The following is a 356,058-nucleotide window of genomic DNA, read 5'->3' on the forward strand; positions in this document are numbered from 1 at the left end:
GCCATCAAACTCCCGGTCAGAGGACGCGCCGAGGTGGTACTTGACGTCGCCCGAGCCTTCGACTTCGTCAGGCGCGTAGGAGCCGCCTTTGAACTCGTGGAAAATGGCGCGGTGCGGCTTGCCCATGACCTGGGAGAGCACGTTAAGGCGACCGCGGTGGGCCATGCCGAACACGGCCTCGCGAAGGCCGAGATGGCCGCCGCGCTTCAGGATCTGCTCGAGCGCCGGGACGAGTGATTCTCCGCCATCGAGACCAAAACGCTTGGTGCCCTTGAACTTCACGTCGAGGAACTGCTCGTAGCCTTCGGCTTCGATGATCTTGGACAGGATCGCCTTCTTGCCTTCTGCGGTGAAAGCGACACCCTTGTCCGGACCTTCGATGCGCTCCTGGATCCAGGCTTTTTCTTCCGGGTTGGAGATGTGCATGAATTCGACGCCGAGGGTCGAGCAGTAGGTGCGCTCGAGGATCTCGATCATCTCGGGAAGGGTGGCGTATTCGAGGCCGAGAACGTTGTCGATGAAGATCTTGCGGGAATAGTCAGCCGGGGTGAAGCCGTAAGCTTCGGGCGACAGTTCCTTATAGTCTTCGACCGGTGCCGCAATCCCCAGCGGATCGAGCTTGGCATGCAGGTGGCCGCGCATGCGATAGGCGCGGATCATCATGATGGCGCGGACGGAATCGCGCGTTGCCTGCAGGATGTCGGCACCATCGGTTGGCTTGCCGGCGGCTTCCGCCTTGCCCTTGACCTTGGTTTCGATGATCTTTTCGACTGTGCCCCAATCGCCATCGAGCGCAGAAACAAGGTCGCTCTTCGGCTGCAGGGGCCAGTTCGTCTTGCGCCAGGACGCACCCTTGGCCGCCTTCTTCACATCTTCCGGATTGTCTTCCAGTGCCTTGAAAAAGGACTGCCATTCCTCGTTGACCGAGCTCGGGTCTTCTTCATAGCGCGCATAGAGCTGCTCGATATACGCAGCATTGGCGCCATCCAGGAACGAGGTGATCTGAAACTGCTCGTTGGCTTCTTGCCGTGCCATGGTTACACGCGGACGCTTTCGTCCGCCTCCTGACTTGTGATTCCGCCGGATACTCGACCGGCTTGCCGCATCTGTCGTTAGCCGCCTGTCCGCGGCTCATTCATTCGAAGTCGAGGCCCGGGCAGACGCTAAGCCTGCCCGGGATATAGATCGGATCAGCCCTTGAGGACTTCAACCAGCGTCTTGCCGAGGCGAGCTGGCGACGGCGAAACGCGGATGCCAGCCGATTCCATGGCCGCGATCTTCGATTCCGCGTCACCCTTGCCGCCGGAGACGACAGCGCCGGCGTGGCCCATGGTGCGGCCCTTCGGAGCGGTACGGCCGGCGATGAAGCCTGCCATCGGCTTCTTGCGGCCCTTCTTGGCTTCGTCGATCAGGAACTGGGCTGCGTCTTCTTCAGCCGAGCCGCCGATTTCGCCGATCATGATGATCGACGTCGTGGCTTCGTCGGCCAGGAACATTTCCAGCACGTCGATGAACTCGGTGCCCTTGACCGGGTCGCCGCCGATGCCGACAGCCGTCGTCTGTCCGAGGCCTTCATTGGAGGTCTGGAACACGGCTTCGTAGGTCAGCGTGCCGGAGCGCGAGACAATACCAACCGAACCCTTGCGGAAGATCGAGCCCGGCATGATGCCGATCTTGCATTCTTCCGGCGTCAGGATGCCCGGGCAGTTCGGCCCGAGCAAGCGCGACTTCGACTTGTCGAGCTTGGCCTTGACGCGCACCATGTCCATGACCGGGATGCCTTCGGTGATGCAGGTGATGAACGGAACTTCGGCCTCGATCGCCTCGATGATCGCATCGGCGGCGCCTGCCGGCGGAACGTAGATCACAGTCGCATCGGCGCCCGTCCGTTCCTTGGCTTCGGCAACGCTTGCAAAGATCGGCAGCACCGTGCCGTCGACGCCCGACGACCAGGTTTCGCCACCCTTCTTCGGGTGAATACCGCCGACCATCTTGGTGCCGTAATAGGCAAGCGCCTGTTCGGTGTGGAAGGTGCCGGTCTTGCCGGTCAGGCCCTGAACGAGAACCTTGGTGTCTCTGTTGACGAGAATAGACATTCTTTCGGTCCTTCCGGATTAGGCCTTGATCGCCGCGACGATCTTCTTCGCCGCGTCGTCGAGATCGTCGGCAGCCGTAATCGCCAGACCCGACTCGTTGAGGATTTTCTTGCCGAGTTCGACGTTGGTACCTTCGAGGCGAACGACGAGCGGAACCTTCAGACCGACTTCCTGCACAGCTGCGACAACGCCTTCGGCGATGACGTCGCAACGCATGATGCCGCCGAAGATGTTGACGAGGATGCCCTCGACCTTCGGGTCAGCGGTGATGATCTTGAAGGCAGCCGCGACCTTCTCCTTGCCAGCGCCACCGCCGACGTCACAGAAGTTTGCCGGCTCCTTGCCGTAGAGCTTGATGATGTCCATCGTCGCCATGGCAAGGCCTGCGCCGTTGACCATGCAGCCGATGTTGCCGTCGAGAGCCACGTAGGCGAGATCCCACTTCGAGGCCTCGATTTCCTTGGCGTCTTCCTCGGTCTCGTCGCGCAGCGCCTTGACGTCGTCATGGCGGAACAGCGCATTGCCGTCGAACGACATCTTCGCATCGAGAACGCGCAGGTGGCCGTCCTTCATGACGATCAGCGGGTTAACCTCGAGGAGCGCCATGTCCTTTTCGCCGAACGCCTTGTAGAGCGCCGGGAACAGCGACTTGGCATCTTCGGCGGCAGCGCCGGTCAGTTCGAGAGCCTTGGAGATCGCGGTAACGTCGGCCGCCGTGACACCAGCCTCCGGATCGATGGCGATCGTGTGGATCTTCTCAGGCGTGTCGTGGGCGACGGCTTCGATGTCCATGCCGCCTTCGGTCGAAACCACGAAGGCAACGCGGCCAACCGAGCGATCGACCAGCAGCGAGCAGTACAGTTCGCGAGCAATGTCGGCGCCGTCTTCGATGTAGAGGCGGTTGACCTGCTTGCCGGCTTCGCCCGTCTGCGCAGTGACCAGCGTGTTTCCGAGCATCTCCTTGGCGTGAGCGACGACTTCATCGATCGACTTGGCGAGACGAACGCCGCCCTTGGCGTCGGGGCCGAGTTCCTTGAACTTGCCCTTGCCGCGGCCGCCGGCGTGGATCTGGCTCTTGACGACATAGAGCGGACCCGGCAGCGACTTGGCAGCAGCTTCGGCTTCCTCGACCTTGAGGATCGGCACACCCTTGGCGACCGGCGCGCCATAGCCCTTCAAGAGAGCCTTGGCCTGGTATTCATGAATATTCATGGATCTGTTCCTGTTTGGATTGCGTCGGCGCGCAACTGATTACTTCAGCGCAGGCGCGATGTTGATGCAGGCTTCGCACAGGCCGGCGACAGCACCGACGGACTTGTCGAACGCTTCCTTCTCGGCCTTATTGAGATCGATCTCGATGATGCGCTCGACGCCACCGGCACCGATGACGGTGGGCACACCGACATACATGTCCTTAACGCCGTACTGGCCGGTCAGCTGTGCTGCGCAGGGCAGGACGCGCTTCTTATCCTTGAGGTAGGATTCAGCCATCTCGATCGCCGAAGCGGCCGGCGCGTAGTAGGCAGAGCCGGTCTTCAGCAGGCCGACGATTTCGGCGCCGCCATCACGGGTGCGCTGGATGATCTCTTCCAGGCGCTCCTTGGTGACCCAACCCATGGTAACGAGGTCGGTGAGCGGAATGCCGGCAACGGTGGAGTAGCGAGCGAGCGGCACCATCGTGTCGCCGTGGCCACCGAGAACGAATGCGGTGACGTCCTGTACTGAAACGTTGAATTCCTTCGAGAGGAACAGTCGGAAGCGTGAGCTATCGAGAACGCCGGCCATGCCAACGACCTTGTTGGCCGGCAGGCCGGAGAACTTCTGCAGCGCCCAGACCATGGCGTCGAGCGGGTTGGTGATGCAGATCACGAACGCGTTCGGGGCATACTTCTTGATGCCGGCGCCGACCTGTTCCATGACCTTGAGATTGATGCCGAGCAGATCGTCGCGGCTCATGCCCGGCTTGCGGGCGACGCCGGCGGTGACGATGCAGACGTCGGCGCCTTCGATCGCGGAGTAGTCGCTGGCGCCGGTGAGGTTGGCGTCAAAGCCTTCGACCGGCGAGGACTGAGCAATGTCGAGGCCCTTACCCTGAGGAATACCATCGGCGATGTCGAAGAGAACGATGTCACCCAGTTCCTTCAGGCCGGCGAGATGCGCCAGCGTGCCACCAATCATGCCAGAACCAATGAGTGCGATCTTGTTACGCGCCATTTCGCTGTTTCCTTTGCGATCAAAATTCGTCAGGCGACGCGCGGAGGGGGCATCGCCCAATGCCGCAATCGCATAGCCCCAAAGCCAAAAAATGGCAAATGATTATTTTTGAGCGAGGAATTTCAATCGTTTAGATCATAAAATTCTTACGTAAACGTAAGACAATTTGTCACCAAAACATTACTCGGCGGCCCGCCGTTCGTGGTGCAATGCGAGATACTCGGCGCTGCGCATTTCGAAAAGGCGCGACACGGTACGATCGAATTCGAAGCCCTCGGTACCACGCGCTTGTGTCAACAAATTTTCAGGCATCGCTGCTGCGGACACATAGAGCCGCACGGCATGATCGTAAAGCGTATCGATCAGGATAATGAAGCGTTTGGTCTGGTTGCGCTTCTCGGGACCTAGCAGCGGCACGTGATCCAAGAAGATGGCGTCGAAGCGTTCGGCAATGGCCAGGAAATCGGCTGGGCCCAACGGCTTCTCGCAGAGATCGGCGAAGGTGAAGCGCGCCATTCGGTCGACGGCACGTGGCACGTGGATCGATCGTCCCTTCATGGGAATTTCCAATGGCTGCGCCTTGCGGCCATGAAGCGCCTGCATCCAGGACGCATCCATCGCCATGTCCGTCCGGTCATCGATTGGCGTCAGGTAGACAGGTTGGCTATCGAGTTTCTCCATCCGGTAGTCGGTCGGAGAGTCCAACGTCACGATTTCGACGTTCTGCTTGAGAAGATCGACGAAGGGCAGGAACAGGCTTCGATTGAGGCCGTCCTTGTAGAGGTTATCGGGCTCGACATTCGAGGTCGCGACCAGCAGGCACCCGCGCCGGAAGAGTTCGGAAAAAAGCCGCGATAGGATCATCGCGTCAGCAATATCCGTCACCGTGAACTCGTCGAAGCAAAGCAATTCGGCCTCATCATAAAGAGCTGCCGCGACGACCGGGATGGGGTCGGCCTGCTTGGTCTCGCCTTGCTTGAGCTTCAGCCGGTGCGCTGCGATGCGATTGTGCACATCGGTCATGAACTCATGGAAATGCGCGCGCCGCTTCTTCGCGCAGGGTGCCATCGCGAAGAACATATCCATCAGCATCGTCTTGCCGCGGCCGACGCTGCCGTGAATGTATAGGCCCTTGACCGCCTCCGACGACTTCTTCTTGTTGGCGAACAGCCAGCCGAGAGCGCTTCCCTTTGCCGCCGGCCGCCGCTGCTTCAATCCCGACAGCACTCGATCCAGGCATTTCGCCACATGCATCTGGGCTGAATCGATTTGAAGCGCGCCCGAAGCCGTCAGCGACTTCAATTGTTCGCTGACGCTCAGGCTGTAGTCTGGCATGGGTTGCATAAAGGTCCGCCTATGGAGGATCGGCGGCCTTCGCCGCCCAATCTTTTAACGGCTGAGGCTGATCGGCTGTCCGGTATTGGTCTGGCCGCTGAAGGCATTGTCGGCTGTCTTGTAGACGCTGCCGATCTGGTTGCCGCTGCGGTCCTTCAGGAGAACCTGCTTGCCCGAGACTTCCCAGGAACCCATCGCCGTCAACTCGCCGACGCAACCGCGCGTACCGCCGCGCGAGCCGCTGCCGAGATTGGTGAGCGTCAGGAACATGTCGCAGGAGCCGTTGACGCGCCAGCTGCCGACCATCGATTCCTTGGTGACATCCATTGCATTCGCCGCCATCACGCCCGGCTGACCGCCAGCGACAGGTGCCGAGGTCGTCGGAGCAGCAGGGAACTGCGAAGAGCCGGAAGGCGGAGGAAGCTGCCCACCCTGAACCGACGGAACCGGCTGCGCCGTCAGTGGCGCCGGGGCGGAATAGCTCGCATCATTGTAAGCGGTGCGCTGGCAGCCAGCTAGCGACAGAATAACCACGAGACCTGTCGCCACATGTCTGAACTGCATCATGATACTCCCGATTTTTCCAGTATTGTCCTGAAATTGCCGCGCAATCACGGCGGAATTATCTTGAAAGGCTGTATTGAATCAAGCCAGCGCGAGGAGAAATTGTGTCGATGTGGGAGCAACGCCGCAACTCCGAGACAAATTTGGCGCAATCTCGAACAAAGCAACGCTCCGTGATCGCAGAGAGAAAAGGGCCGCATCGGGCCCTATGCTGAATTGATCAAACGCGGCGCTCGACCATCATCTTCTTGATTTCGGCGATCGCCTTTGCCGGGTTAAGACCCTTCGGGCAGGTCTGCGCACAATTCATGATTGTGTGGCAGCGATAGAGGCGGAAGGGATCCTCGAGGTTGTCCAGGCGTTCGCCGGTCGCCTCGTCGCGGGAATCGATCAGCCAGCGATAGGCCTGCAGCAGGACAGCTGGACCGAGATAGCGATCGCCGTTCCACCAGTAGCTCGGACAGGAGGTCGAGCAGCAGGCGCAGAGGATGCACTCGTAGAGGCCATCGAGCTTCTGGCGATCTTCGTGGCTTTGCTTCCATTCCTTGGCAGGCGTCGGCGAAACCGTCTTCAGCCACGGCTCGATCGAGCGATGCTGGGCATAGAAGTTGGTGAGATCAGGGACAAGATCCTTAACGACAGGTAGGTGAGGCAGCGGATAGATCTTCACCGAGCCTTTGATCTCGTCCAGGCCCTTCGTACAAGCAAGGGTATTGGTGCCGTCGATGTTCATCGCACAGGAACCGCAGATGCCCTCGCGACAGGAGCGACGCAACGTCAGCGTCGGGTCGATGTTGTTCTTGATGTAGAGGAGACCGTCGAGCACCATCGGGCCGCAATTATCGACATCGATATAGAAGGTGTCGATCGACGGGTTCTGGCCATCGTCGGGGCTCCAACGGTAGACGCGGAATTCGCGGGTATTCTTGGCGCCAGCCGGCTTTGGCCACACCTTGCCTTCGCGCATCTGGGAGTTCTTGGGAAGAGCGAGTTCAACCATGTCCAGTTCCTCTTAGTACACGCGAGCCTTGGGCGCGATCTTCTGGGGATCGATGCCCTCTGCGATGAGCTCGGTGTGAACCGGGCGGTAGTCGAGCTTGACGTCGCCTGCCTCGTTGACCCAGGCGAGCGTATGCTTGCGCCAGTTGACGTCGTCGCGGCCGGCGAATGCGCCTTCCGTGTAGTCTTCGCGGGCGTGAGAACCGCGGCTCTCTTTGCGTGCTTCGGCGCCGTAGATCGTGGTGATGGCATTGGCCATCAGGTTCTGCAGCTCGAGTGTTTCGACAAGGTCGGAGTTCCAGATCATCGAACGGTCGGTGACCTTGATGTCACGCATTTCCTGCCAGATGGCGGAGATGCGCTTGCAGCCTGACTCCAGCGATTCCTGCGTACGGAACACGGCAGCGTCCTCCTGCATGGCGCGCTGCATCTTTTCGCGCAGCACCGCCGTCGGCGTACCGCCGCTGGCATTGCGCAGGCCATCGAAGCGATCCATGATCTTGTCACAGGCGGCGACATTCAGATGCGGCACCGGTGCTGCACGGTCGATCACCTCTCCAGCGCGGATCGCGGCAGCGCGGCCGAAGACCACGAGGTCGATCAGCGAATTGGAACCGAGGCGATTGGCGCCGTGCACCGAGGCGCAACCGGCCTCGCCGACCGCCATCAGGCCCGGAATGATCCGCTCAGGATTGGAACTGTCGGCGTTGAGCACTTCGCCCCAATAATTCGTCGGAATACCGCCCATGTTGTAGTGAACGGTCGGCAGAACCGGGATCGGCTCGCGCGTCACGTCGACACCGGCGAAGATCTTGGCGCTCTCGGAAATACCCGGCAGGCGCTCGTGCAGAACGGCCGGATCGAGGTGGTCGAGATGCAGGAATATGTGGTCCTTGTTCTTGCCGACGCCGCGACCTTCACGGATCTCGAGCGTCATGCAGCGCGAAACGACGTCGCGCGAGGCAAGGTCCTTGGCCGAAGGAGCATAGCGTTCCATGAAGCGCTCGCCCTCGGAGTTGACGAGGTAACCGCCCTCGCCGCGTGCGCCTTCGGTGATCAGACAGCCCGAACCGTAGATGCCGGTCGGGTGGAACTGAACGAATTCCATGTCCTGCAAAGGCAGGCCGGCGCGTGCCGCCATGCCGCCGCCGTCGCCGGTGCAGGTGTGCGCCGAGGTCGCCGAGAAATAGGCGCGGCCGTAGCCGCCGGTCGCCAGCACCACCATCTTGGCGGCGAAGCGATGGATCGTGCCGTCATCGAGGCACCAGGCGACGACGCCGGTGCAGCGGCTGCCGTCATCCGACATGATCAGGTCGAGCGCGAAATACTCGATGAAGAATTCGGCGTTGTTGCGCAGCGACTGGCCATAGAGCGTGTGCAGGATGGCGTGGCCGGTACGGTCGGCCACGGCGCAGGTGCGCTGTACCGGCGGGCCTTCGCCGTAGTTCTGCATGTGGCCACCGAACGGCCGCTGATAGATTTTACCTTCTTCGTTACGCGAGAAGGGAACGCCGTAGTGTTCGAGCTCATAGACCGCCTTCGGCGCTTCCATGGTCAGATACTGCATGGCATCGACGTCGCCGAGCCAGTCAGAACCCTTGACGGTGTCATAGAGGTGCCATTGCCAGCTGTCGGGCGTCATGTTGCGCAGAGAAGCGGCGATACCGCCCTGCGCGGCGACCGTGTGCGAGCGGGTCGGGAATACCTTGGTGATGCAGGCCGTGCGGAAACCCTGTTCGGCCATCCCAAGCGTGGCGCGAAGACCGGCGCCGCCGGCGCCGACGACGATCACGTCATATGAGTGATCGACGTATTTGTAGGCCTTCCCATTCTGAGCGGGTGAAGTCGGTGCCATGATACGGTTATCCTACGAATGCAATTTTCAGAATGGCGAAGAGACAGAGCCCCGCCATCAGGATCGAAAAGAAGGTATTCAGCATCAGTAGGCCGATCTTGGCAAACTCGCCGTGAACGTAGTCCTCGATGATGACCTGCATGCCGAGCCGCATGTGAATGATGCCGGACACGACCATCAAACCCATGATGACTGCGACAAGCGGGTTCGACAGGGCGTGAACCACGTCGGAATAAGGCTCGCCCGCGTGGACGATCATGAAAATGATGAAGAAGAGAAAAAGGGGCACATTGGCAACCGCAGTGACGCGCTGGCGCCAGAAATGATCGGTTCCTTCCTTGGCCGAGCCAAGGCCGCGAACCTTACCCAGGGGGGTGCGCATATCCATGAGAACAACCTTCAGAAGCGAATAAGGAAGCCGATCACCCAGACCAGTACGGTCAGACAGAGCGATATGACGATCGAGGCCTGGGCCATCCTGGTCGAGACTTCCTTGTCGAAGCCGTAACCGAGATCCCAGACGAAGTGACGGAAACCGCCGACCATATGGTGCAAGAGAGCCCAGGTATAGCCGAGCAACACGAGCTTGCCGACGATGCTGCCGAGGATCCAGTTGACCCAGTCATAGTAGGCTTGACCGGTCGCAGCCGCGATCAGCCACCAGGCGACCAGCAGCGTCCCGACGTAAAGAGCGCCACCGGTAATGCGGTGAACGATCGACATGACCATGGTGGGGATTGGTTTGTAAATTTGCAAATGCGGCGACAGGGGCCGGTTATTTGTCACATTCGCCATCAGAACCTCGCGGCGTCTTCTCTGCGCTCCCGACATCAGGGAGCATTCAAGGCGATCACACGAAGGACAAATTTGTTTGTGTGCGTCGCATCAATGGCGACGTTTAATCACGTAAGCCCCTAACGACAAGTATAATTGCAACCCCAATTTAATTTAATCGATTTGCGTCTCTGGGTGGCGCGAACTGCGCTTGACGGCCGGCCTGGCTCCCGACGCAAGCGGCATGTCGGGGTGTCTTCTGGACAATTAGCTGCTTTTGGCGCATTTTACGGTTAACGCTTTGTTAACAGTTCCATTTTGGAGATCCGCGCGATGCTGAAGCTTGCCTCCGTGCTCGTTTCCCTTGCCGCTGCCGCTTTGATCGCAATGCCGACCTCCGCCGGCGATTTCGGCCACAATTCGTTCTCTCGCCACGGTGGCAAGGTTTTCATTGGGCATCGTACTCCCATGATCCTCGGCCGGCCGTTTCGTGGCTTGAACCATGGGCGCCCACATTTCGCCGATGGATACGGCCGGTTCGGCTATGGCCACGGTCGCACGCCTTTGATCAAGCGCGCCTCGTTTCCTTATCGCGGCTACAATGGCTATGGCGGCGGTTACGGCGGTTATGGTGGACGCAATGTAATCGTCGTCGTTGCGCCACAGAGCGGCGGAAGCATAGGCGGTACCTATGCGGGATCGTCCTACGTCTACGACAGCGACGGCGGAACTTACGCGGTCGGCAGCAACTATGGCTTTCCGGTGCCAGTCCAAACCACCGGTCTGGCGCCAATGGCCAAGGTCATCAGCGTGACGGCAAAGAGCAGCGCTTGCTCCTACGAGGCAGGTGTTTGTGTGATCAGGCCGTAAACCGCCAAACAGTTGTTTTCTTCACCTCGCTGTCCTCAAGTGCCCGCGTAACCGGGACTTGATAGGCTGCGCAGAATTCCAGCCGCTCCCTGGGAAGGTAGGCGCGGCCCGGATCGCCGACGAAGACCGTGATGCCCTGGCGACTGAGCGTCTCGAACCACGGAACGATCGCCGCAGCAAAATCGCAGTCGTAAAAGACGTCGCCGGCGAGCAGAATATCTGCTTCGACGAGGATGCCGATCAGATCGGCATCGCTGAAATCGACCTCGACCTTGTTCAGTCCGGTGTTGAGCCGCACAGCGGTTTTGGTCCAGGGATCGATGTCGGCGGCAACGACTTTGGCCGCTCCGGCCATTTTTGCCGCGATCGCGACAAGGCCGGAGCCCGTGGCGAAATCGATAACGCGCTTGCCGGCAACAGTATCAGGATGGTCGAGAATGTACCGCGCCAGTCCCTGACCGCCCGCCCAGGCAAACGCCCAGAACGGCGGCGGCAGACCGATCTCCGCGAGTTCCTCTTCCGTCTTCAGCCACAAGTCATGTGCCTCAGCCGCCAGATGCAGCCGAATCTCCGGCACATGCGGCGGCGCCATCACGCCGGTATTGGCGCGGATGAAGATTTCGGGATCGGTCTTCAATGGTCGCTCAACGCGGCGGATTGTCGAGCCCGCCCAAGCGGCAGATCTCCAGATACTCCTCGTCCGTGACCGGCTGGACCGAAAGTCGCATGGAGGTGACGAGCGACATCTTGGCGAACTTCTCGTTGGCCTTGATGTCCTTCAGCGAGACCGGCTTGGGGATGTCGCAGACGGCGCGAATATCAACGCAGTCCCAGCGGTCATCGCCCTTGGCGGTCGAGTCAGGGTGAGACAGTGCGCAGACCTCGACGATACCGACGATCTCGAGGCCCTCGTTGGAGTGATAGAAGAAGCCCTTGTCCCCCAACTGCATCGCCCGCATGTTGTTGCGTGCGAGATAGTTCCGGACACCGGTCCATTCGGTGCCCTTCTCGCCGGCAGCCTTTTGCTGCTCCCACGACCAGGAAGCGGGTTCGGATTTGTAAAGCCAATGCGCCACGCTCATGCCTCCGGATTGTTGAAGACCCAGTTGAAGGGCTTGATATCGACGCTCTCAAAAAGACCGGCCTTGGTGTAGGGATCGCTGTCGGCCAGCGCCTTAGCTGCTTCGATCGTATCGGCATGAATGATCACGAGGCTGCCGCAGGGCTTGCCTTCGGCGTCCAGAAACGGGCCGGCCATCTTCAGCACACCCTCGGCATTGAGCTTGTTGAGGTGCTCCACGTGGGCGGGTCTCGCCTCCATGCGAACGTTGAGATGATCGGGTTTATCCTTGCAGAGGAGAGCAAAAAGCATATCGGAACTCCTATTCAGTCGTTATCGGACGCGTCATGAGCTGATCGATGGCCTCGGCAATGCCGAGCTTGCCTTCGATGATGGCGGACACGGCATCGGTAATTGGCATGCTGACACCAAGAGACTGTGCCAGGCGCGATGCCACGGCGGCGGCAAACGCACCCTCGACAAGTTCGCCATGGGAGGGGTCGACCGTCTCGCCGCGACCGAGCGCGATCCCGAAGCGCAGGTTGCGCGACTGATGGCTGGTCGCCGTCAAGACCAGATCACCAAGGCCGGAGAGGCCAGGCACAGTATCCGCCTGCCCGCCTTTGGCGACGACAAACCGCGACATCTCGGCAAGCCCGCGGGCAATTAGCGCCGCGCGCGCAGAGTCGCCGATCCCTGCGCCCTCCACGATCCCGCAGGCGATCGCCAGGACATTCTTCAGTGCGCCGCCAAGCTGGACGCCGATCCGATCAGACGAGGCATAGAGCCGGAACGTCCGCCCGGAAATGGCGTGGGCCAGCCTTTCGGCAACGTCTATATCCGCTGCAGCGATCGCCATCGCCGTTGGCAGTCCCTTGGCAATGTCGGCAGCAAAGCCGGGCCCCGACAGTACGGCCACGGGGTGACCCGGAATTTCGCGCTCCAGCATGTCGGTCAAGAGGTTGCCTGTCGCCCTCTCGATGCCCTTCGCGCAGGTCACCACGATGGCATTGCTTGCAAGATAGGGTCGGTACTGCCTCGCCGCATCCGCCTGTGCCTGCGACGGCATCGCGAAAAGCACGATCTCCGCATCAGAAATTGCATCCGGTTCGGCGGAAAAGCCGAGCGACTTCGGCAAGGCAATGCCCGGCAAGGCCGCGTCATGCCGGTGCTCGGCCTTCAGGTCGGCGATCAACTCAGGATCGCGGCCGACCAGCGTGACTGCATTGCGCTCCGTCAGGGCAATCACTGCGGCAAGCGCCGTTCCAAAGGCGCCAGCGCCGACGACAGCAATCTTTTCGCTCATGCTTTCGCTCCACGCTTGCCGAAGCCAAGCAATGTCTCGGCACTTGAATCCAGCGGCCAGCGCGAGCGCGGCTGCACATCGAGATCATCCGGCTCGACGCCCGTTGCCATGCGCTCCAGACCTGCCCAGGCAATCATCACAGCGTTATCCGTGCACAAATGCAGCGGCGGCGCGACGAAACGAAAGCCATGCTTGTCGCAAAGCGACTGCAAGGTACTGCGAACCTCCAGATTGGCCGCAACCCCACCGGCAACCACAAGAGCCGGTCGACCGTCGACGTTTGGGAATTCGGCCTTGAAGCGCTCGAGCCCACGGCCAATGCGATCCTTCAGCGTGCCCGAGATTGCCTTCTGGAACGAGGCGCAGATATCCGCGACATCCTGCTCCGTCAACGGCGCGATTTCGCTCGCCGCCTGACGCACAGCCGTCTTCAGGCCGGAGAACGAGAAATTGAGCTTTGGCTCTCCAACTAGCGGTCGCGGAAAGTTGAACCGATCGGGGTTACCGCTCTTGGCGGCGCGCTCGACCGCGGGTCCGCCGGGATACGGCAGACTCAGCAACTTCGCCGTCTTGTCGAAGGCCTCGCCAAGCGCGTCGTCGATCGTCGTACCCCAGCGTTCATATTGTCCGACGCCGCGCACGAGAATAAGCTGCGTATGGCCGCCGGACACGAGCAGCATCAGATAGGGAAATGCAAGCCCGTCCGTCAGCCGCGCCGTCAATGCATGCCCTTCGAGGTGATTGACCGCATAGAGCGGTTTCCCGGACGCCTTGGCGATCGCTTTGCCGGTCATGAGCCCGACGAGCAGACCACCGATCAGCCCAGGCCCCGAGGTTGCCGCGATGGCATCGATATCGGAGAGTGACACATTGGCGCGTTTCAAGGCCTCGTCGATCAGCGTATCGAGGGCCTCGACATGGGCGCGCGCGGCGATCTCGGGCACCACGCCGCCGTAAGCGCTATGCTCTTCGAGCTGGCTCAAGACAACGTCAGAGCGCACTGTCGGCTGCCCGTCGATAGCACGCTCGACCACTGCTGCGGCGGTTTCGTCGCAGCTTGTTTCGATGCCGAGGATGCGTAGAAAGGGCGCCATGAAACCTGATCGTTGATTGCGATGGGTCTTAAACCCGTTTACGAGGAACTCCGGTAACAACGGATCAATGCGGATGCAAACAAAACCTTTCCGGATCGGCACCCGAGGTAGCCCGCTGGCGCTCGCCCAGGCTCACGAAGCGCGTGACAGGCTGATGGCAGCGCATGGGCTTCCCGCAGAGATGTTCGAAATCGTCGTTCTCAGCACCAAGGGCGATCGCATCACCGACCGCTCGCTGGCCGAGATCGGCGGCAAGGGGCTTTTCACCGAAGAACTGGAACAGCAGCTTGCAAGCGGCGATCTCGACATTGCCGTGCATTCCGCCAAGGACATGCCGACACGACTTCCGGAGGGGCTCTGTCTTTCCGCCTACCTGCCACGCGAGGATGTCCGCGACGCGGTGATCGGGCGCACGGCGCCGAAGCTGATCGATCTGCCACATGGCGCAACCGTTGGCTCTTCGTCGCTCCGCCGCCAGGCGCTGATCCGCAGAATGCGGCCCGACATCAACGTCATTACCTTTCGCGGCCTTGTCGATACGCGACTGAGAAAGTTGCAGGAAGGCCAGGTCGACGCCACGCTACTTGCGCTCGCCGGCTTGAAGCGTCTCGGCAAGGTCGACGTGATAACCGATATTCTTTCGGCGGATACCTTTCCGCCCGCACCGGCACAGGGGGCGATCTGCATCGAAAGCCGCATTAGCGATGCCCGCGTCGACGACCTGCTTGTACCCATCAATGATGCCGCGACCTTCGACGCGGTTTCCTGTGAAAGGGCTTTTCTCGCCGCTTTGGATGGCTCCTGCCGCACGCCAATCGGCGGCTATGCCATTTGCGAAGGCGACCAGGTTCGCTTTTCCGGGCTGATCATCACGCCTGACGGTCGCAATCAGCACGCTGTCAGCGTCGACGGCCACAGGCGCGACGCGGCCGCCCTTGGCACCCGTGCCGGGCAGGAAATCCGCGCACGCGCCGGCAGCAGCTTCTTCGACGACTGGAGTTGACGCTTCGATGCGCGTGCTCGTGACCCGTCCTCAGCATTCGGGCGAGCGCACCGCCAAGCGTCTTCGCGAGTTGGGGCACGAGCCCATACTGCTGCCACTGTCGCGACCGGTTCACGACGCCAGTGCGGCGCTGCGCGGCTTAACCACGACCAAGGGCAGCATAGCGATCACCAGTGCCGAAGCGATCAGGGCGCTTACATCGCATGCAGCCGAACTTGCCATCCATCGTGCGCGCCCCGTCTTTGCGGTCGGCGATGCAACGGCCGAAGAAGCGCGGAAGATCGGCTTTACCTCCATCACCGCATCAGGCGGCAGCGGCACCGACCTTGCCGAGACAATCGCGAAACAGGCAGGCGGCGCTGTCGTCTATCTCGCCGGCTCGCCAAGAGCAGCGACCTTCGAGAAGCGTGCGCAGGAAATGGGTCTGCAGATCGTCGTTGTGGAATGTTACCGGATGGAGCCGATCGAGCCCTCACCTCAAACGTTGGAAACGATCCTCATCGATCAACGGCCCGACGCGGTGCTCCTTTATTCACGCCAAACGGCTGAAAATTTCTTCCATGTGGCCGCGGCACTGATGCAGGACGGCAGCACGGATGGAATGCGCTTTCTTTGCCTCAGCAAGTCCGTCGCGGAGGTGATCCCTGCGCCGCTGCAGAGTGCGGTCAGCATTGCGGAGATGCCGGAAGAGCGCAGCCTTTTGTCGCTCCTTTGAACGCAAGCGCGCCCAAATTTTATCAAACCTCTTTCCTTGAATAGCATCACTGACTAGTTTCGTTGCAATGCATCAGTAAGAGGATCTCATGGCACCAGGAAATCCGCCTCGCCACTCGAAGAACACCGAAGAGCCGGTCACCATCGATCTGGACGCGCAGGAATTTGCTTCTGCCAAGGATGCCGAAACGAAAGCCGATAAGCCGTCCGAAGCGCCCGATACGAACGCTGCGGACGAGCCTCCAGCACAGCCCGACCTGACCAGCGAGCCGTTGCCCGAAGAAACGCTGGTGGCCGCTGCCGAACCCTCACCAGAGCCGCACGAGCCAAGCAATCCCGTTCCGCCAGCACCGCCCGCCGCCCCACCGCACAGCGGTACGTCGGGCCTGATCGCAGCCGGGATCGTCGGCGGCCTGATTGCGCTTGTTGGCGCAGGCGCCATTCAGTATGCCGGCTACCTGCCAAGCTCATCGGCGCCTGCGACACCATCGGCTGACGTCGCCAACTTCTCCGCCGAGATCGACGGCCTTAAGCAATCAGTCGCCAATCTCGCCGCCGCTCCGCCCACCTCCGACACCGGTGCGCTGGAACAACGTATCGCGGCATTGGAGGCGACGACCAAGAAACCGCCCGCTGCGGCCGACACGACTGCGGTCGATGCTCTCAATCAGAAGATTGCAGATTTGACCGGCCAGGTCGATCAACTGCGTGGCGCCGTCACTCAAGCGTCGGAGCAGAAATCCTCCGACAGCGCGGATATTGAGCAACGCCTTGCCGAGGCGGAAAAGAAGCTCAATGAGCCACGGCAGGATGTCGCCGTCGCCCGGGCGATCGCCGCCGCCGCGCTGAAGGCAGCAATTGATCGCGGCGGTCCGTTCGTCGCCGAACTCGACACCTTTGCAGGGGTTTCCCCCGATGATCCGGCGACCGCGGATCTGCGCAAATTTGCGGAGACCGGCGTTCCCTCGCGTGCCGAGTTGGTCCGCCAGGTGCCGGATGTCGCAACAGCAATCGTTGATTCCGTCAATCAGACCGATGCCAACCAGAGTTGGTCCGACCGGTTGATGGCGGGCGCCAAGTCGCTTGTAAAGGTCCGGCCTGTCGGCAACGTCGATGGCGAAAGCGTCGAAGCGATCGCCGCACGCATGGAAGACAAAGTGAAAAACGGCGACCTGCAGGGCGCCGCATCGGAATGGGCCGCCTTGCCGGCTGAGGCCAAACAGGCCTCCGCCGCATTCCAGCAATCCCTGGAAGCCCGCATCCGCGTCGAGGATCTCGTGGGCAGCGCAGTGTCCAAGGCTGTTTCCAACGCTGGCAAGGAGGGCTGAGGCATGATCAGGCTCGTCGTATTCGCCCTCCTCGTTCTGGCGCTTGGCTATGGATTTTCGTGGCTGGCCGATCGCCCGGGCGATCTTTCGCTGATTTGGGAAGGCCAGCTCTACCAAACCCGGCTCATCGTCGCTGCGAGCGCCCTGATCGCGCTCATTGCGGTCGTGATGATCGTATGGTGGCTGCTGCGAACAATCTGGACGTCGCCCTATTCCGTCACCCGCTATTTTCGCGCCCGCAAGCGCGATCGCGGCTATCAGGCGCTGTCGACTGGCTTAATTGCAGCAGGCGCGGGCAACGCGCTGATGGCTCGCAAAATGGCCGCCCGCTCCCGCGGTTTGATCCGCGCCGATCAGGAGCCGCTGATCGCACTTCTCGAGGCGCAGGCCGCGTTGATCGAGGGCCGCCACGACGAAGCGCGTGCCAAGTTCGAGGAAATGACAAACGATCCCGAGACTCGCGAACTCGGGTTGCGTGGGCTGTATCTCGAAGCCAAGCGCCTCGGCGCCAACGAAGCGGCCCGGCAGTATGCCGAAAAGGCTGCCGACAACGCGCCCTATCTGCCATGGGCCGCCCAGGCAACGCTCGAGTATCGCAGCCAGGCCGGGCGCTGGGATGATGCGATGCGGTTGCTGGAGCAGCAAAAGGCAGGTCGCGTCATCGAAAAGGCCGAGGCTGACAGGCTTCGCGCCGTTCTGTTGACCGCTCGCGCCACCGAGAAACTCGAGAACGATCCGGCGGGCGCGCGCGACGACGCTACGCATGCCCTCAAGCTTTCGGCCGACTTCGAGCCTGCCGCAATTATCGCCGCGAAAGCCCTGTTCCGTGAAGACAAGCTGCGCAAGGCGGCCTCCATCCTCGAACAGGCATGGAAGTCGAACCCGCATCCGGACATCGGCGGCACCTATGTGCGTGCGCGCAGCGGCGATTCTGCTGCCGACCGCCTCAAGCGCGCCGAGCGCCTGGAAGCAATGCGGCCAAACAACGTCGAATCTCTGCTCCTGGTCGCTCAGGCCGCTCTCGACACTCAGGATTTTGCCAAGGCCCGCGCCAAGGCGGAGGCCGCCGCCCGCATCGAGCCACGCGAAGCCGTTTTCCTGCTGCTTGCCGACATCGAGGAGGCCGAAACCGGCGATCAAGGTCGTATTCGCCACTGGCTTGCCCAAGCCCTGAAGGCTCCGCGCGATCCGGCATGGGTGGCGGACGGTTTCGTTTCCGACAAATGGTTGCCGCTCTCGCCAGTCAGCGGTCGATTGGACGCTTTTGTCTGGAAAGCGCCGTTCGACCACGTGGACAAGGCAGTTGACGAAAGCACAACGATCTCGATCGACAGCGCTCTGAAAACGCTCCCCCCCGTGCGCGAAGCCCGTTCTGAAAACCTGGCAAGCGATCATCGCATCATCGAACTCGAGCGGGCTGCAACGATCGCCGAGGCGGCGCGACCGTCTCCGAAGCAGCCGGGAACAAGCAAACAGCCGACTGACGCAGCACCTTCACCCGAACCGCGCCCCTTCTTTGGCGGCCTGCCGGACGATCCCGGCGTTCGCAATCCAGCAGCGGAACCAGAACCCAAGACACGGCTCCGCCTTTTCTAATTAAACAGGACCTAAATGTTCGAACGCTTCCAGGAATTCTTTCAGAATCTGACTTCCGACAACACAAAGAAGGGCTTTGCGCCCGACGATCCGCGCATCGCTGTGGCCGCGCTCTGCATGCAGGTCATGGAGGCCGATGGGCAGGTCAAGGACAGCGAAACGAAGCGACTTCGCAAGCTGCTGAAGGATCAGTACGGGCTCGATCGCAAGCAACTCGACGCGCTGATCGCCGCCGGCCAGGAGGCGGAAAGCGATGCCGTCGACTACTACCGCTTCACCTCGGATCTCAAGCGTCACCTTAACACCGAACAGCGGCTCGAGCTGATCGGGGTTCTCTGGGACATCGTCTATGCCGATGGAGAGCGTAGCGAGATGGAGGATGATGCGATCTGGCGCATTGCCGAGCTTCTCGGTGTCTCCGCCCGCGAGCGTATCCAGAAGCGGCAGGAGGCAGCGCGACGGGTCACGGATGCCGAGGTGGTGCAGGACGATGCCGACTGACCGTTTACCGGAGGACGACAAACGTCCCGTCTTGATCGTCCTCCATCAGGAGCGTTCGAGCCCCGGACGGGTCGGTCAGCTACTGGTCGAGAAGGGATACCGGCTCGATATCCGACGCCCGGTTCTCGGCGATAGGCTTCCCTCGACGCTTGCGGAACATGCGGGTGCCGTCGTCTTCGGTGGTCCGATGAGCGCCAACGATACAGATGACTTCGTCAAGACGGAAATCAATTGGCTCGATGTGCCGCTCAGAGAAAAGCGTCCACTGCTCGGCATCTGCCTTGGCGCGCAGATGCTTGTCCGGCAACTCGGCGGCAAGGTCCAGGCAAATGCCGACGGCTCCACCGAAATCGGCTGGTATCCTTTGCGCCCGACCGAGAAAGGCCGCCTGCTGATGCACTGGCCGAGGATGGTCTATCACTTTCACCGCGAAGGCTTTGACCTGCCACACGGAGCGGAATTGCTGGCTGAAGGCGACACCTATCCCAATCAGGCCTTTCGTTATGATGGCCATGCCTGGGGGCTCCAGTTCCATGCCGAGCTGACACGCGCGATGATGCACCGCTGGGTGGTCCACGGCGCTCATCGCTTCATACTTCCGAATGCGCAACAGGGCCGTGAACACCTGGAAGGACGCATGCTCTTCGACGCGCCGCTAAAGGCATGGCTGAGTGAGTTCCTCGATATTGTTTTCGAGGCCAAGAAATCCGTCGCAACGTCCAAGGCCGTCCTTTCCGCTTAGCGGCGTGCGCCCTGCACCGCGGCGTGCTAGGATCGCCAACGACCACTTTGGCGATACCCGCCAGTAAGAATGTTCCGATCCAAGATCAGATCTTCGGATTTCCGTACCCGAGCAATGACGAGCAAAGCTATCTCCGGAGGAATTCCATGGCCAATTACGAGCAGAGACTTGCCGCGTTGGGATTGGTTCTACCGCAGCCATTGAAACTGCCTTCCAATATGGTCCTGCCATTTCCGTGGGTGAACGTGCGCGGTAATCGCGCATTCGTCTCGGGTCACGGCCCACAGAATACCGATGGTACGCCTGCAGGCCCGTTCGGAGCGGTTGGTGAGAACATCTCCATTGAGGAGGCCAAGGCATCCGCTCGGAAAGTAGCGCTTTCCATGTTGGGCAGTCTGAAGCGGGAACTAGGCAGCCTTGATCGCATTACTGGCTGGTGCCGCGTTTTCGGTATGGTGAATTGCGCGCCGCGCTTTGCCAATTCGCCGGCCGTCATCAACGGTTTCACCGAGCTGATCATCGAAGTGTTCGGACCGGAAGTCGGTAGCCACTCCCGATCAGCGATTGGCGTTGCCGGCCTACCGCTGAACTTTCCCGTCGAAATCGAAGCAGAGGTCATTATCTCGACCTGAAGACCGTCACGCCTGTCCAAGCCGCTCGGGCGCATCAAGGCTGTCGATCTTGCGCAGCTTAGGAAAGCTCGTTGCCCAAATTGCCGCTACGGCAAGTGTCCCAATGCCGCCAATGACAACCGCAGGGACGGCGCCAAAAATGGACGCCATGGTGCCGGCGCGAAACTCTCCGAGTTCATTGGAGGCGCCGACAAAGACCATGTTGACGGCATTGACTCGGCCGCGCAATTCGTCCGGCGTCCAGAGGGCGATCAGGCTTTCCCGCACATAGACGGAAATCATGTCGGCCGCCCCCATGATGGCCAGCGCTGCGATCGATAGTTCCGTGCTGGTCGAGAATCCGAACGCGATGGTGCCAATACCGAACAGGGCAACGCCGATGAACATGGCAACGCCCGCACGATGCCTGAGTGGATAGGCAGCGAGAAAAATCGCCATTGCATGGCGCCGACCCCGGGTGCCGATCGCAGGAGACCAAGCCCCCATGGGCCGAGGGTCAGGATATCCCGCGCAAAGATCGGCATCAGTGCCGTCGCGCCACCGAGCAGCACCGCAAAGAGGTCCAGCGATATGGCGCCGAGTACGACCTTCTCGGCACGGATGAAGCGGAAGCCACCGAGGATCATATCCCAGCTCTTGGCTTCGCCGGTCGTTTTCTGCGGCGGTTTGGGGATCATGTAGAGCAGTGCTGCGCCCAGTGCGGCGAAGACAACAGCAACCGTGTAGGCCGTGTGAGGACTGATGCCATACAAGAGACCGCCGAGAACCGGTCCTGTAATCGCCGCTAGTTGCCATGAGGACGAATTCCAGGCGATGGCATTCGACAAGTCTTGTGCTGGCACAAGGTTTGGTGCGAGCGACTGAACGGCCGGCGACATGAAGGCGCGTTCGATGCCAAACACCAGCAGCACAGCAAATACCGGTAGTGGCGAGAACGTGCCCGTAATCGTCATCAACAACAGTGCGAGCGTGCACAGCGCGCTTACGAGCGAGCAAAGGGCAGCGATCGCACGCCGGTTATGCCGGTCGGCGACCGACCCCGTGACAAGGATCAGTACCAAGGACGGCAGAAATTGCACCAGGCCAATCAGGCCGAGATAGATGGCGCTGCCGGTCTGATCGTACATCTGCCAGCCAACTGCCACGCTGACGATCTGTTGCGAAAAGGACAGGAGAAATCGTGCGAAGAAGAACCGAGTATATGAAGGATGCCGGAACGCGGCAAAACGGTCTCCGGTTGGCGAAAAGGACATGAGGGCTTTCCAGGACAACAGGCCAGACGCCAACGCACGACGCCGCTGTTAAACATGATTTACAATGCGTTTCGAGACAGCACTTGCTCGTTTAGTCGCCAATGTCTACATGTCTGTCAACAACGAACTGGAGATTGCAATGCTTGCGCTTTTTCAAACCATTGATTTGGCTTTGAATCTCTATACTTGGGTGCTGATCGCCAGCGCCATCTTCTCCTGGCTGTATGCGTTCAACGTAATCAACTCCAGCAATCAGTTCGTCAATTCGGTCGGCATGTTCCTCTACAACGTCACCGAACCGCTGCTACGGCCGATCCGTCGCGTGCTGCCGAACCTTGGCGGTATCGACATTTCGCCAATCATCCTGCTGCTGATCATCTTCTTCGTGCGCTCGCTGATGTGGAATTCGATCTTCCCGCTGGTGGCATGAACCGGCCCTGGGCTGCTTTCACCGACCACATATCTCTGGCAGTTCGCTTGACGCCCAACGGCGGGCGCGATGCCATTGACGGCATTGAAGTAGACGCCGAGGACAAGTCTCACCTCAAAGCCAGGGTGGCTGTGGCTCCCGAGAAGGGTAAGGCGAACAAAGCCTTGATCGCGCTCATAGCGAGGTCGCTTGCGGTCGCGAAATCATCCGTCAGTATCGCCTCCGGCGACACATCGCGTAAAAAAATCCTCCGGATCGATGGCGACCCGGAGGATTTGATCAGGAAATTGAGTGCTCGTCTCGAAAGCTGATTACGCTTTTTCCTTCTTGGCGCGTTCGATCGCCTCGAGGATCAGTGCGCCAGCTTCCTTGGAATCGCCCCAACCAAAAATCTTCACCCACTTGCCGGGCTCAAGATCCTTGTAATGCTCGAAGAAGTGCTCGATCTGCTTCAGCGTGATATCCGGAAGGTCGGTGTAGTCCTTCACCTTCTCGTAGCGCAGCGTGAGCTTCGGCGAAGGTACGGCGATGATCTTCTCGTCCTTGCCGGAATTGTCTTCCATCTTCAGAACGCCGATTGGGCGCACGTTGATAACACAGCCCGGAACGAGCGGACGGGTGCTGGCGATGAGGACGTCGATCGGGTCGCCGTCTTCGGAGAGCGTATGCGGCACGAAGCCGTAGTTGCCCGGATAAGTCATCGGCGTATAGAGGAAGCGATCGACAACCAGCGTACCGGCTTCCTTGTCCATTTCGTACTTAATCGGGTGGCCGCCGACGGGCACCTCAACGATGACGTTGACATCTTCCGGCGGGTTCTTGCCAATGGAAACGGCGTCGATGCGCATAGAGCTTCCCTCTAAAGGTTAAGTCGATGGTTGCCAGATACTGGGAATCATCCCGCAACGCAACACGCCAATGTGGATTGGGCCCGTCTAAGAGGTCGTCAAGGCGACACGCGACTTCTCTGTTGTTCCCTTACAAGGGGCCGACCGGATCCGAACGACATCCCCTGTCGGCCTGACTGGCGCAGGCAATCGCCGAGCCAGCTCAACCCTGCCCACAAGCGTTGGCCAAGCATGATGCGACGCTGGAGCTGATGGGCAAGTATGCCGCTCAATAGACCGGACACGACCGATACTGCGACCGGTAGCGGCGCGTTAAAGGTCGCGGGATCGGCGCTATCAAACAGGGCCTCCGGCAGAATCCGGTGTAGCAGGTAAATGTGATAGCTCCCGGCAGCGATCGCAACCAGCACGGCGGCAAGCGTCGCGGGCAGCTTGACCCGAGGCACGTAGAGAAGGACGGCAAGTACCGGCAACTGCATACCATAGAGGACCCAGGACCCTGACCAGTTTCCGCCAGTATAGGCCATAAGCGGCATGACCGCGCATCCGGCGGCGATTACCGCAAGTCGTCGGCTCCTCGAATTTGCAAAAGCCGCGCACCATCCGAAAACCGCAAGGTGCAACACCCAGGCAAGGGTGAATATCTGCCGCTGCCCAACTGGCGAGAGCGCCGGGACCGCGAAATGCGCGAGGACGGCAAACGCCAAAAACAGCATGCCGAAACGGAAAGGATCCCTTGCCGCAGAACGGCGAATGCTCGGCACAGCAAACAAGGCTCCCCAAAGCACCAGAAGCTGCGCGAAAGCCTCCACGAACCAGTAGAGATAAGGCAGCATTTCATGTCGATCAGGCTCAGCGAAGCCAAGGTTGCCGACCAGGAAGACCGAGGCCCACGGTATTGCACCCCAGGCAATACTGAAACCCAGGACGACAAGGTAGTAGGGCCAGAGAACTAGGCTAAGCGGCAGCAGAAAACGCCTCAGGTCCCCGGCGAAAAGCGCACTGGACTGGAAGCGCGCCAGCCCGTATCCGCACAGCACCAACATTGTGCCCGCACCGCCAGGAATGGGCCACGGCGTGGCGTGATGGAGCACCACCAGCAGGATTGCAATGGATTTCAGGAGAATGTCACTGGCGATCGTTCGTTGGGGGCTCGACGAATGCGATAGACCCGCCAGCACACCGACAGTTATCTTTTCCCAACCATCCGGCACCCTGCCAAGCAGCCGCTCGAGACCGACTGTAAGCTCGAGATAACGCAACGAATCCCCGCCAAGCTCTGCAAAGCTGTCGTTGGGCGAGACGCGTCGGGGAAAAAACACTTCGCGAAACAGGCTCAAGACCGTGGCTTGCTCGCACGCCGTCGGGGATTCCATGCGTAGGCGGAGGTGTGCGTAGTCAATCTTACCGTTGGCAAGCCGCGGCAGCTCCTCAAAGCCGATCGCGCGCACCTGTGGCAAGCCGATGCCTGCAATCACCGCCAGCGCCTCACGAACATCCTCCTCGCGTTGCGACCCTGCAAAGGCCGCAAGCAGCTGCTGGTCGTTGCCCACGACCGCGGCTGTGATGCCTTTCGCAGCCAGCGCTGCTTCAAGCGCATCGTGGCCGAGACGGACACCGCCGATCTTGGACATCCGCCGCAAACGGCCCGTGATCCGAAACAGTCCGTCCGCATCGCGCGCGGCCAGATCACCGGTCCGAAGCTCCTCAATATCAGCACCGCGCGCCAGATCTTGACGGGTGTCGGCGTAGCCGAGCATGACGTTGGGCCCACGATAGACCAGCTCGCCGGCAACGTCGGTGTCCGTGATTATTGCACCCTTCTCGTCGACCAGCCACAGCTCACCGCCCGGCACCGCGGTCCCGATCCGATCTGCACTCCCAGGCAGATGCTCAGGAGGGACGTAAGCAATTCGTGCGGTCGCTTCTGTCTGTCCATACATCACGTAGAAGCGCTGCCCCTCGTATTGCAGCCACCCGTGGTAGCGCCGCACCGCCTCCAACTCCATACGTCCGCCGGCAACCGTCATGAAGCGAAGATCGGGATAGTGCTGCTCGCGAAACCCGCGTTGCTCGAGGAGCTCGTAGGAATGCGGAACACCTGCGAAGTTGGTGCATCGGGCGGCACTGAAATCATCGAGGAATGTCGGTTCAAGGACAGATGTACCTGGCACCCAGATCGCGGCACCGACGGCAAGGTGGGAATTGAGAACAGACAAACCGTATGAATAGTGAAGCGGCAGGACCAGCGCACCAACATCGCTTTCCAGCAGTTCAAGATAGTCGGCAATCTGCTCTGCGTTGGCGGCCACCGCTGTCTTCGACAACCTCACGGCCTTTCCACTGCCCGTACTACCCGATGTCACAAGCATGAGGGCAAGATCAGGATGCACCGCCACATCACCGGAATTGAGGTTTGTTTCGGTGAGCCGCCAGCGCCGACCCTCACGGCGGTAGACGATCTCGGGCGCAAACCGCTCAAGGAAGGATGACCAGGCGACGCGGTCCTCAGACGGCAGCAATGCAACCGCGTGCCCGCCGGCAAGGGCTGCGAGATAGGCAATAATTGAATGCTCCGAATGCGCAGCTTCGATGGCCATCAGCTTTTTGGTTGGGCCCAGAGCGCGGCCGAGTGTTGCGACGCGATCGGCAAGCTCGCTGTAAGTAATGGCGGGTCGGGAGGGCAGCAGCAACGCGGGCCGGTCACCCCCGCGGTCGAGACGCGTCCAAAAGCCATCCAACATGCTTGTCCCCCTCACGCGCCAAGAGCGTGAGCCGCGACTTATATAAGTTGAATGTTATTTGCAAGTTTTCGTGACGACGGCAACTGTCAATTTCGCTGGAAAAAACGATAGGGAAAGGAAGATCCTCAACCCCAGATGAAGCCGATCTTTTTTAGCTGCTTCTGGTCGAAGGTTTCCATGCCTTCGCAATAGTCGATACCACCATGGCTGCGGTAGAAGTGAGCCCCGTTCTCGTTCTCCTCAAGGCACCACACAACCAGCCCTTTGCAGCCCAATGACTTCAGAAGGCGTCTCGCTTCGCCGAAGAGCATATGTCCGAGGCCAATGCCCTGATATTCTGGGCGAAGGTAGAGTTCGTAGATCTCACCTTCCTGAGGCAGGGCGCGGGCGCGATTGAGGCCAAGCGTTGCGTAACCAGCGACCGTTCCGGCAACATCGAGAACGAGAAGCGTTGCCGGCCCTCGGGTGGCCTTGCGCCACCAATTCTCACCGCGACGCTCGATCATCTGTCGCAACGCACGGTGCGGGATGATTCCCGCATAGGTGTGCTGCCACGCAAGCCGATGCACCTCCGAAATAGCTCGGGAATCGTGCGGCTCGGCCCGCCGAACATCGATCGACAACGTCTTCATAACGCGTACTCTGGTCCGATTGCCGGCAATTAACCATATGCGTCCGGCGCATTCAGGTCGCTTGCCCACAGACTTAACATGTGGACGACAACTGAAATTTAACGCTTCTTTAACTATTGCGACAAGCCGGATTCGACGCGGCACACAATAAAAAACCCCGGCACGGTGGCCGGGGTTTTGGTGTTCAGAATGCCTGGATGACTCAGGCCGTCTTCGCCTTGGCGAAGCGCTTGCGATCGTTCGCATCCAGATACATCTTGCGCAGACGGATCGACTTCGGCGTCACTTCCATCAGCTCGTCGTCCTGGATCCAGGAGAGAGCGCGGTCGAGCGTCATGCGGATCGGCGGCGTCAGCTTGACGGCTTCGTCCTTGCCGGCGGCGCGGATGTTGGTCAGCTGCTTGCCCTTGAGGACGTTGACCTCGAGGTCGTTGTCACGGCTGTGGATGCCGATGATCATGCCCATGTAGACCTTTTCGCCGGGCTCGATCATCATCGGGCCGCGATCTTCAAGGTTGAACATGGCGTAGGCAACGGCTTCGCCCGGAGCGTTAGCAAGGAGAACGCCGTTCGTACGGCCACCGATTTCGCCCTTGAAGGGCTGGTAGTCCTTGAACAGGCGGTTCATCACGGCGGTACCGCGCGTGTCGGTCAGCAGTTCGGACTGGTAGCCGATCAGGCCGCGGGTCGGCGCGTTGAACACCAGGCGAACGCGGTTGCCGCCCGAAGGACGCAGCTCGGTCATTTCAGCCTTGCGCTCGGACATCTTCTGCACGACGACGCCGGAGTGCTCTTCGTCGACGTCGATGACGACTTCTTCGATCGGTTCCATCGTGTTGCCGCTGTCATCCTTGTGCATGACGACGCGCGGACGCGACACGGCGAGCTCGAAGCCTTCGCGGCGCATGGTTTCGATCAGAACAGCGAGCTGCAATTCGCCGCGGCCGGATACGTAGAACGAATCCTTGCCTTCGGCTTCTTCGATCTTCAGCGCGACGTTGCCTTCGGCTTCCTTGAACAAGCGGTCGCGGATGACGCGCGAGGTAACCTTGTCACCCTCGGTGCCAGCCAGCGGGCTGTCGTTGACGATGAAGGACATGGTGACGGTCGGCGGATCGATCGGCTGCGCGGTCAGCGCTTCGGTGATCGCCGGATCACAGAAGGTGTCGGCAACCGTGCCCTTGGAGAGGCCGGCGATCGCGACGATGTCGCCTGCATGCGCTTCGTCGATCGAGGTGCGCTCGATACCGCGGAAGGCGAGGATCTTCGAGATACGACCGCTTTCGATCAGCTTGCCATCCTGGCCGAGAACCTTGACGGCCTGGTTCGGCTTGATCGAGCCGGAATTGATACGGCCGGTGATGATGCGGCCGAGGAAGGGGTTGGCTTCGAGGATCGTGCCGATCATCGTGAACGGGCCATCGGCAACCGTCGGCTCCGGAACGTGGTTCAGCACGAGGTCGAGCAGCGGTGCGAGACCCTGGTCCTTCGGGCCCTCAGGATTGACGTTCATCCAGCCATCGCGACCCGAACCGTAGAGGATCGGGAAGTCGAGCTGCTCGTCCGTGGCGTCGAGGCTGGCGAAGAGGTCGAACACTTCGTTGATGACTTCCTCGTGGCGGCCATCGGGACGGTCGATCTTGTTGATCGCGACGATCGGACGGAGGCCGACCTTCAGCGCCTTGGAGACGACGAACTTGGTCTGCGGCATCGGGCCTTCCGACGAGTCGACCAGAACGATCGCGCCATCCACCATCGAGAGAATACGCTCGACTTCACCGCCGAAGTCGGCGTGGCCGGGGGTGTCGACGATGTTGATGCGAACACCCTTCCACTCGACCGAGGTCGCCTTGGCAAGAATCGTGATGCCGCGCTCCTTTTCCAGGTCGTTGGAGTCCATGACGCGTTCTGCAACGCGCTGGTTCTCGCGGAACGAGCCGGACTGTTTCAGGAGTTCGTCAACCAGTGTCGTCTTGCCATGGTCAACGTGCGCGATAATCGCGATGTTGCGAAGTGCCATATGTCTATATCTCTGAAGCTGGGGCGCCGCGCTGGGAGAAGGCGCCAATTTCATTTGGGCGGCTCATACAGTGTTTTTCGCGTTTGCGAAAGGGGGGAGGCCGGATTGCCTGCCATGCATGGACGTCAACTCGATATCTGCGGATCGAGCGTCGTCCGCCACAGCTCGGTATCGTTCCGATCCATCAGCCTCACGGTCAGTTGCTCGGTCTGCCCATCGATGTCGACAAGCCCGAAGAACTGCATGCCGGCCGAGGGCGGCAGGTTCTGCTCCGCACCGCCAGGTGCGGCTTTCATGAACTTCACCTGCGGCCCGAAAGTCATGTCGAGTTCCTGCTGACCATAGGTTCCGGAATGTAACGGACCCGCCACGAACTCCCAGAACGGCAGGAACTCATGGAACTTCGCCTTACCTGGATCGTAGTAGTGCGCAGCCGTATAGTGCACGTCGGCTGTCAGCCAGATCATGTTCGCTATGCCGGCATCGCGGATGAAGCGCAGCAGATCGGCAAACTCAAGCTCGCGACCGCGCGGGGCGCCATTGTCACCATTGGAAATCGACTCGCTGCCCGTCCGGTGACCGTAATCGTCCCAGATCACCAACCCGATCGGCAGATCGCAGGCGATGACCTTCCAGGTCGCTGTCGAGCGCACCAGCTCGCGCTTCAGCCACGCCACCTGCCGCTCGCCCAGAAGCCGACACTCCGGGTTTGGCTCGACATCCAGCCCATGACTGTTCGGGCCACGATAGGAGCGCAGGTCGATGAAGAAGACGTCGAGCAGTGGACCGTAGGACACCTTGCGATAAATCCGGCCCGGCTCATCGGCCACGTAACGAATTGGCGTCATCTCATGAAAGGCACGGCTTGCGCGGGATGCAAGCGTGGCGATCGATTTTTCCTTGTAGCGATCATCGTCGCGAAGGTCGGTCGAGGGCGACCAGTTGTTCAGCACCTCATGATCATCCCATTGATAGAACACCGGACAGACCGCGTTGAACGCCTTCACATGGTCGTCGAGCAGATTATAGGCCCACTGGCCACGAAACTGGTCGAGCGTCTGCGCAATGTCGCGCTTTGCTTCGGTGACGATGCGGTTCTTCCAGACACTACCGTCTCGTAGCCTGACCTCATCGGCAATGGGATTGTCGGCATAGATGGTGTCGCCGGAGTGGATCATGAAATCCGGCCGGTGGTAGGCGATCGTCGAATAGGTCCGCATCCCCTCGTCATCAATGCCCCAGCCCTGGCCGGCCGTATCCCCCGACCACGCAAAACGGATGTTGCGTTTACCCGCCGGCGCCGTGCGAAACTGTCCATGGATCGGCTCCGACAGATCGTTGACGTCCTGCAGGTCGGCCGCACGGAAGCGATAGAATATCTCCTGATCATCAGGGAGATTCTGGAGCAGCAACTTTCCCGCCAGATTGGTATCCGGCGTCACGTCAATGGGCGCGACGCGCACCGCATTGGCGAACCGGTCGCTCGTCGAATACTCGACATAGAGCCGTGCCGGCCGGCTCACCTGCGCCCAGACCACGCCCGAATTCGCATCGACATCGCCGGATTGCACGCCCGCAGTAAAGACTGGGCGACTGGACGAGCCGCGTGCGTAATAGGGCATCGCCAGCCCGGCCAGTGCAAATCCGCCAACGGCGCCCATGGATGAAAGGAAGCGTCGACGGGTCGTTTCAGTCAATGTCATGCCAAGGTCTATCCGGCTAACGGGAGGGCCGAACCTATGGCGGCTGTCATGTCATTCGCTTGAAGGTGGCATGACCGTTTTTCGAAACTTCAGCGACAGTTTTGTTACGAGAGCGCCGCTGGCGAGGCGCTATTCCGCCACCAATCCGCTGCGGCGAAGCAGCGTCAGCAGCAGAAGCGGCAAAAGCGTCGTGATGAGGATGGCGATGAAGGCCATCGCCATGCCGAGGCCAATCGACCCCTGCTCGAACTGCCGCCAGATGAAGGTGGCGATCGTCTGCATGCCGACAGGTGCGACGACGACCGAAGCCACCAGTTCGCGCGACGCAAGCGCAAAGACCAACAGCATTGCGGAAGCGAGGCTCGGAAAGACGAGCGGCAGGAGGATGCGGCGGAACGCAGTCACTCCGCTTGCACCAAAGACCCGAGCCGCGGCTTCCAGGCTGTCCCCGATCTGCTGGAATGCCGCCGTCGTGTAACGCACGGGCTGCGGCAGCAGGATGCAGCAATAGGCGAGAAGCAGGATAAATGCCGTGTTGTAGGGGGTCGCCGGCAGCCAGGGCATGTTCCAGGCAAGGATCAGGCCGACGGCAACAACGATGCCTGGCAGCGCATTCGGCAGGATCGTCATCGTGTCGATCGCCACGCGCCCGCGGATCTTCGTCTTGACCACAGTATAGGCGGCCAATACGCCGATGAGGCCGGTAATCAACGCCGTGCCGATGCCCAGCGAGAAGCTGTTGAGAAGCGCGCCCAGTGCACCGGCGCTGTTGTTGAAGACGGACAGGAAGTTCTCGACGCTGATGTTGTCGAGCGCCAGACCACCCGAGATCGTGCGCGACAGTGCGGTGAACAGGATCGAGAGCAGCGGCACGCCCGTCGCAAGGAAGGCGACGACGGCGAAGGCGATCATCACGGGAACCTTCATCGCCCCAAGCGGCCGCTTGTCCTTGGCAGCGGGTTTGCCGCCCACGGTCTGATAGGACCGCCGGGCAAGGATCCATCGCTGCAGCAGGAAAGTCAGCAGCGACATGACGACAAGCAGGATCGACAGGATCGCGGCCCCCGGCAGATCGATCGGCCAATCCGAGATCCGCAGGTCGATACCGGTGACCAGCACCTGGAAGCCGGCGCGACGACCAAGCGCTGCCGGCGTACCGTATTCCTCGATCGCTGCGGCAAAGACCAGCATCAGGCTGGCAACGAGCCCGGGCGCCGACAGTGGTAGCGTGATCCGAAAGAACGCCCGCGCCGGCGATGCGCCGAAGACGCGACCGACGTCCGCATAACGCGCACCAACAGCCTCGACCGTGCGCGATACTGCGAAATAGACGACGGGAAAAGTGTTGAAGGCCATGACCATGGTCATGCCGAACAGCGAAAAAAGAGAGGGTGCGAGGTTGAATCCCGCGATCTGCTGAAGATAGCCGCGCGGTTGCAACGTCATGATCCAGCCAAGTGTGGCGATGTAAGGCGGGATCATGAACGGAACGAGCAGCAACACATCCCAGAGCGGCGCGAGCGGGATGCGATAGAGCGCCCGAAACACGCCGAGCGGCACCGCCACCAGCGCCGAGGCCAGCACCACGCAACTGCCGAGCAGAATGGTGTTCCCGGCCATGCCAACAAGCGCGCTATCGAAAAGTGTCGCAACAAGCGAGGAGAAAGGGCCCGCGAACGAGCCCTGTCCGAGGTTGGGAAAGATGCCCTGAAGCACAACGGCGATGAATGGAACGCCGACGATAACGATCAACCCCGCGATCGCCAGCCAGGCGGCCGGCGCAGCGCCGCTACCATCGTTCGTCCTCATCGCCCTGTCCTTACTTGCCGCCGAACGTGTCGGTGACCTGCTTCAGCGTTTCCTTCCGCTTGCCGTAGACAGCAGCAGTGTCGTACTTCAGCAGCTTCAGATCGCTGATCAGCGGACGGCTTGCCGGAATGTCGCTACGAGCCGGCATCAGCATCTGGTCGGCAACAAGCTTCTGGCCTTCGTCAGAGAGCATGTAGTCGATGAACTTCTTCGCCTCATCCTGGTTCTTCGACCAGTTGAGGATCATGGCCGGACGCGGCGCGATAACAGTGCCGGATTCTGGGAAGATCACATCGATGTTCTCGCCCTTTTCCTTGGCATTGAGGGTGATGTAATCAACGGCGCCGAAGACGGCAGCCTTCGCACCCTGCAGAACCGGGTTCAGAGCCTCGGCATTGGCACCCGCGATGATGGCGCCGTTGTCCTTCAGATCCTTGAAGAGCTTGAAGTCATCCTGGCCGGCAAGCGCCGCCGTCAGCTCGAAGGACGAGCCGGACTGCGCCGGATCCGGAATGTTGACGAGGTCTTTGTATTCAGGCTTCGTCAGGTCGGCCCACTCGGCCGGCTTCGGCGTGCCGCTCTTGGTGTTCCAGGCGATGCCGAGCGCCGAGATCCCCTGGGCAACGGCCGTGTCGGTTTTCAGGAAGTCAGGAACCTTGGCGGCGTTCGGGCTGGTGTAGGACACGAGCCAGCCGCGCTTGGCGAAGTCGGTCGCCGTATCCCAGGAAGCCGAAATAAGAACGTCGACGACCGGGTTCGAGGCTTCGGCCTCGATACGGGCCATGACCTTGCCGGTCGTTGCTTGGAAGACGTTAACTTTGACGCCCGTCTGCTTGGTAAAGCCGGCCGACATTTTGTCGATCAGCCCCTGCGGACCAGCGGTGTAGACCGTGATGTCGGCGTGGGCGACGCCCGCCATCAGCGTTGCGGCGAGAACGCCGAAAGTGATGCTCTTCAACGACTTAAACATGCTCCAAATTCTCCTCTTTGGACGACTGAACCTCTTTGCCGAACCACCGGATCTGGCCGGGATCGATCGACAGACCGATGCCCTCGCCGGGTCGCAGCTTGGCGCGGCTCAAAACCTGCAATTCGATTGTCTCGGCGCCGACCAGAGAGACGGTCGCCAGATGGCCATCGCCGCGGAACTGCGAGCGCAGCACCGTTGCGGCAAGCGTGCCCGGCAGGATCTCTCCCGCGGTGATCGATCCGGTGGGAATGAGGACGCGAACGGCGCAATCGACGCCATCGGCACCGCGCAGCAGGGCGAGGCCGCTGCCTTTGAAGAACCAGTGTTCATCACGATACTCGAGCTCAGCAACGCCGCCGAGGCGCAGGAAGTCGGCGACCTCAGGCGTTGCCGGCTTCTCGATCAGCTCATCGGGCGATGCCAACTGCTCGATCAACCCACCACGCATGACGGCGACGTCGTCGGCCAGCGTCAGCGCCTCGCTATGATCGTGGGTGACATAAATTGCCGTCAGGCCGAGCGTCGCGATCAGCTCGGCAAGTTCGCCGACCATGTTCTCGCGCAACTCGCGATCGAGATTGGACAGCGGTTCGTCGAAGAGAATGAGCTGCGGCTCGGCAACGATCGCCCTCGCAATCGCGACACGCTGCTGCTGACCACCGGAGAGATCGCTCGGTCGGCGATCGGCATAAGCGCCGAGACCGACGCGTTCCAACGCCCGCATTGTCCGGGATCCCCGCTCGGATTTGCCGATACCGCGCATTTCGAGGGGAAAGGAGACGTTGCCGCCAACGGTCATGTGCGGCCAGAGCGCATAGTCCTGAAACACCATGCCGAGATTGCGCTTTTCCGGCGGTGAGAAGGCGCCGCTTGCGGCATCGGCAACTGTGCGTCCGGCAATCGCGATCGAACCTCTCGTCGGCGCGAGCAATCCCGCGACGAGTCTCAGCAGAGTAGTCTTTCCGCAGCCGGACGGCCCAAGCAGCGCCAGCGTCTTTCCCTTGGAAAGCGAGAGATCAATACCCTTCAGAACGGGCGTCGACCCATAGTGCAATTCCACGCTGGCCGTCGAAACGGCCGCATTGGTCTCTGAAGGTTGAGGGGTCATGAAAAAACCGGCATCGGTTGAAAATCGATGCCGGTTGCTTATTAATCTTCAATGACAGTCATGTGACGAAGCGGCAAGATGCCATCTTCCGTCAATACTTTAGCCCTCACGCATCGATTATGCGCGACCTGCTGCCTCAGGCGTCGCTGCCGGATCGTTCTTCGAAGGTCGCCAGACCCTTCTTGACCAGCATGGCATCCGGGCTCGGCAACTTGCCGCGGAAAGCCTTGTAGGCATCCTCAGGGTCGATCGCGCCACCGACGGAATAGATGTTGTCCTTGAGCTTGGCCGCCATCTCGCGATTGAAGGCATCGCCCGTTTCCTCGAAGGCAGCAAAGGCATCCGCATCGAGAACTTCGGACCACATGTACGAATAGTAGCCGGCTGAATAGCCGCCGGAGAAGATGTGCTGGAAGTGCGGCGAGGCGTGCCGCATGACGATCGACTTCGGCATGCCGAGCTCCGACAGCACCTCTTTCTGCACCGCCATCGGATCCTCGACCTTGTCGCGGGTATGGAACGCCATATCGACAAGCGCCGACGAGGTGAACTCGACCGTATTGAAGCCGGAGTTGAACGTCCGTGCTGCCAGAACCTTGTCGAGCAGGGCCTGCGGCATCGGCTCGCCGGTTTCGAAGTGCACGGCATATTGCTTCAGGATCGCGGGCACCGTCAGCCAGTGTTCGTAAAGCTGCGACGGCAGCTCGACGAAGTCGCGGGAAACGCCTGTGCCCGAGACCGAGGGATATGTGACGTTTGACAGCATCCCGTGCAGCGCATGGCCGAACTCGTGGAACAGCGTACGCGCGTCATCGAGTGACAAGAGCGCCGGCTTGCCTTCGGCTGGCTTCGCGAAGTTGCAGACATTGTAGATGATCGGCAGTTCGCCGCTGCGACCATTCTTCAGCGGCAGCTTGTGCTGCGACTGGAACGAGCTCATCCAGGCCCCGGAACGCTTGGAACTGCGGGCGAAATAATCGCCAAGGAAGAGTGCCACCAGCCGGTCCTCGCGATCGCGGATCTCGAACACGCGCGCATCGGGATGGTAGGCGGGGACACCCTTCTTCTCGACGGCGCGAATGCCGAACAACCGGCCAGCGACGTCGAAGCAGGCGTCGATGATCTTCTCCAGCTGCAGGTAGGGCTTCAGCTCGGCCTCTGAGAAATTGAACCGCTGCGCCCGGATCTTCTCGGCATAGTGGCGCCAGTCCCAGGGCATGACGTCGTGGTTCTTGCCTTCATCAGCGATCAGCTTGGCGATATCGGCTTCTTCCTCGCCGGCACGCTTTACCGCCTTGGCCCATACCTCCCGAAGCAGATGGTTGACGGCCTCAGGCGTCTTCGCCATCGTGTTGTCGAGCTTCAGTTCGGCGAAGTTGCCATAGCCGAGGAGCTTTGCCACCTCGTCGCGGAGCGCAAGCGTATCCCTGATGATGCCGCGATTATCGGTAGCGCCATCGTTCTCGCCACGCGAGACCCAGGCCTTGAAAGCCTGCTCGCGCAGGTCGCGCCGCTCCGAGAAGGTCAGGAACGGTTCGATGATCGAGCGCGACAGCGTGACAGCAAACTTGCCCTCTTCGCCACGCTCGCGCGCAGCCGCCGCCATCGCATCCTTCAGAAAGTCGGGAATACCATCGAGATCCGCGCCGTCGGAAAGGATCAGCGCCCAGCTCTTCTCGTCGGCAAGCACGTTCTGGCCGAACTGGGTGCCGAGACCCGCGAGCTTCTCGTTGATGCCCGCGAGCTTCTCCTGCTCGGACTTTGGCAGCTTCGCGCCCGATTTGACGAAGCCCTTCCAGTGGCGCTCCAGCACCCGCGTTTGCTCCAGCGTCAGGCCGAGGCTTTCGCGCGCTTCCCACAAGGCATCGATACGCGCAAACAGCGCCGCATTCATGCCGATCTTGGAATAGTGGCGCGACATCTTCGGCGAGATATCCCGCTCCAGCGCCTGGATCGTATCGTTGGTATGGGCGCCTGCCCGATTCCAGAACAGTGCCGACACGCGCGACAGTTCATCACCCGCGATCTCGAGCGCAACGACGGTGTTCTCGAATGTCGGGGCCTCCGGATTTCCCGCGATCGCGTCGATCTCTTTCTCGTGCGCCGCGAGTGCTGCATCGAAGGCGGGAGCAAAGTCGCCATCATTGAGAGCGTCGAAACGCGGCAGGCCGTGGAGACCGTTCCATTCGACAAGTGCCGGGTTGAATTCTGATGTGGAAGGCATGCGGAGATCCTTTGTGGCAGGCAACTGAACAGGCAATATAGGGATGCGCATCCGCAATTGGTATTGGCGATCAGACGCACATCACCCGCCCTGACTGCGAAAACTTCATGGCAAGAAATGATGCATAAGAATTAACTAATCGTTAACGATTGACGTACGTTCGCCACGCGCGGTAGTTTCACTCATCATCTTTTTGCAAGTGGATACGCGCCATGGAAATCCTTTCTGTGCGGTCTTCGCCGAGTTTCCTTTTCAAAAGAAACCAAGATAATTCCAATTATTACAGTGAATTAGAAGAGCAGATCGGCACAAAGACAAAGGCCTCAGCGTCGTTTCAAATCGATGAAACGAACGCGAACGCGCCAGATTTTTCCGCGATCAGCGCCAGCGAACTACGCCTCTATGCAAGGCAGAGCTTCGATGCCGGCGCGATCGATCAGGATACCTATGCTGCTATCTCCGAACCGCTGCCGATGCGAACAATCGACCCGTCGGGCAACATCCTCGACCTGTCGGATGTCACCGACGCGACGAGCTTCAATTTTCGGGACTATTACAAGGAACAGCTGCAGATCGCGACATCGATCGGTGACCCGCAGACCGTAGAACGGCTGAATTCGGTCGTCAGCTTCCTCGACGCCTGATCTCAGGCCTTCCGCCAGCCGAGCAGGCCGGGCGTCGCATGCCAGAGCGCCTGCGCGGCAAAGCCCATGAAGAGCACACCGGAGCAGCGCACGATCAGCCGCTCATGCGCGCGGTAGAATCGCCGTACCGTTCCTGCGCCGATGATTGTGATCAGGATCATGTCGGCCACGATGAAGCCCAGGAACGAAACTGCCAGCAGCACGGGCAGTGTGTGGAACTGCAGTGCGCTCGCGGAACCAGCAACGAGGGCAGTGAATGTCGCCAGCGCGACCGGATATCCCTTCGGATTGGTGACCCCGAAGATCAAGCCGCGGCGGAACGGCCGCTCCACCACCATCAGTGCCTGCCCCTCACCCTTCGGCTTTGCCCGAACCGCATTCCAGCCGATCCAGGCAAGATAGAAACCGCAGAGCAGACCAAGCGCGTCGAAGACGAAAGTACCGATCGTCTTCGCCCCAATGATCGCGATCAGCGCCAGCGACGCCCACAGCAGATCGCCGACCAGATGGCCACCGACGAACATGGCGCCTGCTCGACGCCCCTGCCCGGCGCCGATGCCAAGCAGCGCAAGGAAGGCAGGCCCTGGAATGAGCACGTAGAGAAGGGCAGCCAGAAAGGCGCCCGCGAGCAAGGATTGCGTCATCGAGAAACTCCGGAAAGGACAGCCGCAGCTTATGCGCCAATCGAAACGCGTCAAGCTGTCATGGCGGCCATGACATTTTTGAATTGCCGGATCACGCCGCTTGCGACAGAAGAAAAACCGCAGCCTTCGCGCTGACCGCGCATGTTACCAGAACCGAGTACCCCTATGCCCCCATTCCGGATGAGCGAACGGCGAACGAGCATGCTCGGCGCGCTCCTCGCGACCATCGGCCCGATCTCGATGTCGATCTACACGCCGGCGATGCCCGAGCTCGTCCATGCGTTCCAGACATCGGACTCGGCGATCAAGATGACGCTGTCCGTCTATTTCGCCGGCTTCTCGGTTGCGCAGCTGCTTGCTGGTCCGCTTTCGGATGCGTTCGGCCGCCGTGCGGCGACCCTGCTGTTCATCGGCATCTATGTGGTTGGCAGCCTGCTTGCGGCCTTTGCGCCCGGCATCGAATGGCTGCTTGCCGGCCGTCTGATCCAGGGCATCGGCGCCTCCGTCGGGATTACCGTGGCGCGCGCCATCGTCCGCGACCAGTTCACCGGCACCGAAGCCTCCCGCATCATGAACCTGATCGGCATCATGATCGCCATCGGACCGGCCGCCGCGCCAACCGTCGGCGGCTTGGCGCTGGCCGCGTTTGGCTGGCAGTCGGTCTTCTTCCTCCTCATCGGCTTCGGACTGCTGATCTGTTTCGGAGTGATCGTCTTCATGCGCGAGACGAGCGTGCCGGATCCGCGCCGCGCGCTCCCGGGGCCCCTGCTTCGCGCCTATCTGGAGCTTGCCTGCGAAAGCCGCTTCGTCTCCGCTTCGCTTGTCCTCGGCGGTTCGATCGGCGCCCTCTACGCCCAGGCGACACTTCTTCCCTTCATCCTCATCAAGGTCGTCGGTCTGTCACCGACCGCCTTCGGCTTGGGCATGCTGATGCAATCAGGGTCCTACTTCCTCGGCTCCGTGTGCCTTCGCTATGCGGCGCCGCGTCTGGGCGGCGACGGCTCCGTACGCGTCGGGCTTGGCCTGCTGGGCTTTGCCGGCATCATGATCGCGCTATCAGTCCACTTCGTCACGCCATCCTATCTTTCGATCATGGGGCCGATCGCGTTCCTCGCCTTCGGCTTGGCGTTCCTGACCCCGCATATGACCACGTCAGGTCTCTACCCATTCCCGCATATCGCTGGCTCGGCATCCGCGATGATGGGCTTCATTCAGATGGGTGGCGGCTTTGCCGGCGGCGTCGCGGGTTCGTTGATCGGCATGCCACTGCTCGCCTTTGGAACGGTGATCCCGATCATGGCGCTGATTTCGATCATCAGCTACGTCTGGTTCGTGCGCGCCTCGCAACGCACGGCACAACTCTCCCACACCACAACGGACCAATGAAAAGGCCCGCACGAGGCGGGCCTTTGATATCAGGCAGACTGCTCTCGATTACTTCGAGAGGTTGCGCTTGGCGAGCGTGCGCAGGCGCAGCGCGTTGAGCTTGATGAAGCCGGCGGCGTCCTTCTGGTCGTAGGCGCCCTGGTCGTCTTCGAAGGTAACCAGCTTGTCGGAGTAGAGCGACTTCGGGCTCTCGCGACCGGTAACCATGACATTGCCCTTGTAGAGCTTCAGCGTCACTTCGCCTTCGACATGCTCCTGGCTCTTGTCGATCAGCGCCTGCAGCATTTCGCGCTCCGGCGAGAACCAGAAGCCGTAGTAGATCAGCTCCGCATAGCGCGGCATCAGTTCGTCCTTGAGGTGGGCGGCACCGCGGTCGAGCGTGATGGATTCGATGGCGCGGTGCGCGGCAAGCAGGATCGTGCCGCCGGGCGTCTCATAGACGCCGCGCGACTTCATGCCGACGAAGCGGTTTTCCACGAGGTCGAGGCGACCGATGCCGTTGTCACGGCCGTAATTGTTCAGCGTTGCGAGCAGCGTCGCCGGGCTCATGCGTACGCCGTTGATCGAAACCGCGTCACCCTTCTCGAAGCCAACCTTGATGGTAGTTGCCTTGTCGGGAGCCGCTTCCGGAGAAATCGTGCGCATATGCACGTATTCGGGGGCTTCCTGGGCCGGATCTTCCAGAACCTTGCCCTCGGACGAGGAATGCAGCAGGTTGGCGTCGACGGAGAACGGCGCCTCGCCCTTCTTGTCCTTGGCAACCGGGATCTGGTGGGCTTCGGCAAAGGCCAGCAGATCGGTACGGCTCTTGAACGACCAGTCGCGCCATGGCGCAATGATCTTGATGTCGGGGTTCAGGGCATAGGCGGAGAGCTCGAAGCGGACCTGGTCGTTGCCCTTGCCCGTTGCGCCATGCGCGATCGCATCGGCGCCGGTCTTGCGAGCAATGTCGATCAGGTGCTTGGAGATCAGCGGACGGGCGATCGAGGTGCCGAGCAGGTAAACGCCCTCATAGACGGCATTGGCGCGGAACATCGGGAACACGAAGTCCTTCACGAACTCTTCGCGGACATCCTCGATGTAGATCTCCTTGATGCCGAGCATTTCGGCCTTCTTGCGTGCAGGCTCCAGCTCTTCACCCTGGCCGAGGTCGGCGGTGAACGTCACGACTTCTGCGCCGAGTTCGGTCTGCAGCCACTTCAGGATGATCGAGGTGTCGAGACCGCCGGAATAGGCGAGGACGACTTTCTTTACGTCTTTGTGCGATGCCATGATGATGAGGTCCGTTGCAAAAGGGCGGCGGCAAGCCCGCCAAGCCCGGTATGGCTGGGCACTTTTAGCGAGATCGGCGCAGGACGCAAGGGCAACGGCGGCCCTACGCGGCTCGGATAATGTTTGACAGGCAGAAAGCGCAACCCATATCTGCCAGCGTCCGCACAATGCTGAGGAGAGGCTGGCCGTGACGAAAATCCAAGACATCATCAAGAAATCCAATGTCGCCGTCATCACCGGCGGTGCTTCGGGCATCGGGCTTGCGGCGGCAAAGCACTTTGCCCGTGCCGGCATGAGCGTTGCCATCGCCGATCTCGGCGGCGACCGGTTGGCAGCGGCGGCAGCCGAGCTGAAGTCGATATCGGGAGAGGAGCATGTGCTCGCCGTTGAGACCGACGTCGCGCAGAAGGACTCGCTAGAGGCGCTCGAGAGAACCGTGATCCAGCGCTTCGGCCGCGTTCATATCCTCATGAACAACGCCGGGATCGGCCCGGCGACCTCGATTTTCAGCGCCCAAGCCGATTGGGACAGCATCCTTGGCGTCAACCTGCTCGGAGTCATCAACGGAACGCGGACCTTCGGCCAGCACATGCTCTCGCATGGCGAACCCGGCCTGATCATCAACACCGGTTCCAAGCAGGGCATCACTACGCCACCCGGCAATCCGGCCTATAACGTCTCGAAGGCCGGCGTGAAGGTGTTCACCGAAGCGCTCGAGCATGAATTGCGCAACACCGAAGGCTCGAAGATCTCCGCTCACCTGCTGATCCCCGGCTTCGTTTTTACCGGCCTCACCAAGGGCGACCGCGCGGAAAAGCCAGCCGCCGCATGGACCGCGGAACAGACCGTCGACTTCATGATTGAAAGCCTGGAACGCGGCGACTTCTACATCCTCTGCCCTGACAACGACGTCGCCCGCGCCGTGGACGAGCGCCGCATGGCCTGGGCGATGGGTGACATCATCGAGAACCGTCCGCCGCTGTCGCGGTGGCACAAGGATTATGCCGACAAGTTCAAGACCTATCTCGAACGCAAGGAATAGGTCGTATTAGAAGGTTTGATTAGACATTTTCGGAGAGCCGGATAAAAGCAACCAACGTTTTTCCGGCTCTCAGAGTGTAACATGGACTTTTTGCCCAGCTTTGCCACGCTTCTCGCCTTTGCTGCTGCGACTTTGCTGCTTGCGGCAACGCCCGGCCCAGACATGACGCTGTCGATCAGCCGCGCTCTGGCGCAGGGCAAGAAGGCGGCGCTGTTCGTCGTGCTCGGCACCAGTCTCGGTATCGTCGTCCACACGATGCTGGTGGCCTTCGGCGTCTCGGCGCTGATCACCGCCTCGCCGACCGCCTTCCTGATGCTGAAGACCGGCGGTGCCGCCTATCTGCTTTGGCTTGCCGTCCAGGCGATCCGCTACGGCTCGAAGTTTTCGGTCAACAAGGTGGAAACAGCGACAGGAACGCCGCTTGCCAACATCTCCTCGGGCTTCTGGGTCAACCTTTTGAACCCGAAGGTGATCATCTTCTTCATGACCTTCCTGCCGCAGTTCGTCAGCGCCGGCGATCCGACGGTGACGCAGAAGCTGCTGTTTCTCGGCTTCTGCTTCATTGTGATCGGCATGCCGGTCAACGCTGCTGTGGTTTTTGCGGCCGACTGGCTGGCCAGCTGGCTGCAGAACAACAAGAAGGTTTTGCGCGGCATGGACTTTACCTTTGCCGGCGTCTTCTCCGTCTTCGCGGCAAAAATCCTGCTGACGCAGGCTCGCTAAGCAATCTCCGGGAAGTCTGACTTCCCGGAAAATTGTCTATCGTCAGCCGATCAGCAACGCATCGTCGTCAAGCGTCTGGCCGCGCATCTTGCGGAACATCGCGATCAGGTCTTCGACCTGCAACGTCTTGCGGCTGTCGCCGCTGACGTCGAGAACGATCTCGCCACCATGCAGCATGATCGTGCGGTGGCCATAGTCGAGCGCCTGTCGCATGGAGTGGGTGACCATCAGCGTTGTCAGCTTGCGCTCCGAGACGATCTTCTGCGTGAGCCCCATGACGAACTCGGCCATGCCAGGATCGAGCGCCGCCGTATGCTCGTCGAGCAACAGCACTTCCGAACCGGCAAGCGTCGCCATGACAAGCGAAACAGCCTGACGCTGACCGCCGGATAGCAGGTCCATGCGGTCCCGCATCCGATTCTCAAGACCGAGATTAAGTTCGGCGATCCGCTCGCGAAAATGCTCGCGCCGCTTCGGACCCAGCGCCGAGACGAGCCCCCGCCTTTCACCGCGACGCGCGGCAAGTGCAAGGTTTTCCTCGATCGAGAGCGAGCCGCAGCTTCCCGTCAGTGGATCCTGAAAGACACGGGCAACGAGGCCCGCACGCGCGGCCGTTGATTTGCGCGTGACATCGGTCTTGCCGATGAGAACCTGGCCTTCGCTGGCGAGCACATCGCCGGCAAGAACGCCGAGCAGCGTCGACTTGCCCGCCCCGTTCGAGCCGATAACCGTGACGAACGAGCCTTCCTCGATTGTCAGGCTGACGCCGTTCAGCGCCTGCTTCTGCAGCGGCGTACCTTTGCCGAAGACGACTTTGATATCCTTGAGCGTGATCACGATGCGGCACCTCCGCGGCGAAGACGGGGAAGAATGAGCGCTATTGTAACCAGAACGGCCGTCACGAAATTAAGGTCCGATGCCTGCAGCCCGATGACATCGGTCGAGAGTGCCAGCTGGATGGCGATACGGTAGAGGATGGAGCCGAGCACACAGCCGACCAGCGCGATCAGCAGGCCACGACGACCGAGCAGCGTTTCGCCGATGATGACGGCCGCCAGACCGACGACGATCGTTCCAACGCCCGAAGTAACGTCCGCAAAACCGTTGGTTTGCGCGAAGAGCGCGCCACCGAAGGCAACCAACGCATTCGAGATCGCCATGCCGAGATAGATCTGGCGGCTTGTGTCGACGCCCTGCGCGCGGGCCATGCGAGCATTCGCACCCGTCGCGCGCATCGCCAGACCCGAGTCGCTTTCAAGAAAACGCCAAACGACGATCACGGCAACGACGACAAGGACGCCGACAAACAGCGGCCGAACATAAAACTCACGCAGGCCATGGCCAAAAAACGGACTGATCATCGTATCCGCATTGATCAGAGCGACGTTCGGTTTGCCCATGACGCGCAGGTTGACCGAGAAGAGCGCGATCATCGTCAGAATCGATGCAAGCAGGTTCAGAATCTTGAAGCGCACATTGAGCATCGCCGTAACCAGACCGGCCGCAGCGCCCGCAACCATCGCAATAAGCGCAGCAAGCCAGGCATTGACGCCAGCGATGATCAACACCGCCGTTACCGCAGCACCCAGCGGAAAAGAGCCGTCAACCGTCAGATCCGGAAAATCCAGCACACGGAATGCGAGGTAAACGCCGAGTGCGACGAAGGCATAGACCAACCCCAGCTCCACGGCTCCCCAGAATGCGATCTGACTCAAGGCTCCTGCCCTTTCCTCTGACTTGCCCCGCCTGTCATCGGGTCCAAGCTTTTAATACCATCAGCCGCCCCCGCGTAAAACGGGAGCGGCTGGATGACCAGTTTCTCAAAACTATACGGCGATCAGTCGATCGTCTTCGTTGCGCGCTTCACGACACTTTCCGGCAGGGTGACGCCCATCTTGGTCGCTGCGCCCTTGTTGATGACGAGATCGCTGCCGGCAGCAACCTTCACCGGAATGTCGCCCGGGTTTTCACCCTTGAGGATGCGAACGACGATCTCGCCCGTCTGCTTGCCGACATCGTAATAGTTGAAGCCGAGGGCAGCGATCGCACCGCGCGAAACGGAGTCCGTGTCAGCGGTGAAGAGCGGCAGCTTGCTTTCTTCGGCAACAGCGACGGCGCCTTCGAGTGCAGAGATGATCGTGTTGTCAGTCGGGATATAGATGGCGTCTGCGCGGCCGACGAGTGCACGGGCAGCACCCTGCACTTCAGCGGACTTGGTGGCGGCCGACTCGACAACCTTCAGCCCAGCTTTCTCAGCCTCCGCCTTCAGGACAGCAAGCAACGATACGGAGTTGGCTTCACCGGAGTTGTAGAGATAGCCGATCGTTTTGACGTTCGGCAGGATTTCCTTGATAAGCGCAAGATGCTCGGCAACCGGCGACATGTCGGAAAGACCGGTGACATTGCCGCCCGGCTTGTCCATATCCTTTACGAGCTGCGCGCCGAGCGGATCGGATACGGCGGTGAAGACAACCGGAATGTCGCGTGTTGCGGAAACGACCGCCTGAGCGGATGGCGTGGAGATCGGCACGATAACGTTCGGGCCCTCGCCTGCGAACTGGCGAGCGATCTGCGCAGCCGTTGCCGGGTTGCCCTGGGCCGACTCGAACATGAACTTCAGGTTCTCGCCTTCCTTGTAGCCGGCAGCCGTCAGCACATCGAGGACGCCCTTGCGCGCTGCATCGAGAGCAGGATGCTCGACGATCGCCGTAACAGCGACGGTGACATCTTCTGCCTTGGCAGGCAGGGTCAGGGCCAGCGTGGCCGCGACAGCAAGCAGAATTGAACGCATTGGGTATCCTCCAGATATGATTTTGGCCTGCTTCTAGGAAAAGCAGGCCATGAAATCAATCGTCAGGAGGTGTTTGAAGGATCAAACTTGCTGATCAATCATCCGCGCCATGGTTGGCGATCATCATCGCCTCGAAGGCCAGCCGCTCGGTCTTGCGCATGCGCTCCGACTCCGACTTCAGCTGGCCGCAGGCCGCCAGAATGTCGCGGCCGCGTGGCGTGCGGATCGGCGAGGCATAGCCGGCCGAGTTGATAAAATCGGCAAACTTCTCGATCTGCGCCCAGTCGGAACACTGATAGTTGGTGCCCGGCCACGGGTTGAACGGAATGAGGTTGATCTTCGCCGGCACGCCTTTCAGCAGCTGAACGAGACCCTTAGCATCCTCAAGACTGTCGTTGACGTCCTTCAGCATCACATATTCGAAGGTGATGCGGCGGGCGTTCGACAGGCCCGGATACTTCCGGCAGGCCTCGATCAGTTCCTTCAGCGGGTACTTCTTGTTGATCGGCACGAGGATATCGCGCAGATCGTCGCGCACGGCATGCAGCGAGATCGCCAGCATCACGCCGATTTCGTCGCCGGTCCGGAAGATTTCAGGCACGACACCCGAGGTCGACAGCGTCACCCGGCGCTTCGAGAGCGACAACCCGTCGCCATCGGTTGCGATCAGCAGCGCCTGCTTGACGGCATCGAAATTGTAAAGCGGCTCGCCCATGCCCATCATGACGATATTGCTGACCTTGCGGCCTTCCGCCGGCATGATCGTGCCTTGCGGCGCTTCGCGGTCCGGGAAATCGCCGAGCCGATCACGGGCCAGGAGAAGCTGTGAAAGGATCTCCTCGGCCGTCAAGTTGCGCACCAGCCGCTGCGTGCCGGTATGACAGAACGAACAGGTCAGCGTGCAGCCGACCTGGCTCGAGATGCAAAGCGTGCCGCGGCCCTCTTCCGGGATGTAGACCGCCTCGATCTCGACCGGACGCCCGGCTCCCCGCGGAGGGAAACGCAGCAGCCACTTCCGCGTACCGTCATTGGAAACCTGTTCTTCGACGATCTCGGGACGCGCGATGGTGAAATGCCGCTTCAGCATCTCGCGCATGTCCTTGGCGACGTTCGTCATGTGATCGAAATCGGAGACGCCGCGCACGTAGATCCAGTTCCAGAGCTGCGCAACGCGCATCTTGATCTGCTTGTCCGGCACGCCCTTTTCGCGCAGCGCAGCACCCATCTCTTCACGGCTGAGGCCGATCAGCGAGGGCTTCTGGCCGGCGTCGAGCTGCGGCAGCACTCCGGCAGGCTTGGTAACAGTCATCGCATCCATGACGGACATAGTCTCTAATCCCGAATTCAACATGCGATCGCCCCGGTAAGCCAGATGACTTGCGGGCACGACAGGCATGATGGCAGAAATTGAATGCGGAACCGGCGGCAAAGCCGCGATCTATCCGCTGTTGCGCGGGCCTTTAGCATCATTTTCACCGCGCGTCACTATAGATGGAAACGACGAAGGCCGGCGCAAGGCCGGCCTCCTGAAATTTCGTTACCGCGACAGCAAGCTTACTTGCAGCCTTCAACCTGCTTGAGTGCGGCGGAGATACCTGACAGCGAGTAGCTGTACGACGTCGATGTTCCCTTGCGCGATGTCGCGTTGACGGTCATCGAGTGGCCGCTCTTCATGGCCGCGACGAGCGCCGGCTCCTGAGCCGCATTCTCGACCCAGCCGGCCTTGTCCTTGGTGAACATCACGAAGGTCTTGTTGTCGATAACGACATCGATCTTCGAGTTTTCCTTGACGATGTAGCCCATCATTGCCTGCGGCTCGTAGGAAATGTTCTGGCCGGGGCGCTGCGAGACGATGAAGAAGTTGTCACCGTGATCGATGTTGGCCGGTTTCTTTTCCGTCGGTACGGACAACACATAGCAAACGGTGCTCGCGCCGGACTTGTACGAATAGGCACCCCAGGCCTGGAACTGCTGTATCCGCGTCGGCGCTGTCGAAGCCGGAGCAGCCTGCTGCTGCGCTGCCGGTGCCGCGGGCTGCGTCTTCTTGGTCTGAGCGGATGCAATGCCGGCGCCGGCGAGAACGAGGGAAATGGCGATTGCGGTAGTTTTACGAAACATGGATATCCTGCCGGTTCTTGCGATTCGAGCCCGAAGCGAACGGGCGGCGCATAATCACGATCTGCTTTATTTTGACTTAATTCAGGTTACCAAAGCGTCAACAGGGACTGCGAGAAGTCCCTGCCTGTGCCATTCTCACCCAAGCGTCAACGTCGGGCGCTGGCGCCTCGCCCGTGGTGGCGTAGTACTGTGTGCGCACGCAGACCATCGTCACGAATGATTTAAGACATAAAGATTCAGGCAAGAGTTTGACCTTTTCAGAAACCGTTGTAGGTCAATAAGCGTTGGAAATCCGTTGGAGAATTCGCGGCGGCAGGGGACTTTGCACGGGACATGAATGCCGAGGAGAAACAGCGCTTCGCCGCCCTCGTCAGGGCCGTTGCGGAACGCCGCGACCAAGAGGCATTCACCGTGCTGTTCGACTACTTTGCGCCGCGGCTAAAATCCTGGCTGTTGCGCCAAAGAATGGCGAGCAGCGAGGCCGAGGAACTCGTCCAGGAAGTGATGATCGTGCTCTGGCACAAAGCAGGGCTCTACGATGCAACTCGATCGTCTCTGTCGACCTGGCTTTTTCGCATTGCCCGCAACCGCCGAATCGATCTGCAGCGCCGGGCCAATGCGCGTGTCCTGGATCATGCAGATCCGGCTTTGAGACCGGTTGCGGAAACCGGCGCAGATGAAATCGTCGCGAACGACGACCGTGACGCCAACGTGCGCGCCGCTGTTCGTCAATTGCCGGAAGAGCAACGGGAAATGCTGCGCGCCGCCTTCTTTCTCGGTCAATCGCATTCACAGATCGCCGAGGCGACGGGCCTGCCACTCGGAACGGTCAAGTCCCGTATCCGGCTGGCCTTTGGAAAACTCAGGAAGATACTTGAGGCCGAGGGTACCTGACGCGCCGGCACAACTAGATCGTCTTCATCCCCTCGGGCTTGTCGGCGAGCGCGCGATCAGCAGCTTCATAGTGCCTTGGCTGCAAATGCCTGCTGACCATGGCAAAGGCTGCGGAAAGAACCGCAACGTCGTCCGAAAAACCTATCACGGCGAACACATCCGGGATCATGTCGATCGGCATGACGAAGTAGGCAAGGGCGGCAAGAAGCACACCGCGCACCCGCGTGGGCGTCTGTGGATCCATCGCGCAATAGAATGCTGCGACGACATCGCGTGTGAATGGAATCTGCCGCACGGCCTTCTTGAAGGTCGGCCAGAATTTCTTGCGCACAGTCTGCTCTCGCCGGCTTTGCGTATCCTCGTCGCCCGGCAGCAGGATCTCACCGAATTTGACGTCGTCCATTCCAGATTGGTCCTCTTGTTCACGCGCACATATGGTGATGATGGCAGCGGATTCAATCAAGCCGGCGTGCCGCCGCTTTCTCCATTTCCGCGGCCAGCCTGAAGTCCAGCTCGGTCAGGCCGCCTGCATCGTGCGTATTCAGCTTGATGTCGACGCGCGAATAGACATTGAACCACTCCGGATGATGATTGAGCCGTTCCGCCGCGAGTGCGGCTTCCGTCATGAAGCCGAAAGCCTCGACGAAATTGCGGAACTTGAAGCTTCGCGATATCGCTGCGCCGCTTTCATCGAGCGACCATCCGTCAAGCTTGGAAAGTTCGGCAGCGATGGCTTGGCGTTCCAGTTTTTCCCGTTTCATGCGATCGTCCCTCCTCTTTTGCAATATGGACCACAGATGAAACGCATTAGCATCCTCTTTGTTTGCATGGGCAATATCTGCCGTTCGCCTCTGGCCGAGGGGATCTTCTCGCATCTTGTCGAGGAGGCGGGCTTTGCTGGTCGTTTCGAGATCGATTCTGCCGGCACGGGCAGCTGGCATCAAGGTGATCATCCCGATCGGCACTCGATCACAACGGCCAGAGGACACGGGATAGACATCTCTCGGCAACGTGCTCGCCAGATCACGATGGAGGATTTCGGCCATTTCGACCTGATCCTCGCGATGGATCAGGAAAATCTATCCGAACTTCGCCGCAGGCATCCCGAAGCCATGAATGTCCACTTGTTCGGAGACATTGCGCTCGAAACCGGCGAGGACATTCCCGACCCCTACTACGGCGGCGCGGACGACTTCGAACTTGTCTATGCCAGGCTCTTTACCGGCTGCAGGAAGCTGCTGGAAGGGCTGGGAACAGACAATGCCTCATGGAGAGGGAAAATCTCTTCCGTCAGATAGGGACCGCCACCAACCGATTCCCGTGACGATAGCAGCACGAAACGCGGAACAGTGAAGGCCGAAGTCTGGAAATTGCCGCGACCCGCCAGATAGTGCACCACGTCATCGACGCGAGATGACTTCAGCCGCGCGAGCGTGACGTGCGGCGTGAACTTACGGGGATCCGGCGGCAATCCGATGCGCTGGCAGATCCGTTCGATTTCCGCCTGCAGAGCATGCATCTCAGGCGAAGGCGAAACACCGGCCCAAACGGAATGCGGCTTCTTGGATCCGAAGGCGCCGATACCATCAAGACGGATCTGGAATTCGGGCCGGTCGATGCGGTCGAGCCGGTCGACAATTTCGTCTGCCGTACGCCCATCGACATCGCCGATAAACCGCAAAGTGATGTGGTAGTTTTCCACATCGATCCATCTTGCACCAGGGAGACCACCGCGCAGCAATGAGAGGCTCATTGCGGCATTGCGCGGAATTTCGAGGGCGGTAAACAGTCTCGGCATAACGAGCACTCCCCGAATCTTTTGCAGGTGCTCACACGGAATCACGCATTGAACACCTGCGCAAGTCCCTAATTCTTCACAGTAGAAATCGTTCCCAAGAATTGCGTGATAGCCGGCTCCATCCTTTCGACCATCACATCGATGCCTCTGCTGTTCGGATGCATGCCATCATCAAGCTTCAGACCGGCATCGACAGCAACCCCGTCCAAGAAGAAAGGATAAAGCGCAACGCCATGTTTTTGCGCAAGTTTCTGGTAGATGGAGTTGAACTGTGCCGCATAGTCTCCGCCCATGTTCGGCGGCGCCAGCATGCCCACAAGAAGGACCGCGATACCTCGTTCCTTTAGCCGGGCAATCATCTGATCGAGATTCTTTTCACTCTCTTGTGGAGGGATGCCGCGCAGCGCATCATTGGCGCCGAGCTCGAGGATGACGCCATCGGTGCCGTCGGGGATAGACCAGTCTATGCGTGCGAGACCGCCGGTCGTCGTGTCCCCAGACACGCCTGCATTGGCGATTGAGATATCCACTCCCTTGGCCTTCAGAGATGCCTGCAACTTCTCTGGAAAGCCGTCGCCGGGCGGGAGTTGATAGCCCGCCATCAGGCTGTCGCCAAAGCCAACCAGGCTGATTGTCCGTGCACTGGCGGCGACCGCAAAGGTCAGCGAAGCAACAATGACGGCGATGTGAAGGCCGGCAACTTTAAATCTCATTCCGCTTTCCCTAGATTGGCAGCACGATCGGCACTTATATAGGGCGAATACTGTTGGCAAAAACCATCATCGAGTTGAAGCGCGCCGATTTGACGCTTGGCAGTGCCGCCGCCTCCGTCCATGTCCTGAAAGGCATCGACTTGACGATTGCCGCCGGTGAGTCGGTCGGTATCGTGGGGCCATCGGGGTCCGGCAAATCGACATTGCTGATGGTGCTTGCCGGACTTGAGAAGCTTGATAGTGGCGAGATCAACGTCAGTGGCACGCCATTGCATGCGTTAAGTGAAGACCAGGTAGCCGACTTCCGTGGGCGCAACATCGGTATCGTCTTCCAGTCCTTTCATCTGATTGCCAACATGACGGCGCTGGAAAACGTCGCCGTGCCGCTCGAACTCGCCAACCTTCCCAATCCCTTCGAGATCGCCCGTCGTGAGCTTAAATCCGTGGGGCTCGGCGATCGATTGAACCACTATCCCGGCCAGCTTTCCGGGGGCGAGCAGCAACGTGTAGCCATTGCACGCGCGCTCGCACCCTCGCCTGCACTGCTGATCGCCGACGAACCAACCGGCAACCTCGACACCGACACCGGCCGCCAGATTGCCGATCTCCTGTTTTCGAAGCAGGCTGAGCGTGGCATGACGCTGTTGCTCGTCACCCACGACGCGGCACTCGCCAAACGCTGCTCCAGGCAGATTCGGGTTCGGTCCGGCCAGATCGAGGGCGATAGCGCGCCAGTGCAGCCTGAGGCGGCCATTGCATGACACTGGTGAGCCCGCGCGTCTCCCTGGCCCTTCGTCTCGCGCTTCGGGAGCTGCGCGGTGGGCTTGGTGGCTTCTACATCTTTCTCGCCTGTATTGCTCTCGGCACCGGCGCCATTGCGGCGGTTAACTCCGTTTCGCAGTCGATTACCGACACGATCGCCACGCAGGGCCAGGAGATCCTCGCCGGCGACGTGCGCTTCGAGCTCAATAATCGCGAGGCGACGGAAGCAGAAATGGGCTTCCTGCGCGGCTTCGGAAACGTGTCAGTGTCGACTGGCCTGCGTTCGATGGCGCGCAAGCCCGACGGCTCGGATCAGGCCTTGGTCGATGTCAAGGCGGTCGACAGCGCCTATCCGCTCTACGGCACTTTCGAAGCCGCCCCGAATTACCCATTGCACACGCTTCTATCCGGACAGAGCGGTACGTTCGGCGCCGTGGCGGCGCCGCTGCTCCTGGAGCGCCTCGGTCTTTCCATTGGCGATGAAATCCTGCTCGGCAATGCCATTCTGAACATTACCGGTACGATCAAGACCGAGCCGGACGCAGTTTCGGAAGGCTTCGGCTTCGCCCCGCGCCTGCTGGTGAGCAGGGACGCTCTCAAGGCATCGGGCCTCATCCAGACGGGCAGCTTGGTCGAACACGTTTACAAGATCCGCATGGACGATCCCACCGAGAGATCCACAATCCGCGATCGGGCCGCGAAGGAATTTCCGTCGGCCGGCTGGTCGATTCGCACGAGCGATCGCGCCGCCCCCTCACTGACTCAAAACATCGAGCGTTTCTCGCAGTTCCTGACGTTGGTCGGACTGACGGCGCTGATAGTCGGCGGTGTCGGCGTCGCGAATGCCGTCCGCGCCTTCCTGGATTCCAAGCGTACGACGATCGCAACGTTCAAATGCCTCGGCGCACCGGCGGCGACGGTGGTTCTGATCTACCTTTTTCAGATTGCAATCATTGCTCTCGGCGGCATTGTCGTCGGCTTGGTCATCGGTGCGCTGGCGCCGATCGTCGCATCGCAATTTCTGGCGCAATTCCTACCCGTTTCCACCGACCTCACATTCTACCCCGGAGCCTTGGCTCTCGCGGTCCTGTTCGGCATTTTGACAACGCTGGCGTTTGCCATAATGCCGCTCGGACATTCCCGCGAGGTTCCGGCAACAGCGCTGTTCCGCGAGCAGGGTTTTGAAGCGCGCGGCCTTCCCTCCTGGCCTTACATCCTCCTTGCCGCAGCCTTTCTCCTTGCGCTTGCCGGTCTCGCCATCGCCACCGCCTACGATCGCTTTATTGCCATCGTCTTTGTCGGGGCAATCGCCTTCGCTTTCGTTATCCTGAGGCTGGTCGCGGCCGGTATTGCGTGGCTCGCGCGCCGCAGTCCGCGTGTCAACTCGCCGGCCCTCCGCCTCGCGATCGGAAACATCCATCGCCCCGGCGCTCTGACGCCCTCCGTCGTGCTGTCGCTCGGTCTTGGGCTCGCGCTGCTCGTCACCCTCACCCTGATCGACGGCAACATGCGGCACCAGTTGACCGGACGCATGGCCGCCGGCGCGCCGAACTTCTTCTTCGTCGACATTCAGGGATCCGAACTCGAGAAATTCCGGAGCGTCGTCAAAGCCGGCTCCCCGGACGGCAAATTGGTCGAAGTGCCGATGCTGCGTGGCCGCATCCTCGCTTTCAATGGTGAGGACGTGACGAAGCGGAAGGTCCCGCCGGGCGGCCAGTGGGTACTGCGCGGCGACCGCGGCATCACATATTCGGAAGCCCTGCCGGAAAATGCATCATTGACCGAGGGGTCATGGTGGCCGAAGGAATACAGCGGCGAGCCGCTGGTCTCCTTTTCCGCCGAGGAAGCCAAGGAACTCGGCTTGAAGATCGGCGACACCGTCACCGTCAACGTGCTTGGCCGCAACATCACCGCCAAGATCGCCAATCTCCGCAAGGTCGAATGGGAATCGCTTTCCATCAACTTCGTGATGATCTTCTCGCCGAATACGTTCCGCGGCGCCCCGCATGCGTGGCTGGCGACGCTAACCGACCCGACGGCAACCTCCGCCGCGGAGGCTGCGATCCTGAAGTCGGTAACGAACACCTATCCGACGATCACCAGCGTCCGGGTCAAGGACGCAATCGACATCGTCAATGCGTTGGTGGGGCAACTGGCCACAGCGATCCGCGCCGCCGCCTCCGTTGCACTCATCGCATCGGTCCTCGTGCTCGCAGGCGCACTTGCCGCCGGCAACCGCGCTCGTACCCATGACGCGGTCGTCCTCAAGACACTTGGCGCGACGCGGCGAATGCTGATCCGCGCATTCTGCTACGAGTACCTCATCCTTGGCGCCGCGACTGCGGTATTCGCTCTCTTTGCCGGCGGCGTCGCGGCATGGTTCATCACTGCCCGGATCATGCGTATCCCATCCCACTTCCTGCCTGACGTCGCCGGGCTGACGCTCGTCACTGCCCTGGTGCTCACCGTGGGCATAGGGCTCGTCGGCACATGGCGCATCTTGGGGCAGAAGGCAGCACCCGTTTTGCGCGAACTCTGATTGACCGAACGGAGAAATTCCCTTCACCTTACGGCGATTTAACCCGATCTCGGGTTGCAAGGGCCTTGTTTGCGAAAGCCGAAAGGCTCATATTGTCTGCAGGCATGCTGGGCTCCGCAGCGGCGCCCGGGTTTTTGCGCCCGACACCGTGTCCACACCGGAGCTTGTAAGAGGAAACTATGGCTGACCTTCGTAATTACCAAGGCCGCGTACAGACTGGCGAGATGATCGACCAGGGCCTACGCAGCTATATGCTCAAGGTCTACAACCTGATGGCGCTGGGTCTGGCGATCACGGGTATAGCCGCCTATCTGGGCTTCAATTTCGCCGTCCAGAACGGCCAACTGACGCAGTTTGGCGTATTGCTTTTCCAATCGCCGCTGCGCTGGGTGGTCATTCTTGCACCGCTGGCCGCCGTGTTCTTCCTGAGCTTCAGGATTAACCGGATGAGTGTTGCCGCTGCGCAGACGACCTTCTGGGTCTACGCCGCGCTGGTGGGCCTGTCGCTTTCGTCGATCTTTCTGGTCTACACACAGTCGAGCATCACGCAGACGTTCTTCGTAACGGCCGCTTCCTTCGGTGCACTTTCGCTCTATGGTTACACGACCAAGCGTGATCTCTCTGCAATGGGCTCGTTCCTGATGATGGGTCTCTTCGGCCTGATTATCGCGTCGCTCGTGAACCTCTTCCTGGCATCGTCTGCCATGCAGTTCGCGATCTCCGTGATTGGCGTGCTGATCTTTGCGGGCCTCACCGCCTACGACACGCAGCGTATCAAGGAACTGTACTACGAAGCAGACGGCGCAGATGTTGCCGGCCGCAAGGCGATCATGGGCGCACTGACCCTGTATCTCGACTTCATCAACCTCTTCATGTTCCTCCTGCAGTTCATGGGCAACCGCAAGTAAGGAACAGAGGCATATCGAAAAAGGCGGCTTCGGCCGCCTTTTTTGTTGCTAGGTCGTCCGCAGAATGATTTTTGGAGGGGTCCTTTAGTCAACGCCGGCCGACCGAATGCCCATCTCCCTCCGCGACGCTTCCCCATCCGACCTCACTGCTATTACGACGATCTATCGAGAATCCGTTCTGAATGGTGTCGCAAGCTATGAGCTCGTCCCGCCCGAACAGGACGAGATGGCGGCGCGATTTTCCGCCATCACGGGTCAGGGCTATCCGTACATCGCCGCGATCGACGAGGGTGGCAACCTGCTTGGTTATGCCTATGCTTCGGCTTTCCGTACACGACCGGCCTATCGTTGGATGGTGGAGGATTCCATCTATCTTGGGCCTGAGGCACGCGGCCGGGGAATCGGAAGACTGCTGCTTACCGAACTTATTCAACGCTGCAGCGATCTCGGCTTTCGTCAGATGGCCGCCGTCATCGGTGGCGCACATCCGGCATCAATTGCCCTGCATCGCGCGTTGGGTTTTGAGGATACGGGTCGCCTGAAAGCGACAGGCTACAAACACGGACGCTGGCTCGACACGATGATCATGCAACGTGCCTTGGGCGAGGGCGCAGCCTCGGACCCGGATGCTTCGACCTATCCCGGCACCCTCTTCAAAGCCTGAGTCGCTTACTTCTCGACCAGCTTCAAAGCCTTGTTGAAGACCTTCAAGACCTGCTGTAACTCGTGCCCGCGCTTCAGGATGACGCCGTGGATGTTGGTAACGGAGTAGGCGCCCTGCTTGGTTGCAAGCTTCGGATTCTTCTCAATGCGAAAGAGCGGCATTTCGCCCGATCGCTTGAAAACCGAGAAGACCGCGCGGTCCTTCAGATGATCGATCGCATAGTCCCGCCACTCTCCCTCGCCGACCATGCGGCCATAGATCCAGAGAATCGCATCGAGTTCGCGCCGGTGGAATGTGACCGGAGCGGGATCCTTGCTCTGCTTGTATTCCTTGAGATCCACGACGACTGAGGAACTGCTCTCGGCTGACCGGCTTTCGCCGCGCCGCAAATCCGGCTGATCTGTCATCAGTCTCCCGGTGCCTCCACTCGTGACAGGTAAATGACAGTTTGCCTTAGCGTTTACAAATTGCAAGCAGGCGATCAGTCACATTAATCATACTCTGTGCAATCTCCCGAGCGCCGCAATTCAGTCAAAACAGCGCCTCATTTGCAAGGGAAATTCCCTCTCACGACTGCGCCGCGGGCCCGTTCGGACCTACGTCGCACCCGATTCGTGCATGATCTTTGCCTGATTTTATAGGCATAAAAGGTCGTGCGTGAGTTTGGCGCCAGCGCGCCAAAGGGCCCGGCTGACCGTATCGACCTTAACCCCAGCCCCGAATACGATCAGCCGGGCCGCCCCGTTTTCCATCCACAGAAGCAGATGAAACGGCTAGATGTTCTTCCCGGCCATGACGACCGTCGCTCCGAGAATCGCGGATGGATTGCCATCGGCGGTGGAGGATTGAAGTAGAATCGCGCAGCCCTCGAGGTCCGGCTTCTGCATCACGCTTGCCGGCAGCGTCAAGCTTGTTTCCTTGCCTTCCCACATACCGACCGTCTCCACATCGGCAACGCTGTTCAGGTAGGCAATCTTCTGGCCGCTGTTCTCGCCCTTCTCGACGTCGATGGTCTTCTCACGGTTGAAATAGACCATGACGACATTGGCCTTGCCTTGCCCTGCCCCGATCTTGATCTCGAGTTGGTCGCCGCGCATCTCGGCCTTCACCGGCACGGAAAGGCCCATCCCTTCGGCTGCATAGCCGTCGATCTTCTTGTTGATCGCACCGAGGTCAGCGCCGGCCACATGGTCGCGGCCGTTGATGATGACCTGCGGCGTATAGACATTGGCGCGACCCATCGTCTGCGCGTAGCCATACTGCCGCTCCGTGTTTTCCTTCGAACTCAGCGTGTCGGCCCAGCCCATGTAATTCCAGTAGTCGACGTGATAGGCGAGCGCAATAACCCCGCCAGCCTCGACGATCTTGCGAAAAACCGCATCAGCTGGAGGACACGAAGAGCATCCCTGCGAGGTGAAGAGTTCGACCACACCTTTCGGCGCATCCTGGGCAAAAAGCGGGCCGGCAAGCGCCACAGCTGCAACCACAGAAATCAAAAACCTCGCGGACATTCACTGCACCTTTTTCTTCAGTACCTGCCGCCGAGTTTCGCCGCAGGTTCCGATATCTGAGCGTAGAGATAGTGGTTCTCGATCGAAACGGAAAGTCACGAACGGGTGAGACAGGCTTCGAGGAAGTCAAGCTGAAACACATCGTCGTGAGCGCGAATTTACCGCCTCGCGTTCAAACGAAAACCGCCGGAAATCTCTTTCCGGCGGTCATTGTCATGGAAGTCTGTTAACAATCAGGCAGCGAGATCGCGCAGAACCGTCTGCAGGATGCCGCCGTTGTTGAGGTAGATCACTTCGTCGAGCGTATCGACGCGCGACAACAGCGGAACTTCCTTCACGGTGCCGTCGCCGTAGGTAATCTTGGCAATCTTCTTTTCGCGCGGCTTGATGTTCTCAAGGCCCTCGATGCTGACGATTTCGTCGCCCTTCAGGCCGAGGCTTGCCCAGGTCGTGCCCTCTTCGAAGACGAATGGGATGACGCCCATTCCGACCAGGTTCGAGCGGTGAATACGCTCGAAGGACTGTGCAATGACCGCCTTCACGCCAAGCAGGTTGGTGCCCTTCGCTGCCCAGTCGCGGGACGAGCCGTTGCCGTACTCGACGCCAGCAAAGATGACGAGCGGAACGCCCTCGGCCTTATACTGCATAGCCGCGTCATAGATCGATTCCTCTTCCTTCGACGGATAGTGGATGGTGTAGCCACCTTCCTTGCCGTTCGGGCCGAGCATGTGGTTGCGGATACGGATATTGGCGAACGTGCCACGCATCATGACTTCATGGTTGCCGCGACGCGTGCCGTACTGGTTGAAGTCAGCGACGCCGACATTGTTCTCGAGTAGGTAAGCACCGGCCGGAGACGCAGCCTTGATCGAACCGGCAGGCGAAATGTGGTCGGTGGTGATCTTGTCGCCGAAAAGGCCGAGAACGCGAGCACCCTTGATGTCCGAAATACCCGAGCCGGTCTTGCCCATGCCCACAAAGTAGGGCGGGTTCTGCACGTAGGTCGACTTGTCATCCCAGGCGTAGGTCTGTCCGGCCGGCACTTTGACGGCCTGCCAGTTTTCATCACCCTTGAAGACGTCGGCGTACTTCGTTTCGTAAAGTTCGCGAGTGACGTACTTCTGGATGAAGTCCTGCACTTCGTGCGAGGTCGGCCAGATGTCCTTGAGGTAGACAGGCTTGCCGTTCTGGTCTTCGCCAATCGGCTCCTTGGTGAGGTCCTTCTGGACCGAGCCTGCGAGCGCGTAGGCAACGACGAGCGGCGGGGATGCCAGGTAGTTCGCCTGAACGTCGGGCGAAATACGGCCTTCGAAGTTGCGGTTGCCCGACAGAACGCCTGAAACGATCAGACCCTTGTCGTTGATCGTCTTCGAGATGGGCGCGGGCAGCGGGCCGGAGTTACCGATGCAGGTCGTGCAGCCGAAGCCGACGAGGTTGAAGCCGAGCTTGTCGAGGTCCGCCTGGAGGCCGGACTTCGCGAGGTATTCGCCAACCACCTGCGATCCGGGCGCCAGCGACGTCTTGACCCAAGGCTTCGTCTTCAGGCCCTTGGCAACAGCGTTGCGAGCGAGAAGGCCGGCAGCGATGAGAACCGACGGGTTGGAGGTGTTGGTGCAAGAGGTGATTGCGGCAATCGCAACGTCGCCATGGCCGAGATCGAAGTCGGTGCCTTCGACCGCGTAGCGGTTGGAGAGCTGACCGGGCTTCTTGTAATCGGTGTCCATCGAGCCGGCGAAACCGGAAGCGATGTTTTCGAGCGGGATACGGCCTTCAGGACGCTTCGGGCCGGCCATGGCAGGCACAACGTCGCCGAGGTCGAGTTCCAGCGTATCTGTGAAGACGAGGTCCGAACCATCGCCTTCGCGCCACATGCCCTGTGCCTTTGAGTAGGCTTCGACGAGAGCGATACGGTCCTTACTGCGGCCGGACATGTTGAGGTAGTTGATGGTTTCGCCGTCAACCGGGAAGAAGCCGCAGGTCGCGCCGTATTCCGGACCCATGTTGCCGATCGTCGCGCGGTCGGCGAGCGGCATGTTGTCCATGCCAGGGCCGAAGAATTCAACAAACTTCGAGACAACGCCCTTCTTGCGCAGCATCTGCACGACCATCAGCACGAGATCGGTCGCGGTGACGCCTTCCTTGAGCTTGCCGGTGAGTTTGAAGCCGATGACTTCAGGCAGAAGCATCGAGACCGGCTGGCCGAGCATGGCAGCTTCCGCTTCGATGCCGCCGACGCCCCAGCCGAGAACGCCGAGACCGTTGATCATCGTCGTGTGCGAGTCAGTACCTACGCAGGTATCCGGATAAGCAATCGTCTCGCCGTCCTCTTCCTTGGTCCAGACGGTCTGGCCGAGATATTCGAGGTTGACCTGGTGACAGATGCCGGTGCCCGGAGGAACGACGCGGAAGTTCTTGAACGCCTGCTGGCCCCACTTCAGGAAGCGGTAGCGCTCGCCGTTGCGCTGGTATTCCAGCTCGACGTTCTTGGCAAATGCTTGCGGCGTACCGAATTCGTCGACGATAACCGAGTGGTCGATGACGAGGTCGACGGGAACCAGCGGGTTGATCTTCTCTGGGTCGCCACCGAGCGACACCATCGCGTCGCGCATCGCGGCGAGGTCGACGACGGCGGGAACGCCCGTGAAGTCCTGCATCAGCACGCGCGCTGGACGATAGGCGATTTCGTTTTCGACAGCGCCCTTGTTGTTCAGCCATTCGGCCACAGCAAGGATGTGTTCCTTCGTCACCGACTGACCGTCTTCGAAGCGAAGCAGGTTCTCGAGCAAAACCTTCATCGAATAGGGAAGCTTCGAAACGCCCGGAAGGCCATTCACCTCAGCCTTGGGCAGGCTGTAGTAGACGTAGTCCTTACCGTTCACGGTGAGCGTGGAACGACAATTGAAGCTGTCAAGAGATTTAGACACGAGAGACCCCGTTTCTGATAGCGAACACAATCGTGCGGACGCCTATGCACGTAATGCACATCAGGATGCGGGTACGGCCATTTCCGCTGTCCGCACGTGGAGCGAAGCCCATGTTCGGCGCAAGGATGAAATTCACGCCGACCGCTGGCGTGGTTGCGGGTCTTATAGATAATTTCTATGAAAGGTGCCAGAGAGTGCGTGACCCATTTCGGATTTTTTTGCATTGCGATGACTGAAAAATTAAACCACGGAAAAGTCATGCATCTTGAGGCTGCCAATCTGGCTGCGCGCCGGGGCGAAGACCTGATTTTTGAGGGGCTTTCATTCGGCCTGGAAGCAGGCCAAGCGCTGGTTTTGACTGGTAAAAATGGATCGGGAAAGTCAACTTTGCTGCGCGTCGTCGCCGGTCTCCTCCGTCAGGAAAGGGGTACGGTGAGCTTTACCGATTCGCATGGCGACACACACAAGCGCGTTGGAGAAATCAGTCACTATCTCGGCCACCGCAATGCGATGAAAAGCGAACTGACCGTTGCTGAAAACCTCGAGTTCTGGCGCCGCTTTCTGGGACAGATGCACGGCCCCTCCGTTTCCATCGATGAGGCCGCAGCCGCGGTCGGGCTCGAAGGGATCACCCACCTTCCTTTCGGCTATCTCTCGGCTGGCCAGCAAAGGCGCTTTGCCTTCGCCAAGCTGCTGATCGCCTACCGGCCGGTCTGGATCCTCGATGAACCGACGGCGGCGCTCGACACAAGCGGCGACCGCCTCTTTGCCGAGCTCATCGAAGCGCATCGGCGCAATGGCGGCATCGTGCTTGCTGCGACCCACCAGCCCCTTGGCCTAGAAGGCGTGCAGGAACTGCGGATGACGGGGTTTGCTCATCCCGGATCAGGAGTGTGGGCATGACCGCACTTCTGCTGCGCGACCTCAAGATCTCCATCCGCGCCGGCGGCGGTGCGCTGGTCGGCGTCCTCTTCTTCCTGACCGTCGTTGCGGTCATTCCCTTTGGTGTCGGACCCGATCTCGCATTGTTGTCCCGTATCGGCCCGGCCATCGTCTGGATCGGAGCTCTGCTTGCGGCACTTCTCGGCCTCGACCGGCTATTCCAGGCCGAACGCGACGACGGCTCGCTCGACCTCATGCTGATGCAGGAGACCCCGCTCGTCCTGACGGTGTTGGTCAAGTGCCTGGCGCACTGGATCGCCACCAGCCTTCCGCTCGTCATTGCCTCGCCGCTGCTTGGCCTGTTCATGAACATGAGCGAGACGGCGATCGGCGCGACGATGCTGACACTGCTGGTCGGTTCACCGGCGATTACCTTCATCGGCGCGGTTGGCGCGGCCGTCGCCGTTGCCTTGCCGCGCGGCGGACTGTTGGTCTCGATCCTGGTCCTGCCACTGACCATTCCGGTATTGATCTTCGGCGTCAGCGCTACTTATTCGGCGGTCGAGGGACCGTCGCCCTTCCTGCCACCGTTTCTGATCCTGATCGCGCTAACACTGTTCTTCGCCGCTATCGGCCCGGCCGCGGCGGCATTGGCGCTGCGCAACACGTCGGATTGATGGAGCGCTCGATTGCGACAGAAGGCATATCGCGGTAAGGAAACGGCATGAGTGAAACGAGCCTCGCCATCACGAAATTCAGCGATCTCGCCAACCCGACGCGGTTTCTGGCGCTGGCTGCACGCATCCTTCCCTGGATGGCCGCTTTCACGGCCCTCTGTTTCATCGTGGGGCTGTATCTCAGCTTCACGACCGAAGGCGACTATCAGCAGGGCGAGACGGTTCGCATCATGTATATCCACGTCCCGGCCGCCTGGCTTTCCATGATGGGCTATACGATCATGAGCCTCTCGGCGATCGGCACGCTCGTCTGGCGCCACCCGTTGGCGGATGTATCGGCCAAGGCCGCAGCCCCGCTGGGCGCCGCCTTCACGCTGATTGCCCTCGTCACCGGCTCTCTCTGGGGCAAGCCGATGTGGGGTACGTGGTGGGTATGGGACGCAAGGCTAACGTCCGTCTTCATTCTGTTCCTGATGTATCTCGGGCTTATCGCGCTCAATCGCGCAATCGACGAGCCGTCCAAGGCCGCACGCGTCAGCGCCGTGCTGATCCTCGTCGGCTTCGTCAACATCCCGATCATCAAGTTCTCCGTCGACTGGTGGAACACATTGCATCAGTCCGCAAGCGTTTTGCGTCTCGACGGCCCGGCCATCGACCCGGAATTCCTGCGGCCGCTGCTGGTGATGGCCGTGGCTTTCACCGCGCTCTTTTTCACCCTGCACATCATGGCCATGCGCAACGAAATCTGGCGTCGCCGTGTCGCCGCCCAACGCCGTATGGTAGCCCGGCTCGCGAGCCGCGAGGGATAGCCATGACACACGCTTTCTATGTTTACGGCTCCTACGCCTTTGCAGCGCTTGTGACAGCAGCCGTGACGCTGTGGACCTGGGCCGACGGTCGCGCTCGCCGTAAGGAACTTGCAGCCCTTGAGGCTTCCGGTATTCGCCGCCGCTCGGCGCGCGCAAAGGATGGCGAATGAGCCCCACGCCTGAAACGAACCCCGCCAAGCGCAGGTTCGGACGCTATGCCGTCGCCTTGATCCCGTTGGCGGTCTTTGCCGTCATTGCCGGCACTGCGGCCAAGATGCTTTACGATCAGGATGTCCATGGCAAGGATATCTCTGAAATCCCCTCGGCATTGATCGGCACGAAGGCGCCGGCGCTGAACCTGCCGCCGCTCGAAGGCGCCAACCTGCCCGCCCTCACCGACCGTGCGATTAAGGGCAAGCTGACGCTCGTCAACGTCTTCGCCTCCTGGTGCATCCCCTGTCGTGAAGAGCATCCGATCCTGAGGGAACTCGCGAAGGACAGCCGCCTCAACGTGGTTGCTATCAATTACAAGGACAAGAACGACAACGCGCTTCGCTTCCTCGGCGAACTCGGCAATCCCTTTGCCGCTATCGGCATCGACCCCAAGGGGCAGGCCGCGATCGATTGGGGTGTCTACGGAATTCCGGAAAGCTATCTCGTCGCCCCTGACGGCACAATCCTATACAAACGTGTAGGCCCGTTCGACGACATCAGCCTGAAGGAAGGTCTGTTGCCCGCTATGGCAAAGGCCCTTGGCAAGCCCGCTTCCTGATCAGATCGCGCTTTGCCAGGTCTTGACCGCCTCGACGGGCCAGACCAGCATCAAGACGTTGAGCGTCAGGTTGTCGCGGATCAGGTAGCCGGTCAAAAGCTCGAAGAAGATCGCTATCGCCACCGTCAGCGCCACCGGCGCGCGCGATGCGAAGATGAAGCCGACAACCATGAACACGGTGTCCATCGCTGAATTGATGATGCTGTCGCCGTAATAGTCGAGCGAGATCGTCGCCGAGCGGTAGCGATCGATGATGATGGGCGAGTTCTCCAACAGCTCCCAGCCGGACTCGATGACCAGCGCCAACAGCAGGCGTGCCGCAAACGGCTTTCCGCGCAGGACGAGATGCGCCACGCCGTAGAAGATGAACCCGTGGATGATATGCGACGGCGTGTACCAGTCCGACAGGTGCTGGGAATTGCCACTCGACTTGACGACGCCTTCCCACAGCTTGACATAGCCGCAGGTGCAGATCGGCGTGCGGCCCATCAGATACTCGGCAACCACCTGCGCCAGCAGAACCAGTAGGCAGGCTGCGAACCAGAACGTCTGATGGCGAACCCTTGTCTGCGCCTCTGCAACCGTCACTTTTCGGCCTCTCCAGCCGGCGTTACCGTGTGCTTCATGATCAGTGGCATCTGCGCCATCGTGAAGATGATGGTGATCGGCATCGTTCCCCAAACCTTGAAGGCGATCCAGAAGTCATCGGAGAAATTGCGCCAGATGACTTCGTTCAGCACTGCGAGAAAGAGGAAGAAGATGCCCCAGCGAACCGTCAGCTTGCGCCATCCCTCGGCATCGAGCTGGAAGGCCGCATTGAAGACGTAGCCGAGCAACGACTTGCCGAAAGCCAGGCCGCCAAGCAGCGAAACGCCGAAGAGCGCGTTGACGATGGTCGGCTTCATCTTGATGAAGGTTTCGTTCTGCAGGTAGATCGACAGCGATCCGAAGATAACGACCACGATTCCCGACACGAACGGCATGATCGGCAGGTGCCCGAGCACGACCTTCGAAACGATCAGCGAGACCACGGTCGCGGCCATGAAAAGGGCCGTTGCCACGAACAGCGGTCCGCCAAGCTCCGAGAGAACAGGAAAACGCTCGACCAGCCACGCGCCGCGCAGGTTGGCGAAGAAGAAGATCAGCAGCGGGCCAAGCTCCAGCGCCAGTTTCAGCATCGGGTGATGCCTGTCGGCCGCGCTTGGGGTGATATCGCTCTCTGTCGTCATTCTATCTCAAATCCGTTTGTGTCACACGAGACGCTTGCCCGTGTTTGTCGGCATATCTGTGGCACTATTGGCCGAGCCCGGCAATGGCGTGCGCGAAATCCTCGGCCTCGAACGGCTCGAGATCATCGACGCCTTCGCCGACGCCGATGAAATAGACTGGTAGCTTGTGCTTGGCGGAGATCGCCACGAGGATACCGCCGCGGGCCGTGCCGTCGAGCTTCGTCATGATCAGCCCGTTGACGCCTGCGACATTGCGGAAGATCTCGACCTGCGACAGCGCGTTCTGCCCCGTTGTCGCGTCGAGCGTCTGCAGCACCGTATGCGGCGCGTCCGGATCAAGCTTGCCGAGAACGCGAACGATCTTCTCAAGTTCGGCCATCAGCTCCGCCTTGTTCTGAAGACGGCCGGCGGTATCGATGATCAGCACATCGCACTTCTTCGCCTTGGCCTGCTCGAAAGCGTCATAGGCGAGGCCTGCGGCATCCGCGCCGAGCTTGGTGCCGATGAACTCCGACTTGGTGCGATCGGCCCAGATCTTCAGCTGTTCGATCGCAGCGGCGCGGAACGTGTCGCCGGCTGCCACCATGACCTTCAGCCCGGCGCCCGACAGCTTCGCCGCGAGCTTGCCGATCGTCGTGGTCTTACCAGTACCGTTGACGCCGACGACAAGGATGACATGCGGCTTGTGGCTGAGGTCCAGCTGCAGCGGCTTGGCGACAGGCTTCAGCACTTTGGCGATCTCGCTTGCCATGATGCGGCTGACATCCTCTCCGGTGACGTCCTTGCCGTAGCGCTCGGAGGCGAGCGTATCGGTGACGCGCATCGCCGTCTCGACGCCGAGATCGGCCTGGATCAGCAGATCCTCGAGATCTTGCAGCGTCTCGTCGTCGAGCTTGCGCTTGGTGAAGAGCGCCGCGATCTGGCCGGTGAGCTGCGACGACGTGCGGGCAAGGCCGGCACGCAGACGCTGGAACCAGGAAAGTTTAGGAGCAGGAACCAGAGGCGCTGCCTCGGAAGCCACGGGACCTGTCGCAAATCCCTTTGGAAGAACCGGCGCGGCCGAGGCATCATCGGAAACGGCATCGTCTTCGATCGGAGCAGATATCTCTTGATCGGCGGGAGAGAGTTCATCCGTGATGGGCTGCTGCTCAGCATCAGCGTCCGTTTCAAGCTCTGCGGCCGGCTCGTCGGTTTCGGCAGCGTATACTACCTGCGCAACGTCGTCCTCTTTTGCCTGCTCGCCGGTTCCCGGCTGCAGGGAAGCAGCAACAGCAACCGCCTCTTCCGGCGCGCTTTCGGCGGGAGTAACGACCTCGGTTTCGGCCTCGAGCAGCGACAGCGGCACAACACCTATATCGCTCGCCTGCATCTCGGACGGCAAGACCTCGGAAACGTCTTCCTCGACGGGCACGAGCGCTTCGGCCTGCTCGGCTAGATCCTCGATCGGAGCGTCCTCACCTACGTCTTGGGCAGGACCGCCAGCCGTATCCATCTCCTCGGCCAGAACGGGGTCGGCGGCAACAGGAAGATTTTCCTCACGCGAGTGCGGCTCCAGTTCGGACTCGACTGCTTTCGTCTCGACCGGCTCCGGCGCCTGCTCTTCCTCCGGCTTTGGGCCGAAGGTGAAGACCTTTTTGATGAAATTGAACGCCATGAGGATTCCGTAAACTCAGGCCGCGTCGGCGGCCGTCAATTGCATGTCGAGGTGTTTGCCGTTGTGCCCGGTGATCACAGCCTGCACGAAGCTTCGGGGCGCCAGTCCGGCCGCTGCGACAAGCGTGAAGTTCTCGGTATGCGCCAAACCGTTGTTTTCCACCAGCAGCCATTGCCGCGTTCCGACCATTCCGTCGAGATGGGACTGATGCAGGCGATGTCCAGTGGCGCGAAGCCGCGCTGCCCGCTCCTTGACCAGCGCGCGATCGAGCTGCGGCATCCGCGCGGCGGGCGTCCCCGGCCGTGGGCTGTACGGGAATACGTGAAGATGGGCGATACCGGCCTTTTCCGCGAGCCGCTCGGCATTGGCGAACATCTCTTCGCTCTCTGTCGGGAACCCGGCGATCATATCTGCGCCGAAGCTCATCTCAGGCCGCAGGCGGCGCACGTCGTTGACGAAGGCCAAGGCGTCCGCGCTGGAATGGCGGCGCTTCATTCGCTTCAGGATCATGTCGTCACCATGCTGCAGGGAAAGGTGAAGATGTGGCATGAACCGCTCTTCCTCGGCGATCAGGTCCAGCAGATGCTTGTCCGCCTCGATGCTGTCGATCGACGAAAGCCGCAGGCGGCGAATATCGGGCACCTGCTTCAGAAGCGTCTTCGCGAGCAACCCGAGCGTCGGTTCGCCGGGTAGGTCAGCGCCGTAACTGGTCGCATCGACCCCGGTCAGAACGATCTCGCGGTAGCCGCTTTCGACGAGCTTGCGCGCCTGGTCGACGACCGCTCCCATTGGCACCGAACGCGAATTGCCCCGACCATAGGGAATGATGCAGAAGGTGCAGCGGTGGTCGCAGCCGTTCTGGACCTGGATGAAAGCCCGCACGTGACCATCGATGTGCTTGACCATCTGCGGCGCTGTCTGGCGCACGCTCATGATGTCGTTGACGCGTAGCTTCTCTTCCGCCGAAACACCAAAATCCGGCAGAGCGCGATAGGAAGCGCTCTTCAGTTTTTCCTCGTTGCCAAGGACGGCATCGACCTCTGCCATGTCGGCGAAGGTTTCCTTCTCCGTCTGGGCCGCGCAACCTGTCACGATGATGCGGGCATGAGGATTGTCGCGCCGCGCGCGACGGATTGCCTGGCGAGCCTGACGCACGGCTTCACCGGTGACGGCGCAGGTATTGATGAGGATGGCATTGTTGAGCCCGGCCTTTTCAGCCTCCGCCCGCATCACTTCGGATTCGTAGGTATTCAGACGACAGCCGAAGGTGATGACTTCGACGCCGCTCACCGCGCTTCCGCTCCCGGCGCCGCATCGCGCGACCACGAACCCGTCGCCGGATCGAGCGTGCCGGACCATTCCCATTCGGCGGGCCCCGTCATGATCACGTGGCCATCGCGTTCGCGCCATTCGATGTTGAGTATGCCCTGATTTGGGCTGCTTGCGACCTTCACCGCCACTTCGCGTCCGGTCCGTCCGGTGCGAGCGGCGGAAACAGCCGTCGCACAGGCCGCAGAACCACAGGCAAGCGTCAGTCCCGCTCCCCGCTCCCAGGTGCGCGTCGTAATCGAACTGGGAGAGGTCACCTGCGCCAGCGTGATATTGGCGCGCTCCGGGAACATCGGATGGTTTTCAAGCAGCGGTCCAAAGCGGCCGAGATCGAACGACATCGGATCGCGGTCGATCCAGAAGATCGCATGCGGATTGCCCATCGAGGCGACGGAAGGCGAATGCAGGACCGGGTTGTCGATCGGCCCGATCTGCAGCTCGATGCGGCTGGTATCATGGAATTCTTCGGCAAGCGGAATCTTATCCCACTCGAAGACCGGCTTGCCCATATCGACGGAGATCGTCCCATCATCATGCTCGACGGCATTGAGGATGCCGGCCACCGTCTGGAACGTGAAAACCTTCTTGCCGGTTTCCGAAGCAAGCGCCTGTACGACGCAGCGCGTGCCGTTGCCGCAGGCTTGTGCCTTCGAGCCGTCGGAGTTCAGGATATCAATCCAGGCATCCGTGCCCGCTGCTTTCGGATCGTGGATCGCCATGATCTGGTCGAACTGCGTGTCGGGTGCGGCATTCAGCGCGATCGCCGCGGCCGGCGTCACCTTGTCGGCACGACCGCGCATGTCAACGACGAGGATCTTGTTGCCAAGCCCGTTCATCTTCGCGAATTCGACCGTTGCGCTCATAGTGTCATGTCCGTCTCTGTTTGGGCTGTATATGGCGGAAATGCATGGGAATTACCAGTGGGTTGACTGGCGTGGCTTCAGCTACACATTGGCAGAAGGAGATAGCCAGACTTCATATTTAAGAATGACTGCAAATATCTAGCGCTTTTCGCCGCTTCGAGGCATTCTTGCTCTCGGATGGTGCTTTTGGCAGGGAGGATCGCCGATGCGCTGCTTCACGGTACTTGGGCCCTCGCAGACGGGAAAGACGACGCTCGTCGCAAAGCTGGCCTCGCTCGAGGGAACGCCCAGAAAGTCAGCCTCTCCATATGGATCAAGCCTGACGGAGTTCGATTTCAAGGACGAAGCGTGGTGTGCGATCGACACACCCGGAGCAAACGAGGCGCTGGCCTTGGCGCAAGATGCCCTGCTCGCTAGCGACGCCTGTATTCTCTGCATATCACCAACACCCGACGAAGCGGTTCTGGTGGCACCCTATCTGCGGGCGATCGAGGCGTCCGGCACGCCCTGTTTGGTCTTCATTAACAGGATGGACGAGCCGCGCGGCCGATTGCGCGACGTCATCGGCGCACTCCAGGCCTACTCAAACCACCCCCTCGTTCTGCGGCAGGTGCCGATCCGCGAAGGCGACACGGTCGTCGGCAGTTGCGACCTGATTTCCGAACGCGCCTGGCGCTATCGCGAAGGTCAGCCTTCCGCGCTGATCGAACTACCCAAGGACGTTGCCGAGCGCGAGCACGAGGCGCGAACGGAGATGCTGGAGCAGCTTTCGGAATTCGACGATTGGCTTCTCGAGGAACTCATCGAGGATAGAGAGCCGGCAAGCGACACGCTGTTTGCGATTTCCTCGCGCATCCTCAAGGAAAATCGGATCATCCCCGTATTGTTCGGCTCCGCCTCACATAGCAACGGCATCATGCGTCTGATGAAGGCGCTCCGCCACGAGGCGCCGCCGGCAACAGCGCTTCGAACTCGGCTTGCCGCCTCTTCCGCTGCGGACGAAGCGACACTTTCAGCCGTGAGTTTCCACGCCTACCACAAGGCCAATGTTGGCAAGACGGTCCTTGTGCGGGCACTCGTCGATGGCCTGAAACAGGGCGCCTCCCTTGGCGGTCCTACGCTGGGTCCCCTGCAGGAAGCCGGCAACGGAAAACCGATCAGCGGCCCTGTGCAGGCCGGCAGTATCTTTGCCGCTCTGAAATCGGACCATCTGCCCGTGCCCGCATTGCTGACGCAAGCCGGAAGCCTCGAGCCCCCCGACTGGACAACACCGCCGACACCGATGCTGGAGAGGATCCTCATTCCCGGCAGCGAGCGCGACGAGACCAAGCTCTCGGCGACGCTTGCAAAGCTGGCGGAAACCGATCGCGGCTTGAAGGTCATGCAGGAAGAAGGAACCGGCGCGGCGCTGATCTGCGCCCAAGGGCCCGTTCACCTGCGCGATCTCCGCAAGACGCTTTCCGAGGTTTTCCGGGTCGAGGTTTCGGAACGCGCACCCAACCCGGTCTACCGGGAGACGATCTCCAAGCCCTCGGACGTCCATTATCGACACCGCAAGCAGACAGGCGGCGCCGGGCAGTTCGCGGATGTGCAACTCAGCGTCAGGCCGAACGAGCGCGGCCACGGGTTTACGTTTGCGGAAAACGTCAAGGGCGGCACCGTGCCGCGAAACTACATCCCGGCTGTCGAGGCCGGCGCCCGCGAAGCGATGGAAAAGGGGCCGCTCGGCTTCCAGGTCATTGACGTCGATGTCACCTTGACGGACGGCCAGTATCACTCGGTCGACAGCTCCGACTTCGCTTTTCGGACCGCCGGAAAGATGGGGGTCAAGCAGGCGCTGTCGCAGGCGTCAGCCGTCCTCATGCAGCCCGTCGTCAGGGTGGAAATCCATATCCCCTCGGTCTACTCAGGCGGCATGGTGACACTCGTTTCTTCGCTCAAGGGACAGGTGCTCGGCTTCGACCGCGACGAGAACGCCAAGGGCTGGGACATCTTTCGAGCGCTGGTACCGGGTGGCGTGCTTGACGATCTCGCCCGGTCGCTCAAGTCCGCAACGCAGGGCATCGGCCATTTCTCCAAGACCTTCGATCATTTCGAAGAGCTCTACGGCAAGGAAGCCGACAGCATCATCAATGCGCATGGTTCAGGCGCCCAGACGCACTGATCATACCGGCGGCACGTCGAAGACCTCACCTGCCCGGAGCGGCCGGAACCGATCCGGGGATATGCCGTGCTCGATCATCGCTGTAGTGAGCGCCTTGACCGGCGCATCGACCGACTCGTCCGTCAGCTGGAATGTGGCGAAGTGGTGCCCGGCAACATAGGCGGCATTGGCAAGCTTCATTCCCATGACCGCTTCATCGGGATTTTGATGCTGGCCCTTCATGAACCAGCGCGGCTCATAGGCCCCGAACGGCAGGATGGCGAGGCGAAAGCCATCATGTTCCTGCTGGGCGGCCTTGTAGTTGACCCCGCCATGAAAGCCCGTATCGCCGATGTGATAGATCTTCCCGGCCGGCGTCGCCAACACGAAGGCAGCCCAGAGCGCCATGCGACGATCCCCGGTGCCGCGCGCCGACCAGTGGTGGGCGGGCTCCGCGTAGATATTGATCCCCGCAAGCGAGATGCGCTCGCCCCAGTCCATCGCCGTCACCTGTATGGTGGGGACGGCACGGCGAATGATCGTATCGTTGCCAAGCGGTGTGACGACATGCGGCCGGTGTTTCGCCTGCAGACGGCGAAGCGTCGCAACGTCGAGGTGATCGTAGTGGTTATGCGAAACGAACACGAGATCGATCGGCGGCAGATCGTCGAACGCTATACCGGGCGCAACGACGCGTTTAGGCCCGGCGAAGGCAAAGGGGCTGGCTCGATCGGACCAGACGGGATCCATCAGGATGTTCAACCCCGCGACCTGAATTAGCATAGTCGCATGGCCGACCATCGTTACCCTGATGTTCTCGCCAGCGACACGCAAATCCGGCTTGGCTGGCTGGAACGGGCTCGGTACCGACTTCGGCCAGCGATCCCGGCCGCCGCCGAACTGCCATCGCATCAGATCTCTGAAACCGAGAGGCTCGATACCGTCAGGATTGAAGAAATGCGTACCGTCGAAGTGATCGGAGACCGGACCTTGATAATAGGGATTGCGTCGTTTGGCCGTGGGCATGCAAGAGCGTTTCCGTTGAAGGAAAAGCAGATCTGGGATCGGGCGCGCGGTTTTGAAAGGCCGAAACGCCGTCTTTTCTCGGCTTTGCCTTGACTCGCGCCGCTTTTTCCTGTTTACCGCCGCTCAATCTGCGACGAGCTTCAAGACTCGAGCCACCGACCGGGACCCGCAAAGGTATAAATCGATCCCGGAGGTCCACACCCGACAGCGCGATGCGCCCTCGGGTGGTTTTTGGCTATGCGTCTTGTTTTCGTCAAGGAAAAGCACAAGGTTTCCGTCTCCAGGAAATCACAAGGAAGAGCCGATGTTTGAGAACCTCCAGGACCGTCTTGGATCCATTCTGAATGGACTGACAGGCCGTGGCGCGCTTTCGGAAAGCGATGTTTCCGCAGCGCTGCGCGAGGTTCGCCGTGCGCTTCTGGAGGCTGATGTCGCGCTTGACGTGGTGCGCGGCTTTACCGATCGCGTCCGCGAAAAGGCCGTCGGCGCCGAGATCCTGAAGTCGATCAAGCCCGGCCAGATGGTCGTCAAGATCGTCCATGATGAGCTGATCGAGATGCTCGGCGGCGAAGGCGTGGGCGTCGACCTGCATGCCGTTGCCCCCGTCGTCATCATGATGGTCGGTCTGCAGGGCTCGGGCAAGACGACCACGACGGGGAAGATCGCCAAGCGTCTCACCGATCGCGAGAAGAAGAAAGTGCTGATGGCGTCGCTCGATACGCGACGTCCGGCCGCCCAGGAACAGCTGCGCCAGCTCGGCGTGCAGACAAACGTTGACACGCTGCCCGTGATCGCAGGCCAGTCGCCGACCGATATCGCTGCGCGCGCCGTACAGGCCGCCAAGCTCGGCGGCCATGACGTCGTCATCCTCGACACCGCCGGCCGTACGCATATCGACGAGCCCTTGATGGTCGAGATGGCCGACATCAAGAAGAAGTCGAACCCGCATGAAATCCTGCTGGTCGCGGATAGCTTGACCGGTCAGGATGCCGTCAACCTAGCGCGCAGCTTCGACGAACGTGTCGGCATCACCGGCCTGGTGCTCACCCGCATGGACGGCGATGGCCGTGGCGGTGCCGCCCTTTCGATGCGCGCCGTTACCGGCAAGCCGATCAAGCTCATCGGTGTCGGCGAGCGCATGGGCGAACTCGAAGAGTTCCACCCCCGCCGTATCGCCGACCGCATTCTCGGCATGGGCGACATCGTTTCGCTGGTTGAGCGCGCCGCCGAAAACATCGACGCCGAAAAGGCGGCGGCCATGGCCGCCAAGATGGCCAAGGGCAAGTTCGACCTCAACGACCTCGCCGACCAGCTGCGCCAGATGCAGAAGATGGGCGGCATGGGCGGCATCATGAGCATGATGCCCGGCATGGCCGGCATGAAGGACAAGATGGCTTCGGCCGGCCTCAACGACAGCCTGTTCGGTCGCCAGCTCGCCATCATCGGTTCGATGACCAAGGCCGAGCGTGCCAACCCTGACATACTCAAGCATTCGCGCAAGAAGCGCATCGCTGCCGGCTCCGGCACCGACGCCTCCGACATCAACAAGCTTCTGAAGATGCACCGCCAGATGGCGGACATGATGAAGATGATGGGCGGCAAGGGCAAGGGCGGCCTGATGAAGCAGATGATGGGTGGCCTTGCCGGCAAGATGGGTCTTGGCGGCCTCGGCGGCGGCATGCCCGATCTTTCGAACATTGATCCCAAGCAGCTCGAAGCGCTCCAGAAGCAGGCTGAAGCTGCCGGTCTAGGAAAGCCGGGCGGCGGGCTGCCCGGTCTTGGCGGCGGCGGTTTGCCGGGTCTGGGCGGCGCCAAGCTTCCGGGTCTCGGCGGTGGTTTCCCGGGCCTTCCCGGCCTGCCCAAGAAGAAGTGAAGGGGTCGCGTAGACAATGATTGATCCTGAAATCAAAGCCCAGCTTTCGAACTATCGCCAGTCGATCGACAACATCGACGCCGCGCTGGTCCATATCCTGGCCGAACGTTTCCGCTGCACCAAAGAAGTCGGCGTTCTCAAGGCCAAGTACAAGTTGCCGCCGGCCGATCCGGCGCGCGAAGAATACCAGATCGAACGCCTCCGCCATCTGGCGAAGGATGCCAATCTGGATCCGGATTTCGCCGAGAAGTTCCTGAACTTCATCATCAAGGAAGTCATCCGGCATCATGAGCAGATCGCTGCAGACCACGCCGAAAACGGCGCCGCAGCAAAATGAACCATACCGCCGGATCAGGCGGTCCAGAAAAGTCCAAGGAGTAAAGAAAATGGCACTGAAAATTCGTCTCGCACGCGGTGGTTCCAAGAAGCGCCCGTACTACCACATCGTTCTCGCTGACGCCCGTTCGCCGCGCGATGGCCGCTTCCTCGAAAACCTCGGTTCCTGGAATCCGATGCTCGCCAAGGACAACGGCGCTCGTATCACCCTGAACAACGACCGTATCAAGCACTGGCTCGATCAGGGCGCACAGCCGACCGACCGCGTTCTGCGCTTCCTCAACGAAGCCGGCCTCGCAAAGCGTGACGCCAAGAGCAACCCGGAAAAGGCAAAGCCGGGCAAGAAGGCTCAGGAGCGCGCTGCTGAAAAGGCTCAGAAGGCCGCCGACGCTGCTGAAGCTGCTGCTTCCGCAGAATAATCGGGGACTTTCCCTTATCGAACGGGCGGCATGGCGACATGCCGCCCGTTTTCGTTTCCATTCCGCCGCACTTCGTTTAAGAGAAGCCAAGATTTGCGGCTTCATGTGAAGGACGTCATGGCAAAGCTTGAAAATCCCGTTCTGATGGCAACGATCGGTGGCGCCCAGGGCCTGCGCGGCGAAGTGCGCGCCAAGGCCTACACTGCCGACCCGACGGCCCTCGGCGACTATGGCAACCTGCACAGCCTTGATGGCCGTACCTTCGAAATCCTCGACATCCGGGAAATGAAGAACGTCGTTGTCGTCCGCTTCCGCGGGATTAACGATCGCAATGCTGCCGAGGAACTGAACGGACTGGAGCTCTATATCGAGCGCGACAACCTGCCGGACGAGGAACTGGAGGAAGACGAATTCTTCTACGCCGACCTCGAGGGCCTGGAAGCGCTCGACGACCAGGGCGTCAGCTACGGCACAGTGACCGGCGTTTTCGACTTCGGTGCCGGCGACCTCCTGGAACTGAAGGGTCCCGGCAAGCGCCCCGTGTTGATCCCCTTCTCGGAAGCCTCGGTTCTCGATATCGACCTCGAAAGCGGCAGGATCACCATCGATCCCTTGGCTGCCGGTCTCGTCGATACCGAGGATGACAGCGCGAAATTCACGCCAGACACGCCGAAAAAGAAGAAGTGAGGCGGTCGATGGCGTTTCGCGCGACCGTGCTGACCCTCTACCCGGAAATGTTTCCGGGTCACCTCGGCTATTCCCTTGCCGGCAAGGCGATGGAACGTGGCCAGTGGTCGCTCGACACGTTGCAGATTCGCGATTTTGCCACCGACAAGCACCGCACTGTCGATGATACGCCCGCTGGCGGTGGCGCCGGAATGGTGCTCAAACCCGACGTCCTCGCCCGCGCCATCGACAGTGCTTCAGAGAACGACAGCCGTCCACGCCTGCTGATGAGCCCGCGCGGGAAGCCGCTGACCCAGGAGCGCGTGCGCGAACTGGCGTCCGGCGATGGCGTCATCATCGTCTGCGGTCGCTTCGAGGGCGTCGATCAGCGCGTCATCGAAGCGCGCGAGCTGGAAGAAGTCTCGATCGGCGACTACGTGCTGTCGGGCGGCGAGCCGGCGGCGCTGACCGTGCTGGACGCAATCGTCCGCATTCTGCCGGGCGTCATGGGAAACGATCTTTCCGGATTGCATGAGAGTTTCGAAGGCGGCCTGCTGGAGCATCCGCACTACACCCGTCCGCAGGAATGGGAGGGCCGCGAGATCCCGGCGATCCTGACGTCGGGCAATCATGGCGCAATCGAAAAATGGCGCCGCGAGCAGGCGCTGCAGCTGACTCGCGAACGACGCCCGGACCTGTTGGAAGAATGAAAAATGCCCGGCCAAAGCCGGGCATTGCATTGTTTGGTGTCAGTTCGTAGCGCCGACTGCGGAGCCACGTGTGCCCATGCGCAACACGTAGTAGACGACACCGCCAATGCCGACGCCGAAGAACCAGCCATAGGTCCCCCACCATTCCGGCAAGATCGACGTGAAAGTCGGGAGAACCGACGAGAACAGCGAGCCGATGAGGAAGGCGATGAACGCATTCGTGTGCCAGCCATTCTGGAAGCGGAACTCGCCATTCTCCTGATAGAGGTCTGAGACGTTCAGCTCACCCTTCCGGATCAGATAGTAGTCGACCATCATGATCCCGAAGATCGGACCCATTGTCGAACCGATGAAGTTGACGAAGTGTGCAGCACCCGTCTCCCACGGTGCGAAGGGGTAGAGCACCAGCGCGATCAGGGCTGCGATATAGCCGCCGCCCTTGAAGCTGATCTGGCGAGGGAAGACATTCGAGAAATCGAAGGCTGGCGAGACGAAGTTGGCCACCACGTTGATGCCAAGCGTTGCGACAGCGAAGGTCAAGGCGGCAAGCAATGCCAGGAACCAGCTGTCGAATTTCGCCGAGATTGCTTCCGGATGCAGCAACACTTCGCCGTAGACGGTGAACGCAGCCGTGGTGGTAACGCCTGCGACGAGGCAGAAGGCGAGCAAGTTGATCGGCAGGCCCCAGAGATTGCCGGTGCGCAGGGTTTTCGTGTCCTTGGCATAGCGCGAGAAATCGCAGAAGTTCAGGTAGAGCGCTGCGAAGTAGGTGATCCAGGTGGCGGCAACGGCGGCAAGAGCCGGGAAGGTGCCGGGTTCGTAGGAAATGCCCGCGTCTTTCGTCTTCTCAAGCAGCACGTCGCGCGGGATCTCGCTGCCGAAGGAGAAGGTGCCGGCCTTGGTGATGAGATAGACGGCGAGAACAAGCATCATGATCCAGACGGCAGGGCCGGCCAGGTCCTGGAACTTGCGCACCGTCTCCATGCCGCGCTGAATGATCAGGAGCTGCAGCGCCCAGACGACAACGTAGCAGATCACCTCGAGCGTGGAGTGACCAAGCATGTGGCTGTTCTGATGGAAGGCCAGCATGCTCTCGTTGCGAATGAGAAGAGCGACGATCGCGCCGGATGCAGCCGCCGTCTGTGCGCCGTACCAGAAGCAGGCGACAACGGCGCGAACCAGAGCCGGGGCATTGGCTCCGAACGTGCCGAACGAAGCGCGCGCAAGTACCGGGAACGGTACGCCCGTCTTGACGCCGGCGTTACCGACGAGGCTCATGAGGAAGAAGATGACCAGCGAGCCGAGACCGATGGCGATCACGAAATTGATGAAGCTGCCGCACAGCAGGAAAAGGCTGGCGGCGAGATAATAGCCCCAAAGGCTGTGAACATCAGAAGTCCACACATTGAATATACTGAAAGCGCCCCACTTCCTCTCCTGAGCGGGCGCGAGGTCCTCGTTATATAACGAGGGCGACGGATTACTGACTGTCATTCATTCCCCTCCGAAAACTCCGACGGATCACAATTTGATCCGAAACAGAATCTGCTCCTCGGTTGGGCATTTGACAAATATTTAATCAAATGAGTCACAGGCTTGATATTGTGCAGCGCCGTTGAAGGCCGCGTTTTATCGGCCGACGCAGCGAAATTTCCGGGCCGAAGGGGTGACAAAGCCTGCGCAATACGGTATGCGCACGCCCGGAATGGGAAAACTCCCATCAACCATGCAAAGAAAAACAGACGAATTCGCTCCTGCCCTCACCGGCAAATATCTGAGGCTCGACCAAGGATAGATCGTTCAGAGCGCTCTGGCTGTTGAACCAACAAAGAGGTTGAGTCATGAACATCATTCAGCAGCTTGAGGCCGAACAGGTCGCCAAGATCGAAGCCCAGCGCACGCTTCCTGAATTCTCCCCAGGCGATACCGTTCGCGTCAACGTGAAGGTCAAGGAAGGCAACCGTACCCGCGTACAGGCCTACGAAGGCGTTTGCATCGCTCGCTCCGGCGGTGGCCTGCAGGAGAACTTCACGGTTCGCAAGATCTCCTACGGCGAAGGCGTCGAGCGCGTATTCCCGGTCTACTCCCCGGCAATCGAAAGCGTAGAAGTCGTTCGCCGCGGTAAGGTCCGTCGCGCGAAGCTTTACTACCTGCGCGATCGTCGCGGCAAGTCGGCTCGTATCGTCGAGAACACCGGCACGCGCGCCCGCAAGCTCAACGACGCCGAGCGCCAGGCCGTTGCCGAGGAAAAGGCACGTCTGGAAGCCGAAAAGGTTGCAGCAGCTCAGGCGCTCGCGGCCGAAAAGGCAGCTCAGGAAGCCGCAGAAGCCAAGGCAGCAGCAGAAGCTGCAGCAGCGGCCGAGCCGGCAGCAGAATAAGTTTCAATCCTCACGGATTGTTGGAAAAGGCGACCTTCGGGTCGCCTTTTTTATTGCGTGCGATGATACGCAGACAGTTCCCCCAAGGACCATTGTCCGGAATTGCGAACAACCCGTGCGGAAAGCATGGCGTTATCAGCAGACCGAACCTGCCCTATGTCTACCCCGTCTTTAAACGGAGTAGATCATGTCCAATCTCGAAAAATCGGGCACATTCACACTCGGCGACCGTGCGGTGACGCGGCTCGGTTATGGTGCCATGCAACTGGCCGGCAAGGGCGTCTTCGGCCCACCGAAAGACCGCGGCGAAGCCATAGCCGTTCTGCGTGAAGCCATCGAAAGCGGCGTCAACCACATCGACACCAGCGACTTCTATGGCCCGCACGTCACCAATCAGATCATCAGGGAAGCGCTGCATCCTTACAGCGACAGTCTCGTGATCGTCACCAAGATCGGAGCGACACGCGGCCCGGATGCATCCTGGAACCCGGCCTTCTCTCGGGAAGCGTTAACGAAGGCGATCCACGACAACCTGACGAACCTCGGCCTCGATGTGATCGAGGTGGTCAATCTGCGCGCCATGTTTGATGTTCACGGCCCCGCGGAAGGATCTTTGGAGGAGCCTCTCACGGTCCTCGCCGACCTTCAGCGCCAGGGCCTTGTCAAACACATCGGACTCTCCAGCGTCACCGCCAAGCAAATTGCCGACGGCCGAAAGATCACCGAGATCGTTTGTGTCCAGAATCAATACAATCTTGCGCATCGGGAGGACGATGCGCTGATCGACCAGCTTGCCGTGGAGCAGACAGCCTATGTTCCGTTCTTTCCGCTCGGCGGCTTCTCGCCGCTGCAATCCTCCACGCTTTCGGACGTCGCCGAGGATCTGGGCGCAACGCCGATGCAGGTTGCGCTAGCCTGGCTCCTGCAGCGCGCACCGAATATCCTGCTCATACCTGGCACCTCGTCACGGGTCCACCTCAGGGAGAATCTCGCGGTCGCAGACATTGGCTTGCCCGCCGATGCGATTGCGAAATTGAACGGCATCGCATCGGCAAAAGTGAGCTAGCTTTCGCGGCTGTGATGGAAGCGTTGCCATCTTGTTACTTGGCCGGTGATGCTCGCAATGCATCTCGCAAAAATCTTCGCAGGAAGAGGCGGTCTTTGGGGCCGCCTTTTCTGTTTTTGCACGGCGACATGCGGCAATTCTCTTGCTATCCGCTTCGCAACTATGACAGGTTTCGCGAGCTATATTTCGGGGAGATACCTAATGCCGTTCCGCCGCGCCGTCCTTGCAGGACTGACCGCTCTCATCCTGTCGCCGCTCGCGACCTTTGCCGCCGATCTTCCCGACCTCAAGGGCAAGGCAGTCGTTGTCGTGACCGAAAACGCCTACCCGCCGCTGCAGTTCGTCGACCCGAAGTCCGGCAAGGCGATCGGCTGGGAATATGACGCGATGAACGAGATCGCAAAGCGGCTGAATTTCAAGGTCGAGTACCAGAACACCAGCTGGGACGCGATGATCCAGGCCGTCTCCGACAACCAGTACAATATTGGCATGACCGGTATCACCATCAAGGACGACCGCAAGGCAAAGGTGGATTTCTCCGATCCCTACATGCGCTCGCAGCAGTTCATGCTGGTGCGCGGCGACGAAAACCGGTTCAACGACGCGAAGACCTTCGGCGCCTTCAATGAAGGCCTCGTTGGCGCGCAGCCCGGCACCTCGCCCTTCTACACGGCCGTCTACGAGATCCTCGACGGCAACGAGCAGAATCCGCGCATCAAGCTTTTCGAGACTTTCGGCGCCACCGTTCAGGCCCTCAAGGCTGGAGACGTCGATGTCGTGCTCACCGATAGCGTCGCCGCCAAAGGCTATGTCGATGCCTCGAACGGTGGCCTGAAGGTCGTCGGCGGCCCGCTCGGCACCGAAGATTTCGGCTTCATCTTCCCGAAGGGCTCCGATCTCGTGGCACCCGTCAACGCGGCGATCGCCAGCCTCAAGGCGGACGGCACCTTCGACGCGCTGAACAAAAAGTGGTTCTTCGACTACAAGATGGGACAATGATCCTTTCTTCGGTTAACACGTAATGGCTCCTCAGCCGGCCCCGGTTGGGCAGAGTAAGGGCGACTACCCCTGGTGGCTTGTCGCCCTCGTCGCGATCGGCATCGTCCTTGCCGTCGTCATCGTCACCAACGACATCTACGCGCAGGTCTTCCGCACCGTCTTCAATGGCGTCGGCGTTACCATCTTCGTGACGCTGGTAGGGTTTGCGCTCGCGACCCTTCTTGGCCTTGGCATCGCGTTGCTCGGACTGTCCGACAGTGTCGTGCTTCGCCAGATCTCCCGCTTCTATGTCGAAGTCATCCGCGGCGTGCCGATGCTGGTGCTGCTATTCTACGTCGCCTTCGTCGGCGCCCCCGGCATCGTCGCCGCCTACAACTTCCTGACCAGTCCACTGGTCCAGGCGGGCTTCAGCGAACCGGTGATGGTGCGCGACTTCTCGCTGATGTGGCGAGCGATCATCGCGCTTATGATCGGCTACTCCTCCTTCATCGCCGAAGTCTTCCGCGCCGGCATCCAGTCAGTCGATCAGGGGCAGATCGAGGCCGCCAAGGCGCTCGGCCTCTCGCGCTATCACCGTTTCCGCTTCGTGGTCTTCCCGCAGGCCATCAAGGTGATCTTTCCGCCGCTATCGAACGACTTCGTGGCGATGGTCAAGGACTCGTCGCTGGTATCGGTCCTCGGCGTGTCCGACATCACCCAGATGGGAAAAATCTACGCCTCCGGCTCCTTCCGCTTCTTTGAAACCTACTCGATCGTCACCTACATCTATCTCATCCTGACGATCGGCCTGTCGCTTGCATTGCGCCAGGTCGAGAAGCGGATGCGCAGAAGAGACGGGCGATAACGGCGTCATGATTCGAATTGCCGCCGTCGCCAAAAATTGATATGTGACGGCCCATGGAATCCAAGTTCAAGTGCATTGGCGCGCATATTTTCGTGCTGCAGGATCATTACCGCCTGCCGGCACGCTTCTTTGCGTCGGTGTCCGGTGCACTCAACAGCCGACTTCGTTGATCGAATGACGGCCGGCGGAGCCTTGTCCGCCCAAACTCTATCTCTCCATACGCATTCAATACGGACACAACGCCATGAGCGCACCGCGTACCCTTTACGACAAGATCTGGGCCGACCATCTGGTTGATGAACAGGCTGACGGCACCTGTCTTCTCTACATCGACCGCCACCTGGTCCACGAAGTCACCTCGCCGCAGGCTTTCGAAGGCCTGCGTATGACTGGCCGCAAGGTTCGCGCGCCGGAAAAGACGCTGGCTGTCGTCGACCATAACGTTCCGACGTCACCCGACCGGCATCTCGGCATCAAGAACGAAGAGAGCCGCATTCAGGTCGAGCAGCTCGCCATCAATGCCGCCGAGTTCAATGTCGAATACTACTCGGAGAACGACAAGCGGCAGGGCATCGTCCATATCATCGGACCTGAACAGGGCTTCACCCTGCCCGGCATGACGATCGTCTGCGGCGACAGCCACACCTCGACGCACGGCGCCTTCGGCTCGCTCGCCCATGGCATCGGTACTTCTGAGGTCGAGCACGTGCTCGCCACGCAGACCCTGATCCAGAAGAAGGCGAAGAACATGCTGGTGCAGGTTGACGGGCAGCTGCCTGCCGGCGTCACCGCCAAGGACATCGTTCTTGCCATCATCGGTGAAATCGGCACCGCCGGCGGCACCGGCTACGTCATCGAATACGCCGGCGAAGCCATTCGCGCGCTGTCGATGGAAGGCCGCATGACCATCTGCAACATGTCGATTGAAGGCGGCGCCCGCGCCGGGCTGATTGCGCCGGACGAAACCACCTTCGAATACATCAAGGGCAAGCCGCGCGCGCCGAAAGGCGAGGCGCTGGAGCAAGCGATCGCCTATTGGAAGACTCTGAAGTCGGACGAAGGCGCGCATTTTGACCGCGTTGTGAAGCTCAACGCCGCCGAATTGCCCCCGATTGTGTCTTGGGGTTCCTCGCCGGAGGACGTCATCTCCGTTCAGGGCGTCGTTCCGAACCCGGACGAAATTCCGGAGGAGACGAAGCGTGCTTCCAAGTGGCGTGCGCTCGACTACATGGGCCTGAAGCCCGGCACCCCGATCACCGAGATCAACATCGACCGCGTCTTCATCGGCTCCTGCACGAATGGCCGCATCGAAGACCTGCGCGCCGTTGCCAAGGTTGTCGAAGGCAAGACCGTCGCCTCGACCGTCAACGCCATGATCGTTCCGGGCTCCGGCCTCGTGAAGGAACAGGCGGAGCAGGAAGGTCTCGACAAGATCTTCAAGGCAGCCGGCTTTGACTGGCGCGAGCCGGGTTGCTCCATGTGCCTCGCCATGAACGACGACCGCCTGAAGCCGGGCGAGCGTTGCGCTTCCACCTCGAACCGCAACTTCGAAGGCCGCCAGGGCTTCAAGGGCCGTACCCACCTGGTTTCTCCGGCGATGGCCGCTGCCGCCGCGATCGCCGGCCACTTCGTCGATATCCGCGAGTGGAACTAAGACATGACGGCCTCCCCTCGGAAACGACGGGGAGGCCACCTCAGCAGACACCGGACGCATTCGGTGAGACAATAGCCGCGTTCGAACCTTAGCACCTTTCAGGTGAGCATATGAGCGCTGCAAAACCGTCCACAAAACGACGCCTGCTCCTTCTTCGTCACGCCAAATCCGCATGGCCGGAGAACGTGCCCGACCACGATCGCCCGCTAGCGGGTCGCGGAGAGAAGGCAGCACCGTTGATGGGCCGCTATCTCGCGCGTGAAAAGCTTATCCCCGATCTGGTTCTGGTGTCCTCGGCTCGGCGCACCCAGGAGACCTGGGGGCTTCTTGCCAAAAAGCTTCCGTCTGCGATCGCAAAGCGTGATGCGGAGGACTTGTACGAAGCTTCTGCCGCAAAGATCGCGGCTGTCGTACAAACCATCGATCCCAAGGTTCGGACGCTTATGCTGATCGGGCACAATCCCGGCTTTCAGGATCTCGCAGACGGTTTGATCGGCGAAGGCGATGCCGACGCATGCGCTCGCATCAGGGAGAAATTCCCGACGGCCGCACTTGCGGTGATCGAGTTCGATGCCGATCGCTGGAAGGATCTGAAGCCGCGAAGTGGCATGTTGGAACGCTTCATCACGCCACGTTCGCTTGCCTGAGGTGGCGTCTCTCCCCTCCCTCGAAATAGAGAGAAGGGAGAGCAGAGTTTCGATCAGAAATTGGCCGTATATGGATCTGGCCCCATGCGGGCGCTCTTGTCGTCAAGCTTGGCGATTTCCTCCATGTCGGCCGCATCCAGCTTGAAATCGAAGACCTTGAAATTCTCCTCGATCCGCGACGGCGTAACCGACTTCGGAATGACAACAAGGCCGCTGTCGATATGCCAGCGAATGATGACCTGAGCCGGTGTTTTTCCGTGCTTCCTGGCGATCTCGCCGATCGCCGGATTGGCGATCAACTTGCCCTGACCGAGCGGGCTCCACGATTCGGTGGCGATGTTCAGCTTCTTGTGCGCTTCCTGCGCAGCCTTCTGCTGGAAATCGGGGTGCAACTCGATCTGGTTGATGACGGGAACGACGCCGGTATCGCCGATGATCTGTTCGAGATGATCCGGATAGAAGTTCGAAACGCCGATCGAACGAGCACGGCCTTCTTCCCTGATCTTCACGAAGGCCTTCCAGGTTTCGCGATAGAGCCCACGGTGCGGCGACGGCCAGTGGATGAGGTAGAGGTCGACATACTCCATGCCGAGCTTCCTCAGGCTGCCCTCGAACGCGCGCATGGTCGCGTCGTAGCCCTGATCGGTGTTGCGGAGCTTGGTGGTAACGAAAATGTCCTTGCGATCGAGGCCGGACGAGCGGATGCCCTCGCCGACGCCTTCCTCGTTGTCGTAGCCGGACGCCGTGTCGATGTGCCGATAGCCAGCCGCTATGGCTGAACGCACCGTCGGTGCGGCGATCTCCTGGGGCGTCTGCCAGACGCCGAGGCCGACCTGGGGAATTGAATGTCCGTCATGGAAAGTGATGATGGGTTGCTGTGCCACAATATGTCTCCGGAAGTTTGAAGAATTGGACGGGGCGTGATTGAAGCCGCGGTTGCGGATTTCCCTGCGCGCATTTCAGCCCGTGCGCCGGTCGAAAGGGCATATAGGTCGGCGGGGCTGGTTTATCACCCCCGCGGATCAAAGAACGCGCACGACCGTCCCCTTGCGCAAGAACGGCAAGAGGCGCCGCATGTCTCTTTGGTGAACGGCCACGCACCCAGCGGTCGGCTCGTAGCCGGGCTTGATCAGATGGAAGAAGATCGCCGAGCCGCGATTGCGCGCTCGCGAGGTGATATTCCAGTCCATGACGAGGCAGACGTCATAGAGGGCGTCCTTGCGTTTCATTTCCTCATGGCTCGGCCGAAACGGTGCTTTGACTAGCCTGTTGTAGTTGGCGTTATCAGGTTGGTCGCACCACAGCATATCGCCACGAATACGGCGAATCGCAAGCGGTGACTCAAGACGCGTGGGTCGCTCGCCGCGACGAAAGCCGGAAAGTAGCTTCATCGAGGCAATAGGAGTGGCCCCATCTCCCTCACGCTTGAGCACCGTTCGGCCAGACCGACCGATTGCGGCCGGCACGATAATCGTACCGAACTTGATCAGGGCCCTACTTTTTTTGCCTGGTGCAGGACGAACAACGAGGGTCGTCGACTGTATCGGTCTCGGACGCCTTGTTTTCTCCATTTTTCTCACATGTGGTTGCGATTGCTAGGATTACGATTGAAAACATATAGCATCGTATACGACAACAGCTCGGTTGCCCAATCTTTGCCAATGCTAGCGAATTGGCGTAGGAGTGAGGGACCGCAGGCGAGGGATAGAGCCGCATGACCGCACGCACCATTCTCTTGGTGGATGATGATGACGACCTCCGCGAGACACTCACGGAACAGCTTTCGCTCTACGACGAATTCACGGTGCTTCAGGAAACAACGGCGGCCAAGGGCGTCGAGCGTGCGCGATCAACGCCGATCGACCTGCTCATCATGGACGTCGGGCTGCCCGATATGGACGGACGCGAGGCCGTCAAGCTGCTGCGAAAGGGCGGACTGAAAGCCCCGATCATCATGCTGACCGGTCATGACACGGACTCCGATACCATCCTCGGCCTCGAAGCGGGCGCCAACGACTACGTTACCAAGCCCTTCCGCTTCGCTGTCCTGCTTGCCCGCATCCGCGTGCAACTGCGCCAGCACGAGCAAAGCGAGGACGCCACCTTCAGCGTCGGCCCTTATGTCTTCAAGCCGAGCCAGAAGCTGTTGACGATGGACAGCGGCCAGAAGATCCGGCTGACGGAGAAGGAAGCGGCAATCATTCGCTACCTCTATCGCGCCGAGCAGAAGGTCGTCACCCGCGACGTGCTCCTGGAAGAAGTGTGGGGCTACAATTCCGGCGTCACCACGCACACGTTGGAAACCCACGTCTACCGCCTGCGCCAGAAGATCGAACGCGATCCATCCAACGCCGAGATTCTGGTGACAGAAAACGGCGGCTACAAGATCATCCCGTAGCATGGCTCTGAACGATGACATCCGGCTATTGTCGCAGCTGCCGCTGTTCCACGGGATGTCCGAGGATCAGCTGCGGCTGATCGCCTTCGGCGCGGATCGACGCGTCATTTCGGCAGGCCAGATGCTCTTCCGCGAAGGCTCGCCGGCGGAAAGCGCCTACGTCATCCTCGCTGGCGGCGTCGAACTCAGCCGGACCGGCCGCGATGGCCAACCTGACGTCCAGAGCACGGTCGGACCTGGCACGCTTCTGTCCGAACTTGCGCTGATCACGTTGGTCGAGCGCAAGTTCACGGCCGTTGCAACCGAAGACACGAGCATCATTCGCATCACGCGTTCGCTGTTCCACCGGCTTATCGAGGAATACCCGGAGGCTGCCCGGCTGATCGAGAGCCGCATTCGGGACAACATCGCCGAGCTTGCGGCCAAAGCAGTGGCACAGCTCCACCGCTTCGTCTGAGCAGATCAGAGATTGAAGTGCGCGGTTACTGGCACATGGTCGGACGGCCGTTCCCATCCGCGCGCTTCCTTCAGAATATCGATGCGCTGCAGGTGTGGCCCGAGATCCTTTGAACTCCATATATGGTCGAGCCGACGGCCGCGATCAGCTGCTTGCCAATCCTTGGCGCGATAGCTCCACCACGTATAGAGTTTTTCATTCTCCGGAACGTGCTGGCGCATCAGGTCGAGCCAGGCGCCCCGCTGCATGACCTCGAGAAGGCCCTCGGTCTCCACCGGCGTGTGGCTGACGATCTTGAGCAGCTGCTTATGCGACCATACGTCGTGCTCGAGCGGAGCGATATTGAGATCGCCGACAAGGATTGCTGAGGTATTCGTCTCGCCGTTCGCCTTGAGTTGCTTCATTTCCTCGATGAAGTCGAGCTTGTGCCCGAACTTCGGATTGATCGTCCGATCCGGTTCGTCGCCGCCGGCCGGCACATAGAAGTTATGCAGGCGAATACGCCGGCCTCCGCGCTCGAAGACGGCGGAGATGTGCCTGGCATCACCGACGTTGCAGTAGTCCTGACGGTGATCCTCGACGAGCGGGACACGTGAGGCAATGGCAACACCATGATAGCCCTTTTGGCCATGGATGATAATGTGTTCATAGCCCATCGCGCGTAGCGGCGAGGCAGGAAACAGATCGTTTGGCACCTTCGTTTCCTGGAGGCAAAGTATGTCTGGCTTATGCTTGAGGACGAATTGCTCGACGATCGGCATGCGCAACCGCAGAGAGTTGATATTCCAAGTCGTGACCGAGAAGCCCATTCCATTGCCTTTCAAAAACCGGACGAACTGGCTTTAGAGGAAAGGCTGTCGCTATGGAACGGATGCGCGCAAAGAAAAACGCCCTGTAAGATTGCAGGGCGTTGTCCTGACAAAACAGCGGGAAATCAATCTCGGTAGGCGGCCGTTCCGGGGATCACTTCGTAAGGCACCCTGAACACCTTGTCGTCGAACTGGATGCCGGTCTTGACGTTGAACACCATGACGGAGGTGTCCTTGCCCTGGTTGTCGGTGATCGTCCACTGACGGAGATCATAGGTCTTCGGATCGAACATCATCGTAATCGTCGAGTTACCAAAGATCGTGTTGTTGCCAAGCGCGATCGTCGTCAGGTCGGATTCCTGCTTCACGCTCTTCACGGAGCCTGCCGAGAGGTCGATCCGCTGTGCCAACAGCAGGCTGAGCGGCGTCTTCGACAATGGATACAAATCCCACGTCTTGAGCTTCATATTGCCAACGGCAACGTTCTTTCCGTCCGCGATGACACGGATAGGCGATGGGTTGTCATAGTTAAAGCGCAGCTTCCCGGGGCGCTGGATATAGAACTTCCCACCGGTCTGCTCGCCGCGCGGGCCAAACTGGACGAATTCGCCCTGCATCGTCGCAACACTTGAGAAGTGGTCCGCAATCGCCTGCGCGGTAGAGGCGCTGGAAGCAGCGGCCGCCGCCTGCGCATAGGCCGCAATCGGGATTGCCGACGCCGCAGCGACGGCCAGCGTGCCAAGAAGATGGCGCCGGGTCAGCGAGATGCGGTCCATGACGGAATTGGAGTTGTTCATCTATGTCTCCTTTATGCATTTTGAATGCTGCGGAAACGCGGCGCCTTCATGGCGGAGCTCGCAGGCCTGCATAAACTAACGGTTTCAATGCGATCAGGTTTCCGTGAGGTTGGCATCATTCAATGCTGCCGGCCTCAGCGGTCAAGAATATCGCCCTCGGTCGGAACCAGGATCTCGCGTTTTCCAGCATGATTGGCGGGACCGATGATGCCTTCCTGCTCCATCCGCTCGATCAGTGATGCGGCGCGGTTGTATCCAATGCCAAGTCTGCGTTGAATATACGACGTCGATGCCTTTCCGTCACGTAGAACGATGGCCACGGCCTGATCGTACGGATCGTCGGATTCAGAAAGATTGGACGTTCCCGCCGGACCACCGCCATAGTCGCTATCTTCGTCCTCGTCAGCCGTAATGGCGTCGAGATATTGCGGCGCGCCTTGCGTCTTCAGGTAGGAGACGATCTCCTCGACCTCCATATCGGCAACGAACGGGCCGTGGACGCGCTGGATGCGTCCGCCGCCGGCCATATAGAGCATGTCACCCATGCCGAGCAGCTGCTCCGCGCCCTGTTCGCCGAGGATGGTGCGACTATCAATCTTCGACGTCACCTGGAAGGAGATGCGGGTCGGGAAGTTTGCCTTGATGGTGCCGGTGATAACGTCGACAGACGGGCGCTGGGTCGCCATGATGACATGGATGCCGGCGGCACGCGCCATCTGCGCCAGTCGCTGCACCGCGCCTTCGATGTCTTTGCCGGCAACCATCATCAGGTCGGCCATCTCGTCGATGATGACGACGATATAAGGCATCGGCTGCAGGTCGAATTCTTCCGTCTCGTACATCGCCTCGCCCGTGTGGCGGTCGAAGCCGGTCTGCACGGTGCGCGAGATCACCTCGCCCTTGGCAAGGGCCTGTTCGACGCGGCTGTTGAAGCCGTCGATATTGCGGACGCCGATCTTCGACATCTTCTTGTAGCGCTCTTCCATCTCGCGGACGGTCCACTTGAGCGCAACGACAGCCTTTTTGGGGTCCGTGACGACAGGCGAGAGAAGATGCGGAATGCCGTCGTAAACAGACAATTCGAGCATCTTAGGATCGATCATGATCAGGCGGCATTGCTCCGGCGTCATGCGATAAAGCAAAGACAGGATCATTGTGTTGATGGCGACCGACTTACCCGAGCCTGTGGTACCCGCAACTAGCAGGTGCGGCATCTTGGCCAGATCCGCTATGACAGCTTCGCCGCCGATGGTCTTGCCGAGCGCCATGGCAAGCTTCGCCTTCGAGCCTTCGAAATCGCGTGAGGCGATGAGTTCGCGCAGATAGACGGTTTCGCGCGTGGAGTTCGGCAGCTCGATACCGATGGCATTGCGGCCCGGCACGACCGCGACGCGGGCAGCAATCGCGCTCATCGAGCGGGCGATATCGTCGGCCAAGCCGATGACGCGCGACGACTTGATACCGGGAGCAGGCTCCAGTTCATAGAGGGTGACAACCGGACCGGGACGGACGTGGATGATTTCGCCCTTGACACCGAAATCCTCGAGCACGCCTTCAAGCATGCGCGCATTCTGTTCCAGCGCATCGGCAGACAGCGTCGAATCACGCACGACATTCTTCGGTTCGGCGAGGAGATGCATCGACGGAAGCTGGAAGCCCTCGGGGCGGATGAACGATCCCTGTTGCTCGCGTTCGACGCGGGCGCCGGGTTTCGGCCGCGCCGTCGGCTGTACCACGCGCGGCTCCGAACGTCCGCCGGCGGGCTTGGAGGGAGCGCGCATCATCCAGTCGTCGTCATCAGGCAGAATGTCGGCTGGACGCGGCGGCATGTCATCGAACGGCAGATCATCATCGTCGTCGTCATTGAGCGAAATGGACGGCGCGGAAACAACACGGCGCTGTGAGGCGGCGCGCGGATCCATCGATGGATCCATGCGCTCTCCACGTGCAGCCGGTACCTTGGCGCGGACCGGCTCATTCAGTTTACCAAACTCGTCGTCATTGAAGTCGTAGGGCGACTCGAAATCGTCCTGCCGCCGCTTGCGAGGACCCATGCCGAGCAAGCGACGCATGCGAGCCTGGCTCATGTACCAGGCATGCGTCAGCGCGCCGAACGCCAGCCAGCCGCCTTCATCGTCATCTTCTTCCTCGTCACCTACCGAAGGCAGCTTGGAGCGGCTTTTTGCGTAGTCTTGCGCAGCTTCGTCCTCATCCTCCTCGTTGCGACCGACGAGACCGGCAGAAAACAGCAGCATCCAGACGGTGGGGATGGCGAACACGCAGCCAACCGCTGTTGCGAAGGCGCCGGTCGGATAGGCGCCGACAAACAGCGCAGGAAACCGCAGGATCATGTCACCGATGACACCGCCGATACCGTTGGGAATCGGCCAGGTGAGCGGCGGCGGGAAGCAACCTATTACGGCGGAAGAAAGCACCGATCCCAGACCCCAGGCGGCGGCGCGCGCCGGGATGCGGCTGATGCGGCGTCCCGAGATCAACGCAAGCGCCCAGGCGACCACAGGCAAAAGCGCGACGACGCTGGCAAGTCCGAAGAACTGCATTGCAAGGTCGGCAAAGGCCGCCCCGCTATAGCCTAGAATGTTGGTCGGTTCGTTTCCTGTTGCATAGGAGTAGCTCGGATCCGCAACATTCCAGGTCGCAAGCGCAGCAACCGCCAAAGCGAGCAGCAGAAAGATCCCGAAGCCGATAAGGGTTTGCGCCTGCCGGAACATGAAACCCGAAAGGGAAAAACGGTCAGGCCGGCCATCCATTGCAGGCGATGTGCTTCTTGCCATGTGTGTACCCGTCCAATGCGTGAGAGCGTGCGAATCGCCAAGCGTCTGCGCCCAGTACCTTCGCCCCACCTAATCAAAGGACGGTTAAAGCGGTATTAACCATGCCACCCCCACATCTTGCATCTGAAAATAAAAAAGCCCGAACCTATGGAGGTCCGGGCCAAAAGCGGACTATTCGGACGAATAGGCCGCGACGGGCTGTTCAGCGGCGCCTGTTATGCAAGCGCCGCAATGCCTAGATTACGAATGGTACGCGGCTTCGCCGTGGGTTGCGAGGTCGAGACCCTCGCGCTCCGCTTCGACAGAGACGCGCAGACCGATGACGACATCAACGATCTTGTAGAGGATGAAGGAACCGATGCCCGACCATGCGATCGTCGTCAGGACGCCCTTCAGCTGGGCGAAAACCTGCGTCGCGGTACCCGGATAGCTGGCCGCGAAGTCGGCCGTCGAGTAATCGACGATGCCTGCGCCGCCGAGCGCCGGATTGACCAGGATGCCAGTGCCGATGGCGCCGAGGATACCACCGACGCAATGCACGCCAAAGACATCGAGCGAGTCGTCATAGTTGAACTTGTTCTTCACGACGTCGACGAAGAAGTAGCAAACCGGCGAAACGATGAGGCCGAGGACGATTGAACCCATCGGGCCTGCGAAACCTGCTGCCGGCGTAACGGCAACCAGGCCAGCGACGGCACCTGAAGCTGCGCCGAGCATCGACGCCTTGCCGCGAGTGAAGTTTTCGACGAGGCACCAGGACACAGCCGCTGCAGCCGTTGCGACGAAGGTGTTGATCATCGCGAGCGAGGCATAGGCGTTGGCTTCGAGGTTCGAGCCGGCATTGAAGCCGAACCAACCAACCCACAGAAGCGATGCGCCGACCATGGTGAGGGTCATGGAGTGCGGAGCCATGATTTCCTTCTTATAGCCGGTGCGCTTGCCGAGCATGATGGCCCCGATCAGACCGGCGATACCGGCATTGATGTGGACGACCGTACCGCCGGCGAAGTCAAGTGCGCCGTAGGAGAAGATCAGACCCGACGCCGAAGTGTAGGAGCTCGGACCACCCCAGAACCAGACCATGTGTGCCATCGGGAAGTAGACGAAGGTGACCCACAGAACGACGAACAGCATGACGGCCGAGAACTTGATGCGCTCGGCGAAAGCGCCGACGATCAGGGCAGGCGTGATGCAGGCGAAGGTCATCTGGAAGCAAACGTAGGTCAGCTCCGGAATGGCAACGCCCTTTGTGAATGTTTCGGACAGAGTGGTCGTGTCCACGCCTGCGAGGAAAGCCTTCGAGAAGCCGCCGACGAAACTGTTAAGCGAGCCGCCGTCCGTAAACGCGAGCGAGTAGCCGTAGGTCACCCAGATGATCATCACCACTGCCGTGATCATGAAGACCTGCATGAGAACGGAGAGCATGTTCTTGGCGCGAACCAGACCGCCGTAGAAGAGGGCGAGGCCCGGGATCGTCATCAGCAGGACGAGAACCGTGGAGATCATCATCCAGGTATTGTCGCCCTTGTCGACCGTCATCGCAGGAGCAGCAGCGGCGGCTGCAGGAGCAGCTGCATCCTGCGCGAAAGCGACGACTGGCGCGAGCAGCGCAGCCGACGCAGCAGCAAGCCGCGCATAGGTGGAAGAAAACTTCGAAATTGACATTGAAACAGGCTCCCTTGCTCTGCGGCTCTTACAGCGCTTCTGTGTCGGTTTCGCCGGTGCGAATGCGCACGGCGTGGTCGATCGAATAGACGAAGATCTTGCCGTCACCGATCTGGCCGGTCTTGGCAGATGAGGCGATGGCTTCGACAGCCTTGTCGACGAGTTCGGAGGCGACCGCGATCTCGATCTTGAGCTTCGGCAGGAAGCTGACCGCATATTCGGTGCCGCGATAAATTTCAGTATGTCCCTTCTGGCGCCCGTAGCCCTTCACTTCGGTCACGGTCAGGCCTTGGATGCCGATCGCCGTGAGGGCTTCGCGCACCTCATCCAGCTTGAACGGCTTGATAATGGCCATCACAATTTTCATCTGGTTTCCCATCCTTCGTTATCCTCGGCACGGAGCCGACTCTCCTTGCCGCTGACGTTCACGAACAGCGACCGGGACTAGACATTCAAAGGACGTGCCAGATTCGATCTGGCGATCTAATGGATTGAAAAATATATGTTATTTATAACGGCGCTAATAAACGGGCAATTGATTGCCCAATAATCGCTCAAAAAATGTTCAAATGAATGAATATGCCTACGATTTATTCAATTGCCCGTTTACGAATCAGCCCCTCCTGCGCCACCGACGCAATCAAGACACCGTCTCTCGTAAACAGGCTACCGCGGGTGAGCCCCCTGGCACCGGAAGCCGAGGGGCTGTCCTGGGTGTAGAGAAGCCAATCATCGAGTTTGGTAGGCCGATGGAACCACATCGAATGATCAAGGCTGGCCACCTGGATGCTCTGATCGAAAATCGACGTTCCATGCGGATGGAGCGACGTATCGAGCAGGGTCATGTCGGAGAGGTAGGCAAGAATGGCTGCCTGATAGTGCCCATCGTCGGGAACTGGCCCCGTCGCCCGAACCCAAACATGCTGCACCGGATCGAGCTTCTTGTCAGAGAAATAGTGCGTGAGCGATATCGGGCGAATCTCGATCGGCCGCTCGCGCTCCCAGTATTTCCGAATCGGCGCGGGCGCGTTGGCTAGAAACTGGGCCGCGATCTGCCGCTCATCGAGAAGCTTTTCCGGAACGGGCACGTCGGGCATGACGATCTGATGATCGAAACCAGGTTCCTCGATCTGAAACGAGGCCGACAGGGCGAAGATCGCTTTTCCATGCTGGATGGCGACGGCCCGGCGCGTATTGAAACTCGACCCGTCGCGAATCCTTTCCACCTGATAGACAATCGGCACGGAGGGATCGCCCGGTCGCATAAAATAGGCGTGCAGCGAATGCACGATCCTGTCGCGCTCCACCGTGCGCTGTGCCGCCATCAAGGCCTGCGAGATGACCTGACCGCCGAAGACGCGCTGCCAGCCAACCTGCGGGCTGCGACCCCGAAAGATGTCGACCTCGATCGCTTCGAGATCCAGCGTAGAAAGCAGGGTCTCCATCGCAGTCGGCTTTTCGGTGTCACGCGTCATTTTGTACGGCTCCGGGCGGTAGGAAGTACGGCAGCGATGATCTATATAGATCAATACGATATTCACAAGAAACGGAACGGAATCCATGCGGGACATGCTGGTTGTAGGCGCGGGTTATGTGGGGCTTTCCGCGGCCGTGGCGGTCAAGCAGGCAGCACCTCACCTCGATGTCGCGGTTGTCGAGGCTGCCCCTGCCGGCGTATGGCAGAAGGACATGCGCGCCTCGGCCATTATCGCCGCCGCGACCAGGATGCTCGGGGTTTTCGGCATCTGGGATGAGATCGAGCCCGACGCTCAGCCGATCAGCAAGATGATCGTCACCGATTCCAAGACATCGGATCCCGTACGTCCGGTCTTCCTGACCTTCGATGGCGAGGTGGAGGATGGACGGCCGTTCGCACATATGATTCCGAATGTCGTGCTCGTCCGGGCGCTGCGTGGCGTATGTGAACGGCTTGGGATCGAAATTCATCACGGCTTTAGCGCGACCGGCCTCTCCATTGCCGATACGCATGCGACAGTCACCGCCGCGGATGGTAGCGTGCAGGAAGCCCGGCTGGTCGTCGCCTGCGACGGCGTCCGTTCACACCTCAGGGACCTGGCGGGCATCAAGACCGTCTCCTGGGACTATGGGCAGTCCGGGATTGTCACGACTGTCGAGCATGAGCGCCCGCATCACGGTTGCGCGGAAGAGCATTTCCTTCCGTCCGGACCGTTCGCCATCCTGCCCCTGAAAGGCAACCGTTCCTCGCTCGTCTGGACTGAGCCGACGCCGGAGGCAAACCGTCTCGTCACATCCGACGATCTGATTTTCGAGGAAGAGCTGGAGCGCCGCTTCGGTCACAAGCTCGGTGCATTGAGGGTTGCCGGCGACAAACGCGCCTTCCCGCTGGGGCTGACGCTTGCACGGGCTTTCGTAGCTCCACGTGTGGCGCTCGCCGGCGATGCGGCGCATGGTATTCATCCGATTTCAGGTCAGGGCCTCAACCTCGGCTTCAAGGATGTCGCCGCCCTTGCCGAAACCGTCGTCGAGGCCGATCGGCTTGGCCTTGATATCGGCTCGATCAACATACTGGAGCGCTACCAGGCGTGGCGACGCTTTGACACCTTCCGGATGGGCGTCACCACCGATGTGCTGAATCGGCTTTTCTCGAACGACGTAGGGCCACTGCGTATCGCCCGCGACTTTGGCCTCGGGATCGTCGATCGGCTGCCAGGCCTCAAATCGTTCTTTATCGGGCAGGCAGCCGGCACGACCGCCAAGGACAACCCCCGCCTGCTCGCGGGACAGACGATCTAGTCAGTCGTCCAGCCCGCGCGCCTCGGAGACCAGCATGATCGGAATGCCGTCACGGATCGGATAGGCGAGACGCGCCTTCTCCGACACGAGTTCATTGTGCTCGCGATCGTATGTTAGCCGGCCCTTGGTCAGGGGGCATACCAATAGTTCCAGCAGTTTCGGGTCAACGCGGCTGAGCTTTTCGTCCATGTCTCAGCTTTACTGCAGAACGGTGTCCGAGTCACCGAAGACGCGTGCCAGCACGATCTCGGTGATCGCGATCAGTGTTTCCGCGCGTGTTTTCAGATCCGGTGCCTCCAGTAGCGCTTGCTTCTCCGCCGGTCCAAACGGAGACATCATCGCCAGCGAGTTGACGAGCGTCAGATTGCTGGCGCGCTCGACACTTTCCCAATCCGCCTCGAGCTTGTTCGCATCGAGATAGGCCTTGAAGGCGGCCAGAAGCGCGGTCCGATCAACCGCATCTTCCTCGTCGCGTGCCGAAAGATCAGCAATGAACGGCGCAATGCGGAAGGTTCGGAACGGATTGTGGGTTTCCCGCTCCTCCAGCAGCCGAAAACGGCAAATGCCAGTCAGGGACACGATGTAGCGACCGTCGCCGGTCTCGGCAAAAGAAGTGATGCGTCCGAGGCACCCAACCGGCGCCAGATTAGCCTCGCCCTGCCCTTCCTGGTCGCCCAGCGCGGGCTGGACCATGCCGATCAATCGATTGCCTGATAAGGCCGCATCGAACATGGCAAGATAGCGCGGCTCGAAAATATTGAGAGGTAACTGCCCTGTCGGCAGCAGCAGCGCACCGCCCAGCGGAAAGACCGCGATCGTATCAGGCAGATCACCGGGTTTCAGATATCGTGCATTCCCCACTTGCATAGAGACTGGTCCTGCATTACCGGCGGGCGCGACACGCCCGCACAAACGGAAATGTGGTGCCCGCCTCTAAAAACGCAAGGGCGACGAATCGAAACTGGAGTCTGAATTACGAAAACAGCATCGCCGAAAGCTTGCGGCGTGCCGAAACCGTAGCCGGATCCTTGAAGCCCCAGACGTCGAAGAACTGCAGCAACTGGCGCCGCGCGCCGTCGTCGTCGAAGCCACGGTCCTTGCGCATGATGTAAAGCAGGTGATCTGCCGACTCGTCACGCCGGCCCTCGACGTTGCGGATCTTGGCAAGCTTCAAACGCGCTTCATGATCGTCGGGATTTCGCGCCAACTCCTGCTCCAGGGCTACGGGATCGCCGAGCTTGCGCGCCTCCTCGATCTGATCGAGCTTCTTCGAGACCGCCTGGATGGCCGGATCCTTCGCCATTTCCTCCGGCAGTTCGGTTAGCGCCTCGCGCGCACGCTCATGCTGGTCGGCGGCTATCATGCACTCCGCCATTCCCGCCAACGCCTTGGCATTCTCGGGATCGGCCTGCATGACAGCACCATAGAGCTGCGCGGCACCGTTGATATCGCCTGAAGCCAGCAGCTCGTCGGCCTCCTTGAGAACGCCCTCGATTTCTGCCGCCTGGTCGGCGCCGGCCGGACCGGCGATCCGATCGATGAACTGGTTGATCTGGCTCTCTGGCACTGCGCCCATGAAGCCATCGGCGGGGCGACCGCCAACGAAGGCGATCACGGCCGGGATCGACTGGATACCAAGCTGCCCGGCAATCGAGGGATGGTCATCGATGTTCATCTTGACCAGCTTGACGCGCCCCTGCGCTTCGTTGACGACCTTTTCCAGGACCGGCGTCAGCTGCTTGCAGGGACCGCACCACGGTGCCCAGAAATCGACGAGAACCGGCTGGTTGCGCGATTCCTCAATGACATCCTTCGTGAAATTCGCAGTCGTCGTATCCTTGATATAGCCGCCCGCGCCGGGTGCCGGCGCTGCCCCGTAGTTTGCCGTTGCCGTCATCTGGCCCAAGGAATTGCTGTAAGGATTGTCGTTGCCGCTCATGGATATCTCCCGCCGTGCCGGTCAGCCGGCTTGTGTAGCGCTAAAATCGTATGTCAGGACGTCACTTTCAAGACAAGCGGCTTGTGTCCTGTTGCTTCCATAAAGCGAATAAGGTCGCTGCTGGCAATCGATGTCGTGGCATCGTTCGACAGCGGATGACAGTTGATGATCTCATCCTTCATCAGATCGGCATCGAGAACGAATGTGACATGTCCGCCTGTATCGTTGATGGCCCCAAAAGCCGTAACCGCCCCCGGAACAACGCCCAGATACTCCATCAGCTTTTCCGGTTTCCCGAATGAGACCTTGCTGGAAGCGCCGATCAGCGTATGCACCGTTTTCAGATCCACAGCTGCATTCTCTTCTACCGTCAGCAGGAAGAACTGATCTTTCTTGTCCTTCACAAAGAGATTTTTGGTGTGGCCCCCGGGAATTTCATCGCGCAGTGCCACCGATTCGGCGACCGTGAAGACCGGCGCATGATCCTTGGTGCTGTGCTTTATCTCCAGGCCGTCAAGGAAAGCAAAAAGGTCATTTCTGGTCTTCGGCGTCACATCGGTCATCGTAAAATCCGTGGGTCTGAGAGCGACAAGGTGCCTGATTACGGTCCGCGATCGCCTTTTGCAATGTTCGTGGTTGACGCTTGGCCCTGCATTTGCGGCACTTCCGATGTCTTCGAACGAGGCCCGGAAATTTTTCTTCGAAATTCCGTCATTTCCCTGTTGCATTTGAAAATCGTTTGGGCGATATAGCGCCCGTCGCCGCAAGGTGGCGCCCACGGTCCTCACAACTACCCCGGACCGGTGCGGATTGAGCGGGTGTAGCTCAGGGGTAGAGCACAACCTTGCCAAGGTTGGGGTCGAGGGTTCAAATCCCTTCGCCCGCTCCAAATTTCCTCGAATAAGTCAACATCTTAAGACCTCGCTTGTCGAGGAGCCAATTCGGGCTTTTGGCCGTGTCGCCACCGGAAAGACGGCGCAGCGTAACGGCACCTCAGTACCCAACCGACTCACGACGGGCTATACCTTGCTTGCGCTGCCGGGCTTCTGTGGCCGAATGGAGCCATGTCATGGAAGAACAAGGTCACGACGGGTGGGGATTTTATCGGCACGGTTTCTTTGTGGGAAGGGGGCTCCTTTTAACAACGCCGCCCCCATCCCGCCGAAGCCCCCCCGCAGGGGCGGGAGCCAATCAACCCCTTCTTACTACTGCTCGGGGGTGTCAGGTTCCGGCGCTGGTGGGCGCTTACTCTTAGATTTAGATTCCTTACGGGGGAGACAGGGCTTTGTCGGAACTAGCGGTGTCGCCAGACCTTGAGGGCGGAAACCAGCAGGATCAAAGCAAGAGCTGGGAGCAGGAAAGCGTTGGGCACGATGCCGAGCAGCTTGCCGCCGATGAAAGTTCCGACGATCGACCCAGCTGCCATGACGAGCAGGAAAAGCCGGTTGCGCCCAAGAACGGAAAAACTTTGGTCGCGGCTGTAGCGCGTGAAACCGACAAGCATTGTCGGCAGGCTCACTGCAAGGGAGATAGAGCCAGCTAGCTTGATGTCTGCCCCGAATAATATCACCAAAGTCGCGACTAGAAGTTCACCGGCCGCCACACCAAGCAGCGAGGCAACTGTCCCGATGACGAAGCCCGCGAGGACCCCCGCGACCAGTTGCGCGCCCCCCGTCAGAAGCGGCTGCCCAGCCGCTACGTCACGCCCAACTACCAACACGATCGCGAATTCTACGAGCAGAATGGCGATGACTTTGTACAACGTGTCGGACTTTAGACGCGTAGCCAAACCCGCTCCGAACCATGCGCCTAAAAGGCTTCCGGCGAGGAGATTGACGATGATAGGCCAGCTTGCCGCAATCGTGCCGAAAGGAACCGTTGCCGCCCGAAACAGCAATGCCGATGCAACGACAACGAGGCTCATGGCCTTGTTGAGAATGATTGCTTCCAAAGCCGGAAAATTGAAAAGGCCAATCAAAAGGGGCAAGCGAAACTGACCACCACCGAGGCCGATCAGTCCAGCGAATGCGCCGATGACACCTCCACCACCTAAAGCCATCGGAAGGTTGCGTGATTGCTGCGCAATAGAGGTGTCGTCCGTCATCATCCAAGCTCCGCGAAAATCTCACCTCTTGTAGTGGTAGCTGGATGTCGTCAGTTGGGCTACTGCGCGTTTGGTCCTCGCCCGACCGCAAACTGCGCCTCCCACTCCGAAACGGAAAGCTCAAGAACACGCGTTGGTAGTGATGATGACTTATGGATAATCTAAAGTTTCTGTTTAGCCTCCAGGCCCAACAACTTTGCCTGTCCCATGATCGCGGCGACCATGCCACCCGCGTTCCTGCCCTTTCCGCAATACCGGTATGGTCGGTCCTTAGATCCTCGAAGGGCGGTCAGCGGATTTTAGTTGCGGGCGACGTCCAGGCATTTTCCGCGGCTTTCTTTGCCAGCGCAAGGTCGCGCTCATCCCGCTGCTCGGCGTTGTCGCGAACCGTTTCGGCCTGCCGGTCGGCAATGTAGGGTGCCAGCATTTGCTCCAAATGAGCCGCTGTCAGTCCGCCTGCAAAGCTCCTCATCTCTTCCCTCGCCCTGTTTACCGTTTGTAAACATTTAGCGGGTCACAGCGCTGATCGAAATGGTTCGATCGAACTCTCCCCGTGCTTTTTCGGGGACAAGACAAGCGCCCGAGACTAGGGGGTGGCCACCCCTAGCCGTTCGGCATGCGGCGCAAGTGAGGTCATGATATTGGGGTGGAGCATGATCCCTTCAGCGAGAGCCTCGCGCTTGCGGGCCAGCCCGTTTTCTCCCGGCAGCCGAACGCGCGCAACACCCGGTCGCGGGGGATTGCTGCGGCATGCCTCGGCAAGCCAGCCCGTCTGCCGTAGAAAGGCATCGCGGCCACCAAAAGCTTCAGGGTCGAAAACCTGGACGGTGACTGCCGCGTTTGTCCCCTTCAATTCGTCGACACGCCCAAGACCGCCAAGCCCCTGCGTGAAGGCCTCGACATGAAGCGCCATGCCATAGCCCTTCTGGCCATGATCGAGCCCTCCCACCGGCATAAGCGTGCCGCCACGGTCGATCACCCGCGGATCACGGCTGGGCTCGCCGTTCTCATCCATCAGCCACTCGTGCTCATATTGCCGGCCCTCGCGCACCAACCGCTGCGCCATGTTGACCGTCGTGATCGAAGCGCTGATATCGATCAGGATGGGATCGCCGGGCGTTGGGATGCCATGGGCAACCGGGTTGGGAGTATAGACACCCTTTCGTCCGCCGAAAGGCGCGACCTGTCCACCGGATGGGCTGGAGCTTGCGATGCTGACCATGTAGCCGCGATCCGTGGCGATGGTGAGATAGGCGGCGAGACAACCGATATGATGACTGTCGGCGATCGCGATCGTGGCTGTGCCGTAGGTGGCAGCGCGCTCGCAGGCGAGTTTCACCGCTTCGGATGTCAGCCACGCACCGGGAAGGCGGCGCCCACGCCAGGCAACGGCTGGACCACGATCCGACAGAATATCCGGCACGCCCTCACGGTTCATCACACCATCGGCGATGCTTTGCAGATACCAGCCGGCCAATGCCAGGCCATGCGTCGTGTGGCCCATCAAATCGGCTTCGACGAGATAGTGCGCAACGGCGCCCGCCTTTTCCTCCTCAAGTCCGGCGGCGCCAAACAAGGACTGCGCAAACATGCGCAACGTATCCGGTGCATAGCGGATATCGGGAGCCTCGCCCATGTTGTTCTCCATCATTTGGCGGCAGCGAGCCGGTCAGCGCGCGAGAAAGCGGGGTTCCAATGTCTTGCCATCGAACGCCGCAAGCACGTTCTCGGCAGACATGATCGACACGGCGCGTTTCGCGTCGAGGGTGACGCCGGCGACGTGCGGGGTCACCAGCGTGTTCGGCAGTCGGAATAAGGGATTGTCGATGCCGGGCGGCTCGACGGCGAAACTGTCCAAACCGGCCCCGGCGAGGTGCCCATCTTCAAGCGCGGAAATCAATGCCTTCTCGTCGACCACTTCGCCTCGCGCCGTGTTGATCAATAGCGCGCCCCGCTTCATCAGCCTGATGCGACGAGCATCGATGAGGTTTTGTGTCTCCGGCGTCAACGGACAGTGGAGGCTGACAATGTCGGAGTTCGCAATGAGTGTATCCAGGTCGGTTTCGCGGGTGACCCCATCGTGAAACGCGTGACCGGGCGTATGTGGATCGAAGGCCGAGACGATCATGCCGATGGCGCCCGCCATACGGGCGAGCGTCTGGCCGATGAAGCCAAACCCGACAAGACCAAGCCGCTGGCCGCGCAACTCGCGCCCGTTATATTGGTTCTTGTCCCAAATACCGTCCCGGATGAGCCTGTCCTGGCGCGGCAAGTCCTTGACGAGCGCCATGATCAGCGCGAGCGCATGCTCGGCGACCGAGTGTCCGTTACTTCCCGTCGTCATCGACACGGGGGTGCCGAGCGCTGCGGCCGCCTTCACGTCGATGTCGTTCGTTCCGACCCCGTGCTTGGCGATGTGTCGGAGCCTTCCCCCCGCCTGCATTTCCTCAGCCCCAAGCAAGTCGGCGAGCAGACGCACGATGACTGCATCCGGCTTGTGGGCTTTCATAACCTCAATGACGGCCTGCCGGTCGATGTAGGGCGGCGTGGAGATGACGCGTACTCCGGCATTTTCCAAAAGCGCCCGGCCTTCGGGCGCCAATTCGCCACCAAGAATGACAACAGTCTTTTCCATTCGCTCAACTCCTCCAGCGAGCAAAGCAGCAGGCGGCACACCACGGCACGGCCAACAACCCCGCAAGAACCGACGCGCTAAGCCGCCCGCCGGCGTGGAGACCGCGCCATCAACCGCGCATAGGCGATGGCTGAAAGCATATTCACGTGGTTTGCCTTGCCCGTGCCGGCAATATCGAAGGCCGTGCCGTGGTCGACGGACACGCGATCGATCGGCAAGCCGAGTGAGACGTTGACCGCCGTGTCGAATGCGATGAGCTTGATCGGAATATGGCCCTGGTCGTGATACTGCGCGATAACAAGATCGAAGGCACCATTATAGGCACGCGCAAAGACCGTGTCGGCCGAGATCGGACCAACGACATCGATGCCCTTCGCCTGCGCCAGTTCGACGGCAGGCGCGAGGAATTCACTATCCTCGGTGCCGAACAGGCCGTTCTCGCCGCAGTGCGGGTTGAGACCGGCAACCGCGATCCGCGCCTTTCTGCCAAGGCGCATGAAATGATTGTGCCCCGCCTCGATCGTTGCGAGAACGCGCTCGGTCTTGGCGCGTTCGATAGCGCCCTTCAGCGAGATATGGGTAGAAACGTGGATGGTGTTCAGCCGCTCCGAAGCGAGCAGCATGAACGAGCTCTTCGAACCGGTGAGATGCGCCAGCAGGCCGGTGTGGCCGTCATAGTGATGGCCGGCGAGATTCATCGCTTCCTTATTGATCGGCGCGGTAACGATGACATCGGCGTTGCCTGACATCGCAAGATCGACGGCACGGCTGATGTAGCGCACCGACGCGTCACCCGCGACTGGACTGACCTTGCCGATCTCAGGCAGCGGCGCACCAAGCTCGACCTCGTCGACGGCAATCTTGCCCGCGCCAGCTGCATCCGCCGGCGCGAAGGAAAGCCCGGTTGCGGCGGCGCGATTGGCGCGCTCGAGCGCTTCCGTGTTGCCGACGATGACGAAATCGCGACGCTCCTGCTCCGGCATCGTGGCAAGCGCCTTGACAATCACCTCGGGGCCGACACCGGCCGGATCGCCGAGCGTCACGGCAACTTTCGCATTCCTGTCCATCACTCACGGTCCTCTTTGAATGAAAGCGGCCTCAAAAAGCGGCTTGGTAGATCGAGCGGATATCGGCGCGCGACAGGTCGCGCGGGTTGTTGTCCAGCAGGCGACGGATCGCAAAGGCATCGTCAGCCATCGCATCCAGATCACTTTCCGGCACGTCGAGGCCAGAGAGTTTCATTTCAATCCCGAGTTCGGCGCAAAAGGAATAGGCGGCATCGAAAACAGATTCGATATGGCCTGAAGTCTGGCGACCCAATGCTTCCATGATGATATTGGTCTTCTCAGGCACCGCCGGCGTATTGAAGGCGAGCACATGAGGGAAGATCAGCGCATTTGCCGCGCCGTGCGCCACATGCCAACGCGTACCGAGCGGATAGGCGAGAGCGTGACCACCAGCGGTATTGACCGGGCCGAGACAGAAGCCGCCATACAGGGAGGCAAGCGCCAGGCCGGCACGCGCCTCGGCGTCGGAGCCATCCTGAACGGCGCGAGCAAGATACTTGCCGACCAGCCGCGTTCCTTCGATCGCATAAAGGTCGATCATCGGATGCGCCTTGCGATTGGTGAAAGCCTCGACACAGTGCGCCATCGCGTCGACCCCGGTTGCCGCGGTCGTGCGCGCAGGCACGCTGAAGGTCAGCGCCGGATCGACAACCGCGATATCGGCCAGCATGTGCATGCTCTCGACGGCAAGCTTGGCCATCGTCGTGGGGTCGGTGACGAGGGCCCTGATGCCGGCCTCGCTGCCGGTGCCTGATGTCGTCGGCACCTGAGCTAGCGCAACGCGGCGCGGCCCCCTGACTTTGTTCGGCCCGACAACTTCATGCAATGTCTGCGAGGAACCGGCAAGCACTGCGGCAAGCTTGGCAAGGTCCATGGCACTGCCGCCGCCGAAGCCAACCACCAGTTGGGCGTCTGCTGCATTTGCCACGGCCAACACCTTGTCGAGATTGGCAGTATCCGGCTCTGGGGTTACATCGGCAAACACCGTGACGTCGCCCTTGAGGGCAAGCGTATCGACGCGCGTCGCGTTGAAGGCGTCGGAGATAACGAGAATCCTGCTGTAGCCTTTCTCGTTGGCCCACTTGCCGAGCCGCTCTGCCGTGCCGACGCCGAACTCGATCAGGTGCGGCCGGACGATTGTGATAGGCGAATCCAAGCTGACCACTGGACCACTCCTCCGTGCAAGTGCTGGCGACTTATCTCCGTCGCATAAGATGTAAATTTGTTATACAAAGCTACTGCATTTGGCAAGCAGTCAGATCGCCCGCGACGAGGAAATCGTGCTTTTGCCAATCACATCGCACGCCAATCCATCCAAATTTTGCGTCCAGATCGTTGATTTTGCAAATAAAAATGACAATAGCCTGAAATTGAGGTCATTGAGGTGGAGTTGGAGCCGAATGGCCATAAGAAAACGGGAAGTTGTTAAATGAGCGCGCGATCCGACCCACTTCTTCCGTCAAGAAGTGGAATCGGATCGAGGAAATTCACAACTGACAACCTATGAAGGTGTTACGCTATCGCATCGGCGGAAAGCCGCACGTATTTTATGGCACGGCGATAATAAGTGTAGGCGACATGCACCACGCCATCCGCTCCTTGAATAATCGAGGGGTAGGAAAACTCACGGTTCACCGAGTCTTTCGAATTGTTGCTCAAGCAATATCCGTCACCGGTATCAAGATCGACACGTCGGGGAAAGCTCACGCCGCCATCACCGGAGAGGGCAAGGCTGAGCGGCGCGCGAGGGACGCCCCAGACGGCCTTGCGTCGCTCGCTTGTTTGCACCGGCGCCACCTTTGTCCCCTCGTCGCCTTCGATCTCATCGTAAAGCGACTGGCGCCGAGCATCCGAGGTCGAGGCATTGGAATGGTTGTAAACCATTGCGATCATGCCGTTTTCCAGTCGCGTCGCCTGGATCGACGAGTTGTTGTTCGGCAGATCAATCGGCCGAGGCGCGCTCCAATGTGCGCCGCCATCACTCGAGCGGCTGGACAAGACCGATTCGGCAAATCGATTGCGATAGAAGGCCACAAGGTTGTCGCCGTCGATCGGCACGATATTCATGTGAACCGCGCCGATACTATCCGGGACCTCCGTCATGACCCAGCTTTTGCCCGCGTCGCGCGAGATCAGCACGCCCGCCGTATCGACGTCTCCCGTCCAGCGTTCTCCGGGCAATCCAATGCAGCGAAAGACCGGCAACAGCCAGGTGCCAGTGCGATTGACGATGATCGGCTGGCGCACGAACGTGCCCGGAATATCACAGAGAACGCGCACCTCTCCGAAGGTTTTTCCGCCATCCTCCGAGATACGACATTTTACAATCGAGCCGTCCTGGTTGCCCGAGGTCTGCGAGGTATAAAGTAACCAGACTTTTCCGTCTGGCGCATTGAAAACTAAAGGATTTTGTTCGGATTTCGCCGGATCGTCCGACATCTTCTCCGGCTGCGACCAGCCCGCCGCTCCCGTCGCCAGTCGCGACATGTAAATGGAGATATCACCCATTCCCTCCATCGTGCCTCCGAACCAAACGCAAGTCAGGGTTCCATCTGGCAGAAATGCGAGATTGGCCGCGTGATTCTGGATACAGGGAGAGGGTAGATACGCTTCAGCGCGACCCTTCTCGGCGGACTGCTCGGCGATGTCTCCGGTCATCAACGCCGGAACCGCCTCGGGCGGCAAACCTGTAAAGCTCATGTTCCATCCCTCACGGCAGCTTGGCATAGGCTTCGGAAAGCGCCGCATAGTCGGCGTCGCTGATTGGCATCAACGGCGCACGGGTCCGCCGCCAGGCTGCGTTACCGGTCTTGAGACCCACCATTGCCTTGATCGTCGGAATCTGGACATAGGAGTTAGAGAGCGTTCGATAGGCATTGATGCGAGCTTGGGCAATCTCGACCTCGCCGGCACACGCCTCATCGTGGACCTTGTCGTATACGGTGCGCAGCGAGTCCGCGACGAGGTTGGAGGTTGCCGTGATGCAGCCCGCACCTCCCGCCTTCAGGAGCGGCAAGAGCAGTGGATCAGCTCCGGCCAGCACGGAAAAGCCCGGATAAGCGGCGATGATCGCCTGCATGTTATTGAAATCACCTGCGGATTCCTTGATTCCGACGACCGTGTTCGGGAATGCTTCGATCAGCCTGCCGATCAACGGGATCGAAAGCGGAACGCCTGAGACTTGCGGGATATGATAGAGAATGACCTGCAGCCTGACATCGCCGATCTTTTCCAAAACCTGCGAATAGGCAGCAAACAACCCGTCGTCGGATACGCCTTTATAATAGAAGGGCGGCAGCATCACGACCTTTGTCACGCCAAGAGAGAGCGCATGCTTGGTCAACTCCACCGTTTCCGGAATGGCAACGACACCAGTACCGGGAAGCAGCTTGTCGGCGGGCACGCCTGCCTTGAGGGCTGCCTCAAGGATCGACCGACGCTCGCCGGAGGAGAAGGAATTCGCCTCACCGGTCGTGCCAAGCAGCGCTACGCCGTGACATCCTTCCCGCAACAAGCGTTGGCAGTGCTCGGTGAAAAGGTCCAGGTCCGGGCTGCCGTCCGCATTGAGCGGGGTCGCCGCCGCGCTGAATACGCCTGAAATCTTGTAATCGTTCATATCGTCCTCCTCGGATGAACGCCGCACAGCTGGCGGCCAAGGCGGGAACTCGAGCCCGCGAGATGCGGTTTTCATCTTCCTCACAGCAGATGTTGTCAATATGACAATATGCGACAGCGGCTTGTGATATTTGTAACTAACTGAAAACGCGAAATAAAATATTTTAGATCTTCCTCAAGCTCGAGGCATGGATTAATTTTAGTTGACATATTTACATTATCGAGCGAGTGTCTGCGCCATGTCGTGATGCACTTTCGGGATAGAGTGGAAAGTGGAGACGCCATCAATTTTGCCATGGGAGGACACTATGACTGACCGCAATGAAGGGAAATCTGCGCAGGGAACGCAGATGTCACGCCGCGAGGCTTTGAAGCTCGGCCTCGCCGCTGGCGTTGGCCTCACCGTATTCGGGATGAACGCCCGGATCGTGTTCGCCGATGAGGGACAGGTTCTCAAGGCCGCGCATCCGGCGTTCGACCAAGACTGGTCACCGCTGCGCGGCGGCGGACGCCCGTTCCGCTGGAACTCGATCTGGTGGGCTTCGCCGATGTATTTCGATAGCGAAGGCAAGATCAAGCCATATGTCTTCACCAGCTGGGACTCGCCTGACAACAAGGTCTGGACCTTCAAGATCGACCCCAAGGCCGTCTTCTCCGACGGCAGCAAGATCACCTCGGCTGATGTCAAGGGCTCCTGGGAAGTTGCTTCCATGCCCAACACGAAGAGCCAGCGCGCCGACCAAGTGCTGAGCAAGGTTCAGGGCTATAAGGAAATCAGCGGCGGTTCCGGCAACGAACTGACGGGCGTTGCAACGCCTGATGAAGGCACGGTTGTCGTCACCCTGACGGAAGTCGACCCGATCTTCTTCATGCGCCTTGCCAACCACATTGCTCCCATCACCAAGGCGGCGCAGTCGCGCGGCAGTGACGGCGAGGAAGTTGCCGATTGGTACAAGCCTGACAGCAAGCCCGTTTTCTCCGGCCCGTTCAAGCTGACCAGCCTCGACATCGACGCCGGCAAGCTGGTCTTCGAACCGAACGAGAATTTCTTCGGGCCGAAGCCGAAGCTGGCGCGCATCGAAATCACGTCGGTGGAAGACAACGTCACCGCGACCTCGCTGATCAATTCGGGCGAGTTCAACGCTCACACCGAGCTCGTGACCTCCACCATTATCCAGGACCTCGGTCCGGAATTCTCCTCCGGCCCGCTGATCCCGACCAGCCAGCACTTCTGGTTCAACGTCACTCGTGCCCCGATGGACGACCCCAAGGTTCGCCAGGCGCTGATCATGGCGATCGACCGCGACGGTCTCTTCAAGGCTTCCTACCCGGATGGACCGCACAAGAAGGCGGATCAGATCCTCAATTCCGTGCCCGGCGCCGACAATTCCGGCTTCGAGCCCTATCCGTACGATCCGGCAGCCGCCAAGAAGCTGCTCGCCGAGTCGAGCTATGGCGGCCCCGAGCGTCTGCCGAAGATCTTGTTCGTCGGCATTTCCGCGCCGGCCATCGAAGCTGCGGCCCAGTTCATTGCCGAGCAGTGGCGCCAGAATCTCGGCATCACCGCCGTCGACATGAAGCCGCAGCAGGACTCCTACGCAGGTCCGGACCAGAACGCGGTACAGATCTTCCGTGACGACGTCGGCACGCGTGTTCCGGACGCCGTTTCCTATCTTGCGGGCTGCATCGCTTCGACCTCATCGAACGCGCAGAACAAGCTTGGCGGATACAAGAACGAGAAGGTCGACGCGGCCCTTGCGGAAGCGGCCACGAAGGCCGCCGACGATCCGCAACGCGTCAAGCTCGCCCAAGATGCGCAGAAGGCGTTCCGCGAGGATTGGGCGTTCATTCCGTGGTATTCTCAGGCGATGTCGCGCTGGGCCACCAAGGAGGTCAAGGGCATGGAAAAGAACCTCGACTGGCAGGTCGTCGCGCCCTGGGACATTTCCGTCGGCTGAGCTGTCGAACGTCCCGAATAGATAGCCTTCTGGCAAATTAGCAACCGCGCGAAGACCGCAGGGCCTTCGCGCAAGTTTCAAGAAGACATCGCATGTCCGCCTTGATGCGGAAAGGTGTCTGCCAACCGGTGGGAGATGACCTTGTTACGCTACGTGCTAACCCGGTTTGCCATCTGGATTCCGTCCGTGCTGATCGTCATGCTGGCCGTCTACGCGCTGGCTTTCTACGGCGCCGGCGATCCGATCAAGTTGATCTTTCTGCGCGCACCCGGCGATGTTGCCTATAACCCACAGCGCATCGAAGCCATCCGCGAGAGCGCCGGCCTCAACAAGCCGTTCATCGAGCAGTTCGGCTTTTACATCTGGAATCTTCTGCATGGCCAGTTCGGCAATTCGCTGACTTCGGGCCGTTCGGTCTGGGCCATGGTTTCGGCTGCGGCACCGGTTTCCTTCCAACTCGCGCTCTGTTCCATCATTCTGACCGCTGTCGTCGCCATTCCGCTCGGCATGATCGCGGCACTCAACCAGAACACGCGACTCGACTACACGATCCTGGGCAGCGCGCTCTTTCTCTGGGCGATCCCTGCCTATGTCGCCGGTCCGTTGCTGATGGTCGCGCTCATCGTGCTGCTGCCGATGATCAAGGTGCCTTATGGCTGGGGCGGCGTGTTCGACGTGCGCATCCTCTTGCCGCTGCTCGTATTGTCGTTCCAGCCGATCGCACTGATCGTTCGCCAGACGCGCGCTGCGGTCATCGAAGTCCTGTCCGAGGATTTCGTCCGGACGGCCCGCGCCAAGGGCGTGCCTGAGATCGTCGTCGCTTTGCGCCACATCCTGCGCCCGGTGCTGACGCCTGTCGTCACTCAGCTCGGCCTGATCATGATCACGATCGTCAACGGGGCGATCTTCGTCGAGCTCGTCTTCGGCCTGCCGGGCCTCGGGCGCCTGACGGTGCAGGCGCTGACCAATTCTGACTATCCCGTCATCCTGGCGATCACGCTGATCGGTTCCTTCCTGGTCATGGCCTCGAACCTGTTGGTCGATGTGCTTTATCCGCTGCTTGATCCGCGCGCCAACGATGCAAGAAGGAGCCGCTGACCATGTCCGCCATCCCTCTCTCCACGATCGAAGCAACGCAGGAAGAGCCGCCGGTCAACCTGTGGCGTGACGCCTGGTACCGTCTGAAGCGCAACAAGCTTGCCCTTTTCGGTCTGGTTGTCGTGCTGATCCTCGGTTTCACCGCAATCTTCGGTCCATACCTGACGCCTTACGACTATCTGACGCAGGATCTGCAGGCGCGAAACGCGGTTCCGTCACTTCACCACCTGTTCGGTACCGATGATCTAGGTCGGGATGTTTTCAGCCGCGTCGTCTTCGGAACGCGCACGGCCTTCCTGGTTGCTATCGTCGTGACCTTCATCGCGGTTGCGATCGGTCTCGTGCTCGGTGCCATCGCCGGCTTCTTCGGCAACCCGTTCGACAGCGCCATCATGTGGCTGACTGACGTGACCATGTCGGTGCCGAATCTGCTGCTCGTCGTCGTCATCAACGCTTCGCTGAAAACGCCGATCGCAAAATGGATGGAGGCCCAGTACATGGCAACCCTCAATCCATTCTACCGCCAGACCATTTGGGTCGATTTCTTCCTCGTCTTCGGCTCGATGGCGCTGATCTCCTGGCCGCCCTATGCCCGCCTCGTGCGCGCTCAGGTGCTGTCGATCCGCAGCCGCCCCTATATCACCGCGGCACAGGCGCTTGGCCTCTCCAACTGGGTGATCATGAAGCGCTACGTCGTGCCAAACGCGCTCGGACCACTCATCGTCTCCGTCAGTGCTGGCCTCGGCACCGCCATGGTTCTGGAGAGCGCCTTCAGCTTCCTCGGCGTCGGCGTCAATCCGCCGACCCCCAGCTGGGGTAACATGATCTCGGATGGCCTGCGCGTCTGGCAGCACTATCCGCATCTCCTCGCCGCACCGGCAGCCGTTCTTGGCCTTGCCTCGGTTGCTTTCAGCTTCCTCGGCGATGGCCTCAACGACGCACTCAATCCGCGGGGCAGCAAGTGATGAACACAACCAAATCCAATGAACGCCTACTCGATGTGCGCGGTCTCACCGTCGAGATCGACGGACGCAATGGCCCTGCCGTCGTTGTCGACGGCATCGACCTACACGTCAACAAGGGCGAGACGCTCGGCGTCGTCGGCGAATCCGGCTGCGGCAAGAGCCTGACCATGCTCAGCCTGATGCGGCTCCTGCCCAACAAGATCAAGGTGACGAAGGGCTCCGCGAGCTTCGACGGCAACGACCTTCAGAAGATGTCCAACAAGGAACTGCGCAAGGTCCGCGGCGGCGACATCGGCTTCGTTTTCCAGGATCCGATGACATCGCTGAACCCCGTGATGCGCATCGGCGACCAGATCTGCGAACCGCTGATCTATCACCGCAAGATGAGCAAGGCGCAGGCCCGCCAGCGGGCTGTCGAACTGCTGCGGCTCGTTGGCATTCCGGGGCCGGAAGAGCGGCTGCAGGCCTATCCGCACGAGCTTTCGGGCGGGATGCGCCAGCGCGTCATGATCGCCATCGGCCTTGCCTGCAATCCGAAGCTCTTGATTGCTGACGAACCGACGACCGCGCTCGATGTGACCATCCAGGCCCAGATCGTCGATCTGGTGAAGGATCTGCGTGCCAAGCTCGGCATGTCTGTCGTCTGGATCACGCACGATCTCGCGCTGATCGCTGGTCTCGTCGATCGCGTCGCCGTCCTCTATGCCGGCACGGTTGTGGAAGATGCGCCGGTGGACGAACTCTACTCTCGTCCCAGCCATCCCTATACGCGCGGCCTTCTGGCCTCCATTCCCAAGCTTTCCGACGCCCCGGCAAGCCGGCTTTCTTCAATCGGCGGCACACCACCAGAGCCCGGTCGCCGGCCGAAGGGGTGCCCGTTTGCGCCACGCTGTCCGTTGGCCGAACCCGTGTGCCATGAGCGCGTGCCAAAGCTCGAGCCGCTCGCCGGAGCCGGGAATCATCGGGCCGCCTGTTTCGTTGTCCAGAAAGTGCAGGAGGCTGCGTGATGGGTGCACAACCGCTTCTCAAGGTCGAAAACCTCGTCAAGCATTTCCACGTCAAGCTCGGCGCCTTCGGCGAGCGTGCGGCGACGGTTTATGCGCTTGACAACGTCAACCTTGATATCATGGAAGGCGAGACGCTTTCCCTTGTCGGCGAATCCGGCTGCGGCAAGTCGACAACCGGCTTTACCATCCTCAACCTCTACAAGGCGACATCAGGCAAGGTCGTCTACAAGGGGCAGGATCTCGCGACCCTTGATGAGAAGCAGATGCGGCCGTTCCGCCGCGACCTGCAGATCGTCTTCCAGGACCCGTACTCGACGCTCAACCCGCGAATGACGATCGGCGAGGCAATCGGCGAGCCGATCCTGTTCCACAAGCTTTGCACCAAGGCGGAACTGAAGGACAGGATCGCGACGCTGCTGACCGACGTCGGGCTGCCGACCCGTTTTGCGCAGCGCTATCCGCATGAGCTTTCCGGCGGTCAGCGCCAGCGCGTGGTTATCGCCCGGGCGTTGGCGTGTCAGCCGAAGTTCATCGTCTGCGATGAGGCGATCTCCGCTCTCGACGTTTCCATTCAGGCGCAGATCATCAACCTGCTGCTCGACCTGCAGGAAAAATACGGGCTGACCTATCTGTTCATCGCCCACGATCTGGCGGTCGTACGCCATATCAGCACACGCGTCGGCGTCATGTATCTCGGTCGCCTTGCCGAACTTGCGACCCGCGAGGAGCTGTTCGAGAACCCGCTGCACCCTTACACCAAAGCGCTGCTCTCCGCCGTTCCGGAAACCGATCCGGAGCTGGAGCGTACTCGCAAGCGCCAGATCCTGCAGGGCGATGTGCCGAGCCCGCTTAGTCCACCGACCGGCTGCCGCTTCCATACCCGTTGCCCGATCGCCATGGAGGTCTGCAGCAAGATGATCCCCGAGTGGAAGGAAGCAAGGCCCGGCCATCTCGTCGCCTGCCATGCGGTCAACACGGAAACGAACGCATGACGCTTGAGGTCGCGATCATCGCTGACGATTTGACCGGCGCGCTCGACACGGGCACTCCGTTTGTCGATGCCGGTCTATCCGTCGCTGTCGCAATCGATGTGGATGCAATTCCCGAAGCGCTTCTGACTGGCTGCAACGTGGTTGTGGTCAACACAGCTTCACGAGCTCTCCTGGGGGAGGAAGCGGCGAGAAGAGCCACTGCTGCGGCGAAGGCTCTTCTTGCCGCCTCGCCGGGCATTGTCCTGAAGAAGATAGACTCCCGTCTCAAGGGCAATGTTGCAGCCGAAAGCGCTGCCTTGGCTGAAATTTTCGGTCACGGAGCCATCGTTGTGGCGCCTGCCATCCCCGACCAGCAGCGCTTGACCCGCGATGGCCATGTCTTTGGTCGTGGCGTAGCCGAACCCATCCCGATTGCTGAGCTCTTCAAGGCAAATGACGGCGAAGTGTTCGTGCGAGACGCCGAGACTGACAGTGACCTTGACCGACTGGTTGGCGAGTATGAGTGGAGGACGACGCTTGCTGTCGGCGCTCGCGGCTTGGGTGCTGCCTTTGCCCGAAAGATCGGGCAGACGGACCGACCACGCAAACCGCTTGCTGCATCATCCGAGACCATCTTTGCCTTTGGCTCTCGCGATCCGATCACGGCAGCACAAATGACCAAGCTGGAAGGGTCTGGCGCCCTGACTTCGACCATTGATGCCCCTATCGGAGCAGTGCCCCGCGAAGGGCAATTTACCTTGCCCCTGCTTCTGCGTTGCACGGGTGAAATAACCAGCGATGCAGCAGCAGTTGCCGACCGCTTCGCGAAAGGCGTAAAATCAGTCATAGATGCCACGCGCCCGGAAATGCTGATGGTCGGGGGCGGTGACACGGCGCTGGCGGTATTTTGTGAACTTGGAATTCGGGTCCTGATGCCGAAGGGCGAAATCGAGGCGGGGATTCCGTGGTTTGACGTTACGACTGCTGATGGCTTGCGTCTGCGCTGTGCGGTGAAGTCCGGGGGCTTTGGGAATTCTGATAGTTTGCTAAGACTGATTGCACAGAATCAGGCGGCATAAGCAATGCCGGCGGGGAGAATGAAGGTGGACGAAGCAAGCGGTGTATCGGCGAAAGCCCAGACGACCCCGGCAGCCAAGCCGGAGCGTGGCAAGGCCGTGAAGCTGGTCGATCGGGTCTTTGATCAGTTGCAGGAGCGCATTCGCTCAGGAAACTATCCTCCGGACTCGCGTCTTCCCGGCGAGCACGAACTTGCATCGATGCTCGGCGTCTCCCGCCCGATCGTGCGCGACGCCTTGGCACGGCTGCGCGATCAGGGAATCGTCTATGCCCGTCAGGGAGCCGGAACCTTTGTCAGCGCCCACGGTTCGCCGACCACGCAACTTTCCTATTCGCCGGTCAAGACGATCGCGGATATCCAGCGCTGCTATGAGTTTCGCCTGACGATCGAGCCTGCTGCCGCCTACTTTGCTGCCAAGCGCCGCGACGAGGCGGCGATCCAAAAGATTGCCGCTGCGCTTGCCGATCTGCGCGAGGCAACCAGCCACCAGCTTCATCGCACCGACGCCGATTTCACGTTCCATCGTGCGGTCACCGAAGCCGCCAACAATCACTACTACACAGCCTCGATCGACGCCCTGAAGGCACACATCGCTGTCGGCATGCACCTTCACGGCCTATCGCTTCTTGGTCCGCGTCAAGGCCTGGAGCAGGTCTACGAGGAACACAACAAGATTTACCTCGCGATCGTCGAAGGCCGCGCGGAAGACGCACGAGCCTTGATGAAGGCCCATCTTGAGGGCTCGCAGAGCCGCCTCTTCGAAGGCCGCGCTCTGGACCTTTCCATGTAGTTGCGGCAGTTGGCTTGACAGCTTTGCCGCTCTGGCTCTAACCTTTTCGCATTCACCAGGGGGGTCCCGGCAAGGGGCTGAGATACTGCTATCGCGCGCAGTGACCCGTTGAACCTGATCCAGTTCATACTGGCGTAGGGACGGTGCAAGCGCTCGAAGGCATTGGGTTCTCGCGTGGAATCCGTGCCGGCGTCTTTTCATCATTCCGGCTGATGACTGGGTCTCCAAACCTAAAACTTGGAGCCTCAAACCATGAATATTGCCGCAAAGAACATCCCCCCGACCGTTACAACGGGCCCGCTACCGGCCTCCCGCAAGATCTACATCCCGGGCGAGATCCACCCCCATATCCGCGTTCCCATGCGCGAGATCAGCGTCCATCCGACGTCAGGCGAGCCGCCGGTCACGGTTTATGATTCGTCGGGCATCTATACCGTCGAAAATGCGGACATCCGCATCGAGCAAGGGCTTCCGGAATTGCGCCGCAATTGGGTTCTCACTCGCGGCGACGTCGAAGCCTACCACGGCCGCCGGGTACGCCCGGAGGATAACGGCTTTGCCAGCGGCGAACGGTTGACGCCAGAATTTCCCGCCAAGCGTCAGCCGCTCCGCGCGAAGGACGGCAAAGCCGTCACCCAACTCGCCTATGCGCGCGCCGGAATCGTAACACCGGAGATGGAGTTCATCGCCATCCGCGAAAATCTCGGCCGCAAGGCGAAGGCTGAGGCTGTCAAGCGCGACGGTGAAAGCTTCGGCGCTCACATTCCCGATCACGTCACCCCCGAATTCGTCCGTCTGGAGGTGGCCGCCGGTCGCGCGATCATTCCCGCCAACATCAACCATCCCGAAGCCGAACCGATGATCATCGGCCGGAACTTCCTGGTGAAGATCAACGCCAATATCGGAAACTCCGCGGTTACGTCTTCGATGGCCGAAGAGGTCGAGAAAATGGTCTGGGCAGCCCGGTGGGGCGCCGACACCGTGATGGACCTCTCCACCGGCCGCAACATCCACAACATTCGCGAATGGATCATCCGCAACTCGCCGCTGCCGATCGGCACTGTCCCACTCTATCAGGCGCTGGAGAAGGTCGAGGGCATTGCCGAAAACCTGACCTGGGAGGTCTATCGCGATACGCTCATCGAGCAGGCGGAGCAGGGTGTCGACTATTTCACCATCCATGCCGGTGTCCGGCTTCACTACATCCCGCTGACCGTCAACCGCGTTACCGGCATCGTCTCGCGCGGCGGCTCGATCATGGCCAAGTGGTGTCTTCATCACCATCGTGAGAGTTTCCTCTACGAGCATTTCGAAGAGATCTGCGACATCTGCCGAGCCTACGACGTCTCATTCTCGCTCGGTGACGGGCTGCGTCCGGGTTCGATTGCCGACGCCAACGACGCCGCGCAATTCGCCGAACTGGAGACCCTCGGCGAACTGACGAAGATCGCCTGGGCCAAGGACTGCCAAGTCATGATCGAGGGCCCGGGCCATGTCCCGATGCACAAGATCAAGGAAAACATGGACAAGCAGCTCGCCGTCTGCGGCGAGGCGCCCTTCTACACGCTGGGACCACTGACGACAGATATCGCCCCCGGCTACGACCACATCACCTCGGGCATCGGTGCCGCGATGATCGGCTGGTTCGGCACGGCAATGCTCTGCTACGTCACGCCGAAGGAGCATCTTGGCCTGCCCGACCGCAACGACGTGAAGACCGGCGTCATCACCTACAAGATCGCCGCCCATGCCGCCGATCTCGCCAAGGGGCATCCGGCCGCTCAATTGCGCGATGACGCCCTGTCGCGCGCTCGTTTCGAGTTCCGATGGGAGGACCAATTCAACCTGTCGCTCGATCCGGAGACGGCCCGCAGCTTTCACGACGAGACGCTGCCGAAGGAAGCCCACAAGGTCGCGCACTTCTGCTCCATGTGCGGCCCGAAATTCTGCTCGATGCGGATATCACACGACATCCGCGCCGAGGCGCAGAAGGAAGGGCTCGACGCCATGGCGGCGAAATACCGCGAGGGCGGCGATCTCTATATGCCGATCGACCCCATCGAACAGTCGCGTGACTGAGATGCATGTCCTCGTCAAAGGGGCCGGCGTTGCCGGCCTTGCGGTCGCGCACGAACTCAGCCTTCGTGGCGCCGACATCACCGTTATGGATCCAGGTTCTCACCAAGCGGCCTCATGGTTTGCTGGTGGTATGCTTGCGCCCTGGTGTGAGTGTGAAAGCGCCGATGAAGCCGTCTTGCTGCGCGGCGGGGATGCCATCGACCGTTGGGACACAATGCTGCCTGGCGAGGTCCAGCGAAACGGAACGCTGGTCGTTGCTCCAGCGCGTGACCAAGGCGAACTTGATCGCTTCGCCGGCCGCACCAGCGGCCATGAATGGCTGAACGACGAACAAATCTCTGCATTGGAACCGGCTTTGGCAGGCCGCTTCCGACGCGCGCTTTTCTTCCCGCTGGAGGGCCATCTCAATCCAAGGCGGGCGCTGGGTCTGCTGCGAGAAAAGCTGATCGCTCGACGCGTCAAATTCATCGACCAGATGAATGAAACCACCGGCTACGACGACATCGTCGATTGCACGGGCGCAGCGCGCATAGGGCAGATGAGCGGACTTCGTGGCGTTCGCGGCGAGATGCTTTATCTGGACACTCAGGACGTTGCCCTCGCCAGACCGGTGCGCCTACTGCATCCCCGCTTCCCCGTCTATATCGTTCCGCGTGGAGATGGCTTGTTTATGGTTGGCGCCACCATGATCGAGACGGAACACGGTGGCCCGATTTCGGCGCGTTCAATGATGGAGCTGCTGAACGCCGCCTATGCCGTGCATCCCGCCTTTGCGGACGCGGCTGTCGTCGAAGCGGGTGTCGGAATCCGGCCGGCATTCGCCGATAATTTTCCGCGCGTGTCCCGCGAAGCCGATGCCGTCGTGCTGAACGGGCTCTACCGCCACGGCTTCTTGCTGGCGCCCGCGATGGCGAAGGAAGCGGTCGACCTTGTCTTCTCCCGAACCGAACCAGGAGGAAGTGACCGATGAAACTGATCGTCAACGGTGAGCATCACGACCTGATTGCACCAACGCTGTCCGAACTGCTGACGGTGATGGAATACGAAGGCGACTGGCTGGCGACCGCCGTCAACGGCGAAATCGTCCACCGCGAGGATCGCGCCGACCATGCACTCAACGACAACGACAGGATCGAAATCCTGTCACCAATGCAGGGAGGCTGATCATGCTGAAGCTTTATGACGCCGAAGTCTCTTCCCGCCTGCTTCTAGGAACAGCACGATACCCCTCACCGGCGATCCTCGCGGAGGCCGTTAAACGATCGGGAACGGAGATCGTCACGGTCTCGCTGCGCCGTGAAACCGCAGGCGGACGAAGTGGTGGTGCGTTCTTCGAAATGATCCGCTCGCTTGGCGTTCGGGTTCTGCCGAACACGGCCGGTTGCCATGGGGTCTCCGAGGCCGTTTTGACGGCCAAGATGGCACGTGAGCTGTTCGGCACCAACTGGATCAAGCTGGAGGTGATCGGCAATCACGACACGCTCCAGCCTGACGTGTTCGGTCTGGTAGAGGCGGCAAGCATCCTTTCAGCCGACGGTTTTGAGGTCTTTCCCTACACGACCGACGACCTCGTGGTGGCGGAGAAGCTGCTCGAAGCGGGTTGCGGGGTATTGATGCCCTGGTGCGCCCCGATCGGCAGCGCCGCGGGACCGCTGAACCCAACGGCGCTCCGTTCTATGCGCGCGCATTTCCCGGACATTCCGCTTATCGTTGACGCCGGCATCGGTCGGCCGTCACACGCGACATTTGTCATGGAACTCGGCTTCGATGCCGTCCTCCTGAACACCGCCGTTGCCGGCGCCGGCGACCCGGTTGCCATGGCCAGTGCATTCGCCAAGGCGATCGAATCGGGTCATGAAGCTTTCGGCGCCGGCATGCTCGAACCGCGCGATGTCGCGGTTCCCTCGACACCCATCATCGGAAAGGCCGTATTCGCATGAGGCTCGATCCCTTCTATCTCATCGTTGATAGCGCCGAATGGATCGCGCGTCTGGTGCCGCTCGGCGTCAAGCTTGTGCAACTCAGGATCAAGGAGAAGGAAACGACCGAGTTACGCGCCGAAATTCGAACCGCAAAGGCAATTTGCGCAGCGTATGACTGCCAGCTGATCGTCAACGACTATTGGCAGCTGGCGATCGAGGAAAGATGCGATTTCGTCCACCTCGGTCAGGAGGATCTGGAAGCGGCCGACCTCGATACCATTCGCGCCGCTGGCTTGAAACTCGGCCTCTCTACGCACGACGATGCGGAGCTCGAGACTGCAATGGCGGCAAAGCCGGACTATATTGCGCTTGGTCCGATCTATCCGACCATTCTCAAGCAGATGAAATGGTTGCCGCAGGGACCAGAACGCCTCCGCACATGGAAGGCGCAGGTGGGCGACCTGCCGCTCGTCGCCATCGGCGGCTTGAACGTCGATCGAATTGAACGGGTCTTCGCGCACGGAGCGGATAGCGCCGCTGTCGTGACCGATATCACGCGCAGCGCTGATCCCGAAACGCGGACACGGGAATGGCTCGCTGCCACCACACGCTGGCGAGCTGCCAAAACGTCACCGCATCGGTAGTAGGACCGGGCAGCGAGGGGCGTGCTGTCGCACGCCTTCAAAAATGATTGATTTGCGCATTCTCCTTCGCCATTTTCAAACAGGGGCGAACAACAGGTTGGGCTTGGCACGCATGTTACAACGGACCGAGGAAACGGATGCCGCGCTAATCGACAGGCTTCAGCAAGGCGCATTCAATTATTTCCCGAAGCACTACAATCCCGCCAACGGGCTCGTCGCGGACACGTCCATCACGGGGGTCCCCTGCAGCATCGCCGCGGTCGGTTTTTCCCTATCGTCCTATCCAGTCGCCGTCGAGCGTGGCTGGATGCAGCGGTCCGACGCGATCGACTACACACTGAAGACACTTTGTTTCTTTGCCAACGGTCACCAAGGCCGTGAGCGACACGCGATCGGCTATCGCGGCTTCTTCTATCACTTCCTGCATATGGATACGGGCCACCGCGCCTGGAACAGCGAGCTGTCGACGATCGACACTACGCTTCTGGTGGCAGGCATGTTGACCGCCGCCGCCTATTTCGACCGCAACACCGAAGCCGAAACGGAGATTCGCAGGCTCGCGAGTTTGGTTTACGAGAGGATCGACTGGCACTGGGCGCTAAACAAGGGCCAGACCGTCTCCATGGGCTGGAAGCCAGGCAGCGGCTTCCTGCGTTGGCGCTGGCAGGGCTACGACGAAGCGATCCTGCTTTATACGCTGGCGCTTGCCTCCCCGACGCATCCGATCCCACCGTCGAGCTACGATGCCTTTACCGCGAGCTATTCGTGGATGCTGTTCGGCGACCAGCCTTACGTCTATGCCGGCCCACTCTTCATTCACTTCTTCTCGCATGCGTGGATCGATTTCCGTGGGATCCAGGACAAGGCAATGGCCGAGCGCAACTGGGATTATTTCCGCAACACCCAGTTATCGATCGCCGTGCAGCGAGACTATGCCGAGCGTAATCCCGGCCACTTCGTCGGCTACAACAAGGACATATGGGGCCTGTCCGCCTCGGATGGCCCGCCTCCCACCCGCAACATGCGTGGCGGTCGGCATCCGCGCGTGCTCGGCTATGCTGCGCGTGGCGCACCGCTCGGGCCGGATGATGGCACGATTGCTCCCTGGGCAGCGCTTGCATCGCTCCCATATGACCGCCGAGCCTCGCTCGACGGTCTTCGCGCCCTGATATCCACCTATCCGAACCTGCTCTACGAGGATCGTTTCCCCGGCGGATTCAACCCGACAGTCAAGACCAAGCGACCTGAGGGCTGGGTCGACGACCGCTGCGTCGGCATCGACCAGGGACTGCTGGTGATGACAATCGAAAACGATCGGTCCGATTTCATTTGGAGCCTTATGCGGCGTTCATCGGTTATCCGGCGCGGTCTTGAGCTAGCGGGATATAGCGGCGGCTGGTTATCGGAAGACGAGAGTTCCGAACTCAAGATCGCCTGATCAGCGGCTTCCGAGAACATGCGCCTTGCCGGCGATGTCGAGACGCACATGATCTCCGCGCTCCGGAAGCGCCACGCTTGAGGTCTTGATCATGATAGGGGGCAGGGCAACGCCTTCCAGCGACACGGCGACGGTGCAGGTCGCCCCGCCGAACTCCACCTCGACGACCCGCCCGCGGTAGGTCTGCGCGCTTTCATCGGGAACGACGCGGATCTGTTCAGGCCGCAGCATGATCTCGACCTTACCTTTATGGCCGCCATCGACGGCGACGCGGCCGAGCGCACAATCGGCAAAGCCATTGCGAATAATGGCCGGAAGCATAACCGCGTCTCCGAGAAACAGGGCTGTCTCGCGATCAATCGGCTGCAGGTAAACCGATTGCGGTGACCCGGCCTGGATCAACCGGCCTTCCCGCAGGACGGCGACCTGATCGGCAAAGGAGAGCGCTTCCGCCTGGTCATGGGTGACGAGGATCGTCGTGATGCCTGCTGACTGTAGGACGCGCGCCACGGCCTTACGCATATTCTCACGCAGACCGGTATCGAGTGCCGAAAACGGTTCATCGAGCAGCATCAGGCGCGGCTTGCGGCCAAGCGCGCGGGCCAGGGCCACGCGCTGCTGCTGACCGCCGGAAAGCTGGTGCGGCCGGCGGGTGAGCATGTTGCGGTCAAGCTCAACCATATCGAGTAGATCGACAATGCGTCGCTCGCGATCGGGGGCGCCGCGCTCGAAGCCAAAACCGATGTTGTCGGCGACACTCAGATGCGGAAACAGCGCGCCATCCTGCGACACGATACCGATGCCTCGCTTGTGCGCGGGCACCGTTGCCGGACCGTCGGCCAGAAGCTCGTCATTCAGCGTGACGCGACCGCTATCAGGCTGCTCGAAGCCGGCAATAATGCGCAGCAGCGTCGTCTTTCCCGACCCCGAAGGCCCGACCACGGCGGTGCGGCTTCCGGCGGCGACATCGAATGAGATGTTCTGCAATGCCTGGACATGCCCGTAGCGCTTGCTGATGCGATCAATCGTAAGCAGCGTCATTGTCCGGCAGTCCGTTTCGATTGGGCATAGAGAAGGAGGGTGAGCGGCAGCGATAGCACGACCATCATGAATGCGTAAGGCGCGGCCGCGACGTAGTCGATCTCGCTGGTCAGCGACCAGAACTTCGTGGCGAGAGTTTCCACCCCATTGGGTGCCAGCATCAATGTCGCGGTGAGCTCATTGGTAATGCCGAGACCAACGAGGGCGACGCTGGCCGCCGCGCCCGGCGCGGCCAGTCGCATGGTGATCTGTCGCACAGCCTGGGCAGGCGTCCGCCCAAGGCCCATTGCGGCCCGCTCAAGCTCTACGGGCGCCTGGGCGATGCTTGCCCGCAGGCCTACCATGGCACGTGGCAGGAACAGCAGGATGTAGGCAGCAACAAGGGTCGCGAAGGTTTGATAGAGAGGCAGAACGAGCCGGACCGTAATCGTCACCAGCGCAAGCGCGACGACCACGCCAGGCAATGAGCCGACATAATAATGGCAGGCCTCGAGCAGGCGCTGAAGACGCCCCGGCGCTCGGACGGAAAGCCAAGCCATTGGTGCCGCGGCAATCGTGGCAAGAATGCCGCCGGAGATGGCAAGAATGATGGTTTGCACAAACGCATTGCCGACCGTGTCGACGCGCCAGACTTCAAGCCCACCCAGATAGAGCCACCGCACGAGCGTCACGAGGGGAACCCCGAGGGTCAATGCCGCCAGCCCCACCTGAAGCACGATCGCCGGCACTGCGAACCAGCCGAGCCGACGGCGATCCGCCGGCCGTGCCGAGCCGGAGCCGACGCGGGCATATCGTTCGTTGCCGCGCAACAGGATTTCGAGACCCAGCAAAAGCAAGCAGCAAGCGACCAGAACACCACCCAGCATGTTGGCGGCCGGGCTATTGTAAGCGGATTGGAACTGGTCGACGATCGCGGTCGCGAAGGTGTCGAATCGGATCATCACGAAGAGGCCGTACTCCGACAGCAGGTGCAGCCCGATCAGCAGCGAACCGCCGCAAATGGCGAAGCGCAGCTGCGGCAGGATCGTGCGAAAGAACAGACGCCAAGGCCCGAGGCCAAGGGAAGAAGCCGCGTCCTCAATGGCGGGATCAAGCCGGCGAAGCGCGGCAGCAACCGGCAAATAGAGAAACGGAAAATACGCCAGCACGGACACGAAGACACCGCTCTGCAGCCCACGCATCCCCGGTACGAGACTGATCCAGGCGTAGCTATGGACGAAGGCCGGCACCGCGAGGGGCGCGACAGCCAGCCACGACCAAAGCCGTGCGAAGGGTATGTCCGTCCGTTCGACCAGCCAGGCCAGCGTGACAGCAAGAGCTATCGACAGAGGAATGGTGAAGGCTTCCAACAGCACCGTGTTGACGAGCAGTTCGCCGACACGCGCGCGGAAAACGAGCTCCCTGACGGTCTGCCAGCCGACATCAAAGGTGATCCAGCCGATAAAACCAAGCGGAACCAGGCTAAACAACGCCACGACGGAGGCAAAGAGAATGACGGAAGCGTGAGGCAGACGCGCCCGCAGCCGATCTATTCCTGTCACGGGCCGTGCCATCGGCCCTTCATGGCCGGGAACAAGCAATCTGTTGTCCTGCAGCAAGGCCGCCGCCTTCACACGCTGAAAAAGGAAGGCAACCGCCCACGGAAGACGGTTGCCGATTTCGTCATGCCCTACGTTTTTCTTGAGCCAAAAGCAACAGTTTTGACCAGCCGGACATGTGTCAGAAGGACTTAGATGATACCGGCGGCGGTCATCAGTTCCGTCACCTTCTTGCTGTTCAAGTTGGCCGCATCGACCTTCGGCGCATCGAGGTCAGCCAGCGGGACCAGCTTGTCGTTCGATGCTGCATCCTTGCCGACAGCATATTCGTAGGAGGTGCCATTCTTCAGGATGTCCTGACCGGGCTTGCCGGTCACGAACTTCAGGAACGCCTGAGCATCCTTGGCATGCTGGCTCGACTTCAAAACGCCGCCACCCGAGACGCTGACGAAAGCACCCGGATCCTGGTTCTTGAAGTAGTGCAGACCTACGTTCTTGCTGTTTTCACCGGTCTTCCCCTGATCGCCGAACCAGTAGTAGTGATAGATCACCGCCCCCTCGACTTCACCCGCATTCACCGCCTTCATCGCGACGCTGTTGCCCTTGTATGGTGTGGAGTTTTCCTTGAGCGCCTTAAGCCAAGCCGCAGTTGCTTCCTCGCCCTTGAGCTCGAGCAAGGCGCTGACGATCGCCTGGAAGTCAGCGCCGGCCGGCGAAGCACCCCAGCGACCCTTCCACGCCGGATCGGCGAGGTCGAGCAGCGACTTCGGGAGCTTGTCTTCGGTCAGCTTCGTCTTGTCGTAAGCAAAAACCGTCGAACGGGCAGCAATGCCGGTCCACATGCCGTCGGACGGACGATATTGCTCGGGAACCTGGTCCAGCGTTTCCTTGTCGACCGGCGCAAAGAGGCCAGCGGCGTCAACGAGCGTCATAGCCGGGGAGTTCTCAGTCAGGAAAACGTCGGCTGGCGACGCGTCGCCTTCCTGGACGATCTGATTGGCGAGCTGCATGTCGCTGCCCTGGCGCATCGTCACCTTGATGCCGGTTGCCTTGGTGAAGGCATCAATCCACTCGCGGCCAAGGCTCTCATGCTGAGCGTTGTAGACGACAATGCCTTCGGATTCTTGCGCCACGGCGGCGCCGGTGGCCAACGACGTTGCGGCAACGAGCGAAGCGGCAAGCGCCAGCGCGCCGGAAACGCGGTTAAGGGAAGTTTTCATGAAGCCCTCCATGGTGTTTCACCCGAGATCCCCAGGGTGATGGAGCCCGTATATTTTTGTTGATTTCGCATTTCAAGTTTTAGTGATGCCGTTGGCATCACAAATACTTGAAAACATTCGTCAACTTTAGAATCATTCTAGAGCGTGCGGATTGCGGCGATGACTTCATCCTCCACGTCAATGCCATGTTCCAGTGCCTGCCGTCGGGCCGTTTGGCCGCGACGTCCTGGAAGCCGTACACCGGGATCGGAGGAAATCTCGCCGACCAGCATAGCCACTCGATCGGCGACGCCTTTCCCACCGCTGGCCGCGGGGTTGATGACCATAAGCATCTGACCAAGGCCGGGCGCCGAGCCCTTGTCGTCAAAGAGCGAGGAGGACTCGAAGGAAAAATTGGCCCCGGTCAATGCACCGGCGAGGAACTCCACCATCATCGCCAATGCAGCGCCCTTGGCTTCTCCAGAGGGCGCCATTGCGCCCTCGAGCGCCGCAACCGCATCCGTCGTCGGCTCGCCATTGCGGTCAAAGGCCCAATCCGCAGGAATGGCGACGCCTTTTTGCCGCGCAGCCATCACCTTGCCGCGGGCGACGCGTGACAAAGCGAGATCAATGACAAGAGGGTCGGCACCCGGAATCGGCGCGGCGAACGCGATGGGATTCGTTCCAAAGACGGGTTTCCGTCCACCCCAAGCGGCCATGGACGCCGTGGCGTTCGCGACCATCAGAGCGACAAGGCCCATTTCCGCAAACCGCTCTACGGTTAAGGCAAGGACGCCGGCATGGTGCGAACGGTGAACCGCAGCCAAGGCGATCCCCTGCTGCAGGACAATCTCCGGAAGCGCAGTGACGGCAAGATCGAAGGCCGGATAGGCGTAGCCATGGCAGGCGTCGATCCGCACGACGGCGGGAAACGGCCGTTCGAGCCGCGGCTTGGCAAATCCATCGACCTTGCCTGCCTTCGCCTGCTTTGCGTAGGCCTCGACCCGGCGCAGACCATGACCACCCTGCCCGGCGGCTTCGGCGGCAACGAGAGCCCTTGCAACCGAGTGTGCATTGGCCTCGTCTACACGATTGCGCACCAGAGCGTCGACAACCAGCGTTTCCGCCGCAGATAGGGTCAGATGCATAGCGACCTGCGAAAAAGAAAGGGTGATGACGTGTTATGCCATCACCCTTACAGCTGCAATGCAGCAACGGTCATTCGACGTCGAACTTTACGCCCTGCGCAAGCGGCAAGGTCTTGCCGTAATTGACGGTGTTCGTCGCCCTACGCATGTAGGCTCTCCAGGCATCCGAACCGGATTCGCGGCCGCCGCCAGTTTCCTTTTCGCCGCCGAAGGCACCACCGATTTCGGCCCCGGACGGACCGAGGTTGACGTTGGCGATGCCGCAATCCGAACCGCGAGCAGAAACGAAGGTCTCGGCCTCGCGCATGTCGTTCGTGAAGATCGAAGAGGACAGCCCCTGCGGCACCGCGTTGTGCAGGTCCAGCACCTGGTCGAAATCCGTGTACTTCATCACGTAGAGAATCGGCGCAAAAGTCTCATGCTCCACAGGGCCGGTTTGATCGGGCATTTCAACGAGCGCCGGACGAACATAGAAGGCGTCTGCCGCGCCGTTTTCGACGCGCTCGCCACCCGTGACCTTACCGCCGCCAGCTCTCGCCTGCTCAAGAGCCGACTGCATGTTCATAAAGGCCTGCTTGTCGATCAGAGGCCCAACAAGCGTTCCCGTTTCCAGCGGGTTACCAATCGAGACCGAGCCATAGGCCTTCTGTAGGCGCGGAACGAGCTTGTCATAGACGCTCTCGTGAACGAACAGGCGGCGCAGCGTCGTGCAACGCTGACCGGCGGTCCCCATGGCGGAAAAGGCAACGCCCCGCAGCGTCAGGTCCAGATCGGCCGTCGGGCAGATGATCGCGGCATTGTTGCCGCCGAGCTCGAGGATCGATCGGGCAAAGCGCTGTGACAAGCGGGGGCCGACAACGCGGCCCATGGCCGTCGAGCCGGTGGCGGAGACGAGCGGCACCTTGGGATGGTCGACAAGGACTTCCCCGACATCGCGTCCACCAATGAGCAACGTCGACAGGTTCGACGGAGCCACTCCGCCTTCGGCGACAAAGCGCTTCAGAGCCTTTTCAAACAGGGCCTGAACGGCAAGCGCCGTCAGCGGCGTCTTCTCAGACGGCTTCCAGACTGTTGAGTTACCGCAAACCAGCGCCAGGGCAGCATTCCAGGACCAGACGGCCACCGGGAAATTGAAGGCCGAGATGATGCCGACCACGCCCAAGGGGTGCCAGCTTTCCATCATCCGGTGCTCTGAGCGTTCGGTGGCAATGGTCAGACCGTAGAGCTGACGCGACAAGCCGACGGCAAAGTCGCAGATGTCGATCATTTCCTGGACTTCGCCGAGACCCTCGGAGGTGATCTTGCCAACCTCGATCGAGACCAAGCGACCGAGTGCGGCTTTTGCCGCGCGGAGTTCTTCGCCGAGCAGGCGGACGAGTTCGCCGCGCTTCGGAGCCGGGACGGCCCGCCACTCGAGGAATGCCTTGTGTGCCGCCTCGATGGCGTCCTTTGCTTGCGAGGCAGAATGCTCCTTCAGCGCACCGATCTCCTTGCCGGTTACCGGCGAGGTAACGCGAAGGGTGCCGCCGGTATAGCGGTCGGCGCCGACGCCCAGTTCCGTAAGCAGGTTTTTCGTCTCGGTGGCGAGATCAAGTGCGGAGATGGTCATGGGTTCAACCTCGGTTCTCAAAATCGGGCGTCTGCGAAATGGGCCACTTGGGCGCCGGCTTCGTACCACATTTCCTTCACGGCGCGGAAGCTCGGTTCGGACGGCGCTGTCAGGGGCAGCGGCAGATCCGCTTCCGTTGTCTGCCCCAGGATGAGCTGCGCAAGCGTGCGGCCAAACACCGTACCGGGCGCGATCCCGCGACCATTATAGCCGGAGAAGCCTACAACATTCGGCGCGAACCTGTGGAAGCGCGGCAATGCATTGTCGGTCATTCCGATCTTGCCGTACCACTCGCATTCGAACTCGACATCGCCAAGCTGCGGAAAGAGCTTCTTCAAGGAGCGTTTGGCCCAGGCCGTGTGGATCTGAAGCCCGGTATTGCGTAGCGCACCGACACTGCCGAAGACCAAACGCCCGGCCTGGTCCATGCGATAGGAGGAGAGGATTTCCTTCGTATCCCATACGCCTTCGCGCCCAGCGAGGATGGAGCGGCGCAAATTGTCGCTGAGCGGCCGGGTTGCAAGATTGAAATAGGGCAGATGGACCTGCTCGTTGCGCACCGCTTCCCAAGGGCCGGTGCTATAGGCGTCCGTCGCCACAATGATCCAGTCGGCCGTAACCTCTCCCTTTGCCGTCCTGACGATCCAGCGATTGCCTTTCCGCTCAGTCCCGATGACGGCGCTCGACGTGTGGATTGAAACGCCAGCCTTGACCGCCGCATGCGCAAGGCCGCGCGCGTAGGCGAGCGGCTGCAGCGTACCGGCGCGCATATCCAGCAACGACCCCGTATAGGCGCTGCTGCCGACGCGCTTGGCCGTCTCCGCCGCGTCGAGCACTGTCACCGGCGCGCCGCGTGCCGCCCATTGCCGCGCACGATCCTCGATTTCCTTCAGGCCACTTTCGCCGACGGCGACGTGAAGCGTGCCGTTTCGTTCAAGCTCGCAGGCGATGCCGTGCTTGTCGATCAATTCCATTACAAGCCGTGGCGCGTTGCCCAACAAGTCGAGCAGACGTCCGCCGTAGACCGGGCCGAGAACGCCCGGAAGATCGTCCGGCATGACCCACATGCCGGCGTTGATGAGGCCGACGTTTCGGCCTGCACCACCGAAGCCGATCTCCTTGGCTTCCAGCAACACGACCTTCGAACCCGCGTCCGCCAGATGGAGACTGGAGGAAAGACCCGTATAGCCGCCCCCCACAACCACGACATCGGCACTCAAACTGCCCGCGAGTGAGGAGGTAACGGGCGGCTGAGGAGCGGTTTTTTCCCAGAGACCATGGGAGCGGGGATCGTTCAGCATCGATCAAAATCCATTGGTTAAGCAGGCAGCATTCTAGCGCCGTGCGATTGCTTGTTAAACCGCTGATCAGGTTGCCGATCGCAGCCCAGGAGGCCGTACCGGGCAGTTCGATCGTAATTTCAGTTCATTCCGATTCTGTCAGATGAATGACTTTACAAAGCTGGATAAGCCCTAAATATCGACATTTAGGAAATAGCTTATTCTGAAATGGAATGATTGGTGCTGCTTTCACGACGCTTTCTTCCATCGACATCCTTGCTTGTGGCCTTTGAGTCGGTCTCGCGCACAGGCAGCGTGACGGCCGCCGCGCGTGAACTCGACCTCACCCAGAGCGCCGTCAGCCGTCAGATAAAGGCGCTGGAAGAGCAGCTCGGCGTCGAGCTGTTCGTGCGCGAACGCCAGACGGTACGATTGACGCTCGCCGGCGACGGCTACGCCCGCGAGATACGCGAAGCGCTTCGGCGCATTTCGAGCGCATCGCTGAACCTGCGCGCCAATCCGCACGGCGGTACGCTCAATCTGGCGATTCTTCCTACCTTCGGGACGCGTTGGCTGGCACCCCGGCTGGGAGGCTTCCTGGCGGCCAATCCGGGAGTGACGATCAATCTTGTCACCCGGCTTTCGCCCTTCGACTTCCGGCTCGATTCGATCGATGCGGCCATTCATTTCGGCCACGCGCATTGGCCGGGGGCGGAGCTGACATTTCTGATGTCGGAGAAAACTGTGCCGGCCTGCAGCCCCGAATTCCGCAGCCGACACGCGATCAAAGTTGCCGAGGACCTGCTTCAAGCTCCGCTACTGCACCTGACGACGCGCCCGGATGCATGGGAGCGCTGGTTCGCAGACAGCGGCGTGAGCTTTCAAACCGTGCACGGCATGCTTTTCGATCAGTTTGCGACTGCGGCGCAAGCAGCGATGGCCGGTCTCGGTGTTGCGCTGCTTCCGACGTTCCTCATTCAAGATGAACTGAAACGCGGCGATCTGGTTGCAGCCGTCGACCGAGAAATGGAAAGCAGCGAGCACTACTATCTCGTCTATCCACCGGAGCGGGCCGACTACGCGCCGCTGGAAGCATTTCGCGATTGGATCGTTCGGGAAGCCGCCATCTGACGAACAGCTTGCGCCGGCATGGTGCTTTCGACCATTATGCCGCAAACCAAAATATGATGCAGGAAATTCCCATGAAGCCCATTTTCGTTCAGCTCCAATGCGCACCCGGCAAAACCTACGAGGTTGCCGATGCCATCTACCAGACAGAGCGCGCTTCAGAGCTCTACTCGACGAGCGGCGACTACGATCTTCTGCTCAAGGTCTACGTCGAGGAAGGCCAGGACATCGGCAAGTTCATCAATGACAACATCGCCAACATTCCCGGTATCGTGCGTTCGCTGACGACGCTGACGTTCAAGGCTTTCTGAGGAAGCCGTTTCAAACCCCTGGCAGCCGCGCAAGGGCGATCTCGGGCATTAAAATGAGGCGGCTCGCGAGCTGCCGAGGCTGGTGATCTGACCGGATGGCGCTTGTTCATCTGCCGATCCCGATAGCGGAAGCAGCCGGATGCGTTTTGCGCCGCCGGGGGCAAGGTGAAACCAGTCGTCGTCCGGTCGATAACCATCGACGCTGACATGGACGGACTGCGCGAACCTGTCGACTGCGATATCGAGCTCCCATTCATTGTCCTGCCGCGTCACCACCGCCTGGATCTCGGTATCGTGGAAGGCCTTGGCGCGGCCCAACGGAAAATGGAAAGCGTCGGCGACCACCGGGCCGCCATCCGGCAGACGTAGACGGGCAACGGTGACGTCGTGCGACGGTGGTCCGAAGCGAAACGCGTAGGTCGTATCAAAAAACGCGCCGAAGAGATCGGTTGCGGCAAACGTTTCACAGCTTCTGGGCGCCAAAGTCAGAATGCGGCCACCGCTGACGACGTGCTGCCTGCCGTAGCGCAGGCAAACCAGTTCGAGATCAAGCTGTAAGGTATGTTCGGTTTCATTCAGCACGTGGACGTCGAGGCCATTCGTCCCCTCGTCGGTCACCACCACCTGAACCGGCCGAAAGGCACGACGCAGGGCATACCACACGGGCTTCGGCTCGCCGGTCGAATCGATCACCCCCCAACCGGGACCTGGCATCAGATCCTGTAAGGTCCACACCAAGGCGCCGTTGCAGGTCGATCCGCTGCGCCGCCATTCGGCGAAGGTCGCTTCAGCAACTTCGCCGGTAACGACACGCGAGAGGTCCAGATAACGGTCGCGATCTTCACGACGAAGTCGCGCCGGATCCTCGCCGTAAAGTTCGGTCAGATAGAAATCGCGAACATCCTCGAAATCCCACGATGCGCCGCGATCGCGGGGAACGCGCGCCTTCCATAGCGGACTGTGGACCGGGGGAACGTCCAGATGCCGTTGCAGCGTTCGTTGTTGCGGCACCTGGGAGAAAGCCAGGCTCTCGGCCGCGAAGCGGACATTCGCACGACGGGCATCCACGAGCGGTCGCATATAGGCGCCGACCCCGTAATAATGAGTAACACCAGCATCTGACGAGAAGGGCATCGCGCCACCCGATGGTGAGTTCACCACATACGGCACGTCGGGCCTCATGCGGCCGGCGATCGCCGGAATGATCTCCTCCGTGATTGGGCCTGCCCAATATTCACGCGGCAGGCCAAGCATCGCCGCCTGCTGATAGACTTCGCTGCCGCCGCAGAGAACCGCCACCGATGGGCATCCCTGGACGGCGTGCAGGAATTCCTCGACCTCCGCGTGGACGTGCGCGGTTAGCGCCTTGTCGTTCTTCGGATAGTCGAAGTTGGCAAACATGAAGTCCTGCCAGACGAGCAGACCGAGTTCGTCGCAGAGCTGAAAGAACGCTGGCGTCTCGTAAGCCATGGTGCCGCCGATGCGGATCATGTTCATGCCTGCCTCGGCGGCAAGGCGCAGGAACGGCTCGTAGTCTGACTTGCCGCCCGGCAGCCGAACGATATCGGCGGTCGTCCAGACCGCCCCTCGGCAAAAGACACGCTCGCCGTTGACCAGCAGCGCAAAGTCATCCCCCCCCGATCCGCGATCAACGTCGATGCGGCGAAAACCCGTTCGGCCCGCATGGTGCTCGACACCATCAATGATGATCGAGAAATCATAGAGCTGCGGTACACCGTGCGTATGCGGCCACCAGAGATCGACGTCCTCTAGCCTGAGGATTGCCGAATGGTGGTTCTCTCCGACTTTTTCGAAAGCCTGCTGAACAGCTCCGCACCGAAGCACGAGGTCCGGGTTGTCGACATTGGTATGAAGCGAAACACTCAGTCGCCCAGTGCCATCCGCCTCGAGCACGGCGCGGACCGAAACGTTATCGATCGAAACGACATCGCGGCGGACGACCGTGATGGGTCGCCACGGACCGACAGCATGAATTTCCGGACACCAGCCGGGCATGCGGCCCAGAAGCGTCGTGCGGACATTCTTCAAGCCTTGTGGCGTGATCATCTGCGGCCGCCAGCGGGCGCGTGGGCCGGGCTCGGCCAGCCTCGGCGCAAGGGCTCGGAAGCACAGCGCCAACTCGTCGCCGCCAGAGAGCGTCACAGGTATCTCGTGTATTGTGAACATGCTTTCCGACGACAGGATCTCTTGGCCGTTGAGAAAGACATGACACAGCGTCGCCAATCCCTCGAAGCGAAGGATCGCATCACCGGGCTGGACGTCAAAAAGCCGGCAGAGATACCATGCGTCGCGGGTGTCGAGCGGCTCCGGATTGTCCCGGTCGAACTGCCCCGCCTTTTCCAAAGCTGCGGCGACGGTACCTGGTACTTCGGCGGCAATAAACTGCGCGGACAAGGGAATGTCATGGGGCGTTGCGCAAGCGCCCGATTCCGTCAGGACCAGGTTCCACCCTTCGGCAAGCAGGGTTTCCTCCGCACCGACACTCGCCAACCGTCCCCGCATCCTCAGACTCCCGGCTTCACAAGCGCTCCTTGAGAGAAGCCATCATGGAATCCCATGCATCGGCTGCCGGATCAAGCGCCGTGCGCAGCGGATCGTACTTCTTCCGGGTCACTGCCCGGGCGAGCTGGAACTGCACCGACTTTGCGACTTCGGAAATTCGACGCGCGTCGTCAATGGCGGAGGAAAATTCGCTGGCCGAGACCCAAGCTAGGTGATCTCCGGCAAGCTCGAAATTGGCGCCGAACTGACGCAACGTATTGAACGCGTATTTGTGAAAGAAACCGAAGGGACGCTCTGCCACGGCTTCCACCTGCTGCGGAAACACTTCTGCGAAGGCGCGGATCGGATTGGTGGTCGGTCTGCGGCCGAAGTGAAGTCCGAGAAGCTCGCGTGCCATAGTGCTGACCTGCATCGCATCAGGCATGCGAACGGGAATTTTTGCAAACTCCGTGTAGGGGAGGAACGGCGGATCATCTGCGGACAAATGCAGCTGGAACAGCCCGTCGAAATCCTCTCCCACAAGCTGGAAATAGCCGCCGTTGTGAAAATACTCGATGCGCTTGCCGGTGAAGTCGAGCCTGTTGATTGCCACCGTGGTCTTGCCATGCTCGGTTCGGTAGGCCGTGCCCTGGGTATCGGGCATATAAAACGAGTCCATCTCGATCAGGCAGAGGCGACCTCGCGCAATCTGGGTTTCGACGTGCCGTTCGACCCGATCGAAGATAGCGAGTTCGGTAACCCGGATGTCGTAGAGTGACTCGAGATCCTCGAGAGGCACCTTGAAGAAGGTGAACTGGTCGCCCTCGAAATCCTGCGTCAGCGTGAAGCCAAGCATCGCCTCCGGCGCAGCACCCGCGGCGTTCAACACTTCGATCCAAAGGTCGACGTAGCAATTGGTTTCCGGCCACATGCGCTCGCTGGAGTGCAGCGGATGCGACTGATAGCCGTCCGGGCGCGCCCGCGGGAAGACGGCTGTCATCAAACCACTCAGCCCCACAGCGCTTGCCGCACCTTGGAAGGCCAGTGCTTGAGCTCCAGTCCGTGGTGATGGAAGAGCGCGAGCGCAATACGCTCAAGTCCGAAGCCGACACAGGCGGTATGGGCAACACTGCCGTCTTCAAGATAGAGGTCCCATTTCGTGCCGAACGCGTCCTGATGGTAGTTGAAGCTCATGCAGGCCGTCGGCTTGGCAACCGAGGTGATCGGAATGAGCAGCTCGAACTTCAGGTTCTGGTCGCGTTGGTTGTTGGCCAGCATCTTGCCGGCGCGGCCGAAGAAGGGATCGTTCGCGACATCGATCGTCACATCCAGGCCCACCGCCTTCATCATCTCGACGCCGCGGTCCATCCAGCGCTGCCGGAAATCCGTGACGTGCTGCTCCGTGCCCATACAGATGTATTCGCGCATGCGGAAAAGCTGCTGGCGCGCCGGATCCTGTGATGGCTCATGCCGGAAGCAGTAGGATTGCAGATCGAAAAGACCGCCACTCATCGGCAGTTTGCCGCGACGAGCAACAGTCGGATAGAGCGGGTAGCAGGCCGCAGGCGTCAGTACGATATCAGTTGCCTGCTGATCCTTCGTCCAGTCGTCGCCCACTTCCATGCATTGAAGCAGGCTGATGTGGTCGAGTTCGTTGCCGCAGAAACTATGGACAGTGCCGGCGAGCTGCGGGAAGCTCTTCATGTAACCGCTTTTCTCGAAGAAGGCGCGGTTCATGCCCGGCGGGAAACGCATTGCCTCGGCGCCGTCGGCGCCGCCGAATTTGTCGATCAAGCGCTCGAAGGCGGCAATCACATCTTCGAATTGTCCGCTGCGGCCATAGAGCCCGTCAACGCCGGTATCAATCAAAAGGCCCGATTCAAATAGCCTGTCCAAAAACGTTGTCTGCACGTCCATGTCGTCACCCCAGTAAGCTAGTGTCCTGCTTGTGAACAAGAAGCATGCTCGACGTGTTGCCGAGGATGCGGTCGTTCGAGATCATGAGTTGTGCGGAGTGGGCGTCGCGCAGGTGGCGTCCGACGCTGAACGGCGTGCCGTTCTTGTAGCCCATGATCCCGCAGATCAGCATCACATGATTGACGATCTCGAGGATCGTTTCCGACGATGCGATCTTCACGTTGTTCATCGTGACGGCAAAGCCGATGGAGGAAAGCTTGTCCGCGTCATCCTTGGCTCCTTCGTAAGCCTTGAGACCGGCGACGACATTTGAGCGAACCATCTGAAGCAGGTTGGAGACCTCGGCCAGCCGCAGGGCTCCGGGCGGCGGTGTTCCCGGCGACTTGCGTGCAGCGGCGCGCACGAACGACTGCGCCCGGCCCACCGCGTCGACGGCGATGCCATACCACACGCTGCTCCACAGGAGGTGCGACGATGCCAGCATCGATTGAGCAGCAATCTCGGCAAAGGGCTTCGGCAGGATTTGTTCGGCAGGCGCCTCACCTTTGAAGAGGAAGCCATCCGAACAAGTGCCGCGCATGCCGAGGGTGTTCCAGGCATGGGTCTTTTCCAGCGCGTACTGCTCCTCGAGGAAAACGGTCAGGACCTGATCGGAAGAAGCCGCATTTGCATGGGCCCGCGAGGTAATCATGATTGCATCGGCGTGGGAACCGTAGGATATGACGCTCGCGTCCTTCTCCAGACGGCAGGTATCGCCCTCGACCTCGATCGCGCAGATGCTATTTCGGAGATTGCCGCCGATGCCGCCTTCGGTCGTCGCAGACGCGATCAACAATTGCTCGCCAGCCACGCGTTGCATGAAGGCCCGATGCCATTCGCTCTCGCCGCCATGCTCGACGAGGCTGCAGAGTTTGATGTGATGCATCGCGAAGACCATGGCGGCGGCGGCACAACCCTGTCCAAGCGTCGAGCATAATTCAGCGATCTGAGCGATCGTCGCGCCTTCACCGCCGAGGTGACGCGGGATCTGAATTCCAAACAGCCGCTCGGCTCTCATGGCCTCCACGGCCTCGTGCGGGAACCTCCCATCAAAATCGACGGAGTCTGCATGCTTTGCCGCGATCGCTGCCACGCGGGCGACCCTGGCGGCAAGATCCTCTTGCGCGATTTTGACCGGAAAGTTCATTTAGGCGACCTTCCGGCTATCTTTGATCTGGTCGACAGTCCTCGCGATTGCTGCAATGCTGGCGAATGACTTGCGATTCAAAAGATTGTCAGGAAACTCGATATCGAAGGCCTCTTCGATACCAAGCATGAGCTGGACGGAAGCGAAGGAAGTCAAACCGACGGCATAGAGGTCGTCATCGTCGGCAACTTGGTCAACAGAAACGGGAAGCTTTCCGAATTTGACCAGGAGATCACGGATCGTAGTATTCATTATGACTTCTCCAAGATGATCATATCTCGAGTGGCGAAACGGCCTTGTTCTCGGGATAGGCGTAGTCCGGAAAAGACAAAATTCTGCTAAATGACGTAGTTAAAGCGAACTGATCACTTCAGCTAAATTCTTAGAAGAGACGACGACAGGAAGCGGAACTTAGTTGAGATTTCAAACCCTTGCCGCGATTGCAATCAACACGCCACGAAAGGGGTCTTCTGACACATTGTTCAGGAACAATACTTCTCTCGCGTTTTTTACTAGACGAGCGGCGGGTACAGGTGCTCGGTCCCGCGATAATCCGAAACCGAATAGCAGCCCTCGCCCATCGCTCTGATCGACTGTTCAGCGATCACGGCTTTGCCATGGCCACCAGGTATGTCGAGTATATAGGTGGGCTGGCAGAGACCAGAAATCCGACCGCGCAGAGCCGCGACGATCCTCTGTCCCTCTTCGATCGTGAGCCGAAAATGGCTCGTCCCGGGAGCCAGATCAGGATGGTGCAGATAATAGGGCTTTACGCGCGTCTCGACGAAAGCCTTCATCAGTTCCGTGAGCACGGCCGGATCGTCATTGACGCCCTTGAGCAGCACCGACTGGCTGACCATGACCACCCCGGCATCAATTAGGCGCGCGCATGCCGCTCTTGCCTCGTCTGTCAGTTCGCGCGGATGATTGGCATGCAAAGCCACGTAAACGCTCTTGCCACTCGCTCTTAGCGCCGCAATCAGGGCCGCATCGATCTTTGATGGATCGACGACAGGAACGCGCGTGTGGAACCGCACGATCTTCACGTGATCGATCAATGCCAGTTCGCGAAGGATCTCTTCGAGCCGTCGCGGGGAGAGGATTAACGGATCGCCGCCCGTCAGGATCACTTCCCAGATCTCGTGGTGGTCGCGAATATAGGCAAAAGCTGCCGACATTGCCTCGGAGTCCAATGTCCCCAAGCCTTGTGGACCAACCATTTCGCGTCGAAAACAGAAGCGGCAGTAGACCGGGCACACATGCACGGCTTTCAACAGCACGCGATCCGGATAGCGATGAACGATGCCTTGCACGGGACTATGGGCCTCGTCGCCGATCGGATCCGCACGCTCTTCAGGCGCAACGCTCAGCTCGGCCGCGTCAGGAACGAACTGCCGGGCAATCGGGTCGGCGTCATTCGCAGGATCAACCAGACCCACGACCGTCGGCGTCAAGGCAATGGCGTAGCGTGCGGCGACATCCGCCAAAGCGTCCCGGTCTCTTTCGCCGAGCAACCCGGCGCGTTCCAGACCCTCGACGGTCTTGATGGCTGTGATGCTGTTCATGTGCCGTACTCCGCGACCGGCGCCCATAGCACCTGATCGATCCGTGACGCCCCGGTTGCCAGCATCACCAGCCGATCGAAGCCGAGCGCGATGCCACTTGCCTCCGGCATTATGGCGAGCGCCTCCAGGAAATCCTCGTCGAGCGGATAGCGTTCGCCGTAGATGCGAGCTTTCTCGGCCATCTCGATCTCGAAGCGGCGGCGCTGTTCTGCCGCATTGGTGAGCTCCCCAAAACCGTTCGCGAGCTCAACGCCGCAGGCGTAGACCTCGAAACGTTCGGCAACCCGGGGATCGCTTGCGGAAGGACGCGCCAGCGCAGCTTCCGATACTGGATACTCGTCCAGAATCGTGACGCGGCCAAAGCCTAGATGCGGTTCCACCTTTTCGACCAGCACGCGGCTGAACAAATCCGCCCAGCCGTCATCTTCGGCAACGCGAATGCCGGTCCGCGTTACCTGGTCCGCGAGATGCGCCCGATCCGTGGCGCCGTCGGTCGAAACGGACGCCAGCAGATCTATGCCAGCGTAGCGGTCGAAGGCTGCGGCAACGCTTAACCGGTTCGGCCCCGCGAACGGATCGCACTCGCTTCCTCGATAGGTGAGCCGCGTCGTCTTCATGGTTTCTGCAGCAAGGGCCAGAATGCGAACGCAATCCATCATCAGACTCTCATAGCTTTCGCCCACGCGATACCATTCAAGCATGGTGAATTCCGGATGATGCAACGGACCGCGCTCGCGGTTGCGATAAACGTGAGCGAAGCAGGCGATGCGCTGTTCTCCGGCCGAAAGCAGTTTCTTGCAGGCAAATTCAGGCGAAGTGTGCAGATATAGCGGCGCTGCTGTCTGGCCGTCAGTCGTCAGCGCTTTGGTGGCAAAGGCGTGCAGATGCGCCTCGTTGCCTGGCGACACTTGCAGCGTGGCAGTGTCGACCTCCAGAAAGTCCTCGCTTATGAAATAGCCGCGCAGGGCCGTCTGGATCGCATTCCGCCCGAGCAGGAACGGGCGGCGGTCCGCATGCACGCTCGGCGTCCACCACGGCGATACTTTGGCGATCGAGGGTTTCATCGACATCGTCCTGGCCGGTCTATCCAACGCTGGGGCTGGCTATTTGCCGGATTTTAGGTTAGTTGCGCCCCCAAAGAACAATCAGTTGCGTCTCGGAGGCCGTATCGACAGTCCTCTACGACGCCAAAAGCCGAGTTACAAGGAAGTCTTAATGGTCAAGGTCATCGCCTCTTCCGTCCGCAAGGGCAACGTTCTCGACGTAGATGGCAAACTCTACGTCGTTCTGACTGCCCAGAACTTTCATCCGGGCAAGGGCACGCCGGTCACCCAGGTTGACATGCGTCGTATCGTCGACGGCGTAAAGGTTTCCGAACGCTGGCGTACGACCGAGCAGGTCGAGCGCGCCTTCGTCGAAGACGTGAACTTCCAGTATCTTTACGAGGACGGCGAGGGGTTCCATTTCATGAACCCGGTGACCTATGACCAGGTGGTCGTGAACGATGAAACGATGGGCGATCAGAAGGCCTACCTGCAGGAAGGCATGACCTGCATCCTGTCGATCCATGAAGGTGTTCCGCTAGCCCTCGAGCTGCCGCGCCACGTCATTCTCGAAATCACCGAAACCGAACCGGTTGTGAAGGGCCAGACGGCGTCGTCTTCCTACAAGCCGGCAATGCTTTCGAATGGCATCCGCACCTTGGTACCCCCGCATATTGACGCCGGCACGCGCGTCGTTATTGCAACGGAAGACAATTCCTACGTCGAACGCGCCAAGAATTGATCGATCGACAGCCGTGAATCAGAGGTCGCGTTTGCAGCGCGGCCTTTTTCTTTCTTACGGCTTTCGCCAAATAAAAAAGCGCCGGTCTAGTCGGCGCTTTGAACTTTCAAATCATGCCCAGCAGGGCAGCCCGGCCTAGTAGCGCGGGCAACGGGCCTCGTAGCGACGGCCATATCGGTCTCTGTAGACGCAGTAACCGCGACGCTCAACGGACTGGCCGATCAATGCGCCAGCAAGACCGCCGGCTACGGCACCAATTGCTGCCCCACCCCAGCTGTGGCTTACAGCACCGCCAATAATGGCGCCGCTGCCTGCACCAATCGCGGTTCCCTGTTCCGTCGCCGTACAGGACGCAAGCGCGCCAACCAGTGCACCAATAAGCACAATCTTTTTCATCATGACATATCTCCCAGATTTTTCCGTCGCTTAGATACGACCGAGCAACACAAGAATAATAATAATCACGAGAACTAGCCCTAAACCTCCGGAAGGTCCATAGCCCCAGCCGCGGCTGTAACCCCAATTTGGTAGAGCTCCGATCAAAAGCAGAATAAGGATAATGAGAAGTATGGTTCCAAGCATGGTTCAAGTCCTCGACGTCATTACACCAGGAATGGACCAGAAACACGCATCACCGATTTTTGTTCCGCGTGTATCAAATGTTTAGCTTTGGCGGCAAAATCATACGAACCACATCGTTTTCTGCCGCTCCATGGAATGCAAGTAACATCGCGAAAAGGCTCCGGCAGAAATTCGCCTTAAGATTTTCGACAAAGGCAGTTGACAGAATGGATGCAAATCGCGCTGCACGCATGACGTGAATTTTCCGATTCAGCATCTTGTGGGAAAAAGCGATTCAAAATCAATACTTAGCCGTGAACAAACACTGAATCAGCCGGAGTCAGCGATTCGTCTCCGATTCGTTCTCAAGCTGTTCCGAATCGGAAAACGAGCAATCTGCAAGCTATTCGCGCAACAGAAACTGCGGAGGAAATTCAAATCAGCCCTTGCCTTTGCGACAACGGCTGTCCATGTGTTGTCTGCTTCGGAGAGGAGCTGACTTGATCTGGGGCTCCCCGGCCTCATCTGCAGGACCATGACACTGACATCGCAGCCGATGATACTGAGTGGACGCGGGGTAACCGCGGTGCTCGGGCCAACCAATACCGGCAAAACGCATTATGCCATTGAGCGCATGGTTGCACATGGCACCGGCGTGATCGGCCTGCCGCTGCGACTGCTGGCGCGTGAGGTTTACACGCGCGTCGCCGAAAAGGTCGGAGTGCAGAATGTTGCACTGGTGACGGGCGAGGAGAAGATATCGCCTCCCAATGCCCGCTTTTCGGTCTGCACGGTCGAGGCAATGCCACGCGAGACCAAGGCAGCGTTCGTCGCCATTGATGAAGTTCAGCTCGCTGGCGATCTGGAGCGGGGGCATATCTTCACGGATCGTATTCTGCATTTGCGCGGTCGCGACGAAACGCTGTTGCTTGGCGCCGGTACGATGCGACCGATCTTGCAGCAACTTCTCCCTGGGATCACGGTGGTTGAGCGACCCCGGCTTTCCCACCTTTTCTATGCTGGACAGAAGAAGATCACGCGCCTGCCGCAGCGCTCGGCAATCGTCGCCTTCTCGGCGGATGAAGTCTACGCGATCGCCGAATTGATCCGCAGACAGCGCGGCGGAGCGGCCGTCGTACTTGGCGCCCTTAGCCCGCGCACGCGCAACGCACAGGTAGCGCTTTATCAGGCTGGAGACGTCGAGTATCTGGTCGCGACCGATGCGATCGGCATGGGGCTCAATCTCGACGTCGACCACGTCGCCTTTGCTCAAGATCGCAAATTCGACGGCTATCAGTTCCGCAACCTGAACCCCGCCGAACTCGGGCAGATTGCAGGCCGTGCCGGCAGGCACGTTCGCGACGGGACGTTTGGCGTCACAGGCCAGGTCGATCCCTTTGACGAGGAGCTGGTCGAACGCATCGAAGGCCATGAGTTCGACAATGTGAAAGTGCTGCAATGGCGCACGAAGAACCTCGATTTCGCTTCCATTCACGCGCTACGCACAAGCCTCGAGACCGGACCCACTGTTCCCGGCCTGACGCGCGCCTTGCCTGCGGTCGACCAGCAGGCGCTGGAACACCTGTCGCGCTACCCGGAAATCATCGACCTTGCAACCAATCCATCGCGCGTCGAGAAGTTGTGGGAGGCCTGCGCGCTTCCGGACTACCGGCGCATTGCGCCGGCGCAACATGCCGATCTGATCTCGACCCTCTTTTCCGATCTCGTTCGCTATGGCACGGTAAACGAGGACTTCCTCGCCGAGCAGGTCCATCGCGCGGACCGAACAGACGGCGAGATTGACACGCTTTCGGCGCGAATCGCGCAGATAAGGACTTGGACCTATGTGTCGAATCGGCCCAATTGGCTTGCCGATCCGACACACTGGCAGGAAAAGACGCGGGAAATCGAAGATCGATTGTCCGATGCGTTACATGAAAGGTTGACGAAACGCTTTGTTGATCGCAGGACATCTGTGCTCATGAAGCGCCTGAGAGAGAATGCGATGCTGGAAGCTGAAATCAGTGTAAATGGCGATGTCTTCGTTGAAGGACATCATGTGGGGCAGTTGTCGGGATTCCGATTCACGCCCATTTCGGGAGCGGAAGGGCCGGACGCCAAGGCTGTTCAGTCTGCTTCGCAAAAGGCGCTCGCTTTGGAATTCGAGGCACGTGCTGCGCGCCTCCATGCGGCCGGCAACGGCGATCTCGCGATCAGCTCCGACGGCGCGATCCGTTGGTTGGGCGATCCGGTAGCGCGCCTTGCGGGCAGTGATCATGTGATGCGCCCGCGCGTCATCCTGCTCGCCGACGAGCAGCTGACCGGCAATGCCCGCGACCACGTGGCAGCCCGTATCGAGCGCTTCGTCAATCATCACATCAGCACGGTTCTGAAGCCGCTCGACGATCTGTCGCGTGCCGAAGACCTGCAGGGCCTGGCAAAGGGTCTGGCGTTCCAGCTCGTCGAGAATCTCGGCGTCCTGTTCCGACGCGACGTGACCGAAGAGGTGAAGTCACTGGATCAGGATGCGCGCGCCTCGATGCGCCGCTATGGCGTCCGGTTCGGCGCCTATCACATCTTCGTCCCTGCCCTTCTGAAGCCTGCTCCAGCCGAGCTCATCACGCTTCTCTGGGCGCTAAAGAACGACGGTCTCGACAAGCCGGGCTACGGCGATCTCATTCCCGTTCTGGCTGCAGGCCGCACGTCGGTGGTGACAGATCCAGCTTTCGAGCGCACCTTCTACAAGCTGGCCGGCTTCCGATTCCTTGGCAAACGCGCAGTTCGCATTGACATCCTGGAGCGCCTTGCGGATATCATCCGCCCGTTGCTTCAGTGGAAGCCTGGCCAGGCCAACCGTCCTGAAGGTGCATATGACGGCCGTCGCTTCACGACAACGACCGCCATGCTTTCGATCCTCGGTGCAACGCTCGAGGACATGGAAGAGATCCTGAAGGGGCTCGGCTATCGCGCCGATGCCGTAAAGGCAGAGGAGGCAGCAGCTCATCTGTCGGTTCAGGACGCCTCGACAGCGCCGACGGCCGAGACCGCAACCGAAGAGAGCGCGGAGAAGGCCGATCACGACGATGCCGACAGCGCGTCGGAGGAGCCTGCCTCGGAGGCTCCCACCGTTGAGGTCGCGGCTGAAGAACAGCCGGTTGCCGCAACGTCGGAAGAAGCAGAGGAACCGAAGCCGGTTCTTCTTTGGCGCCTCGGTGGCCGTACGGACAATCAGCGTCAGGCCCGCAGCCCGGGTGGCGAACGCCGCGGCGGCAACAATCGCGGCCAAGATCGCGGAAATGGCCAGCGTCGCCAAGGTGGTGAAGGTGGCGAGGGCCGTGATGGCAACCGCCAGCATCGCGGCAAGGATGGCGGTAAGCCGCAACAGGGACGGGGCGATCGTAACGAACAGCGCGGCGACCGTCAGGACCGCGGCGATCGCAAGGACCGCAACAACAACCGCGGCGGCCCGCAGCCGTTGCGCTTCGAGGCAAAGCCCCCACGCAAGGAAAAGCCGATCGATCCGGATTCTCCCTTCGCAAAGCTCGCTGCCTTGAAGGAGCAGATGAAGAAGTAAGCGCATGGGCGGGGAGACACAGCCAGGAGGCGGTTCGCGGCAACGCATCGACAAGTGGCTGTTCTTCACGCGCATGGTGAAATCGCGCTCGCTGGCACAAAGCCACATTCAATCCGGACATGTCAGGATCAACGGCGAGCGCGCCCTCCAGCCGAGCCAAATGGTCAAAGCCGGCGACAAGATCGAGCTGGCTCTTGAGCGGCGCGATATTGTCCTTGTCGTCAGGTCGGGCGGCGAGCGGCGTGGTCCTTACGAGGAAGCTCGGCTGCTTTATGAGGACCTGACGCCTCCGCCCGACGAGACAAAACGCCTCACCCCTTATGAGCAGGCAATGCGGGCCACAGGGGCGGGACGACCCACCAAAAAGGAACGTCGTGCAATCGACAAGCTGATGTCGGACGAGGATTAGAAAACTCTATCCGAACTGCCGGGTTTTGCGATTTCTTTATTCTTGAAATCCTCGGGCAAAGCCGGTACGTCACAATCAACTTGCCGGATAGCGTGAATGCCTCCCAAGCATCTCACTGCTTCCTTTCCGGTTGGGGAAAGGCGCGACGTTCCAGGTTGCCCGGCCCCATTGTATGGAAGTCCTGGAGTTCTTCATGACCTATGTCGTGACCGACAATTGCATTCGCTGCAAATATACCGACTGCGTGGAAGTCTGCCCCGTCGATTGCTTCTATGAGGGTGAAAACTTCCTCGTCATTCACCCTGACGAATGCATAGACTGTGGCGTTTGCGAACCGGAATGTCCCGCCGAGGCAATCAAGCCTGATACGGAGCCGGGCCTCGACAAGTGGCTCAAGGTCAACGCCGAGTATGCGAGCATCTGGCCGAACATTACGGTCAAGAAGGACGCCATGGCCGAAGCGAAGGAAATGGACGGCGAGACCGGCAAGTTCGAGAAGTACTTCTCTGAGAAGCCCGGATCGGGTGACTGATCCTTCATTCTCGCTACTAGGGCCTGAAACCGGGTTCAGTGAGCCAAAAAACGCCTGAAGTGTGTCCGCGGCATATGGGTGTCATGTGTTGCGCGCATGACTCAGGCGCAGTAAATTATTGATTTCCTCATATTTTTGTGATAGCTTTCGGACACTGATCCATTTGCGGCATGAAGCATGCCCAAACCACCACGAAAGCAAAACAAATCCAAAAACGCGGTTTCCGTGACATATCAACGCCTTGAGCCGTGAGGTTCCAAGCTTGTGCGCATGGATATGTTTGCTTTTATCCGGTGGGACCAGAAGTAAGTCACCCGACGGATCTGACCGTCTCACCCGGGCCTGACTGACCCGGCTCCGGCTGCAGCCGGAAGCGTAACAGGGAGTGTTTGAATAGAATGACGACCCAGCAGAAAAAACCTTCTTCCGCACGTCACGGCTTCAAGACCGGTGAATCGATCGTGTACCCCGCACATGGCGTCGGTACCATCAGCGCTATCGAAGAGCAAGAAGTAGCAGGCATGAAGCTTGAACTTTTCGTTATCGATTTCGAGAAGGACAAGATGCGCCTTAAAGTGCCGGTCGCCAAGGCCATGAGCATCGGCATGCGTAAGCTCTCCGAGACCGATTTCGTCGAGCGTGCATTGAAGGTTGTGCAGGGCAAGGCGCGCGTTAAGCGTACCATGTGGTCCCGTCGGGCGCAGGAATATGATGCAAAGATCAATTCCGGCGACCTCATTTCCATCGCTGAAGTTGTCCGCGATCTTTATCGCGCCGAGAACCAGCCGGAGCAGTCCTATTCCGAACGCCAGCTTTACGAAGCTGCGCTTGACCGCATGGCACGCGAAATTGCTGCGGTGAACAAGATGTCGGAAACGGAAGCTGTCCGCCTCGTAGAGACCAATCTCAACAAGGGGCCGAAGCGCGGCAAGGCGATCGAAGAAGACGAATCTCAGGACGAAGCTGCATAAGCTCCCTGTTTTTCCTGCAAAAAAACCCGGCCTTGTGCCGGGTTTTTTTTGGAACTTTTTCTCTGCTGGCACGTTTCAATAATGTAGCTGCGGACCGCGTCGGGAACTGACATCACCCTCGAACGCTCGCATATCTGTAAACGTTCGATGAGGAGCGGATCATGCTTTCCACGTTCTGCCTAGCGGGCAACTTGAGGAACTTGATCCCACCCCGCTGTACTACCGGCGCATAACCCTAAGCTAGGGCCCCATCTGGAAACGTCCAGAGTTCGGGGCCTTTATACGTTCAAGACATGAATTTGGTCTGGGCAGCGATGTCCGGAAGCAAGAATTCTTTGCCCTTTTTTGGCGTCACGCCTGAATTCAGGAGACCGATATGAAGAACATGTCTGCAGACCGGCGCATGATTAAAATCGCCATGGCGGCTCCCTACCTTGCTCGCGAAGAGGAACACGATCTCGCAATCCGCTGGAAGAACAATGATGACCGCGGCGCTCGCAATCAGATCGCCATGGCCCACATGCGCCTTGTTATCTCGATGGCAGGAAAGTTCCGCAACTTCGGTCTGCCGATGAGCGACCTCGTGCAGGAAGGTTACGTCGGTCTGCTGGAGGCGGCTGCGCGCTTCGAGCCCGAGCGTGACGTCCGCTTCTCTACCTACGCAAGCTGGTGGATCCGTGCCTCGATTCAGGACTATATCCTTCGCAATTGGTCGATCGTTCGCGGCGGTACGAGTTCGGCGCAGAAGGCCCTGTTCTTCAATCTTCGCCGCCTGCGCGCCAAGCTCGCCAGAGGCGACACGCAGCTGACACTTCAATCCATTCATCAAGAAATCGCAGCAGCACTCGGCGTCAGCCTTTCCGACGTCCAAACGATGGATGCCAGGCTTTCGAGCAACGATGCCTCGCTGCAGGCCCCATCGGTCTCCGGCGATGCCGACAGCGCCGAGAAGATGGACTTCCTCGTTAGCGACGAGCCTCTGCCGGATGAGCAAGTATCGAACATGATCGACGGCGAGCGCCGGCGCAACTGGCTCGCTTCTGCTTTGAAGCACCTCAATGAGCGGGAGATGAAGATCATCAGCGCTCGGAGGCTTGCTGAAGATGGCGCGACGCTCGAGGAACTCGGCGCAGATCTCGGCATCTCCAAGGAACGTGTTCGGCAGATCGAGAGCCGGGCGATGGAAAAACTACGCAGCGCACTCGTGAGCGCAGACCCCTACATGGCCGCATCGGCCTGAACGAGCTTACTCCCCCAGCGATGGACTTGGCCCGGTGAAAGCCGGGCCTCTTTTTATTCCGCAATAATCTTGACGCGATCGCCGGGAGAAACTGAGGCGCCGGTCGGCAGCGCATTGATAAGCTTGAACAGATCGAGCTTTCGATCCGTACCCATCATCCGTGCAGCAAGCGTCGTGATGTTTTCGCCCGGCCGCACTTTGACCACCCTGACGCGCAACGGCTTCAATGATGCCGTCTCTTCCGGGGTCATGCGACGGAAGCTTGCTCGCAATACGTCCGCCGTCTGCTGCAGAGCGGCACTACCTTTCGGCACGGCTGTCAGGAACCGGAAAATCTGAGCATTGTTACGGATCACCGTGACGTCGAAGTCCCAGCGATCTGCGCTCGCCCGCGCCGTGGCAGCCTCCATTCCATTGATCGTGGTCTGCTGAATGGTGGAGGGATCGAGGCCAGTAACCCACCCGCTCGAGATATAGTTCGTGAGGCTCTGGTTCTGATTGTCGGCCACGCCGTCAAAACGGATCGCAACATCGCCGGGCCCAGTCGCCATGACCGCCTCGACCTTGTTGTCGATCTTGAAATCAGGCGGCACGTCGAAGCGAATGCCAAGCCCGCCGTGCAGGAAGGTCTGCCCGCGCACATAGCCTTCCTCAGGGCTGTCGCCGTACAGCAAGCCGTCGATGCCGTCGAGATAATAGTCCCTGCCCGTATCGCCGACCTTGCCCTCCTGACCGAAGGCTCGCGCATGATCGCGCGCCAGTTCGATGCGCTGGGCGGAATTCGGATGGCTGGATAGGAAGTCGAGGCTCTGGTCCGCCTCGGGGTCGACAGACATGAAGCGGCTGTAGGCGGCCATGGAGTCCAGGAACCGCGCGGCGGCGTAGGGATCGTACCCTGCTTCCCCGAGCATCCGGACGCCGATAACGTCGGCCTGCAATTCCTGCTGTCGCGAGAAAGCTGCCAATCGCAGCTTGCCGCGCGCCAGCGCCTGCTTGCCGGCAATATCGCTCGACAACACCTCGGCCACGACGCGGCTGGCGATGACTTCTGCCTCCTCGCGCTTCTGCCGTTCGATGCCATGGTTTGCCGTGACGTGACCCATCTCGTGCGAGAGAACCGCGGCAACCTCGGATGCATCTTTGGCGAGCGCCAGCAAACCACGCGTCACGTAGAGATAGCCCCCGGGCAGGGCAAACGCGTTGATGGCCGGGGAGTTCAGGATGGTGATGCGGTAGGATTGGCTCGGATTCTCGGAGACAGCGGTCAGCGCCCCCGCGATACGGGCAACCAGACGCTCGGTCTTCGCATCCTTATACTCGCCGCCATAGCTCGCCACGATGCGCGGATGCTCGCGCGCACCCATGGCGGCACGCGGATCATTCTTCTGCACCTCGTCGACAATCTGCGGATTAGAGGACGGCGCAACACTTGGCTGATAGGATTGCTCAAGAATGGATTGGCAACCATATAGCGCCATGCTTGTCGCACATACGACCGAGGCTCGTCGTACCAGACGGCACGCCGACGAGAGCACATCACTGGAAGGCGCGGGGAATTTCCACGTCGGCATACTGTCCAGTCTGTCTCTCCAGGTCATCTTGCTTGTCGACCGGTTCGCTTCCGCGACCCGGTCGGTCTCATGGTGATTCAACAGGCGTCCGTCCCCGTCCTTGCACTGCACAATCGGGGACACAAGTCTTTGCTGTAACTGATTTCCGCATCGGTTGCATAGCGAGACTCTAAGTAAATGTGGCGCCGTTGTATTTTAGCAAGCCTAACGTGCTTTTGAGTTTCCTCGGTCGCCTCAAATTATGGCGAAAGTGCCGTTGCAACCGCCAGATTCGTTAACTGCGGAGAAATTGCGTCAATCCGGGATGATCCTGGCGGCCAATAAATTCATCGATTGGGGCGGCTACCGCGATCCTGCCGTTCTCGATGAAAAGACCAAAGTCTGCGATGCGTTTGACCTCGTCCGGATCGTGCGACACCACGACGACGGTATTGCTCGTCTCGCGATGCATGTCGAGCAGCAGCGCCGCCATTCCATTTCGCAAGCCGGGGTCAAGCGCTGCAAAAGGTTCGTCCAGCAGGAGCACCGGCCGGTTGCGAACTAGCGCACGTGCAAAGGCCACCCGCTGCCGTTCCCCGCCGGAAAGCGTTCCCGGCATTCGTCGTTCAAACCCGCGGAGCCCGACCTTTTCAAGCGAAGACGTGATCGATTGGCGGTCAGCAGTTGTGAGCTTCATCGACGGGTTGATGCCAAGGCCGATGTTGGTAAGGACATCGAGATGCGCGAACAGATTGTTGTCCTGAAAGACGAGAGAGACGGCCCGCCGGGCCGGGTACTCGCTGGTCACATCCTTCCCCGCGATCAAGATCTGCCCTCGCTCAGCCACATCAAAGCCAGCCAGCAGATTGAGGAAGGTTGACTTGCCAGCACCGGACGCGCCCGTCACAGCAATCACAGCACCGACAGGAAGCCGGCAATCGAAGTGAAACTCCTGCACACCAAATTGGAGACCGACGTCGCGCATCTCGACCGAGAACCGCGGCTCAACCATGGAAAGCCACCTCTCGTCGCGCTGGCCCCATGGTGCCGGCGATTGTGAGCAGCAGGCAGAGGATGCCAAGGATCAGCGCTAGACCATCCGCATCGTTCGTCCGGTAACTCCCCATGCGGCTATAAACGAGCCAAGGCAACGTGACGAAACTGTCCGAGCCGAACAACGCGACGGCGCCAAGATCGCCGAGCGACAGCGCCATCGCAAACGAAAATGCCGTGAGCACTGGTTTAATCAGGGCCGGCATATCGATCAGGCGCAGCCGCATCCAGCCCGAGACACCAAGACTCGCCGCAAGTTTCTGCGTTCGGCGCTTGTGGACGATGAAAGCCGGCTCGAGGACACGCATCACAAAGGGCAGGGACATCAAAGCGTTGATCGCGACAATCAGCAGCGGAGCCACGGCGCTGGCGTCACCGAAGCTTCTCAGCGCTAGAAACCAGCCCGTCGCCAGGACGATCGGCGGCACGAGCAATACCAACGATGATGCGCCACCCATGGCGGCAAAGAACGCTCCTGCGCCTGAGATCCCTGAACGCCGGAGAAGCGCCGCCCGGCGCGCACCCACCAGCATCATCGAGACAAGTAAGGCGATAGTGGCCGCAGAGATCGAGATGGCAAGACTGGTCGCAGCCGACTGCCAGAAAATGGGTTCACCGAGCAGCCTCATGAGATTGGACCGAAGGCCAGCCAGAAGCACCGACATCAGAGGTAAACCAAGGAACAGAGCGGCGAACAGCAGGATGCTTCCATCCACGAGCCGCGCTCCCAACAGCCTACCATCCGGGCGCCTGATCGCCTTTCCGACAGTCATCCCTTCATCCCCGGACGCAGGAAGACATGACAGCGCCCCAAGGACGACCGATGTAAGGGCGATCTGCAGCAGGGAAAGCGTGACGGCCCGGCCCGGATCAAAATCAAAACGCAGCGACTGATATATGGCAACCTCGACGGTCGTTGCGGCCGGCCCGCCACCCAGTGTCAGCACCAGCGTGAAGCTCGTGGCGCAGAGCATGAAGATCAGGCCGGCGATCCCAGGAATGACCGAGCGCAGAACCGGCCATTCGATGAAACGGAAAATCGAACCGGGCCGCATGCCGAGACCACTCGCCATCAGCCAGTATTCCGCCGGCACCCGCTCCAATGCCGCCAGCATCAGGCGGCAAGCCAGCGGCATGTTGAAGAAGACATGCGCCAACAGGATCCCGGAAAGCCCGTAGATGCTGATCGGTTCCGCCATGCCGAGCTTGAGCAGCAGCGCGTTCGTAAGGCCCTGCCGCCCCCAGATGCCGATCAACCCCAGCGCCCCGATTAGGACAGGAAGCCCCATCGGCACGGCCATCAGTCGAATGATCCAGATGCGACCGGGGAAATGCTGCTGACGCGCCAGGGCCTGCGCGACCGGAATGGCACAAGCGATCGAGAGCAGCGTCGAGAGCAAGGCCTGCAACAAGGTGAAACGCAGGACCTGCAGGATGTAGGGTTCAAGCACCGCCGTCAGAATGGAGGAAACATCGCTCGAAAGGAGCAAGACGAAGACTGCAAAGCCGACGAAAAGGGCAATGCCGGCGAGACTAAAAGCCCCACCCAGCACCGCCCGTCGCATCTCAGCCTCGGTCAAAGGCATCAATTCATGCTCATGGCGGCCAGCCACTCATCGACGAAGGCCTTGCGCTTCTCAGCGACTTCATCCGAGCTCATCAGAAAGGTCTTTGATGGATTTACAAGCTTGCCGAACGCATCCGGCAGCGGCTGCGACGTCGCCGAAACCGGCATCATCCAGTTGTTGGTTGGAATCGTATCTTGGAAGCCCGGCGTCACCATGAATTTCAGGAACTCGCGTGCAAGCTCCTTGTCCGGCGCATTCTTCAGCAGGCCCGCCACCTCGATCTGGATGTAGTGGCCCTCTGAAAACGCAGCCGCCTGATAGCGGTCGGTATTTTCGGCGACCATGTGATAGGCAGGCGAGGTCGTGTAGGAGAGCACCATCGGCGCCTCACCCTTGGTGAAGAGCCCATAGGCTTCCGACCAGCCGGGGGTCACCGTCAGCACCCGCTTTTTGAGTTTTGCCCAGGCCTCAGGCGCCTTATCGCCGTAGACCGACTTCACCCACAGCAAGAGGCCTAGCCCAGGCGTCGAGGTGCGCGGATCCTCAATAACGATCTTTTGCGAAAGATCGCCTTCGACCAGGTCCTTCATGCTTTTCGGAGGATTTTTGATCGTCTGCGTGTCGTAGATGACGGCGAAGTGGCCATAATCATAAGGCACAAATACCTCATCCTTGTAGTTTCCCGGCACCTTGAGCGCACTGACGTCGACACCGCTCGCATCGAAGAGGCCGGTTGCCTTCGCTTCCGTGGTCAGGTTCGTATCCAGACCGAGCACGACATCCGCCTTCGTCGCAGCGCCCTCAAGTTTCAGACGCGATAACAACGCCACGCCATCGGCTACGCTCACGAACTTGACGCTGCAGCCGCAGGTCTTCTCGAATGCTTCCTTGACCTTCGGCCCCGGACCCCATTCGGATGTGAAGCTCTCATAGGTGTAGACGGTGAGCGTCTTGTCTGCCGCCTGTGCGCCTTGGCCGGCCAAGCCGATGGTCGCGACAAAGATCGTGGCAAGCAACGAACGGCTCGTGAACTTGAATTTGAACATGGCACCTCTCCTCTGGTTTGCTTGAAGGGGAAAAGGGCGGTGCCAGATGTCACGCGTCTAATCCCTCCGCCGGTGTTAGCCGGATCAGGTTCCGCGGGTTGGCTTTGAGCCTCTCAGCCGCGCGCCTCATGGCACGGGGCACCCCGTTAGAGCGTTTGAGATGTATCGCCACGCTTGGCGTCTTGCAAGGGGCGGCCTTGCGGCCGCCATCGGCGTTTTACTCCGCGGCTTCGGCGTTGGCGGTCGGCCGCACCTCAACGACACGAGGCAACTGTGTTGGTTTCAGCATCAAGGCAGCGCAAAGGCCAATCAGAGCGATTACGCAGGATGCCATGAAAAGCGGCATGAACGCACTGCCATAGGCTTCGGCAACGGCTTGACGCGCCTGCTCCGGCAAAGCTGCCAGCATCTTTGGAGTGAGTTGCTCGATGTCGGCTACTCCCGGAATGGAAACGCCCGTTTTGCCGAGTTGCGAGCCGACGATCGCGCCGTAGATGGAGATGGCGATCGATGCTCCGCCCATACGCGACAGCGTCACCGATCCTGTTGCGGCGCCGACGTCGCGCGCCGGGGCAGCATTCTGGACGCCGATGACCGGAACCTGTTGTGCAAGACCGACACCGAAGCCGTGGAGGGCCATCACCGCCCCGATCAACAGGACCGGTGTTCCGACATGAACCCGCGTCAGCAGCACAAACGCAATGGCGCTGCAAGTCAGGCTTGCGATGGCGAACGGCTTGTAGCGACCAGTGATGGAGATGATGCGGCCTGCCGAGAGTGACCCGCAAACGATGCCGCCGGTCAGAAGAATAAAGAACGCTCCAGCCGCCGACGGCGAAAGACCGGTCGTCGTTTGTAGGAACAACGCGAAATAATTGACCATCCCAATTCCAATCGCGCCGCTCATGATCGACATGATGAGCAACAGGCTGAACGTCGAATTGTGAAATAGAGACAGGGGAACAATCGGCTCTGCAGCGCGGCGCTCGACGAAAATCCAACCGATGGCCGCAGCTACGCCGAGCGTCATGATGGCCAGGTTTTGCGGAGCAAACAGCGAGCCGAAGACCTGAGCGCCGTCGGCGGCCAGAACGATGCTTGCCGTCGTCAAGGCGAGCAGCAGGGCGCCAGCGTAATCGATCTTCGGGCGGCGGTTTGGTTTCCGGTAAGGTAGCATCAAAGCCAGGCCGACAAGGACGACGAAACCGATCGGAACGTTGACAAGGAAGATCGAGCGCCAGCCGAAGAGATCGCTCATTGCGCCGCCAAGGACAGGCCCGATGGCGCCCGATGCCATCAGCACGAGGCTGGAATAGCTCTGGTACCGCGCCCGTTCCCGCGGCTCGAACAGGTCCGCGTTGACGGCAAAGATCGACACCATGATACCGCCGCCGCCAAGTCCCTGCAGCACGCGGGCAGCAATCAGCGTATTCATCGATACAGCCAGTCCGCAGACGGCAGAGCCGACGGTGAAGATCATGATCGCGGCCATCATCACATATTTGCGGCCGAAGAGATCGCCGAGCTTGCCGTAGAGAGGCATCACGGCGCTTACGGCGAGAAGATAGGCTGAGCCGACCCAACTGAACCGCTCGAGGTGGCCGAACTCGCCAACGATCGTCGGCAGAGCCGTTGCGACGATCTGATTGTCGAGCGTCGCCATGAACATCGCGGCCATCAGGAAAAGGAAGAGAATGAACCGCCGGCGATGATCCGTCACAAGCGGCGCCGCAGCAGCAATTTGAGTGTCCATAAAGCGTCGTTCCAAACGATGAGTTGATCTCGTTATGTGCTATCAGCATATAATTGTCAATGTCACGCGCTTGACTTCGGCATATTCTCAATCGACGCGTGGCGTGTTATGGTTTCGGAATGAATGAGAGCCTGATGAAACTGAACGACCCTGACGCGAACGAAGACGCCGGCATTTTGCGCATTGGTCAAAGTATGACCCGCATGCGCCTGATGACCGGACGTCGATTGATCGGGCGGCTCGCCATCCAAACAGTGGCACCCGGTCTTGAGCTATCGCACCTTGACGTGCTGGACGCAGTACGACGCGCTCAGGAAAGCGGCGACGTGACGGTCGGGACGATTGCCGAGATGATGCGGATCGACCCGTCGCGCGCAAGCCGCATCGTCGCAGAGATGGTGGGGCGGAACATCCTGCGGCGAAAGGCATCTCAGGCGGATGCGCGGCGGATTATCGTCGTGATGACGCCACTTGGACAGAGGTTGCTGTCGGAAATACGTGCGCAGAAGCTCTCATTCGTTTCCGAGGTGGTCAAAGACTGGAAACCTGAAGAGATCGAGGCGTTCGGAGAACTGTTCGAGAAGTTCATTTCCGGCTTCGAGAGTGTTTTTGAGGCACGCGTCAAGGATATCGCAGACGAAGCCTGAGCGACGGCCCTTTCCCTTCCCCCCTGCTTTGCGCTATGGGCAGTGCCCATGAGCCAATCCACCTTCACCATTCTGCTTGGCGGCGAGCTGCAGATAACCGATCGCCTGCGAAATGCCGTCTCTGGCAGCCGTTTCATCGCCGCCGACGGTGGTATGCGTCACGCAGCAGCACTCGGCGTCATCCCAGAGCTGTGGGTCGGTGATTTCGACTCGACGCCCCCAGATCTCGAGGGTGCCTTTCCCGATGTGCCCAGGCAACCTTATCCCGCTGCGAAGGCATTCACCGATGGCGAGATTGCGGTTGCGGAAGCGATCGCCCGCGGCGCGAAACGTCTTGTATTGGCCGGCGCCCTTGCGGGCGAGCGTTCCGACCACGCGATCCAGCACCTGCTCTATGCCGTCAGCCTGGCAGAGCAGGGTTACGATATGCTTCTGACATCCGGCGGCGAGGAGGCTGTGCCGCTGATTTCAGGCGCAATCGAACTGGACCTGCCACCTGACAGTCTGTTTTCTGTTCCCGGCTTTAGCGAGCTTCGCGGCCTGACAATCGAGAACGCGCGCTACCCGCTTGCCGATTTCCATTTGCCCTTCGGCTCGTCACGCACCATTTCCAATGTCGCGAAAGGCAAGGTGCGCCTTTCGCTCGAGAGCGGTCGCGCCATTGTGCTCGCGCGCCCCTACGATCTTTCCGGAGTCTGATCTTTGGCGCCCCCCATCCTGAAACTCGACGACGTCTTTCTCAGCTTCGGCGGCACGCCGTTGCTCGCCGGTGCCGCGCTGCAGGTCGAGCCCGGGGACAAGATCTGCCTCGTCGGCCGCAACGGCTCCGGAAAGTCGACGTTGCTGAAGATCGCTGCCGGACTCGTCGAAGCGCAGTCGGGAGAGGTGTTCCGCCATCCTTCGTCAACCGTGCGTTATCTCGAACAGGCGCCCGATTTTGCCAGCTTCAAGACCGTGCAGGCTTATGCCGAGGCCGGCCTCGGCCCGGGCGACGATCACTACCGTGTCACCTATCTGCTCTCGCATCTCGGCCTCACCGGCGAGGAGGATCCCAAAAACCTGTCAGGCGGAGAGGCACGCCGCGCAGCCCTTGCGCGCGTTCTCGCGCCGGAGCCCGACATCCTTCTCCTTGACGAGCCGACCAATCATCTCGACCTGCCGACCATCGAATGGCTGGAAGGCGAACTGCAGAAGAGCCGCAGTGCCCTCGTGCTGATCTCCCACGACCGACGCTTCCTCGAGAAGGTCTCGACGGCGACGGTCTGGCTCGACCGTGGCACATCGCGTCGGCTCGACAGGGGCTTTGCGCATTTCGAAGCCTGGCGTGACCAAGTTCTGGAAGCGGAAGAGCTCGAGCAGCACAAGCTCGGCAAGGCAATCGAGCGCGAAGAGCATTGGCTGCGATACGGCGTCACGGCACGGCGCAAGCGCAACATGCGCCGCCTTGGTGAGTTGCAGACGATGCGATCGCAATATCGTGGCCACAAAGGCCCACAGGGCACCGTGCAGGCTACGGTTTCGGACGCGCAGGAGTCCGGCAAGCTCGTCATCGAGGCCGAGAAGATCACGAAAACCTTCGGCGACCGGCCGATTGTTACCCCCTTCTCCATTCGCGTACATCGCGGTGATTGCATCGGTCTCGTTGGCCCGAACGGCGCCGGCAAAACCACGCTGCTGAAGATGCTGACCGGCCAGCTGGCGCCTGATAGCGGCACCGTCAAGCTCGGAACCAATCTGGAGATTGCGACGCTCGATCAGAAGCGCGAGGACCTCAATCCGGAAGAGACGCTCGCCCATTACCTGACGGATGGCCGCGGCGAGAACCTCCTCGTCAACGGCGAGCAGCGGCACGTGACTGGTTATATGAAGGAATTCCTGTTCCAGCCGGAACAGGCCCGCACGCCGATCAGGAGCCTGTCCGGCGGCGAGCGCGCGCGGCTGATGCTCGCCCGCATCATGTCGCGCCCGGCGAACCTATTAATCCTCGACGAGCCGACCAACGACCTTGATATCGAGACGCTAGATCTGCTGCAGGAAATCGTCGCGGGCTTCCCCGGCACCGTGATCCTCGTCAGCCACGACCGCGACTTCCTAGACCGCACGGTGACCTCGACCATTGCACCTGCTGTGCCGGATGCGCCGGACGGTCGCTGGATTGAATATGCAGGCGGCTACTCAGACATGCTCGCGCAACGAAAAGGCGCCATCGAAGAGCGAAGGAAGGCCGAAAAGGCGGCAGGGCGAGCGAAGCCCCAGGAAACAGCCGCCTCCTCCGAGACGGCAAAAGCAAAGGGCAAGCTTTCCTTCAAACAAAAGTTCGCGCTCGAGAATCTTCCGAAGGAAATGGCCAAGGCAGAGGCCGAGATTGCCAAACGCGAGGAGCGCATGGCCGACCCCAGCCTGTTCACCAGGGACCCCACAACCTTCAACCGGCTTGCGGCGGAGATGGAGAAGCTCCGTGGCAGCCTGACGAAGATGGAAGAGGAATGGCTGGAACTCGAGATGCTTCGGGAGGAATTGGAGGGCTGAGCCTTCGCGCCCCTTCGACCTGATCGCACTTTATCCGCGTAACTCGATTTTCACGTTTCATTGATTCGTCAGTCCGCGATTGGCAAGATTAAGCTTGCCTATCCGCAACTTGCACGAGGCAAGGAAGCACATCATGCCATACATCCTCAAAACATCGACCGCGCTCATCTGGGCCGCGGGTTTCCTAACTATTGCATCGCACGTAGCGCTTGCGCAGGAAGCGCAGCGCGTGCGTGGAGCCATTGAGAGCCTGAACGGCAACACGCTGGTGGTAAAGACGCGAGAAGGCACAGAGCAAACGGTGACATTGAAGCCGGATTGGAAGGTCCGCGGCATCAAGAAAGCTTCCGTCGAAGACATCAAGCCGGGCGATTTCGTTGGCGTTGCGTCGCTGCCGAGTGCCGACGGCGGCGACGGCGCTCTTGAAGTGCTGATCTTCCCGGCCGCAATGAAGGGCACCGGCGAAGGCAGTCGCCCCTGGGACCTGAAGCCAAACAGCACGATGACCAACGCCACCGTCGCGAAGGCCGTCAAGGCAGTCGATGGCCATACCATCACGCTCACCTATCAGGGCAAGGAAAAGACGATATCCATCGCCGATGATACACCGATTGTCACCTTCGCTCCGGCTGACAAGGCCGACCTCGTCGCCGGCGCTCGCGTGATCGTGATGGGTCAGAAGGCACCTGACGGGACAGTGTCCGCCACAAACGTAACGGTCGGCACAAACGGCGTCGTCCCGCCCATGTAGGTCGTCAGACGACGGGCGCGGGCGCGTTTGCTGCTTTTGTCACCACCTTGGCCTCCGGCTTCGCGTGCAAAGCCTCCAGATGCAGCACACGAGGCTTGAAGGTCTCGACGTATGTGTCTGACCGGCCGATATAGATCATCGCCGCCTCCGGCATGGACGCAAGAACCTCCATCATTGTGGACTGCCATTCCGGCTCCATGCCTTCCAGCACTTCATCGAAGACAATCCACTTCGGGCGTACAAGAAGCAAGCGCGCGAAGCCTATAGCCCGCTGCTCATCGGAATCGAGCAGCTTGTCCCAGCGGGCTCGCGTATCAAGTCGGGAAACCAGATTGTGAAGGCCGGCCCTCTCCAATGCCACCACGACGTCGGCATTCTGATAAGTCTCCACGGGCTCCGGAAACGCTAGCGCTTCGCGAAGCGTGCCGCCCGGGATGTAGGCCGACTGCGGGACGAACAGCATGTCATCCGCGGGTGGCAGGCCGATCTTGCCGCCACCGCAGGGCCAGAGTTCGGAAAGCGCAAGGAAAAGCAGCTTGCGGTTCACGTTGTGATCGCCGTTGATCATGATCTTCTCACCGGCTTTGATCGTCACCGCGCCTTCCTGGATACGGAAGCCACCGCACTGGTCGATCTCTTCGCCGATCTTGGCGGCGATCCGGACATGATCGAGCGTCAGAGTTCCGGGAGGATTCCGCTCATACTTGATCGTGCCCCTCATGTTGATCTCGTCGTTCATGCTGGTAAGAGCCTGACGAAAATCGGTGACACGCATCAGCGTGGCACGCCATTCGGCAATGGGACCGAAGTTCGCGACATACCAGCGAAGGGCGGTGTTGACCTGGTTGAAGGCGCCGACCGACACCATCAACTGCCCGAACGTCAATCCGCCAGAGAAATAGGCCGGTGCTGCGACGATGATCGGGATAACAACGACGAGCCAGCCGTAACCGGCCGATACCCAGGTCAGATTGACATTGGCCATCGCTACCCGCTTGATAACGGTGAGAACCGCGCTGATGTCGGTATTGATACGCTTCTGCTCGTTTTCTTCCCCTCGAGCGACGGTGATAGCCGGCATGTTCTCGTTGGCATGCATCAACGCGAAGCGCAGTTCCGCCTCCTTCGAGAAGCGATCCGCGTTGAGCTTTACAAGCTTGCGACCCACCAGCTGACTGAGAATGGATGCGGATGCCGCGTAGAAAATGGCTGCCCAGACCATATAACCTGGAATGGAAAAGGAATGCGCGCCGAAACGAAAGACAAAGCCGCTGGACAGGTCCCATAGCACGCCGATGAAACTGATGAGCAGGATCGTCGCCTGCACCAGCCCGATCATGAGGCTTGTGGTGCTTTCAGCGAGGTTGCGCGCATCCTCATGCAGACGCTGATCGGGATTGACGCCGATCAGGCCGCTGGCCGAGAGACGGAGAGCACGCTTGCGCTGAAGCCACTGGCTGACCAGGTCCCGCGTCAGGCCCTCGCGCATGTAGACTGCGGTCATCTGATTGAGCCAGGCCTGCACGACGTTGAGCAGCAGCAGAATGCCCGCAATCACCGCGAAGACCTTCAACTGATGGAAAAACCCAGGCAGATCTCGTCGAGCGATGCTGTCGTAAAACGGGGCGTTCCACTGGTTGAGGATCACGGTCGCATAGGCAGTGGCGAGAATGATGCCAATCAGCGCCGGCGCGATCACCAGCACCTTTCCTCGCACCGGTGAATGCCAGAAAGCCGAGAACATCACCTTCAAGCGATAGCCCAGGCTCAGGTCGTACCCTACTCTGTCCTGCCCTTGAATGCTTGGCCTGCCTTCGAGGTCATCTGCCATTACGCGTCCCTAGCCGTCATTCTATTTCAATAACCATGGTGACTCGCCATGTCCACCAACAGATTCTAGCAGTCATTAACGCGGCAGTGACTTCACATCGACCCATCCATTCGTTTAGGCAATTGATTCGCTGAAGGACTAGCGCTATTTAAAACGCTCCGTGGTGATTTGGCCGGCCGGCTTGCAGCCACGTTAAAGAAGTTGCTAAAGGGCCGCGTGCGGACCGATAGCGATGTATTCGTTGTTTTGATCGAGTGACCGCAATGCCAATCAAGATCCCCGATACCTTGCCTGCGTTCGAAACCCTGGTTCAGGAAGGCGTTCGCGTGATGACCGAGACGGTGGCGATCCGTCAGGACATCCGGCCGCTGCAGATCGGCCTGCTCAACCTCATGCCGAACAAGATCAAGACGGAGTTGCAGGTGGCTCGCCTGGTCGGCGCCTCTCCGCTGCAGGTCGAGCTTTCGCTCATTCGCGTCGGTAATCACAAAGCAAAAAACACCTCGGAAGACCATCTTCTCGCCTTCTATCAGACGTGGGAGGAAGTGAAGCATCGCAAGTTCGATGGCTTCATCACTACCGGCGCGCCCATCGAGACGCTGCCCTACGAGGATGTGAACTATTGGGGCGAAATGCAGCAGATTTTCGACTGGACGGAAACCAATGTCCATTCATCGATGAACGTCTGCTGGGGTGCGATGGCCGCCATCTATCACTTCCACGGTGTTCCTAAGTACGAACTCAAGGAGAAGGCTTTCGGCGTCTACCGCCACCGGAACTTGAAGCCATCGTCGGTCTACTTGAACGGTTTCTCGGACAATTTCGAGGTTCCCGTTTCGCGTTGGACCGAGGTTCGCCGCGACGATATCGAGAAGTCGGAGAACCTGGAGATCCTGATGGAATCCAGCGAGATGGGCGTCTGCCTCGTGCATGAACGGAAGGGCAAGCGGCTCTACATGTTCAATCACGTGGAGTATGATTCAACGTCCCTGTCCGACGAGTATTTTCGCGACGTGAATGCCGGCGTGCCGATCAAGATGCCGCACAACTATTTCCCGCATAACGATCCCTCGCTGACGCCGCAGAACCGCTGGCGCAGCCACGCTCATCTGTTGTTTGGCAACTGGATCAACGAGATCTACCAAACCACCCCTTACGATCTCAACGATATCGGCAAGGACGCCTAACGCTGCCGGCGTTAGCACAACGCTGAAGAAGTGCAGGCAAACTGAAAGTATTACTTTTTTGCGGCACACCCGTTGCGGTTTGCGGTAAATGGGGGCACGTTCCTGCCTCACTTGAAGGTATATCAGGACAGTCGCAATGGCGGAAATGTTGAAACGGGAAGTTTTCGGGCAGACCAAATCGGGCGAAACCGTCCATCGCGTCGAGATCAAAGGCGGTGGGTTGACGGCCAAGGTTCTCACCTGGGGCGCCGTTATTCAGGATCTCCGCCTCGACGGCCACGAGGCGCCCCTCGTGCTCGGCTTCGACGACTTCGACAGCTACCCGACTCACTCCTCCTATTTTGGTGCGACACCAGGCCGCTGCGCGAACCGCATCGGTGGCGGCAAATTCACCTTGGACGGCGTGAAGTATCAGCTCGATCTCAACGAGAAGGGCGTGACGCATCTTCATGGCGGCAACGGCAATATCGCCCAGCAAAACTGGACAATCGTCGAGCATGACGTCGACCGGGTCGTCCTGAAGATCGTCGATGTGGACGGGCGCGCCGGCTACCCCGGCAATTGCACCATCCAGGCCACGTACCGGGTCCATGGCGACGGCGAACTGTCCGTCATCTACGAAACGATCAGCGACCAGCCTACGATCGCCAATGTTTGCCAACACACCTACTTCAACCTCGACGGCCGTGACGATGCCCTCGGCCACGACATCATGATCGCGGCCGACGGCTATCTCGTCACGGATGAGCTGCAGGTTCCGACGGGAGAAATCCGATCCGTTGCCGGAACCGTCTTCGACTTCCGCGAGATGTCCCCGATGCAGCGGTTCGACGGCAGCGAACAGGCGCTCTACGATCATAATTTCTGCCTCTCCGAGGATCGAACGGCGAAGCGGTCTGTCGCGCTCGCCCGCAGCCTGAATTCAGGCGTTTCGCTGGAGGTGCGCACGACGGAGCCCGGCGTGCAGTTCTATGCCGCCTTCAAACTCGACGTGACCGTTCCCGGCCTTGACGGGCGCAAATATGGCCCCTTCGCCGGCTTCTGCCTGGAAACACAAGTCTGGCCGGATGCAATCAACCATCGGGGGTTCCCCAACGCTGTTTTGCGCCCTGGCGAAGTGTTGCGTCAGGAAACGGACTATATTTTCTCGAAGAGCTAACGCGCGCTCCCTGCCCGATCAAAGAAAACCCTCACAGGCCGCCTGCGAGGGTTTTTTCTTTTCCAGCTGATTTTCGATCTTGTGATTGGTTCTAAATAGGTTCTATTATGGCGACATGGATAGAACCAGTCTGATGGCGGAACTGAAGAGCCGCGGCCTGCGCGACGAAGCGCTGACCGGACCGCTCTACAAGCGGCTGGGGCAAGCCCTGACCGGCCTCATTCAGGAAGGATTGTTGAAGCCTGGAACGGCCCTGCCTGGCGAGCGTGATCTGGCTGAAGCGTTGAAGGTGGGGCGCGTGACCGTTCGGACCGCCTATCGCGACTTGATGAATTCAGGCGTGCTCGAGTCGCGACACGGAAGCGGCACATTCGTCTCCAGCAAAGTCGAGCGCATGGAGCAGTCGCTATGGCGACTTTCCTCGTTCTCCGCGGACATGCGCTCACGCGGACGCGCGCCGGCCGCGAGGATCTTGTCGCGGACGGTCAATACGCCATCTCCTGAAGAAGCGTTCCTGCTTGGCCTAGGGCTCGACGAACCCGTCCTTCGGCTTGATCGTCTGCGCCTTGCCGACGGGCTGCCGCTGGCCATCGAACGCGCCGTCGTGCCGATAAAATTCCTTGGTGAAAATGGCGGCGGCGAGGGGTCCCTTTACGAAGCGCTTACGGCAAGCGGTCACCGCCCCGTTCGAGCGCTGCAGAGGCTGACGGCGGTCACTCTCGATCCGTCGTCGGCCGCTGCACTGCACGTGAATGCCGGTGCGCCAGCGTTGCTGATCGAACGTGTGTCGCGCTTGGAAGACCAGCGTGTCGTCGAATACACCCGCTCCCACTATCGTGGTGATGCATATGATTTTGTTGCGGAATTAAGAATTGGAGATGACTTATGAGTGAAACCCATTCGCTGATGTTGCAGGAAGCCGGCCAATCGCCGGAGGTCGTCGCAACACTGCTCCAGAAGGAAAAGCCTGCCTTTGACGCAATTGCGAAGCTGTTTGCATCGGGCGCCCCGAGCGTGGTGACCACAGCAGCGCGCGGATCTTCGGACCACGCCGCGACGTTCTTCAAATACCTGTTCGAGATTACCTGTGGAGTGCCGGTCGCTTCGATCGGTCCGTCGATCGCATCAGTCTACGGCGCGTCTCTGCATCTGAAGGGCGGCATTCACTTCACGGTGTCGCAATCCGGTGCAAGCCCCGACATCATCGCTTTGCAGGAGGCTGCGAAGCATGGCGGCGCAACGACCATCGCCGTCGTTAACGTCACCGACAGCCCACTCGCCAAGCAGGCCGACATTGTGCTCGGCCTCAACGCAGGCCCGGAAAAGAGCGTAGCGGCGACCAAGTCCTTCATCGCCTCGGTCGCCGCCCTTTCCGGCGTCACCGCCGCCATCAGCGGCAAGCGCGATCTGCACGCCTCGCTGGAAAAGCTGCCGGACGCCCTTGAGGCGACCAACGGAATCGATACGAAGGCAGCCGAGGACATTCTGTTTGAGGCAAGCTCGCTCTATACGGCGGGTCGTGGTCCCGCCTTCGCTATTGCGCTCGAGGCAGCACTGAAAGCCAAGGAAACGGCCGGTTTGCATGCGGAAGCCTTCTCGCTTGCCGAACTGATGCATGGTCCGATGCGGCTTGTGCAACCGGGCTTCCCGATTGTCGCCTTCACGCCTGACGATCCGGCATTTGCCAACAACGTCCAGGCGCTTGAGCGGCTACGCAAGCTCGGCGCGACGACCGTGCCGTTCTCCGGCCAGCCGGTCTCCGGTACCAATCTGCAGGTACCGACGACGGGAAGTGGCCTGCTCGACCCGCTCGTTTCGCTGCTGGTCTACTACCGCCTGATCGAGTCGGTAACGCGCCGCAAGGGCTTCGACCCGGACAAGCCGGCCAACCTGCTCAAGGTGACGGAGACGATGTGATGGTTCGCAAGATCTTCTCCGGCGCGCGGATCTTCGACGGTCAGCGCTTTCACGACGACAAAGCGCTCATCATCTCGGGCGGACGCGTCGAGGCCATTGCAGCGGCAGGTGAACTGCCGGACGGCGATCACATACGCTTCGACGGTGGTGTGCTTTCCGCAGGCTTCATTGACGCACAGGTGAATGGCGGTGGCGGCAGGATGCTCAACGACGAGCCGTCGCCCGCCTCCATGTACATGATTGCCGACGGCCATCGACCTTACGGAACGACCGCTCTGCTACCGACGCTGATCACCGATACGGCGGATGCAACGGCGGCAGCGATCGAAGCGGCCAAGGAAGCCGTCAAGACGAACCGCGGCGTCGCGGGCCTCCACCTCGAAGGTCCACACCTGGCACCGGCGCGCAAGGGAGCCCATCTTGCCGAGCTTATGCGGCCGGTCGAAGAAAAGGACGTGAAAGCCTTCATTTCGGCCAAGGAGGCTATCGGCACCCTGTTGGTAACAATGGCTGCTGAACAAGTCACCGCGAAGCAGGTGCGCGAACTCAGCGAAGCCGGCGTCACCATCAGCATCGGCCATTCCGATAGCTCCAGCGAAGCAGCAGAGACGCGCTTTGATGCGGGCGCGCGCGGCGTCACCCATCTTTTCAACGCCATGAGCCAACTCGGCCACCGAGCGCCCGGCCTCGTCGGCGCGGCGATCGATCATCCTTCGGTTTGGTGCGGCATCATCGCCGATGGCCATCATGTCGATCCGAAGGCGCTTCGGGCTGCTCTTCGCGCAAAGCGCGGCGAAGGCAAACTCTTCTTCGTCACCGACGCGATGTCGCTGGTTGGCTCCGAGAAGGACTCCTTTACACTGAACGGCCGTACCGTCCGGCGCGAACGCGGCGGCTTTTGTTCAAAACTGGTCCTATCGGATGGCACACTTGCCGGTTCCGACGTCGACATGGCGTCCACCATCCGCTATGGCGTGACCTATCTCGAGTTAACGCTCGCGGAAGCGCTTCGAATGGCGACGCTTTATCCTGCACGCTTTCTCAACCTTGAAGGCTACGGGCACCTTTCGCCGGGTGCGCGCGCTGATCTCGTCCACCTGACTGACGCTCTGGAGGTCACGCGGACCTTTATCAGTGGCGAACCGGCGTAGAAGCGAGGACGTGATGACTGCGATCACCGATGCCTATTTTTCCAACCTCATCGGCCGGCTCGAGACCTTAAGGAAGGAAATCGCCGAGCCGATGGCGTTGGCGGCCGATGCGATCCTCGAGGCCGCATGCAACGACAAGCGCGTCTACGTGTTCGGTACCGGCCACTCGCATATGCTGGCGGAAGAGGTGCACTACCGCGCAGGCGGGCTTGCTTTCACTGTTCCCGTTCTCGTCGGCTCCGCGATGCTGCACGAGGGCGCGGTGATCAGCTCCGTCTACGAGCGAACCGAAGGATTGGTGCGACCGGTGTTGGAACGATATGGCATGCAGCCTGGAGACGTCATCATCATCGCGTCGAATTCCGGCGTCAATGCAGCGCCGATCGAAGCCGCCGACTATGGCCGTGAGATTGGTGCGAAGGTGATCGCGATCACCTCGGTCTCCTATTCCAGTGCAGTCGCAAATGGCCGGCGCCGCTTGGCGGACATTGCCGACGTCGTATTGGACAACGGCCTTCCTCCCGGCGATGCGGTGATTGAACTGCCGGGTACGGAGCTGAAGGTCGGCCCAGTTTCGACCGCCATTGGTGCAACGGTCCTCAACGCGATCTTGGCTGAGGTGGCCTCGGAATTGGCGAAAGAGGGGGACGCACCGATTTATCTCAGCGCCAACATGCCCGGTGCCAAGGCGGTGAACGAGCAACTGGTAAAGAAGTATCGGCCCCGCAATCCTCACCTCTAGGTCCATCTGACGCCCGATTGTCAACACCACACCGACAGTCGGTCGTCAAAGTTCAATCTACCGCGCCGGAGCGATGAGGCGCATATTTCGTTCAACAACCACGGCGAGTCCATGTCCCGCCGGCTTTGAAAGGAACGATCCGATGGCCGAGATCATCTTGAATTCAGCGGTCGCCATCCTCATTGCGGCCGCCTTCATGACAACAGCGACAGCCGCCCTTCGCGGCGAAAACCGCGCTCTGCAGAGGGTACCAGTCAGGGCTAAGGCAAGACGCCACCCAAAGGGCTGAAAGACAGCCAAATAATTCCTCAAATCGGCCCCAATATCGACACCGGCTTGAACGACGAATGCCTCGTGGGGAATTTGGAGTGCAGGGCAATGACCAGAATTATCGGCGCGGCCGCAATGTTGACCATCGTCATGGCGGCCTATGCGGCATACTTGAATCCGTACGATACTCGCAGCCAGCAAGGCCGCTATTCGCAGCAGGTCGAGAGCCACGATAACGGCCTTACGGCGTCCATCCGCTAAACGAACAACTGCCCACCATTGGCGCTAAGCGTCGATCCGGTGATGAAGCCTGCGTCGTCGGAAACCAGGAAGACGACGCAGCGCGCGACTTCCTCAGGTTCTCCGAGACGACCCACCGGAATCTGCGGGATGATCCGTTCGTTCAGCACTTTTTCCGGAACCGCGAGAACCATCTCCGTGCCGATGTAGCCGGGGCATATGGCGTTCACGGTGATGTTCTTGGCGGCACCCTCCTGCGCAAGCGCCTTGGTGAACCCGAGGTCACCAGCCTTAGCAGCCGAGTAATTCGCCTGCCCCATCTGCCCCTTCTGGCCATTGATCGAGGAGATGTTGACGATCCGCCCGTAGCTTCGGTCGCGCATCCCGCCCCAGACCTGATGCGTCATGTTGAAAAGACCGGTGAGGTTGGTGTTGACGACCTCGTGCCACTGCTGCGGTGTCATCTTGTGGAACATTGCGTCCCGGGTAATGCCGGCGTTGTTGACTAGGACATCGACTGGACCCAGTTGCGCCTCGACCTTCGCGATACCCTCGCCGCATGATGCATAGTCGGAAACATCCCATTTGAAGACGGGAATGCCTGTTTCGCCATGAAAGGCGTTCGCCTTTTCATCATTGCCGGCATAGTTGGCGGCAACTGTATAGCCTGCATTCTTCAGTGCGACGGAAATCGCGGCGCCAATACCGCGCGTACCACCAGTGACAACAGCCACTCTGCTCATGTTCCGCTCCCTCATTTGAAGGCCCCGCTATTTCGCGGGGCTCAGGTTATAGTTGGACTGCCTGCTATTCAAAGAGCTTCAAAACACATTGCGACACCCATGCCGCCACCGATGCAAAGAGTCGCCAGTCCCTTTTTCGCGCCACGACGCTTCATCTCGAAGAGAAGCGTGTTGAGCACCCGCGCACCCGATGCGCCGATCGGATGGCCGATCGCGATCGCACCGCCGTTGACGTTGACGATCGACGGATCCCAGCCGAGGTCCTTGTTGACCGCACAGGCTTGGGCGGCGAAGGCCTCATTCGCTTCGACGAGATCGAGATCGCCAACGGACCAACCGGCTTTTTCCAGCGCCTTGCGCGATGCCGGGATGGGGCCGGTCCCCATGACCTGCGGATCAACGCCTGCGGTTGCCCAGGAGACGATGCGGACGAGCGGCTGGATGCCACGACGAGCGGCTTCGGCTTCGGTCATCAGGACAGCTGCGGCGGCGCCATCATTGAGGCCGGAGGCATTCGCCGCGGTAACCGTGCCCTCCTTGTCGAAGGCCGGACGCAGCTTGGCCATCGAGTCCAGCGTCGCGCCGTGCCGGATGTACTCGTCGGCATCGACAGTCACGTCGCCCTTTCGTGTCTGGATGACGTAGGGAATGATTTCATCCGCGAACCGGCCGGCCTTCTGCGCGGCTTCCGCCTTGTTCTGCGACGCGACGGCAAATCGGTCCTGCTCGTCGCGGGAGAGCTGCCATTGGCGCGCAATGTTCTCGGCAGTAATGCCCATGTGGTAGCCGTAGAAAGCGTCCGTCAGGCCATCCTTGATCATGGTGTCGACCATTTTCATGTCGCCCATTTTGACGCCGCCGCGAAGATGCGCGGCATGTGGCGCCATCGACATCGACTCTTGGCCGCCGGCGACGATGATCTTTGCATCGCCGAGGGCGATCTGCTGCATGCCGAGCGCGACGGCGCGAAGACCCGAACCGCAGAGCTGGTTGACACCCCAGGCGGTCGCTTCCTTCGGAATACCCGCCTTCATCGCCGCCTGGCGGGCCGGGTTCTGACCTTCGCCTGCCGGGAGAACCTGACCGAGAATGACCTCATCGACTTCCCCGGCGTCGACACCTGCACGCTCCAATGCGCCCTTGACCGCAGCCGCGCCCAATTCGTGGGCCGGGACAGTCGCGAAGGCGCCATTAAATGAGCCAACGGCAGTGCGGCCTGCACTAGCGATGACGATGGATGAACTCGACATGACAATCTCCTCGTTAACTCCACCAGATTAGAGGAAACTGACAAAGCTTCATCGCCGAGTCAAACGACAAGACTGCGTCATCCAATTTTAGGGATCACTTACACTGAAGCAAATTATCTCTGCTGTAAAAGGGCTTGCCGCATCGCACAAAGAGATTGTCACCGGGCTTCGTTTGCGTCTACATTCCTAGGTGGAGGAATTTCCATAACAATCAGACGGGCTTCGGGAGACTGATATGGCGAAGAATGACGGGCAGATCGTAATCAAGAAATACGCCAATCGCCGCCTCTACAACACAGGCACCAGCACTTACGTGACACTGGAAGACCTGGCGGAGATGGTGAAGAAGGGCGAGGATTTTACGGTCCAGGATGCGAAAAGCGGCGACGATATTACCCACTCCGTACTGACGCAGATCATTTTTGAGCAAGAATCCAAGACGGGTAACACGCTGCTGCCGATCTCCTTCCTTCGCCAGCTGATCACCTACTATGGCGACCAGATGCAGATGGTCGTTCCAAGCTTCCTGGAACATTCCATGCGCGCCTTTACAGAGCAGCAGTCTCAGATGCGCGAGCAAGTTACGCGCGCCTTCGGCGAAACGCCGATGGGCAAGAATCTGCAACTGCCGATGCAAATGGTCGAAGATCAGGTCCGCCGCAATACCGAGATGTTCCAGCAGGCCATGCAGATGTTCTCGCCGTTCATGACCCCACCGGCCAAGGAAAGCCGTAAGGCGGAAGCAAAGGACATCGACGAGCTGAAAGAACAGCTGCGCGCGCTTCAGAACAAACTCGATAATCTCTAAGCTCAGAGACCGATCGAAACGTCGCGGCCGGCGGTGCGAATAGATACGGCAAAGCCGCCAATCACATCGATCAATGCAATCGTCATCAGGATGAAGAAAACCTGGGTGGCCGCATCCTGGACGAGAAGAAACTCGACCAAGAACGCGATGAAGACAAGCATCGACAACATATGATTTGTCAGGCTGCCGTCACTGCGCGTCGCCTTCAGTATTTCGAAGAACAGCACCGCAAGCGCGACGACGATGAACAGATCGCCGAGCGACATGCTCCACATGGCTCCCGAAATCATGGACAAAACGATAACGTCGTTTTCCAGTGAAGGAAGCCCGCCGCCCCCCATCAGGCCAAGCATCGACATATTGTAAAGAATGAATGGAATAATCATCAGTGGTACGGCATTGAACATATGGCATAGCTCCCCTCAGCCGGAGAATAGTGCCGTAAACAACCGCATCACTTCAAGATATCACGACAATGTATTTGCCGAGTATTTGCTGATCGAAAAAGCAAAAGGCCGGCACAGGGCCGACCTCGCAAGTCCTACGCAGGCAGAACGCCCGTGTATTATGCGCTTTCCTTCGGCGTCAGAACCTGACGGCCGCGATACATACCGGTCTTCAGATCGATATGGTGCGGACGGCGCAGTTCGCCGGAGTTCTTGTCTTCAACGTAGGTCGCAGCCTTCAGCGCGTCGGCAGAGCGGCGCATACCGCGCTTCGACGGGCTCGTTTTTCTCTTCGGTACAGCCATTTCTCTTACTCCACTTCACGGGCAAACACATCCAACGGCCAGACTGGCGGCCGAAACGACGTATCGCGATTTCGGAAATTTTGCGCGCTTATACATGCCTTAGAGGTACTTGACCAGTCCCCAAGCTTATTTTTTGAAATTCCTGCGATTCACGGCTCAGACCTCGTCTTCCTCGACAATCCAGGGCTCGGATCGCGCCGCCTCTTCCCACTTTTTCCAGGCGGGATGCGCTTTGACGGCTGCAATATAACTTAGCGTGTCGCCGGCCGATACTAGGTCATAAACCTCGAAACGATTGACAACTGGCGCGAACATCGCGTCGGCTCCGGAAAACCCACCAAACAGGAACGGTCCGCCGGAGTGAGCCCGCAAGTCCCGCCAGATCGTCTCGATGCGGGCGACGTCGGCCATCACGCCGTCAGCAAGCGCGATCTTGCCCTTCGGCCGCCGGATATTCATCGGGCAAGCGTTCCGCAGCGCCCTGAAACCTGCCAGCATCTCCATAGAAACGGCGCGTGCAACACCTCGCCTCTCACGCTCCCTCGGCCATATCCCGGCTTCCGGGAAAAGCTCGGCCACATATTCGATGATCGCCAGCGACTGCCAGACACGAACATCGCCGTGCTGAAGCACGGGGACCTGACCGGTCGGCGAGAACTCCTTAAAGCGCGGATTGCCGGCGGCGAAATCGAAAGGAACCAGTACCTCCTCAAAGGGAATGCCGGCAGCCGTCATGGCGATCCATGGCCGAAACGACCAGGAAGAATAGTTCTTGTTGCCGATATAGAGCGTGAGTTTATCCATGGAATCTCCCGTTTACACTACAGGGGCGAACACCAGCCGCTCCTCGAAATGGTTCATATCGTTGAAAGCGCAGAAGGCCGGCAACTTCAAGCGCGGGCGAAAAAGCAGAAATCCTCGCTGGCAGTCCAGTCGCTGGTGGCGGGATTTCCGTTCATCGTATTGAAGCAACGAATGCCAGATGACACTCGTCAACACCAACGACTTATTGCGATATCAATCATAAATGCATCTGATGTAATCGCCCGACCCGCGAGCGCGTCGCTCGATGAGGCCGGCGAGTCGTCGCAATCCCCGACCGGGCTTGCCCGCGTTGCGATCAAAGGGATTGGGGAGCGACACGGCAAGAAGAGCGGCCTGCCGGCTGGTCAGTTTGGATGCCGGCACCTTGAAATGGTGGCGGGCCGCGGCCTCGATGCCATAGATCCCTGGTCCCCATTCAGCAATGTTGAGGTAGATCTCCATCAGGCGCCGCTTCGACCAGATGAAATCCGCCGTCACAGCCAATGGCAGCTCCAACGCCTTGCGCACGAAGGACCGGCTATTCCACAAAAACAGGTTCTTCACCGTCTGCATCGGGATCGTGCTGCCGCCACGGGTCGCCTGGCCGCTCAGTGTATCCTCGAGAAGCATCTGCATCTCGCCCCAATCGACGCCGCCGTGGAAACAGTATTGCCCGTCTTCCGACATCATCACCGACTGAACCAGAACCGGAGAAACGTCATCGAGCGACACCCATTGACGGTCGTAGCCACGCAGCAACAGAAGATCGCGCAGCATGAGCGTGGAAACGGGGTGAACGAAGGGCAGTAGGTAAAGGACGATCAGGACATAGGGAAGGATGACGAGCGCCGCCAGAGCGAGGACGATGCGCATGATCACGGGACGACTCTTAAGCCAAAGATACGCGTGCCTGTGAAGCGGCACGGTCATGCTTTCCTCTCTCTCCGGCGTTATGTCCAATTCCCCGACCCAGTCTCTTGCCCTTCTTCTCCATACCGTTTGCGAACTGGCATTGCCAGAGACAAAGGAAATCTTCGCCGCGCCATCGACAATTCCGTTGCCAGCAGAAGGCGGCTCATGCCAAACAGCGCGCCATGGACGCAAGCACTGAAACATTCGAAGCCAGATTGACGGCCACCGCGCGCGAAATCGAGGCTGTGCTCGAGACGCTGCTGTCGCCATCCGTGTTGAAGGGCGAGATCGCCCGGCCGGAACGGCTGCGTTCAGCCATGCACTATGCCAGCCTGAACGGCGGCAAGCGACTTCGGCCTTTCCTTGTCGTCGAGGTGGCATCGCTGCTCGGCGGCGACAGGGATGCGGCTCTGCGCGTGGGCGCGGCGCTTGAATGCGTGCACTGTTATTCGCTCGTTCACGACGATCTGCCGGCAATGGATGACGACAATCTGCGTCGAGGCAAACCGACCGTGCACATCGCCTATGACGAGGCGACCGCCATTCTCGCCGGCGACAGTCTGCTGACCTATGCTTTTGACATCATCGCGTCCCCCGAAACCGTCCTGCCGGATAAGGCTAAGGTGACGCTGACGTTGGCGCTGGCCCGCGCAGCCGGCATTGGAGGCATGGCAGGCGGGCAGGCTCTCGACCTAGCGGCCGAGAAACAGGCGCCGGATGAACAAGGCATTGTTACCCTACAGGCGATGAAAACCGGCGCCCTCATCCGTTTTGCTTGCGAGGCCGGCGCCATTATCGCCGGCGCCTCGTCAGAGGATCGCGTGCGATTGCGCCAGTTCGGCGAGCGGATTGGCCTCACCTTCCAGCTTGCCGACGACATTCTCGATCTCACCTCCGATGCCGCCACGATGGGCAAGGCGACCGGCAAGGATGCCGGCCGCGGCAAAGGAACGCTGGTGGCGATGCACGGCATGGCATGGGCGGAAGCCAAGCTTGCCGAGCAGGTGCTCGCGGCCGAGGCATTGGTGGCTCCCTACTCGGAGCGCGGTACCATTCTGGCCGAGACGGCTCGCTTCATCGCCGGTCGAAAGAGCTGAAAAGCGTCACCGAGACAATATTTCCGCCAACACATCGGGCACAGTCACTTGCCGGCTGTCGGGAGCCACGTCACAAACAGGTGAAACAACTGACCGCCGGGCACAAGAGACGCAGATGCGTGAGATCCTGATCTATTTGCCGCAGATCCTGCCGGCCTATGTCGCCTATCTGATTGCCGTCATCAGCCCTGGCCCGGCGATCATGGCAATCGTGTCGACGTCGATGACGCATGGCCGAAAGGCAGGCATGACGATCTCGCTCGGCATCTTTGCGGGCTCGTTCACCTGGGCTTGTGCTGCCGCTCTCGGCTTGGCAACAATCCTCCAGACCTATGCCATGGCGCTGCAGATCCTGAAGATCTTCGGCGGCATCTACCTACTGTATCTCGCATACAAGGCTTTCAGGGCTGTGCGCGGCAACGATGATCTGCCGCAGGCGGTCGTGCAAAAGAGCCTTACGACGCGCGCGCTGTTGCTGCGCGGTTATGGCATTCACGTCACCAACCCGAAAGCCATCTTCGCTTGGCTGGCGATCATCGCGCTCGGGATGCCTCAGGGCGCGCCGGCATCCGTCGCCGGCTTGATCATCGGCATGTGCATGACGACCGGCTTTGCCATCTTCATGGGCTACGCAGTGATCTTCTCGACACCACACGCCTTGAAGATTTACCGCAATCTGCGCCGCTGGATCGAAGGGGCTATGGCCGCCTTCTACTGTGTCGCCGGACTGAAACTGCTGACCAGCCGCATTTGACGGCTTTCTCCGGCCTTATTCCGCAGCGGTCTTCTGCCCGAAGCGCTTTTCGATATAGTCAGCGACCAATGCTTCGAAGTCCGAAGCGATATTCGGTCCGCGCAGCGTCAATGCCTTGGTCCCATCGATGAACACTGGCGCAGCCGGCGTTTCACCGGTACCAGGCAATGAGATCCCGATGTCGGCGTGCTTGCTTTCACCCGGCCCGTTGACAATGCAGCCCATGACCGCAACGTTGAGCGCCTCGACACCCGGATATTTCTCGCGCCAGACCGGCATGTTCTTGCGAATGTCGTTCTGGATGTTCTGCGCCAATTCTTGGAAGACGGTCGAGGTCGTGCGGCCGCAGCCGGGACAAGCCGCAACCACGGGAATAAACTGGCGAAAGCCCATGACCTGCAGCAGCTCTTGGGCGACCTGCACTTCACGGGTCCGGTCACCATTCGGTTCCGGCGTCAGCGATACGCGGATGGTATCGCCGATGCCCTGTTGCAGGACGTAGCCCATGGCAGCCGATGAGGCGACGATCCCCTTGCTACCCATACCGGCTTCGGTAAGACCGAGATGCAGCGCGTGATCGGAGCGTTCGGAGAGCATCGAATAGACGGCGATCAGATCCTGTACCTGGCTGACCTTGGCCGAGAGGATAATCCGGTTGCGCGGCAAACCGATCTCTTCGGCCAGATTGGCCGAGATCAGCGCGGACTGCACGATCGCCTCGCGGGTCACTTGGCGCGCCGAAAGCGGCGAGCCGGCCTCGGCGTTCTGGTCCATCAGTGCCGTCAGCAATTCCTGATCCAGCGAACCCCAGTTCACACCGATGCGCACCGGCTTGTCGTAGCGGATCGCCATCTCGATGATGTCGCCGAACTGCTTGTCCTTCTTGTCCTTGAAGCCGACGTTGCCCGGATTGATACGGTACTTCGCTAGCGCCTCCGCGCAGGCCGGATGATCCGCAAGAAGCTTGTGGCCGATGTAGTGGAAGTCACCGACGAGCGGCACGTCCATGCCGAGCCGCAACAGCCGGTCGCGAATCTTCGGAACCGCTGCCGCACTTTCGTCGCGGTCGACGGTAATGCGGACGATCTCTGATCCGGCCTTGAAGAGAGCCGCCACTTGGGCGACCGTGGAGTCGATATCCGCCGTGTCGGTGTTCGTCATTGACTGAACGACAACGGGCGCACCGCCGCCCACGATGACGCCGCCAACATCGACGGCGACGGATGCGCGGCGCGGCTTCGGATCAAAATCTGCAGCTGAAGACATAGAGAGTTCTTGAACCCCTGAAATTCGTGTCTTTCAGGTGGATCATGCCTGCTTTGTTGTCAACCCGCCCCGCGCATCACTTTTGCTTGGAGCCGTTCAGTGACCGCCGCCCGATATGCCGTCGGCATAACGTGCAAGGTTCGAGAACAGCAGGACGACAACCAGCAAGACAGGCAAAGCCATGAACACGACGCTAAAGCCGATATGTTCGGCCACGAAGCCGATTGCGGAGGGTGCCACCAGCATGCCCGAATAGCCCATTGTTGTAACAACCGAGAGGCCGATGCCGGCGCGGAGGCCGGGAATATTGCCGGCGGCCGAAAAGGCGATTGGGACCATGTTCGAAATGCCGATCCCGCACAGTGCAAAGCCGAGGATTGCAGTTTCCGCATTGGGTGCGAATGCGGCGAGCAGCATACCTGAGATTGCAAACAACGTGCAGATCCGAAGCGTCATCACGCCGCCAAGCCGGTCGCGAACAAGGTCGCCGCCAAACCGCATCACAGCCATCGTCAGCGAAAACGCCGCAAAGCCGAAGCCGGAAAGTGCCACCGACGCGCCGAGTTCCTGACGCAGGTAGAGCGCACCCCAATCCAACACGGCGCCCTCAGGAACCATCGAGAATAGTGCCATCAGACCAATCAACCAGGGCAGCGGCTCCATTGGCAGCCGGAGCTTTTCCTTCTTCTCGTCCGGATGTGGAGGATCTGCGAGGATCATGTTCCAAGCCAGGCCCAGCACGAGCGCTGCCAATGAGGTCGCAATCACCGCATGCCAGAGCACACCAACAGTGGCGATCAGCAAGCCGCCAAGGCCAGCCCCGATCAAACCACCCAAGCTCCAGAAAGCGTGGCACGAGGACATGATTGAGCGACGCATCGATTGCTCGACTGCAACCGCGTTGGCATTCATGGCGACATCCATGGCGCCCATGAATCCGCCAAACAGGAAGATCGAGATCGCCCCTGTCACAACATTCGGCGCAAGCGTCAGCGCCAGAAGTGCCGGCAGCAGGCAAACGGCCGCAATCTGCGCGACAAGCTTCGAGCCATAACGGGCGATTTGTGATCCCGCGATTGGCATGAGAGTAAGCGAACCCACACCAAGAACCAGAATCATTAGTCCCAACTGGAACTTGCTGAGTTGCAGGCGCTCAGCAAATTCGGGAATTTTCGGCGCCCAGCAGCCGACGATGAAGCCGTTGATGAGGAACAGCAGCGAAACCGCGACCCGGTTCTTTGTTATGAAGCCACTTCTGACAATCGGTGCCGTATTAACGTGGTTGTCCATTTTTCTTCCCAAAATGTCTCAGCGCCAGCACTCGGACACGACGCGTTGTTGAATGATGCTTACGTTATGCTTCCGGCTACGATCGTTCTGCAGCCATTGTCGCGATAGCGCGCCAACATTTCCTGGTCCGCGTCGCGTTCGACCACCAGGCATTCGCATTGCGCCACCGGAAGTACGCTATGCGGGGCGGCGGTACCGAATTTGTCGGACGTTGCGGCCACAAGAACCTTCTTGCTTCGCGATGCAGCGAACCGCTTGAATTCCGCGTCTTCGAAGCCGAAGGTTGTTACGCCAGCCACAAGATCAATCCCGCAGGCGCCAAGAATACAAAGATCAGGCGACAGGGCTTCCATGTCGCGCATCGCTTTCGCGCCAAGTGCGCCGCCAACCTGGCGGTCGATCAAGCCGCCGATCAGGATCACATTGACGGCAGGTTTCTCCATCAAGGCAGCGGCGATCGCAGGAGCGTTTGTTGCGGCAGTCAAGGGCAAGTCCATCGGCAGCGCGGTCGCGATTGCGAGGTTGGTGCTGCCCGCATCGAAAAACACCATCGAGCCAGGGGGGATCTGCGACACCGCAGCAGTGGCAAGCGCCACCTTACGATCTCGCGCGATACCCGCGCGATGATTGAGGCTTCCACCGGCAGGCGAAACGGGCAACGCACCGCCATACACACGCTCACAAAGGCCGGCGGCTGCCATTTCACGCAGATCCCGACGTATCGTGTCTTCGGACACGCCGAATTCAATCGCAAGATCTGCTGCAAGCACTCGACCTTCGGCTTGCAGCTTCCGCAGGATGACGCTCTGTCTCTCCTGCAGGAGGAGTTCATTCGTGTTCATGCCGACTTCAGCCCGGTTTAGATAAAATCGTTACAAACATGCATAAACGGATACAAACATGCAGGCAAGCGTCCGGCCTCAGGTCAGCCTTCACAAACTGAAACATGCCGCGCCGAATTCGTGATAAATGAGAAAAATATTTACAGATGCCGATTGTCTTTGCAGTTTTCTACGCTTCGCAACAGCGGGCTTTTCTGCGATTTTCGCCGCAGCAAACACTCTGGTGAATTGGATAACAAAATGAACCTCCTGAAGACCATCGCCGCCGCAGCACTGATCCAGGCCGCCGCGCTCCTCCCCGCCGTTGCCGGTGAAAATCTCGCCGCCATCAAGTCCGCTGGTGTCTTCAAGATCGGCACCGAGGGGACTTACGCTCCATTCACCTACCATAACGACAGTGGCAAACTGGTCGGCTTCGACGTGGAGATCGGCGAAGCGATTGCCGCCAAGCTCGGTGTCAAGCCGGAATTCGTCGAGGGCAAGTGGGACGGCTTGATCGCCGGTCTCGATGCGAAGCGCTACGACACGGTCATCAACCAGGTCGGCATTACCGAGGCCCGCAAGCAGAAGTACGATTTCTCCGAGCCCTATATCGCGTCGAAGGCTGTGCTCATCGTTCGCGACGGCGACGACAGCATCAAGGGCTTTGCGGATCTGAAGGGCAAGAAGTCGGCGCAGTCGCTGACAAGCAACTTCGGCAAACTTGCCGAACAGTCCGGCGCTGAACTCGTCGGCACCGACGGCTTCGACCAGTCGATCCAGCTTGTCCTGACCAAGCGCGCAGACGCGACGATCAACGACAGCCTCTCCTTCCTCGACTTCAAGAAGCACAAGCCTGACGCTCCGGTGAAGATCGCCGCCCAGCAGGAAAATGCCGACTACTCCGGCATCATCATCCGCAAGGGCGAGCCGGAACTGCTGGAAGCCATCAACAAGGCGCTCGCCGACATCAAGGCCGACGGCACTTACCAGAAAATTTCCGACAAGTACTTCGGCCAGGACGTTTCGAAGTAAGTCAATACAGCCGGCGGCTTGCTGCCGCCGCAACATCCTTTATATGTGCCTGAAAAGCGTTCAGCGAACACTCGCTGGACGCGTCTTTCTTTGGGGATTGCACCTTGCCGAACTGGCTTCACTTGATGGCGGATTCGCTCGGGCCCCTCCTCTGGGCCGGTCTGATCTTCACCATTCCGCTGACCCTCCTCTCTTTCGCGTTCGGCCTCATCCTGGGCCTGATCACCGCGATCGCCCGGCTTTTTGGACCGGCGCCGGTCGCTGCCATCGCCCGCTTTTATGTCTGGGTCATCAGAGGCACACCGCTTCTGGTGCAGCTCTTCGTGATCTTTTATGGACTGCCGAGCATTGGCATCCTGCTCGACGCCTTTCCGGCCGCACTGATCGGCTTCACGCTCAACATCGGTGCATACAGCTCCGAGATCATCCGCGCCGTCATTTCGTCCGTGCCGAAAGGTCAATGGGAAGCAGCCTATTCGATCGGCATGAACTGGCGTCAGGCCATGAGCCGCACGATCCTGCCGCAGGCCGGGCGCGTCGCAGTGCCGCCGCTTTCCAACACGTTCATCTCGCTCGTCAAGGACACCTCGCTTGCGGCTGCCATTACGGTACCCGAACTGTTTCAGGCCGCACAGCGCATCGTCGCAACCACGTACGAGCCGCTTATCCTCTACATCGAAGCTGCGTTGATATACCTTGCGCTGAGCTCCGTTCTCTCGGCGCTGCAGGTCCGCCTCGAGCGCCGCTTCGCACGCTATGGCGGCATGCTGGAGGCAAACGCATGATCGAGCTTTCCCATATCGAAAAGCGCTTTGGCGACGCCGTCATCCTGAAGGACATCAGCATCCGCATTCCCGAGGGCAGCGTCACGGCACTCGTCGGCCCTTCCGGCGGCGGCAAAAGCACGCTGCTCCGCTGCATCAACCTGCTGGAAATCCCAACAGCGGGCACAATCCGCCTCGGCGAGGAGAAGCTGAGCTTTGCACCGGGGCAGAAGACTGCCTGGCAGGCAATCCAGAAGATCCGCCGGCAGACCGGCATGGTGTTCCAGAACTTTCAGCTCTTTCCGCATCAAACAGCCATCGAGAATGTGATGGAAGGCCTCATCACGGTTCTACGGTGGCCGAAGGAAAGAGCCCGGGAACGGGCAATGGAGCTGTTGACGAAGGTCGGCATGGCCCACAAGGCTGACGCATGGCCCTCGACGCTCTCGGGCGGTCAACAGCAGCGCGTCGCAATCGCCCGCGCGCTTGCCCCGTCTCCGCGGGTTCTTCTTTGCGATGAGCCGACATCGGCGCTCGATCCCGAACTTTCGGCTGAAGTGGTCGATGTTCTCGGTCGCCTAGCCAAGGAGGGAACAACGATGGTGATGGCGACGCATGACCTGCGTCTCGCCTCCAAGATTGCCAACGACGTTGTCTTTCTCGAGGCCGGCAGCGTGGTCGAGACGGGAAGTGCACGGAACATTTTTACCGCGCCGGAGCGCGAACGTACCAAACGCTTCATCTCGACAATTAACGCCGCCCATACCTACGACATTTAGACACGGGCGGCGGTAGAGCGTCAGACTGCGCGGGCAGCCTTCAATGCCTTGCCCCACCAGGCAAGCTGGTCGAGCTGGTTCTTGGCGGCCTCGGCGAGGTGAGCGTAGTCGCTCAGGCTCTTTCCGTCCTTGATAACCGACAGGTATTCCGGGAAGGAGATGTGAACGCCGGTCTTCACGGAAACGGCGCTCATTTCGACGAAGATCAGTCGCAATTGCTCTACCGCGCGGGCGCCACCGACACCGCCGTAGCCAACGAAAGCGACCGGCTTGTGGATGAACTCACCGAGGTCGATCGCATTCTTGAGAACGGCAGTCGGGCCGTGGTTGTATTCGGCCGCCGTGAAGATGTAGCCGTCGAACTCGCGCAGCTTCTTTTTCCAGCGCTCCGCCGTTTCGTTCTGGGCTTCGCTCGCGCTTGCCTGACCGAGGAAGGACATCGGATAATCCAACAGATCGAGAATCTCGACCTCGAGTTCAGGCCGGCTTGCGGCGATCTCGGCAATCCACTTGGCCGGATGGTCCGCAAAGCGGCCAATACGCGTGCTTCCGACAATGACGGCAATCTTGAGCTTACTCATATCAAATCCTTTTCATGAAAATGCATGGGGCGGCCCAGAGGCCGCCCCATAGTTTGATTCCGATATTCGTCAGCCGGCGTAGCTGACCAACAGGTCCTTGGCGTCGATCTGATCGCCCGCCTTGACCAGCACTTCCGCGATCGCACCGTCCTTTTCGGCATGGATCGCCGTTTCCATCTTCATCGCCTCGATGGAGACGAGAACGTCGCCGGCGTTGACCGTCTGGCCCGGCGAGACGAAGACGCGGGAAATGACGCCCGGCATCGGCGCACCGACATGCGCGGCATTACCGGGTTCCGCCTTGCGGCGGGCGGCGGCACCGGTCGCACCGTGAGCGCGATCCGGAACCTTAATGCGGCGTGGCTGGCCGTTGAGCTCGAAGAAGACAGTGACCATGCCTTGACTGTCGGTCTGGCTCATCGCTTGATTGACGATGACAAGCGTCTTGCCCTTTTCGATGTCGGCAAACAGCTCCTCGCCGTCCGCCAGGCCGTAGAAATAGGCCGGCGTCGGCAAGACAGAGACCGGGCCATAGGTGTCGGAGGCCAGTGCGAAGTCGGTGAAGACCTTCGGATACATGAGGTACGAAGCAAACTCGAAATCGCTGACCTCGCGCTCCAGCTTGGTCTCGATCGTCTTGCGCTCGGCATCGAGGTCGGCATCGGCAAGCAGCGAGCCCGGACGCACCGTATAGGGCGCGTCACCCTTCAGTGCCTTCTTCTGCAGTGCTTCTGGCCAGCCGGAAGGAGGCTGACCGAGATCGCCCTTCAGCATCGAGACGACCGACTCTGGAAAGGAGACTTCCTTGTCGGCGCTGACAACATCGGCGACCGTCAGGTCCTGCGAAACCATCATCAGCGCCATATCGCCAACGACCTTCGAGGACGGCGTCACCTTGACGATGTCGCCGAACATCTGGTTGGCGTCGGCATAGGCCTGCGCCACTTGGTGCCAGCGGGTCTCGAGGCCGAGCGAGCGGGCCTGTTCCTTGAGGTTGGTGAACTGGCCACCCGGCATTTCGTGCAGATAGACTTCCGAGGCCGGCCCCTTCAGGTCGCTTTCGAAGGCCGCATACTGATGACGCACCGCTTCCCAGTAGAAGGAGATACGGCGGATCCATTCCGGATCGAGACCCGGATCGCGCTCTGAACCACGCAGCGCCTCGACGATCGAGCCGAGACAGGGCTGCGAAGTATTGCCGGACAGAGCGTCCATCGCGGCATCGACGGCGTCGACGCCAGCATCGACGGCGGCGAGAACCGTCGCGGCGGCGATGCCCGAAGTGTCGTGCGTGTGGAAATGGATCGGCAGGCTGGTAGCGTCGCGCAGTGCCTTGAACAACACCTTGGCGGCAGCCGGCTTCAACAGGCCGGCCATGTCCTTCAGTGCGATGATATGCGCGCCGGCCTTTTCGAGCTCTACGGCGAGGTCCGTATAGTACTTGAGATCGTACTTCGGGCGCGCGGAGTTCAGGATATCGCCGGTGTAGCAGATCGCTGCTTCACAGAGCTTGTTCTCTTCGGCCACCGCATCCATCGAGACGCGCATGTTCTCGACCCAGTTCAAGCAGTCGAAGACGCGGAAGAGATCAATACCGCCGGCAGCTGCCTGGCGGACGAAGTATTTGACGACGTTGTCAGGATAGTTCTTGTAGCCGACGCCATTGGCGCCGCGCAGCAGCATCTGCAGCAGCAGATTTGGTGCCGCTTCGCGGACCAGCGACAGGCGCTCCCATGGATCTTCCGTCAGGAAGCGCATCGAGACGTCGAAGGTCGCGCCGCCCCAGCATTCCAGCGACAGCAGGTTCGGCAACGCATGCGCGTAGGTGCCGGCGATCCGGGCAATGTCGTAGGTACGCATGCGCGTGGCAAGCAGCGACTGATGGCCATCGCGCATCGTCGTATCGGTCATCAGCACGCGTTTCTCATTGCGCATCCACTCGCCGAACTTCTTCGGGCCGAGCTTGTCTAGAAGCTGCTTGGTGCCGTCGGGAATCCCATTGCCGTTGGTATAGGGGACGACCGGCTCGGCGATGTCCGCCGATGGCTTCGGGCGGTCCTTGGCTTCCGGATGGCCATTGACCGTCACGTCCGCCAAATAGGTGAGCAGCTTAGTTGCACGGTCAGCACGTTTAACCTGCTGGAAGAGTTCCGGCGTCGAGTCGATGAAGCGTGTGGTGTAACTGTTATCCCTAAACTTCGGATGCGTGATGATCGCTTCCAGGAAGGTCAGGTTGGTGGCAACGCCGCGGATGCGGAATTCGCGCAGCGCACGGTCCATGCGCGAGATCGCTTCAGACGGGCTCGGCGCCCAGGCCGTGACCTTGACCAGCAGCGGATCGTAATAGCGGGTGATGATCGCACCGGAATAGGAGGTGCCGCCATCAAGGCGAATGCCGAAGCCGGATGCCGAACGGTAAGCGGTGATGCGGCCATAGTCAGGGATGAAGTTGTGCTCGGGATCTTCGGTCGTGATGCGGCACTGCAGAGCGTGGCCGTTGAGGCGAATGTCATTCTGCGCGGGCACGCCCGATTCCGGCGTGCCAATCGCGAAGCCGTCAAGAATGTGGATCTGCGCCTTGACGATATCGATGCCGGTAACGACTTCGGTGACCGTGTGCTCGACCTGGATGCGCGGATTGACTTCGATGAAGTAGAATTTGCCGGTGTCGGCGTCCATCAGATATTCGACGGTACCGGCGCCGATGTAATTGGTGGCACCCGCGATCTTCAGCGAATAGGCCGCGAGTTCCTGGCGCTGCGCCTCGCTGAGGTAAGGCGCCGGCGCGCGCTCGACGACTTTCTGGTTGCGGCGCTGGATCGAGCAGTCGCGCTCGAAGAGATGTACGACGTTGCCGTGCGTATCGCCCAGAATCTGGCTTTCGACGTGACGAGCGCGCTCGACGAGCTTTTCCAGATAGACCTCGTCCTTGCCGAAGGCAGCCATCGCCTCGCGCTTGGCTTCCGTCACCTCGCGGGCGAGATCGGCTTCCGAGCGAATGACGCGCATGCCGCGTCCACCGCCGCCCCAGGAAGCCTTGAGCATAACGGGATAGCCGATCGCCGCCGCCATACGAGCGACTTCGGCCATATCATCCGGCAGCGGCTCCGTTGCCGGCACGACAGGAACGCCGACGGAGATGGCGAGGTTGCGCGCCGCGACCTTGTTGCCGAGCTGACGCATGGTATCGGCCGTCGGGCCGATGAAGATGATGCCTGCCTTGTTACAGGCATCGACGAATTCCGGGCTTTCCGACAGCAGGCCGTAACCCGGATGGATCGCATCGGCGCCCGAAAGCTTGGCGACGCGGATCACTTCGTCGATCGACAGATAGCTCTCGATTGGGCCGAGATCACGGGCAAGATGCGGTCCACGGCCGACCTGGTAACTCTCGTCGGCCTTAAACCTATGCAGTGCCAGTTTATCTTCTTCCGCCCATATCGCGACCGTTTTTATCCCGAGCTCGTTGGCCGCGCGAAACACGCGGATGGCAATTTCCGAACGGTTGGCAACAAGTATCTTGGAAATGGGCAATGCTGTCTCCTCACGGCATCGAAACGGGCAATTGCTGCACCCGCGAAGAGAAGTCTTAACGTGCTGTCACGGAAAGTTCAATTTCCAGAAACGACTCAGATAGAATTTCTCAGATTAGGTGAGGAGTCCGTGACGGAAGGCGACAGCAACGGCGTGCTGTCTGTTTCTTGCCTGCAGCTTGTCTTGCAGGCCGTTCATGTACCAGTCGACGGTGTGATTGGAAATCTTGAGGCGTTTTCCGATCTCAACGGAGGTCATGCCCTCTGCAAGATATTGCAGTATCTCCATCTCGCGGCGCGTCAACCGCGTGTCGATGCCGGAAACTTCTTCGAGCGTGTGCATCTCACCCTTGAGCTCGAGCAGTCGCCAGAACGCTTTTCGCGCTATGGCATCAAACAGTGAGATTTCGACAGGAGACAGATCGACCTGCGTTCCGCCGACGCTCATGGTACCGAGGATCCCGTTTCGACCGTGGATAGGAAAAATGTAGCCGTCCCTAAGCCCATGGCTATGTGCGTCGGCCATCATCTGTTCCATCCGGCGATAGTGCGGATCCTTGCGGAAGGCGGCCAGGCTGTCTCTCCAACGGAACGGTCTTTGCGCATATGCGAGATAGCGAACCGTCGGGTCAGTCAGAACGTATTTCTTCGAAATATAGATCTGCGGCCATTTCTCCGGCCAATGACCAGCAAACATCAGACTGATTGGATCTTCCGTCGCTTTCAGATGTCGCAAAAGGCCGTAGTACTGGAACCCGTAGGCATGGATGACATGCTCCAGTTCGGCGACAACTCCTTCAGGTCTGCGACACTCTTCCAAAACGACAAGCAATTGAATTAAAGAATGAATACTCACGGAAATGCCCCTACCCCAATTGGGCTCCGCGCCGAATGTCACGAACCAGTGGGACGTGCTTGCCTGGGGCCCTTCGACGCAAAACAAGCGTCAATCTATGGTGTGCCAGCCCGACCCCGGGGCGCAAGCGAAAATTGCGAAAATTGCGATGTGCCCCAAAAAATTTCAGAAGCCCAGTGGAAATAACCGACTGTGAGATCGCCGCTCATGCAAAAGAATCTGGCCATTGCCGCCTGCCTGAACGCTCTGTTAATCGCTGGTTCAGGTATCTTTTTGTAGCGTTGCAGCGTCCCTTATTTCGCACATGCACAAGAGGTATCGCCGTGTCGCTATTCAAGGTCTATGCTCGAGCTTTGCGCTATCTTGGCGCTTACAAGCTCCGCGTATCCCTAGTCGTTATTGCGAACATCGTGCTTGCCGCGATCACGATCGCTGAACCGATTTTGTTCGGTCGCATCATCGACGCGATTTCAGGCAAGGGTGAAGTCAAACCCATTCTTTTCATGTGGGCCGGCTTTGCCGTCTTCAACACCATAGCGTTCGTTCTTGTCGCTCGTGAGGCCGACCGGCTGGCTCATGGCCGTCGCGCCACGCTGCTGACGGAAGCGTTCGGCCGCATTATCTCCATGCCGCTCTCCTGGCATCACCAGCGCGGCACGTCGAATGCGCTGCATACGCTGCTTCGCGCCTGTGAAACGCTTTTCGGCCTGTGGCTGGAGTTCATGCGCAATCACCTGGCGACGGTCGTAGCCATCGCGCTTCTGGTGCCGACTGCGATGTCCATGGACCTGCGTCTTTCGGGCGTGCTGGTTGTGCTCGGCATTGCCTACTGGCTTATCGGTCGTCTCGTCATGAGCCGCACCAAGGACGGACAGGCTTCGGTCGAAAACCACTACCACACGGTTTTCTCGCACGTCAGCGATTCGATCAGCAACGTATCGGTCCTGCACAGCTACAACCGCATCGAGGCGGAAACCAAGGCGCTGAGGTCCTTTGCCGACCGTCTGCTGCAGGCTCAGTATCCGGTTCTCGACTGGTGGGCTCTGGCCGGCGCCATGAACCGCATGGCATCGACCATCGCCATGATGATCATCCTGGTGATCGGTACGCTGATGGTTCAGTCCGGCGAACTGCGCATCGGTGACGTCATTGCCTTCATCGGTTTTGCGAACCTGCTGATCTCGCGCCTCGACCAGATGCGCCAGTTCGCGACGCAGATCTTCGAAGCCCGTTCGAAGCTCGAAGACTTCTATTCGCTGGAAGACTCCGTCCGCGACCGCGAAGAGCCGGCCGGCAATGCCGATATCACCGACGTCAAGGGCGAGGTCGAGTTCCGCAACGTGTCGTTCCGCTTCGGCAACACGGCTCAGGGTCTGCACAACGTCTCGTTCACCGCCAAGGCTGGCCAGACGGTTGCGATCGTCGGCCCGACCGGCTCCGGCAAGACGACGATGATCAACCTTCTGCAGCGCGTCTACGATCCGGACAGCGGCCACATCTTGGTCGATGGTCATGATACGACGAAGATCACCCGCAAGTCGCTTCGCCGCTACATCGCAACCGTGTTCCAGGATGCCGGCTTGCTCAACCGTTCGATCAGCGACAACATTCGCCTCGGCCGGGAAGGAGCTTCGGATGAAGACATGCGCCGTGCAGCCGAAGCTGCCGCAGCAGCCGACTTCATCGAGACACGTGAGGACCAGTACAACACCCACGTCGGTGAGCGCGGCAACAAGCTCTCGGGCGGTGAACGTCAGCGTGTGGCAATCGCCCGCGCCATCCTCAAGGATGCGCCGATCCTGGTGCTCGACGAGGCAACAAGCGCACTTGATGTCGAAACGGAAAACCGCGTGAAGGCCGCAATCGACAACCTGCGCCAGAACCGCACGACCTTCATCATCGCGCACCGTCTTTCCACGGTTCGTGAAGCTGACAAGGTGCTGTTCCTGGACGGCGGCCGTGTCGTTGAAGAAGGTAGCTTCGATGAGCTCAGCCAGAGCAACGGTCGCTTTGCGGCACTGTTGCGCGCTAGCGGCATCCTGACGGATGAAGAAGTTCGCAAGGCACACACGACCGAAGCCGCGTAAGGCTGAGCAGATCGTACCAACAACAGCCGGACGGCACTTCGCCGCCCGGCTTTTTTCTTGCCGCTTGAGAGTTCACGCATAATTTAGGCAAAACTGGCGTGGCTGAGGAGGCGACATGAAGGTCCTGCGAATCGTAGCAAACATCGAGACCGCCGACCCTCTCGCCGCGAAGGTCTTCTATCAGGACATCCTTGGCCTAGACATCCTCATGGATCACGGCTGGATCGCCACCTTTGGCTCAAACCAGTCAATGCCGGTCCAGGTAAGCTTCGCGAGCGAGGGCGGCTCCGGGACGCCCGTCCCGGGTCTTTCGATCGAGGTCGACGATGTCGACGAAGTCTTCGCGGCCATGAGCTCTTCAGCTTTCGAGGTCATTTACGGCCCGGCCGACGAGGCTTGGGGGGTTCGTCGCTTCTATGTGCGCGATCCCTTCGGGACAGTCGTAAATATCCTTTCGCACAGGCCATGAGACCAAAAGTCGAGCCGATCCGGCGCCGTCGCACGGCGTCGGCCGTCCCTGCAAAGGCGTTAGACTAAAGTCATAATCCCAAAGCCGCTCTCTGTATGGATGAGCTTTTCTGTCACACTCTCATCAGGCGAACCGCGACCCGGGGTATGCTTTGAGGAGAGCAAGGTCGCGCGCCGCGTTTCACATCGTTCTGTGGAGGACAGAAAATGGCAAATATCGCAAGCGTCGACGGCACAAAAGCCGGTCCGATGACGGGCGAGGAGAAGAAGGTTATCTTCGCCTCGTCGCTCGGCACGGTTTTCGAATGGTACGACTTCTATCTATATGGTTCGCTCGCCACCTATATCGGCGCGACCTACTTCACCCAGTATCCGGAAGCGACGCGCAACATCTTCACGCTTCTGGCCTTCGCCGCCGGCTTCTTGGTGCGCCCGTTTGGCGCGCTGGTTTTCGGGCGCCTCGGCGATCTCGTCGGCCGCAAGTATACGTTCTTGGTCACGATCCTCATCATGGGTCTCTCGACGTTCCTCGTCGGTATTCTTCCCGGTGCTGCATCGATCGGCATCGCAGCACCCATCATTTTGATCGGCCTTCGCCTCCTGCAGGGCCTGGCGCTCGGTGGTGAGTATGGCGGCGCGGCAACCTATGTGGCCGAACACGCGCCAAATGGGCGCCGCGGATACTTCACCTCGTGGATCCAAACCACTGCAACGCTCGGCCTCTTCCTTTCTCTGATCGTCATCGTCGGCGTTCAGTTCCTAATGGGCAAGGAAGCTTTTGCAGCATGGGGCTGGCGTATCCCGTTCCTGCTCTCGGTCGTGCTTCTCGGCGTCTCCGTCTGGATCCGCCTGAAGATGAACGAGTCGCCGGCATTCCAGCGCATGAAGGCGGAAGGCAAGGGGTCCAAGGCGCCACTGACCGAAGCCTTCGGCCAATGGAAAAATGCAAAGATCGCCCTGATCGCGCTTCTCGGCGCAACGATGGGTCAGGCAGTCGTGTGGTACGGCGGTCAGTTCTATGCGCTGTTTTTCCTGCAGAACGTCCTCAAGGTCGATTTGCAATCGGCAAACATCATGGTGGCGATTGCCCTCATCCTCGGCACACCCTTCTTCGTCGTCTTTGGCGGCCTGTCCGACAGGATCGGCCGCAAGCCGATCATCATGGCCGGCCTGTTGATCGCAGCAGTGACCTATAATCCGCTGTTCAAGGCCATGACCTGGACGGCCAATCCGGCGCTTGCCGAAGCACAGGCTTCCATACGGGCCACGGTCACGGCCGACCCGGCGGATTGCAAATTCCAGTTCAATCCGACCGGAACCGCGAAGTTTACGAGTTCCTGCGATGTGGCAACGGCTTTCCTGACCAAGAACTCGGTGCCTTATGACGTCGTGCCTGGCCCGGCGGGGCAGCCCGCAACCGTAAAAATCGGTGACGAAACTATCGCCAGCTTCGATGCCGTCGCCGCCGGCGACAAGGCAAAGGCAATGACCGGCGCCTTTGAAAAAGGCGTCAACATCGCCCTTCATGATGCCGGATATCCGCTGAAGCGCGGTGCCATCAAGGTTCCAGATGCAAAACTGGACGCCTTCATTGCAGCCAACCCGGAGCTTGCTCTCAACGCCGATGCAGTCCGCGCCGGTGAAAAGCAGACCGTGCCGGCAGACAAGCTCGTCGCCGACAAGCTCCTAACGGCTGATGAAGCGAAGGGCGCCACCGATATGGCGGTCTATAGCATCGCCAATGGCGGCAGCTTTGCCATGACGGCCGACCCGGCCCGCGTCAACTGGATCGGTACGATTGCCATTCTCTTCGTGCTCGTGATCTACGTTACGATGGTCTATGGCCCGATCGCGGCGCTTCTGGTCGAACTCTTCCCGACCCGAATCCGTTACACCGGCATGTCCCTGCCCTACCATATCGGCAATGGTTGGTTCGGTGGCCTCTTGCCAGCAACGGCCTTCGCAATGAGCGCGGCAACCGGCGACATCTACTACGGTCTCTGGTATCCGATCGTGTTCGCTACAATCACACTGGTCATCGGTCTCATCTTCCTGCCGGAAACGAAGGATCGCGACATCCACGCGATGGATTGATCCAGGTAACCGAAATCTAAGAAAGCCCGGCGCTCGCAAGACGCCGGGCTTTTTCGTGTCTGGCCAACCCTAGAGAAGGCGGCTGAGCCTCGGCGTCGGCCAACCATCACGACCGATCGAGAAGACCAGTCCGAAGCGTGCAAACAAAATGGATGTCGCAAAAGCCAACCACGCGCCCAATGCGAGGCCGGCCGCCACATCGCTGGGATAGTGCACGCCAATGATGACGCGCGTGGCTCCAAGCCAAAGACCGATGCCGATGAAGCCTAGGCGGAACCGTGGAAAGAGAAGCGCCAGCGCCATGAACAGAGCGCCGACGTTGGAGGAGTGGCCCGACGGAAAGCTCTGATGAAGAAAATCGGTACTGAAAGGGACGAAGCTGAAAATGCCTTCCTGATCATAAAGCAGCGGTCGAGCACGCCCGATTGCGAACTTCAGCAGATTGGAAACGATGCTGGCGAACAGAACCGAGAACCCGACATATGCGGTCATCTGCCCAAAATAGGCGAGCCGGAAACGGCCGCGTACCTTCCATAGTCGTCGACGAACGAAATAGCCGGTCGCCAGGATTGTCAAAAGACCGACGAGGATCCAGACAAGCCTGCCGACGTCAGTGACATCCCCGGCGATCGACACCAGCGGAGGCGAAAGGCTTTTGACTGCCTGCCCCAACGGGCGGTCGAAGACGAAGAAGGCAATGGCAACAGCGTTGATGGCAAAAAGCGCGAAGCCTTTCCAGGGAACCCGACGGTGGATTGAGCGCCGCGCAGCGTAGCGCTTTCGCAAATAGCTCCAGCAGTTCGGCTTGCGATCGATGGCTTCGTTCATTCTACTCCCGCTCTTTGCTCAGCGCAGAAGGGAAATAGGAACAGCATCGGCCGCCTTCAAGCAAAGGCCTTCCGCACCGGGCGATGCGGAAGGCCAAAAGCGTGTTTCACGTGAAATATCAGGCAGAAAGCGCCTTGAATTCGGCGAGGATCGCGTCGCCCATCTCAGCGGTTCCGACCTTCGTGCAGCCTTCGGCCATGATGTCGCCGGTGCGGATACCCTTATCGAGCACGTTGGCGATCGCCTTTTCGAGGTTGTCGGCTTCCTGCACGAGGTTGAAGGAATAGCGCAGGCACATGGCGAAGGACGCAATCATCGCGATCGGATTGGCAATGCCCTTGCCAGCGATGTCAGGAGCCGAACCGTGCACCGGCTCGTAGAGTGCCTTGCGCTTGCCGGTCTTGGCATCCGGCGCGCCGAGCGAAGCCGAAGGCAACATGCCGAGCGAGCCCGTCAGCATGGCGGCAACGTCGGAGAGCATATCCCCGAACAGGTTGTCGGTGACGATGACGTCGAACTGCTTCGGCGCACGCACCAGCTGCATGCCGCCGGCATCCGCCAGCATGTGCTCGAGCTTGACGTCCGAATACTTGTCCTTGTGCGTCGCGGTGACCACCTGGTTCCACAACACGCCCGACTTCATGACGTTGCGCTTTTCCATCGAGCAAACGCGATTCTGGCGCGTGCGGGCCATTTCGAAGGCCACGGCCGAGATGCGTTCGATCTCGTAGGTGTCATAGACCTGCGTGTCGATCGCGCGCTTCTGGCCGTTGCCGAGATCGGTAATGGTCTTCGGTTCGCCAAAATAGACGCCGCCCGTCAGTTCGCGGATGATCAGGATATCGAGGCCTTCGACCAACTCCGGCTTCAGCGAGGAAGCGGAAGCGAGCGCCGGGTAGCAGATGGCCGGACGCAGGTTGGCGAACAGCTCCAGATCCTTGCGCAGGCGCAGTAGGCCGGCTTCGGGGCGCACTTCATAGGGAACATCATCCCACTTCGGGCCGCCGACGGCGCCGAAGAGAACGGCATCGGCGGCAAGCGCCTTCTGCATGTCGCCTTCGGAGATCGCGGCACCATGCGCGTCATAGGCGCTGCCACCGACGAGGCCTTCGTCGGTGACGAAGCCGGCATTCATCGCCTCGTTCATATAGGCAATGATCTTGCGGACCTCACCCATGGCCTCGGGGCCGATGCCGTCGCCCGGCAGCAGGAAAAGATTGCGCGCTGTCATGAAACCCTCCGCGGAAAAACAAGTTGCGGTTTCTTAGACCTGCAAAATCGGCATTTCAAGCGAGTGCGAGGCCGATTCGGTACGGTTGCGGAATTACGGCCGAGATCCCTCGTTGACCGACCCGCGCAAGCGGGTCCACAAGGAGAGCCTGTATCGCCAAGCTCATCGGGTACCACCATGCCATCTGCACCGCTCCACCTCGACACACCGCTTTTCCGCACCTCCGCCGATTACAGCGCAAGCAACAAGCCGCTCTGGCTGAAGCTTGATGCGCTGCAGCCATCCGGCAGTTTCAAGCTCCGCGGAGTCGGCAGGCTTTGTCAGCATGAAATCGAAAATGGCGCCCGTGAGATTTTCTGCGCCTCCGGTGGCAATGCGGGGATCGCCGCCGCCTATGCCGGACGAGCGCTCGGCATTCCGGTGACGATCGTCGTGCCCGAGACGACGTCGCCGGAAGTGCGCCAATCGATCGAGGCGACCGGCGCGACGGTTCTGGTGCACGGATCGGTGTTCGACGAAGCCAATGCCTACGCAATCGAACGTGCGAATGCCAGAAACGCAGCCTATGTGCACCCGTTCGACCATCCGCTTTTGTGGGAAGGGCACGGCACATTGATCGACGAGGTTGTCGCAAAGGGCGCTCACTTTGATTGCGTCATCACGAGCGTCGGCGGCGGCGGCTTACTTGCGGGGATCGTTGCCGGACTTCAGCGAAACGGCTTGTCTGATGTGCCCGTCATTGCCGTTGAAACCGAAGGAGCCGCGTCCCTTCATGCCAGCCTTGCCGCAGGCGAATGCATCACCTTGCCGGCGATTACTTCCATCGCCAGCTCGCTCGGTGCGCGCCAGGTGGCCCGACACGTCTTCAACCTGCCGAAACACCACCCGATCGAGAGCGTGACGGTGACCGACGCACAGGCAGTCGCCGCCTGCATCAAGTTCGCCGATGCCTATCGCATCCTGGTCGAACCCGCTTGTGGCGCAGCGCTCGCGGTCGCCGACGTCCATGCCGATATCCTCGAGCGGTTCAAAAATCCGCTGATCGAGGTCTGCGGCGGCATCGGCGTTTCCATGGAGAAGCTTAAAACGTGGAAAGAGCTGTTGCTGTAAGCCGACCAAAGAAAAAGCCGGGCAAAAGGCCCGGCTTTGACGACTGGTATGTTTTCCAGGACTACGCTGCCCAGGGGCGCGATGCCGTGTTCTTGGCTTCGAAGCTGTCGATCGCCTCGCCCTTCTCGAGCGTCAGGCCGATATCGTCGAGGCCGTTCAGTAGGCAGTGACGCTTGAACTCGTCGAGATCGAACTTGATCGAGCCACCGTCCGGACCGGTGATCTCGAGGTTTTCCAGATCGACCGTCAGGATCGCGTTGGAGCCGCGCGAGGCGTCATCCATCAGCTTGTCGAGGTTTTCCTGGCTGACCTTGATCGGCAGAATGCCGTTCTTGAAACAGTTGTTGTAGAAGATGTCGGCAAAGCTGGTCGAGATGACGCAACGGATGCCGAAGTCGAGGAGCGCCCACGGCGCATGCTCGCGCGACGAGCCGCAACCGAAGTTGTCGCCGGCAACGAGGATCTTTGCATTCTGATAGGCGGGCTTGTTCAGCACGAAATCCTGGTTCAAGGAGCCGTCTTCATTGTAACGCGCTTCAGCGAAAAGACCCTTGCCAAGACCCGTGCGCTTGATCGTCTTCAGGTAGTCCTTCGGAATGATCATGTCGGTATCGATGTTGACAACCGGCAGAGGGGCAGCAACGCCCGTCAGCTTTGCGAATTTGTCCATGGCCTGGCTCCAATGTCAGCAGACGTAGTTTTGTTAATCTGCGTTTAGTCCAGATTTCGACCGAAATGAAGGAAAATTTATATCGTCTATGCGGCTGCGCGCGGATTCGACGCACAGCCGCCATGGTCGTCATGAGATCAGTTTGCGTTCGCTGGCGCATTCATCGCCCAGAGAACCCCGAAAGGGTCGCGGAGCTGACCGTATCGATCACCCCAGAACATCAGCTGGACGGGTAGGATCACCTCGGCGCCGGCGGCAACGGCGCGGTCCCACCAGAAATCGATGTCGTCGATAACAAGCTGAAGCGTGAAGCCCTGATGCTTTTCAAAGGGATGACCATGCTCGGGATAGGCATCACAAAGCATCAACGAGCTTCCGTTGATGTAGAGGTGGACATGCATCGTCCGCCCGTTTTCGTCAGGCGGGACGACAAACGCCTCCTCAGCACCAAATGCACGCTTGTAGAATTCTGCGGCCTTCAGCGCGCCGTCGACCGTGACATAAGGCAGCAAGCCATTCTTGACCGGTGGCATCTTCATCGTGCCGGTTTCCGTTGCAGTATCCATACTGTCCTCCATGATTTGATTGGTTCGGGTAAAACCCTGACCTTTCAAAGACGCGGGAAGATCAGTCGAGCCGACAGCGATGCAAAATTTTTCTGGAAGCGACCTGAGATTAGAGGTCGATGATCGTGCCGCGCCCGTCATTCCAGATGCGCATGTTCTCGCCGGAATGTGGTTTTGCCTTGGCTGTGGCGCGGACCGGTGCCGGCTTCATCTTCAGCGAAAGCGCGCGGCCAACCATAAGCACCGTCAGGATACCACCGACTGCCAGCGTCACGGAAAATGTGACGAACGCCAGCGCAACGAAGGCGGTGATGCCTGCGAGCAGGAGGAAGACGGAACGAATGCTTTGCATGGTTTTAGACCTTTCTTCGGAAAGGAATGTGGTCCTTCTTTTCTTTCTCTGCAAGGTGAGCATGGCTTTTTGTTGTCTTGCCACCTGTCATAAAGCTTGGCACACATTTGTGATGACCCGCAATTCTCCGACTCGTTCCTTGAACCTGCGCCGCTCGGTGCTGAGCGTCCCTGCCATCAATGCGCGCGCCCTGGAAAAGACTCATGCGCTCGATTGCGACGCCGTCATCTTCGATCTCGAGGACTCCGTGGCCCCGGAACGGAAGGAGGAAGCCCGCGAGAATCTAAAGGCCTTTTTTTCGGGCGCTCCTCTTGTGAACAAGGAGCGGATCATCCGCATCAATGCGCTGGATTCCACATTCGGAAATGCGGACATCGAACTGGTATTGGCACTGGAGCCGGATGCCGTACTCCTGCCGAAAGTGGACGAGCCTCAGGATGTGATGTCCATAAGCGACCGGCTTGCCGATGCCGACGCGCCGGAAAGCCTCCGCATCTGGGCGATGATCGAAACACCCCGTGGCATTCTGAACGCGGCCGCGATTGCCGAAGCTGGGCGCACGCCTGGCTCACGGCTCGATTGTTTCGTCGTCGGCCTCAACGACCTGCGCAAGCAGACCGGCGTCCTGCCACAGCCGGGCCGTACCTATCTCGTGCCCTGGTTGATGCAGGTGGTACTTGCCGTGCGCGCCTATGGCCTCGACGCGATCGACAGCGTCTTCAACGATTTCAAGGATGCCGATGCCTTCGATGCCGAATGCGCGCACGCCCGCGCCATGGGCTTCGACGGTAAGATGCTGATTCACCCGGCTCAGATCGAAGCCGCCAACCGGCATTTCGGCCCGGATGAGGCGGCAATTGCCGAGGCGGAGGCGATCATCGCCGCCTTTGCCGACCCCGCTGCAGATGGCCTGAATGTCATCAATGCCAATGGTCGGATGATCGAGCGGCTACACCTTGTCCAGGCGGAAAGTCTGGTTCATAAAGCCCGCCTGATTGCAGAACGCCAAACGGCGAAGTGAAAGACGACTTTAGATGAAGCTTTATCGCCTTCTGACCGGCCAGGATGATGCCGCTTTCTGTCACCGCGTAACCGACGCCCTCAACAAGGGCTGGTCGTTGAACGGCTCGCCGTCGCTGACCTTCAACACCCAGACCGGCCAGGTGATTTGTGCTCAGGCGATCGTCAAGGAAGTCGAAGGCAAGGATTACCACCCGGACATGAAGCTGTCCGAACAGTAAGCGAAGGCTTAGCGTTCGGCCGCCTCTTCGGCGCTCGCCTCGATCCGTTCCATGTCGTCGTCGCTAAGACCGAAATGGTGGCCGATCTCATGGATGAGGACGTGAGTAATGATGTCGCCCAGCGTCTCATCGTTCTCGGCCCAGTAGTCGAGGATCGGCCGCCGGTAGAGGCGGATACGGTTCGGCAATTCGCCGGTTTCCATTGTGAAACGCTCGGAGATGCCTCGGCCTTCAAAGAGGCCGAGAAGGTCGAACGGCGTTTCCAGCGCCATGTCCTCGAACACGTCGTCGTCAGGGAAGTCCTCGATCTCGATCGTCAGATTGGTGGTCAGTGAGCGAAACTCTTCCGGCAGGTGGCTGTACGCCTCCATTGCCAACGACTCGAAAGTACTGATCGTCGGAGCGTGGCGATCCTGCCAATTATCGCTCTGGTCTATGCGGGCCATAAAAATTCCCTTCCTTTGCCGCCCATATAGAACCTTTGCGTACGATTTTCGAGAGCGGAATCAAAGGCAGGAATAAATTCACATCGAATGCCTGTTGACTCTTTCGCCCGCCTCTGGAATCCATAAGAACATAACAGGAACATATGAGACTTGGAGAACGTCATGGCACAGTCGGCCGTGACGCGCGAGCGGCTTTTTGCGCTCCGCGAAACCATTGCAAAGCTTGAAGGAAAGCCCGCGCCGGCCTTGGCTGCAGCGCAAGGCGAAGCCTTGGCCGAAAGGGACCTCTCCACCAACAACGACAGTGGCCTGCGTCTTCCTCTTGGAATCCCCGCGCTCGACGAGGCAGTTGATGGCGGCCTGCCGCTCGACGGGATCACCGAGGTTCGTTCCGACCTCTTACGCGAAGCCGGCGCTGGCAGTGGCTTCATGCTGGCGCTTGCCGCCATGCTGCAGCGCCAAGTGGAAGAGAGCCACAGTGCTTCGCTGCCGATCCTCTGGATCGCAGACATCGTTTCCACGATGGAAGCAGGCGTCCCCTACGCCGTGGGCCTGCGCGATTTCGGCCTGAAACCGGACCAGTTCTTCTATGCCAGCCCACGCAAGCTTGAAGATGCCCTTTGGCTTGCCGAGGCCGCAGTCGAAAGCGGCGTCTTTCCTGCGACGATTCTGGAGGTTCGCGGCAATCCGAAGCCCTTCGGCCTGACGGAAAGCCGTCGTTTGAGCTTGCGGGCGAAAGCATCTAAACGCCCGCTTTTCCTGTTGCGGCAAGCTGGAGAGGAAGAAGCCAGCAGCGCTTGCTTCCGCTTCCTTGTGGCACCCGCGCCGGCACAGGCGCGACCCTTGCCGGATGGCACGATGCTGGGCGGTAGCATCGGCAATCCGGTTTTTCATCTCACCCTGGAGAAGAGCCGCAACCCGGCTCCCCTCTCCTTTCTACTGGAGTGGAACCCTCATGACCGCCGTTTTTTCGCCGTCTCCCGATCAGTCGACCCTCGCCTTCCAGACGAACGCGCAACGCATTCTGGCACTCCACTTTCCACATCTTCCAACCGACCGGATATCAAGAAAGAAATGGGGGCTCTCCTGGCGTTCGCGCGGACGTCCTGAGGCCGCACCGATCGTCTGTTCTAGCCGTCTCAACAATACCATGCGGCTCACAGCGCTGGACGAGGCAGCCGAAACCCTCAATCTCCGAAAGCACATGGGCGTCGCCGAAGCCCGCGCCATCCACCCCACGCTTGATGTGATCGAGGACGACCCGGCCGCCAACCGGCGCTTCCTGGAAGCGATTGCCGATTGGTGCGATCGCTACACTCCGCTTGTCGCTCTCGATGGCGTGGATGGCCTGTTTCTGGACATAACCGGCTGCGCCCATCTGTTCGGTGGTGAGACGTCCCTTCTCAAGGATATTCTCGCAAGACTCTTCCAGATGGGAATTGACGCCCGCGGCGCGATCTCTTCCTCACCTGGATTGTCCTGGGCCATCAGCCGTTTCGGCCAAGGCGGCATCATCGAGTATGGAGAGGCCGAACAGGCGCTGGCCCCCTTGCCCGTCGCGGCCTTGCGTCTAGAGGAAGAAACGATAGGAGGCCTGAACAAGATGGGCCTTAAATATGTCGGCGATTTGCTGACCGCGCCGCGCGCCCCGCTCACCCGCCGCTTTGGCGGAACGGTGCTCTTGAGACTCGATCAGGCGCTTGGAACCGATGAGGAACCGGTTTCTCCACGCCTGCCCGTCGCAAGCCTCTCGGTCGAACGTCGCCTGATTGAGCCGATCGCGGCCGAAGACGATATCCTTGCGCTCACCGACCAGATTGCCGTCTCCCTGAAGCCCTTGCTCGAAGCGCGTGGCGCCGGCGGCCGCATCTTCGAACTGGTGCTGTTCCGTGTCGACGGCAAGGTGTTTCGGATTTCTGCCGGAACCGCGCAGCCCTTGCGGGAGCCCAACCGCATCGCCGCCCTCTTTGCCGAACGCCTGCAGGCAATTCACGACGATTTCGATGCCGGTTACGGATTCGAGATCCTTCGTCTCAACGTACTCCTGCACGAGGACTTCGTGACCTCGCAGGGGGATTTCGAACACCGCCAGCAGAAGGATGCCTCTCTTGCTGCCTTCGTGGATCGGGTTTCCGCCCGCCTTGGAGAAGACTGCCTGCAAACCTTCCAATTGCGGGAGAGCCACATACCGGAAAGAGCCTCCGTTACAGTGCCAGCGATCGATCATCTGTCCGCCCCGAAAACCCGGGAGGGACATCCACCGCCGGCCAGGAGCGAGCGGCCCATCCGGCTATTGCGGAAAGCGGAGCCGATGGAGGCCTTTGCCATCGAAATTCCCGATGGCGCACCAGCGAGCTTTCATTGGCGACGCATGCAGCACCGTGTCTTGAAGAGCGAGGGACCGGAGCGACTGGCAACGGAATGGTGGCTAGATGGTGCGGAAGCTGCGGATCGAGACTATTTCCGGATCGAGGACGATAAGGGACGTCGCTTCTGGATCTATCGCCAGGGCCATTATGAGCGGGACACCGCACAGAGCTGGTTCATGCATGGGATCATTGCCTGATGTCCGCCTTCTTCGAAATCGGCGCAAGGAGCAATTTCTCCTTTCTGGAGGGCGCCTCCAAGCCCGAGGAGATGATCGTTCAGGCTGCCGTTCTGAAGCTTGGAGGCCTTGGCATTGCCGACCGAAATTCAGTTGCGGGTGTCGTCCGGGCCCATGCCCAGGCAGAGGCGATCCGGAAAAAGTTCGAACGAATGAGAGCCGGGCTTCTGGAGGAGCGCGAGAAGAAGGACATCATTCCCGATCCGATCCGTTTCCAGCCGGGAGCCCGTCTGGTTTTTACAGACGGAACGCCTGACATTCTTGCCTACCCCCGAAATCGTCGAGGCTGGGCGCATCTTTGCCGGTTGCTGAGCAACGGAAACCTGAGAGCCGAGAAGGGTAAGTGCATTCTGTCGGAAGAGGATCTGATGGAATGGGGCGACGGCATGATGCTTGCAATCATTCCGCATCCATCCATTGCCGATGATAACAATCACGCCGCTTTCGAAGCCTGTCTGGAGCGGTTCAGAAGACGCTTCCGGAAAAACATCCACATGGCGCTCGCTCCCGCCTATGACGGCCGCGATAAGCGCATGTTTGCGACCATCGCCATGCTGGCGGACCGCAACCGCATCCCGCTGATCGCAACCAACCAGCCGCTCTACCACGATACCGCCCGCCGCCCTCTCGCCGATATCGTGACATCAATCCGGGAGCACGTTTCCATTCCCGTGGCTGGCTTTCTCCTGGCTCCAAATGCCGAACGCTATCTCAAGAGTGGCAGCGAAATTCTGCGCCTCTTCAGAGACTATCCGCAGGCAGTCACGAACACAGCGAAGTTCTTTGGCAGCCTTTCCTTTTCGCTCGACGAACTGGAACACAATTACCCCTCCGAGAATGACGAGGGGGAAACGCCTTATGAAACACTGGAACGCCTGACCAATTCAGGTGCAGCAAAGCGCTTCCCCGACGGCGTACCTGAGAAAGTTCAGAAGAACATTGAGTACGAGTTGGATCTCGTTCGCCGGAAGCAATATGAATCATACTTCCTGACGGTCCATCGGATCATCCAGTATGCCCGGCACGAGAGGAGGATCCTCTGCCAGGGGCGCGGCTCCGCTGCAAACTCGGTGATTTGCTATTGCCTGGAGATAACCGAGGTCAATCCGGAGAAGAGCACCCTGCTTTTCGACCGCTTCCTCTCGATGGACCGCGACGAGCCGCCTGATATCGATGTCGATTTCGAGCACGAGAGGCGCGAGGAGGTCATCCAGTATATCTATCAGACGTACGGCAAGGAACATGCCGGCTTGACGGCAGGGGTAACGACCTACCGTACCCGGTCCGCCGGGCGCGAGGTCTCTAAGGCTTTCGGCCTCTCGGAGGACGTCCAGTCGGCAATCGGCAGCCTGGTCTGGGGCTGGTCGGAAGAGAAGTTGTCCGAGCGCGAAGCAAGGGCCGCCGGGCTCGAAACCTCCGATCCCATGACAAAGAACGTGCTGAAATATGCATCCGAGCTTCTCAGTTTTCCCCGGCACCTCACCCAGCATGTCGGAGGTTTCGTCATCACAAGGGACAGGCTGGATGAAGTCGTTCCGATCATGAAGACGGCAATGCCCGGGCGCTATATGGTCGAATGGGATAAGGATGATCTCGACAATCTGAAAATCCTCAAGGTCGACATTCTGGCGCTCGGAATGCTGACCGCATTGAAGCGGGCATTCGATCTGCTTCTCCTGCACTACGACGTCAAAAAGACGCTTGCCGATCTCGGCAACGCTACGCATGAAGACGAGAAGCCTGTCTATGCGATGATGTGTCGAGCCGACACGCTTGGCGTCTTCCAGATCGAGAGTCGGGCGCAGATGAGCATGTTGCCACGTCTGAAACCGAAGGAGTTCTACGACCTTGTCATCGAGGTCGCCATCGTCAGACCCGGCCCCATCCAGGGTGACATGGTTCACCCATACCTGAAGCGCAGAGAAGCCGAGGCACGTGGCATCCCAGCGACTTACCCGAGCGAGGAACTGAAGGGGGTTTTGGAGCGAACACTTGGCGTGCCACTCTTTCAGGAGCAAGCCATGCAGATCGCCATCACGGCAGCGGGTTTTCGGCCAGCCGAAGCGGATCAACTGAGGCGAGCCATGGCGACCTTCAAGCGGACAGGCACCATCGGCAATTTCGAAACGCGGTTCATGGAAGGCATGGTCGCGAAGGGTTACGCTCGTGATTTTGCCCAGCAATGTTTCAACCAGATCAAGGGATTTGGCGAATATGGTTTCCCGGAAAGCCACGCCGCCTCTTTCGCTTTGCTGGTCTATGCCTCGTCCTGGGTAAAGGCTTATTACCCCGACGTCTTCTGTGCAGCGATGCTGAATTCACAGCCCATGGGCTTCTATGCCCCAGCTCAACTCGTCCGGGACGCCCGGGAGCATGGCGTTGAGATTCGGCCGGTCGACATCAATGAATCGAATTGGGATTGCTTGCTTGAGGAGGCCGAATTCAACAGACGGACCGTTGATTTCCGGCATGCCGCCATGCGGGAAATCATCCAGACGAAGCGAGCCGTTCGGCTTGGCTTCAGGCAGATAAAAGGCCTTTCGGAAGCGAGCATGCAGCAACTCGTCGCAAATAGAGGCAAGGGCTATTCCTCGATTCGCGATCTCTGGCTGCGCTCAGGCCTGCATAAAGCGGATATAGAACGGCTCGCCGATGCGGATACCTTTCATTCCATAAGACTATCACGACGCGAAGCGCTCTGGGCCGTGCGGGCGCTCGATGCGAAAAGCGCCGCTGAAAAACTCCCTCTGTTCGACCAAGTGAGTCACATCGATCTACAGCTCGAGCCTGAGACGCGTCTGCCGGAAATGCTGGCTGGTGAACAGGTGGTTGAAGACTATCGCTACCTTTCGCTATCTTTGAAAGGCCACCCCGTCTCATTCCTTCGTAACGAGTTCCGCAAGGCCGGGGTGGTGCGGAATGTCGATCTTCTGACCGTCCCGAACGGAAGAAGAGTAACGATCGCTGGCCTGGTTTTGGTGCGTCAGCGTCCCGGCTCAGCCAAGGGCGTCATCTTCATGACACTCGAGGACGAGACGGGCGTTGCCAATGCGATTGTCTGGAAGAAGGTCTTCGAGAAGTATCGCCCGATCGTCATGGGTGCGCGGCTCGTGAAAATATATGGCAAGCTTCAGAGCCAGAGCGGCGTGATCCACACTGTCGTCGACCATATCGAGGATATGACCCCTGCGCTTGGCATCCTCCAGAAGGAAGCCCGTCGCTTCGGCGTGAGCGATCGTTCGGACGAAGCGCTCAATCCGACGATGGACCCGCGACAAAGGAAACTCGCAAACTCACTTGAAAAGGCTGCCATGGAGAAGAGGCTGACTTCAAGCCATTCCGAAGCGAGAGAAACAGCTAACATTATGCCAAGGGGCCGCAATTTTCATTGAGATCGCGATCTGGTGGATTCGCAATGCACCTGAAAGCTTGTTCCGAGCGCCACACGGTCTGCGACCAATGAACTACCCCCCGCGACTCGATTTTTTCTTGACACATATCATCTTCTTTTGCAGAAAAGGGGATAGTGAATGTCATGTTTGGAATGATGCCGTGCTTGTCTGCAGCTGCAACTACATAACTGATCACGAAATCCGGGAAGTCATCAATGAGCTTCTCGATCAGGACTGTTGGCAGCTCATTGTTCCAGCAAAGGTCTACCACGCCATGGAAAAACGGGGCCGCTGCTGCGGCTGCTTCCCGAATGTGGTCGATATCATCATCCAGACAACCGAAGAATATCACGCCCGTCACGACTCGACGGACGCCGAAATATTTGATTTCATGTCCCGCCTCAGAGAATTCCACGAAGAAAACAGGAGAGCGGACATTGAAAGGCGACAAAAAAGTCATCGAGCGGCTTAACGAGGCCCTCTTTCTCGAACTCGGCGCCGTAAACCAGTACTGGGTCCACTACCGACTTCTTGAAGATTGGGGCTACACCAAGCTAGCCAAGAAGGAGCGGGCGGAATCCATCGAGGAAATGCACCACGCCGATCGCCTGGTTGCACGTATCATCTTCCTCGAAGGCCATCCCAATCTCCAGACCCTCGCTCCTCTTCGCATCGGCCAGAACGTCAAGGAAGTTCTGGAAGCCGACCTTGCCGGCGAATACGATGCGCGCACGGCCTACAAGAAATCACGCGACATCTGTCATGAGGCCGGCGACTACGTCTCGATGAAGCTTTTCGAAGAGCTCCTCGCGGACGAGGAAGGCCACATCGACTTCCTCGAGACGCAGCTTGATCTGCTCGGCAAGATCGGCGAATCGAAATACGGCCAACTCAACGCCGACTCTGCCAACGAGGCCGAGTAATCCTCGTAGTGACCGGCAGCTCCGGCCGCCGGTCATTCACTCTGCGGCGCTTAGACCAACCAAGTGCCTGAACTCGTCGACGACCTGCTCATAGACAGCCCGCTTGAAGGGTACGATAAGACCGGGCAGGCTCTCCATCGGCTTCCACTCCCAGGCATCGAACTCAGGCGCATGCCCGCCTGGCGGCGGATTGATTGCGACCTCGCTCTCATCGCCATCGAAGCGGAACGCGAACCAGCGCTGCGTCTGACCGCGGAACTTGCCTTTCAATCCGATGCCGATCAGCTGCGGCGGCAAGTCATAATTGATCCAGTTCCGCGCCTCCGCGAGCAGCGTCACGGTACGAATGCCTGTTTCCTCGTAAAGCTCGCGGTAGGCCGCCTCAAGCGGATCCTCGCCCTTGTCGATGCCGCCCTGCGGCATCTGCCAAAGCTGCGGCGATCCATCATACTCGGAATTCTCTTCCGGAATCCGTCGCCCCGCCCACACCAGGCCCTGACGGTTGAGGATCATGACACCGACACAGGGGCGGTACGGCAGGTCCTCGGCTTTGACGATCGGCTTGCTCATCGGCTCTCTCTATTCAAGGTCTTTTGAGATCATTGGTCAGTGCTGCGACACCCACGACTTCAATGCCTCGCATCGCCGCTTCCTGTGTCCATTGCGCGATCGCGTCAATGCTCTCATCGAAGGCGGCAGCGACGCCGATCGCCTGGCCGTTGCGCTTTGCAACGCGCTCCAGCTCGTCCAGTTTCTGGATGATGGCTTTCACGTCAAGCTGCTTGTCCAACTGCACATCTGCGAAGGCGTAGGGCGTTTCTGTTCCTTTGGCGATCGCGGCGGTCTTGGACTGCGCTGACGTTCCGTCATCAAGGAACAACAGCCCGCGCTTTTCGATGTCCCGCAAAACCGGCTCCATGGCATTGGGGTCGGAAAGGAAGCGCCCGCCCTGATAGTTCATGACGCCGGTATAGTTGGTGATCTCGCCCATCGCCCGGTGCAGGTTTTCAATATTTTTCGCAGCCGATGTCGAGGTCAGGAGCGTATCCGGTCCAGGATCGTTTGCCGGATAATCAAAAGGCTCGAACGGAACCTGCAACAGGATTTCGTGGCCACCACGGCGCGCCTCCTGCATCCAGCGCTGCAAGCTGTTGCCGCTGGCGGCAAAGGCGAGCGTGACCTCCTCAGGCAACTGTTGAATGGCCCGCTGCGTGCCCGTCTGGCTAAGCCCGAGACCGCTGACAACGATCGCGATGCGTGTTCCGTGAGCGCCCGACCATGGCCGTGCATACTGGTCCATCGGGCGCCGTCCGTCCGGCCCAACGATCGGCAGTCGCCCAAATGGCGTCTCCTCCAGAAGCGCGTCGTTCGGCAAGGCCGCCACCCGTGGATCCTGTCCGATCTGCGAGGCATCGACCAGCACTGGACCATTTCCATCGCGTTGTCTTGGGGAGTATTTCGTGACCACCGATCCGTCGCCGGTGACCATCTGCTCCACATTCGCGCCCGACCTAGGGCCGGATGGCGCCATGCCAGGAGCGGCTGCGGATGGGGGCTGCGGCGGCACCTGATTTTGAACTGTGTCAGAAGGTGGGGCAGTCGTCTGGTTTTGCGCCGGCGGCTTTTCTCGTTTCAATCCGTCACCGCGAAACGCAGTGTAGAGCGATGAAGCCCCGATCAGCACGAGACAAATCCCGGCGACAACGCGCCCGGTGCGCAGAATACCCGGCCGCTGGCGCTTGGCCTTTCGGTTCTGTCCCAGAGGGGCGTGCAGATCGGTATTCAAACTTCTTTTCCGCTTCAGAGTCAGGACAGCAAAAAGGCGTCAGGCCGGACACACCATCCAGCCTGACGCCTCAAATTGCAATCACTTGGCGCTGACGGCCTTGTCCGGATTCGGCGGGAAGGCCGGATCGGTCTTCTTGCCGCGAAGCAGGTCAAGCGCGTAGTTGAGCTGGACGTCGTCCTTCGGATCCGGCGGAATATAGGCAACCGAACCGGAGCCTTCGTCCGTCTCGCTCTGACCCTTGATGTGCCCGCGCAGGCTGGACTCGCCTTCGGTGACCATCTTGCCCTTCAGATCATCGGGCAGCGGCTCCTCGACCTTGATATCAGGCGTGATACCGGTGCCCTGGATGGAGCGGCCCGACGGCGTGTAGTAGAGCGCAGTCGTCAGGCGCAGCGCGCCGTTTTCACCGAGCGGGATGATCGTCTGGACCGAGCCCTTTCCGAACGAACGCGTGCCGAGAACCGTCGCACGACGCAGGTCCTGCAGCGCACCCGCAACGATTTCCGAAGCAGACGCCGAACCACCGTTGATGAGCACGATCACCGGCTTGCCGTCCGTCAGATCGCCCGGGCCAGCGTTGAAGCGGCGGGTTTCGTCCGGATTGCGGCCGCGGGTCGACACCACCTCGCCACGCTGCAGCAGCGCATCCGATACCTGGATCGCCTGATCGAGCAGACCGCCGGGGTTCAGGCGAAGGTCGAGCACATAGCCCTTCAGCTTGTCGGCCGGGACCGTCTTCTTGATCTTCTCGATAGCCTTCTCGAGGTCGGGATAGGTCTTTTCCGTGAAGGAGATGACGCGCAGATAACCGACATCATCCTCGACGCGCGACTTGACGGCCTGAACCGCGACAACGTCTCGGACGATCGTCAGTTCAATCGGCTTGTCGGCACCCTTGCGGATCAACGTCAGCTTGATCGGCGTATTGACCGGACCGCGCATCTTTTCGACAGCGTCTTCCAGCTTCAGGCCACGAACCGACTGACCGTCGATCTCGGAGATGTAGTCTCCAGCAAGAACGCCGGCCTTTGCCGCAGGCGTGTCGTCGATCGGGGTGATGACCTTGACAAGCTCGTCTTCCATCGTGACCTCGATGCCGAGGCCGCCGAATTCACCCTTCGTCTGGGTCTGCATGTCGGCCGCATCCTTGGCATTCATGTAGCTCGAATGCGGATCCAGCGAGGAAAGCATGCCATTGATGGCATTTTCGATGAGTTTGTCCTCGGCCGGCGGCGTCACATACTGTGCGCGCACGCGCTCAAAGACGTCACCAAAAACGGAAAGCTCCTTATAGGTGGAGGCTCCAGCTGCTTCCGCAGGCACGCCCGCCGAATAGATGACGCTCATCGCGGTCGCACCCATCAATGCGCCGACCAGAACAAGAGAAGCCCTACGAATCATTGCGTGCCTTTCCAGTGTCTTTAGCGGTCCACCAAGGCCGGGAATCGACCGGTTTTCCATCTTTTCGAAATTCAATGTAAAGCGTTGGACGGTTGGTTTCCAGCGCCAATGCAGTCGCGCTCGCCACTCTTTTTGCACCCATTGCGGCAAGCGGTTCGCCAGCGAAGACGAATTTGCCCTGGCGCGTGCTGATCGTCTCCATGCCGGAGAGGACGAGATGGTAGCCGTCGCCGACGTCTAGGATGATCATTTGGCCGTAGCTGCGAAATGCGCCCGCATAGACAACAAGGCCATCTGCGGGAGCGGTAACCACCGTTTCCGGATTGGTGGCAAGCGTCACTCCCAATGCCTCATGGCCGGTTCCGTCGGCATCGCCGAACTGGCGGAGCGCATCGCCTGCCACAGGCAATTCCAGCTTCGCCTTCAATTCTCCGAAGGGATATGCGGGCGCAATGCGGTTTTTATCAGGCACACCGCTCTCCGCGAGCGCCTTGGCTTGGGCACGCTGCTCCTCGGTCAAGAGCTTGCGGTTCTCCTCGGCCTGGCGAGCTGCAGCCGCCGCTTCCCGAACCGATGCAATCTCGGTTTCCATCGACGCCACCAGACCCTCCAAGCTTGTCGCCTTGCTGGCAAGATCTTCCGAGTGCTTCTTCTCCGCGTTCAGTTCTGCGGCGCTGCTGCGGCTCAGCTTCTCGTTTTCGGCAAGAAGCAGATCCATGCGGCGCTCTTCTTCGATGTTGTTCGTCATCGTCGTGGTGAGCGCTGACTTTTCCGCAGCACTTGCTGCTTGCAATGCAGAAAGGTTAGCAAGATCGCCAGCGAGCTTGTCTGTCTCCTTTCGAATTCCGGGAACCACGGCGCCGAGCAGGATCGCGCTGCGCACTGAGGCGAGCGCGTCGTCGGGTGTGACGAGCAGGGCAGGTGGCGGATTGCGACCCATCCGCTGCAAGGCCCCTAGCACCTCCGCCAGCAAGCCGCGTCGTTCATACAGGGAACGCCGAACCGTATCTTCCTTCAAGCCCAGATCGGCAAGCTTCTTCTCACTCTCCAAAATCTGCTTCTCGAGCGCCTTGCGCCGCGTCGCTGAATCGATCAGCGCCTGACGAACACTGCCGCTGCTCTTGTCCAGATCCGCGATGCTCTTCTCCAACTCGGCAACCTTGCCGGATGAGAGGCCTATCGTCTTCGACAAGGCATCAAGCTCGGCTCGCGTCTCGTCTCGTTTCTTCGCGAGGTCGGCCGCCGGATCCGGTGGCGGCTGGGCAACGGCTGCACCTGCCACAGTAGGCGCCTCGCCCGGCGACATCCCTGCAACTTCCGGCGCATCTTGTGCGAAGGCGCTGGCGGCGAAAGGGCGGCTTACAACTGCCGCCAGAGACATGCTCAAGCCTGCGGCCAGGGCCGACAAAATGACGTATTTTGGCTTGAACACACGCGTCGGCATATGAACTTCGAGATCCCTTTCAAATCGCGCGGAGATTAAGCTGATTTGACATTCTTTGCCAGATCGATTGAGGGTTTGCGCGCCCCAGGATGGACACGCTCGCGTGAGCAACGGAACCCATCAAACGCGATGATAGGGATGGCCGGAAAGGATCGTGACGGCTCGATATAACTGCTCAGCAATCAGAGTACGAACCAGCTGATGCGGCCAGGTCATCTTGCCGAGGCAAAGCGTGGCATCGGCAAGATCATACAGCGACGGATCGAGACCGTCAGCACCGCCGATGGCGATCATCAGGTCACGTTTGCCCCGGTCGCGATAGTTTCCAAGGAGATTGGCAAAGCCTTCGCTGTCCAGCGCCTTGCCCCGCTCGTCCAACAGGATGAGGATACTCCCATCCGCCAGCGACTTCTGCAGCATTGCCGCTTCGTCACGCTTGCGCGTATCGGCATTCGACGCGCGGCTTTCAGCAACTTCGGCGACGCGGGAGAATTCGAGGCCGACAGCAGGACCGGCCTTGGCAAAACGATCGAAATAGCGGGCCGCAAGATCCTTCTCGGGGCCGGACTTCAGCCGCCCCACTGCAAAAAGACCAACACGCATTATCCGCTCCTGCAATTCGGCAAAGGGCGGCGCACATATGCCACCTGGCCGGATCCAATCATCCGGCCTAAATTGCTTGCCGTCTATCCGGCACCAGACGCAGCGTCCAGGCAGCCTGTTAGTGCACCGTTTCTTCGTCCATGTCGGGCGCGGCCCACATCTTTTCGATGTTGTAGAACTCGCGTATCTCTGGACGGAAGACATGGACGATGACATCGCCGGTGTCGATCAGGATCCAATCACCGCCTTCCTGACCCTCGACGCGGGCGCTTCCAAGGCCCTCGTCTTTCAGATCGGTCAGCAAGTGGTCGGAGATCGCCATGACATGCCTGCTCGAGCGCCCGGAGACGACGACCATGAAGTCTCCCAGTGCCGATTTTCCAGCGATGTCGATGGTGACGATATCTTCAGCTTTAGAGTCCTCAAGGCTTGTGAGGACGGCGTGTAGGGCGCGGGCGGCAGCATCGGCGCCACGTTCCGGGCTCTTCGGGACAACGGCAAGCGTTTTTCCCTTGGCGTGTACTGTTGTCAGTGCTTTCCCTTTCTCGGAATGACAAAACATGCACATCACTGATTTGGACAACCAAATCATAGTTAAGATAGGCACCAAACCATTAATGTTTCAAGACGCGCACAATCACAAAGCGTGAATATCCGCTTTGGCGCGACAACTCATCCTTGGATGGAAGACTGTATATGGCCGGCTGTGTACAGTGCTTCCGACCATACGTAAAGTAAGTCCGTTTCCGATCGCAAAGACCCTTGCCATGAAAAGCTCCGCAATAAACACGCTTACTCCAGTCCTCCGTATCAGCTTTCCCCACGAAGACCGGCTCGGGCGCGGCAAAATGGAATTGCTCGAGCACATCAGGGAAACAGGATCGATTTCCGCAGCCGGCAGGGCGATGGACATGTCTTATCGTCGCGCCTGGCTATTGGTGAGCGACATGAACAGGATGTTCCTCGAGCCCGTGGTCGAATCGCAAAGGGGAGGGCAAAAGGGAGGCGGGGCGGCGCTGACACCATTTGGCGATGAACTGCTTGCCCGCTTTCGAAAGATGGAACAAGTCATGAAGGCGACCCTCGCGGATGACCTGGCATGGCTGGAGGCCAACCGATCCACCCAAAACAGCCGCTGATCACGGCTCTAGAGCAACCGTCTTTATGACAGCGAAAACCGGCGCCCCGACACGCAGGCCCAGCCGCTCTGCCGAAAAGCTGGTAATCCGGGAAAGGATGGGATCTCCGCCGCAATCAACGAGCACGTCGATTGTCGCGTCGTCGGCTTGGGTCATGGCCTGAACGTGACCTTCAAGCACGTTGAGCGCGCTCAAGGCTTCGGGCCTTTTCATTGCGAGCATCACATCGCGCGCGGGGATTCGCACCCGAACGGTCTTGCCCGGCACCAGCATTGCTCCAGGGATGTGAAGTCTTGCCGATTTCAGGGCAATCGTCGCAATGCGATGCCGTTCGTCAACGCTCTCCACCTTTCCCTCAAGAAGCGCACCCGCCTCACGCCGCTCGAACGAGGCCGGCGGATGGCTAAGGACATCTGCCGCTGAGCCGACCGCCTCGACCTTGCCGTCCCGCATGACCACGACCTGGTTGGCGAGGCGTGCTACCTCGGCGATCGAATGGCTGACATAGACGATCGGAATGTCCATCTCGTCGCGCAACCGCTCGAGATAGGGCATCACCTCAGCCTTTCGGGCATCATCCAACGCCGCCAGCGGCTCGTCCATCAACAGCAAACGGGGAGCCGAGAGCAGAGCCCGGCCAATCGCCACGCGCTGCTTTTCGCCACCTGAAAGCTTTTCGGGTCGGCGATCGAGCAGGCTTTCGATACCGAGCAACGCAACAATGCGGTCCAGGTCCTCCGGCGAGCCGGCAGCTTGGGCGAACCATTTGCCATAGGATAAATTGTGACGAACATTGAGATGCGGAAACAGTCGTGCTTCCTGAAAGACATACCCGAACCTTCGGCGGTGCTTCGCCACGAAGATCCGCCGGTCGGTGTCCGTCATCGTCTGCCCGTCGAGGATGACCTGTCCTCTGTCGGGCCGTGCCAACCCGGCGATGATGCGGATCATCGACGTCTTGCCGGAACCGGACCGGCCGAACAGCGCGGTGATCCCGCGTTCCGAGGTAAAAGCGGCATCGAGCGAAAAGGTGCCAAGACGCTGCTTTGCGTTGACAACGAGCGTCATTCCGGATCGATCCTCCGACCGGCGATACGCGATAGAAACTCCGACGCGAGCAAAGCGACCATGGAGATGGCGACTGCGACAAGTGTCAGCCGTAGAGCACCGACATCACCGCCAGGAACCTGCGTGAAGGAATAGATCGCAGCTGAAAGCGTCTGTGTTTCCCCCGGGATATTGGAAACGAAGGTGATTGTTGCCCCGAATTCCCCCATTGCCTTGGCAAAGGAAAGGATCATTCCGGCAATGATTCCGGGCAGCGTTAACGGCAACGTTATGGTCAAAAAGACCCAGAACGGGCTGGCGCCCAGTGTGCCGGCCGCCTCCTCCAGCTTTCGATCCACCGCTTCGATAGAAAGCCGGATGCTGCGCACCATCAGGGGAAAGGCCATGACTGCGCAGGCAAGTGCCGCACCCGTCCAACGAAACGAAAAGACGATGCCGAAATATTGATCGAGGACGCTGCCAATCGGTCCGCGTCGCCCGAAGAGGATCAGCAGGATGAAACCCGTGACCACCGGCGGCAGGATCAGCGGCAGATGAACGACACCGTTGAGAACAGATTTGCCCCAGAACCGCCCGCGCGCGAGCAACAGGGCCACTCCGATGCCGAATGGCAGGCTCGCCAGCATCGCGACCACTGACACGCGCAGGCTGAGCAAGATTGCCGTCCATTCGTCGTCGCTCAGGCCGAGTGCGTTCAAGCCATTTCTCCAAAAACAGAAGGCCCGTTCGGCGGGCCTTCTCACGCTAAGTCCTCGTGCGAAAATTCGCAATCATTTCAAGATGGTGAAACCTTGATCGGTAAAGAAATGAGCTGCCTTTTCCGACTTCAGGAATTCCAGGTAAGCAGCGGCATCCGGGTTCTTGCTCTCGGAGAGAACAGCAACCGGATAGATGATCGGCGGGTGCGAATCCGCCGGGAAGGTTCCAACAACCGCAACGCCCGGATCCGCAGATGCGTCGGTCTGATAGACAATGCCGTACGGTGCCTCACCGCGCGAGACCAGAGCAAGTGCCGCCCGAACACTCTCGGCCCCGGCTACCTTGCCTTCAACGGAAGGCCACACGCCGAGCGCCTCAAGCGCCGCTTTGCCGTATTTGCCGGCAGGCACGGACTTGACCTCGCCCATCGCGAGCTTGCCATCACCGAGCAGAGCAGAAAGGTCGAAGCCCTTCTTGATGTCGACCGGTTTGGCATGGTCCTTGGGTGCGACGAGTACAATCTTGTTGCCGAGGAGATTTGACCGAGTGTCAGCCTTGATCAGGTTCTTCTTTGCGAGATAGTCCATCCAGTCCAGATCTGCCGACATGAAGATGTCGGCAGGCGCACCGCCTTCAATCTGCTTGGCAAGCGCCGAACTCGCAGCATAGGACGCAACCGCTTCCTTGCCGCCTTCCTTCGCCCAGGCGGCATTCGCCGCATCAAGGGCGTTCTTCAGGCTGGCTGCCGCGAAAACGGTAACCTTTTCCGCGGCGATTGCCGGCGTTGCTGCAACACCCAAAAGAACTGCCGAAATGGCAGCGGCGGCAACGTTGATCCATTGGCGGCGACTGTACATGATCTCTCCCCGAGTTTCGCAATATCCGGAGAAATATAACGTCGCCCGCGCCTTGGCTACCGTTATATTTTCCAGGGCATAACCATTCTGCTTGATCGCAGCACTTCACACATTCGTGAAGTGCATGGCTGGGCACCACCGTCCACTAAAAGAGCTGGAATTCCGCATGAGGGCGCGCCAAAAACGCGGAGGCTTGGCCGAAATCCTTGAGAATGCAAAAGAAATGAGCATCACAGAAGCGGCTTCGATCGAGAGATATGCCTTCTACGCATTGCTGCAATGCAATACACTAGCTTTAAAAACACGGAAAATGTGGTACAACACACTCATCAAACGACGACCTCCTCCTCCCAAAGTCGTTTGATATGGATCGGCAACACTCCTCCTCCCAGTTGTCGATCAAGTTTACGAAGCCCGACGGATCTCCTCCCCCGTCGGGCTTTTCGTTTGTTCGATCCCGAAAAAACCAACTATTTCAAGGCGTCGCGGATAGCGGTCGAGCTGAGGCCCGAGCGCGGACCGTGTATGAAGGTCCAGGCAGGTGCGCGCCGTTTCCAGAGGGCTTGAGAATCGTCCTCGTCAATACGAGCGAAATCGAACGTCCGCGCCATCTTCGACGAGAGGAACGACAGCGTGGAACCCGGCCGGTCGATGACGGCAATTGGAAACGTGTTGACGATGTCCTGCCAGCGCTGCCACAGATGGAACGTCTTCAGGCTATCAGCCCCCATGATCCAGATGAAATGGACATGCGGATTTCGCGCCTTGACGCGCGCCAACGTGTTGGCCGTGAAGCTCGTCGCGAAATCACGCTCGAATGCGGTGATCTTGATCGAAGGATGCCGAGCAAGCCGCTCACTCAAAGCAATCCGCTCGGAAAGCGGCAGCAACTGGCGCCGGTCCTTGAGGGGATTGCCCGGTGTAACGATCCACCACAACTGATCGAGGCCGAGCCGCTTGATCGCGATTTCGGCAACCAGCGCATGGCCGTCATGCGGCGGATTGAAGGAGCCGCCGAAAAGACCGACGACCATGCCGCGCTCCGTATGCGGCATGCGAAGATAAGGTCGGTCGATTTCGTCGTTGATCACGTCAGCGCCGGGTTTGTCCGGTGCCGCGCACCCGATACTTGAAGGATGTCAATTGCTCGACGCCGACGGGGCCGCGGGCATGCATCTTGCCCGTGGCGATTCCGATCTCTGCCCCCATCCCGAACTCGCCGCCATCGGCAAACTGGGTGGATGCATTGTGCAGCAGGATTGCGGAATCAACCTCGGTGAAGAATCGCTCAACCACATCCGGATCCTCGGCAATAACAGCCTCGGTGTGATTGGAGGAGTAGGTCTGGATATGCTGGATCGCACCGGAGATGCCGTCGACAACGGCAACCGAAACGATGGCATCCAGATATTCCGTCGACCAATCTTCCTCGGTGGCGGCCCTCACACCGGGCATCGCTTGAACGACGGCAGTAGAACCGCGAATCTCGCAAGTGGCGCCTGCGAGGGCCTCCAACAGCGGGCGGAGATGGGTACTGGCCGCAGCGCTGTCGACGAGGATCGTTTCCACCGCACCGCAAATACCCGTGCGCCGCATTTTTGCGTTGACGACGATCTCCTTCGCCATGCCGAGGTCGGCCGAGGCATCCACGTAGATATGGCAAAGCCCTTCAAGGTGCGCGAAGACCGGCACTCTCGCCTCGTTCTGAACGCGTGCAACAAGGCTCTTGCCGCCGCGCGGAACGATCACGTCGATCGCGCCACCCAGTCCGCGTAACATCGCGCCGACGGCAGCCCGGTCGCTTACCGGCACAAGCTGAATTGCATGCTCCGGAAGCCCTGCGACCTTCAGGCCTTGCACAAGGCAGCTATGGATTGCCTGCGAGGAACGCCGGGAATCAGAACCACACCGCAAAATGACAGCGTTGCCGGCCTTCAGGCACAGGGCGCCAGCATCCGCAGTCACATTCGGGCGGCTCTCGAAAATCACGCCGATGACGCCGAGCGGCGTGCGGACGCGCTCGATCTTCAGACCATTCGGCCGATCCCAGGCCGCGATCACTTCGCCGACCGGATCCTTGAGGGCCGCAATCGCGCGGATCCCGTCGGCCATTTCGGCAATGCGCTTGTCGGTCAACGTCAGGCGGTCAACGAATGAGGCCAGCATATCCGTACCGGCGACATCCTTCAGATCCTTGGCATTCTCGGCGAGGATATGATCCTTGTTGGCGAGGATCGCATCCGCCATGGCGTTCAGCGCCTTGTTTTTGGCTTCAGTGGACGCAAAGCCCAACGGTCGCGCGGCGGCCTTGGCTTTGCGGCCGATGTCATTCATCAGCGCGTCAATGTCAGGGCTCTGCGCAACGGTATCAAGCATAGCTTGTGTCCTTCTTCTGCCTTTCCGATTTCGAACTGATCTGCGACGTCATCACCATGTCGTCGCGATGGATCATTGCCGCTCGCCCCGCGTAGCCGAGAATTGCCTCGATCTCCGCCGACTTACGACCGGTTATCTGCCGCGCCTCTTCGGCATCGTAGCCGGCAAGCCCGCGCGCGATCTCGCGCCCGTGCGGGCCAACGATTGCCACCGTATCGCCGCGGCTGAAAAGCCCGACCACTTTGCGCACGCCGGCTGGCAGCAGGCTCTTGCCGGCGCCGAGCGCCGCAACGGCGCCCTCGTCGACGTGAAGTTCGCCCGCCGGCTGCAATTGACCAGCAATCCAGGTCTTTCGCGCTGTTACGGGCGTCCCAGAGGGCGCAAACCAAGAGGACCGCGCCCCGTTCTCGATTGCCGAAAGCGGGCTGTCCGTCTTGCCTGACGCAATGATCATGGCACAGCCAGCCGTCGTCGCGATCTTGCCGGCATCGATCTTGGTGCGCATCCCGCCGCGCGACAGTTCGGATGCCGCGCCCCCAGCCATGGCTTCGATCTCAGGCGTGATCTCAGCGATCGTAGCGAGAAACTCGGCCTGCGGATCAAGGTGCGGCGGTGCCGTGTAGAGCCCGTCGATATCGGACAGCAAAATGAGCAGATCAGCGCCGGTCATCGTCGCGACACGCGCGGCCAGGCGATCATTGTCGCCGTAGCGGATTTCGCTGGTGGCAACAGTATCGTTCTCATTGATGATCGGCACCGCGCCAATCTTCAGAAGCTGGTTGATAGTGGCGCGCGCGTTGAGATAGCGGCGGCGCTCTTCGGTATCGCCGAGCGTCAGAAGAATCTGACCGGCAACGATCTCGTCCCGCGACAGGCTTTCCGACCAGGCGCGGGCCAAGGCGATCTGGCCGACGGCCGCCGACGCCTGGCTTTCCTCCAGCTTCAAGGCGCCCGAAGGCAGGTCGAGGACGGAGCGACCGAGTGCAATAGCACCGGAGGAAACGACGAGGACATCAACGCCCTTGGCCTTCAGCGCTGCGATATCGCGGCACATCGCGTCGAGCCACGCCTTCTTCAGGCCCGTCTTGCGATCGACGAGGAGGGCCGAGCCGATCTTGATGACGGCGCGGCGATAGCGCTCGAGCGACTTACGCGTCGTCATTGGCCTCGCCTTCATCGTCCGACACCATATCGCGGTGGCGGAGCTTCGGTGCCTTGGCGAGTTTTTCGGCCGTACCGGCATTCGCCTCGACGATGATGTCCCGCAAGGCGCGCAGCACTTCCGTCATGCCCGTGCCTGTGGCTGCGGAAATCTGGAACGGCGTCCTGCCGCAGGCCTTGGCAAGTTCCTTGGTCTTCTTCTTCAGCGTAGCATCATCAAGCACATCGATCTGCGAAAGCGCAACGATCTCCAGCTTGTCGCCAAGATCACCGCCGTATGCCTCGAGTTCACGGCGCACGGTCGTGTACGCCTTGCCAACCTTCTCCTCCTGCGAGGAGACAAGATGCAGCAGCACACGCGTACGCTCGACGTGACCAAGGAACCGGTCCCCAATCCCGACGCCTTCATGCGCGCCTTCAATCAACCCCGGAATGTCGGCAAGGATGAACTCCTGGCCATCAACCGTCGCTACGCCGAGGTTCGGGTGCAATGTCGTGAAGGGATAATTAGCGATCTTCGGCCGGGCGCGAGTGACAGCCGCAAGGAACGTAGACTTGCCGGCATTCGGCAATCCGACGAGACCGGCATCTGCAATCAGTTTCAGATGCAGCCAGATCGTCTTTTCCTCACCGGGAAGACCGGGATTGGCCCAGTCCGGTGCCTGGTTGACCGAGGATTTGAAGTGCGCGTTTCCGAAGCCCCCGTTGCCGCCGGTAGCGAGCCGGAAGCGTTGGCCTTCCTCGGTGAGGTCGCAGATCAGTGTTTCCTGGTCTTCCTCGAAAACCTGCGTACCGACTGGCACCTTCAGCGTCACGTGGTCGCCATTGGCGCCGGTGCGGTCCCTGCCCATCCCGTGCGTGCCGACCTTGGCCTTGAAGTGCTGTTGGTAGCGGAAATCGATCAGCGTGTTGAGGCCATTTACTGCCTCGACCCAGACGTCGCCGCCGCGTCCGCCGTCACCGCCATCCGGGCCGCCGAATTCGAGGAATTTCTCGCGTCGGAACGAGACGCTGCCCGCGCCGCCGTCTCCAGACTTGATATAGACCTTTGCTTCGTCGAGAAATTTCATTTTACTTCCATGTCCGGTGGCTGTTCATCGCCCCTCTTGCCGCTTTCGATATAGGCGGTTCAATCGGAGGTCAAAGGATTATCGTGAAGTTTGCGAGCTATAACATACAGTACGGCTTCGGTCTTGATGGCATCTACGACCTCGACCGAATCGCCGCGAGCCTCGAGGGTGCTGACATCATCGCGCTCCAGGAGGTCACTCGCGGCTTCGCCAGGAACGACTATGCCGACATGGTTGCCGACCTTGCAGAGCTTTTTCCCAACCATTTCTGGGTCTATGGACCGGCTTGTGACCTGCATATCGAAGAGGGTTCCGATGGCTGGCCGCCACGCGGAACGCGCTTCCAATTCGGCAACATGGTACTCTCGCGCTGGCCGATCCTCGCGACCCGAACGCTGCTTCTGCCGCGCAGCCGAACGATCTCCAAGGTCAATCTCCAGCGCGGCGCAACTGAAGCCGTGATCGAAACGCCGGCGGGGGCGCTGCGTGTCTACTCCGTGCATCTCGATCACGTCTCCATCGACGAGCGCAGTCGCCAGCTCGCCCACCTCAACGAACGCATCAACGCCTTCGTTTCCGAGGGCGGCTCCGTCACTGGCGCTGCAGAGGTCGACGTCGATGATCCGCCGTTGCCCGAGGACTACCTCATCATGGGCGACTTCAACATGACGCCGGAGTCGCCGGAATACTGCATTCTTGCCGGCGCCAAGGACGGCTACTACGGCCGCGTCCCGCGCATCGGCACGCCTGTCGACGCGCTTGCGACGTTGGAGGCTTACCCGCCCGGCAGCTATAGCTGGATGGATCCCAAGGATCATGGCAAACGCATGCATCTCGATTACATCTTTGTCAGCTGCGGCCTCGTGGGCCGCTTGAAATCGGCAAAGATCGATACCGACTCGGTCGGCTCCGACCACTTCCCCGTCTGGGTCGAGATCGACGGTGAATAGGCAGGCGTCCCGAACACCTCGGGACGCCTCTCCTTTCTTCAAGCAATCCTCGCCTGTTGCAACGCGCCCGGCTTCAGCATCGTCTCGACGTGCGTGACCATGGTGTTGCGTGCGAAGCTGTAGATCTCGCTGCAACCGGTCATGCGGAAGCCGAGCTTCTCCTGCAGCTTCAGCGAGGCCGGGTTGTCGGCGAACACGCCGGAATGAAGCGTGGTCTCGGGCATGCGGCGCGAAAAACGCTCCAACACAGCTGATACCGCCTCGCTCATGTAGCCGCGCCGCCAGTAGAAACGGTTCAGCCAGTAACCGAGGTGCCATAGACCATGGCGAAGCTCGATCGCGACGACGCCGATATGGGCGTCGTCGCCAGTCGTGATCGCAAACTGCCAGTCGGGCATACCGCCAGCCATCACCGGTACCAGCCAGTCGAGCGCGTCCTGCTTGTCGTAAGGAGCAGGAACACGCGCGAGCATGCGGGTCACCGCGAAGTCGGACAACGTGTCCGCGATCGCATCGGCATCGCTCAGCCGGTGCGGCCGGAGAACCAGCCGGTCGGTCGCAATGACAGGCATCGAGCCGGGCGCCATCGACTGGCTCCTGGGCCTTTGAAGACTGATCGCGTTCATAAGACGCTCCCCCAGCTTCTCAGCGACATCCAGGTCTTGCGGTCAAGCCTGTACCACTCGACCGGCACGTTACTGCCGAGCGCCAGCGATGCCGCAAGGCCCGATCCCTGGAACTGGAAGCCGCACTTCTGGATGACCCGCCGCGAAGCGACGTTCATCACCCGGCAACGAGCATCGATCTGATCGACATCCTGCCTCGTACGAAAGACCATATCGACCAGGGCGTGGCACGCCTCAGTCATAAAGCCTTGATTCCAGTAAGGTTCTCCTAGCCAGTAACCGATCTCGACGGTCCGCCCGTCAAGATGCGGCTCAACTCCGCAGCACCCCATGAAGGCGCCATTTTCGGCTTTCGTGATCGCATAGACGCACTTGCCAATCTCGCCGTTTTTCGTGCGTCGCACGAAGTCGGCGGCATCATTGGCCGTATACGGGTGCGGCATACGCGACACCATGGTGGCGACTTTGGCGTTGTTGGCAAGATGGGCAAGGGCGTCGATGTCTTCTTCGTGCGGCGCGCGCATGACGAGCCGCTCCGACAGTAAGACAGGGCAATCGGTCCTTAACGGCTCCGGCCTCAGCCGTTCCTTGGGAGACCGCTGGCCTTCCCTGAAAGACCGCGATTGGCCTTCCCTCAACAATTCGCCTTGCATGTTCAGTCCTCCTTCGTTGGACAAGAAAAAAGGGGAGATGGCGCCCCATCTCCCCTGTTTTCTGGACTGAACCTGATACGCTCAGCCGGGTCGATGAGACGCCGGCTGTTTTAGAGCGCTACCGGCTTATTCCGCTGCTTCCGCTTTCGGCATTACAGACACGTACACGCGGCCATTGGCCTTCGTACGGTAGTTCACATTGCCGGCCGTAAGCGCAAAAATGGTGTGGTCCTTGCCGAGGCCGACATTGGCGCCCGGATGCCACTGCGTACCGCGCTGACGCACGATGATGTTGCCTGCGATGACGGTTTCGCCACCGAACTTCTTCACGCCAAGGCGCTTGGATTCGGAATCACGACCGTTGCGCGATGAACCGCCAGCTTTTTTGTGTGCCATTGGTGTTCTCCTTTAAACCTTAAGTCCCGTGATCTTACTTGGCAGCCACGATGTCCGTGATGCGGACAACGGTGTGATGCTGGCGATGGCCGCGCGAACGCTTCGAGTTCTGACGACGGCGCTTCTTGAAGGCGATGACCTTCTTGCCGCGGTTGTGCTCGACCACTTCGGCCTTGACGGAAGCGCCCTTAACGAAGGGAGCACCAATCGCAGCGTCGGCGCCTTCGCCGATTACGAGGACTTCGGTGAATTCAATTGCGTCGCCAGCGGTTGCTTCAAGCTTCTCGATGGTCAGCACGTCGTTTGCCGCCACACGGTACTGCTTACCGCCGGTCTTGATGACTGCGAACATTTTTTATCCTTTCATGTTCGTTCCGGCTCATACCCGCCCAACAAGCAGGTGGCCGTCTTTTTATCAGTCGAGGTTAAGCAGGGATTTCAGAGGCCTTAGCCCAGAACTCTCGCTGCCGGTGATCCACCCCGCGCGAACGCGAGACTGGTAAGGCGCAGACTTATCCACACCTATTGCGAAGCCGAGATACGCGAGGCCAAAAACACTGTCAAGGCAAAAGGATGAAAAGCTTTGAGATTTCGTCTTGCCAGCCCGTCATTCTCTCGCTATGTAGCCCACCGCGCCGAACGAGCGCCGACCAAACCGCGGAGAGGTGGCAGAGTGGTCGAATGCACCGCACTCGAAATGCGGCATACCTGCAAGGGTATCGTGGGTTCAAATCCCACCCTCTCCGCCATAAATCCCACACCCGGCTTGAGTCAGTCTTCCCCGGCAGTCGACGCCCGCTGGAATTCTATCGGCGTTTTTCGAAGAAGGCGGCAATGCCGGCTTGCGCCTCTTCTGTTTCCCACGTGTCGGCAAGTTGGGTAATCACGTTGTCGATGATCTCGTCTGTGATTGGCGTGGCAAGCGAACGTGCAAGGGCCTTGGCGCGCGCTGCGGCCTGCGGCGAAGCTGCGAGGAATTCGACGACTTCCTGATTGATGACCCATTCGAGATCACCTGGCGGCACGACGGAGGCAACAAGACCGATCGATTTGGCATGGGACGCGTCGAACGTTCGGCCGGAAGCAAAGAGGGACCGCGCCGCAGAACTGCCAATTCGCGCCACGACATAGGGGCTGATCGTTGCTGGAATCAGGCCAAGCCGAACTTCCGTCAGGCCAAAACGAGCGGTTTCTGAAGCAACCACGGCATCGCAGACGCTGATCAATCCGATCCCGCCGCCAAAGGCACTCCCGTGGACGCAGCCAACGAGTGGCTTCGGAACCTCGTTCAGCACCTTGAACATCATCGCTAGCCGCCGGGCTTCGGCGATTCTCTCCGCCCGGCTTGCTTGGAACTGGGCACTCATCCACTCCAGATCACCGCCTGCACAGAAGCTCTTACCCGCCCCTGCAAGTACGATGACGCGTACATTCCTATCCGATCCGAGAGCGTTTGCCGCTTCCGTCAGTTCGTCGATCATTCCGGCGGACATGGCATTATGTTTGTCTTCGCGGGCCAGCGTAAGCCGAGCAACACCGTGTTCGTCGATCGAAATCATCAGCGTTTCCGGCATTACCCTGCACTCCTGAGGCTCTGGGCAAAGCGCGCAGCCTCTTCCAGCTTTTGCGGCGAGAGCCCGGTTCGATAACCCTTGCGAGCAAGGAACTGGGCGACTTCCAATGTATCGACATTGCCCTTTGCGCCCGGTGCGTAGGGGCAACCGCCCAAGCCGCCGACTGAGGCGTCGAAAACCCGCAGCCCGTGCTTCAACGAAACCTCGATATTGTCGAGGGCCCAGCCATCGGTGTCGTGGAAATGACCGGCAAGCATCGTCGCCGGTGCAGACGAGAGGACCGTGACCAGCATCTGATCGACCTCTTCCGGCCGTCCTCTGCCGATCGTATCACCGAGGCTGATCTCGTAGCAGCCTAAAGAATGCAGGCTCTCGACGACGCGCGCCGCCGCATCGGGCGAAACCGTACCCTCATAGGGACACTCGACGACGCAGCTGACATAGCCGCGCATCGGGACGCCGCGCGCATGGCTTGCTTCGGCAACCGGCTTGAAGCGCTCGATGCTCTCGGCGATGGAACAGTTGATGTTCTTTTGCGAGAAGCTTTCCGAGGCGGACGCGAAGATCGCGACCTCGTCCGCGCCCGCCGCGATTGCCGCGTCGAACCCTTTCATATTCGGCGTCAGAACTGCGTAGCGAACACCTGGTCTCCGCTTAATGCCGGCCATGACTTCGGCCGCATCAGCAAGTTGCGGCACCCACTTCGGGCTGACGAAGCTTGTCGCCTCGATCCGCTCGAAACCACATTCCGAGATCATGTCGATCAGAGCAATTTTCGTGGCGGTCGGGATTAAATCCTTCTCGTTCTGCAACCCATCGCGTGGTGCCATCTCGACGATCGAGACATCCCGCGGCAGCAATGACGATTCTCCGGGCTGCACAATCACGTCTCCTCTACCCGAAGCGTCAGAAGCACCGCGCCTTCATCGACCTGCTGGCCTTCACTCACCTCGACTGCGTCCACCGTTCCGTCGCGGGCCGCAACGAGTGTGAGTTCCATTTTCATCGCTTCCATGACGACAAGCGCATCGCCCTTGGAGACCGCGGCTCCCGAACTCGTGCGCACGATTTTCACAAAGCCCGGCATCGGGGCGATCAGCCTGTTGCCATCCGCCACATCGCTCGCACTGAAATCGAGCGGGTTTCCGAGGTGGAACATATGGGTTCTGTGATCGACGCTGACCACCAAGTGATGCGCCGCCAGGCTCGCCTTGACCTGGACTTGCCGGCCGTCGATCTCAGCCCGGCATCCGTCCTCCTGCCGACTGACGATTTTCACCGGAATGACGCGCCGGCCGTCGTGTACCGCAAAGAAATCAAACCCCTTTGCGGCAACCCGTAGCGTTGAATGCCCCCCTTCGTAGGTCAGCGCGACGATGCGCTGCATTTCGCTCCAAAGCTGCCAGTGCCCAAGCGTCAGCCATGGATCGCCATCCGATGATTGCCTAAGCGCACCCAGCGACAGCACCGCTGCAAGAGCAACAACCGTGTCTGCAGGCGACTCGATTGCCGTCAGCAATTGAAGATCGCGATCGATCAGGCCGGTATCGGGATGGCCGGCGACGAATTCCGCCTGCGCACTCAACCTGGCCAGAAAGTCCAAATTGGTGGTGACGCCAACGACATGTGAACTCTGTAACGCATGGGTTAACCGCGACAGAGCGACATTGCGGTTTGGTCCATGCACAATCATCTTGGCGATCAGCGGATCGTAATGGGCGGAGACCGTATCGCCCGGACGGACTCCGGCATCGATCCGCGCCGTAACATCCGGAAAGTCCAAATGCCTGATCGTTCCCGTCGCGGGCAGGAACCCCTTGGCGGCATCCTCTGCGTAGATCCGGGCCTCGAAGGCCCAACCGTAGATCTCAAGCTCCGACTGCTTCTTCGGTAGGGGCTCGCCGGCAGCGACATGCAATTGCCACTCGACCAGGTCGACGCCGGTGATCGCTTCGGTGACAGCATGCTCGACCTGAAGGCGGGTATTCATCTCCATGAAGTAGAAGCGATCCGGCCAGAGGCCGTTCGATACGTCCGCGATGAATTCCACGGTGCCGGCCCCACGGTAGGAAATGGCACGCGCCGCACGTACGGCGGCGTCGCCCATCGCGCGCCGCATCTCCGGCGTCATCCCCGGTGCCGGCGCTTCTTCGATCACCTTCTGGTGGCGACGCTGTAGCGAGCAATCGCGCTCGAAAAGATGCACGACGTTTCCATGACGATCGCCGAAGATCTGAACTTCGATGTGGCGTGGGCGAATGAGATACCGCTCGATCAATACGGCATCGTCGCCGAAGGCTGCTTTCGCCTCCCGCCGTGCGGCCGCGAGTGCCTCGGGAAAATCCTCTTCACTATCGACGCGGCGCATGCCCTTGCCGCCACCGCCGGCCCGGGCCTTGATGAGCACGGGGTAACCGATCAGGGTCGCCTGATCGGCCAGAAAGCCGTCATTCTGCTCCTCGCCATGATAGCCGGGAACCACGGGCACGCCGGACTGGTCCATCAGCGCCTTTGCCGCGTCCTTCAGTCCCATGGCACGGATGGAGGACGGCTGCGGTCCAATGAAGACCATCCCCGCGGCCTCCACGGCTGCCGCAAAGTCGGCATTCTCGGACAGAAACCCATAACCGGGGTGAATGGCTTCGGCGCCGGTCCGCTCCGCTGCGGAAAGGATCCGTTCGATCGAGAGATAGCTTTCCTGTGCACTGGCCGGCCCAAGGCGAACCGCCTCGTCCGCCATCTCGACATGCAGTGCCCCAACATCGGCATCCGAATAGACCGCCACGGTGGCGATCCCCATGCGTCTGGCGGTCCGGATCACCCGGCAGGCAATCTCGCCACGGTTTGCGATGAGAATTTTCTGGAACATCGCTACCTCACATCCGGAACAGGCCGAAGCGCGTCTCTTCAATCGGCGCATTCAGCGCCGCAGACAGCGAGAGACCGAGCACATCGCGGCTCTTTGCCGGATCGATCACCCCGTCGTCCCAGAGCCGCGCCGACGCGTAGAGCGGATGGCTCTGCCGTTCGAAGAGATCGAGCACCGGCTGCTTGAAACTGCTCTCCTCCTCTGGCGACCAGGGCGTGCCGGCGCGGGAAAGCGCCTCTCCCCGCACAGTCGCGAGCACGCCTGCCGCCTGCTCTCCACCCATGACCGAGATGCGGCTGTTCGGCCATGTCCAGAGAAAGCGCGGCGAGAAGGCGCGACCCGCCATGCCGTAATTGCCCGCCCCAAAGGAACCGCCAACCAGCATCGTTACCTTCGGCACACCTGTTGTTGCGACGGCGGTAACGAGCTTCGCGCCATTCTTCGCAATGCCTTCGGTTTCGTATTTGCGGCCCACCATGAAGCCCGTGATGTTCTGCAGGAAGACCAGCGGTATCCTGCGCTGCGAGCAGAGTTCAACGAAATGAGCGCCCTTCAGGGCCGATTCCGAAAACAGCACCCCGTTATTGGCGACAATGCCCACCGGGATACCGTGGACATGGGCGAAGCCGCAGACCAACGTCGTCCCATAACGTGCCTTGAATTCATCGAAGCGCGAGCCGTCGACGATACGGGCAATGACCTCGCGCACGTCATAGGGCACGCGCAAGTCGGCCGGAACGATCCCTGCGATTTCCGCGGGATCGAACAATGGCGCCTCGACCGCTTGGCGCTCGACGCCACCCGCCTTGGATCGATTGAGGTTGGAGACAGCACGCCTCGCCAGCGCCAGCGCATGTCCGTCATCGCGCGCAAGATGGTCCGCTACACCGGAGAGCCTTGTGTGCACATCGCCGCCACCGAGATCCTCGGCCGAGACGACTTCACCGGTTGCTGCCTTGACCAGTGGCGGGCCGGCAAGAAAAATCGTTCCCTGCCCCTCGACGATGATCGCCTCGTCGGACATGGCCGGTACATAGGCACCGCCTGCCGTACACGAGCCCATGACGACGGCAATCTGCGGAACTCCTGCCGCCGACATATTGGCCTGATTGTAGAATATCCGGCCGAAATGATCGCGATCAGGGAACACCTCGTCCTGGTTCGGCAGGTTCGCGCCGCCGGAATCCACCAGGTAGATGCAAGGCAGATTGTTCTGAGCTGCAACTTCCTGCGCACGCAGGTGCTTCTTCACCGTCATCGGAAAGTAGGTGCCGCCTTTGACCGTCGCATCGTTGCAGACGATCATGCAATCGCGCCCTGAAACCCGGCCGATGCCGGTAATCAGGCCGGCACCGGGAGCCTCGTTGCCGTACATGCCGTGCGCTGCGGTCAACCCGATCTCGAGAAACGGTGTAGCCGGATCGAGCAGGGCTGCGATCCGATCGCGCGGTAGCATCTTGCCGCGGGCGACATGGCGCTCGCGCGCTGCAGGTCCGCCGCCATTTGCGGCGCTCACGGCCGCCTCTTCGATAGCGCGGATCGCTTCGGCCATTGCCGCGCGATTTGTCCTGAAGCTCTCCGAATTCGTCGAAATCTGCGACTTCAAAACCGTCATTGGTCACCAGCATGGTTGTCGGATGAACGTTCGGATCAGGCTGTTTCGGCAAAGAGCTCGCGGCCGATCAGCATGCGTCTGATTTCAGAGGTTCCGGCACCGATCTCATAGAGTTTGGCATCGCGAAGCAGGCGGGCGGCAGGATAGTCGTTCGTATAGCCATTGCCGCCAAGTGCCTGGATCGTTTCGAGGGCCAGAAGCGTTGCCTTCTCCGCGGCATAGAGGATGCAGCCGGCAGCATCCTTGCGTGTCGTCTCGCCGCGATCGCAAGCGGACGCCACCGCATAGACATAGGCGCGTGCCGTGTTCATGGTGACGTACATGTCGGCGAGCTTGCCCTGCATCAGCTGGAATTCGCCGATCGCCTGGCCGAATTGCTTTCGCTCATGAAGATAGGGCACGACGACATCCATGCACGCCGCCATGATGCCGATCGGCCCAGCGGAAAGGACGACGCGCTCATAGTCGAGCCCCGACATCAGAACGCGTGCCCCGCCACCGAGAGCACCAAGGACATTTGCCTCGGGAACCTCACACTCCTCGAAGATCAATTCGCAGGTATTGGAACCGCGCATGCCGAGCTTGTCGAGCTTCGGGCCGGTTGAAAAGCCCTTGAAGGCCTTCTCGACGAGGAAAGCGGTGATGCCGCGCGGTCCCGCATCGGGGTCTGTCTTCGCATAGACAACCAGCACATCCGCATCCGGGCCGTTGGTGATCCACATCTTGTTGCCATTGAGAACGTAGCTGTCGCCGCGCTTCTCCGCTCGAAGCTTCATCGAAACGACGTCCGACCCGGCACCCGGCTCCGACATGGCAAGCGCACCGACATGCTCGCCGGAAATAAGCTTCGGCAGATAGTTTGACTTCTGCGCTTCCGTTCCATTGCGGCTGATCTGGTTAACGCAGAGATTGGAGTGCGCGCCGTAGCTGAGCCCAACCGAAGCTGAAGCGCGGCTGATTTCCTCCATCGCAACGCAATGGGCCAAGTATCCTAAGCCGGCGCCGCCATAAGCCTCTTCGGCCGTAATCCCAAGCAGTCCCATGTTGCCCATCTCGCGCCAGAGCGGCGCTGGGAAACTGTTGCTGCTGTCAGTCTCGGCTGCCAGCGGCGCGATGCGCTCCGTCGCGAAACGCCGAACGCTGTCGCGGAGCGCCTCGATCTCGTCCGCCAGACCAAATCTCAAACCACCGGAATACATGCCTTCCCTCCCAAGTCCGGCGCGCGGTTACCGCAGCGTCCGGCATGCGTGTGTCGTTATTTTCCCGTCATTGTTTTCACGCGCGTATCTGGTCGGCAGCTCCTCCACTGCCGGTCGGCCCTATAAATTTCGTTGAAGAACGCAAAAATGGCAAGCATTTCCGATCGGCCAGACAATTCTGACCGCCAGCTTGCTCCCGCGAATATCCGATAGATCTGCCGCCGGCATATGCCCTTCCTCCCGAGATAGGCAACGACCTGAATACGCGCAGGATCTGTACAGATTCGCGCGAGAACGAAGGGATGCTAGCACCGGGCGCGCGGAATTTCTGAACCAAGACGGTTCATCTCGCGCATAATTTGGAAAGATTTTGTCGTCGGGACGACGCGTTCAACCGCAAGGGTTGTCCGACAAAGCGGCAGCCCAAATGCGGCTGGAACCGATCGTGATGCGGTCAGCGCTTGATGGCGCGGCCACTGCGGCTTTCGGCAATTGCCCGCACTTGATGCCGGCGAACCAGCTCAGCCTGGACCTCGGCTTGGAATGTCATGACCTGGTTACGGACCTCGTCGTCGGAGCAGCCAAACGACGTCAGCTCAGCGGCGAGCCGGCGGCACTCGGTCTTCCAGAAGGTGACTGCTTCCTCGCCATGGCGGCGATCCAGTTCGGCCGCGCACCGTTCGATGTCACCGGCGCGCGAAGCGACCGGGAAAAGCACGATCTCGCTCGTCGTCATTGCTTGCAGAGTTTTGTTTGACTGTACTGTCATCGACTCATTCCGTTGCGTCCGACTCATTCCTAGCTGACCATGGTTAACGCTTTCCTTTTCATACTCGACAAAGTCACCCGTTCGGTTCGTCGCACATCATGCCAGCTCCAGTTGAAGGGTGGATATGGGAGTATTAAGCCCCCAATCACTTCCGCCATAGGCAGGACTTCCGGATAGCCAAAAATGTCGCTAGGTTTTGCAGACTGCTTTGTCGGTGCAGCGGGGGGCTGGAAATCGGTGAGGAGGATAATCGCGAAGCCTGTCGCGGCGGCCATCGTGGTATTCGCGCGTGCAATAACGGCCGTACGCGCCATCTGGTCGAATGACGGTATTCCCGACGGACAGTGTGTTTATTTCGCCAACCACTCCAGTCATGGCGATTTCATTCTTGTCTGGACCGTCCTGCCGCCAAGCTTGCGGCGGCGAACACGCCCCGTTGCCGGCGCGGAGTATTGGCTAAAGTCGTCGTTCAACCGCTTCATCGGCCGCGATGTCTTTGACGCTGTGCTTATCGAGCGGGATCGCGAGAGGCGCACACGTGATCCGATTGAAGTCATGGCGGAGGTCATTGATTCCGGCGCGTCGTTGATTCTCTTTCCCGAAGGCACACGCAACCAGACGGATGCGCAGCTATTGCCGTTCAAAAGCGGTCTTTTCCATCTTGCCTCGGCCCGACCGGACATTCAGCTCGTGCCGGTCTGGATCAACAATCTCAATCGCGTCATGCCCAAGGGTGAGATTGTCCCGATCCCCTTGATCTGCACGGTGACCTTCGGCAACGCCATACAACTTGAAGCCGGCGAGAATAAAGAGACCTTCCTGGGCAGGGCGCGTACGGCACTGCTCGATCTGTCACCAACGCACCCAGGCGGCAAAGAATGAACGCAGCGAACTCCGATCTGTGGACGCTCGTCCTCGGCATTTTCACGCTCCTCATCGTTTCCTCGACCATCGGCTACCTGTTGCAGCGGCGACTGCCGGCCGGTCAGTCGAATGCCGCGATCGAGAATCTGAATGCACGCATCAAGGCGTGGTGGATCATGGTCATCCTGATAGGCCTCGCCTTTCTTGCCGGTAGGATTGGCGTGCTGCTGCTGTTTGGCTTTTGCTCTTTCGCGGCGCTACGCGAGTTCATCACCCTGACCGACACCAAGCGCGCCGACCACTGGGCCCTCGCGGCCGCTTTCTTCATCGTCCTACCGCTTCAGTATTGGCTGTTGTGGGAGAGACAATACGGCATCTTCTCGATCTTCATCCCGGTCTACGCATTCCTTTTGATGCCGATCATCTCCGTCCTGCGTGGCGATACCGAACGCTTCCTCATCCGCATCGCCGAAGTTCAATGGGCGTTGATGATCTGCGTTTTCTGCGCCTCCCACGTTCCGGCGCTGCTGACCTTGACGATCCCGGGCTACGAAGGGCGCAACGTTCTTCTGATCGCCTTCCTGGTGATCATCGTGCAGCTCAGCGATGTCCTGCAATATGTCTGGGGCAAGCTGTTCGGCCGAACGAAGATCGCGCCAAGCCTGTCCCCTTCGAAGACCGTGGAAGGCTTTGTCGGCGGCGTGGCCAGCGCCACATTGATCGGTGCTGCCTTGTGGTGGATTACGCCATTTACGCCATTTCAAGCCGGGGTCATGGCTTTCGTTATCACGATGATGGGGTTCTTCGGCGGCCTCGTCATGTCAGCCATCAAGCGAGATCGCGGCGTCAAGGATTGGGGCCACCTGATCGAAGGTCATGGCGGATTGATCGACCGGCTCGACTCCGTGGTCTTTTCCGCACCGATCTTCTTTCACATCGTTCGCTACTGGTGGTCGACCACATGATGGCGTTGGCACGTCGCCTGGCCCAAAGCAGTGTGACTCACGTACTCTTCGCATTCGTCGCCATGGGCGGCTGGGCGGTCCTCGCCAACGGTAACCATCCGCTGCAACAGGCCCTGCTGGCCGGCTTTGTACAAGGCGGACTCTCAGCCTGTCTTACCTTGTTTCTCAAGACCGTGATCGAGTGGCTCTCGAAGCAGTTTAAGGGGCGCGCCAGGCTCTGGGCGCCGCCATTGATTGCATGCCTCGCCTCGACTGGCGTGCTGATCTCGATCCATGCCTTGAGCGGCACGCCGGAAATCCTGAAGACCATAGCGGTGCCACTGGCCGTTTCGACGAGCTATGCGGCCATCTACAACTACTTTCTCTACCAAAAGGGGATTGGGGCATGACGGAAACGGGCGATCGGCGGCCGCTGGCAAGCAGAGACACGCAATGGGCAAAGCGCATTGCGCAGTGGCTAGCGTCACGGTCGATCATGCCGAACCAGATTTCGCAGGCGAGCATGATCGCGGCGGCGCTGGCCGGCGGCTCCTTTTGCCTTGCCGGATTTGAGATCGGATGGATCCGGGTCGTCGTCCTCGTTCTCGCGGCCGCCTTCTGCCAATTACGGCTGCTGTGCAACCTCTTCGATGGCATGGTTGCCGTCGAAGGCGGCAAAGGCGCTTCTGACGGACCATTCTGGAACGAATTCCCGGACCGCATCGCCGATATCATGATCCTGGTCGGCGTGGGGTATGGCGTTGGATCCCCTGGCCTCGGTTGGGCAGCAGCCGCCTTTGCGGTGTTGACCGCCTATGTTCGCGAGCTCGGACGAGCAACGGGGACGCCGAGCGACTTCTCAGGCCCGATGGCAAAGCAGCACCGAATGGCGACGATTACGGCCGCGGCGGTTCTCTCTATCCTCGAGCCGCTGTGGAACGGGCACAATCAAGTCTTGCAGGCAGGCCTCTGGCTGATCGCGATCGGCGCCGCCTTCACAGCATTGCGGCGAGGCAGAAATATCGTTCGAAGCCTGAAGGCTGGTCGCTGATGAGATCTGCTCATTCGTCTTCAAGCGTACCGAAAAGCCGGAAAGTGCGCTTTGCAGCCGTGCGGCCGGGCAATAGAACAACGGCGCCGCTTCTTCTTTTCCCCGAAGCGGCCTAGGACTAGCCTCGCTTCGGCGAGGCATTTTTCTTTCCCGTATTTATAAGATTTTTATATCCGCGGCCCGCCGCCAATCTCGAACGCTTATCCGCTTCAGCCGCATATTAATGTCCGAGAGATCCAAGGGATCATCTCCACGCCAGAAAGCATGAAAGGTGCCATCCGGTGGGTGGCGCCCTTTGTCTTGTCTGACTCCAGAAGAACAACAGGAGTCAAGATCGATGATGGACATAGTTCTACTCGCCACAGCAATCGTATTTTTCGCTCTGTGCTTTGCCTACACCAAAGCCTGCGACCGGCTCTGACCGGAGGAAGCGCCATGATCCTCGACTATATTCTCAGCGGTGCCGTCACCGTGTTCCTCACGGTATACCTCACCTACGCTCTCATTCGCCCCGAACGCTTCTAGCATCGCGTGCCTCTCCCATCGCGCAACAGGTGGAACCAATCGGGTATTGAAAGTTACCTCCCATGACCCTCAACGGATGGCTTCAGATTCTGCTGTTCTGCGGAATCCTCATCGTGCTCGTCAAACCGCTCGGCGGTTACATGACGCGCGTCTTCAATGGCGAACGCACGTTTCTCTCACCGGTCCTCGTTCCAATAGAGCGGGGACTTTACGCGCTGGCCGGCACCAGCGAACGCGAAGAACAGCATTGGACGTCGTACGCCTTCGCCATGCTGATGTTCAACCTGCTCGGCACGCTCGTCCTCTATGCGCTGCTGCGCATGCAGGACGTCTTGCCGCTGAATCCAGCTGGAATGGCTGCCGTCGGCCCCGAACTCTCTTTCAACACTGCAACAAGCTTCGTCGCCAATACCAACTGGCAGAACTACGGCGGCGAAAGCACGATGTCCTATCTCACGCAGATGGCGGGCCTGACCGTGCAGAACTTCGTATCTGCGGCCACCGGCATGGCGATCGCCATCGGCCTGATCCGCGCATTTTCGCGCGCATCCGGCAAGGTAATCGGCAATTTCTGGGTCGACATGGTACGTAGCACACTCTACGTCCTCCTGCCGATCTGCATCGTGCTGACGCTGGTCTATGTCTATCTTGGCGTGCCGCAAACCCTCGGTCCCTATGTCGACGCGATGACCCTCGAGGGCGCCAAGCAGACGATCGCTCTCGGCCCTGTCGCCTCGCAGCTTGCCATCAAGATGCTCGGCACCAACGGCGGCGGCTTCTTCAACGTCAACTCGGCGCATCCGTTCGAGAACCCCGACAACATCTCGAACATGATCCAGATGGTATCGATCTTCGCAATCGGCGCCGCCTTCACCAACGTCTTCGGCCGCATGGTCGGCAACCAGCGCCAGGGCTGGGCGATCCTCGCCACCATGGGCATCCTGTTCATCGCCGGCGTGGCTGTTACCTACTGGGCAGAAGCCGCCGGCAATCCGCTGATGCATGCCTTTGGCCTGCAAGGCGGCAACATGGAAGGCAAGGAAGTTCGCTTCGGCGTCGCCATATCCTCGCTCTTCGCGGTCATAACGACGGCTGCCTCATGCGGTGCGGTTAACGCGATGCACGGCAGCTTCACTGCGCTCGGCGGCTTGATCCCGCTCATCAACATGCAGCTTGGCGAAGTCATCGTCGGCGGCGTTGGGGCTGGCTTCTACGGCATCCTGCTCTTCATCATCATCGCGATCTTCGTGGCTGGCCTGATGGTCGGCCGTACGCCGGAATATCTTGGCAAGAAGATCGAAGCCAAGGAGATGAAGATGGCGGTGCTTGCCATCCTTTGCCTGCCGCTCGCCATGCTTGTCTTCACCGCGATATCGAGCGTTTTGCCGTCGGCCGTTGCCTCGATCGGCACGGCAGGTCCGCACGGCTTCTCGGAGATTCTGTATGCCTATACCTCGGCCGCCGCCAACAACGGCTCGGCCTTCGGCGGGCTGACCGGCAACACACCTTGGTACAACATCACGCTCGGCCTCGGCATGCTGATGGGCCGCTTCCTTGTAATCGTCCCGGCGCTCGCAATCGCCGGCTCCCTGGTCGCCAAGAAGACCGTCCCCGCCTCGGCAGGCACGTTTCCGACAGATGGCTTGCTCTTCGTGGGCCTTCTGACCGGCACGATCCTGATCGTCGGCGGCCTGACCTTCTTCCCGGCGCTGGCGCTTGGCCCGGTCGTCGAGCACCTGGTCATGATCGCCGGCCAGACCTTCTGAGGTGGACGCAATGATCCTTCGTCACAAGCTTCGCAAATCCTTCAACGCACGTCCCGGTTCGCCGGGACGTGACAGCCAGCGCATGACCCGCGCCTCCGACATCATTCTGGTGATGCTCGCCGGGCTCCTCGTCATCGTCGCGGTTTTTCGGATCCTACACGGCTGATCGCCACAACGGTCGCCTTACTCTTTCAAGCTGGAGTCTCTTATGAGCCAGGCAAAATCAGCGAGCATCATGGATTCTCGCATTCTCATTCCGGCCGTGGGCGCCGCCTTCAAGAAGCTGAACCCACGCACCCTTGCCAAAAATCCCGTGATGTTCGTCGTGGCGACGGTTTCGGCGCTAACGACGATCCTGTTCGTCCGCGATCTCGTCAGCGGCGGCGGAAATCTCGGCTTCTCGTTCCAGATCAACCTCTGGCTCTGGTTCACCGTGCTTTTTGCCAACTTCGCCGAAGCCGTCGCCGAGGGCCGCGGTAAGGCACAGGCGGACTCTCTGCGCAAGGCCCGCACCGAAACCCAGGCAAAGCTCCTGACGGCCAATAACGGCACCGGCTATCGCCTGGTCCCGGGCACGAGCCTGAAGGTGGGCGACCTCGTCCTCGTCGAGGCTGGCGATATCATTCCCTCTGATGGCGAAGTCATCGAGGGTGTCGCATCCGTCAACGAAGCTGCCATCACCGGCGAATCGGCTCCGGTCATTCGCGAGTCCGGCGGCGACCGTTCGGCCGTTACCGGTGGCACACAGGTGTTGTCGGATTGGATTCGTGTCCGTATCAGCGCTGCGGCGGGCCATACCTTCCTCGATCGCATGATTTCGCTCGTCGAAGGCGCGGAACGTCAGAAAACCCCCAATGAGATCGCGCTCAACATTTTGCTCGCGGGCATGACGCTGATCTTCGTTCTGGCCACCGCCACGATCCCGAGCTTTGCAAGCTACGCTGGCGGCTCTATTCCGATCATCATCCTCGTCGCTCTCTTCGTGACCCTGATCCCGACCACAATCGGCGCCCTTCTCTCGGCGATCGGCATTGCCGGCATGGACCGTCTCGTGCGCTTCAACGTACTTGCCATGTCCGGCCGTGCCGTCGAAGCAGCCGGTGACGTCGACACACTGCTGCTTGACAAGACCGGAACGATCACTCTCGGCAACCGCCAGGCGACAACATTCCGCCCGGTCCGCGGCGTCACCGAACAGGACCTCGCCGATGCGGCGCAGCTTGCTTCGCTGGCCGACGAAACACCGGAAGGCCGCTCGATCGTCGTGCTCGCCAAGGAAAAGTACGGTATCCGCGGTCGCGATATGACGAGCCTGAAGGCGACCTTCGTGCCCTTTACTGCCCAGACGCGCATGAGCGGCGTCGATGTCGAGGGCTCGTCCATCCGCAAAGGCGCGGTGGATGCCGTGCTTGCCTACGTGGGCGCCGCACCAGCGCCGGTTTCCGGCAATGCGGCCGTCGCCATTCGCAGCAACCCCGAGGTCGTGCGGGAACTGCAGGCAATCGCCGATGAGATCGCCAAGCAAGGCGGCACCCCGCTGGCTGTTGCTCGCGACGGACGCCTTCTCGGCATCGTCCAGCTGAAGGACATCGTCAAGGGCGGGATTCGCGAGCGCTTCACCGAATTGCGGCGGATGGGCATCCGCACGGTGATGATCACCGGTGACAATCCCATGACTGCTGCCGCTATTGCCGCTGAGGCAGGCGTCGACGACTTCCTTGCCCAAGCCACGCCTGAGAACAAGCTGTCGCTGATCCGCGAGGAGCAGGCCAAGGGCAAGCTGGTCGCAATGTGCGGCGATGGCACGAACGATGCCCCTGCCCTTGCCCAGGCCGACGTCGGCGTTGCCATGAACACCGGCACGGTCGCGGCCCGCGAAGCCGGCAACATGGTCGACCTCGACAGCGATCCGACCAAGCTCATCGAAATCGTCGAAATCGGCAAACAGCTGCTGATGACGCGCGGTGCGCTGACGACCTTCTCCATCGCCAACGACATCGCCAAGTACTTCGCAATCATTCCGGCGATGTTCCTGGCCTTCTACCCGCAGCTTGGTGTGCTGAACATCATGGGCCTCGCCACGCCGCAAAGCGCCATCCTGTCGGCGATCATCTTCAACGCGCTGATCATCGTCGCGCTGATCCCGCTCTCGCTCAAAGGCGTGAAATATCGCGCGATCGGCGCCGGCGCGCTGTTGTCCCGCAACCTGCTTATCTACGGTGTCGGCGGCATCATCGTCCCCTTCATCGGCATCAAGGCGATCGACATGGTCATTACGGCCATCGGTCTCGCCTAAGGAGTTGACATCATGTTGAAAGAACTTCGTCCGGCAATCGTCATGATCATTGCCACCACAGCAATCACTGGCCTGCTTTACCCGCTCGCCATGACCGGCGCCGCGCAGGCACTCTTCCCGGCGCAAGCAAATGGCAGCCTGATCGAAAAGGACGGCAAGGTGATCGGATCAACACTGATCGGCCAGGCGTTCACCAGCGACAAATATTTCCACGGCCGTCCCTCGGCCGCAGGCGATGGATACAACGCCGCCGCGTCTTCGGGCTCGAACCTTGGCCCGACGAGCCAGAAGCTGCTTGATCGCGTAAAGACTGACTACGAGGCGGCAAAAGCGACCAACCCGAATGCGGAGGTTCCGATCGATCTCGTGACCGCCTCCGGCAGCGGCCTCGATCCGCACATCTCGCCGGAAGCCGCCTACTTCCAGATACCACGCGTCGCCAAGGCACGTGGGATCGATGAGAGCAAGCTCAAGACGATTGTCGATGCCGCCGTCGAGCACCCTGAACTAGGGATTCTCGGCGAAGCGACCGTCAATGTGCTGGCATTGAACCAGTCCCTTGATGCTTCTATGTCTGAGTAAGGTCAAAAGCCCCGGGCGCCTATGTGCACCCGGGGCTTGCTCGTCAAGGAAAGATAAAACGCATGCCGGAAGACAACCGCGACACGGTTGGAAGGCCCTCGCCCGATGCGCTGCTCGAGAAAGCGCGTCAGGAGACCCGCGGCCGACTGAAGATCTTCCTCGGCGCCGCGCCCGGCGTAGGCAAGACTTATGAGATGCTGGAATCGGGCCGCGCCAAGATGTCCGATGGCGTCGACGTGGTCATCGGCATCGTCGAGACTCACGGACGCAAGGAAACGCAGGCGCTCGTCAACGGCTTCGAAGTCATTCCCCGCGTCAAGATTGACTACAAGGGGCGTCCTCTCGAGGAAATGGATATCGATGCTATTCTTGCGCGCAGACCCTCTCTTGTTCTGGTCGACGAACTCGCCCATACCAACGCCGAAGGCAGTCGGCATCCGAAACGCTATCTCGACGTCAAGGAGCTGCTCGATCGCGGCATCGACGTCTATACGACGCTGAACATCCAACACGTTGAAAGCCTGAATGACGTCGTCTCGCAGATCACGCGCATCCGCGTACGCGAGACAGTGCCAGACTCTGTCATCGATATGGCCGATGACGTCGAGATCATCGATCTCACGCCGGAAGACCTGATCAAGCGGCTGCACGACGGCAAGGTCTATGTCCCAAAGACCGCCGAAAAAGCCCTCACGAATTATTTCACCGCCGGAAACCTCACCGCGCTCCGCGAACTCGCGTTGCGCAAAACCGCACAGCGCGTGGACGACCAGCTTCTGACCCACATGCAGGCACACGCCATCGCTGGCCCTTGGGCCGCCGGCGAAAGGGTGCTTGTATCCATCGATCAGCATGCGCGCTCAGCTTCGCTGGTACGCTACGCGTCCCGAATGGCCTCCCGGCTGCGCGCACCGTGGGCGGCCGTCTATATCGAGACCAATCAATCGATCAGCCTGACCGAGGCCGACCGCGACACGATTGCGGCAACGCTGCGCCTAGCCGAACAGCTCGGCGGCGAGGCCCTCACCATTCCCGGTCGCGAGGTGTCGGAAGAGCTGGTCCGTCACGCCGCCGCCAACAATGTGACTCACATCGTCATCGGCGCTCCAAGCAAGCCGACCTGGCGGGACTGGCTTCACCGCTCCATTGCCGACGATCTGATCCGAACATCGGGCAACATCAGCGTCCACGTCATTTCCGGCAGCGAGAAGGATGGAACGTCTGCACGCGGTGTGAAAGCCGCTCCGTCGTCCCCTGCCTTCAATATCCAGCCATACGTCTCCGCCACAGCCTATGTGGCGATCGCGCTCATCGCAGGCGTTGTGCTTGATCAGGTTCTTGACGTCCGCAACCTTGCCCTCGTGTTCCTGATGGCAGTCCTCACCGCGGCCGTCATTCACGGGCTACGTCCGGCGCTCTACACCTGCGTCCTCAGCGCGCTATCCTTCAATTTCTTCTTCCTGCCGCCCCGTTATACGCTGACGATCAATGATCCGGAAAGCGTGCTGGCGTTGTTCTTCTTCCTGGGCGTTGCCGTTATCGCGAGCAATCTGACGGCAACGGTTCAACGCCAGGCCGCGGCTGCCCGACAGCGCGCCAGAACGACGGAAGACCTCTACCTCTTCTCGAAGAAGCTGGCCGGCACCGGCACACTGGACGACGTTCTCTGGGCCACGGCATTCCAGCTCGCCTCGATGCTCAAGGTCCGAGTCGTTCTGCTGCTGCCGGAAGGAGGCACCATTGCCGTCAAAGCCGGCTACCCGCCGGACGACACCCTCGATGAGGCAGATATTGCCGCCGCCCGGTGGGCGTGGGAGCACAACCACGCCGCCGGCCGCGGTGCAGACACTCTGCCCGGTGCCAAGCGTCTCTACGTGCCGCTGCGAACCGGACGCGCGGCCGTCGGCGTGATCGGCCTGGACAATGACCGGCGAGACGGGCCGTTGCTGACACCTGAGCAACAGCGTCTTCTCGACGCGCTGGCGGACCAGGCCGCTCTTGCGATTGAACGCATTCAACTCGTGGCAGACGTTGATCGCGCAAAACTCGCCGCCGAAGCCGATCGCTTGCGCTCGGCCCTCCTGACGTCGATCTCACACGACCTGAAGACACCGCTGGCCGCGATCCTTGGCGCGGCAGGCACGTTGCGTGATTATCTCGATTCCATGCCTCCGGAAGATCGTGTCGATCTTCTGTCGACCGTCATCGATGAATCGGAACGGCTGAACCGCTTTATCGCCAACCTCCTCGACATGACGAAAATCGAATCCGGCGCAATGGAACCGAACTACGCGCTGCACTATCCCGGCGACATTGCCGGAAGCGCCCTGCGCCGTGCCGAGAAAATTCTCGCACACCACCAGACGGCGATAAGAATACCCGCCGACCTGCCTATGGTCCGCGTTGATCCCGTGCTGTTCGAGCAGGTACTTTTCAACCTGTTCGACAATGCTGCCAAATATGCCCCGGAAGGGTCATCGATCCGCATTGAAGCCTGGGCCGACGCATACAGTGTCATGATTCAGGTCTTGGACGAGGGGCCGGGTATTCCGCCGGCAGACGTGGATCGGGTCTTCGATACTTTCTATCGCGTGCGCAAAGGCGACCAGGTTCGCGCCGGAACCGGCCTCGGCTTGTCCATCTGTCGAGGTTTTGTCGAGGCCATGGGCGGCACGATAACGGCCGGAAACCGGAACGATCGCTCTGGCGCCGTCTTCACAATCCGTCTTCCGAGACCAACTGAAATTCCGAAATTGGATGAGCTCAAATGACCGGTTCAGCCGTAAAAATTCTCGTCGTCGACGACGAACCCCCGATCCGCAAGCTGCTTCGCGTCGGTTTAACCGCACAGGGTTACGAAGTGAACGAGGCGCCGAACGGCGCGACGGCCCTGCAATCGGCAAAAGACGATCCGCCGGATCTGATTGTGCTCGACCTTGGTCTGCCAGACAAATCGGGCCACGAACTATTGCAGGAATGGCGAGACGCGGGCCTCACCCTGCCAATCGTCATCCTTTCCAGCCGCACAGATGAAACCGGCATCGTCAATGCCCTCGAAGCGGGTGCAGATGATTATCTGACGAAGCCGTTTGGCATGAACGAACTCGGCGCCCGGCTACGCGTCGCCTTGCGCCACCGTCTACAACAGCAGGGTGAGCGGGCGATCTTCCAGGCCGGCGGCCTGTCCATCGATCTCGTCAAGCGCATCGTCAAGATCGACGGCCGGGAAATCAAACTCTCGCCGAAGGAATACGACATCCTGAGGGTCCTTGCCCAGCATGCCGGAAAGGTCCTGACGCACCAGTTCCTGCTGAAGCAGATCTGGGGGCCCGCCGCCGATGTCCAGTATCTGCGCGTCTACGTTCGCCAGCTGCGCCAGAAGATCGAACAGAGCCCTGATCAGCCACAATACATCACGACGGAAACCGGTGTCGGATACAGGTTGAAAGAAGCCGATCCGCCGCCGGCCTAAGTCGGTTCATCGGTACGCGCGCTCAGACCACGCTCGCATACCGAGCCCCACCATCACTTCGTAGGCGATGCGGCGGCGCATCGGATTGTGCAGTCGGATTGCCGTAGAACCCAGAAACTCGGTTTCAATGTGATCGAACGTCTTTAGCTCGGGCGAAGTCTTGATCGTCTGCGCGTAAAATTCATGGAACGGCCGACGGCAAACGTAAGTCTTGTATTTCGTCAGGCAGAAGACGGAATAGCGACCGGCCTCTTCACGCAGGAAGTCGGTCACGCCAGCAGTAACCTCGGGCCAGGCCGGATTGAACGTGTCGTCGAAAACGATGATGCCATGCTCGGCAAGCGACGCGGCGGCCAGGCGGCTATCAGCCTCGACATGGGGCAGCATGTGGCCACCATCGATGCTGAAGAAGCGAATCAGGCCGGCCCGCTCGATCACGTCCGCAGGCCGAAGCAGCGTGCTATCGCTCTTGATGACACGCTCTTCATCTACGGAAAGCCCGAGTTGGCGGCCACCCGCCGCAAAACGTTCATACTGCGTAAGACTATGATCCGGTTTGACGATGTCGAACGGATCGATAGCCACGATCTTCTCTCTGTCTCCGCAGATCTTTCGCAGGAGGAAGTAGGATCGGCCGTAGTAAACACCTATCTCGGCCAAGCCGCCTTGCAGGGAAGCTGATTGCTGGGAGCGCAAAATAGCAAGAAAGACCAGCGCGTCCGGCGGATCAATGTATCCTTCAATCGCTTGAAGATCATGGAATATGAATTTTCTGACCGATGAATTCATGGCACCGCGCCTTCCGATGCATCAACAGCCCCCCCGAGAGAGACAATGTTTCGCAGAAGAAAGGAACATAAGTCAATTCTATTTAAGCTGGAGCGGCATATGTCTTTAGAGATGCATCAGGTTGCTTAAGCATCTGAAGTTTTGATGCAGAGAACTATTGAGAAATCCGCGCCGCCACTAAGCCGGCGGACAGTCAATCCGGCCGAAAAGCTTCGATCAATCAATTTGCTAATGCCATCGCTGACAAAATGATGCCCTCGCCGCTCGCCGGTCGTTTCTTTCTTTTTCTTGCCATCGACCTGTCCTAAGTCTCCTCTCCATCGAAACGAGAATTAAAGGTGGTGCATGGCAGGTGAAACGGTTCTGGTCGTGGGCGGCGCTGGGTATATTGGCTCGCACACGTGTCTCGATCTTGCGAACAAGGGCTTCAAACCGGTCGTTTTCGACAATTTCTCCAACGGTCATCGCGAATTTGTGAAATGGGGACCCGCAGAGGAAGGGGACATCCGGGATCGAGCCCGTCTCGACGAGGTCCTTGCCAAGCACAAACCAGCAGCCATCCTGCACTTTGCCGCCCTTATCGAGGTCGGTGAATCGGTCAAGGATCCGGTAGCCTTTTACGAAAACAACGTCATCGGCACATTGACCCTTTTGGCAGCCGCCCAGGCTGCTGGCGTGAAAGCGTTCGTGTTCTCGTCAACCTGCGCAACCTATGGCCTGCCGCAGAGTGTACCGCTGGACGAGACGCATCGCCAGGTGCCGATCAATCCCTACGGCCGCACGAAATACATCGTCGAGCAGGCGCTTGCCGACTATGACAAGTACACGGGCTTTCGATCGGTCGTGCTTCGCTACTTCAACGCAGCCGGCGCCGATTTCGAGGGTCGGATCGGCGAGTGGCACCAGCCTGAAACCCACGCCATACCGCTGGCGATCGACGCCGCACTGGGTCGCCGTGAAGGCTTCAAGGTCTTCGGCACCGATTACGAGACGCGTGACGGCACCTGCGTCCGCGACTACATCCACGTCCTCGATCTCGCCGACGCCCACGTTCGTGCCGTGGAACATCTGCTTCGGGGCGGGGAGTCGGTTGCCCTCAATCTCGGCACCGGCACGGGAACGACTGTTAAGGAGCTTCTTGGCACAATCGAGCGCGTCTCGGAGCGGCCGTTTCCGGTGGAATATGTCGGTCGTCGTGAAGGCGACTCGCACACGCTCGTTGCCAACAATGACAAGGCGCGGGAAATTCTCGGCTGGGCGCCGCAGTACGATCTATCTCAGATCATTCGGTCGGCGTGGAACTGGCACGCGAAATCAAATCAGCACTGAAATGCATCCATGATCGGTCGAAGACGTTACGTCAATCACCGCGCTCAGTCGGCGCGATGATTGACGTGCGTGGCCGCTCCTGATGCACGGCAACGCTGAAGGCAAGGCCTAGTCGGCACGAAACGAGTTAGGCGCGATGGCCCTCCGACCTATCCGCCGAGGCGTCCGAGGTAATCCATCTTGCCGACGGGTACGCCCTGGTTGCGCAGGATCGCGTGAGCCGTTGCAAGGTGGAAGAAGAAGTTCGGCAGTGCAAAGGTCAACACGTATTCGTCGCCGCGGAACGTGAGCTTATTGCCCCCTGGCGACAGAGTGACTTCCCGCGTTTCCGTCCCCTCGAGCGTGGCCGGCGCGACGGTAGCGAGATAGGCTTCCGTCTTGGCAACACGCTCACGCAACTCGGCGATCGTCGCCTCGTTGTCCTCAAATTTGGGCGCATCGCTGCCGGTCAGCCGCGCGATCGCCAGTTTGGCGCTATCGGTCGCGCGCTGATACTGACCCGAGAACGGCAACATGTCCGAAGTCAACCGCGCGGCAACGAGATCCGCGCCATCGATCCCTCTTTCTTTCGCGAAGTTCTCGGCTTTGTCGAGATAGGTCTTCAAGCTTTCAAGACCGTGCTGGAAGACGGGAACTGTCAATCGGTACATCGAAATAGGCATCGGTTTCTCCATGGTAGGCAGCGACCTGCTGCCGCTGGCGCATATAGTTCGCGCGGGAACGCTTTTCAGCGCCAGCCAAGGTGTCTTCGCGCGATTTTCGCGGTCGGTCCGGGACCCATCATTGAAATGGACTTGACGCCTTTATCAGAAAATGGAATGAATATTCCGTGATACACATTTTACGGTTCGTTTGTTCCGTTTCTTGACGGACTGCCAACGGGAGATGGCCCAACGAACATATACTGGCTTTCGGGCATGGCCCGGAGCTCCGGCGTGAGGAGGGTGCAGCCGGACACCGCTTTGTGGAGGAAAGAAAATGAAGAAATTTATCCTGGGCACTGCCATGGCGCTCGTCCTGTCGACGGCCGCTCACGCTGAAACGGTCGGCGTCTCTATGGCGCTCTTCGACGACAACTTCCTGACCGTTCTACGCAACGGCATGCAGGACTACGCCAAGACCATGAACGGCGTGACACTGCAGGTTGAAGACGCGCAGAACGACGTGGCCAAGCAGCAGAGCCAGATCCAGAACTTCATTGCGTCCAAGGTCGACGCGATCGTCGTCAACCCGGTTGATACCGACGCTACGGCGGCGATGTCGAAGATCGCAGCCGAAGCCGGCATTCCACTCGTCTACGTAAACCGCGAGCCGGTCAACGTTGACGCTCTTCCGGACAAGCAGGCTTTCGTTGCTTCGAATGAGCAGGAGTCCGGCACCCTCGAAGCCAAGGAAGTTTGCCGGCTGCTCGGTGGCAAGGGCAAGGCCGTTGTAATGATGGGTGAACTCTCCAACCAGGCTGCGCGCATGCGTACCAAGGACGTCCACGATGTCGTGGCGACCGATGAGTGCAAGGGCATCCAGATCATTGAAGAGCAGACGGCTAACTGGTCCCGTACCCAAGGTTCCGACCTTATGACCAACTGGCTTTCCAGCGGTCTCGAGTTCGATGCTGTCATCTCGAACAATGACGAAATGGCAATCGGCGCCATCCAGGCACTCAAGGCAGCCGGTAAGGATCTCAGCAAGATCGTCATCGGCGGTGTTGACGCCACCCAGGACGCACTCGCCGCCATGCAGGCAGGCGACCTCGACGTGACGGTCTTCCAGGATGCAGCAGGTCAGGGCAAGGGTGCGCTCGATGCAGCTCTGAAGCTGGCTAAGGGCGAAAAGGTGGAAAAGAAGGTCTATATTCCTTTCCAACTCGTCACGCCTGAGAACGTCAAGGACTTCGTCGCGAAGAACTAACGTTCAGAGAATCGGGATGCGGGCATGGTCCGCATCCCTTCCTTCAGTCCGTGTCCGGGAGGAAATGAGATGGTTGTCAGCCCGTCTACCATGGCCGCAGTGCGTCAAAGCGGCGTTGTTCCGAATGCGGAATACCTGCTGAGCGCCGAAGGCGTACGCAAGGAATTCCCCGGCGTCATCGCGCTTGATGACGTTCAGTTCCGGCTGAAGCGCGGTACCGTGCACGCCTTGATGGGCGAGAATGGCGCGGGCAAGTCGACCCTGATGAAAATCCTCGCTGGCATATACATCCCAGACAAGGGCGAAGTACGCCTCAAAGGCGTCGAGATTCAGCTGAAATCACCGCTCGATGCGCTGGAAAATGGCATCGCGATGATCCATCAGGAGCTGAACCTGATGCCCTTCATGACCGTTGCCGAGAACATCTGGATCCGGCGCGAGCCGAAGAACAAGTTCGGCTTTGTTGATCACGCAGCAATGTTCCGCCAGACGGACGAGCTGTTTCGACGGCTGAATATCGATATCGACCCGGAGATCCAGGTTCGCGATCTTTCGGTTGCCAACAGGCAGATGGTCGAAATTGCCAAGGCGGTTTCCTACAATTCCGACGTTCTGATTATGGACGAGCCGACATCGGCACTGACCGAGCGTGAGGTCGAGCATCTTTTCAGGATCATTCGCGACCTTCGCGCTCAAGGCATCGGCATCGTCTACATCACGCACAAGATGAACGAGCTGTTCGAGATTGCCGACGAGTTTTCGGTGTTCCGCGACGGGCGCTACATCGGCACCCATGCGTCGACAGACGTCACCCGCGACGACATCATCCGCATGATGGTCGGTCGCGAGATCACACAAATGTTCCCGAAGGAGGAGGTGCCGATCGGCGACGTCGTCCTTTCGGTCAAGAACCTCTCGCTGAACGATGTTTTCCGCGACGTCTCCTTTGACGTACGATCCGGCGAGATCCTCGGCGTTGCCGGACTTGTGGGATCCGGTCGATCGAATGTCGCCGAGACCTTGTTCGGCGTAACGCCGGCGACATCGGGCACCATCGAACTCTTCGGCAAGAAGACAGATATCGCATCGCCAACCGTCGCAATCCAGAACCGCATGGCGTTCCTGACCGAGGACCGCAAGGAAACGGGCTGTCTGCTGATCCTCAGCGTTCTCGAGAACATGCAGATCGCCGTTCTCCAGGACAAGTTCGTCAAGGGTGGCTTCGTGCAGGAGGGCTCGATCGAGGCAACCTGTGAAGACATGGCCAAGAAGCTTCGCGTCAAGACGCCAAACCTCGATGAGCGGGTGGAGAATCTGTCCGGTGGCAACCAGCAGAAGGTTCTGATCGGTCGCTGGCTGCTTACCAATCCGAAGATCCTCATTCTCGACGAGCCGACACGTGGCATCGATGTCGGCGCCAAGGCCGAGATCCATCGTCTTGTGTCGGAGATGGCGAGGAATGGAGTGGCAGTAATCATGATCTCGTCGGAAATGCCAGAAGTGCTCGGCATGAGCGACCGCATCATGGTGATGCATGAAGGACGCGTAACCGGTTTTCTCAATCGCGACGAAGCAACGCAGATCAAGGTGATGGAGCTTGCCGCGCAATGACGCGCGGGCTCCGGGAACCGAAGGGAGGATATCATGAATACCAACGCAGCTGAGGCGGCAGCCCCACTCGCAACGCGGGCGCGCAGACGACGCGTTCCGCCGGAGCTCAGTATTTTCCTCGTTCTGATTGGGATTGCGCTTGTCTACGAAGTTCTTGGCTGGATCTTTATCGGCCAGAGCTTCCTGTTCAATTCGCAGCGCCTGACGATCATGATCCTCCAGGTCTCCGTCATTGGCATCATCGCGGTGGGCGTGACGCAGGTCATCATCACCGGAGGCATCGACCTGTCGTCCGGCTCCGTCGTTGGCATGACGGCGATGATCGCGGCGAGCTTCGCGCAGGCGTCGACGTGGCCTCGGGCACTTTATCCGTCGTTGACCGACCTACCATTCTTCATTCCGATCGGCGTAGGTCTCCTGATTGGCCTGGCGGCCGGTTTCATCAACGGACAGCTGATCGCAAGAACCAAGATCCCACCGTTCATCGCGACGCTCGGCATGATGGTCTCTGCACGCGGCATTTCGAAGTGGTACACCAAAGGCCAGCCGGTTTCGGGGCTCACCGATCAATTCAATTTCATCGGCACCGGCATTTGGCCTGTGATCGTCTTCCTCGTCGTCGCGCTGATCTTCCATATCGCCCTGCGCTATACCCGCTACGGCAAATTCACCTATGCAATCGGCGCCAATCTTCAGGCAGCGCGCGTTTCCGGTATCAATATCGAGGCGCACCTCATCAAGGTTTACGCCATCGCTGGTCTCTTGGCAGGTCTTGCCGGCGTGGTCACCGCAGCCCGCGCTCAAACCGCGCAAGCAGGCATGGGTGTCATGTACGAATTGGACGCGATTGCTGCGACGGTCATCGGGGGCACGTCTCTGACAGGTGGCGTCGGTCGGATCACCGGCACGGTTATCGGCACGATCATCCTCGGCGTGATGACCTCAGGCTTTACCTTCCTCAGGGTTGATGCGTATTACCAGGAGATCGTCAAAGGGCTGATCATCGTGGCCGCTGTCGTGATCGACGTTTACCGGCAAAAGAAACGCGCGAAGCACTGACGAAAAGGACTCTGGAACGGGAGCCTCGGCTCCCGTTTTTCGTTTCCGCTAACCATTGCTACCGAACCGCAAAAATTCTGAAAAAAGGGGTAGCGTATTCCGCCAGCTTTTCTATTCTGCGCTCTTCATATCGCCCGCTCGGGCACACAGGAACGCAGATGCAATTCGTATTCGACGGCCATAACGACGTCCTTCTCCGGCTTTGGACACATGAACGGGATGGCGGCGATCCAATCGCTGAATTTTCAAACGGAACTGATCTAGGCCACATCGATGCTCCACGCGCCAAGGCTGGCGGTCTGGCCGGTGGCCTTTGTGCAATCTACGTTCCTTCCGGCGATCTCGTCTTCGCCGATCCCGACAAGAACGGTCATTACGTGACTCCCCTTGCCGCGCCGCTCGAGCCGCTTTCGTCGCTGAATATCGCGACGGAGATGGCCGCAATCGCGCTTCGCCTCGACCGCGCCGGCGCCTGGCGTCTTTGCCGCACGGTAAAGGACATCCGCAAAGCCATGGCCGACGGCGTCTTCGCCGCGGTGATGCACATGGAAGGCTGCGAGGCAATAGGCCCCGACCTGGCAGCGCTCGAAGTGTTCCATGCCGCCGGCCTGCGATCACTCGGCCCAGTATGGAGCCGCCACAATATCTTCGGCCACGGTGTGCCTTTCGCTTTCCCGATGTCGCCGGACACGGCCCCCGGCCTGACCGAAGCGGGCTTTGCCCTCGTGCGCGAATGCAACAGGCTTGGGATCATGATCGATCTGGCGCACATCACCGAGAAAGGCTTTTGGGATGTCGCAAAGACGACCGATCAGCCGCTCGTTGCTAGCCATTCGAACGCCCATGCACTGACACCGGTTGCCCGCAATCTCACCGACAAACAACTCGACGCCATCAGAGAAAGCCGCGGTCTCGTCGGCGTAAACTACGCGACTGCGATGCTGCGCAGCGACGGACGCTCCGACGGTGACACGCCACTGAGGGATATGGTGCGCCATATCGACTATCTGGTCGAGCGCGTCGGCATCGACTGCGTGGCGCTCGGTTCGGACTTTGACGGCGCGACAATTCCTGAAGAAATAGGGGATGCCGCAGGCAATCAGAAGCTCATTGCTGCCCTCCAGCGCGTTGGCTATGGTGCCCGAGATCTTGAAAAATTGGCCAGCGGGAACTGGCTGAGAATTCTGGCTTCGGCGTGGGGAGAACAGGACGCCTAAGCCTGCCGATTGCTTTGTGTTGAAATGGAAAACAGGGGAACAAAACCATGATAGTCAGCAAATTCAACCGCACCTTCCGCGCACTCTCTGCGGGGGCAGCGCTCTCGATCATGATGGCAGCCGCGCCGGTCGCCTTCGCAGAAACGCCGAAGGACACGCTGGTCGAAGGCTTCGCCATCGATGACATCATCACCATGGATCCGGGCGAAGCATTCGAGCTGTCGACGGCTGAGGTCACGAGCAACACCTACAGCCTGCTCGTCCGTCTCGATATGAGCGACACTTCGAAGGTAAAGGGTGACCTTGCTGAGAGCTGGACGGTTTCCGACGATGGCCTGACCTATACCTTCAAGCTGAAGCCCGGCATGAAATTCGCGTCCGGCAACCCGATCACGGCTGAAGACGTCGCGTGGTCGTTCGAACGGGCCGTCAAACTCGACAAGAGCCCGGCCTTCATCATCACCCAATTCGGCATCAACGGCGACAACGTCACCGAGAAGGCGAAGGCAACGGATGAAAGCACGTTCGTCTTCACCGTCGACAAGCCCTATGCGCCGAGCTTCGTGCTGAACTGCTTGACGGCAACTGTGGCATCCGTCGTCGACAAGAAGCTGGTCGTGGATCACGTCAAGTCCGTGACGCCGAGCGCCGACTACAAGTACGACAACGATTTCGGCAACGAGTGGCTGAAGACCGGCTATGCCGGCTCCGGCGCCTTCAAGCTCCGCGAATGGCGCGCCAATGAAGTCGTCGTGATGGAGCGCAACGACAACTATTACGGCGACAAGGCGAAACTCAACCGGGTTATCTATCGCTTCATGAAGGAAAGTTCGGCGCAGCGCCTGGCGCTCGAAGCCGGTGATATCGATATCGCGCGCAACCTAGAGCCCGGTGACCTCGATGCAGTCGTCAAGAATGCCGACCTGACGACTGTCAGCGCGCCGAAGGGCACTGTCTACTACGTCAGCCTCAATTCCAAGAACGAGAACCTGAAGAAGCCTGAGGTCCAGGAAGCCTTTAAGTATCTCGTCGACTACGATGCGATCGGCTCGACGCTCATCAAGGGCATCGGCGAAATCCACCAGACCTTCCTGCCGAAGGGCCAGCTCGGCGCGCTCGATGAAAACCCGTACAAGCTCGACGTCGCCAAGGCCAAGGAACTGCTTGCGAAGGCCGGCCTGAAGGACGGCTTCTCGGTAACGATGGACGTCCGCAATACGCAGCCGGTAACCGGTATTGCTGAATCCATGCAGCAGTCGCTCGCCCAGGCCGGCGTCAAGATGGAGATCATCCCCGGCGACGGCAAGCAGACCCTGACGAAGTTCCGCGCGCGCACCCACGACATGTACATCGGTCAGTGGGGTTCGGACTATTTCGACCCAAATTCGAACGCCGATACGTTCACCAGCAATCCGGACAACTCGGATGCCGGTACCGTCAAGACGCTCGCCTGGCGCAACACCTGGGAAGCGCCGGAACTCGACAAGGAAACGAAGGCCGCCCTGCTGGAACGTGATGGCGCCAAGCGCGCCGCCATGTACGAGGACGTTCAGAAGAAGTTTCTCGCAAACAGCCCGTTCGTGGTCATCTTCCAGCAGATCGAAGTCGCAGGCGCCCGCAAGAGCCTGAAGGACTTCAAGCTCGGCCCGAGCTTCGACACCAACTATGTCGGCCCGATCGGCAAGGAATGATCCGGCAGGATTGATCCGTGAGCATCGTTGAAACAAAGATGGAGGCACGGCCCAAACGGGGCCGTGCCGTTCCCATTGCCAAGGCGGTCGGGCGATTTCTTGTCGCCGCCGTCACGACTTATCTTGGCCTCCTGGCTGTAACCTTCTTCATCGGCCGCGTCGTACCGATCGATCCCGTCCTTGCCATCCTCGGTGATCGTGCGCCCACGCACGTCGTCGAGCGCGTTCGTCGCGAGCTTGGTTTCGACCTACCGCTCTACCAGCAGTTCTATATTTACCTGAAGAGCATCCTGTCGGGCGACTTCGGGACCTCCGTCCTGACCACCAATCCCGTCATGGTCGACATCAGGCGTGTGTTTCCCGCGACGATCGAGCTTGCGACGCTCGGGACCATTATCGGATCGGTCATCGGCGTGCCGCTTGGCGTGCTTGCTGCTGTTCGGCGCGGCAGCATTGCCGACCAGGTTGTCCGTGTGATTGGCCTGATCGGTTACTCCGTCCCGATCTTCTGGCTTGCGCTGATCTCGCTGGTGATTTTCTACGCCCAATTGCGATGGGTCGCCTTCCCGGGCCGCATCGACATCGTCTTCGAGTACAGTTTTACGCCCGTGACCGGCTTCTATCTAATCGACAGCGCCATGCAGGGGCAGTGGGACGTTTTCTATGACGTCTTCCGCCACATCATTCTGCCGGCCTCGCTGCTCGGATACTTCTCGCTTGCCTACATCAGCCGCATGACCCGCAGCTTCATGCTCAATGAACTCAGCCAGGAATATGTGGTTGCCGCGCGCGCCAAGGGGTTGTCCGAAACACGTGTGATCTGGGGCCATGCGTTGCGCAACGCCGCAGTGCCGCTCGTCACCGTCATCGCGCTCTCCTACGCCGGTCTGCTCGAGGGTTCGGTATTGACAGAGACAGTGTTCTCATGGCCGGGCATCGGACTCTACATCACCAATTCCCTTCAGAATGCCGACATGAACGCTGTTCTCGGTGGCACCATCGTCATCGGCACGGTTTTCATCGGCATCAATCTTCTGTCCGATCTTCTTTATCGGACACTCGACCCTAGGACGCGAAGCCGATGACGGTTCCCGCACATCAATCAGCGCCGATGAGCCGCCGCGAGTGGCTGCTTTCCGATCGGCCACAGTCGCGCAAACAGGCGCAATTGGGCCGAGCCTATGTGACATGGCGTCAGTTCACCGCAAACCGTCTGGCCGTCGTCGGATTGCTGATCATCATTGCCCTGCTGTTCGTGGCTGCCTTTGCAAACCTCCTAGCAACGCATTCGCCCATCGTTGGCGACCTGAAGAATGCGCGGCTGCTTCCGCCCGGCGCTGAGGGTTATTGGCTTGGTACCGACGACCAGGGCCGCGATATCTATTCACGCCTGATCTACGGCTCCCGCCTAACCCTGCTAGTCGTTGTTCTCGTCGCCGCCATCTCGGCGCCAATCGGTCTGATCGTCGGGACGGTGTCGGGTTATGCCGGCGGCTGGGTGGATGCGACGCTGATGCGCATAACCGATATCTTCCTGGCCTTCCCAAAGCTGGTTCTGGCGCTCGCCTTCGTTGCGGCACTCGGACCTGGGATCCAGAACGCCATCATCGCGATTGCGATCACCTCTTGGCCGCCCTACGCTCGGATTGCGCGCGCGGAGACGCTGACCGTCCGCCGCTCCGACTACATCTCCGCCGTCAAGCTGATGGGCGCATCGCCGCTGCGGATTGTGGTCCGGCATGTCATGCCGCTCTGCCTTTCCTCACTCATCGTGCGCGTCACGCTCGACATGGCTGGCATCATCTTGACGGCCGCTGGTCTCGGCTTCCTCGGCCTCGGCGCGCAGCCGCCGCTTCCTGAATGGGGCGCGATGATCGCCTCTGGCCGGCGCTTCATCCTCGACCAGTGGTGGGTGGCAGCCATGCCAGGTTTTGCGATCCTCATCGTCAGCCTCGGCTTCAACCTTCTCGGCGACGGCCTGCGCGACGCGCTCGACCCGAAGGAGAGCGGCCAATGACCGACCTCCTCACCGTTCAAAACCTCAAGGTTAGCTATCCCACGCGCACGGGCGTGATCGAAGCCGTTCGAGGCGTCTCGTTCACGCTTGGCAAGGAACGCCTCGGGATCGTCGGCGAATCCGGCTCAGGCAAGTCCCAGACGGGGCGCGCCATCATGGGTCTGACCCCAAAGCACGCCATTGTTTCGGCCGACAAGCTCGATTTCAATGGCATCGACCTTCTCAGCGCGTCCGCCAAACAGCGCCGGAAACTGCGCGGCAAACGTATCGCGATGGTCTTACAGGATCCGAAATATTCGCTCGATCCCGTCATGTCGATCGGCCGACAGATCTGCGAAACGCTGAGGACCCACGAAAACGTCGGCAAGGCGGAGGCGCGCGATCGCGCTCTCGCAATGCTCGAGGCCGTGCAGATCCGTGATCCAGGGCGGGTCTTCGACCTCTATCCGCACGAGGTCTCGGGCGGTATGGGTCAGCGCGCCATGATCGCCATGATGCTGATCGCCGATCCGGAGCTACTGATCGCCGACGAACCGACCTCCGCATTGGATGTCACGGTCCAGCTCGATGTTCTCAGGATCATGGACCGGCTCGTCTCGGAACGCGGCATGGGCCTGATCTTCGTATCCCACGACCTGCGCCTGGTCTCATCCTTCTGCGACCGCGTCATCGTCATGTATGCCGGCAAGGTCGTGGAGGAACTCAAGGCGTCCGAGCTCAAGAATGCGCGCCATCCCTACACGCAGGGCTTGTTGAACTGCATGCCCCAAATCGGCGAAAGCAGGCATCCGTTGCCGGTTCTGGATCGCAAGCCGGAGTGGGCCGCATGAGCGTTGCACTTTCAGTCGACAAGCTGAGCGTGATCTATGATCACTTCCACGCGCTGAGAGACGTCAGCGTCGATATCGAGTCCGGCGAGTCATTCGGTCTGGTCGGCGAGTCCGGATCGGGAAAATCGACGCTGCTTCGTGCCGTTGCCGGCCTGGCGCCGGTGGCAAGTGGCTCCATAAAGATCCATGGCGATCCTCTCGTCGGCGCCAAGCGATCCAAGACCTTTTACAGACAGGTGCAGATGGTCTTCCAGGATCCATACGGATCCCTGCACCCGCGCCAGACCATCGATCGCCTCCTGCTCGAGCCGCTGGCTATCCATGGCATCCGCGACAGCGACATGCGGATCGCCCGCGCTCTCGATGAGGTTGGACTTGGAAACGGTTTCCGCTTCCGTTACCCGCATCAGCTTTCCGGTGGCCAACGCCAACGCGTTGCGATTGCCCGGGCATTGATCGTCGAGCCGTCCATCCTCCTGCTTGATGAGCCGACCTCAGCCCTTGACGCTTCCGTGCAGGCCGAGGTTCTGAACCTCCTCGAACAGGTGCGGCGGGATCGCAAGCTGACCTTCGTTATGGTCAGCCATGATCTCGGCGTGGTTACCCATATGTGCGATCGCCTCGCTGTGATGCGCAATGGATCCGTCGTCGAACGATTAACATCCGCACAGCTGGCAGGGGCGGCCGTGTCCGAGGACTACACGCGAAATTTGATGGTGGCCAGCAAAGGTTTCGTCAAAGCGTGAAACGCAATCCTTTCAACGAATTGTTTTCGCTAGGGCTCGGCGAGCCTTAGCCTTAACGATCCGCTAAAACACGACCATTCAACTAGACTATTGACACCCGCCTTACTTCTGTCATGATCCCGTTAACGCCCGTTAATTTTCGTGATCATGGAGATCAAGCATGTTTTTTCTCGGCGGCATGACCATGGGATATCTGCACCCACCGGCCAAGACCGATAGAAAAGCTGCAGCTTCGACCTCGATTCCGGCGGAGAAAGACCGGCGGCTCCTCGAAAAACCGGAACCCAAAGGAAGCCCGCGCCAAGCGGTGGAAGATGACCGCTCCTTGCTCTGGGCCTGGCGGATTCTTGTCTAATTCCACCCAAAGGGGCGGATTTTTTAACACCCCCTAGCAGGACAGAATTTTATCTCTACCTATCAGATAGAGAAAATACGAAAACGCTCTAACAAAAAAGAACACGGAGAAACGGAGGCAACACATGGCAGACCTGGGTATCTCGCATGCTCATGTGAATCAGTATGGTTCCGTCCAAACCAAGAAGCCGGGCACGACCCGCAGCAAGATCCAACTTGCTATTAACGCAACGCTTGTCACGGCGGCATTTGTTTTCGTCGCAGCTCTCGTCTTTGGCGTCGTAGGCTAAGCCAGAGAATATATCGTAGTGGCACTTGAAGGCTGCCGCTGCGGAACTATCCGCTTAGCTGCTCATTCTCTCCGCACAGACATTGTGAAAAGGGAGAATGACGATGAAAGGCATTTTACTCTGGTTGATCGGCATTCCGATCCCGGTAATTATTCTGCTCTACCTCTTCCACGCATTCTAAAATTGCGATCGATTAGCGGTTATGGCAAGGCGCGTCACGGGCGCGCCTTTTCTTTTGGCTGGGGCGGTCTTGTAGCTTTGACGGAACCAATAGAGCGACCTCCCGTTAACTCCATCAGCTAAGACAAGGAGATCGCCATGCTTTATTATGCACTCGTATTTCTCGTTGTGGCGCTGATCGCCGGCGTATTGGGCTTTGGCGGCATTGCCGGCGCTTCCGCCTCGATCGCTCAGGTTCTTTTCTTCCTGTTCCTGATTCTGTTCGTCGTGTCTGTGGTCATGCGCCTCATGCGACGCACCTGACGAAAACCTATCTACAAAGTGAAAGCCGGCGCTTGCCCAAGCGCCGGTTTCCTTTTGTCGGTAGGTGCGATCCCACGTGCGGCCGAAATGCCTCCTTTGAAACATCTTGACTTGAATTATCGCAATGGTGTCCAACTTTCCCGGAATGGCTCCAAAAGGGTGGAGGGCACAACGGAGCCGTGTCGCGCGTCGCCCACACAGGTCCGCGTTTAAACCGTTTCGCATCGTTGGTTGATTACCGTTCCGATCTTGCTGTCCGGGATCTAGAAACCCCGGTGCTGTTCATGCGGCAGTCATATTCGGCAGTGCAAAAGGCAACGCAAAATCATCATAATTTTGTTTGGATCCAGAACCGAACCCATGAACATTTCCGCCACGTCTCCGAACCCGTCCCGCGAGCCCGAAACGAAGCAGATCGATCATAACGACTCGATCCGCTCAACTTACCTTTCCATCCAAGATATCAAGGCCATAGGCGCCTCTGTCGCTGCCCGCGGCATAGACTCGCTGCCGGCTTTTGCGCCCTTCGATTTTTTCGCGCGGCACAAGGAGAACGAAAAGGAGATCCTGCGGGTCTACCGCACCACGGCAACAGACGTGGAATCCGGTGAAACCATCACTCCGGCGGCGGAGTGGCTGCTCGACAACCACTACATTGTCGAGGAAGCAATCCAGGAAGTGCGTCGCGATTTCCCGCGTCGCTTCTACCGAGAGCTGCCGACGCTTGACGTCAACGGCGTACAAGTGCCGCGCACGCTCGCGCTTGCATGGCTCTATGTGGCCCACACCCACAGCACAATCTCGCAGGAAAGCCTCACAGCCCTCGTCGATGGATTTCAGCAGAGCGAGACACTGAAGATCGGTGAGCTTTGGGCGCTGCCGTCACTGGTCCGCTACGTTCTCGTGGAGAACCTGCGCCGCATCTCTATCCGTGTCGAACGCAGCCGCCGGATGCGCCGACGCGCCAATGAGGCTGCGGATGAGCTCGTGCGGCTGACGGACCCGACGAAGGCTGCCGAATATCTCAGGTCGCTGGAATCGCTTGCGGAAGACAACACCTTCGCGACGCAGTTCCTCTACCGCATGCGTGACGGCTCTCAGGCGTCCAGCGTGGCGATCGCCTGGCTCGACGAACGCCTTGAGGCACTCGGGCGCGATACCGAAGAAACGACAATGGCGGAGCACAGCCGCCTGTCCTCCGGCAACGTCACGATGGGCAACATCATTCGCAGTCTTCGCGAGATCGACGACACCGAATGGTCCGTCTGGGTGGAGCAGGTCAGCCACGTCGACAAGCTGCTTTGGGATCATTCCGATTATGGCGATCTCGATTCAGGCTCTCGCAACAAATACCGCAAGCAGATCGAAAAGCTTGCCAAGCGCTCGCCGCTGTCGGAAATGGAGATCGCCCAGCTGGCGCTCGATATGACCGAGGAGGCCAAGGCCTCCGACGAACCGCAGCAGCGTGAACCAAATGTCGGCGGTTTCCTGACCGGCGTGCAAAGACCCAAGCTGGAAGCGCGGTCAAACTATCGCCCGACTCTGACGCAGCATTTTGTTCGAACCGTTCGTCGGTTTAACTGGCTCTCAATCGCCGTTCCCGTGATCCTTCTGACCATCATCGCGATGGCGATCGTCGGGAGGTTCATGGCCAATGCGGGCATGGGTCCACTTGAGATCGCGATCCTGCTGATCATGTTCTCGCTTCCGGCCTCCGAAGGTGCGACCGGCCTCTTCAACACCGTGCTGTCGTTTTTCGTGACGCCGGCTCGACTGGTCGGTTACGAATTCAAGGAGGGCATCCCCGAGGAGGCCCGTACGCTTCTGGTCGTTCCGTGCTTGATCTCGAACCGTGACAGTGTTGACGAGCTGGTCCGCAATCTCGAGGTACACTACCTCGCCAACCCCCGCGGCGAGATCTACTTCGCGCTGCTCAGCGACTGGCCGGACAGCCAGGTCGAGGAAACGCCGGCCGACCTCGAAGTTCTAGACTATGCCCGTCGCGAGGTCGCGAACCTCTCAGCGCGCTATGCCTTTGATGGCAAGACGCGCTTTTACCTCTTGCATCGCCGCAGGCTCTACAATCCGTCCGAGGGCGCTTGGATGGGCTGGGAGCGCAAACGTGGCAAGCTGCACGAACTGAACCTTCTGCTTCGCGGTGATCGCGATACGACCTACCTTCCGGGCGCCAATGTCGTGCCGGCAAACATTCAGTACGTGATGACGCTCGATGCCGACACGCGCCTTATGCGTGACACGGTCACGAAGCTCGCCGGCAAGCTCTACCATCCGATCAACCGTCCCGTCATCAATCAGGCTACAGGGCGGGTCGAAAGCGGCTATGGCGTGCTGCAGCCACGTGTCACCCCGTCGCTGACGACAGGCAAGGACGCGTCGGTCTTCCAACGCGTCTTCTCGATCAACCGCGGCCTTGATCCCTACGTCTTCACCGTGTCCGACGTCTATCAGGACCTTGCGGGCGAGGGCACCTTCACCGGCAAGGGGCTCTACCAGGTGGATGCCTTCGAGGCATCTCTGAAAGGGCGAATTGACGAAAACTCGGTGCTCAGCCACGACCTCCTCGAAGGCTCGATGGCGCGCTGCGCGCTCGTCACCGACCTGGAACTGGTTGAAGATTTCCCGATCCGCTATGAAGTCGAAACCTCGCGTCAGCATCGCTGGGCGCGTGGCGACTGGCAGCTGCTGCCGTATATGTTCAACCCGAAGCATGGTGTGACCGGGCTCGGCCGTTGGAAGATGTTTGACAATTTACGCCGCTCGCTGACGCCCATCGCCTGGTTTTTCGCCTCCGTGCTCGGCTGGTACTTCATGAGCCCGCTTGGCGCGCTCGTGTGGCAGATTCTCTTGATTTTCTGCCTCTTTGTCGCCCCGACCCTGTCGCTTATTCACGGCATCATTCCGCGCAGCAGCGATGTGGTCGCAAGCGCTCACCTTTATACCGTTTGGTCCGACATTCGTGCGGCCAATGCCCAAGTCGCCTTGCGGATCATCTTCATCGCCGATTCCGCATGCATGATGGCCGACGCTATCGGCCGCTCGCTCTATCGCCTGTTTTTCAGCCACAGGCTGATGCTGCAGTGGCGCACGGCGGCGAGCGTCCAAGCGGGCAAGCAGGGAACGATCCTGTCTTACTACCGGGCCATGTGGCACGCACCAGTATTGGCCTTGTTTGCGCTCGGCTTCGCGGCGCTCTCCGGTGACAATGCATATCTCGTCGGCGTCCCTTTCGCTTGCCTGTGGATCCTCTCGCCGTTGGTCGCCTACTATGTCAGCCAGTCGGCCGAGACCGAAGACCGACTTGAAGTTGCGGAATCTGTCTCCACCGAGCTTCGCAAGATCGCCCGCCGCACTTGGCGGTATTTCGAGACGTTTACGACCGCCGAGCAGAATTATTTGCCCCCGGACAACGTCCAGGAAACGCCGCATGTGATTGTGGCCACACGCACGTCTCCGACGAACATCGGCGTCTACCTGCTGTCCGTTGTATCCGGCCGCCAATTCGGATGGTTCTCCTTCGAAGAAACGATCGAACGGCTTGAGCAGACCATCGCAACGATCGACAAGATGGAAAAATTCCGCGGCCATCTCTTCAACTGGTATCACACCGATACGCTCCAGACGCTCGGACCGCGTTACGTTTCAGCGGTGGACAGCGGCAACCTTGCCGGCCACTTGATCGCGATTTCGTCCGCCTGCCGCGACTGGGCAGAAGCGCCGTCGGCCCACATGCAGGGCAACCTCGACGGCGTCGGCGATACGGCGGGTATTCTTGCCGAGGGGCTGTCGGAGCTGCCGGATGATCGCAAGACAGTTCGTCCGCTGCGCCGCCGCCTCGAGGAACGCATCATCGGCTTCCAGAATGCGCTAGCCGCGGTCAAACGCGAACATGAATTCGCATCGATCCGCATCATCAACCTCGCCGTCCTGGCGCGCGACATTCAGAAACTTGCCGCTAACCTCGACCATGAGGTGAAGTCCCCGTTGAGCGCGGAAGTCACGCGCTGGGCGGAATCGCTGGTTAAGGTCTGCGAAGCCCATATCTCCGACAGCACCTTCGATCTGTCCAACATCGACGCGCTACGGCCTCGCCTGATTGCGCTGCGCGACAAGGCCCGCGACCTCGCCTTCTCGATGGACTTCGGCTTCTTGTTCCGACCTGAGCGTCGCCTGCTTTCGATCGGCTATCGCGTCGAAAGCGCCGAGCTGGATCAGGCCTGCTACGACCTGCTGGCGTCGGAATGCCGCCTCACCAGCTTGTTCGGCATCGCGAAGGGCGATCTGCCCACGGAGCATTGGTACCGTCTCGGCCGCCAGGTCGTTCCGGTTGGCTCGCGCGGCGCGCTTGTCTCCTGGTCCGGTTCGATGTTCGAATACCTCATGCCCCCGCTCGTCATGCAGGAGCGTGGCGGAGGCATCCTCAACCAGACCAATAATCTCGTTGTTGTGGAGCAGATGAATCATGCCCGCAAGCTGGGCATCCCGTGGGGTATTTCGGAAGCGGCCTTCAATGCGCGCGACCATAACCTCAACTACCAGTACACGAATTTCGGCGTCCCATCGCTCGGTCTGAAGCGCGGCCTCGGCCACAACGCGGTCATCGCGCCGTATGCTTCGATCCTTGCCAGCCAGTACGACCCTGACGCGGCACTTGAAAACCTACAGCGCCTGCGCAAGCTCGGCGCGCTCGGCAAGTTCGGCTACCACGACGCCGTCGACTTTACGCCGACCCGCGTGCCGGAAGGCAAGACTTGCGCGGTCGTCTATAACTACTATGCTCACCACCATGGCATGTCGATCGCTGCAGTCGCGAACGTCGCCTTCAATGGTCACCTGCGCGAACTCTTCCACTCGGATCCAGTGATCGAAGCTGCCGAGCTCCTTCTCCAAGAGAAGGCACCGCGGGATATTCCGGTCATGAGCGGCAAACACGAATCCGACACCCCCGCTAGCATTCAGGACGATCTGTTGCGCCCTGAACTACGCAAAATCTATGATCCCGCGTCGCGTGATCGCGAGCTGGTCTTCCTCTCGAACGGCCACTACTCGTTGATGCTGACCGCGACAGGCGCCGGCTATTCGCGGTGGAACGGCCAATCGGTCGCCCGTTGGAAAGCTGATCCGACCGAGGATCGCTGGGGCACCTTCCTCTTCCTTCGCGATACGGCGACCAACGAATGGTGGTCGGCAACCACGGAGCCGAAGAGTGTCGAAGGCGAAGAGGTCAAGGTTCTCTTCGCCGACGAAAAGGCGGAGTTCACCAAGACGGTCGGCGACATCACGAGCGAAGTCGAATGCATTGTCGCCACCGAGCATGACGCCGAAGCGCGGCGCCTGACCCTTGTCAATTCCGGGACGGAGGATCGATTTATCGAAGTGACCTCCTATCTCGAGCCCGTTCTCGCGACGGACGACGTCGACAACGCCCATCCGGCATTCGCGCGCATGTTCGTCAAGACGGAGGTCGGAAAGCGCGGTGACGTTATCCGCGTCGAGCGCAACAAGCGCGATCCGAACGAGCCGAACATGGCCGTTGCTCACCTTATCGTCGACACCTCCGGCTCGACGCGCGAGACTGAGTTCGAAACGGACCGCCGCAAGTTCCTCGGCCGCGGTCGCAGCCTCGCGAATGCTGCCGCCTTCGACCCGGGTGCGACCCTTTCCGGCACGGATGGCTTCACCCTCGATCCGGTTCTCTCGCTTCGCCGTACGGTCCGTGTGCCCCCCGGCAAGAAGGTCAGCGTTATCTTCTGGACCATTGCTGCGCCGAGCCGCAACGAGGTTGACCAGGCAGTCAATCGCTATCGGCATGCTGACGCCTTCAACCACGAACTGGTCCAGGCATGGACCCGCACGCAGGTGCAGATGCGCCATGTCGGCGTGACATCGCAGCAGGCCGCGGCCTTTCAGCATCTTGGCCGTCACCTTGTATATCCGGACATGCACCTGCGCGCCGATGCCGCCGCAGTCGCAGCCGGCATGCAATCGCAGTCATCGCTTTGGCCGCTCGCGATTTCGGGCGACTTCCCGATCTTCACGCTGCGCGTCACCGACGACATGGACCTCGACGTCGTCAGGGAAGCCCTGCTTGCGCAAGAATACCTACGCTCGCGCGGCGTCACTGCCGATCTGGTCATCATGAACGAACGTGCATCGTCTTATGCCCAGGACATGCAGCATGCCGTCGACCAGATGGCCGAAAACGTCCGCCGCATGGGCCAGGCCGATGGTTTGCGTCAGCATATCTTCACGGTGCGCAAGGACTTGATGGAAGAAGCGACGTATCACGCCCTCATCTCCGCCTCGCGTGTCACCTTCCACGCCAAGAACGGCAAGATTCTTGACCAGATCAACCGTGCCGTCGCGTTGTTTGCTCCGTCCAAGGAAGAACAGCAGGAACTGGAGCGTGCCGATCGGGCAAAGGCGCCCGTCAAGCGGGCTGCGCCGACGCCCGCCCCACGTCCGTCAAAGGTCGTAATCGAGGAGCAAGGCGATCTCAATTTCTGGAACGGCATCGGCGGCTTCGCTGTCGATGGTCGCGAGTATGTCGTGCGTCTTCCCGGTGGCCACGCGACGCCTCAGCCTTGGATCAATGTGATCTCGAATGAAAAATTCGGCTTCCATGTATCTGCAGAAGGCGCAGGGTTCACGTGGAGTGTAAACTCGCGCGATTATCAGCTGACGTCGTGGTCGAATGACGCGGTCATAAACCGGCCGGGTGAGGCGATCTACGTTGTCGATCGCGAGAGTGGAGCGGTTTTGACACCGTTTGCGAGCCTCTCGGAACGGCAGGATATTCGCTTCGAAGCACGGCATGGCCTGGGCTATTCCGTATTCTCGAGCGTCCAGAATGAAATCGCGCTTGAGGTCACGCAAACCGTCGATCGGGAAAAACCGGTCAAGCTTCAGAGAATCCGGCTACGCAACACTGGCACCAAGCCGAGGAAGCTGCGGCTCTACGGCTATGTCGAGTGGATTCTCGGCAACAATGCACAAAAGTCGGCGCCGTTCATCCTCTCGGAGCACGACGCGGAGACGGGTGCGCTGTTTGCCAGCAACAACTACAGCATCGACTACTCCGGTCGCACCGCCTTCTTTGTGGCGAGCGAAAAGCCGTCGAGCTTTACCGCCAGCCGTCGGGAATTCATCGGCAAGACAGGCACGATCCAGGCACCGCACGCTGTGAGCTCTGCCGCCCTCCTTTCCGGCGCCACCGAGCTCGACGGCGATCCGGCAGCGGTGCTAGCGATCGATATCGAGATCGCGCCGGGCGAGGAGCGGGATGTCTGCTTCTTCCTCGGCGAAACCAAGACGAGGGCCGAGGCGAGCGCGGTAATCAACGATATCCGCAAGGTCGCCTTCGACGACGTAGTCCAGGCAAATCGCGGCTTCTGGCAGCATTTCACTGGAAAGCTGCAGGTTTCCACGCCTGATCAGAGCATGAACAACCTGATCAACACCTGGTTACCTTACCAGAGCCTCGGTTGCCGCATCATGGCGCGCACGGCCTTCTATCAGGCCAGCGGTGCCTTTGGTTTCCGCGATCAGCTCCAGGATACGCTGGCTTTCATTGTGCACGAGCCGTCGATCGCCCGGAAGCAGATCCTGAACGCCGCCTCGCGACAATTCCGCGAGGGAGATGTGCAGCACTGGTGGCTGCCCGGTACCGGCGCAGGCGTCCGAACGCTCATTTCGGACGACGTTGTCTGGCTCGCCTATGCGATTCACCACTACTGCAGCGTTACGGGCGACAAGAGCGTCCTCGACGAACAGCTCGCCTTCCTGGAAGGTCCGGCACTTCTCGAGGGCCAGCATGACTCGTTCTATTTGCCTGAGGTGTCCGACGACACCGTCAGCGTTTACGAACATGCCGCCATCGCGCTTGATCTTGCCATCGCCCGGAAGGGCAAGAACGGTCTGCCGCTGTTCCTCGGCGGGGACTGGAACGACGGCATGAACCGCGTCGGCATCGGCGGACAGGGTACGAGTGTCTGGCTCGGCTGGTTCCTGGCCGGCGCGCTGCGCTCCTTCACTGCCTATGCCCAAGAGCGCGGCGACACGGCACGTGTCGAGCGGTGGACAAGGCACCTCACCGAGCTCAAGGCTGCGCTTGAAACCGTTGCCTGGGATGGCAGCTATTACCGGCGTGGTACCTTTGACGACGGCAGCCTCCTTGGCTCAAAGGAGAGCCTGGAGTGCCAGATCGATTCGATTGCCCAATCCTGGAGCGTGCTCTCCGGGGAGGGAGATCCGGCGCACGCAGCAAAGGCAATGAACTCAGTGCTGGACAAGCTGGTCGATCCTGAAGCGCGGATCATCCGGCTCTTCACCCCGCCCTTTGCTAACTCGGCTAAGGACCCCGGCTATATCAAAGCCTATCCGCCAGGTGTTCGTGAAAACGGCGGCCAATACACCCATGCCGCGACCTGGGTGGTGATGGCTCTGGCCGAGCTTGGCCGCGGCGATGAGGCCTTGCGTTGCTTTGAACTCCTCAATCCGATCAGCCATGCGCGGGATCCGGCCTCGGCAGAACGCTACCGCGTCGAACCTTACATCATTGCCGCTGACGTCTACGGCGAAGGCTCCCTCACAGGACGCGGCGGCTGGACATGGTATACCGGCTCCGCAGGCTGGCTCTACCGTGCGGTGACCGAGGGGATCCTCGGTATCCGGATAAAGGACAGCCGCTTGCATGTGCGTCCGGCCTTGCCGAGCACTTGGGATGGCTTCTCTGCGGAGATCGAACATTTAGGTGCTAAATATCTCATTTCGGTCTCAAAATCGTCCCAACCAAGGGGCTACGATGTGACCATCAACGGACGCGAAGTCACCGATCCCGGTGAGGGATATCCGGTCGGATAACAGCATTCTTCCACGCTAATCATCCGGCGATTCGTTGCGGCCAAAAGGGAACCCTTTTGGCCGCAACTGCGTTTGCAAATCGTAAAGCAGGAGAAGTCCATGGCCGTAGCGCTTGAAGGAAAGATCAGCGCCAAGCAAATTTCTGTGTCGGTAGCGACGCCGAAACGTGACACCAGATTGGACGTTCTGCGCGGCCTCGCGCTCATCACGATTTTTATCAATCATGTCCCAGGGCAGATTTTTGAGAATCTCACAACCAAGAATTTTGGATTTTCCGATGCAGCCGAAGGCTTCGTCCTAATCTCGGGGATTGCGGTCGGCCTGGCCTATGGATCGCGCTTTCAACCGGCCACCTGGTGGCAGACGGCGATGAAGGCCACGAAGCGATCGTTTACACTTTACCTGGCTCACATGATTACGACGTTCATGACGCTGGCTCTTTTTCTGACCGGCGCTTGGATCTTCCATCGGCCTGGGCTTCTGTGTGAGATCAACATCCTTGCCGTTCTCACCAATCTGAAGGCCGGCATTCCCTCGCTGCTACTGCTTGGGCACCAGATCGGCTACAACAATATTCTCCCGATGTATGGCGCACTGATGTTGATGGTGCCGGTCATACTGTTGCTCAATGCCGTAAGCCCGCTCCTTGCGCTTGCCGTTTCGGGCGCCGTATGGCTGGTTGCCGGCGTCTACGAAATTGCTCCTCACAACATGCTGATTGAGGGCTATTGGTTCCTTAACCCGTTGTCCTGGCAATTCCTCTTCACCATCGGCATTGTCGGAATGATGCATGTGCGCCGCGGCGGCAAACTGCCGCAACATCCCGTTCTCTTTGGACTTGCGGCCGCCTATGTCACCTTGTCCTTTGCCTGGGTTGTCGGTCAACTCTGGAGTTTCGGAATTGCGCTGGCGTCGTTCGGGTTGCCGCCGGTGCTGACGGGCTTCGACAAAACATTCCTGTCGCTGCCGAGGCTGCTGCACGTCCTGGCACTCACCTATCTCGTCCTCAATATTCCAGCGATCTCGCGCTTGCTTCGCAGGTCCACGGACAACCCGCTGACCATTCTTGGTCGCCATTCGCTCAGCATTTTTGTCGCCGGCACGATTTTGGCGATGGTGGGTCAGGTGGTGCTCTACATCAACAACCACGATCGCATCGTCGGCCCGATCTTTGTGGTGATCGGCATCGCTGTCCAGTTTGCCTATGCCTATCATCTTGAGCGTAAGCGGAAATTGGAGGCCGGGAGCCACAGGCGGTTGCCCGACCGAGGTTTCGTTCCGGTTCCCGCGCACGTCGATCGTTCTAGGGATCGGCGTTAGGAGGCGAGACGCTTTCGGCGGTTCGACGCTCCCAGCCCGCTATCCTGCTGCGTACTCCAATTGCAAAAACCTTGACTCCTGTGGAAAACCTTTTAAGAGCAACGGCGGAAAAGGAATATCCATGGTTCGCCACGAACACGCCATTGCTGCATGCAATGACCGGGCACTTAGTGCCGGGATGGATATTGCCGTTCCGGTTTCTTCCAAAACCAAGGCCAAAACGACGACGAAAACCGTCTAACGTCTCTGGCCTGCCGCTCTCTCCCCGGCTCGGCTGGGGACAAGGAAGACGCGATGTTTTCGCGCTTCCCCCCTCACCGGACAAGAGGAGAGAAGAGAAAGAGAGCTTGAGAAATGGGTTTTAAAGTTGCAGTTGCGGGAGCGACCGGAAATGTCGGTCGGGAAATGCTCAACATCCTCTCCGAGCGCGGTTTCCCTGCCGATGAAGTCGTAGCACTTGCGTCCGCGCGCTCGCAGGGCACGGAAGTGTCCTACGGCGACAAGACGCTGAAGGTCGCAAATCTCGAGAATTACGATTTCTCCGACACCGATATCTGCCTGATGTCGGCAGGCGGCGAGGTCTCCAAGAAGTGGTCTCCCAAGATCGGCGCACAGGGTTGCGTTGTCATCGACAACTCCTCGGCATGGCGCTACGACGCGGACGTACCGCTGATCGTTCCGGAAGTGAACCCGGACGCCGTTACCCAGTTCACCAAGCGCAATATCATCGCCAACCCGAATTGCTCGACTGCACAGCTCGTCGTTGCTCTCAAGCCGCTGCACGACTTCGCCAAGATCAAGCGCGTCGTTGTTTCGACCTATCAATCGGTTTCCGGCGCCGGCAAGGATGGTATGGACGAGCTGTTCAACCAGACCCGCGCCGTCTTCGTAGCGGATCCGATCGAGAACAAGAAGTTCACGAAGCGTATTGCCTTCAACGTCATTCCGCACATCGATAGCTTCATGGAAGACGGCTACACGAAGGAAGAGTGGAAGGTTCTCGCCGAAACCAAGAAGATGCTCGATCCGAAGATCAAGGTGACCTGCACGGCAGTTCGCGTTCCGGTCTTCATTGGCCACTCCGAGTCGGTCAACATCGAGTTCGAGAACGAAATCACTGCCGATCAGGCACGCGATATCCTGCGCGAAGCTCCGGGCTGCCTCGTCATCGACAAGCGCGAGAACGGTGGCTACATCACGCCATACGAGTCTGCCGGAGAAGACGCGACCTACATCTCGCGCATCCGCGAAGATGCGACGGTCGAGAACGGCCTGAACATGTGGGTGGTTTCCGACAACCTTCGCAAGGGGGCTGCGCTCAACGCGATCCAGATCGCCGAGCTTCTCATCAATCGCGGACTTGTGAAGCCACGCAAGAAGGCAGCCTAACCAACTGTTAACTGTGATTTGTTAAGTCCCGCTTATTAAGGTAGGGCTTGCTGGGCGCGGGTTTGCCGTTTTCGGCCTCCCGCGCTTGCCAATTCAAAGACGGTGACAATATTGCCGGAAGCGGGCAGCTGGCCCGGTTTGAAGGCTAGTCAGATCGGGATCGGGGTATCTCCATGCGCATGACGAAATTTTTGCTGGCAGCTGCGGCGGCCTGTACTCTCCACGCAGTTCCGGCAGCGGCCACAGCCGCCCAGTGCGGCAATAACGGTGCCGGCTTCGACGCCTGGGTTGGCGAGTTCAAGCAAGAGGCTGCTGCGAACGGCGTGAGCCCGTCGGTTCTTGATCGCGCTTTTGCGAACGTTTCCTATAACAGACCGACCATCGCCGCAGACCGCGGCCAGAAGAGCTTCAAGCTTTCCTTCGACGCTTTCATGCAGAAGCGCGGCGGTGCAACGATCATTTCCCGTGGTAAGGGTATGAAGCGTGCCAATGCTGCGCTCTTTGCATCGATCGAACGCCGATATGGTGTTCCCGCTGGCCCGCTGATCGCGATCTGGGGCATGGAGACCGGCTTCGGCAGCTACATGGGCAACCAGCACACCATGTCGGCCGTATCGACACTTGCTTACGATTGCCGGCGCTCTGATTATTTCACCGATCAGCTTTACGCAGCGCTTCAACTCGTCTCGGAAGGCTACCTCAGCCCGCAGGCGCGAGGCGCCGCGCACGGCGAGATTGGCCAGACGCAGTTTCTGCCACGCAATGTCGTGCGCTTCGGCGCCGATGGCGACGGCGACGGTCGCGTCGACATGGTCGGCTCGCGCGCGGATGCGCTGGCCTCGACGGCTAATTTCCTGAAGGGCCATGGTTGGCAGGCCGGCGCCGGCTATCAGCCCGGCGAACCCAACTTTGCAGCGATCGCCGGCTGGAATGCCGCGACGGTCTATCAGCAGGCCATTGCCTACATCGGCCAGCAGATCGACGGAAACTGAGAATCCAACACTGAGCCACGAGCGCCGAACTGAAGTTCGGCGCTTTTTATTTGGGCTTAGACATCCGGTCGAATGAAGTCGCGGGTTTCGGCATCCATCACCCACAGTTCACCGGTCGAAATGTCGAACCATGCTCCATGAAGCGCGATCTCACCGGCCTCTTCCAAGGCCTTGATGTTCGGGAATGTCCTGAGATTCTCAATCGAATTGCGGATCGATACTCGCTCGAGTGCAGTTTGACGCTCGGCGGCAGTCATCACGTCGTTGGCGCCGATCTGTTCTGCCGCAGGCTTCACGAGCGACATCCAGCGTCCAATAAAGTCACCGGGAGAAAGAGGTTCAGCGCTCGGGTCCAGAGCCGCCCTAATGCCACCACAACGGCCGTGGCCCATGACGACGATATCTGTAACCTTCAGGGCCTGAACCGCAAATTCCAGCGCGGCAGACGTCGAGTGGAAATGCCCATCCGGCTCATAGGGCGGCACCATGTTGGCGACATTCCGGACGACGAAAAGTTCGCCCGGGCCGGCGTCGAAAATCAGTTCGGGCGCAGCACGGGAATCCGAGCAGGCTACCACAAGCGTACTGGGGTTCTGCCCGTGCTCCGCTAGTGTCCGATAGCGATCACGGGCGTCCGCATAACGCCCGTTCATAAAGTTGCGATAACCGTCTAGAAGGGTGCTTGGAAAATGCTGCATGATCTTCGATTACAGCCTGCGCAATACAAGATCAATATCGCACCGCACGATAGCCGCTAGCCCTTGCGCCTTTGGGCCGGATGCAGCAGGCGCCTCATCTGAACCATTGCCATCGGCGTTGTCAGGCTCGAGGAGTCGCTCGCAAGCGTCAGTTCATCGCTGCCCCGCTTCACAGCGCGAGCAAGCACCTCATAGACGCTTGCCGTTGCAAGCTGGAGCGCCTTTTCGTCCTCCATGCCGGAGAGAAGCCGCGATAGAAACAGGGCCGCAAGGAGATCGCCAAGACCATTCGGCGGCTTGTCGATAAGGCGATGTTCCGCCAACAGCGCGTGGCGCCCCGAAAGATAGAGGTTCCCCGTGCCGCCTGCCATCATCGGCACGGCTGACGTTACCAGCATGCGAGACGGCCCCAGCGACAGCGCGGCATCCATGATCGCCGTATTGTCATCCAGCGAGGCGCCAACGAGCCAAGCAAGCTCATAGCGATTGGGCGTCGCAAGCGACGCGAGGGGTATCAGATGATCCCTGATCGCCTCCGCCGTTGCCTGCGGCACATAGAGCCCACCCAGGTCCCCCATCACCGGATCGCAGACATAAAACAATTCAGGCTTTCGTTCGCGCAAAGCAGTCACGAGCCGGGCAACCGAGCGTGCCTGCGCCGCATTGCCGAAATAGCCCGAAAGAACGGCCTTCACTTCGCCGATCCACGGCGCGCGGATGAGATCCTCAATCGCCGCGTCAAAATCTGCTTCGGTAAATGTCAGCCGCGTTGACCGACCATGGCCGGGATGCCAGGGGAGCACGATCGTCGGCAGCGCCCAGACCTGGTGGCCGAGGGTCTCCAGCGCAAAGACCGCCGCGCGATTTCCGACAGAACCACGCACAACATGGCTGGAGATGACGATGACAGTTCCTGCAGCACTTTCCGACATGATGCTCCACTCAGCTTTCGACACCCGTTGATCCCCTTTTTGCTGCTTCACTGTCAACCGCTCTTCATAGAGACATGAAAACGTCGGCTCGGGAAATTTCCACATATCTACGACGAAGCAAAATCTTTCGAAAATTTGCGTTGCGGTGGCCAAAAACGCATGAAAGCTGCCTCAGAAAGCGCTCATTTAGAGATTCTTTCGTCAAATCTTCTGCTACTTTGCGCCAAATCGAGGAGATGAGGGAGTATCTGCGATGGCTGGTCGAAACAATCCGAAACGAGAAAAACAGCTTGAAAGCGCGACCAAAATCGCGGCTGCAACCGGGGAAACCTATCTCGATCCTGATATCCTCTTTGGGCGTGCCAGCGGCGATGACCTGGAGCAATACACACCGGAGATGTTGGCGCTTTCCGCCGTTCATTCGGCCAAGGAACTGGCTGCCTGGGGCAGCAACTCGGCACGTATCACCATCGATACGATTGCCGACGTGGAGCCGGGCGGTGTTGCGGTATCCATTCTCTCGGTGACCGACCGCAACATGCCGTTCCTGTATGAATCGGTGATGGGCGAGGTTACCAGCAGCTATCGCGACCTTTACATGGCCGTGCATCCGATCCTGGTGATGGAGCCCGGCAAGGCTCCCGAACTTTACTCCGCTGATCTCCCGAGCGAGCCGGCCAATCGCGTCAGTCACATCCAGCTACATCTTGCGCCCCTGACAGCGGCCCAGGCCGCTGAGCTTGTCAAGCGAGTGAAAACGGTGGTCGAGCAAGTGCGGGTAACGGTATCCGACTGGAGACCCATGCTGGATAAGCTTGGAACGGTGATCGATGAGCTTTCCGCCTACAATGCCAGCCGGCGGAAGACTGAACGGGACGAAGCGCTTGCCTTCCTGACCTGGCTCCGCGACGCAAATTTCACCTTCCTCGGCATGCGGGAGTATGTCTACTCCGGCAAGGGCGCGAGCGCGAAGGTCGAACGCGACAAGGGCACGGGTCTTGGCATCCTGTCGAACCCCGACGTTCTCGTTCTGCGCACCGGCAAGGATGCGGTGACGACGACCCCGGAAATCCTGGCATTCCTGGATGGCCCGGACTTCCTGATCGTGACCAAGGCCAATGTGAAGTCGATCGTCCATCGCCGCGCCTACATGGACTATGTGGGGGTCAAGCGCTTCGACGCCGACGGCAATGTGACGGGCGAACTGCGTATTGTCGGTCTGTTCACCTCGACTGCCTACACGTCGCTTGCAAGCGATATCCCGCTGCTCCGCTCCAAGATCGAGCGAGTGAAGGAACATTTCGGCTTCGACCCAATGAGCCACTCGGGCCGTATGCTCGATAACACGCTGGAATCTTATCCGCGCGACGACCTCTTCCAGATCGACACACCGCTTCTGGCCGGCTTCGCCGAGCAGATCAACGATCTTGCCGATCGGCCGCGTGTCCGAGTCCTGCCGCGCATAGACCATTTCGACCGATTTGTATCGGTGATCGTTTACGTCCCACGCGAAGAGTATGACTCGATCGTGCGTGAGAAGATCGGGACCTATCTGAAGACCGTCTACGATGGCCGTGTCTCGGCCTACTATCCGGCTTTCCCGGAGGGTGGTGTCGCACGCGTCCACTTCATCATCGGCCGGTCCGGAGGCAAGACCCCTCGCGTACCGCAGGCAAAGCTGGAAGAAGCCATTCGCGCCATCACCGCGCGGTGGGATGATCGGTTCGAAGCCCTAGCCGGGCCGAAGGCCCCTCAGTTGCACGTAAGCCACGCCTTCCAGGATCTCTTCCCGCCGGAAGAAACCTTTTACGATCTCGAGGATATCGCCGCCTGCGCGGCCGGGGAGCCGATCCGCATCGCGTTCTACACGCGGGAAAAAGACGGCGTTGAGCTGCTTTGCCTGAAGATCTTCCATTCCGGCGGCCAACTTGCCCTGTCCCGCCGCGTACCGCTGCTTGAAAACCTCGGCTTCAACGTCATTAGTGAGGGAACATTCGACATCGACGTAACCCTCCACGGCGGCGCGGAAACGCTGGTTGTGTTGCATGATATGGAACTGGAGCCGCGGGGGGGCATACAAATCGACCTTCACCGTCATGGCGAAATGCTGGAAGAAGCATTCCTAGCTGCATTCAGCGGCGTCATCGACAACGACAACTTCAACCGGCTCATCGTTTCGGCCGGATTGACTGCACGCGAAACCAGCGTACTTCGCGCCTATGCGCGCTACCTGCGTCAGGCGGGCATTCCCTACTCGCTGGATTACATCGCTACGACGCTGGACAAGTATCCGGTCATCGCGGCAATGATATTCCGGCTGTTCTACGACGCGCTCGATCCCAAGATCTCCGAGAAGGTACGGATCAAGAAGGCGGCCGAGCATCATCAGAGGATCGAGGCGGCTCTCTCCGATGTGCCGAGCCTCGATGATGATCGCATCCTTCGCCGTTACGTCAACGTAGTGGACGCCACCTTGAGGACAAATTACTTCCAACGCAATGCGGACGGCTCGCCGAAGGCGATGCTGGCCTTCAAGCTGGATCCGCATCTGGTCGACGGACTCCCTGAACCGCGACCATTCCGCGAGATGTTCGTCTACGGCGTCGAAGTCGAAGGTGTCCATCTGCGCTTCGGCAAGGTGGCGCGTGGCGGCTTGCGTTGGTCGGACCGTGCCGAAGATTACCGGACCGAAGTACTCGGCCTGGTGAAGGCACAGCAGGTCAAGAACGCCGTCATTGTACCGGTCGGCGCCAAAGGCGGCTTCTACCCGAAGAAACTGCCGGCTGGCGGCAGCCGCGACGAAGTCTTCAATGCCGGCCGCGAGGCTTACAAGACCTATATCCGCACGTTGCTGTCCATTACTGACAACATCAGTGGCCCCGATATCGTGCCGCCAATGGATACGGTGAGGCTCGACGGCGACGACCCCTACTTCGTCGTGGCAGCCGACAAGGGAACTGCGACTTTCTCGGACACCGCCAACGCGCTTGCTCAGGAAGCGGGCTTCTGGCTCGATGATGCCTTCGCCTCGGGCGGATCGGCTGGCTATGACCACAAGAAGATGGGGATCACCGCTCGCGGCGCCTGGGAAACGGTAAAGCGCCACTTCCGCGAAATGGACATCGACATCCAGACCGCGCCGTTCACGGTCGCCGGCGTCGGCGACATGTCGGGCGACGTCTTCGGCAACGGCATGCTGTTGTCGCCCAAAATCCGGCTGATTGCGGCCTTCGACCATCGCGACATCGTCATCGATCCCGATCCAGATATGGCGAAGACGCTTGCCGAAAGGCAGCGACTCTTCAACCTGGCACGGTCGAGCTGGCAGGATTTCGACAAGAGCGTCCTTTCGAAAGGTGCGATGATTATTTCGCGCTCGGCAAAGTCCGTCACTCTGACGCCGGAAGCGGTGGCTGCGATTGGCATCGACAAGGCCGTAGCAACGCCGTTCGAGATCATGACGGCCATCTTGAAGAGCCCGGTCGACCTGCTTTGGTTCGGTGGCATCGGCACCTACGTTAAGGCGCCGTCGGAAACCGATGCTGAAGTCGGCGATCGTGCCAACGACCCAATTCGCGTTGTTGCCGAAGACGTGCGCGCCAAGGTGATCGGCGAAGGCGCAAACCTTGGTGTCACACAGAAAGGTCGTATCGCCTATGGAATGCGAGGCGGGCGCTGCAATTCCGACGCAATCGACAATTCGGCCGGCGTCAACACGTCCGACGTCGAGGTCAATATCAAGATTGCTCTCGCAGCAGCAATGCACGACGGTCGCCTGACTCGGTCAAAGCGCGATCAGCTTCTTTCTTCCATGACGGACGAGGTCGGCAGGCTCGTGCTGCGGAACAACTATTTGCAGTCTCTCGCGATATCGCTGACCGAGCGCAAGGGCACTGCCAACGGGCTGGAACTTGCTCGGCTCATGACAGTGCTCGAAGGCGCAAAGCAGCTGAACCGGAAGGTGGAGACCCTTCCCGACGACACGGTCCTCGCGGAACGCTATACCGCTGGCAAGCCGCTCACCCGACCCGAAATCGGCGTTCTGCTGTCCTATGCGAAGATCGTGCTGTTCGACGCATTGGCTGCCAGCGATCTGCCGGACGATCCCTATTTCGCGGCAACACTTTCGAACTACTTCCCCGCAAAGATGCGCAAGACGAACGCGTCGGATATCGATACCCACCGTCTACGGCGCGAGATCATTGCGACAGTGTTGGCAAACGAGGCCATCAACCGCGGCGGCCCAAGCTTTGCCATCAGCATGACGGATGCGACGGCGGCATCCGCGCCTGAGGTTGTTCGGGCCGCGATAATCGCCCGCGATGGGTTTGACCTCAGCCGACTCTGGGCGGAGACAGACGCATTGGATGGCAAGATTTCCGGCCAGATGCAGAACCGCATCTACGAGGAAATCAGTCATACGTTCACGGTGCTGACCCGCCTGCTCCTGAAGACTCAGATGACCAAGGGCGATATATCCGCAACTGTCGAGGGACTTCAGACTGCCCTCAAGAAGCTCAAGCCGATTTTCGCCAACCAGACGGTGCCGGAGCTCGAAGCGCGGCAGCAGGAGTATCGTGACGCCGGTGTGCCGGATAAGTTGGCCGCCGAGATCTCGGGGCTGCTCGGCTTTGCCCTCGTACCTGAGATCATGCAAATCGCTGCCCGCACGGGCGAACCGCTGGCGCGTGCCGCGGAAAGCTATTTTGCTGTCTCCCAGACCTTCCGGATCGGGCGCTTGCTTGCCGCCGGCTCACGGATCATCACGGCTGACCACTATGAAAACCTGGCGCTGGCCCGCAGCATCGACCAGATCGCAAGCGCGCGACGCGATATCGTCATTTCGGCACTTGCCAACCACGGTAAGGACAAGCTTCCGGTCCAAGCTTGGCATGCAGGCGATCGCATCAGGATCAACCGGATAGCGGAGGAACTGTCGGGGTTGAGCGACAGCGGCGACCCGAACCTTGCCCGTATCACCGTGGCGGCTGGTCTGTTGACCGATCTTGCGCGCGACGGGGCTAGGTGAGACAGTTCCGCTCGGAATCAGGAGCGGACTGTGAATCGCATCGACTGGACGGGAACGCAGCCGGCTAGGGCATCGGAGAAGGGCATCTGGGGCTGGATGCTCTTTGACTGGGCAGCCCAGCCATTCTTCACTGTTGTAACGACCTTCATCTTCGGTCCCTACTTCGTGTCGCGCCTGACTGCCGATCCGGTCTCCGCCCAGGCAATGTGGAGCAACATGGCGACGATCTCTTCGGTGATCATCGCCATTTTGTCGCCAATCCTCGGCTCCATCGCCGATCAGTCCGGCGCCCGAAAGCCCTGGATCGCGTTTTTCGCGGTGATCAAGATTGCGAGCCTCTTCGGCCTTTGGTTTGCAGCGCCCGGCTCACCGTTGATCTACCCAATAATCTTCATGATCCTGGCCTCGATCGCGGCCGAGTTCTCGATCGTCTTCAATGATTCCATGATGCCTCGGCTCGTCAGCAAAGACGAGGTCGGCAAACTATCCAATACGGCCTGGGGCCTCGGCTATCTCGGCGGGATGATTGTTCTTATCGCCGTCGTGGTCCTGCTCGCCGGCAATCTCGAATCCGGCAAAACAATTCTTGGTCTCGATCCGTTGTTCGGTCTCGATCCGCACCAGGGCGAAGATGCCCGTATCACTGGGCCGATCTCGGCTGTCTGGTATCTGATCTTCATTCTGCCGATGTTCTTTTTCACACCTGACATCAGCAAGGGCCTTCCGTTTGGCGCTGCGGTGCGAGCCGGCTTTACCGAGTTGAAGAGTACACTTGCCGAACTCAAGCATCGCCGTGGCATTGTTCGCTTCCTCATCGCCCGGATGATCTATCAGGATGGCGTCAACGGGCTGCTGATCCTCGGCGGCGCTTTTGCTGCCGGAATGTTCGGCTGGGCGACGATTGAGATCGGGATCTACGGAATCATACTCAACGTCGTTGCGATCTTCGGCTGCATCATTGCCGGTCGCGTTGATCGGCGTATAGGCTCTAAGTCGACGATCGTTATCAGCCTGACAATGTTGCTGATCGCCACTATCGGGATAGTGTCGACCGGGCCTGGATACACTCTCTTTGGTTTGCTGAAGCTGCCAACCGCCGATTCCGGCGGCCTCTTCGGTACGGCAGCGGAGAAGGCATACATTGCCTACGGTCTGCTGATCGGTCTTGCCTTCGGCCCGGTGCAGGCGTCCTCGCGGTCCTATCTCGCGCGCAGCGTAAGCCTGAGCGAGGCCGGTCGCTATTTTGGCATCTACGCGCTGTCAGGGCGCGCTACGAGCTTTCTGGCGACGCTGTTCTTTTCCGCCGTAACCTATGCGACCGGTTCGTCGCGCTTGGGAATGGCAACACTGGTAATCTTCCTCGCTGCAGGACTGGTCCTGCTTTTCCGTACGCCCTATCCAGCGGACAGGGCGTAACGGCAGCCCACGGGTTTAGTGGCGGAAGTGCCGCATGCCGGTGAAGACCATCGCGACGTTGTGCTCATTTGCAGCATCGATCACTTCCTGGTCGCGCATGGATCCACCGGGCTGGATCACTGCCGTTGCACCAGCGGCGATCATGGACAGCAAGCCGTCGGCGAAGGGCAGGAAGGCCTCAGACGCCACTGCCGAACCGCGTGTCAGCGGCTCTGCAAGCCCGAGAGCCCTGGCTGCCTCCTCGGCCTTCAGGCCAGCGATACGGGCAGAATCGACGCGGCTCATCTGCCCTGCGCCAATGCCGGCCGTCTGTCCATCCTTGGCATAAACCACGGCGTTCGATTTGACATGCTTGGCTACCTTGAAGGCAAATTTCATGTCTTCGAGTTCCTGCGGGGTCGGCGCACGCTTGGTAACCACCTTGAGCTCCAGATCCTCGGCCATGCCGTTGTCTCGGCTCTGCACAAGCAGGCCGCCGGAGACGGTTTTCGCCGTCAGGCCGGCTGAGCGCGGATCCGGAAGGCCACCTGCAGTCAGGAGACGAAGATTTGCCTTGCGTGCAACGATGGCTTTCGCTTCCTCGGTGACGTCGGGTGCGATGATAACTTCGGTGAAGAGCTTGATAATCTCTTCCGCCGTTTCCGCATCGAGCGTCTGGTTGAGCGCGATGATACCGCCAAAAGCCGAAACGGAATCGCAGGCAAGCGCGCGCTTGTAGGCTTCCAGCAGGTTGGTGCCGGTCGCCACGCCACAGGGGTTTGCGTGCTTGATGATCGCGCAGGCTGCTGCCTTTTCGGGCAGGAACTCGGCGACGAGTTCATAAGCCGCATCGGTGTCGTTGATGTTGTTGTAGGAAAGCTGTTTGCCCTGCAGCAGCGACGCGGTGGCAACACCGGGGCGACGCTCGCCCGTCACATAGAATGCCGCCTTCTGATGCGGATTTTCGCCATAACGCATTTCTTCCTTGAGCACGCCGCCAATGACGCGATGACGCGGTGTGTCGATCGAAAGAGCTTCGGAAAACCAGTTGGAAATCATGGCATCATAAGCTGCCGTGCGCGCGAACGCCTTGGCGGCCATCCGCTGGCGTAACGGATAGCTGGTCTGACCGGCGTCCGAAGCCAGTTGCTCGAGCAACTCAGGATAGTCCGCCGGATCGGTCAGGATCGTCACGTAGGCATGGTTCTTGGCCGATGCGCGGATCATCGCGGGGCCGCCAATATCGATATTCTCGACAGTCGTCGCATAGTCGCCGCCGGCAGCGCGAACATCCTCGAACGGATAGAGGTTGACGACCACCAGGTCGATACCCTCGATGCCATGCGCCTTCATTGCCGCCTGATGTTCAGCATCGTCCCGAATGGCGAGCAGCCCACCATGCACTTTCGGGTGCAGGGTCTTCACGCGACCATCCATGATCTCTGGAAAACCCGTGACCTCGGAAACATCGGTCACCGTAAGACCGGCCGCCGCAATTGTCTTGTGAGTGCCGCCGGTCGACAGGAGGCGAACGCCCTTGTCGGCGAGCGCACGCGCGAGTTCGACGATACCGGTCTTGTCCGATACCGAAAGCAACGCGGTCTTGACTGCGACCTTGTCGGGTGCGGGGATTTTCTTGGAAACAACGGCCATGAGGCTTCTCCGTTTGGTCTTCGGGAGATATCCGGCGAGGGATAAGCGGATGATGGCGCCGCGTTAGCACAGCTTTGCCGCCGCGGAAACACTCGCTAGCCCTTGCGCGATAAAAACCAGCGTATTTCCGGCCGCTCGGGATAGGAGAAGGCGATCTCGATCTGGTCGGAACCGCAAATGCCCGAAGCATCCGCAAAGAAAACGTCCTCGCCGATGACGATCTCGTTGCCGGGCGACGAGAACAGCCATGTTTCTCCATCGGGCGCCGTCATCATCACCGACTCTTTGTCGAACTGCTTCAGATTGATGGATGGGTGAGCATGGAAGCGCGCCACCGCACGCACGGCCTCATCGACCTTGCCTTCCGGCGCAACCAACCGATCACAGCCCGTAACGATCAATCCCGTGGCGTTCAGGGTCAGCTCTCGCTCATGCAGAACACCGAAGGCGTTGAGGTAGCCGTCATGGCTTGCCTTGATCACGTCGCGGCCGTCATCGGCGAGCACGCGATCCACATTCAGGCTTTTCACGCCGTCAGTGATAACGTTTGCGACGAAGTCGGAGGACGCAAAACGGCTGGAAGAAGTGTCGTTGACGGTCACCGTGCTATGCGCAGCCGTCGTTCGAGCGATCTGCACGTAGCGCTTGCCGGCAAACTTCGGCGATCCGGAATTGACGATAAAGCGGTGACGTCCGGACGACATCTCAAACGACAGGCAACCCGCATGCGCCGTGCGCGACAGACTGCCGGCCGGCGGCAATCCTGTATCAGCAATGACCACCGTTCTACCTGAGGCTAACCGTTGATAACGTGAATGGGGCATCGCCTTGAAGGGATCACCCGCAGTCTCGTCGTACCGAAGCAACGACATCAATTCCGTCGCGAGCGTCGACGTTGCGCCGTTAAAAAGCGCAAGGTCGCCATCCTGGTGCCGGAAAAACCGCAGCGCTGGGTACATGCGATCGATGCCGGAAATCAGCTTCTGCGGCAAATCATGCCCGAGATTGACATAGGTTTGCCGGAGCGGAAGAAGATCCAAGAGCAATTCCAGGCCGACGCGCGGATTGCGCGAGACATGCCCGCCATCCGGTAGAATCTGGCTGTCGAACTCCTGGTCCAGTGCATCAGCAGCGCGCCGAAGGGCACCTGCGCGCGTCGGCATGGCAATAGAGGCCATTGCAAGGGCAATGCGCAATCGAAAGCGAACCTCGCCGGGTGGCGCGTACTTTGCCATGCGGCGCAGAAATCGCACTTGGAAGGCTAGCGAGCGCAGGAAGCGGCGATAGAAGCCGCGATCGGCGTTATGGAGAACGACAGGCGAATGCGAGAGCCAGGAAATAACACGCTGCGCGGTAACATCGATCTCCCAGGCGATACCTTCGATGCGGCCGCCATGCAGCGACAGCCAATTGTTGACGATGGACCGGGCAACGCTCGAATGCAGGTCGCTCTTCTTGGTCCGCATGTGGCGGAGCCAGCCAAAACTATGAAGCCGCAGGGCGAATGATCGGGATGGGAGACTGAAATTGAAGGGCGACTTGCCACCGGTTTCGAGGAGCCGACCGGCGAGCGGGAAGCGACCGTTCAAAATCTCGTCGGCCACATGCGGATCGACCGCGCGCAGGTCGGTGGGAGCGACGATCAACCGCTCCGGGGCGTGAACGGTATGGCGGAAGAGACGCAGCCGCAGGATTGCTCCGCGGCACAGCGTGCGCCGCCAAGCCTCTCCCACGTAAAGAGTCGAGAACCCGGACCACATGTTTATTGTCTATTGACCCGCGTCGTTAAGAATAAGTGAATAAGCCCGGAATCAGTGACACTTACGTATCAAATTATGACAGGTGCTCAACTATGCCAGTTGCCTTTCAATCAGGCAACACGGCGCATCATGACGGCGTAGAAACCGTCAAGTCCGCTGGCAAAACCGGAGGGAGCTTCGAGCATGTCGGGTGTGGTGCGGAATTCTCCGAGGGCATTGATGGCAGATTCCAGGCCCGGCCACTGCTGGGCATCAATGGCGACACGCTCAAGCATCGGTGTGTCGGAAAGTACGCGCGCGATTACCTCTTCGCCCTCGGCCGGATCAAGCGAGCAATTGGAAAAGACGATCGTCCCGCCCGGCTTCAACAAGGTTATCGCGTGTCGCAGCAGGCGTTCCTGAAGACTTGCAAGTTTCGCTATGTCATCCGGTCCCTTGGCCCAGAGAACATCGGGATGGCGACGCGTCGTTCCCGTCGATGAGCAGGGCGCATCGAGCAGTATGGCGTCGAAAAGCTCCGTCGGCTCGTATTTGGTGAGGTCGCTGGCAACAGTCTCGGCATTCAATCCAAGCCGATCGAGATTCCCTCGCAGTCGCTTGATGCGGTTTTCGGACTGTTCGACCGCAGTAACGTTGCCTCCGGCAAGGATGAGCTGGGCTGTCTTACCGCCGGGAGCTGCGCATAAATCGGCAACGCGCTTGCCCGCCAAGTCGCCAAACAATTGGGCGGGAATGCTGGCTGCTGCGTCCTGAACCCACCACGCGCCTTCCGCAAATCCTTCCAGTGAGGGGACGCCACCCTCGAAGGCAGCCAGCCGAACACCACCGGTCGGCAGCACGAGGCCGCCCAGACGTTCCGCCCATCCCTGCGCGTCATCCTTGACCGTAAGATCGATAGCCGCCGGCTCCAGCTGCGAGTCAGAGATCGATCGCGCCCTTTCCTTGCCGTAGGCCTTCTCAAGCCGGTCGAGAAACCATTCCGGCATTACTGGAATGGAGTTGATCTCGGCAAAGATCTGGTCTTTCTCGCGTCCAAGACGGCGCAGAACGGCATTCACCAGCTTTGCAAAACGGCGATTCCGGGGGTCCTGATTTGATTGCTCGACGGCGAGGTCGACCGCAGCGTGATCCGGCACATCAAGGTAGAGAATTTGCGCGGCGGCAATCGCAAGAACGTGATGCAGGGCCCGCGCGCCTTCCGGAAGGGGTGACTCAAGCAAGCCGGCGATTGCGGCGTCGATCCGCGGCAAATGGCGCAGCGTCGCATTGAGAATGGCGCGAACGAGGGCTCGGTCACCCTCATTGAGAGCCTTATACGCCGGATTGCCATGTTCATTGTCCAAGGCACCGTCAAGCGAAAGCTTCCGGTCGACGACGGCCGCCAGGATCTTGGCCGCGGCAGCGCGAACCTGCAATCCGGGCTTTGCCGGAGCAGCGACAGAGCCCGAATTGGAAGACTTTGGTTTGCGAAATGGCTTTTTCTTGCCGTCAGAATTCAAGACCACGGACCTTTTGGCGGTTGTGAACCACCGCGATCAATACCGGTATTCGGAACCGAACGCGATTTGCGCATCGGATTATCAGCGCGAACCGGCGGCGTCGAGATATTCATGCCACCGCGCGCCATTTCCTGCAGCGCTGCGATCCGGTTTTCCGTGTTCGGGTGCGTGGAGAACAGATTATCCATCCCAGCACCGGTCAGCGGATTGATGATGAACATGTGGGCGGTTGCCGGATTGCGCTCGGCATCGTAGTTCGGCACCTGCGAGGCGCCACGTGCGATCTTGCCAAGTGCCGATGCAAGCCACAGCGGATTACCACAAATCTCTGCACCACGGCGATCGGCCGAGTATTCGCGCGTCCGGCTGATGGCCATCTGCACCATCATTGCAGCAAGCGGCGCGACGATCATCGCCAGCAACACCCCTACGAAACCGAGCGGATTGTTGTTGTTTTCTCGGTTGCCACTGAAGAAAAACGCAAAATTTCCCAGCATGGAAATCGCGCCGGCAAGCGTCGCCGTGATGGTCATCGTCAAGGTGTCGCGATTCTGCACGTGCGCCAGTTCGTGCGCCATCACGCCGGCGACTTCCTGGGGCGTCAACGCACTCAGTAGCCCAGTGGACGCGGCAACGGCAGCGTTTTCCGGATTACGACCTGTCGCGAAGGCGTTTGGTTGTGGGCTGTCGTAGAGGTAGACCTTCGGCATCGGCAAGCCAGCATTGCGCGCCAAATCCCTTATGATCGTGAAAAACTCCGGCGCATTGCGCTCGTCGATCTCCTGGGCGTGATAAGCCGACAGCACCATCCGGTCGGAATTCCAGTAGGAAAAGAAGTTCATTCCGGCGGCGATCACGAACGCGATCATCATGCCGCCACGCCCGCCAATTAGGAAGCCGACGGCCATGAACAATGCGGTCATGAAGGCGAGCAACATGGCTGTACGGACAAGATTCATCGCTATCTCCAAAGTGCCCCTGAGCGGACCGCATAAAACCAGAGGGTTTCAATTGCGGCGCTGGCGCTCTATGATTTGGTCATTCACCAGCCATTTTCAATGTTTTTCAGGCGGAATCGCATGATGCAGCCAGCAGACAACGACAACGACGAAACCCTGGCGACTGAGGCTGCCGAGGCTCCTCGGAAGTTGCTATCACCGGCTGCCAAGCGCGCGCTTGCCGAGGCCGAAGAGCGGCGCCGAAACGAGAAGCCGGTAGAAATGCCTGCAGAGATAGGTGGCCGCGGCGGCGCAGATCCCTCGCGCTTTGGAGATTGGGAAATCAATGGCAGGGCGATCGATTTCTAAGTAAATATTCCTATTGACTTTCACTCATGATCGGAATTTATTCCTTTTATGAGAAAGATTGCTCCCCTCGTTGCGCTTGCCCTTGTTGCGACCCCTGTAACGGCCGTTGCTCGCGACGAAATAGAAGGGCCTGTTTCGGCGGAAATCCTGAGGGTGATCGATGGCGACACGCTGCTGGTCGAAGCGCGTCCTTGGCCGCAGCAGACAATGGAAGTGTATGTCCGGATCCGCGGAATCGACGCGCCCGAAATGCACTCTAGCTGCGCTGAAACAAGACGCGCGGGGATCGACGCGCGCCATGCCCTCGAAACCCTGACATCGGGATCATCGGAAATCCAGCTGACGCAGATCGCGGGCGACAAGTATTTCGGCCGCATCCTGGCGAACGTCACCCTTTCAGATGGCAGGAATCCGGCTCAAGACATGCTGGAAGACGGGATCGTGCGGGCCTACAACGGCGGCCGAAAACCGCGAGAAACCTGCGGCGCAGAGAATTGAAGCCGCCCCGATCGCTCGGAGCGGCTTCCTTCTTTATGCGGTCGCCTTGTTCTGGCGGTTGGCGATGAGGTCATCGACTACTGCCGGATCGGCAAGCGTCGAGGTATCGCCGAGAGAGCCGAAGTCATCTTCGGCGATCTTGCGCAGGATACGGCGCATGATCTTGCCCGAACGCGTTTTTGGAAGACCCGGGGCAAACTGTATCTTGTCGGGTGCAGCGATCGGGCCGATTTCGCTGCGGACATGCTTGACCAGTTGCTGGCGCAAATCGTCCGAACCTTCGTTGCCGGCCATCAGCGTGACGTAGCAATAGATGCCCTGACCCTTGATCGGATGCGGGTAGCCCACGACAGCCGCCTCCGAGACAAGGTTGTGCGAAACGAGCGCGGATTCGACTTCGGCGGTACCGAGGCGGTGGCCTGAAACATTCAGCACGTCATCGACGCGACCGGTGATCCAGTAGTAGCCGTCCTCATCCCGTCGGCAGCCGTCGCCGGTGAAGTACTTGCCCTTGTAGGTCGAGAAGTATGTCTGGATGAAGCGCTCGTGATCGCCGTAGACGGTCCGCATCTGACCCGGCCAGCTATCGGTAATGCAGAGGTTTCCGTCGGCGGCACCCTCGAGTACATTGCCTTCATTATCGACCAGCTGCGGCTTCACGCCGAAGAACGGCATCGTCGCGGACCCCGGCTTCAGGTCGGTCGCGCCCGGAAGCGGCGTGATCATGTGACCGCCCGTTTCCGTCTGCCACCAGGTATCGATGACAGGGCAACGCTTGTCGCCAACGACATTGTAATACCATTCCCACGCTTCCGGATTGATCGGCTCGCCGACTGTTCCGAGCAGACGCAGGCTAGAGCGCGACGAGCGGGTGACGAAGTGATCGCCAGCCCCCATCAGCGACCGGATCGCCGTCGGCGCCGTGTAGAAGATGTTGACCTTGTGCTTGTCGATAACCTCCCAGAACCGACCCTGGTCCGGAAAGTTCGGCACCCCCTCGAACATCAGCGTCGTCGCGCAGTTCGCAAGCGGACCGTAGACGATGTAGGAATGACCGGTGACCCAGCCGACGTCGGCGGTGCACCAGTAGATATCGCCCGGATGGTAGTCGAAGACATACTCATGGGTCATTGCCGCGTAGACGAGATAGCCACCGGTCGTATGCAATACGCCCTTTGGCTTTCCCGTCGAGCCGGAAGTGTAAAGGATGAATAGCGGATCCTCCGCCCTCATCTTCACCGGCGGGCACTCCGGCTTAACCGTGGCGATTTCCTGATGGTACCAGAGGTCGCGGCCCGGCGCCCAGCCGGTCTTGCCGCCGGTACGGCGCACCACGAGCACCTTGTCGACGATGACATGTTGGCGGGCGGCAATGTGAATGGCCGTGTCGGTATTGTCCTTCAGCGGAACAGGTTTGCCGCCGCGGACGCCTTCGTCGCAGGTGACCACGAAGGTGGATTCGCAATCGACGATACGCCCGGCCAGTGCTTCCGGAGAGAAGCCACCGAACACCACCGAATGGACTGCGCCGATGCGTGCGCAGGCGAGCATCGCGTAGGCCGCCTCCGGGATCATCGGCATGTAGATCGTGACGCGATCTCCCTTCTTGACGCCGTGCTTCTTCATCACGTTCGCCATCCGGCAAACATGCTCGTAAAGCTCGTTGTAAGTGATCTTCTTGTCGACGTACGGGTTGTCGCCCTCGAAGATGATTGCCGTCTGATTACCGTTGGTCTTCAGGTGCCGATCGATGCAGTTGTAGGAAACGTTCGTCTGCCCGTCCTCGAACCACTTGATCGAGACCCTGCCAGTAAAGGACGTGTTCTTGACCTTCGTGTAAGGCTTGAACCAATCGATCCGCTTGCCATGCTTGCCCCAGAATTTGTCAGGGTTCTCGACGCTTTCCTCGTACCATTGTTCGTACTTGGCTCTATCGATAAGCGCATGGTTCTTCACCGGTTTTTGCACCGGGTAGATCTTTTCGGACATGGAACTCCTCCTCACTCGGACACCGGACGGAACGAAGCAGTCCGGCTTGGCTCTAGGCATTCATAGCAGGTCGCATTTGCCCGGCAATTAGACAAAGGTCATTTCATTCGTGATCAATTGCAATTCTGCGTCACTGCGGTTATATAGCGCCATATTTCCCGGACATAGTGGTGACAATCCACGGACCGCGACACCGGCGCGGACGACAGAAGGACTATATCCATGGCTCAACAATTGCTCATGCCGAAGGCGACTGCCATCTGGCTCGTCGACAACACAGCCCTGTCATTCGACCAGATCGCTCAGTTTTGCAGACTGCATCCGCTCGAAGTGAAGGCAATTGCCGATGGCGAAGCTGCGCAAGGCATCAAGGGTCTCGATCCCATAGCAACCGGTCAGCTTTCACGCGACGAAATCGCCCGCGCGGAAAAGAATCCGGCGCATAAGCTGAAGCTCTCCGAGCCCAAGGTTCGCGTTCCCGAATCCAAACGTCGCGGTCCGCGCTACACACCGGTTTCGAAGCGCCAGGATCGTCCGAACGCCATTCTCTGGCTGGTGCGCAACCATCCGGAACTGAAGGATGCGCAGATTTCACGGCTGGTCGGTACCACAAAATCGACAATCGAACAGATTCGCGAGCGCACACACTGGAACTCCGCAAATCTCGCGCCGATGGACCCGGTGACACTCGGTCTCTGCAGCCAAATCGATCTCGACATGGAAGTCGAGAAGGCAGCAAAGGGTCGTCCGCTGCCGACGGCGGCCGAGCTTGGCGCGACCCTGCAGTCGGCGCATGAAACTGAACGTCTGACGAGCCATGATCGCGAAGAGGAGAAGGAAATCGACGCCGATGCCGTCTTCGCAAAACTCAAGTCGCTGAAGTCCTCTCCGAAGGATGAGGACGAAGACGATCAGTACTGATTGTTTTGATGAATGATTTAGAAGGCCCTGCGTAGCGGGGCCTTTTTACTTTGTATCTACATCGGCAGCGAGCCGAAGCCGCGCTTGCGCAACGCTTCACCGATCTCCTCGAGAATTGCCGGGTCGTCGATCGTCGCCGGCATTTTCCACGGCACGCCATCGGCAATCTTCTGGATCGTGCCGCGCAGGATCTTGCCAGAGCGGGTCTTGGGAAGGCGGTCGACGGTTATCGCCGTTTTGAAAGCAGCCACCGGGCCGATCGTTTCCCGGATGAGCTGAACGACCTCCGATTCGATCGCCGATGTTTCCCGTGAAACATTCTTTTTGAGGACAAGGAAACCGCAGGGCACCTGCCCCTTCAACTGGTCGGCAATTCCGACCACCGCGCATTCGGCGACATCCGGATGCGTGGCACAAACTTCTTCCATGGCCCCCGTCGACAGACGGTGACCGGCACAATTGATGATGTCGTCCGTGCGAGACATGATGAAGAGGTAGCCATCCTCATCCACATACCCGGCATCCGCCGTTTTGTAATAGCCAGGAAATTCGGCCAGATAGGCTGAGTGAAAGCGCGCATCCGCATTCCACAAAGTGGGCAGACAACCTGGGGGCAGGGGGAGCTGGACAACCACATTGCCAAGTATCCCCGGCGCAACCGGGTGGCCGGCGTCATCGAGAACGTGGATGCTGTATCCGGGCATGGGTACCGATGGGGAGCCATGCTTTACCGGCAACACCTCAAGGCCGAGCGGATTCGCCACCATCGGCCATCCGGTTTCGGTCTGCCACCAATGATCGATCACAGGAACATCGAGCATACGCTCGGCCCACTTCAATGTCTCCGGATCGGCGCGCTCTCCCGCCAGAAACAGGGCCCTGAAATTCGGCATGGAATACGCCTTGAGGTGAACACCCTCGCTATCTTCGCGGCGAATGGCGCGGAAGGCGGTGGGGGCGGTGAAGAGAACGCGAACGTCATGCTCCGAAGCGATCCGCCAGAAGGCGCCGGCATCGGGTGTGCCCACCGGCTTTCCTTCAAAGATCACGCTGGTGGCGCCTGCCAGCAGCGGCGCATAGACGATGTAGGAATGCCCGACAACCCAACCGATATCGGAGGCAGCCCAGAAGACTTCACCCTGCCGGATGCCGAAGATGTTCCGCATCGACCAGTTAAGGGCGACCATGTGACCACCGTTGTCGCGCACAACGCCCTTAGGCTGGCCCGTCGTGCCCGATGTGTAGAGAATATAGAGTTCGTCCGTAGCGCCGAGGGAAACGCATTCCACCTTCACTCCACGGTTTCTCGCAACAGCAGCCTCGAAATCCTCATCACGACCATCGACCAAATCTGCCGCAAGCTGCGGTCTTTGCAGGACAAGACAATGCGCTGGTTTTGACTTGGCGATGGCAATCGCTTGATCCACCAAAGGCTTGTAGGGTACCACCCGCCCCGGCTCGAGCCCACAACTTGCGGTCACGATTAGTTTCGCTCCCGAATCGTCAATGCGCGCGGCAAGCTCGTTTGCGGCAAAGCCACCAAACACGACGGAATGAACAGCGCCGATGCGCGCGCATGCAAGCATGGAGAAGACTGCTTGCGGCACCATCGGCATGTAGATGATAACGCGGTCGCCCTTGCCAATCCCCCGTTCGCGCAGCGTCGCGGCGATGGCACTCACTTCGGCGAGAACTTCGCCGTAGGTAAAGATGGTCTTCGCACCGCTGATGGGGCTGTCGTAGATGAATGCGGTGTCGCCGCCGCGACCTGCCCGAACATGGCGATCCAAGCAATTATAGCAAGTATTGGTTTCGCCCCCGGGGAACCAACGGCCATATGGACCGCCCTCCCGTGAAAACGTCAGTTCCGGCTCTTTGAACCAGTCAATTTGCGCCGCCGCCTCCTGCCAGAAGGCCTCGGGATCGTCCTTCCATCTGGCATAGGTTCGCTGATAGCCACCCTGCATCTGCTCCTCCCCAGGATATGCAAGTTACCTTAGCAATCTAGGAGAGGCTGGGCAGGAGAGGAAGCCCGACGAAAGCAGCGTATCAGCGGGCGCCGAAAATCGCGGACCCCACGCGGACGCTGGTCGCCCCAAAGGCGATCGCCGTTTCATAGTCCCCGGACATTCCCATCGATAATTTCTCGACGCCGCAAGCCTTCGCGAGCTGCGCCAGCAAAGCGAAATGCGGGCCCGGATTTTCGTCAGCGGGCGGAATGCACATCAATCCCTCAATGGTGAGGCCGAGCTCGTCGCGGCAAAAACCGATAAACTGCATCGTCTCTTTGGGTGCGATTCCTGCTTTCTGCGGCTCAAGCCCGGTATTCACCTGAACGTAGAGGCGGGGGGTCTTCGCCTGGCGCTTCATCTCATCGGCAAGTACGCGGGCAATTTTCTCGCGATCAACAGTTTCGATGACATCAAACAGCGCCACTGCTTCCGCTGCCTTGTTCGACTGCAGGGGTCCGATGAGATGAAGTTCGATGCCGGGTATTTCAGCTTTCAGGTCAGGCCATTTTCCCTGACTTTCCTGGACCCGGTTCTCTCCGAATATTCGCTGCCCAGCCTCGAGCGCTGGGCGAATCGCGTCTGCGTCGAATGTCTTCGAGACGGCAACCAGCTGGACCGACCCATCCGGTCGTCTGCCTTGCAGCTCGGCTGCAGCAATACGCGAGCGTACATCGTTCAATCGCTCTTCTAGTTCCATCGTTCGCCTCGAGATGTCGCGTGAGAAGATGGCCATGCACTAAACGCCCGGGCTGTGCTTGCCAAGGCCCACATGCTTGAAATCGTGGCCGGAAGACCGAGATCCGGCGCCTACGGCGCCCACAAAACTTGACGCTACCGCGGTTTCATGGTGAAGGTCACCACCAACTTCCCCTGATTTTCTGGAAATACGAATACCATGGCTACCGAACGTTATAACCCGCGCGATGCCGAACCTCGCTGGCAGCAGAAATGGAACGAGGCGAAGGTCTTCGAGACCGACAACAGCGATCCGCGCGAGAAGTATTACGTCCTCGAGATGTTTCCGTATCCGTCCGGTCGCATCCACATGGGCCATGTGCGGAACTACGCGATGGGCGATGTCGTCGCCCGCTACAAGCGCGCTCGCGGCTACAATGTCCTGCATCCCATGGGCTGGGACGCTTTTGGCATGCCGGCTGAAAACGCGGCGATGGAGCGAGGCGTCCATCCCGCGTCCTGGACCTATCAGAATATTGCCTCCATGAAGTCCCAGTTGAAAGCGATGGGCCTGTCGTTGGACTGGAGCCGCGAATTCGCAACCTGCGACGTCGCCTACTACCAGCACCAACAGCATCTCTTCCTGGATTTCCTAGAGAAGGGGCTCGTGTATCGCAAGCAGTCGAAGGTCAATTGGGACCCGGTCGACAACACGGTTCTCGCCAACGAGCAAGTGATCGACGGCCGAGGCTGGCGTTCAGGTGCGCTGGTCGAGCAACGAGAATTGACGCAGTGGTTCTTCAAGATCACCGACTTCAGTCAGGATCTGCTTGACGCGCTGGACACGCTTGATCAGTGGCCTGAAAAGGTCCGGCTCATGCAGAAGAATTGGATCGGCCGATCCGAGGGCATGATGCTGCGCTGGGAGATCGTCCAGCCGACAGCTCCGACCGGAGAAACCGAGATCGAAGTCTATACGACTCGACCAGACACTTTGTTTGGCGCTTCGTTCCTGGCCATAGCGGCCGACCATCCGCTGGCGAAGGATGCCGCGGCGAAAAATCCGGCTATCGATGCTTTCTGCGAGGAATGCCGTCGTGCCGGCACCTCGCTCGCGGCACTGGAAACCGCGGAGAAGAAGGGCATCGATACCGGGATTCGGGTAAGGCATCCGCTTGATCCCTCATGGGAACTACCTGTCTTTGTCGCGAACTTCGTTCTTATGGACTATGGCACTGGAGCGATTTTTGGTTGCCCGTCCGGCGATCAGCGCGACCTCGATTTCGCACGCAAGTACGGTCTGCCCGTTGTTCCGGTTGTTATGCCGGTGGATAGCGATGCCGCGACGTTCAGTGTCGGTGACGTTGCCTATGACGGTGATGGCGTGATGATCAATTCGCGTTTCCTGGATGGCAAGAACACAACTGAAGCATTCGAGATCGTGGCCGACCGCCTGTCATCTATGACGCTCGGGAATGCTCCTCAAGGGGAGCGCAAGGTGAACTTCCGCCTGCGCGATTGGGGCATTTCACGCCAGCGCTATTGGGGCTGCCCGATACCGGTCATCCATTGCGATGACTGTGGCGTCGTTCCCGTTCCGAAGAAGGATCTGCCGGTAAAGTTGCCTGAGGACGTTACCTTCGATCAGCCCGGCAATCCGCTCGACCGTCATCCGACGTGGCGGCATGTCGGCTGCCCGCAGTGCGGCAAGGATGCGCGGCGTGAAACCGACACGATGGATACCTTTGTCGATTCGAGCTGGTATTTCACGCGCTTCACCGCCCCCTGGGAGGACAAGCCGACCGACGTCAGCGCTGCCAATCGATGGCTCCCGGTCGATCAATATATTGGCGGCATCGAGCACGCCATCCTGCATCTGCTCTACTCGCGTTTCTTCACCCGGGCGATGCGCGAGACGGGTCACGTCGACGCCAGGGAGCCGTTCAAGGGTCTCTTTACGCAGGGTATGGTCGTGCACGAAACATACAGCCGCGGCTCGGGAATGAGCCGCGAGTGGGTCGCGCCCGCCGACATTCGCATTGAAGAGCTCGACGGCAAACGCCGCGCCTATCACCTCTCCGGCGGGGAAGAAATCGCGATCGGGTCGATCGAGAAGATGTCGAAGTCGAAGAAGAATGTCGTTGATCCGGACGATATCATCGCGTCTTATGGCGCCGACACTGCACGCTTCTTCGTCCTCTCGGACTCGCCGCCGGAACGGGATGTCATCTGGTCGGAAGCGGGCGTCGAGGGCGCTCACCGATTTACCCAGCGGTTGTGGCGACTGATCGCCGAAGCCGCGGACGCTCTGAAGAATGTGGCTGCGACTCCGGCTAAGGATGGCGAAGGGCAAGCGATCTCGCAAATCGCTCACAAGACACTCAAGGCCGTTGAAAACGATTATGATCGTCTCTGGTTCAACAAGGCTGTCGCGCGGATCTACGAACTGGTCAATGCGCTTGCATCGCCTCTGACCAAAGTTGCTGCCGGCGAGGGCGATTTGGCCTATCGCGCCGCCGTACGTGACGCTGCGCAGATCCTTATCCAGCTGGTAGCGCCGATGATGCCCCACCTGGCCGAGGAATGCTGGGCAGCGCTCGGCAACGATGGTTTGCTGGCACACACCGATTGGCCGCATTACGATGCCGCCCTCGTCGTTGAAAACGATGTGGTTTTGCCAGTTCAAATCAACGGTAAGAAGCGCGCCGAATTGACAATTTCACGCGACGCAGATCAGAATGCCGTCACCGAGGCCGTACTAGCATTGGACGACGTTAAGAGGGCTCTGAGCGGTCAGACGCCCAAGAAGATCATTGTGGTTCCGCAAAGGATTGTGAACATTGTCGTTTGATATCGCTTTTAAGCTGGTACGTGGCACCGGTATTGCCGCAATCCTTGCGTCCACGGCCTTTCTCGCATCCTGCCAAGTTAGGCCCCTTTATTCCGAAAGCTCAGGCGTAGCCGGCAAGCTCTCGTCTGTTGGCTTCTCCGAAGCGACCAGCCGTGTCGGGCAGGAGGTTCGCAACCGGCTGATCTTTATCGCGGGGCGCGGGGCCGGCGAGCCTGAGAACCCCGACTACAAGGTGGAATTGAGCGTGCGGTCGAACATCATTAGCACATTGCTCGTCGCGTCGTCGGATGAGTCGCTGGCTGGCCGTGCAACGGTTAGCGTCGACTATACCCTGAAGTCGACGAAGGACGGCCATGTTATAAAGGCTGGCAACCGCTATGCGACCGCCCTGCTTGATTTTCCGGGTCAGGAGTTTGCGAAGCAGCGCGCCATTCGTGATGCCGAAAATCGTGCCGCGCGGCAGGCAGCCGAGTTCGTTGGTGCAGATATTGCGGCTGCGCTCGGCCGCTGAGGAGCCGGAGCGTGGTGGAAATCAAATCGCACGAATTTGAAGGCTTTCTTGAGCGATCCGCCCGCAACTACCGCCTGTTCGTCATCTACGGACCAGACCGCGGCCTCGTCTCTGAGCGTGCGACACTGCTCGCGGGCAAGACCAGAGTTTCGCTTGACGATCCCTTCTCCCTGATAAAGCTCGACATCTCCGATTTGCAGCGGGATCAAGGCCGTCTTCTGGACGAGGCAGGGGCGATCGGCCTCTTCGGCGGGGACAAACTTATCTGGATACGCGGAGCGGCGAACGAGAAATATCTGGTCGACTCTCTCCAGGCTTTGTCAATCAACATGCCCGAAGCCACGTACGTGATCGTCGAAGCTGGGGATCTGAAGAAAGGATCCCTACTGCGAAAGGCAACCGAAGCGGCGCGCAATTTGGTGGCAATCCCCTGTTACGCGGATGACACCCGTGCGCTAAACAGCCTGATAGACAGCGAACTCTCCAGCGCTGGAATCGGCATCACGCCGGCTGGACGGCAAGCTTTGCTGGAACTCATTGGGGGAGATCGTATTGCCTCGCGCAATGAACTGCGAAAGCTCGCACTCTATTGCCGCGGAAAACCGACGATCGAAGAACACCACGTTACAGAGATCATTGGCGACGCTAGCGCAATATCGGTAGATGATGCGGTCGATGCGGTGCTGAACGGCAATCCAGCAAGTTTTCTGCACGCGATGCAGAAGATCATATCCTCCAAGACCGCTGTGTTCCTTGTTGTTCAGGCCTGCCTAAAGCAATTTCAACTGCTTGACGCGATGAAGACGGAGATGGACGAGAAGCGATTGCCGGCTGCGCAGGTCATGCAGACGTTAGGCCGCCATCTTCACTTTCGACGAAAGCCAATCATCGAACAGGCACTCCGAACCTGGTCCGCTGAGGCCTTGGCGCGGGAGGCAAATCGCCTGCAGGCTGCAATTCTACAAACCCGCAAGCGCGCAGCCCTGGAAGACAGCATCGCTCTCCAAACGCTGCTCTCAACGACATTACAGTCGGCACGTCGATAACTGCTTAGCGACGCTCCAAAAGTCTGCAGATTTCTTCTAATTGTTCCAATGACTTATAGGAAATTCGAATTTGTCCTCCGCTCGCTTTGTGATTGATCATCACATCGAGGCCGAGTGCATCCGACAATGTCCGCTCTAATGCGAGCGTGTCCGAATCCTTCTGATCCTTCTGGTGCCCTGGAGCCCTTGGCTCGGATTGTGCCTTAATATCGTTCTGAGCCAGTCGTTCAGCGTCGCGCACTGACATGCCCTTTGCGACGATCGTACGGGCGAGGGCGGTCGGGTCAGAGGTCGGCACCAAGGCTCGGGCGTGGCCGGCCGAGAGGCTGCCCGCAGCCAACAGATCGCGAACCGGCTCCGGTAACTTCAGGAGACGCAGCGAGTTCGCAACATGACTACGGCTCTTGCCGATAATTTCGCCGAGATCATTCTGCGTATAACCATATTCCGCCATCAGCTGATCATAGCCTAGCGCCTCTTCCAGCGGATTGAGGTCGGAGCGCTGCACGTTCTCAACAATCGCGATCTCGAGCGCGGTTTTATCATCGACGTCGCGCACGATCACGGGGATTTCTACGAGACCGGCCAGTTGCGCCGCCCGCCACCGTCTTTCGCCGGCGATGATCTCGAACTGATTGCTTGCAAGCGTGCGAACTACGACCGGCTGGACAATGCCGTGTTGGCGGATAGAACTCGCGAGTTCATGCAGTTGGCCATCATCAAAGAAGCGCCGAGGGTTGCGCGGGTTCCGGCTGACGAATTCGATCGGAACCATACGATCGGCGCTGACTCCCGGCTTTGCAGTATCAACCGGAATCGGCTGGTCCATCTCGCCAATCAATGCAGCTAAGCCGCGACCAAGTCTTCTCTTCGAGACATCATCGTTCATGAATAACTCGCCATTCTTTCTTCAAATCACGCGGCGAGACGTTGGCGCTCGCGCTGGATAACCTCGGATGCCAACTGGAGATACGCCTGGCTCCCCGCACACTTCAGATCATACAGAATTGCCGGCTTTCCATAGGACGGCGCTTCCGAAACGCGTACATTTCGCGGAATCAACGTATGGTAGACTTTTTCTCCGAGATGGGTGCGCACATCGTTAACAACCTGTTGCGCCAGATTGTTGCGAGAATCGAACATTGTCAGCACGATGCCTTGGATGTCGAGGTTGGGGTTAACGGTACGTCGAACCTGATCGACAGTCTCCAGGAGCTGACTAAGACCCTCGAGGGCGAAAAACTCGCATTGCAGCGGCACAAGCACTGAATGCGCCGCAGCCATCGCGTTCATCGTCAGGAGGTTAAAGGAGGGTGGGCAATCGACAAGAATATAGGAGAAGCGGAAAGCATCCTCTTTGGCGAGAGCCTTCTTCAGCTTGAAGACGCGATCATTTTGGCTCGCGATCTCCATTTCGACACCGAGCAAATCCATTGTCGAAGGCACTATATAGAGGTTGGGTACTGCAGTCTCCTGCGCCACCTCCTCCACAGAGCAATCGCCCAAAAGCAAGTCATAGGAAGATAGCCGGCGATGCTTCCGGTCAATACCGAGGCCGGTGCTGGCGTTGCCTTGGGGATCGAGGTCAACAATCAAAACCCGCTCGCCGATCGCAGCCAGGGCCGTCGCCAGGTTGATGGCAGTCGTGGTCTTACCAACGCCGCCTTTCTGATTTGCAATGGTGATTATACGATTTCGTTCGCCAGCCATAGCCAAAGCCCGATCTGTTAAGCCAAGCGTCGAATGTTGAAGATTTCCAGAACCACGGAATCCTCCTCGACAGCGCTCTTATGTTCTAACAGATCGAATCGCCACTCACCACGCGCTTTCTCGATCTCGGCACGGTAATCCCGTCCTTTGTGGAAATAAGCACGAAGATCCGCATTCTTCTGCGACCATGGCTCGACATAGGTCAGGAGCTTTGTGAGGTCTGCAAGCGCCCGAGCAGAGACAAAATCGCAGTTCTCGATAGTCGGCGGAGCGTCTTCGATTCGCTCGATGTGTATGGACCCTCGAGCACCGGTCTCGCGAAGTGCTGTGCGGAGAAACGCAGCCTTCTTGCGGTTACTCTCGACCAAATGAACCCATCCACCACCCAGTTCGGCAAGCATAATAGCCGTTACAACGCCAGGGAAGCCACCGCCGCTACCGAGGTCAACCCACGTGAGAGGCGACGATTGGATCTGAAAGACCTGTGCGGAGTCAGCAATATGTCGGTTCCACGCGTCATTTAGCGTGGATGGCGCAGTGAGATTGATAGCCTTTGCCCACTTTTGGAAAAGGCCCACGAAATGTTCAAGGCGCTCCTGTGTTTCACGTGAAACACGCCGACCGTTTAGGTGCATGATAGGACTCTCGTAAATTGCAATAGGCGCCTCAGCCTGATGCCGCGGCGCTAAAGACACCACGTCTCAAGTGAACGAGCAACAAGGAGATGGCGGCTGGCGTCATGCCGTCGATCTTAGCGGCCTGCGCGACGTTGTATGGGCGCGTATTGTGCAACTTAGACTTTAACTCGTTGGATAGACCGGCGAGGACGCTGAAGTCAAAGTCGCCCGGTATCGTCAGGTCCTCATCACGCTTCACGTGCGCGATATCAGCTGATTGCCGCTGCATGTAGACTGCATAGCCCGCCTCTATCTCCAGGGCATCAGCCACCCGACTGTCAATACGCGACAGCTCAGGCCAAATCTGCCGAAGATCCTGCAAGCTAAAATCGGGATACGACAGAAGATCGTAAGCTGAGCGGCGCTGGCCATCCTGATTCAACTTGAGTCCAAAGCGGCCGGCCTCGTTTGGGGTCACTGACAGTGCCTTAAGGTGCGAGCGGCCTCGCTCCAACGCGTCACTATAGGCTTGAAAGCGATCACGGCGGCGGGATGAAGCACTCCCGATCTGAATAGCCAACGGCGTGAGGCGAACATCTGCGTTGTCTGCCCGCAGCGACAAACGATACTCGGCACGGGACGTAAACATCCGATATGGCTCAGCAACACCGCGAGATGTTAGGTCATCGACCATCACCCCGATGTACGAATCAGTGCGACTAAAGAGAACCTCGCTCTGGCCGCCAGCCAGGCGGGCGGCATTGATACCGGCGACGAGACCCTGAGCTGCCGCTTCCTCATAGCCCGTTGTACCGTTGATTTGCCCAGCCAGAAACAATCCAGGCATCTTCTTGACTTCCAGCGACGGCTTCAGTTCTCGAGGATCCACATGATCGTATTCGATCGCGTAACCCGGCTGCAGAATCTGAACGCGCTCAAGACCGGGAATCGTTCGAATGAATGTGTCCTGGATCTCGGCAGGCAGTGAGGTCGAGATTCCATTGGGATAGACCGTCTTGTCGTCGAGACCCTCAGGCTCAAGAAAAACCTGATGTCCGTCGCGTTCGCCGAACTTCACCAGCTTGTCCTCGATTGACGGACAGTAGCGCGGGCCGACTCCCTCAATCTGACCCGAGTACATTGCGGATCGCCTGAGATTCTCAACGATGATCCGATGTGTTGCCTCGGTGGTACGTGTCACGCCACATTCGATCTGCGGGTTCACGATCTGATCTGTCATGAATGAGAACGGGACGGGCTCGTCATCAGCACCCTGTCGGCCAACACTCTGCCAATCGATGGTAGTGCCATCCAGGCGCGCCGGGGTACCGGTCTTGAGGCGTCCAAGCCCCAGACCTAGGCTCAGAAGCGTATGAGAGAGGCCGAGCGACGGTTCCTCACCAACGCGACCAGCCGGTATCTTCTTGTCGCCGATGTGAATAAGACCGCGTAGGAAAGTTCCGGTGGTTAACACCACAGAGCCGCAGGAAAGAATCCGGCTATCTTTCATGACAACAGCTGCAACACGATTTTCTACTATCGTCAGATCGAACGCATCACCTTCGACGACGGTAAGATTTTCGACGCTTTCGATTTCCGCGAGCATCGCTTCTCGATACAGCTTGCGATCGGCTTGGGTGCGCGGGCCGCGAACCGCGGGCCCCTTCTTCCGGTTCAACATACGAAACTGAATACCGGCGGCGTCAGCCACCCGTCCCATCAGCCCATCCATGGCGTCGATCTCTCGAACCAGGTGGCCTTTACCAAGTCCGCCAATTGCCGGATTGCACGACATGATACCGATCGTGTCGCGGCGATGCGTGACCAGCGCCGTCTTGGCACCAAGACGCGCAGCGGCCGCAGCGGCTTCGCATCCGGCATGTCCGCCGCCGATGACGATGACATCGAACCGTGAGGTGTTCATTCTTCGAGCTCCTGAGATTGTCCGGTGATGATCGAAGTGTTGCAGCGAGTCAAGGCGTTTCACGTGAAACCGCTCCGCGGCGGCACCGATTCGGATGTTTCACGTGAATCATTTTCCGATGCAGAACTCTCCGAAGATCACGTCGAGCAAGTTCTCCACGTCGACACGTCCCGTGACGCGCCCCAGTGCATCACTGGCCGCTCTTAGGTCTTCCGCTCGCAGATCCAACCCTCGCGTGGGGTTTAGTAACGACGTCTCCAAAGCAGAGAGTGATTTCGCCAGCGAATCTTTGTGACGCGTCCGACTCGGGATAGCCATCGACTGCGGATGCACTTTGGCTCTTAGACGCTCGACAATCAGGGCGCGCAGCCTTTCCAGGCCGGTTCCGTCCGCCGCCGAGATGACGAGATCATAGTCATTCATACTCTTACGGGGCAAGTCGCTTTTGGCGCCGACCAGCAACGCACCCTCAGGGTACGTGTTCGTTGCGGTATCTACCGACATATCCTCGACAAAGATCAAGAGGTCGGCTTCGGCAATCGCTTTCTCGGCCCGTCGGATACCCTCGCGTTCAACTCTCTCCGCTGCGGCGCGAAGGCCCGCCGTGTCGTAAAGTTTGACCAGGTAGCCGTCCATGTTCAGATCAACGTGCAGTACGTCCCTTGTTGTCCCGGCGATATCGGTGACAATCGCAACGTCGCGCTTAGCCAAGGCGTTCATCAGGCTCGACTTACCGGCATTCGGTCTGCCGGCGATAACAACCTTGAAACCGTCTCGGATAATCTCACCAGCCTCGAGCTGTAGGAGATGCTCGCGCATTTCTGTGACCAGCCTCGCCACGTCAGCCCATACTTGATCCGATACGGAACCCGGCACATCCTCCTCGTCCGGAAAATCAAGCTCTGCTTCGATTAGGGCGCGAGCGCGCGTCAGCCGATCCGCCCATCCGTTGTAGACCGATGAAAGGCCGCCCGAGCTCTGCTCGACAGCCAGCCGCCGCTGCATCTCCGTTTCGGCTGCAATCAAATCTGCCAGGCCCTCGACTTCGATTAGATCCAGCTTGCCATTTTCGAAGGCGCGCCGCGAAAATTCTCCTGGCGCCGCTGGTCGTAGATTCTCGAATTCCGCAAGTTCCCGATGTAAAGCATCAACCACGGCGCGGCCGCCGTGGAGATGTATCTCCGCGACGCTTTCGCCCGTGAAAGAATGCGGCGCCGGGAAATATAGAACGAGCGCGGTGTCAATCACCAGACCATTACGAGTCCGAATCGACCTCAGTGCTGCTTGTCTAGCCGGGGGCGGCGCGCCAATCAGTGAGGCCAGAACCGTAGGGACATCAGCGCCGCTGATTCGAACCACCGCGAGTCCCGCAGGGACGGCACCGCTCGACAGCGCGAATATTGTGTCCATGTTGGGCAGCATTTTCCTTCTCCAGTGCAAGGCTGAAGATAACAGGTGTATAAAAAGAAAAAACCGGCCACGCTGTGACCGGTTTACCTTGGTGAATCCGGCTAAGGATCAGGTGTTCATGGAGTCGAAGAAGTCCGGATTATTCTTCGTTTGCTTCAACTTGTCGATCAAGAATTCGATTGCGTCCGTCGTGCCCATCGGCGCAAGGATACGCCGCAGCACGAAGATCTTCTGCAGGTCCTGGCGCGGTACCAACAAGTCTTCCTTACGTGTTCCGGACTTCAGGATGTCCATCGCCGGGAAGATACGCTTGTCGGCGACCTTGCGGTCGAGGACGATTTCCGAGTTACCGGTGCCCTTGAATTCTTCGAAGATAACTTCGTCCATGCGGCTACCCGTATCGATGAGAGCTGTGGCGATGATCGTGAGCGATCCGCCCTCTTCAATATTGCGGGCCGCGCCGAAGAAACGCTTGGGGCGCTGCAGGGCGTTAGCATCGACACCACCGGTAAGAACCTTACCGGAAGAGGGTACGACAGTGTTATAGGCGCGACCGAGACGCGTGATCGAATCAAGCAGGATGACAACGTCGCGGCCATGCTCAACGAGGCGCTTGGCCTTTTCGATGACCATCTCCGCCACCTGAACGTGGCGCACGGCCGGTTCGTCGAAGGTTGACGAAATGACTTCCCCGCGAACGGAGCGTTGCATGTCTGTCACTTCCTCGGGACGCTCGTCGATGAGGAGAACGATGAGATAGCACTCGGGATGATTCGCCGTAATTGAATGAGCGATATTCTGGAGAAGGACGGTCTTACCGGTGCGCGGCGGCGCGACGATCAGTCCGCGTTGCCCCTTGCCCAGCGGCGCAACAAGGTCAATGACGCGCGGCGAAAGATCCTTGGAGGTGGGAACCTCCAGCTCCATCCTGAAACGTTCATTGGGGTAGAGCGGTGTCAGGTTATCGAAATGCACCTTGTGACGAATCTTTTCGGGATCGTCGAAATTGATTGTGTTGACCTTCAACAGTGCGAAGTAGCGCTCGCCTTCCTTCGGTCCACGGATCGGGCCTTCAACGGTGTCGCCAGTCTTCAGCGAGAAGCGGCGAATTTGGGAGGGCGAGATATAGATATCGTCGGGACCCGGAAGATAGTTGGCGTTGGCGGACCGCAGGAAGCCGAAACCATCCTGGAGAACCTCAACAACACCTTCGCCGATAATCTCCACATCCTGGCTGGCAAGCACCTTCAGGATCGCAAACATCAGTTCCTGCTTGCGCATGGTGCTTGCATTTTCGACCTCGAGCGATTCGGCAAACGCCAGCAGATCCGTCGGGGACTTACTCTTAAGTTCTTGAAGCTTCATTTCAGCCATGAAGTGACCATTACTCTTAAATTCTGGGGGGAAGGCGATGTCGAGGCTGTAACCGGTCCTGCGAAGAGATCGCAGACGATCAAACTTTACATACATGCCACAAGGATGAGGTGGAGGGAAAATAGCGAGTAAGGTTCACCGCCGCAAGGGGGCTGCTTAAAATCAAGCAAATTTAACCGACAACGTCTCTTTAGAACGGTTTGACGACGACGAGGATAACAATCCCGATCATCAATAGGGTCGGCGCCTCGTTCATGAAACGCCAATAGCGTGCAGACCGGCGGTTTTCATCACGCTCAAACGCCTTGACGGCGCTTGAGAAGAAGACGTGCACGGCTGTCAGAAGCACGACGAGACCGATCTTTGCATGCAACCATCCTCCCTGGAAGTCGTAGACCGACCAGGCAAGATAGAGGCCAAGAATCCAGGTCAGCATCATTGCCGGGTTCATGATCACCTTCAGAAGACGGCGCTCCATGACCTTGAAGGTTTCCGACTGGGTTGAACCCGGCTCGGCATCGGTATGATAGATGAAGAGGCGCGGCATGTAGAAGAGGCCAGCCATCCACGAAATCACCGCTATGATATGAAGCGCCTTGATCCAAAGGTAGAGATCATCCGGATTCCAGAGAAATAACCCCACAGCCAGAAGTGCAAAGAACAGGATCGCGAAATGCGCCCGGCGACGTGCGTAGGCGCCAGGTTTCTCATCGGTCTGCTTCTCCATGGGCTATCGCCTCCAACCGCGGACATGGTCCACGAGCAGCTGGACATTTTGAGGGTTCGCCTGGGGGGTAATCCCATGACCGAGATTGAAGATCAGCGGGCCGTTACCGAGCTTGTCGAGGATATCGTTGATACCATCCATCAGAGCTCCGCCACCGGCCACCACGCGCATCGGATCGAGGTTACCCTGAACCGCACCGTCTTTCTGCAGCTCTACAGCGAAATTCAGTGGCACCGACCAGTCGAGACCGATCGCATCCGCCTTCGTCCGCTGACGATAGCTCTTCAGCAGGAAGCCGGCGCCCTTTGCAAAGGCGATGATCCGGGCATTCGGCCGTCGTGCTTTTATGGAGGCGATCATCCGCGCGACCGGCTTCACCGCGAATGCCTCGAATTCCCGCTCACCGAGAACACCGGCCCAGGAATCGAAAATCTGCACAGCGTCGGCCCCGGCATCGATCTGCGCGACGAGATAGTCGGCTGACACTTCCGCCAAAACAGCAAGCAGGTGTTCGAAAGCTTTCGGATGTTTGTAGGCGAAGAGCCGGGCAGGGGCCTGATCGGGCGTTCCGTGACCGGCTATCATATAAGTCGCCACCGTCCACGGAGCGCCACAGAAGCCGAGCAAAGTCGTCTCGGCAGGCAGCTCATTTCGAAGACGCTCAACTGTTTCGAGAACCGGTTTGAGGTAGTCGACGACGTGGTCGAACTCCAGTCGGCCGATTCCGGTTTCATCGATCGGATCCATCTCCGGTCCATGCCCTTCCGTGAAGCGAACGTTGCGTTTCATCGCATCCGGAATCACGAGAATATCGGAAAAGAGGATGGCTGCATCAAAACCATAGCGACGAATGGGTTGGAGCGTTACCTCAACGGCATGGTCAGGCGTATAGCAAAGGTCCAGGAAACTTCCTGCCTTCGCGCGCGTTTCTCTATACTCGGGAAGGTATCGTCCGGCCTGCCTCATCAGCCAGATTGGAGGGGGGCTGAGTGTCTCGCCGTCCAAGACCCTCATGATTTTCCGGCGGCTGTCTCCCACGCTTCTCTTCCCTATAAAAAATCAAAGATAATTTAAAAGGTTTCTATTTCTTAGAGTCTGTTTCTATCAAGGATTAAAATCGATCCACTACCGGAGCGTTTTGTCGCGCTGCCGCCGCGCCAAGGGGAGGAGACGGAGAACCGCTACACGAAAATCGGGGATAGACGGAAATATGAGAATATTTACAATCGGATAGAGAACGCAAGTTCGGGCGGAACTGTGGAAAAAGTATCGACTTTCGTGGAACGGTCACCAACTATCCACAGAACCAACAAGCGACTTTTTTGAGCTTCCGCGAAATTCGATTTGTGGAAAAGGTGGCATGTTTTCCCTTGCCTTATCCCCGCCGTGTCTCTTAGCTCTCGGCTGTCCAGTCTTTTCAACAGGTGGCCAATAATAACGTGGAGAACCGCCCAAACTTCTTCCATCTACATCTGATTTCTGACTCGACCGGCGAAACACTGATTTCTGCCGGCCGCGCGGCTTCGGCACAATTCAAAGCCGCACAGCCGATCGAGCACGTCTACCCGTTGGTCCGCAATCGCAAGCAGCTTCTGCAGGTGCTGCAGTCGATCGATAGTCAGCCTGGGATCGTTCTTTATACGATTGTCGACCGCGAGCTCGCGACCTTCATCGATCAGCGCTGTGCGGAGATGGGCGTTGCGTCCGTCAACGTGCTTGAACCGGTCATGAACGCTTTCCAGATCTATCTCGGTGCACCGTCACGCCGTCGCGTCGGTGCGCAACACGTAATGAATGCCGGCTACTTTGCCCGCATTGAAGCGCTTAACTTTACGATGGATCACGATGACGGACAGATGCCCGACGACTACAATGACGCCGATGTTGTCATCATTGGCATCAGTCGAACGTCGAAAACTCCGACGAGCATCTACCTCGCCAATCGCGGCATCAAGACGGCGAACATCCCGATTGTCCACGGCGTGCCGCTTCCGGACGGACTACTCACCGCGACCAAACCTCTGATTGTCTGCCTGATTGCTACGACCGATCGGATATCGCAGGTTCGCGAGAACCGTATTTTGGGAGCAACTCCTGGCTTTGACCGCGGGCAATACACCGACCGGGCTGCCATCTCGGAGGAACTGAAATACGCGCGGTCGCTCTGTGCCCGGCACAACTGGCCCCTTATCGACGTGACGCGCCGCTCCATCGAAGAGACTGCAGCAGCGATTGTTGCGCTCCGTCCGAAGCTCCGTTAAGCGCTGTCACATCAGACCTGTTCGAGGCTCCATGGTACCCAAGCTCATTCTCGCATCCTCCAGCCCGTTCCGCCGCATGCTGATGCAAAATGCCGGGCTCGCCTTCGACGCACATGCAGCCCAGATTGACGAGCGCGCGGTTGAAGCGCCTCTCGAACGAGAAGGCGCTACGCCGGATACTGTGGCGCTCGTCCTCGCCAAGGCGAAGGCGAAGGAAGTCAGCGACCGGTTTCCGGCGTGCTTCGTCATCGGCTCTGATCAGACGATGTCGCTTGGGCCGCAGACCTTCCACAAGCCAAAGGACATGGCGGATGCTGCGAACCACCTTCGCGCGCTCTCGGGCAAGACACATCGGCTGAACAGCGCGATCGCGATTGCTTACGGCGGCGACATCGTCTGGGAGCATGTCTCGCACGCGGACCTAACGATGCGACCGCTAACCACCGATTTCATCGCTCGGCATTTGAACCGGGTGGGGGAGAGGGCACTCGGCAGCGTCGGTGCCTATCAACTCGAGGGAGAGGGGCTTCAATTGTTTTCGAAGATCGATGGAGACTATTTTACAATCTTGGGGTTACCGATGTTGCCGCTGTTGGAGAAGCTCAGAGAATTGGGTGCCATCGATGCATGATTCACGTGAAACATTCGAGCCAAAGGCCTTCGTCACAGGCTTTCCCGTCAAGCATTCCAGGTCCCCTCTCATCCATGGCTACTGGCTGAAGACCCTTGGATTGCCAGGTTCGTACTGCGCCCACGAGGTTGCGCCTAACGATTTTGCAGCCTTTGTAGATTCTCTGAAGAACGGCGAATCCGGCTTCGTAGGCGGCAATGTCACCATCCCGCATAAGGAAATGGCGTTCAAACTTGCCGACGATCCCGATGAACTTTCCGAAGAATTGGGCGCATCCAATACGCTTTGGATGGACAACGGCCGGCTGAAGGCGACAAATACGGATGGACGCGGCTTTACGGCCAATCTCGATGAACGACATTCCGGTTGGGACGAGGCGGAAAAGGCGGTGGTCCTCGGCGCGGGAGGGGCAAGCCGAGCCATCATCCAGGCCCTGCGCGACCGAGGCGTCAAGGAAATTCATCTGGTCAACAGAACGGTCGAGCGCGCCAAGGAATTGGCGGATCGGTTTGGACCCAAGATACATGCTCATTCGATGGCTGCGCTACCTGAAGTCATGAGTGGCGTGGGTCTTTTCGTCAACACGACGTCGCTGGGTATGGATGGCGAAGGCGCGCCTCGGATCGATTTTTCGCCGTTACTCTCCGATGCCGTTGTGACGGATATCGTCTACGTCCCCCTGATGACGCCGTTCCTGGTGCAGGCCCAACAGCAAGGCTTCGCTGTTGTCGACGGGCTCGGCATGCTGCTGCACCAAGCCGTGCCCGGATTTGAGAAATGGTTCGGGCATCGCCCGGCGGTCGACGAGAAGCTGCGTGCGATCATCATTGAGGATATGGACAGGCATTGATGTTGCGGATTGGACTGACCGGCTCGATTGGAATGGGCAAATCAACCATGGCAAAGCTCTTCGCTGAAGCAGGAGTGCCCGTGAATGATTCCGATGCCGTCGTCCATGACCTTTACGCCGGCGAGGCAGCACCGCTTGTCGATGCGGCCTTTCCCGGCACGATGAAGGACGGTGCCGTCGATCGGCAGGAGCTCGGTCGTCAGTTGGCCGGAAGCCCGGACGGTTTCAGGCGCCTCGAAGCCATCGTCCATCCGCTTGTGAGAAAGCGCGAGTTAGAATTCATCGAACGTGAGCGGCAACGCGGCTCGCCAATGGTGTTGATCGATATCCCGCTGTTGTTCGAAACAGGGGCTGAGAACAGGGTCGATGTCATCGTGGTCGTCAGCTGTGATCCACAGATACAGCGAGACCGCGTACTTGCGCGGCCGGGAATGACAGTGGAAAAATTCAATATGATTCTTGCGCGCCAGACGCCGGATGCGGAAAAGCGAGCAAGAGCCGATTATGTGATCGATACCGGGCATAGCATCGAAACGGCCAGAACACGGGTCGCCGAGATTATCTCGGACCTGAAGCGGCGGCTCGCCAGCGGGGACTTCCTGAATGCGTGAAATCATCTTCGATACGGAAACCACGGGCCTCGATAACCGTGTGGACCGCATTATCGAGATCGGCGGCATCGAGCTTTTCAATCATTTTCCGACCGGCAATACGATCCATATTTACATCAATCCGGGCGATCAGAAAGTACACCCGGACGCGCTTGCCGTTCACGGCATCACCGATGAGTTCCTCAAGGACAAGCCCTCGTTCGCAGATGTTGCGCAGCAAATTATCGATTTCTTTGGCGACGCGAAATGGATCGCGCATAATGCCACGTTCGATATGGGCTTCATAAACGCTGAGCTCGCAAGGCTCGATTTGCCGCCGATTCTGCCTGACCGCGTGCTCGACACACTGTCGATGGCGCGCCGCAAGCATCCGATGGGACCCAACTCGCTCGATGCGCTTTGTCGCCGCTATGGCATCGATAATGCACATCGAACGAAGCACGGCGCGCTTCTCGACTCCGAACTGCTGGCCGATGTCTACATCGAGATGATCGGTGGCCGTCAGGCCGCCCTTGGCCTCGGAACCGCCGCGAGCAATTCGGCAGGCCAGGAAATCGTGGTCGAGGAAATCATCGTCGGGACGCTCGAACGGCCGCGGCCCCTTGCGCCGCGTCTCAGCGAAGGCGAGCAGCAAGCCCATGACGCGCTCATTGCCAAACTCGGCGCCAAGGGTGTCTGGGGAAAATACGATCTCGCAAACTAAAAATGCCCGGGGCGACCCGGGCATTCGATTTTGTTCCAGCGTGCTATGCGCGAACTGTTAGTTCGTGGTTGCCTGGACCTTGGCACGGGCCTGCTCTTCGGCAACCCGCTGCGCAAACATCTGAGAGAAATCAATCGGATCGATCATCAGCGGCGGGAAGCCGCCATTACGCGTGACGTCGGCAATGATCTGACGTGCGAACGGGAAGAGCATGCGGGGGCACTCGATAAAGAGGACCGGCAGCATGTGCTCCTGCGGGAAACCCGCAATCCGGAAAACGCCGCCATAGACGAGCTCAGTGTGGAACACCGTCTTGTCACCATCCTTGGCTTCGGCGTTCAGAGAGAGAACGACGTCGAAATCCGTATCGGAGAGCGGATTGGCGTTGACGTTGACATTAATGTTGATGGCCGGAGCCTTGTCACGCGCCTGCAGCGAACGCGGAGCACCCGGATTTTCGAAGGAGAGATCCTTGGTATACTGGGCAAGGATGGTAAGGCTCGGGCTCGTTGCACCGTTATTGCTGTTTTCGTCGGCCATTGGCTTTTCCTCGAGGGCATTGGATGGTGCCGCTCTATCATTTCGGGCATGGCCTTACAACCCTGAGCCAGCTTGCCGCCTCGACCGCCTCCTACTTGCCCAGATGCTTTCCCGACCAGGGAGAGTTGCCGTTCGGCTCGCGCCGAAAGTCATCGTCGTCCAGGTCCACGATCTTCGAGTCCTTGGAGCGGCCAGAGGAGCTGAAGCCGCCCGTTGGGCCTACGACGACGAAACGGCGGCTGACATACCGCCAGGCCAGATCGCGCACAGCTGGAATGAAGATCAGCAACGCCACGATGTCGGTGATGAAGCCAGGGACCATCAGCAACAATGCGGCAATCACGAACATGGCCGGACGAAGCAGTTCTCGCCCCGGCACCATTCCGTTTCGCCCTTCAGCGGACATGCGGCGCAGGATTCCGACGCCCTGACGCCTGAGCAGGGCCATGCCGACCATGAAGCTTAGAATGACCAGCGCCAGCGTCGGCCAAAGTCCGATCACTCTTCCGACGAGCACGAAACCGGCAATCTCAGCGAGCGGCAACAGCAGCAGAAAACCAGGCAGGATCTTCAAGGGCATCGTCTAATTCCGGCCTAAGCCGGACTCCGTTGGAGGGTCGCGTTGCAGACCCCATTTGAATCATCTGTATAGGCGGACTATATGGGAGTACAAATCAGGGATGTTAACAGCGGCTGCGGCGGGATATGGGTTCAAACGACTTCATCACATTGTTTTTTCTCGTGGCGGCGGTGCTGATTTTTCTGCAACTGCGCAGCGTTCTCGGTCGCCGTACGGGAAATGAGAAGCCCCCGCGCGATCTTTACACGCCGCGCGACGCCGTTGCGCCTGACTCGCCGGATGCTGGAAAGGTAGTAACACTGCCGCGTCGCGATGCGTCGGCCGAAGAAGACGATCGTTTTGCCGCAATCGACGCCTTTGCTCCAGCCGGCACATCGCTGAACGAATCGCTCCGGGAAATCAACAAGGCTGATGCTTCGTTCAATCCGAAGGAATTCGTGAACGGCGCCCGAATGGCCTATGAAATGATTGTGATGGCGTTTGCGGATGGCGATCGCAAGGCTCTGAAGAACCTCCTATCGCGCGAAGTTTATGACGGCTTCGATGCCGCCATTTCAGACCGTGAATCCAGGGGCGAGAAGGTGAAGTCGACCTTCGTCGGTATCGATAAGGCCGAGATCACCAGCGCCGAAATCAAAGGCACGGAGGTGCAGATTACGCTTCGCCTCGTCAGCCAGTTGATCTCAGCCACCTATGACAACGCTGACAAGCTCATTGATGGCGATGCGGAGAATGTCGCGGAGGTCAACGATCTCTGGACTTTTGCACGCGACACCCGTTCGCGGGATCCCAACTGGAAACTCGTGGCCACCGAATCGGAAGCATGAGTGAGGAAACCCCGGGCTTTGCCCTGCAAGCAATAAGCTTCGATGATCTGGAAGGCTGGAAGGATGATGATCCCTCCGGCCTTTTTGAAGCAATGGAGGCATGTCGCCGGCAGATCAGCGAGGTTAAGGCATACCGGACGGGCTCGCTCGGGTTGACGGCACAGGATCTTTTGCCGCTGCTCGAAGCGGCGCGGAGTGCGAGGATTTCATCGGCTACCGATGCCCGGGCTTTCCTCCAATCCCACTGTCGACCCTTCCGAATTTGCCGGATGGATGGCAGTCCGGGTTTCGTTACTGCCTTCTATGAGCCTGAGGTTTTGGTTTCGGCGGTACCGGACGAAGACTATCGCTTTCCCTTCTATCGGCGCCCCGACGACCTGATCGATCTTGATGAGGGTAATCGTCCGGCCACTTTACCTGGTGGCTATGCGTTCGGCAGGCTGACAGATGGCGCAATTGACGCCTATCCGGATCGTCGTGAGATTGACGAGGGTTTCCTGGCTGGCCGAGGATTGGAGATTGCCTGGGCAAAGTCGAAGGTCGACGTCTTCTTTGTTCATGTGCAAGGTGCAGCACGCCTGCGATATCCGGACGGCGCCATCGGCCGGATTACCTATGCAGCGAAGGCCGGACATCCGTTCTCGGCGATTGGCAAGTTGTTGATCGAGCGCGGAGAAATCGAACGCTCGGAAATTTCGATGCAGGCCATTCGGCGATGGCTGGCTTCACACCCCGGTCAGGTTGATGAAATTCTCTGGCATAATCGTTCCTATATTTTCTTCCGGGAAGTTCCGTCGGCGGATTTGAACGCCGGCCCCATTGCGGCGGCAAAAGTGCCGTTGATTGCCGGTCGTTCGCTGGCCGTTGACCGGCTCATTCACACATTTGGCTTCACATTCTTCATTCGCTCCGAAAACCTGGTCCACCTGGACGGGGGACGACCGTTCGCGCGGCTGATGCTGGCGCTCGATACCGGGTCGGCCATCGTCGGCCCGGCGCGAGGTGATATCTTTACCGGATCCGGGGACCAAGCGGGGGAGCTTGCAGGAACAGTGCGTCACGATGCCGACTTCTTTATCCTGCTTCCGAACGCCGCAGCGGAGAGATTCGCCTGATGGCACGCGACCGAAAGCTCAGTACGGATGAAAGGATACTCTGGGGCAAGGTGGCACGTAGTACGCGGCCTATGCCCGGCAAGCAGGACGACTTGACTGAGCTCGACGCTTTTCTGACAGAGGCGGAGGCTGAAAGCGGGAGGGCAGCGAGCCCGAAATCATCGTCTGAAAGCTTGGTCGCAGCTATGCCTCCGGCTCCGAAATCGCGATCCGGTCTCCATCACCCACTCGAAAGACCGGTCAAACGTAAGATCGCCAAGGGGCGGCTGCCGCTCGAAGCCCGTATCGACCTACATGGGCTGGTTCAAAGCGAAGCCCACATCTTGCTTCTCGAATTTCTGATAAGGGCCCACGAGCGGGGGATGAGACATGTTCTCGTCATTACCGGCAAGGGCAGTTCGCTTGGCAGTGACGGCGCACTGAAGCGTGCTGTCCCGATGTGGTTTTCGAAGCCCGAGTTTCGCTATTTCATCTCATCCTATGAAACGGCAGCCCAACATCACGGGGGTGAGGGCGCGCTCTATATCAGGCTGTCACGCCGACATGGAGAAAGGTTGTGACGCCGTTCGGCGAGGCGATCCGCAAGCTGCGCGAGCGCAAGGGTGTCTCGCAGAAGCAGATGGCAGCTGCCCTCAATGTCTCTCCGGCCTATCTCTCCGCACTCGAGCATGGCAAGCGCGGCTTGCCCAGCTTCGATCTGCTCCAGCGGATCGCCGGTTACTTCAACATCATTTGGGATGAAGCAGAGGAACTTTTCCTTTTGGCGCGTTCTTCCGACCCCCGCGTGGTGGTGGATACGTCCGGTTTGTCGGCCGAACATACCGCATTTGCGAACCTTCTGGCCGGCTGTATTCGCGATCTCGATCAAACGACGCTGGGCGAACTGACAAGCATTCTCGAAAACGGCGGAAAAGCGGACGGAAAACGGTCATAATCCCCTGATTTATGGCCAGTTTGAGCCCGCTGGCATTGGGAACTTCGATCAAAAACCCTATATTCTGGCATGTAAAAGGCAGGTGATTCGCAAGTCTCTTCTCTGCCCCGACAACAGGGAAATTCTCGAAAAGTATGACCGATATACCCACGACGGAAAACGGCGTTAGCACCGAATATGGCGCAGACTCGATCAAGGTTCTGAAGGGCCTTGATGCGGTGCGCAAGCGCCCGGGTATGTATATCGGTGATACCGATGACGGCTCCGGCCTTCATCACATGGTTTATGAGGTCGTCGACAACGCGATCGACGAAGCTCTCGCCGGCCACGCCGATATCGTGACCGTGACGCTCAATCCCGACGGGTCGGTCACCGTCACCGACAACGGTCGCGGTATCCCGACGGACATTCATAGCGGCGAAGGCGTGTCGGCCGCTGAGGTCATCATGACGCAGCTGCACGCCGGCGGTAAGTTCGACCAGAATTCCTACAAGGTCTCCGGCGGTCTGCACGGCGTCGGCGTTTCCGTCGTCAACGCGCTTTCCGTCTGGCTGAGGCTGAAGATCCGCCGTCAGGGCAAGATCCATGAAATGAGCTTCACGCATGGCGTGGCCGACGCACCATTGAAGGTGATCGGAGACGCTGGCGATGAAACGGGTACGGAAGTCAGCTTCATGCCGAGTACCGAAACCTTTACGATGACCGAATTCGATTACGGCACGCTGGAGCATCGCCTACGCGAGCTCGCATTCCTGAACTCCGGTGTACGCATCCTGCTCAGCGATAAGCGCCATTCGGATATCAAGCAGGAAGAGATGATCTACGACGGCGGCCTGGAGGCCTTCGTTTCCTATCTCGACCGCGCCAAGAAGCCGCTAGTCGACAAGCCGGTGGCGATCCGCGGGGAGAAAGATGGGATTACCGTCGAGGTCGCGATGTGGTGGAACGACAGCTACCACGAGAACGTCTTGTGCTTCACCAACAACATCCCGCAGCGCGACGGTGGCACGCACATGGCCGGCTTCCGCGCCGCGCTGACCCGCCAGATCACCTCCTACGCCGATACGTCGGGGATCACAAAGAAGGAAAAGGTGACCCTGACTGGCGACGATTGCCGCGAAGGCCTGACGGCCGTTCTTTCCGTAAAGGTGCCGGATCCGAAGTTTTCGTCGCAAACCAAAGACAAGCTGGTTTCCTCGGAAGTTCGCCCCGTTGTCGAAAACCTCGTCAGCGAAGCGCTGAGCACGTGGCTCGAAGAGCATCCGTCGGAAGCCAAGGTGCTGGTCGGCAAGGTGGTCGAAGCCGCCGCGGCGCGCGAAGCTGCCCGTAAGGCGCGCGAACTCACCCGCCGCAAGGGTGCCCTCGACATTGCCTCTCTGCCCGGCAAGCTCGCCGATTGTTCCGAGCGTGATCCCGCCAAGTCCGAAGTCTTCCTCGTCGAGGGCGACTCGGCAGGTGGTTCGGCCAAGCAGGGGCGTTCGCGCGAAAACCAGGCTATCCTGCCGCTGCGCGGAAAGATCCTCAACGTCGAGCGTGCTCGCTTCGACAAGATGCTGTCCAGCCAGGAAATCGGTACGCTGATTACCGCGCTTGGCACCGGCATTGGCAAGGACGAGTTCAACGCGGAAAAGCTGCGCTACCACAAGATCATTATCATGACGGATGCTGACGTCGACGGCGCCCACATTCGTACTCTGCTTCTGACTTTCTTCTTCCGTCAGATGCCTGAGCTGATCGAGCGTGGTCACCTCTATATCGCTCAGCCGCCGCTCTATAAGGTATCGCGCGGCAAGTCGATCCAGTACCTGAAGAACGAGAAGGCCCTTGAGGATTATCTTATTGCCCAGGGCCTGGAAGATGCCGCCTTGAGGCTCGGCAGCGGTGAAGTGCGCACAGGGCAGGACGTTGGCGAGGTGATCAGCGACGCGTTGCGTCTTCGCGCGCTGCTCGACAACTTGCATTCGCGCTACAATCGCGCTGTCGTCGAACAGGCGGCGATCGCCGGCGCTCTGAACGCCGAAGCGGTCAGCGACCGCGGGAGAGCAGAACAGCTGGCTGGCGAAGTTGCCAGCAGGCTCGATCTGATTGCGGAAGACACCGAGCGGGGTTGGGAAGGGGGCGTGACCAGCGAAGGTGGCCTCAAGCTCGAGCGCATGGTGCGTGGCGTAAAGGAAGTCGTCGTCCTTGACATGGCCTTGATCGGCTCGCAGGACGCAAGGCTTATCGATCAGCTGTCGGCTCGGCTGAAGGAAATCTATCAGACACCTCCATCGCTCTCCCGGCGCGACGGCAACATGGAAATTTCCGGCCCCCGAGCACTTCTGGACGCGATTTTCGCAAGCGGTCGCAAGGGGTTGACGATGCAGCGTTACAAGGGTCTCGGCGAAATGAATGCCGAACAGCTCTGGGAAACGACGTTGGATCCGAACGTTCGTTCACTGCTCCAGGTCAAAGTTGCCGACGCTACGGATGCCGATGGCCTCTTCGCTCGCTTGATGGGTGACGAAGTCGAGCCGCGCAGGGAGTTCATCCAGGACAACGCACTCAGCGTCGCAAACCTCGATATCTAAGATATCGAAACCTCAGATTTGTATCCAAGGCCCCGCGCTTCAACGTGGGGTTTTGCTTTATAAATCCTAGTTCGCGATGAACTTGCCGCGGAAGGCGACCTCGGAAAGAGACTTGCGCTGGCTCGGAACTTCCCGCTCCTGGTTGCGCTCTGAAAGCACGCTCTTGTCGGCAAGGCGACCAACCGCTACGCCTGCCTCGACCCGGTAGCTCTCGGGAATCGAGAACGCCTTGTGGATTTCCTCGTGCTTGATGCCGCCCATGCCGTGGGCATAGAAGCCTGAAAGCCGGGCCTGCAGCGCGAGATAGCCCCAGGCGGTGCCGGCGTCGAACGAGTGCGTGTAGCTCTTCCTTCCTTCGGAAAAGTCGCCGTTGAAACTCCTTGAAACAACGTAGATGAGCGCCGAAGCGTTTTTCGCCCACTCCTGGTTCGACTCGACCAAGAGGTCGACGAACTTGCTCCAGTCCTCCGAGCCATTGAGTGCATAGACAAAACGCCAGGGTTGCTGATTGGCGGACGATGGTGCCCAATGCGCTGCGTCGAGAATTGTCAAAAGAACCGATTCATCAATCACTTCTCCGGTAAACGCGCGAGGCGACCAGCGATCGAGGAACAACGGGTCGATCGCATACTGGGATTCACGGCTATTGCTCTTTGTCATTGCGCTTCCGAGTGCGGTTTCTCACATATCCTAGTGGATGTTGAGTTTTTGGCAGAGAAGATACTTGCTGGCATGGGCGCTGGCGATAGTCGACCTTGCATATCAAGCTCCTTCCCGCTTGTCTTAGGCTTCATCAGAGGCGCTTGGCAAGCGATGGTCGCTTACTGGGAGAGCGCAAGTCTCTCTTGTCACTAGCTGCGCACGCGTCGCAAAGTGATGAAAGGAAACTGATCTTCTTGCAGGCGGGGCCTGGTCAAAGATTGATCGTCGGAAGGCTGGATCTACGGAAATTTTCTGGAGCTGCGTACCGCTTCGCCAAAAAGCCGTAATGACACCGGTGAATATGTCGTTCATAGGTGATCACGACGTCGCTTTTTCTGAGGAGGAATTTCATGAAGCTTATGCGTGTTGGAGAGACTGGCCATGAGAAGCCCGCCATGCTCGATTCCGATGGCAAGATCCGTGATCTTTCCGCGCATGTCGCGGATATTGGCGGCGAAGCGATCTCGCCCGAAGGCTTATCGAAGCTTCAGGCTATTGACCCGAAGAGCCTGCCGGAATTGGCACCCGGCCGCATCGGCGCCTGCGTTGCCGGAACCGGAAAGTTCATTTGCATCGGCCTGAATTTTTCCGATCATGCCGCGGAAACTGGCGCGACCGTCCCGCCGGAGCCCGTCATCTTCATGAAGGCAACGTCGGCAATCGTGGGGCCGAACGACAATGTCCTCATTCCGCGCGGCTCCGAGAAGACCGACTGGGAAGTGGAACTCGGCGTCGTCATCGGCAAAACGGCGAAGTATGTCAGTGAAGCCGATGCGCTTGATTACGTCGCCGGCTATTGTGTGTCCCACGACGTCTCCGAGCGGGCCTTCCAGACGGAGCGTGCCGGCCAATGGACCAAGGGCAAGTCGTGCGACACGTTTGGTCCGATCGGGCCCTGGCTCGTCACCAAGGACGAAATCGCGGATCCGCAAAACCTCGGGATGTGGCTGAAGGTCAATGGCGAAACCATGCAAAACGGCTCGTCGAAGACGATGGTTTATGGCGTTGCCTACGTGGTGTCCTATCTCAGCCAGTTCATGTCCCTGCATCCGGGCGATGTCATCTCGACTGGGACGCCTCCTGGCGTCGGCATGGGCATGAAGCCACCGCGGTTTCTTAAGTCCGGTGACGTCGTTGAGCTCGGTATCGAGGGTCTGGGCTCACAGAAGCAGACCTTCGCGGCTGACCGCTGAGACCCCATTCCGAGATCATTAAGCATTCGAGCGCACCATCATGCCGGGATAATTTTCCCGGCATTTCTTTTTGCGGTGCGGATGCCAATGTTGCTGCGCAACAAAAACCTGTTAATCTGCGTTGAGGTGCCAGCACGTCGTTGGAAAGAATCCGATGCCTTTTCAATCGGCGTCGTCTTCCAGATTAGAGAAAGGTGGCGCATCTCATGTTCTATCAGCTTTATGAATTGAACCATGCTGCATTGGCGCCTTATCGTGCTTTCGCCGATATCATGCGCATGGTCTATGCCAATCCGTTCAATCCCATTTCGCAGACGCCCTGGGGCCGCACTATGGCGGCAAGTCTCGAAATGTTCGAGCGCACAACGCGCCGCTACGGCAAACCCTCATTCGATCTGAAAGAGACCGTCATCGGCGACCGAAAGGTTGCTGTCCGAGAAGAGATTGTCTGGTCACGCCCCTTCTGCAGCCTACTCCATTTCGCCCGCAATGTTCCGAGTGGTCATGTGTCAGACCCGCGCATTCTCGTTGTTGCGCCGATGTCCGGGCACTATGCGACGCTGCTGCGCGGTACGGTTGAGGCGCTATTGCCAAATGCCGACATCTACATCACGGACTGGATGGATGCTCGCATGGTGCCGATGACGGAGGGCACCTTCGATTTCGATGATTACGTCGACTACGTCATCGAAATGCTGCGCTTCCTCGGTCCAGACACCCACGTCATCGCCGTCTGTCAGCCGTCCGTACCTGTACTGGCCGCGGCCGCGGTGATGGAGGCGGAAAACGATCCGTTTTCGCCGTCTTCGATGACATTGATGGGCGGACCGATTGATACGCGCATCAACCCGACGGCGGTAAACCAGCTAGCCAAGGAGCGGTCGCTGGAGTGGTTTGCCGACAACGTGATCATGAACGTGCCGTGGCCTCAGCCGGGCTTCATGCGCCCGGTCTATCCAGGATTCCTGCAGCTGTCCGGCTTCATGTCGATGAACCTCGATCGGCACGTGATCGCGCACAAGGAATTCTTCATGCATCTCGTGAAGAATGACGGCGAGCCGGCCGAGAAGCACCGTGATTTCTACGACGAATATCTGGCGGTCATGGATTTGACGGCCGAGTTCTACCTTCAGACGGTCGACCAGGTGTTCATCAAGCACGCGCTGCCGAAGGGCGAATTGGTCCACCGCGGCAAGCTTGTCGATCCCGCCGCGATCCGCAACGTTGCCCTTCTGACCGTAGAAGGCGAGAATGACGATATCTCGGGCGTTGGCCAAACTCAGGCTGCCCAGACCATCTGCATCAACATCCCCGACAGTATGCGCATGCACTACCTGCAGCCCGATGTCGGCCACTATGGAGTCTTTAACGGCTCGCGCTTCCGCCGCGAAATCGCTCCACGCATCGTCAATTTCGTCAGGGAACATGCGCGTACAGGAAAGCCTGCTGTAAAGCGGGTGATCAAAGGCGGTAAGTCCAGCTGAATTAGTGGATTCTGAATTAGTAATTGTATTTCAAGGTGTTGTGCGATTTAGACGTGCCCCGTCTTGAAGCTTCCTGGCCGTGTAACCACATCGATTCTAGCGCTCGGCATCTTGCCGGGCGCGGAAAATGCGAGGACACCGCACGATGAACCAGTCAGCATTGCTTCGCCCGGATTGGACTCCGGCTACCATTGCCCTGATGATCCTCGGCTTCGTGGTCTTCTGGCCTCTGGGTCTGGCCATGCTCGCCTACATCATCTTCGGGGAGCGTCTGCGCGGTTTCAAGCGCGACGCCAACAATGCCGCGGATGGATTCTTTGCCGGCTGCCGACGTTCGCATGGCCGCTATCGCCCGCATTTCTCGACGGGCAACGTCGCCTTCGACGACTGGCGGAAGGCCGAGCTCGACCGGCTCGAAGAAGAACGTCGCAAGTTGGATGAGATGCGCGAAGAGTTCGATTCCTACGTACGCGAACTGCGCCGCGCCAAGGACCAGGAAGAGTTCGACCGCTTCATGCGCGATCGCAAGAACGCCAAGCGTGACGATAATGGCCCGGTAGCAGAATACCAGACGCCGTAATTCCAGGACTGTTCAGCACTGAAACTTGAACCGGCATCGTTGATGCCGGCTTTTCTTTGTCTGCAGGACAGGCGAATCATATAGAAAGAACCCATGTTCCCGCTTCTCGCAAAGCCACGCCGCAGCGTTCGGAAGCCGGCTCCGCCGGAGACCCGAACGCTTGACGTGGCTGGCCGCCTGATGCCGCTGACGATCAAGCAACACGAGCGGGCGACCCGTATTACCCTGCGTATCGAGCCGGGTGGCCGGGCACTGAAGATGACGATCCCGAGTGGGTTAGCACCGCAGGAGGTGAATGCGTTCCTTGACCGTCATCAGGGCTGGCTGCTGACGAAGCTTGCCAAATTCTCCACTGATGGCTCTCTTCGTGACGGCGGCACTGTTCCTTTCCGCGGCGTGTCTCATCGCATTTACCATACGGGCAGCCTTCGCGGGCTGACGGAGGGCGTCGTCGTCGATGGCAAACCCGTGCTCAAGGTCAGCGGGATGCCCGAGCATGTCGGGCGACGCATTGCGGCTTTCCTGAAGAAGGAGGCGCGAGCCGATCTTGAGAGGTTGGCAACGCTGCACGCCCGATCAATCAATGCACCGATCAAGTCGATCGCCATGAAGGACACTCGCAGTCGATGGGGATCCTGCTCGTCCGAAGGCAATCTAAGCTTTTCCTGGCGCATCGTCATGGCGCCACCGTCGGTCGTTGACTATCTGGCGGCGCACGAAGTGGCCCATCTCAGGGAGATGAATCACGGACCGCGCTTCTGGGCGCTCTGCAAAAAGCTCTGCCCTCACATGGAAGAGGCAAAAGCCTGGTTGAAGCGTCACGGCAGCCAGCTTCACGCCATCGATTTTGATTGATCGAAGCCTCGAAAATTCAGCTTTTGTCGCGATTTGGCTCGACTCCAAGCGTATTTCGTGTCACTTCGCTGCCATGAAACCAGATATCAAAATCTGCGGGTTGAAGACAGCTGAAGCGATCGATCGCGCCTTGGCAAGGGGCGCCACGCATATCGGCTTCATTTTCTTCGAGAAGAGCCCACGCTACATCGAGCCGGATATCGCCGGCAGGCTTGCAGAGCCGGCTCGCGGCAAGGCCAAGATCGTTGCCGTCACCGTAAATCCGAGCAACGACGATCTCGATGAGATCGTGGCGCTGTTGAAGCCGGATATTCTCCAGCTGCACGGCGACGAGAGCCCTGAGCGCGTATTGACCATAAAGGCGGTGTATGGACTGCCGGTCATGAAGGCTTTCTCCGTGCGGACGGCCGACGACTTAAAGCGGGTCGAGGCTTACATTGGCATTGCCGATCGTTTCCTGTTCGACGCCAAGCCCCCGAAGGGATCCGATTTGCCCGGTGGCAACGGGGTTTCCTTCGATTGGAGCTTGCTCTCTTGGCTTGACGACAATGTGGATTACATGCTTTCCGGTGGCTTGAACAAAGCCAACATTGCCGAGGCGCTCGCCATGACCAAGGCGCCCGGGATCGATGCGTCTTCCGGCGTCGAAAGCGCGCCGGGCGTCAAGGATGTGGCAATGATCGATGAGTTTTTCGATGCGGTCGCGTGGGCCTGCCAGCCCGAAGCGGCCTCAGGGAGTTGAGAGTGAACCAGACGCCAAAACCGAATTCCTTCCGTTCCGGCCCTGATGAAGACGGCCGTTTCGGTATTTACGGCGGCCGCTTCGTCGCCGAGACGCTGATGCCTTTGATCCTCGACCTTCAGGACGAGTGGAACAAGGCAAAGGACGATCCGGAATTCCAGGCGGAGCTGAAACAGCTTGGTACCCACTACATCGGCCGCCCAAGCCCGCTCTATTTCGCTGAGCGCCTCACGGCCGAACTCGGCGGCGCGAAGATCTACTTCAAGCGCGAAGAGCTGAACCACACCGGTTCGCACAAGATCAACAACTGCATCGGCCAGATCCTGCTCGCCAAGCGTATGGGCAAGACCCGCATCATCGCGGAAACCGGTGCCGGTCAGCACGGCGTTGCCTCCGCAACGGTTGCCGCCCGCTTCGGGTTCCCTTGCGTCGTTTACATGGGCGCAACCGACGTTGAGCGTCAGGCGCCGAACGTGTTTCGCATGAAGCTGCTTGGCGCCGAGGTGAAGCCAGTCACGGCCGGCCATGGCACGCTCAAGGACGCCATGAACGAGGCGCTGCGTGACTGGGTCACCAACGTCGATGATACCTATTACCTGATCGGCACGGCTGCCGGCCCGCATCCCTATCCGGAAATGGTCCGTGACTTCCAGGCAGTCATCGGCACCGAAGCTCGTGAGCAGATTTTGGAGGCCGAAGGGCGCTTGCCGGATCTCGTTATCGCCGCCGTCGGCGGGGGCTCCAATGCGATCGGCATCTTTCATCCGTTCCTCGACGATGAGAGCGTCAAGATCGTCGGCGTCGAAGCGGGCGGCAAGGGCCTCAATGGCGATGAGCACTGCGCCTCGATCACCGCAGGCTCGCCCGGCGTCTTGCATGGCAACCGCACCTACCTACTGCAGGATAGCGACGGCCAGATCAAGGAAGGCCATTCGATTTCGGCTGGCCTCGACTATCCAGGCATTGGCCCGGAGCATTCCTACTTGAATGACATCGGCCGTGTTGAATACGTTCCGATCATGGACCATGAGGCGCTCGAAGCCTTCCAGACGCTCACCCGCCTCGAAGGCATTATTCCGGCGCTCGAGCCGTCGCACGCGCTGGCGGAAGTCATCAAGCGCGCCCCGAAGATGGGCAAGGACGAGGTCATCCTGATGAATCTCTCCGGCCGCGGCGATAAGGACATCTTCACTGTCGGCAAGATTCTGGGAATGGGTGAGTAAGTCATGACCGCACGTATGGACAAACGCTTCGCCGATTTGAAGGCGGAAGGCCGGCCGGCACTCGTCACCTATTTTATGGGCGGCGATCCCGACTACGAAACCTCGCTCGGCATCATGAAGGCCTTGCCGGAGGCGGGCTCCGATGTCATCGAGCTCGGCATGCCCTTCTCCGATCCGATGGCCGATGGCCCGGTGATCCAGATGGCTGGCCAGCGCGCTCTGAAGGGCGGTCAGACCCTAAAGAAGACACTGCAGCTTGCAGCCGATTTCCGCAAAGCCGATGACGCAACGCCGATCGTATTGATGGGGTACTATAACCCGATTTATATCTATGGCGTGGACAAGTTCGTCGATGATGCGCTGGCTGCCGGCATCGATGGCCTCATCATCGTTGATCTTCCGCCGGAGATGGATGACGAACTCTGCATCCCCGCCCTCAAGAAGGGGATTAATTTCATTCGCCTGGCAACGCCGACGACGGATGAAAAGCGCCTGCCGACCGTTCTCAAGAACACATCGGGCTTCGTCTATTACGTGTCGATGACCGGTATCACCGGCTCGGCGCTACCGGATACATCTCTCGTCTCCGGCGCCGTCAAGCGCATCAAGCAGCATACCGACCTGCCGGTTTGCGTTGGCTTCGGCGTCAAGACCGCCGACCATGCGAAGGTCATCGGCAGCTCGGCCGATGGCGTCGTCGTCGGCACCGCAATCGTCAATCAGGTGGCAGCAAGCCTCACTAAGGATGGGAAGGCAACCGCCGATACCGTCCAGGCCGTCGCCACGCTTGTTCGTGGACTGTCAACGGGGACACGTTCGGCGCGCCTTGTTGCTGCCGAATAGTTTCCCCACATTGGCAATAGTCAATCAGGAGTTTTCGACTTGAACTGGATCACCAACTACGTCCGCCCCCGCATCAATTCCATGCTGGGCCGCCGCGAAGTGCCGGAGAACCTCTGGATCAAGTGCCCGGAAACGGGTGAAATGGTCTTCCATAAAGATCTGGAGAGCAACAAGTGGGTCATTCCGGCGTCCGGCTATCACATGAAGATGCCGGCAAAGGCTCGTCTTGCCGATCTTTTCGATGACGGCGCCTACGAAGCGCTCGTCCAGCCGAAGGTCGCACAGGATCCGCTGAAGTTTCGCGATTCCAAGAAATACACGGACCGCCTGAAGGACAGCCGCGTTAAGACCGAGCAGGAAGACACGATCGTTGCCGGCGTCGGCAAGGTTCGTGGCCTGAAGCTCGTCGCCGTCGTTCACGAGTTCAACTTCATGGGCGGTTCGCTCGGCATTGCCGCCGGCGAGGCAATCGTGAAGGCCTTCGAACGCGCCATTGCGGAGAAGTGCCCGCTGGTTATGTTCCCGGCCTCGGGCGGTGCTCGCATGCAGGAGGGCATCCTGTCGCTCATGCAGCTGCCACGCACGACCGTTGCCGTCGACATGCTGAAGGAAGCGGGGCTGCCCTACATCGTCGTTTTGACGAACCCGACCACGGGTGGCGTTACGGCGTCTTACGCGATGCTCGGAGATCTGCACCTGGCAGAGCCCGGCGCGGAAATTTGCTTTGCCGGCAAGCGCGTCATCGAGCAGACGATCCGCGAAAAGCTGCCGGAAGGCTTCCAGACGTCGGAATACCTGCTGGAACACGGCATGGTCGACATGGTGGTCAAGCGCCACGATATTCCGGATACGCTGGCTCGCGTCTTGAAGATCCTGACCAAGAAGCCTGCAGCAAACCTCAACAAGGAAAGCGGGACGCTCGCGATCGCCGCGAGCGCCTGAGCCGACTAGGCGGGTCGCGCGATGATACCAAGGGGCCAAGCCGCAGTGAGCGAAGCAGCACAGGAAATCGATAAGCTGATGGGATTGCATCCCAAGGGCTTCGATCTATCCCTTGACCGCATTACCCGGCTTCTTTCCGTTCTCGGTGATCCGCAGAAAAAGCTGCCGCCCGTCATTCACGTGGCGGGCACGAACGGCAAGGGCTCGGTAACTGCCTTTTGCCGGGCTTTGCTGGAAGCCGGCGGCTACAGCGCCCACGTCCATACCTCTCCGCATTTGGTCAACTGGCACGAGCGCTATAGGATCGGTGTCAAAGGCAGCCGCGGCCAGCTGGTCGATGATGCGGTTTTCGCCGAGGCTGTGCGACGCGTCGCAGCAGCCAATGATGGTCAGAAGATCACTGTTTTTGAGATCCTGACCGCCGTCACCTTCATCCTTTTTTCCGAGCATCCGGCGGACGCGGCTATCATCGAGGTCGGCCTCGGGGGCCGTTTCGATGCGACCAACGTGATTTCCGACCCCGCCGTCTCCGTCATCATGCCGATTTCGCTGGACCATCAGCCTTATCTCGGCGATCGCGTCGAACTGATTGCGGCCGAAAAGGCAGGCATCATGAAGCGCCGTTGCCCGGTCGTTATCGGCAAGCAGGAGTATGATGCCGCGCTCGACGTCCTGATGTCGACTGCGGAGCGACTGAATTGCCCGACGGCCGTCTTCGGCCAGGACTATATGGCACATGAGGAATATGGACGCCTCGTCTATCAGGACGAGTTTGGCCTCGCCGACCTGCCGTTGCCGCGTCTTCCGGGTCGCCACCAGTATGCCAATGCTGCGGCAGCGATCCGCGCCGTCAAGGCTGCCGGCTTCACGGTTACCGAGACCATGATGGAAAAGGCGCTGCTGTCGGTCGAGTGGCCGGGTCGCCTTCAGCGACTGAACGACGGGCATTTGATGGCCAGTGCCCCGGCCAAGGCGGAAATCTGGGTCGATGGCGGCCACAATCCTGGCGCTGGGGAAGTCATCGCCGAAGCCATGGCGAATTTCGAGGAAAAGCAGTCACGGCCGCTGTTCCTGATCATTGGGATGATCAACACCAAGGATCCGGTCGGCTACTTCAAGGCTTTCAAGGGACTTGCCGAAAAGGTCTATTGCGTGCCGATCCGTGGCAGCGACTCGATGATTGACCCGGTTATCCTGGCAAACGCCGCATATGATGCGGGCCTCGTCGCGGAGCCGATGTCGACTGTCAGCGACGCGTTGGAAGCAGTCAAGGAAGGCGCCTTCGAACAGGCCCACCCGCCACGCATCCTGATCGGCGGTTCTCTTTATCTCGTCGGCGATGTGCTTGCCGACAACGGCACACCCCCGAAATGAAAAAAGCCCGGTCAAATGCCGGGCTTCTTCTTATCTGCTGATAGGAAATGCTTAAGCGGCGCTTGAGATCCAGCTCGAAAGAGCGGTCTTCGGGGCAGCGCCAACCTTGATGTCAGCAACTTCGCCGGCCTTGAACATGGCGAGCGTCGGAATGGAGCGGACGCCGAACTGAGCGGCCAGTTCCGGGTTCTCATCGATGTTGAGCTTGGCGACCTTCACCTTGCCCTGAAACTCCACAGCGAGTTCTTCGAGGCTGGGGGCGATCATCTTGCACGGGCCGCACCATTCAGCCCAGAAATCGACGACGACGGGTTCTGCGGATTCCAGAACTTCCGACTGGAAGTTGTTGATATCGACTTTTACGGTAGCCATAGGCTGCTCCTTTACGGATTCCTGTTGAAACACATGTGAGCGTGCGGTGCGGGAATTTCAATGCCCGGTATTTCACTTTGTTTCGAGCTGCGCAAGCGCCGACGCCAATGCATCGGGCGTCAGGGTGTGAACGGAACCATTCTCGGTGTAAACCAGCACGCAATCGATGCGTTTGCCGGGATAGAGCGGCGCCAGGATTTCACGATAAATTGCAAGCTGAGCTTTGTGGGAAAAGGGAATCGTCTCTGCCGTCTGTGGCGGAACGCGATTGGTCTTGTAGTCGAGCACCACCACCCGATCCTCGAAGACTGCCATTCGGTCAACGCGGCCGGAAACGGCGTGGTCGAGTCCGGCGATCGTCAGGGTGCCCATGACCGCGACTTCCGCCTGCGCGTGAGTTGAGAACACGGCCTTCAGATCGGGATCCCCTAATAGTTTCAGGACCGAATCTACGAGTCGCCGACGCTCGCTCTCCGGCCAGAAGCGCGCAGCGCGCTCGACGTAGCGCGCTGCTGCATCGGCCTGCTCGCCGCGCGGCAGATCCGGCAGCGTCTGCAACAGGCGGTGTAGGAGCCGCCCTTTTTGCAGGGAGCGATCCGGTTTGCCCTTTTCGTCAAAGAGCGGGGAGGCGACCAGAAGATCATCAGCACCATCGTCCACGATGGTCCCGACGCCGGAAGGGCTGAGCGGTCGGGGCAACTGTCTTCGCGGCGGCAGCGGCTTTGCCAGGCTCGGGGGGATATTCTCCGGCCTTGCGGCCTGTTCGGTGCGTACCAACCGTTCGAACCTGCGCTCAATTCGGGGCACGCGCCATTCGATACCGGCCCAGGTGCCGTCCGGTCCGGAGAATGTCGCAGCGGAGACATGCGGATGACTGTCCGTCATCGCTGTCGAGATCATTGCATGCCAGGTATCGGTGTTCGGACGAATGCCCCGGTAACCGCAAACGATTAGGCGATCCGCAGCTCGCGTCATCGCCACATAGAGTAGCCGGCGATATTCCTGTTCCGCGAGCGATTGGAGGCGCGCCGCGTCAATTTGGGTGAGCGAGTTGCTGAGATCGCCGAGCGGAACCCAGGCTGGCATCGGCGGTTCGCCATGCTCCTGTTCAAGAAGCCGAAGCTTGGGCATGTGCGAGTGTATGAAGGCCTTTGATCCGCCGTCAACGAGGAACACGATCGGCGCCTCCAGACCTTTTGAAGCGTGGACGGTCATGATCCGGACTTCGTTCCGCCCCTTGTCCTGCTCGCGCTTAACCTCCGGCGCCTCAATTTCGAGCGTCGAAATGAAGGACTGCAGGCCGGGCAGGCCCGAGTTCTCGTGATCGAGCGCGAATGTCAGGAACTCGTCGAGAATGTCGCTTACCTCGGTTCCGAGGCGGGCAAGGAACTGTCGTCGGCCATCGTGGCATCCCAACACGCGCGCGTAGAAATCGTGAACCGACAGCGCTTTCGATTCATCGAGGAAGAGTTTGAGACGTAAAACCGCCGCTTCGAAGCGCGAATTGCCATCGGCGGCGAACTTCTGCGCGTGAGACCAGGCGCTCTCGCCCTCCGCACGAAGGGCGGCAACTGCAAAGACGTCGTCCTCGCTCAGATCGAGAAGCGGGCTCTTCATCAGCGCGGCCAACGAGAGATCATCTTCCGGCAACAGCAGAAAGCGGCCGAGAGCCACCAAGTCCTGCACCGCGATGTGGCTCGTCAGGCGCAGGCGGTCAGCACCGGCGACCGGTATGTCGCCGCGGCGCTTTAGGGCGCGTGTCAGCGCGTTGACGAAGGCATCGCGCTTGCGTACGAGCACGAGGATATCGCCGGCGTCGATCAGTCGCTCTTTACCCTTCTCGACGATCGTTTCCTTGCCAACCAGATTGCCAATCGTGTTGGCGATGCGACGCGCAAGAATGGACGCTGGCGCGCTCTCCGGTGTAGCGTCAAAGGGTGCGGTCCAGTCTTCCTCCTTTATCGTCGCCTCCGGCGCCACCATCTCCCAGAGGTCGACCGCGCCGGGGTTGCCGATACGGTTGGAACGGTGAACCACTGGTTCGCCTGTCGCACTCAGCCCACGGGCATTCTCAGCTGGCGTGAAAATGTGATCAACAGCGGCAAGGACGTCCGAGGTTGAGCGGAAGGACAGCGGTAACCGCACCGTCGAGAAAGCAAGTCCGCTCTGGGAAACGCGCCGGCGCGTCTGTTGGCTTTCTTCGGAAAAGCGCTCGGGGCGGGCACCCTGGAACGAGTAGATAGACTGCTTTTCGTCACCAACGGCAAACAGGGTCCGCACGGCGGTGCGGGCGCTTTCGCCCGAAAAGAAATCCTCGGCTAGCGACTGGATGACGCTCCATTGGATCGGGCTGGTATCCTGTGCTTCGTCGACGAGAATATGGTCGATGCCCTGGTCGAGCTTGTAGTGGATCCACGGGCCAACGTCGCTCTTGTTCAACAGCTCTGCAGTCCGCGTTATCAGATCCTCGAAGTCGAGTTGGCTACGATGTCTCTTGAGGTCGTCGTAATCCTTGTTGAGACGGTCGGCGAGGACCAGCGCGGCGCGGGTGGCCTCGTACATGCGCACGGTTTTCAATCGATCCCGGCACGATACGACGTGCGCTCGTGCCGTTGCGACGGCATCAACGAGTTCTGGCGCCTCGTTCAACATCGCCTTCACGAAAAACTGTGAATCCGCCTTTGGCTCTCCCTTTCCCGTAAGGAAGACTTTCTCCAGCAGCAAAGCACGCCGCGCATAGTCGCGTTCGCGTGAGGCTGACCGCAAGGCGGCTGCAATGACATGTGCTTTGGCCCCGCCCTTCTGGTCCGCAAGGTTTAGATACTGGTCAAGCACGCCGCCACGCAGCCCGGCGAGTGGCCAATAGGCCTCGGCAATGCCAACCGTAGTGTCATTTTCGGAGAGGGAGAGCTTCGTGCGCAGCACGGCTTCGATGCCGCCCCGACGCTCGGCATCCTGGGTAAACGCTCGGATCGCATTGCGGTTGGCGATGATCTCCCCGAGAAGGTTTTCGAGGCCTGACTCATCGCCGAGATTGAGCACATAGGCGAAGGCTTCCGCGAGCGCTGGGTCATCCTCTGGTGTCGTTGCCGTGAGCAGTGATCGACGCGCGTCCGAAAGAAGCGTCGCGGCCGCTCGATCGTCGAGCACGGAAAAATGCCCGGCCACGTTCGCTTCCAGGGGAAACTGATGCAACAGCGCCTCGCAGAATGCATGGATGGTCTGGATCTTCAGTCCACCCGGGGTCTCGAGCGCTTTGGCAAAGAGCCGCCTCGCCTCCGCAAGCTTTGCAGGCTCGGGTGTCCTGCCTTCGATCCGCGCAATGCGCTCTTCAAGCTCCACATCGGTCAAAACGGCCCATTCGGCGAGCCTTTCGAACACTCGGTTCGACATTTCGGATGCTGCCGCCTTCGTATAGGTCAGGCAGAGAATCGCCGACGGGCGCGCCCCGGCCAATAGTAGTCGGATGACGCGCTGCGTCAGGACATGTGTCTTCCCGGAACCCGCATTGGCCGAAACCCAGGCAGAGCGTTGAGGGTCGGATGCGATGGACTGTTGGATGGTCGTCCAACTCGTCCAGGCAACGGGATCGTCGCCCTCGGGCAATGTTGTTTCATCATTCATCGCCGGTTGCCTCGTCGCTCTCCGCCGCTGACCACTCCGAGACGCGGGCCAGATGATCGTAGTCGCCACCAAAGTCGAATTGCTGTGCCGGCAGAAGCCGGGACGTAAAGCCCTTTTCACCCGACTGCAGAAGCGAGACAAACTTTATGAGCTGATCGATCGACTCGACCGCCAGATCCATAGCCGACTTTGTCTTGTCGTTCCTCGTCGACGTCTCGTTGTTGACGGCATCGACCTGGAAACGATCGCCCGGGCGAAGTCGCACATAGAGAAGATTCTGCGGAACGAGACTGCCGGCGTCCCGGAAGGCGCCGGCGTGAAGCGCAGCGGCCTCCAGCGCCAACTGGGGATCGAGAAGGGCGCGAGCTTGAGACGCAGAAGGATTGTATCCGGTCTTGTAGTCGATGATATCGGCAGCTCCCGTCCCCGTGATGTCTATCCGGTCGGCGATACCGCTGAGCCTGAGATTGATTTGCTCCAACTCGACGCCGCCGCGCACTTCCGTCAGCGTCTTTCGGATATCCGGCCGTCGTCGTGCCTCCCAATCAAGAAAGGCGCGGGCAACCTCGCGAAAGCGCGGGCGCCAGACAATGTCGATGTGTGCGGGCAGTTGTTCGGTGTCGAACAACTCCGCCAGAATGACCTCCATCGCCGTTTCCGCCGCGGGTGTTCCGGCGATGTGACCTTCGCGGATGAAGCGATCGATGATCTTGTGATAGAGCGTTCCTCGTTCGGCGGCACCCGGATCCCGGTTGAAGGGTGCAACAGGGTCGAGCCGCAGAATCCGGCGTGCGTATATCGCATAGGGGTCACGACGAAGCCGCCCCACCTCACTGAACGAATAGGACTTCGGCTGCATTTCCTGTGGTGGCGTTGGGCTTGGGCGTTGTGCCGGTGCCTGGCGATCGCCCTGATCGATCAGATTCGCCCAATGCACAAAATGGTCTCCACGACCCTTCAGCTCTGCCTCGAACTCCTTCCCGCCAAACGCGAGCAGTCGCTGCAGCCACCGCGACGCAACAGTTGGCGTCGAACCTTGCCTGAGCGCCCGCGAATAGATGAGATGACGCGTGCCGTTGGCCATTTCGAAGTCGTGCGCCAGTTGGCCAATCCGTCGCTCCGGCGGTTCGAGCCCGATCTCGGTCTTCATGGTGCGGGAAACAAAGGGATTGTTGGACGTTTGCCCCGGCCACGACCCTTCGTTCAGCCCTCCGAGGATGAGCGTGTCTACGCTCTGCAGGCGAGCCTCCAGCGTGCCGAAGATGAACAGCCTTGGATGACTTAGCGCCCGCGGCTTTGCTGCCTGGCCTGCGAGAAGCGCTGCGGCAATATCGATCCATTGCGGCCCGTCGGCGTTGATCCGTCCTTCGGTTTCAATAACCTCGCCAAGCATTGACGCCAGCGTGTCGCCCGCTTCCCCCGACCAGAGCCCGGCAAGGTCACCGCGATCGTCGCCGGCCACGGCCTCCAGGGCGCGCCCGGTGCGCTTCGCCCATTCGGAAAGGGCAAAGCTGGTGGTCAGTCCTCGCTCTTCGGGTAGGCTTCGAACGAGCGCCGAGGCGAGCGGTTCGGTGGCTTCGGCAATGCGACGGGCAAGGGCACGGGCGTGATCGACTGCACCGGCGGGGAGCGCCTTTCGCCATTGCGGCGCGTGACGATCCTGGGACTGCTTGGACAGCTGCTGCTCGAAAAGCGGTTCGAGCGCAGAGATGTCGACCTCGGCTACGCCACCCCGGAGCGCAAGAAGCTCCAGTGCCGCGACGGCTTCGACAAGCGCGCTACGCTCCAGCCCAAAGCGGGCCAATGGATGCTTGAGCAGCCCGACGATGGCGACCGGATCACCGGGGCGAAGCGTTGCTTCGAGCAGCAACTGCAGCAATGTTCCCTGTGGTGTTGCGGAAAGCGGCGTGCCGGCAGAATCATCCGCAACGATGCCAAAACGCGCGAGTTCGGTGCTAACGCGTCGGGCGAGGTTTCGATCGGGCGTGATCAATGCCGCCCGGCTCTCGCCGTCTTTGCCGGGCCGTTCGAGTGCCAAACGCAGGGCGATCGCGATCGCGGTCGCTTCCTCTCGCTCGTTGCCTGCCTCGATCAACGAGACATCGGCAAACGCTATCGAGATGGCCGTGGCGGGTAGCTTCGCCTTCCAGCTTCCCCAGTCACTGGTGGCCTCGGCAGGGGCGAGCGCATGCGACAGGATTTCAGCGCGGCGCTGCAGTTCCTCTGGTGGCTCTGCAAGCGGCACAACGTCCTCGCGCATCAGTTTCAGTCGCTTCAGCAACTGGGCTAGGCCGTATTGTGAGTGACTGCGGCTCGCGGGATCCGCTGGCTTCCGATCGTCCGGTGCCGCCATTCGCCAGTGCTCATCCGGCATCCCGAGGTCGAGGCCCGGTAGTACGATCACGCCTTCCCGAAGGGCGGCGACCGCCGCGATAAGGTCGGCCGTCGCCGGCACCGAACCGGTGGATCCCGCAATGATGATGGGTCCCATCGGTCGGGTTGTCGCAAGACGATTCGCCTCCGCCCGAAGGATGGCGTTTCGATGCCGCGCCGGCGACGACTTGCCAAGCTCGTTCAGCCTCTCCGGCCAGAAGGTGCTGGCGATCTGCAGAAATTCGGCCGTCAGTTGCCACCAAAGCGAATAATCCTTGGCATTCAATCGGGACAGCTCGCTCCAATCCCGATCCTCGGTTTCGATCGCATCGATGAGTTCCGCAAGGTTCCGCGCAAGCCAGATGGCGTCGGCGGGACTTGCCGGCGCAACGAGTGGCGAATCGGAATGGATGCTGCGGACAATTTCCGGGAGTTTGTTTCGCCAGGCGAGGATGAGGCGGGCGAGTTCCAGCAGCCGGGCGGTATTCGAGAGCGGCTGGGCAAGATCCAAGGTCGCCGGTAAGGCCTCGTCGAAATAGCCGCTGTCGTCATCGGTTTCGCCGAGTGGGCGGATGACCGGTAGGATCGCAGATCGACCGCCTAGCAGGTCGACGAATTCCGAGCGAAGCACACGTGCCGCACGCCTCGTCGGCAGATAGATCGTGGTTTTAGAAAGCGATAGAGGATCGTCGGGATCATACCGGAATTGCGGTGTCAGCCGGCCGTCACAAAGGCTTTCGGCAAGGGTCCTCAGAAAAGGAAGCCCCGCGGGGATGGTTAAGACCCTCGGCCGGTGATGCTCGGCCATCCGTCATGCAAACGTCCGGTATCGCCGGATCGTTTCCTCCGCCTCGCCGATCGCTTCGGGTGTCCCGACTGTGAGCCAGTGTCCTTCGAGCACCGTACCATAGAGCCGGCCTTGGGAGATCGCCTTGTCGAAATATAGATTGAGGTTGAAGGCATCGGCTGGAGCGTCGTCCAGGAACGACGTGTTCATGGCAATAGCGCCGGCGTAAACGACCGGACCCGGCCCGGACTCAGCAAAACGCGTCAACCGGCCATCCCGGGCCATGTTGAAATCGTTCTTGCCGTTGTGGCCGGTTGTATCTTCCAGCTTCACGCAGAGCATCGCCATATCCATGCTTTCCGGTCGGAAGAATCCGGCTAAGCGTGTTAGGTTGCTCGGAACGTTTGGGCGTTCCCCGATCCAGAAGAGGTCGGCATTCGTGACGAAAACCTCGCCGGGAACGAGCAGCTTTAGGCCCTTTGCAAGCCCACCGCCGTTGTTCATCAGCTTCTCGCGCTCGTCGGAGATAATGATCTCGAGGTTTCGGTATGAAGCCAGATGAGCCAGCATCTGGTCTGCGTGGTGATGAACATTGACCACGACCTTTTCGACTCCGGCTTCGGCAAGTGAGTCCAGCGCGTAGTCGATCATCGCCTTGCCGTCGATCTTCACGAGCGGCTTCGGGATAGTGTCAGTAATTGGCCGCATGCGGGTCCCAAGACCTGCAGCGAGAACCATGGCTTGCTTGATACTCATCTGATCCGAGAAATTATGATTCGCTTGGTACTATTCCAGCCCTTACGCACCAGTCGCGCAAGGGGGCAAGCGCTTCATGCTTCAGCGCAACGGAAAGATAGGACAGGGTGCGCGGCATATGTTTCATATAGCCAGGCTTTCCGTCTCGTTGCATCAAGCGAACCCACAGGCCGACAAGCTTGCAGTTGCGCTGCGCCGACATGATCGACCAGCTCCTCAGGAAGCGGACTTCATCGAAGCTGCCCTCTACTCTGCGCAGTGATAGATAGTCGTCCATCAATTGCTGGAAAAGATCCGGAGAGATCGTGACACGTGCATCCTGCACTATAGAAGCAAGGTCATAGGCCGTCGGGCCGATCATTGCGTCCTGGAAATCAATCAGTCCAACTCGCTCAATGCCTGTCTCGTTCTCTCGCCAGATGATGTTGGGTGAGTGAAAATCGCGCAGGAGAAGGCTCTTTTCCGCCGTGTCCAATTCGTCGATCAGCCTATCCCAGATGGCAAGATATTCGTCCCGCTCGGCATCACTGGCTGCGATGCCCCCACGCTTCCAGGGCAGGTACCAATCGAGAACGAGGCGCACCTCCATCTTCATCGCCGTTCGGTCGAAATCCGGGATGTGATGGACATGGTTGACCGCGACGCGGATGTCCTGCGGGATTGTCAGCGAATGGAGGTGTGCAAGGCAGGCGACGCTTGCCCGGTAACGATCGACGTTAGGTTGGCCCTTCGCGTCGAGAACGCCGTCCGCGCCAAGGTCTTCCAGAAGCAGAATGCCCTGATCGTAATCGACATTGTAGACTTCGGGTGCTGCAAAACCCTCCCGCCTGAGCACATTGGCAATGGCAACGAAAGGATAGGCATTTTCCGCGATATGCGCGACCTTTGGATATGGCTTGCCATCCAGGACCGGGGGCCCCTCCGGCAGCGGCGGCCAGTCCATCAGCACGCGTCGCTTCGCGTCATCGGCATAGATGGCCTCGTAGGCACGGAGTGACGCATCTCCTGTCAGGAAACGACGCTTTGCGCCGGAGTATCCTGCGTTATCAAGGAAATCGCGTATTGCAAGGACGCGGTGGATTCGTGCGGCCTGCTTTTCCGGCGCAACGATGGTTGCCCGTCGACCTGCACCCTCGTGCTCCAGCGTCAGCATAATCCGGTCTGCCGGCAGCTCGCCGGCGGCCATCTCGGGCCATTCCACGAGGCAGATGCCGTCCTGGAGCGCCTCATCGAAGCCAAGTTCGGTCAGCTCGGCCGGATCGCCAAGACGGTACAGATCGAAATGCGCGACCGGAATGCGCAGGTCATACGTTTGCACAAGCGTGAAGGTGGGGCTCGGCACCTCGAGCTCGTCGTCATCCGCCATGGCCCGCAGAAATGCGCGGGCAAGCGACGATTTCCCCGCGCCAAGATCGCCGGACAGCGCAAGGCAATCGCCTGGCTTCAAGGCCAGCGCCAAATCTTCGCCAAAGCGGATCGTTTCCGCCTCATCCTTGAGGAAGAGGGAAATGACGGGAGCCATCATTCGGCTGCGACGGACGTCGGAAGATCGACCGAAGGAATCCGGCAGGTCACGATCGTGCCCTTGCCCGGTTGGCTGTCGATGGTGACCGTCCCGTGGTGAAGACTGACGAAACTGTCGACGATCGAAAGCCCAAGGCCGGCGCCGCCCCTCTTGCCATTTGTTGCGCCGGTGGCGAATCGGTCGAACACATTGGCGATCATATCCTGCGAAATGCCAGGGCCACGATCACTGACGGCAAAGACGAAATCCATGCCCTCACGCTTGCATTCAAGCGAGATTGACGACCCTTCCGGCGAGAAGTTGGCGGCATTGGAAAGCAGCTTCACGAGGATCTGCTTCAGCCTTTGCGGGTCAGCAACGATCGAGCCCAGATGTGCGGGAGCCGTAATCTCCAGTGTTACGCCGCTTTCCTGCAGCCTGTCGGCAATCTGCATCGACACGTCGTCAAGCAGGTCGCCAAGATCAATCGCCGAATAGTTGAGCCGCATGATTCCGGCGTCGACGGTGGCTAGATCGAGGATATCGTTGACCAGCGTCAGCAATACCGAAGAGGACGTCGAAATATGATCGATATATTCGGCCTGCCGGTCGTTCAGCGGTCCGAGCCCCGGCGTGCGCAGCAGATCGGTGAAGCCGATGATGTTGGTAAGCGGCGAGCGTAGCTCGTAGGAAACATGCTGGACGAAGTCGTTCTTAAGCTCGTCCGCCTTGCGCAGCGCCTCGTTCTTTTCCGTCAGGGCGCGCTCGGCACGGACGCTGTCGGTCATGTTGACGAAGGTCAGCATCGTCTGCGCGTTCGGCAACGGAATGACTGCATAGTCGAGCACGAGGCCTGAAAATAGTTCGAGTGTCCCCTGGCTGGAACGGCGCTCGTCGTCGAAGCTGGTGATCAACTCGCCAAAGGTCTTCCATCCGTCCGGACGGTCATAGGACTGAGAGCACGACTCGCCAAGGGCACGGATGTGCGTGCCCGCCTTCGCCTCGGCCTCGGTAACTCCCCAGAGTGCACGGAAAGCGGGATTCGAGAGGCGAATGCGCCCGTCGGGCCCAAAGACCGCCACACCTTCTGATAGATGGTCGATCGTCTCGCCCTGTACCTTGAGAAGCGTATTGTAGCGTGTTTCGAGGTCGACCTGTTCTGTGAGGTTCTCGAATACCCAGGTCGCACCACCCTGAGGATGTGCTGTTGCAAAGACCCGCAACGTCTGGCCGTTCGGCAGGTGCCAGAGGTCAGGTTGGGTATCGAGCGCACGGTAGACCGAAAGCGCGGCTTCCTTCCAGGATTTCCAGTTGAGTTGATCAGGCAGCTTCTTGGCAGCCCTCAGGCGCTCCAGCAGTTCTGCGTTGTCTGGGCGGCTCTCGAGGAACGCGATATCGAATTCCCAGAGGGAGACGAAAGCCTGATTATAGAATTGCAGCCGACGGTCACCGTCGAAGATCGCGACAGGCGTTGCGAGGTGGTCGAGTGTTTCGGCGTGGCTCTTTAGCGTGCGCTCGAGCTCGGCGCGAACAGCTTCGATGCCGGAAACGTCGACAGCGATCCCGGCGGAGCCGTTAGGGACCTTTACATCGACGACGTCGAAGAACGTTCGGTTGCCGGACACCACGGTGGAGATCTTGTCGTGGAATGGCGACTCAGTTGTCGCCGTCGCGCGGATCCGCTCACGGGCAACGGTTGTTAGAAACTCACGACCCTCATTGACGGCCTGCTCCGGCGTGGTTGCCTCGACGGCCTCGCCGTAGGCCTGATTAACCCAGGTCAGTCGGCCTTCGGTATCACGCTGCCAGGCTGGAAGGTCGATTGCATCGAGCATGCTCTGGAATGCCGAGATCGAGGACAATAGTCTGTCCCGTTCGATCTTCAGTTCGGCAAGCTCGGCCCGTAGATTGTTCAGCGCGACAAAGCGGACGAATGCACGTCCGCCCGAAACTCGGCCCTGCGCCTCGAGGATTTCTTCGCGATGGGTTTCGACAACCATGTCGAAGCTGTGGGCCGATCCGCGCAGGCGATCGATCGCACGCTCAAGCTCAGACGCCGACCGCGGCTTCAACCACAATCCGAAGGCCAGGAATTCGCTGTCCTGCGGCGCGCCGGTTTCGGCCGGCAGCTGACCGATCAGTTCAGGACGCTCGCCGCCATCCCAGATGACGATCCGACGGTTCTTGTCCGCAATCAGGGCCTGATACTGCGAAATACGCTGTTGCGCGTCAGAGAGGGCCGAGCGGATTTCACGGCTTTCGCTTTCGAGGTTTCCGCGCTGGCGCACAACCCAAAGGGTCGAAAGCAGCGCGGCCGAAATCACGCCGATCACCACGGAGAGACCAACAACCTGCGATGAGGTGAAAAGATGCGCCGCTGCAACAGTCTCGGCCTCGACCTGTGCGAAAACCGGCCGCGCAGTCGATGCGATGGCCGTGCCAGCGGCAAAAATCCGTGCCACGCGAGACACGATGCCGGTGCTGACAGGTTTCCGTTCGCCCGAATGGACCGGGCAGTGGTCAGCGTAGGCGCCAACCTCTGCCTGTTCGACCAGGCTGTGCATCATTTCCGACATGCGCGGTATGTCTCCGTCCTTTAATGTGCCGCATCACGACAAGACATCCCATTTTCGAAGCAAACGGACACGTCCGTGGCTACGAATCGAGTGTTAAAACAATACTTCGGAAGGGAATCGGCGGGAAGGTGTGTGCCAAAAAATAAGGGCGCCGCATTTGTCAATGCGGCACCCTCTAGATGTTGTGGATATCAATCCTGCGATCAATATCTGTAGTGGTCAGCCTTGAACGGGCCTTGCGGCTTTACGCCGATATAGGAAGCCTGCTCCTCAGAAAGCTGCGTCAGCTTTACGCCGAGCTTATCGAGGTGAAGGCGCGCGACCTTCTCGTCGAGGTGCTTCGGCAGGATGTAGACCTGGTTCTGGTACTGGCCGGGCTTGGTGAAGAGCTCGATCTGCGCCAGCGTCTGGTTCGTGAATGAAGCCGACATCACGAAGGACGGATGGCCGGTCGCGTTGCCGAGGTTCAGCAGGCGGCCTTCCGACAGCAGGATGATGCGGTTGCCCTTCGGGAACTCGATCAGGTCGACCTGCGGCTTGATGTTGGTCCACTTCAGGTTACGGAGGGCCGCAACTTCGATCTCGTTGTCGAAGTGGCCGATGTTGCCGACGATCGCCATGTCCTTCATCGCGCGCATGTGGTCGATGCGGATGACGTCCTTGTTACCGGTCGTGGTGATGAAGATGTCGGCAGAAGACACAACGTCTTCGAGCGTGACGACTTCGAAGCCATCCATGGCTGCCTGCAGCGCGCAGATCGGGTCGACTTCGGTAACCTTGACGCGGGCGCCGGCGCCCTGAAGTGAAGCAGCCGAACCCTTGCCGACGTCGCCGTAACCGCAGACGACGGCAACCTTGCCGGCCATCATCACGTCGGTGCCGCGGCGGATACCGTCAACCAGCGATTCCTTGCAGCCGTACTTGTTGTCGAACTTCGACTTCGTCACCGAGTCGTTGACGTTGATGGCAGGGAAGGGCAGCAGACCCTTCTGGGAGAGCTGGTACAGGCGGTTAACACCAGTGGTGGTTTCTTCCGTTACGCCCTTGATCGCGTCGCGCTGCTTGGTGAACCAGCCCGGCGAAGCGGCGAGGCGCTTCTTGATCTGTGCGAAGAGGATTTCTTCCTCTTCCGAATGCGGGTTCGACAGTACGTCTTCGCCAGCTTCGGCGCGGGCGCCGAGCAGGATGTACATGGTGGCATCGCCGCCATCGTCGAGGATCATGTTGGAGAAGCCACCATCGGTCCACTGGAAGATCTTGTCGGTGTAGACCCAGTAATCATGCAGCGACTCGCCCTTGATGGCGAAAACCGGAACGCCGGAAGCGGCGATCGCGGCGGCAGCATGGTCCTGCGTCGAGAAGATGTTGCACGACGCCCAACGGACTTCAGCACCGAGTGCAACGAGCGTCTCGATGAGAACGGCTGTCTGGATCGTCATGTGCAGCGAACCGGTGATGCGCGCGCCCTTCAGGGGCTTCGCCTCGCCGAACTCAGCGCGGCAGGCCATCAGGCCCGGCATTTCTGTTTCAGCGATCGTGATTTCCTTGCGACCGAAGTCTGCGAGGCCGATATCGGCGACGATATAATCTTTTTCAGTGCTCATTGGGTTTTCTCCAGGCTGAAAAGCGGCTCAAAAATTCAAAGGCGCACAAAGGGCACCGCATGCGTCCACGCAGTCTGCGCGGCGATGAAAGGCCGTTTAGCAGGCTTCTATGACGAAGGCAATAATGATATAAAGAAGTCTTTATATGTTTATATGGGCCGGGATTGGCTCACATTTCCTCGCCGAACCGGTTCTGGATCAGCTCGTCGAGCGCATCGAGCGCTTGTGCAGCCTGGTTGCCGCTGGCCGAGATCAAGACGCTGGAGCCCGGGCTTGCCGCCAACATCATCAATCCCATGATCGATGTCCCGCCGACCGTCATTCCATCTTTCGATACAGTGATGGCGGCATCGAAATTCTCGACCAGCTGTACGAACTTTGCCGAAGCGCGTGCGTGCAATCCACGCTTGTTGATGATCAGAATTTCACGGGAGAGTGCCGTCATGGGCGCGATGTGCTCACTATTTGCCACTGAGAACGCGGCTCGCGACGTTGATGTATTTCCGCCCGGCCTCGGAGGCTTCGACGAGCGCCTTCTCCATGTTGTTCTCGCCGCGGACACCCGCGAGCTTGATGAGCATCGGTAGGTTCATGCCAGCAATTACTTCCGTGTGGCCGCTGCTCATGACTGAGATTGCCAGGTTGGAGGGGGTACCACCGAACATGTCTGTCAGGATGACAACTCCATGGCCGTCATCGGCACGGGATACTGCTTCCAGAATATCTTGTCGCCTCTGATCCATGTCGTCTTCGGGACCGATACAGACCGTTTCGATGAATTTCTGAGGACCGACAACGTGTTCGACCGCATGACGAAACTCTTCAGCCAGCTTGCCATGAGTGACAAGCACAAGTCCGATCATGATATTACTGCTCCTAATGGCATATTCCAAACGGTGGCCCCAATATCGCAATGCAGCAATCGCGTCCACCGTGGGGGCACATCTTGGCGATCAAAAGCCGAAGTGCAAGACAAAAATACGACTTTATGGGCCCGTTTTGCCGATTCTGCGGGCATTACTGTCCGATGTCCGGTGCTTTTGCCATCAATATCGCCAGCGGCAACGGAGTATTAGCCAGCAATCGAATGACCGGTAGTTCTATGCTACCAGCAATAGTTGTTCGCTCACCGTCTGGCGGCAACCGTTTCTCGCCAGACGGGCTTCCGGGAAGAATGGCATAGTGCATTGTTGCGTTGACAATGTACGGCACGCGGACAAGGCCAGTGCCGCGCAATTCGAGCAAACCGGCAATCGAGGCAGGACATGTTGCAATCACCGCTCCGTCCACTTCGCTAATTAGCGCCTGATCGTCGGCGACCAGCGAGGAAAAGATGCCCATGCGTTGCGCTTCGTTGATGCAGGTGAACGCCAGCATCGATTTCCCCCAGCCCGACGGCCCCAGGAAGAGAAGGCCGGTCTTGCCGACGACGATGGCGGTTGCGTGGATGTTTGAAGGCTTGTCCATCACGGGGTAGTGTCGGCGGGAAGGGCGAGAATGAAGCGCGCTCCGAGAAGTTTTTCGGTCTCGGGATCGATGATGTTTTCCGCACGCAGCGAGCCACCATGTGCTTCGGCGATCTGACGGCTGATCGACAGCCCGAGGCCCGAATTCTGTCCAAAGCCTTCGGATTCCGGTCGGTCGGTATAGAAGCGCTCGAAGATGCGGTCGATGTCTTCTGCCTGGATGCCCGGCCCGTTGTCCTCGACGTACACGATGCAGCGAGAGCGCGTTCGCACCAGCCGCACGGTGATCCTGCCGTCATGCTCCGGAACAAACGAGCGGGCGTTTTCAATGAGGTTGGTGATGACCTGCCCGATGCGCAGGTCATGGCCGTTCACAACAAAACGTGTCTTCACGCCCGGCTTGCGCTCGATCGCGAATTCGATTTGTACTTCTTTTCTGCGATTGCGAATTTGCCGCGATACGTCGATGAGATCGCGAAGCAGAATCTCCAGATCGACCGAACCGGCGTCAACGCGCGCCAATTCAGCATCGAGACGAGAGGCGTCGGAAATGTCGCTGATCAGACGGTCGAGCCGGCGAACGTCGTGCTGGATGACATCAAGAAGCCGCTTCTTGGACTCGTCTGTTTTTGCCAGAGGCAGTGTTTCGACGGCGCTGCGGAGCGACGTCAGCGGATTCTTCAGTTCGTGGCTGACGTCGGCCGCAAAGCTTTCAATCGCGTCGATGCGGTCGTAGAGCGCGGTCGTCATTTCGCGCAGCGCAATGGAGAGGTTGCCGATCTCGTCCTGGCGGGCGGAAAAGTCGGGAATTTCTTCGCGTTCCTTCGCGCCGCGGCGGACGCGGATGGCGGCAGCCGACAGGCGCCGCAGCGGGTTGGCGATTGTTGAGGACAAAACGAGGGACAGCAGAACGTTGACGAGTGTCGCGACGCCAAAGACGCGCATGATGCCGAGGCGCTCGGCGTGAACGATGTTATCGATATCGCCGGCTTGGGTCGACAGGAGCAGCACGCCCAGAACAGCACGGAATCGCTGGATCGGAACGGCAACCGAAACGATCAACTCGCCCTTTTCTGTGGTGCGAACCACAGCGCCGCGAACACCAGTCAGTGCGTTCATGACCTCGGGATAAATCGAGCCGTCGCCACCCGGAGCTTCCTTGTAGAGGGGGAGGTTTCCTGGTTGCAGGACCTTGTTGAAGATCGTCGTGAACCACTGGCTCCAGCTCTGCTCCTCGTCATCGACGGGCGGCAAATCAAAACGTAGGACCTGGCCGCGTGAATAGAGATGGCGAGAGTCGAGAAGCAGGTTGGCGTCAGCGTCAAAAATGCGTGCGCGGGTTCTGGTCGGAGAAATCAGCCGACGCAGCACAGGCGCGACCTTTTCCGGATCGATCGGGAATTCGAGATCCTCGTCGTTCGGAACCGGGGTAATGCTCTGGCCAGCCTGCAGTTCGAGCAGCTTCTCGGGGTCGATGGTAATCGAGTTGGTGTCCACCGACGCGGACGCGGAAACCGCGCCGGCGATGATTTCGCCCTGCGTCAGAAGGCTTTCGACGCGAGCGTCGATCAGCCCTTCGCGGAACTGATTGAGGTAGAGAATGCCGCCGACGAGAACGACCAGCGCGGCCAGATTGAAGAAAAGGATGCGACGCGTCAGGCTCGAAAAGACGGCGTTGCCGAAGATGCGGCGGATGATCGTGAAGGGGTGCGACCAACGCCGTCCCCTGACGCGGCGGCTGCTCACGCCTTCCGCCTCATCCAGATCTCTTTCCTGCACCAACTGTGCCAACCACAGGCCCTTTCGGAGAGCGGACCGCTTTCGCGATCGTCACTCTCGACAATTCTCAGATGCCGCGCCGCTTCGGCGTCAGGCTGCTTCGCGGAAGCGGTAGCCCACTCCGTAGAGCGTTTCAATCATATCAAAGTCGGTATCGACCATCTTGAATTTCTTGCGGAGCCGCTTGATGTGGCTATCGATAGTGCGATCGTCGACATAGACCTGCTCGTCATAGGCCGCATCCATCAATGCGTCACGGCTTTTGACGACGCCCGGACGCTGGGCCAGAGAATGCAGGATAAGGAATTCGGTCACCGTCAGCGTCACCGGCTCACCCTTCCAGGTGCAGGTGTGGCGTTCCTGGTCCATGACCAGCTGGCCGCGCTCCAGCGAGCGAGCGAGCTGTTGTGCCGTGCCCGGCTTTGGTGCAGCACCACCGGCGGCGGCAGCAGCCTCGCGGCTCGATGCCCGGCGCAGGACGGCGCGGACGCGCTCGACCAGCAGACGCTGCGAGAAGGGCTTGGTAATGAAGTCGTCGGCGCCCATCTTCAGGCCGAACAACTCATCGATTTCCTCGTCCTTGGAGGTGAGGAAGATGACCGGCATGTCGGATTTCTGCCGCAAGCGGCGCAGGAGCTCCATACCATCCATGCGCGGCATCTTGATATCGAAGATGGCAAGCTGTGGCGGGCGAGCAAGAAGACCGTCGAGGGCTGAGGCGCCGTCCGTATACGTCTCGACCTTGTATCCTTCTGCCTCGAGTGCAATCGATACCGAGGTAAGGATGTTGCGGTCGTCATCAACGAGCGCGATTGTCGGCATGGTATTCGTCTCCGTCATCTATGCGCGTCTCCAGGATTTTAGAAGGTCCCCAGGCGGCCTCTCTGAACCGGATGCGCTTATCGGGATAAAGGTGGAACAAATTGTGGCAAAGATAAAGGGTTGGATTGTTCTAAAGTTTTGAGCGCAACCGAGAGATGTGTCGAAAATCCGCGCGGCCACTTCTGATTCAAACGATTTAAAATAAGGCAGGAAAATTTAAATCGATTAATAGTTTGATATTGCTACATTTTATCCATTTTCCTCTATTGCGTTTTAAAAAAACCGCCCGTACGGTCACCGTCAGTTCTTAACGGCACGAGCCTCAAGGGAAGGGAAAGACCATGGAGCTGTTCGGAGTCCACAACCCGGCGATAGAGCTGGCGACGATCGGTTTGGGGAGCGCAAACAGTGCTCGCTATAACTTTACGGCCGCCTCCCTCTATGAAGAATCGATTCGCCGGGGCGAGGCTCAGCTGACCGCCCATGGTGCCTTGCGCGCCCTGACCGGCCAGCATACCGGCCGCTCGCCGCGCGATAAGTTTGTCGTTCGTGACGGGAACACCGATGATGAGATCTGGTGGGAAAACAACAAGCCGATGTCGCCGCAGCACTTCGCGTTGCTGAAGCAGGACATGCTCGCGCACGCTGCCGGCAAGGACCTGTTCGTTCAGGATCTCATCGGCGGTGCCGACGAAAACAATGCCTTGCCGACGCGTGTCGTCACCGAGCTTGCTTGGCATTCGCTCTTCATTCGCAACCTGCTGATCCGTCCGGAGGCCTCGGCACTTGCGACCTTCGCCCCGAAGCTGACGATCATCAACCTACCGACGTTCAAGGCGGATCCGGAACGATATGGCTGCCGCACCGAGACCGTCATCGCTTGCGACCTGACGAACGGCGAAGTGCTGATCGCCGGTACGTTCTACGCCGGCGAGATGAAGAAGTCGGTCTTCACCGTTCTGAACTACCTGCTCCCGGCAAAGGGCGTCATGCCGATGCACTGCTCGGCCAACGTCGGTCCTGACGGCGATGCCGCGGTCTTCTTCGGTCTCTCGGGCACCGGCAAGACGACGCTTTCCGCAGATCCGGCCCGCACGCTGATCGGCGACGACGAACACGGCTGGGGCGAGGACGGCATCTTCAACTTCGAAGGCGGCTGCTACGCCAAGACCATCCGCCTGTCGGCCGAAGCGGAGCCGGAAATCTACGCAACGACGCAGCGCTTCGGCACCGTCCTCGAAAACGTTGTCCTCAACGACCGGCGCGAGCCCGACTTCAACGATGGGTCGCTGACCGAAAACACGCGTTGCGCCTATCCGCTGGATTTCATTCCGAACGCGTCGAAGACAGGCCTTGCGGGCCATCCTAAGACGATCATCATGCTGACGGCAGATGCCTTTGGCGTCATGCCGCCGATCGCCAAGCTGACGCCGGATCAGGCGATGTACCACTTCCTGTCCGGTTACACGGCCAAGGTGGCAGGTACCGAGCGGGGTGTAACCGAGCCGGAAGCAACCTTCTCGACCTGCTTCGGTGCTCCGTTCATGCCGCGGCATCCGTCGGAGTACGGCAATCTTTTGAAGGATCTCATCGGTCGTCACGGCGTTGAATGCTGGCTTGTTAACACCGGCTGGACTGGCGGCGCTTACGGCACCGGCAAGCGCATGCCGATCAAGGCGACCCGCACGCTGCTCGCTGCAGCCCTCTCGGGCGACCTCGGCAAGGCCGATTTCCGTGTCGATCCGAACTTCGGCTTCGCCGTTCCTGTCACGGTGCCGGGTGTCGACACGGCTATCCTCGATCCGCGTTCCACGTGGCAGGATGCGATCGCCTATGACGCGCAGGCCAGCAAGCTGGTGACGATGTTCATCGAGAACTTCGCGAAGTTCGAAGGCCATGTCGATGGTGGGGTGCGCGATGCGGCCCCGGGATTTCGCGCCGCCGCTGAGTGACACGCCAAAACATTGATGATTCACGTGAAACCCGGCGGCCTCCGTCGGGTTTCTTTGGCTGTTTCCAAGGGCCGGCCGATATGAGATAGAAAGCGCATGGCCAGCGAACCCCTTTACATCAACGATCGAATCACCGTCGCCGGGTGGGAGCTGACCGAGCAATTTGTCCTCGCAGGCGGCCCTGGCGGGCAGAACGTCAACAAGGTTTCGACAGCCGTCCAGCTGTTCTTCAATATTCCGAACTCCCCTTCCTTGAACGAGCGCGTGAAGGGGAATGCCGTGAAGCTCGCCGGCAAGCGCCTTTCGAAGGAAGGCGTGCTGATGATAGAGGCGAGCCGCTTCCGCAGCCAGGATCGTAACCGGGAAGACGCGCGAGAGCGGCTGAAAGAGCTTATCCTCGAGGCGGCAAAACCGCCGCCGCCGCCGCGCAAGAAGACCAAGCCGACTAAAGGATCGGTCGAACGTCGGCTGAAGGAGAAGTCGGGTAGGTCGGAGGTGAAGAAGATGCGCGGACGACCGCTCGGTGATTGATATGCTGAAGCTGCCGAATGGCGTCAGTCACCACCCTGACTATCTGGACCGGCCACGGCAGCAGGCATTGGTCGATATCATCAGGTCGATCGTCGCGGACGCGCCGCTGTTTGTGCCCATCATGCCCGGCACGGGCAAGCCGATGTCGGTTCGCATGACGAATTGTGGCCCGCTCGGCTGGGTCACCGACAAGGAGCGTGGCTATCGCTATCAGCCGACCCATCCTGTGACCGGCAAACCTTGGCCGGGTATCCATGCGGAACTGTTGGAAATCTGGAACGATGTCTCCGGCTACGACAAGCCGCCGCAGGCCTGCCTTGTCAACTACTACTCCGACGAGGCGCGTATGGGACTGCATCAGGACAAGGACGAACAGGATCTCGCAGCCCCCGTCGTGTCGATCTCGCTCGGCAATAGCTGCCTGTTTCGAGTTGGTGGTCTCGGGCGCAACGACCGGACGCTTTCCTTCAAGCTCTCAAGCGGTGACGTCGTGGTCTTGGGAGCGGAAGGGCGCCTTTGCTTCCACGGCGTCGACAAGATATATCCATCAACATCGACGCTGCTGAAGAACGGTGGTCGCATCAACCTGACGCTTCGCCGGGTAACGCCCTAGAGCTTTCTCAGAGCTACCTGTTCGATCAGGTGATTATTGCCCTTGCGCAGGATCAGATCGGCCCGCGGGCGTGTCGGCAGGATGTTTTCCCGCAGGTTCTTCAGGTTGATGTTTTCCCAAAGGCCTTCGGCGATCGTCAGCGCTTCCTCCTCGCTGATCGAGGCATAGCGGTGGAAGAAGGAGTGGGGATCGCGAAACGCTGTTTCACGCAATCGCATGAAGCGCGCCACATACCAGTCATGAATCCGGCTTTCATCCGCATCGATGTAAATCGAGAAGTCGAAGAAGTCGGAAACCATCGGTACGATCTTGCCACCGGCCGGCAGGTCGCGTGACTGCAGGACGTTGATGCCCTCGAAGATCAGAATGTCGGGCCGGTCGACGATCTTGTATTCGTTCGGCAGCACGTCGTAGACCAGATGCGAATAGGACGGCGCCTTGACGTTCGGCTGGCCCGCCTTGATCGCCGCCAGGAAACGCAGGATCGCGCCGGTATCGTAGCTCTCGGGAAAGCCCTTGCGCTGCATCAGGTTTTCGCGCTGCAGCACGGCGTTCGGATGCAGGAAGCCGTCGGTGGTCACAAGGTCCACCTTCGGGCTCGACGGCCACCGCGTCAAAAGTTCCTTCAGGATACGGGCCGTGGTGGATTTGCCGACAGCCACCGACCCCGCGATGCCGATCACAAACGGCGTCTTTGCTACGTCAGAGAGGCTGAGGAAGCGATTGCGTTGCTCGAAAAGCAGCTGTGACGATTCCACATGCGCCGAGAGGAGCCGCGAAAGCGAGAGATAGATCCGCCGCACTTCATCGAGATCGATCGGATCACCCATGGAGCGTAGCCGCTTGACCTCGTCGCCTTTCAGCGTGAGCGGTGTATCGGCACGGAAGCGTGCCCATTCCTCGGAGGAAAAGAAGTGGTAGGGCGAATACGCATTCGCCTGAAAATGATCGAGCGTCTCGGGCGCTCCGATGAGTTGTCTTGCGATACTCATGAACTTTGCCGGCTCGCCTTTTCTGTCAGGCCGGATTGAGCGGTGCGCCGCTCAAGCTCCGCCATCACACTTTGCAACGGAATGCCCGCCACCTTCAATACGACCAATAGGTGATAGAGAAGATCGGCGGCTTCATAGGTGAGGTTCTCGTGGTCATCGGTGATCGCGGCCATCACGGCCTCGATCGCCTCTTCGCCGAGCTTTTTGGCCGCCTTTGGCTGGCCTGCAACAACGAGTTTTGCCGTCCAGGACTCATCCGGCGAGGCTTTCGACCGGGCATCGACGATCTTTTCGAGGTCGGCGAGGGTGAATTCGCTCATGATTCTGCTTCCCACTCAGTCCAGACGCATGTCGATGCCGCAAGAAGACATATAGCGCTTCGCTTCCCCGACGGAATAGGTCCCGAAGTGGAAGATCGAAGCGGCCAGCACAGCGTTGGCATGTCCCTGTTTGACGCCCGCCACGAGATCGTCGAGGTCGCCGACGCCACCGGAGGCAATAACGGGCACCCGAACCGAATCCGCGATGGCGCGTGTCAGTTCGAGATCGTAGCCGACCTTGGTTCCGTCCCGATCCATCGAGGTCACAAGCAGTTCACCCGCCCCACGCTCGACCATCTTTCGAGCAAAATCCACCGCGTCGATGCCGGTCGCGTTGCGGCCGCCATGTGTGTAGATCTCCCAGGCGCTGACGTTGCCCTGCGCGGGCGTGGTCCGGCGCTTGGCGTCGATCGACACAACGATGCACTGGTCGCCGAACTTGTCGGCGGCTTCGGCAACGAAATCGGGGTTGTTGACCGCCGCTGAATTGATTGAGACCTTGTCAGCGCCACAGAGCAGCAGCTTGCGGATATCAGCAATGGTGCGGACACCACCGCCGACGGTGACGGGCATGAAGCATTGCTCGGCCGTACGTGCGACGACATCGAAGATCGTTTCGCGATTGTCCGAGGACGCGGTGATGTCGAGGAAACACAATTCGTCGGCACCGGCGGCGTCATAAGCCTTGGCAGCCTCGACTGGGTCTCCGGCATCGACCAGGTTGACGAAATTGACGCCCTTGACGACGCGGCCGTCCTTAACGTCGAGGCAGGGAATGACACGAGCCTTCAGGGTCATTGTGCAGTCTCCTTCGCGCGTGCGGCCGAAATCAGCGCCAGCGCCTCTGCCGGGTCGATCCGTCCATCATAGAGCGCGCGACCGGAAATCGCACCCTCGAGCTTCCGTGCATCGGGTTGCAGCATCCGTTTCACATCCTCGATCGAAGCAAGGCCGCCGGATGCGATGACCGGGATCGATACCGCTTCGGCAAGCTCGAGCGTCGATGCCCAGTTGATGCCGGCGAGGATGCCGTCGCGGTCGATATCGGTGTAGATGATCGCGGCTACGCCGGCGCCTTCGAACTTCTGCGCGAGTTCGATAACGCCGAGCTCGGATGCCTCGGCCCAGCCTTCGACCGCGACCTTCCCGCCCTTGGCATCGATTCCGACCGCAACGCGGCCGGGAAACTTCTTGCAGGCTTCGATCACGAGCGCCGGATCGCGCACCGCGATGGTCCCGAGAATGACGCGGGCAAGACCGCGAGATAGCCAGTTTTCGATATGGTCGAGCGTGCGAATGCCGCCACCAAGCTGAACCGGGTTCTTCGTTGCCTTCAGGATCGCATCGACCGCGGCGCCATTGACGCTTTCGCCCGCGAAAGCGCCATTGAGATCAACGACGTGCAGCCATTCAAAGCCTTGATCTTCGAATGCCTTCGCCTGCGCACCGGGGTCGGGATTGTAGACGGTCGCCTGTTCCATATCGCCGAGCTTGAGGCGAACGCACTGGCCATCCTTGAGGTCGATTGCTGGAAATAGGATCATTCTGTCAGTCCTTGCAGTGCGCGAGCTCAAGGCTTCCAGCGCAGGAAATTGGCAATCAGGGCGAGGCCGAGCTTCTGGCTCTTTTCAGGATGGAACTGGGCTCCGGCCATGTTGTCGCGCCCGACGAAAGCGGTGATCGGGCCGCCGTACTCGGCCGTCGCAATCACGTCGCCGGGGTTCTTCGCCGCCAGATGGTAGGAATGCACGAAATAGGCATGCAACCCGTTCGGTCCGGTCGGAATTCCGTCGAACAGCGGGTGAGGGGATTTCAGGTCCAGCGTATTCCAGCCGATCTGCGGGATCTTCAGGTTGGCATCATTAGGCGTCATTTCAACGACATCGCCGGGAATCCAGCCGAAGCCATCGGTGACGGTCTTCTCGAGTCCGCGCGACGACATCAGCTGCATACCGACGCAAATGCCGAGGAACGGCCGGGCCTTCTTCTGGACCACATCGATCAACGCTTCCGACATGCCGGGAACGGCATCGAGCCCGCGCCGGCAATCGGCATAGGCGCCAACACCCGGCAGCACGACGCGATCGGCGGCCGCCACAGCCCCTGCCTTGTCTGTCAGTTCGATCACGGCGTCGATGCCGGCTTCCCGCGCTGCCCGTTCGAAGGCCTTCGTCGCCGAACGCAGATTGCCGGATCCGTAGTCTATAATTGCGACGCGCATTCAGCGTCCTCCATCAAAACCAAAGAGACCGAGCGAAGTGGCGTTGCCGTGTCGCGGTGCATGGGCTGCTTGATCCCATTGCGGCGAGGGCGCGGGTCGGCTCTCGCCGGCATCGGTCTGGACATTCGAAAAGTAGATTTCTTCCGCGGTCGCAAGCGAATCGGCCGAAACGAGATCGGCTTCGCCCCAGCCTTTCGCAACCAGATTACGGGCGCGAAGATTCTGACCCTCAAGCGCGACCAGCAAACTGGTGCCGAAGGTGATTGCGACGCCGACTGGCCAGAGATCGGCCCGGTCCGCTAGCGCACCGCCGAGGCTTTGCAGGAGAAACGCTGCGATGGCGTAGAGCCACAGTCTGTGGAAGGCGAGCCATATCCAGGGGAAGAGAAAACCGAGCACGGTAAAGCCGTCGCGAATGAAACGCGTCTTCTCGCGGTTGGTGTCCGTTCCGCCAGGCGCAGTCAGAACCAGATAGCTGGAAGTCATATCGTCAAGCTCCCTAGGGGGCTCAGACGAGCGTGCCCTTCGTTGAGGGGACACGGCCCGCCTGTCTCGGATCGATCTCTGTCGCCGTACGCAGCGCGCGGGCAACGGCCTTGAAGCACGTCTCTGCAATATGGTGGTTGTTGGCACCATAATGGTTGAGAATATGCAAGGTGATGCCGGCGTTCTGGGCAAGCGCCTGGAAGAATTCGCGAACGAGCTCGGTGTCGAACGTGCCGATCTTCGGCGCGGTGAAGGCGACGTTCCAGACGAGGAAGGGGCGACCGGAGAGGTCGACTGCAGCCTTCGTCATTGTCTCGTCCATCGCGAGGTCGATCGAGGCATAGCGGGCAATGCCGCGGCGATCGCCGAGCGCCTTGGCAATCGCCTGGCCGATCGCGATGCCGGTGTCTTCCACCGTATGGTGATCGTCAATGTGCAGGTCGCCCTTGGTCTCGATCTCCATGTCGATCAGCGAATGTCGCGAAAGCTGATCGAGCATATGATCGAAGAAGCCGACGCCGGTCGAGATTTTCGACTTTCCGGTGCCGTCGAGATTGACGGAAACGGAAACCGAAGTCTCGTTCGTCTTGCGGGACACGGTACCCGTGCGGCTTGCTGCGGTCTCGGCCATATGGCTGCTCCATCAGGAAATACGGGGGTTCCTTATCAGGCGAGCCGTGAAATATCCAGAACCGCTGCGGCAGAAAACGCCGCCATTTGCAATCGGCTTTCACGCACTTACATAGGGCTCGACAGGGCCGGCGTTCGGCCCGACGCAACAAGCCCGGCAGACGGGCAAAGGTATAGTAGATGACAACGATTGTTACAGTTCGAAAGGGCGGCAAGGTCATCATGGCCGGCGATGGCCAGGTAAGCCTCGGCCAGACCGTGATGAAGGGCAATGCCCGCAAGGTGCGGCGCATCGGCAAGGGTGAGGTCATTGCCGGTTTCGCAGGCGCCACGGCCGATGCCTTCACGCTTCTCGAACGTCTCGAAAAGAAGCTCGAACAATATCCGGGCCAGCTGATGCGCGCTGCCGTCGAGCTTGCTAAGGATTGGCGCACGGACAAGTATCTCCGCAATCTCGAAGCCATGATGCTCGTCGCCGACAAGCAGGTGACGCTTGCAATAACGGGCAATGGCGATGTTCTCGAGCCCGAACACGGCGCCATGGCAATCGGCTCCGGCGGTAATTTTGCGCTCGCTGCGGCCCGCGCCTTGATGGATACCGATAAGTCGGCCGAGGAGATCGCGCGTCGAGCACTCGATATTGCCGCTGATATCTGCGTCTACACCAACCACAACGTGGTCGTAGAGACGCTCGATGCCGAAGCTTGATCCGGTTTCAAAGATCCACGCCCTGATGGGATATTCGATATGACCACATTTTCCCCCCGCGAGATCGTTTCCGAACTCGACCGCTATATCATCGGCCAGCATGAGGCCAAGCGCGCAGTGGCGATTGCGCTGCGCAACCGCTGGCGGCGCCAGCAGCTCGATCCGGATCTGCGCGACGAAGTCATGCCCAAGAACATCCTGATGATCGGGCCGACCGGCGTCGGCAAGACGGAAATCTCCCGTCGCCTCGCCAAGCTCGCCGGCGCGCCGTTCATCAAGGTCGAAGCCACGAAGTTTACCGAAGTCGGCTATGTCGGCCGCGATGTCGAGCAGATCATCCGCGACCTCGTCGAGGTCGGCATCGGCCTCGCTCGCGAAAAGAAGCGGAGCGAAGTGCAGGCCAAGGCGCACATGAGCGCTGAAGAGCGTGTTCTCGACGCGCTCGTCGGCGCCACCTCGTCGCCGGCGACCCGCGACAGCTTCCGCAAGAAGCTGCGCAGTGGCGAGCTTGATGACAAGGAAATCGATATCGAGATCGCCGATACGGGCACAGGCATGGGCGGTTTCGATATTCCCGGCATGCAGGGCGGCAATATCGGCGTGCTCAACCTTTCCGAAATGTTCGGCAAGGCGATGGGGGGTCGTACCAAGAAGGTCCGCACGACGGTCAAGGCATCCTATACGGATCTGATCCGCGACGAATCCGACAAGCTGATCGACAACGAAGTCATTCAGCGCGAGGCGATCCGGGCCGTCGAGAATGACGGCATCGTCTTCCTCGACGAGATCGACAAGATCGCGGCTCGCGACGGCGGCATGGGCGCCGGCGTTTCGCGCGAAGGCGTTCAACGCGACTTGCTTCCGCTGGTCGAAGGCACGACGGTGTCGACGAAGTACGGCCCGGTGAAAACGGACCACGTCCTTTTCATCGCCTCCGGTGCTTTTCACGTCTCCAAGCCGTCCGATCTGCTGCCGGAACTTCAGGGCCGTCTGCCGATCCGCGTCGAGCTGCGCCCGCTCACCAAGGAAGATTTCCGCCGTATCCTGACGGAGACCGAGGCGAGCCTCATCAGGCAGTACAAGGCTCTCATGGAAACCGAAGGCCTCGGCCTCGAATTTACTGACGATGGCATCGATTCCCTGGCGGACGTTGCTGTTCATTTGAATTCGTCCGTTGAAAACATAGGTGCGCGCCGCCTGCAGACGGTGATGGAGCGTGTTCTGGACGAAATCTCCTTCAATGCCCCGGATCGCGGCGGCTCAAGCGTGACGATCGACGCCGACTATGTCCGCAAGCATGTCGGCGATCTGGCGCAAAACACCGATCTGTCACGCTTCATCCTGTGATGAACAAGCATCGGCGCGCGCCTTACTGATGTGATGCCACGATTTTGATAGCTTCAACTCTCGACAGCGGGCCTTTTACTTTTTAGTGAAAGGCCCGTTTTGTTGTCCGCGCCAGCATTATTCGGCCAAGATTGTGGTCCAGTCAGCGCGCTTCGCGACATTGCCATGAACCGACGGGAACGCTGATCGTGCGACGCCTTCTGACAAGCCTCCTGATTGCCGCTGCCGTGCTGACGTCGGCACCTGCCTTCGCCATGCAGGTGGTGCCGCCGGGCAATCGTCACGCCGAGCAGCCGGATATTCCGGGCGCCTCGGTTCGCCGCACCAAGGGCACGAAGAGCTCGTTCGATCGCAAGTATGACAAGGTCCATGACCTCCTGGCGTCGGATCACGAGTTGATGGCCAAGATCAAAAAGGTGTCGGCCGCTTACGGCATCGATCCGATCCATGTGATCGGCGCGATCGTCGGCGAGCATACGTACAATGTCGATGCCTATGACCGCCTGCAATCCTACTACGTGAAGGCCGCGTCCTATGCGGGTGAGAGCTTCCGCTTCGCCTACAACGGCGAGGATGTGGATGACTTCGTCAGGCGGTCGCAGTTTGCCGAATGTAACGGCAAGGGCGATTCCTACACGCTGTGGAGCTGCCGCGAGGACATCTGGGAAAGCGAGTTCCGCGGCAAGACCGTCGATGGCAAGAGCTACCCGAACAACCGCTTCAGCGCAGTCTTCTTCCAGCCTTTCTACGCCGGCCAGACCTTCGGTCTTGGGCAGATCAACCCGCTGACGGCCCTGATGTTGACCGATCTGGTCTCCAAGGTCTCGGGTTACGAGAAGCTGAACGAGAAGGACGCCGGTTCCGTCTACAAGGCGATCATGCAGCCAGATATCTCGCTCGCCTTTGTCGCAGCGTCCATCCGGCGGTCGGTCGACGACTATAAGCAGATCGCCGACATGGATATCTCGAGGAACCCGGGACTGACCGCGACGCTCTACAATGTCGGCAATTCGCGCCAGCGCGCGGCGGCTCTCGCTGCCAAGAACCGTGCTTCCGGTGAAACCGTCTGGCCGGAAGAAAACTATTACGGCTGGCTGGTCAACGACAAGCTGGACGAGCTGGAGCGTCTGCTCTAGCTTTCGCCTTGCCGGGAGAGCCTAGATCTCCGGCGAAAAGGCTGAATTCTGATGGACATGCGTCCGGATCCCTTCGTACCGCCCGCGCCGTTACCTCGTACGGTGCCGCCGAGCCGTCTTCAGATAATTCGAACCATTCTGCGCAACCCGCTGGAGCTCTGGGGCGAGCCCTCCTACACGCTGCCGTGGATTCAGACACGGTTCTTTCGCGAAAGGACCCTGATCGTCAACGATCCGGGCCTAATCCGTCATGTTCTCGTCGATAACGCCGCGAACTACCGCATGTCGGATATTCGCCAGCTTATTTTGCGTCCGATCCTGCGCGACGGGCTGCTGACGGCGGAGGGGGATGTCTGGAAGCGCTCTCGAAAGGCGGTGGCGCCGGTTTTCACGCCTCGTCATGCCAACGGTTTTGCCGGGCAGATGCTGTGCCAGTCCGAAGATTATGCGAGGAAATACGAAGCAGCCGGCAGTGACGGCAAGGTCTTCGAGATTGCCGCCGACATGACGGAGCTGACCTTCGCCATTCTTGCCGATACGCTGTTTTCGGGCGAGATCGTCACCTCCTCCGACAGCTTTGCCGACGACGTAAACGCCCTGCTGCATCGCATGGGGCGCGTCGATCCGATGGATTTGCTGCGCGCCCCGTCTTGGGTTCCGCGCGTCACGCGCATCGGCGGGCAGAAAGTGCTCGACAAATTCCGCAACATCGTGCGCCAGACCATGGATGCCCGGCTGGCTCGCATGCAGGCCGATCGAGCCTCCACACCGGACGACTTTCTGACCTTGCTCCTTGATCAGGCTGAGACCGGCGGACTGACGAATGACGAAATAGAGGACAATATCCTCACCTTTATCGGCGCCGGCCATGAGACGACGGCACGCGCACTTGCCTGGACGCTTTATTGCGTGGCCAACACGCCGCACATCCGCGGGGCGATGGAGGAGGAGATCGATCGCGTTCTGGCCCAGGATGTCGAACCGGTGAAGTGGCTCGACCTGATGCCGTATACGCGCGCCGCCTTTGAGGAGGCGCTGCGGCTCTATCCGCCGGCGCCGTCGATCAATCGTGCCGCCATCACCGCCGATCGCTGGACCGACGCGAAAGGCGAAACGGTGGAGATCGAGGCAGGTGTCACCGTCCTCATCATGCCGTGGACGCTGCATCGCCACGAACTCTATTGGGACAAGCCGCGCGCCTATATCCCGGAGCGGTTCCTGCCGGAGAACCGCGGTAGCATCGGGCGCTTCCAGTTCCTGCCGTTCGGTGCCGGGCCGCGTGTCTGTATCGGCGCAACCTTTGCGCTACAGGAGGCTGTCATCGCTCTCGCCGTGCTGATGCACCGTTTCCGCTTCGATGTGACAAACCAGACCAATCCCTGGCCGGTGCAGAAACTGACGACGCAGCCGCAAAACGGTCTGCCGATGCTCGTCACGTCGAGATATGTTCCCGAACGGACATAAATCTTTAGAACTATTGCATAATTGACTATGAATGAAAGCCGGGCAAAGTAGCAGCATGCAAAACCCCGTTTGTGGGTCTAAGGAGATATTGAATGAGCCGCATCGATAAAAACGGTCTTGCTGTTGAGGCCGTCCTTCATGATTTCTTGGTCAAGGAAGCGCTGCCCGGCTTGAAGATCGATGCCGAAAAGTTCTTTACCGATTTCTCGGCGATCGTTCACGATCTGGCGCCGCGCAATCGCGAACTGCTCGCAAAGCGTGATGCACTCCAGCTCCGCATCGATGACTGGTACCGCCAGCATGGTGCGCCGACCGATATCGAAGCCTATCAGGTGTTTCTGCGCGACATCGGCTATATGCTGCCGGAAGGCTCGGATTTCCAGGTTACCACGACGAACGTCGACCCTGAGATCGCTTCGATTGCCGGTCCTCAGCTCGTCGTTCCCGTGATGAATGCTCGCTACGCGCTGAACGCTGCCAATGCTCGTTGGGGATCGCTCTATGACGCGCTCTACGGCACGGACGCGATTCCCGAGACCGATGGCGCCGAGAAGGGCAAAGGCTACAATCCGAAGCGCGGCGAAAAGGTCATTGCCTGGGCTCGCGATTTCCTGGACACAGCCGCGCCGCTCGATGGCTGGAGTTGGAAGGATGTTGCGACGTTTGCTGTCAAGGACGGGGCTCTCGCGATCACCTCGACCGACGGCGAGCATGTTTCGCTGACCGATCCAGCGCATTTTGCCGGCTATCAGGGAGATGCCGCGACGCCGTCTCACATCCTGCTCAAGAACAACGGCATCCACGTCGACATTGTCATCGATGCCTCGACCGCCATTGGCAAGAGCGACCCGGCCCATATTTCCGACGTCTGGCTAGAATCGGCAATCACGACGATTATGGACTGCGAGGACTCGGTTGCAGCCGTCGATGCCGAAGACAAGGTCGTCGTCTATCGCAACTGGCTTGGCCTCATGAAGGGCGACCTTCAGGAGGAAGTGTCGAAGGGCGGCTCGAGTTTCATTCGCAAACTCAATCCTGATCTGCAGTACAGCGATCCGTCAGGCACGCCGTTCGAAGTGCATCGCCGCTCATTAATGCTGGTTCGCAACGTCGGCCACCTGATGACGAATCCGGCAATCCTTGATCGCGAAGGCAATGAAGTGCCCGAAGGGATCATGGACGCAATGATTACGGGCATGATTGCGCTCTACGACGTCGGCCCGAACGGCCGCCGCAAGAATTCCCGCGCCGGTTCGGTTTATGTGGTCAAGCCGAAGATGCACGGCCCCGAGGAAGTTGCCTTCGCCGCCGAGATCTTCTCGCGCGTCGAAGATGCCCTCGGCATGGCGCGCAACGCCATCAAGATGGGCATAATGGACGAGGAACGGCGCACCACCGTCAACCTCAAGGAATGCATCCGCGCCGCCCGCGAACGTGTCGTCTTTATCAACACCGGCTTCCTCGACCGCACCGGCGACGAGATCCACACGTCGATGGAAGCAGGGCCGATGATTCGCAAGGGCGACATGAAGCAGGCCGCCTGGATCGCGGCCTACGAGAACTGGAACGTGGATATCGGTCTCGAATGCGGCCTTTCCGGCCATGCTCAGATCGGCAAGGGCATGTGGGCCATGCCGGATCTGATGGCGGCGATGCTGGAGCAGAAGATCGCGCACCCGAAGGCCGGCGCCAATACCGCCTGGGTTCCGTCGCCGACCGCCGCGACGCTGCACGCCACCCATTATCACCGCGTCAATGTCGCCCGCGTCCAGCAGGGCTTGAAGGATCGCGCCCGCGCCAAGCTTTCCGACATCCTCTCGGTGCCTGTTGCTATCAGGCCGAATTGGACGCCGGAGGAAATCCAGCGCGAACTCGACAACAATGCCCAGGGCATTCTGGGTTACGTTGTCCGTTGGGTCGATCAGGGCGTCGGCTGCTCCAAGGTGCCTGACATCAACAATGTCGGCCTCATGGAAGACCGTGCGACGCTGCGCATCTCCGCCCAGCATATGGCCAACTGGCTGCATCACAAGGTGACAAGCGAAGAGCAGATCGTCGAGACAATGAAGCGTATGGCCGCGATCGTCGACCAGCAGAATGCATCCGATCCAGCCTACGCGCCGATGGCTGCCGATTTCGACGGTTCGATCGCCTTCCAGGCGGCACTCGATCTTGTCCTGAAGGGTAGGGGGCAGCCGAACGGTTATACCGAGCCGGTCCTCCATCGTCGCCGCCTCGAGCTGAAGGCCAAGCAGACAATCTGACAAGGACGAACCAATGGAAAAGGCCGCCGGAACGATGTTCCGGCGGCCTTTTTAATACCCATTTTTCAGCGCCGCTTACTGGATAACGATGACCTTCGAGGTCGTCTTGCCCGGACGTACGCGGCTGTAGAGATCGATGACGTCCTGGTTCATCAGACGAATACAGCCAGACGAGGCAGCGGTGCCGATCGAAGCCCATTCCGGCGTACCGTGCAGGCGGAACAGGGTGTCCTGACCCTTTTCGTTGAAGAGATACATGGCGCGCGCGCCGAGCGGGTTGCTGAGGCCGGGGCCCATGCCCTCCTCGACATATTTGGCGACCTCGGGCTTGCGCTCGGCCATTTCCTTCGGGGGATGCCAGGTCGGCCATTCCTGCTTCCATGCGACATAGGCCGTACCCGCCCATGCGAAGCCCTGCTTGCCGACGCCGATGCCGTAACGCATCGCCTTGCCGCCGGGCAGGATGTAATAGAGGAAGCGTTCGCGGGTGTTGACGATGATCGTGCCCGGGCGCTCGGTGGTTTCGTAGGAGACGATCTGGCGGCGGAACTGCGGCTTGACCCTCTGGATCGGGATCGCCGGCAGCGAATATCCGGCATCCGTCGTCACGCCATAGGCGTCGTCGAAGATCTGCGCGGTCTGAACGGTCGGCCCCGGCGCGACCTTGTCTTCGACGGAGGCGCTCTCGATAGTCGAGGAGCAACCGGCCAGAGCGAGCGTCGCCATCAGGCCGAATACAGGAAATGCATTGCGGATGCGCATGGATGTCTCTTAGGAAATGGGCAAGGGGAGAACGGTCTTTTGAACCATCTTTGATTATGGTTTATTTTCGATTAACTTTGCCTTTGCAAGCTGTTGCAGTGCGGCAAAACCAATACGCAGCGGCAAATTAGAAGCGCATGGTTTTTTTGCAACAACGCGCGCGCCAGACCTACGGTTATCCATGACGATTTTGAGTGTTTACAATAACAATCCGTTAATAGACGGGCGACAGTCGGACAGAGCTATGCTGGTCCGCCGCGGGACTCAGATTTTACTTCATGAGATGCGTCACGCCGTATTGCCGGAGCTGTCGCTTGCCAGCGGACGACGGGCTGACTTGATCACGATTTCGGAGAAGGGCGAAATCTGGATCATCGAGATCAAGACCTCGGTGGAGGACTTCCGGGTTGACCGCAAATGGCCGGACTATCGCCTCCATTGCGACCGACTATTCTTCGCCACCCACAAGGATGTTCCGCTCGATATCTTCCCCGAGGATTGCGGCTTGTTTCTATCGGATGGCTACGGGGCGCATATGATCCGCGAGGCACCAGAGCATCGCCTTGCGCCAGCGACGCGAAAATCCGTGACGCTTAATTTCTCTCGCGCAGCCGCCCAGCGCCTGCTGATGGCCGAATGGGCAAACGGGAAGCCGTTTGAGGTCGACGATATCTGACGCTACTTCGGCGCGCGCTTGGCAAGGATCCGTTGCAACGTGCGGCGATGCATGTTGAGCCGCCGTGCAGTCTCCGAAACATTGCGCTCGCACATCTCATAAACCCGCTGGATATGCTCCCAGCGCACACGGTCGGCCGACATCGGGTTCTCCGGCAGTTCCGCCTTCTCGCCGGCGCGCTGGGTGAGGGCGGCGTAAACGTCGTCGGCATCGGCGGGCTTCGCCAGGTAGTCGACGGCGCCAAGTTTCACGGCCGTAACAGCGGTCGCAATATTTCCGTACCCCGTGAGGACGATGATCCGGGTGTCATCACGGCGCTGGCGGATGGCTTCGATCACATCCAACCCGTTGCCGTCGCCAAGTCGCAGATCGACCACTGCGTATTTGGGCGGATGGCTCTTCGATTTGGCAACGCCCTCCGCGACCGATTCCGCAGTCTCAACCTTGAAGCCACGTGTCTCCATCGCGCGCGCCAGTCGGCGCAGAAACGGGCCATCGTCATCGACGATCAGAAGGCTGGCATCCGGACCAATATGATCCGCATCTGCGAGGGAGGAGTCGTGGTCAAGCTCGTTCATGTTCGTCAATCCCGGCAGCTGCCTGCCTGATAAAAGTCAAGTGTCCCGCTGTTCATTAAGCCGATAGCGTCATTTTGTCGAATTTGCATCGATCAGCATGCGCGGCCATTCGACACGCACCCGCGCTCCAGCCGTCTCGGGCATGCGGTTCTCGAACACCAGCGACGCGCCCGATCGTTCGAGGAGAGTCTTGGCGATGAAGAGGCCGAGCCCCAGCCCGCCGGCCCGGTCTTCCCTCTGCCTCTTGGTGACATAGGGCTCGCCAATCCGGGTCAGGATATCAGGGGAATAACCGTCGCCGTCGTCCTCCACCGTGATGCGAACTTTTCTGACATCATGCTCGACGGTCACAATCACCTTGTCGCGCGCGTAATCGACAGCGTTTTCGATCAAATTGCCGAGCCCGTACATAATGCCGGCGTTGCGGTCAGTCACTGGCTCGCCCTTGCGCGGGCTCTTCTCGATCAGTTCGAGTTTGATCCCGAATTCTCTGTGAGGCGCCACGATCTCTTCCATCATTGACGACAAAGGCAGCCGCCGGAGATGAGCTTCGCCTTCCGCAGAAAGCGTTGCCAGCCGCCGCAGGATGTCGCGGCACCGCTCGCTCTGGCTGCGCAACAGTTGCACATCCTCGCGAAAGCGGTCGTCATTCTTCAGTTCGCGCTCCATTTCCTTGGCAACGACGCTGATGGTGGCGAGTGGCGTTCCCAGTTCGTGTGCTGCGGCGGCAGCAAGACCGTCGAGCTGAGAAAGGTGCTTCTCGCGCTGCAGCACCAACTCGGTGGCCGCCAGCGCATCGGCCAGCTGGCTCGCCTCCATCGAGACCCGGTATGCATAGAAGGCGGCAAAAGCCATGGTCGATGCGATCGAGCACCAGACACCGAACTGCATCACGGTATGGACGTTGATCTCGACGCCATCGAACCACGGCAAGGGAAAGGGGGAAAAGGCGAGGATAGTGATGCAGACCATCGCGATCAGAATAAGCACGGTGCTGAAGCGGATCGGCTGCGATGCGAAGGAAATGATGACGGGAACGCAGACGAGGGCCGCAAAGGGATTGGCCAGGCCGCCGGTGATGAAGAGCAGTGCGCAGAGCTGCAGAAGGTCGAAGCCGAGCAGCACGAAGGCCGCGCCGGGATAGAGCCGGTGTGTCGGCGGATAGCGGATCATCAGGTAGAAATTGACGGCCGCCAGGGCTGCGATCAGCGCCGCGCAGGCACCAAGTGGAAGCGGAAACTTGAGCCAGAAGGCAACGATGAACACAGTCACAGCCTGGCCGCCCACGGCAAGCCATCGCAGCCGCACCAGCGTTTGAAGTCTCAGGCGCCTGCTGCTGTGCCTATCTTCTTCCGGCGAACTCACGACATTATCGACCATCTGATATCCCCATGGGCTATGCTAGGGCTCATGTACCACGCGGCTTCGCCCGTGTCGTCGGCATGGCGTCTTCCGGTCGTTCGGGCCAGGGATGCTTGGGATAGCGGCCGCGCATCTCGGCCCGCACATCTTTCCAAGATCCGGCCCAGAATCCGGGCAGATCACGTGTCGTCTGAATCGGCCGGTGCGCCGGTGAGGTCAGCTCGAGAAGTAATGGTAGTCGTCCGCCGCCGATCGCGGGATGCTGCCTGAGGCCAAACAGCTCCTGCACACGGATCGTCAGAACAGGCTCCTCGCCGCTATATTGAATTGGATGCCGCTGTCCGGTCGGCGCTTCGAAATGCGTCGGCGCGAGACGTGAGAGATCGCGCTGCAGCTCGTGTGGGATCAGCGCCATCAATCCGTTCGAGAGTGCGGACGAAGAGATGTCGGAAATCCCCCGGGCATCCGTCTGGTAGGGAACGAACCAATCGTCCAAGCGCGCAACCAGTGCCGCGTCGCTGACGTCAGGCCACGGGCCGCCGATGCTGCGATGAAGAAAGCCGATGCGTTCGCGCAACTGCATGGCTTCTTTGGAAAACGGCAGCTGTTCCAACCCCAACTCGCGCACACCGTCTGCCAGCGCGCGGCTGACGGCTTCGCCGGTGGGGCGGGGCAGAGGTGTCTCGTCGAAGATAATGGCGCCGAGCCGTGTCGCCCGCCTGGCTCTCACCTGCCGGCTCTGCCGGTCGAAGACGATCTGATCGCCGGTCGAAATGGCGCCGGGCAGGTCCTCCTCGATGTCGGCGCGTGAGATCTCGGCTGCCGACAGGACGCGCCCTTGCGCGGCCCGACCCGTCAAGTCTGCGATGACGAGCATCGGGCTGCCGGCGAGCCGTTCGGTTTCCGGCAGTTCGGCGCCGCGCCCGTTCGCCATCAGGAAGCGGCCTCTGCCGCCGCGCTGCAGTGCGATGCGGTCCGGAAAGGCGTGCAGCAACAGCCGTCCCGTCTGGCTCGGTTCCGTTGCTTTGGTGACATCGAGACCCTTGGCCAGTCGAGCCGCCAGCTGACGCGCGCCTTCGACGCGATCGCCGCGCTCCGAGCGAAAGCGCCGCATCCGCTCTTCGAGGTCTATGCTGGGGCCTCCGAGCCCCTGTTCAGTCAGCAGCACCGCAAGCTCCGCTGCATCTCTTGCATGCCCCGTCTCGCCTGCCGAAATCACCATGGCGGCCAGACGCGGTGGCAGGGCAAGATCGCGCATCATCTTTCCGCGCCGCGTCAAAGCACCTTCCTTGTCGAGTGCACCGAGCTGAACTAGCAGCGTACGTGCTTCGGAAAGCGTCGTCTCCGGCGGCTGATCGACGAAGGAGAGCGAACGTGTGTCCTGAACGCCCCAATTCGCCAAGTCGAGGACAAGGCCGGAGAGATCGCTGGAGAGTATTTGTGGCGGTGTAAATGCCGGCAGTGCGGCAGTCTGTCCCTGGTGCCACAGGCGGATGGCGATACCCGGCTCGGTTCGGCCGGCGCGCCCGGCGCGCTGGTCCGCCGAGGCGCGCGACACGCGCACCGTCTCCAGCCGCGTGATGCCGGTTGACGCCTCGAACACCGGTAGCCGCTGCAGGCCGCTGTCGATAACAATCCGCACACCGTCGATGGTGATTGATGTCTCGGCGATCGAGGTGGCGAGCACGATCTTGCGCGTTCCTGGCTCGGCCGGCCGGATCGCCGCGTCCTGTTCCCGCTGTGTGAGATTGCCGTAGAGCGGAGCGATCAGTGTCTGTGACCCGAAGCGCCCTTCGAGCCGCTCAGCGGTGCGCGCGATTTCTGCTTGGCCAGGCAGGAAGGCAAGGATCGATCCGCTTTCGCTGGCGTGCGCGTTTGTGACGGCGCGCGCCATCGTTTCTTCGATGCGCTCGCTTGCAGGTCGATCCTGATAGCGGATATCGATCGGAAAGCTGCGCCCCATGCTTTCGACGAGCGGGGGCTGGTCCAGGAGTGTCATGATGCGCGCCACGTCGAGCGTCGCTGACATCACCAGCACCCGCAGGTCTTCGCGCAAAGCGGATTGTACGTCCAGCGCCAGCGCCAGTCCGAAGTCGGCGTCGAGCGAACGCTCGTGGAACTCATCAAAGATCACCGTCGACACGCCCGAGAGTTCCGGATCATCGAGGATCATGCGTGCGAACACGCCTTCCGTGACCACCTCGATGCGGGTCTTGGCCGATATTCTGGTGTCGAGGCGCATGCGATAGCCGACGGTCTCACCTACGGTCTCACCGAGCAACGATGCCATACGGCTTGCCGCCGCCCTGGCTGCCAGACGCCGCGGCTCGAGAAGCACGATCTTGCCATCGCCACGCCAATCCTGATCAAGCAGATAAAGGGGAACAAGCGTAGTCTTGCCGGCGCCGGGAGGAGCAGACAGCACCGCGCGGCGCTCTGCGGCGAGCGCCGCGCCGATATCCGGGAGAACGTCTGAGACCGGAAGGTCCGGCAAAGTCATGCGGGTCACGTGCGCGTCTTCATCTCATAAGCGTGGGCGGGGCGCATTTCCGTCAGGATCGGCATGCGGTCATTCCCCGCGGTTGCATCGCTCGTGAACCTACTGACACCGCGCCATTGCGCAAGTCGTCTCTCTTCGGGGACCGCCACAGAGGTAAGAGAGAGGGATTCTGCAGCTGAAAATGGAAACTGCGCCAAAAGCACAGCCGGGAGTCGCCGTTCCGGTGCCCTAAGAACGGCCAAAACCGCACCTCCCGAAAATCCGTCAATCGAATCAGTGTGTTACAAAAATGTCAAAAAACTTTGTTTTGCGCTGTTGACTTAGAAAAGGGGTAGGATCTATAAGCCCACTCACTGAACGAGGGCGGCGGCGCTGCTGGCGACGAAGTCCTTCGCTCTAGAGATTT

General features: G+C 59.7%; 328 protein-coding genes, 2 tRNA genes, 2 pseudogenes and 3 riboswitches (1 of these 335 only partly in view). Of the genes and pseudogenes, 159 read left to right on the top strand and 173 right to left on the bottom strand.

Annotated features, from left to right (window positions below; all coding sequences use genetic code 11):
* From FHX16_RS07135 to sdhC, 10 genes are all read right to left on the bottom strand, one after another.
* Positions 1 to 1,035: the 5' end (the start) of a 2-oxoglutarate dehydrogenase E1 component gene (locus tag FHX16_RS07135; RefSeq protein WP_183863702.1), read on the bottom strand. It extends 1,950 nt beyond the left edge of the window; 1,035 of the gene's 2,985 nt are visible here — the first part of the coding sequence; the start codon lies at positions 1,033 to 1,035; its stop codon lies off the left edge, out of view.
* 155 nt (positions 1,036 to 1,190) lie between these two features.
* Positions 1,191 to 2,096: a succinate--CoA ligase subunit alpha gene (gene sucD / locus FHX16_RS07140; protein WP_183863703.1), complete on the bottom strand. Its 906-nt coding sequence runs from the start codon at positions 2,094 to 2,096 to the stop codon at positions 1,191 to 1,193.
* An 18-nt stretch (positions 2,097 to 2,114) separates the two neighbouring features.
* Positions 2,115 to 3,308 (bottom strand): ADP-forming succinate--CoA ligase subunit beta, encoded by a 1,194-nt coding sequence (gene sucC, locus FHX16_RS07145; protein ID WP_183863704.1) that lies wholly within the window; start codon positions 3,306 to 3,308, stop codon positions 2,115 to 2,117.
* Positions 3,309 to 3,347: 39 nt separating this feature from the next.
* Positions 3,348 to 4,310, bottom strand: a complete 963-nt coding sequence (mdh, locus tag FHX16_RS07150) for a malate dehydrogenase (RefSeq protein ID WP_037116323.1) — start codon at positions 4,308 to 4,310, stop codon at positions 3,348 to 3,350.
* A 180-nt stretch (positions 4,311 to 4,490) separates the two neighbouring features.
* Positions 4,491 to 5,654, bottom strand: coding sequence for a cell division protein ZapE (gene zapE, locus FHX16_RS07155; protein ID WP_183863706.1), 1,164 nt, complete (start codon positions 5,652 to 5,654; stop codon positions 4,491 to 4,493).
* A gap of 45 nt (positions 5,655 to 5,699) precedes the next feature.
* A complete protein-coding gene (locus tag FHX16_RS07160) occupies positions 5,700 to 6,209 on the bottom strand; it encodes a protease inhibitor Inh/omp19 family protein (RefSeq protein ID WP_183863824.1) in 510 nt (169 codons plus the stop codon).
* Positions 6,210 to 6,429: 220 nt separating this feature from the next.
* The gene (locus tag FHX16_RS07165; protein WP_016556589.1) at positions 6,430 to 7,209 is read right to left on the bottom strand and encodes a succinate dehydrogenase iron-sulfur subunit; all 780 of its coding nucleotides are present in this window, start codon (positions 7,207 to 7,209) and stop codon (positions 6,430 to 6,432) included.
* Between the two features lie 12 nt (positions 7,210 to 7,221).
* A complete protein-coding gene (gene sdhA / locus FHX16_RS07170) occupies positions 7,222 to 9,063 on the bottom strand; it encodes a succinate dehydrogenase flavoprotein subunit (RefSeq protein ID WP_183863708.1) in 1,842 nt (613 codons plus the stop codon).
* A gap of 7 nt (positions 9,064 to 9,070) precedes the next feature.
* A complete protein-coding gene (gene sdhD / locus FHX16_RS07175; RefSeq protein ID WP_183755182.1) occupies positions 9,071 to 9,451 on the bottom strand; it encodes a succinate dehydrogenase, hydrophobic membrane anchor protein in 381 nt (126 codons plus the stop codon).
* An 11-nt stretch (positions 9,452 to 9,462) separates the two neighbouring features.
* Positions 9,463 to 9,858, bottom strand: coding sequence for a succinate dehydrogenase, cytochrome b556 subunit (gene sdhC, locus FHX16_RS07180; protein ID WP_183755181.1), 396 nt, complete (start codon positions 9,856 to 9,858; stop codon positions 9,463 to 9,465).
* A 312-nt stretch (positions 9,859 to 10,170) separates the two neighbouring features.
* Here sdhC and FHX16_RS07185 point away from each other — a divergent pair, with 312 nt between their 5' ends.
* Positions 10,171 to 10,707, top strand: a complete 537-nt coding sequence (locus FHX16_RS07185; protein WP_259126872.1) for a hypothetical protein — start codon at positions 10,171 to 10,173, stop codon at positions 10,705 to 10,707.
* On the opposite strand, the gene FHX16_RS07190 is transcribed toward FHX16_RS07185, so the two are convergent.
* The 5 genes from FHX16_RS07190 to tsaD are packed head-to-tail and all read right to left on the bottom strand — an operon-like array spanning position 10,697 to position 14,167.
* A complete protein-coding gene (locus tag FHX16_RS07190) occupies positions 10,697 to 11,344 on the bottom strand; it encodes a methyltransferase (protein WP_259126873.1) in 648 nt (215 codons plus the stop codon). The two genes, FHX16_RS07185 and FHX16_RS07190, sit on opposite strands and share 11 nt — an antisense overlap.
* A 7-nt stretch (positions 11,345 to 11,351) precedes the next feature.
* Positions 11,352 to 11,783 carry an EVE domain-containing protein gene (locus FHX16_RS07195; protein ID WP_007794193.1) on the bottom strand — a complete coding sequence of 144 codons (432 nt, stop codon included), beginning with the start codon at positions 11,781 to 11,783 and terminating at the stop codon, positions 11,352 to 11,354.
* A 2-nt stretch (positions 11,784 to 11,785) separates the two neighbouring features.
* On the bottom strand, positions 11,786 to 12,079 hold the full coding sequence (locus tag FHX16_RS07200; RefSeq protein ID WP_114714021.1) for a YciI-like protein: 294 nt from the start codon (positions 12,077 to 12,079) through the stop codon (positions 11,786 to 11,788).
* Between the two features lie 10 nt (positions 12,080 to 12,089).
* Positions 12,090 to 13,073, bottom strand: coding sequence for an NAD(P)H-dependent glycerol-3-phosphate dehydrogenase (locus FHX16_RS07205; RefSeq protein ID WP_259126875.1), 984 nt, complete (start codon positions 13,071 to 13,073; stop codon positions 12,090 to 12,092).
* Positions 13,070 to 14,167 carry a tRNA (adenosine(37)-N6)-threonylcarbamoyltransferase complex transferase subunit TsaD gene (tsaD, locus tag FHX16_RS07210; protein WP_259126876.1) on the bottom strand — a complete coding sequence of 366 codons (1,098 nt, stop codon included), beginning with the start codon at positions 14,165 to 14,167 and terminating at the stop codon, positions 13,070 to 13,072. The genes FHX16_RS07205 and tsaD overlap by 4 nt, the downstream gene beginning before the upstream one ends.
* Before the next feature lie 73 nt (positions 14,168 to 14,240).
* Here tsaD and hemC point away from each other — a divergent pair, with 73 nt between their 5' ends.
* From hemC to FHX16_RS07245, 7 genes are all read left to right on the top strand, one after another.
* Positions 14,241 to 15,170: a hydroxymethylbilane synthase gene (gene hemC / locus FHX16_RS07215; protein WP_183863713.1), complete on the top strand. Its 930-nt coding sequence runs from the start codon at positions 14,241 to 14,243 to the stop codon at positions 15,168 to 15,170.
* Positions 15,171 to 15,177: 7 nt separating this feature from the next.
* The gene (locus tag FHX16_RS07220; RefSeq protein ID WP_183863714.1) at positions 15,178 to 15,885 is read left to right on the top strand and encodes a uroporphyrinogen-III synthase; all 708 of its coding nucleotides are present in this window, start codon (positions 15,178 to 15,180) and stop codon (positions 15,883 to 15,885) included.
* Positions 15,886 to 15,973: 88 nt separating this feature from the next.
* A complete protein-coding gene (locus FHX16_RS07225) occupies positions 15,974 to 17,212 on the top strand; it encodes a COG4223 family protein (protein WP_259126877.1) in 1,239 nt (412 codons plus the stop codon).
* Positions 17,213 to 17,215: 3 nt separating this feature from the next.
* Positions 17,216 to 18,808, top strand: coding sequence for a heme biosynthesis protein HemY (locus FHX16_RS07230; RefSeq protein WP_183863716.1), 1,593 nt, complete (start codon positions 17,216 to 17,218; stop codon positions 18,806 to 18,808).
* 15 nt (positions 18,809 to 18,823) lie between these two features.
* Positions 18,824 to 19,309, top strand: coding sequence for a TerB family tellurite resistance protein (locus tag FHX16_RS07235; RefSeq protein ID WP_183755171.1), 486 nt, complete (start codon positions 18,824 to 18,826; stop codon positions 19,307 to 19,309).
* Positions 19,299 to 20,051 (top strand): glutamine amidotransferase, encoded by a 753-nt coding sequence (locus tag FHX16_RS07240; RefSeq protein ID WP_183863717.1) that lies wholly within the window; start codon positions 19,299 to 19,301, stop codon positions 20,049 to 20,051. The genes FHX16_RS07235 and FHX16_RS07240 overlap by 11 nt, the downstream gene beginning before the upstream one ends.
* A gap of 146 nt (positions 20,052 to 20,197) precedes the next feature.
* Positions 20,198 to 20,683 carry a RidA family protein gene (locus FHX16_RS07245; protein WP_016556604.1) on the top strand — a complete coding sequence of 162 codons (486 nt, stop codon included), beginning with the start codon at positions 20,198 to 20,200 and terminating at the stop codon, positions 20,681 to 20,683.
* A 6-nt stretch (positions 20,684 to 20,689) separates the two neighbouring features.
* Here FHX16_RS07245 and FHX16_RS07250 read toward each other — a convergent pair.
* A pseudogene (locus FHX16_RS07250) lies at positions 20,690 to 21,936 on the bottom strand (MFS transporter).
* 139 nt (positions 21,937 to 22,075) lie between these two features.
* Between FHX16_RS07250 and FHX16_RS07255 the strand changes: the two are divergent.
* Together FHX16_RS07255 and FHX16_RS07260 are read left to right on the top strand one after the other, a co-directional pair.
* On the top strand, positions 22,076 to 22,366 hold the full coding sequence (locus FHX16_RS07255; protein ID WP_016556606.1) for a YggT family protein: 291 nt from the start codon (positions 22,076 to 22,078) through the stop codon (positions 22,364 to 22,366).
* A complete protein-coding gene (locus tag FHX16_RS07260; protein WP_183755168.1) occupies positions 22,363 to 22,677 on the top strand; it encodes a DUF167 domain-containing protein in 315 nt (104 codons plus the stop codon). Before FHX16_RS07255 ends, FHX16_RS07260 begins: the two co-directional genes overlap by 4 nt.
* Here the strand turns inward: FHX16_RS07260 and ppa are convergent, their stop codons facing one another.
* The 9 genes from ppa to FHX16_RS07305 form a co-directional block, all read right to left on the bottom strand.
* On the bottom strand, positions 22,678 to 23,214 hold the full coding sequence (gene ppa, locus FHX16_RS07265; protein WP_016556608.1) for an inorganic diphosphatase: 537 nt from the start codon (positions 23,212 to 23,214) through the stop codon (positions 22,678 to 22,680).
* Positions 23,215 to 23,312: 98 nt separating this feature from the next.
* Positions 23,313 to 25,958, bottom strand: coding sequence for an AMP-binding protein (locus FHX16_RS07270; RefSeq protein WP_183863719.1), 2,646 nt, complete (start codon positions 25,956 to 25,958; stop codon positions 23,313 to 23,315).
* A gap of 125 nt (positions 25,959 to 26,083) precedes the next feature.
* Positions 26,084 to 26,590, bottom strand: a complete 507-nt coding sequence (locus FHX16_RS07275; protein WP_114714034.1) for a GNAT family N-acetyltransferase — start codon at positions 26,588 to 26,590, stop codon at positions 26,084 to 26,086.
* Positions 26,591 to 26,792: 202 nt separating this feature from the next.
* Positions 26,793 to 28,610, bottom strand: a complete 1,818-nt coding sequence (typA, locus tag FHX16_RS07280) for a translational GTPase TypA (RefSeq protein ID WP_183863720.1) — start codon at positions 28,608 to 28,610, stop codon at positions 26,793 to 26,795.
* Positions 28,611 to 28,735: 125 nt separating this feature from the next.
* Positions 28,736 to 30,313, bottom strand: coding sequence for an alkaline phosphatase (locus tag FHX16_RS07285; protein ID WP_183863721.1), 1,578 nt, complete (start codon positions 30,311 to 30,313; stop codon positions 28,736 to 28,738).
* A gap of 129 nt (positions 30,314 to 30,442) precedes the next feature.
* Positions 30,443 to 32,122, bottom strand: a complete 1,680-nt coding sequence (locus FHX16_RS07290) for an iron ABC transporter permease (RefSeq protein ID WP_183863722.1) — start codon at positions 32,120 to 32,122, stop codon at positions 30,443 to 30,445.
* Between the two features lie 10 nt (positions 32,123 to 32,132).
* Entirely contained in the window at positions 32,133 to 33,092 is a 960-nt protein-coding gene (locus FHX16_RS07295; protein WP_259126882.1) for an ABC transporter substrate-binding protein, read from the bottom strand.
* Positions 33,085 to 34,200 carry an ABC transporter ATP-binding protein gene (locus tag FHX16_RS07300; RefSeq protein WP_183863724.1) on the bottom strand — a complete coding sequence of 372 codons (1,116 nt, stop codon included), beginning with the start codon at positions 34,198 to 34,200 and terminating at the stop codon, positions 33,085 to 33,087. The genes FHX16_RS07295 and FHX16_RS07300 overlap by 8 nt, the downstream gene beginning before the upstream one ends.
* Positions 34,201 to 34,336: 136 nt before the next feature.
* A complete protein-coding gene (locus tag FHX16_RS07305; RefSeq protein ID WP_183863725.1) occupies positions 34,337 to 36,424 on the bottom strand; it encodes a M3 family metallopeptidase in 2,088 nt (695 codons plus the stop codon).
* A gap of 212 nt (positions 36,425 to 36,636) precedes the next feature.
* On the opposite strand from FHX16_RS07305, the gene FHX16_RS07310 reads away from it, so the two are divergent.
* Complete coding sequence (locus FHX16_RS07310; RefSeq protein ID WP_183863726.1) at positions 36,637 to 37,068, top strand: hypothetical protein; 432 nt, start codon at positions 36,637 to 36,639, stop codon at positions 37,066 to 37,068.
* 2 nt (positions 37,069 to 37,070) lie between these two features.
* Here FHX16_RS07310 and FHX16_RS07315 read toward each other — a convergent pair whose 3' ends face one another.
* A complete protein-coding gene (locus tag FHX16_RS07315) occupies positions 37,071 to 37,712 on the bottom strand; it encodes a LysE family translocator (protein WP_028827962.1) in 642 nt (213 codons plus the stop codon).
* A 201-nt stretch (positions 37,713 to 37,913) separates the two neighbouring features.
* On the opposite strand from FHX16_RS07315, the gene FHX16_RS07320 reads away from it, so the two are divergent.
* On the top strand, positions 37,914 to 39,098 hold the full coding sequence (locus FHX16_RS07320; RefSeq protein WP_183863727.1) for a multidrug effflux MFS transporter: 1,185 nt from the start codon (positions 37,914 to 37,916) through the stop codon (positions 39,096 to 39,098).
* 48 nt (positions 39,099 to 39,146) lie between these two features.
* Here FHX16_RS07320 and FHX16_RS07325 read toward each other — a convergent pair whose 3' ends face one another.
* The gene (locus FHX16_RS07325) at positions 39,147 to 40,370 is read right to left on the bottom strand and encodes an argininosuccinate synthase (protein WP_028827964.1); all 1,224 of its coding nucleotides are present in this window, start codon (positions 40,368 to 40,370) and stop codon (positions 39,147 to 39,149) included.
* A gap of 187 nt (positions 40,371 to 40,557) precedes the next feature.
* Between FHX16_RS07325 and FHX16_RS07330 the strand changes: the two genes are divergently transcribed.
* Both FHX16_RS07330 and FHX16_RS07335 read left to right on the top strand, forming a co-directional pair.
* A complete protein-coding gene (locus FHX16_RS07330; RefSeq protein WP_183863728.1) occupies positions 40,558 to 41,412 on the top strand; it encodes an SDR family NAD(P)-dependent oxidoreductase in 855 nt (284 codons plus the stop codon).
* A gap of 81 nt (positions 41,413 to 41,493) precedes the next feature.
* Entirely contained in the window at positions 41,494 to 42,135 is a 642-nt protein-coding gene (locus tag FHX16_RS07335; protein ID WP_183863729.1) for a LysE family translocator, read from the top strand.
* A gap of 42 nt (positions 42,136 to 42,177) precedes the next feature.
* Here FHX16_RS07335 and FHX16_RS07340 read toward each other — a convergent pair whose 3' ends face one another.
* The 5 genes from FHX16_RS07340 to FHX16_RS07360 all read right to left on the bottom strand — a co-directional run bounded on the left by FHX16_RS07340 (position 42,178) and on the right by FHX16_RS07360 (position 47,044).
* Entirely contained in the window at positions 42,178 to 42,972 is a 795-nt protein-coding gene (locus FHX16_RS07340; RefSeq protein ID WP_016556624.1) for an ABC transporter ATP-binding protein, read from the bottom strand.
* A complete protein-coding gene (locus FHX16_RS07345) occupies positions 42,969 to 43,850 on the bottom strand; it encodes an ABC transporter permease (protein WP_028827967.1) in 882 nt (293 codons plus the stop codon). The genes FHX16_RS07340 and FHX16_RS07345 overlap by 4 nt, the downstream gene beginning before the upstream one ends.
* A 122-nt stretch (positions 43,851 to 43,972) precedes the next feature.
* Positions 43,973 to 44,926 (bottom strand): ABC transporter substrate-binding protein, encoded by a 954-nt coding sequence (locus FHX16_RS07350; RefSeq protein WP_028827968.1) that lies wholly within the window; start codon positions 44,924 to 44,926, stop codon positions 43,973 to 43,975.
* Positions 44,927 to 45,020: 94 nt separating this feature from the next.
* A complete protein-coding gene (gene rlmN / locus FHX16_RS07355; RefSeq protein ID WP_183863730.1) occupies positions 45,021 to 46,253 on the bottom strand; it encodes a 23S rRNA (adenine(2503)-C(2))-methyltransferase RlmN in 1,233 nt (410 codons plus the stop codon).
* 227 nt (positions 46,254 to 46,480) lie between these two features.
* A complete protein-coding gene (locus tag FHX16_RS07360; RefSeq protein ID WP_028827970.1) occupies positions 46,481 to 47,044 on the bottom strand; it encodes an invasion associated locus B family protein in 564 nt (187 codons plus the stop codon).
* Between the two features lie 333 nt (positions 47,045 to 47,377).
* Here FHX16_RS07360 and FHX16_RS07365 point away from each other — a divergent pair, with 333 nt between their 5' ends.
* Positions 47,378 to 47,938, top strand: a complete 561-nt coding sequence (locus FHX16_RS07365; protein WP_028827971.1) for a sigma-70 family RNA polymerase sigma factor — start codon at positions 47,378 to 47,380, stop codon at positions 47,936 to 47,938.
* 13 nt (positions 47,939 to 47,951) lie between these two features.
* Here FHX16_RS07365 and FHX16_RS07370 read toward each other — a convergent pair whose 3' ends face one another.
* On the bottom strand, positions 47,952 to 48,341 hold the full coding sequence (locus FHX16_RS07370) for a YkvA family protein (RefSeq protein ID WP_016556630.1): 390 nt from the start codon (positions 48,339 to 48,341) through the stop codon (positions 47,952 to 47,954).
* 52 nt (positions 48,342 to 48,393) lie between these two features.
* On the bottom strand, positions 48,394 to 48,699 hold the full coding sequence (locus tag FHX16_RS07375; protein ID WP_028827972.1) for a 4a-hydroxytetrahydrobiopterin dehydratase: 306 nt from the start codon (positions 48,697 to 48,699) through the stop codon (positions 48,394 to 48,396).
* Positions 48,700 to 48,735: 36 nt separating this feature from the next.
* Between FHX16_RS07375 and FHX16_RS07380 the strand changes: the two genes are divergently transcribed.
* On the top strand, positions 48,736 to 49,236 hold the full coding sequence (locus FHX16_RS07380; RefSeq protein ID WP_183863731.1) for a low molecular weight protein-tyrosine-phosphatase: 501 nt from the start codon (positions 48,736 to 48,738) through the stop codon (positions 49,234 to 49,236).
* Here FHX16_RS07380 and thpR read toward each other — a convergent pair.
* The gene (gene thpR, locus FHX16_RS07385; protein ID WP_016556634.1) at positions 49,143 to 49,736 is read right to left on the bottom strand and encodes an RNA 2',3'-cyclic phosphodiesterase; all 594 of its coding nucleotides are present in this window, start codon (positions 49,734 to 49,736) and stop codon (positions 49,143 to 49,145) included. The genes FHX16_RS07380 and thpR overlap by 94 nt on opposite strands.
* 68 nt (positions 49,737 to 49,804) lie before the next feature.
* The gene (locus FHX16_RS07390) at positions 49,805 to 50,449 is read right to left on the bottom strand and encodes an arylesterase (protein ID WP_183863732.1); all 645 of its coding nucleotides are present in this window, start codon (positions 50,447 to 50,449) and stop codon (positions 49,805 to 49,807) included.
* 53 nt (positions 50,450 to 50,502) lie between these two features.
* Here FHX16_RS07390 and FHX16_RS07395 point away from each other — a divergent pair, with 53 nt between their 5' ends.
* The 4 genes from FHX16_RS07395 (at position 50,503) to FHX16_RS07410 (ending at position 55,322) form a co-directional block, all read left to right on the top strand.
* Positions 50,503 to 51,210: an ABC transporter ATP-binding protein gene (locus FHX16_RS07395; protein ID WP_028827974.1), complete on the top strand. Its 708-nt coding sequence runs from the start codon at positions 50,503 to 50,505 to the stop codon at positions 51,208 to 51,210.
* On the top strand, positions 51,207 to 53,750 hold the full coding sequence (locus FHX16_RS07400) for an ABC transporter permease (protein ID WP_183863733.1): 2,544 nt from the start codon (positions 51,207 to 51,209) through the stop codon (positions 53,748 to 53,750). The genes FHX16_RS07395 and FHX16_RS07400 overlap by 4 nt, the downstream gene beginning before the upstream one ends.
* Before the next feature lie 179 nt (positions 53,751 to 53,929).
* Entirely contained in the window at positions 53,930 to 54,658 is a 729-nt protein-coding gene (locus FHX16_RS07405; protein ID WP_259126886.1) for a Bax inhibitor-1/YccA family protein, read from the top strand.
* A gap of 106 nt (positions 54,659 to 54,764) precedes the next feature.
* Positions 54,765 to 55,322 carry a GNAT family N-acetyltransferase gene (locus FHX16_RS07410; RefSeq protein WP_259126887.1) on the top strand — a complete coding sequence of 186 codons (558 nt, stop codon included), beginning with the start codon at positions 54,765 to 54,767 and terminating at the stop codon, positions 55,320 to 55,322.
* A gap of 5 nt (positions 55,323 to 55,327) precedes the next feature.
* Here FHX16_RS07410 and FHX16_RS07415 read toward each other — a convergent pair whose 3' ends face one another.
* The 3 genes from FHX16_RS07415 to acnA all read right to left on the bottom strand — a co-directional run bounded on the left by FHX16_RS07415 (position 55,328) and on the right by acnA (position 59,757).
* On the bottom strand, positions 55,328 to 55,729 hold the full coding sequence (locus tag FHX16_RS07415; RefSeq protein WP_183863736.1) for a DUF2794 domain-containing protein: 402 nt from the start codon (positions 55,727 to 55,729) through the stop codon (positions 55,328 to 55,330).
* Between the two features lie 366 nt (positions 55,730 to 56,095).
* Positions 56,096 to 56,833, bottom strand: a complete 738-nt coding sequence (locus FHX16_RS07420) for a thioredoxin family protein (protein ID WP_183863737.1) — start codon at positions 56,831 to 56,833, stop codon at positions 56,096 to 56,098.
* Between the two features lie 233 nt (positions 56,834 to 57,066).
* Positions 57,067 to 59,757: an aconitate hydratase AcnA gene (gene acnA / locus FHX16_RS07425; protein WP_183863738.1), complete on the bottom strand. Its 2,691-nt coding sequence runs from the start codon at positions 59,755 to 59,757 to the stop codon at positions 57,067 to 57,069.
* Positions 59,758 to 60,015: 258 nt separating this feature from the next.
* On the opposite strand from acnA, the gene ccmA reads away from it, so the two are divergent.
* From ccmA to FHX16_RS07450, 5 genes are read left to right on the top strand one after another with little or no spacing between them, the layout of a single operon-like run.
* Positions 60,016 to 60,660 (top strand): heme ABC exporter ATP-binding protein CcmA, encoded by a 645-nt coding sequence (gene ccmA / locus FHX16_RS07430; protein WP_183863739.1) that lies wholly within the window; start codon positions 60,016 to 60,018, stop codon positions 60,658 to 60,660.
* Positions 60,657 to 61,316 (top strand): heme exporter protein CcmB, encoded by a 660-nt coding sequence (ccmB, locus tag FHX16_RS07435; protein WP_183863740.1) that lies wholly within the window; start codon positions 60,657 to 60,659, stop codon positions 61,314 to 61,316. Before ccmA ends, ccmB begins: the two co-directional genes overlap by 4 nt.
* Before the next feature lie 47 nt (positions 61,317 to 61,363).
* Positions 61,364 to 62,125: a heme ABC transporter permease gene (locus FHX16_RS07440; RefSeq protein ID WP_259126889.1), complete on the top strand. Its 762-nt coding sequence runs from the start codon at positions 61,364 to 61,366 to the stop codon at positions 62,123 to 62,125.
* Positions 62,126 to 62,127: 2 nt separating this feature from the next.
* Positions 62,128 to 62,295, top strand: a complete 168-nt coding sequence (ccmD, locus tag FHX16_RS07445; RefSeq protein WP_183863741.1) for a heme exporter protein CcmD — start codon at positions 62,128 to 62,130, stop codon at positions 62,293 to 62,295.
* Complete coding sequence (locus FHX16_RS07450) at positions 62,292 to 62,897, top strand: DsbE family thiol:disulfide interchange protein (protein WP_259126890.1); 606 nt, start codon at positions 62,292 to 62,294, stop codon at positions 62,895 to 62,897. The genes ccmD and FHX16_RS07450 overlap by 4 nt, the downstream gene beginning before the upstream one ends.
* On the opposite strand, the gene FHX16_RS07455 is transcribed toward FHX16_RS07450, so the two are convergent.
* From FHX16_RS07455 to dapF, 5 genes are all read right to left on the bottom strand, one after another.
* On the bottom strand, positions 62,898 to 63,485 hold the full coding sequence (locus tag FHX16_RS07455) for a DUF2585 domain-containing protein (RefSeq protein WP_259126892.1): 588 nt from the start codon (positions 63,483 to 63,485) through the stop codon (positions 62,898 to 62,900). It abuts the gene before it with no gap.
* On the bottom strand, positions 63,482 to 64,126 hold the full coding sequence (locus FHX16_RS07460) for a septation protein A (protein ID WP_183863744.1): 645 nt from the start codon (positions 64,124 to 64,126) through the stop codon (positions 63,482 to 63,484). The genes FHX16_RS07455 and FHX16_RS07460 overlap by 4 nt, the downstream gene beginning before the upstream one ends.
* A gap of 64 nt (positions 64,127 to 64,190) precedes the next feature.
* The gene (ftsY, locus tag FHX16_RS07465) at positions 64,191 to 65,780 is read right to left on the bottom strand and encodes a signal recognition particle-docking protein FtsY (protein ID WP_183863745.1); all 1,590 of its coding nucleotides are present in this window, start codon (positions 65,778 to 65,780) and stop codon (positions 64,191 to 64,193) included.
* Positions 65,781 to 65,795: 15 nt separating this feature from the next.
* Complete coding sequence (gene mtaB, locus FHX16_RS07470; protein ID WP_259126894.1) at positions 65,796 to 67,070, bottom strand: tRNA (N(6)-L-threonylcarbamoyladenosine(37)-C(2))-methylthiotransferase MtaB; 1,275 nt, start codon at positions 67,068 to 67,070, stop codon at positions 65,796 to 65,798.
* On the bottom strand, positions 67,067 to 67,972 hold the full coding sequence (dapF, locus tag FHX16_RS07475) for a diaminopimelate epimerase (protein ID WP_183755138.1): 906 nt from the start codon (positions 67,970 to 67,972) through the stop codon (positions 67,067 to 67,069). Before dapF ends, mtaB begins: the two co-directional genes overlap by 4 nt.
* A 205-nt stretch (positions 67,973 to 68,177) precedes the next feature.
* Here dapF and FHX16_RS07480 point away from each other — a divergent pair, with 205 nt between their 5' ends.
* Entirely contained in the window at positions 68,178 to 70,136 is a 1,959-nt protein-coding gene (locus FHX16_RS07480) for an elongation factor G (protein ID WP_259126896.1), read from the top strand.
* Here the strand turns inward: FHX16_RS07480 and FHX16_RS07485 are convergent, their stop codons facing one another.
* Positions 70,137 to 71,141, bottom strand: coding sequence for an MBL fold metallo-hydrolase (locus FHX16_RS07485; RefSeq protein WP_183863748.1), 1,005 nt, complete (start codon positions 71,139 to 71,141; stop codon positions 70,137 to 70,139).
* Positions 71,142 to 71,445: 304 nt separating this feature from the next.
* On the opposite strand from FHX16_RS07485, the gene ffh reads away from it, so the two are divergent.
* The 5 genes from ffh (at position 71,446) to trmD (ending at position 75,145) form a co-directional block, all read left to right on the top strand.
* On the top strand, positions 71,446 to 73,014 hold the full coding sequence (ffh, locus tag FHX16_RS07490) for a signal recognition particle protein (RefSeq protein ID WP_183863749.1): 1,569 nt from the start codon (positions 71,446 to 71,448) through the stop codon (positions 73,012 to 73,014).
* A gap of 16 nt (positions 73,015 to 73,030) precedes the next feature.
* Positions 73,031 to 73,351 (top strand): chorismate mutase, encoded by a 321-nt coding sequence (locus FHX16_RS07495; RefSeq protein WP_016556656.1) that lies wholly within the window; start codon positions 73,031 to 73,033, stop codon positions 73,349 to 73,351.
* Between the two features lie 49 nt (positions 73,352 to 73,400).
* Positions 73,401 to 73,769, top strand: a complete 369-nt coding sequence (rpsP, locus tag FHX16_RS07500; protein ID WP_016556657.1) for a 30S ribosomal protein S16 — start codon at positions 73,401 to 73,403, stop codon at positions 73,767 to 73,769.
* Positions 73,770 to 73,886: 117 nt separating this feature from the next.
* Positions 73,887 to 74,456 carry a ribosome maturation factor RimM gene (gene rimM / locus FHX16_RS07505; protein WP_183863750.1) on the top strand — a complete coding sequence of 190 codons (570 nt, stop codon included), beginning with the start codon at positions 73,887 to 73,889 and terminating at the stop codon, positions 74,454 to 74,456.
* Positions 74,457 to 74,464: 8 nt separating this feature from the next.
* A complete protein-coding gene (gene trmD / locus FHX16_RS07510; protein ID WP_183863751.1) occupies positions 74,465 to 75,145 on the top strand; it encodes a tRNA (guanosine(37)-N1)-methyltransferase TrmD in 681 nt (226 codons plus the stop codon).
* A gap of 39 nt (positions 75,146 to 75,184) precedes the next feature.
* Here the strand turns inward: trmD and FHX16_RS07515 are convergent, their stop codons facing one another.
* Positions 75,185 to 76,639 (bottom strand): NCS1 family nucleobase:cation symporter-1, encoded by a 1,455-nt coding sequence (locus FHX16_RS07515; RefSeq protein WP_259126900.1) that lies wholly within the window; start codon positions 76,637 to 76,639, stop codon positions 75,185 to 75,187.
* Between the two features lie 347 nt (positions 76,640 to 76,986).
* Between FHX16_RS07515 and rplS the strand changes: the two genes are divergently transcribed.
* The 6 genes from rplS (at position 76,987) to FHX16_RS07545 (ending at position 82,733) form a co-directional block, all read left to right on the top strand.
* The gene (rplS, locus tag FHX16_RS07520) at positions 76,987 to 77,523 is read left to right on the top strand and encodes a 50S ribosomal protein L19 (RefSeq protein WP_016556661.1); all 537 of its coding nucleotides are present in this window, start codon (positions 76,987 to 76,989) and stop codon (positions 77,521 to 77,523) included.
* A gap of 187 nt (positions 77,524 to 77,710) precedes the next feature.
* Entirely contained in the window at positions 77,711 to 78,589 is an 879-nt protein-coding gene (locus FHX16_RS07525; RefSeq protein WP_259126901.1) for an aldo/keto reductase family oxidoreductase, read from the top strand.
* 201 nt (positions 78,590 to 78,790) lie between these two features.
* On the top strand, positions 78,791 to 79,588 hold the full coding sequence (locus tag FHX16_RS07530; protein WP_183863754.1) for a transporter substrate-binding domain-containing protein: 798 nt from the start codon (positions 78,791 to 78,793) through the stop codon (positions 79,586 to 79,588).
* 22 nt (positions 79,589 to 79,610) lie between these two features.
* Positions 79,611 to 80,432, top strand: a complete 822-nt coding sequence (locus tag FHX16_RS07535; RefSeq protein WP_183863755.1) for an amino acid ABC transporter permease — start codon at positions 79,611 to 79,613, stop codon at positions 80,430 to 80,432.
* Between the two features lie 244 nt (positions 80,433 to 80,676).
* Positions 80,677 to 82,086 (top strand): 3-isopropylmalate dehydratase large subunit, encoded by a 1,410-nt coding sequence (leuC, locus tag FHX16_RS07540; RefSeq protein WP_016556667.1) that lies wholly within the window; start codon positions 80,677 to 80,679, stop codon positions 82,084 to 82,086.
* A gap of 110 nt (positions 82,087 to 82,196) precedes the next feature.
* Positions 82,197 to 82,733 carry a histidine phosphatase family protein gene (locus FHX16_RS07545; RefSeq protein WP_183863756.1) on the top strand — a complete coding sequence of 179 codons (537 nt, stop codon included), beginning with the start codon at positions 82,197 to 82,199 and terminating at the stop codon, positions 82,731 to 82,733.
* Between the two features lie 53 nt (positions 82,734 to 82,786).
* Here the strand turns inward: FHX16_RS07545 and FHX16_RS07550 are convergent, their stop codons facing one another.
* Entirely contained in the window at positions 82,787 to 83,617 is an 831-nt protein-coding gene (locus FHX16_RS07550) for an aldo/keto reductase (RefSeq protein WP_183863757.1), read from the bottom strand.
* 138 nt (positions 83,618 to 83,755) lie between these two features.
* On the bottom strand, positions 83,756 to 84,304 hold the full coding sequence (locus tag FHX16_RS07555; RefSeq protein ID WP_405049265.1) for a L,D-transpeptidase: 549 nt from the start codon (positions 84,302 to 84,304) through the stop codon (positions 83,756 to 83,758).
* 143 nt (positions 84,305 to 84,447) lie between these two features.
* On the opposite strand from FHX16_RS07555, the gene FHX16_RS07560 reads away from it, so the two are divergent.
* Together FHX16_RS07560 and FHX16_RS07565 are read left to right on the top strand one after the other, a co-directional pair.
* The gene (locus FHX16_RS07560) at positions 84,448 to 85,131 is read left to right on the top strand and encodes a response regulator transcription factor (protein ID WP_016556671.1); all 684 of its coding nucleotides are present in this window, start codon (positions 84,448 to 84,450) and stop codon (positions 85,129 to 85,131) included.
* Between the two features lies 1 nt (position 85,132).
* Positions 85,133 to 85,588 carry a cyclic nucleotide-binding domain-containing protein gene (locus FHX16_RS07565; RefSeq protein WP_183863758.1) on the top strand — a complete coding sequence of 152 codons (456 nt, stop codon included), beginning with the start codon at positions 85,133 to 85,135 and terminating at the stop codon, positions 85,586 to 85,588.
* Positions 85,589 to 85,593: 5 nt separating this feature from the next.
* On the opposite strand, the gene xth is transcribed toward FHX16_RS07565, so the two are convergent.
* From xth to tesB, 6 genes are all read right to left on the bottom strand, one after another.
* Positions 85,594 to 86,397 (bottom strand): exodeoxyribonuclease III, encoded by an 804-nt coding sequence (xth, locus tag FHX16_RS07570; protein WP_259126902.1) that lies wholly within the window; start codon positions 86,395 to 86,397, stop codon positions 85,594 to 85,596.
* A 125-nt stretch (positions 86,398 to 86,522) separates the two neighbouring features.
* Complete coding sequence (locus tag FHX16_RS07575; protein WP_183755125.1) at positions 86,523 to 87,194, bottom strand: outer membrane lipoprotein carrier protein LolA; 672 nt, start codon at positions 87,192 to 87,194, stop codon at positions 86,523 to 86,525.
* A 134-nt stretch (positions 87,195 to 87,328) separates the two neighbouring features.
* Positions 87,329 to 89,989 (bottom strand): DNA translocase FtsK, encoded by a 2,661-nt coding sequence (locus FHX16_RS07580; protein WP_183863760.1) that lies wholly within the window; start codon positions 89,987 to 89,989, stop codon positions 87,329 to 87,331.
* A gap of 240 nt (positions 89,990 to 90,229) precedes the next feature.
* Positions 90,230 to 91,654: an ammonium transporter gene (locus FHX16_RS07585; RefSeq protein ID WP_183863761.1), complete on the bottom strand. Its 1,425-nt coding sequence runs from the start codon at positions 91,652 to 91,654 to the stop codon at positions 90,230 to 90,232.
* Positions 91,655 to 91,682: 28 nt separating this feature from the next.
* On the bottom strand, positions 91,683 to 92,033 hold the full coding sequence (locus FHX16_RS07590) for a P-II family nitrogen regulator (RefSeq protein ID WP_019280527.1): 351 nt from the start codon (positions 92,031 to 92,033) through the stop codon (positions 91,683 to 91,685).
* Between the two features lie 211 nt (positions 92,034 to 92,244).
* Complete coding sequence (gene tesB, locus FHX16_RS07595; RefSeq protein WP_183863762.1) at positions 92,245 to 93,129, bottom strand: acyl-CoA thioesterase II; 885 nt, start codon at positions 93,127 to 93,129, stop codon at positions 92,245 to 92,247.
* 85 nt (positions 93,130 to 93,214) lie between these two features.
* On the opposite strand from tesB, the gene FHX16_RS07600 reads away from it, so the two are divergent.
* A complete protein-coding gene (locus tag FHX16_RS07600) occupies positions 93,215 to 94,429 on the top strand; it encodes a ubiquinone biosynthesis hydroxylase (RefSeq protein WP_183863763.1) in 1,215 nt (404 codons plus the stop codon).
* Here the strand turns inward: FHX16_RS07600 and FHX16_RS07605 are convergent, their stop codons facing one another.
* The 4 genes from FHX16_RS07605 to FHX16_RS07620 all read right to left on the bottom strand — a co-directional run bounded on the left by FHX16_RS07605 (position 94,430) and on the right by FHX16_RS07620 (position 96,931).
* Positions 94,430 to 94,618, bottom strand: coding sequence for a Trm112 family protein (locus FHX16_RS07605; RefSeq protein WP_007794429.1), 189 nt, complete (start codon positions 94,616 to 94,618; stop codon positions 94,430 to 94,432). It lies immediately after the preceding gene.
* A 9-nt stretch (positions 94,619 to 94,627) separates the two neighbouring features.
* Positions 94,628 to 95,296 (bottom strand): LON peptidase substrate-binding domain-containing protein, encoded by a 669-nt coding sequence (locus tag FHX16_RS07610; RefSeq protein WP_016556679.1) that lies wholly within the window; start codon positions 95,294 to 95,296, stop codon positions 94,628 to 94,630.
* 106 nt (positions 95,297 to 95,402) lie between these two features.
* Positions 95,403 to 96,368 (bottom strand): thioredoxin, encoded by a 966-nt coding sequence (trxA, locus tag FHX16_RS07615; RefSeq protein WP_259126904.1) that lies wholly within the window; start codon positions 96,366 to 96,368, stop codon positions 95,403 to 95,405.
* Positions 96,369 to 96,421: 53 nt separating this feature from the next.
* On the bottom strand, positions 96,422 to 96,931 hold the full coding sequence (locus FHX16_RS07620) for a prolyl-tRNA synthetase associated domain-containing protein (protein ID WP_183755118.1): 510 nt from the start codon (positions 96,929 to 96,931) through the stop codon (positions 96,422 to 96,424).
* 251 nt (positions 96,932 to 97,182) lie between these two features.
* Here FHX16_RS07620 and FHX16_RS07625 point away from each other — a divergent pair.
* A tRNA-Gly gene (locus FHX16_RS07625) sits at positions 97,183 to 97,257 on the top strand.
* 405 nt (positions 97,258 to 97,662) lie between these two features.
* Here the strand turns inward: FHX16_RS07625 and FHX16_RS07630 are convergent.
* The 8 genes from FHX16_RS07630 to FHX16_RS07665 form a co-directional block, all read right to left on the bottom strand.
* Positions 97,663 to 98,472: a sulfite exporter TauE/SafE family protein gene (locus FHX16_RS07630; protein ID WP_183863826.1), complete on the bottom strand. Its 810-nt coding sequence runs from the start codon at positions 98,470 to 98,472 to the stop codon at positions 97,663 to 97,665.
* 289 nt (positions 98,473 to 98,761) lie between these two features.
* On the bottom strand, positions 98,762 to 98,944 hold the full coding sequence (locus FHX16_RS07635) for a hypothetical protein (RefSeq protein ID WP_183863765.1): 183 nt from the start codon (positions 98,942 to 98,944) through the stop codon (positions 98,762 to 98,764).
* A 114-nt stretch (positions 98,945 to 99,058) separates the two neighbouring features.
* The gene (locus FHX16_RS07640) at positions 99,059 to 100,108 is read right to left on the bottom strand and encodes an Ldh family oxidoreductase (protein WP_183863766.1); all 1,050 of its coding nucleotides are present in this window, start codon (positions 100,106 to 100,108) and stop codon (positions 99,059 to 99,061) included.
* Positions 100,109 to 100,141: 33 nt separating this feature from the next.
* Positions 100,142 to 101,107, bottom strand: coding sequence for a hydroxyacid dehydrogenase (locus tag FHX16_RS07645; protein ID WP_183863767.1), 966 nt, complete (start codon positions 101,105 to 101,107; stop codon positions 100,142 to 100,144).
* Positions 101,108 to 101,184: 77 nt separating this feature from the next.
* The gene (gene pdxA, locus FHX16_RS07650) at positions 101,185 to 102,174 is read right to left on the bottom strand and encodes a 4-hydroxythreonine-4-phosphate dehydrogenase PdxA (RefSeq protein ID WP_183863768.1); all 990 of its coding nucleotides are present in this window, start codon (positions 102,172 to 102,174) and stop codon (positions 101,185 to 101,187) included.
* A gap of 31 nt (positions 102,175 to 102,205) precedes the next feature.
* On the bottom strand, positions 102,206 to 103,339 hold the full coding sequence (locus FHX16_RS07655) for an iron-containing alcohol dehydrogenase (RefSeq protein WP_183863769.1): 1,134 nt from the start codon (positions 103,337 to 103,339) through the stop codon (positions 102,206 to 102,208).
* A gap of 347 nt (positions 103,340 to 103,686) precedes the next feature.
* Positions 103,687 to 104,874: an exo-alpha-sialidase gene (locus tag FHX16_RS07660; RefSeq protein WP_183863770.1), complete on the bottom strand. Its 1,188-nt coding sequence runs from the start codon at positions 104,872 to 104,874 to the stop codon at positions 103,687 to 103,689.
* A gap of 10 nt (positions 104,875 to 104,884) precedes the next feature.
* Positions 104,885 to 105,790, bottom strand: coding sequence for a dihydrodipicolinate synthase family protein (locus tag FHX16_RS07665; RefSeq protein WP_183863771.1), 906 nt, complete (start codon positions 105,788 to 105,790; stop codon positions 104,885 to 104,887).
* A gap of 307 nt (positions 105,791 to 106,097) precedes the next feature.
* Between FHX16_RS07665 and FHX16_RS07670 the strand changes: the two genes are divergently transcribed.
* From FHX16_RS07670 to FHX16_RS07730, 13 genes are all read left to right on the top strand, one after another.
* The gene (locus tag FHX16_RS07670; protein WP_183755110.1) at positions 106,098 to 107,747 is read left to right on the top strand and encodes an ABC transporter substrate-binding protein; all 1,650 of its coding nucleotides are present in this window, start codon (positions 106,098 to 106,100) and stop codon (positions 107,745 to 107,747) included.
* Positions 107,748 to 107,888: 141 nt separating this feature from the next.
* Complete coding sequence (locus FHX16_RS07675) at positions 107,889 to 108,845, top strand: ABC transporter permease (protein WP_183755109.1); 957 nt, start codon at positions 107,889 to 107,891, stop codon at positions 108,843 to 108,845.
* Positions 108,846 to 108,847: 2 nt separating this feature from the next.
* Positions 108,848 to 109,810, top strand: coding sequence for an ABC transporter permease (locus FHX16_RS07680; RefSeq protein ID WP_016556690.1), 963 nt, complete (start codon positions 108,848 to 108,850; stop codon positions 109,808 to 109,810).
* Positions 109,810 to 110,817, top strand: a complete 1,008-nt coding sequence (locus tag FHX16_RS07685) for an ABC transporter ATP-binding protein (protein WP_183863772.1) — start codon at positions 109,810 to 109,812, stop codon at positions 110,815 to 110,817. Before FHX16_RS07680 ends, FHX16_RS07685 begins: the two co-directional genes overlap by 1 nt.
* Positions 110,817 to 111,809 (top strand): ABC transporter ATP-binding protein, encoded by a 993-nt coding sequence (locus FHX16_RS07690; protein WP_183863773.1) that lies wholly within the window; start codon positions 110,817 to 110,819, stop codon positions 111,807 to 111,809. The genes FHX16_RS07685 and FHX16_RS07690 overlap by 1 nt, the downstream gene beginning before the upstream one ends.
* Positions 111,806 to 112,867, top strand: coding sequence for a four-carbon acid sugar kinase family protein (locus FHX16_RS07695; RefSeq protein ID WP_183863774.1), 1,062 nt, complete (start codon positions 111,806 to 111,808; stop codon positions 112,865 to 112,867). Before FHX16_RS07690 ends, FHX16_RS07695 begins: the two co-directional genes overlap by 4 nt.
* Before the next feature lie 18 nt (positions 112,868 to 112,885).
* Positions 112,886 to 113,656 (top strand): FadR/GntR family transcriptional regulator, encoded by a 771-nt coding sequence (locus FHX16_RS07700; protein WP_183755105.1) that lies wholly within the window; start codon positions 112,886 to 112,888, stop codon positions 113,654 to 113,656.
* A gap of 47 nt (positions 113,657 to 113,703) precedes the next feature.
* Positions 113,704 to 113,815, top strand: a riboswitch (TPP riboswitch).
* 93 nt (positions 113,816 to 113,908) lie between these two features.
* On the top strand, positions 113,909 to 115,735 hold the full coding sequence (thiC, locus tag FHX16_RS07705) for a phosphomethylpyrimidine synthase ThiC (RefSeq protein ID WP_183863775.1): 1,827 nt from the start codon (positions 113,909 to 113,911) through the stop codon (positions 115,733 to 115,735).
* Between the two features lies 1 nt (position 115,736).
* Positions 115,737 to 116,705 (top strand): glycine oxidase ThiO, encoded by a 969-nt coding sequence (gene thiO / locus FHX16_RS07710; RefSeq protein WP_183863827.1) that lies wholly within the window; start codon positions 115,737 to 115,739, stop codon positions 116,703 to 116,705.
* The gene (gene thiS, locus FHX16_RS07715; protein WP_028758962.1) at positions 116,702 to 116,899 is read left to right on the top strand and encodes a sulfur carrier protein ThiS; all 198 of its coding nucleotides are present in this window, start codon (positions 116,702 to 116,704) and stop codon (positions 116,897 to 116,899) included. Before thiO ends, thiS begins: the two co-directional genes overlap by 4 nt.
* A 2-nt stretch (positions 116,900 to 116,901) precedes the next feature.
* Positions 116,902 to 117,675, top strand: a complete 774-nt coding sequence (locus FHX16_RS07720) for a thiazole synthase (protein WP_028758963.1) — start codon at positions 116,902 to 116,904, stop codon at positions 117,673 to 117,675.
* Positions 117,672 to 118,301, top strand: coding sequence for a thiamine phosphate synthase (locus tag FHX16_RS07725; RefSeq protein WP_183863776.1), 630 nt, complete (start codon positions 117,672 to 117,674; stop codon positions 118,299 to 118,301). Before FHX16_RS07720 ends, FHX16_RS07725 begins: the two co-directional genes overlap by 4 nt.
* 112 nt (positions 118,302 to 118,413) lie before the next feature.
* A complete protein-coding gene (locus tag FHX16_RS07730) occupies positions 118,414 to 119,739 on the top strand; it encodes a glucoamylase family protein (RefSeq protein WP_183863777.1) in 1,326 nt (441 codons plus the stop codon).
* Here the strand turns inward: FHX16_RS07730 and FHX16_RS07735 are convergent, their stop codons facing one another.
* The 6 genes from FHX16_RS07735 to FHX16_RS07760 form a co-directional block, all read right to left on the bottom strand.
* Positions 119,740 to 120,780, bottom strand: coding sequence for an ABC transporter ATP-binding protein (locus FHX16_RS07735; RefSeq protein ID WP_183863778.1), 1,041 nt, complete (start codon positions 120,778 to 120,780; stop codon positions 119,740 to 119,742).
* Positions 120,777 to 122,333 carry an iron ABC transporter permease gene (locus FHX16_RS07740; RefSeq protein ID WP_210280862.1) on the bottom strand — a complete coding sequence of 519 codons (1,557 nt, stop codon included), beginning with the start codon at positions 122,331 to 122,333 and terminating at the stop codon, positions 120,777 to 120,779. The genes FHX16_RS07735 and FHX16_RS07740 overlap by 4 nt, the downstream gene beginning before the upstream one ends.
* A 176-nt stretch (positions 122,334 to 122,509) precedes the next feature.
* On the bottom strand, positions 122,510 to 123,538 hold the full coding sequence (locus FHX16_RS07745) for an iron ABC transporter substrate-binding protein (RefSeq protein WP_016556703.1): 1,029 nt from the start codon (positions 123,536 to 123,538) through the stop codon (positions 122,510 to 122,512).
* A gap of 137 nt (positions 123,539 to 123,675) precedes the next feature.
* On the bottom strand, positions 123,676 to 124,665 hold the full coding sequence (locus FHX16_RS07750; protein ID WP_183863780.1) for an Ldh family oxidoreductase: 990 nt from the start codon (positions 124,663 to 124,665) through the stop codon (positions 123,676 to 123,678).
* 70 nt (positions 124,666 to 124,735) lie between these two features.
* Positions 124,736 to 126,274, bottom strand: a complete 1,539-nt coding sequence (locus FHX16_RS07755; RefSeq protein WP_259126911.1) for an aldehyde dehydrogenase family protein — start codon at positions 126,272 to 126,274, stop codon at positions 124,736 to 124,738.
* Between the two features lie 17 nt (positions 126,275 to 126,291).
* Positions 126,292 to 127,575 (bottom strand): FAD-binding oxidoreductase, encoded by a 1,284-nt coding sequence (locus FHX16_RS07760; RefSeq protein WP_183863782.1) that lies wholly within the window; start codon positions 127,573 to 127,575, stop codon positions 126,292 to 126,294.
* A gap of 219 nt (positions 127,576 to 127,794) precedes the next feature.
* On the opposite strand from FHX16_RS07760, the gene FHX16_RS07765 reads away from it, so the two are divergent.
* Positions 127,795 to 128,685 carry a LysR family transcriptional regulator gene (locus FHX16_RS07765; protein ID WP_183863783.1) on the top strand — a complete coding sequence of 297 codons (891 nt, stop codon included), beginning with the start codon at positions 127,795 to 127,797 and terminating at the stop codon, positions 128,683 to 128,685.
* Positions 128,686 to 128,756: 71 nt separating this feature from the next.
* Positions 128,757 to 128,993: an Lrp/AsnC ligand binding domain-containing protein gene (locus FHX16_RS07770; protein ID WP_024315373.1), complete on the top strand. Its 237-nt coding sequence runs from the start codon at positions 128,757 to 128,759 to the stop codon at positions 128,991 to 128,993.
* 48 nt (positions 128,994 to 129,041) lie between these two features.
* On the opposite strand, the gene FHX16_RS07775 is transcribed toward FHX16_RS07770, so the two are convergent.
* The 7 genes from FHX16_RS07775 to epmA form a co-directional block, all read right to left on the bottom strand.
* Complete coding sequence (locus FHX16_RS07775) at positions 129,042 to 131,516, bottom strand: glycoside hydrolase family 2 protein (protein WP_183863784.1); 2,475 nt, start codon at positions 131,514 to 131,516, stop codon at positions 129,042 to 129,044.
* 16 nt (positions 131,517 to 131,532) lie between these two features.
* Positions 131,533 to 132,495: a DUF1839 family protein gene (locus FHX16_RS07780; RefSeq protein WP_183863785.1), complete on the bottom strand. Its 963-nt coding sequence runs from the start codon at positions 132,493 to 132,495 to the stop codon at positions 131,533 to 131,535.
* 8 nt (positions 132,496 to 132,503) lie between these two features.
* The gene (locus FHX16_RS07785) at positions 132,504 to 133,412 is read right to left on the bottom strand and encodes an amino acid--[acyl-carrier-protein] ligase (protein WP_183863786.1); all 909 of its coding nucleotides are present in this window, start codon (positions 133,410 to 133,412) and stop codon (positions 132,504 to 132,506) included.
* Between the two features lie 4 nt (positions 133,413 to 133,416).
* Positions 133,417 to 134,598 carry an acyl-CoA dehydrogenase family protein gene (locus tag FHX16_RS07790; protein ID WP_183863787.1) on the bottom strand — a complete coding sequence of 394 codons (1,182 nt, stop codon included), beginning with the start codon at positions 134,596 to 134,598 and terminating at the stop codon, positions 133,417 to 133,419.
* Entirely contained in the window at positions 134,599 to 134,850 is a 252-nt protein-coding gene (locus FHX16_RS07795) for an acyl carrier protein (RefSeq protein ID WP_183863788.1), read from the bottom strand.
* Between the two features lie 260 nt (positions 134,851 to 135,110).
* Complete coding sequence (locus FHX16_RS07800) at positions 135,111 to 136,163, bottom strand: lysine-2,3-aminomutase-like protein (protein ID WP_259126915.1); 1,053 nt, start codon at positions 136,161 to 136,163, stop codon at positions 135,111 to 135,113.
* Positions 136,160 to 137,227 (bottom strand): EF-P lysine aminoacylase EpmA, encoded by a 1,068-nt coding sequence (gene epmA, locus FHX16_RS07805; RefSeq protein ID WP_259126916.1) that lies wholly within the window; start codon positions 137,225 to 137,227, stop codon positions 136,160 to 136,162. The genes FHX16_RS07800 and epmA overlap by 4 nt, the downstream gene beginning before the upstream one ends.
* Before the next feature lie 151 nt (positions 137,228 to 137,378).
* Between epmA and efp the strand changes: the two genes are divergently transcribed.
* Positions 137,379 to 137,948, top strand: coding sequence for an elongation factor P (gene efp, locus FHX16_RS07810; protein WP_259126917.1), 570 nt, complete (start codon positions 137,379 to 137,381; stop codon positions 137,946 to 137,948).
* Positions 137,949 to 138,083: 135 nt separating this feature from the next.
* On the opposite strand, the gene FHX16_RS07815 is transcribed toward efp, so the two are convergent.
* Both FHX16_RS07815 and FHX16_RS07820 read right to left on the bottom strand, forming a co-directional pair.
* Positions 138,084 to 138,347: a YMGG-like glycine zipper-containing protein gene (locus FHX16_RS07815; protein ID WP_018855881.1), complete on the bottom strand. Its 264-nt coding sequence runs from the start codon at positions 138,345 to 138,347 to the stop codon at positions 138,084 to 138,086.
* 27 nt (positions 138,348 to 138,374) lie between these two features.
* Entirely contained in the window at positions 138,375 to 138,530 is a 156-nt protein-coding gene (locus FHX16_RS07820) for a DUF3309 family protein (protein WP_007794620.1), read from the bottom strand.
* Positions 138,531 to 139,044: 514 nt separating this feature from the next.
* Here FHX16_RS07820 and FHX16_RS07825 point away from each other — a divergent pair.
* The 5 genes from FHX16_RS07825 to FHX16_RS07845 all read left to right on the top strand — a co-directional run bounded on the left by FHX16_RS07825 (position 139,045) and on the right by FHX16_RS07845 (position 145,235).
* Positions 139,045 to 142,083, top strand: coding sequence for a helicase-related protein (locus FHX16_RS07825; RefSeq protein ID WP_183863791.1), 3,039 nt, complete (start codon positions 139,045 to 139,047; stop codon positions 142,081 to 142,083).
* 4 nt (positions 142,084 to 142,087) lie between these two features.
* Positions 142,088 to 142,492 (top strand): RNA-binding S4 domain-containing protein, encoded by a 405-nt coding sequence (locus FHX16_RS07830; protein ID WP_183863792.1) that lies wholly within the window; start codon positions 142,088 to 142,090, stop codon positions 142,490 to 142,492.
* Between the two features lie 193 nt (positions 142,493 to 142,685).
* The gene (gene fdxA / locus FHX16_RS07835) at positions 142,686 to 143,024 is read left to right on the top strand and encodes a ferredoxin FdxA (protein WP_183863793.1); all 339 of its coding nucleotides are present in this window, start codon (positions 142,686 to 142,688) and stop codon (positions 143,022 to 143,024) included.
* A 398-nt stretch (positions 143,025 to 143,422) separates the two neighbouring features.
* Positions 143,423 to 143,995, top strand: a complete 573-nt coding sequence (locus FHX16_RS07840; RefSeq protein WP_007528356.1) for a CarD family transcriptional regulator — start codon at positions 143,423 to 143,425, stop codon at positions 143,993 to 143,995.
* Between the two features lie 376 nt (positions 143,996 to 144,371).
* Complete coding sequence (locus tag FHX16_RS07845) at positions 144,372 to 145,235, top strand: RNA polymerase factor sigma-32 (protein WP_007528357.1); 864 nt, start codon at positions 144,372 to 144,374, stop codon at positions 145,233 to 145,235.
* A gap of 53 nt (positions 145,236 to 145,288) precedes the next feature.
* On the opposite strand, the gene FHX16_RS07850 is transcribed toward FHX16_RS07845, so the two are convergent.
* The 5 genes from FHX16_RS07850 to FHX16_RS07870 all read right to left on the bottom strand — a co-directional run bounded on the left by FHX16_RS07850 (position 145,289) and on the right by FHX16_RS07870 (position 152,205).
* Complete coding sequence (locus FHX16_RS07850; protein ID WP_259126918.1) at positions 145,289 to 146,833, bottom strand: M48 family metalloprotease; 1,545 nt, start codon at positions 146,831 to 146,833, stop codon at positions 145,289 to 145,291.
* Positions 146,834 to 147,080: 247 nt separating this feature from the next.
* Positions 147,081 to 147,797, bottom strand: a complete 717-nt coding sequence (locus tag FHX16_RS07855) for an ATP-binding cassette domain-containing protein (protein ID WP_183863795.1) — start codon at positions 147,795 to 147,797, stop codon at positions 147,081 to 147,083.
* Positions 147,790 to 149,424, bottom strand: coding sequence for a thiamine/thiamine pyrophosphate ABC transporter permease ThiP (gene thiP, locus FHX16_RS07860; protein ID WP_183863796.1), 1,635 nt, complete (start codon positions 149,422 to 149,424; stop codon positions 147,790 to 147,792). The genes FHX16_RS07855 and thiP overlap by 8 nt, the downstream gene beginning before the upstream one ends.
* Entirely contained in the window at positions 149,424 to 150,452 is a 1,029-nt protein-coding gene (thiB, locus tag FHX16_RS07865; protein ID WP_183863797.1) for a thiamine ABC transporter substrate binding subunit, read from the bottom strand. The genes thiP and thiB overlap by 1 nt, the downstream gene beginning before the upstream one ends.
* Positions 150,453 to 150,496: 44 nt before the next feature.
* Positions 150,497 to 150,608, bottom strand: a riboswitch (TPP riboswitch).
* 61 nt (positions 150,609 to 150,669) lie between these two features.
* On the bottom strand, positions 150,670 to 152,205 hold the full coding sequence (locus tag FHX16_RS07870; protein ID WP_183863798.1) for an MDR family MFS transporter: 1,536 nt from the start codon (positions 152,203 to 152,205) through the stop codon (positions 150,670 to 150,672).
* A gap of 119 nt (positions 152,206 to 152,324) precedes the next feature.
* Between FHX16_RS07870 and FHX16_RS07875 the strand changes: the two genes are divergently transcribed.
* The 4 genes from FHX16_RS07875 (at position 152,325) to FHX16_RS07890 (ending at position 156,132) form a co-directional block, all read left to right on the top strand.
* Entirely contained in the window at positions 152,325 to 152,852 is a 528-nt protein-coding gene (locus FHX16_RS07875) for a MarR family winged helix-turn-helix transcriptional regulator (protein ID WP_183755082.1), read from the top strand.
* Between the two features lie 48 nt (positions 152,853 to 152,900).
* A complete protein-coding gene (locus FHX16_RS07880) occupies positions 152,901 to 153,551 on the top strand; it encodes a thiamine diphosphokinase (RefSeq protein ID WP_183863799.1) in 651 nt (216 codons plus the stop codon).
* Positions 153,552 to 153,554: 3 nt separating this feature from the next.
* Positions 153,555 to 155,381 carry an ABC-F family ATP-binding cassette domain-containing protein gene (locus FHX16_RS07885; protein ID WP_183863800.1) on the top strand — a complete coding sequence of 609 codons (1,827 nt, stop codon included), beginning with the start codon at positions 153,555 to 153,557 and terminating at the stop codon, positions 155,379 to 155,381.
* 133 nt (positions 155,382 to 155,514) lie between these two features.
* Entirely contained in the window at positions 155,515 to 156,132 is a 618-nt protein-coding gene (locus FHX16_RS07890) for a DUF5666 domain-containing protein (RefSeq protein ID WP_183863801.1), read from the top strand.
* Between the two features lie 4 nt (positions 156,133 to 156,136).
* On the opposite strand, the gene FHX16_RS07895 is transcribed toward FHX16_RS07890, so the two are convergent.
* Positions 156,137 to 157,963, bottom strand: a complete 1,827-nt coding sequence (locus FHX16_RS07895) for an ABC transporter ATP-binding protein/permease (protein ID WP_183755078.1) — start codon at positions 157,961 to 157,963, stop codon at positions 156,137 to 156,139.
* 150 nt (positions 157,964 to 158,113) lie between these two features.
* Positions 158,114 to 158,191: riboswitch (SAM riboswitch) on the top strand.
* Between the two features lie 35 nt (positions 158,192 to 158,226).
* On the opposite strand from FHX16_RS07895, the gene metA reads away from it, so the two are divergent.
* From metA to FHX16_RS07935, 8 genes are all read left to right on the top strand, one after another.
* Entirely contained in the window at positions 158,227 to 159,150 is a 924-nt protein-coding gene (metA, locus tag FHX16_RS07900) for a homoserine O-succinyltransferase (RefSeq protein WP_183863802.1), read from the top strand.
* Positions 159,151 to 159,286: 136 nt separating this feature from the next.
* Positions 159,287 to 160,309, top strand: a complete 1,023-nt coding sequence (locus FHX16_RS07905) for an aldose epimerase family protein (protein ID WP_183863803.1) — start codon at positions 159,287 to 159,289, stop codon at positions 160,307 to 160,309.
* A 115-nt stretch (positions 160,310 to 160,424) separates the two neighbouring features.
* Complete coding sequence (locus FHX16_RS07910) at positions 160,425 to 161,198, top strand: GntR family transcriptional regulator (RefSeq protein ID WP_040675493.1); 774 nt, start codon at positions 160,425 to 160,427, stop codon at positions 161,196 to 161,198.
* On the top strand, positions 161,195 to 162,226 hold the full coding sequence (locus FHX16_RS07915) for an SIS domain-containing protein (RefSeq protein WP_183863804.1): 1,032 nt from the start codon (positions 161,195 to 161,197) through the stop codon (positions 162,224 to 162,226). The genes FHX16_RS07910 and FHX16_RS07915 overlap by 4 nt, the downstream gene beginning before the upstream one ends.
* Positions 162,226 to 163,377 (top strand): N-acetylglucosamine-6-phosphate deacetylase, encoded by a 1,152-nt coding sequence (gene nagA / locus FHX16_RS07920; protein WP_259126920.1) that lies wholly within the window; start codon positions 162,226 to 162,228, stop codon positions 163,375 to 163,377. Before FHX16_RS07915 ends, nagA begins: the two co-directional genes overlap by 1 nt.
* A 13-nt stretch (positions 163,378 to 163,390) precedes the next feature.
* Positions 163,391 to 164,119: an SIS domain-containing protein gene (locus FHX16_RS07925; protein ID WP_183863806.1), complete on the top strand. Its 729-nt coding sequence runs from the start codon at positions 163,391 to 163,393 to the stop codon at positions 164,117 to 164,119.
* Positions 164,120 to 164,261: 142 nt separating this feature from the next.
* Positions 164,262 to 164,408 carry a hypothetical protein gene (locus FHX16_RS07930; RefSeq protein ID WP_183863807.1) on the top strand — a complete coding sequence of 49 codons (147 nt, stop codon included), beginning with the start codon at positions 164,262 to 164,264 and terminating at the stop codon, positions 164,406 to 164,408.
* An 89-nt stretch (positions 164,409 to 164,497) separates the two neighbouring features.
* Complete coding sequence (locus FHX16_RS07935) at positions 164,498 to 164,650, top strand: hypothetical protein (RefSeq protein WP_183755071.1); 153 nt, start codon at positions 164,498 to 164,500, stop codon at positions 164,648 to 164,650.
* On the opposite strand, the gene FHX16_RS07940 is transcribed toward FHX16_RS07935, so the two are convergent.
* Positions 164,647 to 165,372, bottom strand: coding sequence for a beta-ketoacyl-ACP reductase (locus FHX16_RS07940; RefSeq protein WP_183755070.1), 726 nt, complete (start codon positions 165,370 to 165,372; stop codon positions 164,647 to 164,649). The genes FHX16_RS07935 and FHX16_RS07940 overlap by 4 nt on opposite strands.
* Positions 165,373 to 165,440: 68 nt before the next feature.
* Entirely contained in the window at positions 165,441 to 166,622 is a 1,182-nt protein-coding gene (locus FHX16_RS07945; protein ID WP_183755068.1) for an acetyl-CoA C-acetyltransferase, read from the bottom strand.
* A 235-nt stretch (positions 166,623 to 166,857) separates the two neighbouring features.
* On the opposite strand from FHX16_RS07945, the gene phaR reads away from it, so the two are divergent.
* Positions 166,858 to 167,430, top strand: a complete 573-nt coding sequence (gene phaR, locus FHX16_RS07950) for a polyhydroxyalkanoate synthesis repressor PhaR (protein WP_016556740.1) — start codon at positions 166,858 to 166,860, stop codon at positions 167,428 to 167,430.
* Between the two features lie 2 nt (positions 167,431 to 167,432).
* Here the strand turns inward: phaR and FHX16_RS07955 are convergent, their stop codons facing one another.
* The 4 genes from FHX16_RS07955 to mtgA form a co-directional block, all read right to left on the bottom strand.
* A complete protein-coding gene (locus tag FHX16_RS07955) occupies positions 167,433 to 167,837 on the bottom strand; it encodes a hypothetical protein (protein WP_183755067.1) in 405 nt (134 codons plus the stop codon).
* A 158-nt stretch (positions 167,838 to 167,995) separates the two neighbouring features.
* Positions 167,996 to 168,181, bottom strand: coding sequence for a 50S ribosomal protein L32 (gene rpmF, locus FHX16_RS07960; protein ID WP_016556742.1), 186 nt, complete (start codon positions 168,179 to 168,181; stop codon positions 167,996 to 167,998).
* Positions 168,182 to 168,337: 156 nt separating this feature from the next.
* Positions 168,338 to 168,985, bottom strand: a complete 648-nt coding sequence (locus tag FHX16_RS07965) for a glutathione S-transferase family protein (protein WP_183755065.1) — start codon at positions 168,983 to 168,985, stop codon at positions 168,338 to 168,340.
* Between the two features lie 213 nt (positions 168,986 to 169,198).
* Positions 169,199 to 169,945 (bottom strand): monofunctional biosynthetic peptidoglycan transglycosylase, encoded by a 747-nt coding sequence (gene mtgA, locus FHX16_RS07970; RefSeq protein WP_183863808.1) that lies wholly within the window; start codon positions 169,943 to 169,945, stop codon positions 169,199 to 169,201.
* Positions 169,946 to 170,079: 134 nt separating this feature from the next.
* On the opposite strand from mtgA, the gene FHX16_RS07975 reads away from it, so the two are divergent.
* Entirely contained in the window at positions 170,080 to 170,994 is a 915-nt protein-coding gene (locus FHX16_RS07975) for a polyprenyl synthetase family protein (RefSeq protein ID WP_183863809.1), read from the top strand.
* Positions 170,995 to 171,109: 115 nt separating this feature from the next.
* Positions 171,110 to 171,748 carry a LysE family translocator gene (locus FHX16_RS07980; RefSeq protein WP_183755059.1) on the top strand — a complete coding sequence of 213 codons (639 nt, stop codon included), beginning with the start codon at positions 171,110 to 171,112 and terminating at the stop codon, positions 171,746 to 171,748.
* Positions 171,749 to 171,763: 15 nt separating this feature from the next.
* Here the strand turns inward: FHX16_RS07980 and ispG are convergent, their stop codons facing one another.
* The 3 genes from ispG to FHX16_RS07995 form a co-directional block, all read right to left on the bottom strand.
* Entirely contained in the window at positions 171,764 to 173,014 is a 1,251-nt protein-coding gene (ispG, locus tag FHX16_RS07985; protein ID WP_183755057.1) for a flavodoxin-dependent (E)-4-hydroxy-3-methylbut-2-enyl-diphosphate synthase, read from the bottom strand.
* Between the two features lie 96 nt (positions 173,015 to 173,110).
* The gene (locus FHX16_RS07990; RefSeq protein ID WP_259126921.1) at positions 173,111 to 174,304 is read right to left on the bottom strand and encodes an MFS transporter; all 1,194 of its coding nucleotides are present in this window, start codon (positions 174,302 to 174,304) and stop codon (positions 173,111 to 173,113) included.
* Between the two features lie 59 nt (positions 174,305 to 174,363).
* Positions 174,364 to 175,146 carry a DeoR/GlpR family DNA-binding transcription regulator gene (locus FHX16_RS07995; protein WP_183863811.1) on the bottom strand — a complete coding sequence of 261 codons (783 nt, stop codon included), beginning with the start codon at positions 175,144 to 175,146 and terminating at the stop codon, positions 174,364 to 174,366.
* 240 nt (positions 175,147 to 175,386) lie between these two features.
* Here FHX16_RS07995 and FHX16_RS08000 point away from each other — a divergent pair, with 240 nt between their 5' ends.
* From FHX16_RS08000 to FHX16_RS08010, 3 genes are all read left to right on the top strand, one after another.
* The gene (locus FHX16_RS08000; RefSeq protein WP_183863812.1) at positions 175,387 to 176,160 is read left to right on the top strand and encodes an amino acid ABC transporter substrate-binding protein; all 774 of its coding nucleotides are present in this window, start codon (positions 175,387 to 175,389) and stop codon (positions 176,158 to 176,160) included.
* Between the two features lie 104 nt (positions 176,161 to 176,264).
* Positions 176,265 to 176,945, top strand: coding sequence for an amino acid ABC transporter permease (locus tag FHX16_RS08005; RefSeq protein WP_114714142.1), 681 nt, complete (start codon positions 176,265 to 176,267; stop codon positions 176,943 to 176,945).
* A complete protein-coding gene (locus FHX16_RS08010; protein WP_114714143.1) occupies positions 176,942 to 177,703 on the top strand; it encodes an amino acid ABC transporter ATP-binding protein in 762 nt (253 codons plus the stop codon). Before FHX16_RS08005 ends, FHX16_RS08010 begins: the two co-directional genes overlap by 4 nt.
* 20 nt (positions 177,704 to 177,723) lie before the next feature.
* Here FHX16_RS08010 and FHX16_RS08015 read toward each other — a convergent pair whose 3' ends face one another.
* The 3 genes from FHX16_RS08015 to FHX16_RS08025 all read right to left on the bottom strand — a co-directional run bounded on the left by FHX16_RS08015 (position 177,724) and on the right by FHX16_RS08025 (position 182,673).
* The gene (locus FHX16_RS08015) at positions 177,724 to 178,284 is read right to left on the bottom strand and encodes an NADPH-dependent FMN reductase (protein WP_183863813.1); all 561 of its coding nucleotides are present in this window, start codon (positions 178,282 to 178,284) and stop codon (positions 177,724 to 177,726) included.
* Positions 178,285 to 178,353: 69 nt separating this feature from the next.
* Entirely contained in the window at positions 178,354 to 181,818 is a 3,465-nt protein-coding gene (gene pyc, locus FHX16_RS08020; protein WP_259126922.1) for a pyruvate carboxylase, read from the bottom strand.
* A gap of 114 nt (positions 181,819 to 181,932) precedes the next feature.
* Complete coding sequence (locus tag FHX16_RS08025) at positions 181,933 to 182,673, bottom strand: LuxR family transcriptional regulator (protein ID WP_183864326.1); 741 nt, start codon at positions 182,671 to 182,673, stop codon at positions 181,933 to 181,935.
* Between the two features lie 323 nt (positions 182,674 to 182,996).
* Here FHX16_RS08025 and FHX16_RS08030 point away from each other — a divergent pair, with 323 nt between their 5' ends.
* The 3 genes from FHX16_RS08030 to FHX16_RS08040 all read left to right on the top strand — a co-directional run bounded on the left by FHX16_RS08030 (position 182,997) and on the right by FHX16_RS08040 (position 187,322).
* Positions 182,997 to 184,760, top strand: a complete 1,764-nt coding sequence (locus FHX16_RS08030) for a glucan ABC transporter ATP-binding protein/ permease (RefSeq protein WP_183864327.1) — start codon at positions 182,997 to 182,999, stop codon at positions 184,758 to 184,760.
* A 115-nt stretch (positions 184,761 to 184,875) separates the two neighbouring features.
* Positions 184,876 to 185,229 carry a VOC family protein gene (locus FHX16_RS08035; protein WP_259126925.1) on the top strand — a complete coding sequence of 118 codons (354 nt, stop codon included), beginning with the start codon at positions 184,876 to 184,878 and terminating at the stop codon, positions 185,227 to 185,229.
* A gap of 206 nt (positions 185,230 to 185,435) precedes the next feature.
* Positions 185,436 to 187,322, top strand: coding sequence for an MFS transporter (locus tag FHX16_RS08040; RefSeq protein WP_183864329.1), 1,887 nt, complete (start codon positions 185,436 to 185,438; stop codon positions 187,320 to 187,322).
* Positions 187,323 to 187,391: 69 nt separating this feature from the next.
* Here the strand turns inward: FHX16_RS08040 and FHX16_RS08045 are convergent, their stop codons facing one another.
* The gene (locus FHX16_RS08045; protein WP_183864330.1) at positions 187,392 to 188,150 is read right to left on the bottom strand and encodes a phosphatase PAP2 family protein; all 759 of its coding nucleotides are present in this window, start codon (positions 188,148 to 188,150) and stop codon (positions 187,392 to 187,394) included.
* 118 nt (positions 188,151 to 188,268) lie between these two features.
* Positions 188,269 to 189,381 (bottom strand): 3-isopropylmalate dehydrogenase, encoded by a 1,113-nt coding sequence (gene leuB / locus FHX16_RS08050; RefSeq protein ID WP_183864331.1) that lies wholly within the window; start codon positions 189,379 to 189,381, stop codon positions 188,269 to 188,271.
* A 177-nt stretch (positions 189,382 to 189,558) separates the two neighbouring features.
* On the opposite strand from leuB, the gene FHX16_RS08055 reads away from it, so the two are divergent.
* Complete coding sequence (locus tag FHX16_RS08055) at positions 189,559 to 190,491, top strand: pyridoxal-phosphate dependent enzyme (RefSeq protein WP_183864332.1); 933 nt, start codon at positions 189,559 to 189,561, stop codon at positions 190,489 to 190,491.
* A gap of 61 nt (positions 190,492 to 190,552) precedes the next feature.
* Here the strand turns inward: FHX16_RS08055 and leuD are convergent, their stop codons facing one another.
* The 3 genes from leuD to FHX16_RS08070 all read right to left on the bottom strand — a co-directional run bounded on the left by leuD (position 190,553) and on the right by FHX16_RS08070 (position 192,079).
* Entirely contained in the window at positions 190,553 to 191,161 is a 609-nt protein-coding gene (gene leuD, locus FHX16_RS08060; RefSeq protein ID WP_183864333.1) for a 3-isopropylmalate dehydratase small subunit, read from the bottom strand.
* Positions 191,162 to 191,298: 137 nt separating this feature from the next.
* Positions 191,299 to 191,727: a glyoxalase/bleomycin resistance/extradiol dioxygenase family protein gene (locus FHX16_RS08065; protein WP_183864334.1), complete on the bottom strand. Its 429-nt coding sequence runs from the start codon at positions 191,725 to 191,727 to the stop codon at positions 191,299 to 191,301.
* Between the two features lie 109 nt (positions 191,728 to 191,836).
* On the bottom strand, positions 191,837 to 192,079 hold the full coding sequence (locus tag FHX16_RS08070; protein WP_028827987.1) for a hypothetical protein: 243 nt from the start codon (positions 192,077 to 192,079) through the stop codon (positions 191,837 to 191,839).
* A gap of 112 nt (positions 192,080 to 192,191) precedes the next feature.
* Here FHX16_RS08070 and FHX16_RS08075 point away from each other — a divergent pair, with 112 nt between their 5' ends.
* Positions 192,192 to 193,100, top strand: a complete 909-nt coding sequence (locus FHX16_RS08075; RefSeq protein WP_183864335.1) for a CoA ester lyase — start codon at positions 192,192 to 192,194, stop codon at positions 193,098 to 193,100.
* Between the two features lie 13 nt (positions 193,101 to 193,113).
* Positions 193,114 to 193,320: a DUF1737 domain-containing protein gene (locus FHX16_RS08080; RefSeq protein ID WP_183755031.1), complete on the top strand. Its 207-nt coding sequence runs from the start codon at positions 193,114 to 193,116 to the stop codon at positions 193,318 to 193,320.
* Positions 193,321 to 193,328: 8 nt separating this feature from the next.
* Here FHX16_RS08080 and FHX16_RS08085 read toward each other — a convergent pair whose 3' ends face one another.
* A complete protein-coding gene (locus FHX16_RS08085; protein WP_016556767.1) occupies positions 193,329 to 193,766 on the bottom strand; it encodes a metallopeptidase family protein in 438 nt (145 codons plus the stop codon).
* Positions 193,767 to 193,928: 162 nt separating this feature from the next.
* Here FHX16_RS08085 and FHX16_RS08090 point away from each other — a divergent pair, with 162 nt between their 5' ends.
* From FHX16_RS08090 to bfr, 5 genes are all read left to right on the top strand, one after another.
* A complete protein-coding gene (locus tag FHX16_RS08090) occupies positions 193,929 to 194,876 on the top strand; it encodes an ImuA family protein (protein WP_246712740.1) in 948 nt (315 codons plus the stop codon).
* 10 nt (positions 194,877 to 194,886) lie between these two features.
* Positions 194,887 to 196,332, top strand: coding sequence for a DNA polymerase Y family protein (locus FHX16_RS08095; protein WP_259127006.1), 1,446 nt, complete (start codon positions 194,887 to 194,889; stop codon positions 196,330 to 196,332).
* Positions 196,332 to 199,763 carry an error-prone DNA polymerase gene (locus FHX16_RS08100; protein ID WP_259126932.1) on the top strand — a complete coding sequence of 1,144 codons (3,432 nt, stop codon included), beginning with the start codon at positions 196,332 to 196,334 and terminating at the stop codon, positions 199,761 to 199,763. Before FHX16_RS08095 ends, FHX16_RS08100 begins: the two co-directional genes overlap by 1 nt.
* A gap of 67 nt (positions 199,764 to 199,830) precedes the next feature.
* Positions 199,831 to 200,235 carry a (2Fe-2S)-binding protein gene (locus tag FHX16_RS08105; protein WP_246712741.1) on the top strand — a complete coding sequence of 135 codons (405 nt, stop codon included), beginning with the start codon at positions 199,831 to 199,833 and terminating at the stop codon, positions 200,233 to 200,235.
* The gene (gene bfr / locus FHX16_RS08110; RefSeq protein WP_028827993.1) at positions 200,201 to 200,686 is read left to right on the top strand and encodes a bacterioferritin; all 486 of its coding nucleotides are present in this window, start codon (positions 200,201 to 200,203) and stop codon (positions 200,684 to 200,686) included. Before FHX16_RS08105 ends, bfr begins: the two co-directional genes overlap by 35 nt.
* 36 nt (positions 200,687 to 200,722) lie before the next feature.
* Here the strand turns inward: bfr and FHX16_RS08115 are convergent, their stop codons facing one another.
* The 6 genes from FHX16_RS08115 to rsfS form a co-directional block, all read right to left on the bottom strand.
* Complete coding sequence (locus FHX16_RS08115) at positions 200,723 to 201,256, bottom strand: RNA pyrophosphohydrolase (RefSeq protein ID WP_183864339.1); 534 nt, start codon at positions 201,254 to 201,256, stop codon at positions 200,723 to 200,725.
* Positions 201,257 to 201,269: 13 nt separating this feature from the next.
* Positions 201,270 to 202,472, bottom strand: a complete 1,203-nt coding sequence (locus FHX16_RS08120; RefSeq protein WP_183864340.1) for a divergent polysaccharide deacetylase family protein — start codon at positions 202,470 to 202,472, stop codon at positions 201,270 to 201,272.
* 81 nt (positions 202,473 to 202,553) lie between these two features.
* Positions 202,554 to 203,876, bottom strand: a complete 1,323-nt coding sequence (locus FHX16_RS08125) for a S41 family peptidase (protein WP_183755017.1) — start codon at positions 203,874 to 203,876, stop codon at positions 202,554 to 202,556.
* The gene (locus FHX16_RS08130) at positions 203,866 to 205,320 is read right to left on the bottom strand and encodes a murein hydrolase activator EnvC (RefSeq protein ID WP_183864341.1); all 1,455 of its coding nucleotides are present in this window, start codon (positions 205,318 to 205,320) and stop codon (positions 203,866 to 203,868) included. Before FHX16_RS08130 ends, FHX16_RS08125 begins: the two co-directional genes overlap by 11 nt.
* Before the next feature lie 120 nt (positions 205,321 to 205,440).
* Positions 205,441 to 205,923, bottom strand: a complete 483-nt coding sequence (gene rlmH, locus FHX16_RS08135; protein ID WP_183864342.1) for a 23S rRNA (pseudouridine(1915)-N(3))-methyltransferase RlmH — start codon at positions 205,921 to 205,923, stop codon at positions 205,441 to 205,443.
* A 118-nt stretch (positions 205,924 to 206,041) separates the two neighbouring features.
* Positions 206,042 to 206,485, bottom strand: a complete 444-nt coding sequence (gene rsfS / locus FHX16_RS08140) for a ribosome silencing factor (protein ID WP_016556777.1) — start codon at positions 206,483 to 206,485, stop codon at positions 206,042 to 206,044.
* A gap of 205 nt (positions 206,486 to 206,690) precedes the next feature.
* On the opposite strand from rsfS, the gene FHX16_RS08145 reads away from it, so the two are divergent.
* Positions 206,691 to 207,062, top strand: a complete 372-nt coding sequence (locus FHX16_RS08145) for a winged helix-turn-helix domain-containing protein (RefSeq protein WP_183755323.1) — start codon at positions 206,691 to 206,693, stop codon at positions 207,060 to 207,062.
* On the opposite strand, the gene modC is transcribed toward FHX16_RS08145, so the two are convergent.
* From modC to obgE, 7 genes are all read right to left on the bottom strand, one after another.
* Positions 207,063 to 208,130 (bottom strand): molybdenum ABC transporter ATP-binding protein, encoded by a 1,068-nt coding sequence (modC, locus tag FHX16_RS08150; RefSeq protein WP_183864343.1) that lies wholly within the window; start codon positions 208,128 to 208,130, stop codon positions 207,063 to 207,065.
* Positions 208,127 to 208,828, bottom strand: coding sequence for a molybdate ABC transporter permease subunit (gene modB, locus FHX16_RS08155; RefSeq protein WP_183864344.1), 702 nt, complete (start codon positions 208,826 to 208,828; stop codon positions 208,127 to 208,129). The genes modC and modB overlap by 4 nt, the downstream gene beginning before the upstream one ends.
* 72 nt (positions 208,829 to 208,900) lie before the next feature.
* Positions 208,901 to 209,686, bottom strand: a complete 786-nt coding sequence (gene modA, locus FHX16_RS08160; protein WP_183864345.1) for a molybdate ABC transporter substrate-binding protein — start codon at positions 209,684 to 209,686, stop codon at positions 208,901 to 208,903.
* 470 nt (positions 209,687 to 210,156) lie between these two features.
* Positions 210,157 to 210,741 (bottom strand): nicotinate-nucleotide adenylyltransferase, encoded by a 585-nt coding sequence (locus tag FHX16_RS08165; RefSeq protein ID WP_210296766.1) that lies wholly within the window; start codon positions 210,739 to 210,741, stop codon positions 210,157 to 210,159.
* A gap of 37 nt (positions 210,742 to 210,778) precedes the next feature.
* Complete coding sequence (locus FHX16_RS08170; RefSeq protein ID WP_183864347.1) at positions 210,779 to 212,062, bottom strand: glutamate-5-semialdehyde dehydrogenase; 1,284 nt, start codon at positions 212,060 to 212,062, stop codon at positions 210,779 to 210,781.
* Positions 212,055 to 213,224, bottom strand: coding sequence for a glutamate 5-kinase (gene proB, locus FHX16_RS08175; RefSeq protein ID WP_183864348.1), 1,170 nt, complete (start codon positions 213,222 to 213,224; stop codon positions 212,055 to 212,057). Before proB ends, FHX16_RS08170 begins: the two co-directional genes overlap by 8 nt.
* Entirely contained in the window at positions 213,211 to 214,293 is a 1,083-nt protein-coding gene (gene obgE, locus FHX16_RS08180) for a GTPase ObgE (protein ID WP_183864349.1), read from the bottom strand. The genes proB and obgE overlap by 14 nt, the downstream gene beginning before the upstream one ends.
* Positions 214,294 to 214,376: 83 nt before the next feature.
* On the opposite strand from obgE, the gene FHX16_RS08185 reads away from it, so the two are divergent.
* Positions 214,377 to 215,243 carry an endonuclease/exonuclease/phosphatase family protein gene (locus tag FHX16_RS08185; RefSeq protein ID WP_183864350.1) on the top strand — a complete coding sequence of 289 codons (867 nt, stop codon included), beginning with the start codon at positions 214,377 to 214,379 and terminating at the stop codon, positions 215,241 to 215,243.
* Between the two features lie 38 nt (positions 215,244 to 215,281).
* Here the strand turns inward: FHX16_RS08185 and FHX16_RS08190 are convergent, their stop codons facing one another.
* From FHX16_RS08190 to rplU, 4 genes are all read right to left on the bottom strand, one after another.
* Positions 215,282 to 215,869, bottom strand: coding sequence for a GNAT family N-acetyltransferase (locus tag FHX16_RS08190; RefSeq protein ID WP_183864351.1), 588 nt, complete (start codon positions 215,867 to 215,869; stop codon positions 215,282 to 215,284).
* Complete coding sequence (locus tag FHX16_RS08195; protein ID WP_183864352.1) at positions 215,866 to 216,522, bottom strand: GNAT family N-acetyltransferase; 657 nt, start codon at positions 216,520 to 216,522, stop codon at positions 215,866 to 215,868. The genes FHX16_RS08190 and FHX16_RS08195 overlap by 4 nt, the downstream gene beginning before the upstream one ends.
* A gap of 126 nt (positions 216,523 to 216,648) precedes the next feature.
* Positions 216,649 to 216,918 carry a 50S ribosomal protein L27 gene (gene rpmA, locus FHX16_RS08200; RefSeq protein ID WP_018855954.1) on the bottom strand — a complete coding sequence of 90 codons (270 nt, stop codon included), beginning with the start codon at positions 216,916 to 216,918 and terminating at the stop codon, positions 216,649 to 216,651.
* 34 nt (positions 216,919 to 216,952) lie between these two features.
* Positions 216,953 to 217,270 (bottom strand): 50S ribosomal protein L21, encoded by a 318-nt coding sequence (rplU, locus tag FHX16_RS08205; RefSeq protein WP_007528566.1) that lies wholly within the window; start codon positions 217,268 to 217,270, stop codon positions 216,953 to 216,955.
* A 307-nt stretch (positions 217,271 to 217,577) separates the two neighbouring features.
* Here rplU and FHX16_RS08210 point away from each other — a divergent pair.
* A tRNA-Ser gene (locus tag FHX16_RS08210) sits at positions 217,578 to 217,667 on the top strand.
* A gap of 57 nt (positions 217,668 to 217,724) precedes the next feature.
* Here FHX16_RS08210 and FHX16_RS08215 read toward each other — a convergent pair.
* The 6 genes from FHX16_RS08215 to FHX16_RS08240 all read right to left on the bottom strand — a co-directional run bounded on the left by FHX16_RS08215 (position 217,725) and on the right by FHX16_RS08240 (position 224,944).
* Positions 217,725 to 218,492, bottom strand: a complete 768-nt coding sequence (locus FHX16_RS08215) for a crotonase/enoyl-CoA hydratase family protein (protein WP_259126937.1) — start codon at positions 218,490 to 218,492, stop codon at positions 217,725 to 217,727.
* The gene (locus FHX16_RS08220; protein ID WP_183754991.1) at positions 218,492 to 219,379 is read right to left on the bottom strand and encodes a hydroxymethylglutaryl-CoA lyase; all 888 of its coding nucleotides are present in this window, start codon (positions 219,377 to 219,379) and stop codon (positions 218,492 to 218,494) included. The genes FHX16_RS08215 and FHX16_RS08220 overlap by 1 nt, the downstream gene beginning before the upstream one ends.
* A complete protein-coding gene (locus FHX16_RS08225) occupies positions 219,376 to 221,361 on the bottom strand; it encodes an acetyl/propionyl/methylcrotonyl-CoA carboxylase subunit alpha (RefSeq protein WP_259126939.1) in 1,986 nt (661 codons plus the stop codon). The genes FHX16_RS08220 and FHX16_RS08225 overlap by 4 nt, the downstream gene beginning before the upstream one ends.
* A gap of 7 nt (positions 221,362 to 221,368) precedes the next feature.
* Positions 221,369 to 222,976 (bottom strand): carboxyl transferase domain-containing protein, encoded by a 1,608-nt coding sequence (locus FHX16_RS08230; protein ID WP_183864355.1) that lies wholly within the window; start codon positions 222,974 to 222,976, stop codon positions 221,369 to 221,371.
* 35 nt (positions 222,977 to 223,011) lie between these two features.
* Positions 223,012 to 224,175 (bottom strand): isovaleryl-CoA dehydrogenase, encoded by a 1,164-nt coding sequence (locus FHX16_RS08235; RefSeq protein ID WP_183864356.1) that lies wholly within the window; start codon positions 224,173 to 224,175, stop codon positions 223,012 to 223,014.
* Between the two features lie 454 nt (positions 224,176 to 224,629).
* Complete coding sequence (locus FHX16_RS08240; RefSeq protein ID WP_183754983.1) at positions 224,630 to 224,944, bottom strand: DUF6074 family protein; 315 nt, start codon at positions 224,942 to 224,944, stop codon at positions 224,630 to 224,632.
* 237 nt (positions 224,945 to 225,181) lie between these two features.
* On the opposite strand from FHX16_RS08240, the gene FHX16_RS08245 reads away from it, so the two are divergent.
* From FHX16_RS08245 to FHX16_RS08295, 11 genes are all read left to right on the top strand, one after another.
* On the top strand, positions 225,182 to 225,826 hold the full coding sequence (locus tag FHX16_RS08245; protein ID WP_183864429.1) for a lysophospholipid acyltransferase family protein: 645 nt from the start codon (positions 225,182 to 225,184) through the stop codon (positions 225,824 to 225,826).
* The gene (locus FHX16_RS08250) at positions 225,823 to 226,773 is read left to right on the top strand and encodes a phosphatidate cytidylyltransferase (RefSeq protein ID WP_183864357.1); all 951 of its coding nucleotides are present in this window, start codon (positions 225,823 to 225,825) and stop codon (positions 226,771 to 226,773) included. The genes FHX16_RS08245 and FHX16_RS08250 overlap by 4 nt, the downstream gene beginning before the upstream one ends.
* Positions 226,770 to 227,162, top strand: a complete 393-nt coding sequence (locus FHX16_RS08255; RefSeq protein ID WP_183864358.1) for a hypothetical protein — start codon at positions 226,770 to 226,772, stop codon at positions 227,160 to 227,162. The genes FHX16_RS08250 and FHX16_RS08255 overlap by 4 nt, the downstream gene beginning before the upstream one ends.
* A complete protein-coding gene (locus FHX16_RS08260; protein WP_183864359.1) occupies positions 227,159 to 227,803 on the top strand; it encodes a CDP-alcohol phosphatidyltransferase family protein in 645 nt (214 codons plus the stop codon). The genes FHX16_RS08255 and FHX16_RS08260 overlap by 4 nt, the downstream gene beginning before the upstream one ends.
* A gap of 435 nt (positions 227,804 to 228,238) precedes the next feature.
* Entirely contained in the window at positions 228,239 to 228,328 is a 90-nt protein-coding gene (locus tag FHX16_RS08265) for a K(+)-transporting ATPase subunit F (RefSeq protein WP_183754975.1), read from the top strand.
* A 62-nt stretch (positions 228,329 to 228,390) separates the two neighbouring features.
* A complete protein-coding gene (gene kdpA, locus FHX16_RS08270) occupies positions 228,391 to 230,094 on the top strand; it encodes a potassium-transporting ATPase subunit KdpA (protein ID WP_183864360.1) in 1,704 nt (567 codons plus the stop codon).
* A 10-nt stretch (positions 230,095 to 230,104) separates the two neighbouring features.
* On the top strand, positions 230,105 to 230,260 hold the full coding sequence (locus FHX16_RS08275; RefSeq protein WP_183754971.1) for a hypothetical protein: 156 nt from the start codon (positions 230,105 to 230,107) through the stop codon (positions 230,258 to 230,260).
* Positions 230,261 to 230,302: 42 nt separating this feature from the next.
* The gene (gene kdpB / locus FHX16_RS08280; protein WP_183864361.1) at positions 230,303 to 232,390 is read left to right on the top strand and encodes a potassium-transporting ATPase subunit KdpB; all 2,088 of its coding nucleotides are present in this window, start codon (positions 230,303 to 230,305) and stop codon (positions 232,388 to 232,390) included.
* Positions 232,391 to 232,402: 12 nt separating this feature from the next.
* Positions 232,403 to 232,972 carry a potassium-transporting ATPase subunit KdpC gene (gene kdpC, locus FHX16_RS08285; RefSeq protein WP_183864362.1) on the top strand — a complete coding sequence of 190 codons (570 nt, stop codon included), beginning with the start codon at positions 232,403 to 232,405 and terminating at the stop codon, positions 232,970 to 232,972.
* A gap of 62 nt (positions 232,973 to 233,034) precedes the next feature.
* Positions 233,035 to 235,743 (top strand): sensor histidine kinase KdpD, encoded by a 2,709-nt coding sequence (locus FHX16_RS08290; protein ID WP_183864363.1) that lies wholly within the window; start codon positions 233,035 to 233,037, stop codon positions 235,741 to 235,743.
* The gene (locus FHX16_RS08295; protein WP_183864364.1) at positions 235,740 to 236,444 is read left to right on the top strand and encodes a response regulator transcription factor; all 705 of its coding nucleotides are present in this window, start codon (positions 235,740 to 235,742) and stop codon (positions 236,442 to 236,444) included. Before FHX16_RS08290 ends, FHX16_RS08295 begins: the two co-directional genes overlap by 4 nt.
* Before the next feature lie 6 nt (positions 236,445 to 236,450).
* Here the strand turns inward: FHX16_RS08295 and FHX16_RS08300 are convergent, their stop codons facing one another.
* Positions 236,451 to 237,233, bottom strand: coding sequence for a class I SAM-dependent methyltransferase (locus FHX16_RS08300; protein ID WP_183754961.1), 783 nt, complete (start codon positions 237,231 to 237,233; stop codon positions 236,451 to 236,453).
* 345 nt (positions 237,234 to 237,578) lie between these two features.
* Here FHX16_RS08300 and galE point away from each other — a divergent pair, with 345 nt between their 5' ends.
* Entirely contained in the window at positions 237,579 to 238,562 is a 984-nt protein-coding gene (gene galE, locus FHX16_RS08305) for a UDP-glucose 4-epimerase GalE (RefSeq protein ID WP_016556808.1), read from the top strand.
* A gap of 149 nt (positions 238,563 to 238,711) precedes the next feature.
* On the opposite strand, the gene FHX16_RS08310 is transcribed toward galE, so the two are convergent.
* The gene (locus FHX16_RS08310; RefSeq protein ID WP_183864365.1) at positions 238,712 to 239,224 is read right to left on the bottom strand and encodes a DUF1993 family protein; all 513 of its coding nucleotides are present in this window, start codon (positions 239,222 to 239,224) and stop codon (positions 238,712 to 238,714) included.
* 316 nt (positions 239,225 to 239,540) lie between these two features.
* Between FHX16_RS08310 and FHX16_RS08315 the strand changes: the two genes are divergently transcribed.
* From FHX16_RS08315 to FHX16_RS08395, 17 genes and pseudogenes are all read left to right on the top strand, one after another.
* Positions 239,541 to 240,470, top strand: a complete 930-nt coding sequence (locus tag FHX16_RS08315; protein ID WP_183754957.1) for a sugar ABC transporter substrate-binding protein — start codon at positions 239,541 to 239,543, stop codon at positions 240,468 to 240,470.
* A 69-nt stretch (positions 240,471 to 240,539) separates the two neighbouring features.
* Positions 240,540 to 242,081 carry a sugar ABC transporter ATP-binding protein gene (locus tag FHX16_RS08320; protein ID WP_183864366.1) on the top strand — a complete coding sequence of 514 codons (1,542 nt, stop codon included), beginning with the start codon at positions 240,540 to 240,542 and terminating at the stop codon, positions 242,079 to 242,081.
* Positions 242,082 to 242,114: 33 nt separating this feature from the next.
* Positions 242,115 to 243,140 carry an ABC transporter permease gene (locus FHX16_RS08325; protein ID WP_016556812.1) on the top strand — a complete coding sequence of 342 codons (1,026 nt, stop codon included), beginning with the start codon at positions 242,115 to 242,117 and terminating at the stop codon, positions 243,138 to 243,140.
* A gap of 158 nt (positions 243,141 to 243,298) precedes the next feature.
* Positions 243,299 to 244,357 carry a dipeptidase gene (locus FHX16_RS08330; protein ID WP_183864367.1) on the top strand — a complete coding sequence of 353 codons (1,059 nt, stop codon included), beginning with the start codon at positions 243,299 to 243,301 and terminating at the stop codon, positions 244,355 to 244,357.
* Positions 244,358 to 244,404: 47 nt separating this feature from the next.
* Positions 244,405 to 246,048, top strand: coding sequence for an ABC transporter substrate-binding protein (locus FHX16_RS08335; RefSeq protein WP_183864368.1), 1,644 nt, complete (start codon positions 244,405 to 244,407; stop codon positions 246,046 to 246,048).
* Positions 246,049 to 246,065: 17 nt separating this feature from the next.
* Positions 246,066 to 247,133, top strand: coding sequence for an ABC transporter permease (locus tag FHX16_RS08340; protein WP_183754949.1), 1,068 nt, complete (start codon positions 246,066 to 246,068; stop codon positions 247,131 to 247,133).
* Positions 247,130 to 248,065 (top strand): ABC transporter permease, encoded by a 936-nt coding sequence (locus FHX16_RS08345; RefSeq protein ID WP_183754948.1) that lies wholly within the window; start codon positions 247,130 to 247,132, stop codon positions 248,063 to 248,065. The genes FHX16_RS08340 and FHX16_RS08345 overlap by 4 nt, the downstream gene beginning before the upstream one ends.
* A complete protein-coding gene (locus FHX16_RS08350; protein WP_259126945.1) occupies positions 248,062 to 248,895 on the top strand; it encodes an ABC transporter ATP-binding protein in 834 nt (277 codons plus the stop codon). The genes FHX16_RS08345 and FHX16_RS08350 overlap by 4 nt, the downstream gene beginning before the upstream one ends.
* On the top strand, positions 248,892 to 249,641 hold the full coding sequence (locus FHX16_RS08355; protein ID WP_183864370.1) for an ABC transporter ATP-binding protein: 750 nt from the start codon (positions 248,892 to 248,894) through the stop codon (positions 249,639 to 249,641). Before FHX16_RS08350 ends, FHX16_RS08355 begins: the two co-directional genes overlap by 4 nt.
* A 160-nt stretch (positions 249,642 to 249,801) precedes the next feature.
* Entirely contained in the window at positions 249,802 to 249,996 is a 195-nt protein-coding gene (locus tag FHX16_RS08360; protein ID WP_183754942.1) for a hypothetical protein, read from the top strand.
* Between the two features lie 124 nt (positions 249,997 to 250,120).
* Positions 250,121 to 250,285: a hypothetical protein gene (locus FHX16_RS08365; protein WP_016556820.1), complete on the top strand. Its 165-nt coding sequence runs from the start codon at positions 250,121 to 250,123 to the stop codon at positions 250,283 to 250,285.
* Between the two features lie 318 nt (positions 250,286 to 250,603).
* Complete coding sequence (locus tag FHX16_RS08370; RefSeq protein WP_016556821.1) at positions 250,604 to 250,768, top strand: DUF1328 domain-containing protein; 165 nt, start codon at positions 250,604 to 250,606, stop codon at positions 250,766 to 250,768.
* Positions 250,769 to 251,128: 360 nt separating this feature from the next.
* The gene (locus FHX16_RS08375) at positions 251,129 to 259,648 is read left to right on the top strand and encodes a GH36-type glycosyl hydrolase domain-containing protein (protein ID WP_259126946.1); all 8,520 of its coding nucleotides are present in this window, start codon (positions 251,129 to 251,131) and stop codon (positions 259,646 to 259,648) included.
* Positions 259,649 to 259,747: 99 nt separating this feature from the next.
* Positions 259,748 to 260,968: an OpgC family protein gene (locus tag FHX16_RS08380; RefSeq protein WP_183864372.1), complete on the top strand. Its 1,221-nt coding sequence runs from the start codon at positions 259,748 to 259,750 to the stop codon at positions 260,966 to 260,968.
* Positions 260,969 to 261,023: 55 nt separating this feature from the next.
* Positions 261,024 to 261,209 (top strand): annotated as a pseudogene (locus tag FHX16_RS08385) (hypothetical protein); the annotation flags it as partial.
* Positions 261,210 to 261,322: 113 nt separating this feature from the next.
* Entirely contained in the window at positions 261,323 to 262,357 is a 1,035-nt protein-coding gene (locus FHX16_RS08390) for an aspartate-semialdehyde dehydrogenase (protein ID WP_183754936.1), read from the top strand.
* Positions 262,358 to 262,530: 173 nt separating this feature from the next.
* Complete coding sequence (locus FHX16_RS08395; RefSeq protein WP_114714200.1) at positions 262,531 to 263,349, top strand: lytic transglycosylase domain-containing protein; 819 nt, start codon at positions 262,531 to 262,533, stop codon at positions 263,347 to 263,349.
* 56 nt (positions 263,350 to 263,405) lie between these two features.
* Here the strand turns inward: FHX16_RS08395 and FHX16_RS08400 are convergent, their stop codons facing one another.
* Both FHX16_RS08400 and pdxY read right to left on the bottom strand, forming a co-directional pair.
* Positions 263,406 to 264,047, bottom strand: coding sequence for a carbonic anhydrase (locus FHX16_RS08400; RefSeq protein ID WP_016556826.1), 642 nt, complete (start codon positions 264,045 to 264,047; stop codon positions 263,406 to 263,408).
* A 56-nt stretch (positions 264,048 to 264,103) separates the two neighbouring features.
* The gene (gene pdxY / locus FHX16_RS08405; RefSeq protein ID WP_183864430.1) at positions 264,104 to 264,979 is read right to left on the bottom strand and encodes a pyridoxal kinase PdxY; all 876 of its coding nucleotides are present in this window, start codon (positions 264,977 to 264,979) and stop codon (positions 264,104 to 264,106) included.
* Positions 264,980 to 265,232: 253 nt separating this feature from the next.
* Between pdxY and FHX16_RS08410 the strand changes: the two genes are divergently transcribed.
* Both FHX16_RS08410 and FHX16_RS08415 read left to right on the top strand, forming a co-directional pair.
* Positions 265,233 to 270,008 carry an NAD-glutamate dehydrogenase gene (locus FHX16_RS08410; RefSeq protein WP_259126948.1) on the top strand — a complete coding sequence of 1,592 codons (4,776 nt, stop codon included), beginning with the start codon at positions 265,233 to 265,235 and terminating at the stop codon, positions 270,006 to 270,008.
* Between the two features lie 30 nt (positions 270,009 to 270,038).
* Positions 270,039 to 271,424, top strand: a complete 1,386-nt coding sequence (locus tag FHX16_RS08415) for an MFS transporter (protein WP_183864374.1) — start codon at positions 270,039 to 270,041, stop codon at positions 271,422 to 271,424.
* A gap of 15 nt (positions 271,425 to 271,439) precedes the next feature.
* On the opposite strand, the gene purH is transcribed toward FHX16_RS08415, so the two are convergent.
* The 4 genes from purH to htpX all read right to left on the bottom strand — a co-directional run bounded on the left by purH (position 271,440) and on the right by htpX (position 277,274).
* Positions 271,440 to 273,056 carry a bifunctional phosphoribosylaminoimidazolecarboxamide formyltransferase/IMP cyclohydrolase gene (gene purH / locus FHX16_RS08420; protein ID WP_183864375.1) on the bottom strand — a complete coding sequence of 539 codons (1,617 nt, stop codon included), beginning with the start codon at positions 273,054 to 273,056 and terminating at the stop codon, positions 271,440 to 271,442.
* 95 nt (positions 273,057 to 273,151) lie between these two features.
* Positions 273,152 to 274,816 carry a heparinase II/III family protein gene (locus FHX16_RS08425; RefSeq protein ID WP_183864376.1) on the bottom strand — a complete coding sequence of 555 codons (1,665 nt, stop codon included), beginning with the start codon at positions 274,814 to 274,816 and terminating at the stop codon, positions 273,152 to 273,154.
* Positions 274,817 to 274,926: 110 nt separating this feature from the next.
* Positions 274,927 to 276,321 carry an RsmB/NOP family class I SAM-dependent RNA methyltransferase gene (locus FHX16_RS08430; protein ID WP_259126950.1) on the bottom strand — a complete coding sequence of 465 codons (1,395 nt, stop codon included), beginning with the start codon at positions 276,319 to 276,321 and terminating at the stop codon, positions 274,927 to 274,929.
* Positions 276,312 to 277,274 carry a zinc metalloprotease HtpX gene (gene htpX / locus FHX16_RS08435; protein ID WP_183864378.1) on the bottom strand — a complete coding sequence of 321 codons (963 nt, stop codon included), beginning with the start codon at positions 277,272 to 277,274 and terminating at the stop codon, positions 276,312 to 276,314. Before htpX ends, FHX16_RS08430 begins: the two co-directional genes overlap by 10 nt.
* Positions 277,275 to 277,397: 123 nt before the next feature.
* On the opposite strand from htpX, the gene FHX16_RS08440 reads away from it, so the two are divergent.
* Positions 277,398 to 277,622 carry a DUF1674 domain-containing protein gene (locus tag FHX16_RS08440; RefSeq protein ID WP_183755320.1) on the top strand — a complete coding sequence of 75 codons (225 nt, stop codon included), beginning with the start codon at positions 277,398 to 277,400 and terminating at the stop codon, positions 277,620 to 277,622.
* Between the two features lie 153 nt (positions 277,623 to 277,775).
* Positions 277,776 to 278,120, top strand: a complete 345-nt coding sequence (locus tag FHX16_RS08445) for a thermonuclease family protein (RefSeq protein ID WP_259126952.1) — start codon at positions 277,776 to 277,778, stop codon at positions 278,118 to 278,120.
* A gap of 33 nt (positions 278,121 to 278,153) precedes the next feature.
* On the opposite strand, the gene acs is transcribed toward FHX16_RS08445, so the two are convergent.
* Complete coding sequence (acs, locus tag FHX16_RS08450; RefSeq protein ID WP_183754920.1) at positions 278,154 to 280,109, bottom strand: acetate--CoA ligase; 1,956 nt, start codon at positions 280,107 to 280,109, stop codon at positions 278,154 to 278,156.
* A 222-nt stretch (positions 280,110 to 280,331) separates the two neighbouring features.
* On the opposite strand from acs, the gene FHX16_RS08455 reads away from it, so the two are divergent.
* The gene (locus FHX16_RS08455) at positions 280,332 to 281,030 is read left to right on the top strand and encodes a DUF1013 domain-containing protein (protein ID WP_016556837.1); all 699 of its coding nucleotides are present in this window, start codon (positions 280,332 to 280,334) and stop codon (positions 281,028 to 281,030) included.
* 56 nt (positions 281,031 to 281,086) lie between these two features.
* Here the strand turns inward: FHX16_RS08455 and FHX16_RS08460 are convergent, their stop codons facing one another.
* Positions 281,087 to 282,997 carry a propionyl-CoA synthetase gene (locus FHX16_RS08460; RefSeq protein WP_183864380.1) on the bottom strand — a complete coding sequence of 637 codons (1,911 nt, stop codon included), beginning with the start codon at positions 282,995 to 282,997 and terminating at the stop codon, positions 281,087 to 281,089.
* Between the two features lie 82 nt (positions 282,998 to 283,079).
* On the bottom strand, positions 283,080 to 283,739 hold the full coding sequence (locus FHX16_RS08465; RefSeq protein WP_183864381.1) for a YggS family pyridoxal phosphate-dependent enzyme: 660 nt from the start codon (positions 283,737 to 283,739) through the stop codon (positions 283,080 to 283,082).
* 198 nt (positions 283,740 to 283,937) lie between these two features.
* Here FHX16_RS08465 and leuS point away from each other — a divergent pair, with 198 nt between their 5' ends.
* Genes leuS through holA form a run of 3 tightly spaced genes read left to right on the top strand, consistent with a single transcriptional unit; the run spans position 283,938 to position 288,125 of the window.
* Positions 283,938 to 286,568 (top strand): leucine--tRNA ligase, encoded by a 2,631-nt coding sequence (leuS, locus tag FHX16_RS08470; protein ID WP_183864382.1) that lies wholly within the window; start codon positions 283,938 to 283,940, stop codon positions 286,566 to 286,568.
* A complete protein-coding gene (gene lptE, locus FHX16_RS08475; protein ID WP_183864383.1) occupies positions 286,558 to 287,079 on the top strand; it encodes an LPS assembly lipoprotein LptE in 522 nt (173 codons plus the stop codon). The genes leuS and lptE overlap by 11 nt, the downstream gene beginning before the upstream one ends.
* 11 nt (positions 287,080 to 287,090) lie before the next feature.
* Positions 287,091 to 288,125 (top strand): DNA polymerase III subunit delta, encoded by a 1,035-nt coding sequence (gene holA, locus FHX16_RS08480; RefSeq protein WP_183864384.1) that lies wholly within the window; start codon positions 287,091 to 287,093, stop codon positions 288,123 to 288,125.
* Between the two features lie 4 nt (positions 288,126 to 288,129).
* On the opposite strand, the gene FHX16_RS08485 is transcribed toward holA, so the two are convergent.
* The 8 genes from FHX16_RS08485 to hemE form a co-directional block, all read right to left on the bottom strand.
* The gene (locus FHX16_RS08485; protein ID WP_183864385.1) at positions 288,130 to 289,014 is read right to left on the bottom strand and encodes a ParB/RepB/Spo0J family partition protein; all 885 of its coding nucleotides are present in this window, start codon (positions 289,012 to 289,014) and stop codon (positions 288,130 to 288,132) included.
* 26 nt (positions 289,015 to 289,040) lie between these two features.
* On the bottom strand, positions 289,041 to 289,835 hold the full coding sequence (locus FHX16_RS08490; RefSeq protein WP_183754906.1) for a ParA family protein: 795 nt from the start codon (positions 289,833 to 289,835) through the stop codon (positions 289,041 to 289,043).
* 17 nt (positions 289,836 to 289,852) lie between these two features.
* Complete coding sequence (gene rsmG / locus FHX16_RS08495; RefSeq protein ID WP_183864386.1) at positions 289,853 to 290,470, bottom strand: 16S rRNA (guanine(527)-N(7))-methyltransferase RsmG; 618 nt, start codon at positions 290,468 to 290,470, stop codon at positions 289,853 to 289,855.
* A gap of 31 nt (positions 290,471 to 290,501) precedes the next feature.
* A complete protein-coding gene (mnmG, locus tag FHX16_RS08500) occupies positions 290,502 to 292,376 on the bottom strand; it encodes a tRNA uridine-5-carboxymethylaminomethyl(34) synthesis enzyme MnmG (RefSeq protein ID WP_183864387.1) in 1,875 nt (624 codons plus the stop codon).
* Positions 292,377 to 292,484: 108 nt separating this feature from the next.
* Positions 292,485 to 293,798 carry a tRNA uridine-5-carboxymethylaminomethyl(34) synthesis GTPase MnmE gene (gene mnmE, locus FHX16_RS08505; protein WP_183864388.1) on the bottom strand — a complete coding sequence of 438 codons (1,314 nt, stop codon included), beginning with the start codon at positions 293,796 to 293,798 and terminating at the stop codon, positions 292,485 to 292,487.
* A 96-nt stretch (positions 293,799 to 293,894) separates the two neighbouring features.
* Positions 293,895 to 295,160, bottom strand: coding sequence for a transcription termination factor Rho (rho, locus tag FHX16_RS08510; RefSeq protein WP_183754898.1), 1,266 nt, complete (start codon positions 295,158 to 295,160; stop codon positions 293,895 to 293,897).
* Between the two features lie 190 nt (positions 295,161 to 295,350).
* Positions 295,351 to 295,887, bottom strand: coding sequence for a protoporphyrinogen oxidase HemJ (gene hemJ, locus FHX16_RS08515; protein WP_183864389.1), 537 nt, complete (start codon positions 295,885 to 295,887; stop codon positions 295,351 to 295,353).
* Positions 295,888 to 295,890: 3 nt separating this feature from the next.
* Positions 295,891 to 296,925, bottom strand: coding sequence for a uroporphyrinogen decarboxylase (gene hemE / locus FHX16_RS08520; protein WP_259126957.1), 1,035 nt, complete (start codon positions 296,923 to 296,925; stop codon positions 295,891 to 295,893).
* A 401-nt stretch (positions 296,926 to 297,326) separates the two neighbouring features.
* On the opposite strand from hemE, the gene FHX16_RS08525 reads away from it, so the two are divergent.
* Genes FHX16_RS08525 through dnaQ form a run of 5 tightly spaced genes read left to right on the top strand, consistent with a single transcriptional unit; the run spans position 297,327 to position 300,943 of the window.
* Positions 297,327 to 298,148, top strand: a complete 822-nt coding sequence (locus FHX16_RS08525; protein ID WP_183864391.1) for a pyruvate, water dikinase regulatory protein — start codon at positions 297,327 to 297,329, stop codon at positions 298,146 to 298,148.
* Positions 298,149 to 298,179: 31 nt separating this feature from the next.
* Entirely contained in the window at positions 298,180 to 298,779 is a 600-nt protein-coding gene (locus tag FHX16_RS08530) for a Maf-like protein (protein WP_183864392.1), read from the top strand.
* Entirely contained in the window at positions 298,772 to 299,629 is an 858-nt protein-coding gene (locus FHX16_RS08535; protein WP_183864393.1) for a shikimate dehydrogenase, read from the top strand. Before FHX16_RS08530 ends, FHX16_RS08535 begins: the two co-directional genes overlap by 8 nt.
* On the top strand, positions 299,629 to 300,240 hold the full coding sequence (coaE, locus tag FHX16_RS08540) for a dephospho-CoA kinase (protein ID WP_183864394.1): 612 nt from the start codon (positions 299,629 to 299,631) through the stop codon (positions 300,238 to 300,240). The genes FHX16_RS08535 and coaE overlap by 1 nt, the downstream gene beginning before the upstream one ends.
* The gene (gene dnaQ / locus FHX16_RS08545; protein ID WP_259126959.1) at positions 300,233 to 300,943 is read left to right on the top strand and encodes a DNA polymerase III subunit epsilon; all 711 of its coding nucleotides are present in this window, start codon (positions 300,233 to 300,235) and stop codon (positions 300,941 to 300,943) included. The genes coaE and dnaQ overlap by 8 nt, the downstream gene beginning before the upstream one ends.
* Positions 300,944 to 301,000: 57 nt before the next feature.
* On the opposite strand, the gene secB is transcribed toward dnaQ, so the two are convergent.
* Entirely contained in the window at positions 301,001 to 301,483 is a 483-nt protein-coding gene (secB, locus tag FHX16_RS08550; RefSeq protein WP_016556856.1) for a protein-export chaperone SecB, read from the bottom strand.
* 91 nt (positions 301,484 to 301,574) lie between these two features.
* Positions 301,575 to 302,063, bottom strand: coding sequence for an FxsA family protein (locus FHX16_RS08555; protein WP_183864396.1), 489 nt, complete (start codon positions 302,061 to 302,063; stop codon positions 301,575 to 301,577).
* A gap of 125 nt (positions 302,064 to 302,188) precedes the next feature.
* On the opposite strand from FHX16_RS08555, the gene FHX16_RS08560 reads away from it, so the two are divergent.
* From FHX16_RS08560 to gyrB, 5 genes are all read left to right on the top strand, one after another.
* A complete protein-coding gene (locus FHX16_RS08560) occupies positions 302,189 to 302,890 on the top strand; it encodes a Tim44/TimA family putative adaptor protein (RefSeq protein ID WP_183864397.1) in 702 nt (233 codons plus the stop codon).
* On the top strand, positions 302,887 to 304,005 hold the full coding sequence (locus FHX16_RS08565; RefSeq protein ID WP_183864398.1) for a murein transglycosylase A: 1,119 nt from the start codon (positions 302,887 to 302,889) through the stop codon (positions 304,003 to 304,005). Before FHX16_RS08560 ends, FHX16_RS08565 begins: the two co-directional genes overlap by 4 nt.
* On the top strand, positions 304,005 to 304,565 hold the full coding sequence (locus FHX16_RS08570; RefSeq protein WP_183864399.1) for a Smr/MutS family protein: 561 nt from the start codon (positions 304,005 to 304,007) through the stop codon (positions 304,563 to 304,565). Before FHX16_RS08565 ends, FHX16_RS08570 begins: the two co-directional genes overlap by 1 nt.
* Positions 304,562 to 304,939, top strand: a complete 378-nt coding sequence (locus FHX16_RS08575) for a helix-turn-helix domain-containing protein (protein WP_183864400.1) — start codon at positions 304,562 to 304,564, stop codon at positions 304,937 to 304,939. Before FHX16_RS08570 ends, FHX16_RS08575 begins: the two co-directional genes overlap by 4 nt.
* A gap of 134 nt (positions 304,940 to 305,073) precedes the next feature.
* Entirely contained in the window at positions 305,074 to 307,509 is a 2,436-nt protein-coding gene (gyrB, locus tag FHX16_RS08580; protein WP_183864401.1) for a DNA topoisomerase (ATP-hydrolyzing) subunit B, read from the top strand.
* A 66-nt stretch (positions 307,510 to 307,575) separates the two neighbouring features.
* Here gyrB and FHX16_RS08585 read toward each other — a convergent pair whose 3' ends face one another.
* Positions 307,576 to 308,169 (bottom strand): nitroreductase family protein, encoded by a 594-nt coding sequence (locus tag FHX16_RS08585; RefSeq protein ID WP_183864402.1) that lies wholly within the window; start codon positions 308,167 to 308,169, stop codon positions 307,576 to 307,578.
* A 392-nt stretch (positions 308,170 to 308,561) separates the two neighbouring features.
* Here FHX16_RS08585 and FHX16_RS08590 point away from each other — a divergent pair, with 392 nt between their 5' ends.
* The 9 genes from FHX16_RS08590 to FHX16_RS08630 all read left to right on the top strand — a co-directional run bounded on the left by FHX16_RS08590 (position 308,562) and on the right by FHX16_RS08630 (position 317,447).
* Positions 308,562 to 309,404 carry a fumarylacetoacetate hydrolase family protein gene (locus tag FHX16_RS08590; protein ID WP_183864403.1) on the top strand — a complete coding sequence of 281 codons (843 nt, stop codon included), beginning with the start codon at positions 308,562 to 308,564 and terminating at the stop codon, positions 309,402 to 309,404.
* 206 nt (positions 309,405 to 309,610) lie between these two features.
* The gene (locus FHX16_RS08595) at positions 309,611 to 310,888 is read left to right on the top strand and encodes a polyhydroxyalkanoate depolymerase (protein WP_183864404.1); all 1,278 of its coding nucleotides are present in this window, start codon (positions 309,611 to 309,613) and stop codon (positions 310,886 to 310,888) included.
* 145 nt (positions 310,889 to 311,033) lie between these two features.
* Entirely contained in the window at positions 311,034 to 311,468 is a 435-nt protein-coding gene (locus tag FHX16_RS08600; protein ID WP_114714233.1) for a DUF2852 domain-containing protein, read from the top strand.
* A gap of 93 nt (positions 311,469 to 311,561) precedes the next feature.
* Entirely contained in the window at positions 311,562 to 312,323 is a 762-nt protein-coding gene (locus tag FHX16_RS08605) for a M48 family metallopeptidase (protein ID WP_183864405.1), read from the top strand.
* Positions 312,324 to 312,396: 73 nt separating this feature from the next.
* Entirely contained in the window at positions 312,397 to 313,065 is a 669-nt protein-coding gene (locus FHX16_RS08610; protein WP_183864406.1) for a phosphoribosylanthranilate isomerase, read from the top strand.
* A gap of 2 nt (positions 313,066 to 313,067) precedes the next feature.
* A complete protein-coding gene (trpB, locus tag FHX16_RS08615; RefSeq protein ID WP_183864407.1) occupies positions 313,068 to 314,288 on the top strand; it encodes a tryptophan synthase subunit beta in 1,221 nt (406 codons plus the stop codon).
* A gap of 3 nt (positions 314,289 to 314,291) precedes the next feature.
* On the top strand, positions 314,292 to 315,131 hold the full coding sequence (trpA, locus tag FHX16_RS08620; RefSeq protein WP_183864408.1) for a tryptophan synthase subunit alpha: 840 nt from the start codon (positions 314,292 to 314,294) through the stop codon (positions 315,129 to 315,131).
* Positions 315,132 to 315,170: 39 nt separating this feature from the next.
* Positions 315,171 to 316,073, top strand: a complete 903-nt coding sequence (gene accD, locus FHX16_RS08625) for an acetyl-CoA carboxylase, carboxyltransferase subunit beta (RefSeq protein ID WP_016556872.1) — start codon at positions 315,171 to 315,173, stop codon at positions 316,071 to 316,073.
* 21 nt (positions 316,074 to 316,094) lie between these two features.
* Positions 316,095 to 317,447: a folylpolyglutamate synthase/dihydrofolate synthase family protein gene (locus FHX16_RS08630; protein WP_183864409.1), complete on the top strand. Its 1,353-nt coding sequence runs from the start codon at positions 316,095 to 316,097 to the stop codon at positions 317,445 to 317,447.
* A 51-nt stretch (positions 317,448 to 317,498) separates the two neighbouring features.
* Here FHX16_RS08630 and trxA (FHX16_RS08635) read toward each other — a convergent pair whose 3' ends face one another.
* From trxA (FHX16_RS08635) to FHX16_RS08690, 12 genes are all read right to left on the bottom strand, one after another.
* Positions 317,499 to 317,819 (bottom strand): thioredoxin, encoded by a 321-nt coding sequence (trxA, locus tag FHX16_RS08635; protein ID WP_007528746.1) that lies wholly within the window; start codon positions 317,817 to 317,819, stop codon positions 317,499 to 317,501.
* 72 nt (positions 317,820 to 317,891) lie between these two features.
* On the bottom strand, positions 317,892 to 321,443 hold the full coding sequence (addA, locus tag FHX16_RS08640) for a double-strand break repair helicase AddA (protein ID WP_183864410.1): 3,552 nt from the start codon (positions 321,441 to 321,443) through the stop codon (positions 317,892 to 317,894).
* The gene (gene addB, locus FHX16_RS08645) at positions 321,436 to 324,624 is read right to left on the bottom strand and encodes a double-strand break repair protein AddB (protein WP_183864411.1); all 3,189 of its coding nucleotides are present in this window, start codon (positions 324,622 to 324,624) and stop codon (positions 321,436 to 321,438) included. The genes addA and addB overlap by 8 nt, the downstream gene beginning before the upstream one ends.
* 3 nt (positions 324,625 to 324,627) lie before the next feature.
* Complete coding sequence (locus FHX16_RS08650; RefSeq protein ID WP_183754851.1) at positions 324,628 to 325,359, bottom strand: nucleotidyltransferase family protein; 732 nt, start codon at positions 325,357 to 325,359, stop codon at positions 324,628 to 324,630.
* A 13-nt stretch (positions 325,360 to 325,372) separates the two neighbouring features.
* Positions 325,373 to 326,881: a tRNA (adenosine(37)-N6)-threonylcarbamoyltransferase complex ATPase subunit type 1 TsaE gene (gene tsaE / locus FHX16_RS08655; RefSeq protein WP_259126979.1), complete on the bottom strand. Its 1,509-nt coding sequence runs from the start codon at positions 326,879 to 326,881 to the stop codon at positions 325,373 to 325,375.
* Complete coding sequence (locus tag FHX16_RS08660) at positions 326,881 to 329,439, bottom strand: PAS domain-containing sensor histidine kinase (RefSeq protein WP_183864413.1); 2,559 nt, start codon at positions 329,437 to 329,439, stop codon at positions 326,881 to 326,883. The genes tsaE and FHX16_RS08660 overlap by 1 nt, the downstream gene beginning before the upstream one ends.
* A 203-nt stretch (positions 329,440 to 329,642) precedes the next feature.
* Entirely contained in the window at positions 329,643 to 331,043 is a 1,401-nt protein-coding gene (gene ahcY, locus FHX16_RS08665) for an adenosylhomocysteinase (RefSeq protein ID WP_183864414.1), read from the bottom strand.
* 169 nt (positions 331,044 to 331,212) lie between these two features.
* Positions 331,213 to 331,488, bottom strand: a complete 276-nt coding sequence (locus FHX16_RS08670) for an HPr family phosphocarrier protein (RefSeq protein ID WP_016556881.1) — start codon at positions 331,486 to 331,488, stop codon at positions 331,213 to 331,215.
* A gap of 16 nt (positions 331,489 to 331,504) precedes the next feature.
* Positions 331,505 to 331,906, bottom strand: coding sequence for a PTS sugar transporter subunit IIA (locus tag FHX16_RS08675; RefSeq protein WP_007528763.1), 402 nt, complete (start codon positions 331,904 to 331,906; stop codon positions 331,505 to 331,507).
* A 154-nt stretch (positions 331,907 to 332,060) separates the two neighbouring features.
* Positions 332,061 to 332,513 carry an HPr kinase/phosphorylase gene (locus tag FHX16_RS08680; RefSeq protein WP_405049266.1) on the bottom strand — a complete coding sequence of 151 codons (453 nt, stop codon included), beginning with the start codon at positions 332,511 to 332,513 and terminating at the stop codon, positions 332,061 to 332,063.
* On the bottom strand, positions 332,510 to 334,300 hold the full coding sequence (locus FHX16_RS08685) for a stimulus-sensing domain-containing protein (RefSeq protein ID WP_405049267.1): 1,791 nt from the start codon (positions 334,298 to 334,300) through the stop codon (positions 332,510 to 332,512). Before FHX16_RS08685 ends, FHX16_RS08680 begins: the two co-directional genes overlap by 4 nt.
* Positions 334,301 to 334,378: 78 nt before the next feature.
* Positions 334,379 to 335,110 carry a response regulator transcription factor gene (locus FHX16_RS08690; protein ID WP_189637167.1) on the bottom strand — a complete coding sequence of 244 codons (732 nt, stop codon included), beginning with the start codon at positions 335,108 to 335,110 and terminating at the stop codon, positions 334,379 to 334,381.
* A 341-nt stretch (positions 335,111 to 335,451) separates the two neighbouring features.
* Here FHX16_RS08690 and FHX16_RS08695 point away from each other — a divergent pair, with 341 nt between their 5' ends.
* The 3 genes from FHX16_RS08695 to FHX16_RS08705 all read left to right on the top strand — a co-directional run bounded on the left by FHX16_RS08695 (position 335,452) and on the right by FHX16_RS08705 (position 338,206).
* Positions 335,452 to 337,062 carry a phosphoenolpyruvate carboxykinase gene (locus FHX16_RS08695; protein ID WP_259126983.1) on the top strand — a complete coding sequence of 537 codons (1,611 nt, stop codon included), beginning with the start codon at positions 335,452 to 335,454 and terminating at the stop codon, positions 337,060 to 337,062.
* A gap of 96 nt (positions 337,063 to 337,158) precedes the next feature.
* The gene (gene arfB, locus FHX16_RS08700; RefSeq protein ID WP_183754835.1) at positions 337,159 to 337,593 is read left to right on the top strand and encodes an alternative ribosome rescue aminoacyl-tRNA hydrolase ArfB; all 435 of its coding nucleotides are present in this window, start codon (positions 337,159 to 337,161) and stop codon (positions 337,591 to 337,593) included.
* A gap of 1 nt (position 337,594) precedes the next feature.
* Complete coding sequence (locus FHX16_RS08705; RefSeq protein ID WP_183864418.1) at positions 337,595 to 338,206, top strand: alpha-ketoglutarate-dependent dioxygenase AlkB; 612 nt, start codon at positions 337,595 to 337,597, stop codon at positions 338,204 to 338,206.
* Here the strand turns inward: FHX16_RS08705 and coaA are convergent.
* From coaA to hisB, 7 genes are read right to left on the bottom strand one after another with little or no spacing between them, the layout of a single operon-like run.
* On the bottom strand, positions 338,203 to 339,198 hold the full coding sequence (gene coaA / locus FHX16_RS08710) for a type I pantothenate kinase (RefSeq protein WP_016556888.1): 996 nt from the start codon (positions 339,196 to 339,198) through the stop codon (positions 338,203 to 338,205). The genes FHX16_RS08705 and coaA overlap by 4 nt on opposite strands.
* The gene (locus FHX16_RS08715; RefSeq protein WP_183864419.1) at positions 339,195 to 339,518 is read right to left on the bottom strand and encodes a phosphoribosyl-ATP diphosphatase; all 324 of its coding nucleotides are present in this window, start codon (positions 339,516 to 339,518) and stop codon (positions 339,195 to 339,197) included. Before FHX16_RS08715 ends, coaA begins: the two co-directional genes overlap by 4 nt.
* A gap of 15 nt (positions 339,519 to 339,533) precedes the next feature.
* Positions 339,534 to 340,316 (bottom strand): imidazole glycerol phosphate synthase subunit HisF, encoded by a 783-nt coding sequence (gene hisF / locus FHX16_RS08720; RefSeq protein ID WP_183864420.1) that lies wholly within the window; start codon positions 340,314 to 340,316, stop codon positions 339,534 to 339,536.
* On the bottom strand, positions 340,313 to 341,062 hold the full coding sequence (gene hisA, locus FHX16_RS08725) for a 1-(5-phosphoribosyl)-5-[(5-phosphoribosylamino)methylideneamino]imidazole-4-carboxamide isomerase (protein ID WP_183864421.1): 750 nt from the start codon (positions 341,060 to 341,062) through the stop codon (positions 340,313 to 340,315). Before hisA ends, hisF begins: the two co-directional genes overlap by 4 nt.
* A 26-nt stretch (positions 341,063 to 341,088) precedes the next feature.
* On the bottom strand, positions 341,089 to 341,739 hold the full coding sequence (gene hisH, locus FHX16_RS08730; RefSeq protein ID WP_183864422.1) for an imidazole glycerol phosphate synthase subunit HisH: 651 nt from the start codon (positions 341,737 to 341,739) through the stop codon (positions 341,089 to 341,091).
* Positions 341,740 to 342,225, bottom strand: coding sequence for a DUF2628 domain-containing protein (locus tag FHX16_RS08735; protein ID WP_183864423.1), 486 nt, complete (start codon positions 342,223 to 342,225; stop codon positions 341,740 to 341,742).
* A 22-nt stretch (positions 342,226 to 342,247) separates the two neighbouring features.
* Entirely contained in the window at positions 342,248 to 342,856 is a 609-nt protein-coding gene (gene hisB / locus FHX16_RS08740; protein ID WP_183754821.1) for an imidazoleglycerol-phosphate dehydratase HisB, read from the bottom strand.
* A 179-nt stretch (positions 342,857 to 343,035) separates the two neighbouring features.
* Between hisB and hslV the strand changes: the two genes are divergently transcribed.
* The 5 genes from hslV (at position 343,036) to FHX16_RS08765 (ending at position 349,774) form a co-directional block, all read left to right on the top strand.
* Positions 343,036 to 343,563, top strand: coding sequence for an ATP-dependent protease subunit HslV (hslV, locus tag FHX16_RS08745; protein ID WP_183754819.1), 528 nt, complete (start codon positions 343,036 to 343,038; stop codon positions 343,561 to 343,563).
* 39 nt (positions 343,564 to 343,602) lie between these two features.
* Complete coding sequence (gene hslU, locus FHX16_RS08750; protein WP_183754817.1) at positions 343,603 to 344,910, top strand: ATP-dependent protease ATPase subunit HslU; 1,308 nt, start codon at positions 343,603 to 343,605, stop codon at positions 344,908 to 344,910.
* A 188-nt stretch (positions 344,911 to 345,098) separates the two neighbouring features.
* Positions 345,099 to 346,046, top strand: a complete 948-nt coding sequence (locus tag FHX16_RS08755; protein WP_183864424.1) for a DUF1402 family protein — start codon at positions 345,099 to 345,101, stop codon at positions 346,044 to 346,046.
* Positions 346,047 to 346,097: 51 nt separating this feature from the next.
* Positions 346,098 to 347,510, top strand: coding sequence for a cytochrome P450 (locus tag FHX16_RS08760; RefSeq protein WP_183864425.1), 1,413 nt, complete (start codon positions 346,098 to 346,100; stop codon positions 347,508 to 347,510).
* Between the two features lie 92 nt (positions 347,511 to 347,602).
* A complete protein-coding gene (locus tag FHX16_RS08765; protein WP_183864426.1) occupies positions 347,603 to 349,774 on the top strand; it encodes a malate synthase G in 2,172 nt (723 codons plus the stop codon).
* Positions 349,775 to 349,849: 75 nt separating this feature from the next.
* Here the strand turns inward: FHX16_RS08765 and FHX16_RS08770 are convergent, their stop codons facing one another.
* Complete coding sequence (locus FHX16_RS08770) at positions 349,850 to 350,536, bottom strand: L,D-transpeptidase (RefSeq protein ID WP_016556901.1); 687 nt, start codon at positions 350,534 to 350,536, stop codon at positions 349,850 to 349,852.
* Positions 350,537 to 350,717: 181 nt separating this feature from the next.
* On the opposite strand from FHX16_RS08770, the gene FHX16_RS08775 reads away from it, so the two are divergent.
* A complete protein-coding gene (locus FHX16_RS08775) occupies positions 350,718 to 351,212 on the top strand; it encodes an MmcB family DNA repair protein (protein WP_183864427.1) in 495 nt (164 codons plus the stop codon).
* Between the two features lie 2 nt (positions 351,213 to 351,214).
* Here the strand turns inward: FHX16_RS08775 and FHX16_RS08780 are convergent, their stop codons facing one another.
* The 3 genes from FHX16_RS08780 to hrpB all read right to left on the bottom strand — a co-directional run bounded on the left by FHX16_RS08780 (position 351,215) and on the right by hrpB (position 355,652).
* Complete coding sequence (locus FHX16_RS08780; protein WP_016556903.1) at positions 351,215 to 351,790, bottom strand: ActR/PrrA/RegA family redox response regulator transcription factor; 576 nt, start codon at positions 351,788 to 351,790, stop codon at positions 351,215 to 351,217.
* A gap of 69 nt (positions 351,791 to 351,859) precedes the next feature.
* Positions 351,860 to 353,170: an ActS/PrrB/RegB family redox-sensitive histidine kinase gene (locus FHX16_RS08785; protein ID WP_114714263.1), complete on the bottom strand. Its 1,311-nt coding sequence runs from the start codon at positions 353,168 to 353,170 to the stop codon at positions 351,860 to 351,862.
* A 28-nt stretch (positions 353,171 to 353,198) separates the two neighbouring features.
* Complete coding sequence (hrpB, locus tag FHX16_RS08790) at positions 353,199 to 355,652, bottom strand: ATP-dependent helicase HrpB (protein WP_259127016.1); 2,454 nt, start codon at positions 355,650 to 355,652, stop codon at positions 353,199 to 353,201.
* Between the last annotated feature and the right edge of the window lie 406 nt (positions 355,653 to 356,058).

The organism is Rhizobium sp. BK661, assembly GCF_024808825.1.
In the GTDB taxonomy this organism is placed as follows: Bacteria; Pseudomonadota; Alphaproteobacteria; order Rhizobiales; family Rhizobiaceae; genus Rhizobium.

Bases quoted from the DNA above. Each gene is read 5' to 3' on its own strand.
- sucD (WP_183863703.1), bottom strand. From the start codon at position 2,096: ATGTCTATTCTCGTCAACAGAGACACCAAGGTTCTCGTTCAGGGCCTG.
- sucC (WP_183863704.1), bottom strand. From the start codon at position 3,308: ATGAATATTCATGAATACCAGGCCAAGGCTCTCTTGAAGGGCTATGGC.
- mdh (WP_037116323.1), bottom strand. From the start codon at position 4,310: ATGGCGCGTAACAAGATCGCACTCATTGGTTCTGGCATGATTGGTGGC.
- zapE (WP_183863706.1), bottom strand. From the start codon at position 5,654: ATGCAACCCATGCCAGACTACAGCCTGAGCGTCAGCGAACAATTGAAG.
- FHX16_RS07160 (WP_183863824.1), bottom strand. From the start codon at position 6,209: ATGCAGTTCAGACATGTGGCGACAGGTCTCGTGGTTATTCTGTCGCTA.
- FHX16_RS07165 (WP_016556589.1), bottom strand. From the start codon at position 7,209: ATGGTTGAACTCGCTCTTCCCAAGAACTCCCAGATGCGCGAAGGCAAG.
- sdhA (WP_183863708.1), bottom strand. From the start codon at position 9,063: ATGGCACCGACTTCACCCGCTCAGAATGGGAAGGCCTACAAATACGTC.
- sdhD (WP_183755182.1), bottom strand. From the start codon at position 9,451: ATGGATATGCGCACCCCCCTGGGTAAGGTTCGCGGCCTTGGCTCGGCC.
- sdhC (WP_183755181.1), bottom strand. From the start codon at position 9,858: ATGGCGAATGTGACAAATAACCGGCCCCTGTCGCCGCATTTGCAAATT.
- FHX16_RS07185 (WP_259126872.1), top strand. From the start codon at position 10,171: ATGCTGAAGCTTGCCTCCGTGCTCGTTTCCCTTGCCGCTGCCGCTTTG.
- FHX16_RS07200 (WP_114714021.1), bottom strand. From the start codon at position 12,079: ATGCTTTTTGCTCTCCTCTGCAAGGATAAACCCGATCATCTCAACGTT.
- FHX16_RS07205 (WP_259126875.1), bottom strand. From the start codon at position 13,073: ATGAGCGAAAAGATTGCTGTCGTCGGCGCTGGCGCCTTTGGAACGGCG.
- tsaD (WP_259126876.1), bottom strand. From the start codon at position 14,167: ATGGCGCCCTTTCTACGCATCCTCGGCATCGAAACAAGCTGCGACGAA.
- hemC (WP_183863713.1), top strand. From the start codon at position 14,241: ATGCAAACAAAACCTTTCCGGATCGGCACCCGAGGTAGCCCGCTGGCG.
- FHX16_RS07220 (WP_183863714.1), top strand. From the start codon at position 15,178: ATGCGCGTGCTCGTGACCCGTCCTCAGCATTCGGGCGAGCGCACCGCC.
- FHX16_RS07225 (WP_259126877.1), top strand. From the start codon at position 15,974: ATGGCACCAGGAAATCCGCCTCGCCACTCGAAGAACACCGAAGAGCCG.
- FHX16_RS07230 (WP_183863716.1), top strand. From the start codon at position 17,216: ATGATCAGGCTCGTCGTATTCGCCCTCCTCGTTCTGGCGCTTGGCTAT.
- FHX16_RS07235 (WP_183755171.1), top strand. From the start codon at position 18,824: ATGTTCGAACGCTTCCAGGAATTCTTTCAGAATCTGACTTCCGACAAC.
- FHX16_RS07240 (WP_183863717.1), top strand. From the start codon at position 19,299: ATGCCGACTGACCGTTTACCGGAGGACGACAAACGTCCCGTCTTGATC.
- FHX16_RS07245 (WP_016556604.1), top strand. From the start codon at position 20,198: ATGGCCAATTACGAGCAGAGACTTGCCGCGTTGGGATTGGTTCTACCG.
- FHX16_RS07255 (WP_016556606.1), top strand. From the start codon at position 22,076: ATGCTTGCGCTTTTTCAAACCATTGATTTGGCTTTGAATCTCTATACT.
- FHX16_RS07260 (WP_183755168.1), top strand. From the start codon at position 22,363: ATGAACCGGCCCTGGGCTGCTTTCACCGACCACATATCTCTGGCAGTT.
- ppa (WP_016556608.1), bottom strand. From the start codon at position 23,214: ATGCGCATCGACGCCGTTTCCATTGGCAAGAACCCGCCGGAAGATGTC.
- FHX16_RS07270 (WP_183863719.1), bottom strand. From the start codon at position 25,958: ATGTTGGATGGCTTTTGGACGCGTCTCGACCGCGGGGGTGACCGGCCC.
- FHX16_RS07275 (WP_114714034.1), bottom strand. From the start codon at position 26,590: ATGAAGACGTTGTCGATCGATGTTCGGCGGGCCGAGCCGCACGATTCC.
- typA (WP_183863720.1), bottom strand. From the start codon at position 28,610: ATGGCACTTCGCAACATCGCGATTATCGCGCACGTTGACCATGGCAAG.
- FHX16_RS07285 (WP_183863721.1), bottom strand. From the start codon at position 30,313: ATGACATTGACTGAAACGACCCGTCGACGCTTCCTTTCATCCATGGGC.
- FHX16_RS07290 (WP_183863722.1), bottom strand. From the start codon at position 32,122: ATGAGGACGAACGATGGTAGCGGCGCTGCGCCGGCCGCCTGGCTGGCG.
- FHX16_RS07295 (WP_259126882.1), bottom strand. From the start codon at position 33,092: ATGTTTAAGTCGTTGAAGAGCATCACTTTCGGCGTTCTCGCCGCAACG.
- FHX16_RS07300 (WP_183863724.1), bottom strand. From the start codon at position 34,200: ATGACCCCTCAACCTTCAGAGACCAATGCGGCCGTTTCGACGGCCAGC.
- FHX16_RS07305 (WP_183863725.1), bottom strand. From the start codon at position 36,424: ATGCCTTCCACATCAGAATTCAACCCGGCACTTGTCGAATGGAACGGT.
- FHX16_RS07310 (WP_183863726.1), top strand. From the start codon at position 36,637: ATGGAAATCCTTTCTGTGCGGTCTTCGCCGAGTTTCCTTTTCAAAAGA.
- FHX16_RS07315 (WP_028827962.1), bottom strand. From the start codon at position 37,712: ATGACGCAATCCTTGCTCGCGGGCGCCTTTCTGGCTGCCCTTCTCTAC.
- FHX16_RS07320 (WP_183863727.1), top strand. From the start codon at position 37,914: ATGCTCGGCGCGCTCCTCGCGACCATCGGCCCGATCTCGATGTCGATC.
- FHX16_RS07325 (WP_028827964.1), bottom strand. From the start codon at position 40,370: ATGGCATCGCACAAAGACGTAAAGAAAGTCGTCCTCGCCTATTCCGGC.
- FHX16_RS07335 (WP_183863729.1), top strand. From the start codon at position 41,494: ATGGACTTTTTGCCCAGCTTTGCCACGCTTCTCGCCTTTGCTGCTGCG.
- FHX16_RS07350 (WP_028827968.1), bottom strand. From the start codon at position 44,926: ATGCGTTCAATTCTGCTTGCTGTCGCGGCCACGCTGGCCCTGACCCTG.
- rlmN (WP_183863730.1), bottom strand. From the start codon at position 46,253: ATGTCCGTCATGGATGCGATGACTGTTACCAAGCCTGCCGGAGTGCTG.
- FHX16_RS07360 (WP_028827970.1), bottom strand. From the start codon at position 47,044: ATGTTTCGTAAAACTACCGCAATCGCCATTTCCCTCGTTCTCGCCGGC.
- FHX16_RS07365 (WP_028827971.1), top strand. From the start codon at position 47,378: ATGAATGCCGAGGAGAAACAGCGCTTCGCCGCCCTCGTCAGGGCCGTT.
- FHX16_RS07370 (WP_016556630.1), bottom strand. From the start codon at position 48,341: ATGGACGACGTCAAATTCGGTGAGATCCTGCTGCCGGGCGACGAGGAT.
- FHX16_RS07375 (WP_028827972.1), bottom strand. From the start codon at position 48,699: ATGAAACGGGAAAAACTGGAACGCCAAGCCATCGCTGCCGAACTTTCC.
- FHX16_RS07380 (WP_183863731.1), top strand. From the start codon at position 48,736: ATGAAACGCATTAGCATCCTCTTTGTTTGCATGGGCAATATCTGCCGT.
- thpR (WP_016556634.1), bottom strand. From the start codon at position 49,736: ATGCCGAGACTGTTTACCGCCCTCGAAATTCCGCGCAATGCCGCAATG.
- FHX16_RS07390 (WP_183863732.1), bottom strand. From the start codon at position 50,449: ATGAGATTTAAAGTTGCCGGCCTTCACATCGCCGTCATTGTTGCTTCG.
- FHX16_RS07400 (WP_183863733.1), top strand. From the start codon at position 51,207: ATGACACTGGTGAGCCCGCGCGTCTCCCTGGCCCTTCGTCTCGCGCTT.
- FHX16_RS07405 (WP_259126886.1), top strand. From the start codon at position 53,930: ATGGCTGACCTTCGTAATTACCAAGGCCGCGTACAGACTGGCGAGATG.
- FHX16_RS07410 (WP_259126887.1), top strand. From the start codon at position 54,765: ATGCCCATCTCCCTCCGCGACGCTTCCCCATCCGACCTCACTGCTATT.
- FHX16_RS07415 (WP_183863736.1), bottom strand. From the start codon at position 55,729: ATGACAGATCAGCCGGATTTGCGGCGCGGCGAAAGCCGGTCAGCCGAG.
- FHX16_RS07420 (WP_183863737.1), bottom strand. From the start codon at position 56,833: ATGTCCGCGAGGTTTTTGATTTCTGTGGTTGCAGCTGTGGCGCTTGCC.
- ccmA (WP_183863739.1), top strand. From the start codon at position 60,016: ATGCATCTTGAGGCTGCCAATCTGGCTGCGCGCCGGGGCGAAGACCTG.
- ccmB (WP_183863740.1), top strand. From the start codon at position 60,657: ATGACCGCACTTCTGCTGCGCGACCTCAAGATCTCCATCCGCGCCGGC.
- FHX16_RS07440 (WP_259126889.1), top strand. From the start codon at position 61,364: ATGAGTGAAACGAGCCTCGCCATCACGAAATTCAGCGATCTCGCCAAC.
- ccmD (WP_183863741.1), top strand. From the start codon at position 62,128: ATGACACACGCTTTCTATGTTTACGGCTCCTACGCCTTTGCAGCGCTT.
- FHX16_RS07450 (WP_259126890.1), top strand. From the start codon at position 62,292: ATGAGCCCCACGCCTGAAACGAACCCCGCCAAGCGCAGGTTCGGACGC.
- FHX16_RS07460 (WP_183863744.1), bottom strand. From the start codon at position 64,126: ATGACGACAGAGAGCGATATCACCCCAAGCGCGGCCGACAGGCATCAC.
- ftsY (WP_183863745.1), bottom strand. From the start codon at position 65,780: ATGGCGTTCAATTTCATCAAAAAGGTCTTCACCTTCGGCCCAAAGCCG.
- dapF (WP_183755138.1), bottom strand. From the start codon at position 67,972: ATGAGCGCAACGGTCGAATTCGCGAAGATGAACGGGCTTGGCAACAAG.
- FHX16_RS07480 (WP_259126896.1), top strand. From the start codon at position 68,178: ATGCGCTGCTTCACGGTACTTGGGCCCTCGCAGACGGGAAAGACGACG.
- FHX16_RS07485 (WP_183863748.1), bottom strand. From the start codon at position 71,141: ATGCCCACGGCCAAACGACGCAATCCCTATTATCAAGGTCCGGTCTCC.
- ffh (WP_183863749.1), top strand. From the start codon at position 71,446: ATGTTTGAGAACCTCCAGGACCGTCTTGGATCCATTCTGAATGGACTG.
- FHX16_RS07495 (WP_016556656.1), top strand. From the start codon at position 73,031: ATGATTGATCCTGAAATCAAAGCCCAGCTTTCGAACTATCGCCAGTCG.
- rpsP (WP_016556657.1), top strand. From the start codon at position 73,401: ATGGCACTGAAAATTCGTCTCGCACGCGGTGGTTCCAAGAAGCGCCCG.
- rimM (WP_183863750.1), top strand. From the start codon at position 73,887: ATGGCAAAGCTTGAAAATCCCGTTCTGATGGCAACGATCGGTGGCGCC.
- trmD (WP_183863751.1), top strand. From the start codon at position 74,465: ATGGCGTTTCGCGCGACCGTGCTGACCCTCTACCCGGAAATGTTTCCG.
- FHX16_RS07515 (WP_259126900.1), bottom strand. From the start codon at position 76,639: ATGACAGTCAGTAATCCGTCGCCCTCGTTATATAACGAGGACCTCGCG.
- rplS (WP_016556661.1), top strand. From the start codon at position 76,987: ATGAACATCATTCAGCAGCTTGAGGCCGAACAGGTCGCCAAGATCGAA.
- FHX16_RS07525 (WP_259126901.1), top strand. From the start codon at position 77,711: ATGTCCAATCTCGAAAAATCGGGCACATTCACACTCGGCGACCGTGCG.
- FHX16_RS07530 (WP_183863754.1), top strand. From the start codon at position 78,791: ATGCCGTTCCGCCGCGCCGTCCTTGCAGGACTGACCGCTCTCATCCTG.
- FHX16_RS07535 (WP_183863755.1), top strand. From the start codon at position 79,611: ATGGCTCCTCAGCCGGCCCCGGTTGGGCAGAGTAAGGGCGACTACCCC.
- leuC (WP_016556667.1), top strand. From the start codon at position 80,677: ATGAGCGCACCGCGTACCCTTTACGACAAGATCTGGGCCGACCATCTG.
- FHX16_RS07545 (WP_183863756.1), top strand. From the start codon at position 82,197: ATGAGCGCTGCAAAACCGTCCACAAAACGACGCCTGCTCCTTCTTCGT.
- FHX16_RS07555 (WP_405049265.1), bottom strand. From the start codon at position 84,304: ATGGAGAAAACAAGGCGTCCGAGACCGATACAGTCGACGACCCTCGTT.
- FHX16_RS07560 (WP_016556671.1), top strand. From the start codon at position 84,448: ATGACCGCACGCACCATTCTCTTGGTGGATGATGATGACGACCTCCGC.
- FHX16_RS07565 (WP_183863758.1), top strand. From the start codon at position 85,133: ATGGCTCTGAACGATGACATCCGGCTATTGTCGCAGCTGCCGCTGTTC.
- xth (WP_259126902.1), bottom strand. From the start codon at position 86,397: ATGGGCTTCTCGGTCACGACTTGGAATATCAACTCTCTGCGGTTGCGC.
- FHX16_RS07575 (WP_183755125.1), bottom strand. From the start codon at position 87,194: ATGAACAACTCCAATTCCGTCATGGACCGCATCTCGCTGACCCGGCGC.
- FHX16_RS07580 (WP_183863760.1), bottom strand. From the start codon at position 89,989: ATGGCAAGAAGCACATCGCCTGCAATGGATGGCCGGCCTGACCGTTTT.
- FHX16_RS07585 (WP_183863761.1), bottom strand. From the start codon at position 91,654: ATGTCAATTTCGAAGTTTTCTTCCACCTATGCGCGGCTTGCTGCTGCG.
- FHX16_RS07590 (WP_019280527.1), bottom strand. From the start codon at position 92,033: ATGGGAAACCAGATGAAAATTGTGATGGCCATTATCAAGCCGTTCAAG.
- tesB (WP_183863762.1), bottom strand. From the start codon at position 93,129: ATGACGCGTGACACCGAAAAGCCGACTGCGATGGAGACCCTGCTTTCT.
- FHX16_RS07600 (WP_183863763.1), top strand. From the start codon at position 93,215: ATGCGGGACATGCTGGTTGTAGGCGCGGGTTATGTGGGGCTTTCCGCG.
- FHX16_RS07605 (WP_007794429.1), bottom strand. From the start codon at position 94,618: ATGGACGAAAAGCTCAGCCGCGTTGACCCGAAACTGCTGGAACTATTG.
- FHX16_RS07610 (WP_016556679.1), bottom strand. From the start codon at position 95,296: ATGCAAGTGGGGAATGCACGATATCTGAAACCCGGTGATCTGCCTGAT.
- trxA (WP_259126904.1), bottom strand. From the start codon at position 96,368: ATGAGCGGCAACGACAATCCTTACAGCAATTCCTTGGGCCAGATGACG.
- FHX16_RS07620 (WP_183755118.1), bottom strand. From the start codon at position 96,931: ATGACCGATGTGACGCCGAAGACCAGAAATGACCTTTTTGCTTTCCTT.
- FHX16_RS07630 (WP_183863826.1), bottom strand. From the start codon at position 98,472: ATGACGGACGACACCTCTATTGCGCAGCAATCACGCAACCTTCCGATG.
- FHX16_RS07635 (WP_183863765.1), bottom strand. From the start codon at position 98,944: ATGAGGAGCTTTGCAGGCGGACTGACAGCGGCTCATTTGGAGCAAATG.
- FHX16_RS07640 (WP_183863766.1), bottom strand. From the start codon at position 100,108: ATGGGCGAGGCTCCCGATATCCGCTATGCACCGGATACGTTGCGCATG.
- FHX16_RS07645 (WP_183863767.1), bottom strand. From the start codon at position 101,107: ATGGAAAAGACTGTTGTCATTCTTGGTGGCGAATTGGCGCCCGAAGGC.
- pdxA (WP_183863768.1), bottom strand. From the start codon at position 102,174: ATGGACAGGAATGCGAAAGTTGCCGTGACGCTCGGCGATCCGGCCGGT.
- FHX16_RS07660 (WP_183863770.1), bottom strand. From the start codon at position 104,874: ATGAGCTTTACAGGTTTGCCGCCCGAGGCGGTTCCGGCGTTGATGACC.
- FHX16_RS07665 (WP_183863771.1), bottom strand. From the start codon at position 105,790: ATGAACGATTACAAGATTTCAGGCGTATTCAGCGCGGCGGCGACCCCG.
- FHX16_RS07670 (WP_183755110.1), top strand. From the start codon at position 106,098: ATGACTGACCGCAATGAAGGGAAATCTGCGCAGGGAACGCAGATGTCA.
- FHX16_RS07680 (WP_016556690.1), top strand. From the start codon at position 108,848: ATGTCCGCCATCCCTCTCTCCACGATCGAAGCAACGCAGGAAGAGCCG.
- FHX16_RS07685 (WP_183863772.1), top strand. From the start codon at position 109,810: ATGAACACAACCAAATCCAATGAACGCCTACTCGATGTGCGCGGTCTC.
- FHX16_RS07690 (WP_183863773.1), top strand. From the start codon at position 110,817: ATGGGTGCACAACCGCTTCTCAAGGTCGAAAACCTCGTCAAGCATTTC.
- FHX16_RS07695 (WP_183863774.1), top strand. From the start codon at position 111,806: ATGACGCTTGAGGTCGCGATCATCGCTGACGATTTGACCGGCGCGCTC.
- FHX16_RS07700 (WP_183755105.1), top strand. From the start codon at position 112,886: ATGAAGGTGGACGAAGCAAGCGGTGTATCGGCGAAAGCCCAGACGACC.
- thiC (WP_183863775.1), top strand. From the start codon at position 113,909: ATGAATATTGCCGCAAAGAACATCCCCCCGACCGTTACAACGGGCCCG.
- thiO (WP_183863827.1), top strand. From the start codon at position 115,737: ATGCATGTCCTCGTCAAAGGGGCCGGCGTTGCCGGCCTTGCGGTCGCG.
- thiS (WP_028758962.1), top strand. From the start codon at position 116,702: ATGAAACTGATCGTCAACGGTGAGCATCACGACCTGATTGCACCAACG.
- FHX16_RS07720 (WP_028758963.1), top strand. From the start codon at position 116,902: ATGCTGAAGCTTTATGACGCCGAAGTCTCTTCCCGCCTGCTTCTAGGA.
- FHX16_RS07725 (WP_183863776.1), top strand. From the start codon at position 117,672: ATGAGGCTCGATCCCTTCTATCTCATCGTTGATAGCGCCGAATGGATC.
- FHX16_RS07730 (WP_183863777.1), top strand. From the start codon at position 118,414: ATGTTACAACGGACCGAGGAAACGGATGCCGCGCTAATCGACAGGCTT.
- FHX16_RS07735 (WP_183863778.1), bottom strand. From the start codon at position 120,780: ATGACGCTGCTTACGATTGATCGCATCAGCAAGCGCTACGGGCATGTC.
- FHX16_RS07740 (WP_210280862.1), bottom strand. From the start codon at position 122,333: ATGGCACGGCCCGTGACAGGAATAGATCGGCTGCGGGCGCGTCTGCCT.
- FHX16_RS07745 (WP_016556703.1), bottom strand. From the start codon at position 123,538: ATGAAAACTTCCCTTAACCGCGTTTCCGGCGCGCTGGCGCTTGCCGCT.
- FHX16_RS07750 (WP_183863780.1), bottom strand. From the start codon at position 124,665: ATGCATCTGACCCTATCTGCGGCGGAAACGCTGGTTGTCGACGCTCTG.
- FHX16_RS07755 (WP_259126911.1), bottom strand. From the start codon at position 126,274: ATGACCATCTCCGCACTTGATCTCGCCACCGAGACGAAAAACCTGCTT.
- FHX16_RS07760 (WP_183863782.1), bottom strand. From the start codon at position 127,575: ATGCTGAACGATCCCCGCTCCCATGGTCTCTGGGAAAAAACCGCTCCT.
- FHX16_RS07770 (WP_024315373.1), top strand. From the start codon at position 128,757: ATGAAGCCCATTTTCGTTCAGCTCCAATGCGCACCCGGCAAAACCTAC.
- FHX16_RS07775 (WP_183863784.1), bottom strand. From the start codon at position 131,516: ATGCGGGGACGGTTGGCGAGTGTCGGTGCGGAGGAAACCCTGCTTGCC.
- FHX16_RS07780 (WP_183863785.1), bottom strand. From the start codon at position 132,495: ATGACAGCCGTCTTCCCGCGGGCGCGCCCGGACGGCTATCAGTCGCAT.
- FHX16_RS07785 (WP_183863786.1), bottom strand. From the start codon at position 133,412: ATGGACGTGCAGACAACGTTTTTGGACAGGCTATTTGAATCGGGCCTT.
- FHX16_RS07790 (WP_183863787.1), bottom strand. From the start codon at position 134,598: ATGAACTTTCCGGTCAAAATCGCGCAAGAGGATCTTGCCGCCAGGGTC.
- FHX16_RS07795 (WP_183863788.1), bottom strand. From the start codon at position 134,850: ATGAATACTACGATCCGTGATCTCCTGGTCAAATTCGGAAAGCTTCCC.
- FHX16_RS07800 (WP_259126915.1), bottom strand. From the start codon at position 136,163: ATGAACAGCATCACAGCCATCAAGACCGTCGAGGGTCTGGAACGCGCC.
- epmA (WP_259126916.1), bottom strand. From the start codon at position 137,227: ATGAAACCCTCGATCGCCAAAGTATCGCCGTGGTGGACGCCGAGCGTG.
- efp (WP_259126917.1), top strand. From the start codon at position 137,379: ATGGTCAAGGTCATCGCCTCTTCCGTCCGCAAGGGCAACGTTCTCGAC.
- FHX16_RS07815 (WP_018855881.1), bottom strand. From the start codon at position 138,347: ATGATGAAAAAGATTGTGCTTATTGGTGCACTGGTTGGCGCGCTTGCG.
- FHX16_RS07820 (WP_007794620.1), bottom strand. From the start codon at position 138,530: ATGCTTGGAACCATACTTCTCATTATCCTTATTCTGCTTTTGATCGGA.
- FHX16_RS07825 (WP_183863791.1), top strand. From the start codon at position 139,045: ATGACACTGACATCGCAGCCGATGATACTGAGTGGACGCGGGGTAACC.
- FHX16_RS07830 (WP_183863792.1), top strand. From the start codon at position 142,088: ATGGGCGGGGAGACACAGCCAGGAGGCGGTTCGCGGCAACGCATCGAC.
- fdxA (WP_183863793.1), top strand. From the start codon at position 142,686: ATGACCTATGTCGTGACCGACAATTGCATTCGCTGCAAATATACCGAC.
- FHX16_RS07840 (WP_007528356.1), top strand. From the start codon at position 143,423: ATGACGACCCAGCAGAAAAAACCTTCTTCCGCACGTCACGGCTTCAAG.
- FHX16_RS07845 (WP_007528357.1), top strand. From the start codon at position 144,372: ATGAAGAACATGTCTGCAGACCGGCGCATGATTAAAATCGCCATGGCG.
- FHX16_RS07850 (WP_259126918.1), bottom strand. From the start codon at position 146,833: ATGACCTGGAGAGACAGACTGGACAGTATGCCGACGTGGAAATTCCCC.
- FHX16_RS07855 (WP_183863795.1), bottom strand. From the start codon at position 147,797: ATGGTTGAGCCGCGGTTCTCGGTCGAGATGCGCGACGTCGGTCTCCAA.
- thiP (WP_183863796.1), bottom strand. From the start codon at position 149,424: ATGCCTTTGACCGAGGCTGAGATGCGACGGGCGGTGCTGGGTGGGGCT.
- thiB (WP_183863797.1), bottom strand. From the start codon at position 150,452: ATGTTCAAATTCAAGTTCACGAGCCGTTCGTTGCTTGCCACGATCTTT.
- FHX16_RS07870 (WP_183863798.1), bottom strand. From the start codon at position 152,205: ATGGACACTCAAATTGCTGCTGCGGCGCCGCTTGTGACGGATCATCGC.
- FHX16_RS07875 (WP_183755082.1), top strand. From the start codon at position 152,325: ATGAATGAGAGCCTGATGAAACTGAACGACCCTGACGCGAACGAAGAC.
- FHX16_RS07880 (WP_183863799.1), top strand. From the start codon at position 152,901: ATGAGCCAATCCACCTTCACCATTCTGCTTGGCGGCGAGCTGCAGATA.
- FHX16_RS07890 (WP_183863801.1), top strand. From the start codon at position 155,515: ATGCCATACATCCTCAAAACATCGACCGCGCTCATCTGGGCCGCGGGT.
- FHX16_RS07895 (WP_183755078.1), bottom strand. From the start codon at position 157,963: ATGGCAGATGACCTCGAAGGCAGGCCAAGCATTCAAGGGCAGGACAGA.
- metA (WP_183863802.1), top strand. From the start codon at position 158,227: ATGCCAATCAAGATCCCCGATACCTTGCCTGCGTTCGAAACCCTGGTT.
- FHX16_RS07905 (WP_183863803.1), top strand. From the start codon at position 159,287: ATGGCGGAAATGTTGAAACGGGAAGTTTTCGGGCAGACCAAATCGGGC.
- FHX16_RS07910 (WP_040675493.1), top strand. From the start codon at position 160,425: ATGGATAGAACCAGTCTGATGGCGGAACTGAAGAGCCGCGGCCTGCGC.
- FHX16_RS07915 (WP_183863804.1), top strand. From the start codon at position 161,195: ATGAGTGAAACCCATTCGCTGATGTTGCAGGAAGCCGGCCAATCGCCG.
- nagA (WP_259126920.1), top strand. From the start codon at position 162,226: ATGGTTCGCAAGATCTTCTCCGGCGCGCGGATCTTCGACGGTCAGCGC.
- FHX16_RS07925 (WP_183863806.1), top strand. From the start codon at position 163,391: ATGACTGCGATCACCGATGCCTATTTTTCCAACCTCATCGGCCGGCTC.
- FHX16_RS07930 (WP_183863807.1), top strand. From the start codon at position 164,262: ATGGCCGAGATCATCTTGAATTCAGCGGTCGCCATCCTCATTGCGGCC.
- FHX16_RS07935 (WP_183755071.1), top strand. From the start codon at position 164,498: ATGACCAGAATTATCGGCGCGGCCGCAATGTTGACCATCGTCATGGCG.
- FHX16_RS07940 (WP_183755070.1), bottom strand. From the start codon at position 165,372: ATGAGCAGAGTGGCTGTTGTCACTGGTGGTACGCGCGGTATTGGCGCC.
- FHX16_RS07945 (WP_183755068.1), bottom strand. From the start codon at position 166,622: ATGTCGAGTTCATCCATCGTCATCGCTAGTGCAGGCCGCACTGCCGTT.
- phaR (WP_016556740.1), top strand. From the start codon at position 166,858: ATGGCGAAGAATGACGGGCAGATCGTAATCAAGAAATACGCCAATCGC.
- FHX16_RS07955 (WP_183755067.1), bottom strand. From the start codon at position 167,837: ATGTTCAATGCCGTACCACTGATGATTATTCCATTCATTCTTTACAAT.
- rpmF (WP_016556742.1), bottom strand. From the start codon at position 168,181: ATGGCTGTACCGAAGAGAAAAACGAGCCCGTCGAAGCGCGGTATGCGC.
- FHX16_RS07965 (WP_183755065.1), bottom strand. From the start codon at position 168,985: ATGGATAAACTCACGCTCTATATCGGCAACAAGAACTATTCTTCCTGG.
- FHX16_RS07975 (WP_183863809.1), top strand. From the start codon at position 170,080: ATGGACGCAAGCACTGAAACATTCGAAGCCAGATTGACGGCCACCGCG.
- FHX16_RS07980 (WP_183755059.1), top strand. From the start codon at position 171,110: ATGCGTGAGATCCTGATCTATTTGCCGCAGATCCTGCCGGCCTATGTC.
- ispG (WP_183755057.1), bottom strand. From the start codon at position 173,014: ATGTCTTCAGCTGCAGATTTTGATCCGAAGCCGCGCCGCGCATCCGTC.
- FHX16_RS07990 (WP_259126921.1), bottom strand. From the start codon at position 174,304: ATGGACAACCACGTTAATACGGCACCGATTGTCAGAAGTGGCTTCATA.
- FHX16_RS07995 (WP_183863811.1), bottom strand. From the start codon at position 175,146: ATGAACACGAATGAACTCCTCCTGCAGGAGAGACAGAGCGTCATCCTG.
- FHX16_RS08000 (WP_183863812.1), top strand. From the start codon at position 175,387: ATGAACCTCCTGAAGACCATCGCCGCCGCAGCACTGATCCAGGCCGCC.
- FHX16_RS08010 (WP_114714143.1), top strand. From the start codon at position 176,942: ATGATCGAGCTTTCCCATATCGAAAAGCGCTTTGGCGACGCCGTCATC.
- FHX16_RS08015 (WP_183863813.1), bottom strand. From the start codon at position 178,284: ATGAGTAAGCTCAAGATTGCCGTCATTGTCGGAAGCACGCGTATTGGC.
- FHX16_RS08035 (WP_259126925.1), top strand. From the start codon at position 184,876: ATGAAGGTCCTGCGAATCGTAGCAAACATCGAGACCGCCGACCCTCTC.
- FHX16_RS08040 (WP_183864329.1), top strand. From the start codon at position 185,436: ATGGCAAATATCGCAAGCGTCGACGGCACAAAAGCCGGTCCGATGACG.
- FHX16_RS08045 (WP_183864330.1), bottom strand. From the start codon at position 188,150: ATGAACGAAGCCATCGATCGCAAGCCGAACTGCTGGAGCTATTTGCGA.
- leuB (WP_183864331.1), bottom strand. From the start codon at position 189,381: ATGACAGCGCGCAATCTTTTCCTGCTGCCGGGCGACGGCATCGGCCCC.
- FHX16_RS08055 (WP_183864332.1), top strand. From the start codon at position 189,559: ATGCCATCTGCACCGCTCCACCTCGACACACCGCTTTTCCGCACCTCC.
- leuD (WP_183864333.1), bottom strand. From the start codon at position 191,161: ATGGACAAATTCGCAAAGCTGACGGGCGTTGCTGCCCCTCTGCCGGTT.
- FHX16_RS08065 (WP_183864334.1), bottom strand. From the start codon at position 191,727: ATGGATACTGCAACGGAAACCGGCACGATGAAGATGCCACCGGTCAAG.
- FHX16_RS08070 (WP_028827987.1), bottom strand. From the start codon at position 192,079: ATGCAAAGCATTCGTTCCGTCTTCCTCCTGCTCGCAGGCATCACCGCC.
- FHX16_RS08075 (WP_183864335.1), top strand. From the start codon at position 192,192: ATGACCCGCAATTCTCCGACTCGTTCCTTGAACCTGCGCCGCTCGGTG.
- FHX16_RS08080 (WP_183755031.1), top strand. From the start codon at position 193,114: ATGAAGCTTTATCGCCTTCTGACCGGCCAGGATGATGCCGCTTTCTGT.
- FHX16_RS08085 (WP_016556767.1), bottom strand. From the start codon at position 193,766: ATGGCCCGCATAGACCAGAGCGATAATTGGCAGGATCGCCACGCTCCG.
- FHX16_RS08090 (WP_246712740.1), top strand. From the start codon at position 193,929: ATGGCACAGTCGGCCGTGACGCGCGAGCGGCTTTTTGCGCTCCGCGAA.
- FHX16_RS08100 (WP_259126932.1), top strand. From the start codon at position 196,332: ATGTCCGCCTTCTTCGAAATCGGCGCAAGGAGCAATTTCTCCTTTCTG.
- FHX16_RS08105 (WP_246712741.1), top strand. From the start codon at position 199,831: ATGAACTACCCCCCGCGACTCGATTTTTTCTTGACACATATCATCTTC.
- FHX16_RS08115 (WP_183864339.1), bottom strand. From the start codon at position 201,256: ATGAGCAAGCCGATCGTCAAAGCCGAGGACCTGCCGTACCGCCCCTGT.
- FHX16_RS08125 (WP_183755017.1), bottom strand. From the start codon at position 203,876: ATGATTCGTAGGGCTTCTCTTGTTCTGGTCGGCGCATTGATGGGTGCG.
- FHX16_RS08130 (WP_183864341.1), bottom strand. From the start codon at position 205,320: ATGCCGACGCGTGTGTTCAAGCCAAAATACGTCATTTTGTCGGCCCTG.
- rlmH (WP_183864342.1), bottom strand. From the start codon at position 205,923: ATGCGTGTTGGTCTTTTTGCAGTGGGGCGGCTGAAGTCCGGCCCCGAG.
- rsfS (WP_016556777.1), bottom strand. From the start codon at position 206,485: ATGTTTTGTCATTCCGAGAAAGGGAAAGCACTGACAACAGTACACGCC.
- FHX16_RS08145 (WP_183755323.1), top strand. From the start codon at position 206,691: ATGAAAAGCTCCGCAATAAACACGCTTACTCCAGTCCTCCGTATCAGC.
- modC (WP_183864343.1), bottom strand. From the start codon at position 208,130: ATGACGCTCGTTGTCAACGCAAAGCAGCGTCTTGGCACCTTTTCGCTC.
- modA (WP_183864345.1), bottom strand. From the start codon at position 209,686: ATGTACAGTCGCCGCCAATGGATCAACGTTGCCGCCGCTGCCATTTCG.
- FHX16_RS08165 (WP_210296766.1), bottom strand. From the start codon at position 210,741: ATGCCGCATACGGAGCGCGGCATGGTCGTCGGTCTTTTCGGCGGCTCC.
- FHX16_RS08170 (WP_183864347.1), bottom strand. From the start codon at position 212,062: ATGCTTGATACCGTTGCGCAGAGCCCTGACATTGACGCGCTGATGAAT.
- proB (WP_183864348.1), bottom strand. From the start codon at position 213,224: ATGACGACGCGTAAGTCGCTCGAGCGCTATCGCCGCGCCGTCATCAAG.
- obgE (WP_183864349.1), bottom strand. From the start codon at position 214,293: ATGAAATTTCTCGACGAAGCAAAGGTCTATATCAAGTCTGGAGACGGC.
- FHX16_RS08190 (WP_183864351.1), bottom strand. From the start codon at position 215,869: ATGAACGCGATCAGTCTTCAAAGGCCCAGGAGCCAGTCGATGGCGCCC.
- FHX16_RS08195 (WP_183864352.1), bottom strand. From the start codon at position 216,522: ATGCAAGGCGAATTGTTGAGGGAAGGCCAATCGCGGTCTTTCAGGGAA.
- rpmA (WP_018855954.1), bottom strand. From the start codon at position 216,918: ATGGCACACAAAAAAGCTGGCGGTTCATCGCGCAACGGTCGTGATTCC.
- rplU (WP_007528566.1), bottom strand. From the start codon at position 217,270: ATGTTCGCAGTCATCAAGACCGGCGGTAAGCAGTACCGTGTGGCGGCA.
- FHX16_RS08215 (WP_259126937.1), bottom strand. From the start codon at position 218,492: ATGCCGGAAACGCTGATGATTTCGATCGACGAACACGGTGTTGCTCGG.
- FHX16_RS08225 (WP_259126939.1), bottom strand. From the start codon at position 221,361: ATGTTCCAGAAAATTCTCATCGCAAACCGTGGCGAGATTGCCTGCCGG.
- FHX16_RS08230 (WP_183864355.1), bottom strand. From the start codon at position 222,976: ATGACGGTTTTGAAGTCGCAGATTTCGACGAATTCGGAGAGCTTCAGG.
- FHX16_RS08235 (WP_183864356.1), bottom strand. From the start codon at position 224,175: ATGTATTCCGGTGGTTTGAGATTTGGTCTGGCGGACGAGATCGAGGCG.
- FHX16_RS08240 (WP_183754983.1), bottom strand. From the start codon at position 224,944: ATGACAGTACAGTCAAACAAAACTCTGCAAGCAATGACGACGAGCGAG.
- FHX16_RS08250 (WP_183864357.1), top strand. From the start codon at position 225,823: ATGAACGCAGCGAACTCCGATCTGTGGACGCTCGTCCTCGGCATTTTC.
- FHX16_RS08255 (WP_183864358.1), top strand. From the start codon at position 226,770: ATGATGGCGTTGGCACGTCGCCTGGCCCAAAGCAGTGTGACTCACGTA.
- FHX16_RS08260 (WP_183864359.1), top strand. From the start codon at position 227,159: ATGACGGAAACGGGCGATCGGCGGCCGCTGGCAAGCAGAGACACGCAA.
- FHX16_RS08265 (WP_183754975.1), top strand. From the start codon at position 228,239: ATGATCCTCGACTATATTCTCAGCGGTGCCGTCACCGTGTTCCTCACG.
- kdpA (WP_183864360.1), top strand. From the start codon at position 228,391: ATGACCCTCAACGGATGGCTTCAGATTCTGCTGTTCTGCGGAATCCTC.
- FHX16_RS08275 (WP_183754971.1), top strand. From the start codon at position 230,105: ATGATCCTTCGTCACAAGCTTCGCAAATCCTTCAACGCACGTCCCGGT.
- kdpB (WP_183864361.1), top strand. From the start codon at position 230,303: ATGAGCCAGGCAAAATCAGCGAGCATCATGGATTCTCGCATTCTCATT.
- kdpC (WP_183864362.1), top strand. From the start codon at position 232,403: ATGTTGAAAGAACTTCGTCCGGCAATCGTCATGATCATTGCCACCACA.
- FHX16_RS08290 (WP_183864363.1), top strand. From the start codon at position 233,035: ATGCCGGAAGACAACCGCGACACGGTTGGAAGGCCCTCGCCCGATGCG.
- FHX16_RS08295 (WP_183864364.1), top strand. From the start codon at position 235,740: ATGACCGGTTCAGCCGTAAAAATTCTCGTCGTCGACGACGAACCCCCG.
- FHX16_RS08300 (WP_183754961.1), bottom strand. From the start codon at position 237,233: ATGAATTCATCGGTCAGAAAATTCATATTCCATGATCTTCAAGCGATT.
- galE (WP_016556808.1), top strand. From the start codon at position 237,579: ATGGCAGGTGAAACGGTTCTGGTCGTGGGCGGCGCTGGGTATATTGGC.
- FHX16_RS08310 (WP_183864365.1), bottom strand. From the start codon at position 239,224: ATGCCTATTTCGATGTACCGATTGACAGTTCCCGTCTTCCAGCACGGT.
- FHX16_RS08315 (WP_183754957.1), top strand. From the start codon at position 239,541: ATGAAGAAATTTATCCTGGGCACTGCCATGGCGCTCGTCCTGTCGACG.
- FHX16_RS08320 (WP_183864366.1), top strand. From the start codon at position 240,540: ATGGTTGTCAGCCCGTCTACCATGGCCGCAGTGCGTCAAAGCGGCGTT.
- FHX16_RS08325 (WP_016556812.1), top strand. From the start codon at position 242,115: ATGAATACCAACGCAGCTGAGGCGGCAGCCCCACTCGCAACGCGGGCG.
- FHX16_RS08330 (WP_183864367.1), top strand. From the start codon at position 243,299: ATGCAATTCGTATTCGACGGCCATAACGACGTCCTTCTCCGGCTTTGG.
- FHX16_RS08335 (WP_183864368.1), top strand. From the start codon at position 244,405: ATGATAGTCAGCAAATTCAACCGCACCTTCCGCGCACTCTCTGCGGGG.
- FHX16_RS08345 (WP_183754948.1), top strand. From the start codon at position 247,130: ATGACGGTTCCCGCACATCAATCAGCGCCGATGAGCCGCCGCGAGTGG.
- FHX16_RS08350 (WP_259126945.1), top strand. From the start codon at position 248,062: ATGACCGACCTCCTCACCGTTCAAAACCTCAAGGTTAGCTATCCCACG.
- FHX16_RS08355 (WP_183864370.1), top strand. From the start codon at position 248,892: ATGAGCGTTGCACTTTCAGTCGACAAGCTGAGCGTGATCTATGATCAC.
- FHX16_RS08360 (WP_183754942.1), top strand. From the start codon at position 249,802: ATGTTTTTTCTCGGCGGCATGACCATGGGATATCTGCACCCACCGGCC.
- FHX16_RS08365 (WP_016556820.1), top strand. From the start codon at position 250,121: ATGGCAGACCTGGGTATCTCGCATGCTCATGTGAATCAGTATGGTTCC.
- FHX16_RS08370 (WP_016556821.1), top strand. From the start codon at position 250,604: ATGCTTTATTATGCACTCGTATTTCTCGTTGTGGCGCTGATCGCCGGC.
- FHX16_RS08375 (WP_259126946.1), top strand. From the start codon at position 251,129: ATGAACATTTCCGCCACGTCTCCGAACCCGTCCCGCGAGCCCGAAACG.
- FHX16_RS08380 (WP_183864372.1), top strand. From the start codon at position 259,748: ATGGCCGTAGCGCTTGAAGGAAAGATCAGCGCCAAGCAAATTTCTGTG.
- FHX16_RS08390 (WP_183754936.1), top strand. From the start codon at position 261,323: ATGGGTTTTAAAGTTGCAGTTGCGGGAGCGACCGGAAATGTCGGTCGG.
- FHX16_RS08395 (WP_114714200.1), top strand. From the start codon at position 262,531: ATGCGCATGACGAAATTTTTGCTGGCAGCTGCGGCGGCCTGTACTCTC.
- FHX16_RS08400 (WP_016556826.1), bottom strand. From the start codon at position 264,047: ATGCAGCATTTTCCAAGCACCCTTCTAGACGGTTATCGCAACTTTATG.
- pdxY (WP_183864430.1), bottom strand. From the start codon at position 264,979: ATGTCGGAAAGTGCTGCAGGAACTGTCATCGTCATCTCCAGCCATGTT.
- FHX16_RS08410 (WP_259126948.1), top strand. From the start codon at position 265,233: ATGGCTGGTCGAAACAATCCGAAACGAGAAAAACAGCTTGAAAGCGCG.
- purH (WP_183864375.1), bottom strand. From the start codon at position 273,056: ATGGCCGTTGTTTCCAAGAAAATCCCCGCACCCGACAAGGTCGCAGTC.
- FHX16_RS08425 (WP_183864376.1), bottom strand. From the start codon at position 274,816: ATGTGGTCCGGGTTCTCGACTCTTTACGTGGGAGAGGCTTGGCGGCGC.
- htpX (WP_183864378.1), bottom strand. From the start codon at position 277,274: ATGAATCTTGTCCGTACAGCCATGTTGCTCGCCTTCATGACCGCATTG.
- FHX16_RS08440 (WP_183755320.1), top strand. From the start codon at position 277,398: ATGCAGCCAGCAGACAACGACAACGACGAAACCCTGGCGACTGAGGCT.
- acs (WP_183754920.1), bottom strand. From the start codon at position 280,109: ATGTCCGAAAAGATCTACCCGGTGCAAAAACCGGTGAAGAACCATGCG.
- FHX16_RS08455 (WP_016556837.1), top strand. From the start codon at position 280,332: ATGGCTCAACAATTGCTCATGCCGAAGGCGACTGCCATCTGGCTCGTC.
- FHX16_RS08460 (WP_183864380.1), bottom strand. From the start codon at position 282,997: ATGCAGGGTGGCTATCAGCGAACCTATGCCAGATGGAAGGACGATCCC.
- FHX16_RS08465 (WP_183864381.1), bottom strand. From the start codon at position 283,739: ATGGAACTAGAAGAGCGATTGAACGATGTACGCTCGCGTATTGCTGCA.
- leuS (WP_183864382.1), top strand. From the start codon at position 283,938: ATGGCTACCGAACGTTATAACCCGCGCGATGCCGAACCTCGCTGGCAG.
- FHX16_RS08485 (WP_183864385.1), bottom strand. From the start codon at position 289,014: ATGAACGATGATGTCTCGAAGAGAAGACTTGGTCGCGGCTTAGCTGCA.
- FHX16_RS08490 (WP_183754906.1), bottom strand. From the start codon at position 289,835: ATGGCTGGCGAACGAAATCGTATAATCACCATTGCAAATCAGAAAGGC.
- rsmG (WP_183864386.1), bottom strand. From the start codon at position 290,470: ATGCACCTAAACGGTCGGCGTGTTTCACGTGAAACACAGGAGCGCCTT.
- mnmG (WP_183864387.1), bottom strand. From the start codon at position 292,376: ATGAACACCTCACGGTTCGATGTCATCGTCATCGGCGGCGGACATGCC.
- mnmE (WP_183864388.1), bottom strand. From the start codon at position 293,798: ATGCTGCCCAACATGGACACAATATTCGCGCTGTCGAGCGGTGCCGTC.
- rho (WP_183754898.1), bottom strand. From the start codon at position 295,160: ATGGCTGAAATGAAGCTTCAAGAACTTAAGAGTAAGTCCCCGACGGAT.
- hemJ (WP_183864389.1), bottom strand. From the start codon at position 295,887: ATGGAGAAGCAGACCGATGAGAAACCTGGCGCCTACGCACGTCGCCGG.
- FHX16_RS08530 (WP_183864392.1), top strand. From the start codon at position 298,180: ATGGTACCCAAGCTCATTCTCGCATCCTCCAGCCCGTTCCGCCGCATG.
- FHX16_RS08535 (WP_183864393.1), top strand. From the start codon at position 298,772: ATGCATGATTCACGTGAAACATTCGAGCCAAAGGCCTTCGTCACAGGC.
- coaE (WP_183864394.1), top strand. From the start codon at position 299,629: ATGTTGCGGATTGGACTGACCGGCTCGATTGGAATGGGCAAATCAACC.
- dnaQ (WP_259126959.1), top strand. From the start codon at position 300,233: ATGCGTGAAATCATCTTCGATACGGAAACCACGGGCCTCGATAACCGT.
- secB (WP_016556856.1), bottom strand. From the start codon at position 301,483: ATGGCCGACGAAAACAGCAATAACGGTGCAACGAGCCCGAGCCTTACC.
- FHX16_RS08555 (WP_183864396.1), bottom strand. From the start codon at position 302,063: ATGCCCTTGAAGATCCTGCCTGGTTTTCTGCTGCTGTTGCCGCTCGCT.
- FHX16_RS08560 (WP_183864397.1), top strand. From the start codon at position 302,189: ATGGGTTCAAACGACTTCATCACATTGTTTTTTCTCGTGGCGGCGGTG.
- FHX16_RS08565 (WP_183864398.1), top strand. From the start codon at position 302,887: ATGAGTGAGGAAACCCCGGGCTTTGCCCTGCAAGCAATAAGCTTCGAT.
- FHX16_RS08570 (WP_183864399.1), top strand. From the start codon at position 304,005: ATGGCACGCGACCGAAAGCTCAGTACGGATGAAAGGATACTCTGGGGC.
- gyrB (WP_183864401.1), top strand. From the start codon at position 305,074: ATGACCGATATACCCACGACGGAAAACGGCGTTAGCACCGAATATGGC.
- FHX16_RS08585 (WP_183864402.1), bottom strand. From the start codon at position 308,169: ATGACAAAGAGCAATAGCCGTGAATCCCAGTATGCGATCGACCCGTTG.
- FHX16_RS08590 (WP_183864403.1), top strand. From the start codon at position 308,562: ATGAAGCTTATGCGTGTTGGAGAGACTGGCCATGAGAAGCCCGCCATG.
- FHX16_RS08595 (WP_183864404.1), top strand. From the start codon at position 309,611: ATGTTCTATCAGCTTTATGAATTGAACCATGCTGCATTGGCGCCTTAT.
- FHX16_RS08600 (WP_114714233.1), top strand. From the start codon at position 311,034: ATGAACCAGTCAGCATTGCTTCGCCCGGATTGGACTCCGGCTACCATT.
- FHX16_RS08605 (WP_183864405.1), top strand. From the start codon at position 311,562: ATGTTCCCGCTTCTCGCAAAGCCACGCCGCAGCGTTCGGAAGCCGGCT.
- FHX16_RS08610 (WP_183864406.1), top strand. From the start codon at position 312,397: ATGAAACCAGATATCAAAATCTGCGGGTTGAAGACAGCTGAAGCGATC.
- trpA (WP_183864408.1), top strand. From the start codon at position 314,292: ATGACCGCACGTATGGACAAACGCTTCGCCGATTTGAAGGCGGAAGGC.
- FHX16_RS08630 (WP_183864409.1), top strand. From the start codon at position 316,095: ATGATACCAAGGGGCCAAGCCGCAGTGAGCGAAGCAGCACAGGAAATC.
- trxA (WP_007528746.1), bottom strand. From the start codon at position 317,819: ATGGCTACCGTAAAAGTCGATATCAACAACTTCCAGTCGGAAGTTCTG.
- addA (WP_183864410.1), bottom strand. From the start codon at position 321,443: ATGAATGATGAAACAACATTGCCCGAGGGCGACGATCCCGTTGCCTGG.
- addB (WP_183864411.1), bottom strand. From the start codon at position 324,624: ATGGCCGAGCATCACCGGCCGAGGGTCTTAACCATCCCCGCGGGGCTT.
- FHX16_RS08650 (WP_183754851.1), bottom strand. From the start codon at position 325,359: ATGAGTATCAAGCAAGCCATGGTTCTCGCTGCAGGTCTTGGGACCCGC.
- tsaE (WP_259126979.1), bottom strand. From the start codon at position 326,881: ATGGCTCCCGTCATTTCCCTCTTCCTCAAGGATGAGGCGGAAACGATC.
- FHX16_RS08660 (WP_183864413.1), bottom strand. From the start codon at position 329,439: ATGTCGGAAATGATGCACAGCCTGGTCGAACAGGCAGAGGTTGGCGCC.
- ahcY (WP_183864414.1), bottom strand. From the start codon at position 331,043: ATGAGCACTGAAAAAGATTATATCGTCGCCGATATCGGCCTCGCAGAC.
- FHX16_RS08670 (WP_016556881.1), bottom strand. From the start codon at position 331,488: ATGACGGCACTCTCCCGTGAAATTCTGATCATCAACAAGCGTGGATTG.
- FHX16_RS08675 (WP_007528763.1), bottom strand. From the start codon at position 331,906: ATGATCGGACTTGTGCTTGTCACTCATGGCAAGCTGGCTGAAGAGTTT.
- FHX16_RS08690 (WP_189637167.1), bottom strand. From the start codon at position 335,110: ATGCCGACAATCGCGCTCGTTGATGACGACCGCAACATCCTTACCTCG.
- FHX16_RS08695 (WP_259126983.1), top strand. From the start codon at position 335,452: ATGGAGCTGTTCGGAGTCCACAACCCGGCGATAGAGCTGGCGACGATC.
- arfB (WP_183754835.1), top strand. From the start codon at position 337,159: ATGGCCAGCGAACCCCTTTACATCAACGATCGAATCACCGTCGCCGGG.
- FHX16_RS08705 (WP_183864418.1), top strand. From the start codon at position 337,595: ATGCTGAAGCTGCCGAATGGCGTCAGTCACCACCCTGACTATCTGGAC.
- coaA (WP_016556888.1), bottom strand. From the start codon at position 339,198: ATGAGTATCGCAAGACAACTCATCGGAGCGCCCGAGACGCTCGATCAT.
- FHX16_RS08715 (WP_183864419.1), bottom strand. From the start codon at position 339,518: ATGAGCGAATTCACCCTCGCCGACCTCGAAAAGATCGTCGATGCCCGG.
- hisF (WP_183864420.1), bottom strand. From the start codon at position 340,316: ATGACCCTGAAGGCTCGTGTCATTCCCTGCCTCGACGTTAAGGACGGC.
- hisA (WP_183864421.1), bottom strand. From the start codon at position 341,062: ATGATCCTATTTCCAGCAATCGACCTCAAGGATGGCCAGTGCGTTCGC.
- hisH (WP_183864422.1), bottom strand. From the start codon at position 341,739: ATGCGCGTCGCAATTATAGACTACGGATCCGGCAATCTGCGTTCGGCG.
- FHX16_RS08735 (WP_183864423.1), bottom strand. From the start codon at position 342,225: ATGACTTCCAGCTATCTGGTTCTGACTGCGCCTGGCGGAACGGACACC.
- hisB (WP_183754821.1), bottom strand. From the start codon at position 342,856: ATGGCCGAGACCGCAGCAAGCCGCACGGGTACCGTGTCCCGCAAGACG.
- hslV (WP_183754819.1), top strand. From the start codon at position 343,036: ATGACAACGATTGTTACAGTTCGAAAGGGCGGCAAGGTCATCATGGCC.
- hslU (WP_183754817.1), top strand. From the start codon at position 343,603: ATGACCACATTTTCCCCCCGCGAGATCGTTTCCGAACTCGACCGCTAT.
- FHX16_RS08760 (WP_183864425.1), top strand. From the start codon at position 346,098: ATGGACATGCGTCCGGATCCCTTCGTACCGCCCGCGCCGTTACCTCGT.
- FHX16_RS08765 (WP_183864426.1), top strand. From the start codon at position 347,603: ATGAGCCGCATCGATAAAAACGGTCTTGCTGTTGAGGCCGTCCTTCAT.
- FHX16_RS08770 (WP_016556901.1), bottom strand. From the start codon at position 350,536: ATGCGCATCCGCAATGCATTTCCTGTATTCGGCCTGATGGCGACGCTC.
- FHX16_RS08775 (WP_183864427.1), top strand. From the start codon at position 350,718: ATGACGATTTTGAGTGTTTACAATAACAATCCGTTAATAGACGGGCGA.
- FHX16_RS08780 (WP_016556903.1), bottom strand. From the start codon at position 351,790: ATGAACGAGCTTGACCACGACTCCTCCCTCGCAGATGCGGATCATATT.
- FHX16_RS08785 (WP_114714263.1), bottom strand. From the start codon at position 353,170: ATGGTCGATAATGTCGTGAGTTCGCCGGAAGAAGATAGGCACAGCAGC.
- hrpB (WP_259127016.1), bottom strand. From the start codon at position 355,652: ATGACTTTGCCGGACCTTCCGGTCTCAGACGTTCTCCCGGATATCGGC.